The organism is Achromobacter sp. EG18 (assembly GCF_059759395.1).
This window is the reverse complement of sequence record NZ_CM186213.1, coordinates 2702244-3150191: the sequence shown is the minus strand read 5'-3', so window position 1 is coordinate 3150191 and position 447948 is coordinate 2702244. Positions and strand designations below refer to the sequence as shown.

Here is a 447948-nt window from a genome sequence, read left to right as displayed (position 1 = left end):
GCGGCGGCGCTGAAACCGCGCTGGTGGCAGTGTCGGCGGCCGCCAGGTCCTCTTCCTTGCCTTCCATCTTGGCGATGACGGCGGTGGCCAGGCTGTTGCCGACCACGTTGGTGGCGGTGCGGCCCATGTCGAAGAACTGGTCGATGCCCATGATCAGCAGCAGGCCGGCCTCGGGCAGGTGGAACATCGGCAGCGTCGCCGCCACCACCACCAGCGAAGCGCGCGCCACGCCCGCCATGCCCTTGCTGGTCACCATCAGCACCAGCAGCAGCGTCAGTTGCTGCGAGAAGCTCATCTCGATGTTGTAGGCCTGCGCGATGAACAGCACCGCGAACGACTGGTACATCATCGAGCCGTCCAGGTTGAACGAGTAGCCCAGCGGCAGCACGAAACCCGAAATGCGCTTGGACACGCCGAAACGCTCCAGCGCCTCGATGGTCTTGGGATAGGCCGATTCGCTGCTGGCGGTCGAGAAGGCCAGCAGGGTCGGTTCCTTGATCAGGCCGCCCAGGCGGAAGGTCGAACGGCCCAGGAACAGGTAGCCCACGCCGAACAGGATGGCCCACAGCAGCGCCAGCCCCAGGTAGAACTCGCCGATCAGCTTGCCGTAGCTGACCAGCACGCCCAGGCCCTCGGTGGTGATGGCGGCGGCCATGGCGGCGAACACGCCCAGCGGCGCGAAGCGCATCACGTAGTCGGTGACGCGGAACATGATCTTGGCCAGCTCGTCGATCATGTTGTAGATGGTGTTGTGGCCCTTGCCGCGGATGAACGACAGCGCCGCGCCGAAGAACAGCGAGAACACCAGGATCTGCAGGATCTCGTTATTGGCCATGGCTTCGGCGATGCTCTTGGGGAACACGTGCGCGATGAAGGCCTTGAGGGTGAAGTCGCCGGTCTTCAGGCCGGCCGTGGCGGCCGCGTCGGGCAGCGCCAGGTTCAGGTGCGCGCCGGGCTGGAAGATGTTGACCAGCGCCAGGCCCAGCAGCAGCGAGATGGCAGAGGCCGCGATGAACCAGAACATGGCGCGCAGGCCGATGCGGCCGACGGCGCTGGCATCGCTCATGCTGGCCAGGCCGGACACCAGGGTGGCGAATACCAGGGGCGCGATGATCATCTTGATCATGCGCAGGAAGATGTCGGTGATGAGGCTGAAGTACGAGGCGATTTCCTTGGCCTCTTGCGCGTTCTGCGCATACTTGTTGCAGAAATAGCCCACCACGACGCCCAGCACCATGGCGATGCCGATGTAACGCGTCAGCTTCTTTGTATTCATCTTCAAAAACAGGAAAACGGGGATCGTCGCGGTCGGCCGGGGGAAGGCCTTACCCGCCGGCATGGGGCGGGGCGGATCGGTCCAATGACGGATATGCCGGAAGGGACCCGGAGCGGCGCGGGTTAACCCTTGGGGCGCGATGTTAACGCCGCCAACCTGACAGTTAGTTGTCAGGTTGGGGACGGGTCAACCCCGACTGCCGCCGCGCCGGCCTCATGACAAAATGGCCTGGCCCCGGGACGCCCAGGCGCTGCCCGGGGGCGGGCGCCATCCATACAGATATTGGGCCAGCCAGGCCCGCCGTCACCAATAAGGAGAAAGCCGTGGGAGACAAAGCCATGCCGCAACGCGAATTGTCCGTGCTGGCCTCGGGGTACACCTTCCTGGAGGGACTGCGCTGGCGCGACGGGCGCCTGTGGGCATCGGACTTCTATACAGGCAAGGTCATCGCCGTCGATCTGGAGGGCAGGGTGGAAGTCATCTGCCGAGTCCTGGAGCAGCCGTCCGGCCTGGGATGGCTGCCGGACGGTCGCCTGCTGATTTCCTCCATGAAGGACCGCAAGCTGCTGCGGCGCGAGCCCGACGGCCGGCTGGTCACGCATTGCGACCTGTCCGCCCTGACCGGCGGACCGGTCAACGACATGGTGGTCGACGAGCTGGGCCGCGCCTACGTGGGCAATTTCGGTTTCGACCTGATGGCCGGCGAGCCTTTCGCCACCACCACCCTGGTGCGGGTGGATCCGGACGGGGTGGCCCAGGTGGTGGCGGACGGATTGTGGTTCCCCAACGGTTCCTTCATCACCCCCGACGGCAAGACCCTGATCGTCAACGAGACCTTCGGCAACCGGATCTCGGAATTCGACATCCTGGCGGACGGGGCGCTGGGGCCGCGGCGCGACTGGGCCCACTTCGGCGCCCTGCCGGAGTCGGACGACCTGTCGGTGCTGATCGAAGCGTCGGCCATCGGGCCGGACGGCGGCGCGCTGGACGCCGAGGGCGCGCTGTGGGTGGCCGACGCGATCGGCAAGCGCATCGTGCGGCTGGCGCGCGGCGGCCGGATTCTGGAACAAATCGATACCGGCGAACTGGGCATCTTTGCGGCTGCCCTGGGCGGGCCGGACGGCAAGACGCTGTTCATGGCGGCGGCGCCCGATTTCATCGAGGCCAACCGCCGCGCCCGGCCCGAAGGGCGGATCCTGGTGACGCGGGTGGACGTGCCGCGCGCCGGCCGCCCCTAACGGCTGGCCTGCTTATGGGGGAGGCGCCCGGCCGCGGCTCGGGCGGCCGGTTTAGTCCTGGCGGATAGGGATACCCGTCGTTTCAAGACCTTTCTTCGAATCCCCCGTAAAATCTCACCATTCCGCTTGATTTCAACCATCTTTCAATCGACAGTACCTAAGGAGGACCACTCATGGCCCTAGTCTCCATGCGCCAGTTGCTCGACCACGCCGCCGAGCACGGCTACGGCATTCCGGCATTCAACGTCAATAACCTGGAACAGGTCCAGGCCATCATGGAAGCCGCGGCGGAGACCGACAGCCCGGTGATCATGCAGGCCTCGGCCGGCGCCCGCAAGTACGCCGGCGAAGGCTTCCTGAAGCACCTGATCCAGGCCGCCGTGGAGTCCTACCCGCACATCCCCGTGGTCATGCACCAGGACCACGGCCAGTCGCCCAAGGTCTGCCAGGGCGCCATCGACTTGGGCTTTTCCAGCGTCATGATGGACGGCTCGCTCAAGGAAGACGGCAAGACCATCGCCGACTACGACTACAACGTCGAGGTCACCAAGAAGGTGGTGGACGTGGCCCACAAGCTGGGCGTGACGGTCGAAGGCGAACTGGGCTGCCTGGGCTCGCTCGAAACCATGCAGGGCGACAAGGAAGACGGCCACGGCGCCGACGGCAAGCTGACCATGGACCAGCTGCTGACCGACCCGGAGCAGGCCGCCGACTTCGTGCGCCGCACCCAGCTCGACGCCCTGGCCATCGCCATCGGCACCAGCCACGGCGCCTACAAGTTCACGCGCAAGCCCACCGGCGACATCCTGTCGATCGCCCGCATCAAGGAAATCCACGCCCGCCTGCCCAACACCCACCTGGTGATGCACGGCAGCTCCAGCGTGCCGCAGGAACTGCTGGCCGAGATTCGTGAATTCGGCGGCAACATGAAGGAAACCTACGGCGTGCCGGTCGAGGAAATCCAGGAAGCCATCAAGTACGGCGTGCGCAAGATCAATATCGACACCGATATCCGTCTGGCCATGACCGGCGCCATCCGCCGCTTCTTCGCCGAGAACCCCGAGAAATTCGACCCGCGCGAATACCTGAAGCCGGCCCGCGCCGCCGCCAAGGCGATCTGTGTGGCTCGCTACACCGAGTTCGGCACCGCCGGCAACGCCAGCAAGATCAAGGCGCTGCCGCTGACCGAGATCGCCGCCCAGTACGCCTCGGGCAAGCTGACCCAAGTGGTGCAGTAAGCCGCCGGCCGCCTTCCCCGGAAGGCGGGCAGCAAAAAGGCGGACCCTGGCGGGTCCGCCTTTTTTCTTTGCGCGCCGGCCCTGTCAGGCGGGCGGCGCGTTGCGGGGGAAATGCGGCACGGTCCTGTCCACGTGGTGCCAGGACGGGGCCGAGTCCGTCCACATGGTGACGCGGGTGTGGAAGGCCTCGGGGTCGTCCAGCGAACCGGCCCGAACCACCTCGTAGCCCATGCCGTCCGAGCCGCCGAACAGCGGCGTGCCGCAGTCGGCACAGAAGCTGCGCATCACGGTGTGGCCGGAATCGCCCTGGTAGCGGTGCTCGCGCGCCTTGCCGCGCAGCAGGGTGACCGAGCCGGCCGGCAGGATCAGCGCGTGGGCCGGCGCGCCGCCGCTGGAATACTGGCAATCGCGGCAATGACAGGTGGCCGCCATGATCGGCTCTTCGGTCACCGCGTAGCGCACCGCGCCGCATTGGCAGCCGCCGGTCAGGTGGACCTGCGCGTCGGCGTGCGGCGGGCGTTTCTGGGTTGCATCCTGCATACGACTCTGTCTCCTCCAGGGGTAAAGGGGGCGCCGTGACGCGGTGCGCGGCCGGCGCATTTTTTGGAATCCGGCCAGACTAACCCGGGGCCCGCCGCGCGGCAAGACGGGGCTATTTGCAGTAACCTATGCGCTTTGCGCGACCCCCATTTTTGCCATAGGCCATTTTTCCGTGACTTCTGCTTTGCATCAATCCAGCATCAAGTCCTTGCCGCTGCTGGGCCGCGGTAAGGTCCGCGACATGTACGCGGTGGGCGACGACAAGTTGCTGATCGTCGCGTCGGACCGCATCTCGGCGTTCGACGTCATTCTCGACGATCCCATTCCCGGCAAGGGGCAGGTGCTGACCGAACTGACCGAGTTCTGGCTGCAGAAGCTGGCCCACATCCTGCCGAACCACTCCACCGGCATCAAGGCCGAAGACGTGGTGGCGCCCGACGAAGTCGACCAGGTGCGCGGCCGCGCCGTGGTGGTCAAGCGCCTCAAGCCGATCCTGGTGGAAGCGGTGGCCCGCGGCTACCTGATCGGTTCCGGCTGGAAGGATTACCAGGCCACCGGCGCCGTCTGCGGCATCAAGCTGCCCGCCGGCCTGCAGCAGGCCAGCCAGCTGCCCGAGCCGATCTTCACGCCGGCGGCCAAGGCCGAATTCGGCATGCACGACGAAAACGTCGATTTCGCGCATGTGGTCAAGGAAGTCGGCCAGGAAATGGCCGAGCGCATCCGCGACGTCACGCTCAAGCTGTACACCGAAGCGGCCCGCTTCGCCGCCACCAAGGGCATCATCATCGCCGACACCAAGTTCGAGTTCGGCCTGGACGACGACGGCACGCTGTACCTGATGGACGAAGTGCTGACGCCCGACTCCTCGCGCTTCTGGCCGGCCGACGGCTACCGCGTCGGCATCAGCCCGCCTTCGTTCGACAAGCAGTTCGTGCGCGACTGGCTCGAGACCCAGACCTGGGACAAGACCCCGCCGGCGCCGCGCCTGCCGCAGGACGTGCTGGAAAAGACGGCCGCCAAGTATCGCGAAGCGCTCGACCGCCTGGTGGCCTGACGCGCCGCCCATTCGAAAGACCGCCCGAAAGACCGCCCGATCGCCGGGCGGTTTTTTTTTGCCCGGCGCAGACCGTTCGTCAGGGAAATCCCTGTTTTTCGGTAAGAATTATTGCGTATTGTTACGTTATACTCGCCGGCAACTTGCAACAGGAAGCCGTCGGCGCGCCCGCGCGGCTTTCTCTCTGTCAACTTGCCGGACGCGGCCCGCAGCCGCCGCCTGGGCCTGGCCGCCCACCGGATGCAGAAAGGAGCTGCGCATGATCATGATGTTGCCTTTCCTGACCGGACTGGTCGCCGTCTGGTTCGGCCTGCTGGGCAAGCGCCGTCCCTGCGTCGCTTTCTGGCTGATCACCCTGGCGGTGTTCGCCGCCTGGTGCCAGTTCCACATGACCAGCCCGCTGGCGCTGTCGCTGTAGGCCCCGCCGACATGATCTTTTCCCGCAATCCGGCGCGCGGCTCGCGCGTGCTCAACGCCCTGGCCCTGTTGGGCGTGACCGCCATCCTCGGGCTGGCCTTCGCCTGGCAATTCGCCTACGACGAATTGCCGTGCCCGCTCTGCCTGCTGCAGCGCGTGGCCTTCATGCTGGCCGGGGTGGGGCTGTTGCTGAACCTGCGGCTGGGCCCGTCCCCCATGCACTACGCCATGACCATTGCCGCCTCGCTGGGCGGCATGGTGGCGTCGGGCCGCCAGGTGCTGTTGCACATCGCCCCGGGCGATGCCGGCTACGGCACGCCGTTCCTGGGCCTGCACTTCTATACCTGGGCCTTCATCGCCTTCGGCGCCCTGATCGTGTTCTGCGTGCTGATGCTGTCGGTGGATCGCAAATGGGGCGACAACATGCTCAAGCGGCCGGTGTCGGTGCTGGGCGTGGTCATCATGGCCCTGTTTTTCATCATGGTGCTCGCCAACCTGGGCAGCACCACGCTGCAATGCGGTTTCGGGCCCTGCCCGGACAATCCCGCCGGGTATCTCTGGCTGGGTTCGGGCAATACGCCATAGGGGTGGCGCCGGCGCCGGGTAAAATACCGGGTTTCGCGGCACGGCCGCGGCCTTTCAACGACTCGACACCGGTTATGACAGCCAAGACTTCCGCAGCGGCAGACGCCACCCCCGTGGTGGGCGTGATTATGGGTTCTTCCAGCGATTGGGAGGTCATGAAGCACGCCGTCACCATGCTCGAAGACTTCGGCGTGCCGTACGAGGCGCGCGTGATTTCCGCGCACCGCATGCCGCAGGACATGGCCGAGTACGGCGCCGCCGCGTTCGACCGCGGCCTGCGCGGCATCATCGCCGGCGCGGGCGGCGCGGCCCACCTGCCGGGCATGATGGCGGCCCTGACCGAGGTGCCGGTGTTCGGCGTGCCGGTGCCGTCCAAGTACCTGCGCGGCGAGGATTCGCTGCTGTCCATCGTGCAGATGCCCAAGGGCGTGCCGGTGGCCACCTTCGCCATCGGCGAGGCCGGCGCCGCCAACGCCGCGCTGCACCTGATCGCCACGCTGGCGGGCACCGATGCCGGCCTGCACAAGAAGCTGGTGGCGTTCCGCGCGCGCCAGACGCAGGCCGCGCGCGACATGAAGGTTCCGCCCGAGGCCTGATCCCCATGACGCAATCGACTGCTTTCACCATTGCCCCCGGCGGCTGGCTCGGCCTGCTGGGCGGCGGCCAGTTGGGCCGCATGTTCTGCCACGCGGCGCAAAGCCTGGGCTACAAGGTCGCGGTGCTGGACCCGGCCGCCGAGTGCCCGGCGGGCATGGTGGCGGACCTGCACATCCAGGCCGCCTATGACGACGAAGACGGCTTGGCGCGCCTGGCGCAGACCTGTCAGGCCGTCACCACCGAATTCGAGAACGTGCCGGCCGACAGCCTGCGCGCGCTGGCGGCCCGCTGCCGCGTCAGCCCGGCCGCCGACGCGGTCGCCATCGTGCAGGACCGCATCGCCGAGAAGGCCTTCATCGCCAGCCAGGGCATCCCGGTTGCGCCACACGCCGCCATCCGCAGCGAAGCCGACCTGCGCGCCGTGCCCGACAGCCTGTTCCCCGGCATCCTCAAGGTCGCGCGCCTGGGCTACGACGGCAAGGGTCAGGCCCGCATCGATTCGCGCGAGGCCGCGCTGGCCGCGTTCGCCGAGTTCGGCGGCGTGGCCTGCGTGCTGGAAGCGCTGATGCCGCTGGACTATGAGATCTCGGTCGTGATCGCGCGCGGTTTCGACGGCGCCAGCGTGGTGTTCCCGGTGGCGCGCAACGTGCATCGCGACGGCATCCTGGCCGTGTCGACGGCGGCGCCGGTCAAGCTTGACGCCGCCCACGCCGAACGCCAGGCGCAGGCCACCGCGGCCGCGCAGGCCATCGCGCAGGGCCTGGGCTACCACGGCGTGCTGTGCGTGGAATTCTTCGTGCTCCAGGACGGCAGCCTGATCGTCAACGAGATCGCGCCGCGTCCGCACAACAGCGGCCACTACACCATGGACGCCTGCGTCACCAGCCAGTTCGAGCAGCAGGCGCGCGCCATGGCCGGCCTGCCGCTGGGCGGCACCGACCTGCTGGCGCCGGCCGTGATGCTGAACCTGCTGGGCGACATCTGGTATCCGTTGGCTACCGGCGACACGCAGCGCGAGCCCGACTGGGCCGCCGCGCTGGCGGTGCCCACGGCCAAGCTGCACCTGTACGGCAAGCGCGAGGCGCGCCGCGGCCGCAAGATGGGCCACGTCACCATCGTCGCGCCGACGCTGCAACAGGCCCGGGCCGACGCGGCGCGTGTCGCCGCCGCGCTGGGCATGCAGGCGCCCGAGTAACGCCATGTCCGCTCCGTCCGTCTCCGCCAGCGCCGCGGACATCGCCGACGCCGCCCGGCGCCTGCTGGCCGGCGAGCTGGTCGCGTTCCCGACCGAAACCGTCTACGGCCTGGGCGCGGACGCCGAGAACCCGCGGGCGGTGGGCAGGATCTACGCCGCCAAGGGCCGGCCGTCGAACCACCCGGTGATCGTGCACATCGCGCCGCAGGGCGACCTGTCGTACTGGGCGGCCGAGGTGCCGCCCGAGGCGCGCCTATTGATCGACGCCTTCTGGCCCGGTCCGCTGACGCTGATCCTCAAGCGCGCGCCGCATATCGCCGACACGGTCAGCGGCGGCCAGGACAGCATCGGCATCCGCTGCCCCTCGCATCCGGTGGCGCAGGCGCTGCTGGCGGCGTTCGCGGCCGGCAAGCCGAACGGGCAGGGCGGCGTGGCCGCGCCGTCGGCCAACAAGTTCGGCCAGGTTTCGCCGACCCGCGCCGACCACGTGCGCGGTGAATTTCCCGACGAGGTCGCGGCCGGCATGCCGGTGCTGGAAGGCGGCGCCTCCGAGGTCGGCATCGAATCCACCATCCTGGACCTGTCGCGCCTGGATCGCGGCGCCGGCCCGGTGCTGCTGCGCCCCGGCCACATCAGCGCCGCGCAGATCGAGGCCGTGCTGGGCGTGCAGGTGTTCGCGCCCGACGCCGCCGCGCCGCGCGCCTCGGGCACGCTGAAGGCGCACTATGCGCCGCGCACCGCGCTGGAACTGGCGTCCGACGCGCGCCTGCAAGCCGCGCTCCAGGGCCGCGGCCTGCCGCCGGGCAAGGTCGTGGTGGTGGCGTACACGCCGCCGCCGGCGGCCGTCGATGCGCGCATCCAGTGGCAACAGGTGCCGGCCGATCCGGCGCGCTACGCCCAGGCGCTGTACGCCTTGCTGCGCGATCTGGACGGCCAGGGCTTTGCGCGCATTATCGTGCAGGCGCCGCCAGCCGATGACGCGTGGCACGCGGTCAACGACCGCATCGGCCGCGCCGCCGCCGCGTTCACGCTCGACACCACCGACCTGTAGGGGGGCGGCCGTTCAGGCCGCCAGGAATTCCCCGATCCTGGCCACCGCCTGGCGCATCGGCGCCAGGAATTCTCCCGTCAATCGCTCCAGCGGCACCCGCGCCGCCTTGACGCTGACGTTGACGGCGCCGCAGGCCTTGCCGCTGGCCGAGCGCACCGGCACCGAGATGGCGCGCACATTCAATTCCAGTTCCTGGTCGACCAGCGCGTAGTCCTGCTCGCGGATGCGCGCGAGCTCGGCCCGCAGCCGCGCTTCGGTGGTGATGGTGAACTCGGTGTAGGGCTGCAGTTCGATGGCGGCGAAGTAGCGCGCCAGCGCCGGCTCGGACAACTGCGCCAGCAGCACGCGGCCGATCGACGTGCAGTAGGCCGGCAGCCGGCTGCCCAGCCCCATCGAGGTGGCCAGCAGCCGGTTCACTTCCGAGCGCGCCAGGTACAGCATCTCGTGCCCTTCCATGATGGCCAGCGCGCAGGTCTCGTTGACCGTGGCGCTCAGTTCCTCCAGCACTGGTTGCGCCAGCGAGACGAACGGCGTGGACGAGAAGTAGGCGTAGCCCAGCCCCAGGATGCGCGGGGTCAGGATGTACTGGCGGCCATGCTGCTCGGCGATGCCCAGCAGGATCAGGGTGTGCAGGCAGCGCTGCACCACCGCGCGCGGCAGGCCGGCGCGGCGCGCCAGCTCGGCCGCCGTCTGCGGATGGCGGCGCGTGCCGAAGGCACGGATCACGTGCAGGCCGCGCGCCAGCGTCAGCATGTAGTCGGGATCACCGCGCAGCTGGTCGGGGTGGTCCTCGGGGGCGAGGGGCGCGGCGTAGCCGGGCGGGGGAAGGTTGGGCAGCATCAGCCTGCGCGCAGCGGCGCGCCGGTGCGCGCCTGCAGCGCTGTCAATGTCATGCCGTCGATCATATCCCGGACCCGCAGGCCGTCGGGCGTGACGTCGATCACGGCCAGGTCGGTGTAGATGCGGTCGACCACGCCGGCGCCGGTCAGCGGGTAGGTGCAGCGCTCGACGATCTTGGGCGAGCCGTCCTTGCTGTTGTGTTCCATCAGGATGTAGACGCTGCGCGCGCCCACCGCCAGGTCCATGGCGCCGCCCACGGCCGGCGCTTCGCCCGGCTTGTTGAGGGACCAGTTGGCCAGGTCGCCGTTGGCCGCGACCTGCATGCCGCCCATGACGCAGATGTCCAGGTGGCCGCCGCGCATCATGGCGAAGGAATCGGCGTGGTGGAAATAGGCGCCGCCTTCGAGCAGCGTCACCGGCTGCTTGCCGGCGTTGATCAGGTCCAGGTCGATGTCGTCCTCGGCCGGCGGCGGGCCCATGCCGAGAATGCCGTTTTCACTGTGCAGCACGATTTCGCGGCCAGCGGGCAAATGGGCGGCCACCAGCACCGGCATGCCGATGCCCAGGTTGACGTAGCTGCCGTCGGGAATGTCCTGGGCCAGGCGCCGCGCCATGGCTTCGCGGGTAAGGGGAGTGGGCATGGGAATCCTTCAGCTGGAGAACGCGGAGTGGGCCACCTGGGTGACGCGCTTGACGAAGATGCCCGGCGTCACCACGGCCTCGGGCGACAGCTCGCCCAACGCCACCTTGGCGCGCACCTGCACGATGGTGGTCTTCGCGGCCATGCACATGATGGGGCCGAAGTTGCGGGCGCTCTTGCGGTAGGTCAGGTTGCCCCAGCGGTCGGCCAGATCGGCCTTGACCAGGGCGAAGTCGCCGTGCAGCGGCGTCTCGAATACATGGCCGCGGCCATCGATGATGCGGGTTTCCTTGCCGGCGGCCAGTTCGGTGCCGTAGGCCGTGGGGGTGAAGAAGCCGCCCAGGCCGGCGCCGGCGGCACGCAGCCGTTCGGCGATGGTGCCCTGCGGCACGCATTCGAGCTCGATGCCGCCGCGCCGGTACAGGTCGTCGAAGACCCACGAATGCGAGGCCTTGGGAAACGAGCAGATCACCTTGCGCACCCGGCCGGCCTTTATCAGGGCCGCCAGGCCGGTCTCGTGGTTGCCTGCGTTGTTGCTGACCACGGTGAGTTCGCGCGCGCCCTGCTCGATCAGGGCGTGCAGCAGTTCGGTGGGCATGCCGGCGCCGCCGAAGCCGCTGACCAGCACGGTGGCGCCGTCGTGGATGTCGGCCACGGCGGCCGCGGGAGTGTCGATGAACTTGTCGATCATGGTTGTTGCTTCCGATGGCGCGCGCGCGGCGCGCCCCGTGTTGCTCAATCCACCGTGATGCGGGCCTGCTGGATGATCCCGGCGTAGCGCGCCGAGTCCTGCTTCATCAGTTCGGCGAACTGCGCGGAGGTGCCGCTGGCCGGCAGGAAGCCGGCATCCAGGAATTTCTGGCGCACGTCCGGTTCCTGCACGATTTCGCTGATCTCGCGCGCCATGCGTTCGATGATCGGCCTGGGCGTGTTGGCCGGCGCCATCAGGCCGGCCCAGGAGCCGGTGACGAAGCCCGGCATGCCGGCCTCTTCCATGGTCGGAATCGACGGCTCGGTGGGCCAGCGCTGCTTGCCGGTGAAGCCCAGCGCCTTCAGGCGGTTCTGCTTGACGTACTGCATCGGCACCAGGATCGGGTCGAACACCATCGACACCCGGCCGCCCAGCAGGTCGGTCAGGATCGGCGCGCTGCCCTTGTAGGCCACGTGCGTCATGGTGATCTTGTTGCGCAGCGCGAAGTCGGCGCCGGTCAGGTGCGCGCTGGAACCGTTGCCGCTGGAGGCATAGGTGAGCTTGTCGGGATGCTTGCGGGCGTATTCCACCAGCTCGGCCACGCTGTTGACGGGCAGGTCCTGCGAGACGAACAGGAACAGCGGCAGGTCGGCCATCTGCGCCACCGGCGTCAGGTCCTCGGGCTTGTAGCCCAGCTTGTAGAGGTGGAAGTTGATGATGTAGGCCGGCAGGATCGACAGGAAGGTGTAGCCGTCCGGGTCGGCCTTGGCCGCGATCGCCGAGCCCACGCTGCTGTTGGCGCCCGGGCGGTTTTCGACAATGATGGTCTGCTTCAGGCGCGGGCCGAGCTTTTCCATCACGATGCGGGTGACGATGTCGGTGGAGCCGCCCGGCGTGTAGGGCACGATGATCTTGATGGGTTTGCTGGGCCAGTCATCCGCCTGGGCGGGGCCGGCGGCCAGGCCGAGGGCGGCCAGGGCGGTGCACAACAGGGTCTTGAGGGCGTGGCGGCGATACCTTGCCGCGAGGCTGCGGAGCTGCGGTTTCCTTGCGAGTGCCATGGATTTGTCTCCTCCATGAATCGGCCGAATGCCGGCGCGCGTCCCGCGGTTTTTGTTGTGGCGCGGCCGGTTTTTCTGTGGGTTGGTGATCGCGCCGTCCAGCGGACAGGGCGCGAAAAAAGTATGGCACGCAGGGCCGCGCCAACCGGGGCGCACAGCTGCCAATAAAGTTCGATCACCGGACTTCCTGCGCTCGTCCGCATCCATTTGCTACTCGGGTTTCCACTAGGCCGGTGTGCGTTGTTCACGCCGTGGACATGGCGTAATCTGGCGGCCGGCCCGCAAAGCATGGGCTTGGTTTCAGCCGCCGCGGGCCTACAGGCCGGCGCGGGCATCTAATTCAGGAGAAGCAATAATGAAGCGGTTGATTTCGTTTGCTGCCGGCGCGCTTGCCCTGGCGTGCGCATCCCAGGCGGCGGTGGCCGGCCCCACGCTGGATGCGGTCAAGAAGAAGGGTTACGTGCAGTGCGGCCTGACCGACGGCGTTTCGGGCTTCTCGGCCACCAACAGCAAGGGCGAATGGGAAGGCATGGATGTGGACATCTGCCGCGCCGTCGCCGCCGCCGTGTTCGGCGACCCGACCAAGTTCAAGGGCACCGCGCTGTCGACCCAGCAACGCTTCACCGCGCTGCAATCGGGCGAAGTCGACGTGCTGCTGCGCACCGTCACCCTGACGCAGACGCGCGACACCTCGCTGGGCCTGTCGGCCGTGGCGGCCAGCTTCTATGACGGCCAGGGCATCCTGGTGAACAAGAAGCTGGGCGTGAAAAGCGCCAAGGAACTGAACGGCGCCACCGTCTGCGTGCAGCCGGGCACCACCACCGAACTGAACCTGGCCGACTGGTTCCGCGCCAACAATATCGAATTCAAGCCGGTCGTGATCGACAAGGTCACCGAAGTCGTGCGCGCCTTCGAATCGGGCCGTTGCGACGCCTTCACCGACGACGCCTCGCAACTGGCCGCGGTGCGCGCCACGCAGGTCGCCAAGCCGGACGACTACGAGATCCTGCCGGAGCGCTTCTCCAAGGAGCCGCTCGGCCCCATGGTGCGCCAGGGCGACGAGAACTGGCTGGGCATCGTCCGCTGGACGCTGTTCGCGCTGCTGGAAGCCGAGGAATACGGCATCACGCAGAAGAACGTGGACGAGATGCTCAAGAGCAACAACCCCAACATCTCGCGCATCCTGGGCGTGACGCCGGGCGCCGGCAAGAACATGGGCCTGGACGAGAAGTGGGCCTACAACGCCATCAAGGCCGTGGGCAACTACAGCGAAGTGTTCGAGCGCAACGTCGGCAAGGACAGCAAGCTGGGCCTGCAACGCGGCACCAACGCGTTGTGGAGCAAGGGCGGCGCGATGTATCCGTGGCCGATCCGCTGAACGTGACGGCATGAGCCCGGAACGGCCCGCGCAAGCGGGCCGTTCTGTTTTCGGCGCTTGCCGGCGCCGCGGGCGCCCTGGAAATTCCGGCTGCCGGAACCCCTGAAATGGTTCCATGCCGGGCGCCGCAAATGGCTCTAGCCGGTTTGCGTTACCCTCCCTATGATTGCCGGGGAAGGGCGCGCAGCCGCTTGCGCCCGCCCGATACAAAACAACCAGGGAAACACGATGAACGGCGCTGATAGTCTTTGCGATACCCTTCTGGCCAATGATGTGGACGTCTGCTTCGCCAACCCGGGCACGTCCGAGATGCACTTCGTCGCGGCGCTGGATCGCAAACCGAAGATGCGCTGCGTGCTGGGCCTGTTCGAAGGCGTGGTGACGGGCGCGGCCGACGGCTATGCGCGCATGGCCGACAAGCCGGCCGCCACGCTGCTGCACCTGGGCCCGGGCCTGGGCAACGGCCTGGCCAACCTGCACAACGCCAAGCGCGCGCGCACGCCGATGGTCAACATCGTCGGCGACCACGCCACCTATCACGTGCAATACGACGCGCCGCTGACCAGTGACGTCGAAGGCGTGGCGCGCCCCATGTCGCATTGGGTCAAGCGCGGCATGTCGGCCGAATCGATGTCGGCCGACGCCGCCGAGGCCATCGCCGTGGCGCGCCGCCATCCGGGCAACATCGCCACCCTGATCCTGCCGGCCAACTCCGCCTGGACCGAGCTGTCTGCCGACTCCCAGGTGGTCAAGGTGGTCGATGAGGCCGTGCCGCACACCACCATCGAGGCCGTGCGCGCCGCCGCCAAGGCGATCCGTTCCGGCGAAGTCACCACGCTGATGCTGGGCAGCACCGCGCTGCGCCAGCGCGCGCTCGACGCCGCCGGCCGCATCGCGCGCGCCACCGGCGTGCGGCTGCTGTCCGAAACCTCCAACCGCCGCATCGAGCGCGGCGGCGACCGCACGCCGGTGGACCGGCTGCCCTATCCGATCGACCTGGCCGTGGCCAAGCTCAAGGACGTGCGCCACCTGGTGCTGGTCGGCGCCAAGGCGCCGGTGGGCTTTTTCGCCTATCCCGGCAAGCCCAGCCTGCTGGCGCCCGAGGACTGCGAGAAGATCGTGCTGGCCACCGTCGAGCAGGACCTGGCGCACGCGCTGGAATGGCTGGCCGATGAACTGGGCATCGCCGCCGACGCGCCGCGCCTGGCGGCGCCCGCGCCGGCCTACGAGGTGCCGGCCAGCGGCAAGCTGACCGGCGCCGCCGTCAACATCCTGGTGGCGCATCACCTGCCCGACAACGCCATCGTCTGCGACGAGTCCATCACCCAGGGCCGCGAATTCCCGATCTACAGCGCCAGCAGCGCGCCGCACGACTGGCTGATGCTGACCGGCGGCGCCATCGGCATCGGCCTGCCGCTGGCGGCCGGCGCGGCGGTGGCCTGCCCGGACCGCAAGGTCATCACCCTGCAGGCCGATGGCAGCGGCATGTACACCTTGCAGGCGCTGTGGACGCAGGCGCGCGAAAACCTGGACTGCCTGACGGTGATCCTGGCCAACCGTTCCTACGCCACGCTGCACGGCGAGATGAAGAACGTGGGCGTGCAGGAGCCGGGCCGCAACGCGCGCCGCATGCTCGACCTGGAAGAGCCGTACCTGGACTGGGCTCACCTGGCGCGCGGCATGGGCGTGGAGGCGGTCAGCGTCGATACCGTGGAAGGCTTCGCTCGCGCCTTGCAGGACGGCCTGAAGCGCCGCGGCCCGTTCCTGATCGAAGCGCTGATCTGACGCTTTTGCCCCGCACTGCAAGGAGCAGGCGCGGGGCGATCAGACGCCCAGGTAGCGCGTCAGTTGTTCCGGCGCGGCGGCCAGCGCCGCGCTGTCGCCGTCCCGCACGATCAATCCCTTTTCCATCACCAGGCAGCGGTCGGTGTGCGCCAGCACGGCGCGGTAGTTGCGGTCGACGATCAGCGTCGACATGCCGGTGGCGCGGATCTGCCGGATGATCTTCCAGATCTCGGCCACGATCAGCGGCGCCAGGCCTTCGGTGGCTTCGTCCAGGATCAGCAGGTCGGGGTTGGTCATCAGCGCCCGGCCGATCGCCAGCATTTGCTGTTCGCCGCCCGACAATTGCTGGCCGCCATGGCCCAGCCGTTCCGTCAGGCGCGGGAAGGTCTCCAGCACCCGCGCATAGGTCCAGTCGCGCCGTCCCTGCTCGCCGGCGCGCGCCGCCACCAGCAGGTTCTCGCGCACGCTCAGGTTGGGGAAGATGCCGCGGCCTTCGGGTACGTAGGCCACGCCCAGTTGCGCGATCGCGTGCGGCCTTGCGCGGGTGCAGTCGGCGCCGCGCACCGCCACGCGGCCCTGCGCGCTGCGCACCTGGCCGACCAGGCTGCGGATCAGGGTGGTCTTGCCCATGCCGTTGCGGCCCACCAGTCCGACGGACTCGCCGGCGCCGATGCGCAGGCCGACGCCGCGCAGCACGTGGCTGGCGCCATAGTACACGTGCAGGCCGTCGGCCTCGATCAGTGCGCGCATGTGAAGTCTCCGTCCAGGTCTTCGCCCAGGTAGGCGGTGCGCACCTCGGCATTGGCGCGGATCCGCGCCGGGTCGCCGCTGGCGATGCTGCTGCCGTTGACCATCACGGTGATGGTGTCGGCGATGCGGAACACCGCGTCCATGTCGTGCTCCACCAGCAGGATGGCGTGGCTGGCCTTGAGCGTGCGCAGCAGCGCCAGGATGCGGTCGGTTTCCTCCGGCCCCATGCCGGCCAGCGGTTCGTCCAGCAACAGCACCTGTGGTTCGCCGGCCAGGCACATGGCGATCTCGAGCTGGCGCTTGCGGCCATGCGGCAGCAGGCCCGCCGGTTGCATGGCGTCGGCCGCCAGGCCGGTGCGCTCCAGCGCCTGCGCGGCCAGGTCGGCGCTGACCGCGCAGGCCGAGGCAGGCCGCCACCAGTGCCAGAAGCGCTGGCGCCGTGCCTGCGCCGCCAGCCGGCAGTTCTCGAACACGCTCAGTTCGGGAAACAGGGTCGAGCGCTGGTAGCTTCGGCCCAGGCCGGCGCGGGCGCGCTCGGGCTGGCCCCAGGCGGTGATGTCGCGCCCGCCCAGCGACACCTGGCCGCTGCTGGGCGCGAGTTCGCCGGACAGGATGTTGATCAGGGTCGACTTGCCCGCGCCATTGGTGCCGATGACGGCATGCACTTCGCCGCGTTGCAATGCCAGCGACACCCCGTTGACGGCGGTCAGGCCGCCGAAGCGCCGGGTGACCGCGTCGGCGGTCAGCAGGGGATCAGGCATGAGGCTCTCCTTGCATCGGCAGGGGCAGCGGCTTGGCGGCGGGCGATGCGGCCGGCGCGGCCGGCGCGTTCGGGGCGTGGCGCGCGCGACGCCGGCGCCACTGCGCCGGCAGGCCGGCCAGGCCGTCGGGCAGCAGCGCCACCAGCGCGATGATGGCCAGGCCCAGCGGCAGATGCCAATGGCGCGCGTAGTCGCCGAACAGCGCCTGCGACTGGAACAGTTCCTGCAACAGCACCAGCGTGGCCGTGCCCAGTACCGCGCCGCCCAGGCTGCCCATGCCGCCCAGGATCACCATCAGCAGCACCAGCCCCGACTGTTCCCAGGCCAGCAGCTCGGGCGTGACGAAGCCGTCCTTGAGCGCGAACAGGAAGCCGGCCAGTCCCGCCAGCGCGGCGCCGATCACATACGCCGCCAGCTTGTACGGATAGGTCGAATAGCCGGCCGCCCGCATGCGCTGTTCGTTGATGCGGATGCCGGCCAGCGCCGCGCCGAACGGCGAGCGCCGCAGCAGGGCCAGGAAGCCCCAGGTCAGCGCCAGGCAGGCCAGCACGAAGAAATAATAGGTATTGCCCTGGTCCAGGTCGAATGGCAGCCAGCCTGCGATATTGGCCTGCGGCCGGAAATACAGGTAGATGCCGTCGCTGCCGCCGCCGACCTTGGTGTCGTGGAACACGTAGTACGCCATCTGAGCGAAAGCCAGCGTCACCATGATGAAGTACACGCCGCGCGTGCGCAGCGCCAGCGCGCCGGTCAGCGCGGCGTAGGCGGCCGCGGCCAGCAGCGCGGCCGGCAGCAGCCACCACAGGCTGGCCGCTTCCGATGACGGCGACAGCAGCGCGGCGGCATAGGCGCCGATGCCGAAGAACGCCGCATGTCCCAGGCTGACCAGCCCCGCGCCGCCCACCAGCAATTGCAGGCTGAGCGCGAACACCGCGTAGATCATGATCTTCACGGCCAGGCCGGTGTAGTAGTCGCTGCCGCTCCAGGCGAAGGCGGCCAGCGCCAGCAGGGTCGCGACAGGCAGGAGTCGATTCACATTCATGGTCAGCCCTGTTTGAACAGCCCTTCGGGCTTGCACAGCAGAATCGCGGCCATCAGTACGTACACCAGCACGCCCGCAGCGGCGGGGAACAGCACCTGGCCGAAGGTCTCGACCACGCCCACCAGCATCGCCGCCAGGAACGCGCCGCGGATCGAGCCGATTCCGCCGATCACCACCACCACGAAGCAGATGATGAGCACGCCGTTGCCCATGCCGGGATATACGGACGACACCGGCGCGGCGATGCTGCCGGCCAGCGCCGCCAGCGCCACGCCGGCGGCGAACACCAGCCGGTACAGCTTGTTGACGTCGATGCCCAGCGACCCGGTCATCTCGCGGTTGCTGGCGCCCGCACGCAGCATCATGCCCAGCCGCGTGCGCGCGATGACCCAGTACAGCAGCAGCGCCACCGCGATGCCCACCGCCGAGATGAACAGCCGGTACACCGGGTAGGTCATCACATCGCCCAGCGCGATGCTGCCCTGCAGCCAGGACGGCAGCGGCACGCCGTGCACGTCGTTGCCCACCAGGATGCTGCGCAGTTCCTCGAACACCAGGATCAGGCCGTAGGTCATCAGCACCTGCTGCAGGTGGTTGCGGCGATACAGGTAGCTGAAGAACGCCGCCTCCAGCAGGTAGCCGAGCGCGGCCGCGGCCAGCACGCACACCGCCAGGGTGGCGACGAAGCCGCCGCCGAGCCAGCGGTCCACCGCCGGCCCCAGCGCGAACGCCATGTAGGCGCCGATCATGTAGAAGCTGCCGTGCGCGAGGTTGATGATCCCCATGATGCCGAAGATCAGCGTGAGGCCGCTGGCCACCAGGAACAGCAACAGGCCGTACTGGAAGGCGTTCAGGCTCTGGATGAGCAGGATGCCGAGGTCCATGGGGACTCTCCGGTCCTAGAGCTTGCAGCCGCGGGCCGGGTCGGCCAGCTTGCGAACGGCCACGTCGACCACCTTGTTCTCCAGGCCGTCGACGCGGCGCAGGTAGATGTCCTGCACCGGGTTGCCGGCCTTGGACAGCGTGAACGCGCCGCGCGGGCTATCGACCGTGGCGCCGCGCATGGCTTCGCGGAATTCGGCCTTCTTGCCGAAGTCGCCCTTGACCGCCGCCAGCCCCGACTGCATCAGTTGCGCGGCGTCGTAGCCTTGCACCGCGTAGACGTCGGGCTGCATGTTGTAGGCCTTGCCGTAGTCGGCGCGGAAGGCGTTGTCGCGCGGCGTGTTCAGGCCGTCGGCGTAGTGCAGCGTGGTCAGCAGCCCCTGCGCCGACGCGCCTTGCGCCTGCAGCGTGCCGTCGGTGAGAAAGCCCGAGCCGTACAGCGGGATGGTCTTGTCCAGTCCCGCGGCGTGATAGTCCTGCACGAATTTCACCGCGCCGCCGCCGGCGAAGAAAGTGAACACCATGTCGGGCTTGAGCGCGGCGATCTCGGTCAGCAGCGACTGGAATTCGACATTGGGGAAGGGCAGGCTCAGTTCCTTGACCACCTTGCCGCCGGCCTGCTCGAAGCCTTCCTTGAAGCCGCCGATGGCCTCGTCGCCGGCCGCGTACTTCCAGGTGATGGTCACCGCCGTCTTGTGGCCGCGCGCCTTGGCCACCGGGCCCATGGCGTAGGCCGGCTGCCAGTTGGTGAACGAGGTGCGGAAGATGCCGGGGCCGCACAGCGGGCCGGTGATGGCGTTGGCGCCGGCATTGGTCACGATCAGGGTGGTGTCGGCGTCCTTGGCGGCCTTGGCCAGCGCCATCGCCACGCCCGAGTGCACGGTGCCGATCAGCACGTCGACCTGGTCGCGCTTGATCAGGCGGTTGGCGTTCTCGGCGGCCTTGGACGGATTGGATTCGTCGTCCACCTTGAAGTATTCGATCTCGCGCCCGCCGAGCTTGCCGCCCTGTTCGGCCACATACAGCTTGAAGCCGTTCTCGATGGCGTTGCCGAGCGCGGCGTAGGTGCCGCTGTAGGGCAGCATGAAACCGACTTTGAGCTTGTCGGCGGCCAGGGCGCCGCTTGCGGCCAGCATCAGCGCCGCGCCTAGCGCGGCCCGGGTCAGGGCGTGGGTCATGGTGGTGTCTCCGTGCTTGTCATGGGCTGCCGCTGGGGCGGCCGGGTTGGTCCAGCGCGCCGACGAAGCCGGCGATGGCCTGGATTACGGTGGCGGGCTGGTCCTTGTGCGGCGAATGGCGGCAGTCGGGAATTTCCAGCAGCCGCGTCCGCGGCGCGGCGCGCCGGATACCGCGTATCTGTTCGAGCGTGCCGTACTCATCGTCCACGCCCTGCATCGCCAGCACCGGGCAGGCGATGGCGGGCAGGTGATCCTCGATGTTCCAGCTGCGGAAGGCGGGGTCCAGCCAGACGTCGTTCCAGCCACGGAAGGCCGAGTCGACGTCGTCGTGATGGCGCGCCAGCCGCGCGCGCAGGTCGGTGTCGCGGTAGGCCTGGCGCGCCTGTTCGATATGCGCCACGGTGCGGTCCTCGACGAAGATGTGCGGCGCGGCCACCACCACGCCCGCGACTGCGTCCGGATGCATGGCGGCGTAAAGCAGGGCGATGGAGCCGCCATCGCTGTGGCCGAACAGGATGGGGCGATCCCGCTTGGCATCGATACCGAGCGCGGCGAGCAGCGCCGGCAGTGCGTCGGCGGCCTCGCGGTGCATGAAGTCGACCGCACGCTTTTCGCCGGTGGCCAGCGGCGTGGAGCGGCCATAGCCGTAACGCGAATAGACCAGCCCGCGGCAGCCGGCGGCTTCACAAGCTTGCCTTGGCCAGTCCTTCCACATCGACACCGAGCCCAGGCCTTCGTGCAGGAACACCAGCAATGGCGCGCCCTGGCGCGATGCCGCGATCCACTGGTATTCCAGGCGCAGGTCGCGGCCCGCCGCGCGCACGTCGGCCAGGGCAGCGGGCTCGGGAGCGGGCACGGCGCTCATGGCGTGACCTGTTCCAGCTGGCGCAGGCGGAATCGCTGGATCTTGCCGGTGGCGGTCTTGGGCAGTTCATCGGTGAAGTCGATCTGGCGCGGATACTTGAAGGGCGCCAGGTGCTGCTTCACATAGCGCTGCAGGTCGGCGCCGGTGTTCGCGTCCGGCGCGTAGCCCGGGCGCAGCACCACGTAGGCCTTGGTCTTGACCAGGCCGTCGTGGTCCGGCACGCCGATCACGGCGGCTTCGAGCACCGCCTCGTGCTGCACCAGCACGTTTTCCACTTCCACCGGCGACACGTACTGGCCGCTGACCTTGATCATGTCGTCGCTGCGGCCGGCATAGGTGTAGTAGCCGTCGGCGTCGCAGATGTATTTGTCGCCGCTCTTGAGCCAGTCGCCCAGGAAGCACTGGCGCGTCTTGTCGCGATTGTTCCAGTACATCAGCGCGGCGCTCGGGCCCTTGATGTAGAGGTCGCCAATCGTGCCAGCGCCCACCGGCGCGCCGTTGTCGTCGCGCAGTTGCACCTCGTAGCCGGGCACCGGCTTGCCGGTGGTGCCGTAGCGCAACTGCCCGGCGCGGTTCGACAGGAAGATGTGCAGCATCTCGGTCGAGCCGATGCCGTCCAGGATGTCACAGCCGAAATGGCGCTGGAAGCGTTCGCCGATGTCGCGAGGCAGGGCCTCGCCGGCCGAGGTGCACACGCGCATCGCCACCTGTTCGCGCGGCGGCAGGTCGGGCGCGGCCAGCATGCTGGCGTACAGCGTCGGCACGCCGTAGAACACGGTCGGGCGGTGCCGCACCAGGCGCTGGAACACGGCCTGCGGCGTGGGTCGCTCGGCCATCAGTACGACGGTGGCGCCCACCGACAGCGGAAAGGTCAGGCCGTTGCCCAGCCCGTAGGCGAAGAACAGCTTGGCGGCGGAGAATGCAATATCGTCCTCGCGGATGCCCAGCACCGGCTTGGCGTACAGCTCGGCGGTGTGCCACAGGTTGCCATGGGTGTGGACCACGCCCTTGGGCTTGCCGGTGGAGCCCGACGAATACAGCCAGAAGGCGATCTCATCGGACAGCGTGCGCGCGGCCGGCGCCAGCGGGGCGGCGGCCAGCAATGCGTCGAGTTCGTGCGCGCCGGCGGGCAGCGCCGCCGCGGGGCGTGACACCACCAGGTGTTCGACCTCGCCGGGCGCTTGCGCCAGCGCGGCCTGCAAGGTCGACAGCAGGCTCTCGGAGACGAAGGCGGCGCGCACGCGGCTGTGGTTGAGAATGTAGGCGTAATCGTCCGGCGTCAGCAGGGTGTTCACGGCCACGGGCACCACGCCGGCGTGCAGCGCGCCCAGGAACACCACCGGCCAGTCCGCCGTGTCCTGCATCAGCAGCAGGATGCGTTCCTCGCGCCGCAGCCCCAACTGGCGCAATGCGCCCGCCATGCGCGCCACGCGCTCGGCCAGTTCGCCGTAGGTGAGCTGGCGGGTGTCGTCGATGTAGGCCAGCTTGGCGGCGCGCGGCGCGTTCAAGGCGGCCAGGTGGCTGGCGAAGTTCAGTTCGGCGGGGCAGGCATTCACGGTTGTCTCCTGGTGTCCTGGCGGGCGGGGGCTGTCCGGCGGTCCGCAAGCGTCTGGCGGCTTGTCGTGACCGGCGGCAGGGTGTGGCTCAGCCCGCGCCGGCGGCCGGCCGGCCGCGCGGGGGGCGACCGGGGCGATGGGGAAGGGCGAGGCGCGGATTCATGCGCGGGTGAACTCGATGGCGCCGCCGGGCAGCAGGTACAGCACCAGCGCGCGGCCCTGCGTCACGGTGGGGCGGTGGGCGCTGCCGGGGCCATAGACCAGCCAGCCGGCGCCGTGGCCGTCGAAGCGCGCCGCGTCGGTCAGCGGCATGATCATGTCGACTTCGCCGTTGGGATGCGCGTGGTGCGGGCCGGCCAGATCATCCATGTCGACCACGTCGACCGAACAGCCGCCCAGGTCCTCGGCCGGCTTGATGACGCGGCCGTAGCGGATGCCGCCGCCTTCGCGGTTGCACATCCAGCCGTCGGCCACTCCCTGCCTACAGGCGGCGAAGATGTCGGCGTACAGCGCGCTGTCGGGGCCGGCCTCCTGGTTCAGGCGCTGCTGCAGGGCGCTGTCCAGCGCCTGCCCGGCCATCAGGCCCGTCACCTGGCGCATCAGCGCGTGGAATCGTTCTGGCGTGCTCACCCGGTCTCCTCCTATACACTGTCGGCGCTTCAGCGGCGGATGCAATCCAGTGCTGTTTTGTCGCACCTGACACGCTGTTGAAGCTGTTGAAGGAAAAATAGTGCTTCCATTGATGTGGGTCAAGCACTATAGTGCATAAATCAGGTGTTATCAGGGTTTTTGCGGAGTCAGCTACACCATGAACCAAGCGCTAGAAGACGCGGCGCCAACCGAACCCAGGCGGGAAGCTTTCCTGGTGGCATTGGGCGAACGGGTGCGCCGCCTGCGCGCTATCCGCGGCATGACGCGCAAGGGCCTGTCGCAGGTGACCGGCGTGTCCGAACGGCACCTGGCCAATCTCGAGCACGGCGTGGGCAATGCCTCGATCCTGGTGCTGCTGCAGATCGCCAAGGCCTTCAATTGCGCGCTGGCCGAGCTGGTCGGCGACGTCACCACCGAGTCGCCCGACTGGCTGCTGATCCGCGAGCTGCTCAGCGGCCGCACCGAGTCCGACCTGCAGCGCGCGCGCGAGGCGCTGACCCAGCTGTTCGGCGTGGGGGCCGGCGCGCAGCGCCCCAACCGTACCCAGCGCATCGCGCTGATCGGCCTGCGCGGCGCGGGCAAGTCCACGCTGGGCCAGATGCTGGCCGATGACCTGGGCTACCCGTTCGTCGAGCTGAACCGCGAGATCGAGCGCGTGGCCGGCTGCAGCATCCTGGAAATCCACAACCTGTACGGCCCTAACGCCTATCGCCGCTACGAGCGGCGCGCGCTGGAAGAGGCGGTGCAGATCTATCCGGAAATGGTGCTGGCCACGCCCGGCGGCCTGGTGTCCGAGCCGGCCACGCTCAACCTGCTGCTGGCGCACTGCTACACGGTCTGGTTGCGCGCCACGCCCGAGGAGCACATGGGCCGGGTGATGGCGCAGGGCGATTTCCGGCCGATGTCCGGCAACAACGAAGCCATGGCCGACCTGAAGCGCATCCTGGCCGGGCGCGAGGCGTTCTACGCCAAGGCCGACCTGACCTGGGTCACCAGCCACCTGGAGGTGCAGGAGAGCTTCGCCGGCCTGCGTACCCAGGTGCGCAAGGCCTGCGGTCTCCCGCTGTAGCGCCCGCGGCATTTGCCGATCGCCTGGGCCGCCCGTTGAGGCGGCCTTTTCTTTGGCGGGGCCTCGGCCTGTCCGTTCGGAGAGCGGGCTTCATTGAAGGACGCTTTGATGGGTCCCTTGGTGACCTGCACTTTTGTGCATCTTTTGCTTGACGCTGATTTTCACCTGCATTAATCTGCATAATAATTCATGTCGTGCAGTATTTTTCCTGTCAGATCAGGGCATCAGGAGACAAGCGATGAGCAGCACCGGCAGCAAGGTCGATTTTCGGACCGATCCAACCCAGTATCGTCATTGGCGCCTGTCGTTCGATGGCCCCGTCGCCACGCTGGCGATGGACGTGGCCGAGGACGGCGGCCTGCGTCCGGGCTACAAGCTCAAGCTCAATTCCTACGACCTGGGCGTGGACATCGAGCTGCACGACGCGCTGCAGCGCATCCGCTTCGAGCATCCCGAGGTGCGCAGCGTGGTCGTCACCAGCATGAAAGACCGCATCTTCTGTTCGGGCGCCAACATCTTCATGCTGGGCCTGTCCTCGCACGCCTGGAAGGTGAACTTCTGCAAGTTCACCAACGAAACCCGCAACGGCATCGAGGACTCCAGCCGTCACAGCGGCCTGAAATTCATCGCCGCGCTCAACGGCGCCTGCGCCGGCGGCGGCTACGAGCTGGCCCTGGCCTGCGACGAGATCCTGCTGATCGACGACCGCTCGTCCTCGGTCGCGCTGCCCGAAGTGCCGCTGCTGGGCGTGCTGCCCGGCACCGGCGGCCTGACCCGCGTCACCGACAAGCGCCGCGTGCGCCACGATCACGCCGACATCTTCTGCACCCTGGTCGAAGGCGTGCGCGGCCAGCGCGCCAAGGACTGGCGCCTGGTCGACGACGTGGTCAAGCCCGCGCAGTTCGAGACCGCGGTGCGCGAGCGCGCGCTGGCGCTGGCCGAGGGCAGCAGCCGCCCCGCTGGCGAGGCGGGCGTGGCGCTGACGCCGCTGGCGCGCGAGGAAGGCGCCGAGGCCTTGTCCTACCGCTACGTCGACGTGCAACTGGATCGCGCCAAGCGCCAGGCCACCTGGACGGTGCGCGCGCCGCAAGGCCCGGTGGAATCGGAACTGGCCGACATCGTGGCCGCCGGCGCGGCCTGGTGGCCGCTGCAGATGGCGCGCGAGCTTGACGACGCCATCCTGTCGCTGCGCACCAATGAACTCGATATCGGCACCTGGATCTTCAAGACCGAGGGCGACGCGCAGGCCGTGCTGGCCGCCGACGCTTCGCTGCAACGCCATGCCGGCCACTGGTTCGTGCGCGAGACCGCCGGCCTGCTGCGCCGCACGCTGGCGCGCCTGGACGTGACCTCGCGCAGCCTGTTCGCGCTGGTCGAGCCGGGTTCGTGCTTTGCCGGCACGCTGCTGGAACTGGCGCTGGCCGCCGACCGCAGCTACATGCTGGACAGCGAAGGCGAGGAACACGACGCGGCCCAACTGATCGTGGGCGAGGCCAGCTTCGGCGCCTACCCGATGGTCAACGGCCAGAGCCGCCTGCAACGCCGCTTCCACGAGGAAACCGCGCCCCTTGAAGCGGTGCGGGCCCGCGCCGGCCAGCCGTTGGCCGCGCGCGAGGCGCTGGCGCTGGGGCTGGTGACCTACGCGCCCGACAGCATCGACTGGGACGACGAGGTGCGCATGATGCTCGAAGAGCGCCGCGCGCTGTCGCCGGACGCGCTCACCGGCCTGGAAGCCAACCTGCGCTTCGGCGGCCGCGAAACCATGGAAACGCGCATCTTCGGCCGCCTGACCGCCTGGCAGAACTGGATCTTCAACCGCCCCAATGCGGCGGGCGAGAAGGGCGCGCTCAAGCTCTACGGCAAGGGCGAGCAGGCGACATTCGACTGGAACCGCGTCTAGCGCGGCCCGCGCGGCAAGTCCCCATACACGGCGCCGGCCCGCGCAGCGCGGCCGGCGCCCCAAGACCCGACGCCGCCCCGACGCGGCCGTCCATCCAGGAGCAGAGACAATGTCAGGCATCAACTACAGCGACAAGATCCCCAATAACGTCAACCTGTCCGGCGACCGCACGCTGCAGCGCGCGCTGGAACACTGGCAGCCCAACTACCTGCAATGGTGGCAGGACATGGGTCCGGACGGCTCGCACGGCTTCGACGTCTACCTGCGCACCGCCGTCAGCGTCGAGCCCGACGGCTGGGCCCACTTCAATCACGTTCGCATGCCCGACTATCGCTGGGGCATCTTCCTGGCGCCGCAGGACGGCCAGCGCAAGATCCACTTCGGCGAGAACATGGGCCGCGACGTGTGGCAGGACGTTCCCGGCGAACACCGCGCCAACCTGCGCCGCATCGTCGTCACGCAGGGCGACACCGAGCCGGCGTCGATCGAGCAGCAGCGCCACCTGGGCCTGACGGCGCCGTCGCAGTACGACCTGCGCAACCTGTTCCAGATCAACGTCGAGGAAGGCCGCCACCTGTGGGCCATGGTCTACCTGCTGCACCGCTACTTCGGCCGCGACGGCCGCGAAGAGGCCGACGCGCTGCTGCAGCGCACCTCCGGCGATTCCGACAACCCGCGCATCCTCGGCGCCTTCAACGAGAAGACGCCGGACTGGCTGGCGTTCTACATGTTCACCTACTTCACCGATCGCGACGGCAAGTTCCAGTTGTGCGCGCTGGCCGAGTCCAGCTTCGACCCGCTGGCCCGCACCACCAAGTTCATGCTGACCGAAGAGGCGCACCACATGTTCGTGGGCGAATCCGGCATCTCGCGCGTGATCCAGCGCACCTGCGAAGTGATGAACCAGTTGAAGACCGACGACCCCGCCGCCGTGCGCGCCGCCGGCGTCATCGACCTGCCGACGATCCAGCGCTACCTGAACTTCCACTACAGCGTCACCATCGACCTGTTTGGCGCCGACCAGTCGTCCAACGCCGCCATCTTCTACGGCTCGGGCCTGAAAGGCCGCTACGAAGAGAGCAAGCGCAACGACGACCACCAGCTCAAGAACGACACCTACCGCGTGCTGTCGGTCGACAACGGCAGGCTGCGCGAGGTCGAGGTGCCGATGCTGAACGCGTTGAACGAGGTGCTGCGCGACGACTTCATCCGCGACTCGGTGGCCGGCATCGGCCGCTGGAACAAGGTCATCGAAAAGAGCGGCATCGCCTTCCGCCTGCAGGTGCCGCACAAGGCCTTCAACCGCCAGATCGGCACGCTGGCCGGCATCCGCATGTCGCCCGAGGGCGAGATCCTGTCCGAGGCGCAATGGCAGGCGCACCGCCATCAATGGCTGCCCACGCCGGAGGACCGTGAGTTCGTCGCCTCGCTGATGGGCCGCGTGACCGAACCCGGCAAGTTCGCCAACTGGATTGCGCCGCCGGTCATGGGCATCAACCGCCAGCCCGTGAACTTCGAGTACGTTCGTTTCAACTAAGGCCCCGTGGCGGCGCCATGCGCCGCCGCGCCGCGCATTCGGATGACCGCGATGAACGCCGCCCTGCCCATGGAAGTCCTGAAGCAGCACCTGATCGATCCCGAGATCTGCATTCGCTGCAACACCTGCGAAGAAACCTGTCCGATCGACGCGATCACGCACGACAGCAACAACTACGTGGTCGACCCGGACATCTGCAACGGCTGCATGGCCTGCGTGCCGCCGTGCCCCACCGGCTCGATCGACAACTGGCGATTGGTGGCGCGCGGCGACGCCTATTCGGTGCAGGACCAACTGCGCTGGGATGAGCTGCCGCGCGAACAGCCCCTGCCGGAGGCCGCGGCCATCGTGGATGAGGCGGCGAACGCGGTCGTCGAGCCGGCGTCGTCCGCCGGGGTGGCAGCCATGCCGTCCGCCACGCCCGGCGCCAGCGTGCCGCCGTGGTCCGCCGCGCATCCCTACGTCAACCTCTACACCCACAAGACGCCGGTGACCGCCACCGTGGTCGGCAACTACCGCGTCACCGGCGCCGACACGGACAGCGACATCCATCACATCGTGCTGGACTTCGGCGAGCTGCCGTTCCCGGTGCTGGAAGGCCAGTCCATCGGCATCCTGCCGCCGGGCACCGATGCCCAGGGCCGGCCGCACCACGCGCGCCAGTATTCGTTGGCCAGCCCGCGCGACGGCGAACGCGCCGGCTACAACAACCTGTCTTTGACCGTGAAACGCGTCACCGAGGACCACCAGGGCCAGTCGGTGAACGGCGTCTGTTCCAACTACCTGTGCGACCTGGCCAAGAACGACACTGTGCAGGTCATTGGACCGTTCGGCCACACCTTCCTGATGCCGAACCACCCGCGCGCCAACCTCATCATGATCTGCACCGGCACCGGTTCGGCGCCGATGCGCGCCATGACCGAGCGCTACCGGCGTCGCATCGAAACGGGGGAGAATGGCCGCCTGATGCTGTTCTTCGGCGCCCGCACCGAACGCGAGCTGCCGTATTTCGGCCCGTTGATGAAACTGCCGCGCGACTTCATCGACATCAATCTGGCGCTGTCGCGCGAAGCCGGCCAGCCCAAGCGCTACGTGCAGGACCTGATCCGCGAGCGAGCCGCCGCCGTGCGCGAACTGCTGGCCGATCGCAACACCTGCATCTACGTCTGCGGCCTGAAGGGCATGGAAGTCGGCGTGCTGGACGCCCTGCGCGAGGTGACGGTGCAAGCGGGGCAGGATTGGACTATCCTGCACGATGTGTTGCGCCGCGAGGGGCGGCTGCACTTCGAGACCTATTGAACCGGCGGCCGCCGCGAAGGACGCCGTCGATCGGTCACCTACGCGAGGGGAAGTCCACCAATGAAGTTCGCTGATTTCAAGGACGGCATGCTGATCAAGGCCGGCCCGGTCACCATCACGGAAGCCGAAATCCTCGAGTTTGCCCGCAAGTACGACCCGCAGTGGTTCCACACCGACCTCAAGCGCGCCGCCGAGGGCCGCTGGGGCGGCCTCATCGCCAGCGGCTGGCACACTTGCGCGCTGGCCATGCGCATGGCGGTGGACTCGGCGCTGCACGATTCCGAATCGTTCGGCTCGCCCGGCCTGGGCGAAGTGCGCTGGCGCACGCCGGTGCGGCCCGGCGATCAGTTGCGCCTGGAAGCCCGGGTGCAAGGCGCGCGCACCTCCTCGTCGCGCCCCGACCTGGGCATCATCACCTGGGCCTGGACGGTGATCAACCAGCACGACGAAGCCGTGCTGGAACTGGACGCCACCAGCCTGTTCGATCTGGCGGGCGACTAGCCTGCCGCCATGCCGGCCCCGCGCCCGCCGCGGCGGGGCCAGGCCCCCGTGTCGCAGTTGCCTTGTCCGCTCCCGCGGATACCCGTAACATGACCGCGTCGTGGGCAGATTGCGTCCAGCGACATTGAAGGCCCGCCCGGGATACCAGGCGGGCCTTTTGCATGGGCCCGCCGAACGCGGCAGCCCGCAAGACGATCATTTCCTTCCGTGAACCCGGCATTCCGCCCAGGCCCGCCCGCATCCGCCGGCGGGCCCTTTTTTTTGCGCAGCGCTGCCGCTGCGATTCGTCATCAAGGTCCCCTTCATGCAACTCCTGAAACCTATCAATGTCGGCCAGGCGCCGAACGACCAGACCGGCGACACGCTGCGCGACGCCATGGCGCTGGTGAACGAGAACTTCGCCAAGACCCGCGCGGGGGTCGAAGCCGCCGAAGTGGCCACCGCCGCCGCGCAACGCAAGGCGGATGCCGCGATTGCCTCCGCCGAAAAAGGCGCGGCCGGCGGCGTGACGCCGCTGGATGCGGCGGGCAAGGTGCCGGCCGCGCACCTGCCGCCGCCGGCCATTCCGCTATCGCAGAAATCGGCGCCCGGCGGCGTCGCGCCGTTGGATGAGGATGGGCGTGTGCCGGTCGATCACCTGCCGGTGCCGGTGGCGTCCGTGCCGCTGGGGGAAAAGGGCCAGCCGGGTGGTGTCGCGACGTTGGCCGCGGACGGCAAGGTGCCCTTCGCTCAACTCCCCGATCTGGTTCCGGCGGCGGAGAAGGCGCAGCCCAAAGGTGTTGCCACGCTGGCCGAGGATGGCCGGATCGTCGCCAATCAATTACCGCCGTTGATCCCTGCGGCCGACAAGGGGCGTCCCGGCGGCGTAGCAACCCTGGACGCTGACGGTCGCGTGCCGGCGCTTCAGCTGGCCGCCGTGCCGCCGGAAGAAAAAGGCCGACCCGGTGGCGTTGCCACGCTGGATGCGCAGGGCAAGGTGCCGGTCGGCCAACTTCCGCCTGTCCCCAGCGGACCGCCGGTCGGTTCGGTCGCGTGGTGGCCGCTGCGCGCTTCCATTCCGGCGGGCCAGATTCCCGCTGACGGGCAGATCGTTACCCGCGCCACGTTTCCCGATCTTGCGGCTATGGTGACGGAAGGCAAGGTGCCGGTGGTGTCCGAGGCGGACTGGTTGGCGGATCCGCTCAAGCGGGGGAGCTATACCGTGGGAGACGGATCTTCGACCTTTCGGGTTCCCGATTTGAACGCCAGGGCCGCAGGGTCTCTCGCGGCGGCGGTGTTGCGAGGAGATGGGGCGAAATCCACGGGCATGCCTGGCTCCCTGCAAGCGGACCAACTCGGTCCGATGGACTACCGTGTCGTGAGCGGATTCAATCAAGCCACTAACGTGTTGGCAGACGCTTCCCTGAATGCTGTGATGGCTTCGGGGAATTTTGCCGGCTACACATTCACCACCACGCGGCAGACCACGAACGGCAGTCGCTGGATCGTCAATACCGGCGACGAAACGCGGATGGCGAACGTTACCGGCGTTTGGACGATTCACGCTTTTGCTGCTGTGGTCAATTCCGGCAGCGTCGATATCGCACAGCTTGCTAGTGACCATGCGGCGCTCAATGCGGCGTTTCAGACTTTACGTGCGCAGGTCTTCGGCGTTGGTCAGACGCTTCAAGACATGGGCGCGTCCCGGGCATTCGGTGTGACATACACAAACAATACCGGTCGGCCGATCTCGGTTTACATCGTTGGCTCTTCCAACAGTAGCTCCGGCGGCAATATGTATGTGATGGTGGGCGGCATCGCGGGGACGCGCTCCATCACCACAATAAACGGTGTCTCGCTGGCGCTCACCGCTGTCATTCCCCCAGGAATCACCTATCGGGTGGTGGCCGACAGCATGACGCAGAATTTCTGGACCGAGTACCGGTGAGGCTCGTGGAAAGCCCGCCGGGACGTTCGCAGCGGCATCTGTCCGCGCAATCCCATTTTTTCCCCGTCACCCGAATACGTGGGTGGCTGTTCCATTTCGTGTCGCGGCATCACGCCGTCAGGGCTTTTCTCCCATGCAAATCCTAAAACCCATCAACATCGGCCTCGCGCCGAACGACCAGACCGGCGACACGCTGCGCGACGCCATGGCGCTGGTGAACGAGAACTTCGCCAAGACTCGTGTCGGTGTGGAAACTGTCGAAGTATCCGCCGCCGCCGCGCAACGCAAGGCGGACACCGCCGTGCCCATGTCTGAAAAAGGCGTGGCGGGTGGCGTGACGCCGTTGGATGCGGTTGGCAAGGTGCCGGCTGCGCATCTGCCTCCACCTGCGATCCCTCTGTCGCAAAAATCGGCGCCGAGTGGCGTTGCCCCGCTGGGCGAGGATGGGCGTGTGCCTGTCGAACATCTGCCAATTCCGGTGCCGTCGGTGCCGTTGGCGGAGAAGGGGAAACCCAATGGCGTTGCCACGTTGGGCGGCAATGGCAAAGTCGCGCCAGCGCAATTGCCTGCCTTGATTCCCTTGGCGGAAAAAGCTCAGCCTGACGGGGTGGCGACCTTGGGCGCGGACGGATTGATCGTCGCAAATCAGTTGCCGCCCCTGGTGCCTGCTTCGGATAAGGGGCGCCCGGGCGGCGTTGCGACCTTGGGCGCCGATGGCCGCGTGCCAGCGGTGCAGCTGTCAGCGGTGCCGCCGGCGGAAAAAGGCCAGCCCGGGGGTATCGCCACATTGGACGATGGCGGCAAGGTGCCGGTCGATCAACTGCCACCGATCCCCAGCGGTCCGCCCGTAGGCTCGGTTGCATGGTGGCCGCTGCGTACGTCCATTCCCGCTGGCCAGATTCCTGCGGATGGGCAGATAATCAGCCGCGCCACTTTCAAGGATCTTGCCGCCATGGTGGCAGCGCGTTCACTACCGGTGGTGCAGGAGGCCGAATGGCTCGCCGATCCGCTCAAGCGCGGCAGCTTCACGTTGGGAGACGGCTCTACCACCATCCGAATGCCGGACTACAACGGGAAGTCCCCCGGCTCAATTGGCGCGCCGTTCATGCGCGGCGATGGCGCGCTTTTGAACGGCGTGTTGAAAGCCAGCCAGAACAAGGCGCACCAGCATTTTTTTTCGTCGCCGCAGTACCTGTACGGGGAGACTGGCGGAAGCTCTTCCTTCTACGGAACTACCGCCTCGGTCACTCCTATCTTTACCCGTAACACCACTAGTGAAGGCGGCGCAGAAGCGCATCCGACGTTCGCTTCCGGTGTTTGGACCGTGCAGGCCTTCGGGACTGTCACCAACGCGGGGAGCGTCGACGCCGCACAATTGGCGTCCGACCTGGGCGTGGCCCAATCCACTTTGCAGCAGTTGAAGGGACAAGTGTTCGGTACAGGGCAGCAGCTTCGTTCACGCACGACGGTGTTGCGCACGTGGTATCAGAACACCACAGGCCGCCCCATACTGGTCGGGTTTCATTGTGTTGGCGTCGCTGCGGGGACGATTATCGTTGCTGGATACCTCAACAATGCCTCCGGTAATGCGGGATCGGTTCCTTATCATTACGACACGACCCCTGGCGGGTATGCCGGCATGCGCTGCGGTTTCACCATGCACGTGCCACCTGGCATGTGGTGGATGGCCGACACCATAAATGCCAGTGTCGAGTCCGGTTCGATCTGGGAATACGCATGACCGAAAAGCCCCCGGACTCGTGTATGGACGGCTTCCGCCTTCCTACGGCCGCCGCATCGCGTTCAGGATATTCACCCCTTCCGGCCCCGCCGCCGCCTCCCACTGTCTGACCGAGTCCGCCGCCGCTTTCTTCAGCGCCTGGCGCACCGGCATCGGCACCGCGGTATCGATGGTCACGCCGTTTTTGCGCATGTTGGCGTAGTTCTGCTGCAACCGGCCTTCGATGCGTTTCCACTGCTCGGCCTCGGTCTGCGCCGCGGCCTGGTCGATCGCCTTGCGCGATTTCGCGTCCAGCGCCTGATAGGCCTTCAGGTTCATCGTCGCCACCGAGATCGGCATGGCATAGTTGATCTCGGCGAAGCGCGGCAGGTGTTCCCACAGCTTGCGGCCGGCGCCGCCGTCTCCCGACGACAGCACCGCATTGACCTCGCCCGAGGCGATGCGCGGCATGGCGTCGGCGAACGAAATGTTCTGCGCGCGCGCGCCGGCTTTCTGCATCACGTCCTGCGAGGTCGCGTCATAGGTGCGGATGCTCAAGGCCTTCAGGGCGGCGACACTGTCCACCTTGTCCTTGGACCAGATGCCCGAGGCTGGCCATGGGGTGGTGTAGAGCAGTTTCTGGCCGTGCGCGGCCAGCAGTTTTTCGTAGGCGGGGCGGGCCGATTTGTTGAGCGCGCGCGCCTTGGACAGCGAATCGGCCAGGAACGGCAGCGAGGACACGCCGAACAGCGGGTACTTGGCCGCCAGCGCGCCGGCGAAGGCATCGCCGGCATCGACCTTGCGTGTCTCGACCGCGTCGATCATGTCACCCGACTTGATGCCCTTGGCGGCGTCGAAGCTGGCGTCGATGACAACCTGGCCCGCGCTCTTGCTGCGCACCAGATCGGCGAAGGTGGACACGCCTTGTCCCGGCATCGACGTGGCCGGGTACTCGGTGGTCATGGTGAGGGTGGTGGCGGCGAATGCGCCGTGGCCCGCAAAAGCGATGACGATGCCCGCCCACAGGCGGAACGAGGGACTGCCGTGCATGCGCGACTCCTGGTCGTGACGAAAAATCCGGGGTCGGGCAGGCGGATGCAGCGGGCCGGCACCAGGCCAATTGCACGCAGCGTAAGCCATGGGCCGCGCGCGGGCTAGCTCCTGATAACCCTAATGCGAGGCGGATGCGATGGTCGGCATCCAAAAAAAACGCCCCTCGAGAGGGGCGCCCAATCTTCGCCACGCCGGCGAACCGCGCGTCGGGAGCAGAGCCGGGCTCCGTCCGCGCGGGGCACTGCAAATCAATAGAAGGCCTGGATGCCGGTCTGCGCGCGGCCCAGGATCAGGGCGTGCACGTCGTGGGTGCCTTCATAGGTGTTGACCACTTCCAGGTTCACCAGGTGGCGGGCCACGCCGAATTCGTCGGAGATGCCGTTGCCGCCCAGCATGTCGCGGGCCAGACGGGCGATGTCCAGCGCCTTGCCGCAGGAGTTGCGCTTCATGATCGAGGTGATCTCGACCGCGGCGGTGCCTTCGTCCTTCATGCGGCCCAGGCGCAGGCAGCCTTGCAGGGCCAGCGTGATCTCGGTCTGCATGTCGGCCAGCTTCTTCTGGATCAACTGGTTGGCGGCCAGCGGGCGGCCGAACTGCTTGCGGTCCAGGGTGTACTGGCGGGCGGTGTGCCAGCAGGCTTCGGCGGCGCCGACAGCGCCCCAGGCGATGCCGTAGCGGGCCGAGTTCAGGCAGGTGAACGGGCCCTTCAGGCCGGACACGCCGGGCATCATCTGGTCGGCGGACACTTCCACCTCGTCCATGACGATTTCGCCGGTGATCGAGGCGCGCAGGCCGACCTTGCCGTGGATGGCGGGGGCGGTCAGGCCCTTGGTGCCTTTCTCGAGGATGAAGCCGCGGATCTTGCCGTCGAACTCGCCGCCGACGCACTTGGCCCACACCACGAACACATCGGCGATGGGCGAGTTGGTGATCCACATCTTGTTGCCGGTCAGCTTGTAGCCGTCGGCGGTCTTGACCGCGCGCGTTTCCATGCCGCCGGGATCGGAGCCGTGGTTGGGTTCGGTCAGGCCGAAGCAGCCGATCCACTCGCCGCGGGCCAGCTTGGGCAGGTACTTCTGCTTCTGCGCTTCGCTGCCGAATTCGTTGATGGGCACCATCACCAGCGACGACTGCACGCTCATCATCGAGCGGTAGCCGGAGTCGATGCGCTCGACTTCACGGGCGATCAGGCCGTAGCTGACGTAGTTCAGGCCGGCGCCGCCGTATTCGGCGGGGATGGTGGCGCCCAGCAGGCCCAGCTCGCCCATTTCCGAGAAGATTTCCGGGTCGGTCTTTTCGTTGCGGAAGGCATTCAGCACGCGCGGGGCCAGCTTGTCCTGCGAGTAGGCGTGGGCGGCGTCGCGCACCATGCGTTCTTCTTCGGTGAGCTGCTGGTCCAGCAACAGGGGGTCTTGCCAATGGAACGAGGGATTCGAGGACATGCTGGGTCTCCGCTATGGATTTCCGTTTTCGGAATCTGGAAAGTTTAAACCTAAAATAATTGGCGCGGCAACCCGGGGTTTACGCGACGCGCGCGGGGCGCGTCGCCGTGGGGATGCCGTCGCCTCCGGGTATCAGTGCCGGGCCTTGAGCGCCGCGTCGCGGATCTTGTCCAGCGTGGTCGACGGCGTGATGGTCTGCGGGTCGATGAAGCAGTGCAGGATGGCCGGCTTGCCGCTGGCCAGCGCGCGCTCGAACGCCGGGCCGAACTGCTCGGTGGTCTCGACGCGTTCGCCGTGGCCGCCGAAGGCGCGGGCGTAGTCGGCGAAGTCCGGGTTCTTCAGCTCGGTGGCGGAAATGCGGCCGGGGTAGTGCTTTTCCTGGTGCATGCGGATGGTGCCGTACATGCCGTTGTCGACCAGCACCACGATGATGGGCAGGTCGTACTGCACGGCGGTGGCGAATTCCTGGCCGTGCATCAGGAAGCAGCCGTCGCCGGCGAAGCAGACCACGGTCTTGTCGGGCCAGACGCGCTTGGCGCCGACGGCGGCCGGCAGGCCGTAGCCCATCGAGCCCGAGGTCGGCGCCAGCTGCGTGCCGAAGCGGGTGAAGCGGTGGAAGCGATGCAGCCAGGTGGCGTAGTTGCCGGCGCCGTTGGTCATGATGGCGTCGGCCGGCAGCGTCTTTTCCAGGTAGGCCATGACCTGGCCCATCTGCAGCGCGCCCGGGGTGGTGACGGCCGTCGGGTCGCTCCACTTCAGGTACGACTCGCGCATGGCCTGCGTGCCGTCGGTCCAGGCCGGTTGCGCGGGGGCCTTCAGGCCGGCCAGCGCCTGGGCGAAGGCGGCGGGCGAGGTGTTGATGGCCAGCGTGGGGCGATAAACGCGGCCCAGTTCAGCGGCGTCCGGATGCACGTGCACCAGCTTCTGCTTCGGCACCGGGATGTCCAGCAGCGTGTAGGCCTGGCTGGGGTTTTCCGACATGCGGCCGCCGACCAGCAACACCAGGTCGGCGTCGGCCACGCGCTTGAGCAGGGCCGGGTTGATGCCCAGGCCGACGTCGCCGATGAAACACGGATGGTCGGCCGGGAACAGCATCTGGCGGCGGAACGACACCGCCGTGGGCAAGGCATGGCGCTGCGCGAAGTCGGCAAACTGCTGCACCGCGCGCGCGTCCCAGCGCGTGCCGCCGAGAATCGCGACGGGATTGCTGGCCTGGGCCAGCAACTGCTCCAGGTCGGCCAGCTGGCCGGCGGTGGGGGCGGAATCGATGACCTCGTAGCGCGGCGCGTCGGCCACCTGGGCGGCTTCGACCAGCATGTCCTCGGGCAGCGCGATCACCACCGGGCCGGGGCGGCCCGAGGTGGCGATGTGGAAGGCGCGCGAGATCAGTTCGGGAATGCGCTCGACCTGGTCGATCTCGGTGACCCACTTGGCCTGCGTGCCGAAGACGGCCCGGTAGTCCATTTCCTGGAAGGCCTCGCGCTCGCGCATGCCGCGCTCGATCTGGCCGACGAACAGGATCATCGGGGTCGAGTCCTGCTTGGCGATGTGCACGCCGGCCAGCGCGTTGGAGGCGCCCGGACCGCGGGTCACCATGCAGATGCCGGGTTCGCCGGTCAGCTTGCCATGGGCGTCGGCCATCATGGCCGCGCCGCCTTCCTGGCGGCAGACGGTGACCTTGATGTCGGCGTCGTGCAGGCCATCCAGCACCGCCAGGTAGCTCTCGCCGGGAACGCAGAAAACGTGTTTGACGCCCTGGGCGACGAGCTGGTCGACGAGGATGTGGCCGCCGAGGCGGGATGCTTGCTGGGACATGGTGGGTGTCAGGATGAGCCGAGATTAAGACACTCGAGCATAATGTTCCTTGATCGCACAACGCAATTGATAAAATTGCACAATCTATTGAGCCGCCGGCACGACCCGGATATTGCGCCGCGGCAGGCGCGGCGGGTATTTCCGGCGATCTTCGGTTCCTTCCTGGCGGTTCCCACTCCATGAGAAACGGCATTCCCAACCTCAGCGCCCTGCAGGCCTTCGAGGCCTCGGCCCGCCTGGGCAGTTTTTCGCGGGCGGCCGAAGAGCTGTCCCTGACCCACAGCGCGGTCTACCGCCAGGTGGCCAGCCTGGAGGCGCGGCTGGGCGTGCAGTTGTTCACGCGGGTGCGGCGCCGCATCGTCCTGACCGATCATGGCGCGGAATATGCGGGACGCATCCGCCATCACCTCGACCAGATCGAGAAGGACACCTTCGGCCTGGTCAGCCGCACGGGCATGGGCCGCAGCATCCACATCGCCGTGGTGCCGACGCTGGCCACCACCTGGCTGATCCCGCGGCTGGCGGATTTCCAGCGCGAGCAGCCGGACATCACCGTCAGCCTGTCGGTGCGCACGCTGCCATTCCAGTTCAAGGACCAGCCGTTCGACGGCGCGCTCTACCACGGCGACACGCTGTGGCCGGGCACCCAGGGCGTGCTGCTGTTTCCGGAACGCGAGCTGGTGCCGGTGTGCGCGCCCGAGCTGGCGGCGCGCGTGACCGAGGCTGGCGCCGGCGCGCTGGCCGGCATGACCCACCTGCACCTGAGTTCGCGGCCCGATGCCTGGCGCCAGTGGTACGGCGCCAACAACTATCTGTACGGCCCGCAGGCGGCCGGCGGGCCGCGCTACGAACTGTTCACCATGGTGATGGCGGCGGTGCAGGCCGGGCTGGGCGTGGGCCTGATGCCGCGCTTCCTGGCGCAGCCGGCGCTGGACCAAGGCGCGCTGGCGATGCCGGTGCCGCAGTCGCTCACGGTCAGCCAGGGCTACTACTTCGGCTATCCGCAGCGCAGCGAGCGTTCCGAGGCCCTGAAGCTGTTCGAGTCCTGGCTGAAGTCGGCCGCGGCGGTCGTGGGGCGCTGAATGCTCCGGCGACAGCGCCGCCGTAGAATGTTGCCCATCCCGCGGCCGATGCCGCGCCCGGCATTGCCTTGCGCGACGCTCCGCATACGCCTCGGCCGATTCGCTTTCCTGACGCCTTCCTCCCGGTCCCATGCCTGATTCCCGCGCGCCGCTTGCTTCCCAGGCCGACATCGATGCCTTCATCGACGCCGTCTGGCTCGAGGACGGCCTGTCGGCCAACACCCTGGCGGCCTACCGGCGCGACCTGACCGGCTTTGCCCGCTGGCTGGAGGACCCCGAGGCCTACGCCCGCGAGATGGCCGACCGCTACGGCGACGCGGCGTCGGCGCACGCGCTGCCGGCCGGCCCCGCCAAGGCGCTGGCCGAGGCCGGCAAGGCCGATATCGAGGCCTGGTTTGCCTTTCGCCACGAGGAAACCCGCGCCACCACTGCCAACCGCCGCCTGGCGGCGCTGCGACGCTTCTACGCCTGGGCATTGCGCGAGCATCGCGCGGCGCATGATCCCTGCCTGACACTGGTGGCCGCCAAGCAGCCGCCGCGCCTGCCCAAGACGCTGTCCGAGCAACAGGTCGACGCGTTGCTGCGCGCGCCGGACCTGAACGAGCCGCGCGGCCTGCGCGACCGCGCCATGCTGGAAATGCTGTATGCCACCGGCCTGCGCGTGTCCGAGCTGGTTGGCGTGCGGGCGCTGGACGTCAGCCTGAACGAAGGCGTGGTGCGCGTGGTGCTGGGCAAGGGCGGCAAGGACCGCCTGGTGCCGCTGGGGGCGGAGGCGGCGCACTGGATCGACCAATACATGAAAACGGCGCGGCCCGAGCTGGCCGCGGGCCGCGTCAGCGACGCGCTTTTCATCACCGGCCGCGCCGAGGCGATGTCGCGCCAGGCGTTCTGGCAGCTGGTGAAGAAGTACGCGGTGCTGGCGGGCGTGCACGCGCCGCTGTCGCCGCACGTGCTGCGCCACGCCTTCGCCACCCATCTGCTGAACCATGGCGCCGATCTGCGGGTGGTGCAGATGCTGCTGGGCCACGCCGACATCTCCACCACCCAGATCTACACGCATGTGGCGCGCGAACGCCTGAAGGCCTTGCACGCGGCGCATCATCCGCGCGGCTGACGCGGGCGTTTGCGCGCCATCGCCGGCCTGCCTACACTTTTGCCTTCGCCTTTTCGCCGCACCGCCATGAGCAAAGCCCGCCACGTTTCCGAAACGCCCGCCACCCAGTTCCTCAAGCAGCACAAGGTGGCGTACACCGAACACACCTATGACTACGTCGATCACGGCGGCGCCGGCGAGGCCGCGCGCCAACTGGGTCTGGACCCGCACGCGGTGGTCAAGACGCTGGTGATGGAAGACGAATCGGCCAAGCCGCTGATCGTGGTGATGCACGGCGATCGCGAAGTCTCCACCAAGAACCTGGCGCGCCAGGCCGGCCTGAAGAAGGTCGAGCCCTGCAAGCCGGAAGTCGCGCAGCGTCATTCCGGCTACCAGGTCGGCGGCACCTCGCCGTTCGGCACGCGCAAGAAGATGCCGGTGTGGGTCGAGGCCGAGGTGCTGCAATACCCGGTCGTCTACATCAACGGCGGCCGCCGCGGCTACCTGGTGGGCATCGCCCCGAACGTGCTGGTGAGCCTGCTGGACGCCAGGCCGGTGACGGTGGCGCTGGAATAAGGGGCGCAGCGGCCTCACGGCCCGCGTGGTATCCCGTTACCACCCTCGCGTTCTCCGGCGGGGGCACAATGACCCAACAACATACAGAACCGGCCGCCCGGCCCGCGGGCGCACCAGCCGGCGATCCCCCATCCCCAGGAGACAAACATGAGCAAGAGACTGTTGATGCTGGTCGGCGACTACGCCGAAGACTACGAAACCATGGTGCCCTTCCAGACGCTGCTGGCGGTGGGCCACACGGTGCACGCCGTTTGCCCCGGCAAGAAGTCCGGCGAGAGCATCGCCACCGCCATCCACGACTTCGAGGGCGCGCAGACCTACAGCGAAAAGCGCGGCCACAATTTCGCCCTGAACTACGACTTCGACCGCGTCGAGGCCGATTCCTACGACGGCCTGGTGATCCCGGGCGGACGCGCGCCGGAATACCTGCGCCTGAACGAAAAGGTGCTGGAGATCGTGCGCGCCTTCGACAAGGCCGGAAAGCCGATCGCCGCCGTCTGCCATGGCGCCCAATTGCTGGCGGCCGCGGGCATCCTGGAAGGCCGCACCTGCTCGGCCTATCCCGCCTGCGCGCCGGAAGTGCGCCTGGCCGGCGGCACCTACGCCGAGATCGGCATCGACCAGGCCTACACCGACGGCAACCTGGTGACGGCGCCGGCCTGGCCCGCGCATCCGGCATGGCTGGCGCAGTTCCTGGCCGTGCTTGGGACCCGGATCACGCACTGAACCGGCCGCGTGGCCGGCGCCGCCTCGCGCGATCCGCTGCCGCGCCATGAAAGGGGGGGGGCGCCGTTCCCGCGCCCTGCGTGCATTCCCAATCCGCAGCAAAACAAAGGCGCCTGCCATGGCAGGCGCCTTTTTGCTGGGCGAGGCGAGTGTTACGCCGCCATGTCCAGCACGATGCGGCCTTCGATCTGGCCGCGGCGCATGCGGTCGAACACGCTGTTGATGTTCTCCAGCTTCTCGGTCGCCACGGTCGCGCGCACCTTGCCTTCCTCGGCGAACTGCAGCGATTCCTGCAAGTCCAGCCGCGAACCCACGATCGAACCGCGCACCGTCACGCCGTTGAGCACCATGTCGAAGATCGACAGCGGGAAGTCGCCCGGCGGCAGGCCGTTGAGCGCCACCGTGCCGCCGCGACGCACCATGCCCAGCGCCTGCTCGAAGGCCTTGGGCGAAACCGCCGTGATCAGCGCGCCGTGGGCGCCGCCGATTTCCTTCTTCAGGTAAGCCGCCGGATCGGTGGTCTTGGCATTCACGACCACCTCGGCGCCGAGACGCTTGGCGAAATCCAGTTTGTCGTCGTCGATGTCCACGGCCGCCACGTTCAAGCCCATGGCGCGCGCATACTGCACCGCCATGTGGCCCAGGCCGCCGATGCCGGAGACCACGACCCAGTTACCCGGCCGTGTGTCCGTCATCTTCAGGCCTTTGTAGACCGTGACGCCGGCGCACAGTACCGGGGCGATGTCGACGAAGCCGACATTCTTCGGCAGCAGGCCCACGTAGTCGGCCGCAGCCAGCGCGTACTCGGCGAAGCCGCCGTTGACGGAGTAGCCGGCGTTCTGCTGCTGTTCGCACAGCGTCTCCCAGCCGCCCAGGCAATGCTCGCAATGGCCACAGGCGGAATACAGCCAGGGGATGCCGACGCGGTCGCCTTCCTTGACGTGCGTCACGCCTTCGCCCACCGCCACCACGTGGCCCACGCCTTCGTGGCCCGGGATGAAAGGGGGATTGGGCTTGACCGGCCAGTCGCCCTCGACCGCGTGCAGATCGGTGTGGCAGACGCCGCAGGCCTCGATCTTCACCAACAGTTCGCCCGCGCGCGGGCGCGGCACCTCGACTTCTTCGATTTCCAGGGGTTTGCCGAACGCGCGGGCCACCGCGGCCTTCATGGTCTTGTTCATTGCTGCCTCCGAAGTCAGATCAGTCTTAGCATGCTCGGATGGGTACGCGTCCGAGACCTTGATTTATATCAACGGTGTCCGGATGGGGGCGGCAAGGAAACTTATCGTTGCAGAATCGGCGAGGTCCTCCTGCCGGCAGGGGTGTCTTGCCGTGCCGCCGGGTGTCGTCGTAAAGTGGCTCGCAAGTATCGTGTCCGCACCAGGAGCGCCCATGTGTGAAATCTTCATCCGCGCCAGCGAACAGTCCTACGCGCCCGAAACCCGCTCCCTGCGCCTGCATGGGGCGGCCACCAGCCTGCGGCTGGAACAACTGTTCTGGCAGGTGCTGGAAGAGATCGCGGCGCGCGACGGCATGCGGGTCACGCAATTGATCGAGCGCCTTTACGACGAACTGGTGGAGTACCGCGGCGAGGCCGCCAATTTCACCTCCTTCCTGCGCGTGTGCTGCCTGCGCTACCAACTGCTGCAGGCCGAGGGCCGCATCCCCGCCGATGCCGCGGTGCCGATCCGCTCGCTCAACGCCAAAGCGGTGCTGGAAGGCCTGCCGCCTTCCATGTACGACCCGCAGCCGCTGCGGCCGAAACGGGCGGTCGCGGCGTAGGCGTGAATACACAGGCCTTCCGAAGGCCGCCGGTGTGGAAAGCGGATGCCCGCGTCCGCGCATGCGCCGGCCGGCGCCGGACGAAAAAAAGCCCGATCCTGGATCGGGCTTTTTCGTGGGTGGGCGAGGCGCGGATCAGCCGCCGGGCTGGGCCGAGGCCATGGCCACTTCGCTTTGCACGATGCGGCGGATGCGCACCGCATCGCCGATGCGCGACAGCTTGCCCTGCGAGTCCAGCAGCACGATGGCCAGGTCGCGGCCATTGATGCGCGCCAGCATCACCAGGCATTCGCCGGCTTCGTTGATGTAGCCGGTCTTGGACACCTTGATGTCCCAGTCGGGCTTGCGCACCAGCAGGTTGGTGTTGCGGAAGGTCTGCGTGCGGTTGTTGATCTCGACGTCGTACTCGGTATCGGTGGAGTAGCGGTGGATCAGCGGACGCTGCGAGGCGGCGCGCAGCAGGCGGGCCAGGTCGTGCGGCGACGACACGTTGTCGCTGGACAGGCCGGTGGGTTCGATGAAGTGCGTGCTGGTCATGCCCAGCGACTGCGCCTTGGCGTTCATGGCGGCCACGAACGCGGGGAGGCCGCCCGGATAATGGCGGCCCAGCGCGTTGGCGGCGCGGTTCTCGGAAGACATCAGGGCCAGGTGCAGCATGTCGCCGCGCGACAGCTTGGTGCCCACGCGCAGGCGCGAGGTGGTGTGCTTGAGGCCGTCGATGTCTTCATCGGTGATCTCGAGCATCTCGTCCATCGGCTGGTTGGCATCCACCACCACCACCGCGGTCATGAGCTTGGAAATCGAGGCGATGGGGCGCACCACGTTTTCGTTCTTGGCGAAGATCACGGTGGACGTGGCCAGGTCCTGCACATAGGCGGTGCTGGAGCGCAGCGCGGCGGCTTCGGCGCGCACCGACACCGCGGGCGGCGGCATGGCGGCGGCCGCCGCAGCGGCGGCCGTGCGCTGCGCGCGCGACGGTTTGTTCGGCTTGCCGTTCTTGCCGGCGGCGCCCTTCTTGGACGAACCCTGCTGCGCGACGGCCTGCTTGCCGCCCTTGGGAGGCGCCTTCTTGCCGGCGGCCTGCTTGGGCGCACCCTTGCCCGCGGCCTGTTTGCCGGCGGCGCCCTTGGGCGTGGATTTGGCGGCGGCCGACTTGGGCGCGGCTTGCTTGCCGGCCGCCGCCTTGGGCGCGCCCTTGGCCGCGCTCTGCTTGGGGGCGGCGGCCTTGCCGGCGCCGGCCTTCTTGGCGGGAGCGGGCGCCTTCTTGGCTTGTTGCGCCTTGCAAGCGGCCGACTTGGCGTTGGTCTTGCAGGGGTCGGTATTCTTCGCGGCGAGCGCGGTGGAGGGCAGGAGCGCGCACATCGCCAGCGCCGCCGGCGCTATCGCGTTCGCAATTGCACGTTTCCAGTTAAATGCCATGGTTTGAACAGGCTTGTCAGTCTGTGAAGAATTGTTTCCCTGGTCGTGGTCGCGACGGTTCAGGAAAAGTCCAGATGAATTAGAGGCTTACGCGTCGAATTTAAACAGCAATTTCAAGTGACGCGCAAGACGATTCGCTATCATCGCCCAAAAAAATATCGGGGTCGTATTGACGGATGGCGTATTCGTCACCAAACGCGTCCCGAGACGCTACCGGCGCGCGGCGCGTGAGCGTAGCCCGGATTAACCCTCATCTGGCTGAAAGCGGGGAATTTTCTTGCGATGGCCTGCGGAATCGAGGCCGGGGATGGGTGGCCTCGCCGGGTGGAATCGAACCACCAATTGACCCTTAGGAGGGGCCGGTTATATCCATTTAACTACGGCGAGACTGCGCGATGGCTTCGCGCTGGAATCGCATCAGGCCAAGTGACGCCTAGTGCTTTGATATTCCAGGGAAAGACCGGCGCGCAAGTGTAACACCATTGGATAAGCGCCGAAATTTAGTGGATTAAATCAACTATATGCCCTATATTGCCTGGCATGGCCAGTCGTCGTCGTCGCACGGCGGTCCGGCCGCATACCCAGAACATCCAGGAGCAGGCATGACCCCGACTTTCCACACGATCCTGCTGGACGTGCAGGACCGTGTCGCCACGGTGACGCTGAACCGGCCCGACAGCCGCAACGCGCTCAATTCCCTCATGTGCGCCGAATTGGTGCAGGCCATGCAGCAACTGGCTGACGATCCGGACGCGCACGTGGTGTTGATCGCCGCGGCCGGCACGGCATTCTGTGCCGGCGCCGACCTCAAGGAGCGCAAGACCATGTCGAACGCGGAAATGACGGCGCGCCGGGTACAGGGCTTCGCCGCCTATGCCGCGATCGAACGCCTGCCGCAGCCGGTGATCGCGGTGGTGCAGGGCGCGGCGTTCGGCTCCGGTTGCGAGATCGCCGGCGCCTGCGACTTCGTGCTGGCCTCGTCCGAGGCCACGTTCTGCTATCCGGAAGTGGGGTGGGGCACGGTCGGCGCCACGCAGCGCCTGCCGCGCATCGCCGGCGCGCGCAAGGCCAAGGAATTGCTGTTCACCGGCCGCCGTTTCGATGCGGCCGAAGCGCGCGAGATCGGCCTGGTCAATCATGTGTATGCGCCCGACGCGCTGGCGGGCGAAGCGGCGCGCATGGCGGCGGCCATCGCGCGCGCCGCGCCGCTGACCGTCAGGCTGACCAAGCGCAGCATCGACCAGGGATTGGCGACCACGCGCGAAGGCGCGATGGCGATCGAGTTGCTGGCCATCGAGGAAAATCTGCGCGGCAGCGACTGGAAGCAGGCCATCGCCGGCTTCGGCGCGGCGGGAGACAAGGCATGATTGGTCCGATGACCCTGTCGCAGGCGCTGGCGCGCCAGGTGGCCGAGCGCGGCGCCGCCGAGGCCTTCGTCGCGCCCGGCGAACGCCACACCTGGGCCGCGCTGCAGGATGGCGCGCAACGTATCGCCCGCGGCCTGCATGCGGCCGGCGTGCGCCGTGGCGACCACGTCGGCGTGCTGCTGGGCAACGGCGGCACCTGGGTGCAGGTGTTCTATGCCTGCGCCATGCTGGGCGCCGTGACGGTGCCGGTCAATACGCGCTTCAAGACCGATGAGCTGGCGTTCTGCCTCAGGCAGGCCGACGTCAAGCTGCTGCTGACGGCCGACTCATTCCTGGGCATCGACTTCCTCGGCCTGCTCACCCAGGTCGAGCCGGCGCTTGACAGTGGCTTGCCCGGCGAGGCGCTGCCGTTGCTGCGGCGCGTCGTGGTGCTGGGCGAGCGCTGCCTCGCGGGCGCGCAGCCTTGGCAGGACTTCCTGCGTGCCGGCGAGACGGTCGACGATATCGAGCTCGACACCGCGCTGCGCGCCGTGGCGCCCGACGACGTATTGCTGATCCAGTACACCTCGGGCACGACCTCGTTTCCCAAGGGCGTGATGCTGACGCATGCCAACATGCTGACCAACGCCTGGGCCGCGGCGCAGCGCATCGGCGTGCGGCCCGACGACCGCTATTTCAGCATCCGTCCGTACTTCCATGTGGCCGGCACTACCTTGTCGATCCTGGTCAGCCTGATGACCGGTTGCTGCCTGCTGACGCTGCCGAAGTTCGACGTGGCCGAGGCGCTGCGCATGCTCGATGAAGAACGCTGCACGCTGACGTCCGGCAACGACACCATCTTCCTCATGCTGATGGGGCATCCCGATTTCGACCGCAAGCGCATTCATCTGCGCGGCGGATGGGCGGCGGCAGGTCCGCAGGTGATGGGCAAGATCCGCGACGTGATGGGCGTGCCGGGCATCTGCAACGCCTACGGCCAGTCCGAAGCCTCGCCCAACATCACACTGTCCGCGCACGACGATCCCTTCGAACTGCGCGCCATGGGTTGGGCGTTGCCGCATCCCGGCATGCAGGTGCGCGTGGTGGATCCGGGCACGGGCGCACCGCTGCCCGCCGGCATGCAGGGCGAGATCCAAGCGCGCGGTTGGAGCGTAATGAAGGGCTATTACAAGATGCCCGAGGCCACCGCCAAAGCGCTTGGCGCGGACGGCTGGCTCAGCACCGGCGACCTGGGCGAAATGGATGCGGCGGGCCGGCTGCGCATGGTGGGCCGCCTGAAGGACATGTTCCGCGTGGGCGGCGAGAACGTCGCGCCGGCGGAAGTGGAAGAGACCCTGCACGGCCACCCCGCCGTGCGCATGGCGCAGGTGGTGGGCGTGCCGGATGCGCGCCTGGGCGAAGTGCCGGCGGCGTTCGTGCTGCTCAAGGAGGGCCAGGATTGCACGCCGGACGAGCTGACGGCCTGGTGCAAGGCGCATTGCGCCAACTTCAAGGTGCCGCGCTATGTCGAGATCGTCGACAGCTTCGAGCACATCGGCATGACCGGCAGTTCCAAAGTGCAGAAGAACAAGCTGCGCGCCCACGCGCTGGCGCTGTTCGGACTGGAGCAGCAGGCATGAGCGCGCGCGACGTGGTGCTGTGCGAATGTTTCGCGCGCGACGGCCTGCAGCATGAGCCGGACTTCATCGACACCGCGGTCAAGGTCGACCTGATCGACCGCTTTGCCGCGCTGGGCTTCGAGCGGGTCGAGGCGACCTCGTATTCCAATCCCAAGGTGGTGCCGCAATTCGCCGACGCCACCGAGTTGCTGGCGGCGCTGCCGCGGCGCGCCGGCGTCTGGTACAAGGCGACCTGCGCCAATGCGCGCGCCGTCGAGCGCGCGCGGGCCGACCTGGATGCCGGCATCGGCGCCAACGAGATCAGCCTGCTGGTCTCGGCCAGTGAATCGCATTCGACGCGCAACCTGAAGCGCGATCGCGCCGCCCAATGGGACAACGTCGCGCAGATGGCGCGGCTGGCGGACGGCCGTTTCCGCCTGATCGGCACGATTTCGGTGGCGTTCGGCTGCCCGTTCGAAGGCGCCGTCGATCCGGAGACGGTCATGGCCGACGCGCGGCGCTTCGCCGCGCTGGGCGTGGACATTGTCACGCTGGGCGACACCACCGGCATGGCCACGCCGGCATCGGTGCGTGACCTGTATGGGCGCATGGCGCGCGAGGTGCCGCAGGTGACCCCGGTGGCGCATTTCCATGACACGCGCGGCACCGGCCTGGTGAACTACGTGGCGGCGCTGGAGGCAGGCGTCACCCACTTCGATTGCGCCTTCGGCGGTGTCGGCGGGCATCCGGCCAAAGTGCGCTACGGCGGCGGCCATACCGGCAACGTCGCCACCGAGGACCTGGTCAGCCTGTTCGAGTCCATGGGCGTGCGCACCGGCCTGGACCTGGCGGGGCTGGCGGCCGTCTCGGCCCATTGCCAGGAAGTGCTGGGGCGCGCCCTGCACAGCCGGGTGGCGCAAAGCGGGCTGAACCCGCTGATCGGCGCTGCCGCGGGAGCGGCCGCGTGAGGGGCGCGCGCCGCCTTTGTATATCATGCGGGCAGTGGCGCGCGCCGGGCGCGAACGCCACGTTTTCCCGCATCTGACGAGTCCGCCATGGCCACCCGCACCGCATCCAAGTTCGCCACCGCCGCGCGTCCCGCACCCCGGGCGCTCAAGGAACTGTTCTCGTACCGGCTGAACCGGCTGGCCTATGTTTCCAGCCGCATTGCCGCCGGCCTGAACGAAAGCCGCTACGGCGTCGGTCCGCGCGAATGGCGCATCATCGCGCTGCTGGGCGCGGCGCCCGACATGTCGTTGAACGCCGTGGCGCGCGAAGCCAACATCGACAAGAGCCAGGCCAGCCGCACCGTGTCCGAACTGATCGAGCGCGGCCTGATCCAGCGCAGTGCCGACAGCCAGGATGGCCGTGGCGTCAGCCTGGACCTGACGCGCGCCGGCCGCGCGCTGTACGAGGAAATTTTCCCCGCGGCGATCGAGCGCAACGAAAGCATGCTGTCGGTGCTGTCGGATGCCGAGCGCGAGGCGATGGAGCGCATGCTGGACAAGCTGACGGCGCATGCGCTGGAGATGTTGAACGAATGCAAGGCGGAGGTGCCGGCGCGCCGCGGCCGCGGCGTGCAGCCGCGCTAACGCGTGGGCGCGCGCCCCGCGCCTTTTTTTACCCTTATTGTTGATTTAATCAATCACTTTGCTTGTCGCCATTGGAAGAGGATATCCGTGATGTCGGAATTGATCATTGAAGACCTGGGCGCGGTGCGGCTGCTGCGCCTGAACCGTCCGGAAAAGCACAACGCCCTGAACACCGCGTTGACCACGGCGCTGCTGGAGGCCTTGCGCCAGGCGGACCGCGACGACGCGGTGCGCGCGGTGGTGCTGGCGGGCAACGGCAAGTCGTTCTGCGCCGGCGCCGACACCGGCGAGTTCTCGGCCCTGACGCCGGAACAGCCCGACGCGGTGCTGCGCCGCGCCGATCTCACTACCGATCTGCACCTGGTGTTCTCGCGCATGGTCAAGCCGGTGATCGGCGCGGTCCATGGCAATGCGCTCGGCGGCGGCGCCGGCCTGGCGCTGGCATGTGACCTGACCGTGATGGCCGAGGACGTGCGCTTCGGCTATCCGGAACTGCGCCACGGCATCGTGGCCGCGGTGGTCATGGCCAACCTGGTGCGGCAGGTGGGCCGCAAGCATGCCTTCGAGCTGGTGGCGATGGCCGAGCCCATCGACGGCGCCCGCGCGCTGCAGCTGGGCATCGCCAACCGCGTCGCGCCCGCCGCGCAGGTGCTGGACCAGGCATTGGCGATGGCGCAACGCCTGGCTGGCTGGGAGCCGGCCGCCATGGGCCTGACCAAGCGCGCCTTCCATCGCGCGGCCGACCTGGGGCTGGCCGAGGCGCTGGGCGTGGGCCGCGACGCCAACGTCATCATGCGCGGCTTTCGCCAGGGAGCGGCGCGATGAGGCCGCTCGAAGGCGTCACCATCCTGGACCTGTCGCGCGTGCTGGCGTGCCCGTTCGCCTCGATGATCCTGGCCGAGCTGGGCGCCGACGTGATCAAGGTCGAACAGCCCGGCGGCGGCGATGAGACGCGCGGCTTCGAGCCCAAGGTGCGCGGCGAGGGCGGCACCGAGTCGGCCTATTACCTGGCCTTCAACCGCAGCAAGCAATCGGTCACGGTGAACTTCCGCCACCCCGAAGGGCAGGTGCTGATCCGGCGCCTGGCGCAGACCTGCGACGTGGTGGTCGAGAACTTCCCGGTCGGCACGCTCGCCAAATACGGGCTGGACCGCGAGCACATCGCGCCGGACAACCCCGGCCTGATCTATTTCTCGTGCACCGGCTTCGGCATGACCGGGCCGTACGCGCCGCGCAAAGGCTATGACACCGTATTCCAGGCCATGGGCGGCATCATGAGCCTGACCGGCGAGCGCGGCGGTGGCCCGGTCAAGCCGGGCCTGCCGGTGAGCGACCTGACCTCGGGCCTGTGGGCCGCCATCGGCATCCTGTCGGCGCTGGTGGGGCGGGCGCGTTCGGGGCAGGGCTGCCACATCGACTTCTCCATGCTGGACGGCCAGGTCGGCCTGCTGTCGCTGGCGGCCGCGCGTTACTTCGCGCTGGGTGAGGTGCCGCCGCGGCTGGGCACCGAACATCCCGGCCGGGTGCCGTCCGCCGCCTTCGAGTGCGGCGACGGACGCTGGGTGCAGATAACCGGCAGCGATCAGCACTGGAAGCCGCTGTGCGAGGCGCTCGACCTGCCGCAATGGGCCGACGATCCGGAGCTGGCGCGCAACGCCGTGCGCGTGGCGCGCCGCGACGAAGTCATGGCCGGCCTGTCGGCGGCCGCCGCGCGGCTGACGCGCGACGAACTGTGTCGCCGCTGCGATGCGCGCGGCGTGCCGGCCGGCCCGATCCTGGACGTCGAGGAAATCCTGCACAACGAGCACGTGCTGGCGCGCGGCATGGTGGCCAGCTACGAGCATCCTGCCATCGGCCGCTTCGGCGCGGTGCCGGTGCCGTTCAAGTTCGATGGTTTCGACGATCCGCGGCTGGAGCGTCCGCCCTTGCTGGGCGAGCACACCGACAGCGTGCTGGCGGGCCGGCTGGGCCTGTCGCCGGCGCAGATCGAGGCGTTACGCGCGCAGGGCGCGATCTAGCCATCGGGGCCATGCGCCCCGGGGCCTTTCCCCGCACCACGCATAAAACACAAATATCCCAGGAGACAAACCATGAAGACTCTGAAGCGCCTGCTGTGCGGCGTGGCGGTGGCGGGCGCGTTGTGCGCCCCTGTCGTCGCCGCCGATTCCTATCCCTCGCAGCCGATCACGCTGGTCAACCCGTATGCCGCCGGCGGTCCCGCCGACGTGCTGGGGCGGGCGCTGGCGCGCGAGCTGGAAAAGCAGTTGGGCAAGACCATCATCGTCGAGAACAAGGCCGGCGGCGGCGCGGCCATCGGCGCCAACTTCGTGGCGCGGGCCAAGCCGGACGGCTACACGCTGTTGCTCGGCACCTCGGCCGCCCACGTGGTGACGCCGCTGATGCAGCAGACGCCGTACGACGGCATCAAGGACTTCGCCTTCGTCTCGATCGTCGCCAACCAGCCCAACATGCTGGTGGTGCGGCCCACGCTCAAGGCCGACAGCGTCGAACAATTGATCGCGATGGCGCGCAAGGAACCGGGCCGCATCAACTATGCCTCGGCCGGGCCGGGCAGCTCGCCGCACCTGGGCGCCGAACTGTTCCGCGAACGCGCCGGCGTGGACATCGTCCACATCCCCTACAGCGGCGCGGCGCCCGCCATCAATGACCTGGTGGGCGGCCAGGTGGATATGGCGGTGCTGAACCTGGCCGCCAGCCTGCAGTTCATCCGTAGCGGCCGGCTCAAGGCGCTGGCCTACGCCAACGGCCAGCGCTCGCCGTTGTTGCCGGATGTGCCGACCCTGGCCGAATCCGGGGTGAAGGGCGCGGAGTCGGCGTCCTGGTACAGCCTGGCCGCGCCCAAGGGCACGCCGCCGGAAATCCTCCAGCGTCTGAACGATGCGGTGGCCAAGATCAACGCCGATCCTGAATACAGCAAGCTGATGCAGGCGCAAGGGGTGGATCTGTGGAACATGACGCCGCAGGAGGCCACCGCCTTCGTCGAGAAGGACCAGGCCGCCATGCGCAAGCTGGTGCAGGCGGCGGGGTTGATGAAGAAATAGGACGGTTCCGGCGGCCGGAATGACGGTTTGCCGCCCTGGTCGGATCCTGATGAGCGGGAAAATCTCCCGGTGGCCCTGGCTGCCGGGGTTGTTTCATTGCTTTCTATGTAGTAACGTTACTACGTTATTTGTAAGGATCAGGGGATGCATCATGTCTATCACCACACTGTCCAGCCGGGAACTCAATCAGGACGTGACCCGCGCCAAGAAGGCGGCCCTGCATGGCCCGGTGTTCATCACGGACCGCGGCAAGCCATCCCACGTCCTGCTCGGCATCGAGGAATACTGGCGCCTGGTCGGCCAAAAACGAAATCTCGTCAGCGCATTGTCGATGCCGGGCCTTGCCGGCATCGATCTCGATGCCCCCCGCTCACGCGAGCTGCCCCGTCCCGCGGACGTCGACTGATGTTCCTGCTGGATACCAATGTGCTTTCCGAGCTGCGCAAAGCCGGCGACGGCAAGGCGGACAGGAACGTGATCGCATGGTTCTCGAACGAGGACGCGGTGAACTTCTACGTTTCGGCGATCACGCTCATGGAGATCGAGATCGGTGTCCTGCGCATGGAGCGGCGCGATGCCGACCAGGGCGCCCGCCTGCGAGCCTGGATGCGCGATCGCGTCCTGCCGGAATTCTCCGAGCGGACGCTGCCGCTCGATGCGGCCGTGTCGTTGCGTTGCGCCAGGTTGCATGTGCCGGATCTGCGTCCGGAACGGGACGCCTTCATCGCGGCTACCGCGCTGGTGCACGGGATGACGCTCGTTACGCGAAACGTGTCCGATTTTTCCGGTTGCGGGGTCCGCCTCGTGAACCCTTGGGAAGCGAGTGCCTGAAAGACAACGCCCAGGCTGCGCCGGCGTTGAGCCGGCGTCGGATGTCCCACGCCGACCGACGGCGGCGCTTCGCCGTCAACCCGCCAGCGCCGCCACGCGCCTGAGCGCGTCGCGCGTTTCCGCCACCAGTTGCTCCATCACGGCGCCGGCCGGCTGCAGGCTGTCGATCAATCCGGCGCTCTGGCCGGCCTCGACCTTGCCGCCCTGCACGTCGCCGTCGAAGGCTGCCTGCTTGAGGGAACTGCCGGCGAACATCGTCTCCAGCATGGCCTCGTCGCCGCCGCGCTCGGCCGCAAGGTAGTCGCGGGCGAAGGCGTTGCGCAGCATGCGCACCGGCGAGCGGCCGCGCCCCACCAGCGTGGTGTCGGCCACGCCGGCCGCCAGCACCGCGTCCTTGTAGGCATCGCACACGCCGGCCTCGGGCGTCAGCAGGAACCGGGTGCCCAGTTGCGCGCCCGCGGCGCCCAGGCACAGCGCGGCCGCGATGCCGGCGCCGTCGGCGATGCCGCCGGCCGCCACCACCGGCACCGACACGCGCCGCGCCACCGAGCGCAGCAGCACTTGCAGGCCGATTTCATCGGGGCCGGGATGGCCGCCGGCCTCCAGGCCGACGGCGATCACCGCGTCCACGCCGGCCGCTTCGGCCTTGGCGGCATGCTCGGGGCTGGCGATGACCTGCAGCCATTTGACGCCCGCCTCGCGCGCGCGGCCGATGTGCTTCTGCGGCCCGCCCTGCGAGGCGATGATGACCGGCACGCCTTCGGCCAGCGCGATGTCCATGTGTTCCTGCGCGCGCTTGTTGTAGAGCGGGATGTTGACCGCGTAGGGCGCGTCGGTGCCGGCGCGGACCTCGCGGATGGCGGCCAGCAGCGCCTCGGGGTACATCGGGCCGGCGGCGATCACGCCGAGCCCGCCGGCGCGCGACACCGCCAGCGCCAGCGCCGCGTTCGACGAGGCCCAGCTCATGCCGCCCTGGATGATGGGATAGCGCGTGCCCAACAGGCGGGTCAGCGGGGTTTGCAGAGTCATGGCTGATCAGAAGAGGGAAAAACCCATTCTGGAATATATGGTTGATAAAATCAACTATATTTTGAGTGGCACGCCAGCGGGCGCGGCGAGCACGCCATGCGCGATGCGCCGACGCGGGTATTGCCGGTCGCGCCAGGTTATTTGTTTATGATGTGCGCGTCTGGCCCAAGGCCCGGCCGTCCCGAGGAGGGGGCGCCTTTCCCCCATCAATAAGAACAATCATGTCCAGCACTACCGATACGCGTTACGTGCGCACCATCATCCTGGGTACCCTGGTGGTGCTGCTTGCCATGGGCGTGCGCGCCACCTTTGGCCTGTTCATGCAGCCCATGGGCCTGGCCCACGGGTGGGGCCGCGATGTGTTTTCCATGGCCTTCGCGCTGCAGAACCTGGTGTGGGGCGTGGCCTGCATCTTCATGGGCATTCTGGCCGACCGCCATGGCTCCGGCCGCACCATCGCGCTGGGCGCGGTGCTGTACATGCTGGGCATGATCGGCACGCGCTTTGCCACGGACGAAACCACGCTGTACCTGAGCGCCGGCGTGCTGGTCGGCCTGGGGCAGGCCGGCACGACGTTCCCCGTGATCCTGCCGGTGGTGGCGCGCGTGGTGCCGCCGGCCTACCGCAGCACCGCCATGGGCATTGCCAGCGCCGGCGGCTCGCTCGGCCAGTTCGCCGTGGTGCCGACCGGCCAGGCGCTGATCACCGGCCTGGACTGGCCGGGCGCGCTGTGGGTGTTGTCGCTGTTCGTGGCATGCGCCGCGCCGCTGGCCTATTTCCTGCGCGGCCGGCCGCAGGCCCACGGCGGGCCGCAGCAGTCGCTGGCGGCGGCGGTGCGCCAGGCGGTGCGGCACCCGTCGTTCCACTTCCTGTTCTGGAGCTATTTCGTCTGTGGCTTCCACACGGCCTTCATCACGCTGCACCTGCCGGCCTACGTCACCGATGGCGGCCTGACGCCGGGGCAGGGCGCCACCGCGATCGCGCTCATCGGGCTGTTCAACGTGCTGGGGTCGTTCTACGCCGGCAAGCTGGGCGGCAAGTACAGCAAGAAGCGGCTGCTCGCGGTGGTCTACGGCATGCGCGCATTCGGCATCCTGCTGCTGCTGTGGATGCCCCTGTCGCCGTGGGTGCTGTATGCGTTCGCGGCCTGGATGGGGCTGTTCTGGCTCGGCACCGTGCCGCTGACGCAGGGGCTGATCGGCCAGATCTATGGCCTGCGCTATGCGGCGACCCTGTCCGGCATCGTCTTCCTGGGGCACCAGGTCGGCAGCTTCATCGGTGTCTGGCTGGGCGGCTACGCCTATGCCAAGACCGGCAACTACGACCTGGTCTGGTGGCTCGGCGTGGCGCTGGCGGTGGCCGCGGCCTTGCTGTGCCTGCCGGTGCGCGAACAGCCGCTGGCGCAGCCGGCCGCAGCCTGACAGGTCGCACCCGCCATGAACGCCAGGCCTGCTCCCACGCCCAGCAGCCGCCATCGCGGCTGGCGGCTGCTGGGCTGGACGGCACTGGCGCTGGTGCTGGGCCTGGCCTTCTGGGGCTACACCACGCCCGAGATGCAGATCCACTGGGAAAACCTGGCTTCGCTGTGCGGTTTTTAGCCGCGCTGGCGCGGCGGCCTCGCGGTATCCTACGGCGGTGAACGATTCTTCGCCTTTCCATGCAGGACGACCCGCTTTCCCATCCTGACCTCAGCCTGCCCGAAATCGGCGCCATGCCCGCCGCCGACCTGCTGGTGCTGACGGTCAACAACCGCCTGTCGCGCCGGCTCACGCTCGAGCTGGCCGGGCTGTTGCGCCAGGAACGCCAGGTCAGCGAACTGCCGCGCATCCTGCCCCTGTCCGCCTGGCTGGCCGAGTCCGCCAACGAACTGGCGTTCGAGGACGACGAGGACGTGCCGGCCTATCGCCTCGACAGCTTCGCCACGCAGCTGGTCTGGACCGAGGCCATCCGCGCCGAAGAAGCCGAGCGCGTGCTGCTCGACGCCAGCCAGGCCGCCCGCCTGTCGATGGACGCCGACCTGCTGATGGACGAATGGACACTGCAGGTGCCGTCCGGCGCCGATACCGATGAGTACCGCGGCTTCGCCCGCTGGCGCCAGCGCTACCGCAAGGCGCTGGCCGCCATCGACGCCGAAGACGCGAACCAGGGTTATGCGCGGGTGTTGCGGGCGCTCGAAGACGGCCGGCTGGCCGTTCCCGGGCAACTGGTGCTGGCCGGCTTCACCGATCTGTCGCCGCGTTTCCGGCGCCTGCTGCGCGCCTTCGAAGACCAGGGCTGCCTGATCGCGCAATGGCGCGATACCCAGCGGGCGCCGGCCACGCCGCGGCGCTTCGAGGCGGCCGACCACGGCGCCGAATGGCGCGCGGCGGCCGAATGGGCCGCGGGCCAGCTGGCGCAGCATCCCACCGGCCGCTACGCCATCGTTTCGCCGCAGCTCGAGGCCGAGTCGCCGTTCGCGCGCCGCATCCTGAGCCAGGCGCTGGCCGGCCGCGATGGCGCGCCGGCATTCGCCTTCAACGTGGCCGTGGGCCGCCCGCTCGACGAATGGCCGATGGCGCGCGCGGCGCTGGCCTGGCTGCGGGCGCTGGCTGAATGCGCGGCCGGCAAGGGCTGCGCCGTCGAGGTGCTGGGCGCGGCCCTGCTGGCGGGGCACTGCGCGGGCGACGTCAGCGAACGCGCGCGCCTGGCCGCCATCGACGCGCGCTGGCGTCGTCGCGGGCTGGTCCATGTCGGCGCGGCCGAGTGGCGCAAGCAACTGGCGGCCTTGCCGCCGTTGGCGCAGGCCTGGGACCAGGCCATGGAAATCTGGACGCGCGGTGGCGCCCGCGCGTCTTGCGACGTCTGGATGCTGCGCATGAAAGCGGCGTTGACGGCGCTGGGCTTTCCCGGCGAAGGCGTGCTGGACAGTGTCGGCTACCAGGCGCTGGGGGCGCTGGGAGAAGCCCTGGGCGGTTTCTCCGCGCTGGCGCCCGCCGCCGGCAAGCTGGGCGGCGTGGCGGCGGTCAATCTGCTGCAGAGCGTGGCGCGCTCGGCTTCGTTCCAGCCGCAGCGCGATCCCTCGGCGCGGCTCGACGTGCTGGGCCTGCTGGAAGCCGAAGGCGGCTTCTGGGACGGTATCTGGATACTGGGCCTGACCGACGACGTGCTGCCTGCCTCGCCCAAGCCGAATCCGTTGCTGCCCCTGGCGGTGCTGCGCCAGGCCAAGGCGCCGCGCGCCACGCCCGAACGCGAACGCGAATGGGCCGAGGGCATCTACGCGGCGTTGTGCCGTTGCGCGCCACAGGTGATCGTCAGCCATGCGCACATGGACGGCGAACGCGAACTGCGGCCGTCGCCGCTGATCGCCGCTGCTGCCCCCACCGACTGGCGGCCGGCGCCGGTCGCGGCCGTGGCCGCCCTGCCGCAGGAATCGCTGGACGATATGCGCGGACCGCCGCTGGCGGCCGATGACCGCGGCGGCGGCGGCCTGGACGTGCTCGACACGCAGGCGCGCAACCCCTTGTGGGCCTTCGTGCGGCATCGGCTGGGCGGGCGCGAGCTGGCGCCCTATGCCGACGCGGCCACGGTGAACGTGCGCGGCCAGTTCCTGCACAAGGCGCTCGAGCTGGTGTGGGGCATGCTGCCCGACCAGGAGGCCCTGCACGAAACGCTGGCAGCGGGGCGCCTGCCGGCGCTGCTGGAACAGGCGGTGGCGCAGGCGGCGGACGAGGAACTCCAGGAATACGCGCCGGCCCTGAAGGCGCTGGAATGCGCGCGCGCCAGGACGGTGCTGGCGGCGTGGCTCGACATGGAGGCGCAACGCCTGCCGTTCGCGGTGGCGCAGGTCGAGAAAAACCACCAATGGCGCCATGGCGCGCTGCACCTGAAGCTGCGGCTGGACCGCATCGACACGCTGGCCGATGGCCGCAACGTCATCGTCGACTACAAGACCGGGGTGGCCGCCGCCAAGCCCGAGCCGGATTGGTCGCGCAGCCGCCCCGTCAACGTGCAGCTGCCGTTCTATGCCTCGGTGCTGGCCGATGCCGCCGGCGGCGAGGTGGCCGGCCTGGTGCTGGCCCAGATCCACGCGCGCCAGGTGGCGGCGCAGGGACTGGCCGACGAAGACCTGGGCATGGAAGGCGTGACGCTGGCCGCCGAGAGCAAGTATTTCGATGGCTTGTCCTGGCCCGAGATCCGCCAGCGCTGGCGCGCCGCGATCGAGTCGCTGGCCGATGAATACGTGGCGGGCTACGCCGCCAACGTCGCCTATCGCCGCGACGACCTGAAATACTGTGATGCGCTGCCGTTCCTGCGCTTGCACCTGGACGATGAGGACGCCTGAGCCATGGCCGATGTCGAACGCCAGCCCCAGGACCACGCCGCGCGCGCGGCCGCGCTGGACCCTGCCCGCTCGTTCCTGGTGCAGGCTCCCGCCGGCTCCGGCAAGACCGAGCTGCTGACCGACCGCATCCTGGCGCTGCTGGCCACCGTCGACCGCCCCGAGGAAATCGTCGCCATCACCTTCACGCGCAAGGCCGCGTCCGAGATGCATGCGCGTGTGCTCAGCAAGCTGCGCCGCGGGCTGGACGCGCCGCCCGAGGCCGCGCACGAACGCCGCAGCTGGGACCTGGCGCGCGCCGCGCTGGCGCGCAACGACGCGCAGCAGTGGCATCTGCTGGACCACCCCGCGCGCCTGGCCATCCGCACCATCGACTCGTTCTGCGCCGGCCTGGTGCGCAGCATGCCGTGGCTGTCCGAACTGGGCGGCATGCCCGAGATCACCGACGACGCGCGCGCGCATTACGAGGCCGCGGCCCGCGCCACGCTCGACCTGGCGGACGACTACGACGCGGTGCGCATCCTGTTGCAGCACATGGACGTGGACGTGCAGGCCGCCAAGGACGCCATCGCCGACATGCTCGGCCAGCGCGACCAGTGGCTGCCGCTGCTGCGCCACGGCTCCGACCGCGAGGCCCTGGAAGAAACGCTGGCCGAAGCCATCGGCGAGGACCTGGACGCGCTGTGCGAGGCCATGCCGCTTGGCTGGGCCGAAGCGCTGTGCGGTCCCGCGCGGCTGGCCGCGGCCCAGTTGCAGGACGGCGGCGAAGACGACCGGCTGGCGCCGCTGCGCGACTGGACCGACGAACTGCCGGCCGACGCCGAGGCGCTGGACCAGTGGCGCGCCGTGGCCCATCTGCTGCTGACCGGCACCGGGTCGCTGCGCAAGACCGTCAACAAGAACCTGGGCTTTCCCGCCAAGTGCGCGCATAAGGAACCCTTCGTCGCCTGGCTCGAGAGCGCCGATGGCGACGCCCCGTGGGTGCGGCGCCTGGCTGCCGTGCGCGATATCCCCGCGCCGCGATTGAGCGATGCCCAGTGGGAAGTGCTGGGCGCGCAGCTGATGACGCTGGCGCTGGCCGTGGCGCAGCTGCGGCTGCGCTTCGCCGACACCGGCGAGGTCGATTTCATCGAGATCTCGCAACGCGCCGCCGCGGCGCTGGGCAGCGCCGACGATCCCGGCGAACTGCTGCTCAAGCTGGATGCGTCCATCCGCCATCTGCTGATCGACGAATTCCAGGACACCAGCCAGACGCAGCTGGATCTGTTGAAAACGTTGACCTCCGGCTGGCAGGCGGGAGATGGCCGCACGTTGTTCCTGGTGGGCGACCCGATGCAGTCGATCTACCGTTTCCGCAAGGCGGAAGTGGGCCTGTTCCTGGAAGTGGCGCAGCGGGGCGTGGGGGAACTCCAGCCCGGCTTTCTCAACCTCACCGACAATTTCCGTTCGCAGGCGGGCATCGTCGACTGGGTCAACGAATCGTTCGCGCAATTGCTGCCCAAGCGCAGCGACGCCGCCGCGGGCGCCATCAAGTACAGCCCGTCCAGCGCGTTCCACGAGACCCTGCCGGATCCGGCGGTGCGCTTTCATCCCGCCTGGTCGCGCGGCGGCGGCGTTCCGGCGGAGGAGCAGGCCGAGAATATCGCGGTCGGCCTGGTGCGCCAGGCGTTGGCAGACCACGCGGGCAGCAAGCATCCGGTCGCCATCCTGGTGCGGGCCCGCAGCCACCTTGGCAACCTCACGCGCCGGCTGGCGCAGGAGGGCATCCGCTGCCGCGCGGTGGACTTGGTGCCGCTGGCGTTGCGGCCGGTGGTGGCGGACCTGGTGCAGTTGGTTCGGGCGCTGTCCCACCCGGGCGACCGGCTGGCCTGGCTGTCGGTGCTGCGGGCGCCGTTCTGCGGCCTGACGCTGGAATCGTTGCAGCGCCTGTTCGGCGCCGACCACTTCACGCCGGTGCCGGTGCTGCTGGAGCGGTTGTTGCGCCCCGCGCCGGCCCGGCCCGCCGACTCCCCGCCGGTGCGGGCCGTCTCGGCCACGGCCCCAGCCGCGTCGCGGCAGGGCTCGCTGTTCGACGACACCGAGAATCCGGCACAGGGGGCGTTATTCGATGATGCCGCGTCGCCGACGCCGCCTGGCGATCCGGCCGGGACGACCCGGCAAACAGGCGCGGCGTTGCCGCCGGACGATGCCGGCGCGCGGCTTTCGGCCGAGGCTTTGCTGCATCCCGATGAATACGCCCGCCTGCGGCAGGTGGCGGCGGTGCTGCTGGACTCGCGCAACGCCTCGGGCGCCATGCCGTTCGCGGCCTGGATCGAGACGCTGTGGCGCCGCCTGGGCGGTCCCGCGCTCTACAGCGGGCCGTCGGTGGCCAATGACGCCGAAAGCCTGTTCCAGCTGGTCGAGCGCCTGGCGCCGCACGGCGCCATCGATCCGGCCGCGCTGGACGCCGGCATCGCGCGGCTGTTCGCGGCGCCGGATGCGGCCGACGAAGAGGCCGCCGTCGAGATCATGACCATGCACAAGTCCAAGGGCCTGCAGTTCGAAACCGTCATCCTTTACGGCCTGCATCGCGCTCCGCGCGGCGACCAGCCGCCGCTGGTGCGCTTCGAGCAAAGCGGCGGGCGGGTGCTGTTCGGCCCGGTCAAGCCGCGCGCCGAGACCGAGGCCGACCCCGTGTCGCGCTACCTCGGCGCGCGCGAGGCGCGCCGAGCTTCCTACGAAATCGACCGCCTGCTGTACGTGGCCGCCACCCGCGCCCGCAAGCGCCTGCATCTGGTTGGCCACGTCGCCATCGACGAAGCCACCGGCCAGGCCAAGACACCGTCCTCCGCCAGCCTGCTGGGCCGCCTCTGGCCCTGCCTGACAACACCCGTGCCGCCCGCGACGGACGGCGATAGCGCCGAACCCCGCGACGACGGCCCTGAATGGCAAGGCGAGCCCCTGCGCCGCGTGCATCGCGACGGCCTGGCGCAACTGGCGCGCCAGGCCGATATCGCCATCAGCCCCGGCTTCGCCGCGGCCGCGCGCGGCGCCTGGGGCGACAGCGCCGAGCATCCCGCCTGGCAACTCGAATCCGGCTACGACGCCGCCATCGGCACCTTGGCCCACGCCTGGCTGGCCCGCATCGGCCAGGACGGCATCGCCGCCTGGCCAGCCGAGGCCCTGGCCCACCGCCTGCCCGCCATGCGCCGTCAACTGACCCGCGCCGGCATCCCGGCCAGCCAGGCCGATACCGCTGTCGAAGCCGTCCTGGATACCCTCCAGTCCACTCTGGCCGACGACCGTGGCCTCTGGCTCCTGTCCCAATCCGGCGCCCGCCGCGAATGGCCGCTCATCGACGCCGCCGGCAAGGTCTCCGTCATCGACCTGGCCCTGAGCACCGAAGACGGCTGGCTGATCGTCGACTACAAAACAGGCCGTCCCCAACCCAACGAATCCCCCGCCGCCTTCGCCCAACGCATGCGCCAACGCCACGGCGACCAACTCCTGCGCTACTGCGCCCAAGTCACCGCCCTGGACGGCCGCAAAGCCCGCGCCGCCCTCTACTTCCCCCGCGCCCGCGCTTGGATCGACCTATAAAAAAGAAGCAAGGCAAAGCGAAGCGAGCCCCCAAGACAAGCGAAGCAAAGTCTTCTCCCTCCCCTAGAGGGGAGGGCCGTGGAGGGGGCACACACACACTGCCCCCCGAGGCCCGCCAAGCAAGAGGCTAGCCGAGCGAGCAACGCGAAGCTCCGCTTCCCTCGCGCCCGAGCCTGATAGACCTATAACCCCGCCAAGGCAAAGCAGGGTAAAGCAAGGCAAAGCGAAGCGAGCCCCCAAGACAAGCGAAGCAAAGTCTTCCTCCCTCCCCCTCGGGGGGAGGGCCGGGGAGGGGGCGCACATACAGCCCCTCGGGGCCCGCCAAGCAAGAGGCTAGCCGAGCGAGCAACGCGAAGCTCTGCTAGAATCTTGCTTGGCGGGCCCCTTCGCATGGTTCGACGGTGAACCTGGTCAGGTCGGGAACGAAGCAGCCATAGTCGTTTAGGGTCAGTGCCGGAGTAAGGCTCGCCAACCGGTTTTCGCAAAGGGGACGGGGTTGTTTTCCAAGGGGATTTCCCCGGAAGATGATTCCGTCCCCTTTGCATTTCGCGCCGGCAATCGCATAGGCTCTTGCAAAGGCTCTACAATCCCGCCATGACTTATCTGGTACTGGCCCGCAAGTGGCGGCCGCGATCGTTCGATACCCTCGTGGGACAGGATCACGTGGTGCGCGCGCTGACGCATGCGCTCGACACCCAGCGCCTGCATCACGCCTGGCTGTTCACCGGCACCCGCGGCGTCGGCAAGACCACGCTGTCGCGCATCCTGGCCAAATCGCTCAACTGCGAAACCGGCATCACCTCCAAGCCCTGCGGCGTCTGTCGCGCCTGCACCGAGATCGATGCCGGCCGTTTCGTCGACTACCTCGAACTGGACGCGGCCTCGAACCGCGGCGTCGAGGAAATGACCCAGCTGCTGGAGCAGGCCGTCTACGCGCCGGGCGCGGGCCGCTTCAAGGTCTACATGATCGACGAAGTGCACATGCTCACCGGGCACGCGTTCAACGCGATGCTCAAGACGCTGGAAGAGCCGCCGCCGCACGTCAAATTCATCCTCGCCACCACCGACCCGCAGAAGATCCCGGTCACGGTGCTGTCGCGCTGCCTGCAATTCAATCTGAAGCAGATGCCGGCCGACTCCATCGTGGGCCACCTGCAGGCGGTGCTGGGCGAAGAGCAGGTCGGCTTCGAAGTGCCGGCCCTGCGCCTGATCGGCCAGGCCGCGTCGGGTTCCATGCGCGATGCGCTGTCGCTGACCGACCAGGCCATCGCCTACAGCGCCGGCAACCTGACCGAAGACGCCGTGCGCGGCATGCTCGGCACCATCGACCAGCGCCACCTGGTGCGCCTGCTGGACGCGCTGTCCACCGGCGACGCCAAGGGCGTGCTGGCGGTGGCCGACGAACTCGCCACGCGCGGCCTGTCGTACGCCGGCGCGCTGGCCGACCTGGCGGTGCTGCTGTCACGCGTCGCCATCGAGCAACGCGTGTCCGGCGTGACGCCGGCCGAGGACCCGCTGGTGGCCGACATCGCCCGCCTGGCGCAGACCCTGCATCCCGACGCGGTGCAACTGTTCTACTCGGTGGCGGTGCACAGCCGCGGCGAACTGACGCTGGCGCCGGACGAGTACGCCGGTTTCATCATGGCGTGCCTGCGCATGCTGGCGCTCAACGGTGACGCCGGTCCGCAGACCGCCATCGAGGCGCCTGCCACGCCGGCCCGCCAGACAGCCGAACCCGCCGTGGCCGCCGCGCAGCCGCCGCAGGCAGCGCCGGTCGCCACCGCTCCTGCGGTGGAACGGCCCGCGCCGGCGGCGCAACCGGCGGCACCCGCGCCGGCGCCCGTGGCGGCGACGCCCGCGCCATCCGTGCCTGTGAGCGCGCCGCAAGCGAACGTCGCGCCGGTTCCGGCCGCCGCGCCTGCGCCGATGGCCGCGGCGCCTGTCACCGCACCTGTCGCGCCCGCCCAGCCGGCCGCTGCCAGCGTGCCGCCTTGGGAAGACGCTCCCGCCGCCGCGGATGCCGCCCAGGCCGCCGCAGCCACTGCCCAGCCGGCGTCCCCCGCGAATGCCGCAGCCGCAGGCGCTCCGGCCAAGACGGCATCGCCCAGCGCCGCTCCCGCCGTCGCGCAAGCGCCCGCCCCGCATGCCCCCGCCACGGACACTCCTGCCGTCTCCGCGGCCCCGGTGCCCGCCAAGTCGGCCCCGCTGGCCGTGACGCCCGCGGCCGCCGCGGTCGCGCCGGCCGCCGATGACGACGGTCCGCCGTCCTGGGTCGATGAGGAAATCCCGTTCGAGGCCGAAGGCGGCTTCGTGCCTGATGCTGGCTTCGCGCCCGACGGCGGCTTCACGTCCGACCCCGACGACGATTTCGAAACGCTGGCCAGCGCGCCATCGTCCGCGCCCGCGCCTTCCGCGGCGCCGGCCCGGCGCGAAGGCCCGGCCCCGGCCCGCAAGCGCCAGTCGCGCGCGCGCCTGGCCGACATGACCTCCGCCGCCTGGCCCGAACTGGCCGCGCGCCTGCCGGTCACCGGCCTGGCCGCCGAACTGGCGCGCCAGAGCGAATGGGCCGGCGTGCAGGGCGATGCCATCATCCTGCGCGTGGCCGTCAAGACGCTGGCCGAAAGCGAAAGCCGCGTGCGCCTGCAGACGGTGCTGTGCGAACACTTCGGCCAGGGCATCCGGCTGGACGTGGACGTCGGCGCGGTCGGTGAAGCCACGGCCCACGCCGTGGCCCAGGCCGAACGCGCGGCGCGCCAGCAGGCCGCCGAGGACGCGGTCGCCGTCGATCCCTTCGTGCAGGCGCTGGTGGCGGACTTCGGCGCCCATGTCGTGGCCGGTTCGATCCGCCATGTCGACTCTCCTTCCGCCGCCGCGTAACGCGCCGGCAAATCCCTACATTCCCTCGTTCAAGGAAGCTCCATCATGATGAAAGGACAACTGGCCGGCCTGATGCGCCAGGCGCAGCAGATGCAGGAAAACATGAAGAAGGCGCAGGACGCGCTGGCCGAGATCCAGGTCGAAGGCGCCTCCGGCGGCGGCCTGGTCAAGGTCACCATGACCTGCCGCCACGACGTCAAGCGCGTCGAGATCGATCCGTCGCTGCTGGCCGACGACAAGGACATGCTGGAAGACCTGGTCGCCGCCGCCTTCAACGACGCGCTGCGCAAGGCCGAGGCCACCTCCCAGGAAAAGATGGCGTCCGTCACCGCCGGCATGCCGCTGCCCCCGGGCATGAAGCTGCCGTTCTGATCGAACGTTCCGGCCGCCGCCGCCCCGGGCGGCGCGGCCTTTGCCGTCCGCAAGTTGCCGTCGTGTCATGGACCCTCTACTGCCCGAACCCGAACCGCTGGTCTCGCTGATCGAGGCGCTGCGGCGCCTGCCCGGCGTGGGTGTGCGTTCCGCGCGACGCATGGCCTATCACCTGTTGCAGCACGATCCCCAGGGCGCCGATATGCTCGGACGCGCGCTGGCGGGCGCGGTGCGCGATCTGCGCCATTGCTCGCGCTGCAACAGCTTCGCCGAAGAGGATGTGTGCGCGACCTGCGCCAATCCCAAGCGCGATCCCTCGCTGCTGTGCATCGTCGAGACGCCGGCCGATCAGAACATGATCGAGTCCAGCCACGGCTACCGCGGCTTGTACTACGTGCTGATGGGTCGGGTGGCGCCGCTGGAGGGCATCGGCCCGCGCGAACTCGATTTCGACCGAGTCATCCGCCGTGCTACCGACGGCGTGGTGCAGGAGGTCATCCTGGCCACCAACTTCACCGCCGAAGGCGAGACCACCGCGCACTTCCTGGGCGAGGCCCTGGGCGAGCGCGGCCTGCGGGTCACGCGCCTGGCGCGCGGCGTGCCGGCGGGCAGCGAATTGGAATACGTGGACGCCGGCACCATCGCCTGGGCGCTGATGGAGCGCAAGACCACCTGACACGCCCCCACAATAGCGCGCCGGCAATGTACCGGCGAGCATTGGAAAAACGGCCCGCCCCGCGCCGGCGCGGCCTCCACGAGAGGAAGACAACCAACATGTCAGCCCTGACCGGCCTGAAGGTCCTGGAACTCGGCACGCTCATCGCCGGCCCGTTCGCCGCGCGCATCTTCGGCGAATTCGGCGCCGACGTCATCAAGGTGGAAACGCCGCACGGCCCCGACGGGACCGGCGGCGGCGACCCCATTCGCAGCTGGCGCCACCTGCACGAAGGCAATTCGCTGTGGTGGACCGTGCAGGCCCGCAACAAGCAATCCATCGCGCTCAACCTCAAGCATCCCGAGGCCCGTGAAATCGCCCGCAGGCTGGCGCTGGACGCAGACGTGGTGGTCGAGAACTACCGTCCCGGCGTGCTGGAGAAGTGGGGCCTGGGCTATGAACAGCTGCGCGCCATCAATCCGGCGCTGATCATGGTGCGCCTGTCCGGCTATGGCCAGACCGGCCCGATGAAGGACCAGCCGGGCTTCGGCGCCATCGGCGAATCCATGGGCGGCCTGCGCTACGTGTCCGGCCACCCGGACCGCCCGCCGCTGCGGGTCGGCATCTCGATCGGCGATTCGATCGCCGCGCTGCATGGCGTGATCGGCGCGATGATGGCGCTGCGCCACCGCGACGCCACCGGCGGCCGCTGGAACGGCGTGCAGGGCGAAGGGTGCCAGGCGGGACAGGGCCAGATGGTCGACGTCGCCCTGTACGAGGCCGTGTTCAACATGATGGAAAGCCTGGTGCCCGAGTATGACGTGGCCGGCGTGGTGCGCGAACGCACCGGCGGCGCGTTGCCCGGCATCGTGCCGTCCAATACCTACACCACGCGCGACGGCCAGAACATCGTCATCGCCGGCAACGGCGATGCGATCTTCCACCGCCTGATGCTGGCCATCGGCCGCGACGACCTGGCCTCGGATCCGGACCTGGTGCGCAACGACGGCCGCGCCCGCCGCGTCGCCGAGATCGATGGCGCCATCCAGCAATGGTGCGATGGCCGCGGCATCGAGGAGGCGCTCAACACCCTGAAGGCGGCCGACGTGCCGGTCGGCAAGATCTACAGCGTGGCCGACATGTTCACGGATCCGCAGTTCCTGGCGCGCCGCATGATCGAACAGCACCACTTCGCCGACGGCAGTCCGGTCAAGCTGCCGGCGGTGGTGCCCAAGCTCTCGGAAACCCCGGGCGGCACCCGCTGGATCGGTCCGTCATTAGGGGAACATACCGAGGAAGTCCTGAAAGCGCTGGGGTATGATTCAGCGGCTATCGACAAGCTGGCGCAGACCGGCGCTATCGGTATCCCCGCACCCAAGGAGACAACACATGTCAGTCACACGTCGTGATCTGCTCAAGATGGCCGGCGCCGCCGGCGTCATGGGCATGGCCCCCGCCATCGTGCGCGCCCAGAAGCTGGAGAAGACCAAGGTCCAGATCGCCGTGGGCGGCAAACCCCTGATCTACTACCTGCCGCTGTCCATCGCCGAGGCGCGCGGTTACTTCAAGGACGAGGGCCTGGACGTCTCCATCGCCGACTTCGCCGGCGGTTCCAAGGCCTTGCAGGCCGTGGTGGGCGGCAGCGCCGACGTGGTCTCGGGCGCCTTCGAGCACACGCTGTCGATGCAATCGAAGGGCCAGGCCTACCGCGCCTTCGTGCTGCAGGGCCGCGCACCGATGATCGGCGTGGGCGTGTCCAAGAAGAACCTGCCCAATTACAAGGGCCCCGCCGACCTCAAGGGCAAGAAGATCGGCGTGACCGCGCCGGGCTCGTCCACCAACATGGTGGTCAGCTTCTTCCTGGCCAAGCACGGCCTGAAGGCTTCGGACGTGTCGATCATCGGCGTGGGCGCCGGCGCCGGCGCGGTGACCGCGCTGCACAGCGGCCAGATCGACGCCATCTCCAACACCGACCCGGTGGTGTCGATGCTGGAAATGCCGGGCGACATCCAGATCATCGTCGACACCCGCACGCTCAAGGACACGCAGGACATCTTCGGCGGCAACATGCCCGCGGGCTGCCTGTATGCGCCGCAGGCGTTCATCGACGCCAATCCCAATACCGTGCAGGCGCTCACCAACGCCATGGTGCGCGCCGACAAGTGGATCCAGAAGGCAGGCCCGGACGAGATCGCCAAGGTCGTGCCCGAGACCTACCTGCTGGGCGACCCGGCGGTGTACAAGGCCGCCATCGGCAAGAGCCTCGAAGGCCTGTCGCCTGACGGCCTGATCCCCGAGGACGGCGCCGCCACCGCGCTCAAGGCCCTGGCCGCGTACCAGGCGGATTTCGACGGCGCCAAGATCGATCCGTCCAAGGTCTGGACCAACGACTTCGCGCGCCGCGCCAACGAGAAGTACCCCAATGGCTGAAGCCGCGCTTTCGCTGGAAAACATCAGCTGCACCTTCGTCTCCCGCGACGACCGCTCGCAGCGCTACACCGCCGTCAGCGACACCAGCCTGGCCATCGCGCCGGGCGAGTTCGTGTCGGTGGTGGGGCCGACGGGCTGCGGCAAGTCCACCCTGCTCAACGTCAGCGCCGGCCTGCTGGCGCCGTCGTCGGGGCAGGTCAAAGTGTTCGGCCAGCCGCTGTCGGGCATCAATTCGCGTGCTGGCTACATGTTCCAGGGCGAGGCGCTGCTGCCCTGGCGCAGCGCGCTCGACAACGTGGTGGCCGGGCTGGATTTCGCCGGCGTGCCGCGTGTCGAGGCCCTCGAGCGCGGCCGCGACTGGATGCGCCGCGTCGGCCTGGGCGGCTTCGAGAGCCGCTATCCGCATCAGATGTCCGGCGGCATGCGCAAGCGCGCCATGCTGGCGCAGACGCTGATCCGCGATCCCGACATCATCCTGATGGACGAGCCGTTCTCGGCGCTCGACATCCAGACGCGCCAGCTGATGGAAAACGAGGTCCTGGACCTGTGGATGGCCAAGCGCAAGGCGGTGCTGTTCATCACCCATGACCTGGATGAAGCCATCGCCATGAGCGACCGCGTGGTGGTGCTGTCGGCCGGGCCGGGCACGCATCCGATCGGCGAATTCGCCATCGACCTGCCGCGTCCGCGCGACGTGGCCGAGGTGCGCAACAACCTGCGCTTCGTCGAACTGCACGCGGCCATCTGGGCCGTGCTGCGCGAGGAAGTGCTCAAGGGCTACGCCCAACAACAGAAGCGGGCCTGAGGCCGTGCCTGATCCCGGCCACGCCCGCTTCCCCATGAACAGGCCCTGACCATGTCCAAGTCGTTCAAACCAGGCTCCGCCAGCCTGCGCTTCTGGCAGTTGCTGCTGCTGGTCGTCATCCTGGGCGTGTGGCACTTTGCCTCGCGCGATCCCAAGGTGGCGTTCTTCTTCGGCGAACCCCTCAAGGTGTGGGGCCGCATCTGGGCCTGGTTCGTCACCAACGCCGACATCTACACCCACCTGTGGGTCACGCTGACCGAAACCGTGCTGGCCTTCTTCATCGGCACCATCGCCGGCCTGGCCTTCGGCCTGTGGCTGGGGCTTTCGCCACGCGCCAGCGCGATTCTCGATCCCTACATCAAGGCGGCCAATTCGATGCCGCGCGTGATCCTGGCGCCGATCTTCGGCATGTGGTTCGGGCTTGGCATCTGGTCCAAGGTGGCGCTGGCGGTGACGCTGGTGTTCTTCATCGTCTTCTTCAACGTCTACCAGGGCGTGCGCGAGGTCAGCCCGACCCTGCTGGACAACGCCCGCATGCTGGGCGCGCGCCAGCGCCAGTTGCTGCGCCACGTCTATCTGCCGTCGGCCACAAGCTGGGTGTTCTCGAGCCTGCACACCTCGGTGGGCCTGGCCTTCGTCGGCGCGGTGGTCGGGGAATACCTGGGCTCGGCCAGCGGGGTCGGCTACCTGATCCTGCAGGCCGAAGGCACCTTCGACGTCAATACGGTTTTCGCGGGCATCGTGGTGCTGACGGCGTTCGCGCTGGTACTCGACTACATTGTCGGGATCGGTGAAAAGCGCCTGATGAAGTGGCAGCCGAAGTCGGGCGAAACAGAAAAGATCTGAGCCGCTTCCGGTCTGCCGCGCGGGCTGGTCCCGGGGGGGCCGCTAGCCTGCAGCCCGCAGGGCACGCTGTTCGCGCAGCCAGGCGGCCAGGCTGTCGAAGGCATCCTGCGCGCCACGCAGCGCCTGCGTTTCGTGACCTTGGGCCGCCTCGTCCAGGTGCAGCAGGAACCCCTTCCACAGCGGCCCGACGTCGTCGCCGTAGCCGCGCAGGTAGCCTAGCGGCAGCGGCGGCGCCAGCGTCTCGAGCCGCTTGGCCAGGAAGCGTCCTCCCAGTTGCGAACCTTCCACCACGTACGCCACGCCCAGCGCATAGGCGTCGGCCGCCCGCGGGCGCGGCGCATCAGGGCATTGCGGAACCGGCGCGCTGTCGCCCGCCGCCCGCAGGTCGGCGCGGATCAGCGCGCTCTTGCCGTCCCTGTCTTCGGCCCGCAGCGCGGCGGGCCAGTCCAGTTGCCACAGCCGGTTTTCCACCGGTTCAAGCCAGCCCAGCATGGCGCGCAGATACGCCACATAGCGGGCCGGACTGACGTTGCCATCGGCCAGCGCCAGTCCCTGATCCAGGGCCTCGTGGCGGTCGCGGGTGCCATCGCGCAGGAATTGGTGCACCGGGGAGATCATGCGGGTTCCTTGCCCGAGGCGGCGCGGTGCAACGACCAACTCTGCGGCTGCCGCTCGAAGCGCCAGCCTGAGTCGGCGGCCAGCCATTCGATGTCCCGCGTGTCGAACAGCGCGGCTCCGTCCGGCGCCTGCGCGGGCACGGTGAAGCGGGCATGCCATGCCGATGGGTCGGCCGTGTCAAGCTCCACTTCGGCGCCTTCAGGCAGCCAGGCCACCAGGCACAGCAGCCAGGCCATGAGCAGATAACGGCTGGTGAAAGCGGGCAGTTCGAGCGCGCCCGGGTCCTCGGGCCAGCGGACCCGGCGCTTGGACCACATCAATTGCGAGAACAGCAGCTTGCGGCATTCCTTGAGCAGCGTCGCCAGCGGCAGCGTCGCGCCGTTGTCGCTGAACCACTGGTCCAGGTCGCGGATCACGCTGACGCTGTCTTCCAGCATGTCGTTGAGGTCTCCGGCCAGCCGTTCGCAGCGCTGCTGCCGTGCCTCGGCATCCGCGTCTTCAGGCGCGTGGCTCAGCATGGCCGCCGCCAAGGTGGCATTCGATAGCGGCGCGATGGCCTCGTGGCGCAGCACCGGGAATATCTGCGCCAGCACCTTCAGCCGTACGCCTTGCGCGGCCAGCGCCTGGGCGGATATATCGACTTGCATGGCGATGTCAGCCCGCCTGGCGCAGCACGGTCAGCAGCGCATCGGGGTCGGCAGGCTTTTCGATCCAGCCATCGAACAGGGCGGAGGCGTCTTCGTGCCGTTCATGCCGCGCCAGGCCGCTCAGGGCGTAGATGCGCGATGACACATTGCGCTCGCGCAGCCGGCGGGCCAGCTCGTAGCCGTCCATGTCGGGAAGCAGGATGTCAACCAGCACCGCTTCGGGGGCGAACGTGGCGGCCTGCCGCAGCGCGTCTTCGCCGGTACCCGCGCAGCGCGCCTCCAGGCCGGACAGCGCCAGGAATTCGGCCAGCAGTTCCGAGCCCATTTCATTGTCGTCAACCAGCAGGACGCGTAGGGCGCGCTCGTCGTTCAAGGGATGTCTCCAGATTCGGGGACCTGCGGCGCATCCTGGTCGCGCGGCAGGGTAACGGTGAAAATGACCAGGCCGTCGCGGCAGTCGACGGCGATCTCGCCCTGGTGGTCGCGCACCACCTGTTCGGCGATGTACAGGCCGAGCCCGAGGCCGTTGCGGTTGCGCGAATGGCCCAGGGATTCGGGCTTGAAGGGTGAGAACAGGTGCGCCATGACGTCGTCGGGGATCGGCGCGCCATGGTTGGCCACGGTGAGTTCGATGGTGTCGCCGCGCGGCATCGCGCTGACGTGGATCGGCATGCGCGGCGCGCCATGCTGGCGGGCGTTGCTCATCAGGTTGGTGACCACCTGGGCGATGCGGTCGGTGTCGGCCGTCAGCACCAGGTCGGGGTGCACGTCCGGCTCGATGAGCAGGCCGGGATAGGCCTGGCGCTTTTCCTCGATCAGGCCGTTCAAGAGGTCGGACAGGCGGCATTCGCGCTTTTCGATGCCTAACCCCATGCCGCCCTGCAGCCGGGAAAGATCCAGCACCTGCGAGATCAGCCGCTGCATGCGCCCGCTGGAATAGCGGATGCGTTCGCCCATGCGGGCGCCGGCGTCGGTCCGCGAAAGCAGCGTGGCCGCCATGGAAATCGATTGCAGCGGATCGCGCAGGTCATGGCCCAGCATCGCCAGCAGCGCGGTGCGGGCGCGGTCGACATCGGCGGCGCGGCTGGTGGCGATGTGCGACAGCTCGTCGCGCAGGTTGTCGGCCGCCTCGAGTTCGGCCGGCAGCCACGGCGGGCTGGTGTCGCGCATGACCTCGCGCCAGGCCTCGAACGAGCCGCGCGGGGTCAGGCGCGGCCCCAGGTTGCCCACCGCGTATTGCTTTTCGGGTTTGCCGCCCCACACCACGGTCTCGATCTGTTCGCGCCGCAACCAGATCAGCCAGCCGTTGTTCATGGGATCGAACTTGCACGCCAGCAGGCCCGCATAGGGCACCAGGTCGGTCTGCAGCTCGGGATAGTCGCGCGCGATGTGGTTGGTGTGGACCAAACGTTGCCCGCTCTGGTCCAGCGCGCACAGGATGCCGGCAAGTTCGCCGCGCGGCGCGATGCCCCCGAACACCGTGACGCTGTTGCCCCACAGGCACAGCGCGGCGTCGTTGGCGATCAGCGAGGCGGGCGTTTCCGGGCCGCCGGAAAGGGCCTGGTGGATGTTTTCGGAATCCGATGCGCGCTCGGTCAACCGGCTGACCAGCGCGACATTGCGCCGTGTTTGCGCGGCGCGGTCGTTGCCTTCGATGGTCGCCAGCGCCGCGGACAGCACCTGTGTCAGCGCCTCGCAGGCCAGCCGGGCCGGGTAGGGGACCAGGCGCGGCGAATGGTGGTGGCACGCGATCATGCCCCAGAGCCTGCCGCCGATCACCAGCGACAGGCTCATGGTGGCGCGCACGCCCATGTTTGCCATGTATTCCAGATGCACCGGCGATACGCTGCGCAGCACCGAGAAGCTCATGTCGAGCGGTGCGTCGATGCCGTCCTGCGCCAGCACCCGCACCGGCTGGTACTGGCCGTCGGCGATCTGGCGCAAAGTATTCACGGTGTAAAGGCGACGCGCCTGGGCCGGAATGTCGCCGGCGGGATAGCGGCGCCCGACCCAGTCTTCGAGCGCGGGATCGCCGCGCCGCTCGGCCACGATCTCGCCGCTGTCGTCGGGATGGAAGCGATAGGCCATGACGCGGTCGAAGCCGGTGGCGCGTTGCACCTCTTGGACGGCGCGCTCCAGCAGGCCGGCGATGTCGCGCTGCGCCCGCACGCGCTCGATGCTGCGGTAGATCAGCGCGGGATCGGCGATGCCGGCGTCGTTGCCGCGGCGCTCGAGTTCGATCAGCGTCAGGTCGTCGGTGTTGCGGTGGGCGATGACGTCGTAGGCGTGCCCGTCCAGCGAGATGCTGAGCGGATCGAAGACGGGATCGTCCTGGGACAGCCAGCCCGGCAGGTTCCGCGCCAGGCCCGGCGGCAGCGAAGCCGGATCGCAGCGATAGCCCAATGCGACCGGCATCCCGAGCACCTGCGGGGCGTTTTCGCTGGCGTAGCGCAACACGCCCGCGGCATCGAAGGCGAGCAACGCGCCCAGGGGCTGGATCGCGCCCGGGACGTGAATCGGTTCGCTGTCGCAGTTCGCGAGCGTGACAGGCGGATGGGACTGGGTTGGCGCATTCATTCTAGGCTTGTCCTGGAGGTGCGCAATGTGTTGTCATTATGTCAAAGTTCTTGCGAATGTGTGCATATGCAGCGTCGGGGATTTTGGCGCGCGCCGCCTCGTTTTTTGGGCGTCCACCATCCCCCTGGCCGTTTGGCGCAAGCGGCCGGATTATTCCGGAGTTTCCATGGCGCGTCTTCCCTACGCCGATCTGTCCCATCCCGAAGCGCGACCCCTGGTCGACCGTATCGTCGCCGAGCGCGGCAGCGTGCTGCACTTGTACCAGATGTTGCTGCACAGCCCGGCCGTGGCCGGCGGCTGGCTCAACTACCTGACCTCGATCCGGCAGTTGTCGACCCTGCCGGGCGACATCCGCGAATTGGTGATCATGCGGGTGGCGGCGATCAACGGCGCGCCCTACGAGGCCGACCAGCATGCGCCGATCGCGCTGAAAGAGGGCGTGTCGCAGGCCCAACTGGACGCCTTGTCCGACTGGGAGGCGTCGACCCTGTTCAGCGAGCGCGAGCGCGCGGTGCTTGCCTACACCGATGCCATGACGCGCCATGTGCAGGTGCCCGAGCCGGTGTTCCAGGCGGCTCGCGCCGCCATGGGATCGGAAAAACTGATCGTGGAATTGACCGCCACCGTGGCGGCCTACAACATGGTGTCACGCTTCCTGGAAGCGCTGCAGGTGCATTCGCACGATCATCGCTGAAGCGCGGCCCGGCCGTGGCCGCCGGGCCGGTGCCGGCGGTCTCAGGCGCGCTGCGCTTCGATCAGCGCGTCCAGCTTGATGGCATCGGCCACGAAGGCGCGGATGCCTTCGGCCAGCTTGTCGCTGGCCATGGCGTCGTCGTTGAGCTGGGTGCGGAAGGCCACTTCGCCCGAAGCGATGCGGGCGATATCGCCGCCCGCCGCATCGGCGCGCAACTGCGCCGGCGCGTCGCCCTCGGTCTGCGACAACTGGGTCAGCAGCTCGGGGCTGATGGTCAGCAGGTCGCAGCCCGACAGCGCCAGGATCTGGCCGACGTTGCGAAAGCTCGCGCCCATGATCTCGGTGGCGATGCCGAAACGCTTGTAATAGTGATAGATGCGGGTCACCGACTGCACGCCGGGGTCGCGCGCGCCGGCGTGGTCGGCTTCGACCCAGGCGGCGCCGGCGGCCTTCTTGTGCCAGTCGTAGATGCGGCCGACGAAGGGCGAGATCAATTGCACCTGGGCGTCGGCGCAGGCCACCGCCTGCGGCAGCGAGAACAGCAGCGTCAGGTTGCAGCGCACGCCCTCGGCTTGCAGCGCGCGGGCCGCCTGGATGCCTTCCCAGGTGGACGCGATCTTGATCAGCACGCGCTCGCGCGGCACGCCGGCGGCTTCGTACAGCGCGATCAGGGCGCGGGCGCGCTCGATGGTGGCGCGGGTGTCGAACGACAGGCGCGCGTCCACTTCGGTCGAGACGCGGCCGGGCACGATATCCAGGATGGCGCGGCCAAAGGCGACCAGCAGCCGGTCCATCAGCTCGGCGGTGGGCGCGCCGCGGTGGTCGCGGGCGGTCTTTTCGAGCAGCGGGCGGTAGGCGTCCTGCTGGACGGCCTTCAAAATTAGGGACGGATTTGTGGTGGCGTCGGTGGGACGCAGCGCCTTCATTGCCTCGAAATCGCCGGTGTCGGCGACAACGGTGGTGTGATTGCGCAGGGCGTCAAGTTGGCTGGACATGGACAATACGGCTCGCAGCATCAGGGGTTGAAGGTGCTTTAGCGTATCACCGAGCCGCCGACGGCGCTGTCACCGTTGGTATGGCAAAGGAGGGGCACGGCCGGCCCGCCGCGGCGGCTGAAATCTCCGATCTCAGCCTTATTTGGCGCGGTTCCCCGGGAAAAACGCCCGCTCAAGGTATAATTCCAAGGTTTGATTATCGATTCTAAAACCGGGGTTTACTGTGCTGCCGCAACTCTTTCCCGAGGGGATCAACCGCTTCCCTCCTGCAATTCTGGCTCTGGCGGACGGTACCATTTTTCGAGGCGTGTCGATCGGTGCGCCTGGCCATACCGTCGCCGAAGTGGTGTTCAACACCGCGATGACCGGGTACCAGGAAATTCTCACCGATCCCAGCTATAGCGGCCAGATCGTCACGCTGACCTATCCGCACATCGGCAACACCGGCGTCAACGCCGAGGACGTCGAAGCCAACCGCGTCTACGCCGCCGGCCTGGTGGTGCGCGACTGTCCCGCCCGCGTGTCGAACTTCCGTTCCACGCAATCGCTGCCCGAGTACCTGTCCGAGCAGGGCATCGTCGCCATTTCCGGCATCGATACCCGCAAGCTGACCCGCATCCTGCGTGAAAAGGGCGCCCAGGGCGCCTGCATCTTCGTCGGATCGGACGCCGACCGCGCCGTCGAACTGGCCCGCGGCTTTGCCGGCATGGCCGGCCAGGACCTGGCCAAGGTCGTCTCCATCAAGGACAGCACCACCTGGACCCAGGGCACCTGGCAGCTGGGCGAAGGCTACACCCAGCCCGACCAGTCCAAATTCCATGTCGTTGCCTACGACTTCGGCATCAAGTCCAACATCCTGCGCCTGCTGGCCGACCGCGGCTGCCGCCTGACGCTGGTGCCGGCCCAGACCAGCGCCGAGGAAGTGCTCAAGCTCAACCCCGACGGCGTGTTCCTGTCCAACGGCCCCGGCGACCCCGAGCCCTGCGACTACGCCATCGACGCCACCCGCGTGTTCCTGGACAAGAAGCTGCCGGTGTTCGGCATCTGCCTGGGCCACCAGATCATGGGCCTGGCCGTCGGCGGCAAGACGCTCAAGATGAAGACCGGCCACCACGGCGCCAACCACCCGGTGCAGGACCTGGCGTCCAAGCGCGTGTTCATCACCAGCCAGAACCACGGTTTCGCGGTCGACGCGGCCAGCCTGCCGGCCAATGCGCGCGTCACGCACGTCTCGCTGTTCGACGGCACGCTGCAGGGCTTCGAGCTCACCGACCGTCCGGCCTTCTGCTTCCAGGGCCACCCCGAAGCCAGCCCCGGTCCGCACGACATCCTGGAGCTGTTCGACAAGTTCATCAGCCTGATGTCCGGCCAAAAGTAAAGATTGCATCATGCCCAAGCGTACAGACCTAAAAAGCATTCTCATCATCGGCGCCGGCCCCATCATCATCGGGCAGGCCTGCGAATTCGACTACTCCGGCGCGCAAGCGTGCAAGGCGCTCAAGGCCGAGGGTTACCGCACCATCCTGGTGAACAGCAACCCCGCCACGATCATGACGGATCCGGAAACGGCCGACGTCACCTACATCGAGCCCATCACCTGGCAAGCCGTCGAAAAGATCATCGAGCGTGAAAAGCCCGATGCGCTGCTGCCCACCATGGGCGGCCAGACCGCGCTGAACTGCGCGCTCGATCTGGCCCACCACGGCGTGCTGAAAAAGCACAACGTCGAACTGATCGGCGCCAACGAGCACGCCATCGAGAAGGCCGAAGACCGCCAGAAGTTCAAGCAGGCCATGACCGACATCGGCCTGGAATCGGCCAAGTCGGGCGTTGCCCACAGCATGGACGAAGCCTGGGAAGTGCAGCGCCGCATCGCCGCGGAAGTCGGCACCTCGGGCTTCCCCGCCGTGATCCGCCCCAGCTTCACCATGGGCGGCTCGGGCGGCGGCATCGCCTACAACGCCGAAGAATTCGAAACCATCTGCCGCCGCGGCCTGGAAGCCTCGCCCACCAGCGAGCTGCTGATCGAAGAGTCGCTGCTGGGCTGGAAGGAATTCGAGATGGAAGTGGTCCGCGACAAGGCGGACAACTGCATCATCGTCTGCTCCATCGAGAACCTTGACCCCATGGGCGTGCACACCGGTGACTCCATCACCGTGGCGCCGGCCCAGACGCTGACCGACAAGGAATACCAGATCATGCGTAACGCATCGATCGCGGTGTTGCGCGAGATCGGCGTGGACACGGGCGGCTCGAACGTGCAGTTCGCGGTCAACCCCAAGAACGGCCGCATGATCGTCATCGAGATGAACCCGCGCGTGTCGCGTTCGTCGGCGCTGGCGTCCAAGGCCACCGGTTTCCCCATCGCCAAGGTCGCCGCGCGCCTGGCCGTGGGCTACACGCTGGACGAACTCAAGAACGAAATCACCGGCGGCGCCACGCCCGCCTCGTTCGAACCGTCGATCGACTACGTGGTCACCAAGGTGCCGCGTTTCGCCTTCGAGAAATTCCCCACTGCCGACGCGCGCCTGACCACCCAGATGAAGTCCGTGGGTGAAGTCATGGCCATCGGCCGCACCTTCCAGGAATCGTTCCAGAAGGCGCTGCGCGGCCTGGAAGTCGGCGTCGACGGCCTGAACCAGAAGACCACCGACCGCGAAAAGCTGCAGGTCGAGCTGGGCGAACCCGGTCCGGAACGCATCTGGTATGTGGGCGACGCCTTCGCGCAAGGCTTCACGCTGGACGAAGTGCACAACATCACGCACATCGACCCCTGGTTCCTGTCGCAGATCAAGGAAATCGTCGACATCGAGCTGGCGCTCGAACAGAAGACGCTGTCCGACCTGGACTATGCCACTCTGTGGGAACTGAAGCGCCGCGGTTTCTCCGATCGTCGCCTGGCGTTCCTGCTGGACACGGTCGAATCCGAAGTGCGCAAGCTGCGTCACCAGTTGAACGTGCGCCCGGTCTACAAGCGCGTGGACACCTGCGCCGCCGAATTCGCCACCCGCACGGCCTACATGTACTCGACCTACGAGGAAGAGTGCGAAGCCGCGCCCACCGACCGCAAGAAGATCGTGGTGCTGGGCGGTGGCCCGAACCGTATCGGCCAGGGCATCGAGTTCGACTACTGCTGCGTGCATGCCGCGCTGGCGCTGCGTGACGACGGGTACGAGACCATCATGGTCAACTGCAACCCGGAAACCGTCTCCACGGACTACGACACCTCCGACCGCCTGTACTTCGAGCCGTTGACGCTGGAAGACGTGCTGGAAATCGTCCACAAGGAAAATCCGGTCGGCATGATCGTCCAGTACGGCGGCCAGACTCCGCTGAAGCTGGCGCGCGCGCTGGAGGCCAACGGCGTGCCGATCATCGGCACCAGCCCGGAATCCATCGATATCGCCGAAGACCGCGAGCGCTTCCAGAAGCTGCTGAACAAGCTTGGCCTGCGCCAGCCGCCCAACCGCACGGCCCGCACGGAAGCCGAGGCCCTGGCCCATGCCGCCGAGATCGGCTACCCGCTGGTGGTGCGTCCGAGCTACGTGCTGGGCGGCCGCGCCATGGAAATCGTGCACGAGCAGCAGGACCTCGAACGCTACATGCGCGAGGCCGTGAAGGTCAGCAATGACTCGCCCGTGCTGCTGGACCGCTTCCTGAACAACGCCACCGAAGTCGACGTGGACTGCCTCGCCGACGGCGAAACCGTCTTCATCGGCGGCGTCATGGAACACATCGAGCAGGCCGGCGTGCACTCGGGCGACTCCGCCTGCAGCCTGCCGCCGTACTCGCTGTCGGCTGACGTCATCGCCGAGATCAAGCGCCAGACCGGCATGATGGCCAAGGCGCTGAACGTCAGCGGCCTGATGAACGTGCAGTTCGCCATCCAGGGTGGTGACGTCTACGTGCTGGAAGTGAACCCGCGCGCCTCGCGCACGGTGCCCTATGTGTCCAAGGCCACCGGCCTGCAACTGGCCAAGATCGCCGCGCGCGCGATGGCCGGCCAGACGCTGGCGGCCCAGGGCATCACCCGCGAAGTGGTGCCGCCTTACTTCTCGGTCAAGGAAGCTGTGTTCCCCTTCGTGAAGTTCCCTGGCGTGGACACCATCCTCGGCCCGGAAATGAAGTCGACCGGCGAAGTCATGGGCGTGGGCACCAGCTTCGGTGAAGCCTTCGTCAAGTCGCAGCTGGCCGCCGGCGTGCGCCTGCCGGAATCCGGCACGGTGTTCATCAGCGTCAAGAACCAGGACAAGCCCCGCGCCGTGGAAGTGGCGCGCGGCCTGCACGCCCTGGGCTTCAAGCTGGTGGCAACCCGCGGCACCGCCGCCGAGATCGAAGCGGCCGGCATCCCGGTGCAGTTGGTCAACAAGGTCACCGAAGGCCGTCCGCACATCGTCGACATGGTCAAGAACGGCGAGATCTCGCTGGTCATCAACACTGTCGAGGAACGCCGCAACGCCATCGCCGACTCGCGCACCATCCGTACCCAGGCGCTGGCGGCGCGCGTGACCTTCTTCACGACCATCGCGGGCGCCCGCGCGGCCGTCGAAGGCATGCAGTATCTGCGCCAGGGCCTCGGCCTGCAGGTTTACCCGCTGCAGGAACTTCACGCGTCTTTATTGGACAAATAACGCTTGGGCGCGCAGGGGGCGCGTCTCAAGTGAATCAAGGACAAAAGAATGAAGTGGTTCATTCTGGCGTTATTCATCGTGTGCGCCACGGTAGTTCACTACCGTGGCCGCGTACGACACCGGTTCTCGCGGCAGGCGTTGGATCATTCCACCTTCACCGCGCCGCTGAACTGCTTCATGTACGCATTCTCCAGCGTGCCCAACAAGCCCTATCTCGATCTGGACCAGTTCCCGGAACTGAAGGTCTTGCTGGACCGCTGCGACGAAATCCGGGCCGAGGCCGTCAACCTTTATGGCGACGGCCACATCAAGGCCTCGGACAAGTACAACGACGCGGGCTTCAACTCGTTCTTCAAGACGGGCTGGAAGCGCTTCTACCTGAAGTGGTACGACGCCGACCATCCGTCGGCCGAGGCCCTCTGCCCGGTCACGACCAAGCTGCTGGCGGGCATCCCGACCATCAAGGCCGCCATGTTCGCCTCGCTGCCGCCGGGCAGCCGGCTGCCGCGCCATCGTGATCCCTACGCCGGTTCGCCGCGTTTCCACATGGGCCTGATCACGCCGAACAGCCCCGACTGCTACATCAACGTCGACGGCCAGGAATACTACTGGCGCGACGGCGAGGCGGTCGTGTTCGACGAGACCTTCATCCATTACGCCGAAAACAAGACCGACCAGAACCGGATCATCCTGTTCGCGGACGTCGAGCGGCCCATGCGCTATCGCTGGGCCCAGGCGTTCAATCGCGTGGTCGGCGGTTTCCTGCTGCGCGCGGCCGCCGCGCCCAACCAGGAAGGCGACGCCACCGGCGGCATCAACCGCATCTTCGGCGCGGTCTACGCCGTGCGCCGCTTCGGCAAGGCGCTCAAGAAAAAGAGCAAGCCGCTGTACTACCTGTCCAAGTGGGCGCTGGTGGCGGCGATCTTCGCGCTCATCTTCCTGTAAACCCGGCGCCAGCGTTCCTGTAGCATAGCGGGCGGAGCCTCTCGTCCGGGAGGCTCCGCTTTTTTACATCCGACCGGGGCCACCTTCATGGACAGGGTTTTCATCACCGGCGCCAGCAGCGGCCTGGGCCGCGCCCTGGCACGACGCTACGCCGCCAGCGGCGCCACGCTCGGCCTGCTGGGCCGGCGCGAAGACGCGCTGCGGGAACTGGCCGACAGCCTGCCCGGCCAGCATCGCTGCTACGCCGTGGACGTGCGCGACCGCCAGGCGCTGCATGCCGCCGCGCAGGATTTCATCGCCTTCTGCCAGGGGCGGGTGGACGTGGTCATCGCCAGCGCCGGCATCAGCGCCGGCACCCTGACGGGGCATCACGAGGACTATGAGGTCTTCAAGGCCATCGTCGATACCAACCTGCTGGCGACCGTGGCGACCTTCGAACCCTTCGTCGAGCCGATGCGCGCGGCGGGCGGCGGCCGGCTGGTCGGCATCGCCAGCGTCGCCGGCGTGCGCGGGCTACCGGGCGCGGGCGCCTACAGCGCCTCCAAGTCGGCGGTGGTGACCTACTGCGAAAGCCTGCGGCTGGAACTGGCGGGCGACGGCATCCGTGTCGTCACCATCGCGCCGGGGTACATCAAGACCGCGATGACGGCGCACAATCCGTACAAGATGCCGTTCCTGATGGACGCCGACAAGTTCGCGCAGCGCGCCCAGGCGGCGATTGGGCGCGGCACCACGTACACGGTGATTCCCTGGCAGATGGGCGTGGTGGCGAAACTGATGCGCCTGCTGCCCAACGCGGTCTACGACCGGCTAGCGCGCAACGCGCCGCGCAAGCCGCGCAAGGCGGACAAAGCCGGCTGAGCCGCAGGGCGACAGCGGCCAGGGCGCCAGGACGACACCCTGGCGCCGGCCGTCACGGCACGACGTCGTCGCCGACCTCGGCGGCCACGTGGCCCACGTCGCCCCAATCCAGCACTTGCCACTGGCGGCCGCGCACGCCGACCCGGTTGATGCTGACGTTCAGCAATGCCGCGTCGCGCGGCGCATTCAACGGCACGCCGCTGGCATGGCGCCAGATGATGTCCAGCACGCCGCCGTGGGTGAACATCAGGATGCGTTCGCCGTCATGGCGGCTGGCCACGTCATCCACCGTGGAGATGACGCGCGACTGGAACTGGCCCAGCGTTTCGCCGCCGTCCAGCGCGCGCAGCGGATCGCGGCTGCGCCAGGCGGCCGCGGCTTCCGGCGCCAGCACGTCGATGCGTTCCAGGTCCAGCCCTTCGAGCACGCCGAAGCCGCGTTCGCGGATGCCGGGCTCGACCCGCACGCGCAGGTCTAGCTGTTCCGACACCGGCGTGGCGGTGGCATGGGCGCGTTGCAGGTCGCTGCTGTAGATGGCGTGGATCGGCGTGCTGCGGGCGTCTTCACGCAGGCGCGAGGCCAACAAACCGGCCTGGTTGCGGCCGAATTCGTTCAAGGGGATGTCTTGCCAGCCCTGCAGGCGGCGCTGGCGGTTCCAGTCGGTTTCGCCGTGGCGGATGAACCAGATTTCAGTCATTGCGGTGTCGATACGGTGGGGAAGGGCGCGGGTGGCGGACCGACCCGGCTCAGAGCGGCTCGGGCGCGACTGGCGCGCGCGGCTTCCAGATGGCTTGAATCACCGAGCTTAACGCGACCAGCGCGGGCTCGCTAGCGCGTTCATAGGGCAGGATGAAACCCAGCATGGCATCGGCCCGCGCCTGGCCCCACACCATGAAATCGCCCGAGGCCGCGCCGGCCAGCGCGGTTTCCTCGCGCAGCAGCGCGCAACCGGCGCCGGCCCGCACCAGCGCTTCCAGGTTGGCTTGGTCGTCGTTCTGCATGGCGATGCGCGGCGACAGGCCGTGGCGCTCGAACATGTCGCGCAGCAGCAGGTGAGTGTGGCTGCCGGCCGGGCCGTCCAGCCACGGCAATTGCGCCACCTCGCGCCAGCCGCCGCGCTTGAGCACGGCGGCATGTTCGGTCGGCAGCGCGATGCGGTAGCGCACGCTGCGCAGCGGCAGCCACAGCACGCCGCGCGGCGGGTGCGCGGCGATGGTCAACGCCGCCGGCAGCCGGCCGGTGCTGACCTGCTCGGCCAGCACGGCGGTGGGCTGGATCTGCGTCTTCAGTTCGATCAGCGGCAGCCGCTGCGTGATGGCCGCCGCCAGCTCGCCCAGCCGCAGGAAGTCAGGCTTCTCGCTGGGCAGGCCCAGTTCCACCACGCCCTGCAGGCTGCCTTGCAGTTGCTGCGCCTCGGACTTGAATTGCGCGCCCAGCACCAGCAGCGATTCGGCCGTGGGCAGCAGCATCTCGCCGGCCTTGGCCAGGGCCAGCCGTCCGCCGCTGCGGTCGAACAACGCCACGCCCAGGCTCTGCTCCAGCGCCTTGATCTGCGCGGTGACGGCGGGTTGGGTCAGCGACAGCGCTTCGGCGGCCCGCGTCAGGTTGCCCAGGCGGGCGACGGTGACGAAGGCGCGGATCTGATAGATTTCCATGCCGCCTTTGTAGGGGAAGCCGGCTCAGGCGGCAAGCAGCCGTACTTGCGTCGGCTCCAACCCGATCGACACCGGCGCGCCCACCGGGAACGGCGACAGCCCCGCCAGGTGCGACTGGTCGGCCGTCAGGCGCTGTTCGCCGATCTGCACCTGGTAGCGGGTGAACTCGCCCAGGAACTCGCTGCTTTCCACCACGCCCGGCAGCCACACATAGCGCGCGTCGCCCAGTCCGTCTGCCATCTCGATCTGCACCGTGTGCGGCCGGAAGCTCGCCGCCAGGCGCTGCGCCGCCGGCGCCTCGGCCGCCAGCGGCAGGTGCAGGTCGCCCACGCCTTCCACCGCCAGCACCACGCTGCCGCTGGTGCGCTCGCGCACCTCGCCTTCCAGCACGTTCATGGTGCCGACGAAGTTGGCCACGAAACGGTTAACCGGGTAGTCGAACAGCGTGCTGGGCGCGCCGATCTGCTGCACTACGCCGTGGTCCAGCACCGCCATGCGGTCGGCGGTGGTCATGGCTTCTTCCTGGTCGTGGGTGACGAAGATGGTGGTGATGCCGAGCCGCCGCTGCAGGCTCAGCAGGTCCTGCCGCATCTGCACGCGCAGCTTCTTGTCCAGGTTCGACAGCGGTTCGTCCAGCAGCAGCACCTGCGGCTCGATCACGATGGTGCGCGCCAGCGCCACGCGCTGCTGCTGGCCGCCGGACAGTTGGTTGGGGCGGCGGCGCGCGTATTGCGACAGGCTCACCAGTTCCAGCGCGGCCTCGACCTTGGCGCGGATCTGCTCGCGCGGCAGCTTGCGCTCGACCAGCCCGAACGCCACGTTGTCCCACACGGTCATGTGCGGCCACAGCGCATAGTTCTGGAACACCATGCCGATGTTGCGCTCCCATGGCGGGATGGTGCTGATGTCCTTGCCGTCCACCAGCAACTGACCGGCGTCCTGCCGGTTGAAGCCCGCGATCAGGCGCAGCAGGGTGGACTTGCCCGAGCCCGACGGCCCCAGCAGGGCGAAGAACTCGCCCGGCTCGATGTGGATGTTGACGTCCTTGAGCACTTCGGTTTTGCCATACGACAGCCGGATGTTGCGGCATTCAACGCTGACTTTCTTCATGTCGATTCCCCTTGATTCAGGCCGTCTCGTCGTGACGCGCCGGGCGCTGGCGCGCCTGGGCGCGTTCCACCAGCAAGTGCGAGACATACGTGCCGACCGCGACCGCGGCCACCGCCAGCACGCCCAGCGCCGCGCCGGGGCCCCGGCCCGCCGCGCTTTGCATGTACAGATAGATGCCATAGCTCATCGGCGCCTGGCTGTCCTTGGTGACCAGCATGATGGTGGCCGACAGCTCCACCGCCGCCGTCACGAAGCTTGTCACGAAGCCGGCCAGCATGCCGCCCGCCATCAGCGGCACCACCACCCGCCGGATGGTGCGCAGGCGCGTCGCGCCCAATGATTGCGCCGCTTCCTCCAGCGATACGTTGATCTGCTGCAGCGCGGCCACGCACGAACGCAAGGCGTACGGCAGCCGCCGCACCGAGTACGCGATCATGATGATGATCCACGACGAGGTCAGCAGCGTGCCGGTGCCCGGGATCTCCACCCCGCGGAACGTGCGCAGCAGCCCGATCGCCAGCACGATGCCCGGGATCGCCAGCGCCGCCGAGGCCAGGAAGTCCAGCCATTGGCGCGCCGGCAGCCGGGTGCGCAGCATCAGGTAGGCGATGGCGGTGCCCAGGATCACATCCACGCCCGCCGCCAGGCCGCAATAGAGCAGGGTGTTGGCGAGCATGCCCTGCGATTCGCTGAACACCGCGCCGTAGTGCGCCAGCGTGTAGCCGTCCGGCAGCGGCGCGAAGCTCCAGACGCTGGCCAGCGACAGCAGCAGCACGCCCATGTGCGGCGACAGGACCAGCAGCAGCACCAGGACGATCCAGCCATAGGCCAGCACGCTCTCGGCCGGCCGCAGCTTGCGCTTCTGGATCGAGTTGCCGCCCTTTTGCAAGGTGGAATAGTCGCGCCCCTTGAGCACTCGCGCCGACAGCCACAGCGCCAGGATCGAGAAAGCGATCATGATGACGCTGATGACATAGCCCAGCGGATCCTCCAGCCCCACCTGCGTGATGCGCAGATAGGCCTGCGGCGCCAGCATGTTGGTGGTGCCCAGCACCAGCGGCGTGCCCAGGTCGTCGAACACCTTCACGAACACCAGCGAGGCGCCGGCCACGTAGCCCGGCAGCGCCAGCGGGAAGATCACGCGGCGGAACAGCCGGAAGCCGCGCGCGCCCAGGTTGAAGGCCGCTTCCTCCATGGCGCCGTCGATGTTGCGCAGCGCCACCACCAGGTTCATCAGGATGAACGGGAAGTAGTGCAGCGCCTCGACGAAGATGACGCCGTTCAGGCCTTCCATGAACGGGATGGTGAAGCCGAACCAGTCGTTCAGCAGCAGGTTGACGCTGCCGGAACGCCCGAAAATCAGCTGCATCGCCACCGCGCCGACGAAGGGCGGCATGATCAGCGGAAGCACGCCCAGCGTCTGGATGATGAGCGCGCCGCGGAAATCGAAGCGCACCGTGAAGTACGCCAGCGGCACCGCGATCAGCGAGGCCAGCAGCGCCGACCAGCCCGCCACGTAGAGGCTGTTGAAGAACGCCTCCAGCATCAGCGGCTGGTTGAAGAACGCGCCGAAGTGGCCGATGGTGAAGCCGCCATCGGCATTGACGAAGGCGCTGTAGAACACCGTGCCCACCGGCACGGCCAGGAACAGCGCCAGGAAACCCAGCACCAGGAGCGCGGCCAGCACGGGGCCGGCGGGCAGGCGTGAATGGCCCGGAAGATTCATCGAGATTCCCGTAAAGGTTCAAGACAGGCCGCCCGCGGCGGGGCGGCGGCCGGACGGGGCGAGCCCCCCGTCCGGCGCGAGCCGGGCCTACAGCGCCGCGGCTTCCCGCGCCAGCTTCACGGCCTGCTCATAATTGCTCTTGGCCGTGCCGTTCCATTCGCCTTCCAGCTTGGTGATCTGCTGGTTGACCGCGGCGTCCTTCTTGTTGCCGCTGAAGATCTTCAGGAACTCGGGATCGGCGGCCTGCTTGCCATCGACCAGCGGCGCCCAGGCCAGCTTGCGGGCCTGCGCCAGCAGTTCGGCCGGCTTGCCGCTCTTGCCCTTGTCGCCGAGCTTGGCCTCGGCGTCGTAGATCGCCTTGGTCGCCGCCTGCAATTCCTTCAGGCGGAACGTGACGGTCTGGTCGTACAGCGACTGCACCACGTAGTAGCGCGTCTGCGACAGGTCGGCGTTGAACTGCACCTTGCTGCGGCGCGCGATCTCGGCCGGGTCGGGGTAGCCCTGCGGCACCTTGCCCGCCAGCGCCGAATACGGCAACACCGGCAGGCGCGAGATCTTCGGTTCCAGCAGCAGCTCCTGGCCGGCCTGGCTGAGCGTGAAGGCGATGAACTTCCTGCCTTCCTCGGCGTTCCTGGCGCCGTCGATCAGCGCGATGTTGGCCGGCACGATGGCGGTCTCGGAGGGATAGACGAATTCCACCGGGAACTTCGAGTACTTGCTCGACAGGCCGAAGAAGTCGATCACCGGACCCGCGCCGAACTGGCCGTTGTTGACGCCGTCCGGCACGCCGAACGAGCGCTCGGTCACGGCGCTGCTGTTGCCCGACATGCGCAGCAGCGTGTTCCAGCCGTCGTCCCAGCCTTCGCCCTGCAGGATGGTCTCGACCGTCAGGTGCATGGTGCCCGAGCGCGACGGCGAGGTGATGCCGACGTGGCCGAACCAGTGTGGCGCCAGCAGGTCCTTCCATTCGACCGGGGCGGGGATCTTGTGCGCCGCGATGTAGCGCGTGTTGTAGACGATGCCGTAGCCGGCCAGCGCCTGGCCCAGGTACATGCCGCCCGGGTCGTTGATGGGGTAGTTGCCGATCTTGTCCGGCACGTCCTTGTTGGCGACGTCCGCCGATTTGGCCAGCAGCTTGTCGCGTCCCAGCACCTCGAAGGCGTCCGGCGCGCTGGCCCAGAACACTTCCGGGCGCTGGCCGGCCGGCGTCTCGCGCACGTAGGCGATGCCGGACACGGTGTTCTTGTTGAGGATTTCCAGCGTGATGCCGGGGTTGGCCTTCTCGAACGCGGTCTTGTAGGCCTGGGTCAGGTCTTTCGGGAACGACGTGATCACCGTGACGGTGCCCGCCAGGGCGGGGGCGGCGCAGGCGGCCAGCAGCGCCCCTGCAAGGGCTGTGCGCATTGCATGCATGGTTTGTCTCCGTGGTTTTTTCGATTTGTCCGGAGACCTTAGCGGCTGCATGCGCCGCCAGTCCAATCACAAATTTTGATGCGCGCCATCAGTGTGGCGGGCATTCGGGAGAACCCGTGTGAGCGCGCGGATCAGGCCGGCCATCTAGGCCGTGGCCGACACGCCGCCGTTTGCCTTGGCCATCGCCTTGGCCTGCTCGGCCATCACCTGTTGGATCATGCCCATGATCTGCATCGCCTGGGCGTTCAGCGCCTGCAACTGGGTGGCTTTCTGCTCCGCCGACGCATTGCTGGCGCGCACGCGCTCCATCTGCTCCATGACGCGCTTGAGCTGGCGTTGCAGCTCCTTGATCTGGCGCGTGTAATGGTCGTCATTGTCGGACGATTCCGTTTCCTCGGCCTGGCCCACCTTCATGGCGCCCGCATTGGTGACGCGGATCTTGCCGTCGGGCGTGACGGTGACGCCCGGGTCGCCGGCCTTGGCGTCCCTGGCCTCCTTGTTGGCCTGGATCTTCTGCGCCCACAGGTCGGCCATGCTGCCGATGCGCGAGGTACCGCTGATGGAATCGATGGCCATGAAGGTCTCCGGGGAGAGGTTTGACTGGGGTTTCCACTAATACGGCATGCTGGCGGGGAACTTAAGTTGCCGCCCGTTCCCGGCCCCCTTTACACTGGCGCCCGCTTACACCAAACACTCCCGGGGATTCCATGTCCAATTCCTATTTTCCGCGCTGGCGTCTGGCGGACGACGCCGAGCCCGGCGTCATCATCGCGCCCGATGAACGCCTGTCGTGGCCCAAGAACGTGGCCATGGGCGCCCAGCACGTGGTGGCGATGTTCGGCTCCACCGTGCTGGCGCCGCTGCTGATGGGCTTCGACCCCAACGTTGCCATCCTGATGTCGGGCATCGGCACGCTGATCTTCTTCCTGTTCGTGGGCGGGCGCGTACCCAGCTACCTGGGGTCCAGCTTCGCCTTCATCGGCGGCGTCATCGCGGTCACCGGTTACGCCGGCGGCGGCGCCAACGCCAACATTGGCGTGGCGCTGGGCGCCATCATCGCCTGCGGCCTGGCCTATACGCTGATCGGCGTTCTCGTCTGGATCGCCAACGGCCGCGCCGGCGGCGGCGCCAACTGGATCGACACCCTGATGCCGCCGGTGGTGACCGGCGCGGTGGTCGCGGTGATCGGCCTGAACCTGGCCCCCATCGCCGCCAAGGGCGCCATGGGCGCCTCGGGCTTCGACAGCGCCATGGCGATCGTCACCATCCTGTGCGTGGGCGGCATCGCCGTCTATACCAAGGGCATGGTGCAGCGCCTGCTGATCCTGGTCGGCCTGGTCCTGGCCTGCGTGGTGTACGCGATCTTCGCCAACGGCATGGGCCTGGGCAAGCCGATGGACTTCTCGGCCGTGTCCGCCGCCGCCTGGTTCGGCCTGCCGCAGTTCGCCGCGCCGGTGTTCAAGGCCGAGGCCATGGGGCTGATCGTGCCGGTGGCCATCATCCTGGTCGCCGAGAACCTGGGCCACGTCAAGGCGGTCAGCGCCATGACCGGCCAGGACCTGGATCGCTACCTGGGCCGCGCCTTCGTCGGTGACGGCGTGGCCACCATGGTCTCGGGCGCGGTCGGCGGCACCGGCGTCACCACCTACGCCGAGAACATCGGCGTGATGGCGGTGACCCGCATCTACTCCACGCTGGTGTTCGTGATCGCCGCGCTGATCGCCATTGTGCTCGGGTTTTCGCCCAAGTTCGGCGCCCTGATCCAGACCATTCCCGCGCCGGTGCTGGGCGGCATGTCGGTGGTGGTCTTCGGCCTGATCGCCATCGCGGGCGCGCGCATCTGGGTCGTGAACCAGGTCGATTTCAGCGACAACCGCAACCTGATCGTGGCCGCGGTCACGCTGGTGCTGGGCGCGGGCGACTTCACCGTCAAGCTGGGCAATTTCACGCTGGGCGGCATCGGTACCGCGACTTTCGGCGCCATCATTCTCTACGCCCTGTTGCGCCGCAAGAAATAGGACGGGGCATGGGCGACGGCCCATGCGCTGTTCCGGGGCCATGGTCCGCCCCGATTCCGCCCGGGGCGCCGCCGTGCCCGCGCCGCCCCGGATGCAGAAACCCGGCGCGTATCTTCAGGGCCGCGACAAGCGCGAAGCCGGGGCCCGGCCGGTCATCTGCACCGGCGCCGCCTCGATCACCTGGCCCGACTGGGTCTTGAACACCGCGGTCGCCTCGGCCAGGCGCCTGGCCTGCTCCTCCATCGCCGAAGCGGCCGCCGAGGCCTGTTCCACCAGCGCGGCGTTCTGCTGCGTCACTTCGTCCATTTGCGAGACCGCCAGGCTGACCTGATCGATGCCGCCCGCCTGCTGCGTCGATGCGGCGGAGATCTCGCCCATGATGTCGGCCACCCGTTGCACCGAGGTCACGATTTCCTCCATCGTCTGGCCGGCGGCAGATACCTGGGCCGAGCCGGCCGAGACCGTCTCGACCGAGGTTTCGATCAGCGCCTTGATTTCCTTGGCCGCCTGCGCCGCGCGCTGCGCCAGCGTGCGCACTTCGCCCGCCACCACTGCGAAACCCTTGCCCTGTTCGCCCGCCCGGGCCGCCTCCACCGCCGCATTCAGGGCCAGGATGTTGGTCTGGAAGGCGATGCCGTCGATCACCGAGACGATGTCGGCGATGCGCCGCGAGCTGTCGGAAATTCCCTGCATGGTGGCCACCACCTGGCCGACCGTGTGGCCGCCACGTTGCGCCACCTCCATGCTGACCGCCGCCAGCTGGTTGGCCTGGGCCGCGTTCTCGGCGTTCTGCTTTACCGTGGTGGCCAGCTCTTCCATGGTCGACGCGGTTTCCTCCAGCGCCGCGGCCTGCTCCTCGGTGCGGGTGGACAGGTTGGCGTTGCCGGCGGCGATTTCCGCGGCGCCGATGTTGATTTCCTCGACTCCCTGGCGCACGGCCGTCACCGTGCGGGTCAGTCCTTCCTGCATGCGTCGCACCGCCGAGAACAGCATGCCGATTTCATTATTGGAGCGTGCCTCGACGCGCTGGGTCAGGTCGCCGGCGGCGATGCGATCGAAATGCCGGCCGGCGTCCTGCAGCGGCAGCAGCACGCCACGCCGGATGAAGGCCCAGCACAGCGCGGCCAACAACAGCGCCACGGACAGCAGCACGATTGCCGACATTCTTGCGGTGGAATAAGTGGTCTGCGAGCGTGCCAGCACGTCGTCGCTGCGTTCCTGCACCCGCGTCAGGAAAACCTGCATGTCCTTGGCGAAAGCGGCATCGGCCTGGCGCACCCGCGGCTCGCTCTGCTGGTAGCGGGCCGCGGAGCGTTCCTTGAGGGCGGCGTCCAGTTCGTCCAGCACTGCCACATAGGCATTGAACTGACCTTGCAGAATCTGCGCCAGCTCCTGGCCGCGTTCGCTCTTTGGCACCGCCATATAGCGGGTGAACCGCTCGCGCGCCTGTTGCAGCTGGCTGGCGGCGGCGGACTCGGCGGTGGCGGCCTGGTCGGCGGCGCCCGCCTGCAGGTCGGCGATACCGGCGCCGAGCGCCAGCCGCGCCCGCAGCAGGGCGCCGCTGGCCTCGTATAGCGGGTCGACCTGATGCACGGCCACATTATTCAGGTCCTCGATTTCCCGGACACTGTTTTCCGCATTGCGCCAACTCAGCCCGCACGCCAGGGCCAGGGTAATGACGAAAAAGAACAGCACCAGCATCATGCCCGTACGGACTTTCATTTTTTCCAGCATGGGAGCTCCCGTTCTTGAACGCGCTCCACCCCAGGCGCGGGCCTTTGCCCGCAAGCGCCACGGCGGAGGGACGAACGTCGAGCCGGATGACTGCGATGCGTCCGCCCAACCTGCAACACGCACAATCAATCGATTTACGCGGCGGCCATGAACAGCCGGCGCGTCCCTTCGCTGCGAACCAGAAAAAATGCCGGCGAATACCGGCATGTATTTAATTGTTATTAATGGGCCAGTTTGTCGGTTATACCTTTTTTATTGAATACAACCCGCCGTTTTTACATAAACCCGGCCACCGCCGGGTTTATCCCTATCGCGCAGTATCTTTTACGCAACGCGGGTTGTAGCTGGGAAACGACGGGTTTTAGCGGGTTACGGCGGCGAAATGCGCCGAAAACGCCGGTTTCTCCGGTGGCTTGCAATTCCCGCGGACTTTGACCACAATATGACCTTGATTGCCCCGGTTCCGACCCGAGCCGGGGTTTTGTTTTGGTCGCAGCTTGCCGCATTCGTCCGGCGGGCCGGCCCGAGCGGGCGCAAGGGGATCCATCGGGTTCAGCTTTGCCCGCCCCTGGCCGTTCCGCTCCTGGCGATGCCCGTCACGTATCAGCTTCCGACGGCGCCCCATGCGTCAGGTCCAAGACCTTCACACCGAGAACGCTCCGTCGGGGGCGTTTTCTACTTTTGTTTGGGAAACGACATGTCTGCCATTCCTTTGACCGTGCGCGGGGCCGAGCGCTTGCAAGAAGAGCTCCAGCGGCTGAAAACCGTGGAACGTCCCGCCGTCATCAACGCTATCGCCGAAGCGCGCGCGCAGGGCGATCTGTCGGAAAACGCCGAGTACGACGCGGCTCGCGAGCGCCAGGGTTTCATCGAAGGCCGGATCGCCGAGCTTGAGGGCACGCTTTCCAATGCCCACCTGATCGATCCGACCTCGCTCGAGGCCGAAGGTCGCGCCGTGTTTGGCGCCACCGTCGACATCGAGGACCTGGATTCGGGCGATCGCGTGACGTACCAGATCGTCGGCGACGTCGAAGCCGACATCAAGTCGAACCTGATCTCCGTGTCGAGCCCCGTGGCCCGCGCGCTGATCGGCAAGAGCGAAGGCGACGTGGTCGAGGTCAAGGCCCCGGCTGGCGTTCGTGAGTATGAAGTGTTGAGCGTGCGTTACATCTGACGCTGGCTCTGAGCGGTAAAATCAGCAAAACACCATAGCCCGCACCGGATATCCGGCACGGCAATATTGCGGAACGCTATGGTGGACCGGGCGCGTAAAGCGCCCGTTTTTGTGCCCGGCGGTACTATCTTTTGGGCGACGACTTGCGGCTGGTGCCGCTGCGGGCCCCGGCCCGCAGGCTCAGCGCGCTGCCGGCGCGGCGCGGAATGCCGTGGCTGCCGGAAGTGGTTTTCTTGGTGCCGGGACGCATCGGCTTGCCGTTCTTGTTGAGTTGGTCCTGCGGCACGAAGCGCGTCTTCGGCTTGGGCTCTTCGGTTTCGGAACGGCGCGGGCGCTTGGCCAGGGTCTTGCCCTCGGCGGCCAGCTTCTTGGGCGTATGCGGCTCGGAGGCGCGGCGCTTGGCGGGGCGTTCCGGCTCGAGGGCGGCCAGCACGGGCGGCTTGATGTTGCCGGCCAGTGGGCGGAACAGGATCAGGGTCTTGCCCAGGTGGTGCACCGGGGCGCAGGACAGCGTGTCGCAGATGGTCGACAGCATGGCCTCGCGGGCCTCGCGATCGTCGCCGCCGGCCCGGACCTTGATCAGGCCGTGGGAAGTGAGTGCCAGGTCGATTTCCTTGAGCACGGCTTCGGTCAGGCCGTTGTCGCCGATCAGGACGACGGGGCGCAGAGGGTGAGCGGCGGACCGAAGGTCGCTGCGCTCACGAGAGGTAAGTTCTAATATAGGCATGCGTGGAATTGTACGGTAATGGCCAAGAATAAATTCTCCAAAGACTGGATTCACCAGCACATCAACGATCCCTATGTGAAGATGGCGCAACAGAAGGGCTACCGGGCCCGCGCCGCCTTCAAGCTGATCGAGATTCTCGATACCGAGAAGCTGTTGCGGCGTGGCGACCTGGTGGTCGACCTGGGCTCGGCGCCCGGCAGTTGGTCGCAGGTGGCGCGCGAGCGCCTGGCGGGGCCGGGCGGGGTGGTGGACGGGCGCATCATCGCGCTCGACATGCTGCCCATGGAGCCCGTGGCGGGCGTCGAATTCATCCAGGGTGACTTCCGCGAGGATGACATTTTGAAACAACTGGAAGACATGGTCGGATCGCGCGCGGTCGACCTTGTAATTTCCGACATGGCCCCCAACTTGTCTGGCGTGGGTATCGCCGACGCCGCGCGCATCCAGCACGTGTGCGAGCTGGCGATGGAATTTTCCCTTGCCCACCTCAAGCCCAACGGGGCGCTGATCGTCAAGGCATTCCACGGAACCGGCTTTTCGCAGATCGTGGAGTCCTACAAACAGCACTTCAAGCGGGTGGTCGAGCGCAAGCCGAAGGCATCGCGGGACAAGTCCTCCGAAACCTTTCTGGTTGCGCGCGATCTGAAATGACCCGCGCCAGGGCACGTGCCCTGGTGTCACAAGAACCTACCGGCCCGACGGCGGCCGGCCTGCCGAGACAACGACCAGCAAAATCACGAATCAGACGTAACTTAGCGGCCCGCCCCTTCCCAGGACGCAACCCGGTCCGACAGGGTAGAATGGGCTATTGACATACTTGTGACTGTGCCATATGCGGGTGCGCGGTCGCCGGTCGGAATCGAAAGCAGGAGATCGACCTTGAATAATTCATTTTCGAAAGTCGCCGTCTGGATGGTGATAGCCCTGGTGCTATTCACGGTCTTCAAGCAGTTCGACGGACGCGCGCAGACCCAGGACGGCGTGACCTACACGCAGTTCATGGACGACGCCAAGGCGGGCCGTATCCGCAAGGTGGACGTGCAAGGTGGCCCTGGCGGCGACGTGCTCTACGTCACGCCGGACGCGGGCCGTGCCTACACGCTGACCTCGCCGGGCGACCTCTGGATGGTTTCCGACCTGCTCAAGTACGGCGTGCAGGTGTCGGGCAAGCCGCGCGAAGAGCAGTCGCTGCTCATGAGCATCTTCGTGTCCTGGTTCCCCATGCTGCTGCTGATCGGCGTGTGGGTGTTCTTCATGCGCCAGATGCAGGGCGGCGGCAGGGGCGGCGCGTTCAGCTTCGGCAAGTCGCGCGCTCGCATGCTCGACGAGAACACCAACCAGATCACCTTCGCCGACGTCGCCGGCTGCGATGAGGCCAAGGAAGACGTCCAGGAACTGGTCGACTTCCTGCGCGACCCCAGCAAGTTCCAGAAGCTGGGCGGCCGCATCCCGCGCGGCGTGCTGATGGTCGGCTCGCCCGGCACCGGCAAGACGCTGCTGGCCAAGGCCATCGCCGGCGAAGCCAAGGTGCCGTTCTTCAGCATCTCCGGTTCGGACTTCGTCGAAATGTTCGTCGGCGTGGGCGCGGCCCGCGTGCGCGACATGTTCGAGAATGCCAAGAAGCACGCGCCCTGCATCATCTTCATCGACGAAATCGACGCCGTCGGTCGCCAGCGTGGCGCCGGCCTGGGCGGCGGCAACGACGAACGCGAACAGACGCTGAACCAGATGCTGGTGGAAATGGACGGCTTCGAGTCGGGTCAGGGCGTCATCGTGATCGCCGCCACCAACCGTCCCGACGTGCTGGATCCGGCGCTGCTGCGTCCGGGCCGCTTCGACCGCCAGGTCGTGGTGCCGCTGCCCGACATCCGCGGCCGCGAGCAGATCCTGAAGGTCCACATGCGCAAGGTGCCGCTGTCGCCCAACGTCGACGCCACCATCCTGGCGCGCGGCACTCCGGGCTTCTCGGGCGCCGACCTGGCCAACCTGGTCAACGAGGCCGCGCTGTTCGCCGCGCGTCGCAATGGCCGCACGGTCGACATGTCGGACTTCGAAAAGGCCAAGGACAAGATCATCATGGGCGCCGAACGCCGCTCGATCGTCATGCCCGAAGAGGAACGCAAGAACACCGCGTACCACGAGTCCGGCCACGCCATCGTCGCCCGCATGCTGCCCAAGACCGATCCGGTCCACAAGGTCACCATCATCCCGCGCGGCCGCGCGCTGGGCGTGACGATGCAGTTGCCGGAAAGCGATCGCTACAGCATGGACAAGAGCCGCCTGCTGTCGACCATCGCGGTGCTGTTCGGCGGCCGTATCGCCGAAGAGATCTTCATGAACCAGATGACCACCGGCGCCTCGAACGACTTCGAACGCGCCACGGCCATCGCGCGCGACATCGTCACGCGCTACGGCATGACCGACGAACTGGGCCCGATGGTCTACGCCGAGAACGAAGGCGAGGTCTTCCTGGGCCGCAGCGTGACCAAGACCACGCACATGTCCGAAGCCACAATGCAGAAGGTGGATTCCGAGATCCGCCGCATCATCGATGAGCAGTACGGCGTCGCGCGCAAGATCCTGGAGGACAACCGCGACAAGGTCGAAGCCATGACCGCCGCGCTGCTCGAATGGGAAACCATCGACGCCGACCAGATCGACGACATCATCGAGGGCCGCCCGCCGCGTCCCCCGAAGACGCCGCAAGGTCCGTCGGACACGTCGGATACGCCTCCGACCGGCCTGGCCGCCGGCGGCAACACGGCAGCCGCGGTCTGAGGTCTTTCGTCCTGATTTATGGCGAATAACTTCCTTTGCGGGCGCTTCGAGTTCGATCTCGAGCGCCCGCTTGTCATGGGTATCGTCAATGTCACGCCGGACTCGTTTTCCGACGGCGGCCAGCACGACGATACCGATTCCGCGGTGGCGCATGCGCGCCAACTGATCCAGGAAGGCGCCCACATCCTCGACCTGGGCGGCGAGTCGACGCGGCCGGGCGCCGAACCGGTGTCGGTCGCCGACGAACTGGCGCGCCTGCTGCCGGTGATCGAGGCGCTGCGCGATTGCGGCGTGCCGCTGTCCATCGACACCTTCAAGCCCGAAGTCATGCGCGCCGTGCTCGACGCCGGCGCCGACATGATCAACGACATCTACGGGTTCAGGCAGCCGGGCGCCATCGAGGCGGTGGCGCAATCGCGCTGCGGATTGTGCGTCATGCACATGAAAGGTGAGCCGCGCACCATGCAGGCGACGCCGCCCGAATATTCCGACCTGATCGGCGAAATCGGACTCTTCCTGGGATCGCGGGCGCAAAAGCTGCGCGCCGCCTGGGTCGATCCCCGACGCATCGTGCTGGACCCCGGTTTCGGGTTCGGCAAGACCGCCGACCAGAATTTCCAATTGCTGCGCCGGCTGTCCAGCCTGCGCAGCGGCGGTTATCCATTGCTGATCGGCCTGTCGCGCAAGAACATGATCGGCCAGGCCACCGGCCGGCCGGTCGGCGACCGGCTGCCCGGCAGCATTGCCGCCGCCCTGGCCTGTGTGGCCCGTGGCGCCTCCATCGTGCGGGTGCACGACGTGGCGGCCACGGTCGACGCGCTCAAGGTCTGGCAGGCGGCTGAACAAGGAGCAATCACTTCATGATTCGACGCAAGTATTTTGGTACCGATGGTGTGCGCGGCGAAGTCGGCGGCGCGGTGATCAACGCCGAATTCGCCCTGCGCCTGGGCTACGCCGCCGGCCGCGTGCTGGCTCGCGAGCACGCGGTGCGTGGCGGCAGCCGCCCGCAGGTGGTGATCGGCAAGGACACCCGCATTTCCGGCTACATGCTGGAATCGGCGCTGGAAGCCGGGCTGTCGGCCGCGGGCATCGACGTGCTGCTGGCCGGCCCGATTCCCACGCCCGCGGTCGCCTACCTGACCCGCGCGCTGCGCCTGGTCGCCGGCATCGTCATCAGCGCCTCGCACAATCCCTACCAGGACAACGGCATCAAGTTCTTCTCGGCCCAGGGCATGAAGCTGCCCGACGAGATCGAGGCCGCCATCGAGATCGCCCTGGACGAACCGCTGGGCTGCGTCAGCTCCGAAGGCCTGGGGCGCGCGCGTCGCATGTCGGATTCCCAGGGCCGCTACATTGAATTCTGCAAGAGCACCTTCCCCAACGATCTGGACCTGAACGGCATGACGATCGTGGTGGACGCGGCCCACGGCGCGGCCTACAACATCGCGCCGCACGTGTTCCGCGAACTGGGCGCCGAAGTGCACGCCATCGGGGTGCATCCCGACGGTTTCAACATCAACAAGGGCGTGGGCGCGCTGCACCCCGAACTGCTGGCCAAGGAAGTGAAGGCGCGCGGCGCCCAACTGGGCATCGCGCTGGACGGCGATGCCGACCGCCTGCAGATGGTGGATGGCGACGGCCGCATCTACAACGGCGACGAATTGCTCTACGCGATCCTGCGCGAGCGCATGCAGCGCGGCAAGGTGGATGGCGTGGTCGGCACGCTGATGACCAACTTCGGCTTCGAGCGCGAACTGCAACGCCTGGGCGTGGGTTTCGAGCGCGCCAACGTGGGCGACCGCTACGTGCTGGAGCAGATGCAGGCGCGCGGCTGGCTGTATGGCGGCGAAAGCTCGGGCCACCTGCTGTGCCTGGACTGCCATTCGACCGGCGACGGCATCGTGGCGGCGCTGCAGGTGCTGACGGCGTTGCGTCGCAACCATGTGTCGATGGCCGATTGGGTCAAGGATCTGCGCATGTACCCGCAGAAGATGATCAACGTGCCGTTGACGCCGGGCCAGGATTGGAAAACCCACCCCGGCCTGACGGCGGCGCGCCGGGCGGTCGAGGAGGAACTGGCGGGCCGCGGGCGCATCCTGATCCGCGCCTCCGGCACCGAGCCCAAGCTGCGGCTGATGGTCGAGGCCGAGGACGAGGCCCTGGCCGTGGCCAGCGCCGAGAAGCTGGCGGCCAGCCTGGGGTAGGTTCAACCATCCGCTCCAGACCCGACATGGCCATTCATTGTTTCGCGATGAATGGCCATTATTTGTGAATATTTCGTCTTTGTTTGTAAAGTTTTGTCGAGCTTTGCAGGAATTGACTCTCCTCGCTCCAAACTAAACTTCATAGTCACGTAACATATTGGTCAAGTCATTGACATACAGGGCGTCCAAACTGACCGGACTCTCTAGGAGCTTCGCGCAATGCTGGAACTAGCACGCATCAACCCAAGCCGTAATGCCGCAGAACCATGGACGGGCGCCGCCCCCCGGGTGCTGGTGGTCGGCCTGGCGCGCACGGCCGAGGAAATCGAACAGATCCAGCGCCTGCGCTACGACGTCTTCACCGAAGACATGGGTGCGGTCTTCCCGGATGCCCAGGACGGAATCGAGCACGACCGCTTCGATCCTTTCTGCGAGCACCTGATGGTGCGCGAGCTCGACACCGGCCGCGTCGTGGGCACCTACCGCATCCTTACGCCCGAAAAGGCGCGCGAGGCGGGCGGCTACTACTCGCAGTCCGAATTCGACCTGTCGGGGCTGGGCGCCATCCGCGACGAGCTGGTGGAAGTGGGGCGTTCGTGCACCCACGCCGACTACCGCAACGGCGCGGTCATCATGCTGTTGTGGTCGGGCCTGGCGGAATACCTGCGCCGCGGCGGCTACCAATACGTGCTCGGTTGCGCCAGCGTCAGCCTGCGCGACGATGGCGTCACGGCGGCCGAAGTGTGGCGCACCATTTCCAAGCAGCTGCCGAAAGAGGGCGAGCCGCAGGTCACGCCCTTGCATCGCTACCCCGTGGAAAAGCTCAACAGCACGCTGCCGGCGCGCGTGCCGCCGCTGATCAAGGGATACCTGAAACTGGGCGCCACGGTTTGCGGCGAACCGGCCTGGGACCCCGATTTCAACGCGGCGGATTTCCCGGTGCTGCTGAAGATGGACGGCATGGACGAGCGCTACCGCCGCCATTTCGGCCTGGATCAACCCGCGACCGTCGGCCAGCGCTGATCATGCGCCGCCTGTTCCGCCGTATGAAGATCAAACTGATTCGGCGGGCCACGCGGCCTTTCCGCCTGGAACTCAAGCAGCTCGATCGCCAGACCGACCTGTCGCCGTTCTAGCCGCCCCCCGCCGTTGCATGGCAAAAGGCCCCGGATATTTCCGGGGCCTTGTCGTTTTCAGAACTCGAGCAGCTCGAACGAGAAGCCGACCTTCGACCATTCCGCTTCTTCCGCCCGCAGCGTGAAGTCGCTGAGCGGGTGTTGCGCCAGCCAGTCACGGTTCACGCGTACCACGATGGAATCGTTGCGCATGGACGCGGTCAGGGGCAGCGGTTCGATTTCACCGCGGCGGCGGAACAGCAGCACGGCCAGCCGCAGGCTCAGGATGGCCATCCATTGGGCGCGGTTGCGCACCAGCGGTTCCAGCTTGCCCAGCTTGCCCTGGTGGCCCAGCGCCAGCAGCGCCAGCAACTGCTGGTCGGCGCGGGAAAAGCCCGGCATGTCGGCGTTTTCAAGCACGTAGGCGGTGTGCTTGTGATAGGCGTTGTGGGCGATCGACAGCCCGACTTCGTGCAGGTCGGCGGCCCAGCCCAGGGCCGCGCGCAATTCGGTGCGTTCGGCGCCTTCGGGCATCATCGCGTCGAACAGGCTGAGCGCGGCGTGGCGCACGCGCCGGGCCTGGTTGACATCGACGTGGTAGCGCTTCACGAACTGGCGCACCGATTCGTCGCGCTTGTCGTGTTCGTCGTCGCGGCCGAGCAGGTCGTACAGCACGCCCAGGCGCAGGGCGCCGTCGCCAGTGTGCATGACGTCGATGCCAAGCTCGTCGAACAGCGCGCTCATGATGGCCAGCCCGCCCGGCAGCACGTCGGCGCGCTCGACCTTGATGCCGGGCAGTTCCGACGGGATGACGCGGCCGGCGCGCACGATGCGGTCCTTCAGCTTGCTCAGGCCGGCGCGGGTGATGCCGCGGTCGGACATGCCGCCTTCGGTGAGGATGGCGAACAGCGCCTTGGCGGTGCCGGACGAGCCGTAGGCTTCCTTCCAGCCCGTCTTGCGGTACTGCTTGGCGATGACTTCGATCTCGCGCCGGGCGGCCAGTTCGGCCTGCTTCATCTGGTGGGCGTCGACGATGCCATCCGAGAAGAACTGCCGGCTGTAGCTGACGCAGCCCATATACAGGGACGACATCAAGCCGGGCTCGTGGCCCTTGCCGATGATGACCTCGGTGGAGCCGCCGCCGATGTCGATCACCAGCCGCTTGTTGGGCGAAGGAGGCAGGGTATGGACCACGCCCGAGAAGATCAGGCGGGCCTCTTCGCGGCCGGCGATGACTTCGATGGGAAAGCCCAGGGCAGCCTCGGCCCGGGGCAGGAAATCGCGGGTGTTGCGCGCGACCCGGAAGGTGTTGGTCGCCACCGCGCGCACGCGGTTGGGATGGAAACTGCGCAGGCGATCGCCGAAACGTTCGAGGACGGCGATGGCGCGCTCGATGGCGTCGTCGCCCAGGCGTTTTTCGGCGTCCAGCCCGGCGGCGAGCCGGACGGTTTCCTTGAGGCGGTCGATCTGGTAGATCTGGGGCGTACCGTCCTGCTGAACGATGCGTCCGATGGAGAGGCGGAAGCTGTTGGACCCGAGGTCCACGGCGGCCAGAAGTTGATCCATGCGGCTCGTGATTTTGGCTGTGAGGTGGCCTGATTATAGAGACCCCATATGACAGCGCCGGCCCCCGCGGGTTTTCGCTTATGGAACAGATAGTTGGCGCCGGGAGACCATGCGCCATACGTCCCGGTTTTGTCGTACGCTACGCATTTGGCGTTGTGTCATAGAACCGTCACTCTTTTGAAGTAAAACTCCACGCTTTCCTTACGTATGGAATCCGGTATGACCACTCGCCCGCCCGCCGAGCCGCTGCTGCTGAACCGTGAATTGTCGCTGCTCAAATTCAACGAGCGCGTGCTGGCGATGGCGGAAAATCCCGGCACGCCCCTGCTCGAACGGCTGCGCTACGTGTGCATCGTCAGTTCCAACCTGGACGAGTTCTTCGAGATCCGGATCTCCAGCCTGAAAGAGCAGCAGCGCCAGTCGCCCAACCTGGTGGGGCCGGACGGCATGACGCCCGACCAGGCGTTCGAGAACGTCCAGCAGGCGGTGCACGAACTGGTGGGGCGCCAGTATGCGTTGCTCAACGACGCCATCCTGCCGGCGCTGCAGGCCGAGGGCATCGCGCTGCATCATGCGTCGGAATGGAATGCCGAGCAGCAGGAATGGGCGCGCGAGGTCTTCAACCGCGACGTCATGCCGCTGCTGACCCCGATCGGGCTGGACCCGGCGCACCCGTTTCCGCGGGTCTACAACAAGAGCCTGAACTTCATCGTTTCCCTGTCCGGCGCCGACGCCTTCGGCCGCCAGGCCTCTATCGCCGTGGTGCAGGCGCCGCGTGCGCTGCCGCGCCTGATCAAGATGCCGCCCGAGCTGTCCGGCCATCCGGAAGGCTACATCCTGCTGACCTCGTTGCTGCGCGCCTTCGTCGGCGAGCTGTTCCCGGGCCTGGAAATGCTGGGCTGCTACCAGTGGCGGGTGACGCGCAACAGCGACCTGTTCGTGGACGAGGAAGAAGTCACCAACCTGCGCCACGCCTTGCAGGGCGAGCTGTCGCAGCGCAACTTCGGCGCGGCGGTGCGGCTGGAGATCGACAAGCTGACCCCGGTTGAGCTGGAAACCTTCCTGCAGCGCGAATTCTCGCTCAAGCCCGAGGACACCTACCGTGTGCCGGGGCCGGTGAACCTGTCGCGCCTGATGCAGCTGTGCAATTCGCCCAACCGGCCCGACCTGCTGTTCCCCGACTACCGCGCGCCGGTGCCGGCGCCGTTCGACCGCGTCGGTGACAAGCCGGCCGAGCTGTTCGAGGCCGTGGCCGAGCAGGACCGCCTGCTGCACCACCCCTATCAGTCGTTCCAGCCCGTCATCGACTTCCTGACCGCCGCCGCGCTGGATCCGGACGTGATGGCCATCAAGCAGACCATCTACCGCACCGGCGAGGATTCCGAGCTGATGAAGATCCTGCTGGCCGCCGCGCGCGCCGGCAAGGAAGTGACGGTGGTGGTGGAGCTGATGGCGCGTTTCGACGAACAGACCAACATCAACTGGGCCTCCAAGCTGGAAGAGGTGGGGGCGCACGTGGTGTACGGCGTGGTCGCGCACAAGACCCACGCCAAGATGGCGGTGGTGCTGCGGCGCGAAAAGGGCCGCCTGCGCCGTTATGCCCACCTGGGCACCGGCAACTACCATCCGCGCACGGCGCGCCTGTATACCGATTTCGGCCTGCTGACCGCCGATCCGAAGCTGTGCGAGGACATGGACAAGGTGTTTGCGCAGCTGACCGGCCTGGGCGCGCGCCGCGCGCTCAAGTCGCTGATGCAGTCGCCCTTCACCATGCATGACGGCATGGTGGCGCTGATCCGCGCCGAGGCGCGCGCCGCCAAGGCGGGCCAGCGCGCCCGCATCATGGCCAAGATGAACTCGCTGCTGGAAGAGCAGATCATCGAGGAACTCTACAAGGCCAGCCAGGCCGGCGTGAAGATCGACCTGATCGTGCGCGGCGTCTGCGCGCTGCGCGCGGGGGTGCCGGGGCTGTCGGAAAACATCCGGGTGCGTTCCATCGTCGGCCGCTTCCTGGAGCACTCGCGCGTCTTCTATTTCTATGCCGACGGCGCCGAGACGGTGTACCTGTCCTCGGCCGACTGGATGGACCGCAACTTCTTCCGCCGCGTCGAAATCGCCTTCCCGATCTACGACAAGACCCTCAAAAAGCGCGTCATCGACGAGGCCTTCACCTTCGCCCTGCGCGACAACCAGCTCGCCTGGCAACAACAGGCCGACGGCGACTACGTCCGCGTCCGCAGCCGCCGCGAACCCTTCAATCTGCACCAATACCTGATGCAGAAACTGGGCGTGTAACACCAGGCCGGGGCAACTCGCGCCCCATTTCCGCATAGCGGGACACCCGGCAAAAGGCACGCCTGGCCAGAGCGAGCAACCCGTCCCCACATCCCCACCAGCAAGCCGCCCCCCCATCCCAACCGGCCCCTCCCAAGCCAGGCCGCGCGGATCCGGCTCCGCCGGTCCGCCACCGGCGCCCCCCTGGGGGGGAAGCGCGCAGCGCTCCGGGGGGGGTATATGACTGTCACTATCCTGTCACGTTGGACTTCTAAGATGCGAGGGTCGCTGAAAGACAGGCAGTGGAAAGCCTGCCAAAGACTCCTCTAACGAGCACAGAAGGAACCAAGATGTTCAAACGTGTCTTCAAACAAGTTTCCCTGGGTGTCGCGCTGAGCGCCGCCGTTTTCGCCGTCCAGGCCGCCGATGTGACCGGCGCCGGCGCTTCGTTCCCGTACCCGATCTACGCCAAGTGGGCGTCGGACTACAAGGCTGCCACCAACAACGCCGTGAACTACCAGTCGATCGGCTCGGGCGGCGGTCAGCAACAGATCATCGCCAAGACCGTCGATTTCGGCGCCTCGGACGATCCCATGAAGGCCGCCGACCTGGAAAAGAATGGTCTGCTGCAATTCCCGGCCGTCATCGGCGGCACCGTGGCCGTGGTGAACATCGACGGCATCGAGCCGGGCAAGCTGAAGCTGTCGGGCAAGGTCCTGGGCGACATCTTCCTGGGCAAGATCAAGAAGTGGGACGATGCCGCCATCAAGGCGCTGAACCCCGACCTGAAGCTGCCGTCGGCCGACATCATCGTCGTGCACCGTTCGGACGGTTCGGGCACCACCTTCGGCTGGACCAACTACCTGTCCAAGGTGTCGCCGGAGTGGAAAGAACAAGTCGGCGAAGGCAAGGCCGTCAAGTGGCCCGTGGGCCAGGGTGGCAAGGGCAACGAAGGCGTCGCTGCCTACGTCGGCCAGCTGAAGAACTCGATCGGCTACGTCGAATACGCCTACGCCAAGCAGAACAAGCTGGCCTGGACCCAACTGCAGAACAAGGCCGGCAAGTTCGTCCAGCCGGAACAGAAGGCCTTCGCCGCCGCTGCCGCGAACGCCGACTGGAAGAGCGCGCCTGGCATGGGCGTGGTGCTGACCGACGAGCCGGGCGCCGATTCGTGGCCCGTCACCGCCGCCACCTTCATCCTGGTCCACAAGTCGCAGGACAAGCCGGTGCAAGGCAAGGCCGTGCTGGACTTCTTCGACTGGGCCTTCAAGAACGGCGCCAAGTCGGCTGAAGCCATGGACTACGTGCCGCTGCCGGAAGCCGTCACCAAGGAAATCCGCGCCGCCTGGGGCGAGGTCAAGTCCGCCGACGGCAAGGCCGTCTGGAAGTAAAGCGGTTGCCCGGCGCGACGGTCCAGCCACGCGCCGGCATCTGCCAACTGCCCCGGCATCCGGTTCGCCGGACGTCGGGGCGGGTCTCCCGGACCCATTCGTCGTTTCCCCCACGGTTTCCTAAGGAAAGTCCATCCATGAGCGCGGTAATGGATAATAGTGTGCCGCTTCCGCCCAGCGTGGCGGACTCCGTGACTACCGGCACGCCTTCGCCTATGAAGCAAAACAAAAACGCGCTGATGGATGCGCTGTTCAAGAACCTGACCCGCCTGTTCGCCTTCCTGGTGTTCATCCTGCTGGCGGCGATCCTCGTTTCCCTGATTTACGGCAGCCGCGAATCGCTGGCCAAGTACGGCCTGTCGTTCCTGTGGCTCAACGATTGGGACCCCGTCAAGCAGAACTATGGCGCGGTGGTGCCCATCATCGGCACGCTGCTGACCTCGGCCATTGCCCTGATCATCGCGGTGCCGGTGTCGTTCGGCATCGCCATCTTCCTGACCGAACTGTCGCCGACCTGGCTGCGCCGCCCGCTGGGCACCGCGGTCGAGATGCTGGCGGCGATTCCGTCGATCATCTACGGCATGTGGGGCCTGTTCGTCTTCGTGCCGGTGTTCCAGCAATACGTGCAGCCTTTCCTGATCGCCACGCTGGGCAGCGTGCCCATCATCGGCGGCATCTTCGCGGGGCCGCCATTCGGCATCGGCATCTTCACCGCCGGGCTGATCCTGTCGATCATGATCATCCCGTTCATCGCCGCGGTGATGCGCGACGTGTTCGAACTGGTGCCGGCCATGTTGAAGGAATCGGCCTACGGCCTGGGCAGCACGACCTGGGAAGTGATGTGGCGCGTGGTGCTGCCGTTCACCAAGTCGGGCGTCATCGGCGGCATCATGCTGGGCCTGGGGCGCGCGCTGGGCGAGACCATGGCGGTGACCTTCGTGATCGGCAACGCCTTCAAGTGGTCCGGTTCGCTGTTCTCCCCGGGCAACTCGATCGCCTCGGCCCTGGCCAACGAATTCAATGAAGCCGGCGGCATCCAGAAGTCGGCGTTGCTGGAACTGGGCCTGATCCTGTTCCTGATCACCACGATCGTGCTGGCGCTTGCCAAGATGCTGCTGGTCCGCCTGTCGGCCGGTGAAGGCAAGCGTACCTGACCGGCGCCGCACAAGGAAAAGATCATGGCTGCTGTATCCGTACTCAATATGCAAAACGGCGTCTACCGCCGGCGCCGCGTGGTCAACCGCGTGATGCTGACCATCTCGCTTGGCACCCTGGTGTTCGGCCTGTTCTGGCTGTTCTGGATCATCCTGACGCTGCTGCTCAAGGGCGCGCCGGCGCTGTCGTACACGCTCTTCACCGAGATCACGCCGCCGCCCGGGCAGTCCGGCGGGCTGGTCAATGCCATCTTCGGCAGCGTGATGATGGCGGGCGTGGGCACGCTGATCGGCACGCCGGTCGGCATCCTGGCCGGCACCTACCTGGCCGAATACGGCCAGCGCGGCTGGCTGGCGCCGGCCACGCGCTTCCTGAACGACGTGCTGCTGTCGGCCCCGTCCATCATCATCGGTCTGTTCATCTACGCCGTGTACGTGGCGCAGGTCGGGCACTATTCGGGCTGGGCCGGCGCCATCGCGCTGTCGATCCTGGTGATCCCGGTGGTGGTGCGCACCACCGACAACATGCTGCTGCTGGTGCCCAACAGCCTGCGCGAAGCCGCGGCCGCGCTGGGCTGCCCGAAGTGGCGCATGATCACCCTGGTGTGCTATCGCGCCGCCAAGACCGGCATCATCACCGGCGTGCTGCTGGCGATTGCCCGCATCTCGGGCGAAACCGCGCCGCTGCTGTTCACCGCGCTGTCGAACCAGTTCATGTCGACCAACATGAACGGCCCGATGGCCAACCTGCCGGTCGTGATCTACCAATACGCCGCCAGCCCCTTCAAGGACTGGAACGACCTGGCCTGGGCCGGCGCCACCCTGATTACGCTGCTGGTGCTGGGCATCAACATCATCGCCCGCAACATGTTCCGCAAATAAAGATCGCTTTGCCGGCGCGCGTGCCGCGCCGGACCTAGGGAAACCAAATGGAAAACACCGCCACCGCCGTCAAGAACAAGATCGAGGTCAAGAACCTGAACTTCTACTACGGCAAGTTCCATGCGATCCGCAATGTGAACATGTCGATCCAGGAGAAGAAGGTCACCGCCTTCATCGGCCCGTCGGGCTGCGGCAAGTCGACGCTGCTGCGCACCTTCAACCGCATGTTCGAGCTGTACCCGGGCCAGCGCGCCGAGGGCGAGATCATCCTGGACGGCGAGAACCTGCTGACCGCCAAGACCGATATCTCGCTGATCCGCGCCAAGGTCGGCATGGTGTTCCAGAAGCCCACGCCGTTTCCCATGAGCATCTACGACAACATCGCCTTCGGCGTGCGCCTGTTCGAGCGCCTGTCCAAGGGCGAGATGGACGAGCGCGTGGAGTGGGCGCTGAGCAAGGCCGCGCTCTGGAACGAAGTGAAGGACAAGCTGCATCAGAGCGGCAACAGCCTGTCGGGCGGCCAGCAACAGCGCCTGTGCATCGCGCGCGGCGTGGCCATCAAGCCGGAAGTGCTGCTGCTGGACGAGCCGTGTTCGGCCCTGGATCCGATCTCGACCGCCAAGATCGAGGAACTGATCGCCGAACTGAAGAACGACTACACCGTCGTCATCGTGACCCACAACATGCAGCAGGCCGCCCGCTGTTCGGATTTCACGGCCTACATGTACCTGGGCGAGCTGATGGAATTCGGCCAGACCGACCAGATCTTCGTGAAGCCGTCGCGCAAGGAAACCGAGGACTACATCACCGGCCGCTTCGGCTGATCGGCGGCGGGAGCGCGCCTGGCGGGCAACCGGCGGGCGACGCTCCCGCGGCGCTTCATCACGGTGGTATCGGCGGCGCGCCCGGAAGGGCGCGCCGTTGTCATTTCCGCTGGCCTGCGTTGCTCGCCCGGCAGATGGGCAGTATCAGGAACGCTGCTGTTCCAGCGTCCGCGCGCCGGCCGCGGGTTGCGCCGACGCGCCACCGGCGTAGCGCCCCGGGATCAGGATCACGAACACCGCCGCCAGCACCGCCGCGCACGAGAACGCCATGAAATTCCATGCCAGCGGCAGCTGCAGCCCGGCCAGATAGCCGCCGACGATGGGGCCGCTCATCGCGCCGATGCGGGCGAACGACAGCGCCCAGCCGGTGGCGGCGCCACGCGCATGCGCCGGGTAGTAGCCCGCCAGATAGCCGGTCAGGATCAGCGAAGACGAAATGCTGCCGATCCCGGCCAGCGCCACCCACAGGTAGTTGACCGCCAGCGGATTGTTGTAGGTCAGGCAATAGATGCCGATAGCGCCCACCAGATAGAACAGCGCCACGATCCTGCGCGGTTCGCTCTTGTCGGCGAACTGGCCCAGCACCAGGCCGCCGATCGCGGAGGCCAGGCTGAAGACCAGCAGGAACGAGATGCTCGACCCCAGGTCGTAGCCGTTCTTGCGCATGATCTGCGGCAGCCAGGTGTTCAGGCCGTACACCAGCATCATGCCCAGGAACAGCGCTCCCCAGAAGCACAGGGTGGCGCGCAGATGGCGCGGCGCGAAAACCGCGGCCATCACATCGCGCCAGGTGGTCTTCTCGCCCGTCACCTCGCGCGGACGGAACGGCTCCAGCGAGGCGATGCCCAGGCGCTGCGCCATGGCGCGGGCGCCGGCCTCGTCGCCCTTGGCCAGCAGGTATTCGAGCGACTCGGGCAGCAGGCGCGCCAGCACCGGCACCAGCAGCAGCGGCGCCGCGCCCACCAGGATCACCGCGCGCCAGCCCCAGTGCTGCAGCACCGCCATGGCCACCGCGGCCGAGCACAGGATGCCGAGCGAGTAGCCGGAGTACATGACGCCGTAGTTGAAGCCGCGCTTTGCGGGTGGTGAATACTCGATCGTCAATGCCGCCGCCACCGGGATCACGCCGCCCAGCCCCAGGCCGCCGATGAAGCGGAAGGCCGCGAACCAGGTCGGGGTGGGCGCCCAGGCCGCGCCGATCATGGTCAGGGAGAACAGCGTCACGCAGGCCAGCAGCATGCGCCGACGGCCCAGCAGGTCGGACAGCGTGCCCACCGCGAACGATCCGACGAACATGCCTGCCAGCGCATAGCTGCCCAGCATGCCCAGTTCGATCGAACTGAGATTCCAGCTCTTGTCATCGGCCAATGCCGGCAGCACCGCGCCCATGACGCCGACGTCGTAGCCCTCGAACAGGATGGCCAGCCAGCAAACGAACAGCACGGTGTAGGTGGTCCGCGCGGGCGTGGCCCAGGCGGACGGAGTGGAGGCGTTTGCCATGTGTTTCCCGATGAATGTCGTTATGAGTAGTGGGGCTCTGAGGGCCGCATTTAATTTATGCTTCAACTATATAGGTGTCAATCAGGAGGCGCCCGACGGGCGCGGAGCGGCGGCCTGCTACCGATGTGATCGGGGATGGCGCCGGTATCTGGTATAGTTGCGACCCTCGGGGCGTAGCGCAGCCTGGTAGCGCATCTGCTTTGGGAGCAGAGGGTCGCGAGTTCGAATCCCGCCGCCCCGACCAGGAATCAGAAGGCCGTTAGTGAACGCGTTCACTAACGGCCTTTGTCGTTTCCCGCTCGAGTTTTTTTGCGGCGATAAGCGGAACGGGCGTTTATCAAGCGGTTGTCCGCTCCGTGGCTTTGGCAACCTGTTCATTCAGGAAATGGTAAGCTGCCGCCTGCCCCGGCCGAGCTTGTCCCTGCCGCTGGAGGCTGATGGGAAAAATATAAGACCAGGAAGTTGACGCGTTACGCGCCGAAGCCGGGATGTTGGACACAGTTTGTTAAAATGCGACAACAATTATTCAATTGAAACATTCTTATGCCGCATTTTCAGGGCCTTCGGCTACCCGCGTTGTTTCGGTTTTCTTTCGATCCTGGCAATGGCAAGGCTCCGCGGCTCGTGGACGTAGGGCTGGCCAGCGCGATTCCGTCACACATTTCCGAAGCGGCCGAGCCTTATGCGCTGACCGTGCTGGAACCTTCCTCCACCATGACCCGGTTGCGGCAGGCCGGCTGGCGCCTGTGCCTGGACCCGTCCGGCAATATCCAGGCGCGCCAGCATGACAAGCGCCTGGACATCGAGCCAAAGGCCACCACCCCTTATGGCGTGATCTCGACCGAGGATTTTCTCTACGCCGAGGCCATGGTGCTGATGTCGCAAAGCGAGGCATCCTGATGCGCGACGGCGGCCAGATGCCCCTGCGGATCATGCATTCCGAGGCGGCAACCACCTTCGGTGGCCAGGAAAATCGGATCTTCCGGGAAATGATGGCGCTGCGCGAGCGCGGCCATACGCTCGAGGCGATCTGCCAACCCGCAAGCAAGCTGTCCTCGCGCCTGCAGGCCGAGGGGTTTCGCGTGCACGAATTCCTGATGGACGGGATGTCGAACTACACCCGGGCGGTATATGGGATCCGCGGGATCCTGGCGCGCGGCAAATTCGACGTCCTCAATACCCATAGCCGGCGCGATACGGTGATCGCGGCGATGGCGGGCAGGCTCGCGGGCACGCCGCTGATCGTGCGGACCCGCCACCTGGCGAAGCGGCCAGGGTCCCTATGGAGTTACACGCGGCTGCCACACCGCGTGGTGGCGGTCAGCGACTATGTCGCCACCCAGATGATCGAGCGCGGCGTGCCCCAGAGCCATGTCGCGACGGTGTCCGACGCCATTCCCATCGCGCCGAACGACGGCCGCTCCAGCCTGCGCGAAGAACTGGGCATTGCGCGGGCCGCCATCGTCATCGTCTGCGTCGCGCACCTGCGGCCGCAGAAAGGCCAGGGCCTGTTGCTGTCCGCGGCGGCGCCCCTGATGAACGGTCCGGCCGATATCCATCTGGTCTTCGCGGGCGAAGGCTCGCAGCTCGACGTCCTCAAGGACATGGCCCGCCAGCATGGCTGCCAGGCGCGCACGCATTTTCTTGGCCGACGCGCCGATATCGGCAACGTGCTGGCGGCCAGCGACATATTCGCGCTTGCCACCCAGTTCGAGGCCCTGGGCACTTCGTTCATCGAAGCGGCCGCCTGCGGGCTGCCCATCGTCGGCACGCGCGTGGGAGGCGTCCCCGAAGTCGTGAAGCACGGCGAGACCGGGCTGCTGGTGCCCTACGGCGATGTCGACGCCTTGCGCGCTTGCCTGGAAACCCTGGCCGCCGACGCGACCTTGCGGCAACGCATGGGTGCCGCCGGCGCGGCCTACGTGCGCGGCGAGAAAAAGTTCTCGCTCGCCGGCATGGCGGAAAGCATGGAAGCCGCCTATCTGCGATGGTTGAAGCGATGAGGTGGCCGTTGCACATGGCCCAGCACGCAACCTGATTCTTGGATCTACCGGAAAACGCCATGCGGGCGCAACATGACGTTTTCACAGCCGAATTCAGGATTCACCATGAGCCAACGCATCGACTACGCCCAAGCCGCGCCCGAGGGCTACAAGGCCTTTGGCGCCGTATACGCCTATCTGCGCCAATGCGGCCTGCCCGAGGAGCTGGTCAACCTCGTGTATCTGCGGGTCTCGCAGATCAATGGTTGCGCCTATTGCATCGACATGCACTCGCGCGACCTGCTCAAGCAGGGCGTCGCGGTGGACAAGCTGGTGCTGGTGCCGGTGTGGCGCGAAGCGGGCGCCTTGTTCAGCGGGCGCGAACAGGCGGCGCTGGCCTGGGCCGAATGCGTGACGCGGGTGGCCGACAGCGGCGTGCCGGATGATGATTACGAGGCCGCCTCGGCACAGTTCAACGACAAGGAGCTGGCCGACCTGACCTATGCAATCGGACTGATGAACGCGTTCAATCGCCTGGGCGTCACGTTCCGCAATACGCCGGCCGCCGTCCGCAAAGCCACGTCGGGCCAATGAGGCCGGCGGCGCGACAGAATCACGGCCAGACCAGCTTCAACGCGATCGCCAGCATGGCGATGCCGACCAGGACGTCCAGCACCCGCCACGCCGCCTGGCTGGCGAACACCGGCCGCAACAGGCGGGCGCCGAACCCCAGTGTGAAGAAGAACGTGAACGAAGCCGCCATCGCGCCCAGCGCGAAGGCAGCCTTGTGTCCGTCGTACTGGCTGGAGATCGAACCGAGCAGCACCACCGTGTCGAGATAGACATGGGGATTGAGCCAGGTGAAGGCCAGGCAGGTGGCCAGGGTGGCGCCCAGCCCGGCCGCTTGCCGACCCGATGGCGTCAGGCTGCCGTGGTTGCGCAGGGCGGAACGCAGGCTGCGCGCCGCGTACGCCAGCAGGAACAGCGCCCCGCCATAGCGCAGCACCGGTTCCAGCCAGGGCAGGGCATGCGATGCCAGGCCGAAGCCGGCCACGCCGGCGGCAATGAGGATCGCGTCCGAGACGGCGCATACCAGGCAGACGGCAAAGACGTGTTCCTGGCGCAAGCCTTGCCGCAGCACGAAGGCGTTCTGGGCGCCGATCGCGAGAATCAGGCTCAGGCTGAGGAAAAAACCGGGAAGGAAGGCGCTGGTCATGTCATACCCTGGATCAAGGGCGACAGACTAGCGGCTGCAGGGTGATTAGAGAATCTAAAGATGCTAATCCATCTTTAGGGATACTGAAGGAACGCCGGGCGGCTCAGTGGCGCGGACGGGTGGGTTCGGGCTGTAGCTTGTCGAGCTGGGCCTGCAGCGAATCGAGCAGCAGTTGCAGTTGTTCGGAGGTCATGGCGTAGACGCGGCCGCGGCCAGCGCGGCCCATCGCCGTGGGCGAAGGATCGCTCAGGAAATCCAGCCGCAGCAGCAGCGAATCATGTTCCCGCAGCGGCATCATGGCCCAGCCCGTCACGGGCGACACGGCTTCGCCGGCCTTGAAATCTCTGTCTTGCACCTTGCACCGTCCTGTTTACGCATCCGGCGGATGGCCGGAAGGCCTGATTTTATTAATTCAGTTATTTGTCAGCAAGCGGGCGCCTACATAATCGGACTGGATAACTGGACAAGGGCAGGAGCTTTACCCTGTCGATGGGCGGCGGACGCCGTGGCAGCGTGGCGGCAACGGCTTGCCAGGCAACAAAAAGGCGCCGCGATGGCGGCGCCCTGCGCAATGATCGGGCTCGGGAAGGAGGGGGTCAGCCGGCGCTCTGGTCTGCCGCCTTCAGCAAGCTGTACAGCTTGTCCTTGAGCAGCAATTTTTCCTTTTTCAGGATTTCGACGCTGGTGTCCGAGGCCGGCACGATGCCCGCCTCCATATTCTTGATTTCCTGGTCCAGGTCGTTATGGCGCTGGAACAGGGCCGAGAAGTGACCGTTCTCGGCTTTCAGGCGGGTGATCAGTTGGCGGTACTCAGGGAACATGACGGCCTCTTGCTGGATCCGGGTGGAAGGGGACTGCGCGGGGCCGGCGGACCGGCCCGTAAATGAGCTGTCGGTTCCATGACATAACAATGCCCCGTCAAAGTCAACCCGCCGCGCCCGTGCCGCCGCGGCCGGTTTGACGCGGCGCAAGCACGGTTCAGGCGCGCCGTCGCCTGGTCTTATCTACTCACGTTTGTTTACATGGCATGCCTGGGCCGGGGATACACTCGCTTCCCCGTGGTCTGCCATAAAAGTGAAATGAATCAGCGCGCGCCCATTTACCGTCAGGTCCTGGATTTGTTCAAGCAGGACGGCCGCATCCGCCCCGGCACGGGAATGATCACCGGCGTGATCGCGTTGTTCCTGGCGATCCTGTCCGTACTGGGCGTCCTGGCATTTCATTTCCCGGCATATCTGACGACCCCGGAGCTACGCAGTTTCTATACGGTGGAGGCAATGCGCACGCTGCTGTTCGCCGCCTTGCTGGCCTCCGGCACCATTGCCTTGACCAACATCGTGTTCGGCCGCCAGCGCTGGCTCAATATCGCCGCTTTCGTGCTGGTGTGCTGCGCGGTCGCGGCGGGCGGCAGCCAGGTCGTGGTGACCTCCTCCAATACCGGCCACCACCCCTATCTGGGGCTGGACTGGTTCATCCTGGACCTGCTGGCCTCGAGCACGGTGTTCATCATCTTCGAGAAGCTGTTCCCCTTGTACCCGGGCCAGCCTGTGTTCCGCGGCGAATGGCAGGTGGACATGAAGCATTTCCTGTTCAATCACCTGTCGGTCGGCGCGGTGCTGTTGTGCATCAACTTCTTCGTGCACCGGTTGTTCTCGTGGGCCGCGTATGAGCCGCTGCAGGAGGCGATCCAGTCGTTGCCGTACCTGGCGGAACTGTTCGTGGCGGTGCTGGTGGCGGACCTGGTGCAGTATGCCGCGCACCGCGCGTATCACGAGGTGCCGTTCCTGTGGCGCATCCACGCCGTGCATCACAGCACCCGTACGCTCGACTGGCTGGCCGGTTCGCGCCTGCACATCGTCGAGTTGCTGATCACGCGGGTGGCGGTGCTGGGCGTGCTGTTCGCGCTGGGCTTTTCCAAGCCGGTGCTGGATGCCTACATCATCATCGTCGGCTTCCAGGCGGTGCTCATCCACTCCAACGTCAAGCTGCCGTGGGGCTGGCTGCGCTACGTGATCGTGACGCCCGACTTCCATCACTGGCACCATTCGTCCGATACCGAGGCGATCGACAGGAACTACGCGGCCCACCTCTCGTTCATCGACTACCTGCTCGGCACGGCGGTGCGCGGCACCGGCAAGCGTCTGCCGGAAAACTACGGCATTCTCGACAACGATATGCCGGGCACCTTCCTGGCGCAGCAGGCCTATCCTTTCCGCAAGAAGTAGGCCGGGGCGGCTACATCACCTTCACCGCGCGGCCGATGAACAGGATCGGCCCGGTGGGTTTGCCGATAGGCGAGCCGGTGGCGGGCTCCAAAGTCAGTTCAAACAATTGGTTCGGTTCGAGCGGCGGCAATTGATCCAGCGGGATGCGCACGGGTTCGCCGGGCTTGACCAGCCCCAGGGATACCGGTCCCGCCCACCCGTCGGCCTTGGTCCAGAATTCCAGGGCGCGGTCCGCGGGCACCTGGACCGCGGCCAGTGGCACCAGTTTCACCTCGCGCTGGCCGGCGCGGGCCTGGACCACCCAGCCCGGCGTTTGGGATTGCGGCGCCACCAGCACGACCATGTACTGCATCGTGGCCGGCGCCTGGGCGGGCCGCAACGCCTGGGTGGCGACCGTCAGGGCCAGGGCCGCGGCGAGGCCGCCGGCGGCGGCGCGCCAGAATCCCAGGTTGTCCCAGAGCCGCGGACGAGCTTGGCCGTGCGCGCGCGCCGCGGCCGCCTGGCGGGGCGCATAGAGGGTGGCGGCGATGCGCGGCCACAAGCCAGGGGAGGGCTCGATGGGAGAGGCCAGCGCGGTCAACGGTAGTAGCCGGTCTTCCCAGCGCGCCACGGCGGCGCGCAGGGTGGGATCATGGGGCAGGCGGCCTTCGACCTCGCGCCGGCGGTGGTTGGGCAACGTGCCCAGCACGTACTCGCCGGCCAGTTCGTCCATGTCTTCCGGGGTTTCGGGGGGCGCGTTCATGCCAGGCATTCCTTGAGCGCCTTCAGGCTGCGCTTGATCCAGGCCTTGACCGTGCCCAGGGGCGCTTCCAGGCGCTGCGCGATTTCGCTGTGGGACAGGCCCTCGACGTAGGCGTGCAGCAGGCAGTTGCGGCGCACCGGTTCCAATTGCTCCAGGCAGGGGCCGATGCGGCCAGCGCTTTCGCGCCATTCGAAGGCATCGCGGGTGTCATGCCACGCCTGCATCGAGTCGCGGATATCGAGCGCGGCCGCGGTGTCATCGTCCACGCCGGTTTCGCGGCGTTCATCGCGCACGGCGTTCAGCGCCAGGTTGCGGGCCACACTGTACATCCAGCCTCGCGCCGAGCCTCGGGTACCGTCGAAAGAGGCCGCCCGCTTCCAGATATTGACGAAGGTGTCGTGCACGATGTCTTCGGCGCGCGCGCGATCTCGCAGGATGCGTTGGGCCACGCCCAGCAGACGGGCGCCCTCCTGGTGGTAGAGAGCCTCCAGTGCGGGCCGGCGTCCGGCCGCGCACTCTCTGAGGGCCGCTTCGTAGTCGAAATCCGGGGCAGGTCTGTTCGGCATGCTCGCGGGGCGCGGAAGGTTGGGCCCGGGCGCGTTCCGGGCGGCGGATAGGGCATCTTACCGGAGTTCCACCGCGCGAAACGCGCCGGGCTTCAGTTTGCCTTCCAGAAGATGTAGTCGGCCTGGTAGGAGACCTGGCTGCGTTGTCCCAGCGTGGCGTTGGTGCAAGGCGCCTGCGGCGCGACGCCCCCCTTGAGCGCGGTGCGCTGGATGTAGGCGACCCCGGTCATCGCGCCCTTACCCATGGCGGGATTGGCCTTGACCAATTGATAGGGCAGGTTGCCCGCTCCGGCAGGCGCAACGGCGACCTGGGTGCCGGTCAGTTTGGAACCATCCGTTGCTTCCCAGGTGGCGGGCGGGCCGTAGTAGCTGCCGACCTGCTTGCCCTGGCGGTCTTTCAATACTGCTTTCGGGCCGGCGAAGACCCATTCCGCCTGGTCCTTGGCGTCGGCCTTGGCACGGCATTCGTAGGTGATCTCGCCGGTGCCGACGGTTTCCCAGGCGACTTTGTGGCCGGCTGGCACCTGCACGCTGGCGGGCAGGCCATCTTGCGAATATGCCATGGCCTGCGACTGGCCGAGTAGGCCGCCAGCAGCCAGGGTTGCAATGGCGAACAATGTGGCGGCCGGGCGGCCGGCGATGCGTCGAGTCTTCATGAGGGGTCTCCTGCGATAGGGGATCTGTCTGCAACGACGCACGGGGTGCGCGTCGTTGCAGGTACTACACGCGGGAAACGCTTTTGGATGCAGCCGGGTGAAGAAAATCGTGAGATCGATCCGGAGAGCGGCGCACCCTCACCGGTTGAAGCAGGGTGCCGCCGTCGGATCAGGCCGCCAGCGCCTCATCCTTCCAGCGCTGTTTGTCGCGCAAGGGCGGCGTGCCGAACAGGCGGCTGTATTCACGGCTGAACTGCGACGAACTCTCGTAGCCGACCGCATGGGCCGCCAGGGCCACGCCGGCATCATCGGTCAGCATCAGCCGGCGCGCCTCCTGCAGCCGCAGGTGCTTCTGGTACTGCAGCGGGCTCATGGCGGTGGCCTGCTTGAAATGATGATGCAGTGACGACACGCTCATATGCACGTCGCGCGCGATTTCCTCGACGCGCAATGGCAGCGCGTAGTTGTCGCGCAGGATGCGGATCGCCTTGGCCACGCGATTGAGCTGGCTGTCCTGCAGCACGGTCTGGCGCAGCACCACGCCCTGGCCGTTCATCAACAGGCGGTACAGCAGTTCGCGCTTGACCATGGGCGCCAGGATGGGGATGTCGCGTGGCGTATCGAGCAGGCGGAGCAGGCGCAGCATCACGTCCAGCAGGGTGCCGCCAAGCGGATTGACGCACATGGCGCGCGAGGCTTCGGCCGGCACCAGCGGCGGCAGGTTCTCGTCGCTGATCAGGGCGGTGATTTCCTCTGGGTTCAGGTCCAGCCGCAAGCCCAGGTAGGGCAGGGTCGGGCTGGCCACCGAGACCTTGGCCACCACCGGCAGGTCGACTGACGAGATCAGGTAGTGGAATGGATCGTACTCGTAGGCTTCGTCACCGATCAGCACCCGCTTGGATCCTTGCGCGATGACGGCCAGCGCCGCCTTCTGCAAGGCGGGCTTGGGGCCGGTCGGCTGCGAGATGCGGTGCAGGAACAGGCCTTCGATGGGTGTATCGAGCGAGCCTTCGAGCGTGCCGGTCATGCGCTCGAGCAGGCACAGCAGTTCGTGCCGGGCGGGTTCGAAAACGGCATTCGGCGGGGTGGTCGTGTCGGTGGGGGCGGGAGGCATGGAGGGGCTCCGGGCAAGGCGCCCTTGCGCGCGCGTGGCGGGTGGGGCGCCGGAGGATCAGGCGTCGTCGAGTGTAGATCCAACCAGGGAGCTTGCATGCCATCCAGCAAGTGGATGCGGAGAAATAGGCAAAAAACGTGGAGGATCGGGCGCATGCCGGGGAGGGGGGCGGCCGGGCCGGAGGATCGGGCAAAAAAAGGGCAGGATCGAGCATCGCCTGCGGCCCCTGCGGCGCCGCATACTGTTTCCACCCCGGCCGTGCGCCGCCGCCGTCCCATCCCGGGCCGGTACCGCGCCCTGCCTGCGAAGGAGTGCACTCATGCGGTACAAGAAATTCGGCAATACCGGCCTGTTCGTTTCGGAATTGTGCCTGGGCACGATGACCTTCGGCGGCGAAGGCGAGTTGTGGAGCAAGATCGGCGCCTTGCAGCAGGAGGACGCCAACCGGCTGGTGGGCCGTGCCCTGGAGGCGGGCGTCAACTTTATCGACACGGCCGACGTGTATTCGGAAGGCCGTTCCGAGATCATCACCGGACAGGCGTTGCGCGACCTGAAGGTGGCGCGTGACGATGTGGTCGTCGCCACCAAGGTGTTCGGCCAGACCGGGCCAGGGGCCAATGCCCGCGGCAATTCGCGTTTTCACATCATGGACAGCGTCAAGAAGAGCCTGGCGCGCCTGCAGCTGGACCATATCGACCTGTACCAGATTCATGGCTTTGACCCGGCCACGCCCATCGAGGAAACGGTGCGGGCGCTCGACAACCTGGTGCAGCACGGGCACGTGCGCTACGTCGGGGTATCCAACTGGGCGGCCTGGCAGATCGTGAAGGCGCTGGGCATCGCCGAGCGCCTGGGCCTGGCCCGTTTCGAATCGCTGCAGGCCTACTACACCATCGCCGGCCGCGACCTGGAGCGCGAGATCGTGCCCATGCTGCAAAGCGAGGGGCTCGGCCTGATGGTGTGGAGCCCGCTGGCGGGCGGCCTGCTCAGCGGCAAGTACGGCCGCGATGGCCAGGCCGCGGCCGGCGACCGCCGCGCCCAGTTCGACTTCCCGCCGGTCGACCGCGAGCGTGCCTTCGACAGCATCGACGTCTTGCGCCAGGTGGCCGAGGCGCGCGGCGTGTCGGTGGCGCAGGTTGCGCTGGCCTGGCTGCTCCATCAGCGAGCGGTCACCAGCGTCATCATCGGCGCCAAGCGCGTCGACCAGCTGGACGACAACCTCGCGGCCACCGCCATCCGCTTGACCGGCGACGAACTGGCGGCCCTGGACAAGGTCAGCGCCCTGCCACCGGAATATCCGGGCTGGATGTTCACGCGCCAGGGCGAGTTCCGGCGCAAGCAGCTGAGCGAGTCCGACGCCGTGTGAACGGATTTGGGCTGGTAAAGCGTCGATGGCAGCGGCTGCCGCCTGCCGAAGGGGCGGCCGGGCGGGTAGAATCCTGGAACCAGGCGCGGCCGGCCAGCCGGCCGCGCCGCCTATTTCCGGGAGCCTCCGTATGCCGCGCACCGCGCGCGTTGCCACCCTGGCGCAGCGTGACAAATCGCTGGCCGCGCTCGAACTCATGCCGCGCACCGGCTACGTGGGTCCGTGGGACCGCCCGACGCGCTAGCGTATCGCGTCGCCATGGCCATTCCTTTCCTGCGCCAGCTCACCGCGGTCAGCCGCACACCGCAGGCCAACCGGCGGCTGGCCTACTTCCTTACCTTCGTCGCCGGGGCGGTCAACGCGGGCGGGTTCCTGGCGGTGCAGCAATACACCTCGCACATGTCCGGCATTGTTTCGATGATGGCCGATCACATGGTGCTCGGCAGCGTGGCAGTGGTCTTGCAGGGATTGGCCGCGCTGCTGTCGTTCCTGGCGGGCGCGGCGACGTCGGCCTCGCTGATCAACTTTGGGCGGCGTTCGCACCTGGCCAGCGAATTCGCGCTGCCCCTGGTGCTCGAGGCCTTGCTGCTGCTGGCCTTCGGCCTGCTGGGCGCGAACCTGGGGGACCTGCGCTGGTTCTACGTGCCGGGCACGGTGATGCTGCTGTGCTACATCATGGGCCTGCAGAACGCGATGATCACCAAGGTGTCCAAGTCCGAGATCCGCACGACCCACGTGACCGGCATGGTCACCGACATCGGCATCGAGCTGGGCAAGCTGTTCTACTGGAACCTGGCTCACGACGACAAGGCTGGCGGCCCGCGAGTGCGGGCCGACCGTGGCAAGCTGATCGTGCTCAGCACGCTGGTCACGCTGTTTTTCTGCGGCGGGGTGGTGGGCGCCTATTCCTTCTTCCACTACGGTTTCGGCTCGACCCTGCCGCTGGCGCTGTTCCTGCTGGTTCTGGCGGCGGTGCCGGTGGCCGACGACATCCGCCATTTCTTTGCGCGCCCCTAGCGTTGCATGACCCTGGCGCCTGGTCCGGGCGCGGCTCAGGCCTTGGCGTGTGCCAGAAAGACCTGCAGCGCGGCGGCCGTCTGCCAATGCAGGCTTTCGAGGCGGGCGTCCTTGGCCGGGTCGGTGATGGCGCGGCCCTTGGCGTCGATGGGATAGGGTTCTCCCAGCAGCCGCGCCATGTCGATCTGGTAGTGGCTGCTGTCGCCATAGGGGCGCTTGCCATCGATGAACGGCATGGGCCAAAAGGCGTCGCCTTCACGCAGCACCGCTTCCAGTTCGTCCTTGCCGGCTTCGCGCCAGCTGGCCGCGCGCAGCAGCGTCAGGTGCTCGCGCCGCAGTTCGAAGCGGCCCTGCGCGTCGACGCCGCTGTCGGGAAAGTCGAACATTTCCCGGCGCTCCGGCGGCACGGCGTAGCGGCCAGGCGCCAGCCGTCCCAGTTCGCGAACATAGGTCGGCACCAGCCGGCAGACTTCGGCCAGTCGTTGCGCCGCCAGCGCGGGGTCGCGCGTGTCCAGCGCCGCCATGGCCGCGGCCAAGGTGTCCCTGCCGCCCAGGGGATGCTCGAATTCGATGCCGGGCGCGCCCGATTCCACCGGAATCCAGATCACGCCCAGGCGCCGCATCAGCGCGGCGTGTTGCGCGCCATAGCGGATCTGCCCGGGGGTGGCCTGGAACACCTGCCTGACGATGGTGTCGCGCCCTTGGCTCGCCAGGGCGCGCAACGGGGCGCAGGCCAACGCGGCCAGGGCCAGGCTGAAGCGGCGGCGGGAAGATGAAGGCATGATCGGCGGCATGCAAGCCTCTGGCTCAGGATGGTACCCCTACGATATCGCGAAATCCCGGCATGCACGGCGCACGGCAAGGGTCCGGCGTTGCCACCGGACCTTGGCCGTTCTCCGAGGCTCGCCGCGATCACTTGGGCATGAGCACGGTGTCGATCACATGGATCACGCCGTTGGACTGGTAGACGTCATAGGTGCTGATATTGGCCACGCCGCCCTTTTCGTCCTTGACGATCAGGTTGTGCTTGCCGTTCATCATGACCCAGAGCTTGCCGCCGCTGGCGGTGGCCAGTTCCGTGACGCCGCCCTTCCTGGCCCGGGCGGCCAGCGCGTCGAAGTCCAGTTTTCCCGGAACGACGTGGTAGGTGAGGATCTTGGTGAGGGGTGCCTTGTTCTCCGGCTTGACCAGGTTGTCGACGGTCCCCACCGGCAACTTGGCGAAGGCGGCGTTGGTGGGCGCGAACACGGTGAAGGGGCCCTTGCCCTGCAGCGTATCGACCAGGCCAGCGGCCTTGACCGCCGCCACCAGGGTGGTGTGGTCGGCGGAGTTGATCGCGTTGGCGACGATGTCCCTGGCGGGCATCATCGGTTGTCCGCCCACCATGACGTCGGCCGCGTGGGCGGGCGACAGGGTCAGGGCGGAGCAGGCGATGGCAAGCGAGGCTAGCAGTTTCATGACGATCTCCTTTTTGGGTTGGCCGTCACCAGGAAATACGGGGCGCCTGAGCCGTTGGATGCCGTCGCTTGATCAGGACAAACCCTAGGTGGAGCCCTTTGGCGCCGGCCCGTGGCGCGGGCCCGGATCACCTTGCCGCCGAGCACGATCGGACCGGTCGGAGCGCCCCGCGGCGCGCTGCCCGGGTTCGATGTCGGGACGCCGCAGCCGGTCGATGCAGCGGTCGCGGACGATGCGGGGCATCCAGGTCATCGCCTGGCTCTGCTCGGCGCGGTATTGGCCGGCCGCCGGATCGAAACGAAACATTCCTGCAGCACGTCCTCGGCGGCTGCCTGGTCTCTCAACATACGCCTGGCGAGCGCAACCAGATGCCGGGACGCCAGCCGGTACAGTTCGGCCAGCGCGGATCCGCGCTGTTGCGCGCATTCGGCGCGCAGGTCCTGGAGACGCTGGGCGTCGGGCATCGGATCATGGAGAAGGTCGATCACGTCGGTGGGGGGCAGGCCGGCTAAAGCATGCCGGCGTGGAGCCCGCGCGTCACCCTGTCGCGATCACTACAATAGTGCGTTTGACGGCCAGTCCGGCACGCAATCCGGGCATGGCCGGCACGGCATACCGGTAAACGCGCCTTTCGGGCGTCTGTTCGAAACCTCGATCGGTTTTCGGCCGGTTAGTATCCAGAGAGCATTGCCATGCCGCGCACCGGCGCGCGGCATTGTCCGCGAATCGTGCGATTCGCTATTTTTCCGGAGGACAAGAACAAACATGGACGCGGAATTCTGGTTGGAGCGCTGGCGTGACGGGCGCACGCATTTTCATCAGACACGAGTGACGCCGCTGCTGCAGAAATACTGGCCGACACTCTCGGTGCCCGCAGGCGGCAAGGTGCTGGTGCCGCTGTGCGGCAAGTCGCTGGACATGGTCTGGCTGGCGGCGCAGGGCTACCAGGTCCTGGGCGTGGAACTGTCGCAATTGGCCGTCGAGCAGTTCTTCAACGAGAACGAGCTCAAACCGGTGATCCACGAGAGCGCCTATGGCAGGCACTACGTGGCGGGCAATATCGAGATCATCTGCGGTGACATCTTCAAGCTGGACGCGCCGCTGCTGTCGCACTGCGTGGGCGCGTACGATCGTGCCGCGCTGGTGGCGCTACCCGCCGACATGCGCGGCGACTATGTGCGCCACGTCTATGGCCAGCTGGCGCCCGGCTACCGTGGGCTGTTGATCACCCTGGACTATCCGCAGGAAGAAATGGATGGGCCGCCATTCGCGGTGGTCGACGCCGAGATGCGCAATCTGTTCACCGGCGTGTCGCCAGCGGTCATCATCGACCGCCGCGACATCCTGGCCAAGGAACCCAAGTTCGCCGAACGCGGCGTCAGCCGGCTGGACACCGTCGTCTACCGGCTGGGGGTCCAGGCCTGAGAGGTTGCCGGGCGGCGCGTCGACGCCGCCCGTCGGGCGCTCGGGGCGTGCGCGGCCTGCCGCCTGGCGCCGTGTCCCGCCCGCCGGCTCAGAAGAACCAGCCGCCGCGGGTCAGGTCCTTCTCGCAGCTCTTGTACTGGCTGGCGAACTTGTCGGCGCGCGCCTGCACTTTCTTTGATACGGTCTTCAACCACGCCTTGCGGTCGTAGCTGCGGTTGCGATAGCCGGTCCAGCCCTCGTGGTAGTTCAGGTACTGGCCATAGGCGTCCCATTTGGAGATGCCATTCAGGCGCTGGGTCTTGTTCATGTACCAGCCCATGAAATCGAGCGCATCGGCGAAATTGTCGCGGCTGGCGCCCCAGCCGCCGGCATCCTTCTTGTAATCGGCCCAGGTTTCGTCCTTGGCCTGGGCGTAGCCGTAGGCGGAACTGACCCGGCCCCACGGAATGATGCCCAGGAAGTAATAGCGCGGCGGCACCGCGTCCTGCTTGAAGCTGGATTCCTGGTACATCATCGCCATTGGCACCGGCACCGGCGCGCCCCATTTCTTCTGCACCTTCAGCGCGGCGTCGTGCCAATCCGGCTTTTCGCGGAAGATGGCGCAGATGTTCTCGGGATTCGAGGGCGGGGCGGTGGCGCAGCCGGCCAGCGCGGTCAGCAGCGGCAGCGGCATCAAGAGCCGTGTCATTGGCGGTTTTCTCCCGGTGCCGGCGGGCGGCGGTTACGTCTTGCTTGTCACGATTTGCGGTGATTGTATGAAAACGTATCGCCGTGAAAGTTCCGTCCCCTACTTTCGGACGCATGGCAGGGTGTGTCAGTCCTATCTGCGGCTTCGCCAAACCCGTGGGCCGCGCCAATGAAAACGGCCCCGGATCACTCCGGGGCCGTGTCGCAGGCGAGCCTACGTGGCGAGGTTTACACCTCGATCACGTCCGCCACGTCCTTGTAGTCGGCGATCTTGTCGAAGTTCAGGTACTGGTAGATCTGGTCGCCGCTCTTGTTGATGACGCCCATGTCGGCCATGTACTCGTCCTTGGTCGGGATGCGGCCCAGCTTCGAGCAGATCGCGGCCAGTTCGGCCGAACCCAGGTACACGTTGGTGTTCTTGCCCAGGCGGTTCGGGAAGTTGCGGGTGCTGGTGGACATCACCGTCGCGCCTTCACGGACCTGCGCCTGGTTGCCCATGCACAGCGAGCAGCCCGGCATTTCGGTGCGGGCGCCGGCGGTGCCGAACACGCCGTAGTGGCCTTCCTCGGTCAGCTGGGTGGCATCCATCTTGGTGGGCGGGGCCACCCACAGCTTGACCGGGATGTCGCGCTTGCCTTCGAGCAGCTTGGACGCCGCGCGGAAGTGGCCGATGTTGGTCATGCAGCTGCCGATGAACACTTCGTCGATCTTGGCGCCGGCGACTTCCGACAGCGTCTTGACGTCGTCCGGGTCGTTCGGGCAGGCCACGATGGGCTCGTGCACGTCGGCCAGGTCGATCTCGATGACGGCGGCGTATTCGGCGTCGGCGTCCGGTTCCAGCAGCTGGGGATTGGCCAGCCAGGCTTCCATCGCCTTGATGCGGCGGCCCAGCGTGCGCTCGTCTTCGTAGCCGTTGGCGATCATCCACTTGAGCATCACGATGTTGCTGTTGATGTACTCGATGATCGGTTCCTTGTTCAGGCGCACCGAGCAGCCAGCGGCCGAACGCTCGGCCGAGGCGTCCGACAGTTCGAAGGCTTGTTCGACCTTCAGGTCGGGCAGGCCTTCGATTTCCAGGATGCGGCCGGAGAAGATGTTCTTCTTGCCTTGCTTGGCGACCGTCAGCAGGCCCTGCTTGATGGCGTACAGCGGGATCGCGTTGACCAGGTCACGCAGGGTGACGCCGGGTTGCAGCTTGCCCTTGAATCGCACCAGCACCGATTCCGGCATGTCCAGCGGCATCACGCCGGTGGCGGCGGCGAAGGCGACCAGGCCCGAGCCGGCCGGGAACGAGATGCCGATGGGGAAGCGGGTGTGCGAGTCGCCGCCGGTGCCGACGGTGTCGGGCAACAGCATGCGGTTCAGCCACGAGTGGATCACGCCGTCGCCCGGACGCAGTGAGACGCCGCCGCGGGTGCTGATGAACTCGGGCAGCGTGTGGTGCGTCTTGACGTCCACGGGCTTGGGATAGGCGGCGGTGTGGCAGAACGACTGCATCACCAGGTCGGCCGAGAAGCCCAGGCAGGCCAGGTCCTTGAGTTCGTCGCGGGTCATGGGGCCGGTGGTGTCCTGGCTGCCGACCGAGGTCATCTTCGGTTCGCAGTAGGTGCCCGGACGGATGCCACGGCCTTCCGGCAGGCCGCAGGCGCGGCCGACCATCTTTTGGGCCAGCGAGAAGCCCTTGCCGGTGTCGGCCGGGTCCTTGGGCAGGCGGAACAGCGTCGACGGCGCCAGGCCCAGCGCTTCGCGCGCCTTGGCGGTCAGGCCGCGGCCGATGATCAGCGGAATGCGGCCGCCGGCGCGCACTTCGTCGAACAGCACGTCGGACTTCACTTCGAATTCGGCGATGACTTCGCCGTTCTTGATGGCCTTGCCTTCATAGGGGCGCAGCTCGACCACGTCGCCCATTTCCATCTTGGAAACGTCGAGTTCGATCGGCAGGGCGCCGGCGTCTTCCATGGTGTTGTAGAAGATCGGGGCGATCTTGTTGCCCAGGCACACGCCGCCAAAACGCTTGTTCGGCACGAAGGGGATGTCTTCGCCGGTGAACCACAGCACCGAGTTGGTGGCCGACTTGCGCGAGGAGCCGGTGCCGACCACGTCGCCGACGTAGGCGACCAGGTGGCCCTTTTCCTTCAGCGATTCGATGAACTTCACGGGACCGCGCTTGCCGTCTTCTTCCGGTTGGAAGGCGGCGCCGTCGCGCTTGTTCTTGAGCATCGCCAGGGCGTGCATCGGGATGTCGGGGCGGGTGGTGGCGTCCGGGGCCGGCGACAGGTCGTCGGTGTTGGTTTCGCCGGGCACCTTGAAGACCGTGATGGTCAGGCTTTCGGGCAGTTCCGGGCGGCTGGTGAACCATTCGGCGTCGGCCCAGCTCTGCATCACGGACTTGGCGTTGGCGTTGCCCTTGTCGGCCTTTTCCTTGACGTCGTGGAAGGCGTCGAACATCAGCAGGGTCTTTTTCAGGGCGTCGGCGGCGATCGTGCCGATTTCCTTGTCGTCGAGCAGTTGGACCAGCGGGCCAATGTTGTAGCCGCCCAGCATGGTGCCGAGCAGTTCGGTCGCCTTGGCGCGGCTGATCAGGGCACAAGCTTCGGTGCCCAGGGCCACGGCGGCCAGATACGAGGCCTTGACCTTGGCGGCATCGTCCACGCCGGCCGGAACACGGTGGGTCAGCAGATCGACCAGGTTCTGCTCTTCGCCCGCGGGCGGGTTCTTCAGCAGTTCGATCAGTTCAGCGGTTTGTTTTGCCGTCAGGGGCAGCGGGGGAATCCCCAGGGCCGCGCGTTCGGCAACGTGTTGGCGGTAAGTATCCAGCATGTGAGGCCTGCTTAAAGTCGGGTTGGAAGAAGGGTTGTCGCCGGAATTGTAGAGGGAAGAGGGGGCCGCTAGCAAACGTCTTATATCTTATATAAGACTTGGGTCGATAGGCGTTGCCTGCGGGCCACGCCGGGGCGTCGCCCGGCATGGCGGCGGCGGTCTGCCGTGGGTGAAAATGGGGTCGATTCAGCCTTCCGCGCCGGGGGGGCGTCCAGGGCGGGACGTTGCGGGCGCTGCGTCAGGCGCCGTACCCGCGGTGGGGTAACGGTGCCTTTGCGCTGCCTCAATCAATTGCGGGCGGGCCGCGGCCGTGGCTCAGTTGGCCTTGGCGTCGTACACCACGCCCACGCGGGCGAAGTTGGCGCCATACTGCTTGACGTCCAGCTGGAACGGCGCGCTCTCGCCCGGCTTGAGCTTGGGCAGGCGCAGCTCCGAATAGCGCGCGCCGGTCAGCTTGTCCTGGGCGTCGTAGAGGCTGACCCAGACTTTGACGTTGTCGATCTCGGCGTTGTCGTTGTTGCGCACCCGGCCATGCACGGTGACGTACTTGTAGCGATAGCGGTAGGTGAAATTCAGGGTGCCGGTGCCGATGCCGGCCTCGGTGTTTTCGACGCTGATGTCCAGCGCCGGGCGCGAGCCGGGCAGGGCCGCGCGCTTGGCCGGCTTCCAGTGGGTCTTGACCTCGGAATAGCGCTCGAAATTCTCGCCGTTCAACAGTACCGGAATGCGCTCGCCGGGATAGAGCATGGCCGGCAGCGACCATTCCTGGCGCAGACGCAGGGGGCGCGAGCCGTCGAACACCGAGATCTCCATACCCGGCGACAACGCCACGTACTTGTCGCTGCGGTTGACCACCTCGGCCAGCAGCAGCGGGCGTTCGATCTCGTCGAGCAGGCGGCGCGGCGGCGACAAGGCCAGCGCCGCTGGATCGAAAAGGGCGAAGTCCGGATCCAGCAGTTCGGCCGTGGTCAATCGCACATCGTCGATGATGCGTGGGTTGGCGGGGCTGACACGCACGATGCGGCTGGCGGGGCCTTCGGGAACCGGCGTCGCGGCGGCGGGCGCCGGCGCGGCCTGGGCTGCCTTGGGCGCGTCCCAGGGCAGCAGGCCGTTGTACTTGGCCAGGGCATAGCCGCCGGCGGCCAGGATGATCAGCACCAGCCCGGCCCGGGCGGGCCGCGACAGGGGCCGTGCAGGGGAACGGTCAGCCTTCACTTTGCACCATGTAATCGTAGGATCCGACCTTGCCTTCGGCCAGCATGTCGCAGCGCACGTCGAACGAGGTCAGTGCGCCGGGGGCGAGCGGACTGGCCGACCCGTAGCCATTGCCGGTGCCGATCAGCTTGCCGTCCTCGCCGTACAGCATCACCGTCACCTGGGTGCTGCTGGCCGCGGCCGTGCCCTTGTTGCGCAGCAGGCCCACCAGCCGATAGGCGCCATCGTTGCGCACCAACTGCACTTTGTCGGCGGCGACCTCGCGGGCGTTGCTGTGCGCCAGCGACGGCGTGGCCGGCTTCAGGACGTAGCGGCTATAGGCGGTGTCCGGCAGGGAGATCGTCACCGGGGTGTATTCGCCCGGCAGCAGGGTGCGCGCCATCGGCGAACCCGAGGAGGACGACAGGGTCAGCTCGCCCTGGTAGAACGTGGCGGTGACGCGCGGCGCATCGATCTTCTTGCCGGTCTCGTTGCGCATCAGCATCACCAGTTGGCTACGGCCGCGCGAACGCACCTCCTGCACATCCGTCAGCTTAACCAGCGCCGCATCGATCGGCGGAGGCGCCGCGCGCGAAGGCGGGCGGGTCGACGAACCACTGGTGAACAACGAGGCGGTGACCGGCACCAGGATGGCGGCAAGCACCACCAGCCCGATCGCGATGATCGCGCCGGGCTGCAGCTTGGCGGCTGGCGCCGGCTGCTGCATGCCGCGCAGGATCTTCTCCAGGCGCTGGGCGACGTTGTCCTCGACCAGGGTGACGGCGTGGCAATGGCTGCACTGGTACTCGTTGGTGTCCAGCTTGGTGAACTGGGCGCTGCCGCAGGTCGAGCAGGTCAGCGTCACCGTATTGATCGTGGTCTGTTTGGGTGTCATGCGTGGGGACGGGCGGGCCGCGTCCAGGGTGGCGCCGGGATGGCGCGGCCCGCCCGGGCGCGGCGGGCGTACTGGGCGGCAAGGATAGCGGCCGGGCGCGGCGGACGGGGTGCATGAGCGCATCCGATTATTACAAAATGTAGGAAAACCGCCCGGCAAGCCCTGGACCCGGTGCTATCATCGCCGGCGTCGAACACCCCTCTAGATACGCCGTTTCTCCCAAGTCGTTCCGCTCCGGATCGCGATATTTCGCGGCGGGGCCGAGCCGAGGCAGGTCAGGCTCCGCCCCAGCATGAGCATCCTCCAACACGTGTTGTTCCTCGCCTGCGTGGCGCTGGCGACGTACGCCCAGACCATGACCGGTTTCGCCTTTGGCCTGGTGCTGCTGGGCCTGTCCGGGGTGTTCCAGCTGGCATCCGTGTCCGAGGTGGCCAATGTGGTCAGCGTCCTCTCGCTGGTGAACGCCGTGGTTACGCTGGCGCGCGCCAAGCCCCAGGTCAACTGGCCGTTGATGGCGCCGGCGCTGCTCAGCAGCCTGGCGGGCGTGGCGGTGGGCGTGGCCGCGCTCGCCTGGATCAGTGGCGCCATGGCGGTGCTGCTGCAATTGCTGCTGGGCCTCACCATCATGGCCTGCGCCGTATTGCTGGTGGCGCGCGCCCAGCCCCTGGCGCGCCTCTCGTCGCGCGCGTCGTTCCTGTTCTTCGGCGGCGTTTCGGGCGTGCTGGGCGGCCTGTTCTCCAGCGCCGGGCCGCCCATGGTCTATCACCTGTACCGCCAGCCGCTGCCGCTGGCGTCGATCCGCAACAGCCTGCTGGTGCTGTTTTCGCTGAATGCCGTCGTGCGCCTGACGCTGGTGGCGGGACAGGGCGCCTTCATGGCGACCTCGTTCTGGCTGAGCCTGCAGGCCCTGCCGGTGGTGATCGGCGTGACGTGGGTGGCGCGCCGCTATGCCACCGCCGGGTCGATGAAGACCGTCAAGCGGATGGTGTTCGTGCTGCTGCTGGCGGCCGGCCTGGGCTTGGTGGTGCCGGCGTCGCGGCTCCTCGCGGCGGGTTAGCCGCGAGGCCCCCGGTGATGCCGGAGATGGCGTTCAGCCGCGCTCGCCGGTGATGTAGCGTTCGAGTTCGGTGATGATGAACTTCTGTTCGCTCATGACGTCCTTGACCAGGTCGCCGATGGAAACCAGACCGACCAGCTTCTGGTCCTGGATGACCGGCAGATGGCGGAAGTGACGTTCGGTCATCAGCGCCATGCAGTGTTCGCGGGTGTCTTCCGGACGCACGTAGAAGACGGAATCGGTCATGATTTCGCGCACCTTGGTGGTACGCGACGAGCGGTCCTGCAGCACGATCTTGCGGGCGTAGTCGCGCTCGGTCAGCATGCCCAGCACCTCGTCGCCCTGCGCCACCACCACGGCGCCGATACTGCGCTCGGCCATGGTTTTGATGGCGTCGTACACGGACGAGTCCGGTGAGACGGTCACGACGGCGGGGTTGGCCTTTTCCCTGAGAATCTCAGCAACTTTCTTCACGATGTGCTCCCGAATCGCTGGCAAGGTTCACGCGCCGGCCCGAGTCCGTGCCGGGCGCCTTCAGCCGGCGCACGGTCTGGCCGTGGCTCCATCCTAAGCCCGGCGACGGGATTGCCGCAAGTTTCTGGTAGGTTCTCACGCGGTATGGCCTGGCGGGTTCATGGAGCAGGTGGCTATAGTCGCGGCCTCCGTAGAACACGCCAAGAATGGTCAAGGACCCGTCATCGTTCAGCGAGTAGGCGATGATGCAACGCTTCTGATGATGCAGGAAGCGGAGATTGGGGTTGGCGGCATGGCGCCGCGCTCCGCGTCTTGGAAAATGGGCCAGGTCCAGGCCGGCCTGGATCACGCCGTCGACATAGCCGTCCGCTGTTGCGGAAGTCCCCGCCGCGCTGAAATACCGTTGCATGTTGACGATGTCGCGGAGCGCGTCCGGCGTGAACACGACGCAGAACATGTCAGCGGCCTGAAGGTCGTCTGGCGCGCTCCGCGGCGAGCGCGGCCAGAACCTCGCCAGGGGTGAGCAGGCGGGATGGATCCGCCTTGCTGGCCCGGCTTATCGCTTCGAGCCGCTTGAGCCAGGCGTTTTCGTCCCGCTGATCAACGCCGGGTAGGTAGGGAGGCGGCAGCTCCGGGGGGAGGATCCGATTGGCAGTGTTCCCGCACGGGGGGCCGTTGGGATGGCGTTGGACGGCGTGGCATGTAGAGAATTCCAAAGGCGTGGGCGACCTGGATAGCCTATGTGCGGCACGACGACGCGACAAGTCCTTTCAGCTATTCCCCTCGTCCTATCTTTCGACGAACGCGCGCGAGCGGCCGGCTCGCGCCGGCCGCCCCGCATCTTCAGCGGATCAGGAAGCCCGCGCCCACCGGATCGTTCTTGTCGATGACCCAGCGCGCCGTGCCCAGGATGCTGGCCGTGCCCTTCACCGTCGGCCGCACCGCCCGGGTGCCGTTCAGGTCGACCTCGCCCAGCAGGCAGCCTTCGAAGGTGCCGCTGCCCAGCAGGCCTTCGGACTTGATCGGCTGGTTCAGCCCCATCTTGCCGCGCGCCTCGAACATGGCCATCATCGCGCTGGTGCCGGTGCCGCCGGGCGAACGGTCGAGCTGGCCGGCGCTGAACACGTGCACGTTCTTGTAGAACGCGCCCTCGATCGTCGGCTGGTGCCAGAACGTGATGAAGTTCAGGTTGTTGATATGCGCTTCGGTCGGATGCTGGATGCGCTGTCGGGCATTGAGCTGGTCGCGCACGATCAGGCCCATGCGCGACAGCTCGGTGCCGTTGTCGGGCGAGATGCGCAGGTCGCAGTTCGACAGATCGACGATGCCGAAGTAGTTGCCGCCCCAGACGATGTCGGCCGACAGCTTGCCGTAGCCCGGCAATTCCACCGGGATGTCCTGCGCCGCGACATAGGCCGGCACGTTCTCGAAGCGCGTCCACAGCACGTTGTCGCCTTCCGAGGCCACTTCCGACACCACCAGGCCGGCGGTGGTCTCGAAGCGGATGCGGGTGATGCCGTCCTGGCCGCGCGGCACCAGGCCGTTGGCCACCATGGCCATGCTGACCGCGATGGTGCCGTGGCCGCACATGTGCGAATACTCGGTGCCGTCGATGTAGATCAGGCCGGCGTCGTACTCGGGGCTGGACGGCGGCGTCAGGAACACGCCGAACATGTCCTTGTGGCCGCGCGGCTCGCGCATCAGCGCCTTGCGCAGCCAGTCGTAGTGCCGCTCCAGGAACGCGCGCTTCTCCAGGATGGTGGAGCCGGCGGGGTACGGAATGCCGCTGTGCACGATGCACAGGGGCTCGCCTTCCGTATGGGTATAGATGACATCGAACGCGTCTTGCTTGCGCATGACAGTGACTCCAGGCGGTAGATAGGGGGAAGAGGAAAGTTATTTGCCGCGTTCGGACAGCATGTCCAGCCCGACGGTCAAATCCAGGATCACGATGGCGACGACCGCAGCCACGATCGTGGCGCCCGATACGGCTGCGATGGTCGGATCAATCGTGTATTGCACGTAGTTGAAAAGCTTCACGGGGATGGTGTTCAGGTCCGCCGTGGTGTTGAAAATCGACAGCTCCACATTGATCCACGACGAGATGAAGGCGAAGATCGAACCGGTCACGATGCCCGGGCGGATCTGCGGCAGCACCACCAGGAAGAACGTGGTCCACGGATTGGCGCCCAGGTCGGCCGAGGCTTCCTCCAGCGCGCGCTGTTCCGGCGTCAGCAGCGTCAGGGTGGAGCGCAGCACGAACGGCGCGATGATCACGACGTGGCCGATCAGGAGCGACAGGAAGCTGCGGGTCAGGCCGAAGTACGCGCCGAATTGCAGCAATGCCGCGCCCAGCACGATGTGCGGCAGCACCAGCGGCGACATCAGCACCGAGGTCAACGCGGCCTTGCCCGGAAACTCGTAGCGCGCCAGCGCCAGCGCCGCCGGCACCGTCAGCAGCACCGCCGCCACCGTGGCGGCCAGCGCCAGCACCGTGCTGGTGGTGAACGCGGCCACATAGCCGGCCTCGACCAGCAAGGTGCGGTACCACTCCAGCGTCCAGCCCTGCGGCGGAAACGCCAGGTACGGCGTGGCGGTGAACGATGCGCCCAGGATCACCACGAGCGGCAGCGCCAGGTAGGCCAGCACGGCCAGCGCGGTCAGGCGGATCAGGTGGCGGGCGATCATCGCGCGGCTCCCGGCAAGGTGGCGGCGCGGTTGGCCAGCGCCACCAGGATCAGGGTGAAGACCAGCAGCACCATGCTCAGCGCGCCGCCGTAGTGGAAATCGAACACCGTGCTGTACTGCTGGAAGATCAGCATCGACAGCACCGTGACGCGGCCGCCCGACAGCAGCGCCGGCGTCACGTAGGCGCTGACCGCCAGCGTGAAGACGATGATGGCGCCCGACACCACGCCGGGCAGCGTCAGTGGCCAGGTCACGTGAAGGAAGGTCGCGGCCGGACTCGCGCCCAGGTCGGCCGAAGCCTGCTCGCAGGCCGGATCGACCCGCGCCAGCGCATTGCCTACCGCCAGCACCACGAACGGCAGCAGCACGTAGACCATGCCGATCAGGATGCCCAGCTCGGTGCCGATGAAGCGCATCGGCCGGTCCACCGCGCCGGTCGCCATCAGGCCCTGGTTGACCAGGCCGTTGCGGCCCAGCAGCACCATCCAGCCGAAGGCGCGCACGATGTTGCTGGTGAACAGCGGCACCACCAGCAGGATCACGCAGGCGCGGCGCCAGGCCTGCCAGCGCACCACGCGCACCAGGTACCAGGCCAGCGGATAGCCCAGCAGCAGGCAGGCGACGGTGGTGAACAGGGCCAGCCGGAACGTCACCAGGATCACGTCCCAGTGGTATTGGTCGGCCAGCACCTTCATGTATTGCGCGGCGGTCGGCGTCAGTCCGTCGGGTCCGCCGGTGGCGCTGGCCAGCGCCACCACCGCCAGCGGCGCCAGGAAGAAGGCCGCGAAGAACAGCACCGGGGCCGCCAGCAGCAGGCCGGGAGAGAGCCAGGCGCGCCGCGTCATGGCTGGCCGCCGATCAGGTGCAGGTGCTCGGGCGCGAACGCCAGCGCCACCTCGCCGCCGGCATGCAGGCCGCCGGGCGCGAGGCCGCCGTGGCGCGCCACCAGCGTCTGGCCGCCGATGTCGACGTGGATCATGCTGTGGCTGCCCACGTTGATCACGTCGCTCACGGTGCCGGTCAGCATGGCGTCGGCGCGTTGGCACAGCTTCAGGTCTTCGGGCCGCAGCACGGCCAGGCCGCGACCCGCCGCCGGGCGTTGGGCGAGCGGCACGCGCAGGCCCTGGGCATCCAGCATCAGGGCGCCGTCATCGGCCACGGTATAGGCGATGAAATTGGCGTCGCCGATGAACTCGGCGACGAAACGCGTGGCCGGCTGGCGGTAGATGTCGGCGCCGGCGCCGACCTGCTCGATGCGGCCGGCGTGCATGACCACGACGCGGTCCGCCATGGTCATCGCTTCTTCCTGGTCGTGGGTGACGAAGATGAAGGCGATGCCGAGGCGGGCCTGCAGATGCTTGAGTTCGAGCTGCATGCGCTTGCGCAGCTTCAGGTCCAGCGCCGACAGCGGCTCGTCCAGCAACAGCAGCTTGGGCTGGTTGACGATGGCGCGCGCCAGTGCCACGCGCTGCTGCTGGCCCCCGGACATCTCGCGCGGATAGCGCGGACCGAAGTCGGCCAGGCCGACCATGTCCAGCGCACCCCGGGCGCGCTCGGCCGCTTCCGATTTCGACGCGCCCTGGCGCCGCGGACCGTAGGCGACGTTCTCCTGCACCGTCATGTGCGGAAACAGCGCGTAGTTCTGGAACACGGTATTGAGCGGGCGCTTGTGCGCCGGCAGCCGGCTGACGTCCTGGCCGTCGATCAGGATGCGGCCCGATTCCGGCTGCAGGAAACCGGCGATCGACTTGAGCAGCGTGGTCTTGCCGCAGCCGCTGGGGCCGAGCAGCGCCACGAACTCTCCCTGCTGGATCGCCAGGTCGATTCGGTCCAGCGCCTGGTAGGCGCCGAAGCGCATCGACACGCCTTCGATGGTAAGCAAAGCGGACATGGGGAACGGACCTTGCTCAGCGCTTGCGGGCGACCTGCCGGTTCCACGCGTCGGTGACCTCGGCGCGGCGGGCGTTGATGATGTTCCAGTCGAACAGACTCAGGTTCTTGACCGAGCCGTCGGCGCCCCAGGGCAGCTTGCGGGCCACGTCCTTGGATACCTGCACGTCCTTGACCGCCGGGCCCAGGTACAGCTTGGTCGCCAGGCAGGCGGCCGCGTCCGGCGTCAGCGCGGTGTCGATGAACTTCTGCGCGGCGGCCTTGTTGGGCGCGCCCTTGACCAGGTGCAGGCGGGCGTCGGTGGCCCACACGCCTTCCTTGGGCACGCTGAAGCCGATCGGCAGGCCCTTGTCGATCAGGTCCCAGGCGCCGACGTTGAAGTGCGCGCCGATCACCGCTTCGCCGCTCTGGAAGGCGTTGGTGGCCGCGCCCGAGCTGTCGAAGAACAGCGCGGTGTCCAGCGAGGCCAGCTTGGAATAGAGCGGCCCCAGGTTCGACGGGTCGATCGCCCACACCCGCGCCAGGAAGAAGATGAACGGCACGCCCGACGAGTTGGCGGGCGAGGGCACCGCCACTGCGCCGGCATACTCGGGCTTCCACAGGTCCTTCCAGCTGCTCGGCGGCTGCGTCACCTCCTTGGTGCTGTAGGTGATGCCGAGCGAGTAATAACCGGTGCTGACCGCGAAGGCGGCATTGCCGTCGCGGTACACGCCCTGCTCGATGACGTTCTTCAGGTTGGGAATGGCGCCGCCGTCCAGCGCATCCAGCACGCCGGCCTGCTGCGCCAGCTCGCTGATGCCGCCGTCCATCCAGGCCACGTCGATGGTGGGCGCGGCCTTCTGCTGCTGCAGCTTGGCCAGCGTGGTGGTGGAGGTGCCGACTTCCGGCACCACGGTGACGCCGGTCGCTTTGGTGAAGGGCTCGGCCACGCAGGCGCGGAACGCGTCGCCCCAGTTGCCGCCATACCAGGCGACGGTGATTTTCTGCTGTTGCGCCAGCGCCGCGTGCGAAGCCAGGAGCAGCCCCGCGCCGAGCGCAGCCGCGCCCAGCGCGCTGCGGGTGTTTGTTGCCATGTCGGATTCCCCTTGTAGATTTGTCGATCCGCGACTCATTGACTCAAGTACCACAGGCGCATCTTGGGCGATGCTCGGGAAAACGAGCTTGAAGGCGCGGGACATAAACTTGAATAATTGCGTCATGTCCGTCGTCGCGCCACCCCCGTCCTTGCCGCTCTCCTATGAAGACGGCAAAGCGCGCCCGCCTCAGGGAAAACCCGCCCTGACCATCGGCATCGTGCTGCTGGACCAGTTCACGCTGGCGGCGTTCGCCGGTTTCGTCGACGTGTTGCGGCTGGCCGGCGACCATGGCGGCCGCAGCCGCCAGATCCATACCGCCTGGCGCGTGATGAGCTGGGACGGCAAGCCGCGCTGCTCCAGCGCCGGCCTGACCATCGAAGTGGAAGCCGGCCTGCCCGACGATCCGGCGCAGTTCGACTACATCGCGGTCTGCGGCGGCAATGATTATTCGAGCGGCCGCATGCCCGAGCCGCTGCGCGATTGGCTGCGGCTGGCGGCGGCGCTGCGGGTGCGGCTGCTGGGCATCTGCACCGGCACCTTCGCCCTGGCGCAGGCCGACGTGATCGGGCCGCGCACGGTCTGCGTGCACTGGAATGTGCTGGAAGCCTTCCGCGAGCGCTTCGCGCAGACCCGCGCGGTGGTCGATCGCCTGTTCGTCGACGAGGGCGACCTGATTTCCTGCGCGGGTTCCACCGCCGCCATCGACCTGGGCCTGTACCTGGTGGCGCGCCATTGCGGCCGCGACAAGGCGCAGCAGGCCATGCGCCACATGATGTTGCAGGGCGCGCGGCCGGGCCGCGTGCCGCAGGCGCATTTCCGCACCGACCTGTCCGGCATCCAGGACCTGCGCGTGCGGCAGGCGGCGCATTTCATCGAGCAGCGCATCGACAATCCGCCGCCGCTGGACGCCATCGCGCGTTACGTCGGCGTGGGCCGGCGCCAGCTGGAACGGGCCTTCCGCCTGGCCACCGGCATGTCGCCGATGGCGTTCCAGCGGCAATTGCGGCTGGAATATGGCAGCTGGTTGTTGCTTAATAATGCCTGCAGCATCACGCAAATCGCGCTGGATTGCGGATTTGCCGACGGCGCGCATTTTTCACGCGATTTCCGCGCGCATTTCGGGCAATCCCCACGCCAGTATCAGCAAAGCCACGGGCGGCAGGCCGCGCGGCACGAAGGCGAAATCAGCGTCTTTCCCGCGTAGCCTTGCGCCCGCAAGGAGACCGGCATGACATACGACCTTTGGTATTGGGACGGCATACCCGGACGCGGGGAATTCGTGCGCCTGGCGCTGGAAGCGGGCGGGATTCCGTATCGGGAGCGCGCGCGCGAGCCGGCCGGCGACGAAGACGCGCTGGTCAAGGACATGCTGTCCGACCGCAAGCATCCGCCCTTTGCGCCGCCGTACCTGGTGGCAGGCAAGATGACCCTGGCGCAAACCGCCAACATTCTGCTGTTCCTGGGTGAAAAGCACGGCCTCGCGCCCGCCAGTGTCGAAGGCCGGCTGTGGGTGAATCAATTGCAGCTGACCATCGCCGATATGGTGGCCGAGGCGCACGATACTCACCACCCCATTTCCGCCAGCGATTATTACGAAGACCAGAAAGAAGAGGCGGCGCGGCGCGCCCGTGATTTCCGCGAAGCGCGCATTCCGAAATTCCTGGGTTACTTCGAGCGGGTGCTGAGCGGCCCGGACGCCTGGCTCGCGGGCGGCAAGCGCTGGAGCTACGTCGACCTGTCGCTGTTTCAACTGGTCGATGGCCTGCTCTATGCCTTTCCGCGTCGCATGCGGACGCAGGCGGTCAGGTTTCCCAATGTCATGGCCTTGCACCGCCGTGTCGCCGAATTGCCGGCGCTGCAGCCCTATTTCACCAGCGGTCGCCGCCTGCCGTTCGGCGAAGGCATATTCCGCCATTATCCGGAACTGGACGCGGAATAACGATTCCGGTTCGCAATCCGGGGCGGGCGGATTCGTATTAACCCCTATTAATAATCCGGAAGGCCGCGGCTTGCGCGCCGATGAAACACGGTGAAATAGCGGTGAGCGGAATTTTTTTGGTAAACGCGCGCTGAATATATTGAGAACGCCCCATTTTTGGGATTAAATATTTTCGACTGGATACATTCTTCATCTTCCTGTAATCACTGCCCTCCCGCCGCGGCGTTGGCGGCGGACATCCAGGCAAGCGTGTGCATGCGGCGCGGCGTGCACGGCCCGGTTTGTGGGACGCGCCAGCAGTCTGTTTCAGACAAGCCAACTGGTTTCCTCATCGCCTTTCAGCAAACTCGTCCCATTCCCTGCGGGAGACGTCAATATGCAATGGCTTACCCTAAAACGCCTGCTGCGCGCCGAACGCGGCATGCGGAAAGCGGATCTATACGGGCAGATCGCGGCCATCCACAAGGCACAGGCGGTTATCGAGTTCGATCTCGATGGCCATGTGCTGATGGCCAACCAGAATTTCCTCGACACCATGGGCTACGAGCTGGACGAAGTGATCGGGCAACATCACCGCATATTCGTGTTGCCCGACGAGCGCGAATCCGCTGATTATCTGGCGTTCTGGGAGCGGCTGGGACAGGGGGCGCATGACTCAGGGCGTTATCGCCGCATTCGCAAGGATGGCGGCGACGTCTGGCTGCAGGCCAGCTACAACCCGATTTTCGACAGGCATGGCCGGCCATTCAAAGTAGTGAAGTACGCCACCGACATTACCGCGCAGCAGCAGCGCCAGGCCGATACCGAAGGCCAGCTGGAGGCGATTTCCAAGGTGCAGGCCATCATCGAATTCGAGCTGGACGGCACGATCATTCGCGCCAACGAACTGTTCCTGAATGCGGTCGGGTACCGCGAGGACGAAGTGCGCGGCAGGCATCACAGCATGTTCGTGTTGCCGGAAGAGGCGCGCGGCTCCGCCTATGCCGATTTCTGGCACAAGCTCCGTAGCGGACGGCACGATACCGGACAATACCTGCGCATCGGCAAGAATGGCCGGCAGGTCTGGATCGAGGCCAGCTACAACCCCATCTTCGACGCCGAAGGGCGGCCATTCAAAGTGGTGAAGTTCGCCACCGATATCACCCGCCGCTTCACCGCCGCGCAGACGCTGCGGGTAGCGGTGCAGGGCCTGACCGAGAACGCCGATCGCGCCGGGCAGGCCAATGCGCTGGCCCAGGATGCCTGTCGGGTGGCCGAAGAAGGGGGCAAGACCGTGGCGGGCGTGGTGCGCACCATGGGCGCCATTACCGAGAGTTCCAAGCGCATCTCCGAGATCATCGGCGTCATGGATGGCATCGCGTTCCAGACCAATATCCTGGCGCTGAACGCCGCGGTCGAGGCCGCGCGCGCCGGCACGCACGGCAAGGGCTTCGCGGTGGTCGCCTCCGAAGTGCGCAGCCTGGCGCAGAACAGCGCGGCGGCGGCCAAGGAGATCAAGGGACTGATTACCACCTCGGTCGAACAGATCGAGAACGGCGCCGGCCAGGTCCAGTCGGCCGGCGTCACCATGGAGGACATCGTGGCGTCGTCGCGCCGGGTCACGGAGATCATGGCCGAAGTGGTGGAAGTGTCGCTGGCCCAGTCGGGCAAACTGGGCGAGGTGACCGAGGACATCACTCACATGACCGCCGATGCCGCCTCGGTGCCGCAGGCGGCCCACGGGTTGCACGGCGGCAACCGCGTCCTGAAATCCGCGCTCAAGCCGGTGGCGCCGGCGGTGCGCGCCCGGCCGGCCGCCAACACACCGTTGCCGGCCGAGCCGGTGCTGGAGTACGTGCGCTACTGAGCGCCCGGGCGGCGGCGTCTTGGCCGCGGCCCGAGTGCGCTATAAATACGGTCTTGTTCGAACCCGTCGGCCCTGGCAGGAGCCTTTCCGCCCGGGCCGCGTCTTTTGCGGCAATGCTCCATGACCGAATCCGAAGCCCTGGCTCTCGCCACCCATCGCCACTACAAGGGCGGTCTCTATCGCTACATCGATACGGCGCGCCATTCCGAGACGGAAGAAGCGATGGTGGTCTATGAGCACCTGTGGCCGCATGCGCGCGGCTTGTGGGTGCGTCCGGCGGAGCTGTTCTTCGGCCAGTTGGCCGACGGTTCGCCGCGCTTCGCGCCGTTGCATCGGGCGGAGTAGGGCATGGCCTTCTATTACCGCAGGGCCCGCGCGCCGGGGGCCGCGGCGCGCTCGCCAGCCGCTGGCCGAGCGCCTTCAGCGGGGCTGTCGGCGGCGCTGGACGCCTTGCGCGGCCCCTTCGTGGTGGCCGATCTGGAAACCACGGGGCTGTCGACAGCGTCCTGCGAAATCCTGGAATTTGCGGCGGTCCGGGTCGGCGCCGACGGCGCGGCCGAGCGCGAATACGCGCAGGTGGTGCGTACCCGCGCCACGGTGCCGCCGTTCATCACGCGACTGACAGGCATTACCGAAGCGGAGGTCGAGCGCCAGGGAGTGCCGGTGGGACAGGCATTTGCCGCGTTCCTGGATTTCGTCGAGGACTTGCCGGTGTTTTTCCACAACGCCTCGTTCGATCGCCGTTTCCTGGATGCCGCGGCGTTGCAGACCGGCCTGCCGTTCGCCAACGCCACCCATTGCACGCTGGCGCTGGCCCGGCGCGCCTGGCCGGAACTGCCGTCGCACAAGCTCGACGTGCTGGCGCGCCACGTGGGCGCCTCGGAGCCGACCCACCGGGCCCTGGCCGACGTGCGCACCACGGTGGCCGTTGCGCTGGCGGCCAGCTCCCGCCTGGCGGCGGCCTGAGGCCATCGCCGGACGGGCAAGCCGACGCCGTTCCAATGGCCCGGCGGACCTAAACCGCATCCGCCGGAAAGTACCCCAGGCTCAGATCACCTTCTGTTCGTGATGCACCTGCGGCGGTTCGACGAAGAAGCCCGCCACGAGTTTGCGCCACTCCTGGAAATCGGCGGATTCCCGGAAGTCCACCATGTGGTTTTCGACGGTTTCCCAGTCCACCACCAGGGTGTAGCGCTGCGGCTGCTCGATGCTGCGGTACAACTCCATGCCATGGCAGCCGCGGGCGCGCAGGAACAACGGCTTGGCCTGTGCCACGCCGGCTTCGAACAGGGCTTCCTGTCCTTCGCGCACGTGGATGCTGGCAATCTCCTGGATCATGATGGTGTCTCCGGATGAAAGTGGCCGGGCAGGGGCCGGCCGGCGGAGTAGTATGGCTCAAAATTTCCCGGCCGATGAACCGATTCCCCGGACCCTGCCCCACTTCATCGTCGCGCGCGCCCCCTTCATCCTGACAGTAAGCCTAACGGCGTGCGCCTGCCGGGCCGCCGTCTTGCGCGCTAGGGAAATCGTGCGAGGGGGCGCCACCGCATCCCATCCTATGAGCTGAGATGCGGCGCAGCAATCTGGCGCCACGGGCGTCCGGTCTCGGCCATATGCATGGCCCGCGACGCGGTAGTCGCAGATTGCCCGACATCTTTTACGTCTTCCTCCCCAGTCTCTTGGGACCGGTCGCCCGTTTACCCGATACCGACGTCCTTAGTCCGGCGCAATCATTCCGTACCAATACGAAAGTCCCAAGCGCCACGTTGCCTCATAGGCGTACTGCGTCGGGGTGGTAAAGGTCCGCGCCGGTCGGCCACCGGCACCTGTTCATCCGCGTGCAGCGGATCAGGAGGAGCTCAAATGAAAAAGCTCGCAGCAGTCGCAGCGTTGTCCCTCGTCGCGGTATCCACCGCCTACGCGACCGGGCCGGGCCAACCCGGCATTTCCGCCTCTGGCTACGTCGGCACCATTTCCGGAACGGTATCCTCGGTCTCCACCGGCACGTCCGTGGTCTCCACCCAGATCAACGGCTACGGCTCGTCGAGCCAGACGTCGTTTGGTGAAACGGGCGGCGTCGCCACCGCGGGGGGATCGTTCAGCCCGGATGGCACCACCGTGGTCACCAGCACCCGCCAATACGCCACCAGCGAGACCTACGGTCACATCCACGGCAACGCGCCGATCATGGTCGGCGACAGCATCGCCAATGGCGGCGCCACGTTCGGCAGCACCACCACCAACGCAACGGCGACGGGAACGTACAACGCCGGCGCGATCGGGGCCACCGCGTCGATCCACGGCATCGGCCCGGTGGGCCACGTGGGCGGTTTCGGTCACTGAGCAGCACGCAATCCGGACGGCTTCGGCCGTCCGGTCGAGAGGACATCATGAAAACCCTTGCGCTTGCCTTATCCCTGTCGCTGGTGGCCTTCTCCGCCGGTGCGCAGACCAGTACTTCTTCCTCGACCACCTCGGCGACATCGGGCTCGACCAACGCCGGCAACAATCAGGGCATCACGTTCAATTCCAACAGCAACGGTTCGAGCACCTTGCGCACCGCCCCGCCCATCGGCGCGCAGAGTTTCTACGGTTCGTTCTCCTCCGACAGCTGCATGGTGTCGGCGGGGGGCGGCGGCTCGGTGGTGGGCTTCGGCATGAACGTGGCTTTTCCGGTCGAGGACCAGAAGTGCAGCCTGCGCCGCAACTTCGAGCGCACCATGCAAGCGGCCGCGTCCACCAAGGACCCCGAGCGTTCGCGTCGGCTGGAAACCGCCGCCGTCGACATCCTGTGCCAGACGGATGACCGCACCAAGGCCGCCCTCACCGCGCAGGGACTGTGCACCAATCCCTCGCTGACCACGGCCGATCACCGCTTCGAGAATCCGACGCCCAACGTCGCGCAGGTCGCGCCGCCGGTGCAGGCCCAATACGCCCCCTCGCCGGCGCCCGGCGCGCAATATGCGGCGAGCGCGCCCGTCGCGCAGGCATATCCTGTGTCGTCCGCGCAGAACATCATGGCCAATTCGCCGCCGCTGCGTAATCCGAGGATGGATCGCCAGGGCTTGCTTGATTTCTACTCGCCGGGTTGACGATCGTGGCGCGCGATCATCGACCCGGGTGGTCAGGGCGTGGCGGCGGGCGCGGCCGCGGCGCCTGGCCCCTCGGCCGCGTCGGGGCGCTGCAAGGCCATGGCTGGAGGGGGCGATGCCAGCAGCATCGTGGGCGGCGACGACACCTCAAGGCCGGCATCGTGCAGGCGCTGCAGCACCGTGAACAGCAGCGCGCTGCGCACGCCATAGGCCGAGCGTGGCGACGAGACGTAGCCCTTGGCGTTAAATATCAGGTTGCCGCCCTCGATGCCATCCAGGAACACATTGGGTGCCGGCGTCTCCAGCACATCCTCGTGGTCGGCAAAGGCCTGCAGGATCAACTCGCGCACGCGCTGCGCATCGGTTGACAGCGGCAGCGGCAGCTTGATCTGCACCAGTCCCAGCGGATTCGAGCGCGTCACGTTGCGTACCGTCTTGGTCACGAACTCCGAGTTCGGCACGATCACGGTGGAACGGTCGCCCATCTGGATCTCGGTGGCGCGCACATTGATCCGCAGGATGTCGCCTTCGACGCCGCCCAGCGACACCCAGTCGCCCACCTTGACCGGCCGTTCGGCCAGCAGGATCAGGCCCGAAACGAAGTTCTGCACCACCGCCTGCAGACCGAAACCGATGCCCACCGACAGCGCGCTGGCGATCCATGCCACCCGCTCCAGCCCGATGCCCGCGGCCGACAGCGACAACGCCACCGCCAGCACGAAGCCGGCATAGCCGAACAGCGTCGCCGCCGACAGCTGCATGCCCGGATCCAGTTCGGTGGTGGGCAGGTAGCGATTCGACAGCCAGCGCTTGAGCATCTTCACGCCCAGCAGCGACAGGCCCAGCACCATCAGCGCCTGCAACACCGCGCCGGGGCGGATCTGCGCCTCGCCGATGGCCAGGCCTTTGCGCAACTGGTCGAAGCGTTGCAACAGATCCATCGGGCCTTCGCCGAAAGGCGCCAGCAGCAGGATGATGGCCAGCAGGGCAACCGCCACCCGGCCCACGCCCGACAGCAGCACGGCCGCCTGGTCGCGCAGGCTGGGCCCTTCGCTGTCATCGCGGTGCGAGGTGCCGAGCAAGGTGCTGAAGCCGTCCTCGATCAGCACGGCCAGCAGGTACGCCGACGCCAGCACGATCACGACCCACAGCACCTGCTTGGTCAGGAAGCTGCCGAACGCGACATACCCGGCCAGCAGGCTGGCCAGACTGATCAGCAGCACCGTGCCGGTGGCCGTCAGCAACAGCGAGGTCCAGAAGGGCGGAGGGGGGCCCTCTTCCCGCAGCGCCCGGCGCCGCAGCCGGCGGCCGATCGACAGCGCCACGGCCATCGTCACCATCACGAACACCGCGACGATGCCGGTCAACGTGATGGTGGTGGTGAGACTGGCGTTCAACAGCACCGGCAGCCGCTCGGCCAGCCAGATCATCACGACCAGCACGCCAAGCGCGCCCGGCAGCCAACGCAGGCGATGCGCCACCTTGTCGGAGATCGGCGGCAGGCGCCATGACGGCCGGTTGGCCGACAGCAGCGCATAACCCAGGCCCGAAACGTAGCCCCCGAAACAGACCGTCACGACGAGGTTGGCCAACAGGGCGCCGGTGTTCTCCGACAACTGTGAATTCCAGTCCAGGCCGACGTGGATCAGCAGGGCAATGATGCCTGGCGTGGCCACCGCCAGCGTCAACAGCGCCACCGCCAGGAACGAGCGGCGCAGCCGTCCCGGCGGCACACGCGTGGCCGTGAGGCGCAGCAGCACCCGGCCGATCCAGACTCGCAACGCGATTACCAGCGCTGCTGCCGCGGCCAGCAGCAGCCAGCCCCATTTCGGCGTCTGGCCGACCGCCGTGACCAGATCGTCGCGCAACGCCACCAGCCGCTCAAGGTCGCCCGGGAATTCCTCGCGGAATTCGGCCCAGAATTGCCCCGACAGGAAGGAATCGCGTCGTTCCCCGAGTCGTGCCTGGAATTGCGTGCGGCGCAGACCCGAGATCTGTTCCGCCGTCTGCGCGGCATCGACCGACAGCAGCCGCGCCAGTTTGATCTGCGCGTCCAGCGCGCGGCTGTTCTTTTCCAGTTGCGTACGCTGCGCGGCGACGTCGGGCGCTTCCTTGGCGCCTGCGGGCGGCGCGCCCAACTCACTCAGGCGGGCGGCGACGCTGGTCAACTGTGGCGTGAGCGCGTCGGCGGTGGCGTCGGCCTTGGACTGGATATCGAGCGCATCGCCGCGCTGCTTGACCAGCTCGGCGTCGTCGGTTTCATCCGGCACCCGTTTGCGGATGTCATCGAGTTGCTTGCGGGCGCCGGCCAGCATGCTGTCGACTTCCGCGGGCGAAGCGGGCGTGGCGGCGAACGCCGGAGCCAGGCACAGCGCCAGCAGCAGGGCGGCGATCAGCGCGGCGAAAGAACGGGCGCGAAAAAGCGGATGTTGCGGGTTCGGGGTCATGTTTCTTGGGGCGATAGGCTCGCATCGAGGCGGCAGCATAACAAGCTGTCGCCCGGTCCGTTGCAACAAAAACTCCTCTGTGTCCCCCTTAGATTCGGGGCGAGCGCGTTTCAGGAACGTCCAACCCGTTTGCCCGCGCCCAGGACCTCATCGCACACCTGCAGCCAGGCGCGGGCGGCGTACGACAAGTAACCCGATTGCTGCCAGATGTGGCCGACTTCCCACTGCAATCCCGATTTTGCCAGTCGGGCGGTGCTCAGGCCGCGGGTCTTCATGCGCCGCATCAGGGGTTCAGGTAGCAGCGCCGCACCCAGGCCGGCGGAAGCCATGGCCACCAGGAAGTCCCAATGCGCGCTCTGGGCCGCAATGCCGGGTTGCAAGCCGGCGTCGGCAAAAGCCTGCCGCAAGCGTCGGGTCATGGCGAAATCGTCCGTCGGGATCAGCAGGCGCGTATCGCGCAAGGCGCTCAGGGGCAATGAAGTCTTGCCGGCCCAGGCCGCGTCCGGCGGCCCGATCACCCAGATCGGATGGCTGCCGAAGGCCCGCGCGGCCAGGCCGCTGTCGGGGACGATCGGCAGGATGGTGGCGCCCACCTCCAGTTCGCCGCTGGCGACCAATTCTTCCACCGCGCGGCCGGTGCCTTCGCGCAAGGTCAGGTGTATCCCGGGGTGAAGTTCGCGGAAGCGTTTGACCACCGGCGTGAACAGCAGGTTGATCATCGGCGGGATGCCCACTTCGAGCGAGCCGCGTTGCAGTTCCGCCGTCTGCCGCATTTCCTCGGTCAGCTGGCGCATGGTTTCCAGCACTTGCAGGCCGCGCTGGTACATCACGCGGCCCGTATCGGTGGGGCGCGCGGTGTGGCCATCGCGCACCAGCAGCGGCGTGCCGGCCTCCTCTTCCAACTGCCGGATCATCTTGCTGACCGTCGACTGCGTGACGAACAGCGCCTTGGCCGCCTGCGTAAAGCTGGCGTGCCTGACCGTTTCCACGAAATACCGTAAGGCGCGCACGTCCATGGCTCATCCCCGCGCAATGCGCGAAACACTCAATCAATGAAAAAAACGACTGGATTGAATGATTTTAAGTCATTACGAGATTTTGCCGGCGCTTCCTATACTGCCGGAAATTCGTCCCGAAACCGCGCTGGAATGCGCGTCGGACGTCAGGAAACGCCGCGTCAGACGGCGCCTGGATGCGAGCGGCGCTTCCGCCGCGTCCGGCCGCAAGTCGCCGGCTATTGAATCAGGAGACACCATGCATTCCGACCGTATCCGCCACCCCGGGCTACGCGCCAAGATCACTTCCGCCCAACAGGCGGCCTTGCTGGTCCAAGACGGCATGACCGTCGGCATGAGCGGCTTCACGCGCGCCGGCGACTGCAAGTCGGTGCCGGCCGAACTGGCCCGACGCGCCGAGCACGAGCCGCTGTCCATCACCCTGATCACCGGCGCCTCGCTGGGACACGACACCGACAAGATGCTGGCGCAGGCCAATGCCTTGGCGCGCCGCATGCCGTTCCAGGTCGACACCACGCTGCGCCGCAAGATCAACCAGGGGGAAATCGCCTTCATCGACCAGCACCTGTCGGAAACCGCGGAACAGTTGCGCGCCGGCCATATCGGTCCGGTCGACGTGGCCATCATCGAGGCGGCTGCCATCACCGAAACCGGGGCCATCGTGCCGACCATGTCGGTGGGCAACTCGGCCTCGTTCGTGCAGCAGGCCCGGTGCGTCATCATCGAGTTGAATCTCGGCGTGCCTGCCGCCATCGAGGGCCTGCACGACATCTACGTGCCCACGGATCGTCCAAAGCGCGAGCCCATGGGCCTGGTGTCGGCTGACCAGCGCATCGGCCGGCCATTCATCGAGGTGGACCCGGACAAGATCGCCGCCATCGTGATCACGCAGGAGCCGGACAGCCCGTCCAACGCCTTGCCGCCCGATGCCGAGACCAACGCCATCGCGGCGCACATCAATGCTTTCCTGCGCCGCGAAGTCGACGCCGGAAGACTGGGCAATTCGCTGCTGCCGTTGCAAGCCGGTATCGGCACCATCGCCAATGCCGTGCTGCACGGCTTCGAATCGTCGGATTTCGAATCGTTGACGATGTATTCGGAAGTGCTGCAGGATAGCGCCATCGAGCTGCTCGACCAGGGCAAACTGGCGTTCGCCTCGGCCTCGTCCATCACGGTGTCCAAGCCGGTGTACGAAAAGATCCTGGCCAACATCGAGCACTACCGCCAACGCATCGTGCTGCGCCCGCAGGAAATCAGCAACGCGCCTGAGATCGTGCGCCGCCTGGGTATCATCGCCATCAATACGGCCCTGGAATTCGATATCTACGGCAACGTCAATTCGACCCACGTTGGCGGCACGCACATGATGAACGGTATCGGCGGCTCGGGCGACTTTGCCCGCAATGCGCATCTGGCGATCTTCGTGTCCAAGTCCATGGCCAAGAACGGCGACATTTCCAGTGTGGTGCCGATGGTGTCCCACGTGGACCACACCGAGCATGATGTCGACGTCCTGGTCACCGAATGCGGCCTGGCCGATCTGCGCGGCCTGGCGCCGCGCGAGCGCGCCCGCGCCATCATCCAGCATTGCGTGCATCCTTCCTACCGAGAAGCGCTGCAGGACTATTTCGACCGGGCCTGCGAACGCGGCGGACAGACGCCGCACCTGCTCGAGGAAGCGTTTTCCTGGCATCAACGCTTCAATGAGACCGACACGATGCGTTCGGTCCCGCCCGCGACCCGCAAGGTCGCCTGAGGCGCGAGCGCCGCTTCCGGCGGCACCGTCTATGGCTTCTCGTCCCGCGCTGCCTGGGCGGGGTCATGGCGTGCCGCGGTGACCAGGCCCTTGCCCGACCGCTCCAGTTCATCGCGCAACCATTGCTTCAAGGCGACCAGCGGTTCCCAGTCGCGCAGACTGGGCCGATAGACCAGGTGATAGGTCTGGGCCTGCTCGTAATGCACGGTCACCGGGGAAACCTGCACCAATCGCCCCGCGCAGATTGCGTCCGCCGCCAGCAGCTCGCGGCCCAACGTGATGCCCAGTCCTTGTTCGGCGGCCTGCAGCATCATGCCGGCGTCGTTGAAAGTGGCCACGGGCGTGACTGGCACCCGCAAGCCGGCCGCGTTGAACCAGTGCTGCCACATGTCGCGTTCACCCAGCAGGGGCTGGCGCGCCAGCGTTTCGGCGGTGTTGTCGGGCAGCGCCGCCGCGGTTTCCGGCGAGGCCAGGGCAATCAGCGGTAGCGGCATGTCGAACAGCGGCTCGGACTCCACCCCGGGCCAGGGACCCCGCCCGAACCGCAATGCGGCGTGAAAGCCGTCACGCAACAGATCCACCACCTGTTGCGAGGTCTCGATCTCCAGCGACAGCCCCGGATGGCGCTTGTGCCAACGCGCCATCCGGGGCAGCAACCAGCGCTGCGCGAACGAAGGCAGCACCGAGACGCGCAAGCGCTGGGCGCTGCCGCTGGCCGCGGCGGACGCGGCCATCAGCCCCTCGTCCAGCAGCGCCATTGCGCTTTGCACGCTGCAAAGCAGCGCGGCGCCGGCCGTGTTCAGCACAATGCCGCGGCCGCTGCGTTCGAACAGAGGAAAACCCAGCTGTTCCTCCAGCCCCTTGATCTGCTGGCTGACCGCGCTGTGCGTCAGATGCAGCCGATCAGCGGCTGCGCGCAGGTTCTGCAGTTCAGCAACGGCGCGGAAGGCGGGTAGGGTATTCAGAGGCAGGCGCATGGAGAGTGTGGTCGAAAAAGGGGAGGACGGGAAACGTTCCGGGCGAGCCCGCACGGATGGCATTGAATTGGTAAGAATAACTTACCGTAGCGGGTAAAACAATTCGATTTTCAGCGGCGCTTTGGGCGAATACGCTTACCAAAACGACGCATCGAGGAGCTGCCCATGTCTGCCGAAACCTGCATCCAACCCACCGGCCCCTTTGGCATCGAGCCGAAACGGCTGCCGACGCCAGAATCGTCCCCGCCGGTCCGCTCCGAATCCGTGATGTCCGCGCCGGCGATAGCCGTCCCGCCAACTGCCGACGCAGCGCTACCGGCCGGCCTCGTCTCCCGCCTCTGGCGCGCGTACCGGGAATGGCGCAGGGAAAGAACGCTGCGCAACCTCGCCGAGAATATGGATCCCTATTTGCTCAGGGACGTCGGCGCGCCGGAGTGGCTGGTGAACCAGAGTTCGGTCGAGGAATCGCTCAAGCGGATCACCCGCATCGACGCCTTGCGTTGGTAGCGGTCGCGGTGGTCCATGGCGGCGAGCAGGCGGGGCGGCGTTCGCCTGGGCCTGCTTGTAATGTTGCCATTGGCCCTGGGGCGGCCGAGCGATGGCGAGGCGCCTGCCTGCCCGGGGCGACGGAGGCCTCCATCCAAGGACCTCTCTCTATATATATAGGGATAAGGGGGAGCGTGCGCCGCCTCTCCACTCTCCCTATGCCGCGCCTCTATCTATATGTGGCGGGTTGCGCTGACGCCTGTCGCCACGAGGCGCCTCGCAACGGCGTAGGCCCTCATGGGGAAAGGGGGGGCGTCAACGGCGCTGCGGCCGTTCAAAGGCTGTGTTGCGCCACCAAACATCATCTTTCTGCAAAATGGTTGTCATGCCGGCGTGACAGGCCGAAATTCTGTGCTATAGTCTCGCTCCTTCGCAGTTCAAGCGGTTTTGTTGAGCGGCGAGGCCAGGCAAGTGCAACGGATCCGAGTGCTAAGGCAAGCGGATCTGTCGCAGGGCAGCAAGGCGGTGAGTCAGCGATGATTCTCTCGAACCGGCGGTCAGCGAGTTTTGCATAGGATGGTGCGAATCAGGCAGAAGCCAGTTGCACGATCTGCAAAAATTGTGCTATAATCTTGGGCTTGGCTGGTGACGGCGAATCAGGGTTTACCCGGTAGGGTGGTCTGGTCAGCGTTGCAAGCCAGTTGGGGCGGTAACCAACCTCCGAAGCGATTTGGGGCTGCTGCGAAAGTGAAGTGATTCACGAAGCGGCGGGGTTGCAAGATAAGGTGCAAGTTAGGCAAAAGCCGGTTGCATAATCTGCAAAAGTTGTGTTATAGTTTCAGGCTTGGCAGTTACCGAAAACTTAGGGTTAACCCTGATATTTCGATAGCTGCTAAAGAGAAAGCCGGGTGTGAGCCTGGTGAGACCTGAAGGGGTCGTAGGCAAGGCAGCGAAGTGAAGCAAGCGACGCTGACTTGACAAACGATAAAAACTTCTTCATAATCTCGTTTCTCTGCTGCTGACACAGCGATCGACGCGAAAGCGAAATCGCCGAAGAAAGCAGAAGATGCAGTAAGTAGTTTGGTAGTACAGAATTTGGCAGTACCGCTCTTTAACAATTAAACAACCGATAAGTGTGGGCGCTTGATGCGAGTGCACAGTGATTGGGTTTTAAACCCTTTCACAAGCACAATGAAATCAAGTGCTCACTAGAAGTGAAGTACCTTAGATGTCAAGTCTAAGCACATACCTCACTTCCTTTGAGTAGCGACGTATGACTCGGTTCTTCGGAACTAAGAAATACGAAACAAATACAGAGATTAAACTGAAGAGTTTGATCCTGGCTCAGATTGAACGCTAGCGGGATGCCTTACACATGCAAGTCGAACGGCAGCACGGACTTCGGTCTGGTGGCGAGTGGCGAACGGGTGAGTAATGTATCGGAACGTGCCCAGTAGCGGGGGATAACTACGCGAAAGCGTAGCTAATACCGCATACGCCCTACGGGGGAAAGCAGGGGATCGCAAGACCTTGCACTATTGGAGCGGCCGATATCGGATTAGCTAGTTGGTGGGGTAACGGCTCACCAAGGCGACGATCCGTAGCTGGTTTGAGAGGACGACCAGCCACACTGGGACTGAGACACGGCCCAGACTCCTACGGGAGGCAGCAGTGGGGAATTTTGGACAATGGGGGAAACCCTGATCCAGCCATCCCGCGTGTGCGATGAAGGCCTTCGGGTTGTAAAGCACTTTTGGCAGGAAAGAAACGTCGCGGGTTAATACCCCGCGAAACTGACGGTACCTGCAGAATAAGCACCGGCTAACTACGTGCCAGCAGCCGCGGTAATACGTAGGGTGCAAGCGTTAATCGGAATTACTGGGCGTAAAGCGTGCGCAGGCGGTTCGGAAAGAAAGATGTGAAATCCCAGAGCTTAACTTTGGAACTGCATTTTTAACTACCGGGCTAGAGTGTGTCAGAGGGAGGTGGAATTCCGCGTGTAGCAGTGAAATGCGTAGATATGCGGAGGAACACCGATGGCGAAGGCAGCCTCCTGGGATAACACTGACGCTCATGCACGAAAGCGTGGGGAGCAAACAGGATTAGATACCCTGGTAGTCCACGCCCTAAACGATGTCAACTAGCTGTTGGGGCCTTCGGGCCTTGGTAGCGCAGCTAACGCGTGAAGTTGACCGCCTGGGGAGTACGGTCGCAAGATTAAAACTCAAAGGAATTGACGGGGACCCGCACAAGCGGTGGATGATGTGGATTAATTCGATGCAACGCGAAAAACCTTACCTACCCTTGACATGTCTGGAATGCCGAAGAGATTTGGCAGTGCTCGCAAGAGAACCGGAACACAGGTGCTGCATGGCTGTCGTCAGCTCGTGTCGTGAGATGTTGGGTTAAGTCCCGCAACGAGCGCAACCCTTGTCATTAGTTGCTACGAAAGGGCACTCTAATGAGACTGCCGGTGACAAACCGGAGGAAGGTGGGGATGACGTCAAGTCCTCATGGCCCTTATGGGTAGGGCTTCACACGTCATACAATGGTCGGGACAGAGGGTCGCCAACCCGCGAGGGGGAGCCAATCCCAGAAACCCGATCGTAGTCCGGATCGCAGTCTGCAACTCGACTGCGTGAAGTCGGAATCGCTAGTAATCGCGGATCAGCATGTCGCGGTGAATACGTTCCCGGGTCTTGTACACACCGCCCGTCACACCATGGGAGTGGGTTTTACCAGAAGTAGTTAGCCTAACCGCAAGGGGGGCGATTACCACGGTAGGATTCATGACTGGGGTGAAGTCGTAACAAGGTAGCCGTATCGGAAGGTGCGGCTGGATCACCTCCTTTCAGAGCTTAGTGCTCGTGTTAAGCGTCCACTCTTATCGGTTGTTTGATATAGCTGGGATCGGTTGTGGGCTTGGGTAGAGGGACTCCTCCCTGTGTCCATGACTTCTGACTACTGATCCGAGAAGGTTTTGGGTCTGTAGCTCAGTCGGTTAGAGCACCGTCTTGATAAGGCGGGGGTCGTTGGTTCGAATCCAACCAGACCCACCAAGTATTCGCAGGTAGAGATGCCGTGGATATGGGGGTGTAGCTCAGCTGGGAGAGCGCCTGCTTTGCAAGCAGGATGTCATCGGTTCGATCCCGTTCACCTCCACCAAGACCTGTGCCTGGTGGGATGTAGAGGCTAACTCATAGTGTCGTGCGGATAATATCTGCCCGGTCTTATGAGTTGGGTTTTACTCAACAGCTATATTCGTTCTTTAACAATCTGGAAGAAGCACAACGAAATGTGCTCATCAAGTAATCAGCTTGCTGATGAAGATGGGTACGGGTTGTGATTGCATTAATTTTGTTCCAAGTTCTCAAGACTGGGGTGAATAACCTCAGACTGCTTTGAAACTTATGAACGGCACAAACGCTAATACTCAGGTCCTATAGCCTACAGCGTTATAGGATCAAGCGACTAAGTGCATATGGTGGATGCCTTGGCGATCACAGGCGATGAAGGACGTAGTAGCCTGCGAAAAGCTGCGGGGAGCTGGCAAACAAGCTTTGATCCGCAGATATCCGAATGGGGAAACCCACTGCGCAAGCAGTATCCCTGACTGAATACATAGGTCAGTGGAAGCGAACCGGGTGAACTGAAACATCTCAGTAGCTCGAGGAAAAGAAATCAACCGAGATTCCGAAAGTAGTGGCGAGCGAAATCGGAAGAGCCTTCACGTTTTAGCATGCAAGATAGTCGAACGGAATGGAAAGTCCGGCCGTAGCAGGTGATAGCCCTGTAGACGAAATTTTGTGTGTGGAACTAAGCGTGAGAAAAGTAGGGCGGGACACGTGAAATCCTGTTTGAAGATGGGGGGACCATCCTCCAAGGCTAAATACTCGTGATCGACCGATAGTGAACCAGTACCGTGAGGGAAAGGCGAAAAGAACCCCGGAAGGGGAGTGAAATAGATCCTGAAACCGTATGCATACAAACAGTAGGAGCCTCCTTGTGGGGTGACTGCGTACCTTTTGTATAATGGGTCAGCGACTTACATTCAGTGGCAAGGTTAACCGAATAGGGAAGCCGTAGCGAAAGCGAGTCCGAATAGGGCGATTCAGTCGCTGGGTGTAGACCCGAAACCAGATGATCTATCCATGGCCAGGTTGAAGGCACGGTAACACGTGCTGGAGGACCGAACCCACTAATGTTGAAAAATTAGGGGATGAGCTGTGGATAGGGGTGAAAGGCTAAACAAATCTGGAAATAGCTGGTTCTCTCCGAAAACTATTTAGGTAGTGCCTCAAGTATTACTGCGGGGGGTAGAGCACTGTTATAGCTAGGGGGTCATGGCGACTTACCAAACTATGGCAAACTCCGAATACCCGCAAGTACAGCTTGGGAGACAGAGCACCGGGTGCTAACGTCCGGACTCAAGAGGGAAACAACCCAGACCGCCAGCTAAGGTCCCAAATTATCGCTAAGTGGGAAACGAAGTGGGAAGGCATAGACAGTCAGGAGGTTGGCTTAGAAGCAGCCATCCTTTAAAGAAAGCGTAATAGCTCACTGATCGAGTCGTCCTGCGCGGAAGATGTAACGGGGCTAAGCAATAAACCGAAGCTGCGGGTGTGCACTTTGTGCACGCGGTAGGAGAGCGTTCTGTAAGCCTGCGAAGGTGGCTTGTAAAGGCTGCTGGAGGTATCAGAAGTGCGAATGCTGACATGAGTAGCGATAAAGGGGGTGAAAAGCCCCCTCGCCGTAAGTCCAAGGTTTCCTGCGCAACGTTCATCGGCGCAGGGTGAGTCGGCCCCTAAGGCGAGGCAGAGATGCGTAGCTGATGGGAAGCTGGTTAATATTCCAGCACCGTCGTACAGTGCGATGGGGGGACGGATCGCGGAAGATCATCAGGGTGTTGGATGTCCCTGTTGACGTATCGAAGATGGCGCTTAGGCAAATCCGGGCGCGTAAATCAAGGGTACGGCACGAGCGAGCATTGCTTGCGAAGTGATTGGAAGTGGTTCCAAGAAAAGCCTCTAAGCTTCAGCTGTACGAGACCGTACCGCAAACCGACACAGGTGGACGGGATGAATATTCCAAGGCGCTTGAGAGAACTCAGGAGAAGGAACTCGGCAAATTGATACCGTAACTTCGGGAGAAGGTATACCCCGGTAGTGTGAAGCGCCTGCGCGCTTAGCATGATGGGGTCGCAGAGAATCGGTGGCTGCGACTGTTTATTAAAAACACAGCACTCTGCAAAGACGAAAGTCGACGTATAGGGTGTGACGCCTGCCCGGTGCCGGAAGGTTAAGTGATGGGGTGCAAGCTCTTGATCGAAGCCCCGGTAAACGGCGGCCGTAACTATAACGGTCCTAAGGTAGCGAAATTCCTTGTCGGGTAAGTTCCGACCTGCACGAATGGCGTAACGATGGCCACACTGTCTCCTCCTGAGACTCAGCGAAGTTGAAGTGTTTGTGATGATGCAATCTACCCGCGGCTAGACGGAAAGACCCCATGAACCTTTACTGTAGCTTTGCATTGGACTGTGAACCGGCCTGTGTAGGATAGGTGGGAGGCTTTGAAGCGTGGTCGCTAGATCACGTGGAGCCATCCTTGAAATACCACCCTGGTTTGTTTGCGGTTCTAACCTTGGTCCGTTATCCGGATCGGGGACAGTGCATGGTGGGCAGTTTGACTGGGGCGGTCTCCTCCCAAAGTGTAACGGAGGAGTTCGAAGGTACGCTAGGTACGGTCGGAAATCGTGCTGATAGTGCAATGGCATAAGCGTGCTTGACTGTGAGACTGACAAGTCGAACAGGTGCGAAAGCAGGACATAGTGATCCGGTGGTTCTGAATGGAAGGGCCATCGCTCAACGGATAAAAGGTACTCTGGGGATAACAGGCTGATACCGCCCAAGAGTTCATATCGACGGCGGTGTTTGGCACCTCGATGTCGGCTCATCTCATCCTGGGGCTGTAGCCGGTCCCAAGGGTATGGCTGTTCGCCATTTAAAGAGGTACGTGAGCTGGGTTTAAAACGTCGTGAGACAGTTTGGTCCCTATCTGCCGTGGGCGTTGGATACTTGACGGAGCCTGCTCCTAGTACGAGAGGACCGGAGTGGACGTACCTCTGGTGTACCGGTTGTCATGCCAATGGCATTGCCGGGTAGCTAAGTACGGAAGAGATAACCGCTGAAGGCATCTAAGCGGGAAACTCGTCTGAAGATTAGGTATCCCGGGGACTTGATCCCCCTGAAGAGTCGTTCGAGACCAGGACGTTGATAGGTCGGGTGTGGAAGCGCAGTAATGCGTTAAGCTAACCGATACTAATTGCTCGTGAGGCTTGATCCTATAACACTGATGGTTATGACCTGGTGGTATAGCGTTCCAAGTGTCGTTCAATACAAAATCTGGCTGCCCCGTCAGCAGCCAGCCAACACCAATTACACCCACTGTGCGTTGATCATCGAGTCACACTCTGATCACCACACGTTGCGCTTCTTCCAAGATTGGAGCGGTTGTCCCTCAAAGACAATCTCTCAACCCGTTACGCCTGACGACCATAGCAAGGTGGTACCACTCCTTCCCATCCCGAACAGGACAGTGAAACGCCTTTGCGCCGATGATAGTGGACGGACGTCTGTGAAAGTAGGTCATCGTCAGGCTTTTATTGCTCAAAACCCCATAGGCTCGCGCCTGTGGGGTTTTGTTTTTATGAAAAGCCCGTTCATGCGCGCGCCACGATTATCGAGCCCGGCTCTGATCGTCGCGAACAAAGCTGGCCATGCAGTACCCAGGATTGGAGCGCTCGCCATCGAGGCGGGATGCTCGGCAGGTCAAGCCTGATACCCATAGCAAGGTGGTACCACTCCTTCCCATCCCGAACAGGACAGTGAAACGCCTTCGCGCCGATGATAGTGGACGGACGTCTGTGAAAGTAGGTCAGTATCAGGCAGTTATTCAAGAAGAAAACCCCGCAGGCTGACGCCTGCGGGGTTTTTTTCATTGGCGGTTGCTTTCCGGCTACTACGATCTGACGCCGCGGGCGGGAGCCAGGCAGGTGCCGGCCTCCCCGGGGAAGAAGGAAGTTCAACCGGGCTGACGCTGCGCGGCGTCCGGCAACTGGCGCCGCAATGCGGCGAAGAACAGTTCCGACTGCAGGCGTTCGCTCTGTATTTGCGCGGCCACCTTGCCGGCGATCAGCGGATCCACCGGGGCCAAGGCGCGGCCGGTGGATTCGGCAAGCACTTGCGCGGTACAGGCGCGTTCGAGGAAGAAGAGATCGTCGTAGGCGTAGTCGAGCCGCTCGCCGCAGACCACCACACCGTGATTGCCGAGGAAGGCGATGTCGGCGCCCTGCATGGCGCGGGCAATGCGTTCGCCTTCGCTGGCGTCCAACGCCAGGCCGTTGTATTCGTCATCGACCGCGATGCGGCCATGGAAGCGCATCGCATTCTGCGAGAGCGTGGTGTCGAGGGCGCGGGTGCTGGTGAGCGTCAATGCGGTGGCGTAGGGCATGTGGGTATGCAATACACAGGCCTTGCCGGCGATGCGATGGATTGCGGCGTGGATGAACATGGCCGTGGGTTCGACTTCGTGGCGTCCCGCCAGCTTGCGACCCTCGGCATCGACCAGCACGATATCGGCAGCCTGGACCTCATGCCACATCAGGCCGCGCGGGTTCAGCAGGAAATGGTCGGAGTCTCCTGGTAGCGCCACGCTGAAATGGTTGCAGACGCCTTCGCCGAGCCCGTGGGCGGCGGCGGCGCGCAGCGCCAGCGCAAGGTCATCGCGCAGGGCGCTGACGTGCTCGGCGTGGAACAGCGCGTTGGCGAAATGAGGATCGTGGTTCATTGGCTGCCCGATTGAAGTTGGAAATCGCCAGGATGGCGTCGTGAGCGAGAGTGCCGGGCGGCGGCGTCGAGCCGGCCGGGATGCCGGACCGGAACGGGCGGTGATATGCGCCCGCCCGATTCCCTACATCCAGCCGGCCTGGTGCAACACCCCGGGTACTTGGTCCAGAGTCGATACGGTAGCGTCGGGACGGTAGTCCGGCAAGGGCTGGCGGCCGGTACCGCGGTCGATCCACACGCAGCGAAAGCCGATGTCGCGCGCGGCGGCATGGTCCAGGTGGGGACTGGCGCAAATGTGCACGACTTCGTCCGGGGTGACGCCGAGGCTGTCATGGGCATGGGCAAAGATGCGGCGCGACGGCTTGTAGGCGCCCGCCTGTTCGGCGGTGACGACGCGGTCGACGTGACCGCCCAGTTGCGCCACATTGCCGGCGATGATGGCGTCGTCGGTATTGGAGATGATGCAGAGGCGGAAGCCAGCGCGCTTGAGCAGCGCAAGCGTGTCGACCACTTCGGGAAATGGCGGCATGGCCGAAATACTGTCGGTGAGCAGCGCGGCATCCTGCGGGCGATATTCGAGTCCCAGGTCGTGCATGGTCAGCCGCAGCGCTTCGCGCGTGATGTCGGCGAAACGCCGATGGGGCGGGGTGCGCTCCAACCGATGTTCGTGCTCGTCGTAGATACGCAGGAACCGCGTGGGCGTCGGGGCGCGCTGTGCCCCCTGATTGGCGGCCAGAATGCGGGCCACGGCGGCTTGCAGGCCTTCATCCCATTGGATCAGGGTGCCGTAGCAGTCGAAAGTGAGCCATTGCGGGCGCGGGAGTTGATCCAGGGGCATGGCGTTTCCTTGAAGATCGGTGAGGACGGTGCCAGCTTAGGATTGCTCAGGTAAGTTGTAAAATTAATAATAAAACTGCTATCAGTGAAATTTTAAATATCGTTCCTGGCAGGTGAAAACGAACGCGAAAACGCCTGGCGCCGCGGCGAGGTTCGCGGAAACCGGGACGCCGAGGCTTCCCAAACGGACATCTCATGCTCGATCTCGAATTGCTCCGCACCCTGGTCTGCGTGGTTGACGAAGGCAGTTTCACACGGGCCGCCGGTCGCGTGCACCGCACACAATCGACCGTGAGTCAGCAGGTACGCAAGCTGGAGCAGACCGTGGGCAGGACCCTGTTGCTGCGCGATCGCGCCGGCAACCAGGTGCAGGCCACCGGCGATGGCGAGCTGATGCTGGCCTACGCGCGCAAACTGCTGGCGATGGCGGACGAGGCGGAACTGGCGCTGGCGACGCCGCGTCGCGCGCGGGCGATCCGGCTGGGCATTCCCGAGGACTTCGATGTGGCGCGACTGACGGCGCTGCTGGCTGGGTTTGCCGCGAGCCATCCGGATATCCGCCTGGAAACCGGCAGTGGCATGAGCATGGAGCTGAAAGCCCGGCTCGGCGCCGGGGAACTGGATCTGGCCCTGATCAAGCGGGAACCCGGCGAAGGCCCTTGCCTGGCGGCGTGGCCCGAGCAACTGGCGTGGGTCGGAGATGAGCGTTTGCTGCAAGGCGTGGAGCCGCTGCCGCTGGTGTTGTTTCCGCACGGCTGCATCTATCGCAAGCGCATGATCTATGCGCTGGAAAGCGCCGGTCGGTCGTGGCGCGTCGCGTATCACAGCCAGAGCCTGGCTGGTGTGCAGGCCGCGGTGGCGGCGGGGCTGGGGATTTCGCTCCTGCCGGCTTTCGCATGCCTGCCCGAGCATGGCGTGTTGGGGCCGGAGTCGGGTTTGGCGCCGGCGCCTCGGACGGAGTTGGCGATCGTGGGAGGAGCGGGCGCCGCGGCCGATGCGGCGCTGAAGAACCTGGTGACGGTGCTGGCGCAGGCGGTGGGCCAGGACGTGCAGATGCCGCCGCGCCGGCGCGCTTCAGCTTAGGTCGCCATCCAGGTAATACCAGCGCCCGGCTTCACGCACGAAGCGGCTGACCTCACGCATGCGGCTGGCGCGCCCGGCCAGGCGGCTGCGGGCCACGAATTCGACGGTGGCGTGATCGGCATCCTGGTCGCGGGCCTGCTTGATGGCCAGGCCGAGCCACTTCATCGCGGGCGGATTGGGCTCGAGCGAGGCCGGGCGGGTCGTGGGATGCCAGGTTTCGAGCAGGTAGTCGAGCTTGTCCAGCACGAAGGCGCTGTAACGCGAACGCATCAAGTCTTGCGCGGTGGGAGCCTGCAAGGCTTGGGGCCCCTGGTGCCAGCGGCCGCAGCAGACGGTGTAGGTTTTGCCGGTGCCACAGGGACAGGCGGTGGAGTCAGGCGCGGTCACGGCAGGGCTCAGGCCAGCAGGTCGTTGTATTCGGGGTGGCGGCGCATGTAGACGTCGGCATAGGAACACTGCGGACGGACTTTCCAGCCTTGCGCGCGGGCCGTGTCGAGGGCGACGCGGGTGAGTTCGGCGGCGATGCCGCGTCCACCCACCTGGCTGGGCACGCCGGTGTGCGTGATGGTCATCACGCCATCACGCAGGTGGTAGTCCAGTACGCACAGCACGCCGTCGACGGTGGCGGTGTAGCGGGAATGGGCGGTGTCGTGGATGACGGAAAGCATGGGAATCCCTGCGTGTGAAAGAGCGGGCGGCGTGGCGTCCCGGGCAACGGACAGCATAACAGCGGCGGGCCGCCGGCTGGCGCTGCCGGGCCGGATCAGCGCTGCAGGACCTTCAGCAGCGCCGTCAGCTGCGCGTCGCGATCCCGCACCAGGTCGGCGATGTCGCGCTGGCCGGCTTCGGCGTTGACGCCTTCGATCAGGCGGCGCCGCAGTTCAGGCGTGACCTCGGGCGTTCCCAGGTCGTCCCACCAGGTCTGGATGGGGCCGAGCAGGTGATCCATGAAATGTGCCATGCCGCCGGCGCCGCCGCCGAGGTTGAAGGTCATGTGCGGGCCGAACAGAGCCCAGCGCAGCCCTGGGCCTTGCGACACGGCGGCATCGATATCGGCGACGCTGGCGACATTGTCGGCGGCCAGGTGGATCGCCTCGCGCCACAGCGCGGCCTGGAGGCGGTTGGCGATATGGCCCGGGACTTCCTTGTTGACGCGGATCGGATGCTTGCCCAGCTGGCGGTAGAAAGCGATGCAACGCTCGACCGTCGCTTCTGAGGTCTGCTTGCCGCCCACCACTTCGACCAGCGGGATCAGGTGAGGCGGATTGAACGGATGGCCGATGACGAAGCGCGCCGCATGTTGGCAGCGTGCCTGCAGGCGGCTCATGATGAGTCCGGAAGAGCTGGAGGCGACGATCACTTCGGGCGGCAGCAGCGCGTCCATGCGCGCGAACAGGTCGGTCTTGAAGTCTTCGCGTTCAGGGCCGTTTTCCTGGACGAAGTCCACGCCGCGCAACGCGCCGGCCAGGTCGGCATCGAAACGCAGCGCCTCGGGGCTCGCGCCCGCGGCCACGCGGCCGAGCTCGGTCAGCACTGGCCAGGCGGCGGCGACGCGCGCGCGCGTCAGGGATTCCGCGTCGGCAGCGGGATCGCAGACCACGACTTCGAGTCCATACGCCAGGAACAGCGCGGCCCAGCTGGCGCCGATGGTGCCCGCGCCGACAATGGCGACGCGGCGGATGGCGGGGGAGGGGGACGTGTCGGTCATGCGAGGCTCCGGAAGGTGTCCAAGGAAGGTCCATTGTGAAGCAAAGCGGGCCGGGTTGCCACGCGGGGCCTCGGCGGGCAAGATGGCGGGATGCCGGCGGCCCCTGCTTGCGCAACACCGCCATTCACTTTTTGCCGGAGCGATTCATGGACGTGTCGCGGTCAGCCGAACGGCGGGCGGTGCCGTATTTCTGCCAATGGGAATCGGCCCATCTGGCCGGCGCCATCATACGCAAGGAACTGCGGCTGGAGGACGATCCTTCCTGGCGCGCCTCCGGCGCGCGGGACGTGGCGGAATATGCCCGCTGGGCCAGCCATGTCTGCGGCATGGCCTGCTTGAAGATGGTGCTGGCCGCCACCACCCGGCAGGTCCATCCGACCCTGGAACTGGCGCGTCGCAGCATGCCCTACGGCGCCTACACCGAGGACGGCGAGGGGCGCATCAAAGGGCTGATCTACGCGCCGTTCGTGCGCTTCGTGGCCGAGGAGTTCGGGCTCGAAGCCGAGGTGTGCGTGGACCTGCGGGGAGAGGCGCTGCCGGCAATGATGAGCCGCGCCGCCTATTTCATGGCATCGGTTCATCCGTGGATCCGATGGCCGGATCGTGAACCGCCCGCCCGGGGCGGCCATCTGGTGCTGGTGACGCGGGCCACGCCGGAACACGTGACTTTCCACAATCCTTCCGGCGAGCCGGGCGCGCAGGCCGATTCCTGTGTGCCGCTGGATGTCTTCGACCGTTTTTTTGCCGGCCGCGGGATCGCGATCCTGCGCCGCGATTGACCGGCCGCGCCGCGCGCCGTTGAGGTGCCGTGGCTTCACGGCGGTGCGGCCTCGCCGCCAGATGACGGCCAGCCGCCGATGCCCGTCAGGTGTTGCGGGCGTGACGCAGGTGCCGCCATACCAGCATCGCGGCAACCAGATAAGCGGCGGCGATGATGACGTAGGAGGCGGGCAGGCTGGCATGCCAGTCCGGCAGCAGGTGCAGGATGGTGCCCATCAGTGCCACCCCCACCAGGGCGCCCGATTGCCGGTTGGCGTTGAGCGCGGCCGCGGCGCTATTGGCGTGATGCTTGCCCGACACCTGCATGACCACGCTGGTCATCGCCGGCACCGCGATACCGACTCCCAGGTTCGCCAGCGCCACCACGGCGGCGAAGGGCCGGTAGGGCATGTCGGGTGTGAACGCGGCCAGGCCCGCCAGGCTCATGACCGTCGCCAACAGGATGCCGCCCAGCAGCGAGGCGGATACGTTCCAGCGCGCCGATATGCGGCTCGAGATCAGGTTGCCGATGGAGAACACCGCCAGCATGGGCACCAGTTGGATGCCGGTCTCCAGGGCGTCGGCGCCGCGGGCCTGTTGCAGGAACAGGCTGAGCAGGAACAATTGGCCGTACGAGGCGAGGTTGATGAGAAAGCCCACGCCGTTGGCCGCCGCAAACTGCGTGGTCTGGAACAGCGCGCGCGGAATGATCGGCTCGGCGTGGCGCCGCTCGCGGTGTATCAGCAGCGTGGCGGCGAGCAGGAACACGAGCGCCGCGCCCAGGATGGGCAACGAGTCCCATCCGTAGGCGTTGCCCTGGATCAACGCAAAGCAGAGCGATGACAGCGCGACGACACCGAACACATGGCTCACCGGATTGAGCGCGCGCGGGCGGCGCGGGGCCGCCTGGATGCGGCGCCGCGCCAGCCACAGGCCTGCCAGGCCCAGCGGCAGGTTGATGAGGAAGATGCCGCGCCAACCGAACTGGTGGATCAGCACGCCGCCCAGCAGCGGACCGGCGGCGCCGGCCACGGCCACGATGGCCGACCATGCGGCCAGCATGCGATTGCGCACCTGGTCGTCTTCATAGGCATGGGTCAGCAGGCTGAGCGAACTGGGCATGAACAGCGCGGCGCCCAGGCCCTGCAGCATGCGGGCGGCGATCAGCAGATCTCCCCCGGGCGCGATGCCGCATAGCAGCGAGGCCAGGGTAAAGACGCCCAGCCCCGCCAGATAGACGGTCTTGGCGCCATAGCGGTCGGCCAGGGCGCCGGCCACCAGCAGCAGGGCGGCGAAGGTCAGGGTGTAGCCGTCGACGATCCAGACCAGATCGGTGAGCGGCACGGTGAACTGCTGCGCGATGCTGGGCAGGGCCACGTTGACGACGGTGACGTCGAGCATGGCCATGACGAAGCCGATGGCCAGGGTGACAAGGGGCAGCAGGCCGGTCGCGGCGGGACGAAGGGCGGGTTCGACGGGGAGCGGGGCAGTGGAACAGGCGGGGCGCATGACAGGAACTTCCGGGGACTTCCGAGGTGCACAGATTAGGGGTTCCGTTGATGCAAAAAAATAGGAGAATCTGCTTTATAGTGATGCAAAATTGCATCAACATTTGGCGCCGTGGCGATCCGCCGGGGCCTTGGCGGAGCCGCCTGCATGGATTGGGACAACGCGCGCATCTTCCTGGCGATCTACCGCAATGGCACCCTGCGTGGCGCCGCGGCTCTCTTGCAGATCGATCAGGCCACGGCCGGCCGCCGGCTGGCGGCGCTGGAGGCTTCGCTGGACGCCCGCTTGTTCCTGCGCACGCCGTCGGGCTATGTGCCGACCGCCGCGGGCGAACAGGCATTTGCCGCGGCCGAGCGCATGGAGCAGGCCGCCGATCAGCTGCAACGGCAGATGCAAGGGCTGGATCACCGGCTGTCGGGCGTGGTGCGGGTGGCGACGTCCGAGACCGTGGCCAGTTATTTCATCATGGAAGCCATCAGCCGGCTGCACGTGCAGCATCCCGACATCCGCATCGCGCTGTCGACCTCGATTCAGCTGAGCAATCTGACCCGGCGCGAAGCCGATCTGGCAATCCGCAATATCAAGCCGGACAATCCCGACCTGATCCAGCGCCATCTGGCGCGCAAGGAAGTCGGGCTGTATGCCTCCCGCTCCTATCTCGAGGCGCATGGCGAGCCGCGCCCCGGAACCGCCTTCGCCGGCCATACGCTGGTGACCTACCAGCAGGCCGTGCTGCCGGGCTGGTCGGACACCTTCTGTGGCGAGCCCACCGGGAATGGCCGCATTGCCATGGAATTGAATTCGGGCCTGATGATCATCGAGGCGGTGGCGGCGGGCCTGGGCATCGGCGAACTGCCCATCCATATGGCGCCGCAGTATCCGGACCTGGTGCGGATCTGGCCTCATCGCAGCGAGCCCTATGATTTATGGCTGGTGATGCATGGCGACCTGAACCGGACAGCGCGGGTGCGCGCCGTCGCGGACGCGATTGTCGAGGTGTTCGAGGAGGACTGAAGCGCATGGCCTGGCGGCGCGCCCCGGCTTGTGGACGCGTGCAAGGGGCGCTAAGGTTGGCCGTCCGGCGGCGCCTGGCCGCCGGTTTCCGTTGACCAGACAGAGGAGTGCCGCGTGTCCGATCTTTGGCGTTTGTCCGCAGTTGAGCTTGCCGCCCGTATCCGCCGGCGCGATGTTTCCGCAGTCCAGGCCGCGCAGAGCGCGCTGGATCGCCTGCAGGCGGTGAATCCCCTGATCAACGCCGTGGTCGATCACCGGCCCGAGGATGCGTTGGCGCAGGCTGCCCTGGTGGACCAGGCCCTGGCGCGCGGCGAAGACCCCGGCGCGCTCGCGGGCGTGCCGGTGACGGTCAAGGTCAATGTGGACCAGGCCGGCTTTGCCACCACCAACGGCGTGACGTTGCAGAAGGACGTGATCGCGACGGTCAACAACCCGGTGGTGGACAACCTGCGCAAGGCGGGCGCGGTGATCATCGGCCGCACCAACACCCCCGCGTTTTCATTGCGATGGTTCACCGGCAACCGGCTGCACGGCAATACCTTGAACCCGCGCAATCCCGCGCTGACGCCGGGAGGCTCGTCCGGCGGCGCCGCGGCGGCGGTGGCGGCGGGCATTGGCCATCTGGCGCATGGCACCGATATCGCGGGCTCGATCCGCTACCCCGCCTACGCTTGCGGCGTGCACGGCCTGCGTCCGTCGCTGGGCCGTGTGCCCGCCTACAACGCGGCCCTGCCCGAACGCACCATCGGCGGCCAGATCACGGCGGTGTCCGGCCCGCTGGGCCGCAGCATCGCCGACCTGCGGCTGGGCCTGGCCGTGATGGCCGCGGCCGATCCGCGCGATCCGTGGTGGGTGCCGGCGCCGTTGACCGGTCCGGACCGGCCGCGGCGCGCGGCGCTTTGCCTGAATCCCGACGGCATGGAGACCGCGCCGGCGGTGGTCAAGGCCTTGCAGGATGCCGCCCGGCGCTTGAGCGAGGCGGGCTGGGCGGTGGATACGATCGATACCCTGCCGCCGCTGCAGGAGGCCGCAGACCTGCAGATCCGCATGTGGATGGCGGATGGCTACGACGCCATGGTCGAGGCCGCGCGCAAGGAAGGAGACCGCGGCGCGCAGGTGGCCCTGGAGGGCCAGCGTGAAAACGTGGCCGGCATGGACATGGCCGGGTTCTCGGCGGTGTTGACGCGCCGCGCGACGCTGACGCGCCTGTGGGAGCTGTTCCTGACGGAATATCCCGTGCTGTTGCTGCCGGTGTCCGCGGAGCTGCCGTTTTCCGACAACCTGGACCTGGAGGGCGACGCGGCCTACCGTCGCGTATGGCGCGCGCAGATGACGCAGATCGGCCTGCCTTTCATGGGATTGCCCGGGCTGACCGTGGCCATGGGCAGCGCCGGCGACAGTCCCGTGGGCGTCCAGGTGGTGGCGGGGCGCTACCGCGAGGATCTGTGCCTTGCTGCCGGGGCAGTGATCGAGGCCGGTGGCCCCGCCGTCGGCATTGCGGAGCCGGTGGTCCGCTAGCCGGCGGAGCAGCTCAGGTTGCGCGCTGAATGGCGGCGTCAGCCGGCCGCCATTCAGTACGCAGCAATCCCATCATGCCGGTATCCCAGCGCGCCTCGCCGGCGCGCGTGGATGAGCGCCGCACGCCTTCGAGCGTGAAGCCGAGCTTCTGGTAGGTGCGGATGGCGGGCTGATTGAACATGTAGACATTCAGCTCCAGGCGTTCGATGCCTGGCGTGCGAAAGGCCTCGTCGATCAGCAGCGTCACCATCGGGCCGGCCAGTCCCTGGCCGCGTTCGGCCGGGGCGATGGCGACACGGCCCAGGCGGGCATTGCCGTCGCGCCAGTCGTACGCCAGTTGGGCGTGACCCACTGGCGTGTCGCCGCGGCATGCCATCCAGCAACGCCGGGTGGGCGGTTGGACCTCTCCTTCGCGCAGCATGGCATCCAGATCGGCCTGTGCCAGCGGGTACGAGAGATGCGACCCTCCCCATTGCACCACGTCGGACAGGCAATTGAACCAGCTCGAAAGCAGGGCGTAGTCCGCGGGAGCAAAGGGACGCAGGGTCAGCATGGCATGGCCTCGGGCGATGGCGGGTGTCGATTCAATCGACGACAAAGCGCAGTTTCAGGACGCCAAGGTCGCCATAGGCCAGTTCCAGGTCGCGGTTGGCGGGCACGTCCAGATAGCCCGCGTACGAGCCGGTGATGACGTGCTGGCCCGCGGCCAGCGCCAGGCCTTGTTCGCGCAGGAAATTGGCAAGCCAGTACAGTCCGGCCTTGGCGTGGCCGTTGGGATGGATGCCGGGATGCTGCTCGACTTCGGCGCCATCGACGGACAGGGTGATGGTCATACTGGCCGGCGCGGCGTCCGGCGAGGCGATCCGCGGACCCAGCACCAGCCCGGCATTGAACATGTGGTCCGCCAGCAGCTCGGGCAGGCTGGCGTGCTCGGGCGCGGCATAGCGGCAACCCAGCACTTCCAGCGCCAGCCGCGCGCCGCCAATGGCGGCGTCGATCTCGGCTGGGCTGTATGGTTCGGCGCGGGCGGGCAGATCGCGCGCCAGTTCGAACGCGATTTCCGGTTCGATGCGCACCACCTGCGTGGAGGCGGACAGCCTGCCGGCCAGCGCCACGGTCGAGGCGTAGATGGGGGCGACCACGGTTTTCTCGGGCGACGGCAGGGCGCTTTTCCAGGCGCCGATGCCATCGCGGCGGGTCTCGCGCAGCAACTGCGCGGTGCGTTGCTGCACGGCGAACGCCTGGCCCTGGGTCTGGGGGCGGCAGGCGGCGGGCAGGCGCGGGCCGGCGATGCCGGCCTCGCGGGCGGCGATCAGGATGCGCGCGGCTTCCGTGCAACCCGGGTAGTCTTCGATCTCGATCCGCATGGGCCTCAGGCTCCCAGGAACAGCATCGTCCACAGCACGATCATTGCGATCAGGCCCAGCCAGCACGAACCCCAGAAACCGACGATCGGCCACTTCAAGGCCAACGGCGCTTTCTTGGGATCGAGGTGCGCCAGCAGGTCATTGGCGTTGCCAATCAACCAGAAGCGGGTGCCAGGGAACATCAGGCGGAAGAAATAATCCAGCATGATCGCTGCCTTGATCGCCAGCGGGTAGCGCTCGAACGGGCGATGCTGCAGATAGGGGTGCTTGAATGCGGCGTTGATCTGCTTGCTCTTGACGAAGAACAGCACCAAGCCGCAGAGCGAGCAGGTGATGAAGCACAGCACGAACAGACTGAAGGCCATGGCCATGGCGGGTGAATGCATGGAAATCCCGGTAGTGCGCGGCAGGCCGCGAGCTTGAAGAAAGTGGAAGATCAGCCGCGGGTCTGGCCTTCGCCGGTCAGCACCCATTTGAGCGTGGTCAGGCCTTCCAGGCCGACCGGGCCGCGCGCATGCAGGCGGTTGGTGGAAATGCCGATCTCGGCGCCCAGGCCGTATTCGAAGCCGTCCGCGAAGCAGGTCGGCAGGTTGACATAGACCGAGCTGGAGTCGACCTCGCGCTGGAAGCGCTGCGCCGCCGACAGGTCTTCGGTGACGATCGCGTCGGTGTGGCCGGAGCCCCAGCGCGCAATGTGTTCGATGGCGTCGTCGAGCGAGTCGACGATGCGGATCGCCAGGATCGGGCCCAGGTATTCGGTGGCCCAGTCTTCGTCGGTGGCCGGCTTGGCGTGCGGCAGCAGCGCCAGCGTGCGGGGGCAGCCGCGCAGTTCGACACCGTGTTCGGTCAGCGCCGCGGCCAGGCTCGGCAGGATCGAGACGGCCGCCACGGCGTCCACCAGCAGGGTTTCCATGGCGCCGCAGATGCCGTAGCGATAGGTCTTGGCATTGAAGGCGATGGCGTGGGCCTTGTCCGGGTCGGCGGCCGCGTCGATGTAGATGTGGCAGTTGCCGTCCAGGTGCTTGATCAGCGGCACGCGCGCCTCCTGCGACAGTCGGGCGATCAGGCCCTTGCCGCCGCGCGGCACGATGACGTCGATGTGCTCGGTCATGGTGATGAGCTTGCCGACCGCGGCGCGGTCGGCCGTGGCCACGACCTGCACCGCGTCCTGCGGCAGGCCGGCGGCGGCCAGGCCCATCTGGACGATGCGGCCCAGCGCCACGTTGGAGTGCAGGGCTTCGCTGCCGCCGCGCAGGATGGCGGCGTTGCCGGACTTCAGGCACAGCGCCGCCGCGTCGATGGTGACGTTGGGACGGGATTCGTAAATGATGCCGATCACGCCCAGCGGCACGCGCATCTGCGCCACGCGCATGCCGTTGGGGCGCACGGTGGTGGCGGTGACGCTGCCGATCGGGTCGGGCAGGGCGGCGATCTGGCGCAGCCCTTCGGCCATATGGGCCAGTGTTTTCTCGGACAGCGTCAGGCGGTCGAGCAGGGCCGGCTCCAGGCCATTGGCGCGCGCCGCGGCGACGTCCTTGGCGTTGGCGGCCAGCAGTTCGGCCTGGTTGGCGGCCAGCGCTTCGGCCATGGCCAGCAGGGCCTGGTTCTTGGCGGCGCTGTTGGCGCGCATCATGGCGCGCGAGGCCCGGCGCGCATTCTCGCCCAGGGTCAGCATGGCTTGTTCGATGGAGGACGAGGACATGACGGCGTCATTCATAGTGAAGAGGGGGCGGCGAGGGCGCCGCTGATGGGATTAGTTTATCCGGCCGGGGGCCGGGAGGACGAGGCGGCGGCCGCAGCCGCCTTCACGGTCGGGTGCCGGCCGCGGCCACGCGCAGGGCCAGGCGGGTCATTTCTTCCCAGGGATCGGACAGGCGCCCCGGCACCGACAGGCCCTTGATGAGACGGTCGACCTCGTGGGCATGCTGCACCGCGGCCGGCCAGACATCGGGACGGACCCGGCCCAGCGCCTGTAGCGCCAGCCGTTCATGCGCTCCGAAAATGCGCAGCCGGCGCATCAAGCCATTGGCGTCCTGCCCCAGGCTGCGCGCCTCGGCCACGCGCGCCAGCAGGCGGATTTCCTCGCCCACCGCCCACAGCACCAGCGGCAGGGCCTCGCCTTCGGCGCGCAGGCCGTCGATCATGCGGATGGTGCGGGCGATGTCGCCAGCGAGCATGGCGTCGCGCAGCCCGAACACGTCGTAGCGGGCGACGTTGAGCACGGCGCGCTCGACGTCCTCGGGCGCCAGCTGGCCTTCGGGATAAAGCAGGCCCAGCTTCTGGATTTCCTGGTGCGCGGCCAGCAGGTTGCCTTCGACCTTGTCGGCCATCCATTGCAGGGTGGCGTTGTCGGTGCGCTGGTTCTGGCGCGCCAGGCGCTGGCCGACCCATGCCGGCAGGCGGGCGCGTTCGACGTTGGCGATGTCGACGGTCATGCCGCCGCGGGCCAGGGCCTGCATCCAGCGGCTTTCGCGGGTGGCCTTGTCCAGGCGCGGCAGCGCCACCAGGATCAGCGTATCGGGGTTGTCGGCCTGCTTTTCGGCCTGCTCGGCCAGGCGTGCCAGTGTGTCGGCGCCCGACTTGCCCGGCTTGCCGGTGGGGATCTTGAGTTCGAGAATGCGGCGGTCGCCGAACAGCGACACGCTCTGGGTCGCGGCGATGACGGCGCTCCAGTCGCTGCGCGCATCCATCACCATCGACAGCCGTTCGGTGTAGCCGGCGCCGCGTCCGGCGGCGCGCAGCGCATCCACCGCCTCGGTCACCAGGAGAGGTTCGTCGCCGGACACCGTGTACAGCGGGGCGAGGCGGTTGCCCGCCCGCTGCAGGTGGTCGGCCAGGCGATCCGCGTCCAGGGGTTGTGCCATCGGTCAGCGCGTATAGGCCGGATCGGTGGTGGACGGCGTCTGCCACGGCGCCGGCGTGCTGCGCGGCATGGGCGCGGCGGGGTCGTACAACGGTATTTCGCCGTCTTCGCCGCGCTGTTCGCGATTCTCGAACGCCTTGCGCACCTCCGGCGCCGTCATGCGGCGCAGCAGGCGCGAGACCAGGTCGCGCTGCATGGCGATGTAGAGGGTTTCGATCTGTCCTTGCTTGGCCTGCACGATCTGGTCGTCATAGGGCATTTCGCGGTAGATCGACAGCGTCGTGTCCGGGATCAGGGCGCGGCCCTGGGCGTCGATGAGGCGGAAGGTGTAGTTGATGCCGAGCTCGTATTCCTCGACACGGCCCTGGGCGTTCAGCGACACCTCGCGCAGGGCGCGCGTGTTGGACACTTCCTGCAGGATCGCCTGCGCATCCTTGGGCGAAGCGACCAGCTTGGTATCGGGCGAGGCCGCCCGCAACGCGCGGCGCACGTCGGCCCCGAACTGCGTGTTGTCGGCTATGCCGACATAGAGCGTGCTGAACGGCATCGGCGTGACACCGCGCAGCGCGAAACCGCAGGCGGAGAGCAGCATGAACAGCGCCAGGCAGGCGCCGCGCAGCAGCCAGGATTGGCGGGGGGAGTGCGTTTGTTGCCCGGCGAAGTGCATGCTTGACCTCATCAGCCTACGACGTTGACCAGTTTGCCCGGAACCACGATGACCCGCTTGGGCGGGCGGCCTTCCAGGTAGCGGGCGACTTCGTCCTGGGCGGCGGCGAGCTTTTCGATGTCTTCCTTGGCGGCCTTGGCCGCGACGCGGATCGAGCCGCGCAGCTTGCCGTTGACCTGCAGCATCAGTTCGATTTCGTCCGCCACCAGCGCGGCTTCGTCGACGTGCGGCCACGGCGCGTCGAGCAGGTCGCCCAGCTCGTGCGCGTAGCCCAGGTCGCGCCACAGTTGCCAGGTGATGTGCGGCACCACCGGATACAGCACGCGCAGCAGCACGCCGAGCGTTTCGGCGTAGGCGGCGTCGGCGTGCGCGCCTTGCGGCAGCTTGGCGTCGTCGATGGCGTTGAGCATCTTCATGCACGCGGACACGACGGTGTTGTACTGGATGCGCTGGTAGTCGTAGTCGGCCTGCTTGAGCAGGTTGTAGACCTCGCGGCGCAGGTCCTTGACGGCGGCGGGCGCGTCGGTCCAGTCGGCGCCGGCGGCCAGGCCGCGGGCGATCGCGTCGCGCTGCGCGTAGCTGATGGACCACAGGCGGCGCAGGAAGCGGTTCGAGCCTTCGACGCCGGAGTCGGACCATTCGAGGGTCTGCTCGGGCGGGCTGGCGAACATGACGAACAGGCGCGCGGTGTCGGCGCCCAGCGTGTCGATCAGCGATTGCGGATCGACGCCGTTGTTCTTGGACTTGGACATGGTGCCCACGCCGCCGTAGGTCACCTCGGAGCCGTCGGACTTGAGCTTGGCGCCGGTGATGGCGCCGCGCGCGTCGTAGACGTTCTCGACTTCCTCGGGCCAGAAATACTCGATGCCGCCCTGGGCGTTCTTGCGCGAGTAGATGTGGTTCAGCACCATGCCCTGGCACAGCAGCTTGGTGAAGGGCTCGTCGAAGTTGAGCAGGCCCATGTCGCGCATGACCTTGGTCCAGAAGCGCGCGTACAGCAGGTGCAGGACCGCGTGTTCGATGCCGCCGATGTACTGGTCCATCGGCATCCAGTAGTCATTGCGCGCATCGACCATGGCCTTGTCGTTGCCCGGCGAGGTGTAGCGCATGAAGTACCAGGACGAGTCCACGAAGGTGTCCATCGTGTCCGTCTCGCGGCGCGCCGGCTTGCCGCAGCTGGGGCAGGCGCACGACAGGAAGGCTTCGTTCTTGGCCAGCGGATTGCCGCTGCCGTCCGGGATCAGGTCGTCCGGCAGCACCACCGGCAGGTCCTTTTCGGGGACCGGCACCGGGCCGCAATCGGGGCAGTGGATGATGGGGATCGGGGTGCCCCAGTAACGCTGGCGCGAGATGCCCCAGTCGCGCAGGCGCCAGGTGGTCTGCTTTTCGCCCAGGCCTTGCGCGCCCAGGTCGGCGGCGATGGCGTCCACGGCTTCCTTGTGCGACAGGCCGTCGTACTTGCCGGAGTTGATGGTGCGGCCGCTCTGCTTGTCGCCGTACCATTCCTGCCAGGCGTCGGTGGAATAGGCCTTGCCGGCCACGTCCACGACCTGGCGGATCGGCAGGTCATATTTCTTGGCGAAGGCGAAGTCGCGTTCGTCGTGGGCCGGCACGCCCATCACGGCGCCATCGCCGTAGGTCATGAGCACGTAGTTGCCGACCCAGACCTCGACCTGGTCGCCGGTGATCGGGTGGGTCACGAACAGGCCGGTGGGCAGGCCTTCCTTTTCACGCGTGGCCAGCTCGGCCTCGGTGGTGCCGCCCAGCTTGCACTGTTCGATGAAGGCGGCCAGCGCCGGGTTCGACTGCGCGGCGTGGGTGGCCAGGGGGTGTTCCGGCGCCACGGCGCAGAAGGTCACGCCCATGATGGTGTCGGCGCGGGTGGTGAAGACGTACAGCTTGCCGTCCTGGATCAACTGGCCGTCCTGGCCGGTGATCTGGTGCGGGAAGGCGAAGCGCAGGCCCTCGGACTTGCCGATCCAGTTTTCCTGCATCAGGCGCACGCGCTCGGGCCAGCCGGGCAGGTCGTTCTGCACCGCGCCCAGCAGTTCGTCGGCGTAATCGGTGATGCGCAGGTAGTAGCCCGGGATCTCGCGCTTTTCGACCGGGGCGCCCGAGCGCCAGCCGCGGCCGTCGATGACCTGTTCGTTGGCCAGCACGGTCTGGTCGACCGGGTCCCAGTTCACGACCTGGGTCTTGCGGTAGGCGACGCCCTTTTCGAGCATCTTCAGGAACAGCCACTGGTTCCATTTGTAGTACTCGGGATCGCAGGCGCACATCTCGCGCGACCAGTCGATCGCCAGCCCCATCGCCTTCATCTGCTTCTTCATATAGGCGATGTTGTCGTAGGTCCACTTGGCGGGCGGCACCTTGGACTTGATGGCGGCGTTCTCGGCGGGCATGCCGAAGGCGTCCCAGCCCATCGGCATCAGCACGTTGTAGCCCCGCATGCGCAACTGGCGCGCCATCATGTCGTTGATGGTGTAGTTGCGCACGTGGCCCATGTGCAGCTTGCCGCTGGGATAGGGCAGCATCGAGCAGGCGTAGAACTTCGGCTTCTCGGAGCCGTCCGGGTTCTTCGCGTGTTCATGGACCAGATAGGCGTCGCGGGCCTGCCAGTCTTGGTGGGCGGCCGCTTCGACGGTAGTGGGGAGGTAACGTTCCTGCATGGGCTCGTGCGCGATAGCGAAAAATGGGTGAACCGCCCCCGCGCGCCAGGCGCGGGGGCGGCCAAAACCCCTGATTATAGGAGGTGCTAGGCGCGGATAGGGGACGAGGCGATTTCCGGGATGCGGGCACTGGCGCCCAGCATGCCGTAGGCCAGGGTCATGGCCGCCAGAACCGCGCCCGCGGTGACCACGCCGGGCCAGCCGTAATGGGAGTACAGCCAGGACGATACCAGCGATCCGGTCGCCCCGCCGATGAAGTAGCTGGTCATGTAACCGGCCGTCAGGCGGCTGCGGGCCTCGGGCCGGGTGCGGTACAGCGAGCTGGTATTGGTGACATGGACGCCCTGGATCGCCAGGTCCTGGATCAGGATGCCGACCAGCAGCGCGATGACCGAGGCCTGGCCGAAAGCCATCAGGCCCCAGGAAGCCAGCAACAGCAGCAGGCCGATGCGGGTGGCCTGGTTGCCCAGGCCCCGGTCGGCCAGCCGGCCGAAGCGGTTGGCGGCATAGGCGCCGGCGGCGCCCGCCAGCCCGAACAGCCCGATGGTGGTGTTGTTGAAGCCGTAGTCCGGGCCCGACAGCAGGAAGGTCAGCGGCGTCCACAGCATGCTGAAGGCGGCGAACAGCAGGCCGCCCAGCAGCGAACGGCCGCGCAGCAGCGGCTCCTCGGCGAACAGGCGGAAGATCGAGCCGAGCAGGCGCGGATAGCTCATGGCGGCGTGGCTCTTGTGGCGCGGCAGCACCTTCCAGAGCGCGGCGGACATGGCCAGCATCAGGATCGCGGCGACCCAGTAGACGGTGCGCCAGCTGCCCAGGTCGGCCAGCACGCCGGCCGCGGTGCGGGCCAGCAGGATGCCCAGCAACAGGCCGCTCATGACGGTGCCGACCGCCTTGCCGCGCTCGTGCGGCGCCGCCAGGGTGGCCGCGAACGGCACCAGCACCTGCGCCACCACCGACAGCATGCCGGTCACTGCTGTTCCCAGCATCAGCATCTGGATATTGGGGGCGAAGGCCGACAGCAGCAGGCCGCCGGAAGACAGCAGGGTCATCAGCACGATCAGGCCGCGGCGTTCGAACAGGTCGCCCAGCGGCACCAACAGGATCAGGCCGAGCGCGTAGCTGAGCTGCGCGATCATGACGATACTGCCCGCGGTGGCGTTGGACAGCGAGAATTGCTGGCTGATGGTGTGCAGCAGCGGCTGCGCGTAATAGTTGCTGGCGACCGCCAGGCCGGTGGCGACGGACATCAGCAGGATGACGGGCGCGGTGAGCGGAGCGGGTTGGGCGGGTGCGGCGTTCATGTGGGGCGGGGAGTCTGGGTGTTGCGGGGCAAGGGCTTGGTGTGGACAGGCCCTAGGCGGCGATGCCGCCAGGCGTTTCCCGGTCGTGCGGGATCAGCAGTTTCTTCAGCAGGCCGGCCATCTGGCGGCGCTCGGTGGCGTTCAGGGGGGCGAGCAGCGTTTCCAGTTCACGCAGATAGTCCTTCAGAACCAGCTTGATGACGCGCACGCCTTCGGCGGTCAAGGCGACGATGACGCCGCGGCGGTCCTCCGGGTTGGGGGTGCGCGCGAGCAGGCCGGCCTGTTCCAGCCGGTCCAGCCGGTTGGTCATGGCCCCCGAGGTCAGCAGCAGGGCCGCGACCAGTTTCTGCGGATTCATGGCGTGCGGCGCGCCGGTCCGGTACAGGGTTGCCAGCACGTCGAATTCGCCCTGGTGCAGGTTGTAGCGCTTGAACGCGCGGCCCACGTCGCGCGCGGCGAAGGCGTGGAGGCGGAACAGGCGGCTGGCAACGCTCATGGGCGAGATGTCCAGGTTGGGGCATTCCCGTTCCCACTGCGACAGCACCAGGTCGACCAGATCGTTCATGATGTTTTTATATAAAGTATCTTCACGTAAAGATAAATTCTAGCAGCCCGGCCCCACATGGCGCAAGGCGCGCGTTCGCCGCGGGAAAAGCGCGCGCAAAAAAAGAAAGGGCCCGCCCCATGCGGGGCAGGCCCTTTCCGGCTTGACCGGATAACCGTGCGGAATTACTGCGCGGCGTCCTTCAGCTTCTTGAGCGGGCGAACCTTCACCTTGACCGAAGCCGGCTTGGCGGGGAACCAGCGCTCTTCGCCGGTGAACGGATCCTTGCCGAAGCGCTTGGCCTTGGCGGGAACCTTCTGCACGGCAACCTTGAACAGGCCGGGCAGCGTGAATTCGCCGGCGCCCTTCTTGTCCACGGAGCTCAGCACCGAGGTTTCCAGGCTGGCCAGGACGGCCTTGACCGACTTGGCTTCAACGCCGGACTGCTCGACGATGTAGGCGATCAGCTGGGTCTTGTTCAGAGCAGCCTTGATAGCCTTGGGGGCGGCAGCGACCTTCTTGGCGGCGACAACCTTCTTGGCTGCGGGCTTCACAGCGGGTTTGGCGGCGGTAGCCTTCTTTGCGGGCGCCTTGGCGGCGGGCTTGGTGACTTTCTTGGCAGGAGCTTTAGCTTTCGTGGCCATGGTCAAAATCCGTATGTTGAGGACATGGAGCAGCGCGCGCGCCGGGTATCGACGTTTAACGCCACGCGCCCGATGATAGCGGAAGAGTGGCGGTTATAGCGGCTTTCGCAAGGCCTTTCGATCAATCTTTGTTGTTTTCCAGGCAGAAAAACCCCTTCTACAAGGGGTTCTGCAAAATGCGGTGACAATCGCTGCGATTTTTTCAGTGCCGCGCGCATCGCGCAAAGTGCCTGTGCAATGGGGTTTTGATGGGGTTTTGAACCATCCCCGGTTCCCATGTTCCAATGCTTCGCGCCGCGCGTCGGCGCTGCGCGAGGGCGGCCGAAGGCCGCCTGCGAGCGTTGCCCGCGCGCCATCCTTACCCTGCATGGAAGTGAAGCCCCTTATGTTGATGAAGAAGTTGGCGGCGAGCCTGCTCGTTGCGACCGCGTGTATGTCCGGCGCCCTGGCGCAATCGATGCCGCAGCCGGACCTGTCCGCCAAGGCCTGGCTGCTGCTCGATGAGACCAGCGGCCAGGTGATCGCGTCGCACGCGGCCACCGCCCGGATCGAGCCGGCGTCCCTGACCAAGATCATGACGGCATACGTGGTGTTCGGCGCGATCCACAACAAGGAGCTGTCGCCGGACCAGAAAGTGGTGATCTCGACGCGGGCGTGGAAAGTGCCGCCGGGCAGTTCGAAGATGTTCCTGGAGCCGGGCTCCAGGGTCTCGGTCGACCAGCTGTTGCGCGGCCTGATGATCCAGTCCGGCAATGACGCCGCCATCGCCCTGGCCGAGGCGGTGTCGGGCAGCGTCGAGGCGTTCGTGGCCCGCATGAACGACACCGCCGTGCAACTGGGCCTGCATGGCACGCATTTCGCCAGCCCGCACGGCCTGCCGGATCCGGGCACGTATTCGACCGTCAGCGACCTGTCGATCCTGGCCACGCGCTTCATCCGCGACTACCCCCAGCTGTACAAGACCTACGATTCGGCCAAGACCTATACCTACAACAACATCACCCAGCCCAACCGCAACCGGCTGCTGTGGCTCGATCCCAGCGTCGACGGCCTCAAGACAGGCCACACCGACGCGGCCGGATATTGCATCGTGGCCACCGCGCACCGGCCCAACGGCAAGGAGCAGCGCCGCCTGATCACCGTGGTGGTGGGCACGGCGTCGGACAAGCTGCGCACCCAGGAAAGCCGCGAGTTGCTGGAATGGGGCTTCCAGGGGTTCAATACCATCAAGTTATATGCAAAGGGCCAGGCCGTGGCCACGCCCGAGGTCTGGAAGGGCCAGGCCGATACGCTCAAGGCCGGCTTCGCGCGCGACGCCTACGTCACGGTGCCCGCGGGCGCCAAGGTCGAACCGGTGTGGACGCCGCAGGATCCGCTGGTGGCGCCGATTCCGGCCCAGGCCACGGTGGGTTCGGTGCGCGTCATGGTCGACGGCAAGCCCGCGATGCAGTTTCCGGTGGTGGCGCTGGAACCGGTGGCCGAGGCGGGCCTGGCCGGACGCGCCTGGGATTCCATCCGGCTGTGGTGGCGCGGGCATTCTTGATCAAGGAGGGGCGCCATGGCAGTGAATTTTCCCGGCGGGCCGGTGGCGGCGCCGACCCCCGATGATCCGCTGGGCCTGCTGTCGGCCTGTCATGGGCGCATGGCGCGCCAATGCGAAACCTTGCGCCGGCTGGCGGCGCACTTGCCGGCGCATGGCAGCGATGCCGCGGCCCAGGTGGCGGCGGCGGCTGTCGTGCGCTATTTCCAGACCGCCGCGCTGCACCACCACGAGGACGAGGAAGAGGATCTGTTTCCGGCCTTGATCGAGTCCATGGCCGGCTCGGACGCCGTTTGCCTGCACGCGCTGGTGGATGGCCTGGTTGCCGACCATGCGCGCCTGGCGGCGCTGTGGGCGCCGCTGCGGCAAACCCTGGAAGCGGTCGCCGACGGCCGTCCCGCCGAGCTGCCGGCGGCGCAAGTGGAGGCTTTCGCGGCGGCCTACGCCGAGCACATCCGGCGCGAGGAGGACGAACTGTTGCCGATGGCCGCGCGCCTGGTTTCCGATGAGGCGCTGGCCGCGATCAGCCGGGCGATGAGGGCGCGCCGCGGCGGCGGAGCGGGCTGAACGCCGTCGCACCCGCGGCCGCTTTTCGTGTTAAATGATCCCCAGCCGGCGCTCTGGGCGCCGGATCTCCGGACCTTCACGCCATGCACCGCCACGCACGCTTTCGCCAGAAATTGCAGGCTCCCGTCCTGATGCACGCCATGTCGGCGCACAACCCGCTGTCGGCCAAGTTGGCGGCCGAGGCGGGCTTCGACGCGATCTGGGGCAGCGGCTTCGAACTGTCGGCCAGCCATGCGGTGCCGGACGCCAACATCCTGTCGGCCGGCCTGCACCTGGAGATGATGCGGGCCATCGCGGCGGTGGTCGATGTGCCGGTCATCGCCGATATCGATACGGGGTTCGGCAACGCCATCAATGTCGCCTATGTCGTGCCGCAATACGAAGCGGCGGGCGTGTCGGCCGTGGTCATGGAAGACAAGACCTTTCCCAAGGACACCAGCCTGCGCGCCGATGGCCGCCAGGAACTGGTGCGCGTCGCGGAATTCCAGGGCAAGATCGAGGCCGCCTGCGCGGCGCGTCGCGATCCGGATTTCTGCGTCATTGCCCGCACCGAGGCGCTGATCGCCGGGCTCGGCCAGGCCGAGGCGCTGGCGCGCGCGGCGGCCTACGAGGCCGCCGGCGCCGATGCCATCCTGATCCATTCCAAGCAGACCACGCCCGACGAGGTGCTGGCCTTCATCGCGGCCTGGTCCGGCCGCGTGCCGCTGGTGCTGGTGCCGACCGCCTATCCGCAATTGCGCGAGGCCGATATCCAGGCCCTGGGCAAGGTGGGGTTGGTGATCTACGGCAATCACGCGATCCGCGCCGCCGTGGGCGCCATGCGCGAGGTGTTCGCCCGCATCCGCAATGACGGCGGCATCCATGGCGTCGATGCCGGCCTGCCCACGGTGCGCGATATCATCGACCTGCAGGGCGATGCGGACATGCGCGAACTGGAGCGCAGGTTCCTGCGCTGAGCGCGCCCGGCATCGAGAAGAACAAGGACGGGGAATGATGGCGGCGGGACGCGGGGCGTGGCTGGTGCAGGTGTTTGGCGATTGGGTGCCGCAAGTCGGCCCCGCGACACTGCGCGCCGACCTGGCGGCGGGACTGCTGGGGGCGCTCCTGGTGTTGCCGCAGGGCGTGGCGTTTGCGACGCTGGCCGGCCTGCCGCCGCAGTACGGCCTGTATTCGGCCATCGTGCCCTGTATCGTCGCGGCGCTGTTCGGCTCCAGCCGCCACGTCATGTCCGGTCCCACCAATGCCAACTCGCTGGCCTTGTTCGCCGTGCTGACGCCGCTGGCAGTGGCGGGCAGCCCGGGCTATATCGAGCTGGCCCTGGCGGTGACGGTGCTGGTCGGCTTGATGCAGTGGCTGGTGGGCGCCCTGCGCCTGGGGTCTCTGGCGCATTTCATCTCGCCGTCGGCGCTGTTCGGCTTCACCAGCGGCGCGGCCCTGCTGATTGCGGTCCACGCCTTGAAGGATGCGCTCGGATTGCCGGCGCCCGCGTCGCACGGGGCCGGCGCCTTGCTGATCGGCCTGGCCGCCAGCGCGGACCAGGCGCAAGCGGGGGCCGTGCTGGTCACGGCGGTGACGATCGCGGCGGCCCTGCTGCTCAAGCGGCTGGACAAACGCAAGCCCTACATGCTGGCCGGCCTGGCGGCGGGCGCGCTGGCCGCGGCCGCGTTCAATGCCCTGGCGCCGCGCTGGGGCGCCGCCGCCGTGCCGGTATTGGGAGACCTGGCCCAACCCTGGCCGCCGTTCCATGTTCCCCGTGTCGATTGGCGCGCCTTGCCCGATCTGCTCAGCCTGGCCTTCGCCCTGACCATCGTGGCGCTGGCGCAGTCCATTTCGATTGCAAAGGCCGTGGCCGCGCGTTCGGGCCAGCGCATCGACGCCAATCGCGAATTCATCGGGCAGGGCCTGTCGAACGTGGTCGGCGGCTTCTTTTCCTGTTACCTGTCCTGCGGTTCGCTGAACCGTTCCATTCCCAACTACGAGGCGGGCGCGAAGACGCCGCTGGCGGCGGTGTTCTCGGCCCTGCTGCTGATGGCGCTGGTGGCGCTGAGCGGGCCCCTGCTGGCGCGGATTCCGCACGCGGCCATCGCCGGCCTGCTGTTGCTGGTCGCCTGGACCTTGCTGGATGTGCCGCGCTGGCGGCAGTTGATCCGTACCCAGCGGGGCGAAAGCGCCATAGCCGCCGCCACGCTGGCGGCCACGGTGACAATCCGGATGGAAGTCGCGATCCTGCTGGGCACCGTGTTGTCATTGATGGCGTATCTGCATCGCACCTCGCGGCCGGCGATGCGCACCATGGGCTTCGATTCGCGCGGGCTGGAGCGCCGCTTCGTGGTGCTGGCGCAGCAACCCGAAGCGCTGCCGGAATGCCCCCAGCTCAAGCTGTTGCGCATGGAAGGCTCGGTCTATTTCGGCGCGGCCGCGCATGTGGCGCAACGGCTGCAGGACCTGCGCAGCGGACCCGATGCGCCGCGCCATTTGCTGGTGATGGCCAAGAGCATGAATTTCATCGACCTGGCCGGCGCCCAGGTCTGGGAAGACGAACTGGCGGCGCGCCGCGCGATGGGCGGCGACCTGTATTTCCACCGGCCGCGGCCGGAAGTGCTGGATATGTGGCGCCGCACGGGATTCCTGGAGCGGTTGGGCGCGGACCACGTGTTTCCCGACAAGGCCACGGCGCTGCACGCCATCTATGCGCGGCTCGATCGCGGCATCTGCGCGCGCTGCAGCGCCAAGGTGTTCTGGGAATGCCAGCCGGACAGCCCCCAGGCCGGCGGTTGAGCGTGGTTCAGGCCCGCGGCGCGTCGGTGCCCAGATAGGCTGCCTTGACGCGCGCGTCGGCGGCGATGTGGCCTGGCGGGCCTTCGGCCAGCAGGCTGCCGCGCACCAGCACGGCGATGCGATCGGCGTGCTTGAAAACGACGTCCAGGCTGTGCTCGGTGAACAGCACGGCCATGCGCTGCGTATCGGCCAGTTCACGCGTCAGGCGCATGAGCGCGTGGCGTTCGTTGGTGGCCATGCCGGCGGTGGGTTCGTCCATCAGCAACAGCCGCGGTCGGTGCGCCAACGCCATCGCCAGTTCCACCCGCTTGACCTGGCCGTACGCCAGGGCGCCGCAATGGGCGCCGGCCCGGTCGGCCATGCCCACCTGCTCCAGCAGCGCCAGGGCCTCGTCGACGCGGTGCGACGCGGCGCGGCGCCAGGGCCGCAGCAGCAGGCGGTCGCGCGACAGCAGCGCGGTCTGCACGTTTTCCAGCACGGTCATCGAACGGAACGTGGCGGCGGTCTGGAAGGTCCGCCCCACGCCCAGGCGGCAGATCCTGCCGGCCGACAGGCCGACCAGTTCGCGACCGTCCAGCCGCACCGAACCGGCGTCCGGCCGCAATTGTCCGCCGACCACATTGAAGCAGGTGGACTTGCCCGCGCCGTTCGGGCCGATCAACGCCAGCATGCGGCCGGCCTCCAGCTCGAACGAGACGTCGGCCAGCGCGTCGATGCCGCCGAAGGATTTGCGCAGCCCCTGGACACGCAGCAAGGCGGGGGCGGCCGTCATGCGCGTCTGCATCCCAGGCGCGCCGCCGCGCCCGCCAGGCCGGCAGGGAACAGCATGACCAGCGCCAGGATGGCCAGGCCCAGCACGGCGTGCCAGTATTCAGTGCTGCGCGCGGCGGCGTCCTGTAGCCAGGTATAGGCCGCCGCCCCGACCAGCGGGCCGGCCAGGGTTTGCAGGCCGCCCAGCAGCACCATCACCAGGCCGTCGACCGAGCGGCTGACCGCGAGCACGTCGGGGGAGATGCTGCCTTTCGAGAAGGCGTACAGCGATCCGGCCAGGCCGGCCGCCAGCGACGCAGCCACGAAGCCGATCCACTGGATGCGGCGCGTGTCCATGCCCAGCGCCTCGGCCCGCAGGCCCGAATCGCGCACGCCGCGCAGCGCGTAGCCCAGCGGCGAGAACGCCAGCCGCCGCAGCCAGGCAATGCCGAGCGCGCAAAGCGCCAGCGTCAGGTAGTAGAACCACGGGCCGCGCGCCAGCCAGCTCGACGGCCATAGTCCGATCAGGCCGTTGCTGCCGCCGGTCACGTCGTCCCACTGGTAGGCCAGCGCCCACAGGATCTGTGCCACCGCCAGCGTCAGCATCGCCAGGTAGACGCCGGACAGGCGCACGCAGAACCAGCCGAACAGCAGCGCGCCGAGCGCGGCCGCGAACGGCCCCAGCAGCAGGGCGGCTTCCATCGGCAACGCCATCAATTTCAGCAGCAGCGCGGCGCCATAGGCGCCCAGGCCGAACCAGGCGGCATGGCCGAAGCTGGTCATGCCGGCCAGCCCGGTCAGGAAATGCAGGCTGGCGGCGAACAGGGCGGCGATCAGGATTTCGGTCAGCAGGATGCCGGCGTAGGGCCACTGCGACGTGGCCAACGGCGCCAGGATGAGCAGCGCCAGCAGCAGGCCATAGGCCAGCCGCAGGCGCCGGCCGGCGGGGACGATGGGGGCTTCGGCCGCCAGCGTGTGCGAGGATGGCGCTGGCGGCTGGCCCAGCAGGCCCCACGGACGCGCCACCAGTACCACCGCCATGACGGCGAATTCGGCCAGCAGGGTGAGCTTGGACAGGTTGAACAGCCAGGGGCCGATCTGCACCTGGCCCAGGAACACGAACACCGCCTTGACGCAGCAGATGAGTATCGCGGCCAGGAATGCGCCCGGAATCGAACCCAGGCCGCCCACCACCACGACCACGAAGGCGCTGGCGATGATTTCCAGGTCCAGGCCGAGCGTGGCGGGCACGCGCGGCGCGGCCAGTGCGCCGCCCAGTCCGGCCAGGAATGCGCCCAGGGTGAAGGCCGAGGTGAACAGCCAGGCCTGGTTGACGCCGAGCGCGGCCAGCATGTCGCGGTTCTCGGCGGCGGCGCGCAGCAGCCGGCCCCAGCGCGTGCGCATCAGCAGCAGCCACAGCAGGCCCAGCACCACCGGGCCCGCGGCGATCAGCAGCAGATCATATTGGGGGAAGCGCCGCCCCAGAATGTCGACCGCGCCCGACAGGCCGGGCGCTCGCGGCGAGAACAGGTCCTCCGGCCCCCAGACGGCCAGCGTGGCGTCGCCGATGATCAGCACCAGGGCGAAGGTCGCCAGCAACTGGAACAGTTCCGGCGCGCGATACAGGCGCTTGAGCACCAGCAGTTCCGCCGCCGCCCCGATCAGGCCCGTGGCCAGCGCCGCCAGCAGCAGGCCGGCCCAGTAGCCGGCGCCGTCGCCGAAATGGCGGGTGAAGGTCCAGGCCAGGTAGATGCCCAGCATGTAGAAGGAGCCGTGGGCGAAGTTCACCACCCGCGTGACGCCGAAGATCAGCGACAGGCCCGCGGCTACCAGGAACAGCGCGCTGGCGTCGGCCAGGCCGTTGAGCAGCTGCGACAGCAGCCCGGACAGGCTCATCAGCGCGGCCGCATCTTGCGCACTTGTTCGTCGGGCGGCTGCAGGCGCGCCCCGTCGATGTAGGCGAAGTCCTTCATGATGCCCTTGCCGTCCTCGACCGCCGTGACGCCGATGTAGACGCCCATGGTGGATTGGTGGTCGATCTTGCGGTACTGGATCGGGCCGTAGGGCGTGTCCACCTTCAGCCCGGCGAAGGCATCGACCAGCTTTTCGGTGTCGACCTCGCCGGCGGCCTTCAGGCCCTGGGCGATCGACATCAGCGAGGCGTAGCCCACTACCGAGCCGACCTTGGGCGTCTCGTTGTAGCGCTTGCGGTAGGCCTCGACGAAAGTCTTGTTGGCGGGCGTGTCGATGGCGTACCAGGGGTAGCCCGTGACGATCCAGCCCGACGGCGTGTCGGCGCCCAGCGGCTCCAGGTATTCCGGTTCGCCGGACAGCACCGAGACCACGGGAAGGTTCTCGAACAGGCCGCGGGTGTTGCCCTCGCGCACGAAGCGCGTCAGGTCGGCGGCGAACAGCACGTTGAAGATGGCGTCGGGCTTGGCGTCCGCCAGGGCCTGCACCACCGCGCCGGCGTCGACCTTGCCCAGCGGCACGGCCTGTTCGGCGACGAATTCGACGTCGGACTGGAACGACTTCATCATGGCCTTGAAGGTGGCCACGGCCGATTGCCCGTATTCGTAGTTGGGATAGACGATGGCCCAGCGCTTCTTGCGCAGCGCCAGCGCCTTGGGGGCCAGGGCGGCCACGTGCATCCAGGTGGACGGCCGCAGGCGCCAGGTGTAGCGGTTGCCTTCCTGCCAGGTGATCTTGTCGGTCAGGGGTTCGGCGGCCAGGAAGAACACCTGCTGCTGCTTGGCGAAATCGGTCAGGGCCAGGCCGGTGTTGGACAGGAAGCCGCCGAACAGCAGGTCCACCTTTTCCCGCGCCAGCAGTTCCTGGGCGGCGCGCACCGAGTCGCCCGGGTTGCCGTTGTCGTCGCGCGAAAACACTTCGAGCTTGCGGCCCAGTACCCCGCCCGAGGCGTTGATCTCTTCCAGCGCCAGCTGCCAGCCTTTCTTGTACGGGCCCAGGAAGGCCGGAATCGCCTTGTAGCTGTTGATTTCACCGATGCGGATCGGCTCTTTGGTGTCTTTGGCGGACGCGACCGGGGTCAGCGCCAGGGCCAGGAGCGCGGGGGCGAGCGCGCGGCGCAGCAGGGTCAGGCAGGGACGGAGCATGGCGGGTATCGCTGGCAAGAGGGCTCGACCGAAGCCGGGCTCATGTAGGGCACGATTGCAGTTTCGGCCCAATTGAAGCATGCGCGGCGCCCCTGCGCCAGGGAAAACGGCGTGGCGACCAGATCCCAGGCAGCGTTCGGCCAAACAAAAAGGCCCTGCGATGCAGGGCCTTTTTTGGCTATCCGGATACCGGCTGAATTACTTCAGCTTGGTTTCCTTGTAGTCGACGTGCTTGCGAGCGACCGGATCAAACTTCTTGATCAGCATCTTCTCGGGCATGTTGCGCTTGTTCTTGGTGGTCGTGTAGAAATGACCCGTGCCGGCAGTCGACTCGAGCTTGATCTTTTCGCGGATACCTTTGGCCATGTCGTGCTCCTAGTATGTCAGATTGGCGGGGGGCCGATTAGGCCAGTTCGCCGCGGGCACGCATTTCGGCCAGCACGGCGTCGATGCCGTTCTTGTCGATCGTGCGGATGGCCTTGGCCGAGACGCGCAGACGCACCCAGCGGTTTTCGCTTTCAACCCAGAACCGGCGCGATTGCAGGTTGGGCAGGAAGCGACGCTTGGTCTTGTTGTTCGCGTGCGAAACGTTGTTGCCCACCATCGGGCCTTTGCCGGTCACTTGGCATACGCGTGCCATGGATGCACCTCATTTATTCTTGCGCATCGCCGGGGGGGGGAGACAGGGTTTCAGCCGCCGGGCTGTATCAGAGGCGTGGATCGTCGTGGTCTTGCCACGAGGCCTTGCCATCTTGCCGGCCACCCAGTCTTAGTGGATGAGGGGGAATCGGGGGGATTCCGCCCAGTGCTTATACCCGCTGCCTGCCATCCGCAAAAATGCGCTTGGGGGTCAGAGTGTTGAACTACAAAGCATAGTAGTCCAGCACGGGAAACTTCATGTGAAGACGTAGATTCTAATACGAAAAATCCAGGTAAATCAAGTGCTGGGGCGGTAGCGCGTGTAAAAGCGTGGCGCTCAAGCCGCGGCAGGCGCGGCTGGATGGCGCGCGTCGGCTCGATCCCGGCAGGGATTTTCCGCTGCCGGGCGAAGGGCGGGCTTCTGTCTGCGTGCCGGCCGCTTTGCTTGCCTGCATTCAGACGGGGTGCGACTGCGCCACCCGGCCCGACAGCCAGGACAGGCAGGCGCAGGTCGCCAGTGTGGTCGTCAGCGGCAGGGCGCTGTCGGTCTGCCAGGCGCTGACCGCGAAACCCGCCAGGGCACCGCAGGACAGTTGAAGTGTCCCCAATAGCGCCGAAGCCGCGCCCAGCCGCTTGCCCTGGTCGGACAGCGCCAGCGCCGCCGAGTTGGGATTCACGAAGCCCTGGCTGCCCATATAGCAGATCAGGCAGGCCATCAGCAGCGGCAGCGTCATCCAGCCCGCCAGGGCCAGCGCCACCGCCGCCAGGCTGGCGCAGGCCAGCGAGTTCAGGGCGCGGCGTTGCAATTGACGCGGGGTGTGGGTGCGCAGCAGGCGGGCGCTGATCTGCGAGCAGATGATGAGCGACAGCGCGTTGGTGCCGAACAGCAGGCCGTAGTATTTGGGATCGACGCCGTACAGCTCGATGAACACCCGCGGCGAACCGATGATGTAGGCGAACATGCCGGCCTGGCCGAAGCCGCCGGCCAGGCTGTGCGCCATGAAGCCGCGGTGCGCGAACAGGGCCCGGTAGTTCTGCACGATGGTCCCCAGGCGCAGCGGCACGACGCGTTCGGGCGCCAGCGATTCCTTCATGATCAGCACCACGGCGGTCATCAGCATGGCGCCGCCGGCCAGCATCACCCAGAACAGGCTGCGCCAGCTGGCAATGCCCAGCAACTGCCCGCCCGCCAGCGGCGCGAGGATCGGCGCCAGGCCCATGATCAGCATCAGCAGCGACATGGCGCGCGCCGCTTCATGGGTTTCGTAATGGTCGCGGATGACGGCGCGCGGAATCACGATGCCGGCCGCGCCGCCCATGGCCTGCAGCACGCGCCAACCTGTCAGCGCCTGGACCGAGCCGGCCAGGGCGCAGCCGAGCGAGGCCACCATGAAGAGTGCCAGGCCCACCATCAGCGGCGGCTTGCGGCCGTAGCGGTCCGCCATCGGACCATAGAACACCTGCGCCAGCGCCAGGCCGATCAGGTAGGCGGCCAAAGTGCGCTCGACATCGCCGCGCGGGACGCCGAGGTTGGCGGCGATCGTCGGGAACGCCGGCAGGTACATATCGATGGCGAAAGGACCGATTGCCGTCAGGGCGCCCATGAGAATGAGCCAGCCCGGCATGGCGCCGCGTGAGGAAAGTGTAGGGGGCATGTGGATCGCGAGGGAAATCGCGCGAGGGACAGGGTGCGACGCACTTCATTGCGCGTTTTGCACCAAGCCAATGACTGTATCACGCGCCGCCTTACACGCAAATTTCAACTGATTTCCGATACAGTCTGTCGTGTTCGTACGTATTCCAGAGGAGATGTCGTGAATCCTTTGTTGTCTGTTGTGGAACGCAAGCTCCAGGCACTGCCCGTGACTGTCCAGCTGGTGCTGCCCGATGGCACGGTAATGGGGCCGCCGGATCCCAGGGTGCGCTTCGTGACGCACGACAAGACCGCCCTGGCCCATCTGGCCGAAGGCGCTGTCGGCGTGCTGGGCCAGGACTACGTCGAGGGCCGCATCGACATCGAAGGCTCGATGCGCGACGTGATGGCGGCGGCCTCGGCGCTGCTGCCCGGCTCGCCGGTGGATGCGGCGCGCGGCGGCTGGCTGACCGAGCTGGTGCGCAAGGTGATGTCGGTGTGGCGCCACTCGGTGGAGCGCGATGCCCGCCAGATCGAATTCCATTACGACCTTTCCGACGACTTCTACGCGCTGTGGCTGGACCCGCGCCGGGTCTATTCCTGCGCCTACTACCGCGAACCCGGCATGACGCTGGCGCAGGCCCAGGAGGCCAAGCTGGACCACATCTGCCGCAAGCTGCGGCTGCGCCCTGGCGAACGCTTCCTGGACGTCGGCGCCGGCTGGGGCGGCCTGTTGCTGTGGGCCGCCGAACATTACGGCGTGGACGCCACGGGTATCACGCTGTCACGCAACCAGCATGCGCATGTCACCAAACTGATCCAGGAAAAGGGGCTGGGCGACCGCGTGCGCATGGAGCTGCTGGATTACCGCAAGCTCGACGAGTCCACGCCGTTCGACAAGATTGCGTCGGTTGGCATGTTCGAGCACGTCGGCCGGGCCCAGCTGGAAGGCTATTTCGCCAAGTTGCGGCGGCTGCTCAAGCCGGGCGGACTGATCATGAACCACGGCATCACCGCGGCCGGCGTCTACAACGCCGAGCTGGGCAGCGGCATGGGCGAATTCATCGAGAAGTACATCTTCCCGGGCGGCGAGCTGACGCACATCAGCGTCGTCATGGAGGCCATGACCAATGGCGGCCTGGAAGAAGTCGACGTCGAGAACCTGCGGCCGCACTACGCCCGCACGCTGTGGGCCTGGAGCGATGCGCTGGAGGCGCGCCTGCCCGAGGCCGCGCAGATCCTGGGAGGCGAGCAAGGCGCGCGTTCGCTGCGCGCTTACCGGCTGTACCTGGCCGGGTGCGCCATGGGCTTCGAACATGGCTGGATCGCGCTGCACCAGGTGCTGGGACAGCATCCCGCGACCGGCAGGCCCGACGAATTGGACAACCCGCCCGACCTGGCCTATCCCTGGCGCCGCGATTACATGTACCGCGACGACGTCGGCGGCGCGCGCTGAAAGGGCGGTTTTTGCTCTTCAAATGTATTTATACGAACAAAATATTAACTAAATGTATCGTTATTTCCATGAGCCGGTTCCCCAGGGAAAGTCGGGGAATCGCCTCTTGGAAATCAGGGTTTGTCCGGACGTTTTCGGGTATGAATGTATCCGTTTCGTTCAGGCTCGGGGTTGGGTTGTGCGGCAATTTCGTTTAAGATGCTGCCTTCTTCTTTCAGTTTGTTCACTATCTGTGGGTTCTCTAAAACTCCGTTTTTGAGACTCCTGTCTTGCAAGACTCCGCACCCCGCGGATCCTCTTGTTGCTAGTGTCGGTTTGTATTGGCGGTTCTGCCCGTCTTCCGCACAACCCCCTTAGCTCCATGGCACGGCCGGACCTGCGCCGCCGTGTCCCTGAACCTATGGAGGCAAAAGCCAATGCGTTTCACCCCTGTCAAGACCCTGGCCGCCGCGGCCGTCTTGTTCGCCTTCGCCGGTTCGGCCCAAGCCGCCGACGCGCCGCAATGCGAACTCAAGCGTCCGATCAACTTCGGCGCCATGAACTGGGAATCCAACCTGGTCCTGGTCGATGTCGAACGTTTCATCATGGAAAAGGGCTACGGTTGCAAGACCGAAACCCTGCCCACCGAGACCCTGCCCGCCCTGGCCGCGCTCGAGCGCGGTGACCTGGACATCAACACCGAGATCTGGCTGAACAGCGTCGCCGACCCCTGGGAACGCGCCGAAAAGACCGGCCGCGTCAAGCGGATCGGCGACCTGTACATGGGCGGCGAGGCCTGGTACATCCCGCGCTACACCGCCGAGCGCCTGCCCGAACTGAAGTCCGCGGCCGACCTGCCGAAGTTCAAGGACAAGTTCAAGGATCCCGAAGAACCCGGCAAGGGCCGTTTCTACGGCTGCCCGGCGGGTTGGGGCTGCGAAGTCACCAGCACCAACCTGTTCCACGCCCTCAAGCTGGATGACACCTACACGCTGTACTCGCCGGGCACCGGCGCGGCGCAGAAGGCGGCCCTGATGTCGGCCTACAAGCGCAAGCAGAACGTGGTCTTCTACTACTGGTCGCCCACGCCGCTGGTCGGCGCCATGGACCTGGTCAAGCTGGAAATGCCGCCCTACGACGCCGAAAAGCACAAGTGCCTGACGTCGCCCAAGTGCGCCAAGCCCGAGGCCAGCGCCTATCCCGACAATCCCGTCTTCACCGCCGTGAACACCAAGTTCTCGCAGGAAGCGCCGGTGCTGACCGAGTTCCTGTCCAAGGTTTCGGTGCCGCTGCCGGTAATGAATGAAACCCTGGCCCACATGGAAGAAACCGGCGACGAGTCCGGCGCCGTGGCCAAGTGGTTCCTGAAGAACAAGCCCGACGTCTGGACCAAGTGGGTCCCCGCCGACGTCGCCGGGCGCGTGCAAAGCGCGCTGTAACCTGCGCCGCCTTTCCGGCGGCGGGCCGTTCCGGCTTGCCGGCACGGCCCGCCGGGTTGGACTTTTTCCCCTTGGGATGACCCCAAGGGGAAAAAGCCCTCCGGCAGGCGGACTGCCCGCCGTGCGGGCAATGCGCGGGACCTCGTGTTCCCGCGCTGGACTGTAAGCCTATTTCGCCCTTGCCGCTGTCGGCGCCCGTAAGGGGCGCCGGCCCGGCCACCGTGCCGGATGCCGTGTTGGCGCATGGCGCAGCGCGTGGCGAACACGCTGAAATGGAGTCAAAACATGTTTCCTGAAATCATTCCCGCGCGTCAGGTGCGCGGGGCCATCGACGGGTTCGTCGATCATCTGGTCACCAATTACGCCGATACCCTGGAGACGTTGTCCCAGCCCGTGCTGCACGCGCTGGTGTGGCTGGAGCAGGTGCTGCGCAGTTCGCCCTGGTGGGCCGTGGTCGGCGTGACCATCGCCATCGCCTGGCTGGTCAGCCGCCGCATCGGCCTGAGCCTGGCCATGGGCGCGCTGCTGTGCGTCATCGGTGTGCTGGGCCTGTGGGACGCCGGCATGCAGACGCTGGCGTTGATGATCATGGCGGCCGGACTTTCGGTGATCATCGGCATTCCGCTGGGCGTGCTGATGGCGCGCGTCAACTGGCTGCGCTCGATCATGCTGCCGGTGCTGGACGTGATGCAGACCATGCCCAGCTTCGTGTACCTGATTCCGGTCGTGATGCTGTTCGGCCTGGGCAAGATCCCGGCCATCATCGCCACCGTGATCTACGCCGTGCCGCCGCTGATCCGGCTGACCGACCTGGGCATCCGCCTGGTCGACCGCGAGGTGCTGGAAGCGTCGCGCGCCTTCGGCGCCAATCCGCGCCAGCAACTGTTCGGCGTTCAATTGCCGCTGGCCCTGCCCAACATCATGGCCGGCATCAACCAGACCACGATGATGGCGCTGTCGATGGTGGTGATCGCCTCCATGATCGGCGCGCGCGGCCTGGGGTATGAAGTGCTGCTCGGGATCAATCGCCTGGAAGTGGGCCGCGGCCTGCTGGCGGGCCTGGGCATCGTGGTGCTGGCCGTGCTGTTCGACCGGATCACGCAATCGTATGGACAGCGCATGCGCATGGGAGGCCAGCGATGAGCAAGATCGAAGTCAAGAACATCTACAAGATTTTCGGGCCGCATCCGAAGAAATGGCTGGAAGCCGCGCAGGGCGGCATGAGCAAGGAAGCGCTGCTGGCCGAAAGCGGCCACACGCTGGGCCTGCGCGACATCAGCCTGTCGATCGAAGAGGGCAGCATCTATGTCATCATGGGCCTGTCGGGGTCCGGCAAGTCGACGCTGATTCGCCACTTCAACCGCCTGATCGAGCCCAGCGCCGGCCACATCCTGGTCGACGGCGTCGACGTGGTCAGCCTGAACAAGCGCGACCTGGAGACCTTCCGCCAGAAAAAGATGAGCATGGTGTTCCAGCGCTTCGGCCTGTTCCCGCACCGCACCGTGCTGGACAACGCCGCCTACGGCCTGGCCGTGCAGGGCGTGGGCCGCGCCGAGCGCGAGCAGCGCGCCCGCGAATGGCTGGAGCAGGTCGGCCTGTCGGGCTTCGAGCAGCAGTATCCGCACCAGCTGTCGGGCGGCATGCAGCAGCGCGTCGGCCTGGCGCGCGCGCTGGCCACCGACGCCGAGATCCTGCTGATGGACGAGGCCTTCTCGGCGCTCGACCCGCTGATCCGCCGCGAGATGCAGGACCAGCTGCTGCAACTGCAATCCAAGCTCAACAAGACCATCGTCTTCATCACCCATGACCTGGACGAAGCGCTGCGCCTGGGCAACCGCATCGCCATCCTGAAGGACGGCGAGCTGGTGCAGGAAGGCACGCCCGAAGACATCCTGCTGAATCCGGCCAACGATTACGTGCAGTCGTTCCTGCAGGACGTGAACCGCACCAAGGTGTTGAACGCGACCCACGCGGTGAACCCGGCGCGCCTGACGCTGACCATGCGATCGCGCCCGGCCCATTCGGTCGATCGGATGCGCGCGCTGAACTACGAGTACGCGCCGGTGCTGGACGGCAAGCGGCTGGCCGGCGTGCTGACGCTGGAGGCAGCCGAGCAGGCCGTGCGCGAGGGTGGACGCGACGTGTCGCGCTTCGTCGAGGACCTGGCTTCGGTGCCGGCCACGGCGGGCCTGGGCGAAGTGTTGGCGCAGCTGGTGCACAGCGACCAGCCGGTGGCCGTGACGGGCGAGAACGACGAGTTCATCGGCATGCTGTCGCGCAAGAAGGTGGTCGAGCTGGTGACGCCAGTGTTGGCCGAGAGCGCGCCCGCGGCCGAATCCAGCGAATCCGCCGAACCGGCCCCCGCCGCCGGCGACGGCCCGGCCCAGGCCGAGCTGCAAGGTCAGCCCCAGCCGACGCAACGGGGCGAGGCCGCCTGACGGCAGGCGCCGGGCGATTCCGCCGCGGCGTTCCGGTCCCCGGGGCGGCAGGCTTGCGCCCGGGGCCAGTCCGGATATGATGGCTGGCCGGCAACGATCGCCGGTTCGCCACTATTCGGAATATCGGAATCCGTCATGCCAATCTTGAATGTCCAGATCATGCAGGGCCATTCGGCCGCCCAGAAGACCGCGTTGCTGAAGGCGGCTTCGCAGGCGGTGGTGGAAAGCATCGCCGCGCCGCTGTCCAGCGTGCGCATCGTGCTGCAGGAAATCCCCGCCGAACACGTGATCGTGGCCGGCGAGATCGGCAAGGCCATGGCGCGCGTCGACGCGGCCCTGATCGAGGGCCGCGACGAGGCCAGGAAGGCGGCGCTGATCGCCGCGCTGAACCAGGCCGTGTGCGCCAGCATCGGCATCTCGGGCGAGGATGTGCGGGTGCTGATCCGCGACGTACCCAAGACCGACATGGGCGTGGCCAACGGCCTGAGCGCCAAGGCCGCCGGCCGCTGAGACCGGAGCATGGCGACCGGCAAGGAAAAGGGTTCCGTCACCGTCGACGATGTGGCGGCCGAGGCGGGCGTGTCCATCAAGACCGTCTCGCGCGTGCTGAACAACGAACCCAACACCAGCGAGAAGACCCGCGCCAAGGTCGTGGCGGCGATCGCGCTGCTGAAGTACCAGCCCAATCCCTCGGCCCGGCGCCTGGCCAGCAAGCGCTCGGACCTGATCATGCTGGTCTACGACAATCCCAGCGACAACTACCTGATCAACATCCAGCAAGGCGCGCTCGATGCCTGCAAGCGCTATTTCTACAGCCTGCTGCTGCATCCCTGCGACTACCGCGCGCCCGACCTGGCCGCGCAGATCGAACAGTCCGCGCGCCAGCACGCCTGCGCCGGCCTGGTGCTGACGCCGCCGCTGTCTGACGTGCGCGCCTTGATCGACGCGCTCGACCAGGGCGACGTGCCGTTCGTGCGGCTGGCGCCCAGTTCGCCCAGCGCCAGGGGGCTGGAGGTCAGCACCGATGACCGCTCGGCGGCGCGCGACATGACGCGGTATCTGCTGGACCTGGGCCACCGCCGCATCGGCTTCGTGGCCGGGCACCCCGACCACGGCGCCGTCGGCGGCCGCCTGCAGGGGTATCGCGACGCGCTGGCCGAACAGGGTGTGGCGTACGACGCGGCCCTGGTGGAGCAGGGGCTGCATTCCTTCGATTCCGGCGTGCGCTGCGGCGAACGCCTGCTCGATCGCGCCGACCGTCCCAGCGCGATCTTCGCGGCCAACGACGACATGGCGGCCGGCGTGCTGTACGCGGCGCACGCGCGCGGCATCAAGGTGCCCGGGGAGCTGTCGGTGGCGGGCTACGACGATACCCCTTTGTCGCGCCAGACCTGGCCCAAGCTGACCACGTTGCGCCAGCCGATCCGCGACATGGCCTACGCGGCGGTGGAACAGCTGGCATCGCGCGAGCCGCAGGCGCGGGTGCGGACGCTGGGATACGAGATCGTGGTGCGCGACTCGACCCGCGCGCCGGCCTGAAGCCCCCCGGCCGCTATCCCAGATGGCGGCGCACGTCGTCGCGCGGGTCGTAGCCGATGCTGGCGCGGCCTTCCGCCACATCCCAGGCGCTGCCCTGGTTGGCCGACACGCCGTTGACCGTGACACTGGCGTCGGGCCAGCCGGCCGCGTCCGCCGTCAGGGCGGCGATCAGCAGGCGCTCGAAATCCCCATTGGACAGCCACATGTCGTGGAACCACGCCAGCGCGCGGCGCGCCGGTTCGTCGCGCGCGTCCGGTTCGGGCGCCCGCGGATGCGCCACGCCGGAATAGCTCATGTCGCGCGGGTCGTTGTCGCCCGGCAGGATCCAGCCGATGCGCGCGATCACGGTGGATAGCCGACCCTGCGTGACCGCGGCGTAGGCGCGGCACAGGCGTTCGCCCATGACCTTCGACGTGCCATAGGCCAGCGAATGCACCTCGCGCTCGCCGTCGAACCAGCGCGTGCCGGGGGCCGGCTCCGTCCTGGCCGTGAGCTTGCCCGGCCCGATGGTCGCGGCCAGCGGCAGGTCCTTGTAGCCGCCCATGGCGTGGTTGGACGAGGCGAACACCAGCCGGCGCGCGCCATGCGTGGCGGCGGCGGTCAGCACGTTCAACGTCATGTTGTACGACCCCAGCGCTTCTTCCCAGCTGGCGTCGGGCGTCGAGTGCCGCGCCGCCAGGTGCAGCACGGCGTCCACGCCGGCGAAATGATCGGTCCAGGCGGGGGCGGGGCGCTCCAGGTCGGCGGCCACCAGCGTCAGGCGCTCGCGCACTTCAGGGCTGAAGACGGTGTCGTCCGCCTGCAGGTCGATGCCGATCAGGTGCTCGCACCAGGGCTGGCGCGCCAGGATGGCGAGCGCCTTGCGGCCGAGCTGGCCGGTGGCGCCGGTGACGACGATGCGGGCGGGGGGCAGGGGAGATGTCACGGTGGAGGCTTCCGGTTCAAGGCAAGGGACAAAGGCAGGCGGGCGAGGCCAGGGGATAGGGCTGGCCCTGCGCGTGGGCCAGGCCCGTGGCCGGGTCGATGCGCCACGCGCGGATGAAGTGGTCGTCCTGGGACGCGACCAGCAGGAACGCGCCGTCGGGCGTGAGCGCGATGTCGCGCGGCGCGCGGCCGCCGACGTCGATGAAGCCCACGGGTTCGAGCCAGGGCGCCGCGCGCCGCAGGCGGTAGACGGCGACGCTGTCGTGGCCGCGATTGGCGGCATAGAGCAGTTCGCCATCGGGATGCAGGCGGATGGCGGAGGCGGCGCTGGCGCCCCGCCAGTTGCGCGGCAGCGTGCTGGCGCGGGCGCGCTCGCCCGCCGGTTCGTTCAGCGCGTATACGGCCACGGTATTCGAAAGCTCTTCCACCACCGCCGCCAGCGCGCCATCGGCCGTGAGGGCCAGGTGGCGCGGCCCGGCGCCGGGGCGGGCGCGCAGTTCCTGCTCCGGCATGGGGGCCAGGCCATCGGGCCGCACCCGATGGCAGGCGATGGTGTCGGTGCCCAGGTCGCACAGGTAGACGCGCGCGCCGTCGTCGGTGGCGGCCGCGTAGTGCAGGTGGGGGCCCTCCTGGCGGTCCGCGCGCGGGCCGGCGCCGCGGCGCGCGATCACCTGCGGCGTCCCTTGTGGCATGCCGCCAGCATCCAGCGCAAAGCACAGCAGCTCGCCCGAGCCGTAGTTCGACACGTACAGCTGCCGCGCCGGCAGGTTGACGCTGACATGGCAGGGGGCGGCGCCGGGCAGCGTGATGCGGCCGAGGGGGCGCAGCGCGGCGCCGCCGGCCTCGATGGCGTAGACCTCCAGGGCGGCGTCCCGTTCCCGTTCGCTGACGCCGTAGAGCCGTCCGGCCGCCGCGCACAGGTAGGAAGGGTTGACCGGGCCGGTCAGCACCTGCCGTTCATGGAACGAGGCCGTTGCGCCGTCGAAGGCCAGCAGGTGGATGCCGCGGCCGCGTCCCTGCACGTGCGGCAGGATCTCGGTGTAGGTGCCGACGGCGAGCATGCAGCTGCCGGGCGCGCTGGAAAGGGTCGGGTCATGCACGTTCGGACCTCGTTGCCACGTCGATCCACACCGCCAGCACCAGCACGGCGCCCTTGACGATCATCTGCCAGGAGGTATCCACGTTCATCTGCTGCATGCCGTTGTCCAGGCTGGCCATGACCAGCGCGCCGATCAGCGCGCCGTACACGGTGCCGGAGCCGCCGCGCATGGAGGTGCCGCCGATGAAGCAGGCCGCGATGGCATCGAGCTCGCCGCCCACGCCGGCCGACGGCGAGCCCGCGGCCGAGCGCGCGGTGGTGACGATGCCGGCGAAGGCGCACATCAACCCCATCAGCATGAACACCATCAGCTTGACGCGCTGGACGTTGACGCCGGACAGGCGGCTGGCCTCGACGTTGCCGCCGACCGCGTAGACGTGGCGGCCGAACACGGTCTGCGTGGCGATCCACGAGAACACGCCCAGCAGCGCCAGCAGGATCAGCACCGGCAGCGGCACGCCATGGGCCTGGTTCAGCACCAGCACGAAGCCGGCGGCCGCGGCGGCGATGGCGCCGATCTTCAGGCCGTCGATCCAGCGCGGCGCCACCTCCAGTCCCAGCCGGCGATGGCGCCGGCGCCGCGCCAGCGTCAGGCCGCAGGCCAGGGCGACGATCAGCGCGGCGATGACCCAGGACAGCGTGGGCGGCACGAAGGCCTGGGCGATGGCGCCGAGGTCGTCGGGCACCGGCGCGATGGTGACGCTGTCGGTGCTCAATTGCAGCAGGCCGCGATAGGCCAGCATGCCGCCCAGGCCGACGATGAAGGACGGCACCCGCAGCCGCGTGGTGAGGCAACCGTTGACCAGCCCGAGCCCGGCGCCGGCGGCCAGCACCACGGCCACCGACAGCCAGGTGTTCCAGCCGAGGTTGACGGTCAGGATGGCGACCAGGCCGCCCAGCAGGCCGAGCAGCGAGCCCACCGACAGGTCGATCTCGCCGGCGATGATGACCAGCACCATGCCGCAGGCCAGCATGCCGGTCACCGACATCTGCAGCAGCAGGTTGGAAATGCTGTTGGGGCGCAGGAAGCTGCCGTGGGTCTGGTGCCAGAAGAACAGCCAGATCAGGCCCAGGGCCAGCAGCATGGCCAGCAGCTTGTGGCGCGCGAACAGTTGCCGCAGCGGCGGATGGCCGCCGCGCGGCCGGGGTTCGGAGGATGAGGAAGCGAGCATCTGGGTCATGGCGTTCAGGCGGCTTGCCGCAGCGGTTCGGATTGGAGGGCGGCGGCCAGCACGCGTTCCTGCGTCAGGCCCTGGATGGGGAAATCGCCCGTGACGCGGCCGGCATTCATGACCAGCACGCGATCGCTCATGCCGAGGATCTCGGGCAGTTCCGACGACACCATGATGATGGCCACGCCGCGATCGGCCAGGTCGAAGATCATCTTGTAGATGTCGTACTTGGCGCCGATGTCCACGCCGCGCGTCGGTTCGTCCAGGATCAGCACCTTGGGGTTCTTCAACGCCATCTTGGCCAGCACCACTTTCTGCTGGTTGCCGCCGGAAAGGCTGGCCACAGGCAGGCCCGGGCTGGCGGTCTTGATGCGCAGGCGGGCGATTTCGCGCTCGACGGTCGCCAGCTCGGCGTCGCCGTCGACCCGCGCGGCCCGGGCGTGGTCGGCCAGGCTTGCCAGCGTGATGTTCTCGGCCACGCTCATCAGCGGCACGATGCCGTGACGCTTGCGATCCTCGGGCACCAGGCACAGGCCGTGCGCGATCGCGTCGGCGGGGCAGGCGATGCGCACCGGCTGGCCCGCCACCCGTACCTGGGCGGTGCTGCGGCCGGCATAGGCGCCGTAGATCGCCGACACGAATTCGGTGCGGCCCGCGCCCACCAGTCCGGCGATGCCGAGGATCTCGCCGGCGCGCACCTGCAGGGCGGCGCCGTCGACGCGCTTGCGCCGCGGGTTGGTGACGTCCCAGCAGGTCACGTCGCGCGCTTCCAGCATGACCGCGCCCGGCTGGCGTTCGGTGCGCGGAAAGCGCGATTCGAGCGCGCGGCCGACCATCAGGCCGATGATGCCGTCCTCGTCCAGCGTGTCGGCCGCGCGGGTGGCGATGTGCTGGCCATCGCGGATCACCGTGATGGTGTCGCAGACGCGCTTGACCTCGTCGAGCTTGTGCGAGATGTAGATGCAGGCCACGCCGGCGCGCTTGAGGTCGTCGATGATGGCCAGCAGCACCTCGATTTCCTTGGCGCTGAGCGAGGATGTCGGCTCGTCGAAGATCAGCAGCCGGGCCTCTTTGGCCAGCGCCTTGGCGATCTCGAACAGCTGCTGGTGGCCGTTGCCGTAGTTCATGACGGGGGCGGCGACGTTGACGTCGGTGAGCTTCAGGCGCGCCAGCAGTTCGGCGGCGCGCCGGTGCATGGCGGGGTAGTCCATGCGGCCGCCGGGCAGCCGCAGTTCGTTGCCCAGGAAGATGTTCTCGGTGACGCTCAGCTGCTGCACCAACATCAGCTCCTGGTGCAGGATGACGATGCCCGCGCGTTCGCTGTCGCGGATCGAGCGCGAACGCAGTTCGCTGCCTTGCCACAGGATCCGGCCGCCGTAGGTGCCGTGGGGATAGACCCCGGACAGCACTTTCATCAGGGTCGACTTGCCGGCGCCGTTCTCGCCGCACAGGCCCAGGCATTCGCCGGGCCGCACCCCCAGGCTGACGCCCGAGAGCGCGCGCACGCCCGAGAATTCCTTGACGATGTCGCGCATTTCAAACAGCGGTTGCTGCTGGTCCATGGTGCGCCTCCCGGCTACTTGCCCGCGATCTGGTCGGCCGTATAGAAGCCGTCCTTGACCAGGATGTCCAGATTGTCGCGCGTCACCAGCGTGGGCGTGATCAGCAGGGAATTGACCTCGCCCTTGCCGTTGTCGAGCTTGGCGTTGAAGGCGGGCGTCTTGCCCTGCACCAGATCGACCGCCATGCGCGCGGCCGCCTCGGCGATGGCCTTGATCGGCTTGTACACCGTCATGGTCTGCGTTCCGGCGGCGACGCGGCGCACGCCGGCCAGGTCGGCGTCCTGGCCCGAGACCGCCACCTTGCCCGCCAGCTTCTGGCTTGCCAGGGCCTGGATCGCGCCGCCGGCGGTGCCGTCGTTGGAGGCGACGATGGCCTGGATGTCGTTGTCGTTCGCGTTCAGCGCGTTCTCGATGATGCTCTGCGCCTTGGACGGGTCCCATTCGGGCGTCCATTGCTCGCCCACGATGGTGATGTCGCCCTTGGCGACGAGCGGCTTGAGCACGTTCATCTGGCCTTCGCGGAACATGCGCGAGTTGTTGTCGGTGGCGGCGCCGCCAAGCAGGTAGTAGCGGCCCTTGGGCACCGCATCGACCATGCCCTTGGCCTGCATTTCGCCAACCTTGACGTTGTCGAAAGACACGTAGCCGTCCAGCGGCGCGCCCAGGATCAGGCGGTCGTAGGCGATGACCTTGATGCCGTTGCGGTGCGCCTTGGCGATGGCGCTGCCCAGCACCTTGGAATTGAACGGCACGATCACCAGCGCGTCCACGCCTTCGGCGATCAGGTTCTCGACCTGGGCGATCTGGCGCGATTCGCTGGCGTTGGCCGATTGCACGTTGACCTTGGCGCCCAGCGCGGTGGCGGCCTCGACGAAATAGTTGCGGTCGCGGGTCCAGCGCTCGACCCGCAGATCGTCGATGGAAAAGCCGATCATCGGAGCCTCCTTGCTGGCATGGGCGGCGTGGGCGGCGAACAGCGTGGCGGGCAACGCCAGCGCGCAGGCCAGCAGGCGGCGCAGGATTGGGGTCATGTCAGTCTCCTTGTGGCGCGATGCGCTCAGAATGTGATGCCGGTCTTCAGGCCTACGATGAAGGCGTCGTGGTTGGCGCTGGTGCCCCCAGGATGCCTGATGTACTGCAGATTGGGTCGCAGGTAAATGGAGGGGATCGGTGACCAGCTGTAATAGGCCTCGGCCACGTATTCATAGCCGTCGCCGACCTTGGTGCTGGTGCCCAGCCGCTGGTCCTGCTGGCGCACGTAGTCGGCGTAGCGGCCGTTGTTGTGGGTGGCGCCGACCGCCACGCCGATGACGTCGCGGGCCTGACCGAACGGCCCCTTGTATTGCAGCCCGAGCGCGATCTGGTGGTCCTGCGCCGCCGTGTCGCGGTCGGCCTGGGAGAAGTTCAGGAACACCGAGGCGCCACGGCCGCCGGCGGTGCCGCTAACCTGTTGCTCGAAGTTGATGTAGATGCCGTACTGGCCGTTGCGCTCGCGCGGCGCCAGGCCGGTTTCGCCGCGCGGGGCGTGGTTGACGTCCTGGTACAGGTCGGCGCCGTTGGAGGTGTTGTACCAGGCGCCGAACTTGTACGAGCCCGGCAGGCCGTTCCAGGCCGGCAGCCAGCCGAATTCCAGCGGAATCAGGGCGCCGGTGGTGCCATTGGGGTTGTCCAGTGACAGGCCGTGGCGGCGCGCGTAGCCGTCGTCGACATAGTTGGGGTTGACCTGGTAGACGCCGGCCTGCACGTAGGTCTGCTCGGACGTGCTGACTTTCAGGCGGGTGGCCCATTGGCTGGTGGGCCAGTTGACCCAGTAGCTGCCGACCAGGTTGCCGGGCTGTGCGCCGCAGAAGGTCAGATTCTGGAAGTCGCACGAGAAGCTGGCGAAATCCTCGCCCACGGTGAGGCGGCCGATCTTCCATTGCACCCGATTGTCCAGGAACGATTGGTTGAGCCAGAACTGCGTCATGTGCCAGGTCTGGCCGCGGCCATAGACCTCCTGGATCAGCATGTTGTTGCCGATGCCGGCGTCGGCGCCCAGGTTGCGGCCGTTACGGTCGGTGATGGTCATCTGGAAGGTGCCGCCGTGCCAGCCGAGCAGCTTGTCCAGGTCCATGGTGGCGCCGAACACCCATTGGTCGGTGTAGCGGGTCAGCTTGTCCTGGCCGCCGCTGAAATTGTGCGCGGCCTCGCCGGTGTAGCCCAGGTTCAGGGTGACGCCGCGTTCGGCCAGGCTGGTGCGCAGGCCGCCCCAGTCGCCGAACAGATAGGGCGTGGTCTGCAGATCGTAGGCCCGGGCGCTGGTGCCGGCGGTCAGCAGGCCTGCCAGGAGCAGCGTGGGCAGAAAGCGGTGTAGCGGGAATCGTTGAGGCCGGTAGCGGCGAGCCCGGAGGTGCGCGCCGGTGCCTGCCGCTGCCGGGAAGCAGGGAGGTGTTGCCATGACTCTGTCTCCTGTCGCCGCCCGTGCGCGAGGCCGTTGCGGCTTGTTTTTGGTGGTCCGGCAGGGGGCCGGCGAAGCTAGTGTCTGCAAAAATGACAGCGCTGTCAATTGCGATGAGGGTTAGGGATTGCCCGGGGTGAAACAGGGGCGCGCAGCGGTTTTTGGGAGTCAGGAGAGGGGCGGTCCGGCGCGGCCGCGTGGGGCCGCCCGGGTGTGGGGGCGGCGGGATTGGCCCGCCGCCGCGCCGGCCGTCAGTCGAGCTTGACGCCGGCTTCCTTGATCACGGCGCCCCAGCGCTGGATCTCGCTCTGGATGTAGGCGCCGTATTCCTGCGGAGTGGAACCGAGGGCCTGGGCGCCCTGGACCTTGAGCTGCTTTTGCATTTCGTCCGATTGCAGCGCGCGGCGGATCTCGGCGTTCAGCTTCTGCACCACCGGCTGCGGCGTGCCCGCGGGAACCACCACGCCTTGCCAGGCGCCCATCTCGAAGCCCGGCGCCACGGTTTCGGCGACCGTGGGCACGTCGGGCAATTGCGCGCTGCGTTCGCGGCTGGTGACCGCCAGCGCGCGCAGCTTGCCTTCGCGGATGAAGCCCAGCGAATCGTTGAGGGTGTTGGTCATCAGTTGCACCTGGCCGCCGACCAGGTCGGTCATGGCGGGCGCGCTGCCGCGATAGGGCACGTGCACCGCGTCGACCTGCAGCGAGCGCAGCAGCAGCAGGGCGCCCAGGTGCGTGACGTTGCCGGCGCCCGCCGAACCGTACGACAGCTTGCCGGGATGCTGGCGCGCGTATTCGACGAAGCCGCGCGCGTCCTGAACCGGCACCGAGGGATGCACCAGCAGCACCAGCGGGATCACCGCGGTGGAAGACACCGGCGCGAAGTCCTTGACCGGATCGAATGCCAGCGAGCGGTAGAGATTGGGACTGAGCGCGATCGACGAGGTGTTGTAGAGCACCGTGTAGCCGTCAGGCTTGGCCGCGGCCGCGTACTGCATGCCGATGTTGCCGTTGGCGCCGCCCTTGTTTTCCACCACCACGGTCTGGCCCAATTGGTCCGTCAGTTGCTTGGCCAGCACCCGCGCCACCAGGTCGGTGGGACCGCCGGGCGGGAACGGCACCACCATCGTGATCGGGCGTTCGGGCCAGGCGGCCCGGGCAGGGCCGGCGCCGGTGGCGCCGCCCAGCGCCAGCACGGCCAGGCTGGCCGCGAGCAATGCTTTTTTCATGGTTGTCTCCTTGCTTTGGTGGGTGGGGCCGCGGCCCCATGGCGGCGGCGTCCTCTGCGCGGGACGCCTGTCCGCCGCGCGCCGCGTCAGTCCGGCCGGCCGGCCAGCATGCGCGTCGCGGTGTAGGCCATCACGGGCTTGCCGTGCTGGTTGAAAACGTCGATGGTGGACGTGACCACCGCGCGGTTGTGCTGCGAGGTCGGGCGCACCCCGGTGACTTCGATGTCGGCCCAGATGGTGTCGCCGGCCACCACCGGCGCCAGCATCTTCTTGTGCACTTCCAGCAGCGCCAGCCCGGTGCCCTGCACCATGCCCTGCATGATCAGGCCTTCGATCAGGCCATAGGTCAGCGCGCCCGGGGCGGGACGGCCCTGGATCGCGCCATGCGCGTAGGTGGCGTCGATGAAGATCGTCTCCAGCATGCCGGTGGCGCTGATGAAGTTGACGATGTCGGTCTCGGTGACCGTGCGGCGGAAGGTGCGAAAGCGCTGGCCGACGGCGAGATCCTGCCAGTAATAGCCCTGGCCGAGCTGGGCGGGGGCGGTGCGGTCCTGGTTCATGCGGAGTCCTTGGAAGAGACGGGAAGGGCGCCGGCCTGCCGGGCGGCGTCGGTTTGCAGCAAGGCGTCGATGGCGGCGGGGGACAGGCCGGCCTGCGCCAGCACCTCGCGGGTGTGTTCCCCCAGGCGCGGCGGCATCGTGGGCGGCACCTGCGAGCGCTGCAGCCGCACCGGGTTGCGCGCAAAGCGATAGTGGTGGCCGGCGGGGCTTTGCAGCGGCTGGAAGAAATCCACGCTGCGCAGGTGCGGATCGGTCTCCAGGTCCTGCAGGCGGTTGACGCGGGCGGCCGGGATTTCCAGCCTTTCGCACAGCGCCAGCCAGTAGGCGGTGTCGCGCGCGGCGACGATGCCCGCCTGCAGTTCGTAGAGCGTTTCGATGTGGCGCGTGCGCGCGGCGATGTCGGCAAAGCGCGGATCGGCCGCCAGGTCGGGACGGCCGGCCGCCTCGAAGAAGCTGCGCCAATGGGCATCGGTGTACGGCATCAGGCAGACATGGCCGTCGGCGGTGCGGCAGGGGCGCCGCCACGGCGTCAGCACCCGGGGGTAGCCGGCTTCGCCGGGCGTGTCCGCAAGGTGCCGGCCGTAGTAGTGCTCGACCAGCACGTACGAGACCATGCTCTCGTACATCGGCACTTCCAGTTGCTGGCCCTGGCCGGTGCGTTCGCGCTGGAACAGCGCGGCCAGGATGGCGTGCGCGGCCACCAGTCCGCAGGTCTTGTCGGCCGCCACCGTCGGCAGGTAGCGCGGCGTGCCGGTCTGGCGATCGACCAGGTCGGCAAAGCCCGACAGGCCCTGGATGATGTCGTCGTAGGCCGGCCGGCCGTCGTAGGCGCCGCCCTCGCCAAAGCCATACAGGCCGGCGTACACCAGCCGCGGATTGCGCGCGCACAGCGTGGCGGGGTCCAGGCCCAGCGCCGCCATCTTGGCCGGCCGCATGCTGTGCATGAGCACGTCGGCGCCGTCCACCAGCGCCAGCAGCGCCTGGCGCGCCGCGGGCCGCTTCAGGTCCAGCACCACGCTGCGCTTGTTGCGGTTCAGGCCCAGGAAGATGGCGGCCAGCCCGGGCTCCTGCGCCGGGCCGGTGTTGCGGGTGGAGTCGCCGGCGGGCGCCTCGATCTTGACGACGTCGGCGCCGTAGTCGGCCAGGATCTGCGAGGCGTAGGGGCCGAACACCACGGAAGTCAGGTCCAGCACGCGCACGCCGCCCAGGGCGGCGTTTTGGGGGAGGGAAGCGGAGGTCATGGCGGGAATCCTATCGGCGTGGTCCATACCCGTCTAATATGGCTTCGGTATTGCTTGATATGGAATCCGTTATGACTATCGATCTACGGCAGTTGCGCCAGTTCGTCACCATCGCCGAGCTGGGCAGCTATCGCCGCGCCGCCGACACACTGCATATCGCGCAGCCCGCGTTGTCCGTGTCGATCCAGAAACTGGAGCACGCGGTTGGCGTGCCGCTGCTGGCGCGCGGCGCCCGGGGCGTGACGCTGACGCCGGCCGGCGAGGCGCTGATGGCTGATGCGCGGCGCGCGTTGTTCCACACCGAGCAGGCGCGCCAGGCCGCGCGTCGGGTGGCGTTGGGCGAATGGGGCACGCTGCGGCTGGGTTTCGTCGGCTCGGCCACGTACACGCTGCTGCCGCGCTGCCTGCCGGCTTTCCGCGCGCAGTACCCGGACGTGCAGCTGGAACTGCGCGAGGACAGCACCGTCGGGCTGGCGGCGATGCTGCGCGCCAACGATATCGACGCCGGCCTGGTGCGCGGGCCGCTGGCGGAGGATCCGGCCCTGGAGTCCTGGGTGGTCGAGCGCGACGACCTGATCCTGGCGGTGCCCGCCGGACATCCGTTGGCTGGTGCCAGGCCGGTCGAACTGGCCCGCGCCCGCGGCGAGAGTTTCGTGATGTATTCGCCGGCCAAGGTGCCGGGCCTGCACGGCGTGGCGCAGGCCTTGTGCCGCAAGGCGGGTTTTTCGCCGCGCATCAGCCAGGAAGCGATCCAGGTGCAGACGCTGGTCAGCCTGGTGGCCAGCGGCCTGGGGCTGGCGCTGGTGCCAGGCGTGACGCGCGCCTATTCGACGCCGCTGGTGGCATTCGTGCCGCTGGCCGATGCCGATGCGCGCGACGCCTTGTCGCTGTCGCTGGTGACGCACCGCGACACATCCTGCGCCTCGGTGCTGCGCCTGCGCGACAGCATGCTGGCGCAGATGGGCTGAGCGGGGCCGCGTCAGGCGGCTTCGCGGTCGAACAGCGCGGTGCGCAGGTAAGAGACCGCATCGCCGCCGTCGGCCAGCGCGTGCGCGCCGATGCGCGCGTGCCAGTGCGATTCCGAACCGGCGGCCAGCCGCCATTCGCGCAGCCGGCGCGTGTACAGCTGCAGATCGTATTCCTCGGTGACGCCGATGGCGCCATGGACCGCATGGGCGATGTCGGCCACGCGCGCGACCGCCAGGCTGGCGCGCGCCTTGCCGAGCGCGGCCAGCAAGGGTTGCGGCAGGCCGTCGCGGCCCTGGAACGCCAGTTGCGCCGCCATGCGCGCGGCCCAGACCTGCTCGGCCATGACGCTGATCTGCTGCTGCACCGCCTGGAAGCGGCCTATGGGCTTGCCGAACTGCTGGCGCTGGTTGGCGTAGTCCAGCGTCATGGCCAGCACCCGGTCCATGGCGCCGGCGATCAGGCCGGCGCAGGCGGCGGCGGCCAATTCGTCCAGGCCCGGCAGGGCGGGGGCCGCGTCGATGCGCTCGCCATCGTCGAGCGACCAGCGCGCCGGCGCGTCCAGGCTGCCGTGCACGCCGCTGGGTTCGATCGTGGCGGCCCGCGCCGGCAGCAGCCAGATCTGTTCACCGATGCGCGCCAGCACGGCATCGGCGCTGCGGATCCAGGGCACATTGGCGCCCGTGGCCTGGCGCCCGGATGCCAGCCAGCCATGCGGCGCCAGCGCGATCGAGCCGGTGGCGGGCGCATGCCCGGCCCGGGCCAGCCACGCGCGCGCCAGCAGCGTGTCGACGAAGGGGTAGGGGCACAGGTGACGGCCGGCGGCGGTGGCCAGCGGCAGCGTGTCGGCCAATGCCAGGCCGGCCCCGCCACGGGATTCCGGCACCAGCGCATCGGCGAAACCGGCGGCTTCGCAGGCCTGCCAGGCTTGCGCGGGCGCCTGGCCCTGTTCGGCCTGGCGGATCATGGCCGGTGTGCAGGTCTGCGCGAACAGGCGCTCGGCGGCATCGCCAAAAATCGAGTCCATGCTGGGTTCCTATCGAAGGCCGAGGCCGCGCGCGATGATGCCGCGCAAAATTTCACGGGTGCCGCCGCGCAGCGAGAAAGTGGGGGCCACCTGTTCCAGGTAGGCCAGCGTGCGCAGCAGCGGCAGGGGGGGTGGCCGTTCGGGCCGGCGGCCCAGCGCATCGGCGATCAGGCGCGGGATGTCCTGCTCCAGCTCAGTGCCAAGGTCCTTCACCAGGGCGGCCTCGATGGCCGGGCTCTGGCCCGCGGCCAGTTTGCCCGCCACCGCCAATGACAGGGCGCGCAACACGGCCATCTGCGACAGGATGGCGCCCAACAGGGCGTGGTCGGCGGCGTCGAGCCCGGCGTCGTCGCGGCCATGCGCCAGCCAGCATTGCAGCAGCGCGATGCTGGAGTACAGGCGTTCCGGCCCGCTACGCTCGAACGCCAGTTCGGCGTTGACCTGGGCCCAGCCCGCGCCCTCCTGGCCGATGAGCGCGTCCGGCGCCAGTTCGACGTTGTCGAAGAACACTTCGGAAAAATGCGCGTCGCCCGCCAGATCCTTGATCGGCCGGATCGACACGCCCGGCAGCGACAGGTCGACGATGAGTTGCGACAGGCCCTGGTGGCGGTCCTGCGGCGTGCCCGAGGTACGGGCCAGCGCGATCATGTAGTGCGAGCGGTGCGCGTTGGTGGTCCAGACCTTGCTGCCGTTCAGGCGCCAGCCGCCCGCCACGGGTTCGGCGCGGGTGCGGATGCTGGCCAGGTCGGAACCCGAGCCGGGTTCGCTCATGCCGATGCAGAAGAAGGCCTCGGCGCGGCAGATGCGCGGCAGGTAGAAGGCCTTCTGCGCCGGCGTGCCAAGCTTGAGGATCAACGGCGCGCTCTGGCGGTCGGCGATCCAGTGCGCCGACACCGGCGCGCCCGCGCCCAGCAATTCCTCTGACAGCACGAAGCGCGCGAAATGGCCGCGTTCGGCGCCGCCGTATTCGCGCGGCAGCGTCAGCCCGAGCCAGCCGCGTTCGGCCAGCTGGCGGCTGAAGCCCGCGTCGTAGCCCATCCAGGAGCGGGCGCGTTCGTCGGGCTCCAGCCCATCGAGGGCCTCGGCGAGAAAATCGCGCACTTCGGCGCGCAGCGCCTCGTCCTGCGGGGGAATGGCGGTCAGTTCCAGCGTTTCGATCATGGGCGGGTCCGGTCTGGCGGGCGCCGGGGGCGGCGCGCTGCCGGCCACTATCGGCGAGCCGCGCGCGGGCTGTCCAATAGTAAATTCTTGCCTGGCGATAAGGATCGGATATCGGACCGGGACCGCGCGGCGGCGCGAGTATGATGAAGGGATCACCAGGAGGAAACCCATCATGAAGGAAGTCATCGTCGCATCCGCCGTCCGTACCGCCATCGGCGATTTCGGCGGCGCGCTCAAGGACGTGCCGCCCTGCGACCTGGGCACGGCCGTCATCAAGGCCGCGCTGGAACGCGCCGGCGTCAAGGGCGACGAAGTCGGCCACGTCGCCGTCGGCCACGTCATCAATACCGAGCCGCGCGACATGTACCTGTCGCGCGTGGCCGCCATGAACGCCGGCATCGCCAAGGAAACCCCGGCCTTCAACGTCAACCGCCTGTGCGGCTCCGGCCTGCAGGCCATCGTGTCGGCGGCGCAGACCATTCTGCTGGGCGATGCCGACATCGCCATCGGCGCGGGCGCCGAGAGCATGAGCCGCGCTCCCTACATCGCGCCGGCGCAGCGCTGGGGCGCGCGCATGGGCGACAGCATCATGCAGGACATGATGACCGGCGCCCTGTCCGATCCGTTCGGCCGCATGCACATGGGCGTGACCGCCGAGAACGTCGCTGCCCAGTTCGGCATCAGCCGCCAGGACCAGGACGCGCTGGCGGCCGAGTCGCACCGCCGCGCCGCCAACGCCATCGAGGCCGGCCATTTCCGCGACCAGATCGTGCCGATCGTGCAGAAGACGCGCAAGGGCGAAGTGGTGTTCGACACCGACGAGCACGTGCGCCGCGACGTCACGGCCGAGAGCCTGGCCGCGCTCAAGCCGGTGTTCCAGAAGGAAAACGGCACCGTCACGGCCGGCAACGCTTCGGGCCTGAACGACGGCGCCGGCGCGCTGGTGCTGATGAACGCGTCGGTGGCGGCCAAGCGCGGCGTCAAGCCGCTGGCGCGCCTGGTGGCCTACGCGCACGCCGGGGTCGACCCGACCATCATGGGCATCGGCCCGGTGCCGGCCACGCAGGCCGCGCTCAAGCGCGCCGGCCTGACCGTGGACCAGCTGGACGTGATCGAGGCCAACGAGGCCTTCGCCGCCCAGGCCTGCGCCGTGACGCGCGAATTGAAGCTGGATCCGGCCAAGGTCAACCCCAACGGCAGCGGCATCGGCCTGGGCCATCCGATCGGCGCGACCGGCGCCATCATCACCGTCAAGGCGCTGCATGAACTGCAGCGCGTGCAGGGCCGCTACGCGCTGGTGACCATGTGCATCGGCGGCGGCCAGGGCATCGCCGCGATCTTCGAGCGCATCTGAGCGGCGCTTCATCGATGCGCCATTGACGGCGCATTCTCGTGCGCAGGGGCGGGCCGCAACGGTCCGCCCGCGCCGGACTCACCACGCTTGTCGGTCCGCTTTCCGGTCGCATGGCGCCCATGGCGCGGACAGCGACGGGCGCCGGGCCTACAATCGCGCCCATGTACAAATCCAAATTCCCCTCCGAACTGGACCAGCCGACCCTGTCCGAAGTGGATGGCGTGCGCTATCTGCACTTCAACACCGAATGGGTCCAGGGCGCGATGCACATCAAGAATCCGTCAGACCTGGTGCTGGAATACACCAGCCAGATGATGGCCTGGCTGCTGTTCCTGGAGCCGCCCAAAGACGAAGCCATCGGCATGTTCGGCCTGGGCGCGGGCTCGCTGGCGCGCTTTTGCGCCAGGCACACGCGCGCGCCGCTGCTGGCGGTGGAATGGAATCCGCGCGTCACCGCCGCCTGCCACATGTTCTTTCGCCTGCCCGGCGAGAACCGCCTGCGGGTCGAGCACGCCGACGCCGCTGAATGGGCCGCCGACCCGCTCAACGCCGGCCGCTGCCCGGTGCTGATGGTCGACCTGTACGATGCGTCGGCCCAGGGGCCAGTGCGCGACAGCGTCAAGTTCTACCGTGATTGCCGCCGCGTGCTGGGTGAAGTCGGGGTGCTGGCGGTGAACCTGTTCGGCCGCCACGAGAGTTTCGGCAAGAACATCGACAACCTGTCCAAGGCCTTCGATGACCGTGTGGTGCTGCTGCCCGAGATCGATGCGGGCAACCAGATCGTGCTGGCGTTTTCCGGCCCGCGCCTGGCGGTCACGCCAGCCGAATTGCTGGCGCGGGCCGAGGCGGTCGAGTCCCGGTACGGCTTGCCGGCGCGCCGCTGGGCGCGTTCACTGACCCGCCACGCGGTGGACGGCATTCTGCATTTTTAGGGGCGGGGTTAGGGCAAGTCCTTACAACATCGGACTGGTCCGTTTCTACAGACCGGAGATATGATGGCCTTATTCATAATTATGAATTACGGCGCTGTCAGGCCGTCTGCCCATGACCTCACCCATCGTCCGGCAAGCCTTGTACCTGGAAGTCGCGGATCGCCTGCGCGGCATGATCCATGCGCGCGCGCTGCGCAACGGCGAATGGATCGATGAACTGCGGCTGGCCGGCGAACTGGGTATCTCGCGCACGCCGCTGCGCGAGGCGCTCAAGGTGCTGGCCACCGAGGGCCTGGTGCGGCTGGAGCCGCGCCGCGGCTGCTTCGTCAATGAGCTGTCGGCGCAGGATCTGGAAGACATCTTCCCCCTGATGGCGATGCTGGAAGGCCGTTGCGCCCACGAGGCCGCGTGCAAGGCGTCGGACGCGCAACTGGCCGCGCTGGCGCCGCTGCACGAAGCGCTGGCGGGTCATGCCGCCGCCGGCCGCATCGACGCCTACTATCAGACCAATTACCTGATCCACGAAGCGGTGCAGGCGCTGGCCGGCAACCAATGGCTGGTCGACATGGTCGGCAACCTGCGCAAGGTGCTGAGCCTGTCGCGCCACCGCAGCCTGGCCTGGCCGGGCCGCATCCAGGAGTCCTGCGCCGAGCACCTGGCCATCTTCGAGGCCCTCAAGGCTCGCGACTCCGAACGCGCCGAGGCATTGGCGCGCCATCACCTGATGCGCCAGCTCGAGGTGCTGCGCGCGTTGGCCGCCGAGGACGACGCGCCGCCGCTTTCCGATCTTCCCGTAGCCGAGGAACCCGCCCATGAACGCACCCGCCAATCTCGCGCCCGCGCGCGGCGCACGCACGCCTGACGCCGAACCGGCCGACACGGCCGCCACGGAGGCCGGCGACAGCCTGATCACGCGCCTGGGGCGCCTGTGGGAACGCGGCCGCCTGCCCAGCGAATCCGAGGTGCGGCGGCTGTTCGAGGCGCGCCTGACCGACGTGGCCGCCAACAAGCTGGCGCGGCGCTGGTGCGAACTCTACGGCGCCGCCGACGGCAAGGACCGGCGCCTGATGCTGGCCGCGCTGGCGCAGGTGCGCGGCACTTTCGCCGCCGATGCCGGCGAGGGCGCGCGCCTGTTCAAGCGTTTCAACGCGCTGCCGCTGGGCCTGCGCTTCCTGGTCGAGCTGCGCGCCGACATGCTGCGCTGGCGCAAGCAGGTGGCCGGCATCCAGGCGCTGGACAAGGACCTCGAAGGCCTGCTGTCGGCCTGGTTCGACGTCGGCCTGCTGGAATTGCGGCCGCTGACCTGGGATTCGCCAGCCTCGCTGTTGGAAAAACTGATCATCTACGAGGCCGTGCACGAGATCCAGTCGTGGGACGACCTGCGCCACCGCGTGGCGCCGGACCGCCGCTGCTATGCCTACTTCCATCCGCAATTGCCGGACGTGCCGCTGATCTTCGTCGAGGTGGCCTTTGCCGGCAGCATGGCCGACAACGTGCAGGCGCTGCTGGACAGCGCCGCGCCGCGGCAGGACCTGGACAAGGCGCGCTGGGCGATCTTCTATTCCATTTCCAATACCCAGCCGGGCCTGAAGGGCATCAGCTTCGGCAACTTCCTGCTCAAGCGCGTGGTCGAGCAATTGCTGGAAGAACTGCCCAAGCTCAAGTCGTTCGCCACGCTGTCGCCGATCCCGGGGTTCGCCGATTGGCTCGGCAAGCTGGACGCCGACGCGGTCGAGGCCATCGTGCGCGAGGACAAGTCGCGCGCCAAGGCGCGCCAGCGCGCCGGCGTGCCGGACGGCCAGCGCTGGGTGGCGCGGCTGGCGCGCGCGGCGCTGGCCAGGAAGGCGCCCGACGTCGTCAAGCGCGCCGGCTTGCGCCTGGCCGCGCACTATCTGCAGGCCATGAAGAACGGCCTGCCGCTGGACCCCGTGGCGCGCTTCCACCTGGGCAACGGCGCGCGCATCGAGCGCCTGAACTGGGCGGCGGACACCTCGGCCAAGGGGCTCAAGCAGTCCTGCGGCCTGATGGTCAATTACCTGTACGACCTGGATGAACTGGACGGCAACCTGGCGCGACTGCACGAAGGCAAGCCGCAGGTCAGCCGCAGTGTGGGGCGCGCGGCCTGACCGGCGGCGCGCCGCGATCCATTAAAAAAATACATCATCAGCGAGGGGACATGACGGACAACACGGCAGGCCGCGTGCTGTTGCAGCGCGACGGGCGACTGGCCCGCGTGACGCTGTCGCATCCGGGGCGCCTGAATGCGATCACCGTGGGCATGTGGCGCGAACTGCGCGACGTGTTCACGCGCATCGCCGCGGACGACGACGTGCGTTGCGTGATCGTGCGCGGCGAGGGCGGCAATTTCGCGGCCGGCGCGGACATCCGCGAATTCCCGGCCGAACGCGCCGACGCCGCCGGGGTGCAGCGCTACCACCGCGAGGTGCTGGCGCCGGCCTTGCAGGCCGTGGCGCAGTGCCCGCATCCGGTGGTGGCGCAGATCGAAGGCGTATGCGTCGGCGGCGGGCTGGAGATCGCCTGCCAGTGCGATCTGCGCATCGCCGGCGAATCGGCGCGTTTCGGCGTGCCGATCAACCGCCTCGGTTTTCCCATGGCGCCCGATGAAATGCGCGGCTTGCTCGCGCTGGCGGGCCGCGCGGCCACGCTGGCCATCCTGCTCGAAGGCCGCGTGTTCGGCGCCGCCGAGGCGCGCGACCTGGGCCTGTTGACGCGCATCGTGGCCGACGCCGACGTGGCCGCGCAGGCCCTGCGCAGCGCCGAGCGCATCTGCCAGGGCGCGCCGCTGGCCGCGCGCATCAACAAGCGCCTGTCCGCCCGACTGGCGCAGGGCGGCGCCTTGACCGAAGCCGAATACCAGGATTATTTCTCCTACGCCGACAGCCGGGACCACAAGGAGGGCGTGCGCGCTTTCCTGGCCGGCGTAGACCCCCACTTTTCCGGAGACTGAAAACGGTGAGCAACGCCAATCTATACGCTGTGCTGGAGGGCGGCTTCCCCGCCGATCGCAAACAGGTCGCGCTCGAGACGCCCGAGCTGGCCTACACCTGGGACGACATCGACCGCGCCACGGCCTGCCTGGCCAACCTGCTGAATTCGCTCGAGCTGCCCCAGGGCGCGCGGGTCGCGGTGCAGGTCGAGAAATCGCCCGAGGCGCTGCTGCTGTACCTGGCCACGCTGCGCGCCGGCCTGGTGTACCTGCCGCTTAACACCGCCTATCGCGAAGCCGAGATCGAATACTTCCTGGGCAACGCCGAGCCGGCCGTGGTGGTCTGCGCCAGCAAGAACCGCGACTGGGTCCAGCGCGCCGCCGACAAGGCCGGCTGCGCCCATGTCTACACGCTCGACGAAGACCGCACCGGCACCTTGCTGGATGCCGCCGGCGGCTTGTCGCAGCGCTTCAAGACCGTCAAGCGCAAGCCGGACGACCTGGCCGCGATTCTCTACACGTCCGGCACCACCGGCCGCAGCAAGGGCGCGATGCTGTCGCACGGCAACCTGGCGTCCAACGCGCAGGTGCTGCACAAGTACTGGGGCTGGCGCTCGGACGACGTGCTGCTGCACATGCTGCCGATCTTCCACGTGCACGGCCTGTTCGTGGCCTCGCACGGCGCGTTGCTGGCCGGCGCGAAGATGATCTGGCTGCCCAAGCTGGACGCCGACCAGGCGCTGCGCTACCTGCCGCAAAGCACCGTGATGATGGGCGTGCCGACCTACTACGTGCGGCTGCTCGCCGACAAGCGCTTTAACCGCGAGGTCTGCGCCAACATGCGCCTGTTCATCTCGGGGTCGGCGCCACTGCTGTCCGAGACCTTCAACGACTTCCGCGACCGCAGCGGCCACGCCATCCTGGAACGCTACGGCATGAGCGAGACCGTCATGCTGACCTCCAATCCCTACGACGCGGCCGACGGCGAGCGCCTGGCCGGCACCGTGGGCCGCGCCCTGCCGGGCGTGCAGGTGCGCGTGGTGGACGACGCTGGCATCGCGCTGGCGCCGGGCGAGATCGGCAACGTGCAGGTGCGCGGGCCCAACGTGTTCTCGGGCTACTGGCGCATGCCGGAAAAGACCCGCGAGGAATTCACCCAGGATGGCTGGTTCAAGACCGGCGACGTGGGCCGCTGGGGTGGTGAATCCGCCGGCCGCGACGTGCCCGCCGACTACCTGTCGATCGTCGGACGCAGCAAGGACCTGATCATCTCAGGCGGCTTCAACGTCTATCCGAAAGAGATCGAGACGCTGATCGACGACATGCCGGGCGTGGCCGAATCGGCCGTGATTGGCGTGCCGCACGCCGACTTCGGCGAAGCCGTGGTGGCGGTGGTGGTGCCCAAGGACGGCGTGTCGCTGGATGCCGCCGCGATGCAGGCCGAGCTGAAGGCGCGCATCGCCAACTTCAAGGTGCCCAAGCGCGTGCACATCGTCGACCAATTGCCACGCAACACCATGGGCAAGGTGCAGAAGAACGTGCTGCGCGAAACCTATCAGGCGCTGTAGCGCCGCCATGCCGGGCCGGCCCAGCGGGGCCGGCCATTTTTTTCCCAAGGAGCCCGATCCCTTCCAGAACGATTCCCGAACCAGGCAGCATCCCAACCCAAGAACACAAGAGACGAGACGCGGGAAACGCGCCGTCCCACGCTGCAGCAAGAGGAGACAATATGAAATACCGCACTTTCGCCGCGACCCTGCTGGCCACGCTGGCCGCCGGTTTCGCCGGCAGCGCCGGCGCCGCGTCCTGGCCGGAACGGCCCATCACGCTCATCGTGCCTTTCCCGGCCGGGGGCGGCACCGACACCTTCGCCCGTCCGCTGGCCCAGCAATTGACCACCCAGCTGGGGCAGTCGGTGGTGATCGACAACAAGGGGGGCGCGGGCGGCACCGTGGGCGCCGGCGTGGCCGCCAAGGCCCGGCCCGACGGCTACACCTTCTTCATGGGCGGCGCGCACCATGCGCTGGCGCCGTCGCTGTACAAGAGCCTGAACTACAACATCCAGAAGGACTTCGTGCCGGTGGCGCTGGTGGCGCAACCGCCGCAGGTGATCGTCATCAATCCCGCCAAGCTGCCGGTCAAGACGGTGCAGGAATTCGTCGACTACGCCAAGAAGCATCCCGGCGAAATCAACTTCGGCACGGCCGGCAAGGGCAGCACCCATCACCTGGCCGGCGAGCTGTTCGCGATGCAGACCGGCATCAAGCTGGTCGATGTGCCCTACCAGGGGGCGGGGCCGATGCTGTCGGCGCTGATCGGCGGGCAGGTGGACCTGGCATTCGACGGCCTGGGATCGTCCGCCGGCCACATCCGGTCGGGCACCATCAAGCCACTGGCGGTGGCCGCCGACAAGCGTTCACCGTCGCTGCCCGACGTGCCGACCGCGGCCGAGGCCGGCGTGCCGAACTACGTGGTGTCGACCTGGTACGCGATCTGGGCGCCGGCGGGCACGCCGCAGGAGGCCGTCGACCGCATGACGGCGGAAATCACCAAGGCCTTGAACACGCCCAAGATCAAGGAAACCTGGGAGGGCAACGGCTCGGCCGTGCCGACCCTGACCGGCCCGGCCTTCGGTAAGTTCGTCGACAGCGAAGTGTCGCGCTGGGCCAAGGTGGTGTCGGATTCGGGCGTCAAGCTGGATTGACGCCCGCGGGGCTGCCGCGCGGTTCCTTCAGCGCCAGTCGCTGGCCAGGCTGAGCCTGGCCAGCTGGTCGCGCGTCAGCGCCAGGCTGGCGGCCTTGACCAGTTCGTCCAGCTGCGCCAGCGAGGTGGCGCTGACGATCGGCGAGGTGATGCCCGGCTGCGCGATCTGCCAGGCCAGCGCGGCCTGCGCCGGCGTACAGCCGGCATCCTCGGCCACTTCGTCCAGCGCCTTCAGGATGCGGTAGCCGCGCTCGTTCAGGTAGGTGTCGACGATCTTCTTGCCGCGCGCGCTCTTGCCGACGTCGGCCGGGCTGCGGTACTTGCCGCTGAGAAAGCCGCTGGCCAGCGCGTAATAGTTGATGGTGCCCAGGTCCTGCGCCTTGACCAGCGCCTGCAGGTGTCCCTCGAACGGCTCGCGGCTGTAGAGGTTGTATTCGGGCTGGATACTCTCGTAGCGCGGCAGGTTGTGGCGTTCGCTGGCGATCAGCGCTTCGGACAGGCGCACCGCCGTGTAGTTGGAGGCGCCGATGGCGCGCACCTTGCCCGCTTCCATCAGCTTGGCGTATTCGCCCAGCGTGTCGGTCAGCGGCGTGTCGGGATCGTCCTTGTGCGACTGGTACAGGTCGACGTGGTCGGTCTGCAGCCGCGCCAGCGAGGCGTCCAGCGAGCGCCGGATGTAGGCCGGCGCCAGGCCCTTGGCGTCCGGGCCCATCTCCATGCCGACCTTGGTGGCGATCAGCACGCGGTCGCGCTTGCCCGAGCGCTTGAGCCACTTGCCGATCAGGGTTTCGGATTCACCGCCCTGGTTGCCGGGCACCCAGCGCGAATACACGTCGGCGGTGTCGATGAAATTCAGGCCGGCGTCGACCAGCGCGTCCAGCAAGGAGAACGTGCCGGCTTCGTCGACGGTCCAGCCGAAGACGTTGCCGCCGAAGGTGAGGGGAGGAATCTGCAGGCCGGAACGGCCCAATGCGCGTTTGATCATGATGTGGCCCTTTGAATGTCGCGGATGTCGTGTCGCGCGGGCGCGGCGTTTTCAGTATATTGGGCCGCCCGCCCCGGCATGGGGCGCGCGTGCCGCGCATGCACCATTTCAGGGATTCCCCCCAAGTGAATTTGTGTTGCGACACGTTAGACTATACGGCTTTACGGCTGTCCGGACCGTGGGGAAGCCCGCGGAGCAGCCGTAATAATGAACAAATACCAAGGGTTCAAGGAGCTTACCTATGCTGATCGGAAAAAAACATTTTCTGACGGTTGGCGCAATGGCGCTGGCGATGGCGATCGCCGCGCCGGTGGCGGCGCAGCAGAAGTCGGTGGCGATCACGGCCATCGTCGAGCACCCGGCGCTGGACGCCGTGCGTGACGGGGTGCAGGACGCCCTCAAGCAGGCCGGCTACGAGTCCGGCAAGAACCTGAAGTGGCAGTACCAGAGCGCGCAGGGCAATACCGGCACCGCCGCCCAGATCGCGCGCAAGTTCGTCGGCGACAAGCCCGACGCCATCGTCGCCATCGCCACCCCGTCGGCCCAGGCCGTCGTGGCCGCCACCAAGGACGTGCCGGTGGTGTATTCCGCCGTGACCGACCCGGTCGCCGCACAGTTGGTATCGAGCATGGATGCCTCCGGCACCAACGTCACCGGCGTGTCGGACCTGCTGGCGCTGGACAAGCAGGTCGAGCTGATCAAGAAGATCGTCCCCAACGCCAAGCGCGTCGGCATGGTCTACAACCCGGGCGAGGCCAACTCGGTCGTGGTGGTCAAGAAGCTGCAGGAACTGCTGCCCAAGTCGGGCATGAGCCTGGTCGAGGCCGCCGCCCCGCGTTCGGTCGACGTGGCATCCGCCGCCCGCAGCCTGATCGGCAAGGTCGACGTCATCTACACCAACACCGACAACAACGTGGTCTCGGCCTACGAGTCGCTGGTGAAGGTCGGCAACGACGCCAAGATCCCGCTGATCGCCTCGGACACCGACAGCGTCAAGCGCGGCGGCATCGCCGCCCTGGGCATCAACTACCGCGACCTGGGCGTGCAGACCGGCAAGGTGGTGGTGCGCATCCTCAAGGGCGAGAAGCCCGGCGCGATCCCGTCCGAAACCGTCTCCAAGCTGGAGCTCTACGTGAACCCGGGCGCCGCCGCCAAGCAAGGCGTGACGCTGTCCGACGCGATCATCAAGTCGGCCGCGGTGGTGGTAAAGTAAAGCGCAAGTCGTTCGGCCCCGCCCGTGCCTGCCCGGCATGAGCGGGGTTTTGTTTTATCTTGTTTTCTTGTGTTTGCCCCGCGCCGGTACGCGGGGTCCACAGGGCGGCAGCATCCACAAGGTGCGCGCGGCCCGGCGCGATGGCGTTGGCCTTGAACGGCACGGCGGTCATGGACCGCATGCCGCGTTTTGCTCCCCTGGAGCGCCCCTCAAGCAGCCCGCTTGCGGCCCTGGCCGCCAAGCCTGGCGACGCCTTGGCAGGAATCGAGAGAAAATCGCACGGCAGGAAACGTTTATTGCGAAAGCTCGGGTAAAACTGACCCCGAAACGCAAGAAGTTGGACGTTCCTAATCTCTAATATGCTCGTTCCTTACCTGATTGGATTTGACCCATGTCATTGTTCTCGTTGTTAGGCGCACTGGAGATCGGCCTGATCTTCAGCCTGGTGGCCTTGGGCGTGTATATCTCCTTTCGCCTGCTGCGCTTTCCGGACCTGACCGTTGACGGCAGTTTCCCGCTGGGCGGCGCCGTCTGTGCCACGCTGATCGCCTCGGGCACCGACCCGTTCGTGGCCACCATCGCCGCCACCTTTGCCGGCGCGGCCGCGGGCCTGGTCACCGGCTGGCTCAACGTCAAGCTCAAGATCATGGACCTGCTGGCCAGCATCCTGATGATGATCGCGCTGTATTCCGTGAACCTGCGCATCATGGGCAAGCCCAACGTGCCGCTGATCACAGAACCCACCGTCTTCACCATCCTGCAGCCCGAATGGCTGTCGGACTACGTGGCGCGGCCGCTGATCCTGGTGGTCATCGTGATCCTGGCCAAGCTGGCGCTGGACTGGTTCTTCGCCACCCAGACCGGCCTGGCCGTGCGCGCCACCGGCTCGAACGGCCGCATGGCCCGCGCGCAGGGCGTGAACACCGGCCGCATGATCCTGGGCGGCATGGCGCTGTCGAACGCGCTGGTCGCGATGGCCGGCGCGCTGTTCGCGCAGACCCAGGGCGGTTCCGACATCTCCATGGGCATCGGCACCATCGTCATCGGCCTGGCCGCGGTGATCGTCGGCGAAAGCATCCTGCCGTCGCGCAAGCTGGTGCTGGCCACGCTGGCCGTCATCATCGGCGCCATCGTCTACCGCTTCTTCATCGCGCTGGCGCTGAACAGCGATTTCATTGGCCTGAAGGCGCAGGACCTGAACCTCGTCACCGCGGTGCTGGTCACGATCGCCCTGGTCATTCCCATGCTCAAGCGCCGGCTGGTCGGCAAGAAGGGGCGCTGATATGTTGTCCGCAAAAGACCTCAAGATCACTTTCAACGCCGGCACGCCGATCGAAACGCGCGCGTTGCGCGGGCTGTCGCTGGACATCCCGTCGGGCCAGTTCGTCACCGTCATCGGTTCCAACGGCGCCGGCAAGTCGACCTTCCTGAACGCCGTCTCGGGCGACCTGCCGGTCGATTCCGGCCGCATCGAGATCGACGGCGCCGACGTCACGCGCCAGCCGGTCTGGGCGCGCGCCTCGCGCGTGGCGCGCGTGTTCCAGGATCCGATGGCCGGCACCTGCGAAGACCTGACCATCGAAGAAAACATGGCGCTGGCGCAGTTGCGCGGCGTGCGCCGCGGCTATGGCCGCGCGGTCAAGACTTCGATGAAGGAAGGATTCCGCGAACGCCTGGCCACGCTCGGGCTGGGCCTGGAAAACCGCCTGACCGACCGCATCGGCCTGCTCTCGGGCGGCCAGCGCCAGGCTGTGAGCCTGCTGATGGCGGCGCTGCAGCCGTCGCGCATCCTGCTGCTGGACGAGCACACCGCCGCGCTCGACCCGCGCACCGCCGACTTCGTGCTGCAACTGACGGCGCGCATCGTGGCCGAAAGCAAGCTGACCACCATGATGGTCACGCACAGCATGCGCCAGGCGCTGGACGTGGGCGACCGCACGGTGATGCTGCACCAGGGCCAGGTGGTGCTGGACGTGTCCGGCGATGAACGCCGCGGCATGGACGTGCCCGACCTGCTGGCCATGTTCGAGCGCGTGCGCGGCGAGAAGTTGTCGGACGACGCGTTGCTGTTGGGCTGATTCCGCGCTTGCGCCTTGAGCGGCGCAAGCAAAACGCCCGGCGCGGCCTCTCCGGAGGCGGCGCCGGGCGTTTTGCTTTCTGCCGTGGCGCGGGGCGGGCGAACGGCGCCGCTAGATGAAGCGGCCCGGCCGGAACGCGGCGTGGCGGGCGGGATCGCCGGCGCCGCACATCAGCTCGCCCAGTATCCGCGCGGTCCCGGGCGCGGTGCTGAAACCGATGTGCTGGTGGCCCAGCGCCAGCCACAGGCCCGGATGGCGCGGCGCCTGGCCGATCATGGGACGGCTGTCCGGCAGCGTGGGGCGGCGGCCCAGCCAGGGCTGGGGATCGAGCCGCGGCCCCAGGCCGACGGCTTCGCGAGCCCGGGCTTCGGCCAGGTCCAGTTGCAGCGGCCGGGGCGGCGCGTCGCGCTCGTCCAGCTCGACCCCCGTGGTCAGCCGCAGGCCGCGCGCCATGGGCGACAGCACGTAGCCGCCGCCGGTGTCGTAGATGGGGCGGCTCAGCGCGGGGCCATCGACGGCGCCGTAGTGCATGTGGTAGCCGCGCTCGAAGGCCAGCGGCAGGTCGATGCCGGTGGTCTTGAGCAGTTCCTTGGACCAGGGGCCCAGCGCCACCACCAGGTCGGGCGCCGTCAGCATGTCCGAGCCGGTGTCGCCCTGCACGATCCAGCCCCGGCCGCCGTCGCGGCGGATGGCGGTCGCGCGCAGGCGCCGCAATGTGCCGCCGGAACGTTGGAACAGCTCGGCGTAGGCCGCGGTCACGGCCGCCGGGTCGTCCACCGAATACGAACCCTGGATCCACAGCGCGCGCGAAAAGATCGGCGCCAGCGCCGGTTCCAGTTGCGCCAGCTCGGCGGGGGCCAGCGCCTGGGTCGGCACGTCGTGGCGGGCGTAGGCATCGCGCGCCAGGACGCCGGCCTGCCAGGCCTGCTCACTACGGAACAGGAAGATCCAGCCGCTGTCGCGCAGACGCCGGCGGACGCCGGCCTCGTCCAGCAGCCGCAGGTGCTCGGTCGCGGACAGGCGGATCAGGCTGTCGAGCGCCGCCGTCGTCTCGTGGAACACCGACGGCCGGGCGCGCGCCAGGAAGCCTGCCGCCCAACCGAGGTTGCGGGCGAGGTACGAGACGCGATAGCGGAACTGGACGGTGTCGTTGCGCAACAACCGTGGCAACTGGCGCCACAGGCCGGGGTGGTTGAACGGCATGAGCGAGCTGCGGGCCAGGACACCGGCGTTGCCGGCCGAGGTTTCCAGCCCGGGGGGCTGGCGGTCGACCAGGGTGACGTCCAGGCCGCGCCGCTGCAGTTCCAGCGCGCAGCAGACGCCGACGATGCCGGCGCCCAACACAATGACTTGCTTGCCCATCGGGATTGTCGGTGCGAGTCCAGGGATAGCGGGCGATTGTAGGGCAGCGGTGGATTGCCGGCGACGGGGGCTATCCATGACGGATGCCGCCGGTGGGGCATGCGGCCGACGCGATGGCTCCGAGGTGATCGTCGATCAGCCGTCGATCAGCCGTCGATCTCAGGCGGCGGGCCGCTGCCCCAGGATGCGCCCGGCGGCCGCCACGCCCCACCAGGCGGCTTCCTCGAACACGGAATAGCCCGACAGGTCGGCATGGGCGAACAGCACCGGGCCGTCGACTTCGCGCAAAGCCGCCAGGCCGGCGTTGGACAGGTAGCCGCAATAGGGCGAGGCCATGGCATGGCCGCGCACCGTGATCTCCAGCTGGCGGGCGCGGCGCCAGAACTCGTCGCCATAGGCGGCCACCAGGTCGGCGGCGGCCTCGTCGCGCAGCGCCTCGGGGCGGGCGTCGGCGAGCCACTGGCGCGCGGCCTGCGGCGTTTGGTCGCTGAGCGCGTGGTAGGCGGTGAACACCGTGCGCGGCGAGCGCGCCACGCGCAGCAGCTGGTGGGTCGAGACCACGTAGCCCAGGGCCTGGCCCTGGTAGACCACGTTGTCCCACGACAGCGGTTCGCCCGGCGCTTCGCGCGGATAGCCGTCCATGACGAAGTTCGATACCAGCCAGGGCGCGTGCGGCGAGGCGTGCGTGGCCGGATCGTAGCCATAGGCGCGGATGTCGGGCAGGATGCGCTGGGCCACGAACAACGGCATGGCGCAGACCGCGCGTTGCGCCGCCAGCGTGTAGACGCTGGCGGCGGCGCCCGGCGCGAGGCAGTCGATGCGGGGGCCGGCGGGGCTTTCATGCAGCCGCGCCGCGGTGCCGGGCAGCAGCCAGTCGCCGTGGCCGAGGCGGGCGCTGATGGCGTCGCGCAGCCGTTGCACCAGCGGCGCCAGGCCCCCGGGCCAGGTCAGCACCGCGCCCTCGGCGGCGTTGGTGGCGTGGCCGTCGCGGCTGGCGAAGTAGTGCAGCCCGGCCCAGGCCGAGACCCGGTCATAGGGCGCGCCGTAGTCGTCGCGGCAGCAGTAGTTCAAATACCAGTGCAGCGCCGGCGAGGTGTAGCCTTCGCGCTCCAGCCACTGCCGGAAGGTCAGCGCATCCAGGGCGCGCCACGCCGGGTCGCGCGAGGACAGCACGATCGGGATGCAGAAGACCTTGCGGCCGTCGTTGCCGACCGCGCCGTGCAGGCGGTCCACCAGCGCCAGGAACTTGCGGTGCTGCTCGATATCGGCCTCGGGCAGCCCGTGCATCGGCAAGAGGCCGTCTTCCCAACGGCCGTCGCGCAGCAGGCGTTCCTGCGGCGAGTGCGCCAGGATGGACTCGTCGTAGTAGGGCCGCGCGCCAAAGGCGTCGCGCTCGGCGATGCCGAAGTCGGCCAGCATTTCGCGCACGTGGGTGGACTGCATCGACGGCAGCGGCAGGTAGTGCGCGCCGAGTGGGTAGTCCAGCCCGTCGCGGTTGCCGGCGGCGGCGTTGCCGCCGTACTCGGGGCCTTGGACCACGACGAAATCGGTGAAGCCTTCGCGCGCCAGCTTCCAGGCGCACGACAGGCCGGCCACGCCGGACCCCAGGATCGCCACCTGGCAGCGCCGGGCGCCGGACGACGACGGCAGCGCCGCGCCATCGCGCAGCGCGTGGCCGACCTGCATGCCGGGGTAGCGCACGTCCGGCGTGGTCTCGACCACGCGCGAACGGTAATAGCCTGCCGTGCCCGCGGCGGCGGCGGTGGCGGCGCCCAGCAGGAAGGTACGGCGGCGCATCAGCGGATGACCTTGCGCCAGTCCTCGTCGAAGTAGCGCACGAGCGATTGCTCGTTCAGGCGGTTCGGCGGCATGGCCAGCGCCGGCATGTCGGCGGGAAAGTGGAACAGCTCGCGCAGGGTGGCGGGGTCGAGGTAGCGGGTGGGCACCGACACCGCCGTCGGCGGCGTGTAGTCGCGGCGCTTGCCGGCCAGGATGAAGCCCCAGTCGCCGAAGGACGGCACGTAGGCGTGGTACGGCCAGGTGTTCAGGCCGGCCTCCTTGAGCGTGGCGTCCACGCTCCAGAACGAGCGCGGCGCGAAGTAGGGCGAGGTCGACTGGATCACCATGTAGCCGTTCTCGGCCAGGTGCCGCGCCATCAGGTGGTAGACCGGCACGGAGTACAGCCGGCCCAGGCCGAAGTTGGACGGATCCGGAAAGTCCACCACGATGAAGTCGTAGACCTCGGCGTGGCTTTCGAGCCAGCGGCCGGCGTCGTCGTTGATGACGGTGACGCGCGGATCGGTCAGCGAACCCTGGTTCAGTTTCGTCAGCGGTTCGGAGCGCGAGAACAGGCCCGTCATGGCAGGATCCAGGTCCACCAGCGTGACGTGCTCCACATGCTTGTACTTGAGGATCTCGCGCACCGCCAGGCCATCGCCGCCGCCCAGCACCAGCACGTTGCGGGCCCAGGGCAGCGCCTGCAGGCCGGGGATCACCAGCGACTCGTGGTAGCGGTGTTCGTCGCGCGACGAGAATTGCAGGTTGCCGTTGATGTACAGCCGCAGGTCGTCGTGCCAGCGCGTCACGATCAGGCGCTGGTAGGGCGTGGTCTCGGCGTGCACCACGTCGTCGCCGTACAGGCCCTTTTCGGCCCACGCCGTCATCTGGCCGGAAAACAGGAAGCCCAGGGCCAGCAGCCCCAGCACCACGCCGCCGCGCACGGCGCGTTCGGCAGGGCGCCGGATCTCGCCGCGGAACAGCCAGGTGGTCCACAGCGCCACGCCGGCGTTGAGCATGCCGAACAGGAAACTGGTGCGCAGCAGGCCCAGCTTGGGCGCCAGCAACAGCGGAAAGATCAGCGACACGGCCAGCGCGCCGAGATAATCGAAGGTCAGCACGCGGCTGACGATTTCGCGGAACTCGGCCTTGCGCTGGTTGAATACCCGCATCACCAGCGGAATCTCCATGCCGACCATCAGACCGATAATGAAGACGCCCGCGTACAGCGCCGCGCGAAACGGCGCCGACAGCCAGGCGAACACCAGGAACAGGACCGCGGCGGAAACCCCGCCCAACAATGCGACGGCCAGCTCGACATCGATGAATCGATTCAAAACGTCGTCGTCTCTTACATATTTTGACAACCACGATCCGATGCCCATCGCGAACAGATAGCAGCCGATGACGGACGAGAACTGGAGAATGGAATCCCCCAGCAGATAGCTGGCCAGCGCGCTGCTGATGAGCTCATAGCCCAGGCCGCAGGAAGCGACGATCAATACCGACAGGATGAGAACGCGGTCGCGCATGGGGGTTCCGACGTGAAAATGCGTTCGCAGTATATCGAAGGCGCCGTATATACTGCGCGCAATTAGGGCCTGAAGGGGCGATTATGGGAGAAGCGATGCATCCGGCCGTGACCTATCTGATCTACATCGTCTCGGCACTGGTCATGCTGGGCATTTTCACCGCCGTCTACACCACCGTTACCCGCTACAAGGAATTCGAGCTGATCCGCGAGGGCAACATCGCCGCGGTGTTGTCCTACGGCGGCGCCCTGGTGGGCTTTTCCTTCACGCTCTGTTCCAGCATCGCGGTCCACGCCAGTTTCGTCATGTTCCTGGTCTGGGGCGTCGCCGCCATGGTGGTGCAACTGGTCGTCTACGCCGTCGTTTCCCGCGCCATCCACGGCCTGCACGAGGCCATCGAAGAAAACAACATCGCCATGGGCGGCCTGATCGGTTCGATCTCGCTGGCCGCCGGCGTGGTCAACGCCGCCTGCCTGACCTGAGCGGCCAGGCGCGTCGGCCTTGATCTGAAACAGGAGAACTTGCCATGAGTCTCGGTTCATTTATCCGCAAGCAGTTTATCGACATCCTGCAATGGAACGAGGACGGCGACGGCGTGCTGGCCTGGCGCCACCCGATGCAGGATTTCGAAATCCAGTACGGCGCCAGCCTGACCGTGCGCGAATCGCAGATGGCGGTGTTCGTCAACGAAGGCAAGGTGGCCGACGTGTTCGGCCCCGGCATGTACAAGCTGACGACCCAGACCCTGCCGGTGCTGACGTACCTGAAGAACTGGGACAAGCTGTTCGAGTCGCCCTTCAAGTCGGACGTGATCTTCTTCAGCACCCGCCTGCAACTGGGCCGGCGCTGGGGCACGGCGCAGCCCGTGACGCTGCGCGACAGCGAGTTCGGCATGGTGCGGCTGCGCGCCTTCGGCGTGTACTCGTACCAGATCACCGACCCGGCCAAGTTCTACCGCGAGATCAGCGGCACGCGCGACGTCTACACCGTCGACGACCTGGAAATGCAACTGCGCAACATGGTGGTCGCGGCCATGACCACGGCGCTGGGCGGATCCAAGGTGCCGTTCCTGGATATCGCCGGCAACCAGGGCCTGATGTCGCAGAGCATCGCCGAGCAATTGGGCCCGGTGTTCGACCGCTATGGCGTCAAACTCGACAACTTCACGGTCGAGAATGTGTCGCTGCCCGAGGAATTGCAGAAGGCGCTGGATACGCGGATCTCGATGGGCATGGCTGGCGACCTGGGCAAATTCACCCAGTACCAGACCGCCACCTCGATCCCGCTGGCGGCCCAGAACGAAGGCGGCATCGCCGGCATCGGCGCGGGCCTGGCGGCCGGCGCGGCGCTGGGCCAGACCATGGCCGCCGGCCTGGGCGTGGCCCAGGGCCAGCCGGCTCCGGGCGCCGCGGCCGGGGCCGCGGCAGCGGGGGCGGCCGCCGGCGCTGGCGCCGATCCGGTGCAGCGGCTGCAGCAGCTCAAGGACTTGCTGGACAAGGGCCTGATCACGCCGGCCGATTACGACACGGCGAAGGCCGAAGTCCTGAAGAAACTCACCAGCTGAGCGCCGCACGCCCATGCAGCAGGTCCTGTGTCCGCAGTGCGGAGCGCCCGTCAAGTTCACTTCCACGGCATCGGTCATGGCGGTCTGCGGCGCCTGCCGCAGCACGCTGCTCAAGGACGCCGAATCGGTCAGGCGCATCGGCGAGACCGCCGATGTCCTGGAAGACTATTCGCCGCTGTGCCTGGGCGCTTCCGGCAAGTTCGAGGGCAAGCGCTTCGATTTGATCGGCCGCATCCAGCTGCGCTACGAGGACGGCTTCTGGAACGAGTGGTATCTGTGGTTCGATGACGGCTCGGACGGCTGGCTGTCGGATGCTTCCGGCCAGTACGCCATCACCCGTCGCCGCAAGGTCAAGACGGTGCAGGGCCTGCCGGCATTTGCCGACATCGCCGCGGGCGATGACCTGAAGCTGGACGGCCAGCGCTTCACCGCCTCCGACGTGCGCCGCTGCCGCGCCGGCGGCGCGCAGGGCGAATTGCCGTTCGTGCCTGGCGATGGCTGGGAGGCCAAGGTGGCGGACTTCCGCAGCCTGGATGCCTTCCTCACGCTGGATTTTTCCGACGGCCCGCAGCCCGAACTCTATATCGGCAAGGCCTTCGACCTGTCTGCCATGCAGGCCTCCACGCTGCGCTCGAACGAGCAGGTCGAGGAAACCGCCGGGCGCTTCCGCGGCCAGATCAAGGCGCTCGATTGCCCCAACTGCGGCGCGCCCATCAGCTTCGTGGCGGCCATGGCGACCCAGGTGGTGTGCCCGTCCTGCGCGGCCACCGTCGATTGCGCCGGTGAAACCGCCGAAGTCATCGACAAGGCGCGCAAGGTCCGGGCCATCAAGACCACGCTGGCGCTGGGCGCCACCGCCAGGATCGACGGCACGACCTACACCTTGATCGGGCTGATGAAGTGCGCGGACCCGGATCCGGAAGAACCGTCGGACTGGATCGAATACCTGCTGTTCAGTCCGGTCAAGGGCTTCACCTGGCTGGTCGAGACCGACGAGGGCTGGGAACGCGTGCAGGTCTGCGATACCTGGCCCAGCCACAACAATGCCACCAGCGTGCGCTGGCGTTCCAAGCTGTACCACAAGCTGTACGACTACACGTCGCGCGTCGACCTGGCGCTGGGCGCCTTCAACTGGCGCGTGAAGGTCGGCGACCGCACCCAGATCACCGACTACAAGGCGGGCAATCTCAAGCTCACCCGGGAGCAGGCTCCGGCCGAAGTGGGCTGGTCGGCCGCCGCACCGGTCGCGCCCGCGCAACTGGCCGAATGGTTCGGCAACCCCGAGCTGGCCAGGCAGAAAGCGATGCCGCGCGCCGCCTTGTCCGGCGGTTACCGCAAATGGGCCTGGTTCGCGACCATCGCCATGGGCTTTCTCAATATTGGCAACATTTTCAGTGGGCGCATCCTGCCGATCGTGATCGGCCTGGCGTTCCTGTGGCTGCCGGCCAGCCTCGCGGACAAGATCTCCGCAAAGGATGAATAAGGGATGGGCAAGCTTCTATACGCCATCTACGCCGTCATCGTGGTGATGGCCGCGACCGGCGCCAGTTCGCCCGGCGCCCGCTACACCAGCGGCGGCGGCAGCAGCTGGGGCGGCGGTTCTTCGGGCAGCTCGGGCTGGTCGTCGGGCGGTTCGCACAAGTGACGCCGCACGCCACGCCCGGCCGCCATATCCTGGCCGATTTCCGCGGCGTGCCCGCCGCTCTGCTGGCCGACGCGGCAGCGCTCGAACGCGAACTGGTCCTGGCCGCCGAGGCGGCGGGGGCGCGGGTGCTGGGCGCCCATTTCCATCACTTCGGCGAGGGCGCGGGCGTGACCGGCGTGGTCATGCTGAGCGAATCCCATATCAGCGTCCATTCCTGGCCCGAACACCGGTTCGCGGCGCTGGACATCTTCATGTGCGGGACGGCCCGGCCCGAACTGGCGCTGGAGCGCCTGCGCGAAGCGCTGGGCCCGAGCACGGTGCGCGTCACCACGGTCGACCGCGGCTGAGCGCCGCGCGACGCTTTCCCCCGCGGCGTTGATCTGGCGCAAGCAGGCAGCCGGGCGCAAATTGACGAGCGTTATATACCTATATATATTTCGTTACCGAGATTGATCTTGCCCGAGGAGGGATTCATGTTCCGCAAACAGCCGATCCTGGCGCTGTCGCTGGCCCTGGCCGCCGCCTGGGGCACCAGCGCCCACGCCGGCGACCTGGTGGTGTCCGCCGCCGCCAGCCTGACCAACGCGTTCAAGGACGTGGCCCAGGCGTACGAAAAGGAGCATGCCGGCACCAAGGTCATCCTGAACTTCGGCGCCTCCGACGTGCTGCTGCAGCAGATCGTCAAGGGCGCGCCCGCCGACGTGTTCGCGTCCGCCGACCAGAAGGCCATGGACAAGGCCGTCGAGGAAAAGGCGGTCAAGCCCGACACGCGCATCGACTTCGCCGCCAACCAGGTGGTGCTGATCGTGCCGACCGACAGCAAGGCCAACATCACCGCGCTCAAGGACCTGACGCGCGACGACATCAAGCGCATCGCCTACGGCAACCCGGCTTCGGTGCCGGTGGGCCGCTACACGCAGGGCGCGTTGCAGGCCGCCGGCCTGTGGGACGCGGTGCAGGCCAAGAGCGTGCTGGCGCAGAACGTGCGCCAGAGCCTGGACTACGTGTCGCGCGGCGAGGTCGATGCGGGCTTCGTGTTCGCGACCGACGCCGCCGTGATGCCGGACAAGGTCAAGGTGGCCGTGCGCGTGCCGTCGCAGACCCCGGTGACCTATCCCATCGCCGTGACCGCGCGCGACGCCGCCGCCAAGGAAGCGCAAAGCTTCGTGGCCTATGTGATGTCGCCCGCCGGGCAGGCGATCCTGTCGCGCTACGGCTTCCAGAAGCCTTGATTGAGGGCGCGGGCGACAGCCAACGCGGTCAGCGATGAGTGATTCGGTATGGGTGCCGCTGCTGCTTACCCTGAAAGTGGCGGGCTGGGCGACGTTGCTGGCGACCGCGGCCGGCACGGCGGCTGCCTACGGCCTGTCGCGCTGGCGCTGGCCGGGGCGGGACCTGCTCGATGCCATCCTGACCCTGCCGCTGGTGCTGCCGCCCACGGTCCTGGGCTACTACCTGCTGGTGCTGCTGGGCCGGCGCGGCGTGCTGGGCGAGCGGCTGGCCGATATCGGCATTGAGCTGGTGTTCACCTGGCAGGGCGCGGTCATCGCCGCGTCGGTGGTGGCCTTCCCGCTGGTGTTCAAGTCGGCCCGCGCCGCTTTCGAGAACGTCGATTCGCAACTGGAAAACGCGGCCCGCGTGCTGGGCGTGTGCGAGGCCGGGGTGTTCTTCCGCGTGACGCTGCCGCTGGCGGCGCGCGGCATCGTCGCCGGCGTGTTGCTGGCGTTTGCCCGCGCGCTGGGCGAATTCGGCGCCACCCTGATGATCGCCGGCAACCTGCCGGGCCGCACCCAGACGCTGTCGGTCGCCATCTACGAGGCGGTGCAGGCGGGCGATGACGCCACCGCCAATTTCCTGGTGCTGGTGACTTCCATCACCTGCATCGTGGTGCTGCTGGCGGCCGGCAAGCTGGTGCCGATCCGTTCCAGCCAACGCGGAGGCAGACTATGAGCGTCGACCTGCGCATACGCAAGAACATGGTGTCCGGCGATCGCCATTTTTCGCTGGACGTGGCGTTCTCGTCCAAGGCCAAGCGCATTGCGCTGTTCGGCCCGTCGGGCGCCGGCAAGAGCCTGACGCTGCGAGCGGTGGCCGGGCTGCTGCGGCCGGACGCCGGCCGCATCGAGGTCAACGGCAGGGTGCTGTTCGACGCCGAGGCCCGCGTCAGCGTCGCGCCGCAGGCCCGCCGCGTGGCCTACCTGTTCCAGGACTACGCGTTGTTTCCGCACCTGACGGTGGCGCAGAACATCGCCTTCGGTTCGCGCCGCGGCTGGCTCAACCCGCCCCGGCGCGCGGTCTCGGCCGAGGCGCGGCGGTGGGTGGACGCCTTCGAGCTGGGCGCCATCGTGGGCAGCTATCCGCACGAGATCTCGGGCGGCCAGAAGCAACGCGTGGCGCTGGCGCGCGCGCTGATGCTCAAGCCCGAGATCGTGCTGTTGGACGAACCGTTCTCGGCGCTCGATTCGCAACTGCGCGGCAAGATGCGGCTGGAACTGAACGCCCTGCAGCGCCAGCTGGACGTGCCGATGCTGTTGATCACGCATGATCCGGCCGACGTCGAGGCGCTGGCCGACGAGGTCTTCGAAGTGCGCGACGGCAAGGTGCGCCGACGCGACGAGGATGTCGGCGTCTAGCGGGCGTGCAGGGGCGGCGCAAGGTCTGTTGCAAGGGCGGCGGCCCCCCGCGCGCGGGATTCAGTCCAGCACGCCCAGGATCACGCTGGAAGCCTTGAACACGGCGACCGCTTGCGCGCCTTCACGCAAGCCCAGTTCCTGCGCGCTTTCGTTGGTGACGATGGCCGCCAGCGTGGCGCCGCCTTCCAGCCCGATCAGGATCTCGCTGTTGACCGCGCCGGTACGTACCGCCGTGATGGTGCCCGGCAGCTGGTTGCGGGCCGACAGCCGCAGGCCCGCACCCGGCGCGCCGACGATGACCGACGAGGCCTTGACCAGGGCCAGCGCTTCCTTGCCGGGCGCCAGTTCCAGTTCCTGGGTGCTTTCCCGGGTGATGGTGGCAGTGATGACCTGGCCGCCGGCGATGCGCAGCAGGACTTCGTCGTTGACGGCGCCCGCGCGGATTTCCATTACGGTACCCATGAGTTTGTTGCGTGCGCTGGTCTTCAGCATGAATCGCCTCATCAAGTCGAGATCGCCGCTGGCATCCACGCCAGCGTGCGTCAGGTTTTCCATGAATTTGCGGTGTTCGGCTTCCAGGGCCCGGAAGGTCGCGATCAGGCCGCGAGCCCGGTCGGTCAGGCGCGTGCCGCCGCCGCCCTTGCCCCCGGCGGCGCGCAGCACCAGCGGCTCGCCTGCCAGGTTGTTCATCGCATCGATGGCATCCCAGGCGCCCTTGTAGCTCATGCCCACCGCCCGCGCGGCGGCCGTGATGGAGCCGGTGGCGTCAATTTGCGCCAGCAGGTCTATGCGGTTCTTTCCGCCCCAAGTCTGGGTGCCGGAACGAAACCAAATCGAGCCGTCGAGTTCCAACATCGGTATCAGGTCTGGTCGGGGTCTGGAATATTCCCGAGTGTAATGGAGCCCGTCCGGCGGCCGTTTGAGATATATCCGATGAGAATGAGATGCTGTTGAAACTTTATCCGCTTCGCGGCACTATGGACGCGCTCGGAGTGTGTTGAGGGGTGTTCAACTCGGGGGACCGGCTCACGGCCCCGCTTCTTGGAGATCGACATGAAAGCGCTGAAAATGCTGGCATCGGGTTCCCTGGTCACGATCCTGGCGGCTTGCGCCTCCAGTCCCGCCATCAAAAGCGATTACGACCACCAGGCGGATTTCTCGCGCTACCGGACCTTCGGCTACATGTCGCCGCTGGGCACCGACAAGGCCGGCTACAGCACGCTGCTGACCGAACGCCTCAAGGACGCCACGCGCGGCCAGATGGAAATGCGTGGCTATGTGTACGACGCCGCCAATCCCGACCTGCTGGTCAATTTCAATGGCAAGCTGCAGCAGAAGACCCAGGTGACCGAGGCGCCGCCGCCGCCCATGGGCCCTTATTACGGCTATCGCAGTGGCTTCTATGGCGGCTGGCCCGGCTACGGCTGGGGCGACACCGTCTACCAGTACACCGAAGGCACTCTCAACATCGACCTGGTCGACGCGCGTCGCAAGCAGATGGTGTGGGAAGGCGTGGCCGTCGGGGAAGTCCAGAACCCGGACACGGCGACCTCGTCGCAGAACATCGACAAGGCCGTGGCCGGGATCTTCGCCAAATATCCGTTCCGTGCCGGCGTGGCCGCGCCGCAAGTGCCGGACAAGAGCAAGCCCTAGCCCGTGTTTCGAAGGAACCCCGCATGAGTACTCGCCGCAAGGCCGCATCCCCAGACACCGGCGCGACGCCGCCCTATGAAACCGTGGCCCTGGTGCTGCAGGGCGGGGGCGCCCTGGGGTCCTACCAGGCCGGCGTGTACCAGGGGCTGCACGAGGCAGGCATCCGGCCGAACTGGATTTCCGGGATTTCGATCGGATCGATCAATGCGGCGATCATCGCCGGCTCGCCCGAAGACGAGCGGGTGGAGCGCCTGCGCGGGTTCTGGGAAAGCATCTGCCGGCCGGCGGGGTTCGCCTCGGTGCCCTGGGGCGATACGCTGGCCGGCATGTTCGAGGGCATCCCGTTCGGTTTCGGCTCGCCCGCCATGAATGGCCAGCTGTCGGCCTTCCAGGCCCTGTTCTCGGGCCAGCCGGGCTTCTTCAAGCCGCGCTTTCCGCCGCCGTACTGGGTGCATGGCAAGGGCGCGGCGTCGACCAGCTTCTACGACACCACGCCGCTGGTCGCGACCCTGCGCCAGTACATCGATTTCGACCTGCTCAACGCCGGCGCGGTGCGCGCCAGTTTTGGCGTGGTGAACGTGCGCAGCGGCAATTTCGCCTATTTCGACAGCCTCCGGCATACCCTCGGGCCCGAGCACATCATGGCCTCGGGCGCCTTGCCGCCGGGCTTTCCCTCCGTGGAGATCGACGGCGAGCACTACTGGGACGGAGGCGTGGTGTCCAACACGCCGCTGGCCCAGGTGCTGACCAGCGACACCATGCGCGACACGCTGGCGTTCCAGGTGGATCTGTGGCCCGCCCGCGGCGCGTTGCCGACCACGCTCGAGGAAGTGGCCGAGCGCCAGAAGGACATCCAGTACTCCAGCCGGACCCGCATGGTCACCGACCAGCTGCGGCGCGTGCTGAAGCTGCGCCATGGCCTGCAGCAGCTGCTCGAGCGCCTGCCCGAGCGCGAGCGCGACGCGCCGGACCTGGCGGAAATCCGGCGGCTGGCCAAGACGCCGGCCACCAACATCATCAACCTGATCTACGAATCCAAGCACCGCGAGCGCTATTCCAAGGATTATGAGTTCGGCACGGAGGCCATGCGCGAGCACTGGGAGTCCGGCCTGGCCGATATCCGCCAGACGCTGGCGCGGCCGGGCATCCTGGCGCGTCCCACCCAGGACAGCTGTTTCGTCACGCACGATATCCATCGAAACGGCACGCACACCTCTTGACCTTTGGTGCGATTTCCTAGGACTCGTCTGATTCCAGGGCAACATCGCCGCGCAATCACGTCAGCAACGGTAGTCTTTCGGCAAGACTTGAAACCTTGTTCCGGGTCCGGGCCGTCGTCCTTTTCCAGGCGGCCCGCCCGGTGGAGACACCGACGATGACCGCACCCTTTTCCCATTCCCCTCTCCGCGTGCCGCCGGCCGCGCCGTCTCCCGACGCGGGGCGCGAGGGCTCCAGCAATGATGCGGCCGCGGCGTCCGACGCCTTTCCGGTCCGCCTGGATGGCTGGTGGAGCCTGCTCTACCATGGCTGGACCCTGCTGACCCCGCAAGGAACCCGGCTCGACCTGACCGAGGTCGAGCGCGCCTGCTTCCAGTGCCTGTTGCGCAATCCCCGCAAGGAACTGCTGCGCGAAGAACTCGCCGTCCTGCGCGAGGAACTGATGTTGCCGCGCCAAAGCACCAACCTGCGTGCCCTGAACGTGGCGATCTGCCGTCTGCGCCGCAAGGTGCGCCAGGCGGGCGGGCGCCTGCCCCTGCATACGGTGCATGGCGTGGGCTACGTGTTCCTGGGCAATCTGCAAGAGGTTGCCGACCTCTGATCGCGGCGGCTGGATTTCCCCCCCTCCCGATGTCGCGTCTCGTCGTGAAAATCAGTGATTTCCCCAATAACTGAGTTACATTAACGGGCTATTCACGTGTCACAGGCGGGGCGCAGGGTTTTGCTTTGATCGCAAACAAGGATTGCGGTCAAATACGGCGGTCGAAATGCGGCCGCGCAACCCCGTGGCCGCCTACGGCAACCGGACGCGGCGATGGTCATCGCCGTCACATTGTTGCGGTCGCTTGGCGCGGTTAACTTCGCGGGGGTTTCAATGCGGTTTTCGCCTAAACGTGTCTCAGGTCTGGCTTTCTCCGGCGGCGTCCTCGCGCTGTTGTTGGCAGGGTGCGGTGAAAAGCCGCAGATGAACCCTGGCATGCCCCAGGTCAGCGTCATTACCGTGCAGCCGCAGCGCACGCCCATCGTCTCCGAACTGCCCGGGCGCGTCGACGCCGTGCGCGACGCCCAGATCCGCTCGCGGGTCACCGGCATCGTCCAGAAGATCACCTTCGAACAGGGCGGCGACGTCAAGGAAAACCAGCTGCTGTTCAAGATCGATCCGGCGCCCTACAAGGCCGCCTACGACCAGGCCACCGCGCAGCTCAAGCAGGCGCAGGCCAACCTGTTCAGCGCCAAGCTGCTGGCCGACCGTTACGCGCCGCTGGTCAAGGCCAACGCCGTCAGCAAGCAGGAATACGACAACGCCGTGGCGGCCTATCGCCAGGCCGAGGCCACCGTGGCCGCCGCCAAGGCGACCCAGGACAACGCCTCGATCAACCTGGGCTACACCGACGTCGTGTCGCCCATCACGGGCCGCATCGGCAAGCCGCTGGTGACCGAAGGCGCGCTGGTCGAGGCCACCTCGGCCACGCAGATGGCCACCGTGCAGCAGCTCGATCCCATCTATGTCGACTTCACCCAGTCCACCTCGGACCTGGCCGCGCTGCGCCGCGCCTTTGCCAGCGGCAAGCTGCAACAGGTCGGCAAGGACGCCGCCCGTGCCACCGTGGTGCTGGAGGACGGCACCGAATACGACCGTCCCGGCAAGCTGCTGTTCACCGGCATCACCGTCGATCCCAGCACCGGCCAGGTCAACCTGCGCGCCGAGATCCCCAACCCCGACGGCATCCTGCTGCCCGGCATGTATGTGCGCGTGCGGCTGGAGCAGGGCGTGAACGACCAGGCCCTGCTGGTGCCGCAGCAGGCGCTGCAGCGCACGGCCGACGGTTCGCAGAGCCTGATGCTGGTCAAGGACAACAAGATCGAACAGTTGCCCGTCACCACCGGCGGCGCCGTCAAGACCGACTGGATCATCACCAGCGGCCTGAAGGCCGGCGACGTGGTCGTGGTCGAGGGCTTCCAGAAGATCCGTCCCGGGGCGCCGGTGCAGGCCAGCCCCTGGAACAAGGCGGGCGGCGCGCCCGCCGCGGGCGGGCAGCCGGGGCAGCCCGGCGCCAAGCCCGCGGACCCCGGCGCCAAGCCGGCCGAGCCGGCGCAACAGGCCCCGCAGAAATCGTAAGCGGCTCGCAGCGCAATGCGCTGCGTTCCTCTTTGGTGAGCATCGCTTTCAGAGTCAGCCCACATGCCGCAATTTTTTATTGATCGACCAATCTTCGCCTGGGTAGTCGCCCTGTTCATCCTGCTGGCGGGGATACTGGCCATCCCGAACATGCCGGTGTCGCAGTACCCCGACGTGGCGCCGCCGGCCATCACCATCACCGCGACCTATCCGGGCGCCTCGGCCAAGGAAGTGGCCGAATCGGTCACCAGTATCATCGAGGACAAGCTCAACGGCGCCAAGGGCCTGATCTACTACGAGTCGGTCAGCGATTCCTACGGCACCTCGACCATCACCGCCACCTTCGCGCCCGGCCGCGACCCTGACCTGGCGCAGGTGGACGTGCAGAACCGCGTGTCCAACGTGATCGCCCAGCTGCCGTCCGCGGTGCAGCAACAGGGCCTGAAGTACGAGCAGACCAGTACCGGCTTCCTGATGATCGTGACGCTGTCGTCGACCGACGGCTCGCTCGACCAGACCGCGCTGGCCGACTACATCACCCGCAACATCCAGAACCCGGTGTCGCGGGTGTCCGGCGTGGGCCAGTTCCAGCTGTTCGCGGCGCCACGCGCCATGCGCATCTGGGTCGACCCGGCCAAGCTGGTCGGCTTCAGCCTGAGCATGTCCGAGGTCAACCAGGCCATCGCCGCGCAGAACGTGCTGGTGTCGGGCGGCAGCATCGGCGCGCCGCCCAATCCTGATTCGCAGCGCATCACGGCCACCGTGGTGGCCAACGGCCAGCTCAGCACCGTCGATGGTTTCGGCAAGATCGTGCTGCGCGCCAACAGCGATGGTTCCAAGGTGCTGCTGCGCGACGTCGCCCGCATCGAGGTCGGCGCCGACAACTACCAGTTCGGCGCCCGACTGAACGGCAAGCCCACGGCCGCCTTCGCCATCGTGCTGTCGCCCGACGCCAACGCGCTGGCCACCGCCCAGGGCGTGCGCCAGCAGATGGACGAGCTGTCCAAGTACTTCCCCGGCAACATCACCTACGCCATCCCCTACGACACCGCGCCCTACGTCAAGGTCTCGATCGAGCAGGTGCTGCACACCCTGGCCGAAGCGATGGTGCTGGTGTTCCTGGTGATGTACCTGTTCCTGCAGAACGTGCGCTACACCCTGATCCCGGCGCTGGTGGTGCCGGTGGCCATGCTGGGGTCGTTCGCCGTCATGCTGGGGTTTGGATTCTCGATCAACGTGCTGACCATGTTCGCCATGGTGCTGGCCATCGGCATCCTGGTGGACGACGCCATCGTGGTGGTCGAGAACGTCGAGCGGATCATGGCGACCGAAGGGTTGCCGCCCAAGGAAGCCACCAAGAAAGCCATGCCGCAGATCAGCGGCGCCATCATCGGCATCACGCTGGTGCTGGTGACGGTATTCCTGCCGCTGGCCTTCATGAGCGGGTCGGTGGGCGTGATCTACCGCCAGTTCTCGGTGGCCATGGCCGTGTCGATCTTCTTCTCGGCGCTGCTGGCGCTGACCTTCACGCCGGCGCTGTGCGCGACCATCCTGAAGCCGGTGCCCAAGGGGCACCACAACGACAAGAAGGGTTTCTTCGGCTGGTTCAACCGCAAGTTCGACGCCACCACGCACGGCTACCAGAACTGGGTCTCGCGCATCCTGCACAAGGGCGGCCGCATGATGCTGGCCTTCCTGGTGCTGGTGATCCTGCTGGGCTGGCTGTACCTGCGCCTGCCGTCGTCGTTCCTGCCGGAAGAAGACCAGGGCTACGTCATCAGCAACATCGAGCTGCCCACGGGCGCCAGCGCCAATCGCACGGTGCAGGTGATCGAAGAGGTCGAGGCCTATTTCCGCGAGATTCCCGCGGTCGAGAACATCATCACGGTGCAGGGCTACAGCTTCAACGGCAACGGCCTGAACGCGGCCATCGCCTTCACCACGCTCAAGGACTTCAAGGATCGCAAGGGCAAGGGGGATTCGGCCGGCGCGATCGCGTTCAACGCCTTCCAGAAGCAGCTCATGGGCATCCACGACGCCCAGGTGTTCACGCTGGTGCCGCCCGCGATCTCGTCGCTGGGCAATGCCACCGGCTTCGACCTGCGCCTGCAGGATCGCGGCGCGGCCGGCACCGAGGCGCTGGCCGCGGCCACCGGCCAGCTGATGGGCATGGCCATGAAGAGCCCGGTGCTGTCGCAGGTGCGTATCACCGGCCTGTCGGCCGGCACGCAGCTGACGCTGGACATCGACCGCGACAAGGCAGCGGCGCTGGGGGTGAACTTCGACGAGGCCGCCTCGCTGATCTCCACCGCCGTCGGTTCGGCCTACCTGAGCAAGTTCCCCAACCTGGGCCGGATGCAGAACATCTGGGTGCAGGCGGATGCGCCGTACCGCATGCAGCTGTCGGACGTGCTGCAGCTGAACGCCCGCAACGCCCAGGGCGGCATGGTGCCGTTGTCGTCGTTCGTGACGGCCAAGTGGTCGCAGGGCCCGGTGCAGGTGGTGCGCTACAACAGCTACGAATCCATGCGCATCGGCGGCAGCGCCGCGGCCGGCTACACGACCGGCCAGGCCATGGAGGAAATGCAGAAGCTGGTGGGCCAGCTGCCGCAGGGCTTCGGCTACGAATGGACCGGCCTGTCCTACCAGGAACGCCAGGCCGGCAACCAGGCCCCGATCCTGATGGGCCTGTCGCTGCTGGTGGTGTTCCTGGTGCTGGCCGCGCTGTATGAAAGCTGGGCCATCCCGATCTCCGTGATGCTGGTGGTGCCGCTGGGGATGCTGGGCGCGGTGGCGCTGGTCAGCGCGCTGGGCATGTCCAACGACGTGTACTTCCAGGTGGGCATGGTGACCGTGATCGGGCTGGCGGCCAAGAACGCCATCCTGATCGTGGAATTCGCCAAGGACCAGTACGCGCGCGGCATGGGCCTGTACGAGGCGGCGGTGGAAGCCGCGCGCCTGCGGTTCCGGCCGATCCTGATGACCTCGCTGGCGTTCATCCTGGGCGTGGTGCCGCTGGCCATGGCCACCGGCGCCGGCGCCGCCAGCCAGCGCGCGGTGGGCCTGGGTGTGTTGGGCGGCATGCTGGCCGCCACGCCGTTCGCGGTGATTTTCGTGCCGACCTTCTTCGTCGTGGTGCTGGGTCTGTTCAAGACCAAGCCGCGCCTGCTGGGCGCCGAGCTGCGCGCCTTCGAGGAAGAACAGGCGGCCAAGAAGGCGGCCGCGGGGCAAACCCCGCCGGACGCATCCGCACAACCCAACGGTGGCCAGGAGGGCAAGGAATGAGCGCCCTGATGTTCAAACAGACCGCCTTGTCCGCCTTCGTGGCGGTGGCGTTGGCCGGCTGCTCGCTGGCGCCCGACTACAAGCGTCCCGACGCGCCGGTCTCCGGCAACTGGCCCGACCAGCCCAAGGTGCAGTACGGCGCGTACGCCACGCCGATGACGCTGGGGACCCAGCCCGCGTCGGCGGTGGCGCCGCAGGCGGGCACGCCCGCGGCCGACCTGGGCTGGCGCGAGTTCTTCCGTGATCCGCGCCTGCAGCGCCTGATCGAGCTGGCGCTGGTCAACAATCGCGACCTGCGCGTGGCGGTGCAGCGCGTCGAAGAGGCGCGCGCCCAGTATGGCGTGCAGCGCGGCGCGCAATGGCCCAGCATCGGCGCCGGCATCCAGGGGCAGCGCCAGCGTTTCCCCGAGAACATGCGCCAGCCGGGCGCCGGTTCGGTCACCAGTTCGTACCAGGCCGGCATCGGCCTGACCACGTTCGAGATCGACCTGTTCGGCCGCCTGCGCAGCCTGTCGGAAGCGGCGTACCAGCAGTACCTGTCGACCGAGCAGGCGCAAAAGAGCACCCACATCACGCTGATCGGCGCGGTGGCGCAGTCGTACTTCAACCTGCGCGCGGCCCAGGTGCAGCTGGAACTGACCCAGCGCACGCTGGCCTCGCGCCAGGAGTCGTACAACCTGGTCAAGCGCCGCTTCGACGGTGGCGTCGCTTCCGAACTGGACCTGAACCAGTCCAAGTCGCTGCTGGATACGGCCTCGGCCGACCTGGCGCAGTTGGCCCGGGCCCAGGCCCAGGCCGTCAATGCGTTGGTGCTGTTGCTCGGCACGCCGTTGCCCGAGGACCTGCCGCCGCCCGCCACGTTCGGCCGCGACCAGCTGCTGGCGACGGTGCCGGCCGGGCTGCCGTCCGACCTGCTGGAGCGTCGTCCGGACATCCTGGCCGCCGAGAACAACCTGAAGTCGGCCAATGCCAACATCGGCGCGGCGCGCGCGGCGTTCTTCCCGACCATCTCGCTGACCGGCCTGTTCGGCGTGGCCAGCCCGTCGCTGGATACGCTGTTCAAGGGCGGGCAAGGGTACTGGAGCTTCTCGCCGTCGATCACCACGCCGCTGTTCGCCGGCGGCAGCATCCGCGAAGGCTTGAACCTGGCCAAGGCGCGCGACAACATCGCGGTGGCGCAGTACGAGCAGACCATCCAGCAGGCGTTCCGCGAGGTCTCGGACGCGCTGGCGGGCGAAGCCACCTACGGCGCCCAGCTGGACGCCCAGCGCGCGCTGCAGGATTCGTCGGCGCGCACGCTGGAGCTGTCGAACCTGCGCTATACCAATGGTATCGACAGCTACCTGCAGGTGCAGACCGCGCAAGTGGACTTTTTCAATGCCCAGCTGGCGCTGGTGCAAACCGGCCTGGCCGCGCTGATCAACCGTGTGGAACTCTACAAGGCGTTGGGCGGCGGCTGGGAAGAAACAACGAAAGTGCAATGATAGAACTTGGTGTAAACATCGATCACGTCGCGACCCTGCGGCAGCAGCGCCACACGACCTATCCCGACCCGGTCGCGGCGGCGCTGCGCGCCGAGGACGCCGGCGCCGACCTGATCACGCTGCATCTGCGTGAAGACCGCCGCCACATCCAGGACGCCGACGTCTACGCCATCCGGCCGCGGTTGCGCACGCGCATGAACCTGGAATGCGCGGTCACGCCGGAAATGCTGGAGATCGCCTGCGCGGTCAAGCCCAATGACGTCTGCCTGGTGCCGGAAAAACGCACCGAGCTGACCACCGAGGGCGGGCTGGAAGTGGCCGGCGCCTTGTCGGCGGTGACGGACGCGGTCGGCCTGCTGACCGAGACCGGCATCCGCGTGTCGCTGTTCATCGACCCCGATCCCGCACAGATCGAAGCCGCTGCCCGCGCCGGCGCGCCCGTCATCGAGCTGCATACCGGCGCCTACGCCGAAGCGGAGGGCGAGGCCGCCCAGGCCGAACTCGAACGCATCCGCGTGGCGGTGGCCGAAGGGCTGCGCCATGGCTTGCGCGTCAATGCCGGCCATGGCCTGCACTACGGCAACGTCAAGCCGGTGGCGGCGCTGGACGGCATTTCCGAGCTCAATATCGGCCACGCCATCGTCGCGCAGGCGGTGTTCGACGGCTGGGAAAAGGCGGTGCGCGACATGAAGGCGCTGATGGTGCAGGCCCGCCTGGAAGCGCTGCGCGGCCGTTGAGCCCAGGCCGACTCCCTCCCAAGGCGCCCGCAACGATGTCCCAGCCCGAATCTCCGCTCGTCGTTCCCGCGCCGGCCGCCATCGGCGGCATCGGCATGGACCTGCTGCGCATCGACCGCATCGAGCGCGCCCTGGCGCGCCACGGCGACCGTTTCGCCGAGAAGATCCTGGGGCCCGAGGAACTGGCCAAATTCCACGCCCGCCGCGCCCGCGACCCGGTGCGCGGCGTGCGCTTCCTGGCGACGCGCTTTGCCGCCAAGGAAGCCTTTTCCAAGGCGGTGGGGCTGGGCATGCGCATGCCGATGACCTGGCGCCGGGTGCAGACCCTGAACGCGCCCGGGGGGCGGCCGGTGCTGGTGATCGCCCCCGAATTGCTGGAATGGTACGTGCAGCGCTTCGGCGCCGCGCACGTCTCCATTACCGATGAATCCGACATGGCCGCCGCCTACGTGGTGGTCGAACGCAAGCCCTGAGCCCGTGGGCCGGCCTGCAACACAGAAGGACACGCCGATGGCCAAGAAGAAATCCCGGGCGCTGCCGCCCGGTCCCGTGATGGTCGATGTGGCCGGCACCGTGCTGACCAAGGAAGAAAAGAAACGCCTGCGCCACCCGCTGGTGGGGGGCGTGATCCTGTTCGCGCGCAATTTCGAGAACCGCCGCCAGCTGACCGAGCTGACCCGCCAGATCCACAAGGCGCGCAAGGAGCGCCTGCTGATCCTGGTCGACCACGAGGGCGGCCGGGTGCAGCGCTTCCGCGAAGACGGCTTCACGCCGCTGCCGGCGATGCGCGACCTGGGCGCGCTGTGGGACCGCGATCCGCTGACCGCGATGCGCCTGGCGACCGAGGCCGGTTACGTGCTGGCCGCCGAGCTGCGCGCCTGCGGCGTGGACATGAGCTTCACGCCGGTGCTGGACCTGGATTACGGCGTCAGCAAGGTGATCGGCAACCGCGCCTTTCACCATGACGCGCGGGTGGTGACGATGCTGTCGCGCGCGCTGATCCAGGGCCTGGCGCTGGCCGGCATGTCGGCCTGCGGCAAGCATTTCCCGGGGCACGGTTTCGTCGGCGCGGATTCGCACCACGAGATCCCGGTCGACCCGCGCCCGCTCGAACGCATCCTGAAGGACGACGCCGCGCCCTACGCCTGGCTGGGCGACGCGGTGCTGCCGTCGGTGATGCCGGCGCACGTGATCTACCCCAAGGTCGACAAGCATCCGGCCGGATTCTCCAAGCGCTGGGTGCAGGACATCCTGCGCACCCGCCTGGGCTACGATGGGGTAGTGTTCTCCGATGACCTGACCATGGAAGGCGCGTCCGTCGCCGGCGACATCCTGGCGCGCGCCCAGGCCGCGCTGGGCGCCGGCTGCGACATGGTGCTGGTGTGCAACCGGCCCGACCTGGCCGACGAGCTGCTGGCGCGGCTCGAGTTCGACCATGCCCCCGAGTCCGTGGCCCGCATCCGCCGCTTGATGCCGCGTTTCGACGCGCTCGACTGGGACGCCCTGCAGGCCGAAAGCCGTTACCAGAATGCCCGACGACTTCAATCTCAAATCGTTCCTGGCTGACCTGCCGCATCTTCCGGGTGTCTACCGGCACCTGGATGCGGCCGGCGAGGTCATGTATGTCGGCAAGGCGCGCGACCTGAAAAAGCGCGTCTCGTCGTATTTCCAGAAGAACCTGGCCAGCCCGCGCATCGCCCAGATGGTGGCGAAGGTGGCGCGGCTGGAGGTCACTGTGACGCGCTCCGAGGCCGAAGCGCTGATCCTGGAAAACAACCTCATCAAGAGCCTGAAGCCGCGCTACAACATCCTGTTCCGCGACGACAAGTCCTACCCGTACCTGCTGATCACCGGCCACGACTGGCCGCGCATCGCCTATTACCGCGGGGCCACCAACAAGCGCGGCCAGTACTTCGGCCCGTTCCCCAACGCCTGGGCGGTGCGCGAGACCATCCAGATCCTGCAGAAGGTGTTCCGCCTGCGGACCTGTGAGGACACCGTCTTCGCCAACCGCTCGCGGCCCTGTCTGCTGCACCAGATCGGGCGCTGCTCGGCGCCCTGTGTGGGCGCCATCCAGGAGCAGGACTACGCCTCGGACGTGCAGCGAGCGGTGCGCTTTTTGAATGGCGAGGCCAAGGACGTGATGGGCGAGATCGAGGCCCGCATGCTGGAGGCCGCCGAGGCGCTGCGGTTCGAGGAAGCCGCCGCGCTGCGCGACCAGATGGGCTCGCTGGCGCGGGTGCTGCACCAGCAGACCATGGAAAACGTCAGCGGCGAGGACACCGACATCGTCGCGGTGGCCATCGCCGGCGGCAAGGTCTGTGTCAACCTGGCCATGGTGCGGGGCGGGCGCCACCTGGGCGACAAGCCGTTCTTCCCGACCCACGCCGAGGGCGAGGCCGCGCCGCAGGTGCTGGAGGCCTTCGTGGCCCAGCACTACACCGACAATGCGCTGCCGCCAGTGCTGGTCTGTTCGCACGCCTTGCCCGACGCCGGCCTGATCGACCTGCTGGTGGAGCAGGCCAGCGGCCGCCCGTCGCGCGTGCTGACGCGGCCGCAGGGCGCCCGCCGCGCCTGGCTGGAACAGGCGGTCAAGAACGCCGAGATGGCGCTGGCACGGGCCCTGACCGAATCCGGCGCCCGCGCCGCCCGCACCCTGGCGCTGGCCGAAACCCTGGACCTGGATACCGACGAGGCGGCGCTGGACGCGCTGCGCATCGAGTGCTTCGACATCAGCCATACCGCCGGCGAGGCCACCCAGGCTTCCTGCGTGGTGTTCGAGCACCATGACATGCAGCCGTCGCTGTACCGCCGCTACAACATCGCGGGCATCACCCCGGGCGACGACTACGCCGCCATGCGCCAGGTGCTGACGCGGCGCTTCGCCAAGGTGGCCGACGGCGAGGCGCAGATGCCCGGATTGGTGCTGATCGACGGCGGCAAGGGCCAGGTCGAGGTGGCGCGCCAGGTGTTCGCCGAGCTGGGGCTGGACATCCAGGCGCTGGTGGGCGTGGCCAAGGGCGAAGGGCGCAAGGTCGGCCTGGAGACCCTGGTGTTCGCCGACGGCCGTCCGCCGGTGGCGCTGGGCGGCGAGTCGGCCGCCCTGATGCTGATCGCCCAGGTGCGCGACGAGGCCCACCGCTTTGCCATCACCGGCATGCGGGCGCGTCGCGCCAAGACCCGCAACGTGTCGCGGCTGGAAGAGATCGAGGGGGTCGGGGCGCGCCGCCGGCAGCGCCTGCTGGCCCGTTTCGGCGGTTTTTCGGGGGTGGCCTCGGCCAGCATCGAGGACCTGGCGTCGGTGGACGGGATTTCCGAGGAACTGGCCGAACGGATCTACGAGGCGCTGCGCGGATAGGGCTCCGGACGGCCGGTTCGTGGCCGCCCGGCGGCCCCGAGACAGCCAGCGCAACCCGGCTGATGTAGCATACGGACACTATGCCAATTAACGTACCCATCATCCTGACGTGGCTGCGTATCGCCATGATCCCGCTGGTAGTCGGGCTGTTCTACCTGCCCGACAGCTGGATGTCCGTGCCGGTGCGCGACACGTTCGCCGCCTGGGCCTTCATCATCGCCGCCCTGACCGACTGGTTCGACGGCTGGCTGGCGCGCCGCTGGAACCAGACTTCGGCGTTCGGCGCGTTCCTGGATCCGGTGGCCGACAAGCTGATGGTCTGCGCCGCGCTGATCGTGCTGCTGGACCTGAGCCGCGTCGATGCCTTCATCTCGCTCATCATCATCGGCCGCGAAATCACTATTTCGGCGCTGCGCGAGTGGATGGCCAAGATCGGCGCCAGCGCCAGCGTGGCGGTGCACCGGTTGGGCAAGTTCAAGACCGCCGCGCAGATGGTGGCGATTCCGTGCCTGCTGTACAACCAGCCGATCTATGGCGTGTCCAGCAAGCTGCTGGGCGACGTGCTGATCGTCGTGGCCGCGGTGCTGACGGTCTGGTCGATGCTGTATTACCTGCAGCGCGCCTGGCCCGCGATCCGCGAGAAAGCGCAGTGAAACACGGCGGCCCGGCTCGCGCCCGGGGCCGCCAGGACAGACCAAGAGCGATGCCGGTGGGGCTTGGACCGCGACCGGCACGGCCACGCGCCGCATTCGCCACAGGGACAACGCCGGCCTGGCCGGTCGTTGCTGGAGACAACCCGCGAACCGCCCCGGGGCGGCCGCCTTTCGCCGCTGCCCGCGGCCTTGCGCAATGACTACCGCTGCATCCAACCTGGCCTCGGACGCCGCCGTCCGCCGCCGCGACTGGCAGATCATCCTCTTGATCGGCGTGGCCCACGCCTCGTCGCACTTCTTCCAACTGGTCCTGCCGTCGCTGTACGTGTCGCTCGGCAACGAGTTCGGGCTGGACTTCGCCCGCCTCGGCCTGCTGGTGTCGACCTTCTATGTGGTCTCGGGCATCGGCCAGGCCTCGTCCGGCTTCGTGGTGGACCGAGTGGGCGCGCGGCCGGTGCTGTGGTTCGGCCTGGCCTGTTTCGTGCTGTCGGGGCTGCTGATCGGCTCGGCCACCGGCTACACCATGCTGATGGCGGCCGCCGTGGTCGGCGGCATCGGCAATTCGGTGTTCCACCCGGCCGACTACTCCATCATCAACCACCGCATCACCGCGCCGCGCCTGGGCCATGCCTTTTCCGCCCACGGCCTGACCGGCAACCTGGGCTGGGCCCTCACGCCCGTGTTCATGACCTCGATCACGCTGCTGGCCAACTGGCGCGTGGCGGCCTACAGCGCCGCCGCGCTGGTGGCCTTCGTGCTGTTGCTGACCGTGCTGGGCCGCAACCTGCTGGGCGGCGCCGAACCGGCCCAGGCTGACGATGCCAGGAATGGCGCGCGCGCCGCGCCCAAGCCGCAGGAAGGCGTGCTGACGACCCTGGCCACGCTGCTGTCCAAGCCGGCGCTGTGGGGCGCGTTCCTGTTCTTCGCCTGCACCTCCATTGCGCTGTCGTCGGTGCAGAACTACACCATTCCGCTGTTGGGCCAGCTGTACGACCTGTCCAAGGTGGCGGCCAGCTCGGCGCTGTCAGGCTACATGGTGGCGTCGGCGGTGGGCATGGCGGCCGGCGGCTTCCTGGTGTCGGCCAACCCGCGCACCGAGCGCACCGTGATGGTGGCGCTGATCCTGGCCGGCCTGACGCTGGTGGTGCTGGCGCTGGGCCTGGTGCCGGCGCTGTTCGCCGCGCCGGTGGTGGCGCTGGCCGGCTTCTGCTCGGGCGTGGCGGCGCCGTCGCGCGACATGCTGATCCGGCGCGTGACGCCCAAGGGCTCCACCGGCTCGGTCTACGGCCTGGTGTATTCCGGCATGGACGTCGGTTCGGCGCTGGGGCCGCTGGCCTTCGGCCTGCTGCTCGACGCCGGCCTGCGTCAGGGCCCCTGGATCGGCGCGGGCGTGGCGTTCGCCGCCGCCGCGCTGCTGGCGCAGTGGATCGCGGTGCAGGCGCGCCGGGCCGATCCCGCCGCCGCGGTGCCGGCGCGTTCCTGACGCGTCCGCCGTCGCAGCAGGCAGAACGCCGCCCTCGGGCGGCGTTCTGCTTTTGGGGCCGGCGGATTTGCCGCCGTCCCGGGCAGGAGAGCGCTTGCCGCGCCCGGGATCAGCCTTGCGCCTCGATATGGGCGGCGATGGCGCGGCCGATGTCCTCGGTGCGGGCCTGGCCGCCCAGGTCGGGCGTGCGCGGGCCGTCCTTCAGGCAGTGCTCGATGGCCGCCAGGATGGCGTCGTGCGCCTCCTGGCTGCCCAGGAACTGCAGCATCAGCGCGCCCGACCAGATCATGGCGATGGGGTTGGCGATGCCCTTGCCGTAGATGTCCGGCGCCGAGCCGTGCACCGGCTCGAACAGCGAGGGGAAGGCGCGCTCCGGGTTCAGGTTGGCCGACGGCGCGATGCCGATGGTGCCGGTGCAGGCCGGACCCAGGTCCGACAGGATGTCGCCGAACAGGTTGGAGGCCACCACCACGTCGAAGCGTTGCGGCTGCAGCACGAAGCGCGCGGCCAGGATGTCGATGTGCTGCTTGTCGGTCTTGACGTCGGGATACTGCTGGCCGACGGCGTCGGCGCGTTCGTCCCACCACGGCATGCTGATGGCGATGCCGTTGCTCTTGGTGGCGACCGTGAGCTGCTTGCGCTGGCGCCGGTTGGCCAGCTCGAAGGCGTAGCGCATGACGCGGTCGGTGCCGTGGCGGGTGAAGACCGATTCCTGGATCACGATTTCGCGGTCGGTGCCGGTGAACAGGCGGCCGCCCAGGTTGGTGTATTCGCCTTCGGTGTTCTCGCGCACGATGAAGAAATCGATGTCGCCCGGGCGCTGGCCGGCCAGCGGGCACGGCACGCCCTCGAACAGGCGGACCGGGCGCAGGTTGATGTACTGGTCGAACTCGCGCCGGAATTTCAGCAGCGAGCCCCACAGCGACACGTGGTCCGGCACCGTGGCGGGCCAGCCGACCGCGCCGAAGTAGATGGCGTTGTAGCCCTGCAGCTGTTCCTTCCAGTCGGGCGGCATCATCTCGCCGTGCTGCGCGTAGTACTCGCAGTTGGCCCAGGGGAAGGTATCGATCTGCAGCGCCAGGCCGAAGCGGCGGGCGGCGGCTTCGACGGCGCGCAGGCCTTCGGGCAGGACTTCGTTGCCGATGCCGTCGCCGGCGATGGCTGCGATCTTGTGGACGTGGGACATGGATGGACCTGAAAAACAAAAGAGGAAAAAAGGGCCGGCCGCAGCGCTCAGGGGGCGGCGGCGGGAGGACGACAGCATGGTAGGCGGCCCTACAGTCCATCTACAATGGTCCATCGCGTGAAATGAATATGCACGAATCATGAATAATGACCTGCTGCCCGCCGACCTGCGCGTATTCAACGCCGTGGTGCGCGCCTCCAGTTTTTCCCGCGCCGCCGAAGACCTGGGCGTCGGCCGCTTACGTCACCAAGCGCATCCGGCTGCTGGAGGCCAGCCTGGGCACGCCGCTGTTCCACCGCACCACGCGGCGGGTGGTGGTGAGCGAGGCCGGCGAGCGTGTCTATCACTGGGCCCAGCGCATTCTTGACGACGTCGAGCACCTGGTCGAAGAAGTCGGCGTCACGCGCCGCGAACCGCGCGGCCTGCTGCGCATCTGCAGCAGTTTCGGTTTCGGGCGGCGGGTGGTGGCGCCGGCGCTGTCGGCGTTCGTGTCGCGCCATCCCGCCGTGCAGGTGCGCTTCGAGGTGTTCGACCGCCTGGTCGACGTGGCGGCCGAAGGCTACGACCTGGACGTGCGGGTGGGCGACGACATCGCGCCGCACGTGATCGCGCGCAAGCTTGCCGCCAACCACCGGCTGCTGTGCGCCGCGCCGTCGTACCTGGCCGAACGCGGCGCGCCGCGCAAGCTGGACGACCTGGCCGCGCACGACTGCCTGGTGATCAAGGAACGCGACCATCCCTTCGGCGTCTGGCGCATGCGGCGTGGCGAGCGCGAGCACACCGTCAAGGTGCGCGGCCCGCTGTCGGCCAACAATGGCGAGATGGTGGTGCAGTGGGCGGTGGACGGGCGCGGCATCATCCTGCGCTCGGCCTGGGACGTGGGCCCGCTGATCGCCGCCGGCAAGCTGGTGCCGGTGCTGCCGCAGTACCGCCAGGAGGCCAACATCTGGGCGGTGTATCCGGCGCGGCTGAACGCCTCGGCCAAGGTACGCGTGTGCGTGGATTTCCTGGAGGCGCATCTGCGCCAGCTCGACGCGAACGACTGACGCGATCGGCCCGCGCGGCTCACCGGCCTGGCGGATTGAGGCAGCCAATCGAGGCAGCGAATCGATGTCCGCGCTCGATGCATGAGTCCGTGGCGGAGCATGGCGTGGCGACAGGTCGGCGTGTTCCGATTGCGTCAGGTCAAGCCGCCGTTGCGGGGCGCGCCAGCGCGCCGGCGCCCTTGACGCATCGCAAGCCGCCCGCCGGCCGGCTCCGATGTAATGACCTTGAGAGCGACAAGGTTATTTCAACAGGAGAAAGCCATGAGAAAGAAGCACGCGATGCTCGCGGCGGGTGTCGTCATCGGACTGTGGGCGGGCCAGGCGTCGGGGGCGCCGCGCGAAGAGCCGATCCAGCCCATCGAGGCGGCGGTGGTCAAGGACCCGGCCAAGGTGGAGCTGGGCAAGAAGCTGTTCTTCGACCCGCGCCTGTCGCGCTCGGGCGCGATCTCCTGTAATTCCTGCCACAACCTGGGCATGGGCGGTTCCGACAACCTGAAGGCGTCCATCGGCCACAAGTGGCAGCAGGGCTCGATCAACTCGCCCACGGTGCTCAATTCCAGCCTGAACATCGCCCAGTTCTGGGACGGCCGCGCCAAGGACCTGCGCGAACAGGCCGGCGGCCCGATCGCCAACCCCATGGAAATGGCCTCCACCCACGAACTGGCGGTGCAGGTGCTCAACTCCATTCCCGGCTACCGCGCCGAGTTCAAGCAGGTGTTCGGCAAGGACGGCATCACCATTGAGGAGGTGACGGGCGCGTTGGCGGCCTTCGAGGAAACGCTGGTGACGCCGAATTCGCGCTTCGACCAGTGGCTCAAGGGCGACGACAAGGCGCTGACCGTCCAGGAACTGGCCGGCTACACCCTGTTCAAGAACAGCGGCTGCGTGGCGTGCCACAACGGCGTGGCGGTGGGCGGCAACTCGTTCCAGAAGATGGGGCTGGTGGCGCCGTACCAGACCGACAACAAGGCCGAGGGCCGCGCCGCCGTCACCGGCAAGGACGCCGACCGCTTCAACTTCAAGGTGCCGACGCTGCGCAACGTGGCGCTGACCTATCCGTACTTCCATGACGGCGAGGCCGCCACCTTGACGCAGGCGGTGGACGTGATGGGCCGCCTGCAACTGGGCCGCACCTTCACGCCGGATGAGAACGCGCAGATCGTGGCGTTCCTGAAGACCCTGACGGGCGACCAGCCGGCGATCCAGTATCCGCTGCTGCCGCCGTCGGCGGACGACACGCCGCGGCCCGCGCCGTTCGTGAAGTAGGGCGGCGGGCGACGCCGCCGGGATGGGCGTCGCTTGTAAAAAAACGTCCGCCTTCGGGCGGACGAGGCTTTTTTTACTGGCGCACCGTGCGCACGTCGGCCGGCGGCGTGGTCTCGACGTTGCTGCGCCACGGATTGATGTCCAGCCCGCCGCGCCGCGTGTAGCGCGCATACACCGTCAACTGCTCGGGCGCGCAGGCCTGCATGATGTCGGTGAAGATGCGTTCCACGCAATGCTCGTGGAATTCGGCGTGCTGGCGGAACGAGATCACGTAGCGCAGCAGCGATTCGCGGTCGATGGGCTGGCCGCGGTAGCGGATCTGCACGCTGGCCCAGTCGGGCTGGCCGGTCACCGGGCAGTTGGACTTGAGCAGGCGCGAGCACAGGGTTTCCTCGACCACGTCGCCCGGGCGGTTGCGCAGCAACTCGGGCGCCGGTTCGTAGGTGTCGATCTCGATGTCGAGCTTGTCTATATAGATACCGTCCAGTTCGCCCATCCGCAGCTCGCCGAAGCGCTGCGGCAGGATGAAGTCCAGCCCCACGGGGGCGCCGGCGGCGGCGCTCAGGTCGCGCTCCAGGCGGCCGCGCAGGGCGGCCGAGTTGACCAGCCGGGTCTGGTTGAACGAGTTCAGGTACAGCTTGAACGACTTGGACTCGATGATGTTGGGGCTGTCGGCCGGCACCGAGAACGTCGCCATCGCCACCCGCGGCTTGCCCTTGGCGTCGAGCCAGGACAGCTCGTAGGCGTTCCACAGATCGACCCCGGTGAACGGCAGGGGCCCGGTCGCCAGGTTGAGCGCCTCGCGGTTGTGGGCGCGGGCGATGGGAAACAGCAGCGAGGGATCGTATTGCGAGACGTAGGTCACGCTCTGGCCCAGCGGGCCGTGAGACAGCGTCATGGAGAAGGTCGTCGGAAAACGTGGAGATGACCGCATTGTAGGCGCTCTCAAACCCGTCATTTTTCGCATCATGAAACGCCGCTCCCGGCATGTGAAAGTTCGTGCTGCGCCGCCGCGCAAGCGCATTTCACGGATGACAATTGCCTTCCGTAATGCGGAACGATCCATATAACTTATTGATTTTTATGAATAATATTTTTCATCTTATATAAGAGGCATGGCCACATTGCTCCGCAGCACAGGCATAGACTTTCTCCAACGATTCACGCAATGCAACCCCGAAGTTTTCTTGCCTTTTCAGCCATAGACCAAGGAGCATGACCATGAGCCACCGCGAAACCGAAATCCGCAATCTGCAGAAAGACTGGGCCGAGAACAGCCGCTGGCAGGGCATCAAGCGCGACTACAGCGCCGAGGATGTCATCCGCCTGCGCGGCTCGATCGCCGTCGAGCACACCCTGGCCCGCCGCGGCGCGACCCGCCTGTGGGAGCAACTGCACAGCGAGCCTTTCGTGAATTCGCTGGGCGCCCTGACCGGCAACCAGGCCATGCAGCAGGTCAAGGCCGGCCTCAAGGCCATCTACCTGTCGGGCTGGCAAGTGGCCGGCGACGCCAACCTGGCCGGTGAGATGTACCCCGACCAGTCGCTGTACCCCGCCAATTCGGTGCCGCAGGTCGTGCGCCGCATCAATAATTCGCTGACCCGCTGCGACCAGATCCAGTGGATGGAAGGCAAGAACCCGGGCGACGAGGGCTACATCGATTTCTTCGCGCCCATCGTGGCCGATGCCGAGGCCGGTTTCGGCGGCGTGCTGAACGCCTTCGAGCTGATGAAGGCCATGATCGAGGCCGGCGCCTCGGGCGTGCACTTCGAGGACCAGCTGGCGTCCGTGAAGAAGTGCGGCCACATGGGCGGCAAGGTGCTGGTGCCGACCCGCGAAGCCGTGGCCAAGCTGGTCTCGGCGCGCCTGGCGGCCGACGTGATGGGCACGCCCACCGTGCTGCTGGCCCGCACCGACGCCGACGCCGCCGACCTGGTGACCAGCGATGTCGACGAGAACGACCGCCCGTTCATCACCGGCGAGCGCACCGTGGAAGGCTTTTTCCGCACCCGCGCCGGCATTGACCAGGCGATCTCGCGCGGCCTGGCCTACGCGCCGTACGCCGACCTGATCTGGTGCGAAACCTCCACGCCCAACCTGGAATACGCCCGCAAGTTCGCCGACGCGATCCATCGCCAGTTCCCGGGCAAGCTGCTGGCGTACAACTGCTCGCCGTCGTTCAACTGGAAGAAGAACCTGGACGACGCCACCATCGCCAAGTTCCAGCGCGAGCTGGGCGCCATGGGCTACAAGTTCCAGTTCATCACGCTGGCCGGCTTCCACGCGCTGAACTACGGCATGTTCGAATTGGCCCACGGCTACGCCCGCCGCCAGATGAGCGCCTTCGTCGAATTGCAGCAGAAGGAATTCGCCGCCGCCGACCTGGGCTTCACCGCGGTCAAGCACCAGCGCGAAGTGGGCACCGGCTACTTCGACGCCGTCACGCAGACCATCGAGGGCGGCCAGTCCTCGACCACCGCGCTGACCGGCTCGACCGAGGAAGCGCAGTTCGAGCACGGCAAGGAACAGAAGGCCGCCTGAGCCGGAACCGATTGATTTTGCAGTTGAAGTTGTAGTGCTGTTGTAGGGTGGATTCAGGGTGCCTTCGGGCACCCTCTTTTTTTACGGCGGGAGCCGCTGGTCGCCGCTGGCGAGCTAGCGCTGCGCCGCCAGATACGCGCCGGGCGCCTGTCCCAGCACGCGCCGGAACGCGCTGGTGAAGGCGCTGGGACTGGCGTAGCCCAGGTCCAGCGCGACGCGGGTCACGGGCTGGCCCTGGCTCAGGCGCTCGATCGCGGCCAGCAGGCAGGCCTGCTGGCGCCATGCGCCGAAGCTGACGCCGGTTTCGGCGCGGAACTGGCGGGTGAAGGTGCGCCGGCTCATGCCGGCGGCGGCAGCCATCGTGTCCAGGTCCGCGGTGATCGCCGGCGCCGCCCACAGCGCGCGGCAGGCGCGCGCCAGGCGCGGGTCGGCGGGCAGCGGCGCGTGCAGCGACAGCGCCGGCATGGCGGCGATTTCGGCCGCCAGCAGCGCCATCAGCTTGCCGGCGCGGCCGTCCAGGTCGTAGAGCGCGGGCAGGTCGATGGCTTCGTCGAGCAGGTGGCGCAGCAGCGGCGAGACGGCGTGGACCCGGCAGTCGGCGGGCAGGCGCAGGGCCTGCGCGGCGCGCTCGGTGAGAAAGGTGTTGAGCATGGTCACCGCGCCGCGCATGGTCATCTGGTGATCCATGCCCGCCGGCACCCAGCAGGCGCGTTGCGGCGGCACCAGCCAGCGGCCTGTCGGCGTGGCCACGCTGATGGCGCCGCGCGCGGCGTAGGCGAACTGGCCGCGGCGGTGGGCGTGCAGCGGGAAGGTCAGGCCGGCCGGGTAGTCGCAGGCGGTCACCACCACGTCGCGCGGAATGTCCTCGTAGGGATCGACCAGGGTATTGCGCATGGCCTGGATTCTACAGTGAATGACCCGATATCGAAGGCGGGCCGCCGACCCCAGGCCTACGATGCCGCCATTGTCCATCGCGTTCGCTGCCCTGGGGCGGCGCATCGCCACACTCCAGGAGCCGACATGGCCAACACTTTCCATCGCGTGGGCCACGGCCCGCATCCCGTCATCGTGCTGCACGGCTGGTTCGGCGACGCGCGCGCCTTCGAGCCGATCGAACCCTGGCTGTCGGGCGCGGACTTCAGCTACGTCTTCATGGACTACCGCGGCTACGGCGGCATGCGCGAGGCGGCCGGCGAACATTCGATCGACGAGATCGCCGCCGACGCGCTGGCGCTGGCCGACGCGTTGGGGTTCGAGCGCTTCAGCCTGGTGGGCCATTCGATGGGTGGCATGGCGATCGAGCGGGTTGCGGCGCTGGCGCCCGAGCGGGTGCGCGCGCTGGTGCCGGTGGCCCCGGTGCCATGCGGCGGCATCGCCATGGCGCCGGCCACGCGCGCGCTGTTCGACGGCGCGGCCGCGGACCTGGCCGAGCGTCGCGCCATCATCGACCGGAGCACCGGCGGGCGCCTGCCGGCGGCATGGGTGGCGTGGAAGGCTGACTATTCCGCCGCGCATTCGTCGGCCGCCGCGTTCGCCGCGTACCTGCCCGCGTGGGTTGGCACCGATTTCAGCGACCGTATCGACGGCCGCCATCCGGTGCTGGCCCTGGTGGGCGAGCACGATCCGGTGTTCACGCCGGCGCTGATGGCCGCGACCTATGCGCGGCGCTATCCGCGCACGACGATCGAGGTGCTGGGCAATGCCGGGCACTATCCGATGAATGAAACGCCGCTCGCGCTGGCGGCGGCCATCGAGCGCTTCCTGCGCGCCGCGGACTGAGCGCGGCGGCGCCCGAGGCCGTCAATCCGCGGCGCGCATCGCCGCCAGGCATTCCGCCAGCGGCGGCACGGTGCGCGCCAGCGCCTCGACGGCTGCCGCATCGACCCGTTCCAGCGGCGGGATCTCGGCCAGCACGCGCACGTTGCCGAAGCGTTCGATCGCCTCGCGGTTGCCGGCCGACAGCGGGCCGCTCATGATCACGCCCAGCACCGGGATGGCGCGGCGGCGCAAGGCTTCCAGGCTGAGCAGCGTGTGGTTGATGGTGCCCAGGCCGCTGCGCGCGGCCAGCACCACCGGCATGCCCAGGCGCGCGATCAGGTCGATCATCATGTGGCTGTCGTCGATCGGCACGTACAGACCGCCGGCGCCTTCGACGATCAGCGGCGCCGTGGTGGCCGGCGGCACGATGGCGGTGGCGTCGATCACGGCGTCTTCCAGCGGCGCGGCGGCCCACGGCGACAGCGGCGCCTGCAGCACGTAGGCCGGCAGGTGCAGGCGTTCGGGCGGCAGTTGCGCCAGGCGCGCGACCGTGTCGGTGTCACCCGGTTCCTCGGCCACGCCGGTCTGCACCGGTTTCCAGTAGTCGGCGTTCCAGGCGCGCGCCAGGATGGCCGAGACCAGGGTCTTGCCGATGCCGGTGTCGGTGCCGGTGACGAAAACGCCGTTGGCGGGGGAGTCAGTCATGTTTCTTCCAGATTCCGTAGGCCAGGTGATAGGTCACCGTGGCGCCTTGTTGGTCGAACTGCGCCAGCACCCGCCGCAGCGCGGCCGGACCCAGCGGGGCGGTGCCGGGCGCGGGCGTGGTGGCGCCGATGCCCTTGAGCGCCTTGAGGAAATGCAGGCCGTCAGGATGATCTTGTATCAGCCGTTCGCTGTGCACGCCACCGGCCAGATTGCCCATGGTCGGACGGATGGCGGCGGCGGGCGGATAGGTCGGGGTGGCCGCGGCCAGGCCGAGCGCGCGGTGGGCGGCGCGCCATTCCTCGAACGTGCCGTCGGCCAGCGTGGCCACCGCCAGGTGGCCGCCGGGCGCGAGCAGCGCTGCCAACCGTCCCAGTCCGGCGTTCAGGTCGCCGAACCATTGCACCGCCAGGCTGGAGCAGATCAGGTCGTAGCCGCCCGGCAGGCTGTCGGGGCGCTCGCCATCCAGCACCTGGTAGCGCGCGTTGCCGGGCAGCGCCGGTCCCTGGCGCGCCCGCGTCAGCATGGCGGGCGAAATGTCGGTCACGGTCCAGTCCGCGGGGCCCAGCCGGGCGGCCAGCGCCTGGGTCAGCAGGCCGGTGCCGCAGCCGATCTCCAGGATGCGCGGACGCGGCGGCAGCGGCAGCCGCCCGATCGCGTCGGCCAGCCGCTGGGCGGTGATGCGTTGGGCCGGGGCGTGTTCGTCGTAGCGGGCGGCGGCGGCGCCGAAGCGCGCGCCGACCCGGGCATTGCGGGGTACGGCGCTCATGCGGCGGGCGCCACGCGGGCCAGGAAGGCGCGGATGCGTTGCGCGCACCAGTCGGGATCGGTCAGCGGCAAGAGGTGGCCGCCGCCGTCGCGCCAGTGCAGTTCGGCCGCGGCGCCGAAGCATACCGTCGTCATGGCCGTGGGCGCGATCGGATCGGCCGTGCCCGCCAGCGCCAGCAGCGGCATCGGCAGCGTCGCCAGCGCGGCCCGTTGGTCGGCGTCGCGCAGGATGCCCAGGTCGCGCGCCAGCGGTTCGACCTGGGGGACGCCGATGGCGCTGGTGTCGCCGCAGCGCTCGCGGAAATCGCGCAGCACGGTTTCGGGCTGCGTCGCCAGCCGGTTCAGCATGCGGTCCAGCATGCGCGCCGGGACGCCTTCCGGAAAATCGGCGCCCGCGCCGAAGCGGGCAAAGCCGTTGATCGCCACCAGGCCCACGCAGGCGGGCGGCGGCTCGCCCAGCAGGCGCAGCGCGCCCAGCGAGTGGCCGATGGCCAGTACCGGGCCGTCGGGCGCGGGCGTGTGGGGCGGGCCGAAATAGCCGGCGTCGGCCACGGCCTGCGGCCAGTCGGCCAGCGCGGCGGCCAGTGGCGCCCAGAACGTGGCGTCGAAGGCCCAGCCGTGCGCGAACAGCAGGGTGGGTAGGACAGGAGCGGCGGCCGGCATCAGGCGAGCGCGGCCGTCAGGCCGTCGATCAGTTGGTCGACATCGGCGTCGCGGTGCGCCGCGCTCAGGGCGATGCGCAGGCGGCTGGTTCCGGCCGGCACCGTGGGCGGGCGGATCGCCACGGCCAGCAGGCCGCGTTGTTCCAGCGCCGCCGCCAGCGCCAGGGCGCGGGCCTCGTCGCCGACGATGGCGGGCACGATCTGGGTGGACGAGTCGCCGCTGTCCACGCCCAGGCCGCGGAGCGCGGCGCGCAGGCGTTCGCCCGAGGCGGCCAGCCGGGCGCGTTCGGCGTCCAGCGTCGGCACCAGGTCGAGCGCGGCGTCCATCGCGCCCAGCACGGAAGGCGGCAGGGCGGTGGTGTAGATGAAACCCGAACAGGCGTTGACCAGGTAGTCGCAGAGCGCGCGCGAGCCGGCCACGTAGGCGCCGAAACCGCCCAGCGCCTTGCTGAAGGTGCCCATGGCCAGGTCGATGCCGCCGGGCGCCAGTCCGGCCAGCCCCATGCCGCCCGGCCCCAGCACGCCGGTGGCGTGGGCTTCGTCCAGGTAGACGAAGGCCTGGTAGCGCTCGGCCAGCGCCGCCAGCCGCGCCACGTCGGTGCGGTCGCCGTCCATGCTGAAGACGCTTTCCGTGACGATGAAGCGCGCGGCGGGCGCGGCCGATGGTCCGGCGCGCGCCGCCAGCAGCGCTTCGAGGTGGTCCAGGTCGTTGTGGCGGAAGCGGATCTGCCGCACGCCGGCTGCCTGGCAGCCGTGATGCAGGCTGGCATGGTTGAGCTTGTCGGCGTAGACCTGCACTTCGCCCTGGCCGGCGGCCGCGTGCAGCAGGGCCGGCAGCACGGCGGCATTGGCCTGCCAGCCAGACGCCAGCAGCAGCGCGGCCTCGGTGCCTTTCAGGCGCGCCAGCTTGGCCTCGACCTGCTCGTGCAGGTCGAGATTGCCGCACACCAGTCGCGAGGCCTGCGCGCCGGCGCCATGGCGGGCGGCCCATTCGCGCGAGCGCTCGATCAGCAGCGGGTGCTTGGACAGGCCCAGGTAGTCGTTGCTGGAGAAGTTCAGCGCCGGGACGCCGTCCAATGCGATGCGGCCCGCGGGCGCGGCGGTGGCCGTGCGCAGCCGGCGCCGCACGCGGCGCGATTCGGCTTGCGCCAGTTCGGAAGAAAAGAGGGGATCCAGCTTGGACATGACGATTTCCTGCGGCGGCCGGCGGCGGGAGCCCCGCCAGAGGACCGCGGCCGCAAAGCGCGCCGTCAGGCCCCCGGCCGTAGAATGCGAGCCATTGTAGTGGAGGTGAAACATGCAGACCCCTGACTGGATGGCGCGGGGCCAGCCGCATATCTGGCTGCCGTACGCCCAGATGAAGACGGCCACGCCGCCGCTGCCGGTGGTGCGCAGCCATGGCAGCCGCCTGGAGCTGGCCGACGGTCGCCAATTGATCGACGGCGTGGCGTCCTGGTGGACCGCCTGCCACGGCTACAACCATCCGCACATCGCCCGGGCGCTGCGCGAGCAGCTGGACGCCATGCCGCACGTCATGTTCGGCGGCCTGACCCACGAGCCCGCGCTGACCCTGGCGCGGCGCCTGGCCGGCCTGCTGGGGCCGGGGCTGGACCGGGTGTTCTATACGGATTCCGGCTCGGTGGCGGTGGAAGTGGCCATGAAGATGGCGGTGCAGTTCTGGCTCAACCAGGGTGAACGCGGCCGCAGCCGCTTCCTGGCGTTCCGTGGCGGCTACCACGGGGACACCCTGGGCACCATGGCGGTATGCGATCCGGACGAGGGCATGCACAGCCTGTTCCGCGGCATGCTGGCCGAGCACGACATCGTCGACCTGCCGCGCGACGATACCGCCATGGCGCGCCTGGACGCTTTCCTGGAAACCCGCGGGCCGCAACTGGCCGGCATCCTGGTCGAGCCGCTGGTGCAGGGCGCCGGCGGCATGCTGCTGCACGAGCCGCAGGTGCTGCGGCGCCTGCGCCGGCTGGCCGACCGCCATGGCCTGCTGCTGATCTTCGACGAGATCTTCACCGGCTTCGGCCGCACCGGCACGATGTTCGCGTTCGAGCAGGCCGGCGCGCGTCCCGACATCATCACGCTGTCCAAGGCCCTGACCGGCGGCACCTTGCCGCTGGCGGCCACCGTGGCCAGCAGCCGGGTATTCGACGCCTTCTGGTCGGACGATCCGTCCCATGCCCTGATGCACGGCCCCACCTTCATGGGCAACGCGATGGCCTGCGCCGCCGCCAATGCCTCGCTCGACCTGTTCGAAAGCGAACCGCGGCTGGCCCAGGCGCAGGCGCTGTCGGTTGCGCTGGCGCGGGGCCTGGCGCCATGCCGCGAGTTGCCGTGGGTGCGCGACGTGCGGGTGCTGGGCGCGATCGGCGTGGTCGAGCTGGATCGCATCGAGGACCGCGAAGCCCTGAAACGGCGCCTGGTCGAGGCCGGGGTATGGGTGCGGCCGTTCGGCAACGTGGTCTACCTGACGCCGGCCCTGACCATCGCGGCGGACGAACTGGATACCTTGATGCGGGCGGTGGTGGCGGTGTTGCGCGCGCAACGGCCCTGAGCCGGCGGCCGGCCGCGCGCGGGCAAACCGTCCGAGGCGGCTTGATCCAGGTCAAGGCGCGCCCCGGTGGCGCTGGGTAGCATCGGCGCATGCGAGCAAAATCCATTTTCGCCGTTCCTCCGACCCTGCCCGACGCCGACCGCCAGCAGCGCCGGCACGCGCTGGTGCGCCTGTCGCTGGCGTGGCTGGCGATGATGCAGGTGATGATGTTCGCCTGGCCGGGCTACCTGCGCCATGACGGCATCCCCAGGGACGCCCTGGAAACGCTGGACTGGGCCATCGTGCTGATGAACTGGGCCAGCCTGGCCCTGACCGTGCCGGTGGTGCTGTATTCGGCCTGGCCGATCTGGCGCCACGCCGGCGCCAACCTGCGCCAGGGCCGCGCCGGCATGGACGTGCCGGTGGCGCTGGGCATCGTCGCCGCCTTCGTCCCCAGCGTGCATGCCACCTATACGGGCCGCGGCGAGGTGTATTTCGATTCGGTCACCATGTTCGTCGCCTTCCTGCTGACGGCGCGCTACCTGGAACTGTGCGCCCGGCAGTCGTTCGGCGGCTCGACGGGCGGCCAACGGCATGCCCGGGTCGAGGCGCAGCGCCTGCTGCTGGGCGCCGGCGCCGACCGGCTGGCCTCGCGCTTCGTCATGGCGCAGGTGGCGCTGGCGCTGGGGGCGGCGGCCGCCTGGGCCTATATCGATCCGGCCCACAGCCTTCCCGTCATGGTCGCGCTGCTGGTGATGAGCTGTCCCTGCGCCATGTCGATGGCGGTGCCCACCGCCATGGCGTCGGCCCATTCGGCGCTGGCGGCCCATCCGTCAATGCCCGACGCGGCACTGGACGCGTTGCTGGCCCAGGCGCAGCGCAAGGCGCGCCAGAACCTGCATGGTTCCCTGATCTGGCACCTGCTGATGACGCCGCTGGCGCTGGTCGGCTGGGTCACGCCCTGGCTGGCGGCGATCACCATGCTGGTGTCGTCGCTGGCGGTTGCCTACAACTCGTGGCGGCTGTCGCGGCGCGACTGGTCCGGCCGCGCGGCGCCCGGCGGCGCGCTGGAAGCCGCGCCATGACCATTCTCTATCTTCTCCTGCCCCTGTCCCTGCTGTTCGTGCTGGTCATCGGCGTGTCGTTGTGGTGGGCCGTTTTCAATGGCCAATATGACGATACCGACAACGCCGGCGCCGCCATCCTGCGCGACGACGACGGCGGCCAGGCCTCGCGGGACTGACGGCCGCCGTGCCCTGGACGTTGCGCGGCCGCTGCGGGTTCCCCTGCACGACCAGTAGGGTTTGATTCACATCAACCCCGGATGGTGTCCGACCCCCCATCATTGAAACCTGGAGCTACTTGTTTCTTTTTGTTTGGGGGAAGGGTGATGAACGATTGCGCCGCAATCGCAAGCAAGGCCGACACCTTCAACTATCGGATCGTGAGGCAGTTCGCGCTCATGACCGTGGTCTGGGGCATCGTCGGCATGGCTGTGGGCGTTTTTCTCGCCGCGCAGCTGGTTTGGCCTCAGTTGAATTTCGACACCGCCTGGCTCAGCTACGGCCGCCTGCGCCCGCTGCACACCAACGCCGTGATCTTCGCCTTCGGCGGCAGCGCGCTGTTCGCGACCTCGTACTACGTGGTCCAGCGCACCTGTCAGACCCGCATTTTCTGTGACCGGCTGGCCGCGTTCACCTTCTGGGGCTGGCAGGCGGTCATCGTCGCGGCCGCCATCACCTTGCCGCTGGGCTACACCAGCAGCAAGGAATACGCCGAACTCGAATGGCCCATCGACATCCTGATCACCCTGGTCTGGGTGGCCTACGCCATCGTGTTCTTCGGCACCATCATCAAGCGCCGGTCCAAGCACATCTACGTGGCCAACTGGTTCTTCGGCTCGTACATCCTGACCATCGCCATCCTGCACATCTTCAACAACATCGAGATGCCGGTGACGCTGTGGAAGTCGTACTCCGCCTATTCGGGGGTGCAGGACGCTATGGTGCAGTGGTGGTACGGCCACAATGCGGTGGGCTTCTTCCTGACCACCAGCTTCCTGGGCATGATGTATTACTTCGTGCCCAAGCAGGCCGGTCGCCCCATCTACTCGTATCGCCTGTCGATCGTCCACTTCTGGGCACTGGCCTTCACCTACATGTGGGCGGGCCCGCACCACCTGCTGTACACCTCGCTGCCCGACTGGACCCAGTCGCTGGGCATGACGTTCTCGCTGATCCTGCTGGCGCCGTCGTGGGGCGGCATGATCAACGGCATCATGACGCTGCAGGGCGCCTGGTACAAGCTGCGCACCGATCCGATCCTGAAGTTCATGGTGACGGCGCTGTCGTTCTACGGCATGTCCACGTTCGAAGGCTCGATGATGTCGATCCGCACCGTGAACGCGCTGTCGCACTACACCGACTGGACCATCGGCCACGTGCACTCGGGCGCGCTGGGCTGGGTCGCGATGATCTCGTTCGGCTCGCTCTACTACCTGATCCCGCGCCTGTATGGCCGCGAAAAGATGCACAGCGTCAAGGCCATCGAACTGCACTTCTGGATCGCCACCATCGGCGTGGTGCTGTACATCGCCGCGATGTGGATCGCCGGGGTGCAGCAGGGCCTGATGTGGCGCGACACGGCAGCCGACGGCACGCTGGTGTACAGCTTCGTCGAAGAGCTCAAGACGCGCCTGCCGTATTACCTGATCCGGCTGCTGGGCGGCACGCTGTTCCTGTCGGGTGTCTTTGTCATGGCGTGGAACGTATGGAAGACGGTGAGCGGCGCGCAAGCGATCAATCCCCCCATTCCGCAAGACGATCCCCACGCCGCCCGCACGCCGGCCATCGCCGCCGCGCCGGCCACTGTTTGACGAGGACATCATGGCCAACAAGCAACAAGGCTTTTTCTCCCACCAGACGCTCGAAAAGAACATCGGCTGGATGATCATCGCCAGCATCCTGGTGGTGTCATTCGCCGGCCTGGTGCAGATCGTGCCGCTGTTTTTCCAGCACAGCACCACGCAGCCGGTGGCGGGGGTCGAACCCTACAGCCCGCTGCGCCTGATGGGGCGCGACGTCTACATTCGCGAAGGCTGTGTCGGCTGCCACTCGCAGCAGGTGCGCCTGCTGGCGGCCGAAGTGCAGCGCTACGGTTCGTATTCGCTGGCCTCGGAGTCGGTGTTCGACCATCCGTTCCTGTGGGGCTCCAAGCGCACCGGCCCGGACCTGGCGCGCGTGGGCGAACGCTATTCCGACGACTGGCATCGCATCCACCTGCGCGATCCGCGCAAGGTGGTGCCCGAGTCCAACATGCCGGCCTATCCGTGGCTGGAAAAGACGGTGATCACCGGCCAGAACGTCGAGCAGCGCATGCGCGCGCTGCGCGCCCTGGGCGTGCCGTACACCGACGAAGAGATCGCCGCCGCGCCCAAGGCCATCGAAGGCAAGACAGAAGAGGACGCGCTGGTGGCCTATCTGCAAGGGCTGGGCGTGGGCGTGCGCAAGGCGCAGCAGGCCAAGAAGGCGGAAGAGGCCAGGAAGGCCGAAGAAGCCAGGAAGGCGGCGCAGCCCGCCGCCGCGCAACCCGCGGCCACGGGAGGCTGATCATGGCTTACTTGAGCGCAATCGTCACCGCCATCTCGATGGCAACCTTTTTCGGCATCGTCTGGTGGGCCTGCTCGCGCGGCCGCCAGGGCGCCAACAGCGAATCGGCGATGCTGCCGTTCGCGCTGCCCGATGAATTCGGGCCGGTACAACAAGATGGAGCGGATCGGTCATGAGCGATTTCGTCAATGGCTTCTGGGGGTATTTCATCTCGATCGTCGCGGTCGGCGGCGTGGTGTGGTGCGTGTGGCTGCTGTATACGCAGCGTCGTTGGCTCAAGACCAAGCCGGCCAACGGCCAGGTCGAGGACACCGGCCACGTCTGGGACGGCGACCTGACCGAACTGAACAACCCGGTGCCTGGCTGGTGGACCTGGATGTACCTGCTGGCCTGCGCGTTCGCGCTGGGCTACCTGTTCTTCATGCCGGGCCTGGGTTCGTACAAGGGCCAGCTGGGCTACAGCAGCGCCAACGAGGTGGCGCAGCAGCAGGCCAAAATGGCCGAGGCCGTGCGCCCGATCTACGCGCGTTTCGAGACCATGACGGTGCCGCAGATCGCCGCGGATCCGGGCGCCCGTGAAATCGGCCAGCGCCTGTTCCTGAACACCTGCTCGCAATGCCACGGTTCCGACGCCAAGGGCGGCCCCAGCTTTCCCAATCTGACCGACACGGACTGGCTGCATGGCGGCTCGCCCGAAGCCATCATGCAGACCATCACCAATGGCCGCATCGGCGTGATGCCGCCCTGGAAGGCCGCCATCGATCCCAAGACCGCCGGTGACATCGCCCAGTACGTGCGTTCGCTGTCGGGACTGACGGCCGATCCGGTGCGGGTGTTCCGCGGCCAGCGCGAGTTCGCCAACTTCTGCGTCGCCTGTCACGGTGTCGACGGCAAGGGCAACCAGGCCCTGGGCGCGCCCAACCTGACGGACGACGTCTGGCTGTATGGCAGCTCGGAAGCCACCATCGTCAAGACGATCCTGGATGGCCGTGAGAACCGCATGCCGGCGCACGGCGACATCCTGACCCCGGAACAGATCAAGATCCTGACGGCCTGGGTCTGGGGCCTGTCGAACAAGCCCGACGCGCAAGCGCAGCCGGCCACGACCGCCGCGGCCAAGTAGGCGGCGCATAGGTGGGGCGCCGCGACGGCGGCCCCATATCACATGGACTTACCGCACGGAGCAGCAAATGGATGATGGGTCAACCGCAAGCGTCAGCAGCTCGCCTGGCGGCGACCCGCCACCCTGGCGGCCGCACGTGCGGCCGCCCCGGCCCGGGCAGGAGACGCTGGAGCAGACCCTGGCCGGCGTGCGCAGCAAGATCTATCCGCGCTCGGTCAGCGGCATCTTCGCGCGCTGGCGCATTGCCTTCGTCTTTCTCACGCAGCTGATCTTCTACGGCCTGCCCTGGCTGCAATGGAACGGCCGCCAGGCCGTGCTGTTCGACCTGGGCGCACGCAAGTTCTACCTGTTCGGCCTCGTGCTGTGGCCCCAGGACGTGGTGTACCTGGCGGTGCTGCTGGTGATCTCGGCGCTGGCGCTGTTCCTGTTCACCGCCGTGGCCGGACGGTTGTTCTGCGGCTACGCCTGTCCGCAGACGGTCTACACCGAGATCTTCATGTGGATCGAGCGCAAGGTCGAAGGCGACCGCGTCGCCCGCATCCGCCTGGACGAGTCGCCCTGGACCTGGCGCAAGGTGCGCCTGAAGGTCACCAAGCACTTCCTGTGGATCGCGCTGGCCTGGTGGACCGGCTCGACCTTCATCGGCTACTTCGCGCCCATCCGCGAACTGGGCCACGAGCTGTTCGCGCTGCAGCTGGGGCCGTGGCAATGGTTCTGGATGGTGTTCTACGGTTTCGCCACCTGGGGCAACGCCGGCTTCATGCGCGAGTCGGTGTGCAAGTACATGTGCCCGTACGCGCGTTTCCAGAGCGTGATGGTCGATCCCGACACCTTCGTGGTGACCTACGACAAGCGTCGCGGCGATCCGCGCGGCGGCCGTTCGCGCAAGGTCGACCACAAGGCCGCGGGGCTGGGCGACTGCGTCGATTGCAGCCTGTGCGTGCAGGTGTGCCCGACCGGCATCGACATCCGCGACGGGCTGCAATACATGTGCATCGGCTGCGGCGCCTGTATCGACGCCTGCGAGCAGGTGATGGACAAGATGCAGTACCCGTCCGGGCTGATCCGCTACACCTCGGAGCGGGCGATGCTGGAAGGGCTGTCGACCCGGAGCGCGCGCTCGCACCTGCTGCGCCCGCGTGTGCTGATCTACGGCACGCTGATCCTGGGGCTGGCGGTGGCATTCGTGGTGTCGCTGACGCTGCGCAACCCGCTGCGAGTGGACGTGATCCGCGATCGCGGCGTGCTGGGGCGCGAGGTGGCCGGCGGCATGATCGAGAACGTGTACCGGCTGCAGATCATCAACACCTCGGACTCGCCGCTGCGCTTGCGGCTGTCGGCCGATGGCATGCCCGGATTGGCGGTGCGCGCCGGGCAGGGCGAGTCGGACGTGGTGGAAGTCGAGGCGGCGGCCAACAAGCTGGTGCCGATGGTGATCCGCGCGCCGGCCGGGGCCGAGCCGGGCGCGCACCCGATCACGCTGCGGGCCCGCGCCCACGATCAAGAGAACCGGCCGGTCGAAACCGACGAAGCCGCGAGTTTTTATGTCCCCGAGTGATTCCGAACCAAGGATGCCAACGATGAATACTGTCCATCTTGCCGCGCCGATGCCGGCGAAACCCTGGTACCGCGAGTTCTGGCCGTGGTTCCTGATGGCCGGGCCGTTCCTGGCGGTGATCGGCTGTGCCATCACGATCTACCTGGCCTATACGCAGTTCGGCAACCAGCCGATCCAGGAAGGCGTGGTCAAGCGCGGACTGGTGATCGAGCAGGTGGAGCCGCTGCCGACGCCGCCGGCCGCGGTCGGCGTTCGTTGATGATTTCCGGAGGCGCGCCATGGGGTTGAGGTCGTTGATGTGGATACTGTGGCCGTCGTTCCTGGCGGCGGCCGTGGGCAGCGCGATTGTTTTTGCGTTGATCGACCCGTTGGATGTGGCGGTGTTCGGATATGTGCCGACGGGGCGGGTGGGGTTCTATACCGTGTCGTTCTTTCTGCTTTGGGGGATGGCGGGGGCGTCGAGTGCGTTGACGGCTTATTTGATGCCTAAGGTGGAGGAGGATCCGGATCTTTAGGTTCGTTCTTTTTTGGGGGGGGGCTTCGTGGGGGGCGTGGTTGTGGGCGCGCTTCGTAGGTCGCCCCTCGCGGCGGGCGAGTCGGTGGCGGGCGCCCACGATTGCGGTCCGGAGCGTTCGCTCCGGACTGCCCCGTTGTCATCCTCGTCCTCGCCTTCGGCGACTCCTTCGGATTCCCTCGGGCGCATCGAGGTTGCCCGCCACCGACTCGCCCGCCGCGAGGGGCTGCGAGCGTCTTGGAGCGTCGCGTTGTCAGAACGGTGGGGGCACGGAGAGGTTTGCGGGGCCCGCCCCAGGTCGGCCGCGCGGGCGGCCTTTTGGGGCTTACGCGGTGTCTTGCGTCGGGGCGGTGTTGGGGTGTTGGCGGCTGGCGATATTTGTCCTGGGTGTGGTGCGTCTTTATTCCGTGTCGTGCAGCAGGTCCACGAAGTGTCGGGCGGGCGCGCTTAGCGGGCGGTCCTTGGGGATGATGCTGCCGAAGGCGGTCAGGGTGTGTTGGAGTTGGTAGGGGATGATGGCGAGCAGGCCGTGGCGGGCGTAGCGGCTGGCGACGGAGTCGGGGATGACCCCCAGCATGTCGGACTTCATGGCCAGGTTGGTGGTGGTGAGGATCGAGGCGGACTCGATCAGGCCCTTGGGCAGGGGCGTGTCATGGGCGCGGAATTCCTGTTCCAGGACGTCGCGCATGGGGCTGCCGTGGGGTTGCAGGATCCAGGGGTAGGCCTGCAGCGCGTCGAAGGTGATGCGCTTGCGGCGGGTCAGGGGGTGATCGACCGCGGCGATGACGGAGAGGGCCTCGTCGCCGATGGGGCGGAAGACGTAATGGCGTTCGGACAGCGTCAGCATGCGGCCGATGACGACGTCGAGCCTGCCCTCGTTCAGCCGTTCGATCAGCAGGTCGCTGGTGCCGGTGGAGATCTCCACGGCCAGTAGCGGGTAGGTCTGCTTCAGGCGTAGCAGGGCGTCGGTCAGGTGGCCCGGCGAGGCGGCCATGATGCTGCCGATGAACAGTTTGCCGGCGCTGCCCAGGCGCAGTTCTTCCAGTTCCCGCGCCAGCGATGACACCGTGCCGCGCATGCCGCGGAAATACTCCATCACGCATTCCCCGGCGGCGGTCAGCGCCAGGCCGCGGCCGACGCGCTCGAACAGCGCTTGGCCGATGGCCAGTTCCAGTTCGTGCAGCATCTTGCTGGCGGCGGACTGCGTCATGTTGAGCTGGGTGGCGGCGGCCCGCAGGGTGCCGCGTTCTTCGATGGCCAACAGCAGCACGATCTGCCGCATGCGCAGCCGCGAGAGCAGCGCGGGGACGTTCGGGACGCGTTCCATGATTGATCGCCTGTGGTGAACGGTTGGTGCAAAAGTTTCATTTTACGGAAACAGCGGTTGTTTCTAAGATGCAGGCATAACAAAGCCCGCTACGGGCCATAAGCCCCCAAGGAGACAACCATGAAGACTCGGCTTTATGCCGCATTGGCGGCGGGCGTGCTGTGCCTGTCCGCCGCCGTATCCGCCCAGGCGCAGAGCGCCGACTGGCCGACCCGGCCGCTGCGCCTGCTGGTGGGCTCGGCCCCCGGCGGCGGCACCGACGCCATGGCGCGCGCCGTGGCCGACAAGCTCGGGCCGATGCTCAAGCAGACCGTGGTGGTGGAGAACAAGCCGGGCGCGTCCAACACGCTGGCGGCGGACCTGGCGGCCAAATCGGGCGACGGCCACACCATGGTGATGGGCGTATCCACCGCGCATGCGATCGCGCCGCACCTGCTCAAGCTGGGCTACGACAACGACCGCGACCTGACCCCGGTGGTGTTCGTGGGCGCGGTGCCGAACATCCTGGTGGTCAACAACCAATTGCCGGCCAAGTCGGTGCAAGAGCTGATCGCGCTGCTCAAGCGCAAGCCGGGTGAATACAACTTCGCCAGCAGCGGTTCGGGCAGCACCCAGCACATCGCCGCCGAGCTGTTCAAGGACGCCACTGGCGTGCAGATGACCCATATTCCCTATCGCGGCAGCGGCCCGGCCATGGTCGACCTGATGGGCGGCCAGGTGCAGATCGCCTTCGAGACCGCGTCGTCCGTCATTCCGCACATCAAGAGCGGCAAGGTGCGCGCGCTGGCGGTGCTGAGCGCCAGGCGCAATCCGCAGCTGCCCGATGTGCCGACCATGGCCGAGGCCGGCGTCAGCGGCGTCGAGATGAGCGCCTGGTACGGCATCTACATGCCCGGCAACACGCCGGCGGCGGTGCAGCAGCGCGTGCATGACTCGGTCAATGCGGTGCTGGCCATGCCCGAGACCCAGACGCGCCTGCAGGCCATCGGCGCCGACATCAGCCCCATGAGCCAGGCGCAGTTCGCGCAGTTCCACCAGGCCGAGAACCAGCGCTATGCCGCCATCATCAAGAAGAACCATATTTCCGTGGAATGAACGCAGCATGAGCATCGAAAGCAACCCCGCCGCCAAGCCCGTCATTGCCCTGACGCTGGGCGACCCCGCCGGCATCGGCCCCGAACTGATCGCGCGCCTGCTGGCGCGGCCCGAGGCGGCGCAGCTGGCCAACATCGTGCTGGTGGGCGATGAATGGTTGTGGCGCGAGGGCCAGCGGGTGGCGGGCGTGCAGGTGGCGACGCAGGCGGTTGACGGCTTCGGCGCGGTGCGCACGCGTCCCGACACCCGCCTGCCGGCGTGGCTGGCGATGGATACCGTGCGGCGCGAGGACGTCAACCTGGGGCAGGCGCAGGCCCCCGGCGGCGCCTCGGTGCTGCGCGTGCTGGACGCCTGCATGGACGCGGCGCTGGCCGGCCATATCGACGCCATCTGTTTCGCGCCGCTGAACAAGCACGCGATGAAGCAGGGCGGCCTGCGCCACGACGACGAACTGCACCACTTCGCGCAGTACCTGGGCGTGACCGGCTACTTCTGCGAATTCAACACGCTGGGCGAGCTGTGGACCTCGCGCGTGTCCTCGCACATTCCGCTCAAGGACGCCGCCGCCGCGCTCAGCATCGACGGCATCAAGGCCGCCACGCGGCTGATCTACCAGTCGCTGCAGGCCAACGGCGTGGCCGCGCCGCGGGTGGCGGTGGCGGCCTTCAATCCGCATGGCGGCGACGGCGGCACCTGCGGGCGCGAAGAAGTCGACATCATCGCCCCGGCCGTGCGCCAGTTGAACCAGGAAGGGCTGCCGGTGCAGGGGCCATTTCCGGCCGACACGATTTTCCTGAAGGCGCAGGCGGGCGAGTTCCAGGCCATCGTCACCATGTACCACGACCAGGGCCAGATCGCGATCAAGCTGCTGGGCTTTTCGCGCGGGGTGACGGTGCAGGGCGGCCTGCCGATCCCGATCACCACGCCGGCCCACGGCACCGCCTACGACATTGCCGGCCAGGGACGCGCCAGCGTCGACGCTACCTGGCAGGCCTTCCGCATCGCCTGCCGCATGGGCCTGTCGCATCGCGCCGCGCGCGCGGCGGCCTGAGGCGGCCGTTCTTTACCGTTCATCGCATCGTTCGACCCCTTTTCGCAGGAACCCCCCATGAAGATCAAATCCGTCCGCGCCCGCGTCTTTGAATGGACCGGCAAGACCGTGCCGCCGCAAGGCAACTTCTGCTCCAACGCCATGGACCTGCTGTATTCGCCGCAGGAAACCATGAGCACCTTCCGCTTCCACGGCTGGACCGTGGTCGAGGTCGAGACCGATGACGGCTTCGTCGGGCTGGGCAACGTGGCGCTGGCGCCGCGCGTGGCCAAGGCCATCATCGACCAGTACCTGGCGCCGCTGGTGATCGGCCAGGACCCGTGGGACTACGAGTACCTGTGGCAGCGCATGTACCGCGCCACCCACGCCTGGGGCCGCAAGGGCGTGACCATGGCGGCGATCTCGGGCGTGGACCTGGCGATCTGGGACATCCTGGGCAAGTCGGTCGGCAAGCCGGTCTTCAAGCTGCTGGGCGGGCGCACCAAGGAGAAGATTCCGGTCTATTACTCCAAGCTGTACCGCACTGACCTGAAGGCTATGCAGGAAGAGGCCCAGACCTATCTGGACCAGGGTTTCACGGCGTTCAAGATGCGCTTCGGCTACGGCCCGGCGCACCTGCAGCGCGGCGTGGCGGAGAACCTGAAATCGGTCGAGGCGGTGCGCGAGGTGATCGGCTACGACACCGACCTGATGCTCGAATGCTACATGGGCTGGAACCTGGAGTACGCCAAGCGCATGCTGCCCAAGCTGGAGAAGTTCGAGCCGCGCTGGCTGGAAGAACCGGTGATCGCCGACGACATCGACGGCTATGCCGAACTGAACCAGCTGACCTCGATCCCGATCTCGGGCGGCGAGCACGAGTTCTCGCTGTATGGCTTCAAGCAACTGCTGGACCGCAAGGCGGTGTCGGTGGTGCAGTACGACACCAACCGCGTCGGCGGCATCACCGCCGCGCACAAGATCAACGCCCTGTGCGAGGCCTACAGCGTGCCGGTCATCCCGCACGCCGGCCAGATGCACAACTACCATCTGACCATGAGCACGCTGGCCTCGCCCATGAGCGAGTACTTCCCGATGTTCGACGTGGAAGTGGGCAACGAGCTGTTCTACTACATCTTCGACGGCGAGCCGGTGGCCAGGGAAGGCTTCATCGACCTGGACGACAACAAGCCGGGGCTGGGCCTGAGCCTGAAGACCGAATACCTGAAAGACTTCAACATCATCGAGTGAGCGCCATGACCACGACGACTGTGCCGGCGCCGCGCTATCGCGGCATTTTTCCGGTGGTGCCCACCATCTTCACCGAGTCGGGCGAGCTGGACCTGCCGGGCCAGAAGCGCGCGGCCGATTTCATGATCGACTGCGGCGTCGACGGCCTGTGCATCCTGGCCAACTTCTCCGAGCAGTTCTCGCTGTCGGACGACGAGCGCGAAGTGCTGACGCGCACCTTGCTGGAACACGTGGCCGGCCGGGTACCGGTGATCGTCACCACCACGCACTACGGCACCCAGGTGTGCGCGGCGCGCAGCCGCCGGGCGCAGGCGCAGGGCGCGGCCATGGTGATGATCATGCCGCCGTACCACGGCGCCACCCTCCGCGTTGCCGAGGAACAGGTGGTCGGATTCTTCCAGCGGGTGTCGGACGCCATCGACATCCCCATCATGATCCAGGACGCGCCGGTGGCCGGCACGCCGCTGCCCGCCGCGCTGCTGGCGCGCATGGCGCGCGACATCGCCCAGGTGTCGTACTTCAAGATCGAGACCGCCGGCGCGGCCAGCAAGCTGCGCGACCTGATCGCGCTGGGCGGCGCGGCGGTGGAAGGGCCGTGGGACGGCGAAGAGGCCATCACGCTGCTGCCGGACCTGGATGCCGGCGCCACCGGGTCCATGACGGGCGGCGGCTTCGCCGACGGCATCCGGCCGATCATCGAGGCACACCGAGCAGGCCGCGCCGACGAGGCCTACCGCCTGTACGAACGCTGGCTGCCGCTGATCAACTACGAGAATCGCCAGGGCGGCATCCTGACCGCCAAGGCCTTGATGAAGGCGGGCGGCGTGATCGCCTGCGACGCGCCGCGCCATCCATTTCCGGCCATGCGGCCGGAAGTGCGGCAGGGCCTGCTGGACGTGGCGCGGCGGCTGGATCCGCTGGTGCTGCGCTGGGGGCGCTAGGACGCCAGGCCGACGCCGGCCTGCGCGTCAAGGCACCAGCGACAAGCCGATGCGGAACTGCGATTCGTTGCGCTGGTTGTAGCCCAGCAGCGTTTCGCCGTAGCCGTTGAAATACTGCAGGTGCAGGTAGCCGTTCATGTTGAGCCAGGTGCGCTGCAGCGGCCAGGCGAAATCGAGCTGCGTGGTGCGGCGGCGCTGGTCGCCCTGGCGGTACATGGCCGAGACCACCGCGCCGTTGTCCTGCGCCCAGCGCAGGTTCCAGTCGACGCGGCCGGCGTAGTCGGCGTAGTCGGAGTTCTCGCTGGCGACGCCGAAATAGGCCTTGACCTTGGGCGCGAAGGTCAGCGTGCTGCCGCCGTCGAAACGGTAGTTGAACTGCGGCTGGATGTAGGCGTCGTTGACCGAGCGCGAGTCGTCGCCGGCCTTGCCGTTGGAGTTGTGTTCGACGCCGGTGTTCAGCCCCAGGCGCCAGCTTTGGCTTTCCGACTGCCACATGTTGTCCGACAGCCAGAACAGGCTGGGGTTGAAGGTGGTGTCGATGAAGGGCATGGAATCGCCCTGCAGGTCCCACAGCGAGGTCTGGGTATAGCCCAGGTAAAAGTTCTCGCCCCAGGTCGCGGGCCGGTTGCCGGACGGGCTGAACAGGCGGTACTTGGCGCTGATCTGGAAGCGTGCGGTGGTCTGACCGCGGGTGCCGATGTCGAAGTACACCGGCTTGTATTCCGAGATCGCGCTGCGGAAATGATCGAAGGCCGATTGCTGGTAGGACGAGACGGCCACGCTGTCCGGCGCCGGGCCGCCTTCGGGCGATGCGCCGGCCGCCGTGACCACGGCCGGCGGCACCGGCTGGCCTGTGCGCGGATCGACCACCGGGACGGGAGCGGGCGTGCTGGCCAGCGTGCCGCTGTCGCGGCCGGTGGCGTCCAGCGCCATCATGGCCGGCTGGCCCTCGATGGAAATAGCCTGCAGGCCGCGGGCGCTGGCGGGCACTTCGGCGCTCCAGGCCATGCGCGCGAAATTGTTGACCGGCACGCTGTAGCTGGCCTTGCCGCCTTGCTGCTTGGCCAGGCTGCGCACGATCTGGCCGTCCTGGCCGCGCCATTGCAGCACCAGTTCGGGCGGCGCCTCCCAAGTGGCGCGGGCGTTGCCTTCGTTGAAGTACACGGCCTCGATGGTGACGGTGTCGCCAGGGGCGGCCGAAGGACGGTCGAGCCGGTAGGACACGCCGGCGGTGGCGGTGCCGGCCAGGCCCAGCGCCAGGGCGGCGACCAGGGTGCGCGGGGGAAGGGCGATGCGTCGGGACGAAGTCATGGGAGGCGGGTGGAATCTGTGACGATGCAATGTAGCATCGGCCCGGCCTACATTTTGTAAGTCGGGCTTATCGGATGTAGGACTTGCAACATGGGCGCGGTAGCGTGGACGCGCCGCCGGCTGTGTCCCGCGTGCCTGCGGGACCCGCTGGCGCGCGGCTGGCGGCCGATATCGGCACCCCGCAAGGCAGGAGGCCCCGCGCATCAGCGACGATGCGCGGGGCCTCTTGCCCTATGGCTGGCGGCTTACTCGCCGAACTTGATGCCCTGCGCCAGCGGCAGGTTGCGCGAGTAGTTGATGGTGTTGGTGGCGCGGCGCATGTAGTTGCGCCAGGCGTCCGAGCCCGATTCGCGGCCGCCGCCCGTTTCCTTTTCACCGCCGAAGGCGCCGCCGATCTCGGCGCCCGAGGTGCCGATGTTGACGTTGGCGATGCCGCAGTCCGAGCCCGCCGCCGACAGGAAGGTCTCGGCCTCGCGCAGGTCATTGGTGAAGATGGCCGACGACAGGCCTTGCGGCACGCCGTTCTGCAGCGCCAGCGCCTGGTTGAAATCGCTGTAGCGCATCACGTACAGGATCGGCGCGAAGGTCTCGTGGCAGACCACGTCGGTCTGGCCGGGCATTTCGGCGATGGCGGGGCGCACGTACCAGGCGTCCGGGTACTGGTCGGCCAGCACGCGTTCGCCACCCGTGACCTTGCCGCCCTGTTCACCGGCGGCCTTGAGCGCGGCCTGCATGGCGTCGAACGAGGCGCGGTCGATCAGCGGTCCGACCAGGTTCTTGCCGTCCAGCGGGTTGCCGATGGGCGCGCTGGCGTAGGCCTTGTGCAAGCGTTGCAGCAGGTCGTCGGCCACGCTTTCGTGCACGATCAGGCGGCGCGTGGTGGTGCAGCGCTGGCCGGCGGTGCCGATGGCGCCGAACACGATGCCGCGCGCCGCCATGTCGAGGTCGGCGGTGGGGCCGACGATGATGGCGTTGTTGCCGCCCAGTTCCAGCAGCACGCGGCCGAAGCGCTGCGCCACGCGCGGGCCGACCTGGCGGCCCATGCGGGTCGAGCCGGTCGCCGACACCAGCGCCACGGCGTGCGAATCCACCAGCGCCTCGCCGACGTCGCGGCCGCCGATCAGCACTTCCGACAGGCCGGCCGGCGCATCGCCGAAACGCTGCAAAGCCTGCGCGAACAGCGCCTGGCAGGCCAGCGCGGTCAGCGGCGTTTTTTCCGACGGCTTCCAGACCACGGCGTTGCCGCACACCAGCGCCAGCGCCGCGTTCCAGGACCACACCGCCACCGGGAAGTTGAAGGCGCTGATGACGCCCACCACGCCCAACGGATGCCAGGTTTCCATCATGCGGTGGCCGGGGCGCTCGGAAGCGATGGTCAGGCCGTACAACTGGCGCGACAGGCCCACGGCGAAGTCGCAGATGTCGATCATTTCCTGGACCTCGCCTTCGCCCTCGGCCAGGATCTTGCCGGCTTCCAGGCTGACCAGGCGGCCCAGCTCGCGCTTGTGCTGGCGCAGCGTTTCGCCGAACAGGCGCAGCAGTTCGCCGCGGCGCGGCGCCGGCACGTCGCGCCATGCCAGGCTGGCCTGGCGGGCGCGGGTGATGGCCGCGTGCGCCTGGGCCACCGTATGTTCATGGACCTGGGCCAGCTCGGCGCCGTCGATCGGGCTGCGGGCGACGAGCGTGCCGCCGGTCAGGGTCGCGGGGTTGAGGCCGAGTGCGCGCAGGATGTCTTGGGGCGTGTCCATACCGGTTCCTTGGAGATGCCGGCGAAGGCGGGCCTTCGCTTAAGGGTTATGCCTAAGTGGCGATTCTGGAAATAAATTTACTATACGAAACTCCAGCGCGAAATGCGAAACCTTTTTGAAGGCCATGCTCGTGTCCGAACCCCTGCTCGTAGTCGAGGCGGTCACCAAGACCTACCAGCGCGACGGCCAGCCCGATCACCTGGCGCTGGACGGCATCGACTGCCGGCTCGACCGCGGCGAGGTGCTGGTGGTGGTGGGGCCGTCGGGCTCGGGCAAGAGCACCTTCCTGCGCACCCTCAATGGCCTGGAGCGCATCGACAGCGGCACCATCCGCGTCGACGGCGTGTCGCTGACCGACCCGGCCACCGACGTCAATCGCTGGCGCACCGACGTGGGCATGGTGTTCCAGCACTTCAACCTGTTCCAGCACCGCACCGCGCTCGACAACGTGGCGTTGCCGCAGCGCGTGGTGCGCGGCCGCGACCGCGCCCAGGCCGAACGCTACGCGCTTGAATTGCTGGACCGGGTCGGCATGGCCGACTTCGGCCCGCGCTATCCCAGCCAGTTGTCCGGCGGCCAGCAGCAGCGCGTGGCGATCGCCCGCGCCCTGGCGATGGACCCCAAGCTGATGCTGTTCGACGAAGCCACCTCGGCGCTCGACCCCGAGACCGTCGGCGGCATCCTGGAACTGATGCGCGCCCTGGCGCGCGACGGCATGACCATGGCGGTGGTGACGCACGAGATGGGCTTTGCCCGCGACGTGGGCGACCGCGCCCTGTTCATGGACGCCGGCCGCATCGTCGAATCCGGCACTCCGGCCGAGGTCTTCGGCCAGCCGAAAGAGGCGCGCACCCGCGCCTTCCTGGAAAAGATTCTGTAGCGGGCGCGCCGCGCCGTTGGCGCCGGGCCCGCATTGCCGTTGGTTATTTGCGCATCACGCAGTCTTCGCAGCAAGCAGCACACCGCATCCGCATCAGGCAGCAACCGCATCAGGCAGCAAGCAGCAAGCAGGGCCGGCCCGGCCTGACCGGGCGCCGCCGGCACCAGGTGTACGCCCGGAACGACACACGTCTTTCATCCAGAAGGGGAAGCAAATGCTGAAAATCAAACAATGGCTGGGCGCCGCCGGCGTCGTGCTGGCCGTGGCCGCCATCGCGCAGCCGGCGCGGGCCGACGAGTTGTCGGACATCATCAAGCGCGGCGAGCTGCGGGTGGCGGTGCAGACCTCCGGCCCGCTGATGAGCTTCATGGACAAGAGCGGCAAGCGCACCGGCCTGGCGGTGGAAGTCGCCAAGCGCATGGCCGATGACCTGGGCGTCAAGCTGGTGCTGCAGGACTACGAATGGAAGGGCCTGATCCCGGCGCTGCTGTCCGGCAAGGCCGACATGGTGGCCGCCGACATGACGCCGACGCCGCAGCGCGCCGCCCAGGTGCTGTTCTCGACGCCCATGTTCTACGCCGACACCGTGGCGGTGGTGCCCAAGGACTCGCCCTACAAGTCGTATGCGGAACTGGACAAGGACGGCGTGACCGTCGGCGCGCTGGGCGCCAGCACCTACGCCGAGGTCGGCAAGAAGATGCTGCCCAAGGCCACGCTCAAGGAATTCTCGGGCGGCAGCGCGCCGGTGGGCCAGGCGCTGTCCAGCGGCCGCCTGGACGCCGGCATCATGTCACTGTCCACCGCAAACCAGTTCCTGGTGGACTTCGGCAACCTGCGGGTGCTGGACGGCGTCATGGTGCGCGAGCCGCTGGCTTTCGCGGTTGCGCCCAATGCGTTCCGGCTCAAGTTCTGGCTCGACAACTGGCAGACGCTCAAGACCGCCGACAACACGCTGCCCGAGCAGATCAAGTACTGGTATTCGACCGACTGGAAAAAAGACCACTGATAGCGCGCATCCGCCACCCTTGACCGACAGGACCTGAATGGACTGGCTCATCGACTACTACAACTGGCGCATCGTCGGCCAGTACACGGGCCAGTTCGCCACGGGCCTGGTCAACACCCTGATCGCGGCCGGCGCCAGCCTGGTGCTGTCGGTGCTCGCCGGCATTCCGCTGGCGCTGGCGCACATGTCGGCGCGGGCCTGGGTCTGGCGGCCGGTGGCGGGCTACGTGCAGTTCATTCGCTCGACGCCGCTGCTGGTGCAGATCTACCTGGTTTACTACGCGGTGCCCATGCTGGTGCCCGGCGCCAAGGGCTGGAGCGAAATGTTGCTGGGCATCCTGGCCATGACACTGCACCACGCCGCCTACATGAGCGAGATCATCCGCGTCGGCATCGAATCGGTGCCGCGCGGGCAGATCGAGGGCGCCAAGGCCTGCGGCATGAATTACCACCAGCGCTTGCGCTACGTGGTGTTGCCGCAGGCTTTCGCCAACACGCTGCCGCCCCTGCTGGGGCAGACCGCCGTGCTGATCAAGGACACCTCGCTGCTGTCGTTGATCACGGTCTTCGAACTGGTGGCCGCGGGCGTGCAGATGAACAGCGAGCGCATCGTGCCCACCGAGAGTTTCCTGACCATCGCGGCCGGCTACCTGCTGATCTACGCGGTGATGCTGCTGCTGTCGCGCGGGGTCAGCCTGTGGCTGGCGGGTCCCGCCTGGAACGCGAGGTGAGCATGCTGGATTCCTACCTGTCCACCGCCGGCGTCGTGTTGCCGTTCCTGCTCAAGGGCTTCTGGGAGACCCTGAAGATCTCGTTCGTGGCGATCATCGCCGGTTCGCTGCTGGGGTTCGTCATCGGCGTGATCCGCAGTTACCGCGTGCGCGGCCTGCACCAGTTGCTCGGGCTGTATATCCATGTGCTGCGCGGCACGCCATTCCTGGTGCAACTCTATATCTTCTACTTCGTGTTGCCCGGCACCGGGATCGCGCTGCTGCATTGGGACTCGGCCACGGCGGCCTTCGTGTCGCTGTCGGTCTACACCTCTTGCTATGTGGCGGAGATCGTTTCCGGCGCCATCCGCGCGGTGCCGCGCGGCCAGACCGAGGGCGCCATGACGCTGGGCCTGCGGCCGCTGCAGATCCTGCGGCTGGTGATCCTGCCGCAGGCCATGCGCCTGATCGTGCAGCCCATGAGCGGGGTGTACGTGATGCTGATCAAGAGCACCGCCATCCTGTCGGTGGTCGGCATCACCGAACTGACGCGCCAGGGCGAAGTGTTCATCATCACCTTCCCGGCGAAGTCGCTGTTCATCTACGGGCTGATCGCGGCCATCTATTTCCTGTATTGCTATCCCTTGCTGCGGCTGGCCACCTGGCTGGAAAAGCGCCTGACCGGCGGATTGCAGGGCGCTGGGCTGAACTGAACCAAGACCATGGCCACCGAGTACATCGACACCTACTACAAGCGCACGCTGGGCGAGGCGCAAACCTATTACGCGCCGCTGGCGGGCACGGCCGAGGCCGATGTCTGCGTGGTGGGCGCGGGCCTGGCCGGCCTGTCGACGGCGCTGGAACTGGCGCGCCGCGGCCGCGCCGTTACACTGCTGGAGGCGCGCCGCATCGCCTGGGGCGCATCCGGCCGCAATGGCGGCTCGGTGTCGCCGGCGTTCTCGGCCGGCGCCGACGCCATCCGTCGGCACGTCGACGAAGACCACTACCGCCAGCTGTACCGGCTGTCGATGGAAGGCGTGGAGATCATCCGCGACAACATCCGCGACCTGCGCATCGCCGATGCCCACAAGGTCGATGGCCGCTTGCGGGTGGTGCGCTACGAGGCCGCCGAGGCGCTGCGCCGCTATTGCGAGGACCAGCGCCGCGACTTCCAACGCGACGTGCGCCTGCTGGACCGCGCGCAGGTGCGCGAGCGCCTGCTGTCCGATGCCTACTTCCAGGGCATCGAAGACCCTGCGTCATTCCATTTTCATCCGCTCAACTATGCCCGCGCCCTGGCCCGCGAGTGCGCGCGGCTGGGCGTGCGCATCCACGAGGACTCGCCCGTCACGCAGGCGCGCCTGGATGGGGCTGTCAAGCAGCTGCGCACCGCCGCCGGCCAGGTCGACGCGCGCACCGTGGTGCTGGCCACCGGCGGCTACACCGGCGATGTGGTGCCGGCGCTGCGCCGGGCGATGCTGCCGATCGCCACGTACATCATGCTGACCGAACCGCTGGGCGACCGGGTGCGCGAGGCCATCCGCACCCAGGCCGCGATCGGCGACGACCGCCGCGCGGGCAACTATTACCGGGTGCTCGATGGCGGGCGCATCGGCTGGGGCAGTAGAATCACCACCCGTGTCGATGACCCGCCCGATCTGGCCGAGTCCCTGCGCCGCGAATTGCTCAGCGTCTATCCCCAGTTGCAGGGGCTGCGCGTCGAGACCGCGTGGTCCGGGCGCATGGCCTACGCGCGGCATCTGATGCCGCAGATCGGCAAGCTGGCGCCCGATGTCTGGTACTGCACGGCCTTTGGCGGCCATGGCATGAACACCACCGCCATCGGCGGCCGTGTCGTGGCCGAAGGGATCTCCGGCGACAGCCAGCGCTACCGGCTGTTCGAACCCTTTGGCCTGGCCTGGAACGGCGGCGCGCTGGGCACGGCGGCGGTTCAACTCACATATTGGTCTTACCAGGCGCGCGATTGGTGGCGGGAGCGGCAATCGCGGGCATGACAGGGTGTACAGATGCAAGGCAACAAACAGAGCGTGTTGGCACAACGGCTGCGAGCCCTGCGCCAGGCGCGCGATTGGACGCTCAAGCAGGCGGCGCTGGCCACCGGCGTGTCCGCGTCCACGCTCTCGAAGATCGAGAACGGCCTGCTCTCGCCCACCTATGACAACCTGATCAAGATCGCCGCCGGCCTGGAGCTGGACGTGGCCGAACTGTTCACCGCGTCGGACGCCCACATGGGCACCGGCCGCCGCAGCCTCAGCCGCCAGGGCGAGGGCCGCCAGTACGAAACCCCGTATTACGACCACCGCCTGCTCTGCACCGCGCTGTCGCACAAGCGCATGATGCCGTTCCACACCCGCGTCAAGGCGCGTTCGTTCGATGAATTCCAGGACTGGAGCCGCCACGGCGGCGAAGAATTCGTCTACGTGCTGGAAGGCGAGGTCGAGCTGTACACCGAGTTCTATGAACCGGCGCGACTGAAGGCGGGTGAGAGCTTCTATATAGACAGCCGCATGGGCCACCGCGTGATCAGCCTGAGCAAGCAGGACGCGCTGGTGCTGTGGGTGTCCACCCATGCCGATCTCGGCGAGGACTGATGCGTCGTCCCGCCTGATAAAGCGGGTCGGCTCGCCGCCCGCGCCCCGGCCCGGCCGCAACAGGGTAAAATGCGCCGCCCGGACCCGTTCCGGGCAGCCACACACCGCGCGGCAGTAGCTCAGCTGGATAGAGCACGGGCCTTCTAAGCCTGAGGTCGGGGGTTCGAGCCCCTCCTGCCGCGCCAGGATAAGCTGTGGAATCAAGTGCTTACGCGGAATTTCGGGCGGCGGACGCCGCGAATGGCGCGTCCGCGCCGGCACCGCCTGTCATGCCGCGTTGCTAGCCGAGCCGGAGCTCGAGCTGCGGTCTCACGCGTTCAGGGTCTCCTTCTATTGGCGCCGCAACAGCCTTCGTCCGTCTGGCGCCTTGGGCCATGTAAAACCCTTCCGCGTGGGGTTCCGCATCGATCGTCAATATCGTTGCGCCGCGTTTCCTGGCGGTGTCCACCGCATGGGCGAACAATGCGCGACCAAACCCTTGGCCGATCCGCTCTGGGGCGATCCACAGATTGTCCAGCGCCCACGCGCCGTTATCGGCGGCCTCCAGCGTGTAGAAGCCGATAGTGCCGGCGTCGTTTTCAGCGACGATGAACGGACGCGCATCAACCCACGCTTCCTGCGGGGTCAGATCCTCGCGCCATTTTTCGAGTTGCCGCGCCGAGTAACCCCAATGCCCCTTCGCCGCGAGCGCGAGGGAACCCAGATGAGGGATGTCTGAAAGCACGGCAGGGCGAAAGCGCATTGGTGTTGTGAAGGGTTGAAGTTGGCCGGATATAGGGTACCGCAACCCGTGCTGCCATATGCGAACGCTTCGGCATGGCAATTGCTTGCGGGTCCCCCGCCCGGCCAATGACGGCCGGCAAAACGGGAGACGACCATGTTTGCTCACAACAAACGCTTGCAGTACACCGTGCGCGTCGCGCAGACCAATCCCGGGCTGGCCAACTTGCTGTTGGAGCAGTTCGGCGGGCCTCAAGGGGAACTGGCTGCGGCGTGTAGATACTTCACGCAGGCACTGGCGGAGGACGACCCGGGGCGAAAGGACATGCTGCTCGATATCGCCACCGAGGAACTGAGTCACCTCGAAGTGATCGGTACGTTGGTGGCCATGCTCAATAAGGGGGCCAAGGGCGTGCTTGCCGAAGCCACCGAATCCGAGGCCGAGATCTACCGGCGCTTGAACGGGCCGGGAAACGATTCGCACGTTACCCAGGTGCTGTTCGGTGGCGGGCCCGCGCTGGTCAACTCCGGCGGGCAGCTTTGGAACGCCGGGTATATCGATACCATCGGCGATCCATCCGCGGACCTGCGTTCGAACATTGCCGCCGAGGCGCGGGCCAAGATCATCTATGAGCGCCTGATCAACGCTACTGACGACCCGGGCGTCAAGGAAGCGCTGGGTTTCCTGATGACGCGGGAAGTGTCGCACCAGCGCTCGTTCGAGAAGGCGCTTTATTCGATGGAGCCGAACTTCCCGCCCGGAAAGCTGCCGGGCGACCCGCGTTTTGCCAAGGTCTACTTCAACATGTCGCAGGGCGAGGGTGATACGCGTGGTTCGTGGAACAGTGACGAGAACTTCAACTACGTTTCCGAACGGGATGAGCAATGCGCGATTGACGGGGACGGGCTTGCATCGGTAGGTCTTACCGAGGATGAAACGCAGGCGCTGCAAGCCATGGTTGCCCGTACCGCGTCGGATCCCGCCGCCGACCCGGTGACGGGCACTGAGCTGGGCGACGGGAGTGCGATGGGCGACCGTACTTGACCGGTGGCGGAGCACCACGTCCCGGCCCCGCTTGAAAACAGGGAGGCCGCCGTCCCGCCAGTACGGCAGGCCGGCGGCATTCGGTATCCGTCATTCGCGCGCGGGCGGGCGCGGACCTCCGGCATGACGGCAGGCTAGTCTTGTGCCGAGCGGCGCAACGCCTGGCCTCGACCCGCATCCTTCGCTGCGTAAAGCGCGGCGTCCGCTTCCGAGAGAAGCGAAGCCAGATCTGAGCCATCTGCGGGAAAAATCGAGATGCCGACGGATGCGCCCACAGTCGCCTCTACTCCGGGGTAGGGCCGCGACAATGATCTGATCAAGTTGTTTGCGGCGGATAGCGCAGTCTCCGCATTGCTGTCGTCCATCAAAACAAAGAACTCGTCACCGCCGAAGCGCGCAATGATGTCCGATGCGCGAAACGTGGTCTTCATGCGTTGGGCGACAAACTCCAACACTGCGTCGCCCATCGCATGCCCCTGGGTGTCGTTCACGTCCTTGAAGTGATCAAGGTCGATCGCCAGTATGGCCACTTGCCGGCGCGCGCTTGCCGCGGCCGCCAGGGTTTGGCTGGCCAGCTCTCCGAACAGTACGCGATTGCAAAGTCCTGTGAGCGGATCGTGATACGCCAGCTGTTGCGCTCGCGCCAGCATGCGCGAAGTTTCTGTCAGCGCCGATCCCAGCGCGGCCGTTTCCACAAAGTGCGTCGGCGGGGCAACAAAGGTACCGCCGCGGCCGAGCTCGATGGCCGGTTCAATAAGGGCTGCGATGGATCGTTCGATTGCACGCGCCATCCATACGGCGAGCGCGACGCCAAGGCCAACAAATGCGATCCCGGCCAGAATGACCTTCGCCAGCGACGCGATAAGCTCCTCCAAAAGGAAATTCGCGGGTGCGCCCACGGCCACGGCCCACTTCCCGTCCGAGGTGTGTGTGAAGGCCGTAAAGACCGGCGCGCCTTCCTTCGTTGTGCTTTCCAGCGTGTTTTCGGCCCGATTTTCGATGGCGCGGCGAAGCGACGGAACCGCGGGGTGGCCGATGAATCGAGATTCTTCGCGTGTTCGGCCGGCGATGATGCCTTGTGAATCGAGCAATGCCGCGACCCAGCCTTCGCCAAGCGCCTGGCGACGTAATAGCCTTCCGATGGCTTCGGGGCTGATGCCGGCTTGCAAGCTGTATCGGACTTCGTTGTTTACGATTACGGGTACGCCGATGGCCACGAGATAGCGGTTCGTGGCCCGGGTGTTGAATAAATCGGTTTGCATCAAAGTGCGATCCGAGAACACCCGATCCAGCGCGCCTTGCGGCGCTGAGGCAGGGACTGCCGGGCGGGCGTAATCATGGGCCGTATTCAAGATCTGCATGCGCCGGGCGTCGACAAGCACATAGCTGTCCACGTTCTGCAATTGAGCGATCTGCCGCGCCTTCGCATGAAAACCGCGCAGGTCGCCGCGAGCCAGTTCTTCGGAGGCGGCAAGGACGTTCAGACCCGCGGTCACGCCATGGATCTCCCGCTCCCAGTCAACAGTCATGCTGCGGGCGATAGACACCGTCGCCTGGTAAATCCGCTCCTTGTGAAGGCGATAGTCTTCGTACACCGTTAGCGCGGCGACCAAGGTCGCGGGTGCCGAGCATGCCAGGCCGAGCAGGACAAGGGCTTGTCGCAGAGACAACAGTCGTAGGCTGCGGGTAAGAGTCGAGCTTTTTGCGGCCAATTTGCGGTCCGACTGTGTGACGTGGAAATGTAAATCCAGTGTAACAAGCCGCGCGGGTCCCTGTCATGGAGAGGGACGTTCGTTGAAGATCTGTGGCGCTGAGGTGAATGTGCGCTGGCGGCAGCCGCTTGCGCGGTGGCATGGAATTGCTAGTGTCCGCGCAATCCGATATCGTCGGTCACTATCGCAGGACATCTGGATGAAGCGCGCTCCCTGCCTTGCCTTTGCGTTCACGGCCCTGGCCCTCGTCGCCGCGCCACCGCGTCCGCAGGGCCATTGGGAAACCCGTTGAGGGGAATTCGCCTCCAGCAAGGACAACCTCGTCGGCATGGCCGGCATGGCGATTGCTCACCGCATGGCCATGGCTGCGAGCCGGGCGATGGGCGTCCGGCCGTCGAGCCTGGAGCGCCAAGCGCAGGGAGGTCAGGATGTCCAAGCCGATTTTTCACGCGGAGTCCGAGAGCGAGCGGCACAATGGCCAGCCGCAGGTCGATCGACCCGGGCACGATACGCCCAATCCGGATCCGGACACGGGGTCGGGCTACCCGGCGGGCGGCCAACGGCGCGAACAAGGCAAGGATGCCTATGGCCGCGGCCCGATGCAGCGCCGCCAGGCGGGCTTGCCGCCCGATCCGGAAAGCGGCGCGGGGGGGGACGAGCCGCCCGGTAAATCGCGTTGACCGTCGCCGTGTTACGTCCGGCTATCCGTCGGGCCGCCGGAGGCCCGTTGCATCGGCTGTAGCCATGCCGCGCAGCCGGCCGGCGAGGTCGTACCACTGACATACAACGCGCCGGCACCGTACAGCGACAGGCTCTCGCGCAGCGAGAGGTTTTGCACCACCCATACGCCGCCAGCGCGGTCCGTCCACACGATGCGGGCGTCGGTGCCATCCAGCGCCTGCAGCAACCCCGTGGCCGACGCGTTCGGCAACAAGGCCACCACGGTTGTGCCGTTGTCGCCGCGCAGGGGGAAGAGGTTGGCCGCGGCGGCGCCGGCCAGCGCGGCAATCAGCAGGCCGATGGAGACGTGGCGCCGGCGTGCTGGCGGGCCGCCGCCAGCGGAACGGCCGCGCCAGCCGACGAAAAACGGCAACAGGCCGAACACCGCCAGCCAGGCCAGGTCCCAGAACAAGGGCATGTCGGTGTCCATGCGGATTCGGTGAATGCCCGTGATCCAGTGCGAGAACAACGCATCGATGATGTGCCAGGCGCCGAAGCCCATCCAGAACGCCGGCCACAGCGGCCGCAGCGCGACCGCCGGCGCGTGGGCCCGCGTCCGATAGAGGATCCACAAGCCGACCGCCGCCACCACGTACATCAGGGCATGAAACAGGCCGTCCACCGCCATCTGCATGCGCAGATCTCCCAGGATGCCGGTGCGGATGGCGGACAACAGGTGATGCCACTGAAGTATCTGGTGCAGCAGGATGCCGTCGAAGAAGCCGCCCATGGCAAAGCCGAGCAGGCCGCCGGCGCGACGCACGCTGCGGCCACTGGCTTGCTCGGAAATGGGAAGGTCCATGCTGGCGCCCGCTACGCCGGGTTTTTCGGCCCGGTGCGTCGGGGCATCACGGCGGGCGTGTCGTCGGCCGGTTTGAGGATGTCGTCCTCGTCCGCGCGCGGATTCGGCGAGCCGTCGAATTGGGTCGCCTTGTGGCCCGTGGCGGGCGTGTGGCCGTGGGGGCGGGGCCGCTGGTTCGCCTGCTTCAATCCTTCTTGCACGCGGGATGAAATGTCGACCTGGTCCTCGCTGCTCGGTTCGGGCGTTTTGGGCGATGGCTGCCGTGGCGGGTCGTTATTGGGCGATGGCTTCATGGTGGATTTCCTTTGACGGGTTGGCCGGTAGTCCCTGCAAGCGGCGTGCCCGGCCGCTGCCGTGAGTCGCCCGGCATGCGGGCACGCGGCTTGCTGATGGCGCCTGCTCGTCCCTATCGACGAAGATATCCAGGAGGCCAACATGGCGAAGAAAGCAGGCAATCCCGAGCAGATTCACGACCTTCTGTACCAGGCGCTCGAAACTGAATTGGGCGGTGAACTCGTATACACCGCCGCGCTCGACTGTACGGTCGACGCCGACCTGCGCAAGGAATGGCAGGGTTACCTTGACGAGACGAAAACGCACCAGCGCGTGTTGCTGACCGTCTTTGAAGAACTGGGCCTGGACCCGGATGCGGCGGTGCCCAGCCGGGCCGTTGTGAAGCACCACGGGGAAAGCCTCGTGGCCGCCATCAAGCTCGCCAAATCGCAAGGCGACCCGGACGCGGCCCAACTGGTGGCCGCGGAATGCGTGGTGCTGGCCGAAACCAAGGATCACCAGAACTGGGAACTGATCGGCCTGGTGGCGCAGAAGACGTCAGGGCCGCAGGCCAGCGTGCTCAAGCGCGCCTACGACGCCGTTGAGAAGGATGAGGACCACCACCTCTATCACACCAAGGGCTGGGCGCGTGAGCTGTGGATCCAGGCGCTGGGCTTCCCCGCCGTCCTGCCTCCTCCGGAGGAGGCCAGGAATGTCGAAACCGCTATCGGCGCTTCCCGCGCCGAACAGGCGCGTGACAAGATGCTCTGAGTGCCCGGTTGGCGGGGTATGGCGTGGGCGCCCGGGGCCGGAAGGCGGCGATGATGGGATCAGTGGACAGGGTGCCGCGCCAGCCCTGCCGGCGGAGGGGTGCCGCGGGGCGGATTCCATGATCGGGTCTCGGCCAGGAATCCGGCCTCCCAGGCCTCGACCTTGCCGCGCCACTCCGTGATCGACTCGCCCGTGTGTCCCGGCATGGCCGCGGCACGGTAGTAGGGGCAGTCCCACAGGGTCAGTCCGTCGCGGGCGGCTTGGGCGCCCAGCTTTTGGATTTCGTCGCGATGCATTGCACTTCCCTCCAAAAGTAGGTGATATGACCGTCAGTTTTACTGAAATGGCGGATCGGCTGCAATAGTGTTGCAGTACCTGTATCCGTGGTAGGCAACGCTTACCCTTCCGTTTTGACCGTGCAACCACTCTCATGCCATCCTGTCGCCGTGTACGAGGAAGGAGGCGCGTATGGACCGCGAAGAACTCCTGGAATTGATGATCCTGACGCCGGCGCCCACGCCTTCGCTTGATGCCTGGGACAGCGTGCTCGCGATCTATGCGGGTCATCTGGAAAAGCTTGGCGCCAAGCTGGACGAAAAGGATCTCGGCCTGCTGGTCGCCAGCGGCGCGATGTTCTATCGAACCTTGTGCCAGGCCAATGCCGCGCGCTTGCAGGCGCTCGAGCGGCAGGCCGCGCAACCGTCGCGCGGCGCCAAGGACGGGCATGACGCAACCGAGCCCGCACCTAAAGGAAAAGGGCTGTAAACACAGCCCTCTCTTGCCTGCCTACATTACTCTTGTCCTCGCGCGTTGCTGGCGGTTCCAGCCGGCTTCCCATGCCAGCACCTTGGCGAGCCATTGCCCGATCGGTTCGGCGCTTCGGGCGGGCAACAGGTTGAGCCTGAGATAGGGGCAGTCGAGCTTGCTCGCTCCGCGCATCGCTGCCTTGGCCCCTTGCTTCTGGATATCCTCGTACATGGGCCTTTCCTCCACGAGAAGGGTGAACGTCCAGTGTCGGCGGGGGACCCGGCTGGGTCGAGCGTTGTTACCCGGCGAAATGTTACTGTCGCGTCCGTTTCCGGGGCCGGATCCTGCGCCCTGCCTGGTAGCGCCACTACCGGTACACCCGATTGCCTTCCCGGTGGCGTGGGGGCGGCTTAGGCTGTGGGTCTTTTCACTGGCAACGGAGAAGTCCCATGGTGACCGCGAACAGGGTGGGGCCGTCATACGGCGTCGAGATCAGCAACGGGCAAAGCCTGGTGCGATCCGATACGCGCAAGCTTGGCGCGGGAGGCGACACGGGCATGCGGCCGCACGAATTGCTCGAGAGCGCGCTGGCGGCCTGCATCTGCATGTCCATCGACATGGCCGCGCAGCGGGCCGCCATGGCGCTGCCCGCGCTGACGGTGACGGTGGCGCTCGAGCGTCTCGATCACGAAAGCGGCTTCGATGTCTCGTTGCGCTTTGCCGCGCCGCTGTCCGATGCGCAGCGCGCGCTGGCGCGCGAGGCGGTGGCGGCTTCGCCGGTCGCGCGCACCCTGGGCAAGACCGTGCGGGTGCGGCCGGCGACGGTCGACGATGCCTGAGCCGATGACTGCGGTATAGTCGGCGCCCAGGCGAAACGGGGGGAAGGATGCGCAACGTATTGATCGCGATGGTGCTGGCCGCCAGCAATCGGCCGGGCCACTTCATTTCGCGTGCGTTGCTGCCGGGTGCGTGCGCCCTCGCCATCAGCCTGCCCGCCCAGGCCCGACCGACCGAGCAGCACTGGCTGCCACGCCCGGACGGCTCGGCCATCGCCTACTACCTGCGCCAACACGATCCCGATCGCGCCGCCGACAGTCTGCTGGTGGTGGTGCAGGGGTCCGATTGCAACAGCGTGGCACACAACCATGCCGTGCGCCGGTATCTGCGGCACGTGCTGCCGCGGGCCGATCTGCTTACGGTCGACAAGTACGGCATCGATGTCTCCCTGCCGTACCGCGACGATGATGGCAGCGACCGCGCCGACTGTCCGCGGGCCTATCTGCTGCACGATAATTTCGACCAGCGCCTGCGGGACTACGCAGCCGTGATCGCGCGCTTGCGCCAGCAGGGCGGGTACCGCCGCGTGGTGGCCGTGGGCGGCAGCGAAGGCGCGGTCGTGGCCAATATGCTGGCGGCGCGAGGCGGGCTGGTGGATGCCAGCATCGCCTTCAACGGCGGCGGGCGCTGGTTCCTCGATGACGTGCTGCACAGCATCGGGACGGGCGATGCGCCGCCTGCCGAGAAGGCGCAAGCCATCGAGGGGTTCCGCGGGTTTGCGCAGGCCCTGGCGCAGGCGCCGTCTTCCGATCTGGTGGCGAGCAATCACGGACATGACTGGTGGCGCCAGGCCCTGGCGCTGGACCAGCAGGCGTTGCTGGAGCGGGTGCGCACGCCGCTGTTGATCGTTCAGGGCGGCGCGGACACGTCAGTGTCGCCGGATTCGGTGGCGCGGATGATCGATGCCCTCAAGCGCGCCGGCCGGCGCAATATCGACTATCGCTTCTATCCCGGGCTGGATCATGGCCTGCGCGAAGCGGACGGCACGCCGCGCATGGGCGAGGTGGCGGCCGACATGGCCGCGTGGCTGCGCGCGTTGCCGCCGCCCGCGCCCTGACGCCTTTCCCGCGCTTTCCCCTTTCCTACAATAGCGGCTGGCTTCAGCAGGAAAAGATCATGCCCACTCCCGAAGACATCATGCGGCACTACGACTCCGATCCGGACGAGGACCCATGGGTACGCGGCAAGCCGGCGCCGGAAGCGGTCGTCGTGGTGCCCTACGACCCCGACTGGCCGGCGCGGTATGCGCGGCTGGCGCAGGACATCGCCGCGGCGCTGGGGCCGGCCGCGCTGCGCATCGACCACGTCGGATCGACCGCGGTGCCGGGTCTGCCGGCCAAGCCGGTGGTGGACATCGACCTGGCGGTGGCCGACCCGGCCGACGAGGCCGCCTATGTGCCGGCGCTGGAGGCCATCGGCTATGTGCTGGTGATCCGCGAACCCTCGTGGCACCAGCATCGCTGCCTGCAGTTGTCGACGCCGCGGGTCAACCTGCATGTGTTCGGCCCGGACTGTCCCGAGAACATCCGCCACCGGATGTTCCGCGACTGGTTGCGCGGGCACGACGATGACCGCGACCGATATGCCCAGGCCAAGCACGCCGCGGCCGAGGGCGTGGACCAGGTCGCGGACTACAACCTGCGCAAGCAGGCCGTGCTGCGCGGCATCTACGACCGCATGTTTCGCGCGGCGGGCTTCAACTGAGGTCTTACCGGCAAAGGCCGTACAAGGTTCCCGATGTATGGACTTGAACCGGGTTTGTGCCATACTGGCCGATTCATGTCAGTCATACATTGCGGCATTCCCGCGCAATAAAAACAATGCATAACGACGATATGTATGCATCCTGGCCCCTGACCTTCGTGCGCGGCGCCGGCCCCCGCTACCGCCAGATCGCGGATTTCATCGAAGGCGCCGTGGCCGCCAACCGCATGCAGCCGGGCGACCGCCTGCCGCCGCAGCGGCGCCTGGCCCAGCACCTGGACGTGGACCTGACCACGGTGACGCGCGCCTACGCCGAGGCCGCCCAGCGCGGGCTGATCGAAGCGCGCGGGCCGCTCGGCACCTTTATTGCGCGGCCTGTCGAACAGCCGCTGCGGCAGATGCTGGACCTGGGCATGAACATGCCGCCGCTGCCGCTGGGCTGCGACCTGCAGGACCTGCTGCGGCGCGGCCTGGCCCAGGCCATGGAACGCCATGACGTCGGCGTGATGATGACCTATCACCAGGCCGGCGGCGGTCCCGCCGAACGCGAGGCCGGCGCGCAATGGCTGGCGCAGTCGGTCGAGCGGGTCGATCCGGACCGGGTGCTGGTGTGCCCCGGCGCGCAGGCGGCCCTGGCCGCCGTGATGCTGGCCTACAGCCGGCCGGGCGACGGCATCATCGCCGAGCCGCTGGTGTATCCGGGCCTCTTGACCGCGGCGCAGCAGTTGGGCCGGCGCGTGCTGGTGGCCGAGACCGACGCCGACGGCATGACCCCCGCCGGGCTGGAGCGCGCCTGCCGCGACGGCGGCCGGCTGGTCTACCTGAACCCCACGCTGCAGAATCCCACCGCCCACACCATGAGCGCGGCGCGCCGCCGCGACCTGGTGCGAGCCGCCGCGGCCCGCGGCGTGCGCATCATCGAAGACGATCCCTATTCACTGTTCCTGGACGACGCGCCGCCGGCGCTGGCCAGCCTGGCGCCGGCCTCGGTGTTCTACATCGCCACGCTGGCCAAGACCCTGACGCCCGGCCTGCGCACCGCGTTCGTGCTGAGCCCGGACGAAGACGGCCGCCGCAACGTGCTCGCGGCGATGCGCGCGTTTGCCGTGATGGCGGCGCCGCTGATGGGGGTGCTTACCACGCAATGGATCGCCAGCGGCACGGCGCGGCAGATCCTGGACGGTGTGCGCGCCGAGGCCCATGCGCGCCAGCAATTGGCGCGCCGGTTGCTGCCGGGGCCATTTCCGGCCGCGGCGGCAGGCATCCACCTGTGGCAGCCGTTGCCCAGCCTCTGGACCGCGGTCGACCTGGAACGGGTGGCGCGCGACGAAGGCCTGAGCGTGACCTCGTCGGACGCCTTCCACCAGGGGCTGGGCGCGCCCAACGCCATCCGCATCTCGCTGGGCAGCATTCCCGGGCGCGAGGCCCTGGCGCAGGCGCTGGAGCGGCTGGCCGGCCTGGTGCAGCGGCGTCCGCGCGGCCTGCGCGACGTGATCGTCTGACGCGCAAGCCGTAACATGGGCGTCATGCCTGTCTTGCCGTAACGCCTCATGTTGTTCGAGACCTTTCATTCCCTGCAGCAGACGCTGGTCGATTTCGCCCGCACCCACGCCGACTGGCTGGCGCCGATGGGATTCGCCTTCGCGTTCCTGAAGTCGCTGCCGCTGGTGGCGCTGGTGATACCGGGCACGGCGTTGCTGCTGTCGATCGGCGCCATCCTGGGGTTGGGCGACAGCGCTTTCGTGCCGGTATGGTTGGCGATCGCGATTGGCGCGGCGCTGGGCGACTGGGTGCAATATGCCTGCGGCGTGTGGTTCGGACCCGGCCTGACGCAATTGAAGCCACTGCGAAAACGCCCTGAACTCCTGCACCGCAGCACCGTGTTCATCCAGAAGTGGGGCGTGCTGAGCATCGTGCTGTGCCGCTTCTTCGGCCCCTTGCGCGCCACCGTGCCGATGATCGCCGGCATCTGCGGCATGCGCGCCGCGTCGTTCCAGGCCGCCAACTGGGCCTCGGCCTTCCTGTGGGCGGCGGCGCTGCTGCTGCCCGGCTGGTGGGGCACGCGCGCGTTCCTTTGAGCCGGCGCGCGTGGCACCGGGTCCGCGCCGTGCCGGCGGCGCGGGAGCCGCCCGCGCCGCCACGGGGCGCGCGTCAGAACAGATGGCGGACGCCGACCGAGGTCTGCAGCGTGTGCGATGCGCGGATGTCCAGGCGGTTGACGTAGGCGTACAGGTTGGTGCGCTTGGACAGGTCATGCTGGTAGCCCAGGGCCCAGCCGGTGATGTCGGAGCTGGTGGCGCGCTGGTACGACGCCATCAGCGTGCCGGCCTTGCCGGTCGGCATGCTGATGCCGGCGAGGTACGAATTGACCCGGTCGTAGCCCGCCGAAGGGCCGGTATTGGCGTTGCGCAGGTTGCCGTAGGTGCCGTGCAGCTTGATCCACTCGAAGTCGTACGAACCGGCCACTTGCAGGTTGCCGGCCGTCTTCTTGTTCGGCAGTTGCGAATTCGGATTGAGCCGCTCGTAGGTCAGCGCCGCCGCCACCGGGCCGCCGTTGTAGCGCAGGCCCGCGGTCAGCACGCGATCGTGCGCGTCGGTGGCGAAGGCCTCGCCGTCGTGCGATTCGAAGCTGTAGCCCAGCCCGGCCTGCCAGCCGCCCAGGCGCGGCGTGGCATAGAACACCGCGTTGTTGACGCGGTCGCCGGCGCCGAAGTCGCCGTCGTTGTAGCCCAGGCTGGCGTTGTTGGAAGACTGGCCCCAGCCGGTGCCGAACGGCGAGCCGACGCCGGCCCACTCGAAGCCGTAGACCCACTGGCGCCCCAGCCGCACTTCGCCGAAGCCGCCGGCCAGGCCGACGTAGGCCCAGCGGCCGAACATGCGGCCCTGCGCCTGGGTGCCGTTGTTGGCATTGAAGCCGCTCTCCAGGCGGAACACCGCCTTGTAGCCATTGCCCAGGTCCTCGGAGCCGCGCAGGCCCCAGCGCGAGCCCGATTGGTTGCCGCTTTTCTGGCGCAGGCTGGAGGCGCCGTCCTTGCGTTCGTAGGTGGTGCCCAGGTCGACCAGGCCATACAGCGTCACGCTGCTGGTTTCGGCGGCCTGGACCGGACTCAGGCATCCCAGCGCCAAGGCGGCGCCCAGGACTCGGCGGTGGCGGATGATTCTTTTCATGGTGTGATCCCCTCGATTGGTATGGCATTGGACAAAAGAAGCCCCTGCCGCCGGAGCGCCGGAGGCAAAGGATGAAGCAAGCGGTTGTCGGGGCCGGGCGCTAACGGGTCATGGCAGGGTCCCATGCGCGGGTAGCGGCGCCAGGTCCCGCGGCGCGGCCACGCACAGCGTGACGCTGGACGGATGCGCGGCCGACAGGTGCACCGTGTTCAGCGCGATGCGCTTTTCGCGGGCGTCGGCGGCCGATTCGCCGCTGTTCGGGTTGACGTCGTACTTCGGGAAGTTGCTGCTGGAGATGTCCAGGCGGATGCGGTGGCCGCGCTGGAACAGATTGCAGGTGGCGAACGGTTCGATGGTGATCTCGTAGACCTTGCCCGGCGCCAGGGGCCGCGCTTCGTCCCAGCCTTCATGGAAGCGGCAGCGGAAGATGCCGTCGGTCAGGTTCAGCGCATAGCCCTGCGGGTAGTCGGCGCTGGGCGGATAGACGTCGATCAGCTTGGCGGTGAAGTCGGTGTCGGGGCAGTCGGACGACACGTACAGCTTGACGCTCACCGGCCCGGCCACCGCCAGATCCTCCGGCAGCGGTTCGGTCTGGAACACCAGCACGTCGTCGCGCGCAGCCAGCGGCAGGCCGGGCTGGCGCACGCCGAAGAAGCGCGTGTCCTCGCGCTGGTCGAAGCCGCCGCCCTCGAACACCGGCTGGCCCGAGGTCAGCGCGCCGCCGATCGTGGGCACCGGATTGCGCGGGTCGTACTGGTAGCGCAACCGGCCCGCCGCGTCCGCCGGCGACCGTTGATCCAGGCGGCCGTTGGCGTGCAGGTAGAAGGCGGTGGCGCGGGCCTGCGGCACCGGCCAGGCGTCGGCCTGGATCCAGGCGCCGCCATGGTCGAAGCGGCCTTGCGCGTCGCGCGCGCCGCTGCCGCCGCCCATCAGGAACAGGCGCGCGGCCGGGTCCGGCGCGGCGCCCGCCGGCGCATCCCGCAGCCAGCGCTGGAACCACGCCAGCCGGAAGCCCAGCCAGTGCCGCGCCAGGTTGCCGTCGAAGGCCGCGCGCGGGCCGAATTCGGCGTCGCCGCTATGCGTGGTGTTGCGGTCGCCATGCAGCCATGGCCCCATGATGAGCCGTACCGGCGACCGGCGGCCCTGCGTCAGGCCGGCGTAGTTCTCCAGGGTGGTGCGCACGTAGGCGTCGTACCAGCTGGACATCAGCGCCACCGGGATGTCGGGAATCGCGTCGTAGTAGCCCTGGGCGTAGATGCCCAGCTGGCGCCAGGACTCGTCGAAGGTATCGGCGCGCCATTGCTCGAACAGGTAGTCCTCGTATTCGGGCACGCTGGCCAGCGGCGAATGGCCGGGACGCCACGGCATGCGCGTGAACCACTGGCGGATGTCCTCGGCCTCGAGCGCGGCCAGCACCAGCGGGTCCTGTTGCGCGGCGGGGCTCAGCTTGGCCTGCTTGTAGGCCCAGGTGGCCTGCTTCAGCTCGAACGCGCCGGATTGGCGGATGCCGCACTGGTAGCCGTTGGAAAACCCGCCCGAGTCCAGCACCATGCAGGCCAGGCCTGGCGGATTCAGGCAGGCCAGCGCCATTTGCGTGTGGGCGGCGTACGACAGGCCCATGGTGCCGATGCGGCCGTTGCACCACGGCTGTTGCATGATCCACGCCAGCGTGTCGAAGCCGTCGGGGCCTTCCGACAGGTACTTGGTGAACTGGCCTTCCGAGCCGTAGCGGCCGCGGCAGTCCTGGAACACCACGGCGAAACCGTGCGCGGTGAAATAGCGCGCCACCTCGGGCCGCGGCACGCCGAGCCGGCCGTCGATCTGCTCGGAGCGCGACACCTCCGCCTTGCCATAGGGCGTGCGCTCCAGGATCACGGGCAGCGGCGCGTCCAGGCCGGGCCGGTAGCCGGCCGGCAGGTGCACGTCGGTGGCCAGGCGCACGCCGTCGCGCATGCGCACCATCTGGTCCGCCAGCAGCGCGGCGGGAGAAACTTCGGGGGCGGTCATTTTGCTTCCTGTATGTACAGCATGGAGGTGCGTTCGAGCTTGTTGGCGCGCATGACGGTGCCGTCGCGCGCGGCCCAGAAGGCCACCGGGAAATACAGCGGCACGATGCCGACGTCGTTGAAGGCGGCCTCGGCGGCCTGGCGCAGCAGGGCGTCGCGTTGCGCCGGGTCGAACTCCACGGCGGCCCGCGCCAGCAGGCGGTCCACCACCGGGTTGGAGTAGCGCGCGCGGTTGAAGGCGCCGGTGCCGGCGGCCTTGTCGTAGGTGGCCAGCACGTTGGTCAGGCCGTTCGACGAATCGCCGGTGCTGTTGCCGTACGAGAAGATGAAGGCGCTGTACTGCTGCTTGCCGCTGGCGCCGGCATAGACGTTGTAGGGCTGGGTCACCACGCCGTTGATGCGCAGGCCGGCGCGCGCCATCATCTGCGCCAGCGCCTGGGCCAGGTCGCTGTCGCCGGCGAAGCGGTCGTTGGATGAGTGCAGCGTCAGGCCGAAGCCTTGCGGATAGCCGGCCTGGGCCAGCAGGGCGCGCGCGCCTTCCAGGTCGTAGGCGGGCGCGGGCAGGTTGGGGCTGTGGCCGCCCAGGCCCTCGGGCACCATCTGCCCGGCCGGCACGCCGGCGCCGCTGAGCAGGCGTTCGGTGATCGGGCCGCGCATGAACATCTTCGAGATCGCCTGGCGCACCCGCGCGTCCTTGAGTGGATTGACTGTCATCGGCTTGCCCTGCGCGTCGGTGACGAACGGGCTGGCGTCGCGCGCCGAGTCCAGCGCCAGGTAGATCAGGCGCGCCGACGGCGAGCGATAGAGCGTGTAGCCGGCCTTGCCCCTGAGCGTCCTGGCATCCGTCGGCGGCACGCTGTCGATCAGGTCGACCGTGCCCGACAGCAGCGCCGAGATGCGCGCCGCGTCGTTGGCGATGTAGCGGATCACCACGCGGTCGAAGTCCGGCCGCGCGCCCCAGTAGGTCTCGTTGCGCGCCAGCTCCAGGCTGTCGCCCGGCTGCCAGCGCACGAACCTGTAGGGGCCGGTGCCGATGGCCGCCACGCCGCTGTTGAAGTCTTCCGACCGCTTGCCTTGCGCGGCGTGGCGCGACAGCATGTAGACCAGCCCGATCTGCTCCATGAAGTCCGGCGTGGGCGCCTTGGTGCGGATGCGCAGGGTCAGCGGGTCGACCACCTCGACCGCGGCGATGGAGCGCACCGCGCCGCTGAAGGGCGCCGGGCTGTTGGGCACCCTGGGCGCGCGTTCCAGCGAGAACACCACGTCGTCGGCGCTGAACGGCGTGCCGTCATGGAAGCGCACGCCGGGCCGCAACCTGATCTCCCAGGTGTCGGGCGCCAGCACCCGCCACGACAGGGCCAGGCCCGGACGCATCTGCATGTTCTCGTCGGTGGAGACCAACCGTTCGAAGATGTTCTCGGCCGCGGCCTGGTTGTTGCCGGTGCGCGAGAACAGCGGGTCCATCGACGACGGTTCGCTGGAATGGCCGATGGTCAGCAGCGGCCGCGCCACGGCGGGCGCGGCGCCGGCCAGCAGCGCCAGCAGGGCCAGCGCCGCGGCGCCGCGGCGGATCGGGGTAAGCAGGGGATTCATGCGGCGGAGGTTCCTTGTGGGCGCGCGGCGCCGGCGCCGTCGAGCAGGTGACAGGCGGCCTGGTGGCCGTCGGCCGTGACGCGCAGCAGCGGTTGTTCGGTCTTGCATCGCGCCATGGCCTGCGGGCAGCGCGGATGGAAATGGCAGCCGGGCGGCGGATTCAGCGGCGACGGGATTTCGCCCTTGATGGCGTGAAAACGCCGCTTGCGGTTCGACAGCCGCGGCACTTCCTCCAGCAGGGCCTGGGTGTAGGGATGGCGCGGCGCGGCGAACACTTCGGCGGTGGGGCCCGACTCGACCACGCGGCCCAGGTACATGATGACGGTGCGGTCGCTGATGCGTCGCACCACCCCCAGGTCGTGGCTGATGAAGAGATAGGTCAGGCCCAGGTCCTGCCGCAGGTCCATGAACAGGTTCAGGATCTGCGCCTGGATCGACACGTCAAGCGCCGCGATCGACTCGTCGCAGATCAGGAAGCCGGGCTTGACCGCCAGCGCCCGGCCGATGCCCACGCGCTGGCGCTGGCCGCCCGAGAACTGGTGCGGGAAGCGGTTGCGGTAGTCCGGGTCCAGCCCCACGCGCCGCATCACCTGCACCACGTAGTCGTCGTAGTCGCGGCGCGCGATGATGCCGTTGGCCAGCGGCGCCTCGCCGATGATGTCGCGCACCCGCTTGCGCGGATTGAGCGAGGACATCGGGTCCTGGAAGATCATCTGCGTGGCCATGCGCTGCGCGTGCGCGGCGCGGCCGGTCAGGGCGGACAGTTCGCCGGCCGGCGTCTGGATGCTGCCCGTGGTGGCCGGCAGGATGCCCGCCAGCACCCGGCCCAGCGTCGACTTGCCGCAGCCGGACTCGCCCACCAGGCCGACCACTTCGCCCTGGTGGATGGTCAGGTCGACGCGGTCGACCGCGTGCACGGTGTGCGAGGCGACCTTGGCGCCCAGCAGGCCGGCCAGGCGTTCGGCGTAGTCGGGCCGCTTCACGAACAGGCGCGACACCTGGTTGGCCTGCATCAGGATCGTCGGGCTCACGAAAGGGCTCCTGTCTGGGGATGGAAACAGCGCAGGCCGCGGCCGCCGGCGGCCTCCAGCGGCGGCTGTTCGGCGCGGCAGCGCTCGGTCGCATGGCCGCAGCGCGGGTTGAAGGCACAGCCGGCCGGCAGCGCCAGCGGCGACGGCGCCATGCCGGGGATCTGGTACAGGCGGTCGCCGGTGTGCTCGTTGCTGGGCACCGAGCCGATCAGGCCGATGGTGTAGGGATGGCGCGGACGATCCAGGATGTCGTCGGTGCCGCCGGACTCGACCACGCGGCCGGCGTACATCACACAGACGCGGTCGGCCAGGCCCGCCACCACCGCCAGGTCGTGGCTGACCCACACCATGGCGGTGCCGGTCTCGGCGCACAGCTTCTGCATCTCGGCCAGGATCTGCGCCTGGATGGTGACATCCAGCGCCGTGGTGGGTTCGTCGGCGATGATCAGGTCGGGCTTGTGCAGCATGGCGATGGCGATCGCCACGCGCTGGCGCATGCCGCCCGACAGCTGGTGCGGATAGGCCTTCAGGCGCTCGGCCGGCGAGGGGATGCCGACCGCCGCCAGCGTGTCGCGGGCGCGGTCCCAGGCCGCCTTGCGGCTGCAGCGCTCGTGGCTCAGCACCGTCTCGACCATCTGGGTCTCGATGCGGAACACCGGGTTCAGCGTCATCATCGGGTCCTGGAACACCATGGCGATGCGGTTGCCGCGCAGCTGGCGCAGTTCTTCGCGCGACAGCGTCGCCAGGTCGGTGCCCTTGAACAGGATCTGGCCGCCGTCGATGCGCCCGGGCGGATCGATCAGGCCCAGGATGGAAAAGCCGGTGATGGACTTGCCCGAGCCGGACTCGCCGACCAGGCCCAGGATCTCGCCGGGATGGACGTCGAAGCTGACGTCGTCCACCGCCCGCACCAGGCCGGCGCGGGTGTGGAACCAGGTGCGCAGGTTGCGCACGGATAGGGTGGGGGTTGCCGATTGCATGGCGCTTCCTATTTCTGCAGGCGCGGGTTGAGCGCCTCGCGGACGCGGTCGCCCACGATGTTCATGGTGAAGACCACGGTCAGCAGCAGCAGGCCGGGAAACACGCTGATCCAGTACAGGCCGGCCAGCATCTGCTGGTAGCCGTTGGCGATCAACAGGCCCAGCGACGGCTCGGTGACCGGCAGGCCGATGCCCAGGAAGCTGAGCGTGGCCTCGGCGGCGATGGCGTTGGCGGTCTGGATCATGGCGATGACGATGACCGGCGGGATGCAGTTCGGCAGCAACTGGCTGAACAGCGCGCGCCGGTGGCTCAGCCCCAGGCACAGGGCCGCTTCCATGTATTCCTTGCGCCGCTCGACCACGGCGGTGGCGCGCACCGCGCGGGCGAAGTAGGCCCACTGCACCACCACCAGCGCCAGGATCACCTTGTCCACGCCCTGGCCCAGGATGGCCAGCATCATCAGCGCCACCAGGATGGTCGGGAAACCCAGCATCAGGTCCACCAGGCGCATGATCAGCGCATCGATGCGGCCGCCGAAATACGCCGCCGTCAGGCCCAGCACCGTGCCCACGGCCATGGCGAACAGGCCGCTCAGCACGCCCACGGAAAGGCTGGTGCGCAGGCCATACATCATGGCCGACAGCATGTCGCGGCCCTGGGCGTCGGTGCCGGCCCAGTAGATGTCGCCATAGATGCCCTGGCTACCCGGCGGCATGCGGCCGTCCAGGATGGTGATGGCGGCCAGGTCATACGGGTTCTGCGGCGCGATCCACGGCGCCAGCAGCGCGGCCAGCACCAGCAGCAGGAAGATGATCGCGGCCAGCGTCGCGGGGCGGCTGTCCAGCACGCCGTGCAGCGCCTGGCCGAAAGTGGTGTCGCGGCCGGGCAGCCATTTTTTGGCAAGCAATGTCATTCGGAGGCTCCCACGCGGACACGGGGATCCAGCACGGAATAGATGATGTCCACCAGCAGGTTGAGCACGATGAACATGGTGACAACGATCAGCAGGTAGGCAACCACCACCGGGCGGTCCAGCTTCATGATGCTGTCGATGATCAGCTTGCCCACGCCGGGCCAGGCGAAGATGGTTTCGGTGACGGTGGCGAAGGCGATCAGCGAGCCGAACTCCATGCCGACCACGGTGACAATCGGGATCAGGATGTTTTTGAGCACGTGCATGTAGATCACGCGCGATTCGCGCAGGCCCTTGGCGCGGGCGAATTTCACGTAGTCCAGCGGCATCGTCTCGCGCACGCCGCTGCGGGTCAGGCGCACGATCAGCGCGATCTTGAACAGCGCCAGGTTCAGCGCCGGCAGGATCAGGTGGCGGATGCCGTCCCACGACGCCAGGCTGGTGTGGATGCCGAGGATCTCGCCGGTGGGGCCGCGCCCGGTCGACGGCAGCCAGCCCAGCGTCACCGAGAAGATCAGCACCAGCATGATGCCCTGCCAGAAGTTCGGCAGGCTGAAGCCCAGGATCGAGCCGGTCATGATGCCGCGATCCAGCGCCGAATCCGGCTTCAGGCCGGCCACCAGGCCCAGCGGCAGGCCGATGGCCAGCGCCAGCAGCAACGCCACGCAGGCCAGCTCCAGCGTGGCCGGCAGGCGTTGCAGGATCAGCTGGATGGCGGGCTGGTTGAAGACGAACGAGGTGCCCAGGTCGCCGTGCAGCGCGTTGCCGACGAACTTCAGGTACTGCTGGTACAGCGGCAGGTCCAGGCCCAGCGACTGCACCGCCTGCGCGATCTCGGCCTGCGTGGCGTCGGCCGGCACCAGGATCTCGATCGGGTCGCCGATGGCGTAGACGCCGGCGAACACGATCAGCGAGGTCAGCGCCAGGATCACCAGGCTCTGGCACAGCCGGCGGATAATGAACGCGGTCATGGCGCCTCGCGGCGACAGGAAGCGGGGAACGGAACGGCGCGCATCTGGGGGCTCCTTGCCGGACAATATCGGCGATATCGCGTATTGATTGCGGATTCATGAATGGCGAGAATCCGGATGGGCGGAATGTTCGATCCATCGCGCCCGACTGGCAACCGTATGCGAAGGCGGCATATGGCTATGTGAATGACGAGAAATTTGGTGTTAACCCTAGGCCTCGCGCGTGCCGTGCCGCGCGGCGCCGATATTGCGGACCCCGCGGGACAGGATGAATTTCAAGCAGCTCGAGGCTTTCCTCGCCTTCATGACCACCGGCTCGACCATCGAAGCCGCGCAGCGGCTGGGTTCGTCGCAGCCGGCCGTCAGCCGCCTGCTGAGCCAGTTCGAGACCGACCTGGGCGTGCCGCTGTTCGTGCGTCGCAAGGGCCGGTTGCATCCCACCGCCGAGGCCGAATCGCTGCTGCCCGACGTGCAGAACATGATCTCGGACGCCGAGTCGCTGCAGCGCCACGTCAACCAGTTGCGGCTGGGCGGGCAGCGGCGCACGCTGATCCGCGTGCAGCTGCCCAGCACGGTGGCGCAGTCGGTCATGCCCGCCGTGGTCGAATCGTTCCTGTCCGACCATCCCGACGTCGCGCTGGAAGTGCTGGTGGGCACCTACGAAACCAGCGAAGTGGCGGTGCTGGGGCGCGAGGCCGACCTGGCGCTGGTGCGCTCGCCGCCGATGAATTCGGGCCTGGCCATGTTGCGGCGGCTGGCGACCGAGGCGGTCTGCATCATGCCGCCGAGCCATCCGTTGCAGGCGCTGGACGAGATCGGCCCGGCCGACCTGATCGGCGTCGACCTGGTGCTGCTGGGCCGGCAGCGTTCGCTGCGCCTGCAGATCGACCAGGCCTTCCGGCAGGGCCGCATGATGCCGCAGATCAAGGCCGAGGTGCATTCGGTGGAAATGGCCTGCCGGCTGGCGGCGCAGGGCATCGGCGTGTCGATCGTCAACGGCCTGTTCGCGCGCCTGTGCCAGGACATGGGCATCGTCTGCCGGCCGTTCCGGCCGCGCATCGACTACTGCGTGGGCATGGCCACGCTGGCCGGCCAGCCGCCGCACCCGCTGGTGCCCGAACTGGTCCAGCGCATCCTCGACGCCATGGCGCGGCGGGCGGGGCCGGACGCGTTCACGCTGCTGGCGCCGGACGACGCCGCCGCGCCTGCCGCGTCGGCCTGAGGCGCGCGCCGCCGGCATGGACGCGGGATACAGTACGACGCAAAAGCGGCGGTCTTGCGACACAGGCGGGATACAGCGCCTTGGTGCAATGCGGGTTCCTCAATTCCGATACCAGGAGCCATCATGTCCCAAGCGCTGGAAACCGTGCTGTACACCGCTCACACCCACACCACCGGCGGCCGCGAAGGCGCCGGCCGCAGCGATGACGGCGCGCTGCTGCTGCCGCTCAGCCCGCCGGGCTCGGGCCGGCCCGGCACCAACCCCGAGCAACTGTTCGGCATCGGCTATTCCGCCTGCTTCATCGGCGCCATGCAACTGGCCGGCGCCAAGCTCGGCATCGCCGTGCCGCGCGACGTGGCGGTCGATGCCGAGGTGTCGCTGGGCAAGACCGACGGCGGCGCGCGCTACGCGCTGGCAGTCAGGCTGAACATTTCGCTGCCGGGACTGTCGGACGAGCAGCGGCGCCAACTGGTCGACACCGCGCACCAGACCTGCCCCTACTCGGGCGCGATCCGCGGCAATATCGACGTGGAATTGGCGATTCTCTGAGTCCGTAGTTTCAGAAGCAACGCCCCGCGATGGCGACATCGGGGGGCGTTTTTCATCTGGAAAATCGAAGCGCGCTACCTCGCCGCGCTCAGGCGCCGGGCCGCAGCAGCACCTGCGCCTCCAGCCCGCCGCCCTCGCGATTGCGCAGCCGCAATTCGCCGTCGATCACGTCGGCCAGTTGCCGCGCGATCGCCAGGCCCAGGCCGGTGCCGCCGCTGTCGCGGTTGCGCGAGCCTTCGAGCCGGTAGAACGGTTGCAGCACCGCCTGCAATTCCTGTTCGGGAATGCCGGGGCCGCGGTCCAGCACGCGGATCGATACACCGTGGCCGTCCTCGGCCGGGCCGATCAGGACTTCCGCCGCGCCGCCGAATTTCAGCGCGTTGTCGATCAGGTTGCCCAGGATCCGGCGCAAGGCGCGCGGCCGGGTCTGCCATGGGCCAGGGCAGTGGCCTTGCAGCGTCACCGGCTTGCCGATGTCGGTGTAGTCGCACACCAGGCTGTCCAGGAACGCGTCCAGGTCGATGCGCGCGGGCGGCTCGGTGGCGGCGCCCGCGCTGCGCGCGTAGGCCAGGCCGTCGCGCACCAGCTGCTCGACTTCCTGCAGGTCGTGCGCCAGCTTGTCGCGGTCGGCCGAATCGTCCATGAATTCCGAACGCAGCTTCATGCGCGTGATCGGCGTCTGCAGGTCGTGCGAAATCGCGCCCAGGATCTGCATGCGCTCGGCCAGGTGCGCGGCGATGCGGTCCTGCATGGCATTGAATGCCGCCGAGGCCTGCGCCACTTCGGCCGGCCCGTCCTCGGCCAGGCGCGGGCTGCGGCGGTCGGGGCTCATCGCATCGGCCGCGCCGGCCAGCTGCGTCAGCGGTCGGATCGCCAGCCGCACCGCCAGCCACGCGCACAGGATCAGCAGCGCCAGCTGCGCCAACAGCACCACCGGCAGCCACATCGCCAGCGGCATCACGCTCATGTGGATGTCCAGCGTCACCGCCTGGCCGTCGGCCAGCGTGGCGCGCGCCTGGATGTGCTTGGGGTCGTCGCCGACCGTGCCGAAGGCCAGCGGATAGGCATTGCCCAGCGCCGCCTGGATCGAGTCGCGCACCGCCTCGGCGGCCGGCGTCTGCAACGGCCGGTCGAAATCGCCGGGCCCCAGCAGGTACTGGCGGTTGCTGGCGCTCAGTCGCGGCAGCCAGGCGGCGCGCTCGTCGGCCGGCAGGCGGTTCAGGATCGCCAGCGCGACCACCACGTCGCGTTCCAGGTTGTCAAGCATGACGCTCCTGGCCGACTGGTAGCGCTCGTAGAACTGCAGTCCAAACGACAATCCGTGGGCCAGCACCAGGCCCACCAGGAAGACCAGGAACAGCCGGCTCGCCAGGGTGCGCGGCCAGCGGCGCCAGGGCGGGACCCGGGCGGCCATCTACGTGGCCTCGGACACGTCGACCTGCGCGGCGAACACATAGCCTTCGCTGCGCACCGTCTTGATATACATCGGCTCGCGCGCGTCCTCGCGCAGCCGCTGGCGCAGGCGGCTGACCAGCAGGTCGATCGAGCGGCCGAAGAAATCGGCGTCGCGCCCCTGCGTCAGGTTCAGCAGCTGGTCGCGGTTCAGCACCCGCTGCGGATGGTCCAGGAAGACCCGCAGCAATCGGTATTCGGCGCCGCTCAGCGACACGATCGTGCCTTCGGCATCCAGCAGGTGGCGCGCGGTGGTGTCCAGCGTCCAGGCGCCGAAACGCACGGCGCGGCCGGGCTCGGTGACCTGGAAGTTGGGCGGCAGCATGCGGGTGCGGCGCAGGATCGCCTTGATCCTCGCCAGCAGTTCGCGCGCCACGAAGGGCTTGACCAGGTAGTCGTCGGCGCCCATCTCCAGCCCCAGCACGCGATCCATGTCCTCGTCGCGCGCGGTCAGCAGCAGGATCGGGGTGCGGCGGTGCTTGCCGGCGCGCAGCTCGCGGCACAGCACCAGGCCGTCGTCGCCGGGCATCATGATGTCCAGCACGATCAGGTCGACGGTCAGCGTTTCGAGCAGGTTGCGCATCTGCCGGCCATCGGCCGCCAGCGTGACGTTCAGGCCGTTCTTCTTGAGGAAGTTGCCGGCCAGCTCGCGGATCTCGCGGTCGTCGTCGACGATCAGGATGTGGTCTGGATTGTCCATGGCGCATTCTACTCAGCGGGCGGGGTGCGGCGGCGGTCCTGGCTGTTGACGATCAGCTGGCATGGGCCGGGCTGGACGGCTTCGGCGCCCAGGCCGCCGGCCAGCAGCGCCAGCACGGCCAGCAGCCGGCGCAGGGTGGGGCGGGGATGTGGCTGGGGGAGGGGGTGCTTCATGGTCGGGCTCCGGCAAGGGGTGTCCGGCAGGTTATAGCGCCGCCCGCGGCGCGAAGTGTGTCGTAGTGTATGCGCGGCCGGACACGATACAAAAGCCGCGCAAAAACCCCGTTTTCCGGCACAGGGCGGATACCCGCCGCGCGTCCAATGCGGTCATCGAGACTGAAACGGACCGCCCGCCATGACCACCCTCATCGACACCCCGCTCGCCCTGGCCGCCGGCATGCTGACGGTAGCCTCGCCCTGCGTATTGCCGCTGCTGCCGATCCTGCTGGGCAGCGCGGTCGAGCGCGCCGGGCGCCTGCGGCCGCTGTGCATCGTGCTGGGCTTCGTGCTGGCGTTCTCCGGGCTGGGCATCGCGCTCAGCCTGCTGTCGGGCGCGGTCGAGTCGGCCCATGAGGCGGTGCGCTCGGTGTCGGTGGCGGCGCTGGCGCTGTTCGGCCTGGCGCGCATCTGGCCGCGGCCGTACGACTGGCTGGCGGCGCGGCTGAGTGGCCCGTTGCAGGGCGTGATCGGTCTGGGCGCGCGGGGTGGTTCGGGCAATGCCGGCGGCTTCCTGCTGGGCATGTCGCTGGGCGCGGTCTGGACGCCCTGCGCCGGGCCGGTGCTGGCATCGATCCTGATCCTGGCGGCGCGCGCCCAGGACCTGGCCCATTCCAGCCTGCTGCTGCTGGTCTACGGGCTGGGCGCCGGCATCCCGATGCTGGCCATTGCCTACGGCGGCGGCTTCGCGGCCCGCCGCGTCGGCGCCATCGCCCGCCACGCCGTGCGCCTGCAGCGCGCCTTCGGCGTGTTGCTGGTGGCGTCGGCCATCGCCATCCATTTCCAGTACGACGTGCTGGCCTATGCCTGGATCAGCCGCCTGTTCTCGTGACCTGATTTTTTTCTGTCCGCTTTTCCGCGACCTGTTTTTTCGCAACCCCATTTTCCGTGACCTGAAGGAGCGCACCATGCCGTCCATCCGCTTTTCCGCCCGCCGGGCCCTCGTTTCCGTCAAGTTCGCCGTGGCCGGCCTGTTGCTGGGGACCGCGGCGCATGCCGCCGCCCCGGCGCCGGTTCCCGCGCCGGAATTCACCGGCATCCAGACCTGGCTCAACAGCGAGCCGCGCACCCTGGCCAGCCTGCGAGGCAAGGTGGTGCTGGTGGATTTCTGGACCTACACCTGCATCAACTGCATCAACACGCTGCCGTACGTGAAGCAGTGGCACCAGAAGTACAAGGACCAGGGCCTGGTGGTGGTGGGCGTGCACACGCCGGAATTCCCTTTCGAGCGCACAACGAAGAATGTGGCGGACGCCATCAAGCGCTTCGGCATCGAATACCCGGTGGCGCAGGACAACGACTACAAGACCTGGGACGCCTACCGCAACCAGTACTGGCCGGCGTTCTACCTGATCGACAAGGCGGGCAACATCGTCTATCGCCATTTTGGCGAGGGGCGCTACGCCGAGACCGAGGCCGAGATCCAGCGCCTGCTGGCCCAGCCCCAGTCCTGAGTCCCGCGGGCCGGCCGCCGTCGCGAATGCCGTTGCGGGCGCCATTGAGACGCCTGCGATGGCTCGCTGGCGCGTCCTGTGACGGCCCCGCGGCGGTTCAGCCGCCGGCCAGCGCCAGCATCAGCAGCGCGCCCAGCAGCGCCGGCGGCATCACCCAGGCGCCCAGCTTCAGGAAGCGCAGCGCGCCCACGTGCTGGCCCTCGCGCCGCACCGCGATCAGCCACAGCAGCGTCGCCAGCGAACCGGTGATCGACAGGTTGGGGCCCAGGTCCACGCCGATCAGCAAGGCGCCGGCGGTCTGCGCCGGCAGGTCGGCGATCTGGCCGACCGATCCGGCGATCAGTCCGGCGGGCAGGTTATTGATGACGTTGCTGGCCAGCGCCGCGACGATGCCGGCGCCCCACAGCGCGCCGCCGGCCGAGTCGCTCGCCAGCCGCAGCAGCGCCCGCGCCAGGGCGTCGATGGCGCCGCTGAGCGCCAGGCCCTCGACCAGCACGAACAGGCCGGCCACCATCGGCAGCACGCCCCAGGCCACGTGGCGCAGCACCGGCAGCGGATTGAGCCGCTGCCGCAGGTGGATGAAACCGGCGGTGGCCAGGCCGGCAATGAAGGTCGGCAACCCCAGGTCGGCGTGCAATGCCGAGGCCGCCATCAGCACCAGCGCGGTCAGCAGGATGCCGATGCCGGTCAGGCGCGCGCCGCTGCCCAGCGGCTGCGGCACGATGTCCGCCCGCAATGGCTGGCGCAGCGCCTCGCGCTGGCTGTAGCGCAGCGCCAGGTAGGTCAGGCCGATGGCCGCCAGCGACGGCAGCGTGAAGCGCTGCAGCCAGTCCAGCAGCGGCGGCATCTGGCTGCCGTACACCACCAGGTTGGCGGGATTGGAGATCGGCAGCACGAAGCTGGCGGCGTTGGCGATGAAGGCGCAGATGAACAGGTACGGCAGGGGCCGCGCGCCGGCGGCCCGCGCCGCGGCGTACACCGCCGGCGTCAGTACCACGGCGGTGGCGTCGTTCGACAGGAATACGGTGACCAGGATGCCCACCAGGAACACCAGGTCGAACAGCCGCCGCGCCGACCCGTGCGCATGGCGCGCCGCCACCATCGCCAGCCAGTCGAACAGCCCCTGCTGGCGCGCCAGCTCGGCCAGCACCATCATGCCGATCAGGAACAGGTAGACGTCCAGCCCCTTGCCGACCGCGCCCAGCGCTGCCTGCCAGGGGATCAGCCCGGTCGCCGTCAGCAGCAGGGCGGCGCCGCCGGCCCAGACGTATTCGGGCAACTTCCAGGGGCGCAGCAGGATGCCGACGATCGCCAGGGCGGAAATGCCCCAGAGGGCGAGGGAGGCGTGGGAGGCGGGCATGAATGGTGGTCGCGTGGCGGGAAGCTGGGCATTATCGCCCGTCTCGCGGCCGCGCGGGCGGGGCGGCCCGCAGCTTCCGCACCGCTCATGCCCCGCGCCGATCCCGGGGAGGCTCGCGATGCGAACAGGCCCTAGTTGACCTGCAGCGTGTACATCGCCTGTCCGCGCACCAGCGTCAGCAGCAGCGGTTGCCCCGGCGCCGCGCCGCTCAGCAGGCCGCGCAGGTCGGCCAGCCGGCTCACCGGGCGCTGGTTGACGCCGATGACGATGTCGCCGCGCTGCATCCGCGCCGCCACCGGCCCGCGCTCGGGATAAGTGGCGCTGACCGCCACGCCATCGTTGCCCTTCAGGCGCTGCGCGCGGCCGATCTCGGTGAACTCCACGCCATTCAGGCGCGCATCCAGCGAACCGCCGTGCAGGCGCTCGTTGCGCTCCGGCTCGATGCGCAGCGTCACTTCCGAGCGCTGGCCGCCGCGCGACAGGGTCAGCCGCACCTGCTTGCCCACCGGCAGCAGGCCCTCGGCATTGCGCAGCTGGGCGCTGGTGCCGATCGGCTTGCCGTCCAGCGCCACGACCAGGTCGCGCGCCTGCACGCCGGCCTGTTGCGCCGGTGAACCGTCCGCCACCCGCGCCACCACCACGCCCGTGGCGTTGGGCGCCATGCCCAATTGGCGCGCGTTGCGCGGCGTGATGTCGATGGTGTCCAGCCCCAGGCCGCCGCGCTGCACCTGGCCGTGCTGCAGCAACTGGCGCATGACCTCCCCCGCCAGGTTCGACGGAATCGCGAAGCCGATGCCGACATTGCCGCCCGATGGCGTGTAGATCATGGTATTGATGCCGACCAGTTCGCCGTTCAGGTTGACCAGCGCGCCGCCCGAGTTGCCCGGGTTGATGGAGGCGTCGGTCTGGATGAAGTTCTGGTAGCCGGCCGCGCGCAGGCTGGAGCGTTCCAGCGCCGATACGATGCCGGACGAGGCCGACTGGCCCAGGCCGTAGGGATCGCCGATGGCGACCACGAAATCGCCCACCCGCAGGTCGCTCGAGTCGGACAGCGTCAGGGCCTGCAGCTTGTCGGGCGGAATGCGCAGCACCGCCAGGTCGGTGTCCGGATCGCTGCCGACCACGGTGGCGGTGAAGCTGCGGCCGTCCTGCAACGACACGCGGATGGACGTGGCGCCGCGCACCACGTGGTGATTGGTCAGGATATTGCCCTGGGCCGCGTCGACGATCACGCCCGAGCCGATGCTCTGGCGCCCGGCGCCACCGGCCTGGCCGAAGGCCGGCGCCGGCGCGCCATCGCCCTGGGCGGAAATGTTGACCACCGCCGGCGTCACGCGTTCGAGCATGGGCGCCAGCGAGGGCAGGGGCTGGCCGTCCACGGCCATGGGCAGCGCGGCCAGCGCGCGGGACGGGGCGGCGAGCGAGGTCGCCAGGGCGGCGGCCAGCGCCGCGGCGGACAGGATGCGGTTCATAGGGGCCTTGGTGAGTCTGCGCCGCAGTATCGCCGCGCCCCGCGTCGCCCATATGACCGATCAAGCCCCTTTCCGGCGGCGTGTTCCGCCGCCGTGCCCGCCAGCCCTAGAAGCCGACCGCCTGGCCGTCGCGGCGCGAATCGGACGCAGCCACGTAGCCGCCCTGCGGCAGCCGGCAGATCAGTTGCGCCGAGCCGAATTCCAGGCTGTCGGCGGGCGCCACCGCCACGTTGTGGCCGCGCTGGCGCAGCGCCTCGACCACGTCGGCGGGCAGGTGCGCTTCGACGTTCACCACCGGCCCCTTCTCGACCCGGAAACGCGGCGCATCGCTCATGGCCTGCGGGTTCTGGCCGAAGGCCGCCAGGCGCGTCACCATCTGCAGATGGCCTTGCGCCTGCATCGACCCGCCCATCACGCCGAACGACATCACCGGCTCGCCGCCGCGGGTGACGAAGGCCGGGATGATGGTGTGCATGGGCTTCTTGCGCGGCGCCACCTGGTTGGCGTGGCCCGGCGTCAGCACGAAGTTCAGGCCGCGGTTGTGCAGGCTGATGCCGGTGTCCGGCACCACCACCCCGGAACCGAAGCCGTGGTAGTTGGATTGGATGAACGACACCATGGTGCCGCCCGCGTCGGCGGCGGTCAGGTAGACCGTGCCGCCGCTGGCGGGCGTGCCGGCCACCGGCACGGCGGCGCGGTCCATCGAGATCAGGCGCGCGCGCTCGGCCAGGTAGGCGCGATCGAGCAGGGCGCGGGCGTCGGTGCGCATGTGGCGCGGATCGGCCACGTGGTGATGCAGGTCGGCAAAGGCCAGCTTCATGGCCTCGATGCTGACGTGGTAGTAATCGGCGCTGTCGCGGCCCATCGCCTCCAGGTCGAACTGCTCCAGCATGCCCAGCGCCATCAGCGCCGAGATGCCCTGGCCGTTGGGCGGGATTTCATGCAGTTCGTAGCCGCGGAACGACTGCGAGATCGGCGTCACCCACTCGGGGCGGTGTTCGGCCAGGTCGGCCGCGCCCAGGGCGCCGCCGGTGCGCGCCGCGAAGTCGACGATCCTGCCGGCCAGCGCGCCGCGGTAGAAGCTGTCGCCCCCGCTTTCGGCGATGTCGCGCAGGGTGCGCGCCTGCGCCGGAAAACGCCACCATTCGCCCGCCCGCGGCGCCCGGCCTTGCGGCAGGAACGCCTCGGCAAAGCCCGGTTCCTGCGCCAGCTTGGGCGCCTGCGTGGCCCATTGGCGCGCAATCGTCGGACTGACCGCGAAGCCTTCCTCGGCATAGGCGATCGCCGGTTCGAACAGCTTGGCGAAGGGCAGCTTGCCGAAGCGTTCGGACAGCGCCTTCCAGCCCGCCACCTGGCCGGGCACGGTCACCGTGCCCCAGCCGGTGCCAGGCATGGCGTCGCGGCCGGCGAAATACTCCGGCGTCCATGCCGCCGGCGCGCAGCCGCTGGAGTTCAGGCCATGCAACCGCCCTTCGTGCCAGACCAGCGCGAACATGTCGCCGCCGATGCCGTTCATCACGGGTTCGACCACGGTCAGCGCGATGGCGGTGGCGATGGCACTGTCCACGGCATTGCCGCCCGCCAGCAGCATGCGCAGCCCGGCCTGGGCCGCCAGCGGCTGGCTGGTTGCCACCGCGTTGGCGGCCAGCACCGGCATTTTTCGGGAAGCGTACGGAAAAGACCAATCGAAGGGGGAGGACATGATGGCGTGGAGACTCTGTGGGAAATTACTGCGGGGTGATGCCGGCCTGGTCGATCAACTGCTTGGTGCGCGGGATCTCGGCCTTGATGAAGGCGGCGAATTCCTCGCGGCTGCCGCCACGCGGCTCGGCGCCGGCTTCGGCCAGCTTACCGCGCAACGCGGGATCCGCAAGCACCTTGTTGACGGCGCGGTTGAGCTTGTCCAGGATCGGCGCGGGCGTGCCTTCCGGCGCCACCAGTCCGTACCACGGCGCGATGTCGTAGCCGGCGTAGCCCTGCTCGGCGATGGTGGGGATGTCCGGCGCCAGCGACGAGCGCTGCGAATTGGACATGCCCAGCGCCAGCAGCGCGCCGCTCTTGACCTGCGGCAGGCCGGTCATGATGGTGTCGAAGTACATCGACACCTGGCCGCTCAGCAGCGCCGGAATGGCTTCGCCGGCGCCCTTGTAGGGCACGTGCAGGATGTCGATGCCGGCCACCGATTTGAGCATTTCCCCCGCCATGTGCGAGGTGGTGCCGGTGCCGAACGAGGCGTACGTCAGCTTGCCCGGATTGGCGCGGGCGTACGCGATCATCTCGGGCAGGGTCTTGAACGGCTGCTGCGGATTGGCCAGCAGGATGTTGGGCGTGTAGGCCACCATCGACACCAGCTCGAACTTGTCCGGATCGTAGGCCAGGCGCTTCTGCAGGAAGCGGTTGGTGACGATGGCGGCCGGGCCGCCCATCAGCAGTGTGTAGCCGTCGGCCGCCGAGCGCGCCACCGAGGCGCTGCCGATCGCGGCGGCGGCGCCAGGGCGGGCTTCGACCACGAAAGGCTGGCCCAGTTCGGTCGACAGCGCCGCGCCCAGCTGGCGCGAAATCAGGTCGGTGGCCGAGCCGGCCTGGAACGGCACCACGATGCGCACCGGATGCTGCGGCCAGTCGGTGGCCTGGGCGCCGGCCTGGGCGGCGAAGGCCAGCGCGGCGACGCCCGCCAGGGCGCGGATGAGACGGAAAGGCATGGATTCCCCTTGAATGCGTTGTATCGGTGAGCGCCAGGCGGGTCTGTCGCCCGTTGCGGTCCCCGGCGGGCGCGCACGGCCGGCGCGCCAGTCACGGATTTGACGCGAGCCATGGCGATCCGAACATAGGTATTTGCATCCATGGATCACTGGATCCAATTTATGTTATTTTTGCGTTTATCTATCATGGCGGCTTTGAAAACCCGGGGACGAGGATGCTGCAGTATCAGAAGACAGCCGTCAGCGCCGAAGAAGAGGCCTACCAGCACCTGCAGCGCGAAATCCGGCTGGGCAACTATCCGCCCGGCCACCGCCTGGTGCCCGAGGTCATCGCCAGCGAAATCGGCACCAGCCGCATGCCGGTGCGCGGCGCGCTGCGCCGCCTGGCGTCCGAAGGCCTGGTCGAGATCCGCGCCAACCGCGGCGCCGTGGTGCGCGGCCTGAACCAGCAGGAAATGCGCGAAGTCTTCGAAATGCGCTCCGTGCTCGAAGGGCTGGCCGTGCGCAACGCCGTGCGCCACATGAGCGCCGAGCACGTCCGCCGCCTGTCCGGCATGCTCGACCAGTTGGAGCAGGGCCTGGGCGACTACCTGGACTGGACCAGCGCCCACCGCGACTTCCACGAATACCTCTGTAGTTTCTGCCAGCAGCCGCGCCTGTTGCGGCAGATCTCCGAACTGCACTCGGTGGTCGAGCCCTACATGCGCCTGTGGGCCGCCCAGCCCGGCCGCGTGTTGCGGGTGCGCGAATCGCACCAGGAACTGATAGACGCGCTGCTCACCGGCGACCCCGATCGCTGCGAAGCCGCAATGCGCCAGCATGTGCTGAACACCGTGCCGGCGTTGCAGGCGTTCCTGGAGCAGGGCGGCTGACGGCTGTCCGCCCGCGCCGCGCCGTTCAGGTCCTGCCCGGCGCCGGCTTGCCGCGGCGCTTGAATTTCACCTCGCTGGCCAGCACGCCCGCCACGATCAACGCCGCGCCCACCAGCGCCAGGCCGGGCAGGCGTTCCCCGGCCAGCCGGCCGACGATGCCGCCCCACACCGGCTCGCCAGCGTAGATCACCGTGGCGCGCGTGGGCGACACCGACTTCTGCGCCCAATTCATCGTCAGCTGGATCACCGCGCTGGCCAGCCCAAGTCCGATCGCCCCGCCGGCCCACAGCCATGAAAATTCCGGCACCGCCTCGCCCAACGCCGGCATCAGCGCGAACGACACCAGCCCGGCCGTCAGCAGCTGCACCGCCGTGACGCGGCGGCTGTCCACCGAGCTGGCGAAATGGCCGATCAGGATGATCTCGGCCGCAATCGCCGCCGCGCCCGCGAGCGTGGCCAGTTCACCCGCGCTGAAATGCAGCGCGCCGGCCTCCGGACCGGCCAGCAGCACCAGCCCGGTGAACGCCAGCGCCACCCCGACCCAGCTCATCAGCCCGGGCGGGCGCTTGAGCACCGCCCATTGCAGCAGCGGCACGATCGGCACGTACAGCGCGGTGATGAAGGCCGACTGGCTGCTGGTGATGGTGCGCAGGCCGAGCGTCTGCAGGTAATACCCCAGGAACAGCGCGCAGCCGATCGCCACGCCCGCGCCCGCTTCGCGCCGCGTCAGCCGCGCCATGTGCCGGCGGAACAGCAGCATCGACACGACTCCCGCGATGGTGAACCGCACGCCCACGAAGAACAGCGGTCCGCTGTGCTGCATGGCGATATGGATGACGAGGAAAGTGCTTCCCCACAGCATGGTGACCAGCACCAGGGCGATTTCCTGGCGCGACAAGGCAAACATCGATTCGGATTTCACGGCGGACTTCGGATTTCAAAGGTGCGAGCAATATACGCGCCCGGCCGCATCCGCGGCGTCGCGCCACGGGCAGGGTGCCGCGATTCCAGCGCCACGGATCGGCGCGCGCCCGGACACCACCGGCGACCGTTCACCGGACAACATCTTGCGCCCGCCCCGCCACCCGCATATAGCCGGGAGTAATATGGCGCGTCCGGCGGTCGGCTTCCGTCTCCTCGCATCTCCGATGCCCGTGTACCGAAGCGCCCCGGCGCGACAAGAACACAAGGAGAGAGGCAAGTGGACAAGCAAGCATCGGGCGGCTGGTATTTCGGCTGGAACATCGTCGGCGCCGCCACCGTACTGACCCTGCTCACGGTGGGGCTGCGCATGGGTATCGGGCCGTTCTTCCTGCCCATGGCGGACGGCCTGGGTTTCTCGCGCAGCCTGCTGTCGGGCATCGTTGCGGTCGGCATGCTGTGCTACGGCCTGGGCATGCCGCTGGCCGGCTACCTGGTCAGCACCCGCGGCACCCGCTTCGTGCTGCTCACCGGCACCGCCATTGTGGTGGCCTCATCGATCTGGACCGTGTTCGCGCGCGGCCCCATCGAATTCCTGCTGGCGTTCGGCGTGGCCCTGTCGATCGGGCTGGCCTTCACCAGCCCGGTGGCGCTGACCCCCGTCATCAGCCGCTGGTTCACGCGCCAGCGCGGCATGGCGCTGTTCTTCCTGTCCACCGGCTCCATGGCCGGCATCGCGCTGATGACCCCCACGCTCACCTTCGCCATCGGCGCCGTGGGCTGGCAGGAAACCCTGCTGGCCTTCGCGGTCCTGTTCGCGCTCTTGACCGTGCCGGTGGCGCTGTTCGTCATGCGCGACCAGGCGCCCGAACACACCGACCTGCTGCCCCACCAGATCGTCGAAAGGAAAGCCAGCGCCCGGCCCGCCGCCAAGGCACCCGACCTGCGCGTTGGCGACGCCGTGCGCACGCTGCCGTTCTGGCAGGTGGCGCTGGGCCTGTTCGCCTGTGGCTTCAGCATGAACCTGCTGGGCACGCATGGCATGCCCATGCTGATGGATCATGGTTTCGACGCCACCACCAGCTCGCTGGGCATCGGCCTGATCGGCCTGGTGGCGATCTTCAGCACCCTGGTGCTGGGACGCATGTCCGATCAGGTCGAGCGCCGCAACATCCTGGCCGTCATCTACCTGGTGCGCGGGCTCGGGTTCTTCGCGCTGGTCATGGTCGGGGCGCACTGGGAACTGTATGCCGCCGCCACCATCGGCGGCGTGGTCTGGGCCGGCAGCATCGCGCTGTCGTCGGCCATCCTGGCCGACGTCTACGGCGTGCGCCTGGTGGGCGTGCTGTACGGGCTGACCTACCTGGGCCACCAGGTCGGCGGCATGATCAGTTCATGGCTGGGGGGCTGGGCCTTCGAGACCTTCCATACCCACTGGGTGGCGTTCGGCGCGGCCGGCGCCTTGCTGCTGCTGGCCGCCGCCATTTCCCTGCAACTGCCGCGGCGCGGCGCCTTGCGCGCCGTGCCGGCGATGGCGGCGGGCGGGCGCTGAACCCGCGCCGCCGTCAGGCTCAACTCAACGGTCCTTGAGCAGCGACACCAGCTCGGGCACGTAGCGTTCGCCGCCGCCCTGGCTGACCGCCTGGTCATAGGTGTGCAGCACCGCGGCGCCGATCTCGCGCACCGCGCCGGTCTCGGCCGCCATGGTGTTGTAGTACGAAAGGTCCTTCTGCGCGTTCGACATGAAAAAGCGCAGCGACGACGGGTCCTGCTCCAGCAGGTAGGGCTTGAGGCGCTCCAGCGCCACGCCGCCGCCGCCGCCCTTGGTCAGCACCTCGGCGAACACCGCCGGATCGATGTCGGCGCGCAGCGCGCACGCGGCCGCCTCCGACAGCAGCGCGATCGCGCCCAGCGACACATAGTTGTGCAGCAGCTTCATGCGATGGCCCGCGCCCACCGGGCCGGCATGCGCGATGTTCTCGGCAAAGCATGCCAGGATCGGCTTGCATTCCTCGAACAAGGCCTTGTCGCCGCCCACCAGCAGGTTCAGGCGGCCTTCTGCGGCTTCCTTCGGCGTGCGCGTCATGGGGGCGTCGAGGAAACGGCCGCCTTTCTCGGTGACCGCCTCGGCCACCTTGACGGTGGATGAGGGAATGGCGGTCGAGCAGTCGATGATCACCGTGCCCGGGCGCAGCCCTTCCAGCACGCCGCCCGGCGACAGCAGCACCGCCTCGACCTGCGGGCTGCCCGTGACGCACAGGATGATCACGTCCGACTGCGCCGCCAGCGTCGCGCCGTCGGCGCAACTGGTGGCGCCCGCCGCCTTCAACGCGTCCAGCGGCTGGTTGCCCGGATGCTCCAGCACCGTCAGCGTGTGACCGTGCTTGACCAGATTGCTTGCGATGCCATGGCCCATCAGGCCGATGCCCACCATACCGATTTTTGCCATCTTCCACTGCTCCTGCCACATGGGCTGTTTGTTATGGCTTAAATCTTACTCTCAGATCCACGCGCGGCCGGCCGACGCAGCGCGATGGCGCACGGCGCTCCCCGCCTTGCGGCGCCCCGCCGCATGTCGGGCGGCCAGACGCCAAGACCAGCCTGGCGCCGGGGACGGCGGCCAAGGCAGCCCGCGCCGCGCCTCAGACGATGCGGATGCTCAACTCCGGCAGGCCGTCCACGTGCGCCACGATCACGTCGCCGCGCACCACCGGCCCCACGTTCTCCGGCGTGCCCGAATAGATCAGGTCGCCCGGGAACAGCTCGAAAGCCTGCGACAGCCGCGCGATCTGCTCGGCCACCGACCAGATCATGTGCGACAGCGTGGCCTGTTGCTTGCGTTCGCCATTGACCGCCAGCCAGATGCTGCCTTCCTTGTAGTGTCCCGTCTGGCTCACCGGATGGATCGGGCCGATCGGCGCCGCGTGGTCGAAACTCTTGCCGATTTCCCACGGCTTCTTCTGGTCGCCCATGCCGCGCTGCAGGTCTCGCCGCGTCATGTCCAGCCCCAACGCGTAGCCGTAGACGCAGTCGAGCGCCCGTTCCACGGGGATGTCGCGGCCGCCTTGCGACAAGGCCGCCACCAGTTCCACCTCGTAGTGGTAGTTCTGGGTCAGCGGCGGGTAGGGGTGATCGGCCACCGTGTCCGGAAGCACCACCTGGATCGCGTCCGTCGGCTTCTGGAAAAAGAACGGCGCTTCGCGGCTGGGGTCCGAACCCATCTCGATGGCGTGCGCGGCATAGTTGCGGCCGATGCAGTAGATGCGGCGCACCGGAAAGCGCAGGTCGCCGCCGGCGATCGGCACGGTGGTCTGCGGCACGGCAAACGGGGTCTGGACGGATTGGGTCATCGCGGGTCTCCTGAAGGTTGCGAGGGGTCACGGCCAGATTAGGTCCGCGCCGCCCGCGTCGCCTGGAGACGATTACGCAATCCGTGGACGATTCCGCGCATTTCGCGGCGTGCCCTGCCGTCCCGTTTGCGCGGTCTTTCGCCCCGTCTTTTGCCCGGCCTCCTGCGCGACCTTCGGCGGCGTCCGCGCGCCGTCGCCGCGCAGGCGCTCGCGGTAGCCGGTCGGGCTGACGCCTTCCAGCTGCCGGAAGCGGCGCGAGAAATACGCCTCGTCCGCGAATCCCGCGGCATGCGCCACCTGCGCCACGCCGCGCGCCGTATGCGCCAGCAGATCGCGCGCCAGCGCCATGCGGCGCTCGGCCACCAGCTCGGTGAAGGTCTTGCCGGTCTCTTTCTTGAGCAGGTGCGCCAGGTAATTGGGCGACAGGAACGCCGCCGCCGCCGCGTCGTTCAGCGTCAGGTTCTCGGCCAGATGCGCGCCGATGTGCGCCAGCACCCGTCGCACGCTCTCGCGCCGGCTGCTGCCAGCGTGATGGCGCGCCAGGTGCAGCAGATCGGCCTCGTAGCGTGCGCACACCAGCCCGATCAGCTGCAGCAGCAGCCCGCGGATCGCCGTCGACGAACCGAAGCCGCGCCGCCGGTTCTCCGCCATCAGCCGGGCGATCAGCGTCTCGGCCTCGGCCAGCCCCTGCGCGTCCAGCTCGAAATCCAGGTATTCCTGGAACAGGAACGGCGCCAGCGCCGGCGCCTGCGACACCGGCACGTCCTCCAGGTCCAGCGCGTCCACCGCCAGCTCCGGCCACAGGAAGCGCTGCGCGAAATTGATGATGACGTAGCGCGCGCCGGGCGGATGCGGCACGAGGTGCACCCGGTACGGCAGCACGAAGCTCAGCCCGCCGCGCGGAAACGGCCGCGTGGTGCCGCTGATGGTCTGGCGCGTGTCGCCCTCCAGGTTCACCTGGATCTGGAAATACTCGTGCCGGTGCGGCTGCTCCAGCGGCTCGCGCACCTGCTGCGCCCGGATATCGAAGTCGAAATAATCCGCGCGCTCGGCCATGCCGTAGGTCTTGATGCGGTTCATGCGTGGGGCGGAGAAACGGACGATTGCATGGGCAGAATGTAGCGCCGGCGCGACGGCCGCGCCAGCCGCCGCCGAAATTGTCCGCTCACCGGTCGCCGCCGGCCGGCGCTGGCGCGCGCCGTCCGCTTTGCGCTACCGTGGGGCATTGCGCAGCAGACACTTACCATCCCATGACAGACACCATCCCCGCCGGCTTCGCGCCATGGCAACCCAGCAGCCAGTTCATGCGCCACCTGGCGGACCTGGGCGGCTTCTACCGGCGCGCGGCCGACGACGTGCTGGCCATGCGCATCGGCGCGGCCCACGGCAACATGCACGGCATGGCCCACGGCGGCCTGCTCGCCACCCTGGCCGACAGCGCCCTCGGATACGTCATCGCCCATCAATGCCAGGCCTCGGTCGTCACCGCGCAGATGTCGGTCGAATACCTCAACGCCGTCATGCCCGGCGACTGGCTCGAAGCCCACGTCACCATCGACAAGCGCGGCAAGCGCCTGATCTACGCCACCTGCCATCTGAAGGTGGACGAACGCCTGGTGCTCAAGGCCAGCGCCGTCTTCGCCGTGCGCCAGGCCGCGGTGCCGACCTCGGACGGTTGATGCGGCGGGCGGCGAAGCCGCCAAACGCAACCGGCGGCCAGCGGCCGCCGATTTTCCCGCATGCCGGCGCCGCCGGGCTCAGAGGTAGGGCGTGGCCAGCCAGATCACCTTGTTGCGCAGCCGCTTGGCGAACGGCGCCTGCTGCAATTCATCGAGCGTCTGCCGGCGCGCGCCGGCCACCAGCGCATCGATGCGGGCGCCGATCCAGCATGCCACCTGCGGGTCGTAGATCTCCGTATCCAGCTCGAAATTCAGCCGCAGGCTGCGCGGGTCCAGGTTCGACGACCCGACATAGGCCCAGCCGTCATCCACCGTCATCAGCTTGGAATGGTCGAACGCTCCGCGCGAGCGCCACACCCGGCAGCCGGTGCGCACCACCTGGTCCAGCTGCGCCGTCATGGCATAGTCGACCAGCCTCAGGTTGTTCTTGCCCGGGATCACGATATCGACGATGACCCCGCGCCGCGCCGCCGTCGCCAGCGCGCCGATCAGCGGCTGGTCCGGCAGGAAATAGGGCGACTGGATCCGCACGTGGCGCTGCGCCACCGCCAGCGCGCCCAGGATGATGCTGTGCGCGCTGCCCATGGCGCGGTCGGGACCCGACGGCACGCAGCGCATCGGCACCACGCCATGCACGGGCTGGGCGTGCGGATCGAACCACGGCCGCGCCGGCAGCGACTCGTGCGTCGTGAAATTCCAGTCGTGCGCAAACACCGACATCAACTGCGTCACGATCGGGCCTTCCACCCGGAAATGCGTATCGACATTGGTGGCCGCGCCCGACAGCGCCGTCACGAACGCCGCCCGCACGTTCATGCCGCCGGTGAAACCGATGCGGCCATCCACCACCAGCACCTTGCGGTGGCTGCGCAGATTGGCATACGGCATGCGCAGCACGCCCAGCGGATTGGTCATGAACCGCGCCACCGGCACGCCGCCGCGCGCCAGCATCCGCACGATCGGCGGCCGCGAATACTTGGCGCCGATCGCATCGATCAGCACCCGCACCTGCACCCCGCGCCCATGCGCCTCGATCAGCGCCTGCGCCATCTCGCGGCCGATCGCGTCGTTGTCGAAGATGTAGCTCTGCATCGCCACCGCGTGGCGCGCCTCGCGGATCGCCTGCAGCATCGCCGGATAGGCCTCATCGCCGCCGGCCAGTGGCCGCACCGCGTTGCCGCCCAGCAGCCGGAAGCGGCTGACCTGGTCGCCCAGCACCTTCAGCGACGCGAACTGCGGGCCCGAGATCGGCGCCACGTCCACGCTGGGCGTCTCCACCAGCGCCGCGTCCACCAGCATGGCTTCGTCGCGCTGCTGCGACAGCCGCGTTTTGCGGATCCGGTTGATCCCCGCCACGAAATAGGCCGCCGCCCCGAACAAGGGCGAGAACAGCGCCAACCCGACCCAGCCGATGGCCGAGCGCACGTCCTGCTTGGTCATGGCGGCATGCACCGCCGCGCCCGTGCCCGCCACCACGCTGATGCCGAACACCATGTGCGGCCAGTAAGCGGTCAATAATTCATGTATGCGATCCATGGCAACGGCGCGACGCAGGCCTCCAGAGGGTGATTCGAGCGCCAAGGATAGCAAGGCGGGCAGGCGTGGCAAGAGGGGGCGGACGAGGCCAAGGCTGCAGGACCGCGGGGCGTTTTACACCGCCGAAAAAAACATGCTAGAATTCGGCCTCTTTGCAGTTGAACACGAAATTTCTGGTGTCAGCGCAAGAAAAATGTGGTGGCTGTAGCTCAGTTGGTAGAGTCCCGGATTGTGATTCCGGTTGTCGTGGGTTCGAGTCCCATCAGCCACCCCAAAGAATTCAAATGAAATCAGGCACTTACGCGAAAGCGGGGTGCCTTTTTTCATTTCCGGATGGTGGCAGGATCCGACAATGGTGGCATGCGTCAGGCGCTGCCCTTAATCTTGACCATGTGCTGGCGGTCGTACACCCGCCCGGTGGCGGCGGGGTTGGCGTGGGTTTCCCGGTTCTCATGCCGGCCCACCAAGACGGTCACATTTTGCCCTGGCGAACCGTGCCACAAGAGTCGCCGCCGACGTCATGGCGCCGGTCGCCGTCGGAGGCGTACCAAACGCGGTCGGTCATGCGGGTAACCGGCGAAATCGCTGCTCCACGTCTCGCGCACCCACAGGCGGCCACCGGGCTGGCCGTAGGGGCGCGTGGCGCCAGGGCTTCACGACCCGCTGCGTCTGCGTCTTGTTGCCGGCCAGGATGGCGCGCACCAGATTTGGCAAGGGACGGTCAATTTGGGCGCTGACACGTTGGTAGGGGATTCCCGTAGAACTGTGTCGTGCTCGTGGTAAACCAGAGCCTCGATCGGCCACCAACCATGAAGTCATGGACAGCTATGGTTAATATCTCCCGCGAGACCTTTGAGCAAACTGAGCGACGTCTACGCCAAGTCATCACTAAGGCACGACTACGCATATATCCGGGCACATACGCGTTCGTTGAATTTCCGTTGGATAGATTTCCCAGCGCTGTCCGCGCAGATGCACTTGCTCTGGTGCGAGATGACGACGTGTGGAGTCAGCTTGTGCCCAGTGACGGGACGCACGACGAACAGTTCGGGTTATTTCGATTCCATTTCCCTTCGGGTGCCGACAATAGCGGCTTCGTAGGGTGGCTAGCCACGCATTTCAAGAATCGGTTTGGCACCGGAGTATTTGTCACGTGCGGCCAGAATCAGTCGGATGGCGGGATATTCGACTACTGGGGTGTGCCGAAGACGCTCGCGGCAGAAGTGTTTAATGAGGTTCAGCGGCTGGTTGAGGGGCGCTAGCCATCGGCGCGGACGCGGCGGGTAGTGGCGCATCACTCACCGCCTTTGTCCTGCTGGGCTGCAATCGCGGGGGCCATGTCTCCGTTGATCGTGTCGCTGAACGGCTCCCCACCATCCGCGTCGATGCCGTTGTATTGGGGGGCCATCGCAGTGACGCCAACAGTCTTTGATGGAGCGGGACGCGGGGTTCGAACCCGCGTAGGCGGCGTGAAAGCCCGTCTCGTCATCGGGGGGGCATCGCCCTGACTCCGACCCTCGTGGCAAGCGGCCGGGAAGGCCATTGCCGTCGTTCCCGCCTGTTCCCCGAATACGTCCACGGCGCGATATACGACTGGTAACCGCCGCTAGAGCCTTGTTTCGGGCCGCCGAAATACACTGGGCGCACTTTTGACTCGGTGTCTTTGATATGAAAATTCTCTGTAGCCTGGCCCTGCTCGCCTCCTTGCTCGGCGGGTGCGCCGTATATACCCCGGACGGCGCCGTGATCGTCGATCCTCACCGTGGCGGTGGCGGCGGCGGCTTCTGTCCGCCGGGACAGGCCAAGAAGGGCAACTGCTGATCTTCAGCTCCGGCGAAAGGGCGCCCATGCCTGAACTGCCCCCGAGAGGTTGGATCCCTGTCCGACTTTCGCGGAAAGCGGTTCATGGCAGGGCGCCCTTTTTTGCGGGCATGGCCCGGCACATTGTTACCGTATCGCCGCCAGCTTCACCGCAAATCCCAGCAGGAACACTCCCGCCAGCCGTTCCAGCAGATTGGCCACGCGCGGGTTGGCGCGCATGCGTTGCGCCAGATGGTGCGTCAGCAGCACCGCGACCAACCCATACAGGAAGGTCAGCGCCGCCACCGTGACCGCCATGAAGGCGAAGGTCACCAGGCCCTGGTGCCTGACCGGGTCGATGAACAGCGGGAAGAACGCCATGTAGAACATGATCGCCTTGGGGTTGAGCAAGGTGATCATCGCGGTCTGGCGCAGGTAGTGGCCGTTGTCCATGCGGCTCGGACGCGGCGGGGCGCCGGGTTTGCTGCGCATCATCTGCAGGCCGAGCCAGGCCAGGTATGCGGCGCCCGCCCACTGCACGATATGGAACGCGGTGGGATAGGCCGCCAGCAGGGCCGACACGCCGGCCACCGCGAGCCACATCAACACCTGGTCGCCCAGGATCACGCCGCAGGTGGCGGCCAGTCCGGCCTTGATGCCGCCCTTGCCCGTGGCGGTGAGCAAAGCGAAGTTGCCCGGGCCGGGGATGATCAACAGCATGATGAAGGCGAGCACGAATGCGCCATAGTCGGTGACGCCGAGCATGGAAGGACTCCCGAGAAGATAGCGGTATTGTAGAACCGCTGGCGTCGGCGGAAACCGTCGGAATCAATCCATTCGCTCAAGCCTGGGCGCAGTCGCTTCGCTTGGGCCGGCGCTGCGCGCCGGCCGTCCTGTCGCGGCCGTCCTGTCGCGTTACTCCCGCTTGATGCCGGCCTTGCGGATCACTTCCGCCCAGTTCTGGCGCTCCTGCTCCGCATAGGCGCGGAATTCCTCCGCGGACATCGGCATGGGCTGGACGCCGATGTCGGCCATCTTCTGCGTCATGGCGGGCGTTCTGATCGCGGCCTGCAACTCGGCCGACAGCTTCTTCGTGACCGCCTCGGGCAGGCCTTTCGGGCCGACCACGCCCTGCCAGGAATAGACGGTGTAGTCCTTGACCCCCTGTTCGGCCATGGTCGGAACGTCGGGAAGATCCCTCAGCCGCTGCGGCGTGGCGGTGGCCAGGATGCGCAGCTTGCCTGCCTTGATGTTGGGCAGGGCGCTGGTGAGGTCCACGAACATCAGGTCCACCTGATTGCCCAACAGGTCCTGGATGGCGGGCGCGGCGCCCTTGTAGGGCACGTGCAGGATGTCCGCGCCGGTGCGCTGCTTGAACAGCTCCAGCGCCAGATGGTGCGGCGAACCGGTGCCGGCCGAAGAGGCCGTCAATTTGCCGGGGTGCTTCCTGGCCGCCTGCAGCACATCGTCCAGGGTTTTGTAGGCGGAGCCGGCGTTCACCGCCAGCATCATGGGAAACCTGGCGAGCCCGCCGATGTAGGTGAATTTCGACGGGTCGTAGGTCAGGCTGTTGTAGAGCGCCGGGTTGAAGGCGAGGGTGGCGATGTCGGCCGAGCCGAGCACGTAGCCCGACGGCGCCGATTCGGCGATCGCGGTGGCGCCCACGATGGTGGCGGCGCCGGGGCGATTCTCCACCACCACCGTCTGGCCCAGCGGTTTCTCCAGGCCGCTGACGACCGTGCGGGCCAGCACATCGGTGCCGCCGCCGGCAGGGTAGGGCACGATCCAGCGGATGGGTTGGGTGGGCCAGGACTGGGCCTGGGCCGTGGCGGCCAGCGACAGGGTGGCCAGCGCCAGCAGGCGCTTCGCGTAGGGATGCATGGGAACCTCGTTGTCTCTGTGTGCTTGTCGAACGTGGAAGAACGCTGCTTGTGGCGAGGTGATACGGACCAACTCTTACGGACCAACGCGTTATTTTTAACATGTTAACTATTTGTGGAACAGCCTTGCCACGCGTCGGGCGGGTCAGGGTTTTCGCGCAGGACAGTCCGGTCCAGGGCGCGCCGGACGCCTGTCCGCGACTTGGACCGGGTGCTGGGACTTGTCGCTGGTCGAGAAAATAATATGGAATAAATATTCACAAACTGAAATTTATCTATCAAAATCGAGCTGGTGTGCTGTCCCGTATCCGTGGGTCGGCGCACCCGCGACGCACCGTCGCGCTTCCCGTGCCCGAGGACCGACCCATGCGCACCGCAAGCCGCTTGTTGCAAGATTCGTACCGCCGGACCGACCGCGCGATGTTGCCCCTGCTTTGGCTGCTGTTCATCGTTGGCCTGTGCATGGCGCCGCAGTACGGTCGTTGGGCCGCCGCCCTCATCGTCGGCGGCTTGGCCGCCGGCATTCCTTCGTTGCTGATTCTCTGGTTGCCCGGGCGCCTGGCCACGCGCCTGGCCGTCGCCTGTGGACTGATGGTGCTGGCCGCGCTGCACATCCACCTGATGTCCGGCATGACCGAAATCCACTTCGGCATCTTCGTCCTGCTCTCGCTGCTGCTGGCGTATCGTGACTGGCGCACCATCCTGTGCGCGGCGCTGGTGATCGCGGTGCATCACCTGTCCTTCAATTTCCTGCAGCAGTGGGGATACGGGACCATCTGCTTTACCGAGCCCAGCCTGGGCATGGTGCTGTTGCATGCCACCTACGTGGTGGTGCAGGCCGCCGCGCTGGGGTGGCTGGCCTGGAAGATGGAACGGGCCGGCGTCGCCGCCGAAGAACTGGCCCGGCTCAGCGCGCACATCGGGCGCGAAGTCGGCGTGTTCGACCTGCGGTTCGACGGGCAGGGCATGCACAGCGACCTGGGCCGCAGTTTCAAGACCACCATGGACGCGGTGCATCGGACCATGAGCGAGGTGCGGGCGACCGCGACGTCGCTATCCGTCGCCTTGAGCGAGATGATGCAGGGCAATCAGCAGCTCGACGCGCACGCGGGCACGCAGGCCGAATCGCTGGCGCGTACCGCCGCGTCGATGCGCGACCTGGCGGCCAATGTCCATGACAACGCCGCGCGCGCGCAGCAGGCGCGGCAACTGACCGACCAGGCGCGCCAGACCGTCGACGCGGGCAGCGCCGCCGTGGCGGGCGTGGCGACCATGATGGGCGAAATCCAGCAGGAGTCGAAAAAGATCTCGGAAATCATCGGCCTGATCGACAGCATTGCGTTCCAGACCAATATCCTGGCGCTGAACGCGGCGGTGGAGGCGGCGCGCGCCGGTGAGAGCGGGCGCGGCTTCGCGGTGGTGGCCACCGAGGTCCGGGCGCTGGCGCAGCGCAGCGCCAGCGCGGCACGCGACATTCGCACGTTGATCGAAGGTTCCCTGCACAAGACCAGCGAGGGGTTTCGCCAGGCCGATCACGCGGCCGGGGTGATCCGCGAGGTGGTGTCCAGCATCGACCAGGCGGCGCGCATCGTCGGCCAGATCGGCGAGGCGGGACAAACCCAGAGCGCGGATATCGACGCGGTAAACCTGGCGGTGTCCAACATGGATGAGCTGGTCCGCGAGACCGCGTCCGAGGTGGCCCAGGCCGCTCGCGCCTCGACCGCGCAGCAAGCGCAGGCGGCGGCCTTGCTGCGGGCGGTGGAAGTGTTCCGCCTGCAAGCCGACCCATCGGCCGATGCCGTGGCCGCGCCGGGCGCGCGGCCGCCATCCGCCGCGTTGACGCTGGCGGGCGCGTGACCCCAAGTTCCGAAAGGGCGCCGGCCTTGGCGCCGTTTTGATGCGCGGACGCGGCGCGGCCTCCGGTCGTCGCCAGTGCGATGACCGGAGGCCGCGTGGGCCAGGCGCTATTGCGTGATCAACGCAGCAGCGACAGCACCGTCTGCGGCACCTGGTTGGCCTGCGCCAGGACCGACGTGCCGGCCTGTTGCAGGATCTGGGCGCGCGACATGTTCGACACTTCCGTGGCGTAGTCGGCGTCCTGGATGCGCGAACGGGCGCTGGACAGGTTGTTGACCACGTTGTCCAGGTTGGCGATGGTCGATTCCAGGCGGTTCTGCACCGCGCCCAGCTCGCCGGTCAGCTTGTTCAGCACGGTGAAGGCGGCGTCCAGCGTCTTGAGCGGATCGGTCGTTTTCGTGCCCTTGCTGGTAGTGTCCGTCGTCAGCTTACCCGAGGCGTTGACGTAGGCTTGGGCGCCGATCTTGGGGGCGTAGTCGCCCCCACCCGTGCCGCCCGTGACCGTGGTCTTGCCGCTTGTCGGATCGACACGGTAATTGGTCTGATAGTTCGCGGTGGTCGTGAAGTCGCCCTTGTCGTCGACGTAAGTGTCGGTCGATGTGCCGCTGGTGAACTTCACCGTGGCGCTGGTGATGCCCTTGCCCAGTTTGATCTCGACGTCGTTGGCTGTGGTGTTGGCCTTGACCTTCGCCATCAGCGCATCGGAACTGATGGTGTCGGTGAACGTCAATCGATTGCCGCCGGCGACGTTGACGTTGGAGTAGGTCTTGCCACCGATCATAACGCTCGACGAACCGGCTGCGGCTGTATTTCCCGCCGCGGCCGTCATGACGAGGGCGAGCGTGGCCGCGGTGGCGCTATTGGCGTTGGTCGTCAGGTTGCCGCGGTCATCCAGGAACGCCGCCTGGTTGCCGATCTTGATTGCGCCGGTCGCATCGACTTCGAACGTGGTCGACGCGGTGCCGTTGTTATGGGTGTAGACCCCGGTGGCGGTGCCCGCGGGCGGACGCAGCGAGTTCGCCAGCGCCGTGACGGAGGCGGCGTCCGAGGCCGACTTGTCGGTGAACGTGAAGTTCTTGTTGGCGGCGTCGTAGGTGTAGGTCGTGCCGCTCGTGGCGGTGCCGACGGTGACCTTGTTGCCGTTTTCCAGCTTGGCGAACACCTGGTCGGCGGTGGCGGATGCGTGATTCGTTTGCACAACCCAATCGTTGCCGGTCTGGGTACCGTTGGCTGCGGCCAGGTCGGTCACGTCGGCTTCCTTGTTGGGGGACACGCCCGTGCCGTTGACATTGAAGCCCGCCAGGCCCAGTGTATTGGCGCTGATCTCGGACAGGTTCAAGGTGATGGTTTCGCCGTCGTTGGCGCCGACCTGCAACGTCAGGGGCTGGGCGTTGGCTGACAGCACCTTCACGCCGTTGAAATCCGTCTGTTGCGAGATGCGGTCGATGTCCGCCAGGCGTTGGTTGATTTCGTCCTGGATCGAGTCCTTCTGCTCTTGAGAGTAGCTGCCATTGCCTGCCTGTACCGCCAGTTCGCGCACGCGCTGCAGGTGGGTGGTGATTTCGGCGGCAGCGCCTTCGGTGGTCTGCGCCAGCGAGATGCCGTCGTTGGCGTTGCGCGAGGCCTGGGTCAGGCCACGGACGTTGGCGGTGAATCGATTGGCGATGGCCATGCCCGCGGCATCATCCTTGGCGCTGTTGATGCGCAGGCCCGACGACAGGCGTTCGATGGCGGTGCCCAATGCAGATTGGGACTTGTTCAGGTTGTTCTGCGCAACCAGCGACAGATAGTTGGTATTGATGACTGCAGCCATGTGTTTGCTCCTAGACAGAGTGGCTTTACTGGCTCGGGCCGCGGAGGCGGCCCGATGGAAACGTGATGAACCGGGGCTCAGCCTGCGGTTCGTCCGTTGCCATGACTACGGCGCTGGGCAATTTGTTCTTTAGAAGTTTGCCGCTGGAAACGGGGCTTTATGATCTTTTATGAGCTTTTGCTCTCTTAATGAATGCGCTTGCGGAACACCCGAAAAAAACGAAGGCCCCGCCCGCCGGTAAGCGGGTGGGGCCTTCGGGTCTTAGCTCTCTTGGGGAAAGTTTTAAGACCTGCGTAGTGTAGAAGCTGTACGGTATCGAAAACTCATCAATACTCAACGCCCGGGGAAACGGCCTAGGCCTGAGCCGCAATGCTGACCGTGATGTCGCGCACGACCAGCAACGAGCCTTCGGCGTAGATGTTGCGGATCTGCATGGGCGTGCCCCGGATCGTGCCGAGCTTCTTGCGCACGCGGTAGAGCAGGGCATCGATGCGATGCTTGTCGAAGATGATCTCGGGGTAGCCCAGTATCTGCGACATGCGCTCGTGGCTGATAGGAAACTTCGGGCTCTGGATCAGCGAGGCCAGGACGATGGCTTCCTTGGCGGTCAGGTCGACCTGTTGGCCGTCGCTCGACCGCAGTTCGCGCGATTCCACGTCCAGGGTCCAGGCGCCGTCGCGGGACGGCGCGGCCGACGAGGTGACCAGCCGGCGTTCGAGCGCGCTCAGCGTGACGGCCAGCAAGGGCAGCTGCACCGGCTTGTTCAGGTAATGGTCGACGCCATCGCTCATGCCCTGCAGCTGCGTGTTGATGCGCGGGCTGGCGGCGAGCACGACGATGCCCATGGCGGGAAAGGTGCGGTGCAGGGCGGCAATGTGCGCCAGCATGTCGCCGTCGGGCAGCGGCGTGCCGGTGACCAGTATTTCCGGCGCCCGCTGGCGGATATGGTCGAGCGCGTCACGCAGGCCGCCGCAGGTATGCACGGCATGGCCCAGGCCGGCAATGTGCCGGGATACGGTGTCGGCCCATTCCGGGGGATCTTCAACGACGAGGATGCGCATGTTTGCACTGGCCGGTTCTGGCCGCGGACGACGAGGGTCGGCGCGGCGCGGGCCCAAGGTTGTGCCTTGAAATCGATACTTCCGGGATTCTAGGGGCGCCGATGCGCGCAAGGCGTGTCCCGGGCCCTACCTTCAGTCTGATATTGATGCGGTCAGTGCGGTGGCGCGTCGCGTGAGGCGCGCTGGCGTGCCGTGCCGCCCGCGGCGCTGAGGTTGTAGGCCGTGTTCACCAGGCCGATATGCGAGAAGCCCTGTGGAAAGTTGCCGACCAGGCGCCGGCGCGCCACGTCGTATTCCTCGGACAGCAGACCCAGGTCATTGCGCAGCGACAGCAGCCGGTCGAACAGGCGCTCGGCGTCGTCCAGCCGGCCCAGCATGATGCAGGCGTCCGCGAGCCAGAAGCTGCACGCCAGGAACACGCCTTCGTCGCCCGGCAGGCCATCGTCGCTCAGCGCGGGCGAATAGCGCAGCAGCAGGCCATCGCGCAGCAGCTCGCGCTCGATGGCCCGCACCGTGCCGGCGATGCGCGGATCGTCCGGCGGCAGGAAGCCGACCTGGGGGATCAGCAGCAGGCTGGCGTCGAGCGCCGTGCCGCCGTAGTACTGCACGAAGGTGTTGCGGCCGGCGTCGTAGCCGTGGGTGCAGATGTCCTCGCGGATTTCGTCGGCCAGCGCGCGCCAGCGCTGCACCGGGCCTTCCAGCCCGAAGCGTTCGCTGGATTTGACGCTGCGGTCCAGCGCCACCCAGCACATCAGCCGCGAATGCGTGAACGCGCGCGGCGGTCCGCGCATTTCCCAGATGCCGTGGTCCGGTTCGCGCCAGAGCGCCTCGAGCGGCTGCAGCAGCACCTTCTGCATGCGCCAGGCTTCGGCCAGCGGCGCCAGGTCGGCCACGCGCGCGGCGTGCAGGGTTTCGATCAGTTCGCCGTAGACGTCCAGCTGCATCTGCCCGGCCGCCCCATTGCCCAGGCGCGCGGGGGCGCTGCCTTCGTAGCCGGGCAGCCACGGGATGTCGTGCTCGGGCAGCCAGCGCTGGCCGGCAATGCCGTACATGATCTGCAGCTGGTTGGGGTGGCCGGCGGCGGCGCGCAGCAGCCACTGGCGCCAGGCCTCGGCTTCTTCGCGGTAGCCGGCGTTGAGCAGCGCATACAGGGTCAGGGCGGAGTCGCGCAGCCAGCAATGGCGATAGTCCCAATTGCGGCTGCCGCCCAGTTGCTCCGGCAGCGACGTGGTGGGCGCGGCGACGATGCCGCCGGTGGGCTGGAAGGTCAGCAGCTTCAGCGTGATCAGCGAGCGCACCACCGCGTCGCGGCGCGCGCCGGGGCCGTCGGGCCAGTGGCAGCGCTTGGCCCATTCGTGCCACCAGGCGATGGTGCGGTCCATGCTTTCCATGCGGTCGGGCACGAAATGCGGCGACTTGTGCGAGCGGTGGTAAGACAGGGTGAAAGGCACGGTCTGCCCCTGCCGCACGCTGAAGGCGGCCACGCTTTTCATGTCGCGGCCTTCCAGCGGCACGGCGGTGTGCAATTCCACCGCGTCCGGACCGGCGATGGCGCTCAGCCCGTAATCGCGCCGCCGCACCCACGGCACCGCCTGCCCATAGTTGAAGCGCAGCGTCAGCTCCATCTGCATGTCCACGTGGCCGGATTCACCCTGGACGATGCGCACCACGTCGACCCGTTCTTCGTCGTCGCTGAGCGGCATGAAATCGTAGACACGCACCGCGCCGGTGGCGGTCTCGTGGCGCGTTTCCAGCACGGCCGTGTCGGGCAGGTAGCGGCGCCGGACCTCGCCCGGCCGGCGCGGCGCCAGCAGCCAGCGGCCGTGGCTGTCGTCGCCGAGCAGGGCGGCGAAACACGCGGGGGAATCGAAATGCGGCAGGCACAGCCAGTCGATGGAGCCGTCGCGCGCGACCAGCGCCGCCGACAGCAGGTTGCCGATCACGCCATAGTCCTCGATGGGCTTGGACATGGGTCAGGGCGCGTCCCGCGGCTCGCCGATGCGGCCGTTGACCACCACGCGCGCGCCGGTGGCCGCCAGTTCCAGGGCGATGCCACGGCCGATGCCGGAAGTGGCGCCCGTGACGATGGCCACCTGTCCGGACAGATCCGTTTGCCGCATGTTGCTCTCCTTGCGGCGGGCGCGAGCACGGGCTGTCGCCAAGCCAGGGCACGCGGGCCGCTGTCGATAGCAAAGGGTCAGGTTAGTCCCGAACGGACGGCGGTTCAACCCGCGGCCGCCGGCGCCTGGCGCCGGTTCGCTAGCCGATTTCTGACATTTTTCTGAAATTTTCTTGATTTTTCACCAGGTTGCTCTTCATTTTGTCCGACATATAATGCGCATGAGAAGTATTGTTATTAGCAAATAGGGGCGGTAAATCTTGACCAAGAATATGAAATCGGCCCGGGCGCGTCGCGTTCCCCGGCACGCGCCGCGACTCGCGCTGGCGCTCGCTTTCCCTTTTTCCAGCGCGCTGGCGCAAAGCGCGGCGCCCACCCTGCCGGCCGTGACGGTCACGGCCAATTCCGCGCAGGATCAGGACTTGCCCGCGCCCTACGCCGGCGGCCAGGTGGCGCAGGGCGCCAGGCTGGGCATGATGGGCAACCAGGACGTGATGGACACGCCCTTCAACGTCACCAGCTACACCGCCGAGCTGATCCAGAACCAGCAGGCCCGCACGCTGGCCGACGTCATGGCCAACGATGCGTCGGTGCGCTTCACGACGTCGAGCGGGCACGCGTATGAGAATTTCCGCATCCGCGGGTTCGACGTCAACCAGAACGATGTCGCGATCAACGGCATGTACGGCCTGGCGCCCATGGGCCGCACGCCGCTGGAATTCGTCGAGCGGGTCGAAGTGCTCAAGGGGCCGAATGCGCTGTTCAGCGGCATGGCGCCCAGCGGCGCGGTGGGCGGCACGATCAATCTGGTGCCCAAGCGCGCCGATGATACGCCCAACGCGACGTTCGGGGTGAACTGGCAGGGAGACGGCCAGCTGGGCACCACCATCGATGCCGGCAGGCGCTTCGGCGACGCCAACCAATGGGGGGCCCGCGTCAACGGCGCTTTCAGCGACGGCGCCACCACGCTGGACGGCCAGTCGCGCAAGCGCGAATTCCTGTCGCTGGGCCTGGACTATCGCGGCAGCGCGCTGAGCGCCTCGATCGACGCCTACCACAGCCAGGAGTCGTTCCAGGGCGGCACGCCCGCCATGTTCTGGTTCGGCGGCTCCGTGGTGCCCAAGGCGCCCGATCCCCGCATCAATCAGTTCAGCACCGGCTACGGCAGCATCCAGAGCAACGCCGTGGTCGGCCGCGCCGAATACCGCTTCAACGACAATGTCTCGGTGTTCGGCGGCATCGGCCGGCGCGACAGCCACCAATCGGGCCTGATCAACGGCACGCACGCGCGCCAGATCGACGCCAATGGCAATTTCACCGGCTCCATCATCGGCCAGCGGGCCTACACCGACGCCACCTCGGCCGAGGCGGGCCTGCGGTCGCGCTTCAAGACCGGCGCCGTGGGCCATGAACTGGTGCTGCAGGCCTCCATCCTGGATACCGAGGATGGGTCGGCCACGGGCACGGCCTCGACCTTCCGCTCCAACATCTACGACCCCATCACTCCGGTCATGCCGGGTGTGCCCGACAGCGCGCCCAAGACGGCGGAAAACACCTTGACCAGCCTGGCGCTGGTCGACACGATGTCGTTCCTCGACGACCGGCTGCGGTTGACCGGCGGCCTGCGCAACCAGCGCGTGAAGACGACCAACTTCGACAAGAACGGCAACACCACGTCGCGCTACGACAAGCAAGCCGTGACGCCCGCCGTGGCCTTGGTCGTCAAGCCCTGGGGCCCGGATCTGTCCTTCTATGCGAACTACGTGCAGGGCCTGAGCAAGGGCGACAGCGTCACCGACACCACCGCCACCAACTTCGGCCAGGTCTTCGCGCCCTACAAGACCGAGCAGAAAGAGGTGGGCGTGAAGTGGAACGCCGGCACGTTCACCAATACGCTGGCACTGTTCCAGATCGACAAGCCCATGCTGGTCACCGAAGGCACCACGGCCAGGCCGACCTACGCCGATGGCGGCGAAAAGCGCGTGCGCGGGGTCGAATGGAACACTTTCGGCGAACTGGCGCGCGGCGTGCGCGTGCTGGGCGGGGTGACCTATTCCCAGGGCAAGCAGACCAAGACCTCGTTCGGCCGCTATGACGGCAACACCGCGGTCGGCGCGCCGCGCTGGCAGGCCAATACCGGACTGGAATGGGATACCCCGTGGATTGCCGGCCTGACCCTCAGCGCGCGCGTGCAGGCGACCTCGAGCCAGTACGCCGATGCCGCCAACAAGCTGAAGATCCCGGGTTGGGGCCAGCTCGACCTGGGCGCCCGCTACGCCATGCTGGTCAATGGCAAGGACGTGGTGCTGCGTTTGAACGTCAACAACGTGTTCGACAAGCACTATTACGCCGGCAGTTTCAGCGACACCACGCCGATCGCCACGCTGGGCCCGGCGCGCACCGTCACCGCATCCGCCAGCATCAGCTTCTGACCATGGCGCGCCGCCCCCGCCGCCGGCCATGGGCCGGGCAGGGCGCGGCGCCCCACCGCATGCGCCGCATGCAAGGACGACTATGCAATCCCTGATTCTTCCCAGCCTGATCGCCTTGTTCCTGGGCTGCCTTGGCATCTATCTCGGGTCGCCCAATCAGCGCTGGCGCCGCGCGCCCTGGCCCCCGCTGGCGGCCCGCGCCGCCGGGAGCGTGGGCTTGGCGCTGGGCGCCTGGGGCTGTCTGCGCGCGTTCTCGATCGTCGCGGCGGTGTTCGTGTTCTGTACCGCCTTGATGCTGTTCTTCAGCCTCATCCCGTACCTTGGCGCGCTGGCGGCCTCGCGCCGGAGCGATTGGCATGACGCCCGCTAAGCCCGCGCCGATCCGGCGCGACTGGATTTCCAAGACCCTGGCGGGTGCGCTGCTCGGCTTCGTTCTGGCGCTCGGCGCCAGCGCGGCGCTGGCGGCGCTGACGCGCGGGATTCCCCTTGTGACGCGCTCGCAGCTCGCCATGTGGCTGGTGCCGCCCGTCTGGCTGGGCGTGCTGAGCACGGTCTATTTCTTCCGCAGCGGCCCGCGGGCCTGGGCCTGGCTGGGGGGCGCGTGCGCCGTGCTGTATGGCGCGTTGTTCCTGGCCGGCGCGCTCTGAGGGCGGGCACCATCATGAAAGCCGACTACATACGCATCTACAAATCCGTCCACACCTGGACCGGCATCCTGGCGGGCATGGCGCTCTTCATTGCCTTCTATGCCGGCGCATTGACGGTATTCAAGGAGCCGCTGTCGCGCTGGGCCACGCCGCCCTCGGCGGTGCCGCGCGCGCCGGTGGAAGACGCGCAGGATCTCATCGCCAGGACGCTGGCGGCGCGCCCGGACGTGGCCAGGGGATTCACCGTGCACCTGCGCGACGGCGAGCACGTGCCGGCGCGCCTGGGCTGGGAGGTGCGCGATCCGGGCGCCGACGACCATGACGAATCGTCGCTGCGCCACTACATCGCCTTCCTGGACGCGGACGGGAAATTGCAGGTGCAGCAGTCCGCGCCCAGCGGGCTGGCCGCATTCATCGACGTGCTGCATCGCGTGGTCGGGCTGCCGCTCGACAGCGATCCCAATCGCTGGTTCATGGGAATCATCGCCTCGCTGTACGCGGTGGCGCTGGTTTCCGGCGTCATTGTGCTGCTGCCGTCGCTGGTCAAGGATTTCTTTGCCCTGCGCACCGGCAGGAACCTCAAGCGCATGTGGCTCGATGCGCACAATGTGGTGGGCATTGTCTCGTTGCCGTTCCACCTGGTCATGGCGCTCAGTTCGGTGGTGTTCGCGTTCCACGATGGCATCTACGACCTGCAGGACAAGTTCATGTACGAGGGCAAGCTGGAGGCGGTGTTCCAGCGGCCTGGCGCCGGCGCGCCGGACCCGGCCATCCGGCGCGACCCGGCGGCCATGCTGGCGCCGCAGGCGCTGGCGGCCCGGGCGCGCGAGCTGGCGCCGGGCTTCGAGCCGGACACGCTGCAGTACCAGCAGGTCACCGGTCCGCGCGCCATCGTGCGGGTGTGGGGCAAGGACGACAGGGCGGTGTCGCCGCGCGCGCGCGGCGGCTTCGTGGCGCTCGACCCCTACACCGGCAAGGTGCTGAACAGCGACTACCTGCCGGGCGGGCAGAGCACCGCCAATCTCTGGGTCAGCAGCTTCTTCGCGCTGCACATGGCGTCCTTCGGTGGCGTGACGGTGCAGTGGCTGTACTTCTTCCTGGGCCTGGCGGGCGCGTGGCTGTTCTACAGCGGCAACCTGCTGTGGATCGAAACGCGTCGCAAGCGCGCCGACCGCAGGACCGGCGCGATGCCGCGGCAGAGGCTGGATACGCGGCTGATGGCCTCGGCCACCGTGGGCGTATGCCTGGGCAGCCTGTGCGGCATTTCGTTGATGATCGTCGCCGCCAAAGGATTGCACGGCCGCGTCGACGATCTCGACGCCTGGCTGCGGGGCGTGTACTACGCGGCGTTCTTCGCCAGCGTGGCCTGGGCCTTTGCGCGCGGCGGCGCCAGGGCGGGCGTGCAACTGCTGTGGACCGCCGCCGCGCTGACGCTGGCGATTCCGGCCACCTCGCTGGCGGGCTGGCTGCTGCCCGCCAGCGGACTATGGGCGCACACCACGCCGCCGGCGTTGGCCGTGGACGCCACGGCGCTGGCGCTTGCGCTGGGCCTGGCCTGGATGGCGAAAGCCAGCGCGCGGCGTATCCGCCATGGCGAGCGCGACAGCGTGTGGGCGCCGCGGCAGCCGGCGTCGGAGCGCGGCGATCTGGCCCTGGCGCAGCCCGTGGCGCCGGCCCGCGCCGTCACGCCCGGCGACTGCGCATCCCCGCCACGATCTTCAGGTCCGCGCGCGCAATGAGTTCGCGATATGTCTCGCTGTCGACGCCATGGATGGCCACTTTCGACTCGGCGTCGTGATGGATGCCCCAGCCGAATTGCTTGACCAGTGGCGAGGCGCGCAGGCAGGCCTGTGGCCTGGCGAAAAACGCTTCGCGTGCCGGCTTGCGGTCCCGGGGCGCGATGCCGTTGCGAATGGCATATACCTCGAACAGCAGATCATCGCTGGTGTAGTGGTACGGGTGCCGCGTCAGCAAGGCGTGCTGGAGCTGGGCGATGGAGTTGGCCTTGGCCGGCATCGTGCCGGCCGTGGCGGTGCTGTCGGGGGACGCCGTGATGAAGGTCGCCGTGTAGTTCGTTGTCATGGTGGTCCTGGTTTCCCCCGGGGCTGAGGGGCCAGGCCGGCCGCGCCATTGCCGGTCCGGCCCCGTTCCGCCAAGTTTCGCACTTTTCGGGCTTGTCGGTGCGGCGACGGCCTGCGCTTCGCGACGCATGAGGCCCGCGGGCCGTCACTGGAAGCGGTACCGCAGCCCCGCCGCGAACACGTTGTTGGTCAGCCCTCCGGGGCCGAACTGTGCGTCGTAGCTGGCGTACCACGAGACGTCATCCGCCAGCTGCGAGCTGGCGCCCAGGCCCAGCCAGCCGGTATGGCGCGGCAGGCCGATGCCCTGGACCTCGAAGCTCGCGTCCGGAGCGCCGGCGAAGGCGGCCGTGAAGTCCAGGCGCGTCGGGTTGCCGTAGCGATACGCGCCAAAGGCGCTAAGGGTGGTGCTGCCCCCGGCCCAGTCGAGCGGCGAGGACTGCAATCGCAGGCCCAACTGGCCGGCCCCCTGGTCGTAGGATTTCTTTCGAGCCTGCAGGGCGAAGGCGCTGCCATCTTCGTCGATCGCGCCGCGCGCCAGATGGTCGTAGGACACGCCGACGAAAGGCGTCACGCGGCCGCCGTCGAACGCGAAGGCGTGGCCGATCTCGGCGTAAAGGGCGGTGACGCGGTCGTTGCGGCCGCTGGCGACGCGTTCGGCGCCGCCGGCCAGGATGTCGCGCTTGACGTCCGCATGGCGCCATTCGTGGCCGGCGCGCGCCGATACGTACGGGCCGATCTCGGCCCCGTAGCGGCCATACAGCGACAGCCCGGTTCCCTGGCTCCTGGACTGGCCGCCATAATGGTCGAAATCGGCCTTGGCGTCGGACCACGTCAGGGAAAGACCGAGAATGCCGTCGTCCGTGACGCGATGGTCAACGCCCAGCTGGCCGCCATACAGGCGCGTATCCGCGCCGGCGAAACCGGACTGCTTCAACTTGCCGGCGCCGCCCATCATCTGCATCCATACGCCGCTGCGCGCGCCTGCGAGCGCCAGCTGGTCGACGCGGTTCGACAGCGCGCGGTTCACGGCCTGTGACTGCTGGAAGCCAAGCGCCTGCGACGAGGCATGGATCTGCCCGCTGACGCTGTCGAGCGCCGCCGCCAGTTGCGCGGCGCTGTCGACGCTCTGCAGCCGCGCCGCGCGCTGGATGAAGGCGTCGCTGACGTTGCTGTCCGCGCCCAGGACCTTGGCGTCGGCCGCCTCGAAGGCGGTCTCGATCGCCTGCGCGGCGCCCAGCCTGCCGGCCTGGCCGCCGTACAAGTCATGCGCCACGGTAGCGACGTTGCTGCGCGCCACGTCCAGGTCGATCTGGTCGGCGGTCGAGTAGTCGGGGCTGACCGTGTACAGCAGGCTCGGTCCGGCGCTGACCGTGCCGAAGCGGCCGACCACCGCGAAGGCCTTGAGAACCGTCTCGCGCGACTTGACCACATAAGCGTCGTCGGGCTTGGTGATTTCCAGCGCGGAATTGCCCAGCGAGGCCAGGCCATCGACCGTCAGGGTCGTGCCAAGCTGGGTCGTCAGCCTGGCCTCGGGGCGGAACGCGAAGTAGCTGCCCTGGATGTGCAGGCCGTTGCCCTTGGCCACCAGCGTGCCGCGGTTGTGCACCGAGCGTCCCGCCACGCCGCCGTCGGCGCTCAGGACGCCATCGGCCTGGATCGAGATGTCCCCGGCCACGCTGCCGTACAGTTCGACCGTGCCGCGGGTGATGGTCGTGGTGCCGGTATAGCGGTTCTGGCCCCACAGGACCAGGGCGCCGGTGCCTGCCTTGGTCAGGCCGGCGTCGCCGCCGATGTCGTTGAAGAACTCCGAGCGCATGCCGTCGAAGTCCGCCACGAAATCCCCGCCCAGTGTCAGGCGCGTGTCGAACAGGGCGGGGCCGCGCACCGCGCGCGCCATGTTCAACCGGCCCCAGCCGAAGCGGGTACGGTCGCCCAGGTCGTCGGCGGTCGACAGCAGGGTCTGGCGCAATGCGCTGTTGTCCATCCAGGGATAGGCTTGCGATACCAGCGCCGCCGTGGCGGCGACCACGGGCGCGGCGAACGAGGTGCCCGTCAATTTGTCGTCGTCCGGCGACCGCGCGCTGATGCACCAGTTCGCGGCGATACCGCAGGCGTTGGACCAGGGCGCGAGATCGCCGTCGGCCAGCACTTGCGTGACCGTCAGCCAGCCGCGTTCCAGCGTCGGCACGACACGAGGCGCGGCGGCCAGCAGATAGGGATTGGGTTGCGCTTCGTTGCCGTTGGCCCAGACCAGCAACTGGCCATTGCTGTTCACGGCTTCGTCGAGCGCAGGGAAGAAGGCCTTGACCGTCGGCGAATCGGGCTTGGTTTCGTCGCCGTCGGGCAGGGCGTACTCGGGGCCGGGAACGAAGGACCAGGAATTGTTGACGATCTTGACCCCGCGCGCGTTCAGGGCTGACAGCACGCCGCGCAGGCTCAGGTTCGAAAAGGTGGCCCGCTGGTTTGCCTGGTACAGGTTGACGCCCGTGGCCACGCCCTTGCCGAAGTCGTCGCCGGCCACGACCTTGCCGCCAATGATGCGGCTGACGATGGCGCCATGGGTGGCGATCTTGCCGTCCTTGTCGACGGGCTCGGCGGCATCGGCGGCGAGGACCTCGCGCAGCGCGCCCGCAACCGAGAGCTTGTGGTGGTCCGTGGCCGGATCGGCGTCGAAGCCGTTGTCGATCACGCCGACGTTGACGCCTGTGCCTTCGAAGGCCGCCGCGTCGGGCGGGGCGGGCACGGGCGAGGTCGGCCGCCAGCCGGGGATGCCGGTGTCGCTGATGGGGACGACAGGGGCTGGCTGGGGCGGATCGGGGGGCGCGACGGGATCGGCGGGTGTAGTGGGATCGGGGGGGGTGACGGGATGGGCCGGTTTGGCGGGGTCGGGGGGCGTGACGGGATCGGCGGGCTTGACGGGGCCGGGAGGCGTGACGGGATCGGCCGGTTTGGCCGGATCAGGCGGCGTGACGGGATCGGCGGACTGGACCGGAGGCGCGACCGTCCCGGCGCCGCCAGGACCGCCACCGCCGCCACTTCCCGTGCCAGGCAGGCTGCCCCCCGTGTCTCCATGGCTTCCCCCGCCGCCTCCGCAAGCCGCCAGGATGGACAGGGTCAGGATGGACAGGGCGAGTCTGGATGCGATCGGCAGGGATCGATGTGTGCGCATGATGCGGCGGTTTCCGTATTTGTGCTGGCCCCGGGCAAGGGGCGCTTGAAAGGGGGGCGTCGCCGTCAAGCCAAGTTTGGTTTTTGCGACACGCCATGTTTGGCGGCGCGCATTAACCCCGCATTAGCCGAGGCCACAAGGGCACCGCGCGAGCGTGTTCTCGGACTGCCGGACATCCACCCCTTCCGCCAGGAACCGCTGGCCTATTAGCGGGATTTATGCCGGGCTTAAGCCATTGCTTGAACCAGCGTCGTGAACAGTGAGCAAAACCCGCTATTCCTGGGGTTTTCCCTCATCCCCTCATCGCCCTACCATGCCCGTCCGGATCAATCAGGCCCCGCGACAACAACAGGCGCCATCGCGCCATCCGGCCGGGGCCGCATAGGAAGCAAGCATGTTTCGGCTATTTACTGGATTGCGCATCCGCGCCCGGCTCTCGGGCGCTTTCTTGATCGTGGCGATGATCGGCGGGGCCATTGGCGCCGTTGGCGTCTGGGGGCTGGCCAGCATCAACGACATGAACACGCGGCTTTACGAAGTCGAACTGCGCGGCCTGTCCGACATCAAGGAAGCCAACATCCATTTCATCTATGCGGGCCGCGCCCGCAACAGCTACCTGGCCGCCTCCAGCGAACGCGAACGCCAGGCCGTGCGCGCGCAGTTCGACAACGCCGTGCGCAACATGGACAAGCTGCGTGACCGCGCGCAGGCCTACTACCAGACGGACGAGGGGCGCCAGATGCTGGACCGCTTCAAGGAAATGGAAGAGACGTGGAAGCGCGACGCCGACGCCTTCTTCACCGCCGCCGCCGCGTTGCCGCCGGTGCAGAAAGACCCGCGCGCGGCCGAGATCGAGCGACACGTGATCGCGTCGTCCGAGCAGCTGGACCGCGTCATGAGCAAGCTGGCCCTGCAAAAAGAGGTCTCCACGGCGCAGTCGGTGCGCGAGGGCTCCGATCTGTACGAGCGCATGCGGGACGTCATGATCCTGCTGTCGGTGGCTGGCGTGGTGCTAGGCATCCTGCTGGGCGCCGTGATGACGCGCGGCATTGTGGGGCCGCTGGGCCAGGCCGTGAACGCGGCGCGCCGGGTGGCGGCCGGCGACCTGACCGGCGACATCCAGGTGGCCACGCGCGACGAGACCGGCGACCTGATGGCCGCGCTCAAGGCCATGAACGCCAGCCTGACCGGTATCGTGCGCGAAGTGCGCGGCGGCAGCGAGGGAATCGCCGCGGCCTCATCGCAGATCGCGCAAGGCAACGCCGACCTCTCCCAGCGCACGGAGGAACAGGCGGCGTCGCTGGAGGAAACCGCGGCGTCCATGGAGGAACTCACCGGCACGGTGCGCCAGAACGCCGCCAACGCCGGCCAGGCCGAGCAACTGGTCAGCCAGGCCTCGGCCGTGGCGGCGCGCGGCGGCGAAGTGGTCGATGGCGTGGTGCAGACCATGGGCGCGATTTCCGACAGCTCGCGCCGCATCGCGGATATCACCAACGTGATTGATGGCATCGCGTTCCAGACCAACATCCTGGCGCTCAACGCCGCGGTCGAGGCGGCCCGGGCCGGCGAGCAGGGCCGCGGCTTCGCCGTGGTGGCGGGCGAGGTCCGCACCCTGGCGCAGCGCTCGGCGCTGGCCGCCAAGGAAATCAATGCCCTGATCAACGAATCCGTCAGCCGCGTGGAGGATGGATCACGCCAGGCCGACGAGGCCGGGCGCACCATGCGCGACGTGGTCCAGAGCGTGCGCCGCGCGGCAACGCTGGTGCGCGAAATCGCCAGCGCCTCGGCCGAGCAGTCGACCGGCATCGACCAGGTGAACGTGGCGATCGCGCAGATGGACGGCGTCACGCAGCAGAACGCCGCCCTGGTGGAACAGGCCGCCGCCGCGGCCGCCAGCATGCGCGAGCAGGCCGGCCACCTGGCGCAGCAGGTGCGGCGTTTCAAGGTGGAGGTGGAGGCGCCGCCGCCGCGGGCGCTCCCTTGCGGCATACCGCCGGCGCGTCCTGGTAGGGACGATCCGGATCCGGCTTGCCCGTAGGCTGGAATTCCAGAAAACACCGGCCGCCTTCCTTCAGCGCGACTTGCAGAGGCGCGGCATAAGCGTCATCCAGGAAGATCTGGCCCTGCCGGCCGACCAGCGTGACCAGGTTGCCGCGTCCGTCCATTACCGCCAGCCGTTCGGCCAACGGCTGCTGGTCGGCTTCGGACACCGCCGACAACAGATAGCGCTGGACCTGGCGCAAGTTGAAGTCAACCACCTGCACCGACCCGCGCGCCGGCTTCACCGACTGGATGCCGTTGGGCAGGTTGGCGTTGCGCGGCAGGCTGGCGGTGTTGATCTCGACCGAGCTTTCGCTGTAGGCGGGCAGGCCTGGGATCACGGCATGGCCCCAGGCATCCGTCCAGGCCGGACCCGCGGGCGTCTGGATTTGCACGCCGCCCAGGTCGCCGACCTTGGCGATGCCGAATGTGTCGCCCACGTCGTATGGCGAAAACGCCACCGCGCCGCCAGCCGCCACCACGGAACCCTGCACTCCCCAGTTCGTGGACAGGCTGCCCTGTGCATCGCGGTTGGCCGACAGGTTCAGGTGGGTATAACGCGGTAGCGCGTCAATGGCCACGGACGAGTTCACGGCATGACCCGGATTGGCCACGCTGGAACTCAGGTTGTAGCTGAATTGCGGGCTGACCGTGTCCGAATAGCTCGCGCCAAGGGCGCTGCTATCGCCCGCCTTGCTGACATACACGCCGGCGCTGGCGCTGCCCAGCGGGAAACTGAGGGTCAGGAAATACTGATTGTCTGAGCGCGCACGCGTGTCGGCGCTGAGGTCTTTCGCCGCCGACAGCGTCACCGAAGTGCGCCCGAAATTGCGGTTCCACGACACCGTGGCGCGCCGGCGGGTGGTATCCAGGCCGCTCAGGCGGCTTGCCGTATAGGTTGCCGACAGCGAGCCCAACGTGGTATTGAACCAGGAGGCTCCGGCGGTATAGGTCTGGCTCGCCCTGGCCCCGGCGCGCGGGTCATCCGTGCGTTGCAGTACTTGCGCCAGGTCGCGGTACCCCTGCGTCTGCCAGGTTGCCGAAAAATTGGTGGACAGCCTTTCCCATGGCGAGATCGACAGGGTCGACGTGATCTGCTGGCCCTGGAGCTTCTGCCCCTGCGCCATCGCGTTGGAGACACGGATGCCGATCGAGCCATTGACGGCCTCGCCGGGCGAGGCGGTAAGCGTCGCGGCCAGCGCGCGGTACGACGGCGATGCCAGCACGCCCGCGTTGACGCTGGCGTGGCGCCCCAGGTTCCAGCCATTGCTGGCGGTGGCTACCAGCGGCGTCTGGCTGTCGCTGCCGCGATAAGCCTGGTAGCGGCCCACCGCGATCGACAGCCCCTGGGCCGTCGTGTTGCGCACCGCACCGAATGATGCCGCCGGGACGATGAACTGCTGCCGCTCGCCGCTGGTGGAAATCACCTGCACGTCGAGGTCGGAATTGCCGCTGATGATGGGTACATCACTGATCGTGTAGGCGCCGGCAGGAACCTGCGTCATCAGGATCAGCGTTCCCATCTGGCGCACTTCCACCCGGCTCGGACCGCTGGCGATGCCGCTGAAGGCGACGCCCGACGCCTGCGTCTGCCGCAACGCATATTCGGGAAAAAGCTGCACGCCGCGCAGTGTGCCGACCGCGAACAGCGAGCCCGCGGGTGAGATCTGGCCTGCCTGGAAGGTGGCGCGCAGGCTCGGCACGGCGTGCTGGGCATACGTATCCCCCTGGGTGAAGGTCGATCGGCCTCCTTGCGAGTAATAGTCCTGGCGGCTGCGCAGGATCCAGTCGGCCACGTTCAGGCCCGTCTCACTGTATGCGCGAAAATACTGGTAGCCCGAATCTCCGGTGCCGCTGCGCGAGCCGCTCAGGTTGTAGTTGATCATCGCGGCGGTGCCGCCCGAAACATATTGACCCTGGATTGCCTCCTCGGCTGGGGCGCGGGCAGCCAGCGGCGTGACGATGTCGACCTGCGACTGGTTCGGCAGTTGGATGATGTCGGTTTCGGGATAGGCCTTGCGATAATCCTGGCAGCCTTCCCCGGACGTGCCGTCCGGCACCTTCAGGCCGATGTGCCGCAGAAGCTCGGGCGTGAAGCACAGCGTGCCTTCGTCGTTGAAGCGCACGTCCATGGTGCCCCGGTCGATGCCATTGACATTCAGGCGCACACGGCTCATACCGGGCAGGAAACGCGCCGCCTTGCTGAAGTAGGCCGCGGCTTCGGGCGAGATGCCCAGGCGCTTCAGGGTCTGGGGATCAAACTGCTGCGCGAACGCGGCGGTCGGGACCGTCATGCCGATGCATGCCGCCATGCCCGCAGCCGCGTACGCAAGCGGGTTCATTTCGCGGGGGTCTGGCTGCAGCCATTGGACAGGGGGATGGCATAGCTACCCGCGGCGTAGCCGTAGACGGTGGCGGGCCAGATTGTCACGGTGCCGGCGGTGGCCGCCCGCTTGCCGGCCAGCGGCAGCTCGAAGCGCTCGCCCGGCAACAGGTAGGTCTTGGGCAACGGCAGGTTGACGTTGGCGCTGTCCAGTCGCGCCTGCTGGGCCAGGCGCACGACATAACCACTGTCATTGCACAGGCGCAGCTTGTCGCCGTCCACGCTGCTGGACAGGCGCGTCCATGGGTCCTTCAGCTTTTCCAGCGCGCGGGGCTGGATGATCATGGGGATGTTCTGGCGAAAGGTGGTCTGCACCTGGTTGTCGGCGCCACGCGCGAACGGGATGCCTTCGAAGGCCACGCGCTTGAATCGTTGCGTGGCCAGAGGCCCTTTCTTGGTCAGCATGAAGCGCACCAATTGCGACTGGCCCGCCTCCAGCCGCGCCATCGGGGGCGTGGCGACGACCATTTCTTCGGGGTCCTCGGCGACATTCTCGATGGTGGTGTAGAGCAGTACCGGCGCGGCGTCGGTGTTCTGCACGATCATGGTGCCCTCGCCGGTGGCTTCGTCGACGATGAGGACCGAGCTTTCGGGTACGACGCCGGCCGCGGCGGCGGGGTTGGCCAGCAGGGCGCAGGCCAGGGAAATGCAAGTCAGGAAGGGTTTCATATCAGCAAGCAGAAGACGTGTTGACGCCGGCCGGGCGCGGCCTGCGGGAAATGGCCATCCGGAGAAGGCCTACGGGAAAACGGCTGACAGGCTTATCGAGCCGTCGAGCTGGACCTCGCGGCCCAGGTACAACGTGGAGGTCGGCGCGATGGCCGTTTCGATCCGCACGCCTGCGATCAGGGTGCGGCCGCTGGCCGGACGGCGTTGCTCGCCGCGCGCCCAGGCGATCAGGTCGGCGGCGCCGATGACCGCATCGGAATCCAGCTCATGCCAGGTCGTGCCGCCATCGGACGAGACAATCAGGCGCGCCGGCACGCCGTCGATGCTGGCGGCGTCGCGCCGCCAGCGCAGCGCGAACGCGCCCAGCGGTCTGCCGGATGCCAGGCCGATGCCATGGCTCGTTTCGCCCGCCAGGCCGAGACTGCCACCGGCCGCGGTGCTGGCCGAGCCGTCGACACCGGATTGGCGCAGGGCGAGCGTTGCCGGTTGTTCACAGACCACCGTGACGCTGCGTTGCTGCGCGGGCAGCGGCGCGGCCTGGGCGGCACGCAACAGGTTGCGCCTGATCTTGCCGTAGTCCACTGTGGGGCCGCCACCCAATTGGATGCGGCAACTGTTGGCCTGCGGCGCGGGCGGCGCGGCAAGGCTCGCCGCGCTGAGCAGGGCGCCCAGCAGGGCGCAAAGGGAAGGCAGGTAAGGATTCATGGTCAGCCGGAGTTCCCGGCGCGAGGCGGCAGCGGCCGCTAGAGATAGACGAGCGTCATGACCGCGCCGCCGGTGAACGGCACCTCGGTCGCCACGCCCAGTTGTGCGCTGCGGTCCAGGGCCACCTGGATGCGTACGGTACCCACGAACTCACGGCCGAAGGCGGGTTCGCGCGGCCCCGGCATGCTCCAGGTTTCGAGGCTGCCGTCGTCATGGAAGAAGTTACCGACAGAGGGATTCCAGGACTTGCCGCCGTCGCCGCTGTAAATGGACTGCGTATCCTGCTGGTCCACCTTGAAGCCTGGCACCAACTGCAGCGCCCAGGAGCCGATGCTGCGTCCTGCGTCATTGCGCAGACCATATTGCCGGGCGGGCGACCAGCTCTTGCCACGCCCGCCGAAGAACACCATGTCTTCCTTGAACGCCACCAGGCCGGGATTGCTGTCACTGACGGTCAGCGCGACTTTGGTCAATGACTCGCAGGAAATCCGGAGCTCTCGGTCGATGACGGGCAACTGCGTGTAGGTATCCTTGTTCAGATCCTTCAGCTTCACCTTCCCGTAGTTGAAGGTGCCTTGCTCGGAAATCTGGAAGGTGCACGCCCCGGGCTTTATCGAACCCTGCACGGCGACGTTCAGGGGAGTGCTCTGTGCCAGGGCGACCAGAGGCAGGGCTGCGGCGGCACAGGCCAGGAAATATCGGAGTTTCATTGTGTTTGGCCATCAGCCCGCCGGGGCGTTCGCACCGGCAGGCGCGTGGATCACAGGTAGCTGAGCGTGATGGTGGTTTCGCCGCGGAACGTCAGATCGGTGTTGATCGTCAGTTCTGACTTCGGCTGGATGACGGCGCCGATCACGATGTCGCCGTTGAACAGCGACGCCGATACCGGAACGGTGGGCGTGGCGGGGTCCGAGAATGTCACGTACGTCGTGCCGTCCGACTTCAGTTGCGCGGCATTCGCGGCGGTGTCCGCGGCACTGGCCCATGCGGCCCGGTCGCTGCTGGTCACCACCAGCGCCTTGGCTTGCGTCCCGGTGGCCGCCGCGGTGGTGTATTGGAAGTTGCGGAACTGGAAAACGTAACGCCCGATGCGTGTGGTCGAAGTGGCCGCGTCGACCAGGTCGTAGATGTAACCTTTCTTGGCTTCAGCCTGGATGCCCGTGGCCTTGTGCTCGAGCGCTGCGTCGGACGGCGTGGGCGCCTTGACCGTGCCGGCGACGGACAATGCGACCGCGGCATCGCCGCCATCGCACTTGATCGACAGCGGTTGCACGATGGGCGCCAACGGAGTCTCAGCCTTCTCCTTGAGCGAAGCCGGGTTGATCTTCTTCATGTCGAAGGCGATCGCGCTGGAGGTCGGGGTGCAGCTTCCCGGGGAGATGACGCCGCCGACGGCGACGTTCAGCGTCGACGGCGCGGGCGCCGCGGCCGGGGCGTTCTGCGCCGATGCCGTCGCGCTGCCGGCGCAGGCCAGCACCGCGAATAGTATCTTGCGGATTTGGAAGTGTTTCATTGTTGCTCTCGGTATATCGAAGCGTGCATCACGCCCGACGCGTGGATCAGAGGTAGTTCAGCGTGATGGTCGCGCCGCCTTCGAACTTGAGATCGCCGGTCAGCCTCAAGTCCTTCTTGGCCAGGATGAGCGGGGCCAGTATCAGCTCGCCTTCGAAGGTGCTGGCCAGCACGGGCGTGGTGTTGGCCTTGGGGTCGGCGAACGAGATGTAGTTGCTGCCGTCCTTGGCGAGCTGTGCGTTGTTCCAGCCTGTCTGGTCAGCGTTGTTGGTCCACGAGCTCTTGTCGGTGCTCTTGATGATGTCGGCCTTGGTGGTGACGGCTCCCACGCCGTTCCCGGTGTACTGGAAATTGCGGAACTGCATCGCGTAGACGCCGACAGGGCTATTTCCGTCCGCCGGGTTGACCAGGTCATACAACGAGTGCGTTTCGGTCTTGGTGCCGGACGGATGCTCCATGTTGGAGCCGTACGCCTTCGATGCCTTGGTATAGCCGGTCACGTTCAGCGCGATCGCGGTGTCGGCGGTGCAGGTGATCTTGATCTTGTTGGGAATGGCGCTCAGCATGGTGACCTTGTCGTTGTTCAACGACTTCGGGTTGATGCTCTTCATGTCGAACGTCAGGTCGCCGGACGCCGGCGTGCAGCTGCCCGGGGCAATCGTGCCGGTGACGTTGATCTTGAAGCTGGGCGCGGCGGCTGGGGCGTTCTGAGCCAGGGCGCCGGCGGAGGCGGCGCAGGCCAGGAGGGCGGCGAAAAGCTTGCTGGAGTGGTGATTCATGGTTGTCTGAAAGCCAAAGTGATAGCGGAGCGGAGGTTCTGTGGTGTCGTTCCTGCCACGAAAAATCGGACGAAATCACCACGGAAACTAAGGTACCAATCCGCTGCCGCACCGCACCATCAGACAATTCCGGTAGTGCGAACCGGAATACAGGGACGCTTCGGCCGCCTCGCTACGGCGCCGGCTTCATGATGCGCGTCAGCCACGCCGCGCGCATCGCCGCAAAGTGTTCAGCCGTCAGTCCCGCCCAGTCCACCGGGACCAGCCTGGCGGCGATGTCGGGTGAGAGCAACGGAATCCTGGCGCGCGCCGCTTCGCTGATCTTGGCCTTCTGGTTGGACGGCGCGTAGTACATCGCCTCGGAAAAGGCCTGTTGCGCCCGCGGGCCGAGCGAATAATTGATGAACGCCTGCGCTGCCTCGCCATTGGGGCGGTCCGCGACCCGGGCGATCAGGATGGGCACGGCGACGGTGCCCTCGCCGGGCACCGTTGTCGCATAGCCGTCCAGCGCGTCCATCTGGCTCTGGCTGCGCGAGTTCCAGCCAACCGCCAACAGGGCGCGCTTCTGAGATACCAGCCAGTACTGATTGGGGCGCGGGTTCCAGGTCAGGATGTTGGCGGTGATTTTCTCCAGATAGTCGAAGCCGGGATCGAAACTGCCCAGACCGTCCGCGGCCCCGGCCAGGCGATTGGCGAGAAAGGTCAGCGCAATCATGCTGCCGTTGACGTTCGGATTGGTGGCCACGGCCACCTTGCCCCGGTACTTCGGATCCCACATCTCGCGCCAGCTCCGGGGGGGCTGGGCAAAGGCAGACTTGGCGTACACCAGCGTCATGGAGTCGTACATGGCCGGCAGCGCCCAGAATCCGAGCTCGCGGCCCATCTTGCCCAGGTCCGCGGCATTGGGAATGCGCTTGGGGTCCATCGGCTCGATCAGGCGCTCCGCCTGGGCCAGGCGCGCGTTGGGCGGGTCCAGGATCACGATGTCGATGCGTGGCGCGGCCCGTTGCGCTCGCAGCACCGACAACGCATTGCGTGAGTCGCGCACCGCGTAGTAGCCGACCTCGATATCCGGATGCGCCGTTTCGAACGGCCGGATCACCGTCCGCAGGTATTTTTCGTCGAACGCGTCCACGCCATAGGCCATGACCGTGAGCTTGACCGGCGCGTCCGCGCGCGTCGCTTCGGGAGACAGTGACGCCGCCAGGCCGGTGAATGCCAGGCCGATGAGCAGGCGGCGGGGAAAGCGGTGCGTCATGGTGAGGGCTCCATCATGATGCCGGCGCCCGTTGCGGGACGCTGGCGCGGCCGTTACTTAAAGAGATCGTGGTTGACGCCGAACATGACCAGTTCGTGGTCCGTTTCCACGTCCAGCTTGCGCATCGCCGCGATCTTGTGGGTGCTGACCGTCTTGACGCTGCGGTTCATGATGCGGGCGATGTCGCCCACTGAAGTGCCGGAAAGGAAATGCCGCAGCACCTCCAGTTCCTTGGGCGAAAGCCGCGCGATCCGGGTCGCCGCGTCCTGGGCGCCGCCGGGGTGGTTGGCGGCCAGGACTTGCGGGGTGCTGCGGTAGATCTGGTTGTTCTCCAGCGCGCCGAGCGCGGTCAGGATCTCGGCCAGGTCGCCGCTCTTGAACAGGACGCCGCTGACGCCTTCCTCGTACAGGCTGGCGACGATGACCGGCGAAGAGATCATGGTATGGATCAGGATTCGCACCCGAGGGAAATTGCGGCGTAGGTATTGCACCAGCGCCAGGCCATCGCCGTAGCCATCCTCGGACGGCATGTTGTAGTCGGTGATGATGATGTCCGGCGTCAGCTCGCGAGCCTTGCGGATCAGTTCGGTGGCGCTGAGGGCCTCTCCGACTATGTGGTAACGGGCGACGCCTTCGAGGACGTTGCGCACGCCCAGGATCACGACTTGGTGATCGTCGGCCAGCAGGATTCGTGTCATGTTTCTCGTTCCTTGTTTGACGCTTCTAGCGAGGTGGCCTGGGTCTGTTTGGAAAAGTGCCGGGCTATAGCTCCTTGAACTGTTCGGCCAATTGCGCCAGCGTACTCTTGACGGCGTTTTCCAGGACCGGAGTCAATCCTTCTTCGGCAATTTTCTGTTCCAGCACGCCGCAGAACCGGGCGATCTCCTCCGCGTTCATCACCACCAGCGATCCCCGTATGCGATGCAGGGTCGAGACGATCGCCGCTGCGTCGCGCGTCGCCAGCGCCGCCCGCATCGCGGCCATGTCCTCGCGCATGGTGGTGTTGAACGCCGCGCGCAGTTGGCTGTCGTAGAACTCCTTGGGGCGGTTTGGAGGAGGCGGGCCAGCGAACTTGGCGCTTATGATTCTCGCGCAGGCGGTGCTCAGCGCGTCGTGCAGCGTGCGCAGGTCCACCGGCTTGACCACCCAGGCGTTCAGCCCCGCGGCGAAGCCGGCGTCGCGTTGCGTCTGCAGCGCGTCGGCCGTCAGGCCGATGATCGGCGCCTTGGTGTGGCGGGCGCGCAGCGTGCGCACCAGTTCGTAGCCGTTCATCAGCGGCATGTTCATGTCGGTGATGAGCACATCGAATTCATCGCTGTTCCAGCGCGCCAGGGTTTCGACGCCGTCGACGCAAAGGGTCACCTCGCAGCCCAGTTCCTCCAACTGGCGCACGAGCAGGGTGCGATTGACCGGGTTGTCCTCGGCCACCAGCACGCGCAGGCCCAGCCGTCGCAGACCCGCGTCTGGGCGATACTCCGGGGCCAATGTCTCGCCCGCTTCCAGCTTATCGGCCGATTCCTCGGTGGGCGCCGGCCGGCCGCGCTGCGCCAGCGCGACCGCTTCGACGATGCTCTGCCGCAGATGGCTGGTCACGTGAATTTCGGACAGGCTCCATTGCGGCTTGTCCGGGCCATCGGGAATGCACGATACCCGCGGCCCGTTCCATTCAATGGGCGGCAGGCGCTCCGGCAGCAGTTCCACCAGGATGCCTTCGCGCTTGGCGGGCGCGCTGCCGCCATGGCTCGGACGGGCGGTGGCGCCGGCCAGGGTCAGCCACGCGCAGGTATCCTGCGCCAGGTCCGCAACCGGGGCCCGCACCCATACCGGAGGTGCCGGGGCGATTTCGCCGTTGCCCGCCAGGCGCGCCGATTCGGCCGTGACGCGCAGCGGCAGCCTGAAGATGAACGTGCTGCCACGGCCAGGACTGCTGTCCAGCGTGATGTCGCCCTGCATCAACTGGCTCAGGCTGTGGCAGATATACAGCCCCAATCCGGTTCCAGGAATGGAATGGCCTGGCCCATACGCCTGGTAGAACGGCTGGAATAGCAACGGCTGCTGGTCAGCGGATATCCCCAGGCCGGTGTCGGCGATGCGCCACTCCAGCACCGACAGGCCGTCGCCGCCGCCGACCACCGTCAGGTCGATCCGCACCCAGCCCGCCTCGGTGAACTTGATGGCGTTGCTGATCAGGTTGTTCAGCACCTGCTTGATACGCAAGGCGTCGCCATGGGCATACACCGGCACATCAGTGGCAATGGTGGAGAAGAACTGCAGGCCCTTGGCGTCCGCGGTGGCGGCGTAAGATTGCAGCGCTTCCTCTGTGAGCGCAGCCGGATCGAACCGGTGGTCCTTGAGCGTCATCTGGCGCGACTCGATCTTGGACACATCGAGGATGTCATTGATGACGTTAAGCAAGCCTGCCGACGAGGTCTGGATGGTGCGCAGATAGCCGCGTTGCAGGTTGGTCAAGGGCGTCAGGCCCAACAGTTCCACCGTGCCCAGCGTGCCATAGAGCGGCGTGCGGATCTCGTGGCTCATGGTGGCCAGGAATACCGTCTTGCCGGCGTTGGCGTCGTCGGCGGCGCGCTTGGCTTGCGCCAGCGCGGCCTGCGCGCGCTTGTGGTCCGTGATGTCGCTGAAGGTGGCCAGTACGATCTCTTCGCCCTGGTAAGTCACGCGCGCCGCGCTGAAACTCAGGTGCCGGCCATTGATCTCGATGTCGCCGGGCAGCGCGGCGCCGTCGGCGGAGAAGGTCAGCTGTTTGACGACCTCCACGTCCCCCAGCCATTCGTCCGCCAGATGGTTCTTGGCCACGATCTGGTGATCGGAGACGCGCAGCGCGCAGACGGCAACGCGGGCGGCCTCGATCACCGCGCGATTGAAGGATTCGCTTTCGACCACGCGTTCGTGGCTGGCTTGCGCGGGGCGCACGATCAGGTTGCGGTGGCGCCGGTACAGCGCCACGCTGCCGCCCGCGCACAGCAGCATCAGCGCGGCGAACGAGATCGATTGCCAGCGGGCGGCCTGGAAGAACTGGGCGTAGGGAACCAGATAGGTCGCATGCCAGCCATCCTGGCACCAAGTGTGGATGTATGCGCCATCCGCCCTGAAGTCCACGTCGCTTTCCACTTCTTCCAGTGCGCCGGGCTCGTGTGGGGGAACCGGGGGGTGGGACCCGGCCGACGCCGTGGTCAGATGCTGGAAATACACCCGGCCGTAGGTCGGGTCGCCGGAGTACACGTCCTGCATCTCGATGAACGTCGCCAGCACCAGGTCGCGCTTGGGCGTGTCGGGTAGCCAGACGGCGTCCGGCAGGGTGATGGGGCTGTACACCACATAGCCTATCCGGCCCTCGCCGCTGCCGGGCAGGTTGACGTTGATCCACTTTTCGCCGCTCGGACTGGTGCGCGCGGTCTGCGTATAGATGAGCTCGCGCACCCGGTTCGCCGACAGCGGGCAACGCCACCAACGATGCACGTCATCGGTCATTGAATCCTCGGAACAGGGCACGGATATGCTGACCTGGCTGTTCAGGTCCAGCAGGAACGCCTGCATGCCGGGTTGCAGCCAGCTGCTGCGGTAAGTGCCGTAAAGGCTGGAAAGGCCTGCCGCCACCGTCTGCAGGCGGCGGCTGTGGTCGTTGCCGCCGGGCGTACCGCTGCGGCCGACTTTGATGATGTATGGCATGGCCAGGCTTTCGTACTGGCCCTCGTAGGTGTTGGTCGTGGCGTCGCTGTCGATCAATTCGAACGAGGCCGGGCCGCCTTGTGTCACTACCAGGCCCTGGCGCATGGCATCGTTCCTGGTGGCGCGCGCAATCAGGGATTCCTGGCCATGCAGATTGAGGATCAGGTGCTGGAAGTGCGAGCGCGCTTCGTTGGTGGCAAGGTTGATCAGGCTATTCACAACCCAGTAACACATCACCAGCATGACGATCGCGATGATCAGCGTCACGACGAACAGCAGCTGCATGCGCAGCGAAACCCGGGCAAGGTCGCCGATGGACGCGAGGCGCGTATGGCGGGGCCTGGCGCGCATCATCGCGAGACGGCGGAATTCCGTTTCAGGAATCCCAGCAGCAATTCCGGCGTCAAGGCGCGCGAGATCAGGAATCCCTGGGCCGTATCGCACTGCATCTTCTTGAGCAGCGCCAGTTGCTCCCAGGTTTCGACGCCCTCGGCGACCACGTTCAATGCCAGGCGCCGGCCGAGCGACACAATGCTCTCGACCGCGGCCTGGGCGCCGTCATCGGTGACGCTGCGGCTGATCAGGGAACGGTCGATCTTCAGCTCGGTGAAGGGGGTGGAAACCAGATTGAACACCGAGCTGTAGCCCTGGCCGGAGTCGTCCTGGGCCAGGCCAAATCCCTTCATCCGCAGGCGGCAGGCACCGGCGTAATAGTCGCTTATCGCATCCGTGGTCGTGCCCTCGGTCAGTTCAAAGCAGATATCCTGCGGGTTGCCGCCCAGGCGCATGACGTGGTCGTACAGGCGGTCCGGCAGATCCGCATCCTGCAGCAGATGCGTTGGCAGGTTGACGGACACTTCCACCCGGAAGTCATGCCGTTGCCAGGCGTGCTGCGCCGCGATCGTCTGCGCCAGCATTGACAATAGCAGGTCGTCTTCGAGCTCGTCCAGTATCAGCGCGGGCAGGAACTGGCCTGGCAACAGCACGGTGCCGTCGGGACGCACCCAGCGCACCAGCGCCTCGGCGGACGTGATGGCGCTGTCGGCGATACGCATCTTGGGCTGGAACCACGCGCAGATCTCGCCCGAGCTCAGGGCATGTTGCAATGCGGCACGGTCGAACACCTGCCCCGACACCAGGGATTCGGCCTTGAGGCGGGACGCCGCTTTCAGCTTGGCCACCAGGGCGATGATGGCCTGCGGTTGCGCCGGCTTGGACAACTGGTCGATGACCCGCATGCCCAGCGTCTTGGCGACCAGGCTGGCGCCGGCGATCAGGCGCTTCGGCGACGAGCTGATCACCGCCAGTAGCGGCGGCGCTTCGTAGGTGGACAGGCGCTGGATCAATTGCACGCCATCCAGTTCGGGCATGAGCAGGTCGCTCAGCACCAGGTCGTAGTGCTGGTTTTCCAGCAGACGCAGGGCGTGGCTGCCGTTCTCGGCGGTTTCCACGTGCGCGATCCCGGCCTGAAGGAACAGGTTCTTCAGGTACTCGCGTTGCAATAGCTGGTCGTCGACGATCAGGACGCGATAGGACAGCATGGCTCGATATCTCCAGAGGGGCGCCGCTGCCCGTCGGGGCGAAACGGGCCCCGCGGGAACGGCGTGCGCGCGTCGGCGGTCAGCAAGTCGGCTATTGGAGCAGCCCGTGGGCGTGTCGGGTATCAGACGTTTCCGAATCAGTGTGGCCAGTCGCGTTGGGACGAGAAAGTGGTTTTCGGAACCGTCTGATAGGCGCGCGGCGCGACGCTTTCTAGAATGCGTGGCCCTGACCAACCGTTTTTTCCACCGTGGCCCATTTCGCCTTTCTGCACAACTTGCATGTGCATGCCCAGTACATCGACCGCGCCACCCGGCTGGCCGCCAGCCTCAACGAATCGGTCGCCGCAATCAACTTCTATACCGAAACGCAAGCCAGCCTGTACGCGCGCGCCGGCGCTCCGGGCCGGCACTACTTGCTGGTCGAGGGCCGCTCGCTGTGGTTGCAGCGTTTTCTCTCGGCGCCGCATTGCCCCCAGGTGGCGGGCGTGCTCGCGGTGGTGACCGACAGGCCTGGCTCGGCCGAGCGCGCCAGGCTCATGCTGGCCGGCGCGGACATCTGCTTGCCAGGCTCGACGCTTCCCGGCGAGGTCGTGGCCGCGCTGTCGGCGCTTGCGCGGATGGAACGGCGATTGGTTGTGGCGGGCGCCCGCGGCTTAGGCGACTGCGGCGCCCCGGGTTCCCGCTCGGAGGGGGACGGGCCGGTCGCGACCCTCGCCACCGGCAACGGCGCATAGCGTGATGGCACGAACGTCGGCGCGTCCGCACACAGTGTTCCGCGCCGTCAGCAGATTTGCGCTTGGCGGCCTGGTGGCGCTGGCCGCCGTCATGGCATGGCGCCTGTCGCTATCGGGGGTGGCCTGTGTCAGGTACGGCGGCTGGATCGCCGGCGGTACCTTGCTCGGCATGCTGGGCCTGAGCTTGTGGGTCTGCCGCCGCTGAAGGTCCAGCCTGCGCCATCGAAACAATGACCTGGCGTGTCGGGGTTCGGGGTTTGCCCGGGCTCATTCACGCAGGCGCTCCTGGAAAACGCACTGCCCCGCCGCGCAGCGATAGCGGTTCATGCGCAATCCGCCATAGTCGTCGACATTGCCCAGCACCAGCTCGCCGACGTCCGGCGGCAGCGTCGCCTTGACCTCCTGTTCCGAGAACGGCGCCAGCATTGGCGCGTTATCGAAACCTGGCAGCGGCTGCTTCACATCGCGTCCCAGCCAGATCACCGTGACGTAGTACGGCGTGGGGTTTTTCAGCGTCAGGCTGTTGCCGCGTGCCTGGATCTGCAGGGACCTTTCCGGATTGACCTCGTCGCTCTTGCCGAGCGCCGCCGGGCGCAGCAGCAGCTTCAGCCGGCTTTGCGTGGTCAGCTGCAGGATGTTGGCGTCGGTCTTGGGCGGTTCCGGGGGAATCTCGCGCACATTGAAATAGAACAGGGTCTCGCGGTCCTGTGGCAGGCGTGCGGTGAAGGCGTCGTTGGCGCGCATGATGCGCACCTGGGCCTTCTTGCCGCCATCGATCCGCTGCAGCGGCGGCAGCGCCACCAGGTCGCTGATTGTCTTGCCGTCGGCGTCCTCGATCCAGGCTTGCGCCAGGTAGGGGGTGTCATGGCTTTCGTTGCTCAGGACGACCGACACCGATTTCTGGTTGCCGCCCATGATGATGCGGGTGCGGTCGACGTTGACCGCGGCCTGGGCGCAAAGCCCCCATGCCAGCGTGGCGCCCAGCAGCAGGCCTCTCAGATGTTTGCGTTTCACGTGTGCTCTTCCCAAAAAGATGTGGCGCCCTGCGGGGTCGTTCAGTGGCAGGGCAAGGACCGCGGCCCCTGGTCGATGGCCGCCGCGGCCGGCAGCGTCAGGCGGCATTCGCGGGCGCCGCCCCAGGTCACGGTCAGCGCCTCGCGGTCATCCGGTTCCACGTTCAGGTACACCAGTCCGCCGTCGGCCACCATGCCGGCGGTCTTGCCGCTGCGCGTCGACAGCACCAGCGCGCCAAGCGGTGGGTGGCTGCCGTCGGCCAGCTCTACGCGGCCCAGCACCTGTTCGCCATGGCGGGCGCCGACACGGGTGTAGCCGATGGCGCCCTCGGTCAATACCTGGCTGATCATCGCGTCGGCCACGTCCACGCCGTCGGGCAGGGCATTGACGTCCACCGCCAGGTTGCTTTCGCGATAGCTCGATACGCCGTTCACGACTGCGATGCCGAAGCGGTTGGTGACCCCGTCGCCGTTCTCGATCAGCACGCCGGCGATGCCGTCGGTGTCGATCATCATGCGCGGTTCGTTGCCCGAGGAAGGCGGGCCGAAGGCCGCGCCTTCGGCGGTTGCCGTCACCGAGCCGTACCAGTTCAGGCCGACGCTGCGGTACTGGCCCGGCTGCAAGGTGAAATCGCCCGCGGCGCGGCCGTAGGGGGTGCGGCTCTGGATATTGCCGCTCACGCTCTGGTGGCGGTCGGGGGCGTCGCGGTCGTCGCTGGCGCTCAGGTTCCAGGTGGTGTCGGGATTGCTGAAGTCGGTGTAGCCAACGTTCTGCTGCATGCGGCCGCCGCCGCTGTTCTGGTAGCCGTAGCTGAGCTGGCGGCTGTCGCCCAGCGGGATGCTGATGCTGGCGTAGACCTGGTTCTGCGTCGGTCCGTAGACGCTCTGGGCGCGCGCCAGCGACAGCGACAGGCTGACGTTGCGCAGCGGGCCGAAGCGGGCGTTTTTGTTGAACGACAGCATGTAGTGGTTGTTGGTTGCCGCGTCGTTCCAGTAGTTGAGCCGGCTCAGCGACAGGGAGACGCTCAGTTCCAGCGGCTGGATGTACTGGCTGTAGGAAACCGTATAGCTTTGCTTTTCGTCGCGGAAGTCGCCGCCGTGCAGGGCGGAGCGGACAATGAATTCCCGCATCGACAGGAAGTGGCGCCCCGAGAACCGGTAGCCCATGAAGGCCAGCGTGCTGCCCAGGTCATCGAAGCTCTTGGCGTAGTTGACCCGATAGCTGTAGCCCGTGCGTCGCGGCGCCGACGAATACGGCAGGCGCGCATCCGAGCGCGTGACGTCGGCCGACAGCGCGCCCAGCGCGCCCATGTTCTGCCCGGCACCCAGCGCCAGTGCCTGGTAGTTGTCGTCGGTGACGATCAGGCCGCCGTACAGCGAGGTGTTGTTGAACGCGCCCCAGGTGGCCTCGCCCGCCATGAAGCGCGGCTTGGCAACGTGGTTGCCGCTGGGGCCGCCGAACAGCGGGCGTCCCAGCGACACCTGGTAGCGCAGGTTGCCCTTGCGCGTCATGAACGGCACGCTGGCCGTGCTGACCTGCCAGCTGCGCTTGGTGCCATCGCTTTCCCGCAGCGACACGTCCAGGTTGCCGCTGATGTACTGGTTCAGTGCCGGCAGCACGAACGGCCCGGGCGATACCCGCGTCTGGTAGAGCAGGCGACCGTTCTGGCTGACCGTCACCTCGGCATTGCTGGTGGCGATGCCGGTGATCTGCGGCGCGTACCCCTGCAGCGACGGCGGCAGCATGCGTTCGTCGCTGGCCAATGTCACGCCGGCGAAGCGGAAGGGGTCGAAGATCGCGGACGCCAGGTAGGTCTGGCCCAGCGTCAGTTTCGAGCGCCATTGCGGCAAGGCGCGGAAGAGATAGGTCTGAGGCAGGCTGAAGCGCGCCTGGGATTGGCCGCCGCTGTCGTAGCGGTTGTACTGGTAGTCGCTGCGCAGGCGCCATGCGCCCAGGTTCAGGCCGCCGGTGCCGTACAGCGTGTAGCTCGCCGAGCCCGCGCCCTGCCGCGGCATGTAGCGGTTGGCCAGCACGTTGTAGTCCAGGATCACGCCGTTCACGCCGTTGCTCCAGCGGGCGGGGGGCACCCAGTCGGGGTCCTGGTATTGCAGCCAGGCCTGCGGCACGGTCAAGGTCAGGCTCTGGTGTTCGGCGCTGTAGACGACCCGGCTGTCGGGCGTGTCCAGGTCGATGCAGGGGCCGCCCTCGGCCGTGTGGACCTGGGCCAGCCGCGCGCGGAATTCGTCTTTCAGGCTCAGCATGTCGACCATTCCGGGGGTGACACAGAATACGGTGCCATCGCCGATCACCGGCACGGCCTTGACCAGTGTCTGGCCCTGGATCAGCCGCTGGTCCAGGTAGATGTCGAGCAGGTAGCTGCCGGGCGCGATGTAGCCGTCGCGGCTGAAGGTCGACAGGTCGATGTTGTTCTTGTCTTTGGTATTGAGAAAGCCCGTGCTGAATTCCGTCGCCTGTGCCGTGCACACAAAAGTACTGATCGCCACGAGGAATGCCAAACGGGCCAGGGTCATGATGTCTGTTGCCGAATCACCGGCCTGAAGGGTTGCCGGACTGCTTCGGCGTCGATGTGGCGGCGCTGGGCGGCCGCCTCGGTGAGGTAATGCTCGCGCGCCCGCCGAACCCTGGCGCCGGAGCGGCGGGGTTCGGGCGCGCGTAACGGCCGGGGGGCTGCCGTCTACTTGTAGTCAAGCATGTAGGTCACCTTGGCCGCGACCGAGCCGGCCGTGGCGGCGGTTGCGCCGGTATTGGCGATGCGGGCGAACAGGCTCAGCATGTTGCCGTTGCCCTGGTGCATCTGCGTTCCGGTGCTTCCCGTCGTGGCGAAGTTGACGGCCGTCGTGTTGTCGGCGTTCATCATCTGGATGGCGACGCCGGTGGCGTTACCGGTGTTCGGGATCATGCCGGTCGTCGACGTCTGGCCGGGGAACGTGACGTTGACCTTCGACAGCTTCAAGGCCTTCGTCGTGGCGTCTTCCTCGAAGTTGCAGCCCGCCAGGTGGATCTCCACCGGCACCGGCGTGCCGAACTTGCCGGTGCCGCTCAGGACCTTCTTGGAAATCTGACCCAGGTCGATGGCCAGGTTGGAGTCTGCGGCCGAGATGGTGCACGGCGCCTCGGTGACCGAACCGGTGAAGGTGATGGTGCCTTGGCCCATATCACCGGCGGCAAATGCCGCCACCGGGCCGAGCAGGGCGGCGGTGGCCGCGGTGGCGAGGAGCGTCTTCTTAAACATGGATAGTCCTTTTGTGATATCCGTGGGGGATTGCCTGCGCTAAATGCCGCGCAGTGGTTGAAGAAATCGAAGAAACCGGGCGGAAAAATTATGGAGTTGGATGCGGTACTTTTTTCCACGCATCCATGGCGGGATCTATAGCGTCCGCGGGGAAATGCGGGCCATGGATGTCAGCAATGCGCAGCGCGCTGGACCGTGCCGCGATCACGAAAGCGCAAGGCGGCGCGCGCGGCCGTGAAAGCGATGGCGCCGGCTGTTGGCGCAAGGGGCGGGCGGGACGGCGGTGCGGCCGGGTTCGCCGGCGAGGCCGGTGGCGAGCCAATCAGGACCCGCCAGGCATGCGGATGGATATGAGAGGTTTTCGTCATGCAGGCCATCTTGCATGGCGTGCATTATCTGAGCGTTAACAAGAATCAGAGACGAGGCCAGTGCCTATCGTGCGCGCGATAGGACGGCGTGGCGCGATAAGGCCTGCGCGAAGTTGGAAGCAGACCCGCTCAGGCGCGCCAGGCCAGTACGCCCGCCACCACCACGCACACCGCGGCGAAGGCGCGTTGCAGCACGGCCTGCGGCACGCGCGGCGCCAGCGCGCGCCCGCCCGCCATGCCGGCGATGGCCGCGGCCACGAAGGCCCATTGCGCGACCGACAGGGTCAGGCCATGCAGCAGCGCGGAGCTGACCGTGGCGGCCGACACCAGCGCGATGACCATGAGCGAGGTCGAGACGATGCTGATCATGCGCGCATCGCTGAAGTGCGTCAGCGCGGGCACGATGATGAAGCCGCCGCCCACGCCCAGCATGCCGGTGCACAGCCCGGACACGGCGCCGATGCCGCCCAGCGTGGCGGCAGTCAGGCGATTCCAGACGAAGCGGCCGGTCTCGGGCGACAGTCGGCAGGCCTTGGGCGGCGTGTCGGGGCCGCCCGGTAGCGGCGCGCGGCGTCGCGATTGCTGCACCATGCGCACCGCCACCAACAGCATCACGCCCGCAAAAGTCAGACTAAGCCACTGTGCCGGCACCTGGCGCGCCAGCGACAATCCCAGGGGAGCGGTCAGTGCGCCCACCGCGGCCATCAGCATGGCGGCCTTGTAGCGCACCAGGCCCCGCATCAAACCCTGCAGGGCGCCGACCGCCGAAGCGATGCCCACCGCGATCAGCGCCACCGGCGCCGCCTGCGTCAGCGTCAGGCCCAGGCCGAACATCAGCGCGGGCACGGCCAGGATGCCGCCGCCCGCGCCCGTCAGGCCAAGGGAGACGCCGATGCATAGTCCCAGCAGGGTCGCGGTCATCATCATTAATTACTTTTGGAAATTAACTTATTACTTCTAATAAGTATAACGTGCCGGGACTGGGATACTGCGATGCGCATTTTGTTGGTCGAGGATGACGCTTCCATCGCTTCGGCGATTCAAGCCGGGCTGGGACTGCAAGGTTTCGTGGTCGATGCGGTCGGGAGCCTGCGGCAGGCCGATCTGGCGGTGCAAACGTCCCACGCCAGCGCTTGTGTGCTGGATCTCTGTCTGCCCGATGGCGACGGCGTGACGCTGCTGGCGAAGTGGCGCGCGCGGCGCCAGGACCTGCCGGTGCTGGTGCTGACCGCCAGGTCGGCAATTGCGCAGCGCGTCGCGGCGTTGCGCGCCGGCGCCGACGACTACGTCCTCAAGCCGTTCGACCTGGATGAACTGGCCGCGCGGTTGCAGGCGCTGATAAGGCGTGCGGCCGGCCATAGCGCCGATCGCATCGACCACGGCCGCCTCACGTTGTACCTGTCGCGCGGCGAAGTCCTGCTGGACGGCGCCCGCGTCACGCTGCAGCGGCGCGAACTGGCCTTGCTCAAGACGCTGTTGCAGCATCCCGGGCAGATCCTCACCATGGACCAGTTGCGCGACAGCCTGTATGGCTTTGACGACCGGGTCGAGAGCAACGCCGTCAACGTGCATATCCACAAGCTGCGCCGCAAGCTCGGCGCCGGGTTGATCGAGACGGTGCGCGGCTGGGGCTATCGGCTGGGGATGCCGCCGCCATGAGCCTGCGCGTTCGCCTGATGCTGATCCTGGGCGCCGTCTGGCTGGTGGTTGGCGGCGCGGTGACGCTGTGGATGTTCGAGCTTGCCAGCGCCGAGCTGGACGCGGCGCTGGACTCGCGGCTGGCGGCGTCGGCGGCCATGGTGGCGCGGCTGGTGACGCCGCCGTCGCGTCCGGCCACGGCGGATGGCGGCGACATGCTGGCGGTCGTCGGCCCGCCGGCGGGCGACGCCCGCTGCGCGGCCGGGCCCGACGATGACGCGGCGCGGGCGTGCGCGCCGGACGGGCAGGCGCTTGCCGCCGCGCCGCTCGGCTACGGCTCGCTCATGCGGGCCGGCGCAGCCTGGCGCACTTATGCCTTCGAGACCGGCGACCTGCGCGTGGTCACCGCCGGTCGCGGCGACATTCGCGCGGCCTTGCATCGGCAGATCGCCTGGACGGCGCTGCTGCCCAGCGTGGCCGGGCTGCTGCTGGCCATGGCGCTGCTCTGGTTCGGGGTCGACCGCCCGTCAATTCCCCAGACGCTGGCGCGCCTGTCGCGGCGCATGGAGGAAATGCTGCGGCGTGAGCGGCATTTCTCGGATCATGCGGCGCACGAAATGCGCGCCCCGGTCACCGCCATCAAGGCGCATCTGCAGGTGTTGCAACGGCTGCCGCAGGCGCCCCATGATGCCGCCAGCCGCCAGGCCATTGCGCATGCGCTGCAGGGCACCGAGCGCCTGGAGCGCCTGATCGAACAGCTATTGGCGTTGGCGCGCGCCGATGGCGACGAGGCGGCCGGCGACCCAGCCTGCGACGCGCTGGCGGTGCTGGCGCGGGTGGCCGGCCGCAAGCCCGCCCGGGTGCGCTGGCGCATGCCCGCCGGCCAGCCCTGGGTGGCGCTGCCCGATACCCTGCTGGATTGCGCCGTGCGCAACCTGGTGGACAACGCGCTCAAGTATTCGCCCGACGACAAACCGGTGGAGGTCGACGCCGGCATCGTCTCGGATTGGCTGGTGGTGACGGTGCGCGACCACGGTCCCGGCCTGACGCCGGCGCAGTGCGCGCAGGCGGCCGCGCCGTTCTGGCGCGGTCATCGCCAGGTCGAGGGCGCCGGCCTGGGGCTGTCGATCGTGGCGACCATCGCGGCGCGCCACGGCGGCATGCTGGAATTGACGCCGGCCGTCGGCGGGGGATTGTGCGGCCGCCTCAGCCTGCCTTTGGCCGATCCGGTCCGTGCTATTCCCATGACCTGGAATAGTGATGATCAAGGAACATCTCAGGCAGGCCAGACACCTGCTTGAAGCGCAGGATCTCGTCGGGGTCCATGCCGAGCTGGCGGGCGATGTCGGCATCGTTCCAGCCCGCCCTGACCAGCCGCACGACGATGTCGGTCATGGGCATGACCCCATGCACGCCGCGGGCGCGGTTGTGGCGGATGGTTGCGGCGATGCGGTCGGCCGCGGCATCGCGCCCGGACCGGATGGCGACGACGGGCAGATAGCCATGCAGCCGTTGCCGGATCGGCCCCTTCTTTTTGCCGACCCGCTGGCGGTGGAAACCGTCGACCACCACGTAGCCATCCTGCCCGTCCGGATGCGCCACGATGGGCTGGGTGTAGCCGTCGGCGTCGATCGACAACTCCAGCAGCCGCATCTCCGGCGGCGCGACGGTGTTGGGGTTGTAGTCGTTGGCCTGGACCTGTTCGCCGCGCACCCACAGCACGCAATCGACCGGCTCGGCGGCAAAGGGGCTGTGCTCATGCAGGCATTGGCGGATCTGGTTGATGGCTTCGATCCGCTCGCGCAGCGGCAGGCTCCGCAGTTCGTTGAACAGGAGCCGGGCCCGGCTCGTCAGGTTCGCTGCGTGTGGCATGCGTGTTCCTTTTCAAGGTGGCCCAGTTGCCACGGGTGAGATGGACCTGGAAGCCGTAAGGCTGCAGGCGCGCCGCGCAGTCCCATGGCACGCGCAACACGCATGGCTGGTTCAGCGCGTCGATGTACTCCAGCACCCGCTGCCGCAGCGCCCGGAACAGGCCGAGCTGGCGCGCCTCGGGGCGCACGTAGCCGTCGCGGATGCGGACCTCGCCGCTCATGAGTTCGATGCTGATGAAACCCAGCACGCGCTTGCTGGCGTGTCTTCGGACGATGAACCAGAGATAGCGCGGGCCGTCGCTGAGCGGGTAGCCGCCGCAGTCGCGCCTGACGTTGGCGCTGGCGAAGAAGCGGCCCATCAGGGCGAAGAAGGCCGGCTCGTCGTCGTACGAGCGCAGTTGTTCGAATGCGTAGTGCTTCAGGGGATGGGTCATGGGACGGCGCGGGGCTCGGCGGGAAGCAGGGTATCGATATCGCGCCGGGCGGGACCGAATGACAGGGAGCGCGCCATGTCCTGCTTGAGCAGTGACAGGCCGATGCGCCGCCACGATGGTTGCGCCTTGCGGTTCTCGAGATCGGGAACGCCCGCGTCCGGCCACATCGACAGGGGATGGCCGCGTTGCTCCCACCACTGGATGAAGACATCGATGCGCCGCGCGTAGACCTGGCGCAACGCGGCCGGCATGCTGTCGAGCAGGAACTGGCAGTATTGGCGCCAGGTGCTGAAGGTGGGCGGCAGGCCCAGGCCGCCGCGGTAGCCGAGAAAGCGCTGGCGGCAATAGCGGGCCGCGTAGTTGGCGCCTTCGACGCGCTTGACCGTGCGGAACCAGGTGTCGGGTTCGAGCTTGTGGAACAGGTCCAGGCCCTTGCGTTGATCGTCGCCGTAGGGTTGGCAGATGCGCATCTGTGAAAACGCCACGCCCGCCCGCAGCATCTGGTCGTAGAGGCGGTTGTAGGCGTGGCCGTGCTCGCCGGTGTAGCGCCACAGGTCTTCGAATTTCCAGTCGTAGATCGGAAAGAAGGTGACGCCGCCGTCGCCGGATTTGTCGCTGGTGCTCCAGGGCAGCGGTTTGTGCGCGCCGGGGGGCGTCCAGGCGCATTTCTTGGTGCGGCGCTTGACCGCGAGGTAGCGGTTGAGCGATTCGTCGGAACGGATGCCGACCAGGAACGCGGTGGACGCGTCGCGCGCCAGCCAACGGTTGAATTCGGGCACGAATTCCTCGAACTCCATGCGGTGGCGATAGAACGGGAATCGGGCGGGGTCGCTGATGACCGAGGGATGGCTCGGCAGGGGGCGGATCCAGTCGGCCTCGCGGCCCGGTTCCCAGGCGCACCAGTAGGGTTCGCGCAGGCTGGACGCGTTGCGCAGGTTGATCGGCAGGCAGACCCACCACGGCTGGACGTCGGGCCGGTCGAACATTTCGGTGACGTGCGCGATGGTGGCCTGGTATTGCCCTTCGAGGTCGATGAACACGGCATGCACCGGGCCGCGCTTCATTTCGCGGGCGACCTCCAGCGCCAGGTGCAGCGTGACGGAACTGTCCTTGCCGCCGGAGAAGGCCACGCACACGCGTTCGAAGTGCTGGAACACCAGCCGCAGGCGCGCCTTGGCGGCATCGTGGACGTTGAGATCGCGGTAGTGCTTCACCGCCATTGTGCTGTTACCTATTCGCTTCATCCCGAGAGTCGGCGCGCGGCCGGAACCGCGGCGCGACGATGTGGCCGGCCAGGGAAAATTTATGCGAATCGGCCGCCGTAAGCCTTTGAGAATAGCGTGAAGGGCAGGCGCGGACAGGGTCAATATGTCCGACATTCACGCGACCCTCGGCGGGCAATTGCCGCGATCAGGCCGGCAGGCAGGGCTTCGCAGAGCGGTAGCTTGTGCGGGTGCGGTCAGGTGAGCCGGGCGCCATTGGGGACGTCGAGCTCGGGCGTCACCAGCACGGTATCGCCGGCGTCGTCGGCCAGGCCCAGCACCAGGACTTCGGAGCGCACCGGACCGACCTGGCGCGGCGGGAAGTTGACGACGCCCAGCACCCGCTTGCCGGGCAACTGGTCCAGCGTGTAGCGGCCGGTGATCTGCGCCGAGCTTTTCCGCACGCCGACGCCGGCGCCGAAGTCGATGGTCAATTTATAGGCCGGCTTGCGCGCTTCGGGAAACGCGTCGGCGGCGACGATGGTGCCGACACGGATGTCGACTTGCATGAAGTCGTCGAAGCTGATGGTGGCGGCGGGCGGGGTGTTCGGGTCTTGGGTGTAGTGCATGGCTCAGCGTGACGAAGGGAATGGAACGGGGCCGGCCCGAAGGCCGGCGACAGGCCCATCATGCCAGATCGAGGTTGCCGTCCGCGCCGGTCCTGGCGGGCAGGTCGGCCAGGCTGGCCAGCGCGATGCGGCCGTCCAGCGTGCCGATCGCGAGGATGCCGTTGCGCGCCGCCATGGCGTAGATCACCGTGGCGATGCCGTCCAGGCGGACCTTGGCCGACAGGCGCAGGTCGCCGGTGCGGGCGTCGATCAGCATCAGGCTGCCGTCGAGGAAGGCCGCCGCCACCAGGCCGTCGGCCAGTACGATGGCGCTGGCCGACGCCGGCGTGGCGTGGCGCCAGCGTTCCTGGCCGCGCGCCAGGCTCTTGCGGTAGATGAAGCCGCGGTAGGCGCCGTCGACCGTGGGCGAATAGTGCTTGCCAGCGATGACCACTGCCGCGCCGAGGGCATCGTCGACATAGGCCCCGCGGCATTCCATGGCATGGCTGGCCGGCGTGCGATCGGGCTTGAGCACGGGCCAGAGCCGTTCGATGCGGCCGTCAGGGTGGACGATGCACAGGTACTTGCCCTCGTGCGAGCCGGGCGGGGTGCCTTGCAGCGCAAACAGGCAGGGGGCGCCGTTGATGCCGATGTAGTGGTTGAAGCAGTCGTAATGGCCGACGTCCAGCCGCTGTTCGCGGGCCAGCGTCGGATCCAGCAGGATGTCGGCGGCGCCGCGCGCGCGACTGCCGACGCGGTCTTGGCGGCCCAGCAGGCGGCCATCGGCGTCGACCGAGAATGTGTATGCGCCGCCGGTGCAGTCGCGCGCCGCCGCCAGTTGCCCGTCGCGCAGCACGTACAGGCGGGAATCGCGTCGGAAAATGTCGGCCGGGTCGGGGGGCGCCAGCGCGTGCACCGTGACCGCCGCCGCGGGCAGGATTTCGCTGCCGCGGCCGCCGCCTTCGTGGCGCGACAGCAGCTCGCCGTTGCGGTCATAGCGGTCCAGCAGGCAGGCGTCGTGGGTGGCGCCAAGGGTATCGGCGTCGAGCCAGGCGAGGTCCCAGATCGCGCCGCGCAGGCCCAGGTCGGGCAGGCCGGACCAGTCGGCCAGGCGCGTGACCGCAAGACCATCGTCCGGCGGCGTGGCATCGACCATGGCGGTGGTTTCGTCGAGGTCGAGCGCGGCGGGTTCGCCGGCGCGCCAGGCCGCGTCGGAATCATCGATCCGTATCCGCAGCAGCGTATCCGCGGCCGGCGCGGCGTGGTCGTCGTCCTCGTCCCAGGATTCATCCCATGGACGGACCCAGGCTTCGAGCTGCCCGGCATCGTCCAGGTAGCGGCAACGGACCACTTCCGGGACATGCAGGCAGGGACGGCGGCTGCGGCCGTCGGCCCAGTTCCAGATGACGAGGTCGCCTTCGAACAGATAGCCGCCATCGTAGCTGCCCGCGCCGATCGCAATCGCGGGCCGGGTGGGATGGAAAACGACGTCGTTGACCGGCAGGCGCAGCGCGTCGAAGGTGGCGAACGGCGCGGCCTCGCCGCGGCGGTACAGGCCGACGCGGTAGCGCAGGGTGGCGCCGCCATAGACGGCGCGCGCGCGCGGATTGATCAACAGCGGAAAGGCCGAGGCCACCGCCGCGAGCTCGCCGTCGGGACTGAAGAACACGGCGGTGATCTTGCCGGCGCCGCGCAGCGCCGGATTCATGAACGGGTTCACGATGGGCGGGGGCCGCGCGCGCCGATGCGTGGCGCGGCCGGACGTTTGGGTCCGCGCATGCCCGCGCCGGGGTGGCGGCAGGGCGGGACAATGGCGGGCGCGGGCATGGCGGATGCTGACGGCGTCAAGGGTGTGTCACATCAAGGGGGCGCGTCACGTCAAGGGCGCGTCACAATTTGGCCGCGCCGGCCGTGGCCGCGGGTTTCTTGGCGCGAGGCTTGGCCGTGGTGGACGGCTTGGCCGCGGGGGGCGCGTCGAATTCCTGTTTGTTCCGTTCGCCCCGCGGGGTGTTTTCCGGGTGGGGTTTGGGGAACGCCCAGGGTTTGGTTTTCTGATCCATTGCTTGTACTCCTTGCACAGGCCGAACAGTAGCATTAGCCGTGCCAGCGAGTAAGTGAGGGTTGACGTCAATATTCATCGCTTCGTGAGAGAGGACGCGGCAAGCGCGGATGGCCGGGAAAGGCGGCCACGTGGCGGGCTGGCTGACATACGACCGCGGCGGCGGCGCCGCGTTCACTCATGGAAGGCGTTTTATCCGGTATCGAATTGGGCCGCGCGATCGTTCGCGGGCGGGGTGGGTGGCGTGCATGGCCCCGGCGGGCCGCGGCCGGGTGGCCGCGCGTCCGCGATTTCGCGGCGCTGTCCGGCGTTGCCATCGTGCACGGACGGTCCGGATGCGCGAATTTTACCGTGTCGCCGCGCTCGGCCAAATGCAGCCATCCCGCCACGCATCGGGCTCATCCATTTGCATCGCCGAATGAATCATCGCAGCCGGCGCCAGCGGGGCTACGATCGGGGTGTGCACATAGGGAGGGAGCTATGGACACGACCAAGGAATGGTACGCCGCCGTCAAGGAATGGCAGCGCGCGCGCGACGAATTGACCGCCGCCGTCGCCGCCATCAAATGGCCAGATCCCACCTCGGCCTGCCTGGCCACGTACGATCGAGCCTACGCGCATGAGACCGCGGCGCGCGAGCGCATGAACCAGGCCTACGAGCGCGTCCGACGATGACGGGCGGCGCGGTTGCTACACTGCCGCGCATGACGCAAACCCCGAACACCCTGACGATCCGGCTGGCGCGCCCCGACGATGCGGCGGCGCTGGAAGACATATTGACCGCGACCTACGAAGGCACCTGGCGGCCGCAGATGACGCCGGAGAAATACCGGCATTTCCTGGACAGCGGCAAGATCCCGCGTTATGTCGCCGAACGCGGCGCGCGCTTTTACGTGTGCGAAGCCGAAGGCCGGGTGGCGGGCATGGTGGACTGGGAAAAGAACTTCATCTGGGCGCTGCATGTGCATCCGGCGATGCAGCGGCGTGGCGTGGGCGCGGCGCTGCTGGCGCTGGCCGAGGACGGCATGCGCGGCGCCGGTTTCGGCCAGGCGCGGCTGGAAACCGATACCTTCAACATGCAGAGCCGCGCGTTCTACGGCAAGCAGGGCTATGCCGAGATCGACACCTATCCCGACGAGGAATGGGACAGCGGTTTCACCACGGTGCTGCTGGTGAAGACGCTGGCCTGACACGGATGGCGCGGCGGAGGGCGGCGCCACGTTGTGGCTCCATGAATTGATGGCTGGATGGCTCTGGCAATGGGGCCAGGGCGGCGCTATGGTGTGTTTTTCCTCCAGCCAGCCATTGCCGCCATGTACCTGCCGTCCGCCTTTCGCGAAGACTCGCTCGATATCCAGCACGACTTCATCCGCGCCCATCCCCTGGGGGTGCTGGCCACCAGCGGGGACGGCGGGCTGATGGCCAACCACATTCCCTGTCTGCTGTATCCCGAAGGGCCGCGGGGCGTGCTGCGCCTGCACATGGCGCGGGCCAATCCGCAGTGGCGGGAGCTGGCCGACGGCGCCGAGTGCCTGGTGGTGTTCCACGGCGCCCAGGCCTATGTCACGCCGTCCTGGTACGCCACCAAGGCCGAGACCCACAAGGTGGTGCCGACCTGGAACTTCGTGGCCGTGCACGTGTGGGGCACGCCGCGGATCCATGACGATCCGGCCTGGGTGCGCGCGCAGATCGGCGCCTTGACCGACGCGCAGGAAAAGGCGCGGGCCCAGCCCTGGCGCGTCGAGGATGCGCCCGACGATTTCATCGCCGCGCAGATGCGGGCGATCGTCGGCGTGGAAATCGCCATCACGCGCATCGAGGGCAAATGGAAGGTCAGCCAGAACCGCAACGCCGCCGACCGTCAAGGCGTGGCGCAAGGCCTGGCCGACGAGCAGGGCGACGCCGTCATGGCCGGCCTGGTGGCGCGCCGTGGCGGGCTGGACTGAGTCCGCGCCGCCGGGCCGCGCCGCGGCCCCATGCCAGGCAGGCGATCGCGGCGGCTTGCAGGCAGGCCGCCACCGCCAGGAACCCGGACATCGATTGGCCGTCCTGGCCGGCCGTGGCGCGCAACACGCCGAATACCGCCGGCGCAAACGCATAGGCGCCTTGCGACACGGCGACGATCAGCGGCACCACGCGCAGGGCGTCCTCACGGCCGAATTCGCTCTGCGCGATCAATGGCGGCAGCGACGTGGCGTTGCCGATGCCGGCGCCGAACAGCAGCACGCCGGCCCACACCGCCCAGGCGTGGTCCGCCGCCAGCATCAGGACCAGCGAGCCGAGGATCTGCGCGCCATACGATACGCAGGCGACCTTGCGGCGGTCGGCGGACGGCGGCATCAGCCAGCCCACCAGGCTGCGCCCGGCGATGGCGCTTGCCGTGGCCAGGCCCATGGCGATGCCCGCGGTCTGCGCGCCCAGCAGTGGCGCCAGCAATGACAGCAGGTGGGCGATCAGGCCAATCTGCGCGAACAGGCCCAGCGCCATGCCGGCGCCCAGCGACAGAAAGGCGCGATCGCGCCACAGGCGCGGCACCGGCGCCAGCGTGGCGGCCGCGGCCGGTGACTGCGCGTCGGGCGCCACGCCGTCCGGGTGTTGGCCCAACTGACGCGGGGTGACGGCGAATACCTTGCGCGCCAGGATCGCGATCACGATGACCATCGTCGCGCCGATCCACCAGGCCGCCTGCGCGAAACCATAGCCGGAAATCAGGAAGACCCACAGCGGCGAAAATACGATGCCGCCCACGCTGGCGCCGTTGTAGGCCATGCCGAGCGCGGCCGGGCGCCGTTTGACGAACCAGGGCGCGATCAGCGCATTGACCGCCGCCGCGCCCAGCGTCACCCAGCCCATGCCGGAGAACAGCGCGGCCGCGTACAACTGCCACGGCGCCGCCGCGCGCGCCCAGCCCGACACGCCCAGCGCCAGCGCAACGGCGCCCGCCAGGGTCACCGCCGGCACGCCCCAGCGCCGGTACAGGCGCGGCAGATTGGCCACGATCAGCGTGCCGCACAGGAAGTGCAGGCTGACCGCGGCCGAGACCAGCGCCACGCTCCAGCCGGTGCGCTGCACCACGGCGTGCAGGAACACCGGCGGACCGTAGAAGCCCACGCCCCAGCCGAAGACGGCCAGCACGAAGGTGGCGTAGAGAACTTTCCAGCCAAAGAAAACCGGGGTGTCGCGCATGGCGGTGGCCGGCGGCGCCGGCTGTCTTGTTGAGATGACTCGCAGTATGCTTGTGCCTGTACACAACACTTTGGCCGGGACCGAATCATGGAATCCGAGTTCGCCGATATCAATCTGTCCGCCGTCGCGGGCGCCATCGCCGATCCGGCGCGGGCGTGCATGCTGTGCGTGCTGCTGGATGGCCGCGCCCGCACCGCCACGGAACTGGCCGCGGCCGCGGATATCGGCGCGTCCACGGCCAGCAGCCATTTCCAGCGCCTGCGCGAGCAGGGCCTGGTGGAGCAGGCGGCGCAGGGCAAGCACCGCTATTACCGGCTGGCCAATGCCGAAGTGGCGCGCGCGCTGGAAGCGTTGCTGGTGGTGGCGGGCGCCGAGCGCGCGCCATTCAAGCCCAACACGCCATCGGCGCTGCGCGAGGCCCGCACCTGTTATGACCACATGGCGGGCACGCTGGCCGTGCGCGTCCATGATGCGATGCTGGCGCGCCAATGGCTGGCGGCCGATGGCCGCGACTATGTGTTGACGCCGCTGGGCGAGGCTTCGCTGGCACAGGTCGGGGTGGATGTGGCGCAGGCGCGCCAGCGCCGCCGCCGCTTTGCCTGCCCCTGCCTGGATTGGAGCGAGCGCCGCTCGCACCTGGGCGGCGCGCTCGGCGCCGCGCTGCTGGAGGCGTTGTTACGGCGCGGCTGGGTCGACAAGGACCTGGACTCGCGCGCCTTGTCGGTCACGCGCAAGGGCGCGCGCCAGTTCCCGGCGTTTTTCGGCATGCCCGGGGAGGCGGCCGCCGACGCGGTGGACTGGAACCTGACGGGCGGCCACGCCGCCTAGGACCGTTTCGAAGCGGATTTTCATCGCGCCCCCGCGGGCCGGCAGGTCGCGGGCGGGCGCACATCTTTTTTTCATCGGGCATTTGCCCTGTACAGGAGGTGGCCTTGCCTACGCTGGCCCTGCACGCTTTCCGCCGCGCCTTGCCTATCGCGACGGAACTGCGCATCGACGTCAATCACGCTCCGCGCGAAGTGGAGACCGAACTCGATGCCATCCACGACCGCATGAATCGTCCTTCGGACCGCCTGCATGGATTGCCGGAGGTTCAAACCGACATCCCTGGCATGGTGCTTCGCTACCGCGAGGCCGATGGCGAGTATTACGTGTATGTGGTGGACGCGCGGCGCGGCCGGCTGGCGGGCTACACGGTGTTCAACCGGCTGATCGAAGTGGGGCGGCGCGCCGATCCCTACGTGCGCGCGCCGCATTCGAAGTACGCCGCGCCCTACCAGGGCATGGGACTGGCCACCGCGGTCTATCGCTGGGCCCTGGACGCGGGGCTGTGCATCATGAGCGGGGCGCGCCAGTCGGTCGGCGCGCATCGCCTGTGGCTGGGGCTGGCCCGTGATTATCCGCTGGGCTATGCCGACCTGCGGCGCAAGCGGTTGACCTACCTGGGGCCGGCGGTGACGCCGCAGGTGCTGGGCGATCTGCACACCCGCATGTTCCTGCTGGGCCGGGGCTGGACCCTGCCCGACTACCTGCGGGCCACGGGCATGCAGACCCCGGATAGTGCGCTTTCGCAACAGCTTTAGGGAAATCCCCGGGACGGATCGACGCGGCCCCGGCCGGGCGCGGGTCGCGCCCGGCTGTCAGCCGCGTCCTGCCTGCCTGTCGGCGTGGCGGACCGGCCGCCAGGGAAACGGGGACGCAATTAGCGCGGTGCAACAATGTTTCTATCGGATGCCGGGGTTACAAAACTTATCCGAACTGTCATGAACAGGCGCGGTATGCTGGGTCGCAGATAGAGGGCATCCGAAGTGCATCAGAACAACTTGATCTACAAGGGATACCGGCTGACGGCCAAGGTGTCCCGGGGCGCGGGCGATGAAGTCCAAGCGTTGCCGAGCGGCCCCGTTTTCATCGCATCGGTCATGGTGGTCCAGGCTGGCGCCGTGCTGGAAGGTGGCGACGAATATCCCGTGCCACGCTTTGCCGAAGGTGGTTTTGTCTTCAGTCCGCGCGAAGCGGTGCATGCCGCCATCCTGCACGGCCGCGAAATCGTCGACGGCCTGACCAACATGCCATCCTGACGCCGCCGGCCGGCGCTGATGGGGCGCGGTCCGCGGCGGCGGTTATTCCGCGGCGAACACCGCCCGCCAGTCGCGGGTCTTGGCCAGCGTCAGCACGCTGGCCGACTGTTCCAGGATGGTCACGGCTTTCCTGAGTTCCTCGGCCGACGCGCCATCCTCCAGGATCACCATGCGCGAGTTGCGCGCATCGGCCATTTTCACGTCCGACATCTTGCCGTGGGTCTGGTAGACCTGCGTCCAATCCATTTTCTTGCCCGCCTTGAGCGCGATCGGTTCGATATAGGTCAGCGCGGTGCTGCCCGCGGCGCGCACGGCGAAGGCGAAGTCGGCGGTATGGCCGCTGCTGCCCTTGGCGCGCGCGCCCTTGACCATGCGATTGGGGCCGACCCCGGCCGCCAGCGCCCGGCCGACCTGGGCGCGAAAGCGCAGCTGGCTGAAACGCGGCATCCACTTGGCGCACTGGAACGACAGCGCCATGGCCAGCTTGACCGCGTCCCACAGCGCTTCCTGCAACTGCTCGTTGGGGCCGCTGGCGACGATGGCGCCCGACTTGTCGAAGTGCGCCAGGCTCACGCCCGGCGTTTCGTTGAGGATGTCGATCCGCTTGGGCGCCAGTTCGATGCCGTAGCTGGAGGCATGCATCGCGGTTTCACAGGCGTCGGTGAGATAGAACGACGTGTCGTCCGGATGGGCGATGAAGAATGCCGCGTGCTGGCCGTCCAGGCCCAGCGTCATCGGCGAGATCGCGCGGATGGCGTGCTCGCCCGCCGGCAGGACGGTCCAGCCGGAGGCTTCCAGGAAATTGCTCATAGGATCAGTTCGATTTGTCGGCCTTTGAGGGGATGCGCGAAACCGCCGGTCAGGGTCAGGTTGGCCCTCGGCAGGAAGTACTGCATCAGCTCGGCGATCGTGTGCAGGGCGGGCACGATGGGTTCGGCGTAGCCTTCGCCTTCGTCCACCCAGATGTGTTCGTGGCTGCGGTCCGCCAGCGGCTTGCGGTATTGCGGCCGGCCTTCGCCCACCAGGCTGGTGTGGAAGGAGTCGTCGGTGTCGACGCCGAGGACGCGGTGCGGGCCGACGAACAGGCTGGCGCAGAACGCCTCGGCCAGGAAGATGGTGGCCTGGCCGTGCACGTCGGTGCGGGCGCCGCGGTAGGTGGCGCGGAAGATCACGTCGTCGCGCACTTCACCCTTGATGCGGCAAGGGCTGGCGAACTCCATCCACTGGATGCTGGTGGCGGCCGGCTTGGGGATCCAGGTGATCGGCTTGACGGTTTCCTTGGGCTCCGCGAGGATTTCTTGCACCTCATCAGCGGTGATTAACGGTTCGAACTTGTTGGCCATGGAACGGATGTGGTGTCTGGAAATGCGCCGCCGGGCCGCCCAGCGGGAAAAGCCCCCTTGCGGGAGCTCTGGCCCGCGCTTGGTCTGCGCGGGGGCGTAATCTTACAAGATGAAGACGCCCCCGGTCCGCGCGCTGTATGGATATACAGGCGCAATGGCGTCGCGGCCGGCACGCCGGGGCTACAGCGAGCTGGCGGCGAAGGTATCACATTGCTTGAGCTCGCCGCCTTCCAGGCCGCGCTTGAACCAGCGCACCCGCTGGGCCGACGAGCCGTGGGTGAAGGCGTCCGGCACCACGTAGCCCTGGCTCTGCTTTTGCAGCCGGTCGTCGCCGATGGCGGTGGCCGCGGCCAGCGCTTCCTCGACGTCGCCGCCCTCGAGGATGTTGCGGGCGGCGTTGGCGCGTTGCGCCCACAACCCGGCAAAGCAGTCGGCCTGCAGTTCCATGCGCACGGACAGCGCATTGGCCTGCGACGGGTTGCGGCGGCGCAGGTTGTCGACCTGGTCGGAGATGCCCAGCAGGTGCTGCACGTGGTGGCCGACCTCGTGCGCGATGACGTAGGCCTGGGCGAAATCGCCGGGCGCCTTGAAGCGGTTCTGCAATTCGTCGAAGAACGCCAGGTCGATGTAGACCTTGCTGTCGCCCGGGCAGTAGAACGGCCCCATCGCCGCTTGGCCGGTGCCACAGGCCGTGGGCGTGGCGCCACGGAACAGCACCAGCTTGGGCGGCACGTACTGGCGGTTCAAGTCCTTCTGGAAGATGGCGCTCCAGGTGTCCTCGGTTTCGCCCAGCACCTTGGCGACGAAGCGCGCCTGCGGGTCGTTGGCGGGCGGCCGGGCGGCCGGCCCCTGTTGCTGCTGCGCCGGCGGGCCTTCGGCCATCTGCAGCACCACGCTGGGATCGACGCCGAAATACATGGCCACCAGGGCCAGCACGATGGTGCCGATGCCGATGGTGCCTCGGCCGCCGATACGCGGGCCGCTGGCGCGGCGGTCTTCCACGTTGTCGCTTTCGCGGGAATCGTCCAGGCGCATACTGTGTCTCCGGGCGGGCCGGCATGGCCGCCATGTGTTGCCGTGGCCGCCCATGGTGAAGCGGCCTTCAAGAGTGTTAGGATAAACCCATGGCTCTCCATTTAGATATCCACCCCGCGAATCCCCAACCGCGCCTGCTCAAGCAGGCCGCCCAATGGCTGAACGACGGGGGCCTGGTGGCGGTGCCCACCGATTCCAGCTACGCGGTGGTCGCGCGCCTGGACGATAAGAACGCGGCCGACGGCCTGCGCCGCCTGCGCGGCCTGGACGAGCGCCATCACCTCACGCTGCTGTGCCGCGACCTGGCCGAGATCGGCCACTTCGCGCGCGTCGACAACCGCCAGTACCGGCTGCTCAAGGCCGCTACGCCCGGCCCCTGGACCTTCATCCTGGAAGCCACCAAGGAAGTGCCGCGGCGCGTTTCGCACCCATCGCGCAAGACCATCGGCATCCGCGTGCCGGATCACGCCGTGATGCTCGGCCTGCTCGAGCAGATGGGGGCGCCGCTGCTGTCCACCACCCTCATCCCGAAGGACGAGACCGAAGCGTTGAACGACGCCGAGGACATCCGCGAGCGCTACGCCCACGAGCTGGCCGCCATCATCGACGCCGGCGCGTGCCCGCATTCGCCGACCACCGTGATCGACCTGACCGGCGCCGAGCCGGTGGTGGTGCGCGTGGGACGCGGCGACCCGGCCACGCTGGGCCTGGCCTGAAGTCACCGCCGCGCATGGCGCCCGGCGCGACCGCGCGCCTCCACTACAATCCGGTTCGCCATGAACGAACTCATCCAAACCATCGCGGTCTACGCGATACCGGTCATTTTCGCCATCACCCTGCACGAGGCCGCGCATGGTTATGTCGCGCGCATGTTCGGCGATCCGACGGCGTACCAGGCCGGCCGCGTCAGCCTGAACCCGGCGCGCCACATCGATCCGATCGGCACGCTGCTGGTGCCGGTGGTGATCCTGCTGACCTCCAAGCTGCTGGGCAGCCCGGGCATGCTGTTCGGCTGGGCCAAGCCGGTGCCGGTGGATTTCGGCCGCCTGCGCCGTCCCAAGAAAGACATGCTGTGGGTGGCGCTGGCCGGACCCGCCGCCAATCTGCTGATGGCCATCCTGTGGGTGTTTTCGCTGCGCCTGTTCCTGGAATCGGGCATGCAGGAGAGCTTCTGGTTCGAGATGGCGATGGCCGGCGTGCAGGTCAACCTGGTGCTGATGGCGCTGAACCTGCTGCCGATTCCGCCGCTGGATGGGGGACGCATCCTTTTCAGCCTGCTGCCCAACCGCCTGGCCTGGCAATACTCGAAAATCGAGCCGTATGGGCTGGTGATCGTGGTGGTGCTGCTGGTGACCGACGTGCTCTGGATATTGATGCGTCCGGTATTGGCTTTGGGAACGACGATCGTTCAGTGGTTCCTCTAGGATTTTGGCCAATATCCGTTAAACTCAGCGGTTTCACTGATTCTGGCCCTGGGGCATCCCGCCGTGGGGCTTTGGAGCCCCTCATTTATGGCATCCCCTGCAACCGCCGCAGGCGTTAATTTCCAGGGCAGCATGGTGGCCCTCGTCACCCCGATGCAGCCCGACGGCAGCCTGGACTACGCTGCCTACCGGTCGTTGATCGATTGGCATATCCAGGAAGGAACCGATGCGCTGGTGGTGGTGGGCACCACCGGGGAATCGCCGACGGTTTCCATGGAAGAACACGCGGAACTGATCCGCGTGGCGGTCGAGCATGCGGCGGGCCGCATCCCGGTCATTGCCGGCGTGGGCGCCAACTCCACCGACGAAGCCATCCACCTCACGCGCCACGCCAAGGCGGTGGGCGCGCAGGCCGGCCTGTCGGTGGTGCCGTACTACAACAAGCCCTCGCAGGAAGGCCTGTACCGCCACTTCCGCGCCATCGCCGAAGCCGTGGACCTGCCGACCATCCTGTACAACGTGCCGGGCCGCACCGTGGCCGACATGAGCAACGAAACGGTGCTGCGCCTGGCGCAGGTGCCGGGCATCATCGGCATCAAGGACGCCACCGGCGACATCGCCCGCGGCGGCCTGCTGTTGCGCGAGGCGCCGGCCAGCTTCCAGGTGTTCAGTGGCGATGATCCCACCGCCGCCGCCCTGATCCTACTGGGCGCGCGCGGCAACATTTCGGTGACCGCCAACGTCGCGCCCAAGCTGATGCGCGACCTCTGTGCCGCCGCCCTGGCGGGCAATGTGCCGAAGGTGCGTGAACTTAATGCGCACCTGGCCCGTCTGAACAAGGCTTTGTTCGTTGAAGCCAATCCTATTCCCGTCAAGTGGGCGCTGGCCGAAATGGGCCGCACCGCACTGGGCTACCGGTTGCCGCTGGTGGAACTGGGCGCGCCGCACCACGAAACGGTGCGTCGCGCGCTCCAGGAAACGGGCCTGCTCTAAATATCGTGAGGATACGTATGAACAAGCGTCATGCCGGTCTGTCGGCATTGATGTCTCTGGTGTTGTTGGCCGGCTGCAGCGAGGTCAACCAATTCCTGGGCAATGAAGAGTCCGTCAACTACAAGAGCGCCGTCACGCAACGTGGCGAGCCGCTCAGCATCCCGCCCGACCTGACCCAGGCCGCCAGCGATCCGCGCTACCGCGCGCCGGCGTCGGGCTCGACCACCTACTCGCAATTCCAGCAGCAGGGCCAGGCCCAGGCCAACGCGCCCAAGGCCAGCAACGTGCTGCCCAACCGCCAGGACATGCGCGTCGAACGCGACGGCGACCTGCGCTGGCTGGTGGTCGACCGCGCGCCCGAGGACGTGTTCCCGCGCCTGGTCGACTTCTGGACCGAAAACGGCTTCACCGTCGCCAGCAACAATCCGGCCGCCGGCCTGATCGAGACCGACTGGGCGGAAAACCGCGCCAAGATCCCTGAAAGCTGGCTGCGCCAGGCCCTGGGCGCGGTGCTGGAATCGGCCTGGGACAGCGGCGAGCGCGAGAAATTCCGCACCCGCGTCGAACGCGTCAACGGCCACACCGAGATCTACGTCAGCCACCGCCAGATGCTGGAAAAGCGCGTTGGCAACGACGGCTCCCAGGTGCAATGGCAGAATGGCAAGGAAGACCCGGGCCTGAACGCCGCCATGCTGGCGCGCATGATGGTCTACCTGGGCACCGACGTCGACAACGCCCGCAAGCTGGTGCAGCAGGCCGAGGCCGCGCCGCAGAAGCCCGCGGTGCAGCAGGACGTCCGCACCCAGGGCGCCGCCCTGATCGTCAGCGAGTCGTTCGACCGGGCCTGGCGCCGTGTCGGCGTGGCGCTGGATGGCGGCGGCTTCTCGGTCGAGGACCGCGACCGGTCCGCTGGCGATTACTTCGTGCGCTACGTCGACACCGACACCGGCGAGAAGATCGACCAGCCGGGCTTCTTCAGCCGCATGTTCTCGGGCGACAAGAAGGCCGAGGCGCCGCAGTACCGCATCCATCTGGTCGGCAGCGGCGAACAGACCACCGTCACGGTGCTGGATGCCAAGGGCGAACGCGACAACAGCGCCACCGCCCAGCGCCTGCTGAGCGTGCTGAAAGACAAGATGTGATCACACATCCCCGGCGAGCGCCACGGCGCTCGTATGGACCCGGAAAAGGCCCCTTGCGGGCCTTTTTCTTTGCGCGCGGGGGCTGGCCGCTCATCGGCCGCCGGACAGAGGGCATGGCCGTGGCGCGGCGGCTGCGCGCAAACAAAAACCCCGGCGCGAGGCCGGGGTTTTTGTTTGCCGTGATCAGCGCGGGGGTTGTTCGCTGATCAGGAAGCGGGCGTGGTCGAGCCGCCAGGGGTGGTCGAGCCACCGCCGGGCGTGGTGCCAGGCGTGGGGGCCGGGGCCGGCGAGGTGGCCGGCGGCGTGCTCGAGGGCGCCGGGGTGCTGGCGCCCGGCGTGGGGTTGTTCGCGGGCGCCGGGGCATCTTCCTTCTTGTTGCACGCGCTGAGCGACACCGCCAGCACCGAGGCAATAATCAAGGTTTTGCTCATCATTTTTAGACTCCTGTAGATGACGACTCTTGAAACCCCGTCAGGGGAAACCAGAATCCAGGCTACAGGAAGCCGTAAGCGATGCGAGTGTGAAAGTTAAAAAGGTCGCATCCCAACGGCAACAAACCTTTCCGGGCGGTGTGTTGTCTTGCTTTATGTGACCCTGCGCACAGACCTCATTGCGTTCTGTGCAAGATGGATACGCGCAGGTGTCTGGATACTACGAGGCGACGTAATGCAGCCAGCCGGAGTCGAGCCAGTCCGCCAGGCATGCGCGGGCCTCGTCGGACAGGCGCGCGCAGGCCGGATCGGCGCAGTCCAGGCTGCGCGCGTCGGCCAGCTTGCAGAGCGCGGGCGCGGTCGGCGTCATGGCGGTCTCGCCGTTGATGAAGAGCTGTTTGCCGCGATAGAGCATGCGGCTGCGGCGATCCAGCACCAGCCTGCCGCTGGCGGGCCAGTCTTCTTCCAGGTCCACGTCCAGCCCCTCGGGGCCGTCGAACACGCTGAGGTTGCTGGGCTCGGTCAGCCAGCAGCCCAGGAAGCGCGAGGCCAGCGCGTCGTCGAAACGCAGCTTGCCGACGGTGTCGAGCGTGGCCTGCACCAGCGCATCGGGTACCTGCGCCGGCGTGGCCACGGCGGCCTGGGCCGGATCGCGGTAGACGGCTGACAACTTGGGGCCGGGCAGCGCCGGTTCGCCGTAGGGGCCGCCCAGCAGGCCGACGCGCGCCATCACCTGGTCGGCGGCGGCCTCGAGCAGGCCGCGCGCCAGCGTGGCTTGCGTGGGGGCCCGGAAACCGATGGAGATGGTCATGCAGCCGTCGCCCGCGGCGATGCCGTCGTGCGCGGCCTGCGGCGGCAGGTAGAGCATGTCGCCCGGCGCCAGCACGGCTTGTTCTTCGGGCTGGAAATGGCTGAGGATCTTGAGCGGCAGGCCGGGTTCGAGCGACAGGTCCTTCTGACGCCCGTAGCGCCATTCGCGCTCGCCGGCCGCTTGCAGCAGGAATACGTCATAGCTGTCGAAGTGCGGACCGACGCCGCCGCCATGGCTGGCGATGCTGATCATCACGTCGTCCAGGCGCGCGTCCGGGATGAAGCGGAACTGCTGCATCAGCTCGGCCGCGGCGTCGCTGTGCAGGTCGACGCTTTGCACCAGCAGGGTCCAGTCGCCTTCGTTGTCCTTGGGCAGGCGGGCGAAGGGGCCGTTTTCCATCTGCCATTCGCCGTTCTCGCGCCAGATCAGGCGCGATTCGACGTCGTCGCGGCGCGCCAGTTTCTTGATCGCGGCGATGGTGACCGGCGGCTTGAAATCCGGGATGGCCTGGCGGATCAGCAGCGGCTTCTTCTGCCAGTAGCGGCGCATGAAGTCGTTGGGGCTCTGGTTGCCCAGCAGCGGCAGGGGGTGGTCGAGGTTCATTGCAGGTGCTTCTTCAGGCGGTAGAGGGCGTCCAGCGCTTCGCGCGGGGTCAGGCTGTCGGGGTCGATGCCGGCGAGCTCCTCGCGCAGCGTGTCCAGCGCCTCGATGGCGTCGGCGCGGTCGGCTTCGGCATAGGCCTGCGCGTCGGCGTCGGCCGCGGCCGAGAACAGGCCCAGCTGCGGCGTGGGCGCGCCTTGCGCCTCGAGGCGTTCGAGTTCGCGGGTGGCCTGGCGGATCACGGCGGCGGGCACGCCGGCGCGCTGCGCCACCTGGATCCCGTAGCTGCGGCTGGCCGGGCCTTCGCGCACTTCGTGCAGGAACACGATGCCGCCGGCCGATTCGGCCGCGGCCAGGTGCACGTTGGCCGAAGCGGGTTGTTCGGCCGGCAGGCGCGTCAGTTCGAAATAGTGGGTGGCGAACAGCGTCAGGGCGCGGTTGTGCGCCAGCAGGCGGCAGGCGATGGCCCAGGCCAGCGCCAGGCCGTCGTAGGTGGAGGTGCCACGGCCGATCTCGTCCATCAGCACCAGGCTGTTGGGCGTGCTGGCCGCGAGAATGGCGGCGGCCTCGGTCATCTCCATCATGAAGGTCGAGCGTCCGCCGGCCAGGTCGTCGGCGGCGCCGATGCGGGTGAAGATGCGGTCGATGCGGCCGATGCGGGCGCGCGCCGCCGGCACGAAGCTGCCGATGCGCGCCAGCAGCACGATCAACGCCACCTGCCGCATGTAGGTCGATTTACCGCCCATGTTGGGGCCGGTGATGAGCAGCATGCGGCGCGCCGGATCGAGGCGGCAGCCGTTGGGCGTGAAGCGCTCGATGGCCTGTTCGACCACGGGATGGCGGCCGGCATCGATATCGATGTCGGCCTGCTCGGACAATTCGGGGGCGATCCAGTCGTGCCGCCGCGCGTGTTCGGCCAATGCCGCCAGGGTGTCCAGTTCGGCCAGCGCGCCGGCGCAATCGGACAGCGGGCGCACGTGTTCGGCCAGCACGTCCAGCAGCTGCTCGAACAGCCACTTTTCGCGCGCCAGCGAGCGGTCCTGCGCCGACAGCACCTTGTCTTCCCAGGTCTTGAGTTCCGGGGTGATGTAGCGTTCGGCGTTCTTGAGCGTCTGCCGGCGGCGGTAGTCTTCCGGCACCTTGGCGGTCTGGCCCTTGGTGACCTCGATGTAGAAGCCGTGCACGCGGTTGAATTCGACGCGCAGGTTGCTGATGCCGGTGCGCTCGCGTTCGCGCGCTTCCAGTTGCACCAGGAAGTCGCCGCCGTCGGCGGCCAGGGCGCGCAGTTCGTCCAGTTCGGCGTCAAAGCCGGTGGCCAGCACGCCGCCGTCGCGGATCGCCACGGCCGGCTCGGCGGCGATGGCGCGCACCAGCAGGGCGGCCAGCGCCGGGTCCACCGACAGTTGCGAGATCAGGTCGTTCAGCCGCGGCGATGCGGCCATCGGCGCGACCAGGTCGCGCAGCGCCGGCAGGGCTTGCAGGGCGTCGCGCAGGCTCGCCAGTTCGCGCGGACGCACCGAGCGCAGCGCCAGCCGCGCGGCGATGCGCTCGATGTCGGGAAAGGCATTGAGCGCGCCGCGCAGCGTCTCCAGCAGGCCGGCCGAGCCGAAGGTCTGTTCGACGTCCATGCGGCCGGCCAACAGCGTCGAGATGGCCTGCTGGCGGGCCTGGGCCGGGGCGTTGTCGCGCAGCGGATGGTGCAGCCAGCGGCGCAGCAGGCGGCTGCCCATCGGCGTGCGGCAGCCGTCCAGCAGCGAGAACAGCGTGGGCGAATCCTCGCCCGACAGCGTCTGCGTCAGTTCGAGGTTGCGGCGCGTGACCGGATCGAGCAGCACGAACTGGCCGGGCCGTTCGGCCGACAGGCTCTGCACGTGCGCCAGCGCCTGCGACTGGGTGCGGGCGGCATAGCGCAGCAGCGCGCCGGCGGCGCAGATGCCGGCCGGCATGTCTTCGATATCGAAGCCGGCCAGCGTGTCGGTCTTGAAATGCGCGAGCAGGTGCGCGCGGGCGCCGTCGCTTTCGAAGTGCCAGTCCGGCACGCGCGAACGGGCGCCTTCGAACGGAAAGTCGAATTCGGCGCTGTCGGCGCAGACGATTTCGGCCGGGGCGATGCGGTGCAGTTCGGATTCGAGCTGCGCCGGCGCGCATTCGGTGACGCGGAAGTCGCCGCTGGCCAGGTTCAGCCATGCGAGACCGGCGCGCGGCGCGCGCGCATTGCCGGTGACGAACACCGCGGCCAGCGCGCGGTCGGCCTTGGCCGGCAGCAACGCGTCGTCGGTCAGCGTGCCGGGGGTGACGATGCGCACGATGCGGCGCTCGACCGGGCCCTTGGAGGCCGCGGGATCGCCGATCTGCTCGCAGATGGCGACGGACTCGCCCATCGCCACCAGCCGCGCCAGGTACTGCTCCATCGCGTGCACCGGCAACCCGGCCATGGGGATGGGCGTGCCGTTGGACGAGCCGCGCTTGGTCAACGTCAGGTTGAGCAGCCGCGCGCCGCGTTCCGCGTCTTCATAGAACATTTCATAGAAGTCGCCCATGCGGTAGAACAGCAGCAAGGGGCCGGCCTCCGCTTTCAGGCGGAGGTATTGCTGCATCATGGGAGTGTGGCCGGCGTGGGCCTCGGCGGCGGTGGTCTGTGTTGCGGAATTCATGCCCGTGATTGTATCGGGCCGGGGCGGGGTGGGGGAGCGGGCGCCGGAGGCTTTTACGACGGTGCCTGGCGGGTCGGCCTGGCGTGGGGAGCGTCAGGGCAGAAAGGGCAGCAGGACGATGCCATGGACCAGGATGAAGATGCCGAAGACGCTCATGGGCGGCAGGGGGCGGCTTGCAGGAGGGCGCCGCCTATCATTGCTCGCCTTTCATTCGTCCATTGCGGCTTGAACGGTCTGGGACTTCGGCGATCTCCGGATACCGTCGTCCGTGGGTGGGCTGCCGCGCGGCGGCCTCGATCTGGGCCCAGGTCTGCGCGTCGGTCGGCTCAACGCCCTCAAGCGACAAGGAGATGGCGAGGCTTGGCGCCTGCTGCGTGCAGGAGGAAGCGGTTTTACGCGAATGGACGGTGCTCATCGGAGCCTCCGTTGAAGACCTTACGAACGTAGCGTAGCAGCTTTCCCCACGATGTGCTGTGAGGCGCCAGGTCGAACAGCATCATGCGCTGGGTGCCGTGGGCATCCCACCAGGCCGGGTCCCTGGCCAAGATTTTCTGGATTGTCTGGCAGCCCTGCAAATATGGCGCGGCGGCCAGCTCATCGGAGGCGATGTCGGCGTCGAAGCCGAATTTTGGCCAGATCCGGTAGCCGACGTAGCGTTTCCCGGCGCCCGGGCCACCGGCCGCGACCAGCGAGATATGCGACAGCCCGGCCAGATGCGCGGTAATTGCTGACAGCGCGAAGGCGATGGTGCCAAGACCCGGTGGCGCGTGGTGCGCCAGGCATATGCAGTCGATGTGCATGTTCTTGACGATAAGCGTGCTGTCGTGTTTGTCGCGTGCGCGGTAGAGTCCCAGTCTGTTCTTGTTCGGGCTTTGGATGATGCCGTTGTTGATGATGGAGAAGTACAGCCCCGCCGGGGCATCGTGAAGGGGCTTGCGGGCGAACTGCGCGTGGACCCGGCTTCCGTTGAAAACGGTGAACAGGTGGGCGAACTCGAGTGTCGAGATCATCCGATCCATGCCGTGGATGAGTTCGCCCGGTACAAGGGTCCTGCCGTCCAGCCGTATGCCGCGGCCGCTCAAATGAGCGATGCCGATCGGATGGCGCAACAGCGCCACATGCAGTGATCGCAGATGCGATCGATAAAAGTCTGTAGGTTCGAGCGGCACGCCGAAGATCCGTCCATCGATGAGGTCGCGGGGCCTTGGCGGGCACCCGTTAACGCATGGATGTCAGGGTATCGGGTTGATGGTGACGGCACACGTCGCGGTGTGATGTTTGCAGCATCATCGGGATGCGCAGCGGCATCCCGGGCGGCGTTCCGCTCGATTCAGCGGCAGAGACTCAATACAACGTGCTGGCCACGCGCGCCGGCAGGTCGCGGTCGTAGGCCGCGCCGTCGAAGGTGCCGGCGCTCAGGTCGGAGAGCATGCGGCCGACGCTGGGCAGCGCCGTGCGCGGGATCTGGGTGGCGGGGTCCCACAGCCGCGAGCGCAGCAGGGCGCGCGAGCACTGGAAGTAGACGGTCTGCACGTCGACGATCAGGACCGAGCGCGGCTGCTTGCCGTCCATCTCGAAGCGTTGCAGCAGCGCCGGGTCGACGCTGATGCGCGCGCTGCCGTTCACGCGCAGCGTCTCGTTGACGCCGGGAACCAGGAACAGCAGCGCCACGCGCGGTTCGGCCAGGATGTTGCGCAGGCTGTCGATGCGGTTATTGCCGCGCCGGTCCGGCAGCAGCAAGGTCTTTTCATCCTCGACCACGACGAAACCGGCGGGATCGCCGCGCGGCGACACATCCAGGCCGTCGGGGCCGGAGGTGGCCAGCGCCACAAAGGGCGCGGCCTCGATGAAGGCGCGGTAGTGCGGATGGACGTGGTCCACTTCCTTCTTGAGCGAAGCTTCGCCCGGTTCGCCATACAGGGCTTGCAGGGCGGCGGCGTCGGTGACGAGGTGGGGGGTGTCCAAGGGCATGGCGAAGGCTCGGGGAAAGAGAGGGGCGGCGGGCTATTGCACCCGTACCGGCATGCTGCAGTCGGAGAAGAATACCTCACAGGCGCAGCGCGCCACTGATGACGATCAGGGCTTCGTTGTAGTCGTGCGTTTCGGCGGGGGAGGGCTGGCCGTCCATCCGCAGGATCTTGACGTTGCAGCCGCCAGTCTGGGCCAGCACGCGGGACTTCCAGGCGTCGGGCAGGCCGTTGGCGGCGTCGAGCAGGTCGAGCAGGGGCATGGTGGGCTTGCCAGGCGCGCGCCTGGCGCGAGAGGAAGGCGTTCTCACGCCCTGGGGAGAGGGGGAAGGGACCGTTCAGGCTTCCTGGCCGTAGCCGAAAGGCCAGCGGCGGCGGGTGGGTTCGGGCTTGGCGGTGTCTTCTTGCATGTTTTTCTCCGTAGGGTGCATTCCGGGGAATTCTATTTCCCGAGATGTAACAGCATTGCAAGGGATCGTTAGCACTCTGTCGTCGCGGCGGCCCCCTAGTCGGGCGCGAACAGCGTGACCTGGCGTTCGAGCGCGTAGGTGGCGCGGTAGCTGGCGGGCGTGGCGCCGCGGTCGATCAGCAGCAGGCCCTCGCGTTCGGCGGTGGCCAGGACGTCGCGCAGCTTCTGGCCGCTTTCCAGGCCGGTGGCTTCCTGCAGCCGTTGCAGGGGCAGGTAGTCGCCGTTCTTGACGCCGCCGAGGCGCGTAAAGGCGCTGAGCCAGATGCTGCGGCTGGGCGGGGAATTGATCAGACTGGTCATGGGCAGGGGTCCCTTGCGGTCGAATTACTGTATGAATGAACAGTATATCCGAACGTCGGACCAATCCCCGGTAGCGCATGTCGCACGGGTTTGAGGCATGGGGCAACGCTGAGGCCGGCAGCGTTTGCCGGCTCCGAACCGCGCCATGCACAATGGCGTCTCGCGGCCGTTCGCAGAGCCGCGGGAGCGCCTGATGCCCGACGATTTGCCCTTCCCCCCCTCGCTGGATGCCAGTGAGCGCGTGACCATCTCCCACAGCCCCCATCGCGCCGAGTTCGCGCCCGGCGGGGGCGGACGCCTGACGCGCCTGTCGACCGAGGCGCACGACTGGATCGTGCCGCTGGCCGAGACGGATTGGCCGCCCGCGCAATGGCCGCGCGCCGGCTCGTATCCGCTGGCGCCGTACTCGAACCGGGTGCGCGATGGCGTGTTCACGTTCGAAGGCGCGCGCCACGTGCTGGCATCGTTGCCCGGACGGCCGCAGGCGATTCACGGCGCCGGCCTGTATCAACCCTGGCAGGTGCGCCATCTGGCCGATGACGCGGTCGACCTGGTGCTGCAACAGCCCGCCGGCGTGCTGGGCTGGCCGTGGCCGTATGAATGCGTGCAGCGCTATCGGTTGGATTCGCGCGGTCTGTCGTTGACGCTGTTGATGATCAACCATGGCGATGCGCCGATGCCGTTCGGTTGCGGCATCCATCCGTACTTCACCGCCACGCGCGTGGCGCTGCATGCGCGGCGCATCTGGCCGACCGACGCCGACGGCCTGCCAGGCGCCAGCCAGACCACCCACGTGCGGGAACTGGGCCAGTCGGCCGAGGGGTGCGATACCTACTTGTCGCAGTGGGGCGGCCGCGCCACGCTGCACTGGCCGGATGGACACGAACTGGCGCTGCACGCCGATCCGGCTTTCGCGCACCTGGTGGTCTACACGGCGCCAGGCGCCGATTTCCTGTGCGTGGAGCCGGTGACCAATGTCGCCGATGCCTTCAACCTGGCGGCGGCTGGCGAGACCCGCACCGGCCTGCAGGTGCTGGCGCCGGGCGGGCGTTTCAGCGCCTCGATGCTGCTGGCGTTGCAAACGCCGCGCGCGGCGCGTTGACGTCGCGCGATGCCGGCGCTGGCAACGGCCAGGGCCTGTCGGCGATAATCCGGCCAAACCAATCCAGGAGTCGCTACGTGAAAAAGCTCAGCACCGAACAATTGCAGGCGGCCGCCGAAACGCTGCGCCGGGTGCAGGCCAGGCTGGCCCGTTCGGGCAACATGCCGCTGGAACCGACGATCTACGCCAGCGCCAAGGGCTTCCGGCGCAACGTGCCCGACTATGTCTGGTCGTGGCTGTCGGGCCTGCTGGCGCCGCACAAGAGCCTGTCGGCGTGGATGGATGCGCACCAGCCCGGTTGGCGCGAAGGCAAGATTCCGGCCGCGGTGGTGTATGCGCGCACCGAGAACGGCTGGTTCGACTGGCTGATCGCCGAACTGGAAACCGAGATCAATGATCCGCACGCCCGCGCCCGGCGCGAAGGACGCGCCTGATCCGGGGGCTTGCAAGAGGGCGGGCGCTGCCCGCCGGCGCAAGGCGGGCGGTGTCCGCGGCCGCGGGCCGTGAACCCGTCAGGCCCCCGCTCGCGACCTCGCCAGGGCGGCGCGCAGCCGCCGCAAGAGCAACACCAGCAGTTCCTGCACCGCGGCCACCAGCAAGGCGGCCAGGATCGAACCGAGCACCAGGGCGTCCCACAGGCGCGGCGGGCCGACCCGGAACTGGATGGTGTCGAACACCAGCCCGGCGGTGATGCCGGCGACGATGACGGCCTTCCAGCCCTGCAGCGGCACCAGCCGCAGCATCAGCAGGGCGACCGCCACCATGCCCCAGAGCATCGGTTCCAGCGCTTGGTCGAACAGGTGAGAAATCAGAGCCAACTCCCGAAAGCGCGGCCACGGACTGAAGGCCCGCGGCGCGCAGTCGAGGTTTTACCTCTTTCTTCCGACGAATGCGAGACACCCGTCCCAATTTTTTCGTCGGGATGGGCCGGGCGCCTCAGAAGCCTTCCAGCACCACCTTGCCGCGCGCCTTGCCGCTTTCGATGAAGGCGTGGGCGCGGCGCAGGTTTTCGGCATTGATGCGGCCGTAGTGCTCGCCCAGCGTGGTGCGCAGGGTGCCGTTGTCGATCAGCCGAGCGGCCTGGTTCAGCAGTTCGTGCTGGGCGATCAGGTCGGGCGTGTTGTGCAGCGGCCGGGCGAACATGAATTCCCAGTGCAGCGAGGCCGACTTGCCCTTGAGCAGGCGCACGTCGATGGCGGAGGGGTCGTCGATCAGGGCGATCCTGCCTTGCGGCGCGATGGCTTCGGCCAGCTGCGCGAAGTGCTGGTCGGTCTGGGTCAGGCCGGCGATGAAGCTGACCTGCGGCAGGCCAATGCGCTTGAGTTCCTCGGCCAGCGGGCGGGTGTGGTCGATGACGTAATGGGCGCCCAGCTCGGTGACCCAGGCCTGGGTCTCGGGCCGGGAGGCGGTGCCGATGATGGTCAGGCCGGTCAGCTGGCGCGCCAACTGCACCAGGATCGAGCCGACGCCGCCGGCCGCGCCGACCACCAGCAGCGTGCCCTGGCTGGGCGCGGCGTTGTCCAGCACGCGCAGGCGGTCGAACAGCAGTTCCCACGCGGTGATGGTGGTCAGCGGCAGCGCGGCGGCCTGGGCGAAGTCCAGGCTCTGCGGCATGCGGCCGACGATGCGCTCGTCGACCACGTGCAGTTCGCTGTTGGCCCCGGGGCGGGTCAGGGCGCCCGCGTACCAGACGCGGTCGCCGGGCGCGAACAGGCTGGTCTTGGCGCCCACGGCGCGCACGATGCCGGCGGCGTCCCAGCCGATGATCTCGGGCTGGCCGTCCTTGGGCTTGCGGTTGGCGCGGATCTTCACGTCCACCGGGTTGACGGAGATGGCTTTGACTTCGACCAGCAGGTCGTGGTCGCCGGGAACGGGGTCGGGCGCGGTGATGTCCTGCAGCGATTGCGGATCGGTGGCGGGCAGGTTCTGGAAGTAGGCGATGGCTTTCATGGGGGATCTCGGAACGGGAAAAGGGATCAGGCGATGGTGCGGACCACGCCGCCGTCGACGCGCAGCGCGGCGCCGTTGGTGGCCGAGGACTGGCGCGAGCAGGTGTAGACGACCATGTTGGCGACTTCCTCCACCGTTGCCAGCCGGCGTAGCAGCGAGCTGGGACGATGCTGGGCGATGAAGTCGCGTTCCATCTGTTCTTGCGGCAGGCCTTGTTCCCTGGCCATTTCGGCGAAGAAGTCGACCACGCCTTCGGAGCGCGTCGGGCCGGGCAGCACGGCATTGACGGTGACGCCGCTGCCGGCCGTCAGTTCGGCCAGGCCGCGCGAGACGCCCAGCAGCGCCGTCTTGCTGACGCCGTAGTGGATCATTTCGGCCGGGATGTGCAGCGCCGATTCGCTGGAGATGAAGACGATGCGGCCCCAGTCGGCGGCCAGCATGCGCGGCAGGTAGTAGCGCGACAGGCGCACGCCGCTCATGACGTTGGTATCGAGCATGTAGCGCCAGTCGTCGTCGGTGATTTCGGTGAAGGACTTGGGCGCGAAGTAGCCGGCGTTGTTGACCAGGATGTCGACGTCGGGATGGGCGGCGCAGACCGAGGCGGCGCCGTCGGCGGTGGACAGGTCGGCCTGCACGGTGTGCACCTGGGCGCCCGGATGCCGGCGCGCGATGGCTTCGGCGGCCTGCTTGAGCTTGTCGGCGCTGCGGCCGTGCAGCACCACCTGGGCGCCGGCTTCGGCCAGGCCCTGGGCGATGGCCAGGCCAATGCCGCCGGAAGAACCGGTGACCAGGGCCTTCTTGCCGTTGAGTTCGATTTTCATGGGGACTCCAATGCGGGTAGGGGGTGACGCCATGATTACCCAGTGGCGAACGATGAAAAACCGGCTAGCATCGGACTCAGTTTCAATAATTCTTTGAAAATGAGCCCCCATGGTTCGGTTGGAAGACTTGCGCATCTTTGTCGCCGCGGCGGATCACGGCGGCTTTTCGGCCGCCGCGCGCGAATTGGACTTGACGCCGGCGGTGGCCAGCGCCGCGCTCAAGCGGCTGGAACTGTCGCTGGACACCCGCCTGTTCGTGCGGTCCACGCGCAGCCTGCGGCTGACCGGCGACGGCGAGCGCTATCTGGAATACGCGCGCGCCGCGCTGTCGAGCCTGCAGGCCGGCCAGAGCGCGCTGGCGCGCGACAAGACGGCCATCTCCGGCACGCTGTCGGTGTCGATTCCGTCGGACCTGGGGCGCCATGTGCTGCTGCCCTGGCTGGACGAATTCCAGCAGCGCCATCCGCGCGTGAACTTCCAGGTACGCATCAGCGACCGCCTGGCCGACCTCTATCGGCAGCCGGTCGACATTGCGTTGCGCTACGGCACGCCCGGCGATTCCGGCCTGGTGGCGCTGCCGCTGGGCGAGCACAACCGCCGCGTGGTGTGCGCCGCGCCGGCCTATTTCGCGCGCCATGGCCTGCCGCAGACGCCGGCCGACCTGCGCCGCCACAACTGCCTGTGCTTCGTGCTGGGCGAATCCCTGCACGACCGCTGGGCATTCGAGCACGAGGGCGGGGCGCTGACCGTGCCGGTCAAGGGCGACCGCGTCGGCGATGACGGCGACCTGGTGCGGCGCTGGGCGCTGGCCGGCTACGGCGTCGCGTACAAGTCGCGCTACGACGTGCTGGCCGACCTGCGCGCCGGCCGCCTGGTGCAGGCCCTGCCGGACTATACCGGCGAGCCGTCGCCGCTGTACCTGCTGTGCGTGCACCGCATGCTGCTGTCGCCCGCCGTCAAGCGGCTGCGCGAATTCCTGCAGGCGCGCCTGCGCGAATTCGAGGCGGGCGCCGGCGCGGCGCCCTGACAGCCGCGCCGCTCAGTGATGCGCGGCGGCGCGGTTGGCGGCGCGGGTGCGCGCGGCTTTCTTGGCGGCGGCCGAGCGTCCCGCCGCGCCCTTGGTGGCGGCGGCCTTCTTCGCGGCGGCCGAGCGATCCGCCGCGGTGCGCCGGGACGCCGACTTGGACGCGTGGCGCGACAGCGCGGGCTTGGACGCGGGCCTGGCGCTTTCACGCTTGAGGGCGCGGGTGGTGGCGCGGGCGCGCGTGGCGGATTTCGCGTGGCCGTCGTGCGCCGCCTCGCTGTCCTGCTTGGCCTTGCGGCGGGTGGCCGCGCCGGCCTTCTTGGGCGAGGGCAGGTCAACCCCAGCGCGGCGCGCCTTCGACAGGCCGATGGCGATGGCCTGCTTGGTCGAGCGCACGCCGTGCTTGCCTTCGCGCACGTGGTCGATTTCCTCGCGCACGAATTCGCCCGCTTGGGTGGATGGGGACTTGCCTTGCTTCTTGTCGCGCGCGGCGCGTTGCAGCGTTTTCCGTTCAGGCATGACAACCTCCTGGCTTGCGTTTCAGAAGCGAGACCCGGGGACGCGGACGAGGCCGCGCCGACGGAACTCGTAACACCACTCTATGCCCCACGCGGTATCCTGTGTGTTCGAATGGATTGCCGGTCGTAAGCGCCGGAACCCCGCGCGCGGCCGACGATTCGCAACGCTTCCCCCTCAAAGGAGACAAGCCATGTCGAATCATGTCTACAAGCAGATCGAGCTGGTGGGCTCGTCCACCAAGTCCACCGACGATGCGATCAGCAAGGCCATCGAACGCGCGTCCGAAACGCTACGCCACCTGGATTGGTTCGAGGTAACCGAGGTGCGCGGCCACATCAAGGACGGCAAGGTGGCGCACTGGCAGGTTGGCCTGAAGATCGGCATGCGCCTGGAAGACGGCGAGGTCTAGCGGCACCGGTGCCGTCCAATCGCAGCGGCGTCGATGCCATTGGGACACGGCGCCTGCTCCTTTTTTGAGCGACGGCTGCAAGTGCTTGCCGGATAAGCTTTTTTTCAGCTTGTCATGAGACTGTTCAGAGGTTTGTCCACACTCGGTGGGGACAAGCCCGGGCGCTTCCCTCGGCTGGCTCGCGGTGGCGTGGCGGTGCCTCGCCGCGGCGTGCCGCTGGGCGAATATTGCGCGCCGGCCGCAAGGCCTTGGCGGTAAAGGGATTTTTGCGGCTGCGCGCAGGCTGTCCTCAGCCTTATCCACATTTCCCGGGGACAACCTGGCGCCTGGGCGAGTGCGTCTGGGCCTTTCTTGACCACCCCTTGCAGGTGCTTGATGTGCAAGGGAAAAGCCGAGCTGCCCTCATCCTGTCCTCATGCTTGTCCACAGAATGTTGGGACAAATGCACCGGTCGATGCGAAGCGTCCGCGGGCGTCCCGCAATCGCCCTTTGGACGGTGGATAAGTGCGCCAGGAATCGGCCAAACGATGGATTGCGCAGTTTTTGACCGGCGTCTGCAAGTGCTTGGCACGGCAGGCTTTTTCGCACCTGCCCCACAGCTGTCCTCAAGCTTCTCCACAGTTGGCGGGGATATCGTTGGCCCCCACGCGGCGCGCACTGCGTGCGCTTGCTGCCCCCCGAGGGGGCTGCCCGGCCTTCGGGCGGCCGGGCGGCCGGGCGGCTATTTTTTTGGGGCGGTGTTGGTGGGCGGGGGCGCGCGAGGGGGGCGCGTGTTGGGGGCGGGAGGGCGCCGGGGGCTTGTTGCCTTCTGAGGTGAGGCGAAGGGAATTATTTGGGAGCGGGGGCGCTTTATCCACAAAAAAAAGCCCCCCGGCTTGGCGGGGGGCGTGATCGCCCGGAGGTAGGCGGGCGATCGGTGCCGGGTGGGGAGGCGCCCTGGCCCGGCATCGGCGGCAATCAGGGATTGAACTTCTTGATCCAGTCGACGTAGCGGTCGATCCAGCCTTGCAGGAACTTGCGCGTGCCCTCGTTGGTGATGGTGTACTGGTCGTCGATCAGGCCATCGGTGTATTGCAGGAAGACTTCCGGCGTGGTCAGCGCGATGGCGCCTTCGGCGGCCAGGATGTTGCGCAGGTGCTGCTGCATGAGCGCGGTGCCGGCGGCGCTGGGCGAGGCGCCGAGGATGCCGACGGCCTTGCCGGCCCACGAATTCTGGCCCCACGGACGAGTGCCCCAGTCGATCGCGTTCTTGATGGCGGCGGGCACCGAGCGGTTGTGCTCGGGCGAGACGAACAGGATGCCCTGGGCGTCGAGGATCTGCTGCTTGAGCTTGGCCGCGGGCGCGGGCAGGTTGTTTTCGTTGTCCTGGTTGTACAGCGGCACGTCGCCCAGGCTGACGTAGTCGAACTTGAAGTCCGCGGGAACCAGTTTTTCCAGCGCGCGCGCCAGGCGCAGGTTGATCGATGCGGCGCGCAGGCTGCCGACGAAGACGGCGATCTTGTAGGTGCTCATGAGGCGGGGCTCCTGGGTCGGGGAAAGCCCAGTGTAGACCTGTCCTCATGACGGCTCAATGGCCGCGAATCAATATGGTTATGGGCGGTGTTGACTTGTGTCAGGGCGCATCCGCGCCGGCCGCCGCGGCCGCGTCTAGCCGCTCATGAGGCTGACGTGCGCCGAGACCACGCGCCAGCCCTGCGGCGTGCGCATCCAGGTCTGGCTCTGGCGGCCGATGCGGTCGCTGCCATCGCGCTGGAATTCGATGTTGGTGGTGGCGAAATCGCGGCCGTAGGTGGTGATCGCGGTGCGCAGTACGCGGCGCGCAAGGCCTTGCGGCGAGCGGCCCGCGCGAAAGGCGCGGATGGCGTCGTAGCCATAGAGGTTCTCGGCGGCGCCATAGCGCAGCGTGTGCGGGCTGTTCCAGAACAACTCGTCCAGCACCTCGACCTGATTGCCGACCAGGGCGGCTTCATAGCGGGCAAAGGCCACGGTGACCTCGGCGACGACGTCGGGCAGGTTGATATCCATGTGAGGGGTCGGGCTCCGTGTTGATTGCACCGTCATGGTGCGTGATTCAGGGTAATCACCAATATGGGGTGTGTTGCGGTGCGCAAATCTCGCGGCCGGACGCGGCGATCGCCCTAAGCGCGGGGAAATGATGCGGTGCAAGGCTGGCACGCCGCTTGCTAGGGTTTACACCACATAACACGCTGCGCGCCGCCCCAGGAGTTTCACCATGTCCAGTTCCGCCGTTTCCGCCCCGGTCACCATGCTGGTCACCCGGCACATCACGCCCGAACGCTACAGCGATTTCCTGTCCTGGATGCGCCAGGGCGAGATCCTCGCCGCCGGCTTTCCCGGTTTTCTCGGCTCGGGCGTGCTGCAACCGCCCGAGGGCGGCGACCAGTACCAGATCGTGCTGCGCTTCAATGACGAGGCCAGCCTCAACCGCTGGGAGCAATCGCTGCCGCGCCGCATGTGGCTCGAACGCGGCGCCGCGCTGGTGCGGGCCAGCCATGCGCGCCGCGTCAGCGGCATGGACAGCTGGTTCGGCCCGCAGGGCAACGCCGGCGCGCCGCCGCGCTGGAAGCAGGCCGTGAGCATCTGGCTGGCGTATTTTCCGGTGCTGCTGGCGTTCACCTTGCTGGTGAGCGAACACCTGAGCGCACTGCCGGTGTTTTGGCGCGCGCTGATCACCAGCGTGACGATGACACCGGTGATGGTGTTTGTCTGCATTCCGTTCGTCACGCGCCGGCTGGAGCGCTGGCTGCGGCCGCACTGACGCGGCCGCGTATCGCGCCAGCGCCATCACGCCGCCTGCGCGCGGCGCGTGGCATACAGCCGGTGCAGCGTGATCTTGCGCACGGCGGCCTGGCTGTCGCCGATATGCGCCGCAAGCAAGGCCGTCGCGCGTTCGGCGTCGCGGGCCAGGATGGCGTCGAGGATGGCGCCATGTTCGGCGTAGGTATGGGCGATACGGTCGGGCTGGGTGAAGTCCAGCCGCCGCACGATGCGGATGCGCTCGGTGGCGGCGCGGTGCACGCGCGCGATCTCAGGATTGCCGGCGGCGGCCACCAGGTCCGCATGGAAGCGCTCGTCCAGGTCCGCCAGCCACTCGCCATCGCCGGAATAATGGGCGCTGTCCACCAGCCACGTATCCGCCAGCGGCTGCAGCGCGCGCAGCGGATCGGGCACCTGGCCCGGCGCGCACAGCGCGCGCACCGCCGCGATCTCCAGCACGCTGCGCAGTTCATAGAAGTGATCGAGCGTGTCGAAGTCCAGCGGCTTGACCAGCCAGCCATTGCGCTGGCGCACCTCCAGGTAGCCCTCGCGTTCCAGGCGGAACAGGGCTTCGCGCACCGGCGTGCGGCTGACCCGCAGGCGGTCGGCGATTTCGGTCTCGGTGAAGCGGTCGCCCGGCGCCAGGCGGAAATCCAGGATGTCGCGCTTGAGCGTGCCGTAGGCGGAGTCGGCCAGGCTGCGGGGCGTGTCGATGACGGCGAATGCGGAATCCATGGACGGCCTCGGTTGGCGGGTCAGGAGAGGGGACGAACGGTGGCAACGCCCGCCTGTTCCAGCCGCCGCGCGGCCAGCAGGCAATCGGCCTCGCGCCACGGCGCGGCGATCAATTGGACGCCCAGTGGCAGGTGCGCGTCGGCGCCGATGCCCGGCCAGGTGGGCGCGGCGCACACCGGCAGGCCAAGGCAGGAGATCGGCTGCGTCAGCAGGCCCATGCTGGCGCGGGCGGGCAGTGACTGGCCGGCCAGGGCCAGGGTCTCGGTGCCGATGGCGGTGGCGGGCACCGGCGTGGCCGGGGCGATCAGCACGTCGTAGCGCGCGAACAGCGCCATGGCCTCGCGGTAGACGCGGTGGCGCACCCGCTGGGCCTGCTGCACCCAGGCGGCGGGCACCAGGCTGCCGGCGACCAGGCGGTCGCGTGAATGGGGTTCGTAGTAGTCGTAGTGCGTGACCAGACGGCGGCGATGCAGCGCGCCGCCCTCGGCCGCCGTGATGACGAAGGCCGCGGCGCGCGCCTGTTCGGCGCTGGCCAGTTCGACGATCTCGGTGGCCGCGAGCGCGCGCGCGGCCAGTTGCACGGCCTGGCGCGCCTCGGGGCCGGCCCAGTGCGCGAAGTAGCCGCCCAGCACGGCCACGCGCAGCGGGCGGTCCGAAGCCAGGTCCGCCAGCACGGGTTCGGCCGCGCGCTGGGCGCAGGCGGCATCGTCGGCATCCGGGCCTTGCAGCGCGTCGTAGGCCGCCGCCAGGCTGGCCGTGTCGGCCGCGAACGGACCCAGGTGGTCGAGGCTGCCGACGAAGGGGAACGAGCCGGTGCGCGGCAGGCGGCCGAAGGTCGGCTTCAGGCCGAACACGCCGCACAGCGAGGCCGGCACGCGGATCGAGCCGTTGGTGTCCGAGCCCAGCGTCAGCGGCACGAGGCCGCCGGCCACCGCGGCCGCGCTGCCGCCCGACGAGCCGCCGGCGATGCGGGCGGGGTCGTGCGGATTGCGGCTGGCGCCGTAGTGCGAGTTCTCGGTGGTGAAACCGTAGGCGTGTTCGTCCATGTTGAGCGCGCCCACCAGCACGGCGCCGGCCTTGTGCAGCCGCGCGACCAGCGCGGCGTCGCGTGGCGCGGGCGGGTTGGCGGCGTTGACGCGGCCCCCGGCCAGCGTCACCTCCTCGGCGGTGTCGAACAGGTTCTTGACCGCGTAGGGCACGCCGGCCAACGGCGGCAGGGTGTCGCCGCGGGCGCGGCGCGCGTCGATGGCGGCGGCTTCCTGGCGCGCCCGGCTTTCGGTGACGGCGGTGAAGCAGTTGTAGCGCGCATCGGCGGCGCGGATGCGGGCCAGCGTGGCTTCGAGCACCGCCGCCGCGCTGCGTTCGCCGGCGCGGATCTGCCGCGCCAGGTCGAGGACGGCGCCGTTCATGGACGGAACACCGCGGCCGATTCCAGCTCCACCGGCAAGGCTTCGTCGACGAAGGTCGAGGCGATGTCGTGGATGCGCGTGAATTGCCGCGCCACTTCGGCCGTGGCCGGTTCGCGCAGGGCGTAGCCGGCCAGCGCCAGCGCGCTGCGCACGTATTGGTCGATGGTTTCCTGGGTCATGGCGGACTCCCGTGAATGGCGTTGCGTGTCAGCGACGGACTTCGCGCTGGAAGATCTCCAGGCTCAGCTTCTTCATGCCGATGAAGCTGGGCTCGGACAGCGTCTCGACGGTGCGTGGGCGGGCGTCGCCGTAGTCCAGGATCTCGGCCACGTGGGTGGGGCGCTTGGTCAGCAGCAGCACCTGGTCGGCCAGGTACACGGCTTCCTCCAGGTCGTGCGACACCAGCAGCATGGTGGTGCCGGTCTGCATGAAGACTTCCTGCAGCTTTTCGCGGATGAACAGCGTCATCTCGAAGTCCAGCGCCGAAAACGGCTCGTCCAGGAACAGCACTTCCGGTCCCGGGGCCAGCGCGCGCATGATGGAGGCCGTCTGCTGCTGGCCGCCCGACAGTTCGTAGGGATAGCGCTTGAGGTCGAACTTGACGTCGAACGAGGCCACCAGCTCTTCCACGCGCGCGTCGACTTCGGCCTTGCCGCGGCCTTCCAGGCGCAGCGGGTAGGCGATGTTGTCGATGGTGCGCAGCCACGGGAACATGGCCTCGCGGTAGTTCTGGAAGACGTAGCCGATCTTGGTCTGGGCCAGCGACTTGCCGTCGAACAGGATCTCGCCGGCATCGATGGGGATGAGACCCGCGATCATGTTGATCAGCGTCGACTTGCCGCAGCCGTTGGGGCCGAACACCGAGACGATCTTGCCCTTGGGGATGTCGAGGTTGAAGTCCTCGTACAGCGGCCAGCCGGCGAAGTACTTGGTCAGGCCGCGGATGGTGATGTGGGTGCCGGCCGGGCCCGGCCGGAACGGCGCGGGCGTGGGGGCGGGGGCGATGACGGGATTGATGACGGTGGACATGATTATCGGCCGCTCCAGTGGACCACGCGCTTTTCCAGCACCAGGAAAAGGATGTTGAGAACGTAGCCGAGCGCGCCGGCGGCCAGGATCGATGCATACATGTCGCGCACGTTCAGCACCTGCTGCGCATTGATGATGCGGTTGCCCAGCCCGCTGTCCGAGCCGATGAACATCTCGGCCACGATCACGATGACCAACGCCATCGACACGCCGCTGCGCAGGCCGACGAAGGTGGGTTGCAGGCTTTCCCAGATCAGCACGTCCTTGAAGATCTGCCAGCGCGAGGCGCCCATCACCCGCGCCGCCATCACGCGCTGCTTGCGCGCATTGATGACGCCGTAGGCGCTGTTGAACAGGATCACCAGCACCGCGGCGAAGGCGGCGATGGCGATCTTGTTCATGTCGGTCACGCCGAAGATCATCAGGAACAGCGGGATCAGCGCCGACGACGGCGTCGAGCGGAAGAAGTCCACCAGGAATTCGACGCTGCGGTAGGCCTTTTCATTGCTGCCCAGCAGCACGCCCAGCGGCACGCCGATCACGCCGGCGATGACGAAGGCCTGCAGCGTGCGGCTGACCGAAGCCAGGAAATCGCCCAGCAGCGGGCCGCCGGCCATGCCCTTGGCCAGGGCCACCAGCGTGGCGCCGGGCGTGGGCAGCAGCACCGGGCTGACCAGCTGCAGGCGCACCACCAGGTCCCACACCACGTACAGCGCCAGCGGGCCGATCAGCGGCAGCAGGCGCGCGGCGGTCCAGGTGCGCGGCGGGCGCGAGGCGGGCGCGGCGGCAGGCATGCCGGCGCGGGCGGTTTTGCCCGGCGACCCGGCGGCCGGGTGGGCGGCCGCCGTCGCGACGGCCGCGTGGCCGGCGCCGCCGGCCGGGGCCGCGCTGGCGCGGTTGGCGTTGATCGCGTCCATGGCTCAGCCCTTGTACAGCATCGAGGCCACGTCCACCTTCTGCGCGAAGATGCCCTTGTCGGCGAACAGGTCGAAGAATTTCTGGAAGTACTGGATGTCGCTGGGGGTGAACTCGTTGTAGAGCGTGTAGGCGGCCAGCGGCACGGCTTCGGTCATGGGACCTTCGATGGCGGTGTAGCCCTTCATGAAGGGGCGCGCCTCGTCGGGCTTGCTGCGGATCAGCTCGATGCCGCGGGCGTAGGCGGCGATGAATTTCCTGCTTTCCTCGGGATGCTTCTTCAGGAACGCGGTGGTCAGCGAGGCCGAGCCGCCGAACCACGGCGCCATCGGATCGCCCAGCACGTATTTGGCGATCACGCCCGCCTCGAGCACGCGGGTGGTGCCGTTCAAGCGCCCGACCGTGCCGGTGGGCTCGAGCGTGTAGCACGCATCCAACTGGCCGGCGGCGACCGCGGCGACGTGCTGGCTGATCGCCAGCTCGACCACGGTCGCCCCGGTTGCGCCGGCGCGCTCCAGCACTGCTTTGGCCAGCGTGGCATTCTGGATGCCGGGTCCAGAACCGACCTTTTTCCCCTTGAGGTCTGCGATGGATTGGATGGGACTGTCTTTCGCGACGATGAATTCGTCCAGCACGTTCCTGGCGTTGCTGGGATTGGAGGCGAAAATCTTGAACAGGCCGGGCGAGGCGATCTCGCCGATGGCCAGGTTGGCCGAGCCGGTGCCGTTGGCGCTGCCGTCGGCGCGGCCCGCCAGCATGGCTTCCATGACCTGCTGGGCGCCGGCGAACTTGAGCGGCTCGACGTTCAGGCCGGCTTCCTTGAAATAGCCCTTTTCGATGGCGGCGTAGAACGGCAGGCCGGCCGCGACCGGCCAGTAGCCAATGCGGATGACCGGGCCCGACTGCGCCCGCACCAGGGCCGGCGCGGCCAGCGTGGCGGCGCCCAGCGCGGCGCCTTGCATCAGCCGGCGGCGGGTGGCATTGAAAGCGAAGGGCGCGGGGCGGTCGGTCATGCGGGACTCCTGGTCGGAAAAGTGACGGGCGCTTGTAGACAAGCTTGCATACCAGTCATCAAGCAAGACCCGTGCCAACCGCCTTTTGCCCGGTTTTCGCGCCCCGCGGCGCCATCCGGGCGCGGCGCATGAACCATGCTGGTGCACGCGGCACCGCGAGAGGGCGTGCGTTGCATCATGGCGCGAGCGGCGCGCCAGGCGTTAGGATGTGAACAGGCCGGGGCCTGCCGCCCCGCCGTTCCTGAAAAGGGCGCGTCGCCAGGCGCGCCATGGCGTGGATATGAATACCCGTTTTGTCGAAGCATTCCTGTGGTCCGCCCGGCTGGGCAGTTTTCGCGCCGCCAGCGACCGCCTGCACATCACTCAGGCCGCGGTGGCCAACCGCATCGCCTCGCTCGAGGAGGACATCGGCGCGCGCCTGTTCGAGCGCGATGCCAAGGAGCTGCGGCTCACGGCGGTGGGCACGCGCCTGCTGGATTACGGCGAACGCCTGCTGCAGCTGCGCCAGCAGATCCTGTCGCTGGGCCGCACCGGCGACGAGGTGTTCGGGCTGGTGCGCATCGGCGCCATCGAGACGGTGGTGCACACCTGGCTGATCGGTTTCCTGACGAACCTGCGCTCGACCTATCCGGGCATCGAGGTGCAGCTGACCTCGGAGACCACCCGCGCCCTGCATCGTGGCCTGCGCGAAGGCACGCTCGATATTGCCTTCCAGACCGATCTGCTGACCGACACCGGCGTCATCAGCACGCCCTGCCTGCCGATGGAAATGGGCTGGGTGGGGCCGGCCGGCGATGAAGAGGCGCTGACGGTGCAGCAACTGCTGGGCGAACCGGTGCTGACCATGAGCCCCGGTTCGCAGCCGCATGAGGCATTGAAAGGGCTGTTCCGCGAAGCCGGGCTGCCCCTGGGCAAGGTGCACTGCGTCAGCTCGATCTCGGCGCTGGCGCGGCTGGTGCGCAGCGGCTTCGGCCGCGCGCTGGTGCCCTTGCCGCCGATCTACGAATACGTGGCGCGCGGCGAAGTGCAGATGATCCGCTGCGACGTGCCGGTGCCACCGCAACTGCTGGTGGTGAGCTACCTGGAAGGCGCCGGCTCGGACGCGATCCGGCTGGTGGCCGAACTGGCCTGCCGCGCGTCGGACCAATACACCGCGTCGGTCACGCCGCCAAAATTCGGATCCGCGCAATAGCGTTATCCCTAGGTCGGCGCTCAATAATTTTATTGCTGGCGCGAAAAATTACTCGTTTGTCGGGCATGGCCGCCTCGGCCGAAGATGAGTCCCTTCCGTTATCGCAGGGATTTCTTCGTTCCATGAGCCAAGCCACCACCCCGTCCACGCCCAACGGCATGCTGTTCGTCGCCTGCGACGTCGATCCCGCTTTCGAGACCGATTTCAATCGCTGGTACGACCGCGAGCACGTCGAAGAGCGCGTGCGCATCCCCGGCTTCCTGTCGGGCGCGCGCTATTTCTCGCTGTCCGGCGGCCGCAAGTACCTGGGGCTGTACCGCACGCAATCGCTGGGCGCCTTCACCACCGCGGACTACCGCGCCGCGTTCGAGCGCCAGACGCCGTGGTCGGTGACCAACCTGGACCGCATGCGCGATCCGATGCGGCGGGTGTGCGCGGTGCAGGCCGTGACCGGCTTCGGCAGCGGGAGCCACATCGCGGTGCTGCCGCTGGTGTTTGGCGGCGATGCCGAGGCGCTGCGGACGCGGGCGGCCGAGGCGGGCGCGGCGCTGGCCCGGGCCGATGGCTTCGTTCAGTCCTATCTGCTGGCGCCGGATGCCGCCCTGAGCGGTCCGTTGCCGCGCGAATCCACCGAAAACCGTCGCCTCGATCCGCTCTTCGTGATCGAAGCCAGCTCGGCGGATGTGGCCCAGGCCTTGGGCGAACAGGCGGCCGCGGCGTTCGGCACGCGCGGCGCCGACACCTGGCTGCTGGAGCTGGGCTGGAAGCTGGCCGCGGCCGACTTGCGTTGACGCGCGCCAAGCGCCGCAACGCCACACACACAGACATGGGGAACCACAATGGCTGAGAACACCTTGCACGCGCCCGCGTCCGCCCACGGCGGCGCGGCGCCCGACAACATGAAGATGAAGAAACTGGCGATGGCCAGTTCGGTCGGCACCACGCTGGAGTGGTACGACTTCACGATCTACAACCTGATGGCGGCGTTGGTGTTCAACGCCATCTTCTTCCCGTCGTTCGACCCGCTGACGGGCACCATCCTGGCGTTCTCGACCTATGCCGTGGGCTACGTCTCGCGGCCGCTGGGCGGTTTCGTCTTCGGCCACCTGGGCGACCGCCTGGGGCGCAAGTTCGTGCTGGTCGCCACCTTGGTCATCATGGGCGTGTCGACCGGGCTGATGGGCATGCTGCCCACCTACGGCACCTGGGGCGTGTGGGCGCCGGTGGCGCTGGTGGCATTGCGCTTCATCCAGGGCGTGGCGCTGGGCGGCGAGTGGGCCGGCGCGGTGCTGCTGTCGATGGAGCACGGCAAGCCCGACCAGCGCGGCCGCAATGCGTCCTTCACGCAGGTCGGCCCGTCGTGCGGCACGCTGATCGGCACCGGCTTCATCGCGCTGATCTCGCTGTGGCTCACGCCCGAGGAATTCCAGGCCTGGGGCTGGCGCGTGCCGTTCATGTCGAGCGTGGCGCTGGTGCTGTTCGGCCTGTGGCTGCGCCGCGGTGTCGAGGAAACGCCGGTGTTCCTGGAAATGGAACAGAAGCGCGAAACCGCCAACACCCCGATCAAGGAAGTGCTGGTGCAACACTGGCGCCAATTGCTGGTGGCCGGCGGCTCGCGCATCGGTTCGGACGTGCTGTACGCGCTGGTGGTGGTGTTCACGCTGACCTACGTGACCACCGTGCTGCACCTGTCGCGGCCGCTGGCGCTGGGCGCCACCATGCTGGGCGCGGCGCTCAATGCCATCGCCGTGCCGCTGTGCGGGCATTTGTCGGACAAGATCGGGCGCCGTCCCGTGTACGTGGCCGGCGCGGTGCTGGGCATGGTCTGGGCCTTCGTGTTCTTCACGCTGATGGACACCGCGCATCCGGTCGCGATCTGCGCGGCGGTGGTGGTGGGCCTGTTGATCCACGCGATGATGTACGGCCCGCAGGCCGCCTTCATCACCGAGCAGTTCCCGGGCCGGGTGCGCTACGCCGGGTCGTCGCTGGCCTACACGCTGGCCGGCATCGTCGGCGGAGGCTTCGCGCCGCTGATCATCGCCAGCCTGTTCAAGTCGTGGAGTTCGACCGTGGCGGTGTCGCTGTACGTGGCCGCCGCGCTGGTGGTGACCGCCGTGTCGGTGCTGGCCGCCAGGGAAACCGCCAAGGCGCCGTTGCAGCGTTGAGCATCCGGCCGGCCTGGCTGGCAGGAAGCCCGGGACCGCTCCCGGGCTTTTTTTCGTCCCCGGCCCGGTTTTGCTGGCTTTTTCCGTTCGGATAAACGTCAGGTATCTGACTTTTCGCTGAATAACAAACGAAAATTGTTTACACTCGCATCCACAAATTCAAGTGTGGACGGGGCCGCCGCGGGGTGGATTTCGTCCGAGTTACGGGAGAAAGTCGATGCGCAAGTTGTTGTTGGGGGCGGCGCTGGCCGTCGCGGCATTCGGGGGAACGGTTCATGCCGCCACGCAGCCCAAGGCCGTGGTGGCGAACTATTCAGACCTGGCGCTGGCGGGCTATCAAGACGCGCTGACCTCCGCCAAGACGCTGCGCGAGGCCATCAACGCCCTGGTCGCCAAGCCCAGCGCGGACACGCTCAAGGCCGCCCGCCAGGCCTGGCTGGACGCGCGCGTGCCGTACCAGCAGACCGAGGCGTTCCGCTTCGGCAACCCGATCGTCGACGACTGGGAAGGGCGCGTGAACGCCTGGCCGCTGGACGAAGGCCTGATCGACTACGTCGACGCCTCCTACGGCACCGAGAACGACGAGAACGCCTACTACGCGGTCAACGTCATCGCCAACTCCAAGATCTCGGTAGGCGGCAAGACCGTCGATGTCAGCGAGATCACGCCCAAGCTGCTGTCCGAAGTGCTGCACGAGGCCGACGGCAACGAGGCCAACGTCGCCACCGGCTACCACGCCATCGAATTCCTGCTGTGGGGCCAGGACCTTAACGGCACCGGCCCGGCACCGGCCGACCGCAAGGGCACGCCGCAGGAGCGCCACTCGGGCAACCGCCCGCACACCGACTACGACGTCAAGCAGTGCACCGGCGGCAACTGCGAACGCCGCATCGCCTACCTGAAGGCCGTGACCGACCTGCTGGTGACCGACCTGGAAGAGATGGTCGGCAATTGGCAGAAGGACGGTGCCGCGCGCAAGGCCGTGGAAGAAGACCCCAAGGCCGGCCTGGTGGCGATGCTGACCGGCGTGGGCAGCCTGTCGTACGGCGAACTGGCCGGCGAGCGCATGAAGCTCGGCCTGATGCTGCACGATCCGGAGGAAGAGCATGACTGCTTCTCGGACAACACCCACAACTCGCACTTCTACAACCAGATCGGCATCCGCAACGTCTACCTGGGCGCGTACACCCGCGTCGATGGCAAGCAGGTGTCGGGCGCCAGCCTGTCGGAACTGGTCAAGGCGCGCGATCCCAAGCTGGACGCGGAAGTGCGCGCCAAGCTGGACGCCACCGTGGCCGCCATGCAGGCGATGAAGACCCGCGCCGAGACGGTCGAGACCTACGACCAGATGATCGCCGACGGCAACAAGGAAGGCAACGCCGTGGTGCAGGCCGCCATCGACCGCCTGGTCGACCAGACCCGCAGCCTGGAGCGCGTGATCGCGCTGCTGGACCTGGGCAAGGTCGCCATCGAAGGTTCCGACAGCCTGGACAAACCCGACGCCGTATTCAAGTGAAGCTCGTATTCGCCGCCGTACTGGCGGCGTCGGCCCATGCCGGCGCCGCCGCCGCTCCAACCGCGCCCGCCGGGCGCGACGACCTGAGCGCCGAAGACCTCAAGCGGGTCCTCGCCATCACCGCGCCGACCCGTGATTTCTCCAAGGCCGAAACCTTCGAGACCATGCAGGCGGGCGCCACCACCACCAACAAGCTCATCAACGCCGACATTTTCTCGCAGCCGTCGGCCAACATGAGCTTCGAGCGGCGCCAGGAATTCCAGGTCGGCAACGGCCTGTTCCGCAAGGACTGGGTGTCCGCGCCGGCGTCCACGCAGGCCTCCGACGGCCTCGGGCCGCTGTTCAACGCGCGTTCGTGCCAGGCCTGTCATACCAAGGACGGGCGCGGCTCGGTGCCGGGCTTCGATCCGCTGGAACGTCCCGACGCGGTGGCGCTGCTGCTGCGCCTGGCGGTGCCGGAGGGCCCCGACCGCGGCCATCCGCGGCTGGCGCCGGGCGAGATCGCGCTGCTGCCCGAGCCGGTCTACGGCGTGCAGCTGCAGAACTTCGCCGTGGCCGGCCTGCCGGCCGAAGGCCGCATGGAAATCGAATACACGCCGGTCACGGTCAAGCTCAACGGTGGCGAGACCGCGACGTTGATGAAGCCGGTCTACCGCATCGACAACCTGGGCTACGGTCCGATGCGCAAGGACACGCAGATATCGCCGCGCCTGGCGCCGCCGATGATCGGCCTGGGCCTGCTGGAATCGATCCACCAGGCCGACATCCTGGCCAACATCGGCGCCGACAAGCGCGACGGCATCGTCGGCAAGGCCAACTGGGTGACCGACGCGCGCACCGGCCAGCGCTTGCTGGGCCGCTTCAACCTGAAGGCCGGGCAGCCCACGGTGGAGCAGCAGAGCGCCGCCGCGTTCTCCAACGACATGGGCCTGTCGACGCCGCTGTTCCCCAATCACCACGGCGACTGTACGCCGGCGCAACCCCAGTGCCTGGAGATGCCGCACGGCGCGCAGCCGCGTTTCGGCCCCGAGGAAGTGCCGGCCAAGCTGATGGACTTCGTCACCACCTATTCGACCAACCTGGCGGTGCCGCAGCGGCGCGACGCCGACGACGCCCGCGTGCTGGCCGGCAAGAAGCTGTTCTACGAGGCCAACTGCGTCGCCTGCCACGTGCCCAAGTACGTCACCAGCCGCAATGCGAAACAGGCCGAGCACCGCTTCCAGCTGATCTGGCCGTACACCGACATGCTGGTGCATGACATGGGCGATGACCTGGCCGACGGCGTGTCCGACGGCTCGGCCAATGGCCGGGAATGGCGCACGCCGCCGCTGTGGGGCATCGGCCTGACCCGGACCGTCAATCCCAACGCCACCTGGCTGCACGACGGCCGCGCCCGCACGCTGCTGGAAGCAGTGCTGTGGCATGGCGGCGCCGGCCAGCCGGCGCGCGATCGCGTGGTGGCGATGACGCCCGAAGAACGCGCCGACCTGATCCGTTTCCTGGAGTCGCTGTAATGGCTATCTTCGTTGCACGCTGGCGCGCGCCGGCCCGGACCCTGGCCGCCGCGCTGGCGCTGGCCTGGCCGCTGGCCGCGGGCGCCGAACTGCCCGCCGACCTGGGCGAGCGCCTGGCGCAAGGCTACGCGCGGCCGGCGGCCGCCGGCATGGTCGCGGCTGCCACCGACCTGGAAGGCGCGCTGGGCCAGTGGTGCGGCAAGCCGGACGCGGACGGCGCCAAGCGCGTGGAAGCCGCCTTCGCCGGCCTGGCGCTGGCGTGGGCGCGGCTCGAACCATTGCGTTTCGGTCCGCTGGTGCAGGCCAATCGTTATGAACGCCTGGCATTCTGGCCCGATACCCGGGGCGTGATGCCCCGGCAGGTGCAGGCCTTGATCGCCGCGCAGGACGCCGAACTGCTCAAGCCGGGCGCGCTGGCGGGCCGCAGCGTGGCGGTGCAGGGCCTGCCGGCGCTGGAATTCGTGCTGTACGGCGAACCGGCAGCGCTCACGCAGACCGCCGCGCCGACCTTCGGCTACGCCTGCGGCTATGCCCGCGCCGTGTCGGCCAATATTGCCGCGATCTCGCGCGACGTGGCGCAGGCCTGGGAAGCCAAGGCCGAGTTCGGCCGCCAGTTCGCGCGGCCCCAGGCGGGCAATGACCTCTACCGCGATCCGCAGGAGGTGGCGGCCGAAGCCATGAAGGCGCTGTCCACCGGCCTGCAGTTCGCGCGCGACGTGAAGCTGTTGCCCGTGCTGGGCGATTCGGCCGGGAGCGCGCGGCCCAAGCGCGCCGCCTTCTGGCGCAGCGGCCTGTCCACGCGCACGCTGGCGGCCAGCCTGGATGGCCTGGCGGCGTTCTACACGGCGGGCGGCCATGCACTGCCCAAGGGCGAGGACTGGATGCCGGGCGCGGTGCTGGGCGAGCTGGGCAACGCGGCGCGCGCGTTGCGCGAGGCGCCGGCGCCGCTGGAGCAGGCGCTGGCCGACGCGGAAGGGCGGCGCCTGCTGGGACTGGCGGCGCTGACGTTGAAGAACGCCAAAGCCATCGTCGACCAGGACCTGGCGCCGGCACTGGGCGTGACCATCGGCTTCAATGCGCTCGATGGCGATTGATCGAGCGCCGGCCGCGATGCCGGCCGATCCACGCGGGCGACCCGCGCCGCGCGTGGCGGACGGCGCGCCGGCGCGGCCCGCGCGGCGCGAATTCCTGGCATGGGGCGCCGCGGGCGCGCTGGGCGCCACGCTGGCCTGGCCCGGCGCGGCGCTGGCCACGGCGGCGCGCGATGACGCCGCGCTGTACCTGGCGGCGCGCCAGCGCGGCGGCCGCGACGAGGCGGTGGTCCTGGATGCGTCCGGGCAGGACCGCCGGGTGCTGCCAATGCCCGCGCGCGGCCACAGCTTCGCCATCGACGCGGCCGGCGGCCGCGCCGTGGTGTTCGGGCGCCAGCCGGGCTTTTTCGCCCTGGCCTTCGACCTGCGCGGCGAACGCGCGCCGCTCGAACTGCCGTTACCGCAAGATCGCCATTTCTTCGGCCACGGCGCCTATTTCGATGGCGGCCGCCTGCTGGCCGCCACCGAAAACGATTTCGAAGGCGCGCGCGGCGTGCTCGGCATCTATGACGCCACGCCCGGCGGCGGCTACCGCCGCGTCGGCGAGTACGACAGCGGCGGCATCGGCCCGCACGAAGTCGTCCTGATGCCGGACGGCAGGACCTTGTGCGTGGCCAATGGCGGCATCCTGACCCACCCCGACTACGGCAAGCTCGAACTCAATCTCGATACCATGCGCCCGTCGCTGGCGTACCTGGACGCGGCCAGCGGCAGGTTGCTGGAAAAGGTGGAACTGGCGCCCGAGTTGCATCGCCTGTCGATCCGCCACCTGGCGCTGGCGGCCGATGGCAGTGTGTGGTTCGGCTGCCAGTACATGGGACCGGCCGGTGACCGCCCGGCGCTGGTGGGCCGCCACCGGCGCGGCGCGCCCGCGCAACTGCACGCCGGACCGGCGGCCACGCTGCGCGAGATGCGCAATTACGTCGGTTCGGTGGCGGCGGACGCCGCCGGCGCGGTCATCGCCACCTCCAGCCCCGTGGGCGGCCGGGTGCTGTACTGGGACGCCGCCAGCGGGGCCTGCCTGGGCGAGACGCGGCTGGCCGACGGCTGCGGCGTGGCGCCGGCGCCGCGCGCCGGTTTCCTTGTCAGCAGCGGGTTGGGCGCCATGCTGCGCACCGATGCCGCGGGTGGCGAACAGCCGCTGCTGGCGCCGTCGCGCGAACGTTCCTGGGACAACCACTTCCGCAAGGTCGCCGGCGCCTGACCGCGCCGTTGCCGCCGCATATCCCTGCGGCTCAGCCAGCGCGCTTTACAAAGCCTGACATACCGGACACCCGCCGGCGCCCTTTCCGCATGACGCATCTGATACAGTTTTCGGCTGTCTTTTTTTGCATGAGGGAGCGACAACGATGGAAGACGCCTTGAAGGAATTCAATGCCTGGGCGCCCAGGCTGGTGGACCTGGGCATCAATCTGCTGGTGGCCTTGCTGATCCTGGTCATCGGCTGGTGGGTGTCGACGCTGCTGGGCCGCTGGGTTCGGCGCATCGCCACGCGCTCCAGCAAGATCGACCCGACCATCGTGCCGATGTTCTACAGCACCGTGGTATGGACGGTGCGCATCTTCACGCTGATCGCGGTGCTGGCGCGCTTCGGGGTGCAGACCGCCAGCCTGATCGCGGTGCTTGGCGCCGCCGGCCTGGCCGTCGGCCTGGCGCTGCAGGGCACGCTGCAGAACATCGCGGCCGGCATCATGCTGCTGATCCTGCGCCCGGTGCGCGCCGGCGAATACGTCGGTTTGAGCTCCGGCGCCGAAGGCACGGTCGAGGAAGTCGGCCTGTTCCTGACGCGCCTGATCCAGGTCGACGGCATCCACCTGACGCTGCCCAACAGCACCGTCTGGAACGCCACCATCACCAACTACAGCCGCAACAAGACCCGCCGCCTGGATATCCCGGTGCCGGTGCGCTATGGCGATGACCTGAACGCGGTGCTGACCAAGCTGCAGGACATCGTCGCGGCCAATCCGAACGCGCTGAAGGACCCGCAGCCGCTGGTGAAGGTGGTCGACTACAAGGAAAGCGGCGTGGTGGTGAACGTGCGCGTGTGGGCCGACGCCGCCAAGTACTGGGACCTGCGCTGGGGCCTGTACCAGGACATCCGCCTGTCGCTGGAGGCCGCGGGCTTCCAGGCGCCGATCCCGCTGCGCGAGATCCAGAACCCCAAGGCCAGCGAGCCCAAGGCTGGCGCCGCGGCCTGAGCGTATGGCCTGCAATGAAAAGGGCGTCCCGGCCGATGGCGGGACGCCCTTTTTCATGGCGCGGCGTGGGCCGCGTGCCAGGCTCAGGCCTGCACCGCCAGCCGCGCCAGTTCGGCCTTGATCCAGCCGGCGATCTCGCGCTGGCGCTGGGCCGGCATGCGGTCGATGATGGCCGTGACGCTGACCGCCAGCAGCGGCGCGCCATGGTTGTCGAGCAGGGCGCAGCCCACGCCCAGCGCGCCACGCACGGCATGATTGCCCACCACCGAATAGCCGCGGGCGCGGGTGTTTTCGATCAGGCGGAACATCTCTTGCGGCGTCATGCCACCGTATTCGTCCAGCCGGCTGGAGTTGCGCTCGACGATGCCGCGCGCGACGTCGTCGGGCAGCGCGGCCAGCAGCGCCATGCCGCCCGAGCCCACGCCCAGCGGCTGGCGCTTGCCGGCGTAGGTCGCCAGGATCTGCACCGGATAGCTGCCGATCTCGCGATGCAGGCTGATGGAGTCGTCTTCATCGCGCACCACCAGGAACACGGCGTCGCCGGTGCGGTCGGCCAGGCGCCGCAGCACCGGCAGCAGCTGGCGCACGCGCGGATCGCGCGAGCGGGTGTCGGGGTCCACCGCCAGCTGGGCGCGGTACTTCTTGGTGCCCGTCACCGGCAGCACCAGGCCCGCGTCGAGCAGGGCCGCCAGCAGGCGGTAGATGGTGGGACGCTGGATGCCCGTCAGGCGGGCGATATCGGTCACGCTGAGCCCATCGGGGCCCTGGTCCCGCAGGGCGGCCAGAACGGCCAATCCGCGCCGCAATGTGCGGGGGCCTGCGGCCGCGGCATCGCTGTCTTGCATGCAACTCTCTGAAAACTTGGGGGTTATGGCGCAATGGTCAAGGGAAAACCATAGTCCGTAGCGTGGACTCTACCTTGATGCTCCGCTCGTGTATAGATCAGAATGCAGCATCCAATAATTCGAATCGTCCATTTAATGGACAGTATCAGCACGGAGACTATATGAAGACCGGTCAAAAGCCTGGACTGCGGCGTCTTGCCGCCACGCTACTGGCTACCGCCGCAAGCGCTTTCGCCATGGGTTCCGCCCAGGCCGCCTATCCCGACAAACCTGTCCGCATCGTGGTCGGCTTTTCCGCCGGCGGCACCACCGACGTGATCGCCCGCATCATGGCCAAGGAGCTCACCGAGAGCCTGGGCCAGTCGTTCGTGGTCGAGAACAAGCCGGGCGCCGGCAGCAACATCGCCACCGACATGGTGCAGCGCGCCGCGCCGGACGGCTACACGCTGCTGTTCGTGGCCGTCACCAGCGCCATCAACCAGACGCTGTACAAGAACGTCACGTTCGACCTGACGAAGGACTTCACCCCGGTGGCGCTGGGCGCCAAGGTGCCGAACATTCTGGTGGTGAACCCGCAGGTGCCGGTCAAGACGGTGCAGGAACTGGTCGACTACGCCAAGAAGAACCCGGGCAAGCTGGCGTTTGCCTCGTCGGGCAGCGGCACCTCGATCCACATGGCCGGCGAGCTGTTCAAGATGAAGGCCGGCATCGACGTGCTACACGTGCCGTACAAGGGCAGCGCCCCGGCCATCACCGACCTGATCGGCGGCCAGGTGCAATTCATGTTCGATAACATGCCGTCGGCTTGGCCGCACGCGCAATCGGGCAAGCTGCGCGCGCTGGCGGTGACCACGTCGGACCGCTCCAAGAGCGCGCCGGACCTGCCCACCATGCAGGAATCGGGCTTCGCCGGCTTCGACGTATCGTCGTGGTTCGGCCTGATCGCGCCGGCCGGCACGCCGCCGGAAGTGGTCAACAAGCTCAACGCCGCCATGGTCAAGGCGCTGGACAAGCCGGAAGTGCAGACCAGCTTCGAAAAACTGGGCGCCGTGGGCGTCAAGACCACGCCGGCCGAATTCGGCCAGTTCATCAAGTCGGAAGTGGAAGGCTGGGCGCCGGTGGTCAAGGCGTCGGGCGCCAAGGTCGACTGAGCACGCGCTTCGTGCCGCGGCGGGCCAACCGCCGGCGGCCGATGACGGGGGACGGGCAGATGCCCGTCCCTATTTTTTTGGGCCGCCGTCGCGACGCGCCGCGGCCAGCATGGCGGTGCAGACGCCGCGCATCATGTCGACCTCGTCGCGCGTCAGGGCCACCCGGGAAAAAAGGTGCCGCATCCGCGGCAGCAATTTCTTGGGATGGGCGGGGTCCAGGAAGCGCACGCCCACCAGCGCTTCTTCCCAGTGCGCCAGGAAGGCCTGCACCGCTTCCCCGGAGGCTGGCTCGGCCCCGCGCGAGGGCGCTTGCGCGGTGGAGGCGGGCAGCAGGGCGGCGCCCTGGTCCACCAGCAGCGCGTAGCGCAGCTCCCAGGCCGCCAGCTGCAGCGCCTGGGCCACGTTCAGCGAGCTGTATTCGGGGTTGGCCGGGATATGGCAGATGCGGTGGCACAGCCCGATCTGGGCGTTGGTCAGGCCGGCCCGCTCGGTGCCCAGCACGATGGCCGCGCAACCTTCGGCGGTTTCCGCAAGGTGGGCGCAGGCCAGGTCGGCGGCCTGGCGGATGTCGCAGGGCGGGGGGCCCAGGTCGCGCACCCGGGCGGTCAGGGCGAACGCCAGGGTCACGGGCGCCAGCGCCTCTTCCAGGGTATCGTAGATGCGCGCGTTCTCCAGCACGTCCAGGGCGCCGCTGGCCAGGGCCACGGCCTCCGGCTGGCTGGTTACATCGGCGAATTTGGGCCCCACCAGCACCAGTTCCGAGAAGCCCATGGTCTTGATCGCGCGGGCCGCCGAACCGACGTTTCCGGGGTGGCTGGGGTTCACCATGATGAAGCGAACGCGTGAAAATGCTTGAGTCATTTAAAATGGCACGTTTGGCTTAGTGCCTTCCTGGTTTTTTGGGCCGGTTTCCCCCTGTCGGGGAGCGGCGGATCCGGGGGGGTGGCTAGCGGCCTACCCACCGCATACGTACGGAATTTTATGCACCCGATGCTCAACATCGCCATCAAGGCGGCCCGGCGTGCCGGCACCATCATCAACCGTGCCAGCATGGATTTGGAACGACTCAGCGTGGCTCGCAAGGGGCCGCGCGATTATGTCACGGAAGTGGATCGCGCCGCCGAGGAGTCCATCGTCGAGACGCTGCGCGCCGCCTACCCGGACCATGCCGTCCTGGGCGAGGAATTCGGCTTGCAGGGCCCCGACCAGGCGGAATTCCAGTGGATCATCGATCCGCTGGACGGCACCACCAACTTCATCCACGGCCTGCCCAACTACGCCGTGTCGATCGCGCTGACCCAGCGCGGCCAGGTCACGCAGGCGGTCATCTATGACCCGTCGCGCAACGAACTGTTCACCGCCAGCCGTGGCAGCGGCACGTTCCTGAACGACCGCCGCGTGCGCGTCTCGGGCCGCACCCGCTACCACGAGGCCCTGCTGGGCGCGCACTGGCCCAACTCGGGCGACCTGGAACAAGGCTCGCAGCGTTTCCGCACCATGGCCGAAGGCAGCACCGGCGTGCGCCGCCTGGGCGCCACCGTGCTCGACCTGGCCTACGTCGCCTGCGGCCGCCTGGACGGCTTCTGCGGCGTGGGCCTGAAGCCCTGGGACCTGGCGGCCGGCAGCCTGATGGTGCTGGAAGCCGGCGGCCTGGTCGCCGACTTCGACGGCGAACAAGGCTGGATGGATTCGGGCAACGTGCTCGCCGCCAGCCCGAAGATCTTCACGCAGATGCTGTCGGCGCTGAATCCGACGCCGGCTGCCTGAGCGCGCTTCGTTGCCTCCCCAAAACCCGCCACCACGGCGGGTTTTTTGTTTGGGGGGATGCAGTTCGGTCATGTTTTGCGTCAGCGTCCCGGGTGGACTGATTGGTCACGGTGCGCGCGACCATGGCGCGGTTCATGCGCTATGGTCATGCCGCGAGTGATGTGGTGTGTCTGGCGCCGAACGAAGGGTCTACCGGTGACGAAGGCGCCTGCGTCTTCCTCACACGGAGATGATCGCATGACAGGAAAGACGTCGATGCGGCCGAGCCGGGCTGGCGTGTTGCCGGCCGGCTATGCCGGTATTCACGGCGATATCGTCGAGCTGCTCGATAGCGCCCGCCGGAGCGCGGCGCGGCGGGTCAATGCATTGATGACGGCCAGTTACTGGGCGATCGGCCAACGGATCGTCGACGCCGAGCAGAAAGGCAGGCGACGGGCCGGCTACGGGGAACAGTTGATCCAACGGTTGTCCATTGACCTGACCGCGAGGTTCGGGCGCGGATTCAGCGCCGACAACCTGGAGAACATGCGGGGGTTCTTCCTTGCCTATCCTCCATCTGCAATTTCCGAGACAGCGTCTCGGAAATTCGATCTATCCGATCTGGCCCAGGCATTCACGCTGCCTTGGTCGGCGTATGTGCGATTGCTGTCGGTCAAGGACAGCCAGGCTCGCCGGTTCTACGAGGCGCATGCGCTGCGTGGCGGCTGGAGCGTGCGCCAGCTCGGCCGGCAGATCGAAAGCCAGTTCTACGAGCGCACTGCTTTGTCCAGGAACAAGGCCGCAGTGCTGGCGAAGGCCGCGCTGCCGATGCCTGGGGATAGCGTCACCGCGGACGATGCGATCAAGGATCCGTATGTGCTGGAGTTTCTAGATCTCAAGGACGAATACTCGGAATCCGATCTGGAAGCCGCCCTGACGCAGCGTCTGGAAGCCTTCCTGCTGGAGCTCGGGGAAGGCTTCACCTTCGTGGGGCGGCAGCGTCGATTGCGCATCGACCAGACGTGGTATCGCGTGGATCTGCTGCTGTTTCATCGCAAGCTGCGCTGCCTGGTCATCATCGATCTGAAACTCGGCAGCTTGACCCACGCGGATGTGGGTCAGATGCACATGTACTGCAACTATGCGAAAGCGCACTGGGCGCTTGCCGACGAGAATCCACCGGTGGGGCTGATCCTGTGCGCGGACAAGGGCCGTGCGCTGGCGCAGTATGCGTTGGACGGACTGCCAACCCAGGTCATGGCAGCCAACTACCGCACCGTCCTGCCGGACGCGGCGTTGCTGCAACGGGAACTGGAGGCCACGCGCAGGCAGTTCGAGGCGCGCCAATCGAGCACCGCCCGCAAGGGAAAATCGTAGCCGCCGGTTCAGCGTTCCCCATCCGGCAGGCGGTCGGTACGCATTGCGTTACCCCTGGCCGCCCTGCGACACCAATCCCCCCTCGAGCGGCACGAACCACGCCCGCAGCCCCAGCTCGCGCACGATCGGCGCCGTGGCCCGCAGCGGCATGTGCGAGAACGCGGTCGACAGGGCATCGGCCATGGCGGCGTTGGGCGCCATGACCGACACGCTCTGGTAGCGCGGCCGCGCGCTGCCGGTGCGGGGATCGAACAAGTGGGTACAGCGGCCCGCCGCGTCGATGGCCGTGCCGTAGCCGCTCGACGTGGCCAGCGCCTGGTTGCGCACGGGCACCGAGGCCAGGATCCGCCGCGGCGCGCGCGGATCGGCCAGGCCGACCCGCCAGTCGCCGGGGGATGCGCGGCTGTCCAGCCCGCGGATCTCGCCCATGTCGACCAGCGCGCGATCCAGCCCGCCCTGCTTGAGCAGGCGCGTGATGCAATCGGTGATGTAGCCCTGGGCGATGCCGTTGAGCGTGATGCCCATTGCGGGCCGTCGCAGCTCGATGCGGCGGCTGTCCAGCGTCACTTCCCGGTACGACACGCGTGCCAGGGCCCGCGCCAGCTCGGCCTCGGACGGGCCCTGCGCGGACGCCCCGGGGCGCGCGAAATGGCTGGCGTACAGCTGCCACAGCGGCTGCACGGTGGGATCGAAGGCGCCATCGGTCAGGCGGCTGTAGCGCAGGCTATCGCCCAGCAGGCGCAGCAGGTCGACGGGCGGATCGGCCAGGTAGCCCTGCCGGTTCAGCCGCGCCAGCGCGCTGTCGTCGCGATACAGGCTGAATATGCCTTCCAGGCGATGCAGTTCTGCCAGCGCCTGGTCGATCAGTTGCCGCGCGGCGCGCGGGTCGGGATGGTAGAGCCGCAGCTCGGCATCGGCGCCCAGCGCGACGCCTTGCCAGGTGGTGGGCGCGATCGCGGCGGACGCGCGGCGCAAGGACAGGGGGGCAAGCGCCAGCGCGGATGCGGCGGCGATGCCGATGAAACGGCGGCGGCGTGGATTCATGGCGATGGACATGGCGGATGGGGGCGGCGGGGGCGTTCAAGGGCCGCGCTATTGGGCGAAGACATAGGCTTCCGGGACGTCGGCATAGGCCACGACGCGGCCGCCGTGCGCCTGCGCGAAGGCCTCGGCGCGGTCGCGCAGCGAGAACGGCATGGCGTCCTCGGCGCCCATGCCGCCAACGAAACGGCCTTCGATGACGTAGAACGCCTGGCGCGCGTCGATCCAGGCGGCCGGATCCGGCACGCCGTCGGCGCCGGCGGTGGCCATGTCGTTCACGTAGATCGCGGCGATCGCCTTGGGTTCCTCGGGCAGCAGCGTATAGGCGAAGACTTGCTTGATCGACGAGAACCAGACCGGCGCGGGCCGGCCCTTGATGAAGATCTGTCCTTTCGGACCCGTGTGATCGGCCAGCGCCATGCCGCAGTAATGGCCCACCGACTGCGACGAGACCGCTTGCGGCGGGGGCGGCGCGGCGGGCGCGGCGCCGTCGCCGCAGGCGGTCACGGCCAGCAGGGCGGCCAGGCCGAGGGAAAACAGCAGTGCTCTCATAGCGGTCGGTTCCTGAAAGACGCGGCGGCCAGCAGGAAGGGCAGGGCGATCCACAGCAGCAGCGCCGCCAGCAGCGCGGGCACGGGCAGGCTGACCTGGTCGCTCACGCCCGCCATGCCGGCGTACAGCGAAATATTCTCGAAGCCTGTCAGGTTCAACAGGCGATAGACGTCGGAGGGATTGAGCAGCAGCAGCGCGTTGAGCAGGCCGGGGCTGACGTAGCGGCCCTGGTCGGCCGCCAGCAGGCCCAGCAGCGCCATGTCGTAGATCACCACGAAGAACAGCCATACGCCGACGGCGATGCCGGCGGCGGTGGCGCGCTCGCGCACCAGCGTGCTGATCAGGTAGCCCATGGCCAGGAAGCTGGCGCCCAGCAGCACGCTGGCCCCGATCAGCAGCGCGAACGGCTGCCAGGCGGCGGCGTCCAGGCCGCCGTAGGCCCATTGCAGCGCCAGGCCGGCCGAGCCGTAACCGGCGCCGGTGGCCAGCGCCAGGATCGCCAGGTGGCCGATGAACTTGCCCACCAGCACCTGCCAGCGCGACACGGGGTAGCTCAGCAGCAGGGCCATGGTGCCGCGGTCGACTTCGCCGACCACCGCGTCGTAGGCCAGCAGCATGGCGATGAGCGGCACCAGGAAGATCGACAGGCTCGACAGGCTGACCACGGTGACGGTCAGCGGGTCGGCCTTGACGGTGCCGGTCGGCGAACTGCCCAGCAGGCCCAGCGCCAGCGCCAGCGCGCCCAGCAGCAGCGCGGTGGCGAGCACCCAGCGATTGCGCAGGCCGTCGCGGATTTCCTTGCCGATGATGGTGCAGACGGCGTTCATATGTCTTCCCGTTCAAGCAGGTGGGCGTAGATGTCGTCCAGGCTTGGCGCCTGGATGTCGAGGTCGGCGATGGGTGCGGCGATGGCGCCGATGCCGCGGATGGCCTCGACCTTGTCGCGTTCCTGGCAGGCCAGTTCGTAGCGACAGGCGTCGAGGCGGCGCCAGGGCCGCGCCAGCAGCGTGCCGGATTGCGGCTCGGCCAGCGTCAGCCGGATGCGGATGGGCAGCCCGGTGTCGCGGCGCAGCGCCGACATGGCGCCGTCGGCGATCTTCCTGCCGGCCTTCATGACCACGATGCGGTCGGCGTGCCCCGCCAGTTCCGACAGGGCATGGGTGCTGAGCAGAATGGTGGCGCCGGCCGCGCGCAGTTCATGCACGATCTCGTAGAACATCAGGCGCGAGGCCGGGTCCAGCCCGGTGGTCGGTTCGTCGAACAGCAGCACGCGCGGCTCGCCCAGCAGCGCCTGCGCCAGCGCCAGGCGCTGCCGCATGCCCTTGGAATACCCGCCCACGCGACGATGGGCGGCGCCGGCGATGCCGACCTTCTCCAGCAGGGCCGGGTTGCCGGACAACGACCGGCGCTTGAGCCGGGCGTAGAAGGCCAGCGTTTCCACGCCGGTCAGCGAGGGATGCAGCGCGACGGTCTCCGGCAGGTAGCCGATGCGGTCGCGCAGGCGCGCGGCGGCGCGGCTGTGGGCGTCCTCGCCGAACAGCGTGACGCGCCCGTCGGTGGGCCGGATCAGCCCCAGCACCAACTTGATCAGCGTGCTCTTGCCGGCGCCGTTGTGGCCGGCCAGCGCCACGCATTCGCCTTCGCGCAACTGCAGGTCGAGGCCGTCGATGGCGCGCTGCGCGCCATAGTGCTTGCTGACGCCGGCCAGCGTCACCAGGTCGGTCTTCATGGGGTCTCCTTGGCGCGAGCGGCGGCGGGCCGCGGCGGCGGCTGCATCAGCGGCGCGCTGTCGATGACGCCGCCGGGCAGGATGGCGGGGAATTGGGATTGGGCCCAGCGCACGATCGATATCGACGGGCTGTTCAGCAGGATGCGCGCCGCGGGCGCGCGCCACAGCAACTGGTCGACCACATCATTGGGCCGGTAGGCGGTGTCGGCGATGCCGTCGCCGTCCAGATCGAAGGCGGTGTTGTCGCTCCAGTAATTGCCGCGGCCGTTCACGGCCCAGTCGAGCGTGCGGGTGCCGACATACTTCACCTGGTTCTTGTTGTGCAGGAAAGCGTTGCCCGAAATCTGGTTGCCATCGGATCCGGCGGTGTAGTGCACGCCGATATCGCAGTTGGCAAAGTGGTTGTCCAGGAATGCATTGTTGTTGGCGTTGTAGATGAACACGCACTTGCCGGCGCCATCGACCGTGTTGCCGGTGATGCGCGACTGGTTGGCGTAGTTCAGCATCAGGCCCTGTTCGCGGCTGTCGCGCGCGACGTTGCCCTGCACCACCAGCCGGTGCGAATACATGATGGCGTAGGCGATGTCGTTGCCGGTCGAGACGTTGCCGCTGATCTCGCTGTCATTGGTGTACATGTAGTGGACCGCGTAGCGCAGGTCGTGGAAGTGGTTGCCGCTGAAGGTGTTCCGCCTGCTGGTGTTGACGAAGATGCCGTCGCGGCCCGCGGAGATGTCGTTGTCCAGGATCCGCGTGCCCGGCGTATTCCACAGGGTGAGGCCGTTGCCGCGCTCGGCCACGCGCAGTTCGCGGTTGCCGACGATGCGGTTGGCCCGTACCAGCGCGTCATGCGGTCCCCACACGTGCACGCCCACCAGGTTGTCGAGGATGTCGTTGTGCTCGATGCGGGCGCGGTGCGCGCCGCGGTCCAGGAACACGCCGGCGTCCATCTCCGACAGGCTCAGTCCGGAGCGGGTGATGGTCAGGTTGCGCAGCGTCACGTCCTCGGCCTTGATCCACAGCGTGCGCCCTTGGCGCGTACCTGCGATGACGGCGGCGCGGTCGGGCGGGCCTTCCAGGGTCAGGGGCTTGTCGATGACGATGCCGCCGGTGTAGCTGCCGGGCGCCAGCGCCAGCACGTCGCCGGGCTGGGCGGCGGCCACCGCCGCCGCCAGGTCCGCGCCGGCGGCGACGGCCACGGTGGCCGCGGCGGCGGGCGGCGCCCAGGCGGGCGCGCCTCCCAGCGCGGCCAGCGTGGCCAGCGCGGCGGCGGCCCTCCTGCCGCCCCGGGTCAGGTTAGCGAGGAAGGTCATGGGCGCTACGCGGTCTTCTTCGGCAGCACCACCAGCTGGCCGGACATTTCCATGTGCAGCGCGTGGCAGAACCATTGGCAGTAGTACCAATGCACGCCGGGGCGGTCCGCCGTGAAGGTGACCGACGCGGTGGCCTGCGGCGCGATCTCCATGGCGATGCCATGGCCTTCGAGCGTGAAGCCGTGGGTCAGGTCCTCGATCACTTCCATGTTCGTGACCACCACGGTGACTTCGTCGCCCTGGTTGACCTCGATCCGTTTGAGGCTGAACATCGGCGCCACCGCCATCATGTACACGCGCACCTTGTTGCCGTCGCGCACCACCTTGGCCGCGTCCTCCAGCGTCACGCCGTCCTTTTTGGCCATCTGGCGCGCGTCTTCCCACATGGGGTCGTCGCGCTTCCAGACGCTGACGGGGTGGACCTTGGAGCGGTGCACCAGGCACATGTCGTGCGGCTCGGCGAAGCTGGGGCCGTCGTGCACCAGCTTCATCGTGTCGCCGGAAATGTCGATGAGCTGGTCGTTCTCGGGCTTGAGCGGGCCGACGTTCAGGAAGCGGTCCTTCGAGAACTTGTTCAGCGACACCAGCCACTTTCCGTCGGCCTCGCGCGTCTCGCCCATGGTCGAATGGTTGTGGCCGGGCTGGTAGTGCACGTCCAGCTTCTGGATGATCGGGTCGACCTTCTCGCCCTTGTAGGCGCGCTTGGCCAGGTCGATGTTCCACTTGACCATCTGGCTGTCGATGAACAGCGTGGTGTAGGCGTTGCCGCGGCCGTCGAACGCGGTGTGCAGGGGGCCCAGGCCCAGCTGCGGTTCGGCCACCACGCAATCGCGCGGCTTGATCTTGTCGTCGAACAGATAGTCCAGCGTGCGCACGTCCAGCACGGTCACGGTGGGCGACAGCTTGCCGTTGAGCACCAGGTGGATGCCGTCGGGCGCGGCGTTGCAGCCGTGCGGCGAGTTCGGCACCGGGATGTAGCGGGTGTACTTGGAGCCGTGGCGGCCGTCGATCACCGGCACGCCGCCCATCATCTTGAAGTCGCCTTTCTTGACGGCTTCCTCGATGCGCTTGATGTTGAACACCACCACCCAGTCCTGCTCGTTGGCGGAGGCTTCCTCCACCGTCACGCCCTTCTCGGAGTTGTAGCAGGTCGAGAAGGAATACTTGCCCTGGTAGTCGGCGTCGCCATTGTCCAGGTTGCCGTCCACCAGCACCTGCCAGGCGACCTTCATGGTGTCGCCGTCCAGCGCGGTGTAGATCGCGAAGAAGTTCTTCTTGGGATCGTCGGTCACCTTGCCGTCGTTGGGCAGCGGGATGATGTGCTCGCCGTTGGCGAACACGTAACCGGTGCGCGGATAGCGCTGCGGCCGCAGGCCGTGCACGCCCGACACGTTGGGCAGCTCGGTGATCTTGTCGGTCTTCATCACGTCCAGGCGGATGCGGGCGACGCGGTTGTTGGCCTTGTCGTTGATGAAGAGATAGCGGCCGTCGTAGGTGCGGTCGGTGAACGACAGGTGCGGGTGGTGGGCGTCGCCGTTCAGGAATACGCCGCCCTTGTCCTTGAGGTATTCGCGGGTCTCGGGCGTCAGGCCTTCGGTGAGGATCTTGCGGCTTTCGTTGGTGCGGCCCCAGCCGGTGGCGCTGCAGTGGTTGAAGACCGGGATGCGCACCAGCTCGCGCATGGACGGCAGGCCCAGCACGCGCACTTCGCCCGACTGGCCGCTGGAGTTGAAGGCATAGTATTCGTCCAGCTCGCCCGGCGCCACGTGGCCGCTCTGGCCGGCGGCGCCGGCCTTGGCGTCCTTGCCGTGGGCGGTGGACAGCTGCGCGCCGCCCACCAGGCCGGCCGCGCCGGTGATGGCGGCGGTTCCCAGGAAGCTGCGGCGGCTCAGGCCGGTTTTGTCGGGGTTCTTGTCGGACATGGTTAACTCCTCGATAGGAACGGCGTCTGGCGCCGCGGTACGGAAATCAGGGTTCGGAAGGGGCGGGCGCGTTCGGCCTGGGCGCGCGGTGCAGCACCACTTCCTGCACCGCCGGCTCGCTGTCGGCGGCGCGGCGCCGCTCGCGCTTGCCGTATTTCTGGATCAGGTGCGGGCACTTCTGCTTGTGGTGGTAGAGCATCTGGCAGTGCAGGCACTGGATGCACTCGTTGGGGTTGATCTCGCCGGTTGGCTCGATCGCCTGCACCGGGCATTCGTGGTTGCAGCGCTGGCAGGGGTTGCCGCAGTCGCGGTAGCGGCGCAGCCAGTTGAAGATGCGCAGCCGCGCCGGGATCGCCAGGGCGGCGCCCAGCGGACAGAGATAGCGGCAGAAGAAGCGCTCGATGAACAGGCCCGCGGCCACCAGCGCCACCGCGAACACCACGAACGGCCAGTCGCGCAGGAAGCGCAGGATGATGGCGGTCTTGAACGGCTCGACCTCGGCCAGCCGCTCGGCCAGCGCCAGGTCGTACAGCGAAAAGCCGAACAGCACCAGGAAGATCACGTACTTCAGCGTCGACAGGCGCTGGTTGACGCCGTGGCGCACCGTGACCTGGCGCAGCCCCAGCCGCCTGGCGACGCGGTTGGCCAGTTCCTGCAGCGCGCCGAACGGACAGAGCCAGCCGCAGAACGCGCCGCGATTCCAGAACACCATGGAGATGGCGGTGGCGCACCACAGGATGAACACCAGCGGGTCCATCAGGAAGTAGTCCCAGCGGAAGTCGGTGCGCAGGGCCGAGAAGAACGTCAGCACGTTGACGATGGACAGCTGGGCCTGCCCGTACCAGCCGATCCAGAACAGCGCGAAGGCCAGGAACGCCAGGCGCAGCCGGTCGTGCAGCAGCGGCCGGCTGGTCAGCTGGTCCTGGAAGAAGAAGATGCCCACCAGCACCAGCAACGCCGCCGTCAGGATCGCCACCTGCACGGCCTTGCCGCGCCAGATCTGCCGCCACAGCGCGGGCGGCGCCTCATCCCGCGGCGCGACGGCGGCCGGCGCGTCCGGGCTTGCCAATGGGCTGGCCGCGGGGCTGGCCGTCGTGGTGGCGCGGGTATAGCGGGCCGGCAGTTCGTAGGGCAGGTCGAAGGTGACGAAGGCCTTGTCCGACACGCTCAGCACGCGCTGCACCATCAATTGCAGCCGCCACGGCTTGACCGGATCGAACGCCGCGTCCTCGGGCACCACGAACAGCGCCACTTCGCGCAGGGCCGGCGCGCCTTGCGCGACGACGTCGGCCAGGCGCTGGTGATTGCGGTCGCGGAAACGGAAGCTGCCTTCGTCCTGGATGATCTCGATGCGGTCGAAGATGCCGCCGCGCACATAGCCCGAGCCCTTGAACGAATAGGCGCCGTTGCCCGCCACCAGGATGGCCTGCTGGCCCGGCTTGAGGCGTTCCTTCAGGCGTTGCCATTCCGCGTCGCCCAGCAGGCTGCGGCCGATGGACGGCACGCTGGCCAAGGCGACATACAGGTCGATGAACAGCGCGTCGTCGGCGGCTTCCTGTCCGCGTTCGGCGGCATCCTGGCGGCCGGACTCGCGGAATACGCGGTTCACGTCCTCGGGCGACAGGCGCAGGTTGCGCACCGCGCCGGCATCGAGCAGCGCCTGCCATGGATCGACCGCGTCGCGCGACTCGTCGATCAGGCGCGCCGGCGCCGCGACCGCCGGCACGGCCGCCTGCGCGCCGGCCGTCGCGGCGCCGTCCACGCCGTAGGCGCGCGCCACCGCGATGGCCGAGCGCGTGATGCTGTCGCCGATCACCATGAGGGTGACGGTGGCGCCGCTGATGATGTCCACCGGCGGCGGCGCGCCGTGGCGCGGCGGGCTGTCGATGAAGTTCAGGCCGACGTAGCCCTGGATGAAGTGGTCGACCTTCGATTGCGGAATGCCGATCAGCACGATGGGCTCGTGGTGCTCGACCAGCCTGGCGCCGACGATGCGGCCGTTGTCCGCCAGCCCCACCAGCACGTCGATGGGCTTGCTGGAATAGCCGCGGGTGTTGACCACGTCGGAGGTCAGGTAGACGCGTCCCAGGGCACGCTCGCCGGCATAGGCGCGCGCCGTCATCGGCTTGCCTTCGGGCGGGCCAAGGCGATCGGCGCCGGGGAATATCTCGGCGATGGCAACGGTCTTCAGGAAGTCGGGCAGCCGCTGCGCCTGGGCGGCGTTCGCGGCCAACGCACAGCACAGCAGAACGATTGAAATGAAGATCCCGATGAGCGGCGGATACCCGTGGCGTGCTTCGCGATGCTTGCCGTGATTTGTTTCGCGATGCGCCCCGTAATGTGCCCCGCAATTCGCCCCGCAATGTGCCCCGTAATGTGCCGCCAGACTGCCGCGCATGCTTCGACTCTTTGTTGATGTAGGTTTGCAGCCATCCTACGAATCGGTGCCACGGCGCAGGTTGCGGTTTGTCAAGTTGCCACCGGTAATCAGTAATACCCCTATTGACCATAGGGATGTGCACAGGTAAGCGCCGGCCGCTTGATGCGCGTCAAGCGGCCGGCGGCGGCGGCCCCCTAGACTGGTGCGCGGTGGCGTTGCGGGCGCAGTCCGGCAACGCACAGAGACACCATTCAGTCATCGGAGAAGATTCATGCTTGCCAAAACCACCCTGGCCATCCTGTTGTCGGCCGCCAGCCTGCCCGCGCTTGCCGCGCAATGCGAAGCCACCGTCGAAAGCAACGACGCCATGCAGTACAACGTCAAGGAAATCGTCGTCGACAAGAGCTGCAAGCAGTTCACCGTGCACCTGAAGCACGTCGGCAAAATGGCCAAGGTCGCCATGGGCCACAACCTGGTGCTGACCAAGGACGCCGACAAGCAGGCCGTGGCCACCGACGGCATGGGCGCCGGCCTGGCGCAGGACTACGTCAAGGCGGGCGATACCCGCGTCATCGCCCACACCAAGGTCATCGGCGGCGGCGAATCCGACTCCGTCACCTTCGACGTGTCCAAGATCGCCGCGGGCGAGAACTACGCCTATTTCTGCTCCTTCCCCGGCCACTGGGCCATGATGAAGGGCACGCTCAAGCTGGGCAGCTGAGCCCGTCCCGGGCGCGAACGCAAAAAAAGCCGGCGGCCATCGCCGGCTTTTTTTTGCGTTCGCCGGCGGTTTTCCCGCCTGCCGCAATGACGCCGGGCCGCCGGCCGTAGGCCATCCGCACGACCCGTGTCACCGGCGTGTCACGCGTTTTCCGGGTACGATTACCGGTCGTGTAACTTCTGGAGCTCCTGATGGAGTGGCTGCTGGACCCCGCTGCGTGGGTCGGCTTGCTTACCCTGGTCGTCCTTGAGATCGTCCTGGGAATCGATAACCTGATTTTCATCGCCATCCTGGCGGACAAGCTGCCCCCGTCGCAACGCGACCGCGCGCGCATCCTTGGCCTGAGCCTGGCGCTCGTCATGCGGCTCGGCCTGTTGTCGGTCATGTCGTGGCTGGTCACCCTGACCACCCCCCTGTTTTCGGTCGGGCCCCTGTCGCCATCGGGACGCGACCTGATTCTCATGGCCGGCGGTTTCTTCCTGCTGTTCAAGGGCACCATGGAGCTGCACGAGCGGCTGGAAGGCGGCCAGCACGGCGGCTCTTCCGGGCCGCGCGTGTACGCCAGCTTCTGGGTCATCGTGACGCAGATCGTGGTGCTGGACGCGGTGTTCTCGCTGGACTCGGTCATCACCGCGGTCGGCATGGTGGACCACCTGGCCATCATGATGATCGCCGTGGTCATCGCCATCGGCATCATGCTGCTGGCCTCCAAGCCGCTGACGCGCTTCGTCAACGCCCACCCGACGGTGGTGGTGCTGTGCCTGGGCTTCCTGCTGATGATCGGCTTCTCGCTGCTGGCGGAGGCCTTCGGCTTCAAGGTGCCCAAGGGCTACCTGTACGCCGCCATCGGCTTCTCGGTCGCGATCGAGGCCCTGAACCAGGTGGCGCGCCGCAACCTGCTCAAGCTGGACGCGCGCCGCCCCATGCGCGAACGCACGGCTTCGGCGGTGTTGCGCATGCTGGGCAAGCGTCCGCCGGCCGACGAGCCCGACCTGCCCAGCGCCGACGGCCCCGCCATCCCGGCCTTCGGCGTCGAAGAGCGCAACATGGTCAGCGGCGTGCTGACGCTGGCCGAACGCTCGATCCGCTCGATCATGACCCCGCGCACCGACGTGTCGTGGATCAACATCGACGACGACCCCGACACCATCCGGCGCCAGATCACCGAGGCGCCGCACAGTTTCTTCCCGGTCTGCCGCGGCTCGCTCGACGAGGTGCTGGGCATCGCCCGCGCCAAGGACCTGGTGGCCGACCTGATCACCGAGGGCCGGGTGCGCCGCAACCGCCTGCGCGACCCGATCATCGTGCACGAGGCCATCGGCATCCTGCGCCTGATGGACACCCTCAAGCGCTCGCGCGGCCAGCTGGTGCTGGTGGCCGACGAGTTTGGCGCCATCGAGGGCCTGGTCACACCGATCGACGTGTTCGAGGCCATCGCCGGCGAATTCCCCGACGAGGACGAACTGCCCGATATCGTCGCCGACGGCCCCAACACCTGGAAGATCGACGGCGCGGCCGACCTGCATCACGTCGAGCAGGTGCTGGAAACCGAAGGCCTGGTCGATGAGGCGCAGGACTTCTCCACCCTGGCCGGCTACCTGCTGTCGCGCTTCGGCCACCTGCCCAAGCCGGGCGACGTCTGCGAGTACGAATTCCACCACGACCATTTCCGCTTCGAGGTGCTGGAAATGGACGGCCGCCGCATTGCCCTGGTGCGCGTCGAGAAGCGCGCGCCGGAGCCGCTGGACGAAGACGCCTCGCTGACCAATGACTAAGGCCGCCACCCCCTCAAAGGAACCCTTGCCATCGTGACCGACAACGCCCTCTATCTCATCAAGGCCTTCATCCTCGGCATCGTCGAGGGGCTGACCGAATTCATCCCGGTTTCCAGCACCGGCCACCTGATCCTGATCGGCGACTGGATCAACTTCGAGTCGAGCCAGGGCAAGGTGTTCGAGGTGGTGATCCAGCTGGGCTCGATCCTGGCGGTGATGTGGATTTTCCGCGCCCGGCTGCTGCAGCTGATCCGCGGCACCCTGACCGGCGTGCCGAGCGAGGTGGCCTTCACCCGCAACCTGCTGATCGCCTTCCTGCCAGCGGCGGTCATCGGCGCCATCTTCATCAAATCCATCAAGCAGGTGTTCTACCATCCCGCCGTGGTGGTGGTGACGCTGGTGCTGGGCGGCCTGATCATGCTGTACGTGGAGCGCCGCACCCGCCATACGCCGGGCGACCAGCCGGGCGCGGCCGACGATACCGCGTCGGACGAGCGCGCCACGGCCATGACGCTGGAGCAGATCAGCTGGAAGCAGGCGCTGGGCGTGGGCGTGGCGCAGTGCCTGGCCATGATCCCGGGCACCTCGCGTTCGGGCGCCACCATCATCGGCGGCATGATCGCCGGCATCCAGCGCAAGACGGCCACCGAGTTCTCGTTCTTCCTGGCCATGCCCACCATGCTGGGCGCGGCGGTGTACGACATGTACAAGAACATGGACCTGCTGACCCAGCACGACCTGTCGGGCATCGCCGTGGGCTTCGTGGCGGCCTTCCTCAGCGCCATGGTGGTGGTGCGCGCCGTGCTGCGTTTCGTGGCCAATCACACCTATCGCGTGTTCGCCTGGTACCGCATCGTCTTCGGCGGCATCGTGGCCGCCTGGATCTTCACCCGTTGATCCGCCGGCCGCGTTGGCGGCCAGGCAAGAGAAAGGGCCGCGTGATACGCGGCCCTTTCTCTTTGGTCGGCATTTCGAGGGCTGCAAGGCCCGCGCCGCGGCGCGCCAGCCTAGGCGGCGGCTTCCAGATCGTAGAACTGCAGGCCGTCGCGGTCGATGACCAACCAGCCGCCGCGGGGCGGCGAGACGTGGTCACAGTCCCAATCGGGCAGCACCCAGCGCTCGCGCTTGCTGCCGTCGACCTCCAGCACGTGGCGGGCGGGACGGTGTGTGTGTCCGTGCACCATCAGGGCCACGCCGCTGTCGCGGAAGGCCTGCTCGACGGCGGCGGCGTTGACGTCCATGATTTCCATGGACTTGGACTGGTTGGCCATCTGGCTTTCGCCACGCGCCTGTTGCGCCATCGCCAGGCGCTCGGGGATGGTCTTGGCCAGGAACGCGGCCTGCCATTGCGGGTTGCGCACCATCTGGCGGAACTGCTGGTAGGCCGCGTCGTCGGTACAGAACTCGTCGCCGTGGGTCAGCAGCACATCGCCATAGTCGGTCTGCAGCAGCGCCGGCTCGGGCAGCAACCGGGCGCCGACGGCGCCGGCCAGTTCTTCGCCGATCAGGAAATCGCGGTTGCCGCGGCCCAGCCACAGCGGGATGCGGCTGGCCGTGGTCCGCAGCGCGGTCAGTGCCGTGGCGAGCCACGGCGGCGCGGCGCGGATCACGTCGTCGCCGATCCAGGCGTCGAAGATGTCGCCCGGCAGCAGCAGGGCGGCGGCTTCTTCCTCGGCCGCCTGCAGGAAGGCCAGGAAGGCCTCCGCCGTGGCCGGCGTGGCCGGCCCCAGGTGCAGGTCGGACGCCAGCCAGACCGGGCCGGGCAGGGCGATCTTATTCAAGAACTTCGGCCTTCTCGATGATCACGTCTTCGTTCGGCACGTTCTGGTGGAAGCCCTTGTTGCCGGTCTTCACGCCCTTGATCTTGTCGACCACGTCGGTGCCTTCGGTGACGCTGCCGAACACGGCGTAGCCCCAGCCGTTCGGCGTGGGCGCGGTGAAGTTCAGGAAGTCGTTGTTCGAGACGTTGATGAAGAACTGGGCGGTGGCCGAGTGCGGGTCGCTGGTGCGGGCCATGGCCAGGGTGTACTTGTCGTTCTTCAGGCCGTTGTTGGCTTCGTTCTCGATCGGGGCATGGGTCTGCTTCTGCTTCATGCCGGGCTCGAAACCGCCGCCCTGGATCATGAAGCCGTCGATCACGCGATGGAACACCGTGCCGTTGTAGAAGCCTTCCTTGACGTAGGTCAGGAAGTTCTCGACGGTCTTGGGCGCCTTGGCGGCGTCCAGGGTGATGACCATGTCGCCTTGGTTGGTGTGAAGCTTGACGCGGGGATTGGTGCTCATGGCTTTTGTGCCTTCAGAGGTGGAGTTGGAGGGGGCGGCCGCGGGCGCGGCGCTGACGAGCGCCGGGGCAAACGCCAGCGCGAACGAGCACGCCGTCAGGCGCAGCAGGTGAAGAGGGGAGTAACGGGACGTCATTTGCGTTGCTTATCCTTCAGCATGGTTTCGACTTCGCGGGCCTTGTCCTGCATGCCGGGCACGCCTTCCTTGGCGGCCTGCTTGTAGGTGCGCAGGGCCTGCAGCAGTTGCAGGTCGCCCAGGTTGGCGCGGGCGGCGGCGTAGCCGGGGTCGGCGCGCAGGGCCATCTGCAGGGCGTCCTGCGCCTTTTCAAGTTCGCCCCGACTGGCATATAGAGCCGCCAGGTTGTTCCAAGGTTCCGGCAGCTCGGGGAAGCGGGTCGTCATCTCGGTGTAGATGTCGACGGCCTCGGCCTTGCGGTCCAGCGCGGCCAGCGCGCGCGCGTGCTGGAACATCAGCTGCACGTCGGTGCCGCGCTGGTCCTTGATCTCGGCCTGGCGCTTTTCGATCATCGCCAGCGCCTCGGCGTTGTCGCCGCGGTTCAGCAGGCGTTCGATATGGGTGGTGATCTGCGAGGCGGACGGCTGCAGGCGGGTGTCCACGCTGGGCTGCATCGCCTTGAGCACGTTGGACAGGCCATCCCAGCCGCCCTCGGGCGGAATCGGGTCCAGGGTGGTGCGGCTGGCATTCGGGTTCTCGCCCGAGCCGCCGGCCATGGACTGGGCATGGGCGCCGGCGAGCGGCGACCCGGCCAGGGCCAGGGCGAGCAGGGTGACGCAAAAACGCGGCTTGATAGTCACGTGGGCATCCGTTAAAAGTCGTGGCCGGCCGGCGCTGACGCGCGCGGCCGGGCCGCTTGCTATACTTGACGACCGCCATTTTAGCCTTGGTTGAGTTTTTGGCTCGACAATAGGTGAAGCCAGTGGGTAAAACCAGCGGGTGCCCGTGGGTGGATGCCCCGTTTGGCAAACCCGCCGGGGAGGGGTTCCTGGATCCTCGCGAACTGGATGACGCGAATCCGGGCATAGCCCGAACCCCCCGGCCGGACGGCAAGCCTCGAAGGTATCGTCCTTCGGGCGCAACGTTTTCCGCGGCCGCCACGGAAAGAACAGGACCATCACAAGCGCCATGCTGCAAATCTACAACACGTTATCGCGTACCAAAGAACCGTTCAAACCGGCCCAGGCCGGCCAGGTGCGCATGTACGTGTGTGGCATGACCGTGTACGACTTCTGCCACCTGGGCCACGCCCGCATGCTGGTGTCGTTCGACGTGGTGCAGCGCTGGCTGCGCGCCAGCGGCCTGGCGGTCGATTACGTGCGCAACATCACCGACATCGACGACAAGATCATCCGCCGCGCGGTCGAGACCGGCCGCCGCATCGGCGAGGTCACCGAGTTCTACATTGCCGCCATGCACGCCGACGAGCGCGCGCTGGGCGTGGCCTCGCCCGACCGCGAGCCGCGCGCCACCCAGTACGTGGGCGAGATGCTGGACATCATCGGCAAGCTCGAACAGAAGGGCCTGGCCTACCAGGCCGACGATGGCGACGTGAACTACGCCGTGCGCGGCTTCGAGGGCTACGGCAAGCTGTCCGGCAAGACCCTCGACGACCTGCGCGCCGGCGAGCGCGTGGCGGTGGGCTCGGCCAAGCGCGACCCGCTCGACTTCGTGCTGTGGAAGTCGGCCAAGGAAGAAGAACCCGCCGACACCAAGTGGGAATCGCCCTATGGCCTGGGACGCCCGGGCTGGCACATCGAGTGCTCGGCCATGAGCAAGTCGCTGCTCGGCCTGCCGCTGGACATCCACGGCGGCGGCCCCGACCTGAAATTCCCGCACCACGAGAACGAGATCGCCCAGACCGAAGGCGCCTTCGGCGGCACGCTGGCCAACATCTGGATGCACTGCGGCCCGCTGATGGTCGATTCGGACAAGATGTCCAAGTCGCTCGGCAACTTCCGCACCATCCGCCAGACCATCGCCCAGGGCGAGCCGGCCGCCGACACGGCCGACTACCGCGTCAACCCGCGTGAAGCGGAAATGGTGCGTTTCTTCATCGTGCGCAACCACTACCGCAGCCCGCAGAACTACACGCCGGACAACCTGGTCGACGCCCAGAACGCGCTCGACCGCCTGTACCAGGCGCTGCAGAACGTGCCGGCCGACGACCAGGGCATCGATTGGAACGAACCCCAGGCGCAGGCCTTCAAGGCCGCCATGGACGACGATTTCAACAGCTCGGGCGCCGTGGCGGCCCTGTTCGAACTGGCCTCCGAGGCCAATCGCGGCAAGAGCGCGCGCAGCGCCGGCCAGCTCAAGGCCCTGGGCGGCCTGCTGGGCCTGCTGCAGCAGGATCCGGCGGCGTACTTCCAGTCGTCCACGCGCTACTCGGCCGCCGGCATGGAGCAGGGCGCGCGCGCCGAACTCGACGCCGCCGCCATCCAGGCCCTGATCGACGCCCGCGCGGCCGCCAAGGCGGCGCGCGACTTCGCCCAGGCCGACCGCATCCGCGCCGAGTTGCGCGAGGCCGGCATCGAGCTCGACGACAAACCGGGCGGCCTGACGCAATGGCGTCGGGCGTGAACCCCCTGGATACGCCCGCCATGTCCCCCGTAGATACCGAGATTCCCAAGCCGGATTATTGGGAAGCCGCCGTCGCCCACCTGATGCGGCGCGACCGCATCCTGAAAAAGATCATTCCCCAGCACCCCGAGGTCTGGCTGACGTCGCGCGGCACGCCGTTCGTGACGCTGGCCCGCGCCATCATCGGCCAGCAGGTCTCGGCCAAGGCGGCCGACGCCGTCTGGGACAAGTTCCTGGAAGCCGCCGGCAAGCGTCCCACGCCGGTGGCGGTGCTGCGCGTCGGACTGGAAGGCCTGCGCGCGGCCGGCCTGTCGCAGCGCAAGGCCGAATACGTGCTGGATCTGGCGGTGCATTTCGGCGAACGCCGGGTGCACCCCGAGAAATGGGCGGCCATGGACGACGAGGCCGTCATTTCGGAATTGACCGCCATCCGCGGCATCGGACGCTGGACGGCGGAGATGTTTTTGATTTTCAATCTGCAGCGGCCCGATGTTCTGCCGCTGGATGATCCTGGGTTGCTCAAGGCAATCTCGCTACACTATTTCAGCGGCGAGCCTGTCTCGCGCTTCGAGGCTCGCGAAGTCTCGTTGGCGTGGCAACCCTGGCGTACCGTGGCAACCTGGTATCTGTGGCGCAGTCTGGAACCGACGCCGGTCCAATACTGACGCAATCCAGGTCGCCCATCTACGGAACCACACTACATGCGCAATACATTTCTGGAATTTGAACAGCCGCTCGCCGAGCTTGAGAACAAGATCGAGCAGCTGCGCTATGTGCAGGCCGATTCGGCGGTCGACATCTCCGACGAGATCGGACGTCTGCAGCAGAAGAGCCAGTCGCTGGCCAAGGAGATCTACGCCAAGCTCACGCCCTGGCAGACGGCGCTGGTCGCCCGCCACCCCCAGCGTCCCTACACGCTGGACTACGTGCGCGAGATCTTCACCGACTTCCACGAACTGCACGGCGACCGCATGTACGCCGACGACCAGTCCATCGTGGGCGGCCTGGCGCGCTTCAACGGCACGCCCTGCATGGTGATCGGCCACCAGAAGGGCCGCGACACCAAGGAACGCGCCGCGCGCAACTTCGGCATGCCGCGTCCGGAAGGCTACCGCAAGGCCCTGCGCCTGATGCGCCTGGCCGAGAAGTTCGGCATCCCCGTGTTCACCTTCGTCGACACCCCGGGCGCCTATCCCGGCATCGGCGCCGAGGAACGCGGCCAGTCCGAAGCCATCGGCCACAACCTGTACGCCATGGCCGAACTGAAGGTGCCGGTGATCGTCACCATCATCGGTGAAGGCGGCTCGGGCGGCGCGCTGGCGATCGCCGTGGGCAACGCCGTGCTGATGCTGCAGTACGCCACCTACGCGGTGATCTCGCCCGAAGGCTGCGCCTCGATCCTGTGGCGCAGCGCCGACAAGGCGCCCGAGGCCGCCGAGGCGCTGGCCATCATCGCCCCGCGCCTGAAGGACCTGGGCCTGGTCGACCGCGTCATCAACGAACCCGTGGGCGGCGCGCACCGCGATCCGCGCGTCATGGCGCGCCTGCTGCGCCGCGCGCTCGGCGACGCCCTGCGCCAGCTGCAGGGCATGACGCCCGAGCAGCTCGTGGAACAGCGCGTGCAACGCCTGCTGTCCTACGGCGCCTTCCAGGAAGTGCGCGCCTGAGCGAAGCGCGCGCGCCGGCCTTGGCCGGCGCCGCGGCCGCTTCCGGCCCGCGCCCGCCGCCATGACTTCCCCGTTCCCCGCGTCCGCTTCGACCGTCGCGGGGAACGCCTTTCCCCATCCCGTCTCGCCTGACCTGGCCGCGGCCCTGCGCCGCGCCCTGCATGCCCTGCCGCGACCGCCCGGGCGTTTCGCCGTGGCCGTCAGCGGCGGCGCCGACTCGGCCATGCTGGCGCTGCACGCGGCTGCGGTGGCGCGGGAGCAGGGGGGCGGCGTGGTGCTGCTGCATGTGCATCACGGCCTGCAGGCGGCCGCCGACGGCTGGCGCGACCGGGTCGAGGACTTGGCGGGCCTGCTGGCGGTGCCGCTGCGGCAGGCCAGGGTCGAGGTCGACGCGGCCGGCGGCAAGGGCATCGAGGCCGCCGCCCGCGACGCCCGCTACGCCGCGCTGGCGCGGCTGGCGCACGAGGAGGGCATCGGCGTGGTCCTGCTGGCGCACCATCGCAACGACCAGGCCGAGACCGTGCTGCTGCGCCTGCTGCGCGGCACCGGGCTGGCCGGCATGGCGGCCATGGCGCCGTTCAAATCGCGCGATGGATTGTCCTATCTGCGGCCGTGGCTGGATCAGGATCGGGCGACGATCCTGCGGGCCGCGCAGGCATTCGCCGACGCCACCGGCTGGCAGTCGGTGCAGGACCCGACCAACGCCGATCCCCGCTACACCCGCGCCGCGCTGCGCGAACTGCTGGCGCCGGTGCTGGATGCGCGCTGGCCCGGCTGGCGCGCCATCGTCGCCCGCCATGCGCGCCACATGGCCGAAGCCAACGAGATCCTGGACGAGGTGGCGCGCGCCGACTTCGCCGCGCTGGAGCCGGATGCCGATGGCGCCAGCTTTTCGCTGGCGGCGTGGCGGCGGTTGTCGCCGGCGCGCCAGGCGCACGTGCTGCGCCACTGGATGGGGCGGCAGGGCGCCCGCATGCCGACCGAGGCGCGCCTGAACGACCTGCTGCGCCAGCTGCGCGGCCTGCACAGCCTGGGGCACGATCGCCAGTTGCGGGTTGAACAGGCCGGCCACGTGGTGCGCTGCCATCGCGGGCGGGTGTGGATCGAGCCGCGCCCGGATCCGCAAACGCCGGCGTCACGCTAGCGCAAAAGGTGGGGGCGCCCGGCGCCGGCAGGCGCCGCGCACGGAAATCTGCGGCTGACGCAGTCGAATCCTGGCCAAAACGACAGTTTTCCGGAAAAAACGACCGTTCCATGGAAAGAAAATTCCATGGCCTGCGCAAATTTTTACCGTCGGGATAGAATATGCGGTTTTGCCCGTCACCACTCTTGCGGCGGGTCCCCAGCCAGAGTACGAGATGTCCCTGATCGTTCATAAATATGGCGGTACTTCGATGGGCTCGGTCGAGCGCATCCGGAACGTGGCGCGTCGCGTCGCGAAGTGGCACGCTGCCGGCCACCAGGTTGTCGTGGTGCCGTCGGCCATGGCAGGCGAAACCAATCGCCTGCTGGGCCTGGCGCGCGAAATCACGCCGCAGCCCGACGCGCGCGAGCTCGACATGATCGCCGCCACCGGCGAGCAGGCCAGCAGCGGCCTGTTGGCCATCGCGCTGCAGGCCGAAGGCGTCGCCGCCCGCAGCTACGCGGGCTGGCAGGTGCCGGTGCGCACCGATTCGTCGTTCACCAAGGCCCGCATCACCTCGATCGACGACGCCCGCATCCGCGCCGACCTCGACGCCGGCCGCGTGGTCATCGTCACCGGCTTCCAGGGCGTGGACCCGGACGGCCACATCACCACCCTGGGCCGCGGCGGCTCCGACACCTCGGCCGTGGCCGTGGCGGCGGCGCTCAAGGCCGACGAATGCCTGATCTACACCGATGTGGATGGCGTCTACACGACCGATCCGCGGGTGGTGCCCGAAGCGCGCCGCATGGCCGTCGTTTCCTTCGAGGAAATGCTGGAAATGGCCTCGCTGGGCTCCAAGGTCCTGCAGATCCGCTCGGTCGAATTCGCCGGCAAATACCGTGTGCCGACGCGGGTGCTGTCCTCGCTGACCGACCCGCTCATCCCGCTCGACGAAGAAATGTGTTCGGGCACGCTGATTACTTTTGAGGAAGACGAAAAAATGGAAGCCGCCGTTGTCTCCGGCATCGCCTTCAGCCGCGACGAAGCCAAAATCACCCTGCTGGGTGTTCCCGACAAACCCGGCATCGCCTTCTCGATCCTGGGCCCGGTCGCCGCCGCCAACATCGACGTCGACATGATCGTGCAGAACCAGTCCGTGGCCGGCACCACCGATTTCTCGTTCACCGTGAACCGCAACGAGTTCGCGCGCGCCGTCGACCTGCTCAAGCGCGAAGTCATCCCCGCCGTGGGCGCGCGTGAACTGTCGACCGACGAGAAGGTCGCCAAGGTCTCGATCGTCGGCATCGGCATGCGCTCGCACGTCGGCGTCGCCAGCCTGATGTTCCAGACGCTGTCGCAAGAGGGCATCAACATCCAGATGATCAGCACCAGCGAAATCAAGACCTCGGTGATCATCGACGACAAGTACATGGAACTGGGTGTGCGCGCCCTGCACAAGGCCTTCGGCCTGGACCAGGCGCCCGCCACCAAGCTCTGAACGGAACGGACGCGACACGTTTTTTTCCCGCCCGCGGCCCTGTTGCAGGCAACGGTGTAAAAAGTCGTGCTAGAATCTCGTTCTCTTCGGAGATGTGCCCGAGAGGCTGAAGGGGCTCCCCTGCTAAGGGAGTATGTGGCTAAAAACTGCATCGTGGGTTCGAATCCCACCATCTCCGCCAGATTTCCAGCTTGGCCTGCCAGGCTGGTAAGAAACCCGCAGAACGCAAGTTCTGCGGGTTTTTTCTTGGGCATTCCTGTGCTTGGGCAGCTTGCGGATACCTCTGCGGATACATACGGCGGCGCGCGTTTGACCCGGCCCGAAGAACTACAGACTGTCCGACGCCGGCGGCGAGGAGGCCGCATCGACCTGCTCGATCACCAGCCCGCGCGTGACCACGCCTTCCTGGATCGGCTGGTCGCCGAAGTACGTAAAGGCCAGGTAGATCGTGATGGCGCAACCGACCACCGCCAGGAACGGCCCGGCCATCAGGAACCACGGCCAGGGTTCGCGGTACCAGGGCTTGGCCATCGGTGGCACGGCAACAGGGGCGGTATTCATCGTCGGCATCCTTTTCCAGATTCACTCGGGCACGTAGAAACTTGCGGGTTCATCGGTCTCGATCGACCGGTTTTCCTGATCGCGGGCGCGGGCCCGCAGCGTGATCGGGTGCGCGCCCGGCTCGGCGCCGGCCGGCGCGCGGATCACCATCGGCACCAGCTTGTTGGCCGCCGCCTCGACCTGCACCACGTCCGACTCGCCCTGCCCGGCGCGCACCGCCAGTCCGGGCATGCCCTCGGCCGACAGCCGTAAGCGCAGCGGCGAATCCGAGGTGTTGATGATCTGCAGCCGATACACGTTCTCGATCATGCCGCCGGCCACCTCTCGACCCAGCGCGCCGCGATCGCGGATCACGTCAACCCGCAGCGGGTTGCGCAGCGCCAGCGACGCCACGAACGCCACCGCCAGCCCCAGGATCAGCGTGCCGTAGATCAGCACGCGCGGGCGCAGCAGGTGCGAGCGCGCGCTCCGGGTCGACAGCCCTTCCAGCATCGCCCGCTCCGAGGTGTAGCGGATCAGCCCGGACGGGTACTGCATCTTGTCCATCACCTGCTCGCAGGCGTCGATACAGGCGCCGCAGCCGATGCACATGTATTGCAGCCCGTCGCGGATGTCGATGCCGGTCGGGCACACCTGCACGCACAGGCTGCAATCGACGCAGTCGCCCAGCCCCGCGGCCTTGTGGTCGACCTTGCGCGAACGGCCGCCGCGCGGGTCGCCGCGGCGCTTGTCGTAGGTCACCACGAAGGTGTCGGGATCGACCATCACGCTCTGGAAGCGCGCGTACGGGCACATGTACTTGCACACCGACTCGCGCATGAAGCCGGCATTGCCCCAGGTGGCGAAGCCGTAGAACACCATCCAGAACCACTGCCACGGCCCAAGCTGCAGCGTGAACAGCTCGTGGCCCAGTTCGCGGATCGGCGCGAAGTAGCCGATGAAGGTCGAGCCGGTCCACCAGGCCAGCGCGATCCACAGGAAGTGCTTGGTGACCTTCAGGCGCGCCTTGCGCCAGGTCCAGGGCGATTCATCGAGCCGGATGCGGGCGATGCGGTCGCCTTCGACCTTGCGCTCGATCCACATGAAGATCTCGGTGTAGACCGTCTGCGGACAGGCGTAGCCGCAGAACAACCGTCCGGCCACGGCGGTGAACAGGAACAGCGCCAGCGCCGAAATCACCAGCAGCACCGCCAGGTACACCACGTCCTGGGGCCACAGCACCAGGCCGAACAGGTAGAACTTGCGCGCGCCCAGGTCGAACAGCACGGCCTGGCGGCCGTTCCATTGCAGCCAGGGCAGGCCGTAGAAGATCAGCTGCGTGAGAAAGACGAAGGCAATGCGCCAGCGCGCGAAGATGCCGCTGACCGAGCGTGGATAGATCTTGCTGCGCACGCCGGCCAGGGTCTGCTCCAGCGTCTCCTGCCCGGGCCGGGGCGGCCGCACGTGCGGCCGCCAGGGTGGCGGATCGCCGCCAGGCGAGCTGCTGACGCTTGCGGTTGACCCATCATCCATGGGGCAATGCCTAATCGGCCGGGCCGGCGGGCGCGGCCGGCTGCGCCTTCGCCTGCGCCTCGGGCTTGTTCGACAGGCCCCAGACCCAGGCCGTCAGGAGCTTGATCTGCACCGGCGTCAGGATGTCGCCGTGCGCCGGCATGTGATTTTCGCGCCCATCCAGGATGGTCTTGACGATGGACGCTTCCGAACTGCCGTAAAGCCAGACTTCGTCGGTCAGATTCGGCGCGCCCAGGACCTGGTTGCCCTTGCCATCGACACCGTGACAGGCGATGCAGTAGGTCTGATAGCCGCGCTGGCCGCGCAACACCCGCTCCGGATCCGCGTCCAGCCCCGACAGCGACCGCACGTATTGCGCGATGTCGCCGGCGGCCTTGGGGGCGATGGCGGCTTTCCAGGCAGGCATCACGCCGACGCGGCCATAAGTGATGGTCTGCATGATGGTGTCGGGCGAGCCGCCATACAGCCAGTCCTTGTCGGCCAGATTGGGAAAGCTGGGGCCGCCCTCGGCGTCGGAACCGTGGCATTGCGCGCAAGTGTTCAGGAACAGACGCTGGCCGATCTCCCGGGCGCCCGCGTCCGCGGCGATCTGCGGCACGGTCATGGTCTCGAAGCGCGCGTAGATCGGGCGCACGGCCTCGGCCATCCTGGCCTGCTGCCGCGCCACTTCGTCGGCGCTGCTGTAGCCCAGCAGGCCTTGGTATGTTCCCAGGCCGGGCATCAAGAACAGGTAGCCCAGCGCGACCGCGCACGCCAACAGGAACATCCAGGTCCACCAGCCAGGCACCGGGTTGTTCAGTTCGGTCAGGTCGTCATCCCAGACATGGCCGGTGTCCTCCGCCTGGCCGCCGGCCGGCTTGGCGCCGAGCCAGCGGCGTTGCGAGTACAGCAGCGTCACGCAGAACACCACGCCGCCGACCGCGACGATGGAGATGAAGTAGCCCCAGAAGCCGCTGACGAAATCGCTCATGGCTGATCCGCTCCGTCTTGTTGTGCCGGCCCGAATTCATCGGGCAGCGCGAACGGCAGCATCGCCGATTCGTTGTTGGCGCCCTGGCGTCCGCGCGAGCAGGCCCACCAGACGATGCCGACGAAGGTTGCCATCGAGATCGCGGTGACGATTGCGCTTACGTAGGCCATGATCAACCTCCCGAGGCAGCGGGCTGCGCCGCCTTTCGGGCTTCTTCGGCCTTCCTGGCCTGCTGCGCCTTGCGCACGCCCACGCCCAGCCCTTGCAGGTAGGCCACCAGCGCGTCCTCTTCGGTCTTGCCTTCGATGGCCTTGGGCGCGGCGGCGATCTCTTCGTCGGTGTACGGCACGCCCAGGGCGCGCAGCGCGCGCATGCGCTGCTCGACGTTCTGGCCGGTGATCACCGTCTTTTCCAGCCACGGATAGGCCGGCATGTTGGACTCGGGCACCACCAGGCGCGGGTTGCGAAGGTGGATGCGATGCCACTCGTCGGAGTAGCGTTCGCCCACGCGCGCCAGGTCCGGGCCGGTGCGCTTGGAACCCCACAGGAAGGGATGGTCGTACATGGACTCCGCGGCCAGCGAATAGGGGCCGTAACGTTGCACTTCGGCCGCCAATACACGAATCTGCTGCGAGTGGCAGCCGACACAGCCTTCGCGGATGTAGACGTCGCGCCCCATCAGGCGCAGCGGGCTGTAGGGTTCGACCCCCGCCACCGGCTGCGTGGTGCTGTGCTGGAAAAACAGCGGCACGATCTGCACCAGGCCGGCGAACGACACCACCAGGATGCTGGCGATGATCATCCAGCCGATGTTCTTTTCGAGCGTCTGGTGGGAGAAAAAACCTTGTTGCTTGTCGGCCATGATGTCCTCGTCAAGCGATGGCCGGCGCGCCGACGGCGTGGGCGGTGTCTGGCGGAATGGCGGGGTTGACCGCCTTCGCGCCGCTCACCGTCTTCCATACGTTCCAGGCCATGATCCAGATACCCGACAAGTAGAGCGTGCCGCCCAGCAGCCGGATCAGGTAATACGGCACCCGCGTCTTGAGCTCTTCGACGAAGCTGTACACCAGCGTGCCGTCGGCCGCCGTGTCGCGCCACATCAGGCCCTGCTGCACCCCGGCGATCCACATCGCGGCGATGTACAGCACCACGCCGATGGTGGCGACCCAGAAGTGCAGTTCGATGGCCTTGACGCTGTACATCTTTTCGCGGCCATACAGGCGCGGGATCAGGTAGTAGAGCGAGCCGAACGAGATCATCGCGACCCAGCCCAGCGCGCCCGAGTGCACGTGGCCGATGGTCCAGTCGGTGTAGTGCGACAGCGCGTTCACGGTGCGGATCGCCATCATCGAGCCTTCGAACGTGGCCATGCCGTAGAACGACAGCGCCGTCACCATGAACTTCAGGATCGGGTCGGTGCGCAGCTTGTACCAGGCGCCCTGCAGCGTCATGATGCCGTTGATCATGCCACCCCACGACGGCGCCAGCAGGATCAGCGAGAACGTCATGCCCAGCGACTGGGTCCAGTCGGGCAGCGAGGTGTACAGCAGGTGGTGCGGGCCCGCCCACATGTAGGTGAAGGCCAGCGCCCAGAAGTGGACGATCGACAGGCGATACGAATAGATGGGACGGCCGGCCTGCTTGGGCACGAAGTAGTACATCATGCCCAGGAAGCTGGTGGTCAGGAAGAAGCCCACCGCGTTGTGGCCGTACCACCACTGCACCATGGCATCCTGCACGCCGGCATAGGCGGAGTACGACTTCCACAGCGTCACCGGCATCTCGATGTTGTTGAAGATGTGCAGGATGGCGATGGTCAGGATGTACGAGCCGAAGAACCAGTTCGCCACGTAGATGTGCTTGGCGCGGCGCTTGACGATGGTGCCGAAGAACACGATGGCGTAGGCCACCCAGACCAGCGTGATCAGGATGTCGATGGGCCATTCGAGTTCGGCGTATTCCTTGCTGCTGGTGTAGCCCAGCGGCAAGGTGATGACAGCACCGACGATGACGACCTGCCAGCCCCAGAACGTGAAGGCGGCCAGCCAGTCACAGAAAAGGCGGGCCTGACAGGTGCGCTGGACCACGTAGTACGAGGTCGCGAACAGCGCGCTGCCGCCGAAGGCGAAGATCACGGCGTTGGTGTGCAGCGGGCGCAGGCGGCCGTAGCTGAGCCAGGCGGTGTCGAAATTCAACTGAGGCCAGATCAGCTGCGCGGCGAGAAAAACGCCCACGGTCATGCCGACGATGCCCCAGAACACGATGACCAATGCGAACTGCCGCACGATACGGTAGTTGAAGGTGTCGGACTTGCTCGCGATGGCGGTGTAATGGTCCATTACCACCCCCTTTTTCAAAACAACAGCCTCAAGTTTCAATGATGAGGGTCGATATGAATATGGGATTCGATCCGAATCATCCGCGAACCGTCGGTCCGCTGTCGTCGTCGCGCAGGATGGCCGCGCCGGCGTTGTCGGTGTCGTCGTACTGGCCGCTGAATACCGCCCACCACAACGACACGCCGATGACCAGCACGAACAGCAGGGACAGCGGCAGCAGCAGGTAGAGAATGATCATGGGGCGGACCCCGGCGCTTCGGCGCATGCCAGATCAGCGGACCAATCGCGGCGGGCCCACCGCCACGCGTTGCATGCCACCGCCAACGACGACACCAGCATGGCGATCGCCGCCAGCCAGGGCGTGACCCAGCCAGCCAACGCCAGCGGCGTCACCAGCAGATGCCAGGCCAGCGCAGCGTGCAGGCTCTGGCGCGCCTTGCGCTGCGCCTGGGCCAGCAGCGTGTCCAGCGCCGCTTCGGACATCGACGGATGGGCCGCCAGCGCCGAATGGGCCGACGCCATGGCGGTGGGCACCGCCATCGACATGGCGCAGGGACAACTCATCACCAGCAGCGCCACCATGACGGGAAGGCTACGGGTCGGATCGATATAGGCCCAGGCGGCCGCCGCGGCCAGCGCCAGCGCCACCTGCGCCATGACGAAGCGCGAGGCCAGCCGGTCCGCGCTGGCGCCCAGCAGCAGGCGCTGCGCCTCGACCCGGGCATGCCGTTGGCTGCCCGTCGGGCCGCCGAACGACTGCCGGGCGCAAAGTTCCAGGTAGCGCGCAGTCAGCAGGAAGGCGACGAACATGGTGACCGAATCGAAGTACACCTCGCCGCGGCCCGTATAGGTGGCATGCACGCTGGGGACGAAGGCGGCGACGATACCCAGCGCCACCGGCACGTCCATGCCGGCGCGGCCCTGGCGCAGGTTGGCGCCGGCGTGGCGCCAGATCGGCCAGGCCGAATACAGCACCACCGGCAAGGTCAGGGCCAGGCTGGCCCAGTTCATCAGCACGATGGCCCAGTCCAGCGTTTCCAGGGCGTCCCTGGGGATGCCGTCATGGCGCAGATAGCCGGGCCACGCAAGCATCATCACCTGCATCATTGCCAGCCAGGCCAGCGACAGGCGCAGCAACGCGTGCCGGCGCAGTCGCCGGTCGGCGTCGGACAGGCTCGGGGGCTGCGCGAAAATGGATCGGTGTCGCATGTGGTGGCGGTGCCGGCTGGGACTCCATCGTCAATGGCCGATGACATCCGGCCTCAGCGCCCGGTGCCCTGCGCCAGCCTGCCTCCGGACGGCGGCGCCTCGCTGCCAAGCAGGTGGCCATTGATTTCGAGGCCGTACAGCGAATCCTCGGAGTCGTGGTATTTGGCGCGGGTCTTGGCCACGGATTCGGTGTAGCGCGGATCTTGCGGGCGTTCATGCGCGTTCATGAAGTAGGCCACGTCCCAGGCTTCCTGGTCGCTCAGCAGGCCGCCACGGCCCAATGGCATGTTGGACTTGATGAAGCCGGCGGCGTTCTTGATCTGGTGCATGCCGGCGCCCCAGTTGAAGGAATCGGGGCCCCACAAGGCCGGGAAGACCCAGTGTTCGCCATTCTTCTGACCCTGGCCTTCGTCGCCATGGCAGACGGCGCAGTTCCGGGCGTAGACCTGGCTGCCCCGCAGGTAGTCGGCCTTCTGCGGCGGCGCCGCCAGCTTCGGATAGCCGTGGCCCTTGAGCGGCACGCCAGTGGGCGCCTTGTCGGCGAGCCAGAACATGTAGGTCTGCAGGGCGACCAGGACCGGATCGTCGGCCGCGGGTGGCTTGCCGTTCATGCTGAAACGGAAACAACCCTGCAATCGTTCGGCGAGCGTATTGACGTGGCCGTTCTTGGCGCGATATGCCGGATACATCACGTAGGCTGCCCACATGGGCGCGGCGTCGGGGCGGCGGCCGGCGTCCAGGTGGCAACTGGAGCAATTCAGGTTGTTGCCGGCGAACTGGGGAGCGTTCTGCGGCGTATGAAGGAAGATCTGCTCGCCCTGGCGCACGGTCTTGCCGAATGCCGTGTCCGGCAGCGAGGCGGCGGATGGCGGGGTGAAAGCGGGGCGGGTATCGGGCCGCGGTGTGGCGGCCGCAGGGCCAAGGGTTGACGCTCGATCAGCGGGCGCATCGGCTGGCGGGCGAGGAAGGGCCGTCGTGGGAAACGTCGGGCGCCCGTTGCGAATCGCGGTGGCCAGGACGATCGCGCTGATGGCCAGCAGCGCAAGGACGGCAACCTGCAGCGGGCGCAGGCGGGAGGAGGGCGGGATCATGGCTTGGCCTTCGCGGCGGTGCCGGCTTGCGTGGCGAGCGGGTCGGCGGCCCTGGGCAGGCCGGCGTAGTAGGCGGACACCGCGGTGATTTCAGCGTCTGTCAGGCGCGTGGCAACCGCCGCCATCAAACCCAGCGGGCCGGGCGGACGTTGGTTTTCACGCCACAGGCGCAACTGTTCCGAGAGGTAGGCGGCGGGCTGGCCCGCCAGGCTTGGGAAATGATCGCCCACTCCGATACCGCCGGGGCCGTGGCACTGGTTGCAGGCGGGTATGTTCCTGTCCCAGGCGCCACGAATGGCGAGCCAGGCGCCCACGTCGGCGGGTTTGGGAGACTGCTGCGCGGTGGCGGCCAGGCGGTCGGTGTCCAGGGGGGAGGGCAGCGCGGCGTAGAACCGAGCCACGGCCTCGCGTTGCGCCGGTTCCAGCGTCTTGGCGATGGCTGTCATGACGGGACTGACGCGCGAGCCGTTGGCGATGGCCTCAAGCTGTTCCTGCAGATAGGCCGCGCCAGCGCCTGCCAATCGCGGAAAGCCGGAGACCGGGTTGCCTTCTCCTTGGGCGCCGTGGCAGAGCATACAGGCGGGCGCGCCGTTGGCGCCCTGGGTGCTGATGAGCAGTCCGTCAGGCGCGCCCTGAACCGTGCCGGGCAATACGGAAAACACACTGGCGAAGAAGATCGCCACGCTCGCCCATCGGGCGCCGGGCAGAAGGCGGGAGGACATGAGGAGGAACGCTGCCGAAGATTTTGGCTCGACTATATTTCCAAAGTCGACGACATAGAACCGCTATGCATGAAAGGTAGGACACAAAGATCGCGTTCGCGCACGCGCCCGTCGCATCGCGACGATGCCGTCCGTCCTGTCCAGGCGCAAAAAACCCCGCGGAACGTGAGTCCTGCGGGGTTCTATGGCGGGCCTGCCGGTCGTCGGCCTCGCTTGCCTGCAATGATCCGCGGCAGCCCTGGTTCGAGGCCTGTTGCGTGGCCTCGACCCTGCCGGGTCGGGCCGCCTACTTGATCTTGCTGCAGCGGAAGGCCTCGATGCCCTTTTCCACGTAGTGCGGTTCGCGCGCGCAGGCCGCGCGCATGGCCTGGTTGGCCAGTGTCATGAGGTTGGCCGCGTTGGTCATGGCTTCCAGTCCGTCCGGGCCGGGGCCGATCTTGTCGAAGCGTTCCTTGAACTCGGTGGCCTGCTTGCTGTAGGCGAAGGCGCGCATCACATCGGCATAGGCGATGGCGCGCGAAATGTCGCCCGCGGTGGGTTTCTTTTCGGCGGCAAGGGCCGGCCCGGCCAGCAGGGCCAGGGCGAGCAGGGAGGCGAGGGCGCGGGGGGCTTTCATGTTCATCATCAGGAGGTCTCTTGCGTGTTGTCCGAGGGGAGGCCGGCCGGCGGGGCGCATGGGCGATCCGCGTGGCGCCGCCGTCACCACATCTTGCAGGTCGTGCCGTTATTGACGAGTTCGCCGCCGACGACGATGCCCTTCTCGTCGACATGAAGCATGGTGTAGCAGCTGGCGATGCCCGTGCGCCGCTGGTAGATGGTGCCCGTGTTGTTGCCGAAACCGTAGCTGACGCCGCCGGGCGGAGGCACGTAGAAGGTGCCGACGGCCTCGTCCCACGAGACTTCGCCGGAGGTCTGCCACATGTAGACCAGCTGCCCGATCGGCAGGTCTTCGCTGGCATAGACGCGGTCGGGTACGCCCCAATCGGCCACGATGTCATTCACGGGCTTGCCCTTGTGGCGCATCATCGCCACGTCCCAGGTGGTGCAGGCGCTCAGCACGGCGCCGCACAGGCAGGCCAGCAGGGCCTTGAAAAAACTGAATCGCACGTTTGTTTTCCTTGTTCAGATGCTCGACAGGTGCCCTACGCGCCGCATGATGCCAGCGCGTCGCGCCCATGGCGAGAGGGGGTGTGGCGCGCATTCCACATCCGGCGCCCGGGGCGCCGGGCTGGCCCACCCAATTTTCCGGGGTTGCCATCGGGGAAGGTTCGGCAAAAGCGGGGGGCCGTCATAGGGCGAGGCGCGGGCGAAGGGGGGGCGGGCCGGTCTGGCGATGCCGGTTGGCGTCGGGATGTTCTGAATTGATTTATTTGATTTTGTTACATCGAACGGGCGAAAAACCGCGGCGACATGGCTGCGGCCCGGACCCGGGCGGATCGCCAGGGGGGGGAGGCGATTGCGACGTGGCCGAGGGAGGTGGCGCGGCGGGCTTTTTCCCGGGCCGAAACAAGGCGGGGGCGGCGCTTGCCGGGGGGCAGGCCCGCTCTCACGCTTTGAGAATATTCTTGGCTTGGCCGCCAAAGCGGAAATCTATGATCGACGCATGATCTTGAATCCCCGTTCCCGGGAAGCATTGACGGCGGCGGCCCCAGGCCTGCCTATGCTTCTTCTGCACATGTTTGCCGTGGCGCTCGCGGCTTGCATCCTGGTGGGAACGGCGCTGTACGCCTATGGCGCGTTCACCGGCGAAGTCTCCAAATACCGCCGCCGCATGAACGCCGGCGCCTACAACGCGCAGCTGTATTTCGACCAGCGCGAGTCGCTGTTGCGTTCGGTGGCCGCCTCGGCGGTGCGCAACACCGACCGCATGTCGGTCGCCGATACTCCCCGGACCTTCGGCGCCACCGGCCAGATCAGCGTGGCGCCGCTGGTCGATGCCGGTGGCACCTATGAATGGGCGCTGATCCTGACCCCGCGCGACCGCGCCAACGTGGCGCAATTGCGCGCCCACGTCGTCTATGCCTCGCCCGCCAATGCCACGGTCACGCGCCTGGCGCTGCGGTCCGACGCCAGCGCCACGCCCATGTCGGACGCCACCGCGCGCTGGCTGGCGCAGGCGCTGCGGCTGCGCAGCGCGCAACCGGGACCCGACGGCCGCAATCCGATCGTCTGGCTGCGTCCGCCCATGGACGAGGCCAACCGCCTGTTCCTCTACACCCCGGCCGACGTCACCGGCGATGAACGCACCTGGATCGGGCTCGAGGTCGGCGGCCTGGGCGCGGTCGTCGGCGAAACCGAATGCGCGAGCGGCGGCGCCGGCTATGCCCTGTACGACGGCAACGGCGCCATGGCGCTGCATGGCGGCACGCTGCCTCCGCGGGTCGAGGAAACGCCCGCCTATCTGTCGAGCGATTCGTTCCGACTGCGCGGCGACAGCTGGTGGCCGCAGACGCTGGTGCTGGTCAAGTCGGTCGGCGAGGCGGGCTGGCGGCTGGCGTACTACGTGCCCATCGGCGACCTGCTCGAAGACGGCGCCGTGGCGTTCTGGACCGCCGGCGCGGTGGCGGTGTTGCTGATCGTCATCGTGCTGCTGGCGGTGCGCCACATCCGCAACCGGTTGGTGAAACCCGCGCTGCGGCAGTACGAGGCCCTGGTCGACAGCGTGGCGCTGAACCGCAAGATCGTCGACGTGGCGCCGGTGGGGTTGTGCCTGCTGCGGCGCAAGGACGGCGAACTGCTGCTGTCGAACGCGGCGGCGCGGCAATGGCTCGGCGAACAGGACCACTGGCGCCAGGCCCTGCTGGGGGCCGGCATCGAAACCGGCGGCGGCGAATACACCCTCAAGGACGGCCGCAGTGCCTACGTGGCGTTCGCCGCCACCACCTATCAATCCGAGGACGTCGTGCTGTGCGGCATCAGCGACATCACCGCGCATAAGAAGGTCGAGCATGCCTTGCGCCAGGCCAAGCTGGCCACCGATCGCGCCAGCGAATCCAAGGCCATGTTCTTTGCCACCATGAGCCACGAAATCCGCACGCCGCTGTACGGCATCCTGGGCACGCTGGAACTGCTGGCCCTGACCGGCCTGACCGGACAGCAAGAACAGTACCTGAACACCATCCAGCAGTCTTCGTCGACCCTGCTGCGCACCATCAACGGCACGCTCGACCTGTCGCGCATCGAGGCCGGCCACGAAGAGCTCGAAATCAGCTCCTTCTCGCCGGCGGACCTGGTCGAGCAGGTGGTGGCCAATTACGCGGCGCGCGGCCGTGCCAAGGGCCTGGACGTCTACGCCATCACCGAGGTCGGCATGCCGGCCTCGGCGCTGGGCGACTCGATCCGCATCCTGCAGATCCTCAACAACCTGGTCAGCAACGCCGTCAAGTTCACCGAAGCCGGACGGGTCGTGCTGCGCGCCAGCGCCAGCGCCGAGGGGCCGGGACGCACGCATCTGCGCTTCCAGGTGGCCGATACCGGCCCCGGCATTTGTGAAACCCACCGCGCGCGGCTGTTCGAGCCTTATTTCCGCGCGCCCGCGGCGCAGGATTGCGATGTCGCCGGCACCGGCCTGGGGCTGACGATCTGTCGGCGCCTGTCCGACCTGATGGGCGGCTCGCTGTCGGTCGTCAGCGAGGAAGGCCTGGGGACCAGCATCCTGTTCTCGCTGACCCTGGACACCGACGACCAGGCGGCGGCGCCGCCTCTCACCCTGCAGCCACGGCCGGTATACGTGGACGGCGCGGTGCCGGAAGTGGTCGACAACGTGCGCGGCTGGCTGGCCGCCTGCGGCGCCAACGCCTTGCCCTATCGCAGGCAGGCGGACGGCGTCGAACCCGATGGCGCGGTGCTGGTGCAGACCTGGCCGCCGGCGGTGCCCGAACCGCGCTGGAAACACCAGCGGGTGCGGGTGCTGGCGCCCGGCGCCAGCCAGGGCGCCTTCATGGCCGCCACCGGCGGCGCCGGCGTGGCCAGCGCATTCAACCCGGTCAGCATCTGCCGCGCCGTACAGATGGCGCAGGACGGCGTCGAACCCGGCGCGCTGGGGGCCGACGGCGCCAAACAGGGGCCGCTCGACCTGCGCATCCTGGTCGTCGAGGACAACGTCATCAACCAATTGATCCTGCGCGAGCAACTCGAGCATCTCGGATGCGCCGTGACGCTGGCCGGCAATGGCGAAGAGGCCCTGCAACGCTGGCGCGGCGAACGGTTCGACCTGGTCCTGACCGACCTGAACATGCCCGTGGTCAACGGCTACGAACTGGCGCGGGCGCTGCGCGAGGGCGGCTACGACGGCCCCCTCATCGGCCTGACTTCCAGTTCGGCCGCCGAGATCGCGCAGCGCGGGGTGGCCGCGGGCATGACCCAGGTGTTGTGCAAGCCCCTGCCTTTCATGGTCCTGGCCCAGACCCTGCACGGCATCGCAAAGGATATGAAGTGAAACAGCTCTCCGATTACAAAGTGCTTGTCCTGGACGACCACGCGTTGCAATGCCTGCATCTCAAGGACATGCTGCAACAGGCCGGCTTCGGGCATGTGGATACCGTCGAAAGCGCCGGCGCCGCGCTCGACCGCATCAGCGCCGAAGGCTACCACCTGGTGCTCATGGACATCAGCATGCCCGGCATGGACGGCGTGCAGTTCATCCATGAACTCGCGCGCCTGAACCTGCGGCCCATCCTTGCCGTCGTCACCGCTTGTTCGCGGCGCATGGCCAACAGCGTCGGGCTGATGGCCAAGGAAAACGGCTTCTCTATGCTCGGCACCTTCGTCAAACCCGTCACCGGCGAGCGGATCGCCAGCCTGGCGGACCGCCTGCGGCGTCGCGCGCCCGACGATGCCCAGGAGCCGCAGGCCCATCGCGGCGACACCGAAGGCCTGTTGGACCGGGCCAGCGTCGAATCCGCCTTGCGCGATGGCAGCATCCAGGCCTGGTTCCAGCCCAAGAAATCCCTGTCCTCCGGCACCATCGTCGGCGCCGAGGCGCTGGTGCGCTGGCGGCATCGCGGGCTGGGCCTGATGCTGCCGGGCTCGTTCCTGCGCACGCTGCGCGAGTACGGGCTGGACTACGAGCTGCTGACGCGCATGCTGGAAGACAGCCTGGCCGCCTATCGCATCTGGCGCCGGCGCGGCTTCCGCGTCCCGGTGTCGATCAACCTGCCGGTCAGCCTGCTGGATCGCCCGCAACTGCCCGACGAACTGCACCACCTTGTCACCCATGGCGGCATTCCGGCCGAAGACGTAACATTCGAACTCCTGGAAGACGACATGACGGTGGCGCCCGGCAATTACTACATGGGCGCCAGCCGCTTGCGGCTGAAGGGATTCGGCTTGTCGCAGGATGATTTTGGCAAGGGCTATAGTTCGATGTACAGCCTCATCTCCACGCCGTTTACCGAACTGAAGATCGACCGCGCTTTCGTCCATGGGGCCACCAAGGACGAGGTCCGGGCGGCCGCGCTGGTGTCATCGGTGCAGCTCGGGCGGCAGTTGGGGTTGCAGGTCACCGCCGAGGGGGTCGAGACCATGGAAGACCTGCAATTCCTGCGCCAGATCGGCTGCGATTGCGTGCAGGGCTTCCTGATCTCGGCAGCCGTCGACCTGGCGGCGTTCAACGAATTGCTGGACAACGAGCCCACGCCCGCCGAACTGGCGGGCGCCGTCCATGGCCAACCGGCGGCGCGCCGCCGCCACGGCGCCCGTGGGCACTGAAATCACCGGGCAGTCCGACCGCGGCCGCCAGAAGCCGGCCTGACGCTCTTTCGCTCCCCGTTCGACTCCCGTTCGTCCCCGCTCGATGCTCCTATGAAACTGGATACGCCGCTAATAAAAGTCATACGCGCTTCCCGTCGGTTGAACATCGCGCTGTTCGGCGTGCTGCCCCTGCTGCTGGTGCTCGGCGGGGTGCTGTATTGGGGCGCCCAGCGCATCCTGCAGCAGGAAGAGGAAAAGCTGCGCATCGACTTCTCCGTGCTGGTCGGCTATATCCACGCCCACGAGACCGTGTTGCAGAGCCTGCACGCCCAGGGCTTGAACCCCGATGGCCGGCGGCTGGTGACGGCCACGCCCGTCAGGGAAACGCCAGGCTTCGACCGGGCCGCCGGGGAGTTCTTCGACGGCCAGCACGCCATCGCCGCGATGCCGTTTTCGCTGTTGTGCCAGAGCCCCGATGCCTGCCCGGTGGTCGACGGCGTCTTCACCGGCATCGGCGGCTACCTGTCCGACTTCTATTCCACCCGCTGGGCCGCCTCGGTGTATCCGGCGGCGCCGCTGTTCATCATTTCGCCGAGCCAGCAGCTCAGCCTGAGCGTGCCGGCCATCTCCACGGTGTCCGGCTTCGAGCCATTGACGCGGCAGACCTTCCTGTCGGTGGTGGACGCGGTGGGGCGGGCGGCCGGCGGCGCCGATCCGGAAGACCGTTCCCATGGCGAGGGCCCGCGGGTCACCTGGCTGCGGGACGCCGACCTGCCCGACATGCTGATCGGCATGCTGCCGGTGACGCTGCCGCTGAACACCCGCGACGGCACCCTCACGGCGCGGCGCAGCGTCTATGCCGTGTCGCTGCTGAGCCGCGGCCGGGTCAGCATTTCAGAGCAGATCCTGCGCGAGCCGCTGTACGACCAGTTCTGGTTGCAGCACAAGGGCACCGGCGTACTCATCGGCGAGGGCGCGCCGCCCGCGGTCGGGCAGCCCGGCTTCCATTTCGGCGGCGACGGGCTGGTGCTGCGCATCGCCGATCGGACGGGCAGCTGGACCGGCTATTACAAGCTGAACTACGGCAGCTTCTTCCGCGCCAACATGTGGCTGCCGATCACGGTCCTGCTGATGCTCGGGCTGGGCCTGGCGGCGGGCGCGGTCTACCTGCTCTGGTACAACCGGCGCGTCATCCAGCCGGCTGAAATCGCCCACCTCGACATGGTCGAGAGCGAGGAGTTCAACCGCACCGTGCTCGATACCGCGCCGGTGGCGCTGTGCGTGCTGTCGCGGCTCGACGGCCGCGTGGTGTTCGGCAACGCGCTGGCCATCCAGTGGCTGGGCATCGCCGTGGGCGAGCAGCCGCGGGATTCGCCGGAAGCCAACAAGCTGCTGCGCCAGGTCCTGGGCGCCTCCAGGCCGGGCACCATCGAGACCTTCCGCACCCACGAGGGGCGGCCGCTGTTCGTGGCCTTTGCGCCCACGCGCTACAAGAAGCAGGACGTGGTGCTGTGTGCTTTCGCCGACATCAGCGCGCGCGCCGAAATGGAACACACGCTGGCGCAGGCCAAGCAACAGGCCGACCGCGCCAACGAGGCCAAGTCGACCTTCCTGGCCACCATGAGCCACGAGATCCGCACGCCCCTGTATGGCGTGCTCGGCACGCTCGAAGTGCTGTCGCTGACCCACCTGGACGACGAGCAGCGCCGGCACGTCGACCGCATCCAGGACTCGTCGGTGATCCTGCAGCAGTTGATCAGCGACATCCTCGACATCACCAAGATCGAGTCCGGCCAGCTGGGGCTCGAGATGGACGGCTTCGATCCGCGCGAGCTGGTGCAGCATTGCGTCGCC

At 67.6% G+C, this 447948-nt stretch carries 414 protein-coding genes, 7 tRNA genes, 4 rRNA genes, 1 other RNA gene and 3 pseudogenes (2 of these 429 running past the window's edge); 221 read left to right on the top strand and 208 right to left on the bottom strand.

Features of this window, described 5'->3' with window-relative positions; all coding sequences use genetic code 11:
• A protein-coding gene (locus tag AC6CR5_RS14300) for a dicarboxylate/amino acid:cation symporter (RefSeq protein ID WP_035199918.1) crosses the window boundary here: on the bottom strand, positions 1-1276 show its 5' portion. 23 nt of this gene lie to the left of the window's left edge; only the first 1276 of its 1299 coding nucleotides appear in the window; the start codon lies at positions 1274-1276; the stop codon falls past the left edge of the window.
• Between the two features lie 338 nt (positions 1277-1614).
• On the opposite strand from AC6CR5_RS14300, the gene AC6CR5_RS14295 reads away from it, so the two are divergent.
• Positions 1615-2514, top strand: coding sequence for an SMP-30/gluconolactonase/LRE family protein (locus tag AC6CR5_RS14295; protein WP_047993248.1), 900 nt, complete (start codon positions 1615-1617; stop codon positions 2512-2514).
• A 173-nt stretch (positions 2515-2687) separates the two neighbouring features.
• On the top strand, positions 2688-3752 hold the full coding sequence (fba, locus tag AC6CR5_RS14290) for a class II fructose-bisphosphate aldolase (protein WP_006385558.1): 1065 nt from the start codon (positions 2688-2690) through the stop codon (positions 3750-3752).
• An 84-nt stretch (positions 3753-3836) separates the two neighbouring features.
• Here the strand turns inward: fba and AC6CR5_RS14285 are convergent, their stop codons facing one another.
• Positions 3837-4292 carry a GFA family protein gene (locus AC6CR5_RS14285; protein WP_020926728.1) on the bottom strand — a complete coding sequence of 152 codons (456 nt, stop codon included), beginning with the start codon at positions 4290-4292 and terminating at the stop codon, positions 3837-3839.
• Positions 4293-4464: 172 nt separating this feature from the next.
• On the opposite strand from AC6CR5_RS14285, the gene AC6CR5_RS14280 reads away from it, so the two are divergent.
• The 6 genes from AC6CR5_RS14280 to AC6CR5_RS14255 all read left to right on the top strand — a co-directional run bounded on the left by AC6CR5_RS14280 (position 4465) and on the right by AC6CR5_RS14255 (position 9191).
• Entirely contained in the window at positions 4465-5346 is an 882-nt protein-coding gene (locus AC6CR5_RS14280; protein WP_020926729.1) for a phosphoribosylaminoimidazolesuccinocarboxamide synthase, read from the top strand.
• A 259-nt stretch (positions 5347-5605) separates the two neighbouring features.
• Positions 5606-5764 carry a DUF5993 family protein gene (locus AC6CR5_RS14275; RefSeq protein WP_006385555.1) on the top strand — a complete coding sequence of 53 codons (159 nt, stop codon included), beginning with the start codon at positions 5606-5608 and terminating at the stop codon, positions 5762-5764.
• Between the two features lie 11 nt (positions 5765-5775).
• Complete coding sequence (locus AC6CR5_RS14270) at positions 5776-6348, top strand: disulfide bond formation protein B (RefSeq protein WP_006385554.1); 573 nt, start codon at positions 5776-5778, stop codon at positions 6346-6348.
• Between the two features lie 74 nt (positions 6349-6422).
• Positions 6423-6944: a 5-(carboxyamino)imidazole ribonucleotide mutase gene (gene purE, locus AC6CR5_RS14265; RefSeq protein ID WP_026383173.1), complete on the top strand. Its 522-nt coding sequence runs from the start codon at positions 6423-6425 to the stop codon at positions 6942-6944.
• A gap of 5 nt (positions 6945-6949) precedes the next feature.
• The gene (locus AC6CR5_RS14260; protein ID WP_437257363.1) at positions 6950-8140 is read left to right on the top strand and encodes a 5-(carboxyamino)imidazole ribonucleotide synthase; all 1191 of its coding nucleotides are present in this window, start codon (positions 6950-6952) and stop codon (positions 8138-8140) included.
• Positions 8141-8144: 4 nt separating this feature from the next.
• Positions 8145-9191, top strand: a complete 1047-nt coding sequence (locus AC6CR5_RS14255) for an L-threonylcarbamoyladenylate synthase (protein ID WP_437257364.1) — start codon at positions 8145-8147, stop codon at positions 9189-9191.
• A gap of 12 nt (positions 9192-9203) precedes the next feature.
• Here AC6CR5_RS14255 and AC6CR5_RS14250 read toward each other — a convergent pair whose 3' ends face one another.
• The 4 genes from AC6CR5_RS14250 to AC6CR5_RS14235 are packed head-to-tail and all read right to left on the bottom strand — an operon-like array spanning position 9204 to position 12423.
• Positions 9204-10031 (bottom strand): IclR family transcriptional regulator domain-containing protein, encoded by an 828-nt coding sequence (locus tag AC6CR5_RS14250; RefSeq protein ID WP_054516100.1) that lies wholly within the window; start codon positions 10029-10031, stop codon positions 9204-9206.
• Entirely contained in the window at positions 10031-10672 is a 642-nt protein-coding gene (locus AC6CR5_RS14245) for a 3-oxoacid CoA-transferase subunit B (protein WP_006385549.1), read from the bottom strand. Before AC6CR5_RS14245 ends, AC6CR5_RS14250 begins: the two co-directional genes overlap by 1 nt.
• 9 nt (positions 10673-10681) lie before the next feature.
• On the bottom strand, positions 10682-11362 hold the full coding sequence (locus AC6CR5_RS14240) for a 3-oxoacid CoA-transferase subunit A (RefSeq protein WP_006385548.1): 681 nt from the start codon (positions 11360-11362) through the stop codon (positions 10682-10684).
• Between the two features lie 44 nt (positions 11363-11406).
• Positions 11407-12423 carry a Bug family tripartite tricarboxylate transporter substrate binding protein gene (locus AC6CR5_RS14235; RefSeq protein ID WP_006385547.1) on the bottom strand — a complete coding sequence of 339 codons (1017 nt, stop codon included), beginning with the start codon at positions 12421-12423 and terminating at the stop codon, positions 11407-11409.
• Positions 12424-12778: 355 nt separating this feature from the next.
• Between AC6CR5_RS14235 and AC6CR5_RS14230 the strand changes: the two genes are divergently transcribed.
• The gene (locus tag AC6CR5_RS14230; RefSeq protein WP_006385546.1) at positions 12779-13801 is read left to right on the top strand and encodes an amino acid ABC transporter substrate-binding protein; all 1023 of its coding nucleotides are present in this window, start codon (positions 12779-12781) and stop codon (positions 13799-13801) included.
• A gap of 228 nt (positions 13802-14029) precedes the next feature.
• Positions 14030-15586: an acetolactate synthase large subunit gene (locus AC6CR5_RS14225; protein WP_150101795.1), complete on the top strand. Its 1557-nt coding sequence runs from the start codon at positions 14030-14032 to the stop codon at positions 15584-15586.
• A gap of 39 nt (positions 15587-15625) precedes the next feature.
• Here the strand turns inward: AC6CR5_RS14225 and AC6CR5_RS14220 are convergent, their stop codons facing one another.
• The 8 genes from AC6CR5_RS14220 to AC6CR5_RS14185 all read right to left on the bottom strand — a co-directional run bounded on the left by AC6CR5_RS14220 (position 15626) and on the right by AC6CR5_RS14185 (position 23250).
• Positions 15626-16336 carry an ABC transporter ATP-binding protein gene (locus tag AC6CR5_RS14220; protein ID WP_049050926.1) on the bottom strand — a complete coding sequence of 237 codons (711 nt, stop codon included), beginning with the start codon at positions 16334-16336 and terminating at the stop codon, positions 15626-15628.
• Positions 16324-17097 carry an ABC transporter ATP-binding protein gene (locus AC6CR5_RS14215; RefSeq protein WP_150101796.1) on the bottom strand — a complete coding sequence of 258 codons (774 nt, stop codon included), beginning with the start codon at positions 17095-17097 and terminating at the stop codon, positions 16324-16326. Before AC6CR5_RS14215 ends, AC6CR5_RS14220 begins: the two co-directional genes overlap by 13 nt.
• Entirely contained in the window at positions 17090-18139 is a 1050-nt protein-coding gene (locus tag AC6CR5_RS14210; protein WP_150101797.1) for a branched-chain amino acid ABC transporter permease, read from the bottom strand. Before AC6CR5_RS14210 ends, AC6CR5_RS14215 begins: the two co-directional genes overlap by 8 nt.
• A 2-nt stretch (positions 18140-18141) precedes the next feature.
• A complete protein-coding gene (locus tag AC6CR5_RS14205; protein ID WP_006385541.1) occupies positions 18142-19023 on the bottom strand; it encodes a branched-chain amino acid ABC transporter permease in 882 nt (293 codons plus the stop codon).
• 15 nt (positions 19024-19038) lie between these two features.
• Positions 19039-20199, bottom strand: coding sequence for an ABC transporter substrate-binding protein (locus AC6CR5_RS14200; protein WP_100504195.1), 1161 nt, complete (start codon positions 20197-20199; stop codon positions 19039-19041).
• 19 nt (positions 20200-20218) lie between these two features.
• Positions 20219-21064, bottom strand: coding sequence for an alpha/beta fold hydrolase (locus tag AC6CR5_RS14195; protein WP_498085724.1), 846 nt, complete (start codon positions 21062-21064; stop codon positions 20219-20221).
• Entirely contained in the window at positions 21061-22620 is a 1560-nt protein-coding gene (locus tag AC6CR5_RS14190; RefSeq protein WP_024070125.1) for a benzoate-CoA ligase family protein, read from the bottom strand. The genes AC6CR5_RS14195 and AC6CR5_RS14190 overlap by 4 nt, the downstream gene beginning before the upstream one ends.
• Before the next feature lie 159 nt (positions 22621-22779).
• Positions 22780-23250 carry a DUF4863 family protein gene (locus AC6CR5_RS14185; RefSeq protein WP_054505172.1) on the bottom strand — a complete coding sequence of 157 codons (471 nt, stop codon included), beginning with the start codon at positions 23248-23250 and terminating at the stop codon, positions 22780-22782.
• A gap of 178 nt (positions 23251-23428) precedes the next feature.
• Here AC6CR5_RS14185 and AC6CR5_RS14180 point away from each other — a divergent pair, with 178 nt between their 5' ends.
• The 7 genes from AC6CR5_RS14180 (at position 23429) to AC6CR5_RS14150 (ending at position 33245) form a co-directional block, all read left to right on the top strand.
• A complete protein-coding gene (locus tag AC6CR5_RS14180) occupies positions 23429-24340 on the top strand; it encodes a helix-turn-helix transcriptional regulator (RefSeq protein WP_006385536.1) in 912 nt (303 codons plus the stop codon).
• Between the two features lie 238 nt (positions 24341-24578).
• A complete protein-coding gene (gene boxC, locus AC6CR5_RS14175) occupies positions 24579-26240 on the top strand; it encodes a 2,3-epoxybenzoyl-CoA dihydrolase (protein WP_498085723.1) in 1662 nt (553 codons plus the stop codon).
• A 109-nt stretch (positions 26241-26349) separates the two neighbouring features.
• Positions 26350-27777, top strand: coding sequence for a benzoyl-CoA 2,3-epoxidase subunit BoxB (gene boxB / locus AC6CR5_RS14170; protein ID WP_498085722.1), 1428 nt, complete (start codon positions 26350-26352; stop codon positions 27775-27777).
• Positions 27778-27828: 51 nt separating this feature from the next.
• Positions 27829-29076, top strand: a complete 1248-nt coding sequence (boxA, locus tag AC6CR5_RS14165) for a benzoyl-CoA 2,3-epoxidase subunit BoxA (RefSeq protein WP_251200501.1) — start codon at positions 27829-27831, stop codon at positions 29074-29076.
• 60 nt (positions 29077-29136) lie between these two features.
• Positions 29137-29577: a MaoC family dehydratase gene (locus AC6CR5_RS14160; RefSeq protein WP_024070121.1), complete on the top strand. Its 441-nt coding sequence runs from the start codon at positions 29137-29139 to the stop codon at positions 29575-29577.
• A 304-nt stretch (positions 29578-29881) separates the two neighbouring features.
• Complete coding sequence (locus AC6CR5_RS14155) at positions 29882-31504, top strand: phage tail protein (protein ID WP_448685323.1); 1623 nt, start codon at positions 29882-29884, stop codon at positions 31502-31504.
• Between the two features lie 133 nt (positions 31505-31637).
• Positions 31638-33245 (top strand): phage tail protein, encoded by a 1608-nt coding sequence (locus AC6CR5_RS14150; RefSeq protein WP_498085721.1) that lies wholly within the window; start codon positions 31638-31640, stop codon positions 33243-33245.
• A 42-nt stretch (positions 33246-33287) separates the two neighbouring features.
• On the opposite strand, the gene AC6CR5_RS14145 is transcribed toward AC6CR5_RS14150, so the two are convergent.
• From AC6CR5_RS14145 to AC6CR5_RS14135, 3 genes are all read right to left on the bottom strand, one after another.
• Positions 33288-34274, bottom strand: a complete 987-nt coding sequence (locus AC6CR5_RS14145; RefSeq protein ID WP_054446678.1) for a TRAP transporter substrate-binding protein — start codon at positions 34272-34274, stop codon at positions 33288-33290.
• Positions 34275-34525: 251 nt separating this feature from the next.
• Entirely contained in the window at positions 34526-35719 is a 1194-nt protein-coding gene (locus AC6CR5_RS14140; protein ID WP_020926750.1) for an acyl-CoA dehydrogenase, read from the bottom strand.
• A 132-nt stretch (positions 35720-35851) separates the two neighbouring features.
• Positions 35852-37534: a thiamine pyrophosphate-binding protein gene (locus AC6CR5_RS14135; protein ID WP_020926751.1), complete on the bottom strand. Its 1683-nt coding sequence runs from the start codon at positions 37532-37534 to the stop codon at positions 35852-35854.
• A gap of 179 nt (positions 37535-37713) precedes the next feature.
• Here AC6CR5_RS14135 and AC6CR5_RS14130 point away from each other — a divergent pair, with 179 nt between their 5' ends.
• From AC6CR5_RS14130 to AC6CR5_RS14115, 4 genes are all read left to right on the top strand, one after another.
• Positions 37714-38616: a LysR substrate-binding domain-containing protein gene (locus tag AC6CR5_RS14130; protein ID WP_448685321.1), complete on the top strand. Its 903-nt coding sequence runs from the start codon at positions 37714-37716 to the stop codon at positions 38614-38616.
• A gap of 130 nt (positions 38617-38746) precedes the next feature.
• Positions 38747-39730, top strand: a complete 984-nt coding sequence (xerD, locus tag AC6CR5_RS14125) for a site-specific tyrosine recombinase XerD (RefSeq protein ID WP_006385525.1) — start codon at positions 38747-38749, stop codon at positions 39728-39730.
• 66 nt (positions 39731-39796) lie between these two features.
• Positions 39797-40285 (top strand): Cys-tRNA(Pro) deacylase, encoded by a 489-nt coding sequence (ybaK, locus tag AC6CR5_RS14120; RefSeq protein WP_054438564.1) that lies wholly within the window; start codon positions 39797-39799, stop codon positions 40283-40285.
• A gap of 147 nt (positions 40286-40432) precedes the next feature.
• Positions 40433-41011, top strand: a complete 579-nt coding sequence (locus tag AC6CR5_RS14115; protein WP_006385523.1) for a DJ-1/PfpI family protein — start codon at positions 40433-40435, stop codon at positions 41009-41011.
• 152 nt (positions 41012-41163) lie between these two features.
• Here the strand turns inward: AC6CR5_RS14115 and adhP are convergent, their stop codons facing one another.
• The gene (gene adhP / locus AC6CR5_RS14110) at positions 41164-42192 is read right to left on the bottom strand and encodes an alcohol dehydrogenase AdhP (RefSeq protein WP_020926756.1); all 1029 of its coding nucleotides are present in this window, start codon (positions 42190-42192) and stop codon (positions 41164-41166) included.
• 211 nt (positions 42193-42403) lie between these two features.
• Here adhP and AC6CR5_RS14105 point away from each other — a divergent pair, with 211 nt between their 5' ends.
• Entirely contained in the window at positions 42404-42793 is a 390-nt protein-coding gene (locus tag AC6CR5_RS14105) for a ribbon-helix-helix domain-containing protein (protein ID WP_006385521.1), read from the top strand.
• Between the two features lie 135 nt (positions 42794-42928).
• Here the strand turns inward: AC6CR5_RS14105 and pbpG are convergent, their stop codons facing one another.
• Positions 42929-44212: a D-alanyl-D-alanine endopeptidase gene (gene pbpG / locus AC6CR5_RS14100; protein ID WP_054442922.1), complete on the bottom strand. Its 1284-nt coding sequence runs from the start codon at positions 44210-44212 to the stop codon at positions 42929-42931.
• A 312-nt stretch (positions 44213-44524) separates the two neighbouring features.
• Positions 44525-44599 (bottom strand) — tRNA-Arg (locus tag AC6CR5_RS14095).
• Positions 44600-44814: 215 nt separating this feature from the next.
• On the opposite strand from AC6CR5_RS14095, the gene AC6CR5_RS14090 reads away from it, so the two are divergent.
• The 9 genes from AC6CR5_RS14090 to AC6CR5_RS14050 all read left to right on the top strand — a co-directional run bounded on the left by AC6CR5_RS14090 (position 44815) and on the right by AC6CR5_RS14050 (position 52662).
• A complete protein-coding gene (locus AC6CR5_RS14090; protein ID WP_006385518.1) occupies positions 44815-45579 on the top strand; it encodes an enoyl-CoA hydratase/isomerase family protein in 765 nt (254 codons plus the stop codon).
• Positions 45576-47198 carry an AMP-binding protein gene (locus AC6CR5_RS14085; protein WP_026383151.1) on the top strand — a complete coding sequence of 541 codons (1623 nt, stop codon included), beginning with the start codon at positions 45576-45578 and terminating at the stop codon, positions 47196-47198. Before AC6CR5_RS14090 ends, AC6CR5_RS14085 begins: the two co-directional genes overlap by 4 nt.
• On the top strand, positions 47195-48145 hold the full coding sequence (locus AC6CR5_RS14080) for a hydroxymethylglutaryl-CoA lyase (protein ID WP_020926760.1): 951 nt from the start codon (positions 47195-47197) through the stop codon (positions 48143-48145). The genes AC6CR5_RS14085 and AC6CR5_RS14080 overlap by 4 nt, the downstream gene beginning before the upstream one ends.
• Before the next feature lie 87 nt (positions 48146-48232).
• On the top strand, positions 48233-48769 hold the full coding sequence (locus tag AC6CR5_RS14075; protein ID WP_238880377.1) for a MarR family winged helix-turn-helix transcriptional regulator: 537 nt from the start codon (positions 48233-48235) through the stop codon (positions 48767-48769).
• A 90-nt stretch (positions 48770-48859) separates the two neighbouring features.
• Positions 48860-49594 (top strand): enoyl-CoA hydratase/isomerase family protein, encoded by a 735-nt coding sequence (locus tag AC6CR5_RS14070; protein WP_054438573.1) that lies wholly within the window; start codon positions 48860-48862, stop codon positions 49592-49594.
• Positions 49591-50787: a CaiB/BaiF CoA transferase family protein gene (locus AC6CR5_RS14065; protein ID WP_498085720.1), complete on the top strand. Its 1197-nt coding sequence runs from the start codon at positions 49591-49593 to the stop codon at positions 50785-50787. Before AC6CR5_RS14070 ends, AC6CR5_RS14065 begins: the two co-directional genes overlap by 4 nt.
• A 72-nt stretch (positions 50788-50859) precedes the next feature.
• Positions 50860-51831, top strand: coding sequence for a Bug family tripartite tricarboxylate transporter substrate binding protein (locus AC6CR5_RS14060; RefSeq protein ID WP_054513527.1), 972 nt, complete (start codon positions 50860-50862; stop codon positions 51829-51831).
• A 151-nt stretch (positions 51832-51982) separates the two neighbouring features.
• Positions 51983-52237, top strand: coding sequence for a type II toxin-antitoxin system prevent-host-death family antitoxin (locus tag AC6CR5_RS14055; RefSeq protein WP_006385511.1), 255 nt, complete (start codon positions 51983-51985; stop codon positions 52235-52237).
• Positions 52234-52662, top strand: a complete 429-nt coding sequence (locus AC6CR5_RS14050; RefSeq protein WP_053497356.1) for a type II toxin-antitoxin system VapC family toxin — start codon at positions 52234-52236, stop codon at positions 52660-52662. Before AC6CR5_RS14055 ends, AC6CR5_RS14050 begins: the two co-directional genes overlap by 4 nt.
• A gap of 75 nt (positions 52663-52737) precedes the next feature.
• Here AC6CR5_RS14050 and AC6CR5_RS14045 read toward each other — a convergent pair whose 3' ends face one another.
• The gene (locus tag AC6CR5_RS14045) at positions 52738-53691 is read right to left on the bottom strand and encodes an NAD(P)H-dependent flavin oxidoreductase (RefSeq protein ID WP_024070109.1); all 954 of its coding nucleotides are present in this window, start codon (positions 53689-53691) and stop codon (positions 52738-52740) included.
• A gap of 221 nt (positions 53692-53912) precedes the next feature.
• Here AC6CR5_RS14045 and AC6CR5_RS14040 point away from each other — a divergent pair, with 221 nt between their 5' ends.
• The 12 genes from AC6CR5_RS14040 (at position 53913) to AC6CR5_RS13985 (ending at position 69573) form a co-directional block, all read left to right on the top strand.
• Positions 53913-55112, top strand: coding sequence for an MFS transporter (locus AC6CR5_RS14040; RefSeq protein ID WP_049053907.1), 1200 nt, complete (start codon positions 53913-53915; stop codon positions 55110-55112).
• A gap of 15 nt (positions 55113-55127) precedes the next feature.
• Positions 55128-55289, top strand: a complete 162-nt coding sequence (locus AC6CR5_RS14035) for a hypothetical protein (RefSeq protein WP_241122169.1) — start codon at positions 55128-55130, stop codon at positions 55287-55289.
• A 59-nt stretch (positions 55290-55348) separates the two neighbouring features.
• Complete coding sequence (locus AC6CR5_RS14030) at positions 55349-58012, top strand: PD-(D/E)XK nuclease family protein (RefSeq protein ID WP_498085719.1); 2664 nt, start codon at positions 55349-55351, stop codon at positions 58010-58012.
• Positions 58013-58015: 3 nt separating this feature from the next.
• On the top strand, positions 58016-61588 hold the full coding sequence (locus tag AC6CR5_RS14025) for a UvrD-helicase domain-containing protein (protein WP_498085718.1): 3573 nt from the start codon (positions 58016-58018) through the stop codon (positions 61586-61588).
• A 375-nt stretch (positions 61589-61963) separates the two neighbouring features.
• Positions 61964-62061: signal recognition particle sRNA small type (ffs, locus tag AC6CR5_RS14020), an RNA gene on the top strand.
• Positions 62062-62182: 121 nt separating this feature from the next.
• The gene (gene dnaX, locus AC6CR5_RS14015) at positions 62183-64465 is read left to right on the top strand and encodes a DNA polymerase III subunit gamma/tau (protein ID WP_047993225.1); all 2283 of its coding nucleotides are present in this window, start codon (positions 62183-62185) and stop codon (positions 64463-64465) included.
• Between the two features lie 45 nt (positions 64466-64510).
• Positions 64511-64837 (top strand): YbaB/EbfC family nucleoid-associated protein, encoded by a 327-nt coding sequence (locus tag AC6CR5_RS14010; protein WP_006385500.1) that lies wholly within the window; start codon positions 64511-64513, stop codon positions 64835-64837.
• Positions 64838-64904: 67 nt separating this feature from the next.
• Positions 64905-65513: a recombination mediator RecR gene (recR, locus tag AC6CR5_RS14005; protein ID WP_006385499.1), complete on the top strand. Its 609-nt coding sequence runs from the start codon at positions 64905-64907 to the stop codon at positions 65511-65513.
• A 98-nt stretch (positions 65514-65611) separates the two neighbouring features.
• Positions 65612-66901: a CaiB/BaiF CoA transferase family protein gene (locus tag AC6CR5_RS14000; RefSeq protein WP_047993224.1), complete on the top strand. Its 1290-nt coding sequence runs from the start codon at positions 65612-65614 to the stop codon at positions 66899-66901.
• A complete protein-coding gene (locus AC6CR5_RS13995) occupies positions 66882-67922 on the top strand; it encodes an ABC transporter substrate-binding protein (protein WP_498085717.1) in 1041 nt (346 codons plus the stop codon). Before AC6CR5_RS14000 ends, AC6CR5_RS13995 begins: the two co-directional genes overlap by 20 nt.
• Positions 67915-68727, top strand: coding sequence for an ABC transporter ATP-binding protein (locus AC6CR5_RS13990; RefSeq protein ID WP_054446667.1), 813 nt, complete (start codon positions 67915-67917; stop codon positions 68725-68727). Before AC6CR5_RS13995 ends, AC6CR5_RS13990 begins: the two co-directional genes overlap by 8 nt.
• Positions 68728-68778: 51 nt before the next feature.
• Positions 68779-69573, top strand: coding sequence for an ABC transporter permease (locus AC6CR5_RS13985; RefSeq protein ID WP_020926772.1), 795 nt, complete (start codon positions 68779-68781; stop codon positions 69571-69573).
• 42 nt (positions 69574-69615) lie between these two features.
• Here AC6CR5_RS13985 and AC6CR5_RS13980 read toward each other — a convergent pair whose 3' ends face one another.
• Genes AC6CR5_RS13980 through AC6CR5_RS13965 form a run of 4 tightly spaced genes read right to left on the bottom strand, consistent with a single transcriptional unit; the run spans position 69616 to position 73415 of the window.
• On the bottom strand, positions 69616-70191 hold the full coding sequence (locus AC6CR5_RS13980; RefSeq protein ID WP_020926773.1) for a biliverdin-producing heme oxygenase: 576 nt from the start codon (positions 70189-70191) through the stop codon (positions 69616-69618).
• Positions 70188-70838 (bottom strand): hypothetical protein, encoded by a 651-nt coding sequence (locus tag AC6CR5_RS13975; protein ID WP_020926774.1) that lies wholly within the window; start codon positions 70836-70838, stop codon positions 70188-70190. Before AC6CR5_RS13975 ends, AC6CR5_RS13980 begins: the two co-directional genes overlap by 4 nt.
• Positions 70839-70845: 7 nt before the next feature.
• The gene (locus tag AC6CR5_RS13970; RefSeq protein WP_020926775.1) at positions 70846-71211 is read right to left on the bottom strand and encodes a response regulator; all 366 of its coding nucleotides are present in this window, start codon (positions 71209-71211) and stop codon (positions 70846-70848) included.
• A complete protein-coding gene (locus tag AC6CR5_RS13965) occupies positions 71208-73415 on the bottom strand; it encodes an ATP-binding protein (protein ID WP_020926776.1) in 2208 nt (735 codons plus the stop codon). Before AC6CR5_RS13965 ends, AC6CR5_RS13970 begins: the two co-directional genes overlap by 4 nt.
• A gap of 166 nt (positions 73416-73581) precedes the next feature.
• On the opposite strand from AC6CR5_RS13965, the gene AC6CR5_RS13960 reads away from it, so the two are divergent.
• Complete coding sequence (locus tag AC6CR5_RS13960) at positions 73582-74109, top strand: carboxymuconolactone decarboxylase family protein (protein ID WP_172999842.1); 528 nt, start codon at positions 73582-73584, stop codon at positions 74107-74109.
• A 41-nt stretch (positions 74110-74150) separates the two neighbouring features.
• On the opposite strand, the gene tal is transcribed toward AC6CR5_RS13960, so the two are convergent.
• Positions 74151-75104: a transaldolase gene (gene tal, locus AC6CR5_RS13955; RefSeq protein ID WP_006385489.1), complete on the bottom strand. Its 954-nt coding sequence runs from the start codon at positions 75102-75104 to the stop codon at positions 74151-74153.
• A gap of 223 nt (positions 75105-75327) precedes the next feature.
• Between tal and carA the strand changes: the two genes are divergently transcribed.
• The 4 genes from carA to AC6CR5_RS13935 all read left to right on the top strand — a co-directional run bounded on the left by carA (position 75328) and on the right by AC6CR5_RS13935 (position 81541).
• Entirely contained in the window at positions 75328-76482 is a 1155-nt protein-coding gene (gene carA, locus AC6CR5_RS13950) for a glutamine-hydrolyzing carbamoyl-phosphate synthase small subunit (RefSeq protein WP_006385488.1), read from the top strand.
• 10 nt (positions 76483-76492) lie between these two features.
• Entirely contained in the window at positions 76493-79735 is a 3243-nt protein-coding gene (carB, locus tag AC6CR5_RS13945; RefSeq protein ID WP_047993223.1) for a carbamoyl-phosphate synthase large subunit, read from the top strand.
• A 48-nt stretch (positions 79736-79783) separates the two neighbouring features.
• The gene (gene lpxO, locus AC6CR5_RS13940) at positions 79784-80680 is read left to right on the top strand and encodes a lipid A hydroxylase LpxO (protein WP_498085716.1); all 897 of its coding nucleotides are present in this window, start codon (positions 79784-79786) and stop codon (positions 80678-80680) included.
• Positions 80681-80767: 87 nt separating this feature from the next.
• Positions 80768-81541: an SDR family oxidoreductase gene (locus AC6CR5_RS13935; RefSeq protein ID WP_020926780.1), complete on the top strand. Its 774-nt coding sequence runs from the start codon at positions 80768-80770 to the stop codon at positions 81539-81541.
• 52 nt (positions 81542-81593) lie between these two features.
• Here the strand turns inward: AC6CR5_RS13935 and AC6CR5_RS13930 are convergent, their stop codons facing one another.
• The 6 genes from AC6CR5_RS13930 to AC6CR5_RS13905 all read right to left on the bottom strand — a co-directional run bounded on the left by AC6CR5_RS13930 (position 81594) and on the right by AC6CR5_RS13905 (position 88021).
• Positions 81594-82238 (bottom strand): histidine phosphatase family protein, encoded by a 645-nt coding sequence (locus AC6CR5_RS13930; RefSeq protein ID WP_020926781.1) that lies wholly within the window; start codon positions 82236-82238, stop codon positions 81594-81596.
• A gap of 49 nt (positions 82239-82287) precedes the next feature.
• Positions 82288-83196 carry a LysR family transcriptional regulator gene (locus tag AC6CR5_RS13925; protein ID WP_047993222.1) on the bottom strand — a complete coding sequence of 303 codons (909 nt, stop codon included), beginning with the start codon at positions 83194-83196 and terminating at the stop codon, positions 82288-82290.
• 24 nt (positions 83197-83220) lie between these two features.
• Positions 83221-84306 (bottom strand): ABC transporter ATP-binding protein, encoded by a 1086-nt coding sequence (locus AC6CR5_RS13920; protein WP_150101812.1) that lies wholly within the window; start codon positions 84304-84306, stop codon positions 83221-83223.
• Positions 84307-84322: 16 nt separating this feature from the next.
• Positions 84323-86032 carry an ABC transporter permease gene (locus AC6CR5_RS13915; protein ID WP_498085715.1) on the bottom strand — a complete coding sequence of 570 codons (1710 nt, stop codon included), beginning with the start codon at positions 86030-86032 and terminating at the stop codon, positions 84323-84325.
• Between the two features lie 87 nt (positions 86033-86119).
• The gene (locus AC6CR5_RS13910) at positions 86120-87445 is read right to left on the bottom strand and encodes an ABC transporter substrate-binding protein (RefSeq protein ID WP_024070093.1); all 1326 of its coding nucleotides are present in this window, start codon (positions 87443-87445) and stop codon (positions 86120-86122) included.
• 144 nt (positions 87446-87589) lie between these two features.
• Positions 87590-88021, bottom strand: a complete 432-nt coding sequence (locus tag AC6CR5_RS13905) for a FlxA-like family protein (RefSeq protein WP_020926786.1) — start codon at positions 88019-88021, stop codon at positions 87590-87592.
• Between the two features lie 131 nt (positions 88022-88152).
• Here AC6CR5_RS13905 and AC6CR5_RS13900 point away from each other — a divergent pair, with 131 nt between their 5' ends.
• Positions 88153-89463: a solute carrier family 23 protein gene (locus AC6CR5_RS13900; RefSeq protein WP_047993219.1), complete on the top strand. Its 1311-nt coding sequence runs from the start codon at positions 88153-88155 to the stop codon at positions 89461-89463.
• A 114-nt stretch (positions 89464-89577) separates the two neighbouring features.
• On the opposite strand, the gene AC6CR5_RS13895 is transcribed toward AC6CR5_RS13900, so the two are convergent.
• Entirely contained in the window at positions 89578-91197 is a 1620-nt protein-coding gene (locus AC6CR5_RS13895) for a methyl-accepting chemotaxis protein (protein WP_047993218.1), read from the bottom strand.
• A 697-nt stretch (positions 91198-91894) separates the two neighbouring features.
• Here AC6CR5_RS13895 and greA point away from each other — a divergent pair.
• Positions 91895-92371 carry a transcription elongation factor GreA gene (greA, locus tag AC6CR5_RS13890; RefSeq protein WP_006385475.1) on the top strand — a complete coding sequence of 159 codons (477 nt, stop codon included), beginning with the start codon at positions 91895-91897 and terminating at the stop codon, positions 92369-92371.
• A 124-nt stretch (positions 92372-92495) separates the two neighbouring features.
• Here the strand turns inward: greA and AC6CR5_RS13885 are convergent, their stop codons facing one another.
• Entirely contained in the window at positions 92496-93098 is a 603-nt protein-coding gene (locus AC6CR5_RS13885) for a YhbY family RNA-binding protein (RefSeq protein WP_020926788.1), read from the bottom strand.
• A gap of 18 nt (positions 93099-93116) precedes the next feature.
• Between AC6CR5_RS13885 and AC6CR5_RS13880 the strand changes: the two genes are divergently transcribed.
• The 5 genes from AC6CR5_RS13880 (at position 93117) to AC6CR5_RS13860 (ending at position 99103) form a co-directional block, all read left to right on the top strand.
• Entirely contained in the window at positions 93117-93749 is a 633-nt protein-coding gene (locus AC6CR5_RS13880) for an RlmE family RNA methyltransferase (RefSeq protein WP_006385473.1), read from the top strand.
• A 228-nt stretch (positions 93750-93977) separates the two neighbouring features.
• Positions 93978-95876, top strand: a complete 1899-nt coding sequence (ftsH, locus tag AC6CR5_RS13875) for an ATP-dependent zinc metalloprotease FtsH (protein ID WP_047993217.1) — start codon at positions 93978-93980, stop codon at positions 95874-95876.
• 18 nt (positions 95877-95894) lie between these two features.
• The gene (folP, locus tag AC6CR5_RS13870; RefSeq protein ID WP_498085714.1) at positions 95895-96740 is read left to right on the top strand and encodes a dihydropteroate synthase; all 846 of its coding nucleotides are present in this window, start codon (positions 95895-95897) and stop codon (positions 96738-96740) included.
• Positions 96737-98080 (top strand): phosphoglucosamine mutase, encoded by a 1344-nt coding sequence (glmM, locus tag AC6CR5_RS13865; RefSeq protein ID WP_006385470.1) that lies wholly within the window; start codon positions 96737-96739, stop codon positions 98078-98080. The genes folP and glmM overlap by 4 nt, the downstream gene beginning before the upstream one ends.
• A gap of 219 nt (positions 98081-98299) precedes the next feature.
• A complete protein-coding gene (locus AC6CR5_RS13860) occupies positions 98300-99103 on the top strand; it encodes a GNAT family N-acetyltransferase (protein ID WP_006385469.1) in 804 nt (267 codons plus the stop codon).
• A 170-nt stretch (positions 99104-99273) separates the two neighbouring features.
• On the opposite strand, the gene ppx is transcribed toward AC6CR5_RS13860, so the two are convergent.
• Positions 99274-100761 (bottom strand): exopolyphosphatase, encoded by a 1488-nt coding sequence (gene ppx / locus AC6CR5_RS13855; RefSeq protein ID WP_006385468.1) that lies wholly within the window; start codon positions 100759-100761, stop codon positions 99274-99276.
• A 219-nt stretch (positions 100762-100980) separates the two neighbouring features.
• On the opposite strand from ppx, the gene ppk1 reads away from it, so the two are divergent.
• From ppk1 to pstB, 5 genes are all read left to right on the top strand, one after another.
• Complete coding sequence (gene ppk1, locus AC6CR5_RS13850) at positions 100981-103056, top strand: polyphosphate kinase 1 (protein ID WP_020926791.1); 2076 nt, start codon at positions 100981-100983, stop codon at positions 103054-103056.
• Between the two features lie 329 nt (positions 103057-103385).
• Positions 103386-104426, top strand: coding sequence for a phosphate ABC transporter substrate-binding protein PstS (gene pstS / locus AC6CR5_RS13845; protein WP_006385466.1), 1041 nt, complete (start codon positions 103386-103388; stop codon positions 104424-104426).
• A 137-nt stretch (positions 104427-104563) separates the two neighbouring features.
• Positions 104564-105580, top strand: coding sequence for a phosphate ABC transporter permease subunit PstC (gene pstC, locus AC6CR5_RS13840; RefSeq protein ID WP_035181926.1), 1017 nt, complete (start codon positions 104564-104566; stop codon positions 105578-105580).
• A 24-nt stretch (positions 105581-105604) separates the two neighbouring features.
• Positions 105605-106462 (top strand): phosphate ABC transporter permease PstA, encoded by an 858-nt coding sequence (gene pstA, locus AC6CR5_RS13835; RefSeq protein WP_006385464.1) that lies wholly within the window; start codon positions 105605-105607, stop codon positions 106460-106462.
• A gap of 47 nt (positions 106463-106509) precedes the next feature.
• The gene (gene pstB / locus AC6CR5_RS13830) at positions 106510-107286 is read left to right on the top strand and encodes a phosphate ABC transporter ATP-binding protein PstB (protein WP_006385463.1); all 777 of its coding nucleotides are present in this window, start codon (positions 106510-106512) and stop codon (positions 107284-107286) included.
• 144 nt (positions 107287-107430) lie between these two features.
• Here pstB and AC6CR5_RS13825 read toward each other — a convergent pair whose 3' ends face one another.
• Positions 107431-108786, bottom strand: a complete 1356-nt coding sequence (locus tag AC6CR5_RS13825) for an MFS transporter (protein ID WP_006385462.1) — start codon at positions 108784-108786, stop codon at positions 107431-107433.
• Positions 108787-108953: 167 nt separating this feature from the next.
• Between AC6CR5_RS13825 and AC6CR5_RS13820 the strand changes: the two genes are divergently transcribed.
• The 4 genes from AC6CR5_RS13820 to AC6CR5_RS13805 all read left to right on the top strand — a co-directional run bounded on the left by AC6CR5_RS13820 (position 108954) and on the right by AC6CR5_RS13805 (position 111362).
• A tRNA-Pro gene (locus AC6CR5_RS13820) sits at positions 108954-109030 on the top strand.
• A gap of 380 nt (positions 109031-109410) precedes the next feature.
• Positions 109411-109686: a hypothetical protein gene (locus tag AC6CR5_RS13815; protein WP_024070036.1), complete on the top strand. Its 276-nt coding sequence runs from the start codon at positions 109411-109413 to the stop codon at positions 109684-109686.
• Positions 109686-110789, top strand: coding sequence for a glycosyltransferase family 4 protein (locus AC6CR5_RS13810; protein ID WP_353630707.1), 1104 nt, complete (start codon positions 109686-109688; stop codon positions 110787-110789). Before AC6CR5_RS13815 ends, AC6CR5_RS13810 begins: the two co-directional genes overlap by 1 nt.
• 105 nt (positions 110790-110894) lie before the next feature.
• Positions 110895-111362, top strand: a complete 468-nt coding sequence (locus AC6CR5_RS13805) for a carboxymuconolactone decarboxylase family protein (protein WP_006383905.1) — start codon at positions 110895-110897, stop codon at positions 111360-111362.
• A 19-nt stretch (positions 111363-111381) separates the two neighbouring features.
• Here AC6CR5_RS13805 and AC6CR5_RS13800 read toward each other — a convergent pair whose 3' ends face one another.
• The 3 genes from AC6CR5_RS13800 to AC6CR5_RS13790 form a co-directional block, all read right to left on the bottom strand.
• A complete protein-coding gene (locus tag AC6CR5_RS13800; protein WP_054438643.1) occupies positions 111382-111984 on the bottom strand; it encodes a LysE/ArgO family amino acid transporter in 603 nt (200 codons plus the stop codon).
• 103 nt (positions 111985-112087) lie between these two features.
• Positions 112088-112339, bottom strand: a complete 252-nt coding sequence (locus AC6CR5_RS13795) for a BssS family protein (RefSeq protein ID WP_049051161.1) — start codon at positions 112337-112339, stop codon at positions 112088-112090.
• A gap of 241 nt (positions 112340-112580) precedes the next feature.
• Complete coding sequence (locus AC6CR5_RS13790) at positions 112581-112805, bottom strand: HP1242/YdcH family protein (protein WP_006383908.1); 225 nt, start codon at positions 112803-112805, stop codon at positions 112581-112583.
• Positions 112806-113063: 258 nt separating this feature from the next.
• On the opposite strand from AC6CR5_RS13790, the gene AC6CR5_RS13785 reads away from it, so the two are divergent.
• Complete coding sequence (locus tag AC6CR5_RS13785) at positions 113064-114209, top strand: sterol desaturase family protein (protein WP_498085713.1); 1146 nt, start codon at positions 113064-113066, stop codon at positions 114207-114209.
• A 10-nt stretch (positions 114210-114219) separates the two neighbouring features.
• Here AC6CR5_RS13785 and AC6CR5_RS13780 read toward each other — a convergent pair whose 3' ends face one another.
• The 4 genes from AC6CR5_RS13780 to AC6CR5_RS13765 all read right to left on the bottom strand — a co-directional run bounded on the left by AC6CR5_RS13780 (position 114220) and on the right by AC6CR5_RS13765 (position 117287).
• Positions 114220-114951, bottom strand: coding sequence for an anti-sigma factor (locus AC6CR5_RS13780; protein WP_150101820.1), 732 nt, complete (start codon positions 114949-114951; stop codon positions 114220-114222).
• Complete coding sequence (locus AC6CR5_RS13775) at positions 114948-115517, bottom strand: sigma-70 family RNA polymerase sigma factor (RefSeq protein ID WP_150101821.1); 570 nt, start codon at positions 115515-115517, stop codon at positions 114948-114950. The genes AC6CR5_RS13780 and AC6CR5_RS13775 overlap by 4 nt, the downstream gene beginning before the upstream one ends.
• A gap of 92 nt (positions 115518-115609) precedes the next feature.
• Positions 115610-116173, bottom strand: a complete 564-nt coding sequence (locus tag AC6CR5_RS13770; RefSeq protein ID WP_150101822.1) for a DUF3455 domain-containing protein — start codon at positions 116171-116173, stop codon at positions 115610-115612.
• Positions 116174-116342: 169 nt separating this feature from the next.
• On the bottom strand, positions 116343-117287 hold the full coding sequence (locus tag AC6CR5_RS13765) for an AraC family transcriptional regulator (RefSeq protein ID WP_238920621.1): 945 nt from the start codon (positions 117285-117287) through the stop codon (positions 116343-116345).
• Between the two features lie 319 nt (positions 117288-117606).
• Between AC6CR5_RS13765 and AC6CR5_RS13760 the strand changes: the two genes are divergently transcribed.
• A complete protein-coding gene (locus AC6CR5_RS13760; protein ID WP_200221740.1) occupies positions 117607-118653 on the top strand; it encodes an aldo/keto reductase in 1047 nt (348 codons plus the stop codon).
• Between the two features lie 258 nt (positions 118654-118911).
• A pseudogene (locus AC6CR5_RS13755) lies at positions 118912-119649 on the top strand (YoaK family protein); the annotation flags it as partial.
• 56 nt (positions 119650-119705) lie between these two features.
• On the opposite strand, the gene AC6CR5_RS13750 reads toward AC6CR5_RS13755, so the two are convergent.
• The 3 genes from AC6CR5_RS13750 to AC6CR5_RS13740 form a co-directional block, all read right to left on the bottom strand.
• Positions 119706-120452, bottom strand: coding sequence for a hypothetical protein (locus AC6CR5_RS13750; protein WP_223821559.1), 747 nt, complete (start codon positions 120450-120452; stop codon positions 119706-119708).
• A 130-nt stretch (positions 120453-120582) separates the two neighbouring features.
• Positions 120583-121128, bottom strand: coding sequence for a fasciclin domain-containing protein (locus tag AC6CR5_RS13745; protein WP_150101825.1), 546 nt, complete (start codon positions 121126-121128; stop codon positions 120583-120585).
• Positions 121129-121376: 248 nt separating this feature from the next.
• Positions 121377-121616, bottom strand: a complete 240-nt coding sequence (locus AC6CR5_RS13740) for a sigma factor (RefSeq protein WP_227739991.1) — start codon at positions 121614-121616, stop codon at positions 121377-121379.
• A gap of 277 nt (positions 121617-121893) precedes the next feature.
• Here AC6CR5_RS13740 and AC6CR5_RS13735 point away from each other — a divergent pair, with 277 nt between their 5' ends.
• Entirely contained in the window at positions 121894-122553 is a 660-nt protein-coding gene (locus AC6CR5_RS13735; RefSeq protein WP_026383802.1) for a thiopurine S-methyltransferase, read from the top strand.
• 88 nt (positions 122554-122641) lie between these two features.
• Here AC6CR5_RS13735 and AC6CR5_RS13730 read toward each other — a convergent pair whose 3' ends face one another.
• The 4 genes from AC6CR5_RS13730 to AC6CR5_RS13715 all read right to left on the bottom strand — a co-directional run bounded on the left by AC6CR5_RS13730 (position 122642) and on the right by AC6CR5_RS13715 (position 128149).
• The gene (locus AC6CR5_RS13730) at positions 122642-123241 is read right to left on the bottom strand and encodes a transglycosylase SLT domain-containing protein (RefSeq protein WP_006383920.1); all 600 of its coding nucleotides are present in this window, start codon (positions 123239-123241) and stop codon (positions 122642-122644) included.
• 227 nt (positions 123242-123468) lie between these two features.
• Complete coding sequence (gene acnB, locus AC6CR5_RS13725; protein ID WP_006383921.1) at positions 123469-126060, bottom strand: bifunctional aconitate hydratase 2/2-methylisocitrate dehydratase; 2592 nt, start codon at positions 126058-126060, stop codon at positions 123469-123471.
• A gap of 315 nt (positions 126061-126375) precedes the next feature.
• Positions 126376-127275 (bottom strand): FxLYD domain-containing protein, encoded by a 900-nt coding sequence (locus AC6CR5_RS13720; RefSeq protein WP_035359327.1) that lies wholly within the window; start codon positions 127273-127275, stop codon positions 126376-126378.
• Complete coding sequence (locus AC6CR5_RS13715) at positions 127265-128149, bottom strand: FxLYD domain-containing protein (RefSeq protein ID WP_172999835.1); 885 nt, start codon at positions 128147-128149, stop codon at positions 127265-127267. The genes AC6CR5_RS13720 and AC6CR5_RS13715 overlap by 11 nt, the downstream gene beginning before the upstream one ends.
• 292 nt (positions 128150-128441) lie before the next feature.
• On the opposite strand from AC6CR5_RS13715, the gene AC6CR5_RS13710 reads away from it, so the two are divergent.
• Positions 128442-129206, top strand: a complete 765-nt coding sequence (locus AC6CR5_RS13710) for a TSUP family transporter (protein WP_020926862.1) — start codon at positions 128442-128444, stop codon at positions 129204-129206.
• Positions 129207-129239: 33 nt separating this feature from the next.
• Here the strand turns inward: AC6CR5_RS13710 and AC6CR5_RS13705 are convergent, their stop codons facing one another.
• The 7 genes from AC6CR5_RS13705 to AC6CR5_RS13675 form a co-directional block, all read right to left on the bottom strand.
• The gene (locus AC6CR5_RS13705; RefSeq protein WP_006383925.1) at positions 129240-129680 is read right to left on the bottom strand and encodes a CBS domain-containing protein; all 441 of its coding nucleotides are present in this window, start codon (positions 129678-129680) and stop codon (positions 129240-129242) included.
• Positions 129664-130137, bottom strand: a complete 474-nt coding sequence (locus AC6CR5_RS13700; RefSeq protein ID WP_241061344.1) for a type II toxin-antitoxin system RelE/ParE family toxin — start codon at positions 130135-130137, stop codon at positions 129664-129666. The genes AC6CR5_RS13705 and AC6CR5_RS13700 overlap by 17 nt, the downstream gene beginning before the upstream one ends.
• Positions 130138-130523: 386 nt before the next feature.
• On the bottom strand, positions 130524-131537 hold the full coding sequence (locus AC6CR5_RS13695; RefSeq protein ID WP_238920620.1) for a proline racemase family protein: 1014 nt from the start codon (positions 131535-131537) through the stop codon (positions 130524-130526).
• A 39-nt stretch (positions 131538-131576) separates the two neighbouring features.
• Complete coding sequence (locus AC6CR5_RS13690) at positions 131577-132368, bottom strand: ABC transporter permease (protein ID WP_054428328.1); 792 nt, start codon at positions 132366-132368, stop codon at positions 131577-131579.
• Complete coding sequence (locus AC6CR5_RS13685; RefSeq protein WP_054507814.1) at positions 132365-133213, bottom strand: ABC transporter permease; 849 nt, start codon at positions 133211-133213, stop codon at positions 132365-132367. Before AC6CR5_RS13685 ends, AC6CR5_RS13690 begins: the two co-directional genes overlap by 4 nt.
• The gene (locus AC6CR5_RS13680) at positions 133210-134259 is read right to left on the bottom strand and encodes an ABC transporter ATP-binding protein (protein WP_238920618.1); all 1050 of its coding nucleotides are present in this window, start codon (positions 134257-134259) and stop codon (positions 133210-133212) included. Before AC6CR5_RS13680 ends, AC6CR5_RS13685 begins: the two co-directional genes overlap by 4 nt.
• Positions 134260-134275: 16 nt before the next feature.
• Positions 134276-135331, bottom strand: coding sequence for an ABC transporter substrate-binding protein (locus tag AC6CR5_RS13675; protein ID WP_054498056.1), 1056 nt, complete (start codon positions 135329-135331; stop codon positions 134276-134278).
• A gap of 124 nt (positions 135332-135455) precedes the next feature.
• On the opposite strand from AC6CR5_RS13675, the gene AC6CR5_RS13670 reads away from it, so the two are divergent.
• The 5 genes from AC6CR5_RS13670 to AC6CR5_RS13650 all read left to right on the top strand — a co-directional run bounded on the left by AC6CR5_RS13670 (position 135456) and on the right by AC6CR5_RS13650 (position 140085).
• Complete coding sequence (locus AC6CR5_RS13670) at positions 135456-136538, top strand: GlxA family transcriptional regulator (RefSeq protein WP_053500088.1); 1083 nt, start codon at positions 135456-135458, stop codon at positions 136536-136538.
• A gap of 24 nt (positions 136539-136562) precedes the next feature.
• Entirely contained in the window at positions 136563-137273 is a 711-nt protein-coding gene (locus tag AC6CR5_RS13665; protein ID WP_150101829.1) for a glutathione S-transferase, read from the top strand.
• 376 nt (positions 137274-137649) lie between these two features.
• Complete coding sequence (locus AC6CR5_RS13660) at positions 137650-139119, top strand: methyl-accepting chemotaxis protein (RefSeq protein WP_172999831.1); 1470 nt, start codon at positions 137650-137652, stop codon at positions 139117-139119.
• A 120-nt stretch (positions 139120-139239) separates the two neighbouring features.
• Positions 139240-139464 (top strand): DUF1653 domain-containing protein, encoded by a 225-nt coding sequence (locus tag AC6CR5_RS13655; RefSeq protein WP_024070026.1) that lies wholly within the window; start codon positions 139240-139242, stop codon positions 139462-139464.
• Positions 139465-139467: 3 nt separating this feature from the next.
• A complete protein-coding gene (locus AC6CR5_RS13650; RefSeq protein WP_109439381.1) occupies positions 139468-140085 on the top strand; it encodes a 3'-5' exonuclease in 618 nt (205 codons plus the stop codon).
• Positions 140086-140166: 81 nt separating this feature from the next.
• Here AC6CR5_RS13650 and AC6CR5_RS13645 read toward each other — a convergent pair whose 3' ends face one another.
• Positions 140167-140457: an antibiotic biosynthesis monooxygenase family protein gene (locus tag AC6CR5_RS13645; protein ID WP_020926874.1), complete on the bottom strand. Its 291-nt coding sequence runs from the start codon at positions 140455-140457 to the stop codon at positions 140167-140169.
• A gap of 525 nt (positions 140458-140982) precedes the next feature.
• Here AC6CR5_RS13645 and AC6CR5_RS13640 point away from each other — a divergent pair.
• A complete protein-coding gene (locus tag AC6CR5_RS13640) occupies positions 140983-141462 on the top strand; it encodes a hypothetical protein (protein ID WP_020926875.1) in 480 nt (159 codons plus the stop codon).
• A gap of 47 nt (positions 141463-141509) precedes the next feature.
• On the top strand, positions 141510-142211 hold the full coding sequence (locus AC6CR5_RS13635; RefSeq protein ID WP_020926876.1) for a hypothetical protein: 702 nt from the start codon (positions 141510-141512) through the stop codon (positions 142209-142211).
• A 32-nt stretch (positions 142212-142243) separates the two neighbouring features.
• Here AC6CR5_RS13635 and AC6CR5_RS13630 read toward each other — a convergent pair whose 3' ends face one another.
• Both AC6CR5_RS13630 and AC6CR5_RS13625 read right to left on the bottom strand, forming a co-directional pair.
• Positions 142244-144658, bottom strand: coding sequence for a DUF3772 domain-containing protein (locus AC6CR5_RS13630; protein WP_172999830.1), 2415 nt, complete (start codon positions 144656-144658; stop codon positions 142244-142246).
• Positions 144659-144768: 110 nt separating this feature from the next.
• A complete protein-coding gene (locus tag AC6CR5_RS13625; RefSeq protein ID WP_047993206.1) occupies positions 144769-145674 on the bottom strand; it encodes a LysR family transcriptional regulator in 906 nt (301 codons plus the stop codon).
• Positions 145675-145912: 238 nt separating this feature from the next.
• Between AC6CR5_RS13625 and scpC the strand changes: the two genes are divergently transcribed.
• A complete protein-coding gene (gene scpC / locus AC6CR5_RS13620; RefSeq protein WP_054446944.1) occupies positions 145913-147430 on the top strand; it encodes a succinyl-CoA:acetate CoA-transferase ScpC in 1518 nt (505 codons plus the stop codon).
• Positions 147431-147459: 29 nt separating this feature from the next.
• Here the strand turns inward: scpC and AC6CR5_RS13615 are convergent, their stop codons facing one another.
• Entirely contained in the window at positions 147460-148407 is a 948-nt protein-coding gene (locus AC6CR5_RS13615; RefSeq protein WP_058665075.1) for a LysR substrate-binding domain-containing protein, read from the bottom strand.
• 165 nt (positions 148408-148572) lie between these two features.
• Here AC6CR5_RS13615 and AC6CR5_RS13610 point away from each other — a divergent pair, with 165 nt between their 5' ends.
• The 7 genes from AC6CR5_RS13610 to rrf (AC6CR5_RS13580) all read left to right on the top strand — a co-directional run bounded on the left by AC6CR5_RS13610 (position 148573) and on the right by rrf (AC6CR5_RS13580) (position 155838).
• On the top strand, positions 148573-148914 hold the full coding sequence (locus tag AC6CR5_RS13610) for a DUF1127 domain-containing protein (RefSeq protein WP_233639434.1): 342 nt from the start codon (positions 148573-148575) through the stop codon (positions 148912-148914).
• 1300 nt (positions 148915-150214) lie between these two features.
• Positions 150215-151745: ribosomal RNA gene (locus tag AC6CR5_RS13605) — 16S ribosomal RNA — on the top strand.
• Positions 151746-151875: 130 nt separating this feature from the next.
• Positions 151876-151952: transfer RNA gene (locus AC6CR5_RS13600), tRNA-Ile, on the top strand.
• 30 nt (positions 151953-151982) lie between these two features.
• Positions 151983-152058, top strand: a tRNA-Ala gene (locus AC6CR5_RS13595).
• A gap of 296 nt (positions 152059-152354) precedes the next feature.
• Positions 152355-155235, top strand: a 23S ribosomal RNA gene (locus AC6CR5_RS13590).
• 201 nt (positions 155236-155436) lie between these two features.
• Positions 155437-155549, top strand: a 5S ribosomal RNA gene (gene rrf / locus AC6CR5_RS13585).
• A gap of 176 nt (positions 155550-155725) precedes the next feature.
• A 5S ribosomal RNA gene (rrf, locus tag AC6CR5_RS13580) occupies positions 155726-155838 on the top strand.
• Together the 16S, 23S and 5S rRNA genes with 2 tRNA genes alongside form the textbook arrangement of a ribosomal RNA operon.
• Before the next feature lie 135 nt (positions 155839-155973).
• Here the strand turns inward: rrf (AC6CR5_RS13580) and AC6CR5_RS13575 are convergent.
• Positions 155974-156738 carry an aldolase gene (locus AC6CR5_RS13575; RefSeq protein WP_026384027.1) on the bottom strand — a complete coding sequence of 255 codons (765 nt, stop codon included), beginning with the start codon at positions 156736-156738 and terminating at the stop codon, positions 155974-155976.
• Between the two features lie 123 nt (positions 156739-156861).
• On the bottom strand, positions 156862-157575 hold the full coding sequence (locus AC6CR5_RS13570; RefSeq protein ID WP_437263251.1) for a haloacid dehalogenase type II: 714 nt from the start codon (positions 157573-157575) through the stop codon (positions 156862-156864).
• Between the two features lie 194 nt (positions 157576-157769).
• On the opposite strand from AC6CR5_RS13570, the gene AC6CR5_RS13565 reads away from it, so the two are divergent.
• Positions 157770-158657, top strand: coding sequence for a LysR substrate-binding domain-containing protein (locus tag AC6CR5_RS13565; protein ID WP_026384225.1), 888 nt, complete (start codon positions 157770-157772; stop codon positions 158655-158657).
• Here AC6CR5_RS13565 and AC6CR5_RS13560 read toward each other — a convergent pair.
• The 3 genes from AC6CR5_RS13560 to AC6CR5_RS13550 all read right to left on the bottom strand — a co-directional run bounded on the left by AC6CR5_RS13560 (position 158649) and on the right by AC6CR5_RS13550 (position 160365).
• A complete protein-coding gene (locus AC6CR5_RS13560) occupies positions 158649-159044 on the bottom strand; it encodes a YchJ family protein (protein WP_045953303.1) in 396 nt (131 codons plus the stop codon). The two genes, AC6CR5_RS13565 and AC6CR5_RS13560, sit on opposite strands and share 9 nt — an antisense overlap.
• A gap of 8 nt (positions 159045-159052) precedes the next feature.
• Entirely contained in the window at positions 159053-159325 is a 273-nt protein-coding gene (locus AC6CR5_RS13555) for a GNAT family N-acetyltransferase (protein ID WP_006385666.1), read from the bottom strand.
• A gap of 95 nt (positions 159326-159420) precedes the next feature.
• Positions 159421-160365 carry a 3-hydroxyacyl-CoA dehydrogenase NAD-binding domain-containing protein gene (locus AC6CR5_RS13550; protein WP_020929086.1) on the bottom strand — a complete coding sequence of 315 codons (945 nt, stop codon included), beginning with the start codon at positions 160363-160365 and terminating at the stop codon, positions 159421-159423.
• Positions 160366-160511: 146 nt separating this feature from the next.
• Here AC6CR5_RS13550 and AC6CR5_RS13545 point away from each other — a divergent pair, with 146 nt between their 5' ends.
• Positions 160512-161144: a hypothetical protein gene (locus AC6CR5_RS13545; RefSeq protein WP_498085744.1), complete on the top strand. Its 633-nt coding sequence runs from the start codon at positions 160512-160514 to the stop codon at positions 161142-161144.
• A gap of 85 nt (positions 161145-161229) precedes the next feature.
• Here the strand turns inward: AC6CR5_RS13545 and AC6CR5_RS13540 are convergent, their stop codons facing one another.
• The gene (locus AC6CR5_RS13540) at positions 161230-162633 is read right to left on the bottom strand and encodes an MFS transporter (RefSeq protein WP_498085712.1); all 1404 of its coding nucleotides are present in this window, start codon (positions 162631-162633) and stop codon (positions 161230-161232) included.
• Between the two features lie 147 nt (positions 162634-162780).
• Here AC6CR5_RS13540 and AC6CR5_RS13535 point away from each other — a divergent pair, with 147 nt between their 5' ends.
• Both AC6CR5_RS13535 and AC6CR5_RS13530 read left to right on the top strand, forming a co-directional pair.
• Entirely contained in the window at positions 162781-163647 is an 867-nt protein-coding gene (locus AC6CR5_RS13535) for a LysR family transcriptional regulator (RefSeq protein WP_020929083.1), read from the top strand.
• Positions 163648-163761: 114 nt separating this feature from the next.
• The gene (locus AC6CR5_RS13530; protein ID WP_038504255.1) at positions 163762-165165 is read left to right on the top strand and encodes an amidase family protein; all 1404 of its coding nucleotides are present in this window, start codon (positions 163762-163764) and stop codon (positions 165163-165165) included.
• Between the two features lie 13 nt (positions 165166-165178).
• Here the strand turns inward: AC6CR5_RS13530 and AC6CR5_RS13525 are convergent, their stop codons facing one another.
• From AC6CR5_RS13525 to AC6CR5_RS13480, 10 genes are all read right to left on the bottom strand, one after another.
• Complete coding sequence (locus AC6CR5_RS13525) at positions 165179-165718, bottom strand: GNAT family N-acetyltransferase (RefSeq protein ID WP_054517991.1); 540 nt, start codon at positions 165716-165718, stop codon at positions 165179-165181.
• A 31-nt stretch (positions 165719-165749) separates the two neighbouring features.
• The gene (locus AC6CR5_RS13520; RefSeq protein WP_026384221.1) at positions 165750-166532 is read right to left on the bottom strand and encodes a 2-keto-4-pentenoate hydratase; all 783 of its coding nucleotides are present in this window, start codon (positions 166530-166532) and stop codon (positions 165750-165752) included.
• Between the two features lie 5 nt (positions 166533-166537).
• Entirely contained in the window at positions 166538-166918 is a 381-nt protein-coding gene (locus AC6CR5_RS13515) for a hypothetical protein (protein WP_020929079.1), read from the bottom strand.
• Between the two features lie 50 nt (positions 166919-166968).
• A complete protein-coding gene (locus AC6CR5_RS13510) occupies positions 166969-168249 on the bottom strand; it encodes a glutamate-5-semialdehyde dehydrogenase (protein ID WP_024070010.1) in 1281 nt (426 codons plus the stop codon).
• A gap of 88 nt (positions 168250-168337) precedes the next feature.
• A complete protein-coding gene (gene holA / locus AC6CR5_RS13505) occupies positions 168338-169396 on the bottom strand; it encodes a DNA polymerase III subunit delta (protein ID WP_498085711.1) in 1059 nt (352 codons plus the stop codon).
• Positions 169397-169399: 3 nt separating this feature from the next.
• The gene (locus AC6CR5_RS13500) at positions 169400-170062 is read right to left on the bottom strand and encodes an LPS-assembly lipoprotein LptE (RefSeq protein ID WP_020929078.1); all 663 of its coding nucleotides are present in this window, start codon (positions 170060-170062) and stop codon (positions 169400-169402) included.
• 11 nt (positions 170063-170073) lie between these two features.
• Positions 170074-172731, bottom strand: coding sequence for a leucine--tRNA ligase (leuS, locus tag AC6CR5_RS13495; protein WP_049055289.1), 2658 nt, complete (start codon positions 172729-172731; stop codon positions 170074-170076).
• An 86-nt stretch (positions 172732-172817) separates the two neighbouring features.
• Positions 172818-174032 carry an MFS transporter gene (locus AC6CR5_RS13490; RefSeq protein ID WP_054447036.1) on the bottom strand — a complete coding sequence of 405 codons (1215 nt, stop codon included), beginning with the start codon at positions 174030-174032 and terminating at the stop codon, positions 172818-172820.
• 52 nt (positions 174033-174084) lie between these two features.
• Entirely contained in the window at positions 174085-174597 is a 513-nt protein-coding gene (locus tag AC6CR5_RS13485) for a MarR family winged helix-turn-helix transcriptional regulator (RefSeq protein ID WP_006385648.1), read from the bottom strand.
• Positions 174598-174761: 164 nt separating this feature from the next.
• Positions 174762-175220 (bottom strand): HU family DNA-binding protein, encoded by a 459-nt coding sequence (locus tag AC6CR5_RS13480; protein WP_006385647.1) that lies wholly within the window; start codon positions 175218-175220, stop codon positions 174762-174764.
• Between the two features lie 385 nt (positions 175221-175605).
• On the opposite strand from AC6CR5_RS13480, the gene AC6CR5_RS13475 reads away from it, so the two are divergent.
• The 4 genes from AC6CR5_RS13475 to AC6CR5_RS13460 all read left to right on the top strand — a co-directional run bounded on the left by AC6CR5_RS13475 (position 175606) and on the right by AC6CR5_RS13460 (position 180105).
• Positions 175606-176763 carry a D-alanyl-D-alanine carboxypeptidase family protein gene (locus tag AC6CR5_RS13475; RefSeq protein WP_006385646.1) on the top strand — a complete coding sequence of 386 codons (1158 nt, stop codon included), beginning with the start codon at positions 175606-175608 and terminating at the stop codon, positions 176761-176763.
• Between the two features lie 15 nt (positions 176764-176778).
• A complete protein-coding gene (locus tag AC6CR5_RS13470) occupies positions 176779-177327 on the top strand; it encodes a hemerythrin domain-containing protein (RefSeq protein ID WP_498085710.1) in 549 nt (182 codons plus the stop codon).
• Between the two features lie 83 nt (positions 177328-177410).
• On the top strand, positions 177411-178283 hold the full coding sequence (locus tag AC6CR5_RS13465) for a phosphonopyruvate hydrolase (protein WP_020929072.1): 873 nt from the start codon (positions 177411-177413) through the stop codon (positions 178281-178283).
• Between the two features lie 37 nt (positions 178284-178320).
• Positions 178321-180105 (top strand): SulP family inorganic anion transporter, encoded by a 1785-nt coding sequence (locus AC6CR5_RS13460; RefSeq protein ID WP_498085743.1) that lies wholly within the window; start codon positions 178321-178323, stop codon positions 180103-180105.
• 7 nt (positions 180106-180112) lie between these two features.
• On the opposite strand, the gene AC6CR5_RS13455 is transcribed toward AC6CR5_RS13460, so the two are convergent.
• From AC6CR5_RS13455 to AC6CR5_RS13430, 6 genes are all read right to left on the bottom strand, one after another.
• Complete coding sequence (locus AC6CR5_RS13455) at positions 180113-180877, bottom strand: ABC transporter ATP-binding protein (RefSeq protein WP_020929070.1); 765 nt, start codon at positions 180875-180877, stop codon at positions 180113-180115.
• Positions 180874-182751 carry an ABC transporter permease gene (locus AC6CR5_RS13450; RefSeq protein ID WP_238920825.1) on the bottom strand — a complete coding sequence of 626 codons (1878 nt, stop codon included), beginning with the start codon at positions 182749-182751 and terminating at the stop codon, positions 180874-180876. The genes AC6CR5_RS13455 and AC6CR5_RS13450 overlap by 4 nt, the downstream gene beginning before the upstream one ends.
• Complete coding sequence (locus AC6CR5_RS13445) at positions 182751-183971, bottom strand: ABC transporter substrate-binding protein (RefSeq protein ID WP_082400590.1); 1221 nt, start codon at positions 183969-183971, stop codon at positions 182751-182753. Before AC6CR5_RS13445 ends, AC6CR5_RS13450 begins: the two co-directional genes overlap by 1 nt.
• 198 nt (positions 183972-184169) lie before the next feature.
• Entirely contained in the window at positions 184170-184337 is a 168-nt protein-coding gene (rpmG, locus tag AC6CR5_RS13440; RefSeq protein ID WP_003810296.1) for a 50S ribosomal protein L33, read from the bottom strand.
• Positions 184338-184374: 37 nt separating this feature from the next.
• The gene (rpmB, locus tag AC6CR5_RS13435) at positions 184375-184611 is read right to left on the bottom strand and encodes a 50S ribosomal protein L28 (RefSeq protein WP_006385639.1); all 237 of its coding nucleotides are present in this window, start codon (positions 184609-184611) and stop codon (positions 184375-184377) included.
• 454 nt (positions 184612-185065) lie between these two features.
• A complete protein-coding gene (locus AC6CR5_RS13430; protein ID WP_498085742.1) occupies positions 185066-186235 on the bottom strand; it encodes a Bcr/CflA family multidrug efflux MFS transporter in 1170 nt (389 codons plus the stop codon).
• Between the two features lie 189 nt (positions 186236-186424).
• On the opposite strand from AC6CR5_RS13430, the gene AC6CR5_RS13425 reads away from it, so the two are divergent.
• The 6 genes from AC6CR5_RS13425 to AC6CR5_RS13400 all read left to right on the top strand — a co-directional run bounded on the left by AC6CR5_RS13425 (position 186425) and on the right by AC6CR5_RS13400 (position 193094).
• Complete coding sequence (locus AC6CR5_RS13425; RefSeq protein ID WP_026384210.1) at positions 186425-187699, top strand: class I SAM-dependent methyltransferase; 1275 nt, start codon at positions 186425-186427, stop codon at positions 187697-187699.
• 416 nt (positions 187700-188115) lie between these two features.
• The gene (locus tag AC6CR5_RS13420) at positions 188116-189117 is read left to right on the top strand and encodes an ABC transporter substrate-binding protein (RefSeq protein ID WP_269873493.1); all 1002 of its coding nucleotides are present in this window, start codon (positions 188116-188118) and stop codon (positions 189115-189117) included.
• Between the two features lie 285 nt (positions 189118-189402).
• A complete protein-coding gene (locus AC6CR5_RS13415) occupies positions 189403-190260 on the top strand; it encodes an ABC transporter permease (protein WP_006385635.1) in 858 nt (285 codons plus the stop codon).
• A complete protein-coding gene (locus tag AC6CR5_RS13410) occupies positions 190257-191555 on the top strand; it encodes a quaternary amine ABC transporter ATP-binding protein (RefSeq protein WP_498085709.1) in 1299 nt (432 codons plus the stop codon). The genes AC6CR5_RS13415 and AC6CR5_RS13410 overlap by 4 nt, the downstream gene beginning before the upstream one ends.
• 135 nt (positions 191556-191690) lie before the next feature.
• Positions 191691-192065: a tautomerase family protein gene (locus tag AC6CR5_RS13405; RefSeq protein WP_006385633.1), complete on the top strand. Its 375-nt coding sequence runs from the start codon at positions 191691-191693 to the stop codon at positions 192063-192065.
• A gap of 9 nt (positions 192066-192074) precedes the next feature.
• Complete coding sequence (locus AC6CR5_RS13400) at positions 192075-193094, top strand: LacI family DNA-binding transcriptional regulator (RefSeq protein ID WP_498085708.1); 1020 nt, start codon at positions 192075-192077, stop codon at positions 193092-193094.
• Between the two features lie 13 nt (positions 193095-193107).
• Here AC6CR5_RS13400 and AC6CR5_RS13395 read toward each other — a convergent pair whose 3' ends face one another.
• The 9 genes from AC6CR5_RS13395 to AC6CR5_RS13355 all read right to left on the bottom strand — a co-directional run bounded on the left by AC6CR5_RS13395 (position 193108) and on the right by AC6CR5_RS13355 (position 203315).
• A complete protein-coding gene (locus AC6CR5_RS13395; protein ID WP_020929060.1) occupies positions 193108-194019 on the bottom strand; it encodes an NAD-dependent epimerase/dehydratase family protein in 912 nt (303 codons plus the stop codon).
• A 16-nt stretch (positions 194020-194035) separates the two neighbouring features.
• Positions 194036-195118, bottom strand: a complete 1083-nt coding sequence (locus tag AC6CR5_RS13390; protein WP_070541122.1) for a lactonase family protein — start codon at positions 195116-195118, stop codon at positions 194036-194038.
• Positions 195111-196298, bottom strand: a complete 1188-nt coding sequence (locus AC6CR5_RS13385) for a sugar ABC transporter permease (RefSeq protein WP_020929058.1) — start codon at positions 196296-196298, stop codon at positions 195111-195113. The genes AC6CR5_RS13390 and AC6CR5_RS13385 overlap by 8 nt, the downstream gene beginning before the upstream one ends.
• A gap of 5 nt (positions 196299-196303) precedes the next feature.
• Positions 196304-197851: a xylose ABC transporter ATP-binding protein gene (locus AC6CR5_RS13380; RefSeq protein ID WP_054483391.1), complete on the bottom strand. Its 1548-nt coding sequence runs from the start codon at positions 197849-197851 to the stop codon at positions 196304-196306.
• A gap of 14 nt (positions 197852-197865) precedes the next feature.
• Complete coding sequence (gene xylF / locus AC6CR5_RS13375; RefSeq protein WP_498085707.1) at positions 197866-198882, bottom strand: D-xylose ABC transporter substrate-binding protein; 1017 nt, start codon at positions 198880-198882, stop codon at positions 197866-197868.
• 26 nt (positions 198883-198908) lie between these two features.
• Positions 198909-200288: a carbohydrate porin gene (locus tag AC6CR5_RS13370; protein ID WP_047991576.1), complete on the bottom strand. Its 1380-nt coding sequence runs from the start codon at positions 200286-200288 to the stop codon at positions 198909-198911.
• A gap of 251 nt (positions 200289-200539) precedes the next feature.
• Entirely contained in the window at positions 200540-201514 is a 975-nt protein-coding gene (locus tag AC6CR5_RS13365) for a Bug family tripartite tricarboxylate transporter substrate binding protein (protein ID WP_020929054.1), read from the bottom strand.
• An 86-nt stretch (positions 201515-201600) separates the two neighbouring features.
• Complete coding sequence (locus AC6CR5_RS13360; protein WP_024069995.1) at positions 201601-202074, bottom strand: MaoC family dehydratase; 474 nt, start codon at positions 202072-202074, stop codon at positions 201601-201603.
• Positions 202071-203315, bottom strand: coding sequence for a CaiB/BaiF CoA transferase family protein (locus AC6CR5_RS13355; RefSeq protein WP_498085706.1), 1245 nt, complete (start codon positions 203313-203315; stop codon positions 202071-202073). Before AC6CR5_RS13355 ends, AC6CR5_RS13360 begins: the two co-directional genes overlap by 4 nt.
• 71 nt (positions 203316-203386) lie before the next feature.
• Here AC6CR5_RS13355 and AC6CR5_RS13350 point away from each other — a divergent pair, with 71 nt between their 5' ends.
• Positions 203387-204283 (top strand): LysR family transcriptional regulator, encoded by an 897-nt coding sequence (locus AC6CR5_RS13350; RefSeq protein ID WP_498085705.1) that lies wholly within the window; start codon positions 203387-203389, stop codon positions 204281-204283.
• 11 nt (positions 204284-204294) lie between these two features.
• Here the strand turns inward: AC6CR5_RS13350 and AC6CR5_RS13345 are convergent, their stop codons facing one another.
• Positions 204295-205308, bottom strand: a complete 1014-nt coding sequence (locus AC6CR5_RS13345) for an acyl-CoA dehydrogenase family protein (protein ID WP_047991573.1) — start codon at positions 205306-205308, stop codon at positions 204295-204297.
• Between the two features lie 9 nt (positions 205309-205317).
• The gene (locus AC6CR5_RS13340; RefSeq protein WP_026384201.1) at positions 205318-206469 is read right to left on the bottom strand and encodes an acyl-CoA dehydrogenase family protein; all 1152 of its coding nucleotides are present in this window, start codon (positions 206467-206469) and stop codon (positions 205318-205320) included.
• A 172-nt stretch (positions 206470-206641) separates the two neighbouring features.
• On the opposite strand from AC6CR5_RS13340, the gene bktB reads away from it, so the two are divergent.
• The 7 genes from bktB (at position 206642) to AC6CR5_RS13305 (ending at position 214406) form a co-directional block, all read left to right on the top strand.
• The gene (gene bktB, locus AC6CR5_RS13335; RefSeq protein ID WP_047991572.1) at positions 206642-207823 is read left to right on the top strand and encodes a beta-ketothiolase BktB; all 1182 of its coding nucleotides are present in this window, start codon (positions 206642-206644) and stop codon (positions 207821-207823) included.
• Between the two features lie 161 nt (positions 207824-207984).
• Positions 207985-208755: a class I SAM-dependent methyltransferase gene (locus tag AC6CR5_RS13330; RefSeq protein ID WP_026384199.1), complete on the top strand. Its 771-nt coding sequence runs from the start codon at positions 207985-207987 to the stop codon at positions 208753-208755.
• A gap of 112 nt (positions 208756-208867) precedes the next feature.
• Positions 208868-209617, top strand: a complete 750-nt coding sequence (locus AC6CR5_RS13325; RefSeq protein WP_498085704.1) for a GntR family transcriptional regulator — start codon at positions 208868-208870, stop codon at positions 209615-209617.
• Entirely contained in the window at positions 209568-210881 is a 1314-nt protein-coding gene (locus AC6CR5_RS13320) for a malonyl-CoA decarboxylase domain-containing protein (RefSeq protein ID WP_038504241.1), read from the top strand. Before AC6CR5_RS13325 ends, AC6CR5_RS13320 begins: the two co-directional genes overlap by 50 nt.
• Positions 210882-210931: 50 nt before the next feature.
• Entirely contained in the window at positions 210932-211723 is a 792-nt protein-coding gene (locus AC6CR5_RS13315; protein ID WP_024069987.1) for an enoyl-CoA hydratase/isomerase family protein, read from the top strand.
• Positions 211724-211728: 5 nt separating this feature from the next.
• On the top strand, positions 211729-213270 hold the full coding sequence (locus AC6CR5_RS13310; RefSeq protein ID WP_498085703.1) for a malonate--CoA ligase: 1542 nt from the start codon (positions 211729-211731) through the stop codon (positions 213268-213270).
• A gap of 161 nt (positions 213271-213431) precedes the next feature.
• Positions 213432-214406, top strand: coding sequence for a Bug family tripartite tricarboxylate transporter substrate binding protein (locus AC6CR5_RS13305; protein ID WP_006384486.1), 975 nt, complete (start codon positions 213432-213434; stop codon positions 214404-214406).
• Between the two features lie 27 nt (positions 214407-214433).
• On the opposite strand, the gene AC6CR5_RS13300 is transcribed toward AC6CR5_RS13305, so the two are convergent.
• On the bottom strand, positions 214434-215390 hold the full coding sequence (locus AC6CR5_RS13300) for an aldo/keto reductase (RefSeq protein ID WP_024069985.1): 957 nt from the start codon (positions 215388-215390) through the stop codon (positions 214434-214436).
• Positions 215391-215631: 241 nt separating this feature from the next.
• Here AC6CR5_RS13300 and AC6CR5_RS13295 point away from each other — a divergent pair, with 241 nt between their 5' ends.
• From AC6CR5_RS13295 to AC6CR5_RS13285, 3 genes are all read left to right on the top strand, one after another.
• A complete protein-coding gene (locus tag AC6CR5_RS13295; protein ID WP_006384488.1) occupies positions 215632-216603 on the top strand; it encodes an ABC transporter substrate-binding protein in 972 nt (323 codons plus the stop codon).
• Between the two features lie 391 nt (positions 216604-216994).
• A complete protein-coding gene (locus tag AC6CR5_RS13290; RefSeq protein WP_020929042.1) occupies positions 216995-217885 on the top strand; it encodes an ABC transporter permease in 891 nt (296 codons plus the stop codon).
• 1 nt (position 217886) lies between these two features.
• On the top strand, positions 217887-218681 hold the full coding sequence (locus tag AC6CR5_RS13285; RefSeq protein ID WP_006384490.1) for an ABC transporter ATP-binding protein: 795 nt from the start codon (positions 217887-217889) through the stop codon (positions 218679-218681).
• A 111-nt stretch (positions 218682-218792) separates the two neighbouring features.
• Here the strand turns inward: AC6CR5_RS13285 and AC6CR5_RS13280 are convergent, their stop codons facing one another.
• The 3 genes from AC6CR5_RS13280 to AC6CR5_RS13270 form a co-directional block, all read right to left on the bottom strand.
• Positions 218793-220043 (bottom strand): NAD(P)/FAD-dependent oxidoreductase, encoded by a 1251-nt coding sequence (locus AC6CR5_RS13280; RefSeq protein ID WP_024069982.1) that lies wholly within the window; start codon positions 220041-220043, stop codon positions 218793-218795.
• Positions 220044-220202: 159 nt separating this feature from the next.
• Positions 220203-221840 carry an NAD(P)-binding protein gene (locus AC6CR5_RS13275; protein ID WP_054447051.1) on the bottom strand — a complete coding sequence of 546 codons (1638 nt, stop codon included), beginning with the start codon at positions 221838-221840 and terminating at the stop codon, positions 220203-220205.
• The gene (locus tag AC6CR5_RS13270) at positions 221840-223351 is read right to left on the bottom strand and encodes a polyamine aminopropyltransferase (protein WP_006384837.1); all 1512 of its coding nucleotides are present in this window, start codon (positions 223349-223351) and stop codon (positions 221840-221842) included. Before AC6CR5_RS13270 ends, AC6CR5_RS13275 begins: the two co-directional genes overlap by 1 nt.
• A 95-nt stretch (positions 223352-223446) precedes the next feature.
• Between AC6CR5_RS13270 and AC6CR5_RS13265 the strand changes: the two genes are divergently transcribed.
• The 8 genes from AC6CR5_RS13265 to AC6CR5_RS13230 all read left to right on the top strand — a co-directional run bounded on the left by AC6CR5_RS13265 (position 223447) and on the right by AC6CR5_RS13230 (position 229193).
• Positions 223447-223833 carry a DUF350 domain-containing protein gene (locus AC6CR5_RS13265; protein WP_026384192.1) on the top strand — a complete coding sequence of 129 codons (387 nt, stop codon included), beginning with the start codon at positions 223447-223449 and terminating at the stop codon, positions 223831-223833.
• 44 nt (positions 223834-223877) lie between these two features.
• Positions 223878-224915 (top strand): SPFH domain-containing protein, encoded by a 1038-nt coding sequence (locus AC6CR5_RS13260; RefSeq protein ID WP_054444443.1) that lies wholly within the window; start codon positions 223878-223880, stop codon positions 224913-224915.
• A 13-nt stretch (positions 224916-224928) separates the two neighbouring features.
• Positions 224929-226398, top strand: coding sequence for a DUF4178 domain-containing protein (locus AC6CR5_RS13255; protein WP_006384834.1), 1470 nt, complete (start codon positions 224929-224931; stop codon positions 226396-226398).
• Between the two features lie 3 nt (positions 226399-226401).
• Positions 226402-226560 (top strand): hypothetical protein, encoded by a 159-nt coding sequence (locus tag AC6CR5_RS13250; RefSeq protein WP_006384833.1) that lies wholly within the window; start codon positions 226402-226404, stop codon positions 226558-226560.
• On the top strand, positions 226557-226907 hold the full coding sequence (gene speD, locus AC6CR5_RS13245; protein WP_200221724.1) for an adenosylmethionine decarboxylase: 351 nt from the start codon (positions 226557-226559) through the stop codon (positions 226905-226907). The genes AC6CR5_RS13250 and speD overlap by 4 nt, the downstream gene beginning before the upstream one ends.
• 126 nt (positions 226908-227033) lie before the next feature.
• Positions 227034-227792 (top strand): molybdate ABC transporter substrate-binding protein, encoded by a 759-nt coding sequence (gene modA / locus AC6CR5_RS13240; RefSeq protein WP_076410653.1) that lies wholly within the window; start codon positions 227034-227036, stop codon positions 227790-227792.
• A gap of 34 nt (positions 227793-227826) precedes the next feature.
• Positions 227827-228510, top strand: a complete 684-nt coding sequence (gene modB, locus AC6CR5_RS13235) for a molybdate ABC transporter permease subunit (RefSeq protein ID WP_200221723.1) — start codon at positions 227827-227829, stop codon at positions 228508-228510.
• Positions 228507-229193: an ATP-binding cassette domain-containing protein gene (locus AC6CR5_RS13230; RefSeq protein ID WP_020929033.1), complete on the top strand. Its 687-nt coding sequence runs from the start codon at positions 228507-228509 to the stop codon at positions 229191-229193. Before modB ends, AC6CR5_RS13230 begins: the two co-directional genes overlap by 4 nt.
• A gap of 60 nt (positions 229194-229253) precedes the next feature.
• Here AC6CR5_RS13230 and AC6CR5_RS13225 read toward each other — a convergent pair whose 3' ends face one another.
• The gene (locus tag AC6CR5_RS13225; RefSeq protein WP_006384828.1) at positions 229254-230048 is read right to left on the bottom strand and encodes a TOBE domain-containing protein; all 795 of its coding nucleotides are present in this window, start codon (positions 230046-230048) and stop codon (positions 229254-229256) included.
• 198 nt (positions 230049-230246) lie between these two features.
• Here AC6CR5_RS13225 and AC6CR5_RS13220 point away from each other — a divergent pair, with 198 nt between their 5' ends.
• From AC6CR5_RS13220 to AC6CR5_RS13165, 12 genes are all read left to right on the top strand, one after another.
• Positions 230247-230846 (top strand): DUF4136 domain-containing protein, encoded by a 600-nt coding sequence (locus AC6CR5_RS13220; protein ID WP_006384827.1) that lies wholly within the window; start codon positions 230247-230249, stop codon positions 230844-230846.
• 23 nt (positions 230847-230869) lie between these two features.
• Positions 230870-232066, top strand: a complete 1197-nt coding sequence (locus AC6CR5_RS13215; protein ID WP_054514693.1) for a patatin-like phospholipase family protein — start codon at positions 230870-230872, stop codon at positions 232064-232066.
• A 155-nt stretch (positions 232067-232221) separates the two neighbouring features.
• A complete protein-coding gene (locus AC6CR5_RS13210) occupies positions 232222-232665 on the top strand; it encodes a winged helix-turn-helix domain-containing protein (protein WP_006384825.1) in 444 nt (147 codons plus the stop codon).
• A gap of 273 nt (positions 232666-232938) precedes the next feature.
• On the top strand, positions 232939-234183 hold the full coding sequence (locus tag AC6CR5_RS13205) for an efflux RND transporter periplasmic adaptor subunit (protein ID WP_038504227.1): 1245 nt from the start codon (positions 232939-232941) through the stop codon (positions 234181-234183).
• 63 nt (positions 234184-234246) lie between these two features.
• Positions 234247-237468: an efflux RND transporter permease subunit gene (locus tag AC6CR5_RS13200; RefSeq protein ID WP_020929027.1), complete on the top strand. Its 3222-nt coding sequence runs from the start codon at positions 234247-234249 to the stop codon at positions 237466-237468.
• Positions 237465-238952, top strand: a complete 1488-nt coding sequence (locus AC6CR5_RS13195; RefSeq protein ID WP_020929026.1) for an efflux transporter outer membrane subunit — start codon at positions 237465-237467, stop codon at positions 238950-238952. The genes AC6CR5_RS13200 and AC6CR5_RS13195 overlap by 4 nt, the downstream gene beginning before the upstream one ends.
• Positions 238949-239689: a pyridoxine 5'-phosphate synthase gene (pdxJ, locus tag AC6CR5_RS13190; RefSeq protein WP_006384821.1), complete on the top strand. Its 741-nt coding sequence runs from the start codon at positions 238949-238951 to the stop codon at positions 239687-239689. The genes AC6CR5_RS13195 and pdxJ overlap by 4 nt, the downstream gene beginning before the upstream one ends.
• Before the next feature lie 35 nt (positions 239690-239724).
• The gene (acpS, locus tag AC6CR5_RS13185) at positions 239725-240162 is read left to right on the top strand and encodes a holo-ACP synthase (RefSeq protein WP_006384820.1); all 438 of its coding nucleotides are present in this window, start codon (positions 239725-239727) and stop codon (positions 240160-240162) included.
• 37 nt (positions 240163-240199) lie between these two features.
• The gene (nagZ, locus tag AC6CR5_RS13180) at positions 240200-241255 is read left to right on the top strand and encodes a beta-N-acetylhexosaminidase (RefSeq protein WP_047991564.1); all 1056 of its coding nucleotides are present in this window, start codon (positions 240200-240202) and stop codon (positions 241253-241255) included.
• On the top strand, positions 241218-243047 hold the full coding sequence (gene uvrC / locus AC6CR5_RS13175; RefSeq protein ID WP_498085702.1) for an excinuclease ABC subunit UvrC: 1830 nt from the start codon (positions 241218-241220) through the stop codon (positions 243045-243047). The genes nagZ and uvrC overlap by 38 nt, the downstream gene beginning before the upstream one ends.
• Before the next feature lie 80 nt (positions 243048-243127).
• Positions 243128-243700, top strand: coding sequence for a CDP-diacylglycerol--glycerol-3-phosphate 3-phosphatidyltransferase (pgsA, locus tag AC6CR5_RS13170; RefSeq protein ID WP_020929024.1), 573 nt, complete (start codon positions 243128-243130; stop codon positions 243698-243700).
• A 196-nt stretch (positions 243701-243896) separates the two neighbouring features.
• On the top strand, positions 243897-245183 hold the full coding sequence (locus tag AC6CR5_RS13165; protein ID WP_006384816.1) for an MFS transporter: 1287 nt from the start codon (positions 243897-243899) through the stop codon (positions 245181-245183).
• Positions 245184-245292: 109 nt separating this feature from the next.
• On the opposite strand, the gene AC6CR5_RS13160 is transcribed toward AC6CR5_RS13165, so the two are convergent.
• Complete coding sequence (locus AC6CR5_RS13160; RefSeq protein ID WP_269878548.1) at positions 245293-246369, bottom strand: tartrate dehydrogenase; 1077 nt, start codon at positions 246367-246369, stop codon at positions 245293-245295.
• A gap of 139 nt (positions 246370-246508) precedes the next feature.
• Here AC6CR5_RS13160 and AC6CR5_RS13155 point away from each other — a divergent pair.
• Positions 246509-247415 (top strand): annotated as a pseudogene (locus AC6CR5_RS13155) (LysR substrate-binding domain-containing protein).
• Positions 247416-247676: 261 nt separating this feature from the next.
• A complete protein-coding gene (locus tag AC6CR5_RS13150) occupies positions 247677-248681 on the top strand; it encodes a cytochrome-c peroxidase (RefSeq protein ID WP_020929022.1) in 1005 nt (334 codons plus the stop codon).
• A 73-nt stretch (positions 248682-248754) separates the two neighbouring features.
• On the opposite strand, the gene queF is transcribed toward AC6CR5_RS13150, so the two are convergent.
• Positions 248755-249579: an NADPH-dependent 7-cyano-7-deazaguanine reductase QueF gene (queF, locus tag AC6CR5_RS13145; protein ID WP_045953300.1), complete on the bottom strand. Its 825-nt coding sequence runs from the start codon at positions 249577-249579 to the stop codon at positions 248755-248757.
• A 323-nt stretch (positions 249580-249902) separates the two neighbouring features.
• Between queF and aceA the strand changes: the two genes are divergently transcribed.
• On the top strand, positions 249903-251222 hold the full coding sequence (aceA, locus tag AC6CR5_RS13140) for an isocitrate lyase (protein WP_020929020.1): 1320 nt from the start codon (positions 249903-249905) through the stop codon (positions 251220-251222).
• Between the two features lie 114 nt (positions 251223-251336).
• Here aceA and AC6CR5_RS13135 read toward each other — a convergent pair whose 3' ends face one another.
• Positions 251337-252116: an AraC family transcriptional regulator gene (locus AC6CR5_RS13135; RefSeq protein WP_238920811.1), complete on the bottom strand. Its 780-nt coding sequence runs from the start codon at positions 252114-252116 to the stop codon at positions 251337-251339.
• Between the two features lie 126 nt (positions 252117-252242).
• Between AC6CR5_RS13135 and AC6CR5_RS13130 the strand changes: the two genes are divergently transcribed.
• A complete protein-coding gene (locus AC6CR5_RS13130; protein ID WP_238920810.1) occupies positions 252243-253001 on the top strand; it encodes an alpha/beta fold hydrolase in 759 nt (252 codons plus the stop codon).
• A 21-nt stretch (positions 253002-253022) separates the two neighbouring features.
• Here AC6CR5_RS13130 and bioD read toward each other — a convergent pair.
• The 3 genes and pseudogenes from bioD to bioF all read right to left on the bottom strand — a co-directional run bounded on the left by bioD (position 253023) and on the right by bioF (position 256297).
• A pseudogene (gene bioD / locus AC6CR5_RS13125) lies at positions 253023-254451 on the bottom strand (dethiobiotin synthase).
• Positions 254448-255113: an alpha/beta fold hydrolase gene (locus AC6CR5_RS13120; RefSeq protein WP_498085701.1), complete on the bottom strand. Its 666-nt coding sequence runs from the start codon at positions 255111-255113 to the stop codon at positions 254448-254450. The pseudogene bioD and the gene AC6CR5_RS13120 overlap by 4 nt, the downstream one beginning before the upstream one ends.
• Positions 255113-256297 (bottom strand): 8-amino-7-oxononanoate synthase, encoded by a 1185-nt coding sequence (gene bioF, locus AC6CR5_RS13115; protein WP_238920808.1) that lies wholly within the window; start codon positions 256295-256297, stop codon positions 255113-255115. Before bioF ends, AC6CR5_RS13120 begins: the two co-directional genes overlap by 1 nt.
• 112 nt (positions 256298-256409) lie before the next feature.
• Here bioF and AC6CR5_RS13110 point away from each other — a divergent pair, with 112 nt between their 5' ends.
• The 10 genes from AC6CR5_RS13110 (at position 256410) to AC6CR5_RS13065 (ending at position 264461) form a co-directional block, all read left to right on the top strand.
• Positions 256410-257678: an adenosylmethionine--8-amino-7-oxononanoate transaminase gene (locus AC6CR5_RS13110; RefSeq protein WP_047991556.1), complete on the top strand. Its 1269-nt coding sequence runs from the start codon at positions 256410-256412 to the stop codon at positions 257676-257678.
• An 89-nt stretch (positions 257679-257767) separates the two neighbouring features.
• A complete protein-coding gene (locus AC6CR5_RS13105; protein ID WP_047991555.1) occupies positions 257768-258742 on the top strand; it encodes a P-type ATPase actuator domain-containing protein in 975 nt (324 codons plus the stop codon).
• Positions 258739-258900 carry a cbb3-type cytochrome oxidase assembly protein CcoS gene (gene ccoS, locus AC6CR5_RS13100; protein ID WP_047991554.1) on the top strand — a complete coding sequence of 54 codons (162 nt, stop codon included), beginning with the start codon at positions 258739-258741 and terminating at the stop codon, positions 258898-258900. Before AC6CR5_RS13105 ends, ccoS (AC6CR5_RS13100) begins: the two co-directional genes overlap by 4 nt.
• 147 nt (positions 258901-259047) lie before the next feature.
• A complete protein-coding gene (ccoN, locus tag AC6CR5_RS13095; protein WP_054447062.1) occupies positions 259048-260532 on the top strand; it encodes a cytochrome-c oxidase, cbb3-type subunit I in 1485 nt (494 codons plus the stop codon).
• Between the two features lie 10 nt (positions 260533-260542).
• Complete coding sequence (gene ccoO, locus AC6CR5_RS13090; RefSeq protein WP_238920806.1) at positions 260543-261265, top strand: cytochrome-c oxidase, cbb3-type subunit II; 723 nt, start codon at positions 260543-260545, stop codon at positions 261263-261265.
• Positions 261265-261441: a cbb3-type cytochrome oxidase subunit 3 gene (locus AC6CR5_RS13085; protein WP_026382338.1), complete on the top strand. Its 177-nt coding sequence runs from the start codon at positions 261265-261267 to the stop codon at positions 261439-261441. The genes ccoO (AC6CR5_RS13090) and AC6CR5_RS13085 overlap by 1 nt, the downstream gene beginning before the upstream one ends.
• A complete protein-coding gene (gene ccoP, locus AC6CR5_RS13080) occupies positions 261438-262388 on the top strand; it encodes a cytochrome-c oxidase, cbb3-type subunit III (RefSeq protein ID WP_006387530.1) in 951 nt (316 codons plus the stop codon). Before AC6CR5_RS13085 ends, ccoP (AC6CR5_RS13080) begins: the two co-directional genes overlap by 4 nt.
• Positions 262389-262455: 67 nt before the next feature.
• Positions 262456-263946, top strand: a complete 1491-nt coding sequence (gene ccoG / locus AC6CR5_RS13075; RefSeq protein ID WP_498085700.1) for a cytochrome c oxidase accessory protein CcoG — start codon at positions 262456-262458, stop codon at positions 263944-263946.
• Positions 263947-263968: 22 nt separating this feature from the next.
• The gene (locus AC6CR5_RS13070; RefSeq protein ID WP_024069960.1) at positions 263969-264205 is read left to right on the top strand and encodes a FixH family protein; all 237 of its coding nucleotides are present in this window, start codon (positions 263969-263971) and stop codon (positions 264203-264205) included.
• A gap of 19 nt (positions 264206-264224) precedes the next feature.
• Positions 264225-264461, top strand: coding sequence for a hypothetical protein (locus AC6CR5_RS13065; protein WP_026383281.1), 237 nt, complete (start codon positions 264225-264227; stop codon positions 264459-264461).
• 399 nt (positions 264462-264860) lie between these two features.
• Here the strand turns inward: AC6CR5_RS13065 and AC6CR5_RS13060 are convergent, their stop codons facing one another.
• Positions 264861-265787 (bottom strand): LysR family transcriptional regulator, encoded by a 927-nt coding sequence (locus AC6CR5_RS13060; protein ID WP_006387534.1) that lies wholly within the window; start codon positions 265785-265787, stop codon positions 264861-264863.
• A gap of 120 nt (positions 265788-265907) precedes the next feature.
• Here AC6CR5_RS13060 and AC6CR5_RS13055 point away from each other — a divergent pair, with 120 nt between their 5' ends.
• Genes AC6CR5_RS13055 through AC6CR5_RS13040 form a run of 4 tightly spaced genes read left to right on the top strand, consistent with a single transcriptional unit; the run spans position 265908 to position 270104 of the window.
• Positions 265908-266882: a Bug family tripartite tricarboxylate transporter substrate binding protein gene (locus AC6CR5_RS13055; RefSeq protein WP_006387535.1), complete on the top strand. Its 975-nt coding sequence runs from the start codon at positions 265908-265910 to the stop codon at positions 266880-266882.
• A gap of 7 nt (positions 266883-266889) precedes the next feature.
• Positions 266890-267933, top strand: a complete 1044-nt coding sequence (locus AC6CR5_RS13050; RefSeq protein ID WP_006387536.1) for a 4-hydroxythreonine-4-phosphate dehydrogenase PdxA — start codon at positions 266890-266892, stop codon at positions 267931-267933.
• A gap of 57 nt (positions 267934-267990) precedes the next feature.
• Positions 267991-269163 (top strand): L-rhamnonate dehydratase, encoded by a 1173-nt coding sequence (locus AC6CR5_RS13045; RefSeq protein ID WP_020929005.1) that lies wholly within the window; start codon positions 267991-267993, stop codon positions 269161-269163.
• A gap of 5 nt (positions 269164-269168) precedes the next feature.
• Positions 269169-270104, top strand: a complete 936-nt coding sequence (locus AC6CR5_RS13040; RefSeq protein ID WP_053500915.1) for a dihydrodipicolinate synthase family protein — start codon at positions 269169-269171, stop codon at positions 270102-270104.
• A 27-nt stretch (positions 270105-270131) separates the two neighbouring features.
• Here the strand turns inward: AC6CR5_RS13040 and AC6CR5_RS13035 are convergent, their stop codons facing one another.
• Both AC6CR5_RS13035 and amaB read right to left on the bottom strand, forming a co-directional pair.
• Positions 270132-271415 (bottom strand): phospholipase A, encoded by a 1284-nt coding sequence (locus AC6CR5_RS13035; protein WP_498085699.1) that lies wholly within the window; start codon positions 271413-271415, stop codon positions 270132-270134.
• A gap of 245 nt (positions 271416-271660) precedes the next feature.
• Complete coding sequence (amaB, locus tag AC6CR5_RS13030) at positions 271661-273163, bottom strand: L-piperidine-6-carboxylate dehydrogenase (protein WP_020929002.1); 1503 nt, start codon at positions 273161-273163, stop codon at positions 271661-271663.
• A 124-nt stretch (positions 273164-273287) separates the two neighbouring features.
• Here amaB and AC6CR5_RS13025 point away from each other — a divergent pair, with 124 nt between their 5' ends.
• The 7 genes from AC6CR5_RS13025 to AC6CR5_RS12995 all read left to right on the top strand — a co-directional run bounded on the left by AC6CR5_RS13025 (position 273288) and on the right by AC6CR5_RS12995 (position 278555).
• Entirely contained in the window at positions 273288-274043 is a 756-nt protein-coding gene (locus tag AC6CR5_RS13025) for an amino acid ABC transporter ATP-binding protein (RefSeq protein ID WP_006387541.1), read from the top strand.
• A 214-nt stretch (positions 274044-274257) separates the two neighbouring features.
• A complete protein-coding gene (locus tag AC6CR5_RS13020; protein WP_024069953.1) occupies positions 274258-275049 on the top strand; it encodes an ABC transporter substrate-binding protein in 792 nt (263 codons plus the stop codon).
• Positions 275050-275086: 37 nt separating this feature from the next.
• Positions 275087-275779, top strand: coding sequence for an amino acid ABC transporter permease (locus AC6CR5_RS13015; protein WP_006387543.1), 693 nt, complete (start codon positions 275087-275089; stop codon positions 275777-275779).
• Positions 275780-275781: 2 nt separating this feature from the next.
• The gene (locus AC6CR5_RS13010) at positions 275782-276471 is read left to right on the top strand and encodes an amino acid ABC transporter permease (RefSeq protein WP_006387544.1); all 690 of its coding nucleotides are present in this window, start codon (positions 275782-275784) and stop codon (positions 276469-276471) included.
• A 9-nt stretch (positions 276472-276480) separates the two neighbouring features.
• Entirely contained in the window at positions 276481-277773 is a 1293-nt protein-coding gene (locus AC6CR5_RS13005) for an NAD(P)/FAD-dependent oxidoreductase (RefSeq protein WP_054473143.1), read from the top strand.
• Between the two features lie 12 nt (positions 277774-277785).
• On the top strand, positions 277786-278370 hold the full coding sequence (locus AC6CR5_RS13000) for a helix-turn-helix domain-containing protein (protein WP_024069949.1): 585 nt from the start codon (positions 277786-277788) through the stop codon (positions 278368-278370).
• A 108-nt stretch (positions 278371-278478) separates the two neighbouring features.
• A tRNA-Arg gene (locus AC6CR5_RS12995) sits at positions 278479-278555 on the top strand.
• Positions 278556-278650: 95 nt separating this feature from the next.
• On the opposite strand, the gene AC6CR5_RS12990 is transcribed toward AC6CR5_RS12995, so the two are convergent.
• Positions 278651-279094, bottom strand: coding sequence for a GNAT family N-acetyltransferase (locus tag AC6CR5_RS12990; RefSeq protein WP_200221710.1), 444 nt, complete (start codon positions 279092-279094; stop codon positions 278651-278653).
• Positions 279095-279247: 153 nt separating this feature from the next.
• Between AC6CR5_RS12990 and AC6CR5_RS12985 the strand changes: the two genes are divergently transcribed.
• Entirely contained in the window at positions 279248-280135 is an 888-nt protein-coding gene (locus AC6CR5_RS12985; RefSeq protein ID WP_054508368.1) for a manganese catalase family protein, read from the top strand.
• Positions 280136-280269: 134 nt separating this feature from the next.
• Here the strand turns inward: AC6CR5_RS12985 and AC6CR5_RS12980 are convergent, their stop codons facing one another.
• Positions 280270-281748, bottom strand: a complete 1479-nt coding sequence (locus AC6CR5_RS12980; protein ID WP_080684434.1) for a sensor domain-containing diguanylate cyclase — start codon at positions 281746-281748, stop codon at positions 280270-280272.
• A gap of 527 nt (positions 281749-282275) precedes the next feature.
• On the opposite strand from AC6CR5_RS12980, the gene AC6CR5_RS12975 reads away from it, so the two are divergent.
• A complete protein-coding gene (locus tag AC6CR5_RS12975; protein ID WP_498085698.1) occupies positions 282276-282527 on the top strand; it encodes a hypothetical protein in 252 nt (83 codons plus the stop codon).
• An 11-nt stretch (positions 282528-282538) separates the two neighbouring features.
• On the opposite strand, the gene AC6CR5_RS12970 is transcribed toward AC6CR5_RS12975, so the two are convergent.
• Positions 282539-283369 carry a DUF2243 domain-containing protein gene (locus AC6CR5_RS12970; protein ID WP_200221708.1) on the bottom strand — a complete coding sequence of 277 codons (831 nt, stop codon included), beginning with the start codon at positions 283367-283369 and terminating at the stop codon, positions 282539-282541.
• An 11-nt stretch (positions 283370-283380) separates the two neighbouring features.
• Positions 283381-283662, bottom strand: a complete 282-nt coding sequence (locus AC6CR5_RS12965; protein ID WP_150100957.1) for a hypothetical protein — start codon at positions 283660-283662, stop codon at positions 283381-283383.
• A gap of 142 nt (positions 283663-283804) precedes the next feature.
• Between AC6CR5_RS12965 and AC6CR5_RS12960 the strand changes: the two genes are divergently transcribed.
• A complete protein-coding gene (locus AC6CR5_RS12960) occupies positions 283805-284413 on the top strand; it encodes a hypothetical protein (protein ID WP_045953299.1) in 609 nt (202 codons plus the stop codon).
• A 59-nt stretch (positions 284414-284472) separates the two neighbouring features.
• Here the strand turns inward: AC6CR5_RS12960 and AC6CR5_RS12955 are convergent, their stop codons facing one another.
• Positions 284473-284709: a CrpP-related protein gene (locus AC6CR5_RS12955; RefSeq protein ID WP_020928991.1), complete on the bottom strand. Its 237-nt coding sequence runs from the start codon at positions 284707-284709 to the stop codon at positions 284473-284475.
• Between the two features lie 172 nt (positions 284710-284881).
• On the opposite strand from AC6CR5_RS12955, the gene AC6CR5_RS12950 reads away from it, so the two are divergent.
• Positions 284882-285178 carry a hypothetical protein gene (locus AC6CR5_RS12950; RefSeq protein ID WP_051429100.1) on the top strand — a complete coding sequence of 99 codons (297 nt, stop codon included), beginning with the start codon at positions 284882-284884 and terminating at the stop codon, positions 285176-285178.
• 21 nt (positions 285179-285199) lie between these two features.
• Here the strand turns inward: AC6CR5_RS12950 and AC6CR5_RS12945 are convergent, their stop codons facing one another.
• On the bottom strand, positions 285200-285391 hold the full coding sequence (locus AC6CR5_RS12945; RefSeq protein ID WP_020928990.1) for a CrpP-related protein: 192 nt from the start codon (positions 285389-285391) through the stop codon (positions 285200-285202).
• A 218-nt stretch (positions 285392-285609) separates the two neighbouring features.
• Between AC6CR5_RS12945 and AC6CR5_RS12940 the strand changes: the two genes are divergently transcribed.
• The 5 genes from AC6CR5_RS12940 (at position 285610) to AC6CR5_RS12920 (ending at position 289779) form a co-directional block, all read left to right on the top strand.
• Positions 285610-285999 (top strand): OsmC family protein, encoded by a 390-nt coding sequence (locus AC6CR5_RS12940; RefSeq protein ID WP_020928989.1) that lies wholly within the window; start codon positions 285610-285612, stop codon positions 285997-285999.
• A gap of 47 nt (positions 286000-286046) precedes the next feature.
• Positions 286047-287054 carry an alpha/beta hydrolase family protein gene (locus tag AC6CR5_RS12935; protein WP_150100956.1) on the top strand — a complete coding sequence of 336 codons (1008 nt, stop codon included), beginning with the start codon at positions 286047-286049 and terminating at the stop codon, positions 287052-287054.
• Between the two features lie 59 nt (positions 287055-287113).
• Positions 287114-287701 (top strand): GrpB family protein, encoded by a 588-nt coding sequence (locus AC6CR5_RS12930; RefSeq protein ID WP_006387560.1) that lies wholly within the window; start codon positions 287114-287116, stop codon positions 287699-287701.
• Between the two features lie 116 nt (positions 287702-287817).
• Positions 287818-289203 (top strand): aminotransferase-like domain-containing protein, encoded by a 1386-nt coding sequence (locus AC6CR5_RS12925; RefSeq protein WP_081397398.1) that lies wholly within the window; start codon positions 287818-287820, stop codon positions 289201-289203.
• A gap of 48 nt (positions 289204-289251) precedes the next feature.
• Entirely contained in the window at positions 289252-289779 is a 528-nt protein-coding gene (locus tag AC6CR5_RS12920; RefSeq protein WP_102964910.1) for a DedA family protein, read from the top strand.
• A 73-nt stretch (positions 289780-289852) separates the two neighbouring features.
• On the opposite strand, the gene AC6CR5_RS12915 is transcribed toward AC6CR5_RS12920, so the two are convergent.
• The 7 genes from AC6CR5_RS12915 to AC6CR5_RS12885 all read right to left on the bottom strand — a co-directional run bounded on the left by AC6CR5_RS12915 (position 289853) and on the right by AC6CR5_RS12885 (position 298364).
• Positions 289853-290869 (bottom strand): porin, encoded by a 1017-nt coding sequence (locus AC6CR5_RS12915; protein ID WP_498085697.1) that lies wholly within the window; start codon positions 290867-290869, stop codon positions 289853-289855.
• A gap of 108 nt (positions 290870-290977) precedes the next feature.
• The gene (locus AC6CR5_RS12910; protein ID WP_498085696.1) at positions 290978-292876 is read right to left on the bottom strand and encodes a CocE/NonD family hydrolase; all 1899 of its coding nucleotides are present in this window, start codon (positions 292874-292876) and stop codon (positions 290978-290980) included.
• On the bottom strand, positions 292873-294468 hold the full coding sequence (locus AC6CR5_RS12905; protein ID WP_498085695.1) for an ABC transporter substrate-binding protein: 1596 nt from the start codon (positions 294466-294468) through the stop codon (positions 292873-292875). The genes AC6CR5_RS12910 and AC6CR5_RS12905 overlap by 4 nt, the downstream gene beginning before the upstream one ends.
• Positions 294465-295499 (bottom strand): ABC transporter ATP-binding protein, encoded by a 1035-nt coding sequence (locus AC6CR5_RS12900; protein WP_150100951.1) that lies wholly within the window; start codon positions 295497-295499, stop codon positions 294465-294467. The genes AC6CR5_RS12905 and AC6CR5_RS12900 overlap by 4 nt, the downstream gene beginning before the upstream one ends.
• Positions 295496-296479, bottom strand: coding sequence for an ABC transporter ATP-binding protein (locus AC6CR5_RS12895; RefSeq protein ID WP_006387567.1), 984 nt, complete (start codon positions 296477-296479; stop codon positions 295496-295498). Before AC6CR5_RS12895 ends, AC6CR5_RS12900 begins: the two co-directional genes overlap by 4 nt.
• 8 nt (positions 296480-296487) lie before the next feature.
• The gene (locus tag AC6CR5_RS12890; protein ID WP_006387568.1) at positions 296488-297393 is read right to left on the bottom strand and encodes an ABC transporter permease; all 906 of its coding nucleotides are present in this window, start codon (positions 297391-297393) and stop codon (positions 296488-296490) included.
• Positions 297390-298364 (bottom strand): ABC transporter permease, encoded by a 975-nt coding sequence (locus AC6CR5_RS12885; protein WP_026383264.1) that lies wholly within the window; start codon positions 298362-298364, stop codon positions 297390-297392. Before AC6CR5_RS12885 ends, AC6CR5_RS12890 begins: the two co-directional genes overlap by 4 nt.
• Positions 298365-298632: 268 nt before the next feature.
• Here AC6CR5_RS12885 and AC6CR5_RS12880 point away from each other — a divergent pair, with 268 nt between their 5' ends.
• Both AC6CR5_RS12880 and AC6CR5_RS12875 read left to right on the top strand, forming a co-directional pair.
• Positions 298633-299586, top strand: coding sequence for a LysR family transcriptional regulator (locus AC6CR5_RS12880; RefSeq protein ID WP_026383263.1), 954 nt, complete (start codon positions 298633-298635; stop codon positions 299584-299586).
• Positions 299587-299709: 123 nt separating this feature from the next.
• Positions 299710-300135 (top strand): organic hydroperoxide resistance protein, encoded by a 426-nt coding sequence (locus AC6CR5_RS12875; RefSeq protein ID WP_020928980.1) that lies wholly within the window; start codon positions 299710-299712, stop codon positions 300133-300135.
• 88 nt (positions 300136-300223) lie between these two features.
• Here AC6CR5_RS12875 and AC6CR5_RS12870 read toward each other — a convergent pair whose 3' ends face one another.
• From AC6CR5_RS12870 to AC6CR5_RS12860, 3 genes are read right to left on the bottom strand one after another with little or no spacing between them, the layout of a single operon-like run.
• Complete coding sequence (locus AC6CR5_RS12870) at positions 300224-301549, bottom strand: ATP-binding protein (protein WP_026383262.1); 1326 nt, start codon at positions 301547-301549, stop codon at positions 300224-300226.
• Positions 301550-302287 carry a response regulator gene (locus tag AC6CR5_RS12865; RefSeq protein WP_006387573.1) on the bottom strand — a complete coding sequence of 246 codons (738 nt, stop codon included), beginning with the start codon at positions 302285-302287 and terminating at the stop codon, positions 301550-301552. It lies immediately after the preceding gene.
• A gap of 8 nt (positions 302288-302295) precedes the next feature.
• A complete protein-coding gene (locus tag AC6CR5_RS12860; RefSeq protein ID WP_190277700.1) occupies positions 302296-302460 on the bottom strand; it encodes a hypothetical protein in 165 nt (54 codons plus the stop codon).
• A gap of 181 nt (positions 302461-302641) precedes the next feature.
• Here AC6CR5_RS12860 and AC6CR5_RS12855 point away from each other — a divergent pair, with 181 nt between their 5' ends.
• Both AC6CR5_RS12855 and AC6CR5_RS12850 read left to right on the top strand, forming a co-directional pair.
• The gene (locus AC6CR5_RS12855; RefSeq protein WP_026383261.1) at positions 302642-303334 is read left to right on the top strand and encodes a cytochrome c biogenesis CcdA family protein; all 693 of its coding nucleotides are present in this window, start codon (positions 302642-302644) and stop codon (positions 303332-303334) included.
• 76 nt (positions 303335-303410) lie between these two features.
• Positions 303411-303956, top strand: a complete 546-nt coding sequence (locus AC6CR5_RS12850; RefSeq protein ID WP_200221704.1) for a thioredoxin family protein — start codon at positions 303411-303413, stop codon at positions 303954-303956.
• A 97-nt stretch (positions 303957-304053) separates the two neighbouring features.
• Here AC6CR5_RS12850 and AC6CR5_RS12845 read toward each other — a convergent pair whose 3' ends face one another.
• The 4 genes from AC6CR5_RS12845 to AC6CR5_RS12830 form a co-directional block, all read right to left on the bottom strand.
• Positions 304054-305316, bottom strand: a complete 1263-nt coding sequence (locus AC6CR5_RS12845; protein WP_172999796.1) for an arsenic transporter — start codon at positions 305314-305316, stop codon at positions 304054-304056.
• A 131-nt stretch (positions 305317-305447) separates the two neighbouring features.
• Positions 305448-306788, bottom strand: coding sequence for a trypsin-like peptidase domain-containing protein (locus AC6CR5_RS12840; protein WP_035199983.1), 1341 nt, complete (start codon positions 306786-306788; stop codon positions 305448-305450).
• Positions 306789-306894: 106 nt separating this feature from the next.
• Positions 306895-308490: a gamma-glutamyltransferase gene (gene ggt / locus AC6CR5_RS12835; protein ID WP_054446981.1), complete on the bottom strand. Its 1596-nt coding sequence runs from the start codon at positions 308488-308490 to the stop codon at positions 306895-306897.
• A gap of 25 nt (positions 308491-308515) precedes the next feature.
• Complete coding sequence (locus tag AC6CR5_RS12830; protein ID WP_020928974.1) at positions 308516-309490, bottom strand: Bug family tripartite tricarboxylate transporter substrate binding protein; 975 nt, start codon at positions 309488-309490, stop codon at positions 308516-308518.
• A 215-nt stretch (positions 309491-309705) separates the two neighbouring features.
• Between AC6CR5_RS12830 and AC6CR5_RS12825 the strand changes: the two genes are divergently transcribed.
• Positions 309706-310362, top strand: coding sequence for a GntR family transcriptional regulator (locus AC6CR5_RS12825; protein ID WP_020928973.1), 657 nt, complete (start codon positions 309706-309708; stop codon positions 310360-310362).
• Positions 310363-310387: 25 nt separating this feature from the next.
• Here the strand turns inward: AC6CR5_RS12825 and AC6CR5_RS12820 are convergent, their stop codons facing one another.
• The gene (locus tag AC6CR5_RS12820) at positions 310388-311269 is read right to left on the bottom strand and encodes a DMT family transporter (protein ID WP_035200009.1); all 882 of its coding nucleotides are present in this window, start codon (positions 311267-311269) and stop codon (positions 310388-310390) included.
• Between the two features lie 294 nt (positions 311270-311563).
• Between AC6CR5_RS12820 and AC6CR5_RS12815 the strand changes: the two genes are divergently transcribed.
• Positions 311564-312835, top strand: a complete 1272-nt coding sequence (locus tag AC6CR5_RS12815; protein ID WP_020928971.1) for an MFS transporter — start codon at positions 311564-311566, stop codon at positions 312833-312835.
• A gap of 24 nt (positions 312836-312859) precedes the next feature.
• Here the strand turns inward: AC6CR5_RS12815 and AC6CR5_RS12810 are convergent, their stop codons facing one another.
• The 3 genes from AC6CR5_RS12810 to AC6CR5_RS12800 all read right to left on the bottom strand — a co-directional run bounded on the left by AC6CR5_RS12810 (position 312860) and on the right by AC6CR5_RS12800 (position 315713).
• Positions 312860-313732: an NAD(P)-dependent oxidoreductase gene (locus AC6CR5_RS12810; protein WP_020928970.1), complete on the bottom strand. Its 873-nt coding sequence runs from the start codon at positions 313730-313732 to the stop codon at positions 312860-312862.
• Positions 313733-313925: 193 nt separating this feature from the next.
• Entirely contained in the window at positions 313926-314633 is a 708-nt protein-coding gene (locus AC6CR5_RS12805; protein WP_020928969.1) for a fumarylacetoacetate hydrolase family protein, read from the bottom strand.
• 72 nt (positions 314634-314705) lie between these two features.
• A complete protein-coding gene (locus tag AC6CR5_RS12800; RefSeq protein ID WP_241059986.1) occupies positions 314706-315713 on the bottom strand; it encodes a helix-turn-helix transcriptional regulator in 1008 nt (335 codons plus the stop codon).
• A 170-nt stretch (positions 315714-315883) separates the two neighbouring features.
• Here AC6CR5_RS12800 and AC6CR5_RS12795 point away from each other — a divergent pair, with 170 nt between their 5' ends.
• Positions 315884-316312 carry a PaaI family thioesterase gene (locus AC6CR5_RS12795; RefSeq protein ID WP_006387591.1) on the top strand — a complete coding sequence of 143 codons (429 nt, stop codon included), beginning with the start codon at positions 315884-315886 and terminating at the stop codon, positions 316310-316312.
• Positions 316313-316390: 78 nt separating this feature from the next.
• Here the strand turns inward: AC6CR5_RS12795 and AC6CR5_RS12790 are convergent, their stop codons facing one another.
• Positions 316391-317848: a phospholipase D-like domain-containing protein gene (locus AC6CR5_RS12790; RefSeq protein WP_054446979.1), complete on the bottom strand. Its 1458-nt coding sequence runs from the start codon at positions 317846-317848 to the stop codon at positions 316391-316393.
• 198 nt (positions 317849-318046) lie between these two features.
• Between AC6CR5_RS12790 and AC6CR5_RS12785 the strand changes: the two genes are divergently transcribed.
• From AC6CR5_RS12785 to AC6CR5_RS12775, 3 genes are all read left to right on the top strand, one after another.
• Positions 318047-318122 (top strand) — tRNA-His (locus tag AC6CR5_RS12785).
• A gap of 535 nt (positions 318123-318657) precedes the next feature.
• Positions 318658-319110, top strand: a complete 453-nt coding sequence (locus tag AC6CR5_RS12780) for a DUF6196 family protein (RefSeq protein WP_459229006.1) — start codon at positions 318658-318660, stop codon at positions 319108-319110.
• Positions 319111-319516: 406 nt separating this feature from the next.
• Complete coding sequence (locus AC6CR5_RS12775) at positions 319517-319669, top strand: hypothetical protein (RefSeq protein ID WP_006387662.1); 153 nt, start codon at positions 319517-319519, stop codon at positions 319667-319669.
• A 126-nt stretch (positions 319670-319795) separates the two neighbouring features.
• Here the strand turns inward: AC6CR5_RS12775 and AC6CR5_RS12770 are convergent, their stop codons facing one another.
• Both AC6CR5_RS12770 and AC6CR5_RS12765 read right to left on the bottom strand, forming a co-directional pair.
• Positions 319796-320413 carry a LysE family transporter gene (locus AC6CR5_RS12770; protein ID WP_020928962.1) on the bottom strand — a complete coding sequence of 206 codons (618 nt, stop codon included), beginning with the start codon at positions 320411-320413 and terminating at the stop codon, positions 319796-319798.
• Positions 320414-320563: 150 nt separating this feature from the next.
• Positions 320564-321529 (bottom strand): Bug family tripartite tricarboxylate transporter substrate binding protein, encoded by a 966-nt coding sequence (locus tag AC6CR5_RS12765; RefSeq protein WP_024069917.1) that lies wholly within the window; start codon positions 321527-321529, stop codon positions 320564-320566.
• 365 nt (positions 321530-321894) lie between these two features.
• Here AC6CR5_RS12765 and AC6CR5_RS12760 point away from each other — a divergent pair, with 365 nt between their 5' ends.
• Positions 321895-323385 (top strand): methyl-accepting chemotaxis protein, encoded by a 1491-nt coding sequence (locus AC6CR5_RS12760; RefSeq protein ID WP_155873932.1) that lies wholly within the window; start codon positions 321895-321897, stop codon positions 323383-323385.
• A gap of 118 nt (positions 323386-323503) precedes the next feature.
• Here AC6CR5_RS12760 and AC6CR5_RS12755 read toward each other — a convergent pair whose 3' ends face one another.
• The 4 genes from AC6CR5_RS12755 to AC6CR5_RS12740 form a co-directional block, all read right to left on the bottom strand.
• Positions 323504-325198, bottom strand: coding sequence for a flagellin N-terminal helical domain-containing protein (locus tag AC6CR5_RS12755; protein ID WP_054444304.1), 1695 nt, complete (start codon positions 325196-325198; stop codon positions 323504-323506).
• Between the two features lie 353 nt (positions 325199-325551).
• The gene (locus tag AC6CR5_RS12750) at positions 325552-326259 is read right to left on the bottom strand and encodes a response regulator transcription factor (protein WP_047991520.1); all 708 of its coding nucleotides are present in this window, start codon (positions 326257-326259) and stop codon (positions 325552-325554) included.
• Between the two features lie 152 nt (positions 326260-326411).
• Positions 326412-328229, bottom strand: coding sequence for a glycoside hydrolase family 15 protein (locus tag AC6CR5_RS12745; protein WP_020928958.1), 1818 nt, complete (start codon positions 328227-328229; stop codon positions 326412-326414).
• A 3-nt stretch (positions 328230-328232) separates the two neighbouring features.
• On the bottom strand, positions 328233-328379 hold the full coding sequence (locus AC6CR5_RS12740; RefSeq protein WP_020928957.1) for an SDR family NAD(P)-dependent oxidoreductase: 147 nt from the start codon (positions 328377-328379) through the stop codon (positions 328233-328235).
• A 259-nt stretch (positions 328380-328638) separates the two neighbouring features.
• Here AC6CR5_RS12740 and AC6CR5_RS12735 point away from each other — a divergent pair, with 259 nt between their 5' ends.
• From AC6CR5_RS12735 to AC6CR5_RS12720, 4 genes are all read left to right on the top strand, one after another.
• Positions 328639-330810 carry a TonB-dependent receptor gene (locus AC6CR5_RS12735; RefSeq protein WP_020928955.1) on the top strand — a complete coding sequence of 724 codons (2172 nt, stop codon included), beginning with the start codon at positions 328639-328641 and terminating at the stop codon, positions 330808-330810.
• Positions 330811-330892: 82 nt separating this feature from the next.
• Positions 330893-331180, top strand: coding sequence for a hypothetical protein (locus AC6CR5_RS12730; protein WP_054499753.1), 288 nt, complete (start codon positions 330893-330895; stop codon positions 331178-331180).
• A complete protein-coding gene (locus AC6CR5_RS12725) occupies positions 331167-331457 on the top strand; it encodes a hypothetical protein (RefSeq protein WP_026383247.1) in 291 nt (96 codons plus the stop codon). Before AC6CR5_RS12730 ends, AC6CR5_RS12725 begins: the two co-directional genes overlap by 14 nt.
• Positions 331458-331471: 14 nt before the next feature.
• Positions 331472-333196, top strand: a complete 1725-nt coding sequence (locus AC6CR5_RS12720; RefSeq protein WP_498085694.1) for a PepSY-associated TM helix domain-containing protein — start codon at positions 331472-331474, stop codon at positions 333194-333196.
• Here AC6CR5_RS12720 and AC6CR5_RS12715 read toward each other — a convergent pair.
• Positions 333141-333539, bottom strand: coding sequence for a DUF6157 family protein (locus AC6CR5_RS12715; RefSeq protein WP_054448805.1), 399 nt, complete (start codon positions 333537-333539; stop codon positions 333141-333143). The two genes, AC6CR5_RS12720 and AC6CR5_RS12715, sit on opposite strands and share 56 nt — an antisense overlap.
• 144 nt (positions 333540-333683) lie before the next feature.
• Positions 333684-336707 (bottom strand): autotransporter domain-containing protein, encoded by a 3024-nt coding sequence (locus tag AC6CR5_RS12710; protein WP_498085693.1) that lies wholly within the window; start codon positions 336705-336707, stop codon positions 333684-333686.
• A 394-nt stretch (positions 336708-337101) separates the two neighbouring features.
• Here AC6CR5_RS12710 and AC6CR5_RS12705 point away from each other — a divergent pair, with 394 nt between their 5' ends.
• Complete coding sequence (locus tag AC6CR5_RS12705) at positions 337102-338745, top strand: methyl-accepting chemotaxis protein (RefSeq protein ID WP_498085692.1); 1644 nt, start codon at positions 337102-337104, stop codon at positions 338743-338745.
• On the opposite strand, the gene AC6CR5_RS12700 is transcribed toward AC6CR5_RS12705, so the two are convergent.
• From AC6CR5_RS12700 to AC6CR5_RS12655, 10 genes are all read right to left on the bottom strand, one after another.
• Positions 338648-341041, bottom strand: coding sequence for a fimbria/pilus outer membrane usher protein (locus AC6CR5_RS12700; RefSeq protein ID WP_498085691.1), 2394 nt, complete (start codon positions 341039-341041; stop codon positions 338648-338650). The genes AC6CR5_RS12705 and AC6CR5_RS12700 overlap by 98 nt on opposite strands.
• 44 nt (positions 341042-341085) lie before the next feature.
• Positions 341086-341799 (bottom strand): fimbria/pilus chaperone family protein, encoded by a 714-nt coding sequence (locus AC6CR5_RS12695; protein WP_498085690.1) that lies wholly within the window; start codon positions 341797-341799, stop codon positions 341086-341088.
• Positions 341800-341868: 69 nt separating this feature from the next.
• Entirely contained in the window at positions 341869-342504 is a 636-nt protein-coding gene (locus tag AC6CR5_RS12690; RefSeq protein ID WP_172999789.1) for a DUF1120 domain-containing protein, read from the bottom strand.
• 38 nt (positions 342505-342542) lie between these two features.
• Positions 342543-343214 carry a DUF1120 domain-containing protein gene (locus AC6CR5_RS12685; protein ID WP_172999788.1) on the bottom strand — a complete coding sequence of 224 codons (672 nt, stop codon included), beginning with the start codon at positions 343212-343214 and terminating at the stop codon, positions 342543-342545.
• A gap of 50 nt (positions 343215-343264) precedes the next feature.
• The gene (locus AC6CR5_RS12680; RefSeq protein WP_054516253.1) at positions 343265-344017 is read right to left on the bottom strand and encodes a hypothetical protein; all 753 of its coding nucleotides are present in this window, start codon (positions 344015-344017) and stop codon (positions 343265-343267) included.
• A gap of 46 nt (positions 344018-344063) precedes the next feature.
• The gene (locus tag AC6CR5_RS12675) at positions 344064-344795 is read right to left on the bottom strand and encodes a DUF1120 domain-containing protein (protein ID WP_172999787.1); all 732 of its coding nucleotides are present in this window, start codon (positions 344793-344795) and stop codon (positions 344064-344066) included.
• A 172-nt stretch (positions 344796-344967) separates the two neighbouring features.
• Positions 344968-346053 (bottom strand): ABC transporter substrate-binding protein, encoded by a 1086-nt coding sequence (locus tag AC6CR5_RS12670; RefSeq protein WP_047991515.1) that lies wholly within the window; start codon positions 346051-346053, stop codon positions 344968-344970.
• 53 nt (positions 346054-346106) lie between these two features.
• Positions 346107-346751, bottom strand: a complete 645-nt coding sequence (locus AC6CR5_RS12665; RefSeq protein ID WP_026383240.1) for a response regulator — start codon at positions 346749-346751, stop codon at positions 346107-346109.
• A 64-nt stretch (positions 346752-346815) separates the two neighbouring features.
• Complete coding sequence (locus AC6CR5_RS12660; protein ID WP_190277696.1) at positions 346816-350025, bottom strand: hybrid sensor histidine kinase/response regulator; 3210 nt, start codon at positions 350023-350025, stop codon at positions 346816-346818.
• Positions 350026-350090: 65 nt separating this feature from the next.
• Entirely contained in the window at positions 350091-351281 is a 1191-nt protein-coding gene (locus tag AC6CR5_RS12655; protein ID WP_238920659.1) for an EAL domain-containing response regulator, read from the bottom strand.
• Between the two features lie 248 nt (positions 351282-351529).
• Here AC6CR5_RS12655 and AC6CR5_RS12650 point away from each other — a divergent pair, with 248 nt between their 5' ends.
• A complete protein-coding gene (locus AC6CR5_RS12650; RefSeq protein ID WP_498085689.1) occupies positions 351530-352015 on the top strand; it encodes a hypothetical protein in 486 nt (161 codons plus the stop codon).
• Between the two features lie 4 nt (positions 352016-352019).
• The gene (locus tag AC6CR5_RS12645; RefSeq protein ID WP_155869459.1) at positions 352020-352220 is read left to right on the top strand and encodes a hypothetical protein; all 201 of its coding nucleotides are present in this window, start codon (positions 352020-352022) and stop codon (positions 352218-352220) included.
• A 62-nt stretch (positions 352221-352282) separates the two neighbouring features.
• Here the strand turns inward: AC6CR5_RS12645 and AC6CR5_RS12640 are convergent, their stop codons facing one another.
• The 4 genes from AC6CR5_RS12640 to AC6CR5_RS12625 all read right to left on the bottom strand — a co-directional run bounded on the left by AC6CR5_RS12640 (position 352283) and on the right by AC6CR5_RS12625 (position 357577).
• A complete protein-coding gene (locus tag AC6CR5_RS12640; RefSeq protein ID WP_448685298.1) occupies positions 352283-353029 on the bottom strand; it encodes a fimbria/pilus periplasmic chaperone in 747 nt (248 codons plus the stop codon).
• 41 nt (positions 353030-353070) lie between these two features.
• Positions 353071-355560 carry a fimbria/pilus outer membrane usher protein gene (locus tag AC6CR5_RS12635; RefSeq protein ID WP_498085688.1) on the bottom strand — a complete coding sequence of 830 codons (2490 nt, stop codon included), beginning with the start codon at positions 355558-355560 and terminating at the stop codon, positions 353071-353073.
• A gap of 164 nt (positions 355561-355724) precedes the next feature.
• Positions 355725-356282: a fimbrial protein gene (locus AC6CR5_RS12630; protein WP_498085687.1), complete on the bottom strand. Its 558-nt coding sequence runs from the start codon at positions 356280-356282 to the stop codon at positions 355725-355727.
• Positions 356283-356779: 497 nt separating this feature from the next.
• A complete protein-coding gene (locus AC6CR5_RS12625) occupies positions 356780-357577 on the bottom strand; it encodes a sulfite exporter TauE/SafE family protein (protein ID WP_047991511.1) in 798 nt (265 codons plus the stop codon).
• Positions 357578-357643: 66 nt separating this feature from the next.
• Here AC6CR5_RS12625 and AC6CR5_RS12620 point away from each other — a divergent pair, with 66 nt between their 5' ends.
• Both AC6CR5_RS12620 and AC6CR5_RS12615 read left to right on the top strand, forming a co-directional pair.
• Entirely contained in the window at positions 357644-358309 is a 666-nt protein-coding gene (locus AC6CR5_RS12620) for a response regulator (protein ID WP_020928935.1), read from the top strand.
• Positions 358306-359589, top strand: coding sequence for a sensor histidine kinase (locus AC6CR5_RS12615; protein ID WP_498085686.1), 1284 nt, complete (start codon positions 358306-358308; stop codon positions 359587-359589). Before AC6CR5_RS12620 ends, AC6CR5_RS12615 begins: the two co-directional genes overlap by 4 nt.
• Here the strand turns inward: AC6CR5_RS12615 and AC6CR5_RS12610 are convergent.
• From AC6CR5_RS12610 to AC6CR5_RS12590, 5 genes are all read right to left on the bottom strand, one after another.
• Complete coding sequence (locus tag AC6CR5_RS12610; protein WP_047991509.1) at positions 359525-360160, bottom strand: IbrB-like domain-containing protein; 636 nt, start codon at positions 360158-360160, stop codon at positions 359525-359527. The genes AC6CR5_RS12615 and AC6CR5_RS12610 overlap by 65 nt on opposite strands.
• Positions 360045-360593, bottom strand: a complete 549-nt coding sequence (locus AC6CR5_RS12605) for an N-acetyltransferase (RefSeq protein WP_150100881.1) — start codon at positions 360591-360593, stop codon at positions 360045-360047. Before AC6CR5_RS12605 ends, AC6CR5_RS12610 begins: the two co-directional genes overlap by 116 nt.
• The gene (locus AC6CR5_RS12600) at positions 360590-361813 is read right to left on the bottom strand and encodes a phosphoadenosine phosphosulfate reductase (protein ID WP_047991508.1); all 1224 of its coding nucleotides are present in this window, start codon (positions 361811-361813) and stop codon (positions 360590-360592) included. Before AC6CR5_RS12600 ends, AC6CR5_RS12605 begins: the two co-directional genes overlap by 4 nt.
• A 239-nt stretch (positions 361814-362052) precedes the next feature.
• Positions 362053-362424 (bottom strand): tRNA-binding protein, encoded by a 372-nt coding sequence (locus AC6CR5_RS12595; RefSeq protein ID WP_006386483.1) that lies wholly within the window; start codon positions 362422-362424, stop codon positions 362053-362055.
• A gap of 58 nt (positions 362425-362482) precedes the next feature.
• Positions 362483-364111, bottom strand: coding sequence for a PQQ-binding-like beta-propeller repeat protein (locus tag AC6CR5_RS12590; protein WP_223821468.1), 1629 nt, complete (start codon positions 364109-364111; stop codon positions 362483-362485).
• Between the two features lie 831 nt (positions 364112-364942).
• Between AC6CR5_RS12590 and AC6CR5_RS12585 the strand changes: the two genes are divergently transcribed.
• From AC6CR5_RS12585 to AC6CR5_RS12575, 3 genes are all read left to right on the top strand, one after another.
• Positions 364943-365137 carry a hypothetical protein gene (locus tag AC6CR5_RS12585; protein WP_006386486.1) on the top strand — a complete coding sequence of 65 codons (195 nt, stop codon included), beginning with the start codon at positions 364943-364945 and terminating at the stop codon, positions 365135-365137.
• 29 nt (positions 365138-365166) lie between these two features.
• Positions 365167-365652 carry a GNAT family N-acetyltransferase gene (locus tag AC6CR5_RS12580; protein ID WP_429927937.1) on the top strand — a complete coding sequence of 162 codons (486 nt, stop codon included), beginning with the start codon at positions 365167-365169 and terminating at the stop codon, positions 365650-365652.
• A gap of 123 nt (positions 365653-365775) precedes the next feature.
• Entirely contained in the window at positions 365776-366408 is a 633-nt protein-coding gene (locus AC6CR5_RS12575; protein ID WP_026384422.1) for an FMN-binding negative transcriptional regulator, read from the top strand.
• On the opposite strand, the gene AC6CR5_RS12570 is transcribed toward AC6CR5_RS12575, so the two are convergent.
• Positions 366368-367648 carry an MFS transporter gene (locus tag AC6CR5_RS12570; protein WP_498085685.1) on the bottom strand — a complete coding sequence of 427 codons (1281 nt, stop codon included), beginning with the start codon at positions 367646-367648 and terminating at the stop codon, positions 366368-366370. The two genes, AC6CR5_RS12575 and AC6CR5_RS12570, sit on opposite strands and share 41 nt — an antisense overlap.
• An 87-nt stretch (positions 367649-367735) precedes the next feature.
• On the opposite strand from AC6CR5_RS12570, the gene AC6CR5_RS12565 reads away from it, so the two are divergent.
• From AC6CR5_RS12565 to AC6CR5_RS12555, 3 genes are all read left to right on the top strand, one after another.
• Entirely contained in the window at positions 367736-368476 is a 741-nt protein-coding gene (locus AC6CR5_RS12565) for an ArsR/SmtB family transcription factor (protein WP_437257390.1), read from the top strand.
• 104 nt (positions 368477-368580) lie between these two features.
• Positions 368581-369231 (top strand): hypothetical protein, encoded by a 651-nt coding sequence (locus AC6CR5_RS12560; RefSeq protein WP_054447202.1) that lies wholly within the window; start codon positions 368581-368583, stop codon positions 369229-369231.
• A gap of 225 nt (positions 369232-369456) precedes the next feature.
• Entirely contained in the window at positions 369457-369729 is a 273-nt protein-coding gene (locus AC6CR5_RS12555; protein WP_006386492.1) for a hypothetical protein, read from the top strand.
• 42 nt (positions 369730-369771) lie between these two features.
• On the opposite strand, the gene AC6CR5_RS12550 is transcribed toward AC6CR5_RS12555, so the two are convergent.
• From AC6CR5_RS12550 to ypfJ, 3 genes are all read right to left on the bottom strand, one after another.
• Positions 369772-370539: a DUF1828 domain-containing protein gene (locus AC6CR5_RS12550; protein ID WP_006386493.1), complete on the bottom strand. Its 768-nt coding sequence runs from the start codon at positions 370537-370539 to the stop codon at positions 369772-369774.
• Positions 370536-371072 (bottom strand): hypothetical protein, encoded by a 537-nt coding sequence (locus AC6CR5_RS12545; RefSeq protein WP_006386494.1) that lies wholly within the window; start codon positions 371070-371072, stop codon positions 370536-370538. The genes AC6CR5_RS12550 and AC6CR5_RS12545 overlap by 4 nt, the downstream gene beginning before the upstream one ends.
• Before the next feature lie 180 nt (positions 371073-371252).
• Positions 371253-372107 carry a KPN_02809 family neutral zinc metallopeptidase gene (gene ypfJ / locus AC6CR5_RS12540; RefSeq protein WP_006386495.1) on the bottom strand — a complete coding sequence of 285 codons (855 nt, stop codon included), beginning with the start codon at positions 372105-372107 and terminating at the stop codon, positions 371253-371255.
• An 89-nt stretch (positions 372108-372196) separates the two neighbouring features.
• On the opposite strand from ypfJ, the gene AC6CR5_RS12535 reads away from it, so the two are divergent.
• From AC6CR5_RS12535 to bamC, 4 genes are all read left to right on the top strand, one after another.
• Positions 372197-372823, top strand: a complete 627-nt coding sequence (locus AC6CR5_RS12535) for an L-threonylcarbamoyladenylate synthase (RefSeq protein WP_006386496.1) — start codon at positions 372197-372199, stop codon at positions 372821-372823.
• A gap of 60 nt (positions 372824-372883) precedes the next feature.
• A complete protein-coding gene (locus AC6CR5_RS12530) occupies positions 372884-373531 on the top strand; it encodes a site-2 protease family protein (RefSeq protein WP_020928926.1) in 648 nt (215 codons plus the stop codon).
• Positions 373532-373618: 87 nt separating this feature from the next.
• A complete protein-coding gene (gene dapA / locus AC6CR5_RS12525) occupies positions 373619-374524 on the top strand; it encodes a 4-hydroxy-tetrahydrodipicolinate synthase (protein WP_006386498.1) in 906 nt (301 codons plus the stop codon).
• 17 nt (positions 374525-374541) lie between these two features.
• Positions 374542-375666, top strand: coding sequence for an NlpB/DapX family lipoprotein (bamC, locus tag AC6CR5_RS12520; protein WP_498085684.1), 1125 nt, complete (start codon positions 374542-374544; stop codon positions 375664-375666).
• A 206-nt stretch (positions 375667-375872) separates the two neighbouring features.
• Here the strand turns inward: bamC and AC6CR5_RS12515 are convergent, their stop codons facing one another.
• The 8 genes from AC6CR5_RS12515 to AC6CR5_RS12480 form a co-directional block, all read right to left on the bottom strand.
• Positions 375873-376100 (bottom strand): hypothetical protein, encoded by a 228-nt coding sequence (locus AC6CR5_RS12515; protein ID WP_006386500.1) that lies wholly within the window; start codon positions 376098-376100, stop codon positions 375873-375875.
• A 217-nt stretch (positions 376101-376317) separates the two neighbouring features.
• On the bottom strand, positions 376318-377511 hold the full coding sequence (locus tag AC6CR5_RS12510; protein WP_054483274.1) for a ribosomal protein uL16 3-hydroxylase: 1194 nt from the start codon (positions 377509-377511) through the stop codon (positions 376318-376320).
• Positions 377508-380162, bottom strand: coding sequence for a DNA mismatch repair protein MutS (gene mutS / locus AC6CR5_RS12505; protein ID WP_498085683.1), 2655 nt, complete (start codon positions 380160-380162; stop codon positions 377508-377510). The genes AC6CR5_RS12510 and mutS overlap by 4 nt, the downstream gene beginning before the upstream one ends.
• Positions 380163-380355: 193 nt before the next feature.
• Positions 380356-380577: a hypothetical protein gene (locus AC6CR5_RS12500; protein WP_006386503.1), complete on the bottom strand. Its 222-nt coding sequence runs from the start codon at positions 380575-380577 to the stop codon at positions 380356-380358.
• Positions 380555-381331 carry a hypothetical protein gene (locus AC6CR5_RS12495; RefSeq protein ID WP_054444289.1) on the bottom strand — a complete coding sequence of 259 codons (777 nt, stop codon included), beginning with the start codon at positions 381329-381331 and terminating at the stop codon, positions 380555-380557. Before AC6CR5_RS12495 ends, AC6CR5_RS12500 begins: the two co-directional genes overlap by 23 nt.
• 175 nt (positions 381332-381506) lie before the next feature.
• Positions 381507-382133 carry a pyridoxamine 5'-phosphate oxidase family protein gene (locus AC6CR5_RS12490; protein ID WP_047991461.1) on the bottom strand — a complete coding sequence of 209 codons (627 nt, stop codon included), beginning with the start codon at positions 382131-382133 and terminating at the stop codon, positions 381507-381509.
• Positions 382134-382209: 76 nt separating this feature from the next.
• Positions 382210-382392, bottom strand: coding sequence for a cupin domain-containing protein (locus tag AC6CR5_RS12485; RefSeq protein ID WP_047991705.1), 183 nt, complete (start codon positions 382390-382392; stop codon positions 382210-382212).
• 242 nt (positions 382393-382634) lie between these two features.
• Complete coding sequence (locus AC6CR5_RS12480) at positions 382635-382898, bottom strand: hypothetical protein (RefSeq protein WP_054441015.1); 264 nt, start codon at positions 382896-382898, stop codon at positions 382635-382637.
• Between the two features lie 193 nt (positions 382899-383091).
• On the opposite strand from AC6CR5_RS12480, the gene AC6CR5_RS12475 reads away from it, so the two are divergent.
• Both AC6CR5_RS12475 and AC6CR5_RS12470 read left to right on the top strand, forming a co-directional pair.
• Positions 383092-384000, top strand: a complete 909-nt coding sequence (locus tag AC6CR5_RS12475; protein WP_238920647.1) for an aldose epimerase family protein — start codon at positions 383092-383094, stop codon at positions 383998-384000.
• Positions 384001-384077: 77 nt separating this feature from the next.
• Positions 384078-384434 carry a hypothetical protein gene (locus AC6CR5_RS12470; RefSeq protein ID WP_006386510.1) on the top strand — a complete coding sequence of 119 codons (357 nt, stop codon included), beginning with the start codon at positions 384078-384080 and terminating at the stop codon, positions 384432-384434.
• Positions 384435-384512: 78 nt separating this feature from the next.
• On the opposite strand, the gene AC6CR5_RS12465 is transcribed toward AC6CR5_RS12470, so the two are convergent.
• The 3 genes from AC6CR5_RS12465 to AC6CR5_RS12455 all read right to left on the bottom strand — a co-directional run bounded on the left by AC6CR5_RS12465 (position 384513) and on the right by AC6CR5_RS12455 (position 386771).
• Positions 384513-384818 (bottom strand): hypothetical protein, encoded by a 306-nt coding sequence (locus AC6CR5_RS12465; RefSeq protein ID WP_223821467.1) that lies wholly within the window; start codon positions 384816-384818, stop codon positions 384513-384515.
• Between the two features lie 118 nt (positions 384819-384936).
• Positions 384937-385950, bottom strand: a complete 1014-nt coding sequence (locus AC6CR5_RS12460; RefSeq protein WP_026384428.1) for a zinc-binding alcohol dehydrogenase family protein — start codon at positions 385948-385950, stop codon at positions 384937-384939.
• 26 nt (positions 385951-385976) lie between these two features.
• Positions 385977-386771: an SDR family NAD(P)-dependent oxidoreductase gene (locus AC6CR5_RS12455; protein ID WP_024069880.1), complete on the bottom strand. Its 795-nt coding sequence runs from the start codon at positions 386769-386771 to the stop codon at positions 385977-385979.
• Between the two features lie 109 nt (positions 386772-386880).
• Between AC6CR5_RS12455 and AC6CR5_RS12450 the strand changes: the two genes are divergently transcribed.
• Positions 386881-387798, top strand: a complete 918-nt coding sequence (locus AC6CR5_RS12450; protein WP_049053614.1) for a LysR family transcriptional regulator — start codon at positions 386881-386883, stop codon at positions 387796-387798.
• A 12-nt stretch (positions 387799-387810) separates the two neighbouring features.
• Here AC6CR5_RS12450 and AC6CR5_RS12445 read toward each other — a convergent pair whose 3' ends face one another.
• Complete coding sequence (locus tag AC6CR5_RS12445) at positions 387811-388314, bottom strand: DUF6496 domain-containing protein (RefSeq protein ID WP_070540612.1); 504 nt, start codon at positions 388312-388314, stop codon at positions 387811-387813.
• Positions 388315-388504: 190 nt separating this feature from the next.
• Between AC6CR5_RS12445 and AC6CR5_RS12440 the strand changes: the two genes are divergently transcribed.
• Positions 388505-388723, top strand: a complete 219-nt coding sequence (locus AC6CR5_RS12440; RefSeq protein WP_020928910.1) for a dodecin — start codon at positions 388505-388507, stop codon at positions 388721-388723.
• Positions 388724-389680: 957 nt separating this feature from the next.
• Here AC6CR5_RS12440 and AC6CR5_RS12435 read toward each other — a convergent pair.
• The gene (locus AC6CR5_RS12435; RefSeq protein WP_006386518.1) at positions 389681-390235 is read right to left on the bottom strand and encodes an NADPH-dependent FMN reductase; all 555 of its coding nucleotides are present in this window, start codon (positions 390233-390235) and stop codon (positions 389681-389683) included.
• Between the two features lie 135 nt (positions 390236-390370).
• Positions 390371-390748, bottom strand: coding sequence for an oxalurate catabolism protein HpxZ (gene hpxZ / locus AC6CR5_RS12430; RefSeq protein ID WP_006386519.1), 378 nt, complete (start codon positions 390746-390748; stop codon positions 390371-390373).
• A gap of 208 nt (positions 390749-390956) precedes the next feature.
• On the opposite strand from hpxZ, the gene AC6CR5_RS12425 reads away from it, so the two are divergent.
• Positions 390957-391502 (top strand): antibiotic biosynthesis monooxygenase, encoded by a 546-nt coding sequence (locus AC6CR5_RS12425; RefSeq protein WP_024069877.1) that lies wholly within the window; start codon positions 390957-390959, stop codon positions 391500-391502.
• A 26-nt stretch (positions 391503-391528) separates the two neighbouring features.
• Here AC6CR5_RS12425 and AC6CR5_RS12420 read toward each other — a convergent pair whose 3' ends face one another.
• From AC6CR5_RS12420 to AC6CR5_RS12395, 6 genes are all read right to left on the bottom strand, one after another.
• Positions 391529-392236 (bottom strand): GntR family transcriptional regulator, encoded by a 708-nt coding sequence (locus AC6CR5_RS12420; RefSeq protein WP_024069876.1) that lies wholly within the window; start codon positions 392234-392236, stop codon positions 391529-391531.
• A 20-nt stretch (positions 392237-392256) separates the two neighbouring features.
• Positions 392257-393645, bottom strand: coding sequence for an AtzE family amidohydrolase (locus AC6CR5_RS12415; RefSeq protein WP_054441028.1), 1389 nt, complete (start codon positions 393643-393645; stop codon positions 392257-392259).
• Positions 393642-393824, bottom strand: a complete 183-nt coding sequence (locus tag AC6CR5_RS12410; protein WP_006386524.1) for a DUF4089 domain-containing protein — start codon at positions 393822-393824, stop codon at positions 393642-393644. The genes AC6CR5_RS12415 and AC6CR5_RS12410 overlap by 4 nt, the downstream gene beginning before the upstream one ends.
• 28 nt (positions 393825-393852) lie before the next feature.
• Positions 393853-394674 (bottom strand): ABC transporter ATP-binding protein, encoded by an 822-nt coding sequence (locus AC6CR5_RS12405; RefSeq protein WP_346507176.1) that lies wholly within the window; start codon positions 394672-394674, stop codon positions 393853-393855.
• Between the two features lie 2 nt (positions 394675-394676).
• The gene (locus AC6CR5_RS12400; RefSeq protein ID WP_026384433.1) at positions 394677-395468 is read right to left on the bottom strand and encodes an ABC transporter permease; all 792 of its coding nucleotides are present in this window, start codon (positions 395466-395468) and stop codon (positions 394677-394679) included.
• A gap of 126 nt (positions 395469-395594) precedes the next feature.
• Positions 395595-396602, bottom strand: a complete 1008-nt coding sequence (locus AC6CR5_RS12395; protein ID WP_353630610.1) for an ABC transporter substrate-binding protein — start codon at positions 396600-396602, stop codon at positions 395595-395597.
• A 280-nt stretch (positions 396603-396882) separates the two neighbouring features.
• Here AC6CR5_RS12395 and AC6CR5_RS12390 point away from each other — a divergent pair, with 280 nt between their 5' ends.
• From AC6CR5_RS12390 to AC6CR5_RS12355, 8 genes are all read left to right on the top strand, one after another.
• Positions 396883-397794 (top strand): LysR family transcriptional regulator, encoded by a 912-nt coding sequence (locus AC6CR5_RS12390; RefSeq protein ID WP_035182522.1) that lies wholly within the window; start codon positions 396883-396885, stop codon positions 397792-397794.
• Between the two features lie 122 nt (positions 397795-397916).
• On the top strand, positions 397917-398585 hold the full coding sequence (locus tag AC6CR5_RS12385; RefSeq protein WP_006386529.1) for a DUF4286 family protein: 669 nt from the start codon (positions 397917-397919) through the stop codon (positions 398583-398585).
• 48 nt (positions 398586-398633) lie between these two features.
• Positions 398634-399959: an MFS transporter gene (locus tag AC6CR5_RS12380; RefSeq protein ID WP_026384436.1), complete on the top strand. Its 1326-nt coding sequence runs from the start codon at positions 398634-398636 to the stop codon at positions 399957-399959.
• 217 nt (positions 399960-400176) lie between these two features.
• Positions 400177-401475: an imelysin family protein gene (locus tag AC6CR5_RS12375; protein WP_020928897.1), complete on the top strand. Its 1299-nt coding sequence runs from the start codon at positions 400177-400179 to the stop codon at positions 401473-401475.
• On the top strand, positions 401472-402989 hold the full coding sequence (locus AC6CR5_RS12370; RefSeq protein ID WP_498085682.1) for a di-heme oxidoreductase family protein: 1518 nt from the start codon (positions 401472-401474) through the stop codon (positions 402987-402989). Before AC6CR5_RS12375 ends, AC6CR5_RS12370 begins: the two co-directional genes overlap by 4 nt.
• On the top strand, positions 402989-404083 hold the full coding sequence (locus AC6CR5_RS12365; protein WP_498085681.1) for an imelysin family protein: 1095 nt from the start codon (positions 402989-402991) through the stop codon (positions 404081-404083). The genes AC6CR5_RS12370 and AC6CR5_RS12365 overlap by 1 nt, the downstream gene beginning before the upstream one ends.
• Positions 404064-405284, top strand: a complete 1221-nt coding sequence (locus AC6CR5_RS12360; RefSeq protein ID WP_223308626.1) for a DUF1513 domain-containing protein — start codon at positions 404064-404066, stop codon at positions 405282-405284. Before AC6CR5_RS12365 ends, AC6CR5_RS12360 begins: the two co-directional genes overlap by 20 nt.
• A gap of 145 nt (positions 405285-405429) precedes the next feature.
• Positions 405430-406278 (top strand): mechanosensitive ion channel family protein, encoded by an 849-nt coding sequence (locus AC6CR5_RS12355; protein ID WP_006386533.1) that lies wholly within the window; start codon positions 405430-405432, stop codon positions 406276-406278.
• Between the two features lie 83 nt (positions 406279-406361).
• Here the strand turns inward: AC6CR5_RS12355 and AC6CR5_RS12350 are convergent, their stop codons facing one another.
• Positions 406362-407123 carry an IclR family transcriptional regulator gene (locus AC6CR5_RS12350; protein ID WP_006386534.1) on the bottom strand — a complete coding sequence of 254 codons (762 nt, stop codon included), beginning with the start codon at positions 407121-407123 and terminating at the stop codon, positions 406362-406364.
• Between the two features lie 161 nt (positions 407124-407284).
• On the opposite strand from AC6CR5_RS12350, the gene AC6CR5_RS12345 reads away from it, so the two are divergent.
• Positions 407285-408274: a Bug family tripartite tricarboxylate transporter substrate binding protein gene (locus tag AC6CR5_RS12345; RefSeq protein WP_006386535.1), complete on the top strand. Its 990-nt coding sequence runs from the start codon at positions 407285-407287 to the stop codon at positions 408272-408274.
• Positions 408275-408343: 69 nt separating this feature from the next.
• Here the strand turns inward: AC6CR5_RS12345 and AC6CR5_RS12340 are convergent, their stop codons facing one another.
• Positions 408344-409135 (bottom strand): RNA methyltransferase, encoded by a 792-nt coding sequence (locus AC6CR5_RS12340; RefSeq protein WP_006386536.1) that lies wholly within the window; start codon positions 409133-409135, stop codon positions 408344-408346.
• A gap of 120 nt (positions 409136-409255) precedes the next feature.
• On the opposite strand from AC6CR5_RS12340, the gene AC6CR5_RS12335 reads away from it, so the two are divergent.
• Both AC6CR5_RS12335 and AC6CR5_RS12330 read left to right on the top strand, forming a co-directional pair.
• Positions 409256-410041, top strand: a complete 786-nt coding sequence (locus tag AC6CR5_RS12335; protein WP_006386537.1) for an inositol monophosphatase family protein — start codon at positions 409256-409258, stop codon at positions 410039-410041.
• Between the two features lie 237 nt (positions 410042-410278).
• Positions 410279-411397 carry a PDDEXK nuclease domain-containing protein gene (locus AC6CR5_RS12330; protein ID WP_437263292.1) on the top strand — a complete coding sequence of 373 codons (1119 nt, stop codon included), beginning with the start codon at positions 410279-410281 and terminating at the stop codon, positions 411395-411397.
• A gap of 48 nt (positions 411398-411445) precedes the next feature.
• On the opposite strand, the gene AC6CR5_RS12325 is transcribed toward AC6CR5_RS12330, so the two are convergent.
• Genes AC6CR5_RS12325 through AC6CR5_RS12295 form a run of 7 tightly spaced genes read right to left on the bottom strand, consistent with a single transcriptional unit; the run spans position 411446 to position 420184 of the window.
• On the bottom strand, positions 411446-412453 hold the full coding sequence (locus AC6CR5_RS12325) for an FAD:protein FMN transferase (RefSeq protein ID WP_437263293.1): 1008 nt from the start codon (positions 412451-412453) through the stop codon (positions 411446-411448).
• Positions 412454-412489: 36 nt separating this feature from the next.
• A complete protein-coding gene (locus AC6CR5_RS12320) occupies positions 412490-412990 on the bottom strand; it encodes a nitrous oxide reductase accessory protein NosL (RefSeq protein ID WP_006386540.1) in 501 nt (166 codons plus the stop codon).
• Positions 412987-413817 carry an ABC transporter permease gene (locus AC6CR5_RS12315; RefSeq protein WP_498085680.1) on the bottom strand — a complete coding sequence of 277 codons (831 nt, stop codon included), beginning with the start codon at positions 413815-413817 and terminating at the stop codon, positions 412987-412989. Before AC6CR5_RS12315 ends, AC6CR5_RS12320 begins: the two co-directional genes overlap by 4 nt.
• The gene (locus AC6CR5_RS12310) at positions 413814-414719 is read right to left on the bottom strand and encodes an ABC transporter ATP-binding protein (RefSeq protein ID WP_047991443.1); all 906 of its coding nucleotides are present in this window, start codon (positions 414717-414719) and stop codon (positions 413814-413816) included. Before AC6CR5_RS12310 ends, AC6CR5_RS12315 begins: the two co-directional genes overlap by 4 nt.
• A complete protein-coding gene (locus tag AC6CR5_RS12305; protein WP_202730581.1) occupies positions 414716-416029 on the bottom strand; it encodes a nitrous oxide reductase family maturation protein NosD in 1314 nt (437 codons plus the stop codon). The genes AC6CR5_RS12310 and AC6CR5_RS12305 overlap by 4 nt, the downstream gene beginning before the upstream one ends.
• Before the next feature lie 5 nt (positions 416030-416034).
• On the bottom strand, positions 416035-417951 hold the full coding sequence (gene nosZ / locus AC6CR5_RS12300) for a TAT-dependent nitrous-oxide reductase (RefSeq protein WP_498085679.1): 1917 nt from the start codon (positions 417949-417951) through the stop codon (positions 416035-416037).
• A 46-nt stretch (positions 417952-417997) separates the two neighbouring features.
• Positions 417998-420184 carry a 4Fe-4S binding protein gene (locus AC6CR5_RS12295; protein WP_498085678.1) on the bottom strand — a complete coding sequence of 729 codons (2187 nt, stop codon included), beginning with the start codon at positions 420182-420184 and terminating at the stop codon, positions 417998-418000.
• A gap of 418 nt (positions 420185-420602) precedes the next feature.
• Here AC6CR5_RS12295 and azu point away from each other — a divergent pair, with 418 nt between their 5' ends.
• The 3 genes from azu to AC6CR5_RS12280 all read left to right on the top strand — a co-directional run bounded on the left by azu (position 420603) and on the right by AC6CR5_RS12280 (position 423724).
• Complete coding sequence (gene azu / locus AC6CR5_RS12290) at positions 420603-421052, top strand: azurin (protein WP_006386547.1); 450 nt, start codon at positions 420603-420605, stop codon at positions 421050-421052.
• Between the two features lie 191 nt (positions 421053-421243).
• Positions 421244-422827 (top strand): TerC family protein, encoded by a 1584-nt coding sequence (locus tag AC6CR5_RS12285; RefSeq protein WP_006386548.1) that lies wholly within the window; start codon positions 421244-421246, stop codon positions 422825-422827.
• 33 nt (positions 422828-422860) lie between these two features.
• Positions 422861-423724, top strand: a complete 864-nt coding sequence (locus AC6CR5_RS12280) for an undecaprenyl-diphosphate phosphatase (protein ID WP_006386549.1) — start codon at positions 422861-422863, stop codon at positions 423722-423724.
• A gap of 110 nt (positions 423725-423834) precedes the next feature.
• Here the strand turns inward: AC6CR5_RS12280 and AC6CR5_RS12275 are convergent, their stop codons facing one another.
• From AC6CR5_RS12275 to AC6CR5_RS12265, 3 genes are all read right to left on the bottom strand, one after another.
• Positions 423835-424608, bottom strand: coding sequence for a UDP-2,3-diacylglucosamine diphosphatase (locus tag AC6CR5_RS12275; protein WP_006386550.1), 774 nt, complete (start codon positions 424606-424608; stop codon positions 423835-423837).
• Positions 424601-425110, bottom strand: coding sequence for a peptidylprolyl isomerase (locus tag AC6CR5_RS12270; RefSeq protein ID WP_026382011.1), 510 nt, complete (start codon positions 425108-425110; stop codon positions 424601-424603). Before AC6CR5_RS12270 ends, AC6CR5_RS12275 begins: the two co-directional genes overlap by 8 nt.
• Before the next feature lie 131 nt (positions 425111-425241).
• Entirely contained in the window at positions 425242-425925 is a 684-nt protein-coding gene (locus AC6CR5_RS12265) for a tetratricopeptide repeat protein (RefSeq protein ID WP_006386552.1), read from the bottom strand.
• A gap of 328 nt (positions 425926-426253) precedes the next feature.
• On the opposite strand from AC6CR5_RS12265, the gene cysS reads away from it, so the two are divergent.
• The 6 genes from cysS (at position 426254) to AC6CR5_RS12235 (ending at position 432180) form a co-directional block, all read left to right on the top strand.
• The gene (cysS, locus tag AC6CR5_RS12260) at positions 426254-427708 is read left to right on the top strand and encodes a cysteine--tRNA ligase (protein ID WP_006386553.1); all 1455 of its coding nucleotides are present in this window, start codon (positions 426254-426256) and stop codon (positions 427706-427708) included.
• Positions 427709-427728: 20 nt separating this feature from the next.
• Positions 427729-428373, top strand: coding sequence for a DNA-3-methyladenine glycosylase family protein (locus tag AC6CR5_RS12255; protein ID WP_006386554.1), 645 nt, complete (start codon positions 427729-427731; stop codon positions 428371-428373).
• 36 nt (positions 428374-428409) lie between these two features.
• Positions 428410-429375 carry an acetyl-CoA carboxylase carboxyltransferase subunit alpha gene (locus AC6CR5_RS12250; RefSeq protein ID WP_024069860.1) on the top strand — a complete coding sequence of 322 codons (966 nt, stop codon included), beginning with the start codon at positions 428410-428412 and terminating at the stop codon, positions 429373-429375.
• 145 nt (positions 429376-429520) lie between these two features.
• Positions 429521-430519 carry a tRNA lysidine(34) synthetase TilS gene (gene tilS, locus AC6CR5_RS12245; protein WP_437257626.1) on the top strand — a complete coding sequence of 333 codons (999 nt, stop codon included), beginning with the start codon at positions 429521-429523 and terminating at the stop codon, positions 430517-430519.
• 214 nt (positions 430520-430733) lie between these two features.
• Positions 430734-431999, top strand: coding sequence for an aspartate kinase (locus AC6CR5_RS12240; protein WP_006387677.1), 1266 nt, complete (start codon positions 430734-430736; stop codon positions 431997-431999).
• A gap of 88 nt (positions 432000-432087) precedes the next feature.
• Positions 432088-432180: transfer RNA gene (locus AC6CR5_RS12235), tRNA-Ser, on the top strand.
• A 146-nt stretch (positions 432181-432326) separates the two neighbouring features.
• On the opposite strand, the gene AC6CR5_RS12230 is transcribed toward AC6CR5_RS12235, so the two are convergent.
• From AC6CR5_RS12230 to AC6CR5_RS12175, 12 genes are all read right to left on the bottom strand, one after another.
• A complete protein-coding gene (locus tag AC6CR5_RS12230; protein WP_498085677.1) occupies positions 432327-432560 on the bottom strand; it encodes a hypothetical protein in 234 nt (77 codons plus the stop codon).
• A 21-nt stretch (positions 432561-432581) separates the two neighbouring features.
• Positions 432582-434072 (bottom strand): cytochrome c oxidase accessory protein CcoG, encoded by a 1491-nt coding sequence (ccoG, locus tag AC6CR5_RS12225; protein WP_498085676.1) that lies wholly within the window; start codon positions 434070-434072, stop codon positions 432582-432584.
• A gap of 10 nt (positions 434073-434082) precedes the next feature.
• Entirely contained in the window at positions 434083-435042 is a 960-nt protein-coding gene (gene ccoP, locus AC6CR5_RS12220; protein WP_498085675.1) for a cytochrome-c oxidase, cbb3-type subunit III, read from the bottom strand.
• Positions 435039-435215 (bottom strand): cbb3-type cytochrome oxidase subunit 3, encoded by a 177-nt coding sequence (locus tag AC6CR5_RS12215; RefSeq protein ID WP_081397412.1) that lies wholly within the window; start codon positions 435213-435215, stop codon positions 435039-435041. Before AC6CR5_RS12215 ends, ccoP (AC6CR5_RS12220) begins: the two co-directional genes overlap by 4 nt.
• Positions 435215-435904, bottom strand: coding sequence for a cytochrome-c oxidase, cbb3-type subunit II (ccoO, locus tag AC6CR5_RS12210; RefSeq protein WP_437257442.1), 690 nt, complete (start codon positions 435902-435904; stop codon positions 435215-435217). The genes AC6CR5_RS12215 and ccoO (AC6CR5_RS12210) overlap by 1 nt, the downstream gene beginning before the upstream one ends.
• Before the next feature lie 10 nt (positions 435905-435914).
• Positions 435915-437381 (bottom strand): cytochrome-c oxidase, cbb3-type subunit I, encoded by a 1467-nt coding sequence (gene ccoN, locus AC6CR5_RS12205; protein ID WP_498085674.1) that lies wholly within the window; start codon positions 437379-437381, stop codon positions 435915-435917.
• A gap of 76 nt (positions 437382-437457) precedes the next feature.
• Entirely contained in the window at positions 437458-437619 is a 162-nt protein-coding gene (gene ccoS, locus AC6CR5_RS12200) for a cbb3-type cytochrome oxidase assembly protein CcoS (RefSeq protein ID WP_026382396.1), read from the bottom strand.
• Positions 437616-438590, bottom strand: a complete 975-nt coding sequence (locus AC6CR5_RS12195; RefSeq protein ID WP_437257443.1) for a P-type ATPase actuator domain-containing protein — start codon at positions 438588-438590, stop codon at positions 437616-437618. Before AC6CR5_RS12195 ends, ccoS (AC6CR5_RS12200) begins: the two co-directional genes overlap by 4 nt.
• Positions 438591-438643: 53 nt before the next feature.
• A complete protein-coding gene (locus AC6CR5_RS12190; RefSeq protein ID WP_241059836.1) occupies positions 438644-439681 on the bottom strand; it encodes a c-type cytochrome in 1038 nt (345 codons plus the stop codon).
• Positions 439678-440403 (bottom strand): c-type cytochrome, encoded by a 726-nt coding sequence (locus tag AC6CR5_RS12185; protein WP_395500688.1) that lies wholly within the window; start codon positions 440401-440403, stop codon positions 439678-439680. Before AC6CR5_RS12185 ends, AC6CR5_RS12190 begins: the two co-directional genes overlap by 4 nt.
• Positions 440404-440689: 286 nt before the next feature.
• Positions 440690-441019, bottom strand: a complete 330-nt coding sequence (locus AC6CR5_RS12180) for a hypothetical protein (protein ID WP_223308634.1) — start codon at positions 441017-441019, stop codon at positions 440690-440692.
• 83 nt (positions 441020-441102) lie between these two features.
• On the bottom strand, positions 441103-441510 hold the full coding sequence (locus AC6CR5_RS12175; protein ID WP_026385065.1) for a hypothetical protein: 408 nt from the start codon (positions 441508-441510) through the stop codon (positions 441103-441105).
• A gap of 553 nt (positions 441511-442063) precedes the next feature.
• Here AC6CR5_RS12175 and AC6CR5_RS12170 point away from each other — a divergent pair.
• From AC6CR5_RS12170 to AC6CR5_RS12160, 3 genes are all read left to right on the top strand, one after another.
• Positions 442064-444841, top strand: a complete 2778-nt coding sequence (locus AC6CR5_RS12170; RefSeq protein ID WP_498085673.1) for an ATP-binding protein — start codon at positions 442064-442066, stop codon at positions 444839-444841.
• Entirely contained in the window at positions 444838-446112 is a 1275-nt protein-coding gene (locus AC6CR5_RS12165; protein WP_498085672.1) for an EAL domain-containing response regulator, read from the top strand. Before AC6CR5_RS12170 ends, AC6CR5_RS12165 begins: the two co-directional genes overlap by 4 nt.
• Positions 446113-446205: 93 nt before the next feature.
• Positions 446206-447948, top strand: the 5' portion of a protein-coding gene (locus tag AC6CR5_RS12160) for a hybrid sensor histidine kinase/response regulator (protein WP_049055008.1). The gene runs 1494 nt beyond the window's last position; the window shows 1743 of its 3237 coding nt (coding positions 1-1743); it begins with the start codon at positions 446206-446208; its stop codon lies off the right edge, out of view.

Bases quoted from the DNA above. Each gene is read 5' to 3' on its own strand.
- AC6CR5_RS14295 (WP_047993248.1), top strand. From the start codon at position 1,615: ATGCCGCAACGCGAATTGTCCGTGCTGGCCTCGGGGTACACCTTCCTG.
- fba (WP_006385558.1), top strand. From the start codon at position 2,688: ATGGCCCTAGTCTCCATGCGCCAGTTGCTCGACCACGCCGCCGAGCAC.
- AC6CR5_RS14285 (WP_020926728.1), bottom strand. From the start codon at position 4,292: ATGCAGGATGCAACCCAGAAACGCCCGCCGCACGCCGACGCGCAGGTC.
- AC6CR5_RS14275 (WP_006385555.1), top strand. From the start codon at position 5,606: ATGATCATGATGTTGCCTTTCCTGACCGGACTGGTCGCCGTCTGGTTC.
- AC6CR5_RS14270 (WP_006385554.1), top strand. From the start codon at position 5,776: ATGATCTTTTCCCGCAATCCGGCGCGCGGCTCGCGCGTGCTCAACGCC.
- purE (WP_026383173.1), top strand. From the start codon at position 6,423: ATGACAGCCAAGACTTCCGCAGCGGCAGACGCCACCCCCGTGGTGGGC.
- AC6CR5_RS14260 (WP_437257363.1), top strand. From the start codon at position 6,950: ATGACGCAATCGACTGCTTTCACCATTGCCCCCGGCGGCTGGCTCGGC.
- AC6CR5_RS14255 (WP_437257364.1), top strand. From the start codon at position 8,145: ATGTCCGCTCCGTCCGTCTCCGCCAGCGCCGCGGACATCGCCGACGCC.
- AC6CR5_RS14250 (WP_054516100.1), bottom strand. From the start codon at position 10,031: ATGCTGCCCAACCTTCCCCCGCCCGGCTACGCCGCGCCCCTCGCCCCC.
- AC6CR5_RS14245 (WP_006385549.1), bottom strand. From the start codon at position 10,672: ATGCCCACTCCCCTTACCCGCGAAGCCATGGCGCGGCGCCTGGCCCAG.
- AC6CR5_RS14240 (WP_006385548.1), bottom strand. From the start codon at position 11,362: ATGATCGACAAGTTCATCGACACTCCCGCGGCCGCCGTGGCCGACATC.
- AC6CR5_RS14235 (WP_006385547.1), bottom strand. From the start codon at position 12,423: ATGGCACTCGCAAGGAAACCGCAGCTCCGCAGCCTCGCGGCAAGGTAT.
- AC6CR5_RS14230 (WP_006385546.1), top strand. From the start codon at position 12,779: ATGAAGCGGTTGATTTCGTTTGCTGCCGGCGCGCTTGCCCTGGCGTGC.
- AC6CR5_RS14225 (WP_150101795.1), top strand. From the start codon at position 14,030: ATGAACGGCGCTGATAGTCTTTGCGATACCCTTCTGGCCAATGATGTG.
- AC6CR5_RS14220 (WP_049050926.1), bottom strand. From the start codon at position 16,336: ATGCGCGCACTGATCGAGGCCGACGGCCTGCACGTGTACTATGGCGCC.
- AC6CR5_RS14215 (WP_150101796.1), bottom strand. From the start codon at position 17,097: ATGCCTGATCCCCTGCTGACCGCCGACGCGGTCACCCGGCGCTTCGGC.
- AC6CR5_RS14210 (WP_150101797.1), bottom strand. From the start codon at position 18,139: ATGAATGTGAATCGACTCCTGCCTGTCGCGACCCTGCTGGCGCTGGCC.
- AC6CR5_RS14205 (WP_006385541.1), bottom strand. From the start codon at position 19,023: ATGGACCTCGGCATCCTGCTCATCCAGAGCCTGAACGCCTTCCAGTAC.
- AC6CR5_RS14200 (WP_100504195.1), bottom strand. From the start codon at position 20,199: ATGACCCACGCCCTGACCCGGGCCGCGCTAGGCGCGGCGCTGATGCTG.
- AC6CR5_RS14195 (WP_498085724.1), bottom strand. From the start codon at position 21,064: ATGAGCGCCGTGCCCGCTCCCGAGCCCGCTGCCCTGGCCGACGTGCGC.
- AC6CR5_RS14180 (WP_006385536.1), top strand. From the start codon at position 23,429: ATGAACCAAGCGCTAGAAGACGCGGCGCCAACCGAACCCAGGCGGGAA.
- boxC (WP_498085723.1), top strand. From the start codon at position 24,579: ATGAGCAGCACCGGCAGCAAGGTCGATTTTCGGACCGATCCAACCCAG.
- boxB (WP_498085722.1), top strand. From the start codon at position 26,350: ATGTCAGGCATCAACTACAGCGACAAGATCCCCAATAACGTCAACCTG.
- boxA (WP_251200501.1), top strand. From the start codon at position 27,829: ATGAACGCCGCCCTGCCCATGGAAGTCCTGAAGCAGCACCTGATCGAT.
- AC6CR5_RS14160 (WP_024070121.1), top strand. From the start codon at position 29,137: ATGAAGTTCGCTGATTTCAAGGACGGCATGCTGATCAAGGCCGGCCCG.
- AC6CR5_RS14155 (WP_448685323.1), top strand. From the start codon at position 29,882: ATGCAACTCCTGAAACCTATCAATGTCGGCCAGGCGCCGAACGACCAG.
- AC6CR5_RS14150 (WP_498085721.1), top strand. From the start codon at position 31,638: ATGCAAATCCTAAAACCCATCAACATCGGCCTCGCGCCGAACGACCAG.
- AC6CR5_RS14145 (WP_054446678.1), bottom strand. From the start codon at position 34,274: ATGCACGGCAGTCCCTCGTTCCGCCTGTGGGCGGGCATCGTCATCGCT.
- AC6CR5_RS14140 (WP_020926750.1), bottom strand. From the start codon at position 35,719: ATGTCCTCGAATCCCTCGTTCCATTGGCAAGACCCCCTGTTGCTGGAC.
- AC6CR5_RS14135 (WP_020926751.1), bottom strand. From the start codon at position 37,534: ATGTCCCAGCAAGCATCCCGCCTCGGCGGCCACATCCTCGTCGACCAG.
- AC6CR5_RS14130 (WP_448685321.1), top strand. From the start codon at position 37,714: ATGAGAAACGGCATTCCCAACCTCAGCGCCCTGCAGGCCTTCGAGGCC.
- xerD (WP_006385525.1), top strand. From the start codon at position 38,747: ATGCCTGATTCCCGCGCGCCGCTTGCTTCCCAGGCCGACATCGATGCC.
- ybaK (WP_054438564.1), top strand. From the start codon at position 39,797: ATGAGCAAAGCCCGCCACGTTTCCGAAACGCCCGCCACCCAGTTCCTC.
- AC6CR5_RS14115 (WP_006385523.1), top strand. From the start codon at position 40,433: ATGAGCAAGAGACTGTTGATGCTGGTCGGCGACTACGCCGAAGACTAC.
- adhP (WP_020926756.1), bottom strand. From the start codon at position 42,192: ATGAACAAGACCATGAAGGCCGCGGTGGCCCGCGCGTTCGGCAAACCC.
- AC6CR5_RS14105 (WP_006385521.1), top strand. From the start codon at position 42,404: ATGTGTGAAATCTTCATCCGCGCCAGCGAACAGTCCTACGCGCCCGAA.
- pbpG (WP_054442922.1), bottom strand. From the start codon at position 44,212: ATGGCATTTAACTGGAAACGTGCAATTGCGAACGCGATAGCGCCGGCG.
- AC6CR5_RS14090 (WP_006385518.1), top strand. From the start codon at position 44,815: ATGACCCCGACTTTCCACACGATCCTGCTGGACGTGCAGGACCGTGTC.
- AC6CR5_RS14085 (WP_026383151.1), top strand. From the start codon at position 45,576: ATGATTGGTCCGATGACCCTGTCGCAGGCGCTGGCGCGCCAGGTGGCC.
- AC6CR5_RS14080 (WP_020926760.1), top strand. From the start codon at position 47,195: ATGAGCGCGCGCGACGTGGTGCTGTGCGAATGTTTCGCGCGCGACGGC.
- AC6CR5_RS14075 (WP_238880377.1), top strand. From the start codon at position 48,233: ATGGCCACCCGCACCGCATCCAAGTTCGCCACCGCCGCGCGTCCCGCA.
- AC6CR5_RS14070 (WP_054438573.1), top strand. From the start codon at position 48,860: ATGTCGGAATTGATCATTGAAGACCTGGGCGCGGTGCGGCTGCTGCGC.
- AC6CR5_RS14065 (WP_498085720.1), top strand. From the start codon at position 49,591: ATGAGGCCGCTCGAAGGCGTCACCATCCTGGACCTGTCGCGCGTGCTG.
- AC6CR5_RS14060 (WP_054513527.1), top strand. From the start codon at position 50,860: ATGAAGACTCTGAAGCGCCTGCTGTGCGGCGTGGCGGTGGCGGGCGCG.
- AC6CR5_RS14055 (WP_006385511.1), top strand. From the start codon at position 51,983: ATGTCTATCACCACACTGTCCAGCCGGGAACTCAATCAGGACGTGACC.
- AC6CR5_RS14045 (WP_024070109.1), bottom strand. From the start codon at position 53,691: ATGACTCTGCAAACCCCGCTGACCCGCCTGTTGGGCACGCGCTATCCC.
- AC6CR5_RS14040 (WP_049053907.1), top strand. From the start codon at position 53,913: ATGTCCAGCACTACCGATACGCGTTACGTGCGCACCATCATCCTGGGT.
- AC6CR5_RS14035 (WP_241122169.1), top strand. From the start codon at position 55,128: ATGAACGCCAGGCCTGCTCCCACGCCCAGCAGCCGCCATCGCGGCTGG.
- AC6CR5_RS14030 (WP_498085719.1), top strand. From the start codon at position 55,349: ATGCAGGACGACCCGCTTTCCCATCCTGACCTCAGCCTGCCCGAAATC.
- AC6CR5_RS14025 (WP_498085718.1), top strand. From the start codon at position 58,016: ATGGCCGATGTCGAACGCCAGCCCCAGGACCACGCCGCGCGCGCGGCC.
- dnaX (WP_047993225.1), top strand. From the start codon at position 62,183: ATGACTTATCTGGTACTGGCCCGCAAGTGGCGGCCGCGATCGTTCGAT.
- AC6CR5_RS14010 (WP_006385500.1), top strand. From the start codon at position 64,511: ATGATGAAAGGACAACTGGCCGGCCTGATGCGCCAGGCGCAGCAGATG.
- recR (WP_006385499.1), top strand. From the start codon at position 64,905: ATGGACCCTCTACTGCCCGAACCCGAACCGCTGGTCTCGCTGATCGAG.
- AC6CR5_RS14000 (WP_047993224.1), top strand. From the start codon at position 65,612: ATGTCAGCCCTGACCGGCCTGAAGGTCCTGGAACTCGGCACGCTCATC.
- AC6CR5_RS13995 (WP_498085717.1), top strand. From the start codon at position 66,882: ATGTCAGTCACACGTCGTGATCTGCTCAAGATGGCCGGCGCCGCCGGC.
- AC6CR5_RS13990 (WP_054446667.1), top strand. From the start codon at position 67,915: ATGGCTGAAGCCGCGCTTTCGCTGGAAAACATCAGCTGCACCTTCGTC.
- AC6CR5_RS13985 (WP_020926772.1), top strand. From the start codon at position 68,779: ATGTCCAAGTCGTTCAAACCAGGCTCCGCCAGCCTGCGCTTCTGGCAG.
- AC6CR5_RS13980 (WP_020926773.1), bottom strand. From the start codon at position 70,191: ATGATCTCCCCGGTGCACCAATTCCTGCGCGATGGCACCCGCGACCGC.
- AC6CR5_RS13975 (WP_020926774.1), bottom strand. From the start codon at position 70,838: ATGCAAGTCGATATATCCGCCCAGGCGCTGGCCGCGCAAGGCGTACGG.
- AC6CR5_RS13965 (WP_020926776.1), bottom strand. From the start codon at position 73,415: ATGAATGCGCCAACCCAGTCCCATCCGCCTGTCACGCTCGCGAACTGC.
- AC6CR5_RS13960 (WP_172999842.1), top strand. From the start codon at position 73,582: ATGGCGCGTCTTCCCTACGCCGATCTGTCCCATCCCGAAGCGCGACCC.
- tal (WP_006385489.1), bottom strand. From the start codon at position 75,104: ATGTCCAGCCAACTTGACGCCCTGCGCAATCACACCACCGTTGTCGCC.
- carB (WP_047993223.1), top strand. From the start codon at position 76,493: ATGCCCAAGCGTACAGACCTAAAAAGCATTCTCATCATCGGCGCCGGC.
- lpxO (WP_498085716.1), top strand. From the start codon at position 79,784: ATGAAGTGGTTCATTCTGGCGTTATTCATCGTGTGCGCCACGGTAGTT.
- AC6CR5_RS13935 (WP_020926780.1), top strand. From the start codon at position 80,768: ATGGACAGGGTTTTCATCACCGGCGCCAGCAGCGGCCTGGGCCGCGCC.
- AC6CR5_RS13930 (WP_020926781.1), bottom strand. From the start codon at position 82,238: ATGACTGAAATCTGGTTCATCCGCCACGGCGAAACCGACTGGAACCGC.
- AC6CR5_RS13925 (WP_047993222.1), bottom strand. From the start codon at position 83,196: ATGGAAATCTATCAGATCCGCGCCTTCGTCACCGTCGCCCGCCTGGGC.
- AC6CR5_RS13920 (WP_150101812.1), bottom strand. From the start codon at position 84,306: ATGAAGAAAGTCAGCGTTGAATGCCGCAACATCCGGCTGTCGTATGGC.
- AC6CR5_RS13915 (WP_498085715.1), bottom strand. From the start codon at position 86,032: ATGAATCTTCCGGGCCATTCACGCCTGCCCGCCGGCCCCGTGCTGGCC.
- AC6CR5_RS13910 (WP_024070093.1), bottom strand. From the start codon at position 87,445: ATGCATGCAATGCGCACAGCCCTTGCAGGGGCGCTGCTGGCCGCCTGC.
- AC6CR5_RS13905 (WP_020926786.1), bottom strand. From the start codon at position 88,021: ATGGCCATCGATTCCATCAGCGGTACCTCGCGCATCGGCAGCATGGCC.
- AC6CR5_RS13900 (WP_047993219.1), top strand. From the start codon at position 88,153: ATGTCCAATTCCTATTTTCCGCGCTGGCGTCTGGCGGACGACGCCGAG.
- AC6CR5_RS13895 (WP_047993218.1), bottom strand. From the start codon at position 91,197: ATGCTGGAAAAAATGAAAGTCCGTACGGGCATGATGCTGGTGCTGTTC.
- greA (WP_006385475.1), top strand. From the start codon at position 91,895: ATGTCTGCCATTCCTTTGACCGTGCGCGGGGCCGAGCGCTTGCAAGAA.
- AC6CR5_RS13885 (WP_020926788.1), bottom strand. From the start codon at position 93,098: ATGCCTATATTAGAACTTACCTCTCGTGAGCGCAGCGACCTTCGGTCC.
- AC6CR5_RS13880 (WP_006385473.1), top strand. From the start codon at position 93,117: ATGGCCAAGAATAAATTCTCCAAAGACTGGATTCACCAGCACATCAAC.
- folP (WP_498085714.1), top strand. From the start codon at position 95,895: ATGGCGAATAACTTCCTTTGCGGGCGCTTCGAGTTCGATCTCGAGCGC.
- glmM (WP_006385470.1), top strand. From the start codon at position 96,737: ATGATTCGACGCAAGTATTTTGGTACCGATGGTGTGCGCGGCGAAGTC.
- AC6CR5_RS13860 (WP_006385469.1), top strand. From the start codon at position 98,300: ATGCTGGAACTAGCACGCATCAACCCAAGCCGTAATGCCGCAGAACCA.
- ppx (WP_006385468.1), bottom strand. From the start codon at position 100,761: ATGGATCAACTTCTGGCCGCCGTGGACCTCGGGTCCAACAGCTTCCGC.
- ppk1 (WP_020926791.1), top strand. From the start codon at position 100,981: ATGACCACTCGCCCGCCCGCCGAGCCGCTGCTGCTGAACCGTGAATTG.
- pstS (WP_006385466.1), top strand. From the start codon at position 103,386: ATGTTCAAACGTGTCTTCAAACAAGTTTCCCTGGGTGTCGCGCTGAGC.
- pstC (WP_035181926.1), top strand. From the start codon at position 104,564: ATGAGCGCGGTAATGGATAATAGTGTGCCGCTTCCGCCCAGCGTGGCG.
- pstA (WP_006385464.1), top strand. From the start codon at position 105,605: ATGGCTGCTGTATCCGTACTCAATATGCAAAACGGCGTCTACCGCCGG.
- pstB (WP_006385463.1), top strand. From the start codon at position 106,510: ATGGAAAACACCGCCACCGCCGTCAAGAACAAGATCGAGGTCAAGAAC.
- AC6CR5_RS13825 (WP_006385462.1), bottom strand. From the start codon at position 108,786: ATGGCAAACGCCTCCACTCCGTCCGCCTGGGCCACGCCCGCGCGGACC.
- AC6CR5_RS13810 (WP_353630707.1), top strand. From the start codon at position 109,686: ATGCGCGACGGCGGCCAGATGCCCCTGCGGATCATGCATTCCGAGGCG.
- AC6CR5_RS13805 (WP_006383905.1), top strand. From the start codon at position 110,895: ATGAGCCAACGCATCGACTACGCCCAAGCCGCGCCCGAGGGCTACAAG.
- AC6CR5_RS13800 (WP_054438643.1), bottom strand. From the start codon at position 111,984: ATGACCAGCGCCTTCCTTCCCGGTTTTTTCCTCAGCCTGAGCCTGATT.
- AC6CR5_RS13790 (WP_006383908.1), bottom strand. From the start codon at position 112,805: ATGTTCCCTGAGTACCGCCAACTGATCACCCGCCTGAAAGCCGAGAAC.
- AC6CR5_RS13785 (WP_498085713.1), top strand. From the start codon at position 113,064: ATGAATCAGCGCGCGCCCATTTACCGTCAGGTCCTGGATTTGTTCAAG.
- AC6CR5_RS13780 (WP_150101820.1), bottom strand. From the start codon at position 114,951: ATGAACGCGCCCCCCGAAACCCCGGAAGACATGGACGAACTGGCCGGC.
- AC6CR5_RS13775 (WP_150101821.1), bottom strand. From the start codon at position 115,517: ATGCCGAACAGACCTGCCCCGGATTTCGACTACGAAGCGGCCCTCAGA.
- AC6CR5_RS13770 (WP_150101822.1), bottom strand. From the start codon at position 116,173: ATGAAGACTCGACGCATCGCCGGCCGCCCGGCCGCCACATTGTTCGCC.
- AC6CR5_RS13765 (WP_238920621.1), bottom strand. From the start codon at position 117,287: ATGCCTCCCGCCCCCACCGACACGACCACCCCGCCGAATGCCGTTTTC.
- AC6CR5_RS13760 (WP_200221740.1), top strand. From the start codon at position 117,607: ATGCGGTACAAGAAATTCGGCAATACCGGCCTGTTCGTTTCGGAATTG.
- AC6CR5_RS13750 (WP_223821559.1), bottom strand. From the start codon at position 120,452: ATGCCTTCATCTTCCCGCCGCCGCTTCAGCCTGGCCCTGGCCGCGTTG.
- AC6CR5_RS13745 (WP_150101825.1), bottom strand. From the start codon at position 121,128: ATGAAACTGCTAGCCTCGCTTGCCATCGCCTGCTCCGCCCTGACCCTG.
- AC6CR5_RS13735 (WP_026383802.1), top strand. From the start codon at position 121,894: ATGGACGCGGAATTCTGGTTGGAGCGCTGGCGTGACGGGCGCACGCAT.
- AC6CR5_RS13730 (WP_006383920.1), bottom strand. From the start codon at position 123,241: ATGACACGGCTCTTGATGCCGCTGCCGCTGCTGACCGCGCTGGCCGGC.
- acnB (WP_006383921.1), bottom strand. From the start codon at position 126,060: ATGCTGGATACTTACCGCCAACACGTTGCCGAACGCGCGGCCCTGGGG.
- AC6CR5_RS13715 (WP_172999835.1), bottom strand. From the start codon at position 128,149: ATGACACCCAAACAGACCACGATCAATACGGTGACGCTGACCTGCTCG.
- AC6CR5_RS13710 (WP_020926862.1), top strand. From the start codon at position 128,442: ATGAGCATCCTCCAACACGTGTTGTTCCTCGCCTGCGTGGCGCTGGCG.
- AC6CR5_RS13700 (WP_241061344.1), bottom strand. From the start codon at position 130,137: ATGTTCTGCGTCGTGTTCACGCCGGACGCGCTCCGCGACATCGTCAAC.
- AC6CR5_RS13695 (WP_238920620.1), bottom strand. From the start codon at position 131,537: ATGCGCAAGCAAGACGCGTTCGATGTCATCTATACCCATACGGAAGGC.
- AC6CR5_RS13690 (WP_054428328.1), bottom strand. From the start codon at position 132,368: ATGATCGCCCGCCACCTGATCCGCCTGACCGCGCTGGCCGTGCTGGCC.
- AC6CR5_RS13685 (WP_054507814.1), bottom strand. From the start codon at position 133,213: ATGACGCGGCGCGCCTGGCTCTCTCCCGGCCTGCTGCTGGCGGCCCCG.
- AC6CR5_RS13680 (WP_238920618.1), bottom strand. From the start codon at position 134,259: ATGTCCGCTTTGCTTACCATCGAAGGCGTGTCGATGCGCTTCGGCGCC.
- AC6CR5_RS13675 (WP_054498056.1), bottom strand. From the start codon at position 135,331: ATGGCAACAAACACCCGCAGCGCGCTGGGCGCGGCTGCGCTCGGCGCG.
- AC6CR5_RS13670 (WP_053500088.1), top strand. From the start codon at position 135,456: ATGTCCGTCGTCGCGCCACCCCCGTCCTTGCCGCTCTCCTATGAAGAC.
- AC6CR5_RS13665 (WP_150101829.1), top strand. From the start codon at position 136,563: ATGACATACGACCTTTGGTATTGGGACGGCATACCCGGACGCGGGGAA.
- AC6CR5_RS13660 (WP_172999831.1), top strand. From the start codon at position 137,650: ATGCAATGGCTTACCCTAAAACGCCTGCTGCGCGCCGAACGCGGCATG.
- AC6CR5_RS13655 (WP_024070026.1), top strand. From the start codon at position 139,240: ATGACCGAATCCGAAGCCCTGGCTCTCGCCACCCATCGCCACTACAAG.
- AC6CR5_RS13650 (WP_109439381.1), top strand. From the start codon at position 139,468: ATGGCCTTCTATTACCGCAGGGCCCGCGCGCCGGGGGCCGCGGCGCGC.
- AC6CR5_RS13645 (WP_020926874.1), bottom strand. From the start codon at position 140,457: ATGATCCAGGAGATTGCCAGCATCCACGTGCGCGAAGGACAGGAAGCC.
- AC6CR5_RS13640 (WP_020926875.1), top strand. From the start codon at position 140,983: ATGAAAAAGCTCGCAGCAGTCGCAGCGTTGTCCCTCGTCGCGGTATCC.
- AC6CR5_RS13635 (WP_020926876.1), top strand. From the start codon at position 141,510: ATGAAAACCCTTGCGCTTGCCTTATCCCTGTCGCTGGTGGCCTTCTCC.
- AC6CR5_RS13630 (WP_172999830.1), bottom strand. From the start codon at position 144,658: ATGACCCCGAACCCGCAACATCCGCTTTTTCGCGCCCGTTCTTTCGCC.
- AC6CR5_RS13625 (WP_047993206.1), bottom strand. From the start codon at position 145,674: ATGGACGTGCGCGCCTTACGGTATTTCGTGGAAACGGTCAGGCACGCC.
- scpC (WP_054446944.1), top strand. From the start codon at position 145,913: ATGCATTCCGACCGTATCCGCCACCCCGGGCTACGCGCCAAGATCACT.
- AC6CR5_RS13615 (WP_058665075.1), bottom strand. From the start codon at position 148,407: ATGCGCCTGCCTCTGAATACCCTACCCGCCTTCCGCGCCGTTGCTGAA.
- AC6CR5_RS13610 (WP_233639434.1), top strand. From the start codon at position 148,573: ATGTCTGCCGAAACCTGCATCCAACCCACCGGCCCCTTTGGCATCGAG.
- AC6CR5_RS13575 (WP_026384027.1), bottom strand. From the start codon at position 156,738: ATGAACCACGATCCTCATTTCGCCAACGCGCTGTTCCACGCCGAGCAC.
- AC6CR5_RS13570 (WP_437263251.1), bottom strand. From the start codon at position 157,575: ATGCCCCTGGATCAACTCCCGCGCCCGCAATGGCTCACTTTCGACTGC.
- AC6CR5_RS13565 (WP_026384225.1), top strand. From the start codon at position 157,770: ATGCTCGATCTCGAATTGCTCCGCACCCTGGTCTGCGTGGTTGACGAA.
- AC6CR5_RS13555 (WP_006385666.1), bottom strand. From the start codon at position 159,325: ATGCTTTCCGTCATCCACGACACCGCCCATTCCCGCTACACCGCCACC.
- AC6CR5_RS13550 (WP_020929086.1), bottom strand. From the start codon at position 160,365: ATGACCGACACGTCCCCCTCCCCCGCCATCCGCCGCGTCGCCATTGTC.
- AC6CR5_RS13545 (WP_498085744.1), top strand. From the start codon at position 160,512: ATGGACGTGTCGCGGTCAGCCGAACGGCGGGCGGTGCCGTATTTCTGC.
- AC6CR5_RS13540 (WP_498085712.1), bottom strand. From the start codon at position 162,633: ATGCGCCCCGCCTGTTCCACTGCCCCGCTCCCCGTCGAACCCGCCCTT.
- AC6CR5_RS13535 (WP_020929083.1), top strand. From the start codon at position 162,781: ATGGATTGGGACAACGCGCGCATCTTCCTGGCGATCTACCGCAATGGC.
- AC6CR5_RS13525 (WP_054517991.1), bottom strand. From the start codon at position 165,718: ATGCTGACCCTGCGTCCCTTTGCTCCCGCGGACTACGCCCTGCTTTCG.
- AC6CR5_RS13520 (WP_026384221.1), bottom strand. From the start codon at position 166,532: ATGCGGATCGAGATCGAAGACTACCCGGGTTGCACGGAAGCCGCGCGC.
- AC6CR5_RS13515 (WP_020929079.1), bottom strand. From the start codon at position 166,918: ATGCATTCACCCGCCATGGCCATGGCCTTCAGTCTGTTCGTGCTGTGC.
- AC6CR5_RS13510 (WP_024070010.1), bottom strand. From the start codon at position 168,249: ATGAATGACGCCGTCATGTCCTCGTCCTCCATCGAACAAGCCATGCTG.
- holA (WP_498085711.1), bottom strand. From the start codon at position 169,396: ATGGCACAACCCCTGGACGCGGATCGCCTGGCCGACCACCTGCAGCGG.
- AC6CR5_RS13500 (WP_020929078.1), bottom strand. From the start codon at position 170,062: ATGCACTTCGCCGGGCAACAAACGCACTCCCCCCGCCAATCCTGGCTG.
- leuS (WP_049055289.1), bottom strand. From the start codon at position 172,731: ATGCAGGAACGTTACCTCCCCACTACCGTCGAAGCGGCCGCCCACCAA.
- AC6CR5_RS13490 (WP_054447036.1), bottom strand. From the start codon at position 174,032: ATGAACGCCGCACCCGCCCAACCCGCTCCGCTCACCGCGCCCGTCATC.
- AC6CR5_RS13485 (WP_006385648.1), bottom strand. From the start codon at position 174,597: ATGAACGATCTGGTCGACCTGGTGCTGTCGCAGTGGGAACGGGAATGC.
- AC6CR5_RS13480 (WP_006385647.1), bottom strand. From the start codon at position 175,220: ATGGCCACGAAAGCTAAAGCTCCTGCCAAGAAAGTCACCAAGCCCGCC.
- AC6CR5_RS13475 (WP_006385646.1), top strand. From the start codon at position 175,606: ATGTTGATGAAGAAGTTGGCGGCGAGCCTGCTCGTTGCGACCGCGTGT.
- AC6CR5_RS13470 (WP_498085710.1), top strand. From the start codon at position 176,779: ATGGCAGTGAATTTTCCCGGCGGGCCGGTGGCGGCGCCGACCCCCGAT.
- AC6CR5_RS13465 (WP_020929072.1), top strand. From the start codon at position 177,411: ATGCACCGCCACGCACGCTTTCGCCAGAAATTGCAGGCTCCCGTCCTG.
- AC6CR5_RS13460 (WP_498085743.1), top strand. From the start codon at position 178,321: ATGGCGGCGGGACGCGGGGCGTGGCTGGTGCAGGTGTTTGGCGATTGG.
- AC6CR5_RS13455 (WP_020929070.1), bottom strand. From the start codon at position 180,877: ATGACGGCCGCCCCCGCCTTGCTGCGTGTCCAGGGGCTGCGCAAATCC.
- AC6CR5_RS13450 (WP_238920825.1), bottom strand. From the start codon at position 182,751: ATGAGCCTGTCCGGGCTGCTGTCGCAGCTGCTCAACGGCCTGGCCGAC.
- AC6CR5_RS13445 (WP_082400590.1), bottom strand. From the start codon at position 183,971: ATGCTCCGTCCCTGCCTGACCCTGCTGCGCCGCGCGCTCGCCCCCGCG.
- rpmG (WP_003810296.1), bottom strand. From the start codon at position 184,337: ATGGCCAAAGGTATCCGCGAAAAGATCAAGCTCGAGTCGACTGCCGGC.
- rpmB (WP_006385639.1), bottom strand. From the start codon at position 184,611: ATGGCACGCGTATGCCAAGTGACCGGCAAAGGCCCGATGGTGGGCAAC.
- AC6CR5_RS13430 (WP_498085742.1), bottom strand. From the start codon at position 186,235: ATGCCGGGCTGGCTCATTCTCATGGGCGCCCTGACGGCAATCGGTCCT.
- AC6CR5_RS13420 (WP_269873493.1), top strand. From the start codon at position 188,116: ATGCGTTTCACCCCTGTCAAGACCCTGGCCGCCGCGGCCGTCTTGTTC.
- AC6CR5_RS13415 (WP_006385635.1), top strand. From the start codon at position 189,403: ATGTTTCCTGAAATCATTCCCGCGCGTCAGGTGCGCGGGGCCATCGAC.
- AC6CR5_RS13410 (WP_498085709.1), top strand. From the start codon at position 190,257: ATGAGCAAGATCGAAGTCAAGAACATCTACAAGATTTTCGGGCCGCAT.
- AC6CR5_RS13405 (WP_006385633.1), top strand. From the start codon at position 191,691: ATGCCAATCTTGAATGTCCAGATCATGCAGGGCCATTCGGCCGCCCAG.
- AC6CR5_RS13400 (WP_498085708.1), top strand. From the start codon at position 192,075: ATGGCGACCGGCAAGGAAAAGGGTTCCGTCACCGTCGACGATGTGGCG.
- AC6CR5_RS13385 (WP_020929058.1), bottom strand. From the start codon at position 196,298: ATGACCCAGATGCTCGCTTCCTCATCCTCCGAACCCCGGCCGCGCGGC.
- AC6CR5_RS13380 (WP_054483391.1), bottom strand. From the start codon at position 197,851: ATGGACCAGCAGCAACCGCTGTTTGAAATGCGCGACATCGTCAAGGAA.
- xylF (WP_498085707.1), bottom strand. From the start codon at position 198,882: ATGACCCCAATCCTGCGCCGCCTGCTGGCCTGCGCGCTGGCGTTGCCC.
- AC6CR5_RS13370 (WP_047991576.1), bottom strand. From the start codon at position 200,288: ATGGCAACACCTCCCTGCTTCCCGGCAGCGGCAGGCACCGGCGCGCAC.
- AC6CR5_RS13365 (WP_020929054.1), bottom strand. From the start codon at position 201,514: ATGAAAAAAGCATTGCTCGCGGCCAGCCTGGCCGTGCTGGCGCTGGGC.
- AC6CR5_RS13360 (WP_024069995.1), bottom strand. From the start codon at position 202,074: ATGAACCAGGACCGCACCGCCCCCGCCCAGCTCGGCCAGGGCTATTAC.
- AC6CR5_RS13355 (WP_498085706.1), bottom strand. From the start codon at position 203,315: ATGACCTCCGCTTCCCTCCCCCAAAACGCCGCCCTGGGCGGCGTGCGC.
- AC6CR5_RS13350 (WP_498085705.1), top strand. From the start codon at position 203,387: ATGACTATCGATCTACGGCAGTTGCGCCAGTTCGTCACCATCGCCGAG.
- AC6CR5_RS13345 (WP_047991573.1), bottom strand. From the start codon at position 205,308: ATGGACTCGATTTTTGGCGATGCCGCCGAGCGCCTGTTCGCGCAGACC.
- AC6CR5_RS13340 (WP_026384201.1), bottom strand. From the start codon at position 206,469: ATGATCGAAACGCTGGAACTGACCGCCATTCCCCCGCAGGACGAGGCG.
- bktB (WP_047991572.1), top strand. From the start codon at position 206,642: ATGAAGGAAGTCATCGTCGCATCCGCCGTCCGTACCGCCATCGGCGAT.
- AC6CR5_RS13330 (WP_026384199.1), top strand. From the start codon at position 207,985: ATGTACAAATCCAAATTCCCCTCCGAACTGGACCAGCCGACCCTGTCC.
- AC6CR5_RS13325 (WP_498085704.1), top strand. From the start codon at position 208,868: ATGACCTCACCCATCGTCCGGCAAGCCTTGTACCTGGAAGTCGCGGAT.
- AC6CR5_RS13320 (WP_038504241.1), top strand. From the start codon at position 209,568: ATGAACGCACCCGCCAATCTCGCGCCCGCGCGCGGCGCACGCACGCCT.
- AC6CR5_RS13315 (WP_024069987.1), top strand. From the start codon at position 210,932: ATGACGGACAACACGGCAGGCCGCGTGCTGTTGCAGCGCGACGGGCGA.
- AC6CR5_RS13305 (WP_006384486.1), top strand. From the start codon at position 213,432: ATGAAATACCGCACTTTCGCCGCGACCCTGCTGGCCACGCTGGCCGCC.
- AC6CR5_RS13300 (WP_024069985.1), bottom strand. From the start codon at position 215,390: ATGATCAAACGCGCATTGGGCCGTTCCGGCCTGCAGATTCCTCCCCTC.
- AC6CR5_RS13295 (WP_006384488.1), top strand. From the start codon at position 215,632: ATGCTGATCGGAAAAAAACATTTTCTGACGGTTGGCGCAATGGCGCTG.
- AC6CR5_RS13290 (WP_020929042.1), top strand. From the start codon at position 216,995: ATGTCATTGTTCTCGTTGTTAGGCGCACTGGAGATCGGCCTGATCTTC.
- AC6CR5_RS13285 (WP_006384490.1), top strand. From the start codon at position 217,887: ATGTTGTCCGCAAAAGACCTCAAGATCACTTTCAACGCCGGCACGCCG.
- AC6CR5_RS13280 (WP_024069982.1), bottom strand. From the start codon at position 220,043: ATGGGCAAGCAAGTCATTGTGTTGGGCGCCGGCATCGTCGGCGTCTGC.
- AC6CR5_RS13275 (WP_054447051.1), bottom strand. From the start codon at position 221,840: ATGCGCCGCCGTACCTTCCTGCTGGGCGCCGCCACCGCCGCCGCCGCG.
- AC6CR5_RS13270 (WP_006384837.1), bottom strand. From the start codon at position 223,351: ATGCGCGACCGCGTTCTCATCCTGTCGGTATTGATCGTCGCTTCCTGC.
- AC6CR5_RS13265 (WP_026384192.1), top strand. From the start codon at position 223,447: ATGCATCCGGCCGTGACCTATCTGATCTACATCGTCTCGGCACTGGTC.
- AC6CR5_RS13260 (WP_054444443.1), top strand. From the start codon at position 223,878: ATGAGTCTCGGTTCATTTATCCGCAAGCAGTTTATCGACATCCTGCAA.
- AC6CR5_RS13255 (WP_006384834.1), top strand. From the start codon at position 224,929: ATGCAGCAGGTCCTGTGTCCGCAGTGCGGAGCGCCCGTCAAGTTCACT.
- AC6CR5_RS13250 (WP_006384833.1), top strand. From the start codon at position 226,402: ATGGGCAAGCTTCTATACGCCATCTACGCCGTCATCGTGGTGATGGCC.
- modA (WP_076410653.1), top strand. From the start codon at position 227,034: ATGTTCCGCAAACAGCCGATCCTGGCGCTGTCGCTGGCCCTGGCCGCC.
- modB (WP_200221723.1), top strand. From the start codon at position 227,827: ATGAGTGATTCGGTATGGGTGCCGCTGCTGCTTACCCTGAAAGTGGCG.
- AC6CR5_RS13230 (WP_020929033.1), top strand. From the start codon at position 228,507: ATGAGCGTCGACCTGCGCATACGCAAGAACATGGTGTCCGGCGATCGC.
- AC6CR5_RS13225 (WP_006384828.1), bottom strand. From the start codon at position 230,048: ATGTTGGAACTCGACGGCTCGATTTGGTTTCGTTCCGGCACCCAGACT.
- AC6CR5_RS13220 (WP_006384827.1), top strand. From the start codon at position 230,247: ATGAAAGCGCTGAAAATGCTGGCATCGGGTTCCCTGGTCACGATCCTG.
- AC6CR5_RS13215 (WP_054514693.1), top strand. From the start codon at position 230,870: ATGAGTACTCGCCGCAAGGCCGCATCCCCAGACACCGGCGCGACGCCG.
- AC6CR5_RS13210 (WP_006384825.1), top strand. From the start codon at position 232,222: ATGACCGCACCCTTTTCCCATTCCCCTCTCCGCGTGCCGCCGGCCGCG.
- AC6CR5_RS13205 (WP_038504227.1), top strand. From the start codon at position 232,939: ATGCGGTTTTCGCCTAAACGTGTCTCAGGTCTGGCTTTCTCCGGCGGC.
- AC6CR5_RS13200 (WP_020929027.1), top strand. From the start codon at position 234,247: ATGCCGCAATTTTTTATTGATCGACCAATCTTCGCCTGGGTAGTCGCC.
- AC6CR5_RS13195 (WP_020929026.1), top strand. From the start codon at position 237,465: ATGAGCGCCCTGATGTTCAAACAGACCGCCTTGTCCGCCTTCGTGGCG.
- pdxJ (WP_006384821.1), top strand. From the start codon at position 238,949: ATGATAGAACTTGGTGTAAACATCGATCACGTCGCGACCCTGCGGCAG.
- acpS (WP_006384820.1), top strand. From the start codon at position 239,725: ATGTCCCAGCCCGAATCTCCGCTCGTCGTTCCCGCGCCGGCCGCCATC.
- nagZ (WP_047991564.1), top strand. From the start codon at position 240,200: ATGGCCAAGAAGAAATCCCGGGCGCTGCCGCCCGGTCCCGTGATGGTC.
- uvrC (WP_498085702.1), top strand. From the start codon at position 241,218: ATGCCCGACGACTTCAATCTCAAATCGTTCCTGGCTGACCTGCCGCAT.
- pgsA (WP_020929024.1), top strand. From the start codon at position 243,128: ATGCCAATTAACGTACCCATCATCCTGACGTGGCTGCGTATCGCCATG.
- AC6CR5_RS13165 (WP_006384816.1), top strand. From the start codon at position 243,897: ATGACTACCGCTGCATCCAACCTGGCCTCGGACGCCGCCGTCCGCCGC.
- AC6CR5_RS13160 (WP_269878548.1), bottom strand. From the start codon at position 246,369: ATGTCCCACGTCCACAAGATCGCAGCCATCGCCGGCGACGGCATCGGC.
- AC6CR5_RS13150 (WP_020929022.1), top strand. From the start codon at position 247,677: ATGAGAAAGAAGCACGCGATGCTCGCGGCGGGTGTCGTCATCGGACTG.
- queF (WP_045953300.1), bottom strand. From the start codon at position 249,579: ATGACGCTGTCTCACGGCCCGCTGGGCCAGAGCGTGACCTACGTCTCG.
- aceA (WP_020929020.1), top strand. From the start codon at position 249,903: ATGAGCCACCGCGAAACCGAAATCCGCAATCTGCAGAAAGACTGGGCC.
- AC6CR5_RS13135 (WP_238920811.1), bottom strand. From the start codon at position 252,116: ATGCGCAATACCCTGGTCGATCCCTACGAGGACATTCCGCGCGACGTG.
- AC6CR5_RS13130 (WP_238920810.1), top strand. From the start codon at position 252,243: ATGGCCAACACTTTCCATCGCGTGGGCCACGGCCCGCATCCCGTCATC.
- AC6CR5_RS13120 (WP_498085701.1), bottom strand. From the start codon at position 255,113: ATGCCGGCCGCCGCTCCTGTCCTACCCACCCTGCTGTTCGCGCACGGC.
- bioF (WP_238920808.1), bottom strand. From the start codon at position 256,297: ATGTCCAAGCTGGATCCCCTCTTTTCTTCCGAACTGGCGCAAGCCGAA.
- AC6CR5_RS13110 (WP_047991556.1), top strand. From the start codon at position 256,410: ATGCAGACCCCTGACTGGATGGCGCGGGGCCAGCCGCATATCTGGCTG.
- AC6CR5_RS13105 (WP_047991555.1), top strand. From the start codon at position 257,768: ATGCGAGCAAAATCCATTTTCGCCGTTCCTCCGACCCTGCCCGACGCC.
- ccoS (WP_047991554.1), top strand. From the start codon at position 258,739: ATGACCATTCTCTATCTTCTCCTGCCCCTGTCCCTGCTGTTCGTGCTG.
- ccoN (WP_054447062.1), top strand. From the start codon at position 259,048: ATGAACGATTGCGCCGCAATCGCAAGCAAGGCCGACACCTTCAACTAT.
- ccoO (WP_238920806.1), top strand. From the start codon at position 260,543: ATGGCCAACAAGCAACAAGGCTTTTTCTCCCACCAGACGCTCGAAAAG.
- ccoP (WP_006387530.1), top strand. From the start codon at position 261,438: ATGAGCGATTTCGTCAATGGCTTCTGGGGGTATTTCATCTCGATCGTC.
- ccoG (WP_498085700.1), top strand. From the start codon at position 262,456: ATGGATGATGGGTCAACCGCAAGCGTCAGCAGCTCGCCTGGCGGCGAC.
- AC6CR5_RS13070 (WP_024069960.1), top strand. From the start codon at position 263,969: ATGAATACTGTCCATCTTGCCGCGCCGATGCCGGCGAAACCCTGGTAC.
- AC6CR5_RS13065 (WP_026383281.1), top strand. From the start codon at position 264,225: ATGGGGTTGAGGTCGTTGATGTGGATACTGTGGCCGTCGTTCCTGGCG.
- AC6CR5_RS13060 (WP_006387534.1), bottom strand. From the start codon at position 265,787: ATGGAACGCGTCCCGAACGTCCCCGCGCTGCTCTCGCGGCTGCGCATG.
- AC6CR5_RS13055 (WP_006387535.1), top strand. From the start codon at position 265,908: ATGAAGACTCGGCTTTATGCCGCATTGGCGGCGGGCGTGCTGTGCCTG.
- AC6CR5_RS13050 (WP_006387536.1), top strand. From the start codon at position 266,890: ATGAGCATCGAAAGCAACCCCGCCGCCAAGCCCGTCATTGCCCTGACG.
- AC6CR5_RS13045 (WP_020929005.1), top strand. From the start codon at position 267,991: ATGAAGATCAAATCCGTCCGCGCCCGCGTCTTTGAATGGACCGGCAAG.
- AC6CR5_RS13040 (WP_053500915.1), top strand. From the start codon at position 269,169: ATGACCACGACGACTGTGCCGGCGCCGCGCTATCGCGGCATTTTTCCG.
- AC6CR5_RS13035 (WP_498085699.1), bottom strand. From the start codon at position 271,415: ATGACTTCGTCCCGACGCATCGCCCTTCCCCCGCGCACCCTGGTCGCC.
- amaB (WP_020929002.1), bottom strand. From the start codon at position 273,163: ATGGACACGCCCCAAGACATCCTGCGCGCACTCGGCCTCAACCCCGCG.
- AC6CR5_RS13025 (WP_006387541.1), top strand. From the start codon at position 273,288: ATGCTCGTGTCCGAACCCCTGCTCGTAGTCGAGGCGGTCACCAAGACC.
- AC6CR5_RS13020 (WP_024069953.1), top strand. From the start codon at position 274,258: ATGCTGAAAATCAAACAATGGCTGGGCGCCGCCGGCGTCGTGCTGGCC.
- AC6CR5_RS13015 (WP_006387543.1), top strand. From the start codon at position 275,087: ATGGACTGGCTCATCGACTACTACAACTGGCGCATCGTCGGCCAGTAC.
- AC6CR5_RS13010 (WP_006387544.1), top strand. From the start codon at position 275,782: ATGCTGGATTCCTACCTGTCCACCGCCGGCGTCGTGTTGCCGTTCCTG.
- AC6CR5_RS13005 (WP_054473143.1), top strand. From the start codon at position 276,481: ATGGCCACCGAGTACATCGACACCTACTACAAGCGCACGCTGGGCGAG.
- AC6CR5_RS13000 (WP_024069949.1), top strand. From the start codon at position 277,786: ATGCAAGGCAACAAACAGAGCGTGTTGGCACAACGGCTGCGAGCCCTG.
- AC6CR5_RS12985 (WP_054508368.1), top strand. From the start codon at position 279,248: ATGTTTGCTCACAACAAACGCTTGCAGTACACCGTGCGCGTCGCGCAG.
- AC6CR5_RS12975 (WP_498085698.1), top strand. From the start codon at position 282,276: ATGTCCAAGCCGATTTTTCACGCGGAGTCCGAGAGCGAGCGGCACAAT.
- AC6CR5_RS12970 (WP_200221708.1), bottom strand. From the start codon at position 283,369: ATGGACCTTCCCATTTCCGAGCAAGCCAGTGGCCGCAGCGTGCGTCGC.
- AC6CR5_RS12965 (WP_150100957.1), bottom strand. From the start codon at position 283,662: ATGAAGCCATCGCCCAATAACGACCCGCCACGGCAGCCATCGCCCAAA.
- AC6CR5_RS12960 (WP_045953299.1), top strand. From the start codon at position 283,805: ATGGCGAAGAAAGCAGGCAATCCCGAGCAGATTCACGACCTTCTGTAC.
- AC6CR5_RS12955 (WP_020928991.1), bottom strand. From the start codon at position 284,709: ATGCATCGCGACGAAATCCAAAAGCTGGGCGCCCAAGCCGCCCGCGAC.
- AC6CR5_RS12950 (WP_051429100.1), top strand. From the start codon at position 284,882: ATGGACCGCGAAGAACTCCTGGAATTGATGATCCTGACGCCGGCGCCC.
- AC6CR5_RS12945 (WP_020928990.1), bottom strand. From the start codon at position 285,391: ATGTACGAGGATATCCAGAAGCAAGGGGCCAAGGCAGCGATGCGCGGA.
- AC6CR5_RS12940 (WP_020928989.1), top strand. From the start codon at position 285,610: ATGGTGACCGCGAACAGGGTGGGGCCGTCATACGGCGTCGAGATCAGC.
- AC6CR5_RS12935 (WP_150100956.1), top strand. From the start codon at position 286,047: ATGCGCAACGTATTGATCGCGATGGTGCTGGCCGCCAGCAATCGGCCG.
- AC6CR5_RS12930 (WP_006387560.1), top strand. From the start codon at position 287,114: ATGCCCACTCCCGAAGACATCATGCGGCACTACGACTCCGATCCGGAC.
- AC6CR5_RS12925 (WP_081397398.1), top strand. From the start codon at position 287,818: ATGCATAACGACGATATGTATGCATCCTGGCCCCTGACCTTCGTGCGC.
- AC6CR5_RS12920 (WP_102964910.1), top strand. From the start codon at position 289,252: ATGTTGTTCGAGACCTTTCATTCCCTGCAGCAGACGCTGGTCGATTTC.
- AC6CR5_RS12915 (WP_498085697.1), bottom strand. From the start codon at position 290,869: ATGAAAAGAATCATCCGCCACCGCCGAGTCCTGGGCGCCGCCTTGGCG.
- AC6CR5_RS12910 (WP_498085696.1), bottom strand. From the start codon at position 292,876: ATGACCGCCCCCGAAGTTTCTCCCGCCGCGCTGCTGGCGGACCAGATG.
- AC6CR5_RS12905 (WP_498085695.1), bottom strand. From the start codon at position 294,468: ATGAATCCCCTGCTTACCCCGATCCGCCGCGGCGCCGCGGCGCTGGCC.
- AC6CR5_RS12895 (WP_006387567.1), bottom strand. From the start codon at position 296,479: ATGCAATCGGCAACCCCCACCCTATCCGTGCGCAACCTGCGCACCTGG.
- AC6CR5_RS12890 (WP_006387568.1), bottom strand. From the start codon at position 297,393: ATGACATTGCTTGCCAAAAAATGGCTGCCCGGCCGCGACACCACTTTC.
- AC6CR5_RS12885 (WP_026383264.1), bottom strand. From the start codon at position 298,364: ATGACCGCGTTCATTATCCGCCGGCTGTGCCAGAGCCTGGTGATCCTG.
- AC6CR5_RS12880 (WP_026383263.1), top strand. From the start codon at position 298,633: ATGAATTTCAAGCAGCTCGAGGCTTTCCTCGCCTTCATGACCACCGGC.
- AC6CR5_RS12875 (WP_020928980.1), top strand. From the start codon at position 299,710: ATGTCCCAAGCGCTGGAAACCGTGCTGTACACCGCTCACACCCACACC.
- AC6CR5_RS12870 (WP_026383262.1), bottom strand. From the start codon at position 301,549: ATGGCCGCCCGGGTCCCGCCCTGGCGCCGCTGGCCGCGCACCCTGGCG.
- AC6CR5_RS12865 (WP_006387573.1), bottom strand. From the start codon at position 302,287: ATGGACAATCCAGACCACATCCTGATCGTCGACGACGACCGCGAGATC.
- AC6CR5_RS12860 (WP_190277700.1), bottom strand. From the start codon at position 302,460: ATGAAGCACCCCCTCCCCCAGCCACATCCCCGCCCCACCCTGCGCCGG.
- AC6CR5_RS12855 (WP_026383261.1), top strand. From the start codon at position 302,642: ATGACCACCCTCATCGACACCCCGCTCGCCCTGGCCGCCGGCATGCTG.
- AC6CR5_RS12850 (WP_200221704.1), top strand. From the start codon at position 303,411: ATGCCGTCCATCCGCTTTTCCGCCCGCCGGGCCCTCGTTTCCGTCAAG.
- AC6CR5_RS12845 (WP_172999796.1), bottom strand. From the start codon at position 305,316: ATGCCCGCCTCCCACGCCTCCCTCGCCCTCTGGGGCATTTCCGCCCTG.
- AC6CR5_RS12840 (WP_035199983.1), bottom strand. From the start codon at position 306,788: ATGAACCGCATCCTGTCCGCCGCGGCGCTGGCCGCCGCCCTGGCGACC.
- ggt (WP_054446981.1), bottom strand. From the start codon at position 308,490: ATGTCCTCCCCCTTCGATTGGTCTTTTCCGTACGCTTCCCGAAAAATG.
- AC6CR5_RS12830 (WP_020928974.1), bottom strand. From the start codon at position 309,490: ATGCCTTTCCGTCTCATCCGCGCCCTGGCGGGCGTCGCCGCGCTGGCC.
- AC6CR5_RS12825 (WP_020928973.1), top strand. From the start codon at position 309,706: ATGCTGCAGTATCAGAAGACAGCCGTCAGCGCCGAAGAAGAGGCCTAC.
- AC6CR5_RS12820 (WP_035200009.1), bottom strand. From the start codon at position 311,269: ATGTTTGCCTTGTCGCGCCAGGAAATCGCCCTGGTGCTGGTCACCATG.
- AC6CR5_RS12810 (WP_020928970.1), bottom strand. From the start codon at position 313,732: ATGGCAAAAATCGGTATGGTGGGCATCGGCCTGATGGGCCATGGCATC.
- AC6CR5_RS12805 (WP_020928969.1), bottom strand. From the start codon at position 314,633: ATGACCCAATCCGTCCAGACCCCGTTTGCCGTGCCGCAGACCACCGTG.
- AC6CR5_RS12800 (WP_241059986.1), bottom strand. From the start codon at position 315,713: ATGAACCGCATCAAGACCTACGGCATGGCCGAGCGCGCGGATTATTTC.
- AC6CR5_RS12795 (WP_006387591.1), top strand. From the start codon at position 315,884: ATGACAGACACCATCCCCGCCGGCTTCGCGCCATGGCAACCCAGCAGC.
- AC6CR5_RS12790 (WP_054446979.1), bottom strand. From the start codon at position 317,848: ATGGATCGCATACATGAATTATTGACCGCTTACTGGCCGCACATGGTG.
- AC6CR5_RS12780 (WP_459229006.1), top strand. From the start codon at position 318,658: ATGAAGTCATGGACAGCTATGGTTAATATCTCCCGCGAGACCTTTGAG.
- AC6CR5_RS12775 (WP_006387662.1), top strand. From the start codon at position 319,517: ATGAAAATTCTCTGTAGCCTGGCCCTGCTCGCCTCCTTGCTCGGCGGG.
- AC6CR5_RS12770 (WP_020928962.1), bottom strand. From the start codon at position 320,413: ATGCTCGGCGTCACCGACTATGGCGCATTCGTGCTCGCCTTCATCATG.
- AC6CR5_RS12765 (WP_024069917.1), bottom strand. From the start codon at position 321,529: ATGCATCCCTACGCGAAGCGCCTGCTGGCGCTGGCCACCCTGTCGCTG.
- AC6CR5_RS12760 (WP_155873932.1), top strand. From the start codon at position 321,895: ATGCGCACCGCAAGCCGCTTGTTGCAAGATTCGTACCGCCGGACCGAC.
- AC6CR5_RS12755 (WP_054444304.1), bottom strand. From the start codon at position 325,198: ATGGCTGCAGTCATCAATACCAACTATCTGTCGCTGGTTGCGCAGAAC.
- AC6CR5_RS12750 (WP_047991520.1), bottom strand. From the start codon at position 326,259: ATGCGCATCCTCGTCGTTGAAGATCCCCCGGAATGGGCCGACACCGTA.
- AC6CR5_RS12745 (WP_020928958.1), bottom strand. From the start codon at position 328,229: ATGTCCAAGCCCATCGAGGACTATGGCGTGATCGGCAACCTGCTGTCG.
- AC6CR5_RS12740 (WP_020928957.1), bottom strand. From the start codon at position 328,379: ATGCGGCAAACGGATCTGTCCGGACAGGTGGCCATCGTCACGGGCGCC.
- AC6CR5_RS12730 (WP_054499753.1), top strand. From the start codon at position 330,893: ATGCAATCCCTGATTCTTCCCAGCCTGATCGCCTTGTTCCTGGGCTGC.
- AC6CR5_RS12725 (WP_026383247.1), top strand. From the start codon at position 331,167: ATGACGCCCGCTAAGCCCGCGCCGATCCGGCGCGACTGGATTTCCAAG.
- AC6CR5_RS12720 (WP_498085694.1), top strand. From the start codon at position 331,472: ATGAAAGCCGACTACATACGCATCTACAAATCCGTCCACACCTGGACC.
- AC6CR5_RS12715 (WP_054448805.1), bottom strand. From the start codon at position 333,539: ATGACAACGAACTACACGGCGACCTTCATCACGGCGTCCCCCGACAGC.
- AC6CR5_RS12710 (WP_498085693.1), bottom strand. From the start codon at position 336,707: ATGCGCACACATCGATCCCTGCCGATCGCATCCAGACTCGCCCTGTCC.
- AC6CR5_RS12705 (WP_498085692.1), top strand. From the start codon at position 337,102: ATGTTTCGGCTATTTACTGGATTGCGCATCCGCGCCCGGCTCTCGGGC.
- AC6CR5_RS12700 (WP_498085691.1), bottom strand. From the start codon at position 341,041: ATGACGGTCCCGACCGCCGCGTTCGCGCAGCAGTTTGATCCCCAGACC.
- AC6CR5_RS12695 (WP_498085690.1), bottom strand. From the start codon at position 341,799: ATGAAACCCTTCCTGACTTGCATTTCCCTGGCCTGCGCCCTGCTGGCC.
- AC6CR5_RS12690 (WP_172999789.1), bottom strand. From the start codon at position 342,504: ATGAATCCTTACCTGCCTTCCCTTTGCGCCCTGCTGGGCGCCCTGCTC.
- AC6CR5_RS12685 (WP_172999788.1), bottom strand. From the start codon at position 343,214: ATGAAACTCCGATATTTCCTGGCCTGTGCCGCCGCAGCCCTGCCTCTG.
- AC6CR5_RS12680 (WP_054516253.1), bottom strand. From the start codon at position 344,017: ATGAAACACTTCCAAATCCGCAAGATACTATTCGCGGTGCTGGCCTGC.
- AC6CR5_RS12675 (WP_172999787.1), bottom strand. From the start codon at position 344,795: ATGAATCACCACTCCAGCAAGCTTTTCGCCGCCCTCCTGGCCTGCGCC.
- AC6CR5_RS12670 (WP_047991515.1), bottom strand. From the start codon at position 346,053: ATGACGCACCGCTTTCCCCGCCGCCTGCTCATCGGCCTGGCATTCACC.
- AC6CR5_RS12665 (WP_026383240.1), bottom strand. From the start codon at position 346,751: ATGACACGAATCCTGCTGGCCGACGATCACCAAGTCGTGATCCTGGGC.
- AC6CR5_RS12660 (WP_190277696.1), bottom strand. From the start codon at position 350,025: ATGCAGCTGCTGTTCGTCGTGACGCTGATCATCGCGATCGTCATGCTG.
- AC6CR5_RS12655 (WP_238920659.1), bottom strand. From the start codon at position 351,281: ATGCTGTCCTATCGCGTCCTGATCGTCGACGACCAGCTATTGCAACGC.
- AC6CR5_RS12645 (WP_155869459.1), top strand. From the start codon at position 352,020: ATGGCACGAACGTCGGCGCGTCCGCACACAGTGTTCCGCGCCGTCAGC.
- AC6CR5_RS12635 (WP_498085688.1), bottom strand. From the start codon at position 355,560: ATGACCCTGGCCCGTTTGGCATTCCTCGTGGCGATCAGTACTTTTGTG.
- AC6CR5_RS12630 (WP_498085687.1), bottom strand. From the start codon at position 356,282: ATGTTTAAGAAGACGCTCCTCGCCACCGCGGCCACCGCCGCCCTGCTC.
- AC6CR5_RS12625 (WP_047991511.1), bottom strand. From the start codon at position 357,577: ATGATGATGACCGCGACCCTGCTGGGACTATGCATCGGCGTCTCCCTT.
- AC6CR5_RS12620 (WP_020928935.1), top strand. From the start codon at position 357,644: ATGCGCATTTTGTTGGTCGAGGATGACGCTTCCATCGCTTCGGCGATT.
- AC6CR5_RS12615 (WP_498085686.1), top strand. From the start codon at position 358,306: ATGAGCCTGCGCGTTCGCCTGATGCTGATCCTGGGCGCCGTCTGGCTG.
- AC6CR5_RS12610 (WP_047991509.1), bottom strand. From the start codon at position 360,160: ATGCCACACGCAGCGAACCTGACGAGCCGGGCCCGGCTCCTGTTCAAC.
- AC6CR5_RS12605 (WP_150100881.1), bottom strand. From the start codon at position 360,593: ATGACCCATCCCCTGAAGCACTACGCATTCGAACAACTGCGCTCGTAC.
- AC6CR5_RS12600 (WP_047991508.1), bottom strand. From the start codon at position 361,813: ATGGCGGTGAAGCACTACCGCGATCTCAACGTCCACGATGCCGCCAAG.
- AC6CR5_RS12595 (WP_006386483.1), bottom strand. From the start codon at position 362,424: ATGCACTACACCCAAGACCCGAACACCCCGCCCGCCGCCACCATCAGC.
- AC6CR5_RS12590 (WP_223821468.1), bottom strand. From the start codon at position 364,111: ATGAATCCGGCGCTGCGCGGCGCCGGCAAGATCACCGCCGTGTTCTTC.
- AC6CR5_RS12585 (WP_006386486.1), top strand. From the start codon at position 364,943: ATGGACACGACCAAGGAATGGTACGCCGCCGTCAAGGAATGGCAGCGC.
- AC6CR5_RS12580 (WP_429927937.1), top strand. From the start codon at position 365,167: ATGACGCAAACCCCGAACACCCTGACGATCCGGCTGGCGCGCCCCGAC.
- AC6CR5_RS12575 (WP_026384422.1), top strand. From the start codon at position 365,776: ATGTACCTGCCGTCCGCCTTTCGCGAAGACTCGCTCGATATCCAGCAC.
- AC6CR5_RS12570 (WP_498085685.1), bottom strand. From the start codon at position 367,648: ATGCGCGACACCCCGGTTTTCTTTGGCTGGAAAGTTCTCTACGCCACC.
- AC6CR5_RS12565 (WP_437257390.1), top strand. From the start codon at position 367,736: ATGGAATCCGAGTTCGCCGATATCAATCTGTCCGCCGTCGCGGGCGCC.
- AC6CR5_RS12550 (WP_006386493.1), bottom strand. From the start codon at position 370,539: ATGAGCAATTTCCTGGAAGCCTCCGGCTGGACCGTCCTGCCGGCGGGC.
- AC6CR5_RS12545 (WP_006386494.1), bottom strand. From the start codon at position 371,072: ATGGCCAACAAGTTCGAACCGTTAATCACCGCTGATGAGGTGCAAGAA.
- ypfJ (WP_006386495.1), bottom strand. From the start codon at position 372,107: ATGCGCCTGGACGATTCCCGCGAAAGCGACAACGTGGAAGACCGCCGC.
- AC6CR5_RS12535 (WP_006386496.1), top strand. From the start codon at position 372,197: ATGGCTCTCCATTTAGATATCCACCCCGCGAATCCCCAACCGCGCCTG.
- AC6CR5_RS12530 (WP_020928926.1), top strand. From the start codon at position 372,884: ATGAACGAACTCATCCAAACCATCGCGGTCTACGCGATACCGGTCATT.
- dapA (WP_006386498.1), top strand. From the start codon at position 373,619: ATGGCATCCCCTGCAACCGCCGCAGGCGTTAATTTCCAGGGCAGCATG.
- bamC (WP_498085684.1), top strand. From the start codon at position 374,542: ATGAACAAGCGTCATGCCGGTCTGTCGGCATTGATGTCTCTGGTGTTG.
- AC6CR5_RS12515 (WP_006386500.1), bottom strand. From the start codon at position 376,100: ATGATGAGCAAAACCTTGATTATTGCCTCGGTGCTGGCGGTGTCGCTC.
- AC6CR5_RS12510 (WP_054483274.1), bottom strand. From the start codon at position 377,511: ATGAACCTCGACCACCCCCTGCCGCTGCTGGGCAACCAGAGCCCCAAC.
- mutS (WP_498085683.1), bottom strand. From the start codon at position 380,162: ATGAATTCCGCAACACAGACCACCGCCGCCGAGGCCCACGCCGGCCAC.
- AC6CR5_RS12500 (WP_006386503.1), bottom strand. From the start codon at position 380,577: ATGAGCACCGTCCATTCGCGTAAAACCGCTTCCTCCTGCACGCAGCAG.
- AC6CR5_RS12490 (WP_047991461.1), bottom strand. From the start codon at position 382,133: ATGCCCTTGGACACCCCCCACCTCGTCACCGACGCCGCCGCCCTGCAA.
- AC6CR5_RS12485 (WP_047991705.1), bottom strand. From the start codon at position 382,392: ATGCCCCTGCTCGACCTGCTCGACGCCGCCAACGGCCTGCCCGACGCC.
- AC6CR5_RS12480 (WP_054441015.1), bottom strand. From the start codon at position 382,898: ATGACCAGTCTGATCAATTCCCCGCCCAGCCGCAGCATCTGGCTCAGC.
- AC6CR5_RS12475 (WP_238920647.1), top strand. From the start codon at position 383,092: ATGCCCGACGATTTGCCCTTCCCCCCCTCGCTGGATGCCAGTGAGCGC.
- AC6CR5_RS12460 (WP_026384428.1), bottom strand. From the start codon at position 385,950: ATGAAAGCCATCGCCTACTTCCAGAACCTGCCCGCCACCGATCCGCAA.
- AC6CR5_RS12455 (WP_024069880.1), bottom strand. From the start codon at position 386,771: ATGAAAATCGAACTCAACGGCAAGAAGGCCCTGGTCACCGGTTCTTCC.
- AC6CR5_RS12450 (WP_049053614.1), top strand. From the start codon at position 386,881: ATGGTTCGGTTGGAAGACTTGCGCATCTTTGTCGCCGCGGCGGATCAC.
- AC6CR5_RS12445 (WP_070540612.1), bottom strand. From the start codon at position 388,314: ATGCCTGAACGGAAAACGCTGCAACGCGCCGCGCGCGACAAGAAGCAA.
- AC6CR5_RS12440 (WP_020928910.1), top strand. From the start codon at position 388,505: ATGTCGAATCATGTCTACAAGCAGATCGAGCTGGTGGGCTCGTCCACC.
- AC6CR5_RS12435 (WP_006386518.1), bottom strand. From the start codon at position 390,235: ATGAGCACCTACAAGATCGCCGTCTTCGTCGGCAGCCTGCGCGCCGCA.
- hpxZ (WP_006386519.1), bottom strand. From the start codon at position 390,748: ATGGATATCAACCTGCCCGACGTCGTCGCCGAGGTCACCGTGGCCTTT.
- AC6CR5_RS12425 (WP_024069877.1), top strand. From the start codon at position 390,957: ATGTCCAGTTCCGCCGTTTCCGCCCCGGTCACCATGCTGGTCACCCGG.
- AC6CR5_RS12420 (WP_024069876.1), bottom strand. From the start codon at position 392,236: ATGGATTCCGCATTCGCCGTCATCGACACGCCCCGCAGCCTGGCCGAC.
- AC6CR5_RS12415 (WP_054441028.1), bottom strand. From the start codon at position 393,645: ATGAACGGCGCCGTCCTCGACCTGGCGCGGCAGATCCGCGCCGGCGAA.
- AC6CR5_RS12410 (WP_006386524.1), bottom strand. From the start codon at position 393,824: ATGACCCAGGAAACCATCGACCAATACGTGCGCAGCGCGCTGGCGCTG.
- AC6CR5_RS12405 (WP_346507176.1), bottom strand. From the start codon at position 394,674: ATGTCCACCGTCATCAATCCCGTCATCGCCCCCGCCCCCACGCCCGCG.
- AC6CR5_RS12400 (WP_026384433.1), bottom strand. From the start codon at position 395,468: ATGCCTGCCGCCGCGCCCGCCTCGCGCCCGCCGCGCACCTGGACCGCC.
- AC6CR5_RS12395 (WP_353630610.1), bottom strand. From the start codon at position 396,602: ATGACCGACCGCCCCGCGCCCTTCGCTTTCAATGCCACCCGCCGCCGG.
- AC6CR5_RS12390 (WP_035182522.1), top strand. From the start codon at position 396,883: ATGAATACCCGTTTTGTCGAAGCATTCCTGTGGTCCGCCCGGCTGGGC.
- AC6CR5_RS12385 (WP_006386529.1), top strand. From the start codon at position 397,917: ATGAGCCAAGCCACCACCCCGTCCACGCCCAACGGCATGCTGTTCGTC.
- AC6CR5_RS12380 (WP_026384436.1), top strand. From the start codon at position 398,634: ATGGCTGAGAACACCTTGCACGCGCCCGCGTCCGCCCACGGCGGCGCG.
- AC6CR5_RS12375 (WP_020928897.1), top strand. From the start codon at position 400,177: ATGCGCAAGTTGTTGTTGGGGGCGGCGCTGGCCGTCGCGGCATTCGGG.
- AC6CR5_RS12365 (WP_498085681.1), top strand. From the start codon at position 402,989: ATGGCTATCTTCGTTGCACGCTGGCGCGCGCCGGCCCGGACCCTGGCC.
- AC6CR5_RS12360 (WP_223308626.1), top strand. From the start codon at position 404,064: ATGCGCTCGATGGCGATTGATCGAGCGCCGGCCGCGATGCCGGCCGAT.
- AC6CR5_RS12355 (WP_006386533.1), top strand. From the start codon at position 405,430: ATGGAAGACGCCTTGAAGGAATTCAATGCCTGGGCGCCCAGGCTGGTG.
- AC6CR5_RS12350 (WP_006386534.1), bottom strand. From the start codon at position 407,123: ATGCAAGACAGCGATGCCGCGGCCGCAGGCCCCCGCACATTGCGGCGC.
- AC6CR5_RS12345 (WP_006386535.1), top strand. From the start codon at position 407,285: ATGAAGACCGGTCAAAAGCCTGGACTGCGGCGTCTTGCCGCCACGCTA.
- AC6CR5_RS12340 (WP_006386536.1), bottom strand. From the start codon at position 409,135: ATGACTCAAGCATTTTCACGCGTTCGCTTCATCATGGTGAACCCCAGC.
- AC6CR5_RS12335 (WP_006386537.1), top strand. From the start codon at position 409,256: ATGCACCCGATGCTCAACATCGCCATCAAGGCGGCCCGGCGTGCCGGC.
- AC6CR5_RS12330 (WP_437263292.1), top strand. From the start codon at position 410,279: ATGACAGGAAAGACGTCGATGCGGCCGAGCCGGGCTGGCGTGTTGCCG.
- AC6CR5_RS12325 (WP_437263293.1), bottom strand. From the start codon at position 412,453: ATGTCCATCGCCATGAATCCACGCCGCCGCCGTTTCATCGGCATCGCC.
- AC6CR5_RS12320 (WP_006386540.1), bottom strand. From the start codon at position 412,990: ATGAGAGCACTGCTGTTTTCCCTCGGCCTGGCCGCCCTGCTGGCCGTG.
- AC6CR5_RS12315 (WP_498085680.1), bottom strand. From the start codon at position 413,817: ATGAACGCCGTCTGCACCATCATCGGCAAGGAAATCCGCGACGGCCTG.
- AC6CR5_RS12310 (WP_047991443.1), bottom strand. From the start codon at position 414,719: ATGAAGACCGACCTGGTGACGCTGGCCGGCGTCAGCAAGCACTATGGC.
- AC6CR5_RS12305 (WP_202730581.1), bottom strand. From the start codon at position 416,029: ATGACCTTCCTCGCTAACCTGACCCGGGGCGGCAGGAGGGCCGCCGCC.
- nosZ (WP_498085679.1), bottom strand. From the start codon at position 417,951: ATGTCCGACAAGAACCCCGACAAAACCGGCCTGAGCCGCCGCAGCTTC.
- azu (WP_006386547.1), top strand. From the start codon at position 420,603: ATGCTTGCCAAAACCACCCTGGCCATCCTGTTGTCGGCCGCCAGCCTG.
- AC6CR5_RS12285 (WP_006386548.1), top strand. From the start codon at position 421,244: ATGGAGTGGCTGCTGGACCCCGCTGCGTGGGTCGGCTTGCTTACCCTG.
- AC6CR5_RS12270 (WP_026382011.1), bottom strand. From the start codon at position 425,110: ATGAGCACCAATCCCCGCGTCAAGCTTCACACCAACCAAGGCGACATG.
- cysS (WP_006386553.1), top strand. From the start codon at position 426,254: ATGCTGCAAATCTACAACACGTTATCGCGTACCAAAGAACCGTTCAAA.
- AC6CR5_RS12255 (WP_006386554.1), top strand. From the start codon at position 427,729: ATGTCCCCCGTAGATACCGAGATTCCCAAGCCGGATTATTGGGAAGCC.
- AC6CR5_RS12250 (WP_024069860.1), top strand. From the start codon at position 428,410: ATGCGCAATACATTTCTGGAATTTGAACAGCCGCTCGCCGAGCTTGAG.
- AC6CR5_RS12240 (WP_006387677.1), top strand. From the start codon at position 430,734: ATGTCCCTGATCGTTCATAAATATGGCGGTACTTCGATGGGCTCGGTC.
- AC6CR5_RS12230 (WP_498085677.1), bottom strand. From the start codon at position 432,560: ATGAATACCGCCCCTGTTGCCGTGCCACCGATGGCCAAGCCCTGGTAC.
- ccoG (WP_498085676.1), bottom strand. From the start codon at position 434,072: ATGGATGATGGGTCAACCGCAAGCGTCAGCAGCTCGCCTGGCGGCGAT.
- ccoP (WP_498085675.1), bottom strand. From the start codon at position 435,042: ATGAGCGATTTCGTCAGCGGCTTCTGGGGCTACTTCATCTCCATCGTC.
- ccoO (WP_437257442.1), bottom strand. From the start codon at position 435,904: ATGGCCGACAAGCAACAAGGTTTTTTCTCCCACCAGACGCTCGAAAAG.
- ccoN (WP_498085674.1), bottom strand. From the start codon at position 437,381: ATGGACCATTACACCGCCATCGCGAGCAAGTCCGACACCTTCAACTAC.
- ccoS (WP_026382396.1), bottom strand. From the start codon at position 437,619: ATGATCATTCTCTACCTGCTGCTGCCGCTGTCCCTGCTGTTCGTGCTG.
- AC6CR5_RS12195 (WP_437257443.1), bottom strand. From the start codon at position 438,590: ATGCGACACCGATCCATTTTCGCGCAGCCCCCGAGCCTGTCCGACGCC.
- AC6CR5_RS12190 (WP_241059836.1), bottom strand. From the start codon at position 439,681: ATGATCCCGCCCTCCTCCCGCCTGCGCCCGCTGCAGGTTGCCGTCCTT.
- AC6CR5_RS12185 (WP_395500688.1), bottom strand. From the start codon at position 440,403: ATGTCCTCCCGCCTTCTGCCCGGCGCCCGATGGGCGAGCGTGGCGATC.
- AC6CR5_RS12180 (WP_223308634.1), bottom strand. From the start codon at position 441,019: ATGAAAGCCCCCCGCGCCCTCGCCTCCCTGCTCGCCCTGGCCCTGCTG.
- AC6CR5_RS12170 (WP_498085673.1), top strand. From the start codon at position 442,064: ATGCTTCTTCTGCACATGTTTGCCGTGGCGCTCGCGGCTTGCATCCTG.